The organism is Microbacterium testaceum StLB037 (assembly GCF_000202635.1).
Classification (GTDB): Bacteria; Actinomycetota; Actinomycetes; order Actinomycetales; family Microbacteriaceae; genus Microbacterium; species Microbacterium testaceum_F.
On record NC_015125.1, the window covers coordinates 742,981 to 1,194,646 of the forward strand.

General features: G+C 69.8%; 428 protein-coding genes, 5 tRNA genes and 3 pseudogenes (2 of these 436 running past the window's edge). 180 read left to right on the plus strand and 256 right to left on the minus strand.

What is annotated here, in order from left to right:
• Positions 1-424: the 3' portion of an IS30 family transposase gene (locus MTES_RS03380; RefSeq protein ID WP_013583781.1), read on the plus strand. The gene continues 752 nt to the left of window position 1, outside the view; only the last 424 of its 1,176 coding nucleotides appear in the window; its start codon lies off the left edge, out of view; it ends in the stop codon at positions 422-424.
• 159 nt (positions 425-583) lie between these two features.
• On the opposite strand, the gene MTES_RS03385 is transcribed toward MTES_RS03380, so the two are convergent.
• From MTES_RS03385 to MTES_RS03430, 10 genes are all read right to left on the minus strand, one after another.
• Positions 584-2,401, minus strand: a complete 1,818-nt coding sequence (locus tag MTES_RS03385; RefSeq protein ID WP_013583782.1) for an ABC transporter ATP-binding protein — start codon at positions 2,399-2,401, stop codon at positions 584-586.
• A complete protein-coding gene (locus MTES_RS03390) occupies positions 2,398-4,263 on the minus strand; it encodes an ABC transporter ATP-binding protein (protein ID WP_013583783.1) in 1,866 nt (621 codons plus the stop codon). Before MTES_RS03390 ends, MTES_RS03385 begins: the two co-directional genes overlap by 4 nt.
• Before the next feature lie 312 nt (positions 4,264-4,575).
• Positions 4,576-5,070 (minus strand): methylated-DNA--[protein]-cysteine S-methyltransferase, encoded by a 495-nt coding sequence (locus MTES_RS03395; RefSeq protein ID WP_013583784.1) that lies wholly within the window; start codon positions 5,068-5,070, stop codon positions 4,576-4,578.
• Complete coding sequence (locus tag MTES_RS03400; RefSeq protein ID WP_043360958.1) at positions 5,067-6,707, minus strand: AlkA N-terminal domain-containing protein; 1,641 nt, start codon at positions 6,705-6,707, stop codon at positions 5,067-5,069. Before MTES_RS03400 ends, MTES_RS03395 begins: the two co-directional genes overlap by 4 nt.
• 280 nt (positions 6,708-6,987) lie before the next feature.
• Positions 6,988-9,000: a hypothetical protein gene (locus MTES_RS03405; protein ID WP_013583786.1), complete on the minus strand. Its 2,013-nt coding sequence runs from the start codon at positions 8,998-9,000 to the stop codon at positions 6,988-6,990.
• Between the two features lie 143 nt (positions 9,001-9,143).
• On the minus strand, positions 9,144-10,211 hold the full coding sequence (locus tag MTES_RS03410) for a glycosidase (protein WP_013583787.1): 1,068 nt from the start codon (positions 10,209-10,211) through the stop codon (positions 9,144-9,146).
• 2 nt (positions 10,212-10,213) lie between these two features.
• Entirely contained in the window at positions 10,214-11,041 is an 828-nt protein-coding gene (locus tag MTES_RS03415) for a carbohydrate ABC transporter permease (protein ID WP_013583788.1), read from the minus strand.
• Positions 11,038-12,012, minus strand: a complete 975-nt coding sequence (locus tag MTES_RS03420; protein ID WP_013583789.1) for a carbohydrate ABC transporter permease — start codon at positions 12,010-12,012, stop codon at positions 11,038-11,040. Before MTES_RS03420 ends, MTES_RS03415 begins: the two co-directional genes overlap by 4 nt.
• Before the next feature lies 1 nt (position 12,013).
• Complete coding sequence (locus MTES_RS03425; RefSeq protein WP_013583790.1) at positions 12,014-13,297, minus strand: extracellular solute-binding protein; 1,284 nt, start codon at positions 13,295-13,297, stop codon at positions 12,014-12,016.
• Positions 13,298-13,339: 42 nt separating this feature from the next.
• Complete coding sequence (locus MTES_RS03430; RefSeq protein WP_013583791.1) at positions 13,340-14,392, minus strand: LacI family DNA-binding transcriptional regulator; 1,053 nt, start codon at positions 14,390-14,392, stop codon at positions 13,340-13,342.
• Between the two features lie 172 nt (positions 14,393-14,564).
• Here MTES_RS03430 and MTES_RS03435 point away from each other — a divergent pair, with 172 nt between their 5' ends.
• Both MTES_RS03435 and MTES_RS03440 read left to right on the plus strand, forming a co-directional pair.
• Entirely contained in the window at positions 14,565-15,989 is a 1,425-nt protein-coding gene (locus MTES_RS03435; protein ID WP_013583792.1) for a dihydrolipoyl dehydrogenase family protein, read from the plus strand.
• A gap of 70 nt (positions 15,990-16,059) precedes the next feature.
• The gene (locus MTES_RS03440) at positions 16,060-16,578 is read left to right on the plus strand and encodes a DUF1697 domain-containing protein (protein WP_013583793.1); all 519 of its coding nucleotides are present in this window, start codon (positions 16,060-16,062) and stop codon (positions 16,576-16,578) included.
• A gap of 232 nt (positions 16,579-16,810) precedes the next feature.
• Here MTES_RS03440 and purH read toward each other — a convergent pair whose 3' ends face one another.
• The 3 genes from purH to MTES_RS03455 all read right to left on the minus strand — a co-directional run bounded on the left by purH (position 16,811) and on the right by MTES_RS03455 (position 20,709).
• Entirely contained in the window at positions 16,811-18,421 is a 1,611-nt protein-coding gene (gene purH / locus MTES_RS03445; protein ID WP_013583794.1) for a bifunctional phosphoribosylaminoimidazolecarboxamide formyltransferase/IMP cyclohydrolase, read from the minus strand.
• A 66-nt stretch (positions 18,422-18,487) separates the two neighbouring features.
• The gene (gene purN / locus MTES_RS03450) at positions 18,488-19,087 is read right to left on the minus strand and encodes a phosphoribosylglycinamide formyltransferase (protein ID WP_043360963.1); all 600 of its coding nucleotides are present in this window, start codon (positions 19,085-19,087) and stop codon (positions 18,488-18,490) included.
• A 128-nt stretch (positions 19,088-19,215) separates the two neighbouring features.
• Complete coding sequence (locus MTES_RS03455) at positions 19,216-20,709, minus strand: DUF6350 family protein (RefSeq protein WP_013583796.1); 1,494 nt, start codon at positions 20,707-20,709, stop codon at positions 19,216-19,218.
• A 67-nt stretch (positions 20,710-20,776) separates the two neighbouring features.
• On the opposite strand from MTES_RS03455, the gene MTES_RS18340 reads away from it, so the two are divergent.
• Complete coding sequence (locus MTES_RS18340) at positions 20,777-21,412, plus strand: GrpB family protein (protein WP_013583797.1); 636 nt, start codon at positions 20,777-20,779, stop codon at positions 21,410-21,412.
• 20 nt (positions 21,413-21,432) lie between these two features.
• Here the strand turns inward: MTES_RS18340 and MTES_RS03465 are convergent, their stop codons facing one another.
• Genes MTES_RS03465 through MTES_RS03480 form a run of 4 tightly spaced genes read right to left on the minus strand, consistent with a single transcriptional unit; the run spans position 21,433 to position 24,091 of the window.
• Positions 21,433-21,984 carry a hypothetical protein gene (locus tag MTES_RS03465; protein ID WP_013583798.1) on the minus strand — a complete coding sequence of 184 codons (552 nt, stop codon included), beginning with the start codon at positions 21,982-21,984 and terminating at the stop codon, positions 21,433-21,435.
• A complete protein-coding gene (locus MTES_RS03470; RefSeq protein ID WP_013583799.1) occupies positions 21,981-22,226 on the minus strand; it encodes a hypothetical protein in 246 nt (81 codons plus the stop codon). The genes MTES_RS03465 and MTES_RS03470 overlap by 4 nt, the downstream gene beginning before the upstream one ends.
• 51 nt (positions 22,227-22,277) lie before the next feature.
• The gene (locus tag MTES_RS03475) at positions 22,278-22,955 is read right to left on the minus strand and encodes a sirohydrochlorin chelatase (RefSeq protein WP_013583800.1); all 678 of its coding nucleotides are present in this window, start codon (positions 22,953-22,955) and stop codon (positions 22,278-22,280) included.
• On the minus strand, positions 22,952-24,091 hold the full coding sequence (locus tag MTES_RS03480) for a uroporphyrinogen-III synthase (protein ID WP_013583801.1): 1,140 nt from the start codon (positions 24,089-24,091) through the stop codon (positions 22,952-22,954). Before MTES_RS03480 ends, MTES_RS03475 begins: the two co-directional genes overlap by 4 nt.
• Here MTES_RS03480 and MTES_RS20020 point away from each other — a divergent pair.
• Positions 24,082-24,405: a hypothetical protein gene (locus MTES_RS20020; RefSeq protein ID WP_013583802.1), complete on the plus strand. Its 324-nt coding sequence runs from the start codon at positions 24,082-24,084 to the stop codon at positions 24,403-24,405. The two genes, MTES_RS03480 and MTES_RS20020, sit on opposite strands and share 10 nt — an antisense overlap.
• Here the strand turns inward: MTES_RS20020 and cobA are convergent.
• The 4 genes and pseudogenes from cobA to MTES_RS03500 all read right to left on the minus strand — a co-directional run.
• Positions 24,339-25,319 (minus strand): annotated as a pseudogene (gene cobA / locus MTES_RS18775) (uroporphyrinogen-III C-methyltransferase); the annotation flags it as partial. The gene MTES_RS20020 and the pseudogene cobA overlap by 67 nt on opposite strands.
• On the minus strand, positions 25,316-25,762 hold the full coding sequence (gene nirD, locus MTES_RS03490) for a nitrite reductase small subunit NirD (RefSeq protein ID WP_013583803.1): 447 nt from the start codon (positions 25,760-25,762) through the stop codon (positions 25,316-25,318). The gene nirD and the pseudogene cobA, both read right to left, overlap by 4 nt.
• Positions 25,759-28,338: a nitrite reductase large subunit NirB gene (nirB, locus tag MTES_RS03495; RefSeq protein WP_043362039.1), complete on the minus strand. Its 2,580-nt coding sequence runs from the start codon at positions 28,336-28,338 to the stop codon at positions 25,759-25,761. The genes nirD and nirB overlap by 4 nt, the downstream gene beginning before the upstream one ends.
• A 351-nt stretch (positions 28,339-28,689) precedes the next feature.
• Positions 28,690-29,127: a nitroreductase family deazaflavin-dependent oxidoreductase gene (locus MTES_RS03500; RefSeq protein WP_013583805.1), complete on the minus strand. Its 438-nt coding sequence runs from the start codon at positions 29,125-29,127 to the stop codon at positions 28,690-28,692.
• Between the two features lie 64 nt (positions 29,128-29,191).
• Here MTES_RS03500 and MTES_RS03505 point away from each other — a divergent pair, with 64 nt between their 5' ends.
• Both MTES_RS03505 and MTES_RS03510 read left to right on the plus strand, forming a co-directional pair.
• On the plus strand, positions 29,192-30,643 hold the full coding sequence (locus MTES_RS03505) for an NCS2 family permease (protein WP_013583806.1): 1,452 nt from the start codon (positions 29,192-29,194) through the stop codon (positions 30,641-30,643).
• Positions 30,644-30,871: 228 nt separating this feature from the next.
• The gene (locus tag MTES_RS03510) at positions 30,872-31,471 is read left to right on the plus strand and encodes a hypothetical protein (protein ID WP_013583807.1); all 600 of its coding nucleotides are present in this window, start codon (positions 30,872-30,874) and stop codon (positions 31,469-31,471) included.
• Positions 31,472-31,707: 236 nt separating this feature from the next.
• On the opposite strand, the gene sucD is transcribed toward MTES_RS03510, so the two are convergent.
• Both sucD and sucC read right to left on the minus strand, forming a co-directional pair.
• The gene (gene sucD / locus MTES_RS03515) at positions 31,708-32,610 is read right to left on the minus strand and encodes a succinate--CoA ligase subunit alpha (RefSeq protein ID WP_013583808.1); all 903 of its coding nucleotides are present in this window, start codon (positions 32,608-32,610) and stop codon (positions 31,708-31,710) included.
• 19 nt (positions 32,611-32,629) lie between these two features.
• Positions 32,630-33,793, minus strand: a complete 1,164-nt coding sequence (sucC, locus tag MTES_RS03520) for an ADP-forming succinate--CoA ligase subunit beta (protein WP_013583809.1) — start codon at positions 33,791-33,793, stop codon at positions 32,630-32,632.
• Between the two features lie 221 nt (positions 33,794-34,014).
• Between sucC and MTES_RS03525 the strand changes: the two genes are divergently transcribed.
• Positions 34,015-35,349: a M14 family zinc carboxypeptidase gene (locus tag MTES_RS03525; RefSeq protein WP_043360966.1), complete on the plus strand. Its 1,335-nt coding sequence runs from the start codon at positions 34,015-34,017 to the stop codon at positions 35,347-35,349.
• 3 nt (positions 35,350-35,352) lie between these two features.
• On the opposite strand, the gene MTES_RS03530 is transcribed toward MTES_RS03525, so the two are convergent.
• Both MTES_RS03530 and MTES_RS03535 read right to left on the minus strand, forming a co-directional pair.
• On the minus strand, positions 35,353-35,955 hold the full coding sequence (locus MTES_RS03530) for a response regulator transcription factor (protein WP_013583811.1): 603 nt from the start codon (positions 35,953-35,955) through the stop codon (positions 35,353-35,355).
• Positions 35,952-37,118 carry a sensor histidine kinase gene (locus MTES_RS03535; RefSeq protein ID WP_043362044.1) on the minus strand — a complete coding sequence of 389 codons (1,167 nt, stop codon included), beginning with the start codon at positions 37,116-37,118 and terminating at the stop codon, positions 35,952-35,954. Before MTES_RS03535 ends, MTES_RS03530 begins: the two co-directional genes overlap by 4 nt.
• A 152-nt stretch (positions 37,119-37,270) precedes the next feature.
• On the opposite strand from MTES_RS03535, the gene MTES_RS03540 reads away from it, so the two are divergent.
• Together MTES_RS03540 and MTES_RS03545 are read left to right on the plus strand one after the other, a co-directional pair.
• A complete protein-coding gene (locus tag MTES_RS03540; protein ID WP_013583813.1) occupies positions 37,271-37,771 on the plus strand; it encodes a hypothetical protein in 501 nt (166 codons plus the stop codon).
• Positions 37,772-37,896: 125 nt separating this feature from the next.
• Positions 37,897-38,367, plus strand: coding sequence for a hypothetical protein (locus MTES_RS03545; RefSeq protein WP_013583814.1), 471 nt, complete (start codon positions 37,897-37,899; stop codon positions 38,365-38,367).
• Between the two features lie 7 nt (positions 38,368-38,374).
• On the opposite strand, the gene MTES_RS03550 is transcribed toward MTES_RS03545, so the two are convergent.
• Both MTES_RS03550 and MTES_RS03555 read right to left on the minus strand, forming a co-directional pair.
• Positions 38,375-39,031 carry a DMP19 family protein gene (locus MTES_RS03550; protein WP_043360968.1) on the minus strand — a complete coding sequence of 219 codons (657 nt, stop codon included), beginning with the start codon at positions 39,029-39,031 and terminating at the stop codon, positions 38,375-38,377.
• Between the two features lie 70 nt (positions 39,032-39,101).
• Complete coding sequence (locus tag MTES_RS03555; protein WP_013583816.1) at positions 39,102-39,581, minus strand: nucleoside deaminase; 480 nt, start codon at positions 39,579-39,581, stop codon at positions 39,102-39,104.
• Between the two features lie 159 nt (positions 39,582-39,740).
• Between MTES_RS03555 and MTES_RS03560 the strand changes: the two genes are divergently transcribed.
• The 4 genes from MTES_RS03560 to MTES_RS03575 all read left to right on the plus strand — a co-directional run bounded on the left by MTES_RS03560 (position 39,741) and on the right by MTES_RS03575 (position 42,681).
• Entirely contained in the window at positions 39,741-39,968 is a 228-nt protein-coding gene (locus MTES_RS03560; protein WP_013583817.1) for a hypothetical protein, read from the plus strand.
• A 67-nt stretch (positions 39,969-40,035) separates the two neighbouring features.
• The gene (locus MTES_RS03565; protein WP_013583818.1) at positions 40,036-40,356 is read left to right on the plus strand and encodes a hypothetical protein; all 321 of its coding nucleotides are present in this window, start codon (positions 40,036-40,038) and stop codon (positions 40,354-40,356) included.
• Between the two features lie 308 nt (positions 40,357-40,664).
• Complete coding sequence (locus tag MTES_RS03570; protein ID WP_013583819.1) at positions 40,665-42,299, plus strand: FAD-dependent oxidoreductase; 1,635 nt, start codon at positions 40,665-40,667, stop codon at positions 42,297-42,299.
• Positions 42,300-42,369: 70 nt separating this feature from the next.
• Positions 42,370-42,681, plus strand: a complete 312-nt coding sequence (locus MTES_RS03575; RefSeq protein ID WP_013583820.1) for a metal-sensitive transcriptional regulator — start codon at positions 42,370-42,372, stop codon at positions 42,679-42,681.
• A 434-nt stretch (positions 42,682-43,115) separates the two neighbouring features.
• Here the strand turns inward: MTES_RS03575 and MTES_RS03580 are convergent, their stop codons facing one another.
• Positions 43,116-43,409, minus strand: a complete 294-nt coding sequence (locus MTES_RS03580; protein WP_013583821.1) for an antibiotic biosynthesis monooxygenase — start codon at positions 43,407-43,409, stop codon at positions 43,116-43,118.
• Positions 43,410-43,562: 153 nt separating this feature from the next.
• Between MTES_RS03580 and MTES_RS03585 the strand changes: the two genes are divergently transcribed.
• Positions 43,563-43,772 carry a DUF1653 domain-containing protein gene (locus tag MTES_RS03585; protein ID WP_013583822.1) on the plus strand — a complete coding sequence of 70 codons (210 nt, stop codon included), beginning with the start codon at positions 43,563-43,565 and terminating at the stop codon, positions 43,770-43,772.
• 385 nt (positions 43,773-44,157) lie between these two features.
• Entirely contained in the window at positions 44,158-44,559 is a 402-nt protein-coding gene (locus MTES_RS03590; protein WP_043360970.1) for an aldehyde dehydrogenase, read from the plus strand.
• A gap of 8 nt (positions 44,560-44,567) precedes the next feature.
• On the opposite strand, the gene MTES_RS03595 is transcribed toward MTES_RS03590, so the two are convergent.
• The 8 genes from MTES_RS03595 to MTES_RS03625 form a co-directional block, all read right to left on the minus strand.
• Positions 44,568-44,825, minus strand: coding sequence for a hypothetical protein (locus tag MTES_RS03595; RefSeq protein ID WP_013583824.1), 258 nt, complete (start codon positions 44,823-44,825; stop codon positions 44,568-44,570).
• A gap of 97 nt (positions 44,826-44,922) precedes the next feature.
• Positions 44,923-45,117: a hypothetical protein gene (locus tag MTES_RS19195; protein ID WP_013583825.1), complete on the minus strand. Its 195-nt coding sequence runs from the start codon at positions 45,115-45,117 to the stop codon at positions 44,923-44,925.
• Positions 45,090-45,644: a methyltransferase family protein gene (locus tag MTES_RS03600; protein WP_013583826.1), complete on the minus strand. Its 555-nt coding sequence runs from the start codon at positions 45,642-45,644 to the stop codon at positions 45,090-45,092. The genes MTES_RS19195 and MTES_RS03600 overlap by 28 nt, the downstream gene beginning before the upstream one ends.
• Entirely contained in the window at positions 45,637-45,900 is a 264-nt protein-coding gene (locus tag MTES_RS03605) for a transcriptional regulator (RefSeq protein ID WP_231848136.1), read from the minus strand. Before MTES_RS03605 ends, MTES_RS03600 begins: the two co-directional genes overlap by 8 nt.
• Before the next feature lie 50 nt (positions 45,901-45,950).
• Complete coding sequence (locus tag MTES_RS03610) at positions 45,951-47,216, minus strand: hypothetical protein (protein ID WP_043360976.1); 1,266 nt, start codon at positions 47,214-47,216, stop codon at positions 45,951-45,953.
• A gap of 176 nt (positions 47,217-47,392) precedes the next feature.
• Positions 47,393-48,139 carry an ATP-binding cassette domain-containing protein gene (locus MTES_RS03615; protein WP_013583829.1) on the minus strand — a complete coding sequence of 249 codons (747 nt, stop codon included), beginning with the start codon at positions 48,137-48,139 and terminating at the stop codon, positions 47,393-47,395.
• Positions 48,136-49,065: a hypothetical protein gene (locus tag MTES_RS03620; protein WP_158309743.1), complete on the minus strand. Its 930-nt coding sequence runs from the start codon at positions 49,063-49,065 to the stop codon at positions 48,136-48,138. Before MTES_RS03620 ends, MTES_RS03615 begins: the two co-directional genes overlap by 4 nt.
• 5 nt (positions 49,066-49,070) lie before the next feature.
• Positions 49,071-49,340 (minus strand): hypothetical protein, encoded by a 270-nt coding sequence (locus MTES_RS03625; RefSeq protein WP_013583831.1) that lies wholly within the window; start codon positions 49,338-49,340, stop codon positions 49,071-49,073.
• A gap of 415 nt (positions 49,341-49,755) precedes the next feature.
• Here MTES_RS03625 and MTES_RS03630 point away from each other — a divergent pair, with 415 nt between their 5' ends.
• The 4 genes from MTES_RS03630 to MTES_RS03645 all read left to right on the plus strand — a co-directional run bounded on the left by MTES_RS03630 (position 49,756) and on the right by MTES_RS03645 (position 51,778).
• A complete protein-coding gene (locus MTES_RS03630; RefSeq protein ID WP_043362050.1) occupies positions 49,756-50,346 on the plus strand; it encodes an NADPH-dependent FMN reductase in 591 nt (196 codons plus the stop codon).
• Positions 50,313-50,909, plus strand: coding sequence for a TetR/AcrR family transcriptional regulator (locus MTES_RS18345; protein WP_013583834.1), 597 nt, complete (start codon positions 50,313-50,315; stop codon positions 50,907-50,909). Before MTES_RS03630 ends, MTES_RS18345 begins: the two co-directional genes overlap by 34 nt.
• 12 nt (positions 50,910-50,921) lie before the next feature.
• A complete protein-coding gene (locus MTES_RS03640) occupies positions 50,922-51,332 on the plus strand; it encodes a RidA family protein (RefSeq protein ID WP_013583835.1) in 411 nt (136 codons plus the stop codon).
• A gap of 77 nt (positions 51,333-51,409) precedes the next feature.
• Complete coding sequence (locus MTES_RS03645) at positions 51,410-51,778, plus strand: hypothetical protein (RefSeq protein ID WP_013583836.1); 369 nt, start codon at positions 51,410-51,412, stop codon at positions 51,776-51,778.
• A 92-nt stretch (positions 51,779-51,870) separates the two neighbouring features.
• Here the strand turns inward: MTES_RS03645 and MTES_RS03650 are convergent, their stop codons facing one another.
• A complete protein-coding gene (locus MTES_RS03650; RefSeq protein ID WP_013583837.1) occupies positions 51,871-52,815 on the minus strand; it encodes an alpha/beta fold hydrolase in 945 nt (314 codons plus the stop codon).
• Positions 52,816-53,576: 761 nt separating this feature from the next.
• Here MTES_RS03650 and MTES_RS18350 point away from each other — a divergent pair.
• Together MTES_RS18350 and MTES_RS18355 are read left to right on the plus strand one after the other, a co-directional pair.
• A complete protein-coding gene (locus tag MTES_RS18350; RefSeq protein WP_148272797.1) occupies positions 53,577-54,665 on the plus strand; it encodes a hypothetical protein in 1,089 nt (362 codons plus the stop codon).
• A gap of 421 nt (positions 54,666-55,086) precedes the next feature.
• A complete protein-coding gene (locus MTES_RS18355) occupies positions 55,087-55,458 on the plus strand; it encodes a hypothetical protein (protein ID WP_013583842.1) in 372 nt (123 codons plus the stop codon).
• 22 nt (positions 55,459-55,480) lie between these two features.
• On the opposite strand, the gene MTES_RS03670 is transcribed toward MTES_RS18355, so the two are convergent.
• Entirely contained in the window at positions 55,481-55,693 is a 213-nt protein-coding gene (locus tag MTES_RS03670) for a hypothetical protein (protein ID WP_043360978.1), read from the minus strand.
• A gap of 281 nt (positions 55,694-55,974) precedes the next feature.
• On the opposite strand from MTES_RS03670, the gene MTES_RS03675 reads away from it, so the two are divergent.
• The 11 genes from MTES_RS03675 to MTES_RS03715 all read left to right on the plus strand — a co-directional run bounded on the left by MTES_RS03675 (position 55,975) and on the right by MTES_RS03715 (position 71,342).
• A complete protein-coding gene (locus MTES_RS03675) occupies positions 55,975-57,591 on the plus strand; it encodes an SIR2 family protein (RefSeq protein ID WP_158309744.1) in 1,617 nt (538 codons plus the stop codon).
• 546 nt (positions 57,592-58,137) lie between these two features.
• A complete protein-coding gene (locus MTES_RS03680) occupies positions 58,138-58,674 on the plus strand; it encodes a hypothetical protein (RefSeq protein ID WP_197535501.1) in 537 nt (178 codons plus the stop codon).
• A gap of 55 nt (positions 58,675-58,729) precedes the next feature.
• The gene (locus MTES_RS18780; protein WP_013583846.1) at positions 58,730-60,079 is read left to right on the plus strand and encodes an ImmA/IrrE family metallo-endopeptidase; all 1,350 of its coding nucleotides are present in this window, start codon (positions 58,730-58,732) and stop codon (positions 60,077-60,079) included.
• Positions 60,076-61,734: an adenylosuccinate synthetase gene (locus MTES_RS18785; RefSeq protein WP_013583847.1), complete on the plus strand. Its 1,659-nt coding sequence runs from the start codon at positions 60,076-60,078 to the stop codon at positions 61,732-61,734. Before MTES_RS18780 ends, MTES_RS18785 begins: the two co-directional genes overlap by 4 nt.
• Before the next feature lie 12 nt (positions 61,735-61,746).
• Entirely contained in the window at positions 61,747-62,412 is a 666-nt protein-coding gene (locus MTES_RS19200) for a DUF7002 family protein (RefSeq protein ID WP_013583848.1), read from the plus strand.
• Positions 62,413-62,773: 361 nt separating this feature from the next.
• Positions 62,774-64,162, plus strand: a complete 1,389-nt coding sequence (locus MTES_RS03690) for an MFS transporter (protein WP_013583849.1) — start codon at positions 62,774-62,776, stop codon at positions 64,160-64,162.
• A 4-nt stretch (positions 64,163-64,166) separates the two neighbouring features.
• Complete coding sequence (locus MTES_RS03695; protein WP_013583850.1) at positions 64,167-66,350, plus strand: molybdopterin oxidoreductase family protein; 2,184 nt, start codon at positions 64,167-64,169, stop codon at positions 66,348-66,350.
• The gene (locus MTES_RS03700; protein ID WP_013583851.1) at positions 66,343-67,908 is read left to right on the plus strand and encodes an FAD-dependent oxidoreductase; all 1,566 of its coding nucleotides are present in this window, start codon (positions 66,343-66,345) and stop codon (positions 67,906-67,908) included. Before MTES_RS03695 ends, MTES_RS03700 begins: the two co-directional genes overlap by 8 nt.
• 188 nt (positions 67,909-68,096) lie before the next feature.
• A complete protein-coding gene (locus tag MTES_RS03705) occupies positions 68,097-68,729 on the plus strand; it encodes a LysE family translocator (RefSeq protein ID WP_013583852.1) in 633 nt (210 codons plus the stop codon).
• 134 nt (positions 68,730-68,863) lie between these two features.
• Positions 68,864-70,648 (plus strand): S8 family serine peptidase, encoded by a 1,785-nt coding sequence (locus tag MTES_RS03710; protein WP_013583853.1) that lies wholly within the window; start codon positions 68,864-68,866, stop codon positions 70,646-70,648.
• A gap of 25 nt (positions 70,649-70,673) precedes the next feature.
• Positions 70,674-71,342: a TetR/AcrR family transcriptional regulator gene (locus MTES_RS03715; protein ID WP_013583854.1), complete on the plus strand. Its 669-nt coding sequence runs from the start codon at positions 70,674-70,676 to the stop codon at positions 71,340-71,342.
• A gap of 355 nt (positions 71,343-71,697) precedes the next feature.
• On the opposite strand, the gene MTES_RS03720 is transcribed toward MTES_RS03715, so the two are convergent.
• The gene (locus MTES_RS03720) at positions 71,698-72,240 is read right to left on the minus strand and encodes a YbaK/EbsC family protein (RefSeq protein WP_013583855.1); all 543 of its coding nucleotides are present in this window, start codon (positions 72,238-72,240) and stop codon (positions 71,698-71,700) included.
• A 101-nt stretch (positions 72,241-72,341) separates the two neighbouring features.
• Between MTES_RS03720 and MTES_RS03725 the strand changes: the two genes are divergently transcribed.
• The 3 genes from MTES_RS03725 (at position 72,342) to MTES_RS03735 (ending at position 76,031) form a co-directional block, all read left to right on the plus strand.
• Positions 72,342-73,583, plus strand: coding sequence for an acyl-CoA dehydrogenase family protein (locus tag MTES_RS03725; RefSeq protein ID WP_013583856.1), 1,242 nt, complete (start codon positions 72,342-72,344; stop codon positions 73,581-73,583).
• Between the two features lie 222 nt (positions 73,584-73,805).
• Positions 73,806-74,984, plus strand: a complete 1,179-nt coding sequence (locus MTES_RS03730) for an AI-2E family transporter (RefSeq protein ID WP_013583857.1) — start codon at positions 73,806-73,808, stop codon at positions 74,982-74,984.
• Between the two features lie 3 nt (positions 74,985-74,987).
• Positions 74,988-76,031: an ATP-dependent DNA ligase gene (locus tag MTES_RS03735; protein ID WP_013583858.1), complete on the plus strand. Its 1,044-nt coding sequence runs from the start codon at positions 74,988-74,990 to the stop codon at positions 76,029-76,031.
• A gap of 204 nt (positions 76,032-76,235) precedes the next feature.
• Here the strand turns inward: MTES_RS03735 and ligD (MTES_RS03740) are convergent, their stop codons facing one another.
• The gene (gene ligD / locus MTES_RS03740) at positions 76,236-77,261 is read right to left on the minus strand and encodes a non-homologous end-joining DNA ligase (protein WP_013583859.1); all 1,026 of its coding nucleotides are present in this window, start codon (positions 77,259-77,261) and stop codon (positions 76,236-76,238) included.
• A 150-nt stretch (positions 77,262-77,411) separates the two neighbouring features.
• Here ligD (MTES_RS03740) and MTES_RS03745 point away from each other — a divergent pair, with 150 nt between their 5' ends.
• Positions 77,412-78,038: a DUF1684 domain-containing protein gene (locus tag MTES_RS03745; protein WP_013583860.1), complete on the plus strand. Its 627-nt coding sequence runs from the start codon at positions 77,412-77,414 to the stop codon at positions 78,036-78,038.
• A 360-nt stretch (positions 78,039-78,398) separates the two neighbouring features.
• Here MTES_RS03745 and MTES_RS03750 read toward each other — a convergent pair whose 3' ends face one another.
• Together MTES_RS03750 and MTES_RS03755 are read right to left on the minus strand one after the other, a co-directional pair.
• Positions 78,399-79,457: an SseB family protein gene (locus MTES_RS03750; protein ID WP_013583861.1), complete on the minus strand. Its 1,059-nt coding sequence runs from the start codon at positions 79,455-79,457 to the stop codon at positions 78,399-78,401.
• Between the two features lie 67 nt (positions 79,458-79,524).
• Entirely contained in the window at positions 79,525-81,972 is a 2,448-nt protein-coding gene (locus MTES_RS03755) for an ATP-dependent helicase (protein WP_043360981.1), read from the minus strand.
• A gap of 79 nt (positions 81,973-82,051) precedes the next feature.
• On the opposite strand from MTES_RS03755, the gene MTES_RS03760 reads away from it, so the two are divergent.
• Positions 82,052-82,459: a YccF domain-containing protein gene (locus tag MTES_RS03760; RefSeq protein WP_013583863.1), complete on the plus strand. Its 408-nt coding sequence runs from the start codon at positions 82,052-82,054 to the stop codon at positions 82,457-82,459.
• Here the strand turns inward: MTES_RS03760 and MTES_RS03765 are convergent, their stop codons facing one another.
• Together MTES_RS03765 and MTES_RS03770 are read right to left on the minus strand one after the other, a co-directional pair.
• Positions 82,460-83,398: a hypothetical protein gene (locus tag MTES_RS03765; protein WP_013583864.1), complete on the minus strand. Its 939-nt coding sequence runs from the start codon at positions 83,396-83,398 to the stop codon at positions 82,460-82,462.
• Positions 83,399-83,440: 42 nt separating this feature from the next.
• The gene (locus MTES_RS03770) at positions 83,441-83,809 is read right to left on the minus strand and encodes a VOC family protein (protein WP_013583865.1); all 369 of its coding nucleotides are present in this window, start codon (positions 83,807-83,809) and stop codon (positions 83,441-83,443) included.
• Between the two features lie 53 nt (positions 83,810-83,862).
• On the opposite strand from MTES_RS03770, the gene MTES_RS03775 reads away from it, so the two are divergent.
• From MTES_RS03775 to MTES_RS19205, 4 genes are all read left to right on the plus strand, one after another.
• Complete coding sequence (locus tag MTES_RS03775) at positions 83,863-84,300, plus strand: MarR family winged helix-turn-helix transcriptional regulator (RefSeq protein ID WP_013583866.1); 438 nt, start codon at positions 83,863-83,865, stop codon at positions 84,298-84,300.
• Between the two features lie 33 nt (positions 84,301-84,333).
• Positions 84,334-85,239 carry a DMT family transporter gene (locus MTES_RS03780; protein WP_013583867.1) on the plus strand — a complete coding sequence of 302 codons (906 nt, stop codon included), beginning with the start codon at positions 84,334-84,336 and terminating at the stop codon, positions 85,237-85,239.
• Entirely contained in the window at positions 85,220-85,936 is a 717-nt protein-coding gene (locus MTES_RS03785; protein ID WP_013583868.1) for a GntR family transcriptional regulator, read from the plus strand. The genes MTES_RS03780 and MTES_RS03785 overlap by 20 nt, the downstream gene beginning before the upstream one ends.
• Positions 85,937-85,972: 36 nt before the next feature.
• Positions 85,973-86,048, plus strand: a tRNA-Met gene (locus MTES_RS19205).
• 192 nt (positions 86,049-86,240) lie between these two features.
• On the opposite strand, the gene MTES_RS03790 is transcribed toward MTES_RS19205, so the two are convergent.
• Positions 86,241-86,582 (minus strand): metalloregulator ArsR/SmtB family transcription factor, encoded by a 342-nt coding sequence (locus tag MTES_RS03790; RefSeq protein ID WP_013583869.1) that lies wholly within the window; start codon positions 86,580-86,582, stop codon positions 86,241-86,243.
• A 65-nt stretch (positions 86,583-86,647) separates the two neighbouring features.
• Here MTES_RS03790 and MTES_RS03795 point away from each other — a divergent pair, with 65 nt between their 5' ends.
• Positions 86,648-87,544, plus strand: coding sequence for an SDR family oxidoreductase (locus tag MTES_RS03795; protein WP_013583870.1), 897 nt, complete (start codon positions 86,648-86,650; stop codon positions 87,542-87,544).
• 25 nt (positions 87,545-87,569) lie between these two features.
• Positions 87,570-87,794: an RNA-binding S4 domain-containing protein gene (locus MTES_RS03800; protein WP_013583871.1), complete on the plus strand. Its 225-nt coding sequence runs from the start codon at positions 87,570-87,572 to the stop codon at positions 87,792-87,794.
• Between the two features lie 91 nt (positions 87,795-87,885).
• Here MTES_RS03800 and MTES_RS03805 read toward each other — a convergent pair whose 3' ends face one another.
• The 4 genes from MTES_RS03805 to ykgO are packed head-to-tail and all read right to left on the minus strand — an operon-like array spanning position 87,886 to position 88,874.
• Positions 87,886-88,182 carry a hypothetical protein gene (locus MTES_RS03805; protein ID WP_013583872.1) on the minus strand — a complete coding sequence of 99 codons (297 nt, stop codon included), beginning with the start codon at positions 88,180-88,182 and terminating at the stop codon, positions 87,886-87,888.
• Positions 88,179-88,487: an ArsR/SmtB family transcription factor gene (locus MTES_RS03810; RefSeq protein ID WP_013583873.1), complete on the minus strand. Its 309-nt coding sequence runs from the start codon at positions 88,485-88,487 to the stop codon at positions 88,179-88,181. Before MTES_RS03810 ends, MTES_RS03805 begins: the two co-directional genes overlap by 4 nt.
• 49 nt (positions 88,488-88,536) lie before the next feature.
• A complete protein-coding gene (locus tag MTES_RS19210; RefSeq protein ID WP_013583874.1) occupies positions 88,537-88,731 on the minus strand; it encodes a hypothetical protein in 195 nt (64 codons plus the stop codon).
• Between the two features lie 20 nt (positions 88,732-88,751).
• Positions 88,752-88,874 carry a type B 50S ribosomal protein L36 gene (ykgO, locus tag MTES_RS03815; protein ID WP_013583875.1) on the minus strand — a complete coding sequence of 41 codons (123 nt, stop codon included), beginning with the start codon at positions 88,872-88,874 and terminating at the stop codon, positions 88,752-88,754.
• A gap of 79 nt (positions 88,875-88,953) precedes the next feature.
• Here ykgO and MTES_RS03820 point away from each other — a divergent pair, with 79 nt between their 5' ends.
• Both MTES_RS03820 and MTES_RS03825 read left to right on the plus strand, forming a co-directional pair.
• Positions 88,954-89,949 carry a GTP-binding protein gene (locus tag MTES_RS03820; protein ID WP_043360983.1) on the plus strand — a complete coding sequence of 332 codons (996 nt, stop codon included), beginning with the start codon at positions 88,954-88,956 and terminating at the stop codon, positions 89,947-89,949.
• Positions 89,950-90,084: 135 nt separating this feature from the next.
• Positions 90,085-90,270: a hypothetical protein gene (locus tag MTES_RS03825; RefSeq protein ID WP_013583877.1), complete on the plus strand. Its 186-nt coding sequence runs from the start codon at positions 90,085-90,087 to the stop codon at positions 90,268-90,270.
• Between the two features lie 37 nt (positions 90,271-90,307).
• Here MTES_RS03825 and MTES_RS03830 read toward each other — a convergent pair whose 3' ends face one another.
• The 4 genes from MTES_RS03830 to MTES_RS03845 form a co-directional block, all read right to left on the minus strand.
• The gene (locus MTES_RS03830; protein WP_013583878.1) at positions 90,308-91,390 is read right to left on the minus strand and encodes an ABC transporter permease; all 1,083 of its coding nucleotides are present in this window, start codon (positions 91,388-91,390) and stop codon (positions 90,308-90,310) included.
• Complete coding sequence (locus tag MTES_RS03835) at positions 91,387-92,343, minus strand: ABC transporter ATP-binding protein (protein WP_013583879.1); 957 nt, start codon at positions 92,341-92,343, stop codon at positions 91,387-91,389. Before MTES_RS03835 ends, MTES_RS03830 begins: the two co-directional genes overlap by 4 nt.
• A 92-nt stretch (positions 92,344-92,435) precedes the next feature.
• Complete coding sequence (locus MTES_RS03840; protein ID WP_013583880.1) at positions 92,436-93,365, minus strand: NAD(P)/FAD-dependent oxidoreductase; 930 nt, start codon at positions 93,363-93,365, stop codon at positions 92,436-92,438.
• Between the two features lie 54 nt (positions 93,366-93,419).
• Complete coding sequence (locus MTES_RS03845; protein WP_013583881.1) at positions 93,420-94,409, minus strand: glycerophosphodiester phosphodiesterase family protein; 990 nt, start codon at positions 94,407-94,409, stop codon at positions 93,420-93,422.
• A 143-nt stretch (positions 94,410-94,552) separates the two neighbouring features.
• On the opposite strand from MTES_RS03845, the gene MTES_RS03850 reads away from it, so the two are divergent.
• Together MTES_RS03850 and ligD (MTES_RS03855) are read left to right on the plus strand one after the other, a co-directional pair.
• A complete protein-coding gene (locus MTES_RS03850) occupies positions 94,553-95,437 on the plus strand; it encodes a Bax inhibitor-1/YccA family membrane protein (RefSeq protein WP_013583882.1) in 885 nt (294 codons plus the stop codon).
• A 249-nt stretch (positions 95,438-95,686) separates the two neighbouring features.
• Positions 95,687-96,916, plus strand: a complete 1,230-nt coding sequence (gene ligD, locus MTES_RS03855; protein ID WP_013583883.1) for a non-homologous end-joining DNA ligase — start codon at positions 95,687-95,689, stop codon at positions 96,914-96,916.
• Here the strand turns inward: ligD (MTES_RS03855) and MTES_RS03860 are convergent.
• The gene (locus MTES_RS03860) at positions 96,883-97,440 is read right to left on the minus strand and encodes a TetR-like C-terminal domain-containing protein (RefSeq protein ID WP_013583884.1); all 558 of its coding nucleotides are present in this window, start codon (positions 97,438-97,440) and stop codon (positions 96,883-96,885) included. The genes ligD (MTES_RS03855) and MTES_RS03860 overlap by 34 nt on opposite strands.
• A 72-nt stretch (positions 97,441-97,512) precedes the next feature.
• Between MTES_RS03860 and MTES_RS03865 the strand changes: the two genes are divergently transcribed.
• Entirely contained in the window at positions 97,513-98,226 is a 714-nt protein-coding gene (locus MTES_RS03865) for an MBL fold metallo-hydrolase (protein ID WP_013583885.1), read from the plus strand.
• 2 nt (positions 98,227-98,228) lie between these two features.
• Here the strand turns inward: MTES_RS03865 and MTES_RS03870 are convergent, their stop codons facing one another.
• The 10 genes from MTES_RS03870 to guaB form a co-directional block, all read right to left on the minus strand.
• Entirely contained in the window at positions 98,229-99,590 is a 1,362-nt protein-coding gene (locus tag MTES_RS03870) for a glycosyltransferase (protein WP_013583886.1), read from the minus strand.
• A gap of 190 nt (positions 99,591-99,780) precedes the next feature.
• Complete coding sequence (gene guaA, locus MTES_RS03875) at positions 99,781-101,361, minus strand: glutamine-hydrolyzing GMP synthase (protein WP_013583887.1); 1,581 nt, start codon at positions 101,359-101,361, stop codon at positions 99,781-99,783.
• The gene (locus MTES_RS03880; protein ID WP_013583888.1) at positions 101,358-101,879 is read right to left on the minus strand and encodes a DUF3817 domain-containing protein; all 522 of its coding nucleotides are present in this window, start codon (positions 101,877-101,879) and stop codon (positions 101,358-101,360) included. Before MTES_RS03880 ends, guaA begins: the two co-directional genes overlap by 4 nt.
• A gap of 9 nt (positions 101,880-101,888) precedes the next feature.
• The gene (locus MTES_RS03885) at positions 101,889-102,758 is read right to left on the minus strand and encodes an SURF1 family protein (protein WP_013583889.1); all 870 of its coding nucleotides are present in this window, start codon (positions 102,756-102,758) and stop codon (positions 101,889-101,891) included.
• 13 nt (positions 102,759-102,771) lie between these two features.
• On the minus strand, positions 102,772-103,887 hold the full coding sequence (locus tag MTES_RS03890) for a GuaB3 family IMP dehydrogenase-related protein (protein WP_043360984.1): 1,116 nt from the start codon (positions 103,885-103,887) through the stop codon (positions 102,772-102,774).
• Between the two features lie 15 nt (positions 103,888-103,902).
• Positions 103,903-104,574, minus strand: a complete 672-nt coding sequence (locus tag MTES_RS03895) for a TMEM175 family protein (protein ID WP_013583891.1) — start codon at positions 104,572-104,574, stop codon at positions 103,903-103,905.
• Positions 104,575-104,611: 37 nt separating this feature from the next.
• Positions 104,612-106,300: an ABC-F family ATP-binding cassette domain-containing protein gene (locus MTES_RS03900; RefSeq protein WP_013583892.1), complete on the minus strand. Its 1,689-nt coding sequence runs from the start codon at positions 106,298-106,300 to the stop codon at positions 104,612-104,614.
• A 173-nt stretch (positions 106,301-106,473) separates the two neighbouring features.
• Positions 106,474-106,716 (minus strand): hypothetical protein, encoded by a 243-nt coding sequence (locus MTES_RS03905; protein WP_148272798.1) that lies wholly within the window; start codon positions 106,714-106,716, stop codon positions 106,474-106,476.
• Positions 106,717-106,762: 46 nt separating this feature from the next.
• Positions 106,763-107,833, minus strand: a complete 1,071-nt coding sequence (locus tag MTES_RS03910; protein WP_148272799.1) for a hypothetical protein — start codon at positions 107,831-107,833, stop codon at positions 106,763-106,765.
• A 162-nt stretch (positions 107,834-107,995) separates the two neighbouring features.
• Positions 107,996-109,498: an IMP dehydrogenase gene (gene guaB / locus MTES_RS03915; RefSeq protein WP_013583896.1), complete on the minus strand. Its 1,503-nt coding sequence runs from the start codon at positions 109,496-109,498 to the stop codon at positions 107,996-107,998.
• Positions 109,499-109,897: 399 nt separating this feature from the next.
• On the opposite strand from guaB, the gene MTES_RS03920 reads away from it, so the two are divergent.
• From MTES_RS03920 to MTES_RS03935, 4 genes are read left to right on the plus strand one after another with little or no spacing between them, the layout of a single operon-like run.
• Positions 109,898-111,136, plus strand: coding sequence for a branched-chain amino acid ABC transporter permease (locus MTES_RS03920; protein WP_013583897.1), 1,239 nt, complete (start codon positions 109,898-109,900; stop codon positions 111,134-111,136).
• Positions 111,137-111,138: 2 nt separating this feature from the next.
• The gene (locus tag MTES_RS03925; protein ID WP_013583898.1) at positions 111,139-112,122 is read left to right on the plus strand and encodes a branched-chain amino acid ABC transporter permease; all 984 of its coding nucleotides are present in this window, start codon (positions 111,139-111,141) and stop codon (positions 112,120-112,122) included.
• Positions 112,115-113,122: an ABC transporter ATP-binding protein gene (locus MTES_RS03930; RefSeq protein WP_013583899.1), complete on the plus strand. Its 1,008-nt coding sequence runs from the start codon at positions 112,115-112,117 to the stop codon at positions 113,120-113,122. The genes MTES_RS03925 and MTES_RS03930 overlap by 8 nt, the downstream gene beginning before the upstream one ends.
• Positions 113,119-113,874, plus strand: coding sequence for an ABC transporter ATP-binding protein (locus tag MTES_RS03935; protein WP_013583900.1), 756 nt, complete (start codon positions 113,119-113,121; stop codon positions 113,872-113,874). The genes MTES_RS03930 and MTES_RS03935 overlap by 4 nt, the downstream gene beginning before the upstream one ends.
• A gap of 389 nt (positions 113,875-114,263) precedes the next feature.
• Here MTES_RS03935 and MTES_RS03940 read toward each other — a convergent pair whose 3' ends face one another.
• The 3 genes from MTES_RS03940 to groES form a co-directional block, all read right to left on the minus strand.
• Positions 114,264-115,577 (minus strand): ABC transporter substrate-binding protein, encoded by a 1,314-nt coding sequence (locus MTES_RS03940; protein WP_013583901.1) that lies wholly within the window; start codon positions 115,575-115,577, stop codon positions 114,264-114,266.
• A 155-nt stretch (positions 115,578-115,732) separates the two neighbouring features.
• Positions 115,733-116,674, minus strand: coding sequence for an EamA family transporter RarD (rarD, locus tag MTES_RS03945; protein WP_013583902.1), 942 nt, complete (start codon positions 116,672-116,674; stop codon positions 115,733-115,735).
• A 136-nt stretch (positions 116,675-116,810) separates the two neighbouring features.
• Positions 116,811-117,107 carry a co-chaperone GroES gene (gene groES, locus MTES_RS03950; RefSeq protein ID WP_013583903.1) on the minus strand — a complete coding sequence of 99 codons (297 nt, stop codon included), beginning with the start codon at positions 117,105-117,107 and terminating at the stop codon, positions 116,811-116,813.
• A 133-nt stretch (positions 117,108-117,240) separates the two neighbouring features.
• Here groES and MTES_RS03955 point away from each other — a divergent pair, with 133 nt between their 5' ends.
• Complete coding sequence (locus MTES_RS03955) at positions 117,241-118,428, plus strand: class I SAM-dependent methyltransferase (RefSeq protein ID WP_043360987.1); 1,188 nt, start codon at positions 117,241-117,243, stop codon at positions 118,426-118,428.
• Between the two features lie 6 nt (positions 118,429-118,434).
• Here the strand turns inward: MTES_RS03955 and MTES_RS18360 are convergent, their stop codons facing one another.
• Genes MTES_RS18360 through tsaB form a run of 4 tightly spaced genes read right to left on the minus strand, consistent with a single transcriptional unit; the run spans position 118,435 to position 121,215 of the window.
• Positions 118,435-118,842: a hypothetical protein gene (locus tag MTES_RS18360; RefSeq protein ID WP_013583905.1), complete on the minus strand. Its 408-nt coding sequence runs from the start codon at positions 118,840-118,842 to the stop codon at positions 118,435-118,437.
• The gene (gene tsaD, locus MTES_RS03965) at positions 118,839-119,939 is read right to left on the minus strand and encodes a tRNA (adenosine(37)-N6)-threonylcarbamoyltransferase complex transferase subunit TsaD (RefSeq protein ID WP_050901836.1); all 1,101 of its coding nucleotides are present in this window, start codon (positions 119,937-119,939) and stop codon (positions 118,839-118,841) included. The genes MTES_RS18360 and tsaD overlap by 4 nt, the downstream gene beginning before the upstream one ends.
• A complete protein-coding gene (gene rimI / locus MTES_RS03970) occupies positions 119,939-120,583 on the minus strand; it encodes a ribosomal protein S18-alanine N-acetyltransferase (RefSeq protein ID WP_013583907.1) in 645 nt (214 codons plus the stop codon). The genes tsaD and rimI overlap by 1 nt, the downstream gene beginning before the upstream one ends.
• Positions 120,583-121,215: a tRNA (adenosine(37)-N6)-threonylcarbamoyltransferase complex dimerization subunit type 1 TsaB gene (gene tsaB, locus MTES_RS03975; RefSeq protein ID WP_043360989.1), complete on the minus strand. Its 633-nt coding sequence runs from the start codon at positions 121,213-121,215 to the stop codon at positions 120,583-120,585. The genes rimI and tsaB overlap by 1 nt, the downstream gene beginning before the upstream one ends.
• Positions 121,216-121,278: 63 nt before the next feature.
• Here tsaB and MTES_RS03980 point away from each other — a divergent pair, with 63 nt between their 5' ends.
• Positions 121,279-122,202 carry an alpha/beta fold hydrolase gene (locus MTES_RS03980; protein ID WP_013583909.1) on the plus strand — a complete coding sequence of 308 codons (924 nt, stop codon included), beginning with the start codon at positions 121,279-121,281 and terminating at the stop codon, positions 122,200-122,202.
• Here the strand turns inward: MTES_RS03980 and MTES_RS03985 are convergent.
• The 11 genes from MTES_RS03985 to coaA all read right to left on the minus strand — a co-directional run bounded on the left by MTES_RS03985 (position 122,177) and on the right by coaA (position 130,837).
• Positions 122,177-123,094 carry a sensor histidine kinase gene (locus MTES_RS03985; RefSeq protein WP_013583910.1) on the minus strand — a complete coding sequence of 306 codons (918 nt, stop codon included), beginning with the start codon at positions 123,092-123,094 and terminating at the stop codon, positions 122,177-122,179. The two genes, MTES_RS03980 and MTES_RS03985, sit on opposite strands and share 26 nt — an antisense overlap.
• Positions 123,091-123,807 (minus strand): response regulator transcription factor, encoded by a 717-nt coding sequence (locus tag MTES_RS03990; protein WP_013583911.1) that lies wholly within the window; start codon positions 123,805-123,807, stop codon positions 123,091-123,093. Before MTES_RS03990 ends, MTES_RS03985 begins: the two co-directional genes overlap by 4 nt.
• Positions 123,804-124,085 carry a DUF4190 domain-containing protein gene (locus MTES_RS03995; protein WP_013583912.1) on the minus strand — a complete coding sequence of 94 codons (282 nt, stop codon included), beginning with the start codon at positions 124,083-124,085 and terminating at the stop codon, positions 123,804-123,806. Before MTES_RS03995 ends, MTES_RS03990 begins: the two co-directional genes overlap by 4 nt.
• Complete coding sequence (locus MTES_RS04000; protein WP_013583913.1) at positions 124,082-124,615, minus strand: DUF3060 domain-containing protein; 534 nt, start codon at positions 124,613-124,615, stop codon at positions 124,082-124,084. Before MTES_RS04000 ends, MTES_RS03995 begins: the two co-directional genes overlap by 4 nt.
• 1 nt (position 124,616) lies before the next feature.
• Positions 124,617-125,114: an OmpA family protein gene (locus MTES_RS19810; protein WP_013583914.1), complete on the minus strand. Its 498-nt coding sequence runs from the start codon at positions 125,112-125,114 to the stop codon at positions 124,617-124,619.
• Positions 125,060-125,818, minus strand: a complete 759-nt coding sequence (locus MTES_RS19815; protein ID WP_013583915.1) for a hypothetical protein — start codon at positions 125,816-125,818, stop codon at positions 125,060-125,062. The genes MTES_RS19810 and MTES_RS19815 overlap by 55 nt, the downstream gene beginning before the upstream one ends.
• A gap of 79 nt (positions 125,819-125,897) precedes the next feature.
• Positions 125,898-126,401 (minus strand): tRNA (adenosine(37)-N6)-threonylcarbamoyltransferase complex ATPase subunit type 1 TsaE, encoded by a 504-nt coding sequence (gene tsaE, locus MTES_RS04010; RefSeq protein WP_013583916.1) that lies wholly within the window; start codon positions 126,399-126,401, stop codon positions 125,898-125,900.
• A complete protein-coding gene (alr, locus tag MTES_RS04015; protein WP_013583917.1) occupies positions 126,398-127,519 on the minus strand; it encodes an alanine racemase in 1,122 nt (373 codons plus the stop codon). Before alr ends, tsaE begins: the two co-directional genes overlap by 4 nt.
• Positions 127,516-127,896 carry a holo-ACP synthase gene (locus MTES_RS04020; RefSeq protein ID WP_013583918.1) on the minus strand — a complete coding sequence of 127 codons (381 nt, stop codon included), beginning with the start codon at positions 127,894-127,896 and terminating at the stop codon, positions 127,516-127,518. The genes alr and MTES_RS04020 overlap by 4 nt, the downstream gene beginning before the upstream one ends.
• A gap of 96 nt (positions 127,897-127,992) precedes the next feature.
• Entirely contained in the window at positions 127,993-129,843 is a 1,851-nt protein-coding gene (gene glmS / locus MTES_RS04025; RefSeq protein WP_013583919.1) for a glutamine--fructose-6-phosphate transaminase (isomerizing), read from the minus strand.
• Between the two features lie 49 nt (positions 129,844-129,892).
• The gene (coaA, locus tag MTES_RS04030) at positions 129,893-130,837 is read right to left on the minus strand and encodes a type I pantothenate kinase (protein ID WP_013583920.1); all 945 of its coding nucleotides are present in this window, start codon (positions 130,835-130,837) and stop codon (positions 129,893-129,895) included.
• Positions 130,838-130,888: 51 nt separating this feature from the next.
• Between coaA and MTES_RS04035 the strand changes: the two genes are divergently transcribed.
• Positions 130,889-131,818 carry a Ppx/GppA phosphatase family protein gene (locus MTES_RS04035; RefSeq protein ID WP_013583921.1) on the plus strand — a complete coding sequence of 310 codons (930 nt, stop codon included), beginning with the start codon at positions 130,889-130,891 and terminating at the stop codon, positions 131,816-131,818.
• Between the two features lie 190 nt (positions 131,819-132,008).
• On the opposite strand, the gene glmM is transcribed toward MTES_RS04035, so the two are convergent.
• From glmM to MTES_RS04060, 5 genes are all read right to left on the minus strand, one after another.
• On the minus strand, positions 132,009-133,364 hold the full coding sequence (gene glmM / locus MTES_RS04040) for a phosphoglucosamine mutase (protein ID WP_013583922.1): 1,356 nt from the start codon (positions 133,362-133,364) through the stop codon (positions 132,009-132,011).
• Between the two features lie 14 nt (positions 133,365-133,378).
• On the minus strand, positions 133,379-133,849 hold the full coding sequence (rpsI, locus tag MTES_RS04045) for a 30S ribosomal protein S9 (RefSeq protein WP_013583923.1): 471 nt from the start codon (positions 133,847-133,849) through the stop codon (positions 133,379-133,381).
• A 24-nt stretch (positions 133,850-133,873) separates the two neighbouring features.
• Positions 133,874-134,320 carry a 50S ribosomal protein L13 gene (rplM, locus tag MTES_RS04050; protein ID WP_013583924.1) on the minus strand — a complete coding sequence of 149 codons (447 nt, stop codon included), beginning with the start codon at positions 134,318-134,320 and terminating at the stop codon, positions 133,874-133,876.
• 189 nt (positions 134,321-134,509) lie between these two features.
• On the minus strand, positions 134,510-135,277 hold the full coding sequence (locus MTES_RS04055; protein WP_158309745.1) for a type II CAAX prenyl endopeptidase Rce1 family protein: 768 nt from the start codon (positions 135,275-135,277) through the stop codon (positions 134,510-134,512).
• Between the two features lie 173 nt (positions 135,278-135,450).
• Entirely contained in the window at positions 135,451-136,287 is an 837-nt protein-coding gene (locus MTES_RS04060) for an alpha/beta fold hydrolase (protein WP_013583926.1), read from the minus strand.
• 142 nt (positions 136,288-136,429) lie between these two features.
• On the opposite strand from MTES_RS04060, the gene MTES_RS04065 reads away from it, so the two are divergent.
• The 5 genes from MTES_RS04065 to MTES_RS04085 all read left to right on the plus strand — a co-directional run bounded on the left by MTES_RS04065 (position 136,430) and on the right by MTES_RS04085 (position 139,813).
• Entirely contained in the window at positions 136,430-136,918 is a 489-nt protein-coding gene (locus tag MTES_RS04065) for a PepSY domain-containing protein (RefSeq protein ID WP_013583927.1), read from the plus strand.
• Positions 136,919-136,967: 49 nt separating this feature from the next.
• Positions 136,968-137,462, plus strand: coding sequence for a MarR family winged helix-turn-helix transcriptional regulator (locus MTES_RS04070; protein WP_043360995.1), 495 nt, complete (start codon positions 136,968-136,970; stop codon positions 137,460-137,462).
• A gap of 40 nt (positions 137,463-137,502) precedes the next feature.
• Positions 137,503-137,922, plus strand: coding sequence for an organic hydroperoxide resistance protein (locus tag MTES_RS04075; protein WP_013583929.1), 420 nt, complete (start codon positions 137,503-137,505; stop codon positions 137,920-137,922).
• A 116-nt stretch (positions 137,923-138,038) separates the two neighbouring features.
• Positions 138,039-138,686: a response regulator gene (locus MTES_RS04080; RefSeq protein ID WP_013583930.1), complete on the plus strand. Its 648-nt coding sequence runs from the start codon at positions 138,039-138,041 to the stop codon at positions 138,684-138,686.
• The gene (locus MTES_RS04085) at positions 138,683-139,813 is read left to right on the plus strand and encodes a sensor histidine kinase (protein ID WP_013583931.1); all 1,131 of its coding nucleotides are present in this window, start codon (positions 138,683-138,685) and stop codon (positions 139,811-139,813) included. The genes MTES_RS04080 and MTES_RS04085 overlap by 4 nt, the downstream gene beginning before the upstream one ends.
• Positions 139,814-139,835: 22 nt before the next feature.
• Here the strand turns inward: MTES_RS04085 and MTES_RS04090 are convergent, their stop codons facing one another.
• On the minus strand, positions 139,836-140,912 hold the full coding sequence (locus MTES_RS04090) for a PIG-L family deacetylase (RefSeq protein ID WP_013583932.1): 1,077 nt from the start codon (positions 140,910-140,912) through the stop codon (positions 139,836-139,838).
• Between the two features lie 218 nt (positions 140,913-141,130).
• On the opposite strand from MTES_RS04090, the gene MTES_RS04095 reads away from it, so the two are divergent.
• Positions 141,131-141,412: a hypothetical protein gene (locus tag MTES_RS04095; protein ID WP_013583933.1), complete on the plus strand. Its 282-nt coding sequence runs from the start codon at positions 141,131-141,133 to the stop codon at positions 141,410-141,412.
• Positions 141,413-141,427: 15 nt separating this feature from the next.
• On the opposite strand, the gene MTES_RS04100 is transcribed toward MTES_RS04095, so the two are convergent.
• Positions 141,428-142,507 (minus strand): PIG-L family deacetylase, encoded by a 1,080-nt coding sequence (locus tag MTES_RS04100; protein ID WP_013583934.1) that lies wholly within the window; start codon positions 142,505-142,507, stop codon positions 141,428-141,430.
• A gap of 243 nt (positions 142,508-142,750) precedes the next feature.
• Between MTES_RS04100 and MTES_RS04105 the strand changes: the two genes are divergently transcribed.
• The 4 genes from MTES_RS04105 (at position 142,751) to MTES_RS19495 (ending at position 148,273) form a co-directional block, all read left to right on the plus strand.
• The gene (locus MTES_RS04105; protein WP_013583935.1) at positions 142,751-144,310 is read left to right on the plus strand and encodes a sugar transferase; all 1,560 of its coding nucleotides are present in this window, start codon (positions 142,751-142,753) and stop codon (positions 144,308-144,310) included.
• A gap of 73 nt (positions 144,311-144,383) precedes the next feature.
• Positions 144,384-145,709: a UDP-glucose dehydrogenase family protein gene (locus tag MTES_RS04110; RefSeq protein ID WP_013583936.1), complete on the plus strand. Its 1,326-nt coding sequence runs from the start codon at positions 144,384-144,386 to the stop codon at positions 145,707-145,709.
• Between the two features lie 320 nt (positions 145,710-146,029).
• On the plus strand, positions 146,030-148,024 hold the full coding sequence (locus MTES_RS04115) for an ABC1 kinase family protein (protein WP_013583937.1): 1,995 nt from the start codon (positions 146,030-146,032) through the stop codon (positions 148,022-148,024).
• Positions 148,025-148,135: 111 nt separating this feature from the next.
• A complete protein-coding gene (locus MTES_RS19495) occupies positions 148,136-148,273 on the plus strand; it encodes a hypothetical protein (protein WP_013583938.1) in 138 nt (45 codons plus the stop codon).
• 93 nt (positions 148,274-148,366) lie between these two features.
• Here MTES_RS19495 and MTES_RS04120 read toward each other — a convergent pair whose 3' ends face one another.
• The 3 genes from MTES_RS04120 to MTES_RS04130 all read right to left on the minus strand — a co-directional run bounded on the left by MTES_RS04120 (position 148,367) and on the right by MTES_RS04130 (position 149,966).
• On the minus strand, positions 148,367-149,038 hold the full coding sequence (locus tag MTES_RS04120) for a protein-tyrosine-phosphatase (RefSeq protein ID WP_013583939.1): 672 nt from the start codon (positions 149,036-149,038) through the stop codon (positions 148,367-148,369).
• A gap of 163 nt (positions 149,039-149,201) precedes the next feature.
• Complete coding sequence (locus tag MTES_RS19055) at positions 149,202-149,597, minus strand: DUF6907 domain-containing protein (protein ID WP_013583940.1); 396 nt, start codon at positions 149,595-149,597, stop codon at positions 149,202-149,204.
• 93 nt (positions 149,598-149,690) lie between these two features.
• Positions 149,691-149,966, minus strand: a complete 276-nt coding sequence (locus MTES_RS04130) for a helix-turn-helix transcriptional regulator (protein ID WP_013583941.1) — start codon at positions 149,964-149,966, stop codon at positions 149,691-149,693.
• A 458-nt stretch (positions 149,967-150,424) separates the two neighbouring features.
• Here MTES_RS04130 and MTES_RS04135 point away from each other — a divergent pair, with 458 nt between their 5' ends.
• On the plus strand, positions 150,425-151,789 hold the full coding sequence (locus tag MTES_RS04135; RefSeq protein ID WP_231848140.1) for a sugar transferase: 1,365 nt from the start codon (positions 150,425-150,427) through the stop codon (positions 151,787-151,789).
• Positions 151,790-151,858: 69 nt separating this feature from the next.
• Here MTES_RS04135 and MTES_RS04140 read toward each other — a convergent pair whose 3' ends face one another.
• Positions 151,859-153,520 (minus strand): polysaccharide biosynthesis tyrosine autokinase, encoded by a 1,662-nt coding sequence (locus MTES_RS04140; protein WP_148272803.1) that lies wholly within the window; start codon positions 153,518-153,520, stop codon positions 151,859-151,861.
• Positions 153,521-153,851: 331 nt separating this feature from the next.
• Here MTES_RS04140 and MTES_RS19820 point away from each other — a divergent pair, with 331 nt between their 5' ends.
• Entirely contained in the window at positions 153,852-156,323 is a 2,472-nt protein-coding gene (locus tag MTES_RS19820; RefSeq protein ID WP_013583945.1) for a helix-turn-helix transcriptional regulator, read from the plus strand.
• Positions 156,324-156,347: 24 nt separating this feature from the next.
• Here the strand turns inward: MTES_RS19820 and MTES_RS04150 are convergent, their stop codons facing one another.
• Entirely contained in the window at positions 156,348-156,566 is a 219-nt protein-coding gene (locus MTES_RS04150) for a hypothetical protein (RefSeq protein ID WP_013583946.1), read from the minus strand.
• Between the two features lie 143 nt (positions 156,567-156,709).
• Between MTES_RS04150 and MTES_RS04155 the strand changes: the two genes are divergently transcribed.
• Both MTES_RS04155 and MTES_RS04160 read left to right on the plus strand, forming a co-directional pair.
• Positions 156,710-157,474 (plus strand): ABC transporter ATP-binding protein, encoded by a 765-nt coding sequence (locus MTES_RS04155; protein WP_013583947.1) that lies wholly within the window; start codon positions 156,710-156,712, stop codon positions 157,472-157,474.
• Positions 157,471-158,916 carry an ABC transporter permease gene (locus MTES_RS04160; protein WP_013583948.1) on the plus strand — a complete coding sequence of 482 codons (1,446 nt, stop codon included), beginning with the start codon at positions 157,471-157,473 and terminating at the stop codon, positions 158,914-158,916. The genes MTES_RS04155 and MTES_RS04160 overlap by 4 nt, the downstream gene beginning before the upstream one ends.
• Positions 158,917-158,918: 2 nt before the next feature.
• Here MTES_RS04160 and MTES_RS04165 read toward each other — a convergent pair whose 3' ends face one another.
• The gene (locus tag MTES_RS04165) at positions 158,919-159,587 is read right to left on the minus strand and encodes a DUF998 domain-containing protein (RefSeq protein WP_080575356.1); all 669 of its coding nucleotides are present in this window, start codon (positions 159,585-159,587) and stop codon (positions 158,919-158,921) included.
• A gap of 561 nt (positions 159,588-160,148) precedes the next feature.
• Here MTES_RS04165 and MTES_RS04170 point away from each other — a divergent pair.
• On the plus strand, positions 160,149-161,519 hold the full coding sequence (locus MTES_RS04170; RefSeq protein ID WP_013583950.1) for a hypothetical protein: 1,371 nt from the start codon (positions 160,149-160,151) through the stop codon (positions 161,517-161,519).
• Positions 161,520-161,572: 53 nt separating this feature from the next.
• On the opposite strand, the gene MTES_RS04175 is transcribed toward MTES_RS04170, so the two are convergent.
• Complete coding sequence (locus MTES_RS04175; protein ID WP_013583951.1) at positions 161,573-162,124, minus strand: hypothetical protein; 552 nt, start codon at positions 162,122-162,124, stop codon at positions 161,573-161,575.
• Between the two features lie 131 nt (positions 162,125-162,255).
• On the opposite strand from MTES_RS04175, the gene MTES_RS04180 reads away from it, so the two are divergent.
• The gene (locus MTES_RS04180; protein WP_013583952.1) at positions 162,256-162,492 is read left to right on the plus strand and encodes a hypothetical protein; all 237 of its coding nucleotides are present in this window, start codon (positions 162,256-162,258) and stop codon (positions 162,490-162,492) included.
• A 38-nt stretch (positions 162,493-162,530) separates the two neighbouring features.
• Here MTES_RS04180 and MTES_RS04185 read toward each other — a convergent pair whose 3' ends face one another.
• Positions 162,531-162,899 (minus strand): hypothetical protein, encoded by a 369-nt coding sequence (locus MTES_RS04185; RefSeq protein ID WP_013583953.1) that lies wholly within the window; start codon positions 162,897-162,899, stop codon positions 162,531-162,533.
• Between the two features lie 96 nt (positions 162,900-162,995).
• On the opposite strand from MTES_RS04185, the gene MTES_RS04190 reads away from it, so the two are divergent.
• The 3 genes from MTES_RS04190 to MTES_RS04200 are packed head-to-tail and all read left to right on the plus strand — an operon-like array spanning position 162,996 to position 166,234.
• Positions 162,996-163,541 (plus strand): MarR family winged helix-turn-helix transcriptional regulator, encoded by a 546-nt coding sequence (locus tag MTES_RS04190; protein ID WP_013583954.1) that lies wholly within the window; start codon positions 162,996-162,998, stop codon positions 163,539-163,541.
• The gene (locus tag MTES_RS04195; protein WP_013583955.1) at positions 163,538-164,332 is read left to right on the plus strand and encodes a transglutaminase-like domain-containing protein; all 795 of its coding nucleotides are present in this window, start codon (positions 163,538-163,540) and stop codon (positions 164,330-164,332) included. The genes MTES_RS04190 and MTES_RS04195 overlap by 4 nt, the downstream gene beginning before the upstream one ends.
• Before the next feature lie 51 nt (positions 164,333-164,383).
• The gene (locus MTES_RS04200) at positions 164,384-166,234 is read left to right on the plus strand and encodes a DUF2207 domain-containing protein (RefSeq protein ID WP_013583956.1); all 1,851 of its coding nucleotides are present in this window, start codon (positions 164,384-164,386) and stop codon (positions 166,232-166,234) included.
• 2 nt (positions 166,235-166,236) lie between these two features.
• On the opposite strand, the gene MTES_RS04205 is transcribed toward MTES_RS04200, so the two are convergent.
• Positions 166,237-166,926: an esterase/lipase family protein gene (locus MTES_RS04205; protein ID WP_013583957.1), complete on the minus strand. Its 690-nt coding sequence runs from the start codon at positions 166,924-166,926 to the stop codon at positions 166,237-166,239.
• Positions 166,927-167,072: 146 nt separating this feature from the next.
• On the opposite strand from MTES_RS04205, the gene MTES_RS04210 reads away from it, so the two are divergent.
• Positions 167,073-168,515, plus strand: a complete 1,443-nt coding sequence (locus MTES_RS04210) for a glycosyltransferase (protein ID WP_013583958.1) — start codon at positions 167,073-167,075, stop codon at positions 168,513-168,515.
• A gap of 163 nt (positions 168,516-168,678) precedes the next feature.
• Here MTES_RS04210 and MTES_RS19625 read toward each other — a convergent pair whose 3' ends face one another.
• Together MTES_RS19625 and MTES_RS04220 are read right to left on the minus strand one after the other, a co-directional pair.
• Complete coding sequence (locus MTES_RS19625) at positions 168,679-168,837, minus strand: hypothetical protein (RefSeq protein ID WP_167539370.1); 159 nt, start codon at positions 168,835-168,837, stop codon at positions 168,679-168,681.
• An 88-nt stretch (positions 168,838-168,925) separates the two neighbouring features.
• Entirely contained in the window at positions 168,926-171,529 is a 2,604-nt protein-coding gene (locus tag MTES_RS04220) for an MMPL family transporter (protein ID WP_013583960.1), read from the minus strand.
• 114 nt (positions 171,530-171,643) lie between these two features.
• Here MTES_RS04220 and MTES_RS04225 point away from each other — a divergent pair, with 114 nt between their 5' ends.
• From MTES_RS04225 to MTES_RS04235, 3 genes are all read left to right on the plus strand, one after another.
• The gene (locus MTES_RS04225) at positions 171,644-172,213 is read left to right on the plus strand and encodes a TetR/AcrR family transcriptional regulator (protein ID WP_013583961.1); all 570 of its coding nucleotides are present in this window, start codon (positions 171,644-171,646) and stop codon (positions 172,211-172,213) included.
• 197 nt (positions 172,214-172,410) lie between these two features.
• The gene (locus tag MTES_RS04230) at positions 172,411-173,433 is read left to right on the plus strand and encodes a TerC family protein (protein WP_013583962.1); all 1,023 of its coding nucleotides are present in this window, start codon (positions 172,411-172,413) and stop codon (positions 173,431-173,433) included.
• A gap of 104 nt (positions 173,434-173,537) precedes the next feature.
• Entirely contained in the window at positions 173,538-174,503 is a 966-nt protein-coding gene (locus tag MTES_RS04235) for an LLM class F420-dependent oxidoreductase (RefSeq protein WP_043362102.1), read from the plus strand.
• A gap of 18 nt (positions 174,504-174,521) precedes the next feature.
• On the opposite strand, the gene MTES_RS18375 is transcribed toward MTES_RS04235, so the two are convergent.
• The 8 genes from MTES_RS18375 to MTES_RS04280 all read right to left on the minus strand — a co-directional run bounded on the left by MTES_RS18375 (position 174,522) and on the right by MTES_RS04280 (position 182,006).
• A complete protein-coding gene (locus MTES_RS18375; RefSeq protein ID WP_013583964.1) occupies positions 174,522-175,391 on the minus strand; it encodes a helix-turn-helix domain-containing protein in 870 nt (289 codons plus the stop codon).
• Positions 175,388-177,502, minus strand: coding sequence for a right-handed parallel beta-helix repeat-containing protein (locus MTES_RS04250; RefSeq protein ID WP_013583965.1), 2,115 nt, complete (start codon positions 177,500-177,502; stop codon positions 175,388-175,390). Before MTES_RS04250 ends, MTES_RS18375 begins: the two co-directional genes overlap by 4 nt.
• Positions 177,495-178,772, minus strand: a complete 1,278-nt coding sequence (locus MTES_RS04255; protein ID WP_013583966.1) for a glycosyltransferase — start codon at positions 178,770-178,772, stop codon at positions 177,495-177,497. The genes MTES_RS04250 and MTES_RS04255 overlap by 8 nt, the downstream gene beginning before the upstream one ends.
• Before the next feature lie 72 nt (positions 178,773-178,844).
• On the minus strand, positions 178,845-179,846 hold the full coding sequence (locus tag MTES_RS04260; RefSeq protein ID WP_013583967.1) for a hypothetical protein: 1,002 nt from the start codon (positions 179,844-179,846) through the stop codon (positions 178,845-178,847).
• Positions 179,847-179,937: 91 nt separating this feature from the next.
• On the minus strand, positions 179,938-180,429 hold the full coding sequence (locus tag MTES_RS04265; protein WP_013583968.1) for an FBP domain-containing protein: 492 nt from the start codon (positions 180,427-180,429) through the stop codon (positions 179,938-179,940).
• 278 nt (positions 180,430-180,707) lie between these two features.
• The gene (locus MTES_RS04270; RefSeq protein ID WP_013583969.1) at positions 180,708-181,085 is read right to left on the minus strand and encodes a PPOX class F420-dependent oxidoreductase; all 378 of its coding nucleotides are present in this window, start codon (positions 181,083-181,085) and stop codon (positions 180,708-180,710) included.
• The gene (locus tag MTES_RS04275) at positions 181,079-181,621 is read right to left on the minus strand and encodes a 2'-5' RNA ligase family protein (protein ID WP_043361003.1); all 543 of its coding nucleotides are present in this window, start codon (positions 181,619-181,621) and stop codon (positions 181,079-181,081) included. The genes MTES_RS04270 and MTES_RS04275 overlap by 7 nt, the downstream gene beginning before the upstream one ends.
• A 7-nt stretch (positions 181,622-181,628) precedes the next feature.
• The gene (locus MTES_RS04280) at positions 181,629-182,006 is read right to left on the minus strand and encodes a membrane protein (protein ID WP_013583971.1); all 378 of its coding nucleotides are present in this window, start codon (positions 182,004-182,006) and stop codon (positions 181,629-181,631) included.
• Positions 182,007-182,151: 145 nt separating this feature from the next.
• On the opposite strand from MTES_RS04280, the gene MTES_RS04285 reads away from it, so the two are divergent.
• On the plus strand, positions 182,152-182,448 hold the full coding sequence (locus MTES_RS04285; RefSeq protein WP_013583972.1) for a hypothetical protein: 297 nt from the start codon (positions 182,152-182,154) through the stop codon (positions 182,446-182,448).
• Here MTES_RS04285 and MTES_RS04290 read toward each other — a convergent pair.
• Positions 182,445-182,768: a hypothetical protein gene (locus MTES_RS04290; RefSeq protein ID WP_013583973.1), complete on the minus strand. Its 324-nt coding sequence runs from the start codon at positions 182,766-182,768 to the stop codon at positions 182,445-182,447. The two genes, MTES_RS04285 and MTES_RS04290, sit on opposite strands and share 4 nt — an antisense overlap.
• A gap of 190 nt (positions 182,769-182,958) precedes the next feature.
• Here MTES_RS04290 and MTES_RS04295 point away from each other — a divergent pair, with 190 nt between their 5' ends.
• The gene (locus tag MTES_RS04295; protein WP_013583974.1) at positions 182,959-183,414 is read left to right on the plus strand and encodes a MarR family transcriptional regulator; all 456 of its coding nucleotides are present in this window, start codon (positions 182,959-182,961) and stop codon (positions 183,412-183,414) included.
• A gap of 4 nt (positions 183,415-183,418) precedes the next feature.
• Here the strand turns inward: MTES_RS04295 and MTES_RS04300 are convergent, their stop codons facing one another.
• On the minus strand, positions 183,419-183,739 hold the full coding sequence (locus tag MTES_RS04300) for a hypothetical protein (RefSeq protein ID WP_013583975.1): 321 nt from the start codon (positions 183,737-183,739) through the stop codon (positions 183,419-183,421).
• Between the two features lie 248 nt (positions 183,740-183,987).
• Between MTES_RS04300 and MTES_RS19950 the strand changes: the two are divergent.
• The 3 genes and pseudogenes from MTES_RS19950 to MTES_RS04310 all read left to right on the plus strand — a co-directional run.
• Positions 183,988-184,440: pseudogene (locus tag MTES_RS19950) on the plus strand (glycoside hydrolase family 6 protein); the annotation flags it as partial.
• 85 nt (positions 184,441-184,525) lie between these two features.
• The gene (locus MTES_RS19955) at positions 184,526-184,852 is read left to right on the plus strand and encodes a glycoside hydrolase family 6 protein (protein ID WP_269453420.1); all 327 of its coding nucleotides are present in this window, start codon (positions 184,526-184,528) and stop codon (positions 184,850-184,852) included.
• Between the two features lie 136 nt (positions 184,853-184,988).
• Complete coding sequence (locus MTES_RS04310) at positions 184,989-185,969, plus strand: response regulator transcription factor (protein ID WP_013583977.1); 981 nt, start codon at positions 184,989-184,991, stop codon at positions 185,967-185,969.
• 99 nt (positions 185,970-186,068) lie between these two features.
• Here MTES_RS04310 and MTES_RS04315 read toward each other — a convergent pair whose 3' ends face one another.
• Positions 186,069-187,544, minus strand: coding sequence for a glycosyltransferase family 2 protein (locus MTES_RS04315; protein WP_013583978.1), 1,476 nt, complete (start codon positions 187,542-187,544; stop codon positions 186,069-186,071).
• A 150-nt stretch (positions 187,545-187,694) separates the two neighbouring features.
• Here MTES_RS04315 and MTES_RS04320 point away from each other — a divergent pair, with 150 nt between their 5' ends.
• Complete coding sequence (locus tag MTES_RS04320) at positions 187,695-188,768, plus strand: hypothetical protein (RefSeq protein WP_013583979.1); 1,074 nt, start codon at positions 187,695-187,697, stop codon at positions 188,766-188,768.
• 63 nt (positions 188,769-188,831) lie between these two features.
• On the opposite strand, the gene MTES_RS04325 is transcribed toward MTES_RS04320, so the two are convergent.
• Positions 188,832-189,623, minus strand: a complete 792-nt coding sequence (locus MTES_RS04325; RefSeq protein WP_013583980.1) for a hypothetical protein — start codon at positions 189,621-189,623, stop codon at positions 188,832-188,834.
• A gap of 175 nt (positions 189,624-189,798) precedes the next feature.
• On the opposite strand from MTES_RS04325, the gene MTES_RS04330 reads away from it, so the two are divergent.
• Entirely contained in the window at positions 189,799-191,466 is a 1,668-nt protein-coding gene (locus tag MTES_RS04330) for a sensor histidine kinase (RefSeq protein WP_050901744.1), read from the plus strand.
• On the plus strand, positions 191,463-192,581 hold the full coding sequence (locus MTES_RS04335) for a GGDEF domain (protein ID WP_013583982.1): 1,119 nt from the start codon (positions 191,463-191,465) through the stop codon (positions 192,579-192,581). Before MTES_RS04330 ends, MTES_RS04335 begins: the two co-directional genes overlap by 4 nt.
• A gap of 1 nt (position 192,582) precedes the next feature.
• Here the strand turns inward: MTES_RS04335 and MTES_RS04340 are convergent, their stop codons facing one another.
• Positions 192,583-193,209, minus strand: a complete 627-nt coding sequence (locus tag MTES_RS04340) for a hypothetical protein (RefSeq protein WP_043361008.1) — start codon at positions 193,207-193,209, stop codon at positions 192,583-192,585.
• A gap of 95 nt (positions 193,210-193,304) precedes the next feature.
• Here MTES_RS04340 and MTES_RS04345 point away from each other — a divergent pair, with 95 nt between their 5' ends.
• Entirely contained in the window at positions 193,305-195,098 is a 1,794-nt protein-coding gene (locus MTES_RS04345; RefSeq protein ID WP_050901745.1) for a DUF4012 domain-containing protein, read from the plus strand.
• Positions 195,099-195,274: 176 nt separating this feature from the next.
• Positions 195,275-195,841 carry a hypothetical protein gene (locus MTES_RS04350; protein WP_043361010.1) on the plus strand — a complete coding sequence of 189 codons (567 nt, stop codon included), beginning with the start codon at positions 195,275-195,277 and terminating at the stop codon, positions 195,839-195,841.
• A gap of 76 nt (positions 195,842-195,917) precedes the next feature.
• Here MTES_RS04350 and MTES_RS04355 read toward each other — a convergent pair whose 3' ends face one another.
• The 35 genes from MTES_RS04355 to MTES_RS04525 form a co-directional block, all read right to left on the minus strand.
• Complete coding sequence (locus MTES_RS04355; protein WP_043362124.1) at positions 195,918-196,610, minus strand: endonuclease/exonuclease/phosphatase family protein; 693 nt, start codon at positions 196,608-196,610, stop codon at positions 195,918-195,920.
• Between the two features lie 65 nt (positions 196,611-196,675).
• On the minus strand, positions 196,676-197,533 hold the full coding sequence (truA, locus tag MTES_RS04360) for a tRNA pseudouridine(38-40) synthase TruA (protein ID WP_013583987.1): 858 nt from the start codon (positions 197,531-197,533) through the stop codon (positions 196,676-196,678).
• Between the two features lie 78 nt (positions 197,534-197,611).
• A complete protein-coding gene (gene rplQ, locus MTES_RS04365) occupies positions 197,612-198,172 on the minus strand; it encodes a 50S ribosomal protein L17 (RefSeq protein ID WP_013583988.1) in 561 nt (186 codons plus the stop codon).
• 42 nt (positions 198,173-198,214) lie between these two features.
• Positions 198,215-199,204, minus strand: a complete 990-nt coding sequence (locus MTES_RS04370; RefSeq protein WP_013583989.1) for a DNA-directed RNA polymerase subunit alpha — start codon at positions 199,202-199,204, stop codon at positions 198,215-198,217.
• A gap of 186 nt (positions 199,205-199,390) precedes the next feature.
• Positions 199,391-199,789 carry a 30S ribosomal protein S11 gene (gene rpsK, locus MTES_RS04375; protein WP_013583990.1) on the minus strand — a complete coding sequence of 133 codons (399 nt, stop codon included), beginning with the start codon at positions 199,787-199,789 and terminating at the stop codon, positions 199,391-199,393.
• Between the two features lie 34 nt (positions 199,790-199,823).
• Positions 199,824-200,198, minus strand: coding sequence for a 30S ribosomal protein S13 (gene rpsM / locus MTES_RS04380; RefSeq protein WP_013583991.1), 375 nt, complete (start codon positions 200,196-200,198; stop codon positions 199,824-199,826).
• A gap of 164 nt (positions 200,199-200,362) precedes the next feature.
• Positions 200,363-200,479 (minus strand): 50S ribosomal protein L36, encoded by a 117-nt coding sequence (rpmJ, locus tag MTES_RS04385; RefSeq protein WP_005050492.1) that lies wholly within the window; start codon positions 200,477-200,479, stop codon positions 200,363-200,365.
• 62 nt (positions 200,480-200,541) lie between these two features.
• A complete protein-coding gene (gene infA / locus MTES_RS04390; RefSeq protein ID WP_013583992.1) occupies positions 200,542-200,763 on the minus strand; it encodes a translation initiation factor IF-1 in 222 nt (73 codons plus the stop codon).
• A 141-nt stretch (positions 200,764-200,904) separates the two neighbouring features.
• Positions 200,905-201,609, minus strand: coding sequence for a DsbA family protein (locus MTES_RS04395; protein WP_013583993.1), 705 nt, complete (start codon positions 201,607-201,609; stop codon positions 200,905-200,907).
• Positions 201,606-202,448: a type I methionyl aminopeptidase gene (gene map, locus MTES_RS04400; protein WP_013583994.1), complete on the minus strand. Its 843-nt coding sequence runs from the start codon at positions 202,446-202,448 to the stop codon at positions 201,606-201,608. The genes MTES_RS04395 and map overlap by 4 nt, the downstream gene beginning before the upstream one ends.
• A gap of 2 nt (positions 202,449-202,450) precedes the next feature.
• The gene (locus MTES_RS04405) at positions 202,451-203,047 is read right to left on the minus strand and encodes an adenylate kinase (protein ID WP_013583995.1); all 597 of its coding nucleotides are present in this window, start codon (positions 203,045-203,047) and stop codon (positions 202,451-202,453) included.
• Complete coding sequence (secY, locus tag MTES_RS04410) at positions 203,044-204,366, minus strand: preprotein translocase subunit SecY (protein ID WP_043362128.1); 1,323 nt, start codon at positions 204,364-204,366, stop codon at positions 203,044-203,046. Before secY ends, MTES_RS04405 begins: the two co-directional genes overlap by 4 nt.
• 109 nt (positions 204,367-204,475) lie before the next feature.
• Positions 204,476-205,009 (minus strand): 50S ribosomal protein L15, encoded by a 534-nt coding sequence (gene rplO, locus MTES_RS04415; protein WP_013583997.1) that lies wholly within the window; start codon positions 205,007-205,009, stop codon positions 204,476-204,478.
• Positions 205,009-205,194 carry a 50S ribosomal protein L30 gene (gene rpmD, locus MTES_RS04420; protein ID WP_013583998.1) on the minus strand — a complete coding sequence of 62 codons (186 nt, stop codon included), beginning with the start codon at positions 205,192-205,194 and terminating at the stop codon, positions 205,009-205,011. The genes rplO and rpmD overlap by 1 nt, the downstream gene beginning before the upstream one ends.
• A complete protein-coding gene (gene rpsE, locus MTES_RS04425) occupies positions 205,194-205,874 on the minus strand; it encodes a 30S ribosomal protein S5 (protein ID WP_013583999.1) in 681 nt (226 codons plus the stop codon). Before rpsE ends, rpmD begins: the two co-directional genes overlap by 1 nt.
• Complete coding sequence (rplR, locus tag MTES_RS04430; protein ID WP_043361012.1) at positions 205,871-206,230, minus strand: 50S ribosomal protein L18; 360 nt, start codon at positions 206,228-206,230, stop codon at positions 205,871-205,873. Before rplR ends, rpsE begins: the two co-directional genes overlap by 4 nt.
• Before the next feature lie 2 nt (positions 206,231-206,232).
• A complete protein-coding gene (rplF, locus tag MTES_RS04435) occupies positions 206,233-206,769 on the minus strand; it encodes a 50S ribosomal protein L6 (protein WP_013584001.1) in 537 nt (178 codons plus the stop codon).
• Positions 206,770-206,775: 6 nt separating this feature from the next.
• Positions 206,776-207,174, minus strand: a complete 399-nt coding sequence (gene rpsH / locus MTES_RS04440; protein WP_013584002.1) for a 30S ribosomal protein S8 — start codon at positions 207,172-207,174, stop codon at positions 206,776-206,778.
• Between the two features lie 91 nt (positions 207,175-207,265).
• Complete coding sequence (rplE, locus tag MTES_RS04445) at positions 207,266-207,856, minus strand: 50S ribosomal protein L5 (protein WP_013584003.1); 591 nt, start codon at positions 207,854-207,856, stop codon at positions 207,266-207,268.
• A 2-nt stretch (positions 207,857-207,858) separates the two neighbouring features.
• A complete protein-coding gene (rplX, locus tag MTES_RS04450) occupies positions 207,859-208,218 on the minus strand; it encodes a 50S ribosomal protein L24 (RefSeq protein WP_013584004.1) in 360 nt (119 codons plus the stop codon).
• 2 nt (positions 208,219-208,220) lie between these two features.
• Complete coding sequence (rplN, locus tag MTES_RS04455) at positions 208,221-208,589, minus strand: 50S ribosomal protein L14 (protein WP_013584005.1); 369 nt, start codon at positions 208,587-208,589, stop codon at positions 208,221-208,223.
• A gap of 35 nt (positions 208,590-208,624) precedes the next feature.
• Positions 208,625-208,957: a 30S ribosomal protein S17 gene (gene rpsQ, locus MTES_RS04460; RefSeq protein WP_013584006.1), complete on the minus strand. Its 333-nt coding sequence runs from the start codon at positions 208,955-208,957 to the stop codon at positions 208,625-208,627.
• The gene (rpmC, locus tag MTES_RS19960) at positions 208,957-209,268 is read right to left on the minus strand and encodes a 50S ribosomal protein L29 (RefSeq protein ID WP_013584007.1); all 312 of its coding nucleotides are present in this window, start codon (positions 209,266-209,268) and stop codon (positions 208,957-208,959) included. Before rpmC ends, rpsQ begins: the two co-directional genes overlap by 1 nt.
• Positions 209,268-209,687 carry a 50S ribosomal protein L16 gene (rplP, locus tag MTES_RS04470; protein WP_013584008.1) on the minus strand — a complete coding sequence of 140 codons (420 nt, stop codon included), beginning with the start codon at positions 209,685-209,687 and terminating at the stop codon, positions 209,268-209,270. The genes rpmC and rplP overlap by 1 nt, the downstream gene beginning before the upstream one ends.
• Entirely contained in the window at positions 209,687-210,445 is a 759-nt protein-coding gene (rpsC, locus tag MTES_RS04475; RefSeq protein WP_013584009.1) for a 30S ribosomal protein S3, read from the minus strand. The genes rplP and rpsC overlap by 1 nt, the downstream gene beginning before the upstream one ends.
• Complete coding sequence (gene rplV, locus MTES_RS04480; protein ID WP_013584010.1) at positions 210,445-210,843, minus strand: 50S ribosomal protein L22; 399 nt, start codon at positions 210,841-210,843, stop codon at positions 210,445-210,447. The genes rpsC and rplV overlap by 1 nt, the downstream gene beginning before the upstream one ends.
• 23 nt (positions 210,844-210,866) lie before the next feature.
• Positions 210,867-211,148: a 30S ribosomal protein S19 gene (gene rpsS / locus MTES_RS04485; RefSeq protein ID WP_013584011.1), complete on the minus strand. Its 282-nt coding sequence runs from the start codon at positions 211,146-211,148 to the stop codon at positions 210,867-210,869.
• A 12-nt stretch (positions 211,149-211,160) separates the two neighbouring features.
• Positions 211,161-212,000, minus strand: coding sequence for a 50S ribosomal protein L2 (rplB, locus tag MTES_RS04490; protein ID WP_013584012.1), 840 nt, complete (start codon positions 211,998-212,000; stop codon positions 211,161-211,163).
• Positions 212,001-212,024: 24 nt separating this feature from the next.
• On the minus strand, positions 212,025-212,324 hold the full coding sequence (gene rplW, locus MTES_RS04495) for a 50S ribosomal protein L23 (RefSeq protein WP_013584013.1): 300 nt from the start codon (positions 212,322-212,324) through the stop codon (positions 212,025-212,027).
• Positions 212,321-212,983, minus strand: coding sequence for a 50S ribosomal protein L4 (rplD, locus tag MTES_RS04500; RefSeq protein WP_013584014.1), 663 nt, complete (start codon positions 212,981-212,983; stop codon positions 212,321-212,323). Before rplD ends, rplW begins: the two co-directional genes overlap by 4 nt.
• A 2-nt stretch (positions 212,984-212,985) precedes the next feature.
• Positions 212,986-213,645, minus strand: coding sequence for a 50S ribosomal protein L3 (rplC, locus tag MTES_RS04505; RefSeq protein WP_013584015.1), 660 nt, complete (start codon positions 213,643-213,645; stop codon positions 212,986-212,988).
• Positions 213,646-213,653: 8 nt separating this feature from the next.
• A complete protein-coding gene (rpsJ, locus tag MTES_RS04510; RefSeq protein WP_013584016.1) occupies positions 213,654-213,962 on the minus strand; it encodes a 30S ribosomal protein S10 in 309 nt (102 codons plus the stop codon).
• Positions 213,963-214,400: 438 nt separating this feature from the next.
• Complete coding sequence (locus MTES_RS04515; protein ID WP_013584017.1) at positions 214,401-214,616, minus strand: hypothetical protein; 216 nt, start codon at positions 214,614-214,616, stop codon at positions 214,401-214,403.
• Positions 214,617-214,753: 137 nt separating this feature from the next.
• Positions 214,754-216,649, minus strand: coding sequence for a DUF4012 domain-containing protein (locus tag MTES_RS04520; protein WP_013584018.1), 1,896 nt, complete (start codon positions 216,647-216,649; stop codon positions 214,754-214,756).
• Positions 216,649-217,983, minus strand: coding sequence for a hypothetical protein (locus MTES_RS04525; RefSeq protein ID WP_148272804.1), 1,335 nt, complete (start codon positions 217,981-217,983; stop codon positions 216,649-216,651). Before MTES_RS04525 ends, MTES_RS04520 begins: the two co-directional genes overlap by 1 nt.
• Before the next feature lie 163 nt (positions 217,984-218,146).
• Here MTES_RS04525 and MTES_RS04530 point away from each other — a divergent pair, with 163 nt between their 5' ends.
• On the plus strand, positions 218,147-219,571 hold the full coding sequence (locus MTES_RS04530) for a polysaccharide biosynthesis tyrosine autokinase (protein ID WP_013584020.1): 1,425 nt from the start codon (positions 218,147-218,149) through the stop codon (positions 219,569-219,571).
• A complete protein-coding gene (locus MTES_RS04535; RefSeq protein ID WP_013584021.1) occupies positions 219,568-220,173 on the plus strand; it encodes a low molecular weight phosphatase family protein in 606 nt (201 codons plus the stop codon). Before MTES_RS04530 ends, MTES_RS04535 begins: the two co-directional genes overlap by 4 nt.
• Before the next feature lie 22 nt (positions 220,174-220,195).
• Here MTES_RS04535 and MTES_RS04540 read toward each other — a convergent pair whose 3' ends face one another.
• Positions 220,196-221,098, minus strand: a complete 903-nt coding sequence (locus MTES_RS04540; RefSeq protein ID WP_013584022.1) for an NAD-dependent epimerase/dehydratase family protein — start codon at positions 221,096-221,098, stop codon at positions 220,196-220,198.
• Positions 221,098-222,117: a GDP-mannose 4,6-dehydratase gene (locus tag MTES_RS04545; protein WP_013584023.1), complete on the minus strand. Its 1,020-nt coding sequence runs from the start codon at positions 222,115-222,117 to the stop codon at positions 221,098-221,100. Before MTES_RS04545 ends, MTES_RS04540 begins: the two co-directional genes overlap by 1 nt.
• A gap of 41 nt (positions 222,118-222,158) precedes the next feature.
• On the opposite strand from MTES_RS04545, the gene MTES_RS04550 reads away from it, so the two are divergent.
• The 7 genes from MTES_RS04550 (at position 222,159) to MTES_RS04580 (ending at position 231,509) form a co-directional block, all read left to right on the plus strand.
• Positions 222,159-223,286, plus strand: a complete 1,128-nt coding sequence (locus MTES_RS04550; RefSeq protein ID WP_013584024.1) for a glycosyltransferase — start codon at positions 222,159-222,161, stop codon at positions 223,284-223,286.
• Positions 223,283-224,425, plus strand: a complete 1,143-nt coding sequence (locus tag MTES_RS04555) for a glycosyltransferase family 4 protein (RefSeq protein ID WP_013584025.1) — start codon at positions 223,283-223,285, stop codon at positions 224,423-224,425. The genes MTES_RS04550 and MTES_RS04555 overlap by 4 nt, the downstream gene beginning before the upstream one ends.
• A gap of 200 nt (positions 224,426-224,625) precedes the next feature.
• Positions 224,626-225,483: a glycosyltransferase gene (locus MTES_RS04560; protein WP_158309746.1), complete on the plus strand. Its 858-nt coding sequence runs from the start codon at positions 224,626-224,628 to the stop codon at positions 225,481-225,483.
• A 50-nt stretch (positions 225,484-225,533) separates the two neighbouring features.
• Entirely contained in the window at positions 225,534-226,439 is a 906-nt protein-coding gene (locus tag MTES_RS04565; protein ID WP_043361019.1) for a glycosyltransferase family 2 protein, read from the plus strand.
• A gap of 1 nt (position 226,440) precedes the next feature.
• Positions 226,441-227,742: an O-antigen ligase family protein gene (locus tag MTES_RS04570; RefSeq protein ID WP_013584028.1), complete on the plus strand. Its 1,302-nt coding sequence runs from the start codon at positions 226,441-226,443 to the stop codon at positions 227,740-227,742.
• Between the two features lie 4 nt (positions 227,743-227,746).
• Positions 227,747-229,402, plus strand: coding sequence for a hypothetical protein (locus MTES_RS04575; protein ID WP_013584029.1), 1,656 nt, complete (start codon positions 227,747-227,749; stop codon positions 229,400-229,402).
• Between the two features lie 115 nt (positions 229,403-229,517).
• Entirely contained in the window at positions 229,518-231,509 is a 1,992-nt protein-coding gene (locus MTES_RS04580; RefSeq protein ID WP_013584030.1) for an acyltransferase family protein, read from the plus strand.
• A gap of 23 nt (positions 231,510-231,532) precedes the next feature.
• Here the strand turns inward: MTES_RS04580 and MTES_RS04585 are convergent, their stop codons facing one another.
• Entirely contained in the window at positions 231,533-233,536 is a 2,004-nt protein-coding gene (locus tag MTES_RS04585; RefSeq protein ID WP_013584031.1) for an acyltransferase family protein, read from the minus strand.
• A gap of 115 nt (positions 233,537-233,651) precedes the next feature.
• On the opposite strand from MTES_RS04585, the gene MTES_RS04590 reads away from it, so the two are divergent.
• Genes MTES_RS04590 through MTES_RS04600 form a run of 3 tightly spaced genes read left to right on the plus strand, consistent with a single transcriptional unit; the run spans position 233,652 to position 238,498 of the window.
• The gene (locus MTES_RS04590; RefSeq protein ID WP_050901749.1) at positions 233,652-234,707 is read left to right on the plus strand and encodes a polysaccharide pyruvyl transferase family protein; all 1,056 of its coding nucleotides are present in this window, start codon (positions 233,652-233,654) and stop codon (positions 234,705-234,707) included.
• A 28-nt stretch (positions 234,708-234,735) separates the two neighbouring features.
• A complete protein-coding gene (locus MTES_RS04595) occupies positions 234,736-236,202 on the plus strand; it encodes a lipopolysaccharide biosynthesis protein (protein WP_043361024.1) in 1,467 nt (488 codons plus the stop codon).
• A gap of 43 nt (positions 236,203-236,245) precedes the next feature.
• On the plus strand, positions 236,246-238,498 hold the full coding sequence (locus MTES_RS04600; protein ID WP_013584035.1) for a twin-arginine translocation signal domain-containing protein: 2,253 nt from the start codon (positions 236,246-236,248) through the stop codon (positions 238,496-238,498).
• A 76-nt stretch (positions 238,499-238,574) separates the two neighbouring features.
• On the opposite strand, the gene MTES_RS04605 is transcribed toward MTES_RS04600, so the two are convergent.
• From MTES_RS04605 to MTES_RS04615, 3 genes are read right to left on the minus strand one after another with little or no spacing between them, the layout of a single operon-like run.
• On the minus strand, positions 238,575-240,113 hold the full coding sequence (locus MTES_RS04605; protein WP_013584036.1) for a hypothetical protein: 1,539 nt from the start codon (positions 240,111-240,113) through the stop codon (positions 238,575-238,577).
• On the minus strand, positions 240,110-240,586 hold the full coding sequence (locus tag MTES_RS04610) for a VanZ family protein (protein ID WP_013584037.1): 477 nt from the start codon (positions 240,584-240,586) through the stop codon (positions 240,110-240,112). Before MTES_RS04610 ends, MTES_RS04605 begins: the two co-directional genes overlap by 4 nt.
• A gap of 1 nt (position 240,587) precedes the next feature.
• Positions 240,588-241,379: a glycosyltransferase family 2 protein gene (locus tag MTES_RS04615; protein ID WP_013584038.1), complete on the minus strand. Its 792-nt coding sequence runs from the start codon at positions 241,377-241,379 to the stop codon at positions 240,588-240,590.
• A 62-nt stretch (positions 241,380-241,441) separates the two neighbouring features.
• Here MTES_RS04615 and MTES_RS18380 point away from each other — a divergent pair, with 62 nt between their 5' ends.
• Positions 241,442-241,924: a GtrA family protein gene (locus tag MTES_RS18380; protein ID WP_013584039.1), complete on the plus strand. Its 483-nt coding sequence runs from the start codon at positions 241,442-241,444 to the stop codon at positions 241,922-241,924.
• Positions 241,921-242,202, plus strand: coding sequence for a hypothetical protein (locus MTES_RS04625; RefSeq protein WP_013584040.1), 282 nt, complete (start codon positions 241,921-241,923; stop codon positions 242,200-242,202). Before MTES_RS18380 ends, MTES_RS04625 begins: the two co-directional genes overlap by 4 nt.
• Before the next feature lie 40 nt (positions 242,203-242,242).
• Here the strand turns inward: MTES_RS04625 and MTES_RS04630 are convergent, their stop codons facing one another.
• Positions 242,243-244,009 carry a DUF4012 domain-containing protein gene (locus MTES_RS04630; protein ID WP_013584041.1) on the minus strand — a complete coding sequence of 589 codons (1,767 nt, stop codon included), beginning with the start codon at positions 244,007-244,009 and terminating at the stop codon, positions 242,243-242,245.
• A gap of 168 nt (positions 244,010-244,177) precedes the next feature.
• Between MTES_RS04630 and MTES_RS04635 the strand changes: the two genes are divergently transcribed.
• The 5 genes from MTES_RS04635 to MTES_RS04655 are packed head-to-tail and all read left to right on the plus strand — an operon-like array spanning position 244,178 to position 249,687.
• Entirely contained in the window at positions 244,178-245,341 is a 1,164-nt protein-coding gene (locus MTES_RS04635; RefSeq protein WP_013584042.1) for a glycosyltransferase, read from the plus strand.
• 6 nt (positions 245,342-245,347) lie between these two features.
• Complete coding sequence (locus MTES_RS04640) at positions 245,348-246,049, plus strand: acyltransferase (protein WP_013584043.1); 702 nt, start codon at positions 245,348-245,350, stop codon at positions 246,047-246,049.
• Entirely contained in the window at positions 246,046-247,146 is a 1,101-nt protein-coding gene (locus tag MTES_RS04645; protein ID WP_013584044.1) for a glycosyltransferase family 4 protein, read from the plus strand. The genes MTES_RS04640 and MTES_RS04645 overlap by 4 nt, the downstream gene beginning before the upstream one ends.
• Positions 247,143-248,477, plus strand: a complete 1,335-nt coding sequence (locus tag MTES_RS04650; RefSeq protein WP_013584045.1) for a membrane protein — start codon at positions 247,143-247,145, stop codon at positions 248,475-248,477. Before MTES_RS04645 ends, MTES_RS04650 begins: the two co-directional genes overlap by 4 nt.
• Positions 248,458-249,687, plus strand: a complete 1,230-nt coding sequence (locus MTES_RS04655) for a hypothetical protein (RefSeq protein ID WP_148272806.1) — start codon at positions 248,458-248,460, stop codon at positions 249,685-249,687. Before MTES_RS04650 ends, MTES_RS04655 begins: the two co-directional genes overlap by 20 nt.
• 6 nt (positions 249,688-249,693) lie before the next feature.
• On the opposite strand, the gene MTES_RS04660 is transcribed toward MTES_RS04655, so the two are convergent.
• The 15 genes from MTES_RS04660 to MTES_RS04735 form a co-directional block, all read right to left on the minus strand.
• The gene (locus MTES_RS04660) at positions 249,694-250,476 is read right to left on the minus strand and encodes a hypothetical protein (protein WP_013584047.1); all 783 of its coding nucleotides are present in this window, start codon (positions 250,474-250,476) and stop codon (positions 249,694-249,696) included.
• A gap of 121 nt (positions 250,477-250,597) precedes the next feature.
• Positions 250,598-251,791 (minus strand): elongation factor Tu, encoded by a 1,194-nt coding sequence (gene tuf, locus MTES_RS04665; RefSeq protein ID WP_013584048.1) that lies wholly within the window; start codon positions 251,789-251,791, stop codon positions 250,598-250,600.
• 159 nt (positions 251,792-251,950) lie between these two features.
• On the minus strand, positions 251,951-254,065 hold the full coding sequence (gene fusA / locus MTES_RS04670) for an elongation factor G (protein WP_013584049.1): 2,115 nt from the start codon (positions 254,063-254,065) through the stop codon (positions 251,951-251,953).
• Positions 254,066-254,151: 86 nt separating this feature from the next.
• Positions 254,152-254,622, minus strand: coding sequence for a 30S ribosomal protein S7 (gene rpsG, locus MTES_RS04675; RefSeq protein ID WP_013584050.1), 471 nt, complete (start codon positions 254,620-254,622; stop codon positions 254,152-254,154).
• A 5-nt stretch (positions 254,623-254,627) separates the two neighbouring features.
• Positions 254,628-254,996 (minus strand): 30S ribosomal protein S12, encoded by a 369-nt coding sequence (rpsL, locus tag MTES_RS04680; RefSeq protein WP_013584051.1) that lies wholly within the window; start codon positions 254,994-254,996, stop codon positions 254,628-254,630.
• Positions 254,997-255,359: 363 nt separating this feature from the next.
• On the minus strand, positions 255,360-256,232 hold the full coding sequence (locus MTES_RS04685) for a hypothetical protein (RefSeq protein ID WP_013584052.1): 873 nt from the start codon (positions 256,230-256,232) through the stop codon (positions 255,360-255,362).
• Positions 256,229-257,770, minus strand: coding sequence for a DUF5684 domain-containing protein (locus tag MTES_RS18385; protein ID WP_013584053.1), 1,542 nt, complete (start codon positions 257,768-257,770; stop codon positions 256,229-256,231). The genes MTES_RS04685 and MTES_RS18385 overlap by 4 nt, the downstream gene beginning before the upstream one ends.
• Positions 257,767-260,244: a transglutaminase domain-containing protein gene (locus MTES_RS04700; protein WP_148272807.1), complete on the minus strand. Its 2,478-nt coding sequence runs from the start codon at positions 260,242-260,244 to the stop codon at positions 257,767-257,769. Before MTES_RS04700 ends, MTES_RS18385 begins: the two co-directional genes overlap by 4 nt.
• Entirely contained in the window at positions 260,241-261,617 is a 1,377-nt protein-coding gene (locus MTES_RS04705) for a DUF58 domain-containing protein (RefSeq protein WP_013584055.1), read from the minus strand. The genes MTES_RS04700 and MTES_RS04705 overlap by 4 nt, the downstream gene beginning before the upstream one ends.
• Before the next feature lie 25 nt (positions 261,618-261,642).
• The gene (locus MTES_RS04710) at positions 261,643-262,617 is read right to left on the minus strand and encodes an AAA family ATPase (RefSeq protein WP_013584056.1); all 975 of its coding nucleotides are present in this window, start codon (positions 262,615-262,617) and stop codon (positions 261,643-261,645) included.
• A 66-nt stretch (positions 262,618-262,683) separates the two neighbouring features.
• Entirely contained in the window at positions 262,684-268,632 is a 5,949-nt protein-coding gene (locus MTES_RS04715) for an Ig-like domain-containing protein (protein ID WP_013584057.1), read from the minus strand.
• Positions 268,632-269,765 carry a serine/threonine-protein kinase gene (locus MTES_RS04720; RefSeq protein WP_013584058.1) on the minus strand — a complete coding sequence of 378 codons (1,134 nt, stop codon included), beginning with the start codon at positions 269,763-269,765 and terminating at the stop codon, positions 268,632-268,634. Before MTES_RS04720 ends, MTES_RS04715 begins: the two co-directional genes overlap by 1 nt.
• A 97-nt stretch (positions 269,766-269,862) precedes the next feature.
• The gene (locus tag MTES_RS04725) at positions 269,863-270,525 is read right to left on the minus strand and encodes a spermidine/putrescine ABC transporter substrate-binding protein (protein WP_013584059.1); all 663 of its coding nucleotides are present in this window, start codon (positions 270,523-270,525) and stop codon (positions 269,863-269,865) included.
• Between the two features lie 82 nt (positions 270,526-270,607).
• Positions 270,608-271,099 carry a hypothetical protein gene (locus MTES_RS04730; RefSeq protein WP_013584060.1) on the minus strand — a complete coding sequence of 164 codons (492 nt, stop codon included), beginning with the start codon at positions 271,097-271,099 and terminating at the stop codon, positions 270,608-270,610.
• 10 nt (positions 271,100-271,109) lie between these two features.
• Positions 271,110-272,186 carry a hypothetical protein gene (locus MTES_RS04735; protein ID WP_013584061.1) on the minus strand — a complete coding sequence of 359 codons (1,077 nt, stop codon included), beginning with the start codon at positions 272,184-272,186 and terminating at the stop codon, positions 271,110-271,112.
• Positions 272,187-272,311: 125 nt separating this feature from the next.
• On the opposite strand from MTES_RS04735, the gene MTES_RS04740 reads away from it, so the two are divergent.
• Positions 272,312-272,905, plus strand: a complete 594-nt coding sequence (locus MTES_RS04740) for a hypothetical protein (RefSeq protein ID WP_050901751.1) — start codon at positions 272,312-272,314, stop codon at positions 272,903-272,905.
• On the opposite strand, the gene MTES_RS04745 is transcribed toward MTES_RS04740, so the two are convergent.
• The 5 genes from MTES_RS04745 to MTES_RS04765 all read right to left on the minus strand — a co-directional run bounded on the left by MTES_RS04745 (position 272,883) and on the right by MTES_RS04765 (position 283,686).
• The gene (locus tag MTES_RS04745; protein ID WP_013584064.1) at positions 272,883-273,506 is read right to left on the minus strand and encodes a hypothetical protein; all 624 of its coding nucleotides are present in this window, start codon (positions 273,504-273,506) and stop codon (positions 272,883-272,885) included. The two genes, MTES_RS04740 and MTES_RS04745, sit on opposite strands and share 23 nt — an antisense overlap.
• Positions 273,507-273,654: 148 nt before the next feature.
• Positions 273,655-277,530 (minus strand): DNA-directed RNA polymerase subunit beta', encoded by a 3,876-nt coding sequence (gene rpoC / locus MTES_RS04750; RefSeq protein ID WP_013584065.1) that lies wholly within the window; start codon positions 277,528-277,530, stop codon positions 273,655-273,657.
• 56 nt (positions 277,531-277,586) lie between these two features.
• A complete protein-coding gene (gene rpoB, locus MTES_RS04755) occupies positions 277,587-281,081 on the minus strand; it encodes a DNA-directed RNA polymerase subunit beta (RefSeq protein WP_013584066.1) in 3,495 nt (1,164 codons plus the stop codon).
• A gap of 272 nt (positions 281,082-281,353) precedes the next feature.
• Positions 281,354-282,940 carry an urea amidolyase family protein gene (locus MTES_RS04760; protein WP_013584067.1) on the minus strand — a complete coding sequence of 529 codons (1,587 nt, stop codon included), beginning with the start codon at positions 282,938-282,940 and terminating at the stop codon, positions 281,354-281,356.
• Positions 282,934-283,686 carry a LamB/YcsF family protein gene (locus MTES_RS04765; RefSeq protein WP_013584068.1) on the minus strand — a complete coding sequence of 251 codons (753 nt, stop codon included), beginning with the start codon at positions 283,684-283,686 and terminating at the stop codon, positions 282,934-282,936. The genes MTES_RS04760 and MTES_RS04765 overlap by 7 nt, the downstream gene beginning before the upstream one ends.
• Before the next feature lie 342 nt (positions 283,687-284,028).
• On the opposite strand from MTES_RS04765, the gene MTES_RS04770 reads away from it, so the two are divergent.
• Positions 284,029-285,696 carry an ABC transporter ATP-binding protein gene (locus MTES_RS04770; protein WP_013584069.1) on the plus strand — a complete coding sequence of 556 codons (1,668 nt, stop codon included), beginning with the start codon at positions 284,029-284,031 and terminating at the stop codon, positions 285,694-285,696.
• A 345-nt stretch (positions 285,697-286,041) separates the two neighbouring features.
• Here the strand turns inward: MTES_RS04770 and MTES_RS04775 are convergent, their stop codons facing one another.
• The 3 genes from MTES_RS04775 to MTES_RS04785 all read right to left on the minus strand — a co-directional run bounded on the left by MTES_RS04775 (position 286,042) and on the right by MTES_RS04785 (position 289,807).
• Positions 286,042-287,001 carry an ABC transporter permease gene (locus tag MTES_RS04775; RefSeq protein WP_013584070.1) on the minus strand — a complete coding sequence of 320 codons (960 nt, stop codon included), beginning with the start codon at positions 286,999-287,001 and terminating at the stop codon, positions 286,042-286,044.
• The gene (locus MTES_RS04780) at positions 286,998-288,002 is read right to left on the minus strand and encodes an ABC transporter permease (protein ID WP_013584071.1); all 1,005 of its coding nucleotides are present in this window, start codon (positions 288,000-288,002) and stop codon (positions 286,998-287,000) included. The genes MTES_RS04775 and MTES_RS04780 overlap by 4 nt, the downstream gene beginning before the upstream one ends.
• A 134-nt stretch (positions 288,003-288,136) precedes the next feature.
• Positions 288,137-289,807, minus strand: coding sequence for an ABC transporter substrate-binding protein (locus MTES_RS04785; protein ID WP_013584072.1), 1,671 nt, complete (start codon positions 289,805-289,807; stop codon positions 288,137-288,139).
• Between the two features lie 301 nt (positions 289,808-290,108).
• On the opposite strand from MTES_RS04785, the gene MTES_RS04790 reads away from it, so the two are divergent.
• From MTES_RS04790 to MTES_RS04800, 3 genes are all read left to right on the plus strand, one after another.
• Positions 290,109-290,975, plus strand: coding sequence for a spermidine synthase (locus MTES_RS04790; RefSeq protein ID WP_043361027.1), 867 nt, complete (start codon positions 290,109-290,111; stop codon positions 290,973-290,975).
• 72 nt (positions 290,976-291,047) lie between these two features.
• Positions 291,048-291,575 carry a hypothetical protein gene (locus tag MTES_RS04795; protein WP_013584074.1) on the plus strand — a complete coding sequence of 176 codons (528 nt, stop codon included), beginning with the start codon at positions 291,048-291,050 and terminating at the stop codon, positions 291,573-291,575.
• A 30-nt stretch (positions 291,576-291,605) separates the two neighbouring features.
• On the plus strand, positions 291,606-292,094 hold the full coding sequence (locus MTES_RS04800; RefSeq protein WP_013584075.1) for a SprT-like domain-containing protein: 489 nt from the start codon (positions 291,606-291,608) through the stop codon (positions 292,092-292,094).
• A 155-nt stretch (positions 292,095-292,249) separates the two neighbouring features.
• Here MTES_RS04800 and MTES_RS04805 read toward each other — a convergent pair whose 3' ends face one another.
• Positions 292,250-292,867, minus strand: coding sequence for a 2-phosphosulfolactate phosphatase (locus MTES_RS04805; RefSeq protein WP_013584076.1), 618 nt, complete (start codon positions 292,865-292,867; stop codon positions 292,250-292,252).
• 80 nt (positions 292,868-292,947) lie between these two features.
• Here MTES_RS04805 and MTES_RS04810 point away from each other — a divergent pair, with 80 nt between their 5' ends.
• The gene (locus MTES_RS04810) at positions 292,948-293,457 is read left to right on the plus strand and encodes a hypothetical protein (RefSeq protein WP_013584077.1); all 510 of its coding nucleotides are present in this window, start codon (positions 292,948-292,950) and stop codon (positions 293,455-293,457) included.
• Between the two features lie 29 nt (positions 293,458-293,486).
• Here MTES_RS04810 and MTES_RS04815 read toward each other — a convergent pair whose 3' ends face one another.
• The 3 genes from MTES_RS04815 to MTES_RS04825 all read right to left on the minus strand — a co-directional run bounded on the left by MTES_RS04815 (position 293,487) and on the right by MTES_RS04825 (position 295,942).
• On the minus strand, positions 293,487-294,137 hold the full coding sequence (locus MTES_RS04815) for a response regulator (RefSeq protein WP_013584078.1): 651 nt from the start codon (positions 294,135-294,137) through the stop codon (positions 293,487-293,489).
• Positions 294,138-294,192: 55 nt separating this feature from the next.
• Positions 294,193-295,353, minus strand: coding sequence for a sensor histidine kinase (locus MTES_RS04820; RefSeq protein WP_043361029.1), 1,161 nt, complete (start codon positions 295,351-295,353; stop codon positions 294,193-294,195).
• Positions 295,354-295,453: 100 nt separating this feature from the next.
• The gene (locus MTES_RS04825; protein ID WP_013584080.1) at positions 295,454-295,942 is read right to left on the minus strand and encodes an Lrp/AsnC family transcriptional regulator; all 489 of its coding nucleotides are present in this window, start codon (positions 295,940-295,942) and stop codon (positions 295,454-295,456) included.
• Between the two features lie 108 nt (positions 295,943-296,050).
• Between MTES_RS04825 and MTES_RS04830 the strand changes: the two genes are divergently transcribed.
• Together MTES_RS04830 and MTES_RS04835 are read left to right on the plus strand one after the other, a co-directional pair.
• Positions 296,051-297,448: a DUF6421 family protein gene (locus tag MTES_RS04830; protein WP_013584081.1), complete on the plus strand. Its 1,398-nt coding sequence runs from the start codon at positions 296,051-296,053 to the stop codon at positions 297,446-297,448.
• Positions 297,449-297,616: 168 nt separating this feature from the next.
• Entirely contained in the window at positions 297,617-298,318 is a 702-nt protein-coding gene (locus MTES_RS04835) for an SDR family NAD(P)-dependent oxidoreductase (protein WP_013584082.1), read from the plus strand.
• A gap of 10 nt (positions 298,319-298,328) precedes the next feature.
• On the opposite strand, the pseudogene MTES_RS04840 reads toward MTES_RS04835, so the two are convergent.
• Together MTES_RS04840 and MTES_RS04845 are read right to left on the minus strand one after the other, a co-directional pair.
• Positions 298,329-299,811, minus strand: a pseudogene (locus MTES_RS04840) (MFS transporter).
• A gap of 141 nt (positions 299,812-299,952) precedes the next feature.
• Entirely contained in the window at positions 299,953-303,144 is a 3,192-nt protein-coding gene (locus MTES_RS04845) for a DEAD/DEAH box helicase (protein WP_013584085.1), read from the minus strand.
• A gap of 110 nt (positions 303,145-303,254) precedes the next feature.
• Between MTES_RS04845 and MTES_RS04850 the strand changes: the two genes are divergently transcribed.
• A complete protein-coding gene (locus tag MTES_RS04850; RefSeq protein ID WP_013584086.1) occupies positions 303,255-304,322 on the plus strand; it encodes a threonine aldolase family protein in 1,068 nt (355 codons plus the stop codon).
• Positions 304,323-304,443: 121 nt separating this feature from the next.
• Here MTES_RS04850 and MTES_RS04855 read toward each other — a convergent pair whose 3' ends face one another.
• Together MTES_RS04855 and MTES_RS04860 are read right to left on the minus strand one after the other, a co-directional pair.
• Positions 304,444-306,366 carry a M3 family metallopeptidase gene (locus tag MTES_RS04855; RefSeq protein WP_013584087.1) on the minus strand — a complete coding sequence of 641 codons (1,923 nt, stop codon included), beginning with the start codon at positions 306,364-306,366 and terminating at the stop codon, positions 304,444-304,446.
• Between the two features lie 38 nt (positions 306,367-306,404).
• Positions 306,405-307,019: an NUDIX hydrolase family protein gene (locus MTES_RS04860; RefSeq protein WP_013584088.1), complete on the minus strand. Its 615-nt coding sequence runs from the start codon at positions 307,017-307,019 to the stop codon at positions 306,405-306,407.
• A 199-nt stretch (positions 307,020-307,218) separates the two neighbouring features.
• Here MTES_RS04860 and MTES_RS04865 point away from each other — a divergent pair, with 199 nt between their 5' ends.
• Positions 307,219-307,881, plus strand: a complete 663-nt coding sequence (locus tag MTES_RS04865) for an alpha/beta hydrolase (RefSeq protein ID WP_013584089.1) — start codon at positions 307,219-307,221, stop codon at positions 307,879-307,881.
• A gap of 1 nt (position 307,882) precedes the next feature.
• Here the strand turns inward: MTES_RS04865 and MTES_RS04870 are convergent, their stop codons facing one another.
• Entirely contained in the window at positions 307,883-308,188 is a 306-nt protein-coding gene (locus MTES_RS04870; protein ID WP_013584090.1) for a hypothetical protein, read from the minus strand.
• Positions 308,189-308,417: 229 nt separating this feature from the next.
• On the opposite strand from MTES_RS04870, the gene MTES_RS04875 reads away from it, so the two are divergent.
• The 4 genes from MTES_RS04875 to MTES_RS04890 all read left to right on the plus strand — a co-directional run bounded on the left by MTES_RS04875 (position 308,418) and on the right by MTES_RS04890 (position 316,354).
• Positions 308,418-310,013, plus strand: coding sequence for an ABC-F family ATP-binding cassette domain-containing protein (locus MTES_RS04875; RefSeq protein WP_013584091.1), 1,596 nt, complete (start codon positions 308,418-308,420; stop codon positions 310,011-310,013).
• Positions 310,014-310,199: 186 nt separating this feature from the next.
• Positions 310,200-314,933, plus strand: coding sequence for an ATP-dependent helicase (locus MTES_RS04880; RefSeq protein WP_013584092.1), 4,734 nt, complete (start codon positions 310,200-310,202; stop codon positions 314,931-314,933).
• Entirely contained in the window at positions 314,926-315,702 is a 777-nt protein-coding gene (locus MTES_RS04885; protein WP_013584093.1) for a DNA-formamidopyrimidine glycosylase family protein, read from the plus strand. The genes MTES_RS04880 and MTES_RS04885 overlap by 8 nt, the downstream gene beginning before the upstream one ends.
• Positions 315,703-315,946: 244 nt before the next feature.
• The gene (locus MTES_RS04890; protein WP_043361032.1) at positions 315,947-316,354 is read left to right on the plus strand and encodes a transferase; all 408 of its coding nucleotides are present in this window, start codon (positions 315,947-315,949) and stop codon (positions 316,352-316,354) included.
• A 139-nt stretch (positions 316,355-316,493) separates the two neighbouring features.
• On the opposite strand, the gene MTES_RS04895 is transcribed toward MTES_RS04890, so the two are convergent.
• A complete protein-coding gene (locus tag MTES_RS04895) occupies positions 316,494-316,883 on the minus strand; it encodes a DUF1304 domain-containing protein (protein ID WP_013584095.1) in 390 nt (129 codons plus the stop codon).
• Between the two features lie 182 nt (positions 316,884-317,065).
• Between MTES_RS04895 and MTES_RS04900 the strand changes: the two genes are divergently transcribed.
• The 4 genes from MTES_RS04900 to MTES_RS04915 all read left to right on the plus strand — a co-directional run bounded on the left by MTES_RS04900 (position 317,066) and on the right by MTES_RS04915 (position 321,608).
• Entirely contained in the window at positions 317,066-317,641 is a 576-nt protein-coding gene (locus tag MTES_RS04900) for a LysR substrate-binding domain-containing protein (RefSeq protein WP_231848145.1), read from the plus strand.
• A 172-nt stretch (positions 317,642-317,813) separates the two neighbouring features.
• Entirely contained in the window at positions 317,814-319,922 is a 2,109-nt protein-coding gene (locus MTES_RS04905) for a CocE/NonD family hydrolase (protein WP_013584097.1), read from the plus strand.
• Positions 319,923-319,996: 74 nt separating this feature from the next.
• Positions 319,997-320,725 (plus strand): glutamine amidotransferase-related protein, encoded by a 729-nt coding sequence (locus MTES_RS04910; protein WP_013584098.1) that lies wholly within the window; start codon positions 319,997-319,999, stop codon positions 320,723-320,725.
• A 67-nt stretch (positions 320,726-320,792) separates the two neighbouring features.
• Positions 320,793-321,608: a tryptophan-rich sensory protein gene (locus tag MTES_RS04915; protein WP_013584099.1), complete on the plus strand. Its 816-nt coding sequence runs from the start codon at positions 320,793-320,795 to the stop codon at positions 321,606-321,608.
• Between the two features lie 183 nt (positions 321,609-321,791).
• Here the strand turns inward: MTES_RS04915 and treZ are convergent, their stop codons facing one another.
• The 7 genes from treZ to MTES_RS19500 all read right to left on the minus strand — a co-directional run bounded on the left by treZ (position 321,792) and on the right by MTES_RS19500 (position 330,540).
• On the minus strand, positions 321,792-323,543 hold the full coding sequence (treZ, locus tag MTES_RS04920) for a malto-oligosyltrehalose trehalohydrolase (RefSeq protein WP_013584100.1): 1,752 nt from the start codon (positions 323,541-323,543) through the stop codon (positions 321,792-321,794).
• Positions 323,544-323,640: 97 nt separating this feature from the next.
• Positions 323,641-326,022, minus strand: coding sequence for a malto-oligosyltrehalose synthase (treY, locus tag MTES_RS04925; protein WP_013584101.1), 2,382 nt, complete (start codon positions 326,020-326,022; stop codon positions 323,641-323,643).
• Positions 326,023-326,027: 5 nt separating this feature from the next.
• Positions 326,028-328,250 (minus strand): glycogen debranching protein GlgX, encoded by a 2,223-nt coding sequence (glgX, locus tag MTES_RS04930; RefSeq protein ID WP_167539371.1) that lies wholly within the window; start codon positions 328,248-328,250, stop codon positions 326,028-326,030.
• A 64-nt stretch (positions 328,251-328,314) separates the two neighbouring features.
• Complete coding sequence (locus MTES_RS04935; protein ID WP_013584104.1) at positions 328,315-328,791, minus strand: hypothetical protein; 477 nt, start codon at positions 328,789-328,791, stop codon at positions 328,315-328,317.
• The gene (locus MTES_RS04940; RefSeq protein WP_013584105.1) at positions 328,788-329,651 is read right to left on the minus strand and encodes a hypothetical protein; all 864 of its coding nucleotides are present in this window, start codon (positions 329,649-329,651) and stop codon (positions 328,788-328,790) included. The genes MTES_RS04935 and MTES_RS04940 overlap by 4 nt, the downstream gene beginning before the upstream one ends.
• Before the next feature lie 21 nt (positions 329,652-329,672).
• A complete protein-coding gene (locus MTES_RS04945) occupies positions 329,673-330,350 on the minus strand; it encodes a GTP pyrophosphokinase (protein ID WP_013584106.1) in 678 nt (225 codons plus the stop codon).
• A 49-nt stretch (positions 330,351-330,399) separates the two neighbouring features.
• Positions 330,400-330,540, minus strand: coding sequence for a hypothetical protein (locus MTES_RS19500; RefSeq protein WP_013584107.1), 141 nt, complete (start codon positions 330,538-330,540; stop codon positions 330,400-330,402).
• 119 nt (positions 330,541-330,659) lie between these two features.
• On the opposite strand from MTES_RS19500, the gene MTES_RS04950 reads away from it, so the two are divergent.
• The gene (locus MTES_RS04950; RefSeq protein ID WP_013584108.1) at positions 330,660-330,995 is read left to right on the plus strand and encodes a hypothetical protein; all 336 of its coding nucleotides are present in this window, start codon (positions 330,660-330,662) and stop codon (positions 330,993-330,995) included.
• A gap of 3 nt (positions 330,996-330,998) precedes the next feature.
• On the opposite strand, the gene MTES_RS04955 is transcribed toward MTES_RS04950, so the two are convergent.
• Positions 330,999-331,316 carry a hypothetical protein gene (locus MTES_RS04955; protein ID WP_013584109.1) on the minus strand — a complete coding sequence of 106 codons (318 nt, stop codon included), beginning with the start codon at positions 331,314-331,316 and terminating at the stop codon, positions 330,999-331,001.
• Positions 331,317-331,428: 112 nt separating this feature from the next.
• On the opposite strand from MTES_RS04955, the gene MTES_RS04960 reads away from it, so the two are divergent.
• Positions 331,429-331,746 (plus strand): hypothetical protein, encoded by a 318-nt coding sequence (locus MTES_RS04960; protein ID WP_013584110.1) that lies wholly within the window; start codon positions 331,429-331,431, stop codon positions 331,744-331,746.
• Positions 331,747-331,750: 4 nt separating this feature from the next.
• Here MTES_RS04960 and MTES_RS04965 read toward each other — a convergent pair whose 3' ends face one another.
• A complete protein-coding gene (locus MTES_RS04965; protein WP_013584111.1) occupies positions 331,751-332,269 on the minus strand; it encodes a MarR family winged helix-turn-helix transcriptional regulator in 519 nt (172 codons plus the stop codon).
• Between the two features lie 137 nt (positions 332,270-332,406).
• Here MTES_RS04965 and MTES_RS04970 point away from each other — a divergent pair, with 137 nt between their 5' ends.
• Positions 332,407-332,895: a MarR family winged helix-turn-helix transcriptional regulator gene (locus tag MTES_RS04970; protein WP_013584112.1), complete on the plus strand. Its 489-nt coding sequence runs from the start codon at positions 332,407-332,409 to the stop codon at positions 332,893-332,895.
• 28 nt (positions 332,896-332,923) lie between these two features.
• Here the strand turns inward: MTES_RS04970 and MTES_RS04975 are convergent, their stop codons facing one another.
• The gene (locus MTES_RS04975; RefSeq protein ID WP_043361034.1) at positions 332,924-333,163 is read right to left on the minus strand and encodes a DUF3072 domain-containing protein; all 240 of its coding nucleotides are present in this window, start codon (positions 333,161-333,163) and stop codon (positions 332,924-332,926) included.
• 79 nt (positions 333,164-333,242) lie between these two features.
• Here MTES_RS04975 and MTES_RS04980 point away from each other — a divergent pair, with 79 nt between their 5' ends.
• The gene (locus tag MTES_RS04980) at positions 333,243-334,205 is read left to right on the plus strand and encodes an alpha/beta fold hydrolase (RefSeq protein ID WP_013584114.1); all 963 of its coding nucleotides are present in this window, start codon (positions 333,243-333,245) and stop codon (positions 334,203-334,205) included.
• Positions 334,206-334,300: 95 nt separating this feature from the next.
• A complete protein-coding gene (locus MTES_RS04985; protein ID WP_013584115.1) occupies positions 334,301-335,404 on the plus strand; it encodes an FUSC family protein in 1,104 nt (367 codons plus the stop codon).
• 163 nt (positions 335,405-335,567) lie between these two features.
• Here the strand turns inward: MTES_RS04985 and MTES_RS04990 are convergent, their stop codons facing one another.
• The 3 genes from MTES_RS04990 to MTES_RS05000 form a co-directional block, all read right to left on the minus strand.
• A complete protein-coding gene (locus MTES_RS04990; RefSeq protein WP_013584116.1) occupies positions 335,568-338,396 on the minus strand; it encodes an aminotransferase class III-fold pyridoxal phosphate-dependent enzyme in 2,829 nt (942 codons plus the stop codon).
• A gap of 83 nt (positions 338,397-338,479) precedes the next feature.
• On the minus strand, positions 338,480-339,835 hold the full coding sequence (locus MTES_RS04995; protein WP_013584117.1) for an APC family permease: 1,356 nt from the start codon (positions 339,833-339,835) through the stop codon (positions 338,480-338,482).
• A 16-nt stretch (positions 339,836-339,851) separates the two neighbouring features.
• Entirely contained in the window at positions 339,852-341,468 is a 1,617-nt protein-coding gene (locus MTES_RS05000) for an amidohydrolase (RefSeq protein WP_013584118.1), read from the minus strand.
• A gap of 170 nt (positions 341,469-341,638) precedes the next feature.
• Here MTES_RS05000 and MTES_RS05005 point away from each other — a divergent pair, with 170 nt between their 5' ends.
• A complete protein-coding gene (locus MTES_RS05005) occupies positions 341,639-342,262 on the plus strand; it encodes a TetR/AcrR family transcriptional regulator C-terminal domain-containing protein (RefSeq protein WP_013584119.1) in 624 nt (207 codons plus the stop codon).
• 12 nt (positions 342,263-342,274) lie between these two features.
• On the opposite strand, the gene MTES_RS05010 is transcribed toward MTES_RS05005, so the two are convergent.
• Together MTES_RS05010 and MTES_RS05015 are read right to left on the minus strand one after the other, a co-directional pair.
• Positions 342,275-343,078: a DUF1206 domain-containing protein gene (locus MTES_RS05010; RefSeq protein ID WP_013584120.1), complete on the minus strand. Its 804-nt coding sequence runs from the start codon at positions 343,076-343,078 to the stop codon at positions 342,275-342,277.
• Between the two features lie 16 nt (positions 343,079-343,094).
• A complete protein-coding gene (locus tag MTES_RS05015; RefSeq protein WP_013584121.1) occupies positions 343,095-343,772 on the minus strand; it encodes a phosphatase PAP2 family protein in 678 nt (225 codons plus the stop codon).
• Positions 343,773-343,778: 6 nt separating this feature from the next.
• Here MTES_RS05015 and MTES_RS19965 point away from each other — a divergent pair, with 6 nt between their 5' ends.
• Together MTES_RS19965 and MTES_RS05020 are read left to right on the plus strand one after the other, a co-directional pair.
• The gene (locus MTES_RS19965; protein WP_269453421.1) at positions 343,779-343,901 is read left to right on the plus strand and encodes a hypothetical protein; all 123 of its coding nucleotides are present in this window, start codon (positions 343,779-343,781) and stop codon (positions 343,899-343,901) included.
• A gap of 59 nt (positions 343,902-343,960) precedes the next feature.
• The gene (locus MTES_RS05020; RefSeq protein WP_013584122.1) at positions 343,961-344,143 is read left to right on the plus strand and encodes an antitoxin VbhA family protein; all 183 of its coding nucleotides are present in this window, start codon (positions 343,961-343,963) and stop codon (positions 344,141-344,143) included.
• A gap of 130 nt (positions 344,144-344,273) precedes the next feature.
• Here MTES_RS05020 and MTES_RS05025 read toward each other — a convergent pair whose 3' ends face one another.
• From MTES_RS05025 to MTES_RS05040, 4 genes are all read right to left on the minus strand, one after another.
• Positions 344,274-344,498 (minus strand): hypothetical protein, encoded by a 225-nt coding sequence (locus MTES_RS05025; protein ID WP_013584123.1) that lies wholly within the window; start codon positions 344,496-344,498, stop codon positions 344,274-344,276.
• 111 nt (positions 344,499-344,609) lie between these two features.
• Positions 344,610-345,329: a hypothetical protein gene (locus MTES_RS05030; RefSeq protein WP_013584124.1), complete on the minus strand. Its 720-nt coding sequence runs from the start codon at positions 345,327-345,329 to the stop codon at positions 344,610-344,612.
• A gap of 44 nt (positions 345,330-345,373) precedes the next feature.
• Entirely contained in the window at positions 345,374-348,145 is a 2,772-nt protein-coding gene (locus MTES_RS05035; RefSeq protein ID WP_013584125.1) for an alpha-L-rhamnosidase, read from the minus strand.
• Between the two features lie 50 nt (positions 348,146-348,195).
• The gene (locus tag MTES_RS05040) at positions 348,196-351,147 is read right to left on the minus strand and encodes a sugar-binding protein (protein WP_043361039.1); all 2,952 of its coding nucleotides are present in this window, start codon (positions 351,145-351,147) and stop codon (positions 348,196-348,198) included.
• Positions 351,148-351,348: 201 nt separating this feature from the next.
• On the opposite strand from MTES_RS05040, the gene MTES_RS05045 reads away from it, so the two are divergent.
• The 13 genes from MTES_RS05045 (at position 351,349) to MTES_RS05105 (ending at position 364,210) form a co-directional block, all read left to right on the plus strand.
• Positions 351,349-352,710, plus strand: a complete 1,362-nt coding sequence (locus MTES_RS05045; protein ID WP_013584128.1) for an extracellular solute-binding protein — start codon at positions 351,349-351,351, stop codon at positions 352,708-352,710.
• Positions 352,711-352,768: 58 nt separating this feature from the next.
• Positions 352,769-353,713 (plus strand): carbohydrate ABC transporter permease, encoded by a 945-nt coding sequence (locus tag MTES_RS05050; protein WP_013584129.1) that lies wholly within the window; start codon positions 352,769-352,771, stop codon positions 353,711-353,713.
• Positions 353,710-354,639, plus strand: a complete 930-nt coding sequence (locus MTES_RS05055) for a carbohydrate ABC transporter permease (RefSeq protein WP_013584130.1) — start codon at positions 353,710-353,712, stop codon at positions 354,637-354,639. The genes MTES_RS05050 and MTES_RS05055 overlap by 4 nt, the downstream gene beginning before the upstream one ends.
• Complete coding sequence (locus MTES_RS05060) at positions 354,636-355,517, plus strand: NAD-dependent epimerase/dehydratase family protein (protein ID WP_013584131.1); 882 nt, start codon at positions 354,636-354,638, stop codon at positions 355,515-355,517. Before MTES_RS05055 ends, MTES_RS05060 begins: the two co-directional genes overlap by 4 nt.
• Positions 355,514-356,779, plus strand: a complete 1,266-nt coding sequence (locus tag MTES_RS05065) for an enolase C-terminal domain-like protein (RefSeq protein WP_043361041.1) — start codon at positions 355,514-355,516, stop codon at positions 356,777-356,779. Before MTES_RS05060 ends, MTES_RS05065 begins: the two co-directional genes overlap by 4 nt.
• Before the next feature lie 32 nt (positions 356,780-356,811).
• Positions 356,812-358,092, plus strand: a complete 1,281-nt coding sequence (locus MTES_RS05070) for a DUF4038 domain-containing protein (protein ID WP_043361043.1) — start codon at positions 356,812-356,814, stop codon at positions 358,090-358,092.
• Positions 358,092-359,003: a sugar kinase gene (locus MTES_RS05075; protein ID WP_013584134.1), complete on the plus strand. Its 912-nt coding sequence runs from the start codon at positions 358,092-358,094 to the stop codon at positions 359,001-359,003. The genes MTES_RS05070 and MTES_RS05075 overlap by 1 nt, the downstream gene beginning before the upstream one ends.
• A complete protein-coding gene (locus MTES_RS05080; protein ID WP_013584135.1) occupies positions 359,000-359,827 on the plus strand; it encodes a galactose mutarotase in 828 nt (275 codons plus the stop codon). The genes MTES_RS05075 and MTES_RS05080 overlap by 4 nt, the downstream gene beginning before the upstream one ends.
• Before the next feature lie 12 nt (positions 359,828-359,839).
• Positions 359,840-360,850, plus strand: coding sequence for a LacI family DNA-binding transcriptional regulator (locus MTES_RS05085; protein WP_013584136.1), 1,011 nt, complete (start codon positions 359,840-359,842; stop codon positions 360,848-360,850).
• Positions 360,851-361,038: 188 nt separating this feature from the next.
• Positions 361,039-361,800 carry a DUF2520 domain-containing protein gene (locus tag MTES_RS05090; protein ID WP_013584137.1) on the plus strand — a complete coding sequence of 254 codons (762 nt, stop codon included), beginning with the start codon at positions 361,039-361,041 and terminating at the stop codon, positions 361,798-361,800.
• The gene (gene panC / locus MTES_RS05095) at positions 361,797-362,678 is read left to right on the plus strand and encodes a pantoate--beta-alanine ligase (RefSeq protein ID WP_013584138.1); all 882 of its coding nucleotides are present in this window, start codon (positions 361,797-361,799) and stop codon (positions 362,676-362,678) included. The genes MTES_RS05090 and panC (MTES_RS05095) overlap by 4 nt, the downstream gene beginning before the upstream one ends.
• Positions 362,675-363,529, plus strand: coding sequence for a 3-methyl-2-oxobutanoate hydroxymethyltransferase (panB, locus tag MTES_RS05100; RefSeq protein ID WP_013584139.1), 855 nt, complete (start codon positions 362,675-362,677; stop codon positions 363,527-363,529). Before panC (MTES_RS05095) ends, panB begins: the two co-directional genes overlap by 4 nt.
• Positions 363,530-363,607: 78 nt before the next feature.
• A complete protein-coding gene (locus MTES_RS05105; protein ID WP_148272809.1) occupies positions 363,608-364,210 on the plus strand; it encodes a hypothetical protein in 603 nt (200 codons plus the stop codon).
• A 107-nt stretch (positions 364,211-364,317) separates the two neighbouring features.
• On the opposite strand, the gene MTES_RS05110 is transcribed toward MTES_RS05105, so the two are convergent.
• Together MTES_RS05110 and MTES_RS05115 are read right to left on the minus strand one after the other, a co-directional pair.
• The gene (locus MTES_RS05110) at positions 364,318-365,229 is read right to left on the minus strand and encodes a hypothetical protein (RefSeq protein ID WP_158309747.1); all 912 of its coding nucleotides are present in this window, start codon (positions 365,227-365,229) and stop codon (positions 364,318-364,320) included.
• Positions 365,230-365,425: 196 nt separating this feature from the next.
• Positions 365,426-365,515 (minus strand) — tRNA-Ser (locus tag MTES_RS05115).
• 363 nt (positions 365,516-365,878) lie between these two features.
• On the opposite strand from MTES_RS05115, the gene MTES_RS05120 reads away from it, so the two are divergent.
• Together MTES_RS05120 and radA are read left to right on the plus strand one after the other, a co-directional pair.
• Positions 365,879-366,832 carry an L-lactate dehydrogenase gene (locus tag MTES_RS05120; RefSeq protein ID WP_013584142.1) on the plus strand — a complete coding sequence of 318 codons (954 nt, stop codon included), beginning with the start codon at positions 365,879-365,881 and terminating at the stop codon, positions 366,830-366,832.
• A 131-nt stretch (positions 366,833-366,963) separates the two neighbouring features.
• Positions 366,964-368,331, plus strand: a complete 1,368-nt coding sequence (gene radA / locus MTES_RS05125; protein ID WP_013584143.1) for a DNA repair protein RadA — start codon at positions 366,964-366,966, stop codon at positions 368,329-368,331.
• 381 nt (positions 368,332-368,712) lie between these two features.
• Here radA and MTES_RS05130 read toward each other — a convergent pair whose 3' ends face one another.
• The 6 genes from MTES_RS05130 to MTES_RS05155 form a co-directional block, all read right to left on the minus strand.
• Positions 368,713-369,123, minus strand: coding sequence for a hypothetical protein (locus MTES_RS05130; protein ID WP_013584144.1), 411 nt, complete (start codon positions 369,121-369,123; stop codon positions 368,713-368,715).
• A gap of 151 nt (positions 369,124-369,274) precedes the next feature.
• Positions 369,275-369,991, minus strand: a complete 717-nt coding sequence (locus MTES_RS05135) for a FadR/GntR family transcriptional regulator (RefSeq protein ID WP_013584145.1) — start codon at positions 369,989-369,991, stop codon at positions 369,275-369,277.
• Positions 369,992-370,087: 96 nt separating this feature from the next.
• Entirely contained in the window at positions 370,088-370,867 is a 780-nt protein-coding gene (locus MTES_RS05140; RefSeq protein WP_013584146.1) for a 3-oxoacyl-ACP reductase, read from the minus strand.
• 119 nt (positions 370,868-370,986) lie between these two features.
• Positions 370,987-372,342, minus strand: a complete 1,356-nt coding sequence (locus tag MTES_RS05145) for an aldehyde dehydrogenase family protein (RefSeq protein ID WP_013584147.1) — start codon at positions 372,340-372,342, stop codon at positions 370,987-370,989.
• On the minus strand, positions 372,339-373,139 hold the full coding sequence (locus MTES_RS05150; protein WP_013584148.1) for a gamma-glutamyl-gamma-aminobutyrate hydrolase family protein: 801 nt from the start codon (positions 373,137-373,139) through the stop codon (positions 372,339-372,341). Before MTES_RS05150 ends, MTES_RS05145 begins: the two co-directional genes overlap by 4 nt.
• Positions 373,120-374,475 carry a glutamine synthetase family protein gene (locus MTES_RS05155; RefSeq protein WP_013584149.1) on the minus strand — a complete coding sequence of 452 codons (1,356 nt, stop codon included), beginning with the start codon at positions 374,473-374,475 and terminating at the stop codon, positions 373,120-373,122. The genes MTES_RS05150 and MTES_RS05155 overlap by 20 nt, the downstream gene beginning before the upstream one ends.
• A 146-nt stretch (positions 374,476-374,621) precedes the next feature.
• On the opposite strand from MTES_RS05155, the gene MTES_RS05160 reads away from it, so the two are divergent.
• Complete coding sequence (locus MTES_RS05160) at positions 374,622-376,157, plus strand: amino acid permease (RefSeq protein ID WP_013584150.1); 1,536 nt, start codon at positions 374,622-374,624, stop codon at positions 376,155-376,157.
• Between the two features lie 58 nt (positions 376,158-376,215).
• Here MTES_RS05160 and MTES_RS05165 read toward each other — a convergent pair whose 3' ends face one another.
• The 3 genes from MTES_RS05165 to MTES_RS05175 form a co-directional block, all read right to left on the minus strand.
• Entirely contained in the window at positions 376,216-376,887 is a 672-nt protein-coding gene (locus MTES_RS05165; protein WP_013584151.1) for a hypothetical protein, read from the minus strand.
• Positions 376,888-376,933: 46 nt separating this feature from the next.
• Positions 376,934-377,443, minus strand: a complete 510-nt coding sequence (locus MTES_RS05170; RefSeq protein ID WP_013584152.1) for an amino-acid N-acetyltransferase — start codon at positions 377,441-377,443, stop codon at positions 376,934-376,936.
• A gap of 72 nt (positions 377,444-377,515) precedes the next feature.
• Positions 377,516-380,041 (minus strand): ATP-dependent Clp protease ATP-binding subunit, encoded by a 2,526-nt coding sequence (locus MTES_RS05175; RefSeq protein ID WP_013584153.1) that lies wholly within the window; start codon positions 380,039-380,041, stop codon positions 377,516-377,518.
• 189 nt (positions 380,042-380,230) lie between these two features.
• On the opposite strand from MTES_RS05175, the gene MTES_RS05180 reads away from it, so the two are divergent.
• Genes MTES_RS05180 through MTES_RS05190 form a run of 3 tightly spaced genes read left to right on the plus strand, consistent with a single transcriptional unit; the run spans position 380,231 to position 381,698 of the window.
• Complete coding sequence (locus MTES_RS05180) at positions 380,231-380,857, plus strand: hypothetical protein (RefSeq protein WP_013584154.1); 627 nt, start codon at positions 380,231-380,233, stop codon at positions 380,855-380,857.
• Positions 380,857-381,471 (plus strand): cation transport ATPase, encoded by a 615-nt coding sequence (locus MTES_RS18390; protein WP_013584155.1) that lies wholly within the window; start codon positions 380,857-380,859, stop codon positions 381,469-381,471. Before MTES_RS05180 ends, MTES_RS18390 begins: the two co-directional genes overlap by 1 nt.
• A complete protein-coding gene (locus MTES_RS05190) occupies positions 381,468-381,698 on the plus strand; it encodes a helix-turn-helix domain-containing protein (protein ID WP_013584156.1) in 231 nt (76 codons plus the stop codon). Before MTES_RS18390 ends, MTES_RS05190 begins: the two co-directional genes overlap by 4 nt.
• Before the next feature lie 75 nt (positions 381,699-381,773).
• Here the strand turns inward: MTES_RS05190 and MTES_RS05195 are convergent, their stop codons facing one another.
• The 3 genes from MTES_RS05195 to MTES_RS05205 all read right to left on the minus strand — a co-directional run bounded on the left by MTES_RS05195 (position 381,774) and on the right by MTES_RS05205 (position 384,335).
• Entirely contained in the window at positions 381,774-382,505 is a 732-nt protein-coding gene (locus tag MTES_RS05195) for a hypothetical protein (protein WP_013584157.1), read from the minus strand.
• A gap of 90 nt (positions 382,506-382,595) precedes the next feature.
• Positions 382,596-384,062, minus strand: coding sequence for a cardiolipin synthase (cls, locus tag MTES_RS05200; protein WP_013584158.1), 1,467 nt, complete (start codon positions 384,060-384,062; stop codon positions 382,596-382,598).
• Positions 384,063-384,143: 81 nt separating this feature from the next.
• The gene (locus tag MTES_RS05205; protein ID WP_013584159.1) at positions 384,144-384,335 is read right to left on the minus strand and encodes a hypothetical protein; all 192 of its coding nucleotides are present in this window, start codon (positions 384,333-384,335) and stop codon (positions 384,144-384,146) included.
• A 132-nt stretch (positions 384,336-384,467) separates the two neighbouring features.
• Here MTES_RS05205 and MTES_RS05210 point away from each other — a divergent pair, with 132 nt between their 5' ends.
• A complete protein-coding gene (locus MTES_RS05210) occupies positions 384,468-385,583 on the plus strand; it encodes a DUF4192 family protein (protein WP_013584160.1) in 1,116 nt (371 codons plus the stop codon).
• 13 nt (positions 385,584-385,596) lie between these two features.
• On the opposite strand, the gene lysS is transcribed toward MTES_RS05210, so the two are convergent.
• The 13 genes from lysS to tilS form a co-directional block, all read right to left on the minus strand.
• Positions 385,597-387,117, minus strand: coding sequence for a lysine--tRNA ligase (lysS, locus tag MTES_RS05215; protein ID WP_013584161.1), 1,521 nt, complete (start codon positions 387,115-387,117; stop codon positions 385,597-385,599).
• Between the two features lie 99 nt (positions 387,118-387,216).
• A complete protein-coding gene (gene panC / locus MTES_RS05220; protein ID WP_013584162.1) occupies positions 387,217-388,071 on the minus strand; it encodes a pantoate--beta-alanine ligase in 855 nt (284 codons plus the stop codon).
• Positions 388,068-388,796, minus strand: coding sequence for a DUF2520 domain-containing protein (locus MTES_RS05225; RefSeq protein WP_043362185.1), 729 nt, complete (start codon positions 388,794-388,796; stop codon positions 388,068-388,070). Before MTES_RS05225 ends, panC (MTES_RS05220) begins: the two co-directional genes overlap by 4 nt.
• Positions 388,793-390,301 (minus strand): PH domain-containing protein, encoded by a 1,509-nt coding sequence (locus MTES_RS05230; RefSeq protein WP_013584164.1) that lies wholly within the window; start codon positions 390,299-390,301, stop codon positions 388,793-388,795. The genes MTES_RS05225 and MTES_RS05230 overlap by 4 nt, the downstream gene beginning before the upstream one ends.
• A gap of 56 nt (positions 390,302-390,357) precedes the next feature.
• Positions 390,358-391,044 (minus strand): PH domain-containing protein, encoded by a 687-nt coding sequence (locus tag MTES_RS05235; protein ID WP_013584165.1) that lies wholly within the window; start codon positions 391,042-391,044, stop codon positions 390,358-390,360.
• Entirely contained in the window at positions 390,998-391,483 is a 486-nt protein-coding gene (locus MTES_RS05240; protein WP_013584166.1) for a DUF3180 domain-containing protein, read from the minus strand. The genes MTES_RS05235 and MTES_RS05240 overlap by 47 nt, the downstream gene beginning before the upstream one ends.
• Complete coding sequence (gene folK / locus MTES_RS05245; protein ID WP_013584167.1) at positions 391,480-392,007, minus strand: 2-amino-4-hydroxy-6-hydroxymethyldihydropteridine diphosphokinase; 528 nt, start codon at positions 392,005-392,007, stop codon at positions 391,480-391,482. The genes MTES_RS05240 and folK overlap by 4 nt, the downstream gene beginning before the upstream one ends.
• On the minus strand, positions 392,004-392,372 hold the full coding sequence (gene folB / locus MTES_RS05250) for a dihydroneopterin aldolase (protein WP_013584168.1): 369 nt from the start codon (positions 392,370-392,372) through the stop codon (positions 392,004-392,006). The genes folK and folB overlap by 4 nt, the downstream gene beginning before the upstream one ends.
• Positions 392,372-393,163 carry a dihydropteroate synthase gene (folP, locus tag MTES_RS05255; protein WP_013584169.1) on the minus strand — a complete coding sequence of 264 codons (792 nt, stop codon included), beginning with the start codon at positions 393,161-393,163 and terminating at the stop codon, positions 392,372-392,374. The genes folB and folP overlap by 1 nt, the downstream gene beginning before the upstream one ends.
• A complete protein-coding gene (gene folE / locus MTES_RS05260) occupies positions 393,160-393,747 on the minus strand; it encodes a GTP cyclohydrolase I (RefSeq protein WP_013584170.1) in 588 nt (195 codons plus the stop codon). Before folE ends, folP begins: the two co-directional genes overlap by 4 nt.
• Before the next feature lie 6 nt (positions 393,748-393,753).
• On the minus strand, positions 393,754-395,757 hold the full coding sequence (gene ftsH, locus MTES_RS05265; RefSeq protein ID WP_043361051.1) for an ATP-dependent zinc metalloprotease FtsH: 2,004 nt from the start codon (positions 395,755-395,757) through the stop codon (positions 393,754-393,756).
• A 113-nt stretch (positions 395,758-395,870) separates the two neighbouring features.
• Complete coding sequence (gene hpt, locus MTES_RS05270; RefSeq protein ID WP_013584172.1) at positions 395,871-396,422, minus strand: hypoxanthine phosphoribosyltransferase; 552 nt, start codon at positions 396,420-396,422, stop codon at positions 395,871-395,873.
• Between the two features lie 23 nt (positions 396,423-396,445).
• Positions 396,446-397,444 carry a tRNA lysidine(34) synthetase TilS gene (gene tilS, locus MTES_RS05275; RefSeq protein WP_013584173.1) on the minus strand — a complete coding sequence of 333 codons (999 nt, stop codon included), beginning with the start codon at positions 397,442-397,444 and terminating at the stop codon, positions 396,446-396,448.
• Positions 397,445-397,533: 89 nt separating this feature from the next.
• Here tilS and MTES_RS05280 point away from each other — a divergent pair, with 89 nt between their 5' ends.
• Complete coding sequence (locus MTES_RS05280) at positions 397,534-398,067, plus strand: inorganic diphosphatase (protein WP_013584174.1); 534 nt, start codon at positions 397,534-397,536, stop codon at positions 398,065-398,067.
• Between the two features lie 53 nt (positions 398,068-398,120).
• Here the strand turns inward: MTES_RS05280 and MTES_RS05285 are convergent, their stop codons facing one another.
• Positions 398,121-399,560, minus strand: a complete 1,440-nt coding sequence (locus tag MTES_RS05285) for a M23 family metallopeptidase (RefSeq protein ID WP_013584175.1) — start codon at positions 399,558-399,560, stop codon at positions 398,121-398,123.
• A 213-nt stretch (positions 399,561-399,773) separates the two neighbouring features.
• On the opposite strand from MTES_RS05285, the gene MTES_RS05290 reads away from it, so the two are divergent.
• From MTES_RS05290 to MTES_RS05300, 3 genes are all read left to right on the plus strand, one after another.
• Positions 399,774-399,846 (plus strand) — tRNA-Glu (locus MTES_RS05290).
• A gap of 28 nt (positions 399,847-399,874) precedes the next feature.
• A tRNA-Asp gene (locus MTES_RS05295) sits at positions 399,875-399,948 on the plus strand.
• A gap of 64 nt (positions 399,949-400,012) precedes the next feature.
• Positions 400,013-400,085, plus strand: a tRNA-Phe gene (locus tag MTES_RS05300).
• Between the two features lie 258 nt (positions 400,086-400,343).
• Here MTES_RS05300 and MTES_RS05305 read toward each other — a convergent pair.
• Positions 400,344-401,681 carry a HEPN domain-containing protein gene (locus MTES_RS05305; RefSeq protein WP_013584176.1) on the minus strand — a complete coding sequence of 446 codons (1,338 nt, stop codon included), beginning with the start codon at positions 401,679-401,681 and terminating at the stop codon, positions 400,344-400,346.
• 187 nt (positions 401,682-401,868) lie between these two features.
• Here MTES_RS05305 and MTES_RS05310 point away from each other — a divergent pair, with 187 nt between their 5' ends.
• A complete protein-coding gene (locus MTES_RS05310) occupies positions 401,869-402,309 on the plus strand; it encodes a hypothetical protein (RefSeq protein ID WP_013584177.1) in 441 nt (146 codons plus the stop codon).
• Here MTES_RS05310 and MTES_RS19225 read toward each other — a convergent pair.
• Positions 402,229-402,624 carry a hypothetical protein gene (locus MTES_RS19225; RefSeq protein WP_013584178.1) on the minus strand — a complete coding sequence of 132 codons (396 nt, stop codon included), beginning with the start codon at positions 402,622-402,624 and terminating at the stop codon, positions 402,229-402,231. The genes MTES_RS05310 and MTES_RS19225 overlap by 81 nt on opposite strands.
• Before the next feature lies 1 nt (position 402,625).
• Positions 402,626-402,877 (minus strand): hypothetical protein, encoded by a 252-nt coding sequence (locus tag MTES_RS05315; RefSeq protein WP_013584179.1) that lies wholly within the window; start codon positions 402,875-402,877, stop codon positions 402,626-402,628.
• Between the two features lie 161 nt (positions 402,878-403,038).
• Between MTES_RS05315 and MTES_RS05320 the strand changes: the two genes are divergently transcribed.
• Positions 403,039-404,037, plus strand: a complete 999-nt coding sequence (locus tag MTES_RS05320; RefSeq protein ID WP_013584180.1) for an IS481 family transposase — start codon at positions 403,039-403,041, stop codon at positions 404,035-404,037.
• Positions 404,038-404,060: 23 nt separating this feature from the next.
• Here the strand turns inward: MTES_RS05320 and MTES_RS18790 are convergent, their stop codons facing one another.
• The gene (locus MTES_RS18790; protein ID WP_043361057.1) at positions 404,061-405,449 is read right to left on the minus strand and encodes a DNA-methyltransferase; all 1,389 of its coding nucleotides are present in this window, start codon (positions 405,447-405,449) and stop codon (positions 404,061-404,063) included.
• Positions 405,450-405,562: 113 nt separating this feature from the next.
• On the opposite strand from MTES_RS18790, the gene MTES_RS05330 reads away from it, so the two are divergent.
• From MTES_RS05330 to MTES_RS05335, 3 genes are all read left to right on the plus strand, one after another.
• Positions 405,563-407,323 carry a DGQHR domain-containing protein gene (locus MTES_RS05330; RefSeq protein WP_013584182.1) on the plus strand — a complete coding sequence of 587 codons (1,761 nt, stop codon included), beginning with the start codon at positions 405,563-405,565 and terminating at the stop codon, positions 407,321-407,323.
• 359 nt (positions 407,324-407,682) lie between these two features.
• Positions 407,683-407,814: a hypothetical protein gene (locus MTES_RS19970; RefSeq protein WP_269453422.1), complete on the plus strand. Its 132-nt coding sequence runs from the start codon at positions 407,683-407,685 to the stop codon at positions 407,812-407,814.
• A gap of 196 nt (positions 407,815-408,010) precedes the next feature.
• On the plus strand, positions 408,011-410,086 hold the full coding sequence (locus tag MTES_RS05335; protein ID WP_013584183.1) for an MDR family MFS transporter: 2,076 nt from the start codon (positions 408,011-408,013) through the stop codon (positions 410,084-410,086).
• Positions 410,087-410,160: 74 nt separating this feature from the next.
• Here the strand turns inward: MTES_RS05335 and MTES_RS05340 are convergent, their stop codons facing one another.
• The 3 genes from MTES_RS05340 to MTES_RS05350 form a co-directional block, all read right to left on the minus strand.
• On the minus strand, positions 410,161-411,747 hold the full coding sequence (locus tag MTES_RS05340; protein ID WP_013584184.1) for an AMP-binding protein: 1,587 nt from the start codon (positions 411,745-411,747) through the stop codon (positions 410,161-410,163).
• A gap of 88 nt (positions 411,748-411,835) precedes the next feature.
• Entirely contained in the window at positions 411,836-413,032 is a 1,197-nt protein-coding gene (gene chrA / locus MTES_RS05345) for a chromate efflux transporter (RefSeq protein WP_013584185.1), read from the minus strand.
• A 40-nt stretch (positions 413,033-413,072) separates the two neighbouring features.
• A complete protein-coding gene (locus MTES_RS05350; protein WP_013584186.1) occupies positions 413,073-414,029 on the minus strand; it encodes a Gfo/Idh/MocA family protein in 957 nt (318 codons plus the stop codon).
• Positions 414,030-414,144: 115 nt separating this feature from the next.
• On the opposite strand from MTES_RS05350, the gene MTES_RS05355 reads away from it, so the two are divergent.
• The 4 genes from MTES_RS05355 (at position 414,145) to MTES_RS05370 (ending at position 418,127) form a co-directional block, all read left to right on the plus strand.
• Positions 414,145-415,293 carry a polysaccharide deacetylase family protein gene (locus MTES_RS05355; protein WP_050901755.1) on the plus strand — a complete coding sequence of 383 codons (1,149 nt, stop codon included), beginning with the start codon at positions 414,145-414,147 and terminating at the stop codon, positions 415,291-415,293.
• 148 nt (positions 415,294-415,441) lie between these two features.
• Positions 415,442-416,572 (plus strand): glycosyltransferase, encoded by a 1,131-nt coding sequence (locus MTES_RS05360; protein WP_013584188.1) that lies wholly within the window; start codon positions 415,442-415,444, stop codon positions 416,570-416,572.
• Positions 416,573-416,617: 45 nt separating this feature from the next.
• Positions 416,618-416,875: a glutaredoxin family protein gene (locus tag MTES_RS05365; protein WP_013584189.1), complete on the plus strand. Its 258-nt coding sequence runs from the start codon at positions 416,618-416,620 to the stop codon at positions 416,873-416,875.
• 4 nt (positions 416,876-416,879) lie between these two features.
• Positions 416,880-418,127 (plus strand): kynureninase, encoded by a 1,248-nt coding sequence (locus tag MTES_RS05370; RefSeq protein ID WP_013584190.1) that lies wholly within the window; start codon positions 416,880-416,882, stop codon positions 418,125-418,127.
• Positions 418,128-418,401: 274 nt separating this feature from the next.
• On the opposite strand, the gene MTES_RS05375 is transcribed toward MTES_RS05370, so the two are convergent.
• Entirely contained in the window at positions 418,402-419,538 is a 1,137-nt protein-coding gene (locus MTES_RS05375) for an ROK family transcriptional regulator (RefSeq protein ID WP_013584191.1), read from the minus strand.
• A gap of 121 nt (positions 419,539-419,659) precedes the next feature.
• On the opposite strand from MTES_RS05375, the gene MTES_RS05380 reads away from it, so the two are divergent.
• From MTES_RS05380 to MTES_RS05395, 4 genes are all read left to right on the plus strand, one after another.
• On the plus strand, positions 419,660-422,125 hold the full coding sequence (locus MTES_RS05380; RefSeq protein WP_013584192.1) for a glycoside hydrolase family 2 protein: 2,466 nt from the start codon (positions 419,660-419,662) through the stop codon (positions 422,123-422,125).
• Between the two features lie 15 nt (positions 422,126-422,140).
• Positions 422,141-423,046 carry a LacI family DNA-binding transcriptional regulator gene (locus MTES_RS05385; RefSeq protein ID WP_013584193.1) on the plus strand — a complete coding sequence of 302 codons (906 nt, stop codon included), beginning with the start codon at positions 422,141-422,143 and terminating at the stop codon, positions 423,044-423,046.
• Positions 423,043-424,794, plus strand: a complete 1,752-nt coding sequence (locus tag MTES_RS05390; RefSeq protein ID WP_013584194.1) for a cation:proton antiporter — start codon at positions 423,043-423,045, stop codon at positions 424,792-424,794. The genes MTES_RS05385 and MTES_RS05390 overlap by 4 nt, the downstream gene beginning before the upstream one ends.
• A 70-nt stretch (positions 424,795-424,864) precedes the next feature.
• The gene (locus MTES_RS05395; RefSeq protein ID WP_013584195.1) at positions 424,865-425,335 is read left to right on the plus strand and encodes a hypothetical protein; all 471 of its coding nucleotides are present in this window, start codon (positions 424,865-424,867) and stop codon (positions 425,333-425,335) included.
• Positions 425,336-425,405: 70 nt separating this feature from the next.
• Here the strand turns inward: MTES_RS05395 and MTES_RS05400 are convergent, their stop codons facing one another.
• Together MTES_RS05400 and MTES_RS05405 are read right to left on the minus strand one after the other, a co-directional pair.
• Complete coding sequence (locus MTES_RS05400) at positions 425,406-427,745, minus strand: ATP-binding cassette domain-containing protein (RefSeq protein WP_013584196.1); 2,340 nt, start codon at positions 427,743-427,745, stop codon at positions 425,406-425,408.
• 315 nt (positions 427,746-428,060) lie between these two features.
• Positions 428,061-429,608, minus strand: a complete 1,548-nt coding sequence (locus MTES_RS05405) for a DEAD/DEAH box helicase (protein WP_013584197.1) — start codon at positions 429,606-429,608, stop codon at positions 428,061-428,063.
• Positions 429,609-429,849: 241 nt separating this feature from the next.
• Here MTES_RS05405 and MTES_RS19975 point away from each other — a divergent pair, with 241 nt between their 5' ends.
• Complete coding sequence (locus MTES_RS19975; protein WP_269453423.1) at positions 429,850-429,975, plus strand: hypothetical protein; 126 nt, start codon at positions 429,850-429,852, stop codon at positions 429,973-429,975.
• Positions 429,976-429,988: 13 nt separating this feature from the next.
• Here MTES_RS19975 and MTES_RS05410 read toward each other — a convergent pair whose 3' ends face one another.
• From MTES_RS05410 to MTES_RS05445, 8 genes are all read right to left on the minus strand, one after another.
• The gene (locus MTES_RS05410; RefSeq protein WP_043361074.1) at positions 429,989-430,561 is read right to left on the minus strand and encodes a DNA-3-methyladenine glycosylase I; all 573 of its coding nucleotides are present in this window, start codon (positions 430,559-430,561) and stop codon (positions 429,989-429,991) included.
• A 240-nt stretch (positions 430,562-430,801) separates the two neighbouring features.
• Positions 430,802-431,512, minus strand: coding sequence for a Type 1 glutamine amidotransferase-like domain-containing protein (locus tag MTES_RS05415; RefSeq protein ID WP_013584200.1), 711 nt, complete (start codon positions 431,510-431,512; stop codon positions 430,802-430,804).
• Entirely contained in the window at positions 431,509-434,274 is a 2,766-nt protein-coding gene (locus MTES_RS05420) for a glycoside hydrolase family 2 protein (protein ID WP_013584201.1), read from the minus strand. Before MTES_RS05420 ends, MTES_RS05415 begins: the two co-directional genes overlap by 4 nt.
• 4 nt (positions 434,275-434,278) lie before the next feature.
• Positions 434,279-435,163 carry a carbohydrate ABC transporter permease gene (locus MTES_RS05425; protein WP_013584202.1) on the minus strand — a complete coding sequence of 295 codons (885 nt, stop codon included), beginning with the start codon at positions 435,161-435,163 and terminating at the stop codon, positions 434,279-434,281.
• A complete protein-coding gene (locus MTES_RS05430) occupies positions 435,160-436,149 on the minus strand; it encodes a carbohydrate ABC transporter permease (RefSeq protein WP_013584203.1) in 990 nt (329 codons plus the stop codon). Before MTES_RS05430 ends, MTES_RS05425 begins: the two co-directional genes overlap by 4 nt.
• Positions 436,146-438,215 (minus strand): DUF6259 domain-containing protein, encoded by a 2,070-nt coding sequence (locus tag MTES_RS05435; RefSeq protein ID WP_043361075.1) that lies wholly within the window; start codon positions 438,213-438,215, stop codon positions 436,146-436,148. The genes MTES_RS05430 and MTES_RS05435 overlap by 4 nt, the downstream gene beginning before the upstream one ends.
• A 244-nt stretch (positions 438,216-438,459) precedes the next feature.
• A complete protein-coding gene (locus MTES_RS05440; RefSeq protein ID WP_013584205.1) occupies positions 438,460-439,725 on the minus strand; it encodes an ABC transporter substrate-binding protein in 1,266 nt (421 codons plus the stop codon).
• Between the two features lie 66 nt (positions 439,726-439,791).
• The gene (locus MTES_RS05445; RefSeq protein ID WP_043361076.1) at positions 439,792-441,054 is read right to left on the minus strand and encodes an ABC transporter substrate-binding protein; all 1,263 of its coding nucleotides are present in this window, start codon (positions 441,052-441,054) and stop codon (positions 439,792-439,794) included.
• A 178-nt stretch (positions 441,055-441,232) separates the two neighbouring features.
• Between MTES_RS05445 and MTES_RS05450 the strand changes: the two genes are divergently transcribed.
• Complete coding sequence (locus MTES_RS05450; RefSeq protein WP_013584207.1) at positions 441,233-442,540, plus strand: DUF3863 domain-containing protein; 1,308 nt, start codon at positions 441,233-441,235, stop codon at positions 442,538-442,540.
• Positions 442,537-445,044: a family 78 glycoside hydrolase catalytic domain gene (locus tag MTES_RS05455; protein WP_013584208.1), complete on the plus strand. Its 2,508-nt coding sequence runs from the start codon at positions 442,537-442,539 to the stop codon at positions 445,042-445,044. Before MTES_RS05450 ends, MTES_RS05455 begins: the two co-directional genes overlap by 4 nt.
• A 25-nt stretch (positions 445,045-445,069) precedes the next feature.
• Here MTES_RS05455 and MTES_RS05460 read toward each other — a convergent pair whose 3' ends face one another.
• Together MTES_RS05460 and MTES_RS05465 are read right to left on the minus strand one after the other, a co-directional pair.
• Positions 445,070-445,414 carry a type II toxin-antitoxin system death-on-curing family toxin gene (locus MTES_RS05460; protein ID WP_197535503.1) on the minus strand — a complete coding sequence of 115 codons (345 nt, stop codon included), beginning with the start codon at positions 445,412-445,414 and terminating at the stop codon, positions 445,070-445,072.
• Between the two features lie 23 nt (positions 445,415-445,437).
• Positions 445,438-445,641: a DNA-binding protein with an HTH domain gene (locus MTES_RS05465; RefSeq protein ID WP_013584210.1), complete on the minus strand. Its 204-nt coding sequence runs from the start codon at positions 445,639-445,641 to the stop codon at positions 445,438-445,440.
• A 112-nt stretch (positions 445,642-445,753) separates the two neighbouring features.
• Between MTES_RS05465 and MTES_RS05470 the strand changes: the two genes are divergently transcribed.
• On the plus strand, positions 445,754-446,593 hold the full coding sequence (locus MTES_RS05470; RefSeq protein ID WP_013584211.1) for a hypothetical protein: 840 nt from the start codon (positions 445,754-445,756) through the stop codon (positions 446,591-446,593).
• Between the two features lie 220 nt (positions 446,594-446,813).
• Here the strand turns inward: MTES_RS05470 and MTES_RS05475 are convergent, their stop codons facing one another.
• A complete protein-coding gene (locus MTES_RS05475) occupies positions 446,814-447,572 on the minus strand; it encodes an SDR family NAD(P)-dependent oxidoreductase (RefSeq protein ID WP_013584212.1) in 759 nt (252 codons plus the stop codon).
• A gap of 82 nt (positions 447,573-447,654) precedes the next feature.
• On the opposite strand from MTES_RS05475, the gene MTES_RS19060 reads away from it, so the two are divergent.
• The 5 genes from MTES_RS19060 to deoC form a co-directional block, all read left to right on the plus strand.
• Positions 447,655-448,560: an SIS domain-containing protein gene (locus MTES_RS19060; protein WP_013584213.1), complete on the plus strand. Its 906-nt coding sequence runs from the start codon at positions 447,655-447,657 to the stop codon at positions 448,558-448,560.
• Positions 448,557-449,513: an NAD(P)-dependent oxidoreductase gene (locus MTES_RS19065; RefSeq protein WP_013584214.1), complete on the plus strand. Its 957-nt coding sequence runs from the start codon at positions 448,557-448,559 to the stop codon at positions 449,511-449,513. The genes MTES_RS19060 and MTES_RS19065 overlap by 4 nt, the downstream gene beginning before the upstream one ends.
• Positions 449,510-450,439: a phosphotriesterase family protein gene (locus MTES_RS05490; RefSeq protein WP_013584215.1), complete on the plus strand. Its 930-nt coding sequence runs from the start codon at positions 449,510-449,512 to the stop codon at positions 450,437-450,439. Before MTES_RS19065 ends, MTES_RS05490 begins: the two co-directional genes overlap by 4 nt.
• Positions 450,440-450,888: 449 nt before the next feature.
• Positions 450,889-451,455, plus strand: a complete 567-nt coding sequence (locus MTES_RS19505; protein ID WP_043361078.1) for a glucose-6-phosphate isomerase family protein — start codon at positions 450,889-450,891, stop codon at positions 451,453-451,455.
• On the plus strand, positions 451,448-451,666 hold the 5' end (the start) of the coding sequence (deoC, locus tag MTES_RS05500) for a deoxyribose-phosphate aldolase (protein ID WP_013584217.1). It continues 471 nt past the right edge of the window; only the first 219 of its 690 coding nucleotides appear in the window; it begins with the start codon at positions 451,448-451,450; the stop codon falls past the right edge of the window. Before MTES_RS19505 ends, deoC begins: the two co-directional genes overlap by 8 nt.

A 451,666-nucleotide genomic window follows, 5' to 3' on the forward strand; every position in this document is an offset into this window, starting at 1 on the left:
ATCGGCCATCGGCACCCTGGTGGAGCGCAGCACTCGGTTCGCGATCTTGCTGCATCTGCCTGGTCGTCACACCGCCGACGAAGTCGCCGCAGCGATGATTCGCGAGATGAGCAGATTGCCCTCTCACCTGCGCCGCTCGATCACCTGGGATCGGGGCACTGAGATGGCCGATTACGCCGAGATCCAACTCGAGCTGCAAGCCCCGGTCTACTTCTGCGACCCGCACTCGCCCTGGCAACGCGGCACCAACGAGAACACCAACCGCCTCCTACGGCATTGGTTCGCTAAAGGCAGCGACCTCAGCGCCTGGGACGGCCCCGCCCTACAGAAAATCGCCGACACACTCAATAGCCGGCCCCGACCCACCCTCGACCTCAAGACCCCCGCTCAAGCACTCAACGAGCACCTTCTCAAAGCCGCTTGATGCACTGACCCCTTGACCCCGCCATCCGAGGTTGCTGCACAGGTCCGAATCCGTTGCGGTGAGGCAGCGCCTGGACGATACCCCGCGCAGCCACGACAAACCCCGGATGCCACGCCCCCGCGCGAGCGGGAGGCGTGGCATCCGGGGGGCTGACGAACGTCAGACGAGCGAGTCCTGCCACGCGGCGTGGAGCTGCGCGAACTTGCCGGTGCCGGCGATCAGGGCGGCGGGGGTGTCGTCCTCGATGATGCGACCGTGCTCCATCACCAGTACGCGGTCGGCGATCGCCACCGTCGAGAGACGGTGGGCGATGATGATCGCGGTGCGGTCGGCGAGCAGGGTCTGCAGGGCGTCCTGGATCTGGCGCTCGCTCGGGATGTCGAGCGACGCCGTCGCCTCGTCGAGGATCAGCACGGCGGGGTTCGCGAGGAAGGCCCGCGCGAACGAGATCAGCTGGCGCTGGCCGGCCGAGACGCGTCCGCCGCGCTTGTTCACGTCGGTGTCATAGCCGTCGGGGAGCTTCTCGATGAAGCCGTCGGCACCGACCGCGCGGGCTGCGGCGCGGATCTCGTCCATCGTCGCGTCGGGCTTGCCGAGGGCGATGTTGTCGGCGACGGTTCCGCTGAACAGGTACGCCTCCTGCGTGACCATGACGATCGCGCGACGCAGATCCTTCGGGTGCAGGCGGCGCAGATCGACGCCGTCGAGCGTCACCGCCCCCTTCGTGGGGTCGTAGAAGCGCGACACGAGCTTGGCCAGCGTCGACTTGCCCGCGCCCGTCGTCCCCACGAGGGCGATCGTCTGCCCCGCCGGGATGTCGAGCGAGAAATTCGGCAGGATGACGCGATCGTCGCTGTAGCCGAAGGTGACCTCGTCGAAGCGGACGTTCCCCTGCGCCTCCCAGAGGTCGACCGGGTCGGTCGGGTCGGGGACCGTGGGCTCCTCCTCGAGCACGCCCGACACCTTCTCGAGCGCCGCCGTGGCCGACTGATACGAGTTCAGGAAGAAAGCGACCTCCTGCAGCGGGGAGAAGAAGTTGCGGACGTACAGCACCGCCGCGGTCAGCACGCCGATCTCGAGCGGGCCGGCGATCACCCGTCCACCGCCCCACAGGAGCACGAGCGCGACCGACACGGCGGCGACCGCCATGATGCCGGGCTCGAACGTGCCGAAGAGACGGATCGACCGCATGTTGACGTCGCGGTAGTCGCCGGCGAGCTTGCCGAACTCCTCGTCGTTGCGCGGCTCCTTGCGGAATGCCTTCACGGCGCGGATGCCCGTCATCGTCTCGACGAACTTGACGATGACTTGCGCGCTGATCACCCGCGACTCGCGGTAGATGGCCTGCGAGCGGCGGTAGAACCAGCGCATGAGCAGGTACATCGGGATGCCCATGACCAGCAGGATCAGCCCGGACTGCCAGTCGATGAGGAACAGGGCGATCAGCGTGAAGAGACCGTACAGGACGCCCGACACGAGCTCGTTGAGTCCACCGTCGAGCAGCTCGCGGATCGTGTCGAGGTCGCTCGTCTGGCGCGAGATGATGCGGCCCGACGTGTAGGACTCGTGGAACTCCAGGCTCAGCTTCTGGGTGTGCAGGAAGATGCGCTTGCGCAGGTCCAGCATCACTGCCTGGGTCAGGCGGGCGGCGACCACGACGTACCAGCCGATGAGCACGGCACCGCCGATGCCCGCCGTGAGGTAGATGGCGACGACCCCGATGGTCGGCATCCAATCAGCCTGATCGATGACCGCGGGCAGGGCGTTGTCGATGCCGTAGGCGATCAAGGCCGGGCCGGCGACGCGGAGCGCGGTCGACACCACGAGGACCGCCGCGGCGAGGACGAGCTGCCAGCGCAGCGGAGAGACGAGGGAGCCGAGCAGGCGCAGCGAACGCTGGCGGATCGCCCGGCTCTCGTCGCGCGTGTAGTCGGAGCGGTCTTCTCCGGTGGTTCCGGAGACGGTCGCGGTGGTCATCGGGTCGCCTCCTTCTCGGTCAGCGTGTCGTCGTCGTGGGCGCGGATCACATCGATCGCGCCCGTGCGCGCTTCGCGCTCGGCCTCCTCGAGGCTCGAGATGACGTAGCGGTAGTGATCGCTCTCGCGCAGCAGGTCGGAGTGCGCCCCGACGGCGGTGATCCGTCCGTTCTCGAGCAGAGCGACCCGGTCGGCGAGCGTCACCGTCGAGGGACGGTGCGCGACGACCAGCGCGGTCGTCTCGCTGAGCACCTCGCGCAGCGCATCTTCCACGAGCGCTTCGGTGTCGACGTCGAGCGCCGACAACGGATCGTCGAGGACCAGCACTGCCGGTCGCGCAGCCACCGCGCGGGCCAGCGCCAGACGCTGCCGCTGCCCTCCCGACAGGCTGAGCCCCTCCTCGCCGATGACGGTGTCCAGGCCCGCGGGAAGGTCGAGGACGAAGTGCGCTTGGGCGACCTCGAGCGCTTCCTTCAACACGCGTTCCGCCTCGGCGGACCCCGGCTCGAGGTCTTCGCGGCCGAGAAGGACGTTGTCGCGGACGGTCTGTGAGAAGAGCGTCGCGTCTTCGAACGCCATGCCGACGTGCCGGCGCAGCTCCGCCAGCGACAGGTCGCGCACGTCCACCCCGTCGAGCAGCACGCGCCCACCTGTGACGTCGTACAGGCGTCCGGGCAGGGTCGTGAGCGTCGTCTTGCCCGACCCGGTGAGGCCGACGAGCGCCATCGTCTCACCGGGGCGCAGGACGAGGTCGACGCCGTCGATGAGATCCGGCTCGGAGGCGGCGGCATCCTGATACCGAAAGTGCACGCCCTCGAACGTGAGCTCGCCGCGGGGCTCCGCGATGGTGCGCGGGCTCTCGGGGTCGACGATCGTGTTCTGCTCGTCGAACACCTCGAAGATGCGGTCGGTCGCGGTCCGGGCGTCGAGGAGGAACGAGAAGAGGAAGCCGATCGACTCCATCGGCCAGCGCAGCACCGTCGCCATGGCGAAGAAGGCGACGAGTTCGGCGACCTGCAGCTGCCCGAGCTGGGTCAGCACGATGCCGGCGCCGAGGCACACCGCGAACGCGATGTCGGGCAGCAGCACGAGGAAGAACCAGATCCAGCCGACGGCGCGCGCCTTGTCGATCTCGGTCTCGCGCAGCGACTCGGCCTGCCGGGTGAACTTCTGCAGGGCGTGTCGACCCCGGCCGAACGCCTTCAGGACACGGATGCCGTGGACGCTCTCCTCCACCGAGGTGGCGAGATCGCCCGCTTGATCCTGGCTCTGACGGGTGAGCGCACCGTAGCGCTTCTCGAAGCGGAAGCCGACGTAGATGACGGGGGCCGAGGTGACGAGGAACAGCGCGCCGAGCAGCCAGTGCCAGCGGAAGAGGAGCACCGCGCCGATGGCGATCGTGAGGAGGTTGACCACGAGGAGGATCACACCGAACGCGAGCCAGCGGCGCAGCATGCTGATGTCCTGCATCATGCGCGAGAGGAGCTGACCCGACTGCCACCGGTCGTGGAACGCGACCGGCAGACGCTGCAGACGCGAGTAGAACGACTGGCGCAGGTCGTACTCGACCTTGGTCGCCGGAGCGAGGACGAACCAGCGCCGTAGCCACACCATGGCGGCTTCGGCGAGCCCGAGCGCGAGCACCGCGATCGAGCCCCAGACGAGGGCGCCGGGGTCGAGGGAGGCGATGGGGCCGGCGACGATCTGCTCGAGCACGAGCGGGATCGCCAGCGCGAGGAGGCTCGCGATGAGCGCGGTCACCGCTCCCGCGAGAAGGCGCGGGATGACGGGGCGCGCGATCGGCAGGAGCCGAGCGAGCGCGCGCGGAGTGGACAGGTGCGGACGGGGCGAAGCGGAAGTCATGATCCTCAAGAGGTCGAAGCGAGCGCCGGGATCGGGCGCGGGAGGGGATGCCGAAAGGCACCGGCGATCAGCCGGAGGGGCGCGGGTGCGGCGCTCGAGCGCCGGCGGAAGGCCCTAGTGGCGCCCGTGAGGACGCGCGGAAAAGACGGAGGGCGCAGCGACACGGGCGACGGGGGCGTCGATGTGGTCCATGGCATCCTCCTTGGGGTGAGCGGAAGCTGCCCGGGGGCGTGACAGCCCTTCAGGATATCCCTGAGAGAAGGCTGAGGGCAAGAGCGGGTTCCCGCAGAGTCCTTGCCCGACGATCGTCCCTCACGCCGCCTCGCGCTCCAGCAGACTCCTCTTGACCTCGGTCCCCCAGGCGAATCCCCCCATCGTGCCGTCGCCGCGCAGCACGCGATGGCAGGGCACGAACAGGGCCGGGGCATTGCGGGCGCAGATGGATGCCGCCGCCCGCACGGCCGCGGGAGAGCCCAGCGCCGCGGCGAACCCGGTGTAGGTCAGCGGCGCCCCGGGCGCGATGCGGCGCAGAGCCTCCCACCCTGCGCGCTGCAGGGGCGTGCCGAACTGCCGGACCTCGACCGCGTCGATCGCGGCGAGGTCGCCGTCGTAGTACGCGCGCACGGCGTCCGCCGCACGGGTCTCTCCGTCGACGATCTCGTCGGGACGCCTCTCGGGGCGGAGTCGGGCGAGCACCGCCGCGGGGTCGGACGTCCAGCCCGAGACCAGAACCCTGTGGTCGGCGTCCGCGAGGATCGCGAAGGGGCCGTCGGGCGTCTCGAGGAACTGCAGGGTGGAGGTGCTCATCGGCGGGGCTCGCTTTCGGGTGGGGTGGGGAGGGACGGCGGAGCGTCCGTGGCGTCAGAACAAGCGGACGAGCGACGCCGAGCGGCGACCTTCTCCGGTCGCCGCACCGCGGCAGCCGCGGCGGTCTCGGCACCCGACACCCGCCAGGCCTGGGTCACGGGAGCGGCGTACCAGTAGTGGGCCATGGCGTAGCTGCGCCACGGAGCCAGGCGCGCGGACCACTCCGTGAAGGCCGCCGGGTCGGACGGGAGACCGAGGGCCGCCGCCCCCGCCCGGGCGGCGACGTCGCCGGGGAGAAGGACGTCGGGATCGCCGAGAACCCTCATGCGCACGTAGTCGGCGGTCCACGGACCGACCCCTGGGAGCGCGAGGAGCCGCTGGCGCTGCTCGACGCCGTCGTCGCCCGGCCCGAGGGCGAGGGAGCCGTCGGCGAGGGCCTGGGCCGCTCCGACGATCGCGCGCATCCGCGCACCGGGACCGCGCAGCACCTCGAGCCCTCGATCGGCGATCGCCGCGGCATCCGGAAACAGAGTCAGGGGCGCGGGGCCGATCGTGACCTGCTCGCCGAGCTCGGCGGTCAACCGCCCCTGCATCGTGCGGGCGGAGGCCACGCTGATCTGCTGGCCGATCATCGCGCGCAGGAGCATCTCGCCCGCGTCGATCGCCCCGGGCACACGGACACCGGGGATCGCTGCCACGGCGGAGGCGAGCTCGGGATGCCGGGACAGTTCGGCGTCGACGGCCAGCGGATCGGCGTCGAGGTCGAAGAGGCGCCGCACCCGCGCAATGAGGGTGCCCAGGTCGGCGAGGGCGGTGAGCCGTGCGCGGAGTCGCAGCCGGCCGTCGTCGGCGAGGCGCACCTCGAACCAGGCCGGCCCGCCGGGCAGGCGCACGACCCGGGCGAACGACCGGTCGTCGCCGACCTCGACGCCGGGGATCGCGTGCGCCCGCATCCAGCCGAAGAGGCCCGTGGTGTCGATCGGGCCACGGACGGGCAGGGCGAGGTCGATCTCACCGGCGGATGCCTCGCCGCCCGACGCGCGCGATCGCCGCGCGCGCAGCTCGCGCGGTGGCATCCCGAACACCTCTCCGATCGTCTCGGTGAACTGACGAATGCTGGAGAACCCGGCGGAGAAGGCGACGTCGGCCGATGAGAGGTCGGTGCCGACCAGCAGTGTTCGTGCGGTGTGCGCCCGGTGGGCGCGGGCGAGGGCGAGCGGGCCTGCCCCGAGTTCGGTGGTGAGCACGCGGGTGAGGTGACGCGGCGAGTACCCGAGACGCCGCGCGAGGCCCGGCACGCCCTCGCGATCGACCACCCCGTCGGCGATGAGTCGCATCGCGCGCGCGGCGACGTCGCCGCGCACGTCCCACAGCGGGGAGCCCGGCGCGGCCTCGGGGAGACACCGCTTGCAGGCGCGGTAGCCCGCCTCGTGCGCCGCGGCAGAGGTGGCGTAGAACGTCACGTTCGCCTCTTTCGGCGTGCGCGCGGGGCAACTCGGCCGGCAGTAGATGCCCGTCGATCGCACGGCCGTGACGAATTGCCCGTCGAAGCGCCGGTCGCGCGACTGGATCACGCGGTAGCGCTCGGTGAAACCCGGAGCGGGCGCGGCCGGGGCGTCGAGGGGGCGGAGGGTCATGGCATCCACCCTGCCACCGACCTCCGACATCGGCTGGCGGAAATCGGACACGGCCGTGCGGCGGGGCGATCATCGCCGTCGAGTGTCCAAAACACCCGGAGCCGAAAGAAATCCGCCCGGGTGTCTTGGACACTCAGTGCCCCGCGCACGCGCGCGCGGTGCCACCGGGCACGCACGCGCGCGGCACGCCCGCGCGGGGCGCGAACGCGCGCGGCCCCACCCGCCCCGCCCCGCCCCGGAGACGGGACGCGACGCGACCGGACCGACCGCACCGCGCGCCTCAGCCCTCCGCGATCGCCACCCCACCCGCGGGGATGACGACCGTCACAACCCCGGACGCGGAGGTCGTCCGTACGAGGGAGCCCGACGCGTCATACACCTTCACGTTCGTGGAGACGCCGTCCGCGCCGATCGTCGTGCGCTGCGGGGCGATCGCGCTCGAGTGCACGAGTTCGCTCCGGGCCTCGCCGCCCAGCACCAACCGCGAGATCCAGGGACGCACGAGAAGCCCATCGAGCACGAGCTCCCCGCGCTGCACCGTCACTCGGACGTCGGAACCGTTCACCGCCGCCTTCAGCCCGTGCGGGAGCAGAGCGCCCGGAGTGGGCGAGATGCCCTGCGCAGGGCCCTCGACCTTCAGCACCCCCGCCCCGCGCCAGGTGGACTGCGACGTCGCGCCGGGGGCGGCGAAGACGACCGGCTCGATCCACCGACGGGCGTCCGAGGGGCCGAGGTCCCACGTCGCGCTCTGCTTCGCGGTGAGGGTCAGCGCGCCGCCCGACCAGCTCGATTCCCCGGTCCACGAGGTCGGTGTCGAGATCGTCCCATCGGTCCGCGTGGCATCCTCAGCCTCGATGAACGACAGCCCGACCCGGCTCTCGACCGAGGTCAGCGCCATCGCGCGCGCGGCCACCTCGGGGTGCGCGTCGAGCGCAAGCGCGGTCAGCAGGCCGTGGATGGTCGACTCCGCGCCGCTGTTGCGGTTCACGGTCCCGTCCGGTTGCAGGCCGTCGAAAGTCACCCCCGTCGCGGGGTCGTACATCCGTGCGCCGGCGTGGTTCGCGCCGAAGAACCACGCGGCCTGCATCCCCGCGAGCTCGGCGAACACCGACGATCCGGTCGTGTCCGCCAGGGCGAACAGCGATTGCACGCGCGAGTCCGCACCGTACGCGATCTGCACGCGGTCCGTGGGGCTCGGGAACCAGCCGTTGTCGGGTCCCCCGGCGGTCATCAGGGTGGTGGTGAAGCTCGTGGCATCCGTGATGGCGGGGGCGACGAGCGTGTCGTCGCCGAAGAGGTCCCCCGCCTCGGCGAGCGCCGCGGGCATCTGCGAACCCCAGGCGTGCCACATCGCGGGCGACTGCGCCCACGGGAGGATCGCGCCGTAGGGCCACTCCCGGGTGTTCCCGGATGCCATCGCGGCGACGCCCTCGGCCAGCTGTCGCGCCGCGGTCGCCGAGGACTCGTCGCCGGCGCGCACGGCGGCGGTCAGTCCGAGGACGGCCTCGGCCGAGGCATCCGCCCCGTCGACGATCAGCCACGCGGGGACACGCTTGCCGTCGGCCTCGCTCCACTGCCCGTACTTCGACAGGACATCGCGTTCGATCGCGCCACGCGAGAGGGCGAGGCGGTCCTTGAGGAACGCGGCGAAGTCGGGATCGTCGTCGACGAAGGCCGCGTAGCCCTCGCCGAGCGCCCAGACCGTGCGCGCCGTCCAGTAACTCGGGCCGGAGTCCGAGGGGTCGGGCAGTTCGACCGGCTCGGCGGAGGGGTTGAGGTCGCCGTCCGGCTGCATCCACAGCACGACGTTGCCTGCCGAGGGGCCGTCGGTCGTCTGGTGGTAGGCGACCGTCCGCAGCAGTTCGTAGGCTTTGTGCCGGCTGTCGGCGTCGCCCGTCTGCTTCCAGTGCCGGAGGTAGACGACCGCGGCACGGGTGTTGTCGTCGGCGTTGTAGGCGCCCTGACCCCAGTCGCCGGTCGCGGGGTCGAGCGGCCCCCCGCCCACGCGTTCGAACGCGCCGCCGTCGCGGGCGTCGGCGTAGGTCCACGGCGCGAGGAGGGTCGGTTCCTCGTCGAGACGGTAGGTCGTGTGGCCGGCGACATCGGCAGGCGGGGTCGCCTCGCCGAGGAGGAAGTCGAGGTGGTCGAGGTTCGCCAGCGGCGCGGACGCGGGGGCCGGCGCCGGAGCAGGGGCGACGGTGCCCACGGCCGACGCCGGCACCGCGGTCAACGGCACGGCCAGCGCGACGGCACCGAGGGCCGCGGCGATGCGCGCACTCCATCGTGCGTTCATGAGGAGGGGGATCCTTTCGATGAGTCGAGATCACGGCCCCCGGCCGCCGCCGCCGAGGTCGGGGCGGGAGGGGGACGGGGCACGCGTCCCGGGGAATCCGCGCCGCGCCCGAGCCGTCACGGCGTCGAGCGCGGCGCGGGGGTTCAGTCCGTGCGCTCGAGCAGGGCGACACCAATCTTGGAGTCGGCCATGCCGTAGAACACGAAGTGGCGACCGTCGATCTCCTCGATCGCGGTCGGGAACACGACGTTGGGCACGATGCCGCTGCGCTCGTCGTCGGTTTCGGGGGCCAGGAGCGGTTCGGGCGTGCGCGCGATCACGCGGCGGGGGTCGTCGGCATCCAGGATCAGCGCACCGGCCGCGTAATTCACCTTCTGCTGCTGCGAGAAGGCGCTGTCGATCACACCGGTCACCCCGTGGTGCAGCACGAGCCACCCCTCGGGGATGCGCAGGGGCGGCGGGCCGCCTCCGATCTTGACCTCTTCGAACGGGAACTGCGGCCCCGCGACGAAGTGGTGCTGTTCCCACAGCGCGAGGTTCGACAGGTCCTCGCGGACGGATGCCAACGGCACGTAGCTGATCCAGATCGACTGCCGCTCGTCCTCGACGCCCGCCGGCACCCGCACGCCCTGGCCGGGCTTGGTCTCGCCCAGGTCCCACATCGGACGGTGCAGCACCGCGAGGGCCTCGGTGCCGTCGGGCGCCGTGACGGGCTCGGGGAAGAACACCGTGTCCTTGTTGTGGAACAGGTTGAGGTCCATGTCGAGGTCGTCCTGGTAGCGGAAGAGCACCGGCCCGAGCCGTCTCCACTCGCGCAGGTCCTCCGACACGGCCACAGCCGTGCGCGGGCCGAGCGGGCCGTAGGCGACGTAGGTCATGACGTGCAGGCCGAGCGCGTCGATCCACGTCGTGCGCGGGTCTTCGGTGCCGGCGTTGTCGGCGCCGCGCTCCCAGCCGCGGTCGGGCTGCAGCACGACACCCTCGCGCTCGACCGAGACGGGCACGCCGTCCTCGACGACGACGCGGGCGAGGCCCACGCGCGAGACGTTGCCCTCGGCGACCAGACGAGGCAGCAGATACAGCTGCCCGTCGGGTCCGCGACCGGATGCCGGGTTGAGCACGCCCTCGGCCTCGTCGGCGTTGCCGGGCTCGGGCGTCATCACCACCCCGACGCGCGTGAGGCGGTAGGGGACGGGGGATTCGGGGGTCATTGTCATCCTTTCACTCCGGATCCGAGGTCGTTGGAGGTGAAGTAGCGCTGGAAGATCAGGAACAGCGCCACCGCGGGGGCGGCCAGCACCACGGCGCCGGCCATCATCGCGCCGAAGGGGTTGGTGGTGGAGGCCGCGATGTTGGAGATGAAGTTCGCGAGCGAGACGGCCAGGGGCTGCATCGTCGCGTCCTTCGTGATGAGGAACGGCCAGAGGAACTCGTTCCACGGGCCGATGAACGTCAACAGCACCGCGGTGAGGAGCGCGGGTCGCACCAGCGGCAGCGCGACGCTCCACAGCAGACGGAACTCCCCCGCGCCGTCGATGCGCGCGGCGTCGAAGAGCTCCTTCGGCAGCTGCAGGAAGTACTGCCGAAAGATCACGACCGCGGTGGAGTTGATGAAGAACGGCAGGATCATCCCGAGGTAGCTGTCGCTGAGGCCGTAGTCGCGCGCGATCATCACGTACAGGGGGATCATCAGCAGCTGGAACGGCACGACCTGCACGAGGAGCACGAGGGCGAACGTCGCGGACCGGCCCCGCCATTTCAGCACCGCCAGCGCGTACCCGGCGAGCACCCCGAAGACGAGGGTGCCGAGGATCACGCCGCCGGTGAAGATGCCGGAGTTGGCCAGCCCCTGCAGCAGATTGATGCGGCCGTCGATCGCGGTGTAGTTCTCCGTCGTGAGGTTCGAGGGATGCGGGAAGGCCCCCGCGATCGAGGTGTCGGGGTTCGTCTGCAGCGACCCGACGACCATGTAATAGAAAGGGAAGAGGAACGCGAGCGCGCCGACGGTGAGGACGCCGTACGTGACGATCTTGCTTCTCACGATTCCTCCCTTCCGACGAACCGGCGCTGCAGCAGCGCGATGACGAGCACGAAGATGATGAGCACCACGCCGATGGCCGCGGCCACGTCGGGGTTCTGCTGCTCGATGCCCTTCTGATAGATCAGCAGCACGGGCGACGTGGACGCGCCGTTGGGTCCGCCGCCGCTCGTGAGCAGGTAGGGCTCGGTGAAGAGGTTGGCCCCCGTGATCGTCGAGAGCAGCACGACGAGGAACGTCGCGGGCCGCACGCCCGGCACGGTCACCGAGAAGAACTGGCGGAGGCGCCCTCCCCCGTCGACCGCGACCGACTCGTAGAGCTCCTTCTGCACGTTCTGCAGCGCGGCGAGGTAGAGCAGGATGTAGAACCCCAGACCCTTCCACGTCACGAAGAGCGCGATGGTGGGCATCGCGAGGGCCGAGTTGACGAGCCACGACGGGTTCGGCGCGAGGGGGCCGAGCACGTTGTTGATCAGCCCCGTGTTCGAGAACAGGAACAGCCACACCGCGACGACGGCGACGGATGCCGTGACGTACGGCACGTAGAAGGCGACGCGGAAGAAGGTCCGCGCGCGCACCACGCGGTCCAGCGCCGTGGCCAGGACGATCGAGAGCACGACCGTCAGCGGCACGTTGATGATCAGGAAGATCCCGACGTTGCCGAACGCGCGCCAGACGTCCGGATCCGTCAGGGCGGTGACGTAGTTGTCGAGCCCGACGAACGGCCGGTCGACCTGCGCGCCCGGGGCGGTGAAGAAGTAGTCGTGGAACGACATCCACACCGCGAAGATCACGGGGTAGGCGAACACGACCCCGACGAAGATCAGATACGGGGCGGAGAACAGGATGCCGAGCGGCTGCGCCCCGAACGGCCGGCGACGCTTCTTCCCGGCATCCGCCTCTCCCCCGGCGCGACCGGACCGGCCGGGGTCTCCCCCGGTGCGGCCGGTCGCGCCGGCGAGATCGACGGTCATGTCACTTCCCCGCCGCGAGCTGATCGATCTGGGTCTTGGCATCCGAGAGGAAGCTCTTCACGTCGCCGTCGCCGAAGATGACCGCCTTCGAGTACCCGTCGCGGAACGCCTGCCAGATCTCGACCGAGTTCTGCACGTTGGGCACCTCGACGGTGCGCGCGGCCTGGTCGCCGAACTGCTCGTACGCGGGGTTCGACTGGAAGTAGTCGGCGTAGGTGGTCGTCAGGTCCTTGCGCAGCGGCATCTGGCCCGTCTCGTTCAGCCAGGCGCCGTCCTGCTCCTCGCTCGTGGCGAACTTCAGCACGTCCCACGCGGTCGCCTTGTTCTGGCAGGCGGTGAAGAGCCCGACGTTCTTGGCGTCGCTGAAGGTCCAGGTCTGGTCGGCGGCGACGCCCTTCTCGGTCGGAACCGGGACGGCACCCCAGTTCACCTTGTCCTTGTAGACCGAGACGGCCCAGGGGCCGACGATCGCCATCGCGGCCTTCCCGTCGGCGAACGCGTCGCCCTGGTACTGCTCGTTGCCGGCGAGCTGGTCGGCGTAGATCGTGCGCCAGAAGTCGGCGACGGCCTCGCCGTCGGCGTCGTCGAAGGTCGCCTTACCGTCTTCGACGAGCTGCTTCCCGCCGGTCTGGGCGGCGTAGAGCGGGTAGAAGTCGAACCAGGACTGGAAGAACTCGCTCGTGGGCGCCGGGTTGATCGCGTAGTCCGAGACGCCCGCCGCCTTGAGCTTCTGCGCCGCGGCGAGGAACTCGTCGTAGGTGGACAGCTGCGGGTTCTCGGGGTCGAGCCCGGCCTTGGCGAAGAGGTCCTTGTTGTAGAAGATCATGACCGGGTTGCTCTTCCACGGCAGCTGGTAGAAACCGCCGTCGTCGGAGCGGTACTGGTCGGCGAGGTCGCCGCTGCGGTCGGTGATGTACTGCTCGCCATCGGGGAAGTCCGAGAGGTTCACGAGCCCACCCTGCTTCTGGAAGCCCGGCACGGCCGCGGGCGAGGTGTTGAAGATCAGGCACGGGGCGTTTCCGGCGGTGATCGCGGCGCCGATGACCTCCTCGCTCGAGGAGCCGGCGGGGATCTCCTGCGCCGTGACCTGCTGGTCGGGGTTCGCCGCGTTCCAGGCCTCCACCATCTGCTTGCCCCACGCGATCTCCGCGTCGTTGTTGGAGTACCAGATGGTGATCGGGCCCTTGGCATCCATTCCCGAGGCTCCTCCCCCGCCTCCGCTGCAGGCGGAGAGGGCCAGGATGCCGGTGGCTGCTACTGCTGTGGCGAGAATGCGTCGTCGCATGTCTTTCTCCTTGTTCGAGGCGGGCGGGGGCCCGCGGGTGCGTCAGGGGGTGGGGGGTGCGCCGTCGGGCACGTCCCCGCGGGGACGGCTCGTCGAGGCGCGCACGATGAGCCGGGGATCGGGGAGCGTCAGGGCCTCGGGGGCGGCACCTCCGATGGCCGCGAGCAGAGCGCGCGCGGCGGCGGCTCCCCATCCCCGCGCGTCCGTGGCGACGCTCGTGAGCGCAGGGTGGACGTGCCGGCCGATCTCGACGTCGTCGAAGCCGGTGATCGACAGGTCGTCGGGAACGCGGAGGCCGCGCTGCTGGGCGCGCCCGAGACCCGCGATCGCCATGTTGTCGTTGGAGTAGACGATCGCGGTCGGCGGGGTGTCGGCATCCAGGAGTTCGTCGGTCGCCCGCGCACCGTCGGCCGCGCTGAAGTCGGTCTCGACGACACGGGCATGGATGTCACGGGCCTCGGCCGCCCGTTCGAACGCGGCCGTGCGGTGCCGGCCGTGGAGCATGGCGGACGGGCCCGCGACGTGGGCGATGTCGGTGTGGCCGAGATCGGCCAGGTGATCGACCGCGAGACGGATGCCGGCCCCGTCGTCCACCGACACGGAGGTGAAGCCACTGGCGACGTCGGGCACGCCCAGCGTCACCGCGGCGATGCCGAGGTCGGCGACCAGCCCGATGCGCGGGTCGTCGGCGCGGAGGTCGGAGAGGATGACGCCGTCGACGCGGCGGTCGGCGGCGAGGCCGCGGTAGGTCTCGGCTTCGTGGCGGCCGGGCGTGGCCGCGGCGAGCACGAGCACCTGTCCCGACACCGAGAACTCGTCTTCGACGCCGGCGATGAACGACGGGAAGAAGGGGTCGGCGGCGATCACGTCCGGGCTGCGCCCGATGACGAGACCGCACGCGAACGCGCGACCGACGCTGAGCGAGCGGGCGCGGAGGCTTGGGCTCCAGCCCATGTCGGCCGCGACGGCGAGGATCCGCTCGCGGGTGTCGGGCGAGACACCGGCGCGCCCGTTGAGGGCGAACGAGACGAGGCCTTTGCTGACGCCCGCGCGCTGCGCGACATCGGCGATCGTGGGTCGCGTGTCGTTCGGCATCCGTCACTCCGTTGTGGTCGGCCGGTCTAAACCGGTTCAGTGCCGTCGAGCCTAAACCGGTTCAGGGATGGCGTCAACCCGTCCCGTCGGCGGTGCGCCGGTGCCGGGGCGCCCGGGGGCACCGGCCCCGCAACCCCTCCCCGATGTCGGAAGTCCTCGATAACGTGGCGGCATGAGCAGCGAGTACGACCTCATCGTCATCGGAGCCGGCCCCGTGGGCGAGAACGTGGCCGACCGAGCCGTCCAGGCCGGGCTGACCGCGGTCATCGTCGAATCCGAGCTCGTCGGGGGCGAGTGCTCCTACTGGGCGTGCATGCCGTCCAAGGCGCTGCTGCGCAGTGGCGCCGCGCTCCGCGCCGCCCGCGACGTCGACGGTGCGAAGCAGGCCGTGACCGGTGACCTCGGCGTCGCGGCGGTGCTGCGCCGCCGCGACACCATGACGAGCGGCTGGAACGACTCCGGCCAGGTCGAGTGGCTGCAGGGCGCGGGCATCGACCTCGTGCGGGGCCACGGCCGACTCACCGGTGAGAAGACCGTGCAGGTCACGGCCGACGACGGCACCACGACCGACCTCGTCGCCCGTCACGCGGTCGCCGTGTGCACCGGTTCCGCGGCGCTGCTCCCCGACATCCCGGGCCTCGCCGACATCGCGCCGTGGACGAGCCGCGAGGCCACGGCCGTCCAGAGCATCCCCGCCTCCCTCGCGATCCTCGGCGGCGGCGTCGTCGGCGCCGAGATGGCGACGGCGTTCGCGAGCCTCGGCGCCGAGGTCACGCTCATCGCCCGCTCGGGCCTGCTCGGCGGCACCGAGCCGTTCGCCGGCGAGCTCGTCGCCGCGTCCCTCCGTGAGCGCGGGGTCACGGTGAAGACCGGGACGGATGCCACGGCCGCGCACCGCGATGACGACGGGCGCGCGGTGCTTGAGGTGTCCGACGGCACCACCGTCACGGCCGACGAGGTGCTGGTGGCGACCGGCCGGGTCCCCCGCACGACCGACCTGGGGCTGGAGAGCGTCGGCCTCACGCCCGGCGACTGGATCACGGTCGACGACACCCTTCGCGTGCCGGGGTCGGACTGGCTGTACGCGGTCGGCGACGTGAACCATCGCGCCCTCCTCACGCACCAGGGCAAGTACCAGGCGCGCGCCGCGGGCGACGTGATCGCGGCCCGCGCCCAGGGCAGCGAGGTCGACGATGCCCCGTGGGGCGCGCACGTCGCGACCGCCGATCACGACGCCGTGCCGCAGGTGACCTTCACCGACCCCGAGGTGGCGTCGGTCGGGCTCACCGCCGCCGCGGCCGAGAAGCGGGGCCTGAACGCGAAGGTGCTCGACTACGACCTCGCCCACGTGGCCGGGTCGAGCGAGCAGTCCGACGCGTACGTCGGTCAGGCGCGAGCGATCGTCGACCTCGACCGCGGGGTGCTCGTCGGCGCGACCTTCGTCGGCCCCGACATCGCCGAGCTGCTGCACTCGGCGACCATCGCGATCGTGGGCGAGGTGCCCGTCAAGCGCCTGTGGCACGCGGTGCCGTCCTACCCGACGGTCAGCGAGGTCTGGCTGCGCCTGCTCGAGACGCTGGGCCGGGACTCCGCCTGACCCGAGACTCCCCCGGGACACACCTCGCAGGGATCGGGAGGGAGAGCTTCCTCCGCGGTAGGGTCGCAGCATGCCCCGCACCGTCGCCCTGATCCGCGGGGTCGGCGGGCCCACGGCGATGAAGATGGCCGCGCTGCGCGAGGTGTTGGCATCCGCGGGTCTCGGCGAGGTCGAGACGCTGCAGGTCGCGGGGAATGTGGTCCTGGATGCCGCCGACCGCTCCCCCGACGACATCGCCGCCACGATGCGCGACGCCATCCGGGGAGGTTTCGGTTTCGACCTCCCCGTCCTCGTGCGCTCGCACGCCGAGCTCGTCGACGCCGTCGCGCGGAACCCCTTCGCCGACGCCGCCGAGGGACGCTGGGTGCAGACGGTGTTCCTCGACGCTCCCCCGGCGGAGCCGACCCTGACGCTGCCGGACGGCATCCCGGAGGAGGCCGTGCTCGACGGTCGCGAGGTGTTCGTCCGCTATCCCGAGGGCATCGGCGGGTCGAAGCTGCAGGCCGGGTGGTTCGAGAAACGCCTCGGCGTCATCGGCACCGCCCGCAACGCGAACACGATCGCGAAGCTCCTCGCGCTGAGCGCCTGACGCGCCGCCCTCGCCGGCACCGGCTCGCTGTGACGCGGCACCACGCTCAGGCGCGCCCCGGGACGCTCAGGCGCGCCCCGCCGGCGGCGCGATAAACGCTCATCCTGCCGAGACACGCGGCAACGCCGTGTGTCTCGGCAGGATCGGCGTTTATCGCTGGGGAGGGGCAGCGAGCCGCGACAGCAGCGGCGCCGCCCCGACCGAGGTCAGGACGGCGCCGGAGACCCGCGGGTCAGTGAAAGAAGTGACGCTCGCCCGTGAAGAACATCGTCACGCCGGCCGCCCGCGCGGCGTCGATGACCTCGGCATCCCGCACCGATCCGCCGGGCTGGATGATGGCCGAGATCCCCGCGTCGATCAGCACCTGCGGGCCGTCGGCGAAGGGGAAGAAGGCATCGGATGCCGCGATCGAGCCGTGGGCACGGTCGCCCGCGCGCTCGACGGCGAGGCGGCACGAGTCGACGCGGTTGACCTGGCCCATGCCGATGCCGACGGTGGCCGAGCCCTGGGCGAGCACGATCGCGTTCGACTTCACCGCGCGGCACGACTTCCACGCGAAGATGAGGCTCTCCATGTCGGCCTCGGCGGGGCGCTCACCCGAGACGAGCTCCCAGTTCTTCGCGACCGACTCGATGTCGTCGGGGAAGCGGTCGGCATCCTGCAGCAGCAGGCCGCCCGAGACGAGGCGCACGTCCATCGGCTCCTGCGTCCAGTCGGCGGGCAGGCGCAGCACGCGCAGGTTCTTCTTGAGCTTGAACACCTCGAGCGCCTCGGGCTCGAAGTCGGGCGCGATGATGACCTCGGTAAAGATGTCGCGGAGGTTCTCGGCCATCTTCAGCGTGACGGTGCGGTTCGCGGCGATCACGCCCCCGAACGCCGAGACGGGGTCGCACTCGTGCGCGCGCAGGTGCGCCGACGCGATCGGGTCGAGCGCGTTGGGCGCGGCGACCGCGATCCCGCAGGGGTTCGCGTGCTTGATGATCGCGACGGCGGGCTTGACCATGTCGAAGGCCGCGCGCAGGGCCGCGTCGGCGTCGACGTAGTTGTTGTACGACATCTCCTTGCCCTGCAGCTGCTCCGCCTGGGCGATGCCGTGACCGCCCACGCGCGAGTAGATCGCGGCGCGCTGGTGCGAGTTCTCGCCGTAGCGCAGCGTCGACAGGCGCTCGGCCTGGATCGTGAGGTGCGCGGGCAGGTCGATGTCGTCGCCGAGCGTGCCCTCGGCGAACCACGTCGACACCGCGGTGTCGTACGCGGCGGTGTGCGAGAAGGCCCGGGCGGCGAGTTCGCGGCGCTGCACGAGGCTCGTGCCGCCCTGGGTCTGCAGGGCCTCGATGATCGCCGGGTACGACTCGGGCGAGACGACGATCGCGACGTTGGCGTGGTTCTTCGCCGACGCGCGCACCATGGCGGGGCCGCCGATGTCGATCTGCTCCACGACGTCGTCGCCCTCGGCTCCGGATGCCACGGTCTCGACGAACGGGTAGAGGTTCACGACGACGAGTTCGAAGGGCCGGATGCCGAGATCCCCGAGCTGCGCCTCGTGCGACGCGAGCCGCAGGTCGGCGAGCAGCCCCGCGTGCACGTTCGGGTGCAGGGTCTTCACGCGCCCGTCGAGCGACTCCGGGAAGCCGGTGACGGCCGAGACGTCGGTGACCTCGTACCCGGCCTCACGCAGCAGGGTGGCCGAGCCGCCGGTCGAGACGATCTCGACACCGGCGGCGGCGAGCGCCTCGCCGAGCTCGAGGAGGCCGGTCTTGTCGCTCACCGACACCAGGGCGCGGCGGATCGGGACGACGTCGCGGGGACGGTAGTCGGCGGGGTCGTGGCGGGGTCCGGCCATGGCTTTCGGCTCCTGTGTCTCGAGACGGGTTCGGATGCACGACGGGCCGGGCGCCCGTCGAGCGGGTCAGGCGGTTCGGGATGCCGTGGCGGCGAGGTCCAGCTCGCCCTCGGCGATGCGCCGCACGACGTCGATCAGGAGACGCCGTTCGACGGGCTTGATGCGCTCGTGCAGGGCGTGCTCGTCGTCGCCCGGCAGGACGGGGATGCGCTCCTGGGCGAGGATCGGACCGGTGTCGACGCCGGAATCGACGACGATCACGCTCGCGCCGGTCTGCTCGACCCCCGCGGCGAGAGCGTCGCGGACGCCGTGCGCCCCCGGGAACTCGGGCAGGTACGCCGGGTGGGTGTTGATGATGCGCGGCTCCCACGCGGCGACGAGGTCGGCGGGCAGCAGGCGCATCATGCCGCTCAGCACGACGAGATCGGGGTTCCAGACGGCCAGCTGCGCTCCGAGCTCGGCGCCCCACTCCTCGCGGGTCGCGAAAGCGCTGAAGGGGACGAGGAAGGTCGGGATGCCGAAGTGCTCGGCGTGGGCGAAGCCGTCGGCCTCGCGATCGGCACCGACCGCGACCACGCGCGCGGGGAAGTCGGGGGCGGCAGCCGCCTCGAGCAGGGCGCGGAGGTTGGAGCCGGTGCCGGAGATGAGAACGGCGACCGTGAGCACGGAGGTCAGTCTACGCAGGTGCACCCGAGGCCGCCGAGCGCGTGACGCTCAGCCCCTGCCCGCGGGGCGCGCGGCCTCAGCGCGGCCCACGGCGCCAGCGCTGACGCGGCCCGACAGTCGCGCCGAACTCAGCCCCGCCCCGCCGAACCGCCGTCGTCCGGCTTCGCCCACGCGGCGCGGATGCGCGCGCGCACCTCGTCGTCGCTGAGCTCTCCGCCCGGATCCGCGTCGTCGGGCCCGCGGTACGCGCTCGGCCATACGTCGTGGGCGATCCCCGTTCCGGGCGCCGAGACGGTCGGCGCGGGGCCGGTGGCGTGCTCGTCGCGGTCGAACGGGGTCTGCGCGCGGGGGCTGAACGAGAAGGCGGGCGTCTCGTCGCGCGTCTCCTCGTCCGTGTGCGGGATGACGTCGTGGAAGCCCGCGCCGCCGAAGCGCGGGCTGAGCAGCAGGATCGCGAGCCCCACGAGCACCTCGAGGCCGAGCGCGAGGGCGAGGGGTCCCGGCTGCGGCCCGGTCTCCGCGAGGCGACCGGGCCCGATCGCCCCGGTCGAGGCGACGGCCATGAGCGCGCCGACCCCGCCGGTGAGCGCGGCGACCGCGATCGCCAGGACCAGGCGCGGCCCGACCGGCTCGGGGCCGGTGGTCAGTGGCATCCGGGATCGGAGGATCCAGCCCGCGAGCGCGCCGATGCCGACGGGGAGGAGCACCAGCAGGAGCAGCCACGGCGAGCTCGTGTCGGGGATCGCGCCGAGCACCGGGATGCCGGGGAGCGCACCGACCTGCGTGGCCGCGGGGGTGACAGCGCTGTCGGCGCCGACGGCGAACCCCGGCCCCGCGACGAAGGCCACGGCCCACAGGACGAGCGTCGGGAGGTACATGAGCTGGCAGAGGGCGATCACGGTCGCGCCGATGGCATCTGCGTTGCTCGCCTGGAAGATCCCGATGACCTGGGTCGAGCGCGCGACGAGCCCCGCCACCACGACGATTCCGCCGACGCCGACGAGCCCCAGGGTCGTCAGCGCGAGGCCGCGGAACGCGAGCGTGGGCACGCTCCCCCACGTTCCGGGCAGGCGGGAGAGCTGGGCCCGCAGCGCATCGATCGGTCCGTCGTCGCCGACGCGCCACGCGCCGACGATCGCGCCGATCAGCGACGGGACGAAGAACAGCAACGAGGGCAGCAGGATGGCCAGCCAGGTCTCGGATGCCACGAGCGCGGCGTTGCCGGTCAGCGCGACGGCGCTCGCGATCGCGGCGAAGACGAGCGAGCCCGACAGCCACCCCGTGATTCCGGCCCCGGCTTCCGCGGCGCGCACGCCCGAGCGCGCGGCGAAGAGCGCGGTGAACGCGGCGAACGCCAGCGGCGCGAGCGACAGGGTGAAGCTCGCGAGCGAGGGGTCGATGCCCGTGGCCGCGAGGTACGTGTCGGGCAGGGTCACCGTGAGTGGCACGAGGTGCCCGAGGTGCCAGATGGCGGCCGTCGTGGGCCAGAGCGCGCTCCAGTCGGGGCTGCCGAGACCGGCCACCCAGAGCAGGGCGAGCGGGGCGAGCACGACGGCGATCCCGCCCGCGGCGGCCAGGATGGCGTCGAGAGCGGCCAGAAGGGCGACGAGAAGGCGATGCATGGGCGTGTGAGACCCTACCCGCGCGGGTCGTGACCGGCTTTCAGGCGCGGCGGCGAGGCCGCACTCCGTGACCGCGGAAGTCCTCGATCATGGGATCGTGCGAACCCATCCGCTGTGGCTGCCCTTCGCTCCGGGCGCGAACGCCGCTCGGCAGGACGCGCGCGTTGCGCAGCGTCAGATCACGCCCGGTCCTCCACAGCACTCTCGCGCCGGATGGGACCGCGCCTTCGAAATCGTCGCCGACCTGGTGCGCGAAGCTCTCGGCGCTCGCGCGCTTCGCGTGCGTCATGTCGGGTCTACGGCCGTTCCCGGGCTCCTCGTGAAACCCGTCGTCGACGTCGATCTCGAGGTCGCGTCGGTCGACGATGAGCAGAGCTACCTGCCCGATCTCGAGCGACGCGGCTTCCGGCTGATCTTCCGCGATGAGATGGCGGGTTCCGCCCATCGCCATCTCACGCTTGCGACGCCCAACACCAACCTGCATGTCTGGGAAACCGGCGCCATCGAACCCGCCCGGCATGCCCTGTTCGTCGAGTGGCTCCGCGCGCACCCGGAGGATGCCGCTCGCTACTCCGCGGCGAAACTCGACGCCGCCGCGTCACCGGACCGCTACAACGATGCCAAGGCAGGGGCGGTCTACGACATCTACGAGCGCGCCTTCGCTAACGATCCGACCCACGCCCACGATCCGCATCCGCGCTGAGCTGACGGCGGCGAGGAGCTCTACGGCGCTGGGCGAGACCGCACGTAGAAGCAGTCGGGGAACCGCGTCGCCGCCGCCTCCCACCCGTCGCCGACCGCGGGCAGGGGACCCGGGGTGAGGATCGACACGCGCTGCACCTCCCACGCGCCGCCGGTGTGCACGAGTCGATGTTCCCCGTGGCGGGCTTCGATGAGCTTCCATCCCTGTGCTCCCGCGGCCTCGAGGTGCCTCAACTCCTCGGCGCGAGTCACCGGTCCGAGGATTCGACCCACCGCTGCGCCGACAGGCGTCCCGACGTAATTCGGGTCGAAGCGCTGCTGGACGGCCTGGCGCGAGACACCGAGCAGCGCGCCGATTCTCGCCCAGCTCACGCCGGAATCGTGCGCGGTGCGCGCCGCCTGGGCCTGCAGCTCGGCGGCGACACGCGTGATGTCCTGGAACGCGGCAACGGCGGAGAGGAGACGCTCGGGGTCCTCGTCGCGGTCCGTCGGCGTTCCCGCGGCGGCGAGGCGCGACAGCTCCACCGCGAGGGCCGTGTCACGTTCAGGCGCGCCGGAAGCGGTCGACGTCACCGGACTGATCCGTCGTCGCCCGGCCGCCACGACGTCGGTCTGGCCGCGGCTTCGGCACGCTGGCGACGGCGCACGAGGAGCCAGACGATCGCGGCGAGCACCAGTGCCCAGCCCGCCGCCCCGGCGACCAGCCCGGGGATGCTCGCCCCGACCACGAGGCTCACCCCGACGAGCACCAGGCCGAGAGCGGCGGCGGCGGCGAGGAGACCTCGCGTGGCCCGGATGATGCGGGAGGCTGTCATGCAGGCAAGGCTAGCTTGCCTGTACTGCCGGAGGCAAGGAGAACTTGCATCTCAGGAGACCCGCGCCGCCGCCCACCGCTCCCACACCACCGTCGCGAGCCGCGGGTCCGCGCCGATCGGGGCGGTGGTGAGATCGGCATCCGCCTTCTCGATCACGCGGGAGAAGTGGCCGGGCGCGAGGACGTAGCTCGCCGCGACGGTCCGCTGACCGGCTTGGCGCGCCGCGTGCACGGCATCCGGGATCCGAGGTTCGGATGCCGCGGCGTACGCCGTCACCACCGGCCCGGCGATTCCGGCCTCCGTCATGAGCTCCGCCATGCGCTCGACATCGACGACCGCGCCCGGGCGCGTGGAACCCGCGGCGGCGAGCACCACGGTGTCACCGGCGTCCGCCCCGGTCGCGCGCACGCGGTCGACGAGGATCTCGGCCAGGACGGGGTGGGGGCCGAGGGCGGGGGCCACGGGAAGTCCCCCGGCCGCCTCCACGAGGTCGACCTCGGTGTGATACCCCGTCGACAGCAGCAGCGGCACGATCACGATGTCGTCGGTGCGTTCGCGGGCGGCCGCGACGACGTCGGTGACGTACGGCCCGTGCACGTCGACGTAGGCCTCGTGCACCTCGACGCCCTCGGGGGCGGTCGCTCGCAGCACCTCGAGCAGCTCGCGCACGACGACGCGTCCCTCCTCGAACCGCGTGCCGTGGGCGCAGGCGATGAGCACAGCGGTCATGCGTCCTCCTCGTCGATCACGTCGAGCCGGTAGCCGCGCTTGTACACGGTGCGGATGAGGTCGAGCCCGCCCAGCGCCTCGCGCGTGCGGGCGACGGCCACCTCGACCGCGTGCCCGCTCGCCTCCGCGCTCGACAGCGCCGCGATCAGGTCGGCGCGCGAGACCACCGCCCCCGGCTGGCGACCGAGGGCGCGCAGGATCTCGACCCCGGTGCGGGGCAGGGGTGTGAAGACGCCGTCGAGCACGATCCCGGATGACCGGATGCCGAGACGCCCGGCCGTGGTCGGGATCAGCGGGGCGTCCGCCCCGCCGTAGTGCGTCACGACCGCGCGCACGAGTGCCCCGAGCCGACCGCGGTCGGGGATGAGTGGGGGGATCCCCGCCTCGATCAGCGGCCCCGCGGTGATGGGGCCGACGGCGGCGACCAGCACGTGTCCCCGCGCGGCACGGGAGGCCACCCCGTCGAGCGCGTCGGCCCGTTCCGCGGCGACGATCCACTCGCGGGCCGCGGGCGCCGAGGTGAACAGCACGGCGTCGATCTCTCCGCGCGCGACCTGCTGCGTCGACGCCGCGACGACCTCCGGGTCGGGCGGCGGACCCCAGCGGTAGATGGTGAGGCTCGTCACGCGCGCCCCCGCGGCTTCGAACGCTTCGTCGAGGCCGTCGGCCCCCGAGCCGTGGTGCTGGACGGCGACATGCAGCCCGTCGATCCCCTCGGCGACGAGGAAGTCGCGCAGTTCGGCCGCCGTCTCGCTCTCGGCGACCCAGTCGGCTTCGAATCCCGCCTGCTGGATGGCGCCGCGGGCCTTGGGTCCGCGCGCGACGATCCGCGCGGCATCGAGGACCGGGGCGAGTGCGTCGTGGAGTCCCGCTTCGTCGGCCGTCTCCATCCAGGCGCGGAATCCGACACCCGTGGTGGCGACGACGACGTCGGGCGGGTCGTCGACGAGCGCCCGCGTCTGCGCGATGAGTTCCTCGTCGTCGACGTGCGGGACGATCGTGAGCGCGGGCGCCACGCGCACCCGCGCGCCGTGGCGCTCGAGCGCGGCGGACAGCTCTCCCGACCGGCGATCGACGGGAAGCAGCACGGTGCACCCCTGGAGCACCGTGCTGATCGTCCGCGCGGGTGTCGTCACCCGACCCCCTCGCTCTGAGCGACCGCCACCGGGAGCAGCAGGTCGGGCCGGGCGACCTCGCCGAACACCAGGACCGCGGGGTTGGCGAGGCGGTGGGTCTCGGCATCCTGGATCGCCGTTCCGAGCGTCGTGCGGATCGTCCGCTGCGCGGGCGTGTGCCCGTTCTCGACGAACGCGACCGGACGACCTTCGGGGCCCCGGCGGCGCGGGCCGCGGCGACGAAGCGCGGCAGGGCGCTGACGCCCATCAGCGCGACGACGGTGGCCGAGTCGTCACGGAGGGCCGCGAGGGTGGCCTCGCTCGGGGACTCCTGACCGTTCACAACGTGCAGGGTACCGGCCACGCCGCGGTGGGTCACCGGCACCCCCGCCGCGGACGGCACGGCGATCGCGCTCGAGATGCCCGGAACGACCTCGACCGGGATGCCGGCGGCCCGGCACGCGATGACCTCTTCGCCACCGCGCCCGTAGACGAACGGGTCGCCACCCTTCAGCCGCACCACGCGCAGGCCCTTCGCCGCCCGGTCGACGAGGATCGCGTTGATCTCGTCCTGCGGCACGGGGTGGTGCTGCGGGCGCTTGCCCACGTCGACGAGCTCGACGTCGTCGCCGAGCTCGGCGAGCACGTCGGTGGGACCGAGGCGGTCGTGCACGACGACGTCGGCCTCGGCGAGCAGCGCGCGAGCGCGCACAGTCATCAGGTCGATCGGACCAGGGCCGCCGCCGACGAGCGCCACGCTCCCCACGAGCGGGCGACGTCGGCGGCGGAGCGGAAGGGCGCCTTCGGCGAGGCGCTGGGCGATGGCGTCGCGCACGGCGACGGTGCGGCGCGGGTCGGCGCCCGCAGTCGAGACGACGCCGACCATGACGTCGCCGCTCGTGGTCTCGGCGGCGAGCCGCGCGGTGCCCTTGCCCCCGTGCCCGGCGTTGACGCACCACACGCGACGCGCCTCGGCCGCGGCGACGACGGCGGCGTCGACGGATGCCGAGCCCGTGGCCGTGTGGCAGAACCAGGCGTCGTCGAGGTCGCAGGGTTCGAAGGGGCGTTCGTGCCACTCGACGTCCCCCGCCGCGGCGAGAGCCGCGAGGCCGTCGGTCACGACCGGCGCGACGAGACGAACGCGGGCACCGGCCGCGCGCAGCCGCGCGATCCGCCGCTCGGCGACGGAGCCGCCGCCCACGCACACGACGAGCCGGTCGGTGAGGTCGAGTCCTGCGAGAGCGATCATCGGGGGTCTCCTTGGAGCTTGACGAGCACGACGTCGCCGTCCACGGCGACGGGATGCACGCGGAGCGACTGCGGGTCTTTTCCCTGCGTGTCGAGGCAGGCGCCGGTGCGCAGGTCGAAGACCTGCTTGTACATCGGGGATGCCACCGTGGGCACGCCCGCACGATCGCCGACGATGCCGCGCGACATGACCGCCGCCCCACTGAACGGGTCGATCTGGTCGGTGGCGTAGAGGCGGCCGTCGTATGTGCGGAACAGCGCGATCTGGCGTCCGTCGATGAGGGCGGCCGCCCCGCGCTCGACGAGGAGGTCGTCGACGCGGCAGACGCGCGTCCAGCCCTCCGCGGCGGCTCCCGACGCCTCCGCCCGGACCACGCCGGGCGCGAGGTCGGGCGCGGCGGCCGGGGTCTCGGCATCCATGTCCCTGGTCTCCAGAATCGTCATGAGCGCACCGCCAGCGTCGTGCCGCCGATGAAGACCGCGCCCGACGTGCGCTCCTCGTCGGTGGCGGGTCGTGCCTGGCCGCGCTCGGCGACGTAGGCGAGAGAGGGGTCGGCGACCTCGGGGGCGTTGACGAAGCTCTGGAAGCGCTTGAGCTTCTCGGGGTCGGCGAGGGTCGCCGCCCACTCGTCCTCGTAGGCGTCGATGTGGGATGCCATGGCCCGGTCGAGGTCCTCGGCGATGCCGAGCGTGTCGTCGAACACGACACCCCTCAGCGCCTCGAGCCCGCCCTCGTACTCCGCGGCCCACGGCGCCGTGCGCTGCAGCCGGTCGGCGGTGCGGATGTAGAACATCAGGAACCGGTCGATCGCCCGCAGCAGAGCGTCGTCGTCGAGCCCCTCGGCGAACAGCTCCGCGTGCCGCGGGGTGAAGCCGCCGTTGCCGCCGACATAGAGGTTCCAGCCGGCCTCGGTCGCGATCACGCCGATGTCCTTGCCGCGGGCCTCAGCGCACTCGCGCGCGCAGCCCGAGACGCCGAACTTCAGTTTGTGCGGCGAGCGCAGCCCCCGGTAGCGGAGCTCGAGCTGCACGGCCATGCCGACGGAGTCCTGCACGCCGTAGCGGCACCAGGTCGATCCGACGCACGACTTCACCGTGCGCAGCGACTTGCCGTACGCGTGACCCGACTCGAAGCCGGCGTCGACGAGGCGCTTCCAGATGTCGGGGAGCTGGTCGAGACGGGCGCCGAAGAGGTCGATGCGTTGGCCGCCGGTGATCTTCGTGTAGAGGCCGAAGTCGCGCGCGACCTCGCCGATCACGACGAGTCCCTCGGGCGTGATCTCGCCGCCCGGGATGCGCGGGACGACGCTGTAGCTGCCGTCGCGCTGGATGTTCGCCATCACGTGGTCGTTGGTGTCCTGCATCGTCGCGAGCTCGCCCGCGAGCACGTGCTCCGAGTAGAGGCTCGCCAGGATGCTCGCGAGCGCGGGCTTGCAGATGTCGCAACCGCGGCCGGTGCCGAAGCGCTCGACGATCGCGGTGAACGTCTTGAGCCCCGAGACGCGCACCGCGTCGAACAGCTGCGCACGGGTGAACGAGAAGTGCTCGCACAGTCCGTTGGAGACTTCTTTTCCGGATCCCGCCAGCTCCGTCGCCACGAGCTTCTTCACGAGCGTGAAGCACGAGCCGCACGCCGCTCCCGCCTTGGTGCACGCCTTGACCTCGGCGGCATCCGCGCAGTTGTGCTCGGTCACGGCATCCCGGACCGTTCCCGCTGTCACGCCGTTGCACGAGCAGACGATCGCGTCGGCGGGGAGGTCGCCCTGCGGGGCCGGGGCGAGGTCGCTCGGCATGAGGTACGCGGCCGGGTCTCCGCCGAGCGCTCGGCCGACGAGCGGGCGGAGCGAGGTGTACGCCGAGGCGTCGCCGACCAGGATGCCGCCGAGTAGCGTCTGCGCGTCGTCGCTCAGCACGAGCTTCTTGTAGACGCCCGACACGGGGTCGGCATAGGTGACGTCGAGAGCGTTGGGGGTCTCGGCGAACGCGTCGCCGAAGCTGGCGACCTCGACGCCCGAGAGCTTCAGCTTGGCCGAGGTGTCGAAGCCGTCGAACGCGGCCTCTCCCCCGAGCAGGCGGGTTGCGGCGACCTCGGCCATGGCGTAGCCGGGGGCCACGAGGCCGATGCACTGCCCGTCGAAGCTCGCGACCTCGCCGATCGCGAGGATCGCCGGGTCGGACGTGTCGCAGCCCGCGTCGATCACGACGCCGCCGCGGGCGTCGACCGCGAGGTCCGCCGCGCGGGCGAGCTCGTCGCGGGGACGCACGCCGACCGTGAAGACCACGATGTCGACGGCCTCCCACGTGCCGTCGCGCAGTTCGAGACCGCACACGGCGCCGGACTTGTCGGCATCCACCCGGGTCGTCACCGACTGCGTGCGCACCTCGATGCCGCGCGCCTCGATGAGCCGCTGCAGCGCCTTCGCGCCGCCGAGGTCGAGCTGCGCCGACATGAGCCGCTCGTTCGACTGGAGCACGAACGGCGAGACGCCCTCGGCCTGCAGCGCTCCCGCGGCCTCGAGGCCGAGCAGGCCACCGCCGACGACGGCGCCGCGGAGCGGCCGGCCGAGCTGCGCCGAGCGCTTCGCGACCCAGGCGCGCATGCCGGCGACGTCGTCGAGCGTGCGGTAGACGAAGCAGCCGCGGTGGTCGAAGCCGTCGAGCGCGAGGCGCGCGGCGTAGGAGCCGGTGGCGAGTACGAGGCGGTCGTACGCGTGGGTGGAGCCGCCCGCGGTGGTGACGGTGCGCTTCTCCCGGTCGATCTTGGTGACGCGGGCGTCGGTCTCGACGCGCACCCGCTCGTGGTCGAGCACGGCGGGGTCGAGCGTGAGGTCGTCGGGCGTCTTCCCGCTGAAGATGCCGGTGAGCCCGACGCGGTCGTAGGGGACGCGGGCTTCGTCGCCGAGCACGGTGATCGACCAGCGGCCGTCGGTGTCGCGGCTGGTGAGGCTCTCGACGAAGCGGTGGGCCACCATCCCGGCACCCACGACCACGACGGATCCGGATGGAGCGGGGTGGAGCATCCCGTCACGGTACGCGGCGGAGTTTGCCGACGCGTCAGCGCCGTGTTTCGTTCCGGTTGCGGGGTTCGATCGGGCCATGCCCCGACGCTAGGCAGCCGAGGTTTCCCCCGCCCTCGCCCCGGCGTTACCCCCGGCGAACGTTTCTCTCACGCGGCGGCGGGGTTCGTGTGAGGTTTTGCCAGCGGCATCCGGTCCCTTCGACAGGCTCAGGAACCTCCCCCGAGGTGGGTGAGCCCGTCGAAGCCACCGCAACCCCCGCGCACCCGGTCCCTTCGACAGGCTCAGGGACCTCAACCGAGACGGCTGAGCCCGACCCGAGGTGGCTGAGCCTGTCGAAGCCACCGGAGCCCGTCAGTCGACCGGCTCCAACACGAAGACCTCGATGCGGCGCTCGGTCTTCTTCTGGTACTCGTCGTAGTCGGGCCACACGGACGCGGCGCGCGCCCACCACTCGTCGCGCTCGGCCCCTTCGGCCTGGTGCGCGTCGTACTCCTTCTTCACATCGCCGTCCTGCAGGGCGACGCGGGGGTTCTTCACGAGGTTGTAGAACCACGCGGGGTGCTCGGGAGCCCCACCCTTGGATGCCACGACCGCGTACTTCCCGTCGTGTTCGACGCGCATGAGGGCGGTCTTGCGGAGCCCTCCGGTTTTGGCGCCGACGGTGGTGAGGACGATGATGGGTACGCCCCGCAGTTCGGCGGATTCCTGGCCTCCCGAGGCCTCGAACGTCTCGGCCTGCTGGCGGGCCCATTCGCTGGTGCTGGGCAGATACTCTCCTGAGAGCGACATGTCACCCACGATACGTCGGCGTCTTCCCCTCCGGTCCTCCCCTCCCCTGTTTCTTGGAGCCTTCATGAGCGCTTCTGCTCCCGAGACCACGGCCGCCCCCGCACCGAAGAACGGCCTCGACCGCTTCTTCGAGATCACCGCCCGCGGCTCGACCGTCGGCGCGGAGATCCGCGGCGGCGTGGTCACGTTCGTGACGATGGCGTACATCGTCATCCTGAACCCGATCATCCTGTCCGGAACCCCCGACGTCGCAGGAAACGCCCTCGGCTTCCCGCAGGTCGCCGCCGTCACCGCGCTGACGGCCGGCGTCATGACGATGCTGTTCGGCCTCGTCACGCGCCTCCCCTTCGCCTTCGCCGCCGGTCTGGGCATCAACTCGTTCCTCGCCGTCGGAATCGTCGGTGAGGTGACGTGGCCCGAGGCCATGGGCCTGGTCGTCATCAACGGCCTCATCATCGTGCTGCTCGCCGTCACCGGCCTCCGGCGCATGATCTTCGAGGCCGTGCCGCTCGCCCTCAAGACCGCGATCACCGTCGGCATCGGCCTCTTCATCGCCTTCATCGGCTTCGTCGACAGCGGCCTCGTCACCTCGACCGGGCTCAACTCTCCCCCGGTCGGCCTCGGCGTGGGCGGGTCGATCGCCACGATTCCGACGGCGCTGTTCGTCCTCACCCTCGTCATCACCGCCGTGCTGCTCGTCCGCAAGGTCAAGGCCGCGCTGCTGATCGGTCTGCTCTCGGGCACGGTCATCGCCGTGATCGTCGAGGCGGTGACGGGCCTGGGCGCCAAGGCCGACGGCAACGCCGGCGGCTGGGGCCTCAGCGTGCCGAAGCTGCCCGCGCAGTGGGTGAGCCTCCCCGACCTGTCGCTCGTCGGCCAGGTCGACCTCGTCGGCTCGTTCGGCCGGATCGGCGTGCTCGCCGCTCTCATGCTCGTCTTCACGCTCGTGTTCACGAACTTCTTCGACGCGATGGGCACGATGACCGGCCTCTCTCGCGAAGCCGGTCTCGCCGCCCCCGACGGCACGTTCCCGCGCCTGCGCTCGGCGCTGGTGATCGAGGGTATCGGCGCCGTGGCGGGTGGTGCGACCTCGTCGTCGTCGAACACCGTGTTCATCGAGTCGGGCTCCGGCATCGGCGAGGGCGCCCGCACGGGTCTCGCGAACGTCGTCACGGGTGGCCTATTCCTGCTGGCGATGTTCTTCACCCCGCTGACCAGCATCGTTCCGACCGAGATCGCCGCCGCAGCGCTCGTGATCGTGGGAGCGCTGATGATGGGCCAGATCCGCCACGTCGACCTCAGCGACCTGTCGGTGCTCATCCCGGTCTTCCTCACGGTGACCGTGATGCCCCTCACCTACTCGATCGCCAACGGCATCGGCGCGGGCTTCGTCAGCTGGGTCCTCATCCAGGCCCTGTCCGGCCGCGCCCGTCGGGTGAGCCCCCTGCTGTGGATCGTCGCCGCCGGCTTCGTCATCTTCTTCGCCCGCGGTCCGGTCGAGGCGCTTCTCGGCTGAGCGTTGCTCACGAAGGGGTCCGGATGCCATGGCATCCGGGCCCCTTCGCTCTGTCTGCGGCCACCCTGTGGCCGAACCGGGCAGCGTCAACCGCCCCGGCCGCCGAAGCGACAGTGAAGATGAGACCGGTGTGAGAGTTCTGCCATGTTGGCGTCAACATGAGCGTTTTTCCGTACGTTCGTCACGCGGGCGCAAGGTCGCGTCCGTCGCTTCGAAGGAGAAGAAATCATGCAGATGACGAATGTCCTTTCCCGTCGTCGACGCTCCCTGGGCGCCGCGGTCCTCGTGGCCGCCGCCCTCGGCGGCACCAGTGCGGGGAACGCTGGCCCCGCTCTCGCGGCCGATGGCGAGATCACGTACACCCTGCACACCGAGGCCAATCCCACGGCCGACCAGCAGGACGCGTACGCGAAGATCACCGCCGCCGTCGACGCCGCGGTGACGCGGTACAACAACCTCTCCGACCTCACGAAGCAGCTGAACGTGTCCTACGCCCCGGGCGTCCCCACGGCCGAGGGCAACGGCAACGGAGACCTGCGATTCGGCGAGAACCGGTCGTACATGTCGGAGCGCACCGCGCTGCATGAGATCGCGCATACCCTCGGCGTTGACCAGAGCAGCGGCTGGTCGAGCAACTGCAGCACCGGTACGTGGACCGGCCCGAACGTCAACGCGCTGATCAAGAGCTGGGACGGCGACAACGCCACCATCTCGTGCGGCGGTGGCCACTTCTGGCCCTACGGACTGAACTACGACAACGAGTGGTCGGAACAGAACGCCGACCGGCACGTGCTGATCGTCAACGCCATGAAGGCCGACGGCATGTGAAAACCCGACGAAGAGGAGGCCCGGATGCCACGGCATCCGGACCCCCTCTTCGCTGCTACCGCGACGTTCATTCGCTGAGACCGCACTCGTTCGTCGAGGACGCGTCCGTTCAACGGCGATCCGGTACGTCCTCGACGAACGAGTGCGTCCTCGCGGGCGCGGCGCCCCGACTCGCATCCCCGCATACGCGAAAGGGCCCGGACGCCATTGGCATCCGGGCCCTCAGAACCGAAACGTCAGAGCGCTTCGATGATCTCGCGCATCAGCGACGCGGTCTCGGACGGCGTCTTGCCGACCTTGACTCCGGCGGCCTCGAGGGCCTCCTTCTTCGCCTGAGCGGTACCGGCCGAGCCCGAGACGATGGCGCCGGCGTGGCCCATGGTCTTGCCCTCGGGGGCGGTGAAGCCGGCGACGTAGCCGACGACGGGCTTGGTCACGTTCTCGGCGATGTAGGCGGCGGCGCGCTCTTCGGCGTCTCCACCGATCTCGCCGATCATGACGATCGCCTTGGTCTCGGGGTCGGCCTCGAACGCCGCGAGGGCGTCGATGTGCGTCGTGCCGATGACCGGGTCGCCGCCGATGCCGATGGCGGTCGAGAAGCCGAGGTCGCGCAGCTCGAACATCATCTGGTAGGTCAGGGTGCCCGACTTCGACACGAGGCCGATGGGGCCCTTGCCGGTGATGTTCGCGGGCGTGATGCCCACGAGCGCCTCACCGGGCGTGATGATGCCGGGGCAGTTCGGGCCGATGATGCGGGTCTTCTCGCCCTTCGACTTCGCGTAGGCCCAGGCCTCGGCGGTGTCGCCGACGGGCACGCCCTCGGTGATCACGACGAGGAGGGGGATCTCGGCGTCGATGGCTTCGACCATCGCGTCCTTCGTGAAGGCCGGGGGCACGAACGCGATCGACACGTCGGCGCCGGTCTCGCGCATGGCCTCTTCGACCGAGGCGAAGACGGGCAGCTCGACGTCGTTGCCGGAGGCGTCCTTGTGGGTGACGGTGGTGCCGGCCTTGCGGGCGTTCACGCCACCGACGACCTGGGTGCCGGCCTTGAGCATGAGGGCGGTGTGCTTGGTGCCTTCGCCGCCCGTGATGCCCTGGACGATGACCTTGGAGTCCTTGTTGAGGTAGATCGACATGGTTCTGTTTCCCTATCCCTTACGCGTTGGCCAGTTCGGCGGCCTTGTCGGCGCCCTCGTCCATACCGGCGGCGAGGGTGACGAGCGGGTGGTTGGCGCCGGCGAGGATCTCGCGACCCTCTTCGACCTGGTTGCCGTCGAGGCGGACGACGAGCGGCTTGGTCGCCGTGTCGCCCAGGATCTCGAGGGCCTTCACGATGCCCTCGGCCACGGCGACGCACGAGGTGATGCCGCCGAAGACGTTGACGAAGACGCTCTTGACCTGCTCGTCGCCGAGGATGACGTCGAGACCGGCGGCCATGACGGTCGCCGAGGCGCCGCCACCGATGTCGAGGAAGTTGGCGGGCTTGACGCCACCGTGCTTCTCGCCGGCGTACGCGACGACGTCGAGGGTCGACATGACCAGACCCGCGCCGTTGCCGATGATGCCGACCTGGCCGTCGAGCTTGACGTAGTTGAGGTCGTGCTGCTTGGCCTTGGCCTCGAGCGGGTCGGCCGCGTCCTTGTCTTCCAGCGCCTCGTGGTCGGGGTGGCGGAAGCCGGCGTTCTCGTCGAGCGAGACCTTGCCGTCGAGGGCGATGATGTCGCCGTCTTCGCTCTGGATGAGGGGGTTCACCTCGACGAGCGTGGCGTCCTCGCCCTTGTAGACGTTGTAGAGCTTGACGAAGACGTCGGCGACCTTGGGCGCGAGCTCCTCGTCGAACTTGGCGGCGCGAGCGATCTCGAGCGCCTTCTCGGGGGTGATGCCCTCGATCGGGTCGACCTCGATGCGCGCGAGCGCGTCGGGACGCTCGACGGCGAGCTCCTCGATCTCCATGCCGCCCTCGACGCTGGACAGCGACAGGTAGGAGCGGTTCGAACGGTCGAGCAGCACCGAGAAGTAGAACTCCTTGGCGATGCGAGCGCCCGCGGCGACCATGACGCGCTTGACGACGTGGCCCTTGATGTCGAGACCGAGGATGGCCTGAGCCGCCTCGAAGGCCTCGTCGGGGTTCTTGGCGACCTTCACACCGCCGGCCTTGCCGCGGCCTCCGGTCTTGACCTGAGCCTTGACGACGACGACGCCACCGAGCTTCTCCGCGGCCGCCTTCGCCTCCTCAGGGGTGTCGGCGATGATGCCGGCGAGCACCGGCACCTCGTACTTTTCGAACAGATCACGTGCCTGGTACTCGTAGAGATCCACGGACAATCCTTCGCTGGGCGATCGGTGGTGGGAGGAGGCGAAAGTCTCTCGATATCAAGAGATCTGCGCCAATCGTCCACCCTACCCGACGGGGGTGAGAACGCCCGACGGTTGCCCCTTCAATGGGAGGGACTCCGGATGCCGCCCCCTCACGGTTTCATCCCCTTCGTGGGGGCGCGACGTCGAGGCATCCGGGTCCGATGGCGCCCTACCCTCGCGCCATGACTCTCCCCGATGACCCCTCCCCGCTCGACGCGATCGCGGCGACGGTGCCAGAGTTCGAGACGTTTCCGACGGTGGACGAGCTCGACGCGTGGATCGACGAGGTCGCCGGGCGACACCCCGGCTCGGTCGCGGTCCGTCGGATCGGAACCTCCCGCGACGGGCATCCGGTTCGCATGCTCACGGTCGGCGAGGGGGACGCATCGATCCTCGTCTCCGCCGGGGCGCTGCCGGACGGGCCGGCCGGATTCCGCACGGTGCAGGAGCTCGTGCGCCTGCTCCGGGAGCGCGCGGCTCCTCTGGCCGGTATCGCCGCGCGATGGCACATCGTCCCGTGCCTCGATCCCGACGGCGCACGGCTCAACGAGACCTGGTACGAGCGACACGCCTCTGCACACGGACCTCGCCGCTCCGCGGCAGACGGGACGCTCCCGCACCCGGGGCTGCCCAGCTCCGCCGATCACCCCCTCTCCGAGACGGCGGCGCTCAGGAGGGTGATCGACGAGGTGAAGCCGCAGCTGCTCGTCTCGCTCCACGGCACGCACGTCGAAGGCGTCTTCACCTCCGTCAGCTCCCCCGAGCCCGCACTGGCCGCGGCCCTCGCCGGAGCGGCATCCGTGGTCGGGCTCCCCCCGGTCTCCGTGGTGTGCGACACCCCGGTTTCCGCCTCTCTGGCGCCCGGTGTCGTCGCGCTGGACCCGGCCGCCGACGATCCGTTCCGCGACATCGGTGCGAGCACCGCCGCGGACACGCGGCCCCACGGCCCCGTCTCGGTCGTCAGCCGGGTGCCGGCACGGCTCGCCCCGCGTGCCACTGACCCCGGCCCGAGCGGCGAGTCCCTCGGAACCGTCGTGCGGCGCGCCCTCGCCGACCTCGACACGCGCGCGCACCGTCTGAAGAGCATCGCGGATGCCGTGGAGCCCGCCCTCGCACCCACCTCGCCGTTCCTCACCTCCGTGAACGACGCGCGGGCCGCGGTGGCTCCCCTGCGCGAGAGCTGGCGCGCGGTGCTCGAGAACCCCGCCCTGAGCGCGCGCGAAGCCACGCACGCGGAGCAAGCCGCTTTCGCCTCCGCCCCTCACGCCGTCGGCCTCCGCGGGGCGGGAGCGCTGCTACGGGTCCTGGATGCCGAGGCCGCGGCGGATCATGCCGCACCTCAGGTGCGCGCGGCCCATCGTGAGGCGCTCGCCGTCTTCGACGCGTGGGTGACCGACGCCGACCGGCTGCCCGCCGTTCCCATCGCCCCGCGTCGCCGGGTCGCGACGCAGCTCGCGGTGCTGCTGGCCGCAGCGGCGGCGGTCGTCGGCGCCCGGGAGGAAGCCGTCATCCGCTGAGTCTCAGATCCACCCACGCTCCCGCGCATGAATCGTCGCCTGCTGCCGACTCGCCAACCCGAGCTTCCCCAGCACCGACGACACGTGGTTGCGCACCGTCCCGGCGGACAGATGCAGGGAGGCTGCGATCTCGGCCACCGTCTCCCCCCGCGCGCCCGCCCGCAGCACGTCGAGCTCCCGGTCGGTGAGGGGGCTGCGCTCGTCGCTCAGCGCGTCGGCGGCGATCTCGGGGTCGACGTACCGGCGTCCGGCGGCGACCTCGCGGATGACCGCGGCGACGTCATCCGCGGGCCGGGACTTCGGCAAGAACCCGTCGACGCCCGCCCCGAGCGCGCGACGCAGGACGCCCGGCCGCGCGTGACGCGTGACGATCACGCAGCGCGAGGGGACGCGCCGGAGGATCCGCGCGGCCGTGTCGACGCCGTCGAGACCGGGCATCTCGAGGTCGAGCAGGCACACGTCGGGCCGCAGCCGCTCGGCCTCGGCGATGGCGCTCTCGCCGTCGCGGCACTCCCCCACGACCTCGAGATCGGGCTCGAGGCGCAGGAGCGCGGCGAGCGCCGTGCGGATCATGTCTTCGTCATCGGCGATGAGCACACGGATCATGCCGGCACCTCCTCGGGCACGCGAACGGTGATTCGGAACAGATCGCCCGCGTGGGCGGCATCCACTGTTCCTCCGACGGTTCGGACGCGCTCGGCGATCCCGGAGAGACCGGCCCCGTCTCCGACCGGAGACGCGGCGGGGCGCGCGTCGTTCTCGACGATCAGCACCCACGAGCCCCGGTGTCGAGCCAGGGAGAGGGATGCCGACACCCCGCCGCCGTGTTTGAGCACATTGGTCGTGGACTCGCGGATCACCGGGCCCAGCACGTCGGCCGGGGCTCGACCGGCCTCGGTATCGACCAGGAGCTCGACGGTGAGGCCGGCGGCGCGGAGCAGGTCGGCGGCATTGGCCAGTTCGTCGGGCAGGGGCACCCCGCGGAACCGCGCCGCGAGGTCGCGGGTGCCGCGCCGCGCATCGTCAACGCTCGCCCGTGCGGCACGTACCTGCTCGACGGCGGCCTCCGGGTCGCGCCCCATCATCTTCTCGGCGAGCTCGAGCTGCAGCGCGATGACCTGGAGGTGGTGGCCCTGCAGGTCGTGGAGATCGCTCGCCAGGCGCAGGCGTTCTTGTGCTGCGGCGAGCCGCCCCTCGGCGCGGCGGGCGCGGTCGAGCTCGCGGACGATATCCCACCACCACAGCGACGTCGCGGTCAGCGGAGGCAGCATCGCGATGAAGATCCCCATGCCCAGCACCTGGGCGACGTACCCCTGAGGGTTGAGGTGGGCGGCCTCGATCACCCATGCCGCGACGATCACCAGGGTCAGCATCACCACGAGGCGAAGTCGCACCCCGGCCCGCCACCGCACCAGGCACAGCGCCTGCGCCGCGAGCACCACCCCGAGAAGCAGCGACCCCGCGGCTCCGCCGGCGAGCGCGGCAGCAGCGACACCGGCGAGCACGAGCGGCCACACGGGCCGCCGCGCGACCGTGTCGTTCTCGTCCAGCGGCTCGCGCCGGTAGTGCACGAGCAGAAGGATCGCGGATGCCACCGACCCGGCCGCCCCGACCAGGTACAGCGCAGTGGTCGCCACGTGCTCGTTCAGGACGAGCACGAGCGTCCAGATGACCAGGCCGAAGACCTGCAGCATGATGATCGAGACGACCGTGTACCACCACGTCACGCGGACGTCTCGGGCGTAGGCCGCGGCGGGGGATGTGCTCACTCCGGCCACTGTACGGCCGTGACATTCGTCATGGGTCGGGCCTCACATCCTCCGGGATCGCCGTGACACCGCGACACTGCCGCCCGGGGGCCGCCCTGGCTGGGATGGAATCACCGCGGAAGCGCCGCGGTCCTCATCCCCCAGGAGCAGCCATGTCGAACCCCGTCTCCGACCTCGTCCTCGGTTTCCAGAACCTCGTCGCCGAGGTCCCCGACCTCGTCCAGCCCCTCGTCGTCGCCCTGGCCGGCGCGGTGCCTTTCATCGAGGGCGAGGGGGCGGCCGCGATCGGCATCATCGGCGGCATCCCTCCCGTGGTCGCCGCTCTGGCCGGCGCGATCGGCAACCTGATCTGCGTGGCGGTCGTCGTGCTCGCGACCTCGCGCGTGCGCACTGCCGTGACCACGCGTCGCGGGGGCGCCGAGAAGCCCGTCACGGCCCGGCGCGAGAAGTTCGAGCGCGCCTACCACCGGTACGGGACGCCGGGCGTGAGCCTGCTCGGACCGCTGCTGCTGCCCACGCAGTTCACGGCCGCTGCCCTTACGTCCACCGGCGTGCCTCCGATGCGCGTGCTCGCCTGGCAGGCTGCGGCGATCGTCCTATGGACGACGGTGATCACGCTCATCATCACGGGCGTCATCCGCGCGGTGGCGTGACCGGCCGCGGGCTCTCAGCCAGCGCAGGGCGAGGTCTGAGCGACCTCGCGGCGACACACGTTGTCGCCGCGAGGCCCGCGCTTCTTGAATGGAGAGGCCCGCCTCTCGAAACAGAATGGTGCCCCATGCCCCCGCAGACGTCGACCGTCACCGTGACCCTCGGAGAGCCGATCTACGCGCAGGCCCTGTTCTACACCGCGATGTTCTCCGGCAAACCGTTCGCCGAAGCTTTGCTGGTCTATCGGCGGGGCGGGACGTACACGATCCTCTCCCCTGGCGAGGACCACCACGGATGCTGGGTCTCGGCCACGGCACCGCTGGATCCGCCGCGCCGCGTGAGCTTCATGTCATTGCCGTCGGCGGACTGGGACGACGACATCGCCGCCCACACCCTGACGTTCGCCCCCGACACCGGCGCCTTCACGCAGGAGCTGCGCCTCCCCGGGGAGTCGGTTCCCCGCGCACAGCACGGCTTCGCCGTCGCCGTCCCCTCCCCCGAGACGATCGACCCGGCGGCGGGGTGGGCGGCGCTGCGCGCGCAGCACCGTCAGACGTTCGAGCAGCTACGGGCGCTGGCCTTCCCCCAGGGAGCCTGAGCGCCGGTCACCGCGCGGACGGCGCGGGTCCGAAATGGCGGGCGACGAGCCGGGTGAGTTCGGGGGATGCCTCCCAGAAGCTCTCGTCGAGGGCTTCGAGGCGATCGGAGAGGTCGGAGTCCCGCATCGCCGCCCAGAACTCCTCGGGGGTGTTCACGTCCTCGCGCTCGGTGAGCGGTTCGACCTCTCGCCAGAACTCGCGAACGATGCCGAGGGTGCGGTCGGCCCCGACCGCCGCGAGCGCGTCCAGGGCCACGCGGACTTCATCCCCGCCCCAATTGCCGAGGAACTGGACGAGCCCGCCGTTGTTGCCGTCGGCCACCAATCTCCATAGCGCGACGAGGGCGCGGGATCGCGGCGAGAGCACCGAGACATCCCAGGCCGCGGCCTTCACCTGTGCGAGCGCGTCTTCATAGAGCGCGTCCTCTTCCAGGGTCCACACGTTCAGCTTGCCCTCGGGCGAGGTCTGTCCCGCGGCGGGCCAGTTCACTCCTCTGCCGTCTTCGGTGCGTACCCATCCGGCCCGGTCGGCCGCGTTCATCGCGACCACGGCGGACCCGGCCCACGCGAGCGGCGCGGCAAGCGCGCGGCCATCCTCCAGGTGCAGCACGATCTGTTCCCCAGCGAACTCGACGTCGGCAATCGCCGATCCCACTTCGCTCACCCGAACCCGCCCTCCTCGACGACCGCCGGGACCGAGCCTAAGTTCGGCGGTGCCGTGCCCGAAAGCGGGATCACCAGAAACCGCGGTGCGGCTGAGCGGCTGCCTCCTCCAGGTGCGGCCCCGAGACCTCGATCGCGCGTGTGCCGTGCGCGAAGACCTCGCGCGACGGAAGGTCGAGCGCGGTGCCGTCGTCCTCGGGCCCGGCGAGGGCGATGAGCCCAGTCCCCGACAGCGCGTAGACCACGCGGCCGATCCCCGCCCAGAAGATCGCGCCGCAGCACATCGCGCAGGGCTCGCACGACGTGTAGAGAGTGGATGCCGGCAACTCGGCGGCATCCAGGTCCTTCCACACGCGACGCACGAGGTTCGTCTCGGCGTGACCGGTCACGTCTCGCTCGGTGAGCACCGTGTTCTCGGCCTCGACGACCCGGCCGTCGGCGGTCACGAGGAGCGCGCCGAACGGGTGGTTGCCGTGCTCGCGGGCGAGCTGCGACAGCGCGATCGCGCGGTGGAGGTGGGCGAGGTCTGTCGCGTCGATGGTGTCGGCCATGGAGTCGATGATGGCGGGTCGAGGGTCGCAGCGGGAAGAAGGCAGAGCGTTGCAGACGCGGGACCGATCCTGAGCGGTTCCTGAAATCGCTGGCGCTCGCAGGCTTTCCGAGGAACCGTGGAGAGAGAGCAGCGATCGCATCCGAGGAGGTGAAGCAATATGACCCCGCAACATCGCCATCGCCTGTGGTTCGCCGCGGTCCTCGCGTTCATCGTCCTGATGTCGGGGACGGCGCCGATCTTCGCGCGAGACGGCTTCGCGGCCGGACTCGGAATGCTCGCCGTGTCGGCGGTGCTCCCCGCCCTCGTCATCGGAATCGTCGGATACATCTGGACGGGGAATGACCGCGAGGCGGCCCGCACCGGAATCCCCCGACAACACCTTTAGCGTGCGCCGGTGCGGCGATCTGCCGGGAGGGGACAGAATTGCGCCCCCGGGCCGTTAGTCTCAACGCATGACGTGCTCGCGCCCCACCTTCGCCGAAATCACGGAATGGGTCGCTGATTACGAAAAGCACGACCATGTCGCCCACGCGACGGTGCACGTCCTTCCCCAGGAAGACCCCGAGCACCTCGAATCAGGAATCGTCGCCGTCCACCTGAATCACGGCCCCGCGTCGATCTATCTGAACGTCGATTGCGATCGGAAATGGACGGCTGCCCTCACGGAGCGGTCCGGGGAATTCCCGCTTTCGGGCGGGCATCTCATCGCTCTCGGTGAGGAGCTCCTGACCACCGGCCGCCTCTGCGAGTACCTGCAGTCGCGGACGGACTGACCCGCCCCGGGCGCCGAGCCCTCGCGCGAGCTGGATACCCGCCCATCGGCCGGCCGTCGGATCAGCGCCCGAGCAGGCGCGAGAAGAATCCTCCCGTCGAGGGCTCATTCTCGTGGCCCTTGCAGCGGTCCTTCTGGGGCACACCGCGCATCACCTGATCGACGTGTTGGCCGCACCCGGCCCACGTCACCTTGCCACACGTCGTACAGGTCACCTGTCGGCACATCCGCCGTCTCCGTTCGTCGATACACGACCGCACGGTGCGATCGCCGGGTCGAGATAATACCCCCCGGGGTATACTGACACACATGAGGACGATCATCATCGGTGGAGTCGCGGCAGGCATGAGCGCGGCAACACGACTCCGCCGACTCGACGAGGACCGACAGATCACGGTCTACGAGCGGGGCGCTCACGTGTCCTTCGCCAACTGCGGGCTGCCGTATCACATCGGGGGTGTGATACCCGAGCGCGCGTCTCTGCTTCTGCAGACACCCGAATCGTTCGCGAGCAGGTTCGCGATCGACGTGCACGTCAGGCACGAGGTACGGGCGATCGATACCGCCGCCCAGACAGTAACCGTCCGCGACCTCGAGACCGGCATCGACCGGGTCGAGGGGTACGAGGATCTGATCATCGCGAGCGGAGCGACCGCGGGTCCGGGCGCATCCGCGCCGCACATCCCCACCCACACGCTCCGCAGCGTCGACGACGTCGACCTCGTGCTCGAAGTGCTCGCCGACGCCGGGCCGGAACCGCGCGTCCTGGTGGTCGGCGCGGGGTTCATCGGGCTGGAGGCGGTGGAGAACCTCCGCGCGCGCGGCGCCCGGGTGACACTCGTGTCCCGCGGTCGACAGGTCCTCTCGCCGCTGGATCCGGAGATGGCGGCACCGGTTCTCGCCCTTCTGCGCGACGCGGGCGTCGACGTCCGCCTCGGCGTGACGGTCACGGGGGCGGAGCCCGGCCTCGTGCACCTCAGCGACGGGGAACGCGTCGAGGCGGTGCTGGTCGTCGAGGCCAGCGGCGTCCGGCCGGACTCCGCTCTGGCCGCAGCGGCAGGCATCCGCCTCGGCAACACCGGCGGAATCGCCGTCGATTCCCACCACCGCACCTCTGCTCCGCACGTGTGGGCGGTCGGCGACGGCGTCGAGAAGAAGGATCACGTCGACGGCATCCCGACCCTGGTGACGATGGCGGGCCTGGCGAACCGACACGGACGTGCCGCCGCAGACGACATCGCCGGAAGGACACCGGATGCCACGGCTCCCGCGCTCAGCACGGCGATCCTCGGTCTGCTCGGAACCACCGTCGCCCTCGTCGGCTGGAACGAACGTCGCTTGGTCGCTGCGGGACGTCCTCACCGGGTCATCCACACCCACCCCGCCTCGCACGCGACCTATTACCCCGGCGCGGAGTCGATGGCGATCAAACTGCTCGTCGACCCAGGGACCGACCGGATCCTCGGCGCTCAGATCGTCGGCGGCACGGGCGTCGACAAGCGTATCGACGTCATCGCCGTCGCGATGGCGGCCGGACTCACCGCCACCGCCCTCTCGCAGCTCGAACTCGCCTACGCACCGCAGTACGGATCCGCGAAAGACCCGGTCAACATGCTCGGTTACGTGGCGGAGAATCTCGCGACGGGTACCACGCGCTCGCTGCAATGGCACGAACTCGCGTCCGCGATGGAAGGAGGTGCGCTCCTCGTCGACGTCCGCAGCCCGACCGAGTACACGGCGGGCGCGATCCCCGGATCACGCAACATCCCCCTCGATGAGCTGCGCGCACGACACGATGAACTGCTCGGTCGGCCGATCATCGTGCACTGCCAGGTGGGACAACGCGGTCACACCGCCGCGCGTCTCCTCACACAGCTCGGCCACGACGTCCGTAATCTCGACGGTGGCTACCGCACCTGGGTGGCCGGCGCGGCCGCCGCGTGAACCATCCCAACCACCACACAGGAGAAGCCATGCACCAGTCCACGGCCGACACCCGCCGAGGGGGAACCGCGTGAGCGAGTCGGAACGCGCACTCCACGACCCTCAAGCGGTCCGGAAGATCGCCAACCGCCTCAAGCGCGCGCAGGGACAACTCACCGCCGTCATCGCGGCGGTCGAGCGGGGCGGCGACTGCCGCGAAGTCGTCACGCAACTCGCCGCGGTGAGCAGCGCGATCGACCGCGCTGGCTTCGCCATCATCTCCACCGCAATGCGCGAGTGCCTGACCGACGGCGCTGCCGACGACGGCTCGGCATCCGGAGCCGACGGCGCGAACCGCCTGACCGTCGAGGAACTGGAGAAGCTCTTCCTCAATCTCGCGTAAAGGGCTCGGCAACGTCGGAATGAGCAGGGGCTAAGGGGGCCGTCGTCGTCGCGATCGCGAAGCTGTCGCCTCGGGGCGCGGTGTGCGCGCGAAGCGTGCCGGCCGCCACTGCGTGGGAGAGTCCGGCGGGCGACGCACGCCCGAACACAGATACGCGCCGGCCTCAACACCGACCTGCTCACGCTCCGCGCCCTGACGAATCAGAAGATCACGGCGATCAGCAAGATCGACTCCGACGCCCTAGGCGCGTGGCGCCGCGGAGACCCCGAGGTGACCCGGCGTCTCGCCGGTCTGGAGTTGAGGTCCGTCGGCATCCGCGTTCCGTAGGCCGTTCCGGCCGGGCGCGGCGTCGCAGCGCGTCGACCGCCTCGCCTTGAGATGCACCCTCGCCGCTCGGTGTCGATCACCCGACCGATGCGCGACGGACGAGCGCGTCAGGAGGCGATGTCCACCGAGACGAAGTGCCGCAGCTCGAGCGGACGCGACAGGAAGCGCTCCTCGTCCGGAAACGTCACGGGACGCGTGCGCCACTCTTTCCCGGCGTATCCCTCATGCGCCCCAGCGCTCACGTACTGCTCATGTCGAGCATCGACGTCGTCGACGAGGATCTCGTGCCGCAGCATCCCCGGATAGGTCTCGGGGAACGATGTCACGAGTTCGGTCAGGCGGGCGAGAAACTCCTCCTCCTCCCCCTCGCGCAGATGGGCTTCGGAGACGCGGACGATCATGACGCCGACGTGACGATCGACCGCGCCGCACCGCCGTCGGATTCCTGCCGGCGAAGCCGCTTCCGTGACAGAGATACGAGAACCCGCAGCCCACGCCCTACCGGATCGCCTGCAACGATTGGTGTTTCATCCGCAAAAGGGAGAGCACGCCGCATGACAATCGAACCCGGCATCTACGAACACTTCAAGGGCCAGCGCTACGAGGTGTTCGGCACGACGAGGCACTCCGAGACCGAGGAGGTCTTCGTGTCGTACCGCAAGCTTTACGACGACTACTCGTTCTGGGTTCGTCCGGTCGACATGTTCACCGGCGACGTCGAGCGCGAGGGCTATTCTGGGCCTCGCTTTCGCCGCATCCTTTAGCATCCGGCACGTCTCGGGAGCCGGTCGGGGAGCTCGGCACACACAGGGGGTCGAAGGCTCCCTGCCCGAAGGCCAGCGCGCTTCGACAGCGATTCAGCGCTGAGCAGCGGCGCAGAACCTCCGCGATGCGCACAAACTCCGTCGGCATCCGTCCGTTCTGGCTGAGGTTGCGCGCATCGCAGACGATATGGACCGGCGTCCTCGCGTCGACGCAGGAAGACGGATGCCGGGCCCCCGGCATCCGCATTGCACAACGCCTTACCAGCAACCGATCAACCTGCTGCGAGCACTGTCACGTGACGGCGACCCCGCGTACGATCGCCCTACGCCGGAGTCCCTCCGCGGCATCCGGTCCCTCCGTCACAACGAGCACTCGGGAGAAGCAATGGACACGATGGCCATGATGAAGTCGATGGACATGGGCGAGATGACCATGGACATGGATGCCATGCAGGAATGCATGCAGTCCCTGAACGCGTGCGCGATGGCCGCGGCGATGTGCGCCGGCAGCGACATGATGCACGGCCCCGAGATGGCCACGTGCTGCGCCATGTGCTCGAACATGGTCGAGATGGCTCAGGCGACGATGCACATGATGATGCGTCCGGCAGGCATGAACATGGACGTGATGAGCGCCATGATGACCGCCTGCATGACCATGGGCAAGGCCTGCGCCGCCGAGTGCCGCGCCCACGCCGACATGGACGAAATGTGCCGCTACTGCGCGATGGCCTGCGACGACATGGTCATGAAGTGCGAGGCCATGATGGCCTCGATGACGGCGTAACCCGCCGCTTACGCGACGCGCGCGGTTGTAATGACCGTCGCCGCGCTTAGAAGTTCGGCGACCGGGTGGTAAGCCACGGGCTCCCCCTCCGCGATGTCGACGGCCGGGCCGATTACCCGCAGTGCCACCGTCGCGCCGTTCAGCAGCGCGACGGTCGCCGTCGTGCCATCGGCGTCGACCACGAGTCCGTCCCACCACGCCGAGGGATTCGAGGCTGCCATGCAGCGCTGGATCGGGTGGACTGTCGACGAGATCGTGCGGGACATGGCTTCACCTGCCTTCGAAGGGGTTGGTGAGACGAAGCTACGGGATGCCATGGAGCCGGGCGATCTGGGGCGTAGTGGGGCGTAACACCGCGCTGCCTCAACCGTGGCCGGAGAAGTAGACGACGAGCCCCGGTATCGATAAGCCCACCAATGCGGCGATGAGAAGCCACGCACCGATCAATCGTCGGCGTTCGCGTCGGCGCGCAGCTTCCCGCCCTTCGCGCAACACCTGTGAAGCGGCCGCGACGTCTCGACGCGGGGCGTTCACCGGATCCGGGGCAGCAACATCCACGGGGTCTCCTTGACGTAGTCGACATGGCTCGCGCCGAACTCCGCACGAAGGATCTCTTCCTCGATCGCGACGCGGACGACGACGCCGCCCACCAGTGGCGCGATGAACAGCAGACCGAGCACCCCGCCGCCGACCAGCGCAAGACCGCTGAACGCAAGCAGAAGTGCCGCGTACCCGGGGTGTCGGATCACGGCGTACGGCCCCGATGTAACGAGGCGGGGTGCCTCGCTCACCTCGCGGGGTGTGAGCTGGAATCGCTCACCGAGGACTCGCATCGCGACGACCCGCAAGGCGATCCCGCTCGCCGCGATCCCGACTCCGATCGCCAGGGCAGGCAAGCCCGGCGGAGAACAGCGGATCAGGGCGAGCAGGGGCGGTCCGACGATGGCGACGACTGTCAGCATCTGCGCGAGTCGGTCGGTCGCCTCACCCCGCGGCGAGCGCGACCCGCTTCGCGCCGGGGCGAACGCGAGCTCTGTAAGGGCGAGGAGCAGGGCGAGTACCGTCCATGCGACGAGCTCACTCATGCGACACCTCACGCGCGAGGGCGATGAGGGACAGCAGAATGCCGACCACTGCTGGGACGATGAGCATCACCAGCAATCCCCACTCGGGGCGCACGCCGAACCGTCCCTCGTTGTGGAAGCCCTCGAAAAGCGGCAGCCCGACGAAGCCTGCAGGGATGACCACGCCGTTAACCGCGGCCCGCGCCGATTCGGACACTCCGACGAAGATGGCTCCGGTGATGACGATCGCGACCCCCCAGAGGGCGATCGAGATCACTCCTGGCCAGATCATGGTGCGGCGGACGATTCGACGGGCGTTCGTCGTCTTCATATGGAGAGACCCCTTTCTTTTGAGAGAACCGGTCGCCAGCGCACGCGTTCTGCGATGACGGCCAGCAGGACGGATGCCGCCAGAAGGACGACGCTCAGGGCGACGAGGAGCCCCGGGCGATCGGTACCAATCGGCTGGAGAGTGAGGGAAAGGGCCAGATAAGCGCCGATCGAGGCTCCCCCACTCAGTCCCTGTCCGAGGACGTTTCGCGGGCCGACCGGCACGACTGCACCCAGGCCTGTCGCGACAGCTGCGCTGACGGCCCACGTCCCGATGGACCGGAGAGCCGACGCGGTCGGATCCGACGAGCCGAGGAAGAGCACAGCGCCGGGCGCGGCAACCAGCATCGCCACGATGACCACGACGAACGAGGTCGAGAGCGCCCAGGACGTCGGATCCATCACCAGCAGCCGTTGTACGGGAAGCGAGCCGGGGTAAAGACCGCGGATCGGTCGGGCTGCAGCGACAGCGAAGATGCCGACAAGGAGCAGAACAATGCCTTCGGTCTGCGCGCGCACCTCCGACGGGATCCAGAAGGAGATCACCACGAGGAAGACGTTCATCAGGGCGGCCAAGGCGACGTTCGCCCGCAGTGACGAGTCGCGCAGGGCGTACAACAGTTCTCCCCAGACCCGGTGGTGCCCCTTCCACCGCACCCGGAGAACGGGGGCTCGACGCGAGCCAGGCGAGAACAGGAAGAGCATCGCCACACCGACCACTGCCCCGGCGCCCCCGACGATCGCCGTCACCGCCGTGCCCGTGCTGAGAGTCCCGCGGAGCGTGTCCACCAGGGTCACGGTCAGGGGTAGAGGGACGAGCGGATCTCCGCCCGCCAAGGCACGAAGTGCATAGCCCGTCTGCGCACAGAATGCGGCGCCCCACAGGAGGAGGACGGTCGGGAAGCGCACGGCATCCCATCGCGGCGATCCGAGCAGGACGCACACTCCGAGATACGGGATGCCGATGGTGATGAGGCCGGCCCCGAGCGACACGGCCACGAGAAGAAACGCCTCGGCGGTCGAGCGGCCGATGCTGAGCAGCGCTGCCACCGCAGGTGCCAGCGGGACTCCGAGGACGAGTGTGGCGATTGCGAGCGACGGAAAGTGCACGAGGAACGCCGCCTCGCGCTGCCGGACGGGCAAGCCTGCCAGAGCACGCTCGACGCTGCCCGAGCGGTCCCGGGTGGCCTCCATCGCCATGACGGCGGCACCTGCGAGGAGAGCGACAGCGACACCATCTGCGGGCGGGTAGAGAGCGATCACCAGCGGGTCGTCGGGCGGATGAAACCGGATGACGACGGTACCGACGGCGAATGCGCCAATCGCCGCGAGAAGGAGAGGAAGGTAAAGACGCCACCGCGGCCACGTCACGTGCTGGGTGCGGGTGAGGCGACGTAGCGCGACGGCGCCTATTCCAGGCGAGAGGCGGCCGATTGCCATCATCGCTCGCTCTCCGGCGCCCGGTCATCCGACAGGGCAGCGGTCACGGCCGATTCCACTCCCTCTCCGAACGACGACACAGGAGAATCGAGCACCATGCGGCCGCCCCGCAACACGATCACGCGGCTGGCCACGCGCGCCGCGAGATCGAGGTCGTGGCTCGAGGCCAGAACAGTGACTTGCTGCTCGCGCAAGCTCATAAGGAGGGCTTCGAATGAACGGGACGCCAGGAAGTCGAGGCCGATGAACGGCTCGTCGAGCACGACAAACTCCGGTGCCGGCAAGAGCGCCGCGATGATCTGCGCCTTGCGAGCCGTCCCCAGGCTCAGCGCGGAGAGCGGCCGCCGAGTTCGGGCGGGGAAGTCGAGCATTCGGGCGTACGCGTCGGCCCGCTCCTCCCAGCCATTGATGACGGTTCCGCGCGCGGACTCGAAGGCGAGGCGGCAGTAATCCCAATACTCCTCGGCAGTGAACTCTCCCAGAACGTCGCGCGGAGAATCTGTGACGTACGCGACCCGGGAGAAAACCGAGCGCGGTCGAGGGAACGCTGACTCTCCGAAGAGACGTACCGTTCCCGCAACCACCCGGGAGTTGAGGCCGAGCAGGGCCGTAATCAGCGTGCTCTTGCCGGACCCGTTCGGCCCGATGAGCGAGACGAAATCGCCCCTCTCGATGCTCACATCAATGGGGCCCAGCTCGAAGCTGCCGACGCGGGTGCGTAGACCCGCGACATGGAGAATCGTCATCGTCGATCCACCCCGCCCGCACGAAGTACTCTGCCGTCCCCGAAGATCGGGAGAAGGCTGAAAAGGTGCCCCGCCGCTATGACGAGAGTGACGCACCCGATGCTGAGACGGACGTTGTCGATGGCGGCAAGCTGCCACCCTGGCTCGAACAGACCGAGAAGGAGAGCGCCACAGATTGCCGCGAAAGTCGCGCCCGCGAACGGACCGGCGACGATCACGGCCTGCATGCGATCCTTCGGCCCGGGTGCGAGCAGGACGGAGGCCGCTCCACGCCGAACCTGTACCCCGACAACAGGCACACTGAGCAATCGGCCGACGAGCAGATGACCGAGTTCGTGGACGATGGCGCTCGCGAGAATGAGCAGGGCCACGACGTTGGTGATGAGCGCCAACAGGGCCGAGCGGTCAGCCGTGAACGCCGGTGTGAGCGGTATCGAGAAGTCCGTGGCAACCACTGCGACCAGGGCCATCACGACAGCTGACGCGGTCAGGTAGGTGAGCCCCTCTACGACCGCGCGGACGACGTTGGCCGTCGCCGGCGCGTAGATGCGCCGCGACGCGAGGCGTGTGGGGGCGAGGGATCTTGTGACGAGCATGACTATGGCGTCGAAAGGCCACATCGCGAGATCTCGAGCCCACTCCCGCGCGAAGGACTGATGGATCGACAGCAGACGAAGAGCGTGCAATCTCAGAACGAAAGCGAACAGCGAGTCCTCGACCTGTGCGACCGGCGCCGCAGAGAGATAAGCCATTGCCTGGGCGAGTTCACGGGTGGTGGCTCCTTCGCGACAGCTCTTCGCGACGATCTCCCCATAAGCATCGACGGGGTACTCGCGCCCTGCGGCATCACGCAAGTACCCCGCCTGGACAGTCACACCGGGAGCCAGAGCAACGGCTGCCCCGGTGTGAACTGCGTCGTTGTGCATGAGTGTCAGCAGCCCCGGCCCCAGTACGAGATCACAGCCGAGTAGCAGGCGCTGAAGGAACGAGCCCCACACACACTGCAGATGTAGAGGACGACGCCGAGCGCGAGCCCCAGAATGGCGGCGACCGCACCTGCGACGGCCCAGTCAGCTTCAACAATGGCGTCGGAATCGGGCGACAGAACCGTGGGGTCGAACGAAGGAGCGGCGAACGCAGCCTCCAGATCAGAAGCGCTCCAATCGACTTCGGGCTGCATGACGGACGTTGTGACAGACATCTGCTTCCTCCTTTGCCTTGAGGGGCTCTCCGCCCCGTATGGGTTACAAGGACACGTAAGCATGTATGCATGCCCACATGTACACACTTCACCTCACCGAACGACGGAGTTAGCCCGGCTGGATTCCAGCGCACGTGCGCTCAAGAAACGAGAGCGCGCAAGGATGCTCGGACCGAGTGCCGACCTTCGCTCCACCCCGGCGAGGCCCTGACATTTCCTCCGGGAGGGTCACGCTCCCACCCACGCGCGGGACACCCTCCTCGACGCCCGTATCGGTCTTCGCTTTCGCGAGGCGGACCACCTGTCCGCTAGGCGAGTGCAGGACTACGCGGGACCTGGCGAGCAGGCTCGATCCCCACCGCCACGCGCGCGAGGCCGTGACTGACCAATGGTCAGTCACATGTATCCTTCACACGTGTCCCCGCAAACCCCACTCCCGCTCTCCCTCGGCGTCATCGTCGGCAGCCTCCGCGCGACCTCGGTGACCCGCCTCATCGCCGAGAACCTCGTCGCCGGAGCGCCCGCCGGTGTCAACGCGCGATTCCTCGACATCGCCGACCTCCCGCTGTACAACGAAGACCTCGACATCGAGGTCGCCGACACAGCCCCGGCACCGTGGACCCGTTTCCGTGAGGAGGTGCGCGCGGCCGACGCCATCCTCTTCGTCACGCCCGAATACAACCGCTCGGTTCCGGCGCCGCTGAAGAACGCGATCGACGTCGGCTCCGCCCCGCACGATCAGAACGTGTTCGCCGGCCTGCCCGCGGCCGTCGTATCCGGCTCGCCGGGCCGGATGGGTGCCTTCGGTGCCAACCACCACCTGCGCCAGTCGCTGGTGTTCCTCGACATGCCCACCATGCAGCAGCCCGAGCTGTACATCGGCGGAAGCTACGACCTCTTCGACGACAACGGACGACTGATCGATCCGGACATGACGCGCCGATTCGAGGCCTACATGGAACGATTTGTCGCGTGGACGACGCGGCATCCGAAGAACCCGACGTGAAGACGGCGGCGACGCTCGGCCGACGCGCCCCCGCGCAGCGGCGCGTGGCCGTGGTAACTGCGGCACGGGATCTCTTCCTGGCCCAGGGCGTGGAAGCGACGAGCGTGGATGCCATCGCCCGCCGCGCGGGTGTCGCCAAGGGCACCGTCTACCTGTCGTTCCCCACCAAGCAGCACCTCGTTCGCGCGATCGAGGAGGAGTTCGACGCGCTCATCCTCGACCGCCTGCGGAGCGCAACCTCCACCGCCCCTCCCGACGCCGCGACCGCCGCCGCGATGTGGTGCACCGCCCTCGTCGAGGCCTCCCTCGACAACCTTGAGGTCCACGACTTCCTCTTCTACGGCAGGAGCGCGCGCGTCGCCGAGCGGACAGTGGATGCCACGCTGAGCGACGACCTCGCCGGGGTGCTGCGCGATCGTGGGGTGACGGATGCCGAGGAGGTTGCGGTGTTCCTGATCGGGGGTGTGACGGCGCTCACGGACCTCGCCGTCCTGCGCGATTCAGACCGAACGGAGCTCTCGGCCAGGGTTGAGCGGCTCGTGTCTGCCGCCCTTCACGCATGAAAGGTTAGACGCATGCCCTCCGCCGTCACACTCATCCGCTCGACAGCACTGTCCGACAGAGCAGAGTACGCGTACGCCGCCACCGCTCCCGCCGATGCGCGGCTGATCTTCCTCGCCGGTTCCTGCCCACTGAACCTCGACGGCACGACCGGCGGCATCGGCGATTACGCAGCCCAGGCGGCGAAGTGCGTCGAGAACATGACGATCGCACTTCGCGAGGCCGGCGCCGGGATCACGGATGTCATCAGCACGCGCGTTCTGGTGGCCTCGACGCGCCAGGCCGACCTTGTGGCGGCATGGGAGGTCGTCCGGGAGGCATTCGGTGAGCACGACGTTCCGAGCACGCTCCTCGGCGTCACCGTGCTCGGGTACGACGACCAGCTCGTCGAGATCGAAGCGGTTGCGGCGGTCATCGACCGCTAGGTCTCGGCCGCGAGGACTCACGGACGACCGCGGAGATACTCCCGCGTTGCCACGTCTCGCGCGGGCAATATGGACTGATGACCCTGCGCAAGCCGGAGACAGCACTCCCCCACTGCGACGTCTGCACCTCTGTCGCGGTCTATCGAGACTTCTACGGCAGGCGCGTCATCGACATCGCGCCGACCGAAGACCGCCTTGCCGAGCGGCTGGACGACGGACGGATGCGCGTTCTGCGCGCCGACGTCCCCCTCCGCGACATGATGCCGTTGGCCAGGTCGGATCTGAAGTTCACAATCGTGCTCTTCGCCAGGTGCGATGTATGCGGGACCACCTGGTTCTACGGGCTGTGCATCCGAGGCCAACCCATGTACAAGCCGGTGGAGGCGGGCGCCGAGAACGCGTGGGCGTGGGACCCGGTGCCGGAGCGAGAGCGGTGGGCGGAGTGAGGGACCGCCGGACTCGTCGACGCACGCCACAGCGACAAACGCACCCCGTCATCCCATCCGCCTGATCTTGGCGCCATCAGGCGGAGGACGCCTCACCTCGGCGCCGCGAGCACGGCCGCCATCCCCTCCCGCAGGTCGCGCACGAACGCCCCCGGCATCTCCAGCGCGGGAAAGTGGCCACCCGCCTCGGGTGCCCGCCACCGCACGATGCGATGGAACCGTTCCTCCGCCCAGGGCCGCGGATGCTTCTCGATGTCGTGCGGATAGGCGGTGAGGGCCGCGGGCACCGTTACCCGAAGGTCGGGGTCGAGAGACTGATGGCTCTCGAAGTAGATCCGCGCCGCTGACGCGCCGGTCGCGGTGAGCCAGTACAGCGTCACGTTGTCGAGGAAGCGGTCGCGCGAGACGGTCTCGAACGGCGAGTCGACCGTGTCGCTCCACTCGAAGAACTTCTCGAGGATCCACGCGAGCAGCCCGACGGGCGAGTCGACCAGGGAGTACCCGATCGTCTGCGGCGCGGTCGCCATGACCCTCGCATAGGCGAGGCGGTTCCTCTCGAAAGCGCGGGTGTGCTCGACCCACTGCCGTTCGGTGTCGTCGAGCCCGTCGAGACGGAGGCCGGGCGGCGCACTCGGCATGGTCGTATGGATGCCAATGACGTGCGCCGGAAACCGGCCACCGAGCGCGATGGTGACCGGCCCGCCCCAGTCGCCCCCGTGGGCAAGGAAGCGGTCGTACCCGAGCCTGCCCATGAGCTGGACCCACGCGGCCGCGATGCGTTCCGTGCCCCATCCCTCTTCGGCGGGCTTGTCGGAGTAGCCGTACCCCGGCAGCGACGGCACGACGAGGTGGAACGCTGGCGCGGCGGCATCCTGAGGCTCGGCAAGCTCGTCGATGACGTCGAGGAACTGGGCAACGCTCCCCGGCCAGCCGTGGGTCAGAACGAGCGAGGTGGCATCCGGCCGCGGCGAACGGCGGTGGAGGAAATGGATGCCGAGCCCGTCGATGACCGTGCGGAACTGACCGATCTCGTTCAACCGACGCTCGAACGAACGCGCCAGTCATAGGTGGTGCGCCAGTACTCGATCAGCTCGACGTGTCGGCGAGGGGTGGGCCTTGCTCCCACCGGTCGCGGCCTCGCGCGTAGCGGGGTGTCGTCGCGCGTTCGGGGAGTCGTGTTGAGGCCACGCGTGCGCGCAACGCGGCGAGATCTTCGTCGGTGGCGTGCTGCTCGATGAACACGTGCGGAAACCACGAGAAGAAGGCGCGGTTGCCGGCTCGGCGCGTGAGAGCTGACCGCGCCAGAGGGGCCTCTCACGCGCGACGCATCGACAGGCGGCTCGGATCCTTCCGGACCTCGAGCCTCATACTTCCTCGGTACTTTCCAGCGCACTTGCGCCGCGAGCAAGGACCGACACCGCTCCCACTAGTCACCTCGATCACGACCGGTCCGGGCCGGCGCTTCACGCCGCAGTCCTCGTCCGCGCCACCATCGTCTGGACTCAGACAGTGTCAGACACGCCCCAGACGAAGGTCACCCGAAAGGTGATCTTCGGTCGCTGACAAGAAACGTCATTCCGCAAGCAAATTGGCCGCGCGACTCCGGCTCGTCGCTGAGAGGTGCCGACAAACCAACCATCGACGGAAGCCACGGACGCGCCTCACCCTCTGAAGAAGATCGTGGACGAGGAGCACGGGACCGATACGTTCACCCACGCCTCACCCTCAGACGTCGTCGAAGACGTCGTGCCGGTCCTGCCGGATCCGATGGGTGCATCCCTCGCGAAGGAGCAAGTCGATGGAAGTACGAAAATCAGTCAGCGCACTAACGGGACTCGGGATAGCGATCCTGGTTGTCAGTGGGGTGGCCCCCGCGTACGCAGCTGATGAGACCGTCAATCCGGATGAGGTTGTGCAGACGATCCAAGACGTCGGGCCAGTAAGTGCGGTGGGAGGAGAAGATGTCGAAAGAACCGACATGGGACTCATCGCCGACGTGAATGGTCTGCAAGTCTCCATTCCGAACGACCCGAAGGCCGGCATCGTTCTGGGGACGGGTGATGCGGCAGTCGCTGTCGGGCTTCCGTTCTCGGACAAAGCGGATTCAGCGGCAATGCCGAGCGAGTCAGGCGTGGCCGTCTACGACAACAACAATTCCTCGCACACTGTCCCGATCATTCGCGATGATGGCGGCGTCCAGATCACCACTGTGATCGAGAACGCGTCCGCACCCCGCAAGTATGCGTACCCCATTTCCCTTCCTGATGGACTGACGCTCGAACGGGGAGTCAATGGTGATGTCTCGGCGACGCCGGCGGGATCGTCAATCCCTGCACTGTATGTCGCCGCCCCATGGGCGAAGGACGCGAACGGCGACCCCGTCCACACGCACTACGAGGTGAGCGGCAACACCATCACACAGGTGGTGGACTTTTCAGAACAATCGTCATTCCCCATCGTTGCCGACCCCGCGACCTACGTGGACTACACAACTGCGTCGGTGACTAATGTGTCGCGACTGGGAACGTTGACCCGCTGGCAGTTTCTTAACTCGTGTACGGCGGCGCGCGGACGCACCTGCTCGGTGAGCCGCGCGTACCAGGTCACCGCCACGGTGCAGACCTCCCTCGGGGTCTCCTACTCCGTCATCTCAGGGTCGATCAACGTGACCAATGGCGAGACCTTCCAGTTCACGGCGACCTGTGGAATTCCCAACGGGCCGGGCACCGCCTCGCTCTACGCCCAAGCGGACAAGACGTCCTACCAGGTGAGGACAGTGCGCCGGTGGGGAGTTCCAACCGCAGGCGGGGGCTCGATGCACGAGGAGACGAAAGTGAGCGGGACGCTTTACGCGTACAAGCCCAACTTGAGGTATTCATGCGTGTGACGGGCGCTCTCGTCGCGTTCACTGCCTGCGTGGTCGCCGTCGTCGCCGGATTGGTCCTCTTCGCCGGTACCGTTCCGGTTGGGGCGTGCACGGGCGTGGTGTACGACGCGTCCATGTGTGAGAGTCTGCGACTTCGACAGTCGCTCCTCGCTGCAATCCTGATCGGGTCGGCGTTGATTTCCGCATCTGTCATCTTTGGCGCTCTGCTCATCTCAGCGGGAACGGTGCGCGGGCGCCCCACTCCCGCTGGAGACCCGCAGACAGACTGAACCAGCTCTTAGGACGGTCTACCCCTTCTGCTGCCAGGGCGCTTCGCGCTGACCACTGCCGGCATCATCGCCCCGGCAATGGTCAGCGCGACGCTCGTTCTCATCCTCGGCCGACGCGTCCTGAGCCCGCGTCGACGATCGAGTCAATAAACATGGATGCCATGCAGGAATGCATGCAGTCCCTGAACGCGTGCGCTATGGCCGCGGCGATGTGCGCCGGCAGCGACATGATGCACGGCCCCGACATGGCGACGTGCTGCGCCATGTGCTCGAACATGGTCGAGATGGCTCAGGCGACGATGCACATGATGATGCGTCCGGCCGGGATGAACATGGACGTGATGAGCGCCATGACGACCGCCTGCATGACCATGGGCAAAGCCTGCGCCGCCGAGTGCCGCGCCCACGCCGACATGGACGAGATGTGCCGCTACTGCGCGATGGCCTGCGACGACATGGTCACGAAGTGCGAGGCCATGATGGCCTCGATGTCTTCCCGAGTTCTCGAGACGCGCGGCCGCTGACGACCCGTCGGCGGCCGTTTCCTTACGCGACGCGTGCGGTCGTGATGACCGTTGACGCGCTGAGCAGTTCCGCGACGGGGTGGTAGGCCACGGGCTCCCCCACCGCGATGTCGACGGCCGGGCCGATCACGCGCAGCGTCACGGTCGCGCCGTTCAGCAGCGCGACGGTCGTCGTCGTGCCATCAGCGTCGACCACGAGCCCGTCCCACCATGCCGCAGGGTTCGAGGCTGCCATGCAGCGCTGAATCGGGTGGACTGTCGACGAGATCGCGCGGGACATGGCTTCACCTGCCTTCGAGGGGTTCGGTGAAACGAAGCTACGGAATCGAGGGCAAATGCGTCGCGGTACGCGTGCTGACGCGTAACGCTTCGCCGCCCGTCTGAGAATGCCCGTGTCGCGACACTTCCAGCTCTATGACAGGCAAGCAGTCATCAGCCAAAATCCTCGCCAGGGCGCCGTGGAATTCTACCTCGCCACCAACGACAGCGTCCTCAGCTCACGCTAATGTTCGTTCTATGACGGTTGACGGAGGAATGGACAGTCTCGATGAGCTCGCCGAGCTGCTGGGGGCCACTGGAACGCTGCCTGTGCTCTTTGTCGGGTCCGGCTTATCTCGTCGATACCTCGGCTCACCCGACTGGGACGGACTGATCCAGTATTCGGCTGAGTTGACTGAGCTACCACTGGACTACTACTCAGGCCAGTTGCCATCAGACATGCCCAAGGAAGACCGTTTACCTGCGGTGGCTTCGCTCATTGCCAAGCAGTTCCACGAAGAGTGGTGGACGACGGAAAAGTTCCGAGGGATGCGTGAGTCAAACGATCTGCCTCTCCCCGGTAGCGGAGACCCGTTGAAGCTGATGATTTCCAAATTCATCACCTCCCTCAGCTACATAGAAGATGACCCTTTAGCGGTCGAACGAGCGAAGTTGGGGCGCGCGAAGGTGCATGCCATCATCACGACGAACTACGATGAGGTGTTGGAAGAGGCGTTCTCCGACTATCGCGTCTTTGTTGGGCAGCAGGATGTGCTTTTCGCGTCTCCCCAGTATGTGGGCGAGATTTACAAGATTCATGGATCCGCAGTGTCGCCAACCTCGCTGGTCTTCACTGGCGACGATTACATCGCCTATCGGAAGAAAAACCCGTATCTCATAGCCAAGATTATGACGCTCTTCGTCGAGCATCCTGTCCTCTTCATCGGATACAGCCTTCGCGACCCGCACATCCTTGATCTTCTGGCGACGCTCGTGTCATGCCTCTCACCCGAGCAGCTCGATACATTCAACCAAAGGCTAATCTTCGTCGGTCGAGTGAGTTCGGCTCGCGCGAAAGGTCTCTCTACCTCCAGTATCACAGTGCCCGGCTATACCTTCGAGGTACGTGAGTTTGGGATAGACGATTTCGGCGGCGTATACGAGGTTCTGGCAGAGTTACCCGAGCACTATCCAGTTAAGCTTTTGCGAAACCTAAAGGAACGCGTCACGCAGATGGCATACTCGGACACGTCGAGCGAACGTGTTCACGTTCTGCCACTCCAGGAAGGCGAAAACATTGACGACGTCCAGGTCGTCGTTGGAGTTGGCGCGTTCGAGCGACTCGGCGAAAAGGGATACACCGCATACAGTAGAGCCGAATTCTTCCTCGACATGATTGCGGGCGCTCCGGATCACAGCGTGGACCACCTTGGTCAACTAATTGCTCACAGTTTCCGTAACGCAAAGTTTTCCCCTGTTTTCTACCCCCTGCATCTAGCGCAGTCGAACGGCGCACCTCTAGAAGTAAGCGCCTTGCCGGCACGGGCTCAAGCGCTAATTCGGGGGGACGCTCCGCTCGAGCCGTACCCCGGCAAGCGACCCCAGGGGTGGGAAAATTTGGGATTTCGCGACCTTCTGGCGACGCATCCGAAGTATGCAGAGAACTTGTCTACCGGGTGCAGTTACGACATCGACGATGTCATCGAACTGGGGAAATACCTTTGGCCGCGCTTCGTCGGAAACTCGACACCCTCAACTCCGCTTGCGAAGGCGGCTTGCAAATTCGACAGGCTGGTGTACGGCGAGGACTTCGCGGGGGACCGCGCGACGCTCCGCGAGACAGTGCGACGCGAGCTCGGGACGCCGCGATATTAGTCCACTCACGGGTCAGTTTGGCCGCTACCGTGCGCGCGTCGTGTCCAGCGACTATCGAGAAAAAGCCGTGAATCTGCCGGAGAGTCGCAGAACCTGCGCGTCCCGCGGCGATGGCTCGACACCAGATCTGTCGCCACGCCCATGTTTTCGCGTTGCGGCCCTCGGCCTCGGCCTCGGCAAGGCTGGCTTGGGTTGGGTTGCCCTCAAACGAGCATCCTGTGGTTGCCTCCGCTCCCACCTGGACCGGGAGCGCGTGTCGTTTGCGTGCGGCACCTAGGTCCACGAATGAGCACGGCCGCCTGACGGATGTATCTTGTGGCACGGAACGTCAAGACGGTCGACACCGACAGACCCGTCGTACACGGATGGATTCCCCGTCGTACACGGATGGATTCGCCAAGCCCTCGTTTCTTCGAGCAATCTCGGGCCCGACTCGTGAGGCGCGACCTTGCCGCCGGCGCGTTCCGTCCTGTCGACCCCTGGCGAGTGAGGCAGATTTACGACGACACGCCGGTCGATGACGGCGGGCCGTGTAAAGATATGAGCATGTCGGCGAACCTGGCGGCGACCGCTCCGGCGGAGCTAGATCTGGGCCTCCCTCGTGTGGAGGGAGCGGTGCGACGGGGGCAACCCCGCCGCAAAGCACCAGCGAAACGCCACCTCTGGATCCAGCCGGTCCTCTCAGACGCCATGTTTTCGGTCGTCGAATTTCACACTTCCTTCGGCCTGCCCTGTCAAACAACGCCGCAGGGACAAATTGATCCGGAGCTAGCTCGGTTGCGCATTGATCTCCTCAAAGAGGAGGTCACGGAGTTTGAACAAGCGGCAGTTTCCGGCGACATCGTCGCCATAGCCGACGCACTTGGCGACATCGCCTACGTTCTTTACGGGACTGCGCTGACGTACGGCATCAACCTGGACGAAGTTATCTCTGAGATTCACCGCTCGAACATGACCAAGCTCGGCCCAGACGGTAAACCGATGCTTCGCGAGGACGGGAAAGTGCTCAAGCCGGAGGGGTATAGCCGCCCCAACCTGCGTCAGGTGCTCGATTCTCAAGCCCCTCTGCCGACTCAGATTTGAGCGCACCTGGCGGCGGTCGGTGACAAACACCGCCTAAACCGTCTAGCCTCCTTCCATGGGGACGCACTGGAATAGCAAGTCCGTGCGTGCATTTGCGCGCGGCGCCGACCCAATTCAGTGCGCGCAGGGCGTCGCCGCAGGCCTCAGGGAGCTTGCCTCGGCGCACGGACTCGACGGGCCACCGGTAGACGTCGTACGCCTAGCGGAGCGGGCGGGCGTCGAACTCCGCCCGTCCGACACATTGGCTGATGCTCGCACCATAGTCGTCGACAATCGCCTCGTCATCGAGTACAACCCCGCGCGCCCGCGGGGCCGCCTTCGTTTCAGCCTCGCCCACGAGTTAGCGCATACGACATTTCCAGACGTCGCGGAGAAGGCTCGGTATCGCACCCGCCTAGGCGCAATCGAAGAGTTCGCCGACGATGACGATTGGGAGGTAGAGCTGCTGTGCAACATCGTCGCTTCCGAGCTCTTGATGCCCGATCAAGCAATCGGACCGCTCGTCAATGTGGAGACGGACATCGACTTCATCATGGAAACGCGACGTCGCTGGGACGTCTCCACGGAAGCGCTATTGCGCCGACTGGTGAACGCGTCACCACGACCTATGGCTCTGGTAGTGACCTCAGCCGACAAGCGTGGGGCATCTCGCGTCGATTACGTTCAAGTCACCCCATCGACGGAAGATGAGTATCCCGTGAATGGGTGGACCCATGGCGCGGTTCTTCCACCGCGCGCCATCAAACGACCGACCGCAGTGGGCCAGACCCTGCGTTCCACAGTGATGGTGGACGGCCGGGAGCTGGAAGCTCAGACTGTGGGAGTTCCTGCTTTTCCCGGTTCACCGCACCCGCGCGCGATGACGCTCATCGATCTTGTGCGCCCCGCACCCCTAAATCCGCACATCACATATGTCACCGGTGACCTCTTAATGATTCCCGAGACCGAGAGAAATGTTCTCTTCGCCCACGTGGTGTCGAATCGGTCACGCGGGTGGTCACGATACGGCGCCGCCTCCGCCCTCGCTCGAGCCTTTCCAGAGCTCCCTGGCGCTTATCGGGGCTGGTCTATCGCTGACGCGGAGCATCTGAAACTGGGCAATGTGCATTTCGCATCACAACGATCACGCAATCGTGAGATCGGTGTCGCAAGTGTTGTCGCGCAGGACGGGTATGGCCCTGGCGAGTCGGTGCGGCTCAGATACGACGCGCTCCGGGTTGGCTTGGAGCTGGTCGCTTCTCACGCGGCTGAATCTGGCGCGATAGTGCATGTGCCCCGAATTGGGGCCGGTCAAGCCGGCGGTCGATGGGACGTCATCGAAGTGATCCTAAAAGAGACTCTCGCCAGACGGGGCATTAATGTCACTGTTCACACGTTGCCAGCGAGAGGGCAGGCCAAAACATGACCTTAGCGGGCGAAACGTTTGTGGCCCAGCCTCGGATTGTTGTGCTGAGCGGCCCTGTCGGGTCGGGCAAGAGCACGCTCGCTGAGCAACTCGTGCGTGACTACGGCGCCGCCCACGTTCGCACGCAGGAGCTAATAAAAGATGAAGCCGCCCGTCGCGGGGAGGACCTCGCAGAAGAACGGAGAGCGCTTCAGATTTTCGGGGACCGATTAGACACGGAGACTGGCGGTCAGTGGGTAGCGAATGGGGTTGGGCGGTTGATTGCCGACGGCGAACTCGACAGCTCGCTTGTAATCATCGACGCGGTCCGCATTCTCCGCCAAATTGAGCACCTGAGAGATGCGTTCCCCTCCAGGGTCACTCACATTCATCTCTACGCTCCCGACGACGCTCTCAGCGCGCGGTACGAACGTCGTCGAGGTGTCAGTCATATCGTGGAGTTAGAGAGTTACAGCGCCGTAGCTGAGAACCAGACAGAGCGAAACACTAGGCTCCTAGGCGAGGATGCCGACATCTCTATTGACACGAACAGGTGTTCTTTTGGCGATGTCGAAACGCGCGCCGCTGCCGCGCTTCGTCTTGGTGGCGCACGCAGCGCGCGACTCGTGGACGTCCTCATCGGAGGCCAATACGGGAGCGAGGGCAAAGGCAACATTGCGTTTTTTCTGGCGCCGGAGTACGACCTACTTATGCGGGTGGGCGGCCCCAATGCGGGCCACAAAGTGCCAGTCGGCGGCGCATTCACTCACCGACTTCTGCCATCGGGAACTCGCGCGAATGAGCAAGCATTGCTGCTCATCGGCCCAGGTGCCACTCTTGATGTCGAGGTTCTTCTCAAGGAGATCGCCGACTGCGCGGTTGAGAAGGGGCGCCTTTTCATCGACCCTCAGGCGATGATCATTGAGCCGGACGATAAAGAAGCCGAGGGCCAGTTGAAAGCAACTATCGGTTCCACTGGCAAAGGCGGGGGTTCCGCGGCTTCTCGACGAATCATGGGACGTTCGGGGACGGTCACTCCGCCGGTCCGCCTCGCAAAAAACCTCCAGGAACTGGAACCTTACATCCGTCCCGCGCGCGAGGTACTCGAAGAAACCTTTCGTGCAGGCGGTCGGGTTCTACTTGAGGGGACTCAAGGGACTGGGCTCAGCCTGTTCCACGGGCACTACCCTCACGTCACGAGCCGGGACACGACGACGTCTGCAACCCTCGCTGAAGCGGGCATCGGTCCGCATAGGCTCCGCCGGGTGGTAATGGTCGTGCGCACCTACCCGATCAGGGTGGGAAACCCGATCCACGGCGAATCAGGCCACATGTCGCAGGAGCTCACCTGGGCAGAAATCGCGGAACGCTCGGGCCACGATGCTGCCATCCTGACGGCAACAGAAAAGGGCTCAGTCAGCGGGACCGAGAGACGAGTCGGAGAATTCGATTGGGAGCAGTTGAAACGTGCCGCCGACTTGAACGGCGCAACCGACATTGCACTCACTTTCACTGACTACATTGACAAACGAAATGAGGGGGCCCGCCGCTTCGAACAGCTATCTGACGATACTGTCAATTTCATAGAGGAGGTCGAACGCGTCGCGGCCTCGCCTGTTTCGTTGATAGGCACGCGATTCGACCGAAGAAGCGTCATCGACCGAAGAGAATGGTAGCGATATAGCGATATGGACACCGAGCAACTCATCGAGCTATACCCGCGGTTGTACCACATGGCGACCGCCGGAAGTTGGCCGTCAATTCAGCAGAATGGGCTCTGGACAACTGAGCAGATCGCGACATCGGCGGGGCTGGACCAAGAGCAGATTGATCATTTGTTAAGAGTTCGCAGGCCCCACTCCGTGCGCCTCGACCATCCGACCCTCGGACCGATGACAGTTCGAGACCAAGTTCCTCTGCGTCTAGTGCTTCTAGAACGTTCCCTGACCGATCTAACCGTTGAGGAATGGCTTGAGACGCTGAACAACCGTGTCTTCTTTTGGCTGCACGAGAGTCGACTCGCACGGTTGCTTGGAGCCAAGCACTACCGGAGGGAGGAGCACGACGTTCTAGTTCTCGACACCCGCTCGTTGATCGACGCCCATGGAGATCGAGTTCGGCTCGCCCCGATGAACACTGGGTCAACCTTGTTCCCCAACAATCTGACCCGAGGCAGCGATACCTTCGCGAAGGTTGCGGATTTCAATTACGAGGATCGCCGACGTGGACGATCTCTTCCAGACCGAATAGTGGAGTTGGCCGTTCTCGACGGGGTGCACGACATCGCTCGCTTTGTCGTCGGCGTTCAGCGCCGCCGAGGTCCTGACGTCGTTCAAGAAATCTCGTTGGTCTAGGTGCGATACAGGCCTCCCGCTCACTCAACACCCTGCACGAGTCGATGCCTGCTGGCTTCGGTCGCAGAGACCAACAGCCAATATCTGCGAGCAACCACTCCGTGGGCCCGCCGTCGCGGTGTCGTTTCGCACCGGAAATCGATCCGCGTGTCCATCGAGTTGCCGTATTCCTAGGTCGGCTGCCTCCCGTGTAACGCCCACGTAAACTCCCCCTCTCCCACTCCGCCTGGCGGGGTGAGCCAGCCGTTACCTCCCCGCCCCCGCCAACGCGGTCCCGGGAAACCCCTCCTCCCTACGCTGACGGCACGCCCCGCCCATGCGAGGCGCTGCACCTCCCCCGCATCGCCCATCGGAGGACCCCGTGACCGTCACCGACCCGCGCCCCGAAACCGCAACGCCGCCCGCGGCCGCAACCGAAACAGCGGAACTCCAACACCGCCCCGGCCGCTGGATCGACAACTGGAACCCCGAGAACGCCACGCAGTGGGCGAAAGAGGGCAAGGCCATCGCCTCCCGCAACCTGCGGTGGTCGATCTTCGCCGAGTTCCTTGGGTTCGTCGTCTGGCAGCTGTGGTCGGTCGTCGTCGTCTCGCTGCCCGCGGCGGGCTTCCAGCTGTCGACCGGTGAGATCTTCTGGCTCATCTCCATGCCGAGCCTCGTCGGTGCGACGCTGCGCATCCCCTACACGTTCATGGTTCCGCGCTTCGGCGGCCGCAACTGGACGATCGTCTCCGCCGGGCTCCTGCTCATCCCGAGCATCGGCCTCGCCATCGCGGTGTCGAACCCGCAGACGCCCTTCGGCCTCTTGCTCCTCATCGCCGCGTTCGCCGGCTTCGGCGGCGGAAACTTCGCCAGCTCGATGTCGAACATCACGTTCTTCTACCCCGCCGCGCAGAAGGGATACGCCCTCGGACTCAACGCCGCCGGCGGAAACCTCGGCGCCTCGGTCGCGCAGTTCGTCGTCCCCATCGTCATCACCGTCGGTGCCGCGGCGACCCTCAACCTGCCGCTCGCGGGCCTCATCTGGGTGCCGCTGATCCTCGTCGCCATGGTCGGCGCCTACCTCCGCATGGACAACCTCTCCGCCGCGAAGGCCGACATCACGGCATCCCTCGCCGCTCTCAAAGAGCCGCACATGTGGGTGCTCTCGCTGCTCTACATCGGCACCTTCGGCTCGTTCATCGGCTTCGCGGGCGTCTTCCCGAAGCTGCTCGCCGACACGTTCCCCGACTTCAAGGGCATCGCGATCGGCACCGCGACGGTCACCCTCGCCTTCCTCGGCGCACTCGTCGGCTCGCTCGCCCGCCCCTACGGCGGCAAGCTCGCCGACCGCTTCGGCGGCACCTACATCACGATCGGCGCCTTCACGGTGATGGGGCTCGGCATCCTGAGTGTGATCCTCACCCTCCCGATGCAGAACTTCGCGATCTTCCTGCTGTGCTTCCTCGTGCTGTTCGCGGCGGCGGGCATCGGCAACGGCTCGACGTACCGCATGATCCCGACGATCTTCGCCCTCAAGGCGAACGGCGGCATCGGCGCGCAGCGCAAGGCTGCCGCGGCCCTCGGCCTCATCTCGGCGATCGGCGCGTACGGCGGCTTCTTCATCCCGCAGCTGCTCGGCTTCTCGAAGACGACGTTCGGCTCGTACACCCCCGCCCTCGGCTGGTTCGCCCTCGCGTACGTGGCGTTCCTCGCCCTCACCGCGGGCGTGTACCTCCGCCTGTCGAAGAAGACCGGAACGCGGATCTGACCCCATGAGCTCCGCCGACACCCACTGCCCCTACTGCGCATTGCAATGCGCCATGACCGTCAGCCACGCGGGCTCCACGACGGTCACCGGCCGCGACTTCCCCACCAACCGGGGAGGGCTCTGCGCCAAGGGCTGGACGTCGGCGGAGCTCCTGGCCTCCCCCCACAGACTCCGGATGCCACTGATGCGGCGCCCCGACGGGACCCTCGCCGAGACCACGTGGGACGAGGCACTGGATGCCGTGGCCGCGGCGTTCCGCGAGACGAAAGCGACCCACGGGCCCGACGCCAACGCCATCTTCGGCGGCGGCGGACTCACCAACGAGAAGGCCTACCAACTCGGCAAGTTCGCCCGCGTCGCGCTCGGCACCTCGCGCATCGACTACAACGGCCGGTTCTGCATGTCGTCGGCGGCGGCGGCATCCAACCGGGCCTTCGGGATGGACCGGGGCCTCCCCTTCCCCGTCACCGACCTCGACGACGCGCAGACGATTCTGCTGCTCGGCTCGAATGTCGCCGCGACAATGCCGCCGTTCCTCGCGCACCTCGCCGGAGCGCGGGCGAACGGCGGTCTCATCGTCGTCGACCCCCGCCGCTCGGCCACCGCGCGCCTCACCGAAGACGGTGCCGGCACCCACCTGCAACCCGCGCCCGGCACCGACCTGCCGCTGCTGCTCGGCCTCACGCACATCGTCATCGCCGAGGGCCTCGCGGACCGCGCGTATATAGAGGAGCGCACGACCGGCTTCGACGCCCTGCGCCGCTCGGTTGCCGCGTGGTGGCCGGAGCGCACTTCCGCCACCACCGGCATCCCCGTCATGCAGCTGCGAGAGACCGCGCGCCGTCTCGCCGCGGGACGCGCGTACATCCTCACCGGACGCGGCGTCGAGCAGCACGTCGACGGCACCGCCACCGCGACCGCCGCGATCAACCTCGCTCTCGTGCTCGGCCTCGTCGGCCGCGAGGGCTCCGGCTACGGCACCCTCACCGGGCAGGGCAACGGCCAGGGCGGACGCGAGCACGGTCAAAAGGCCGACCAGCTGCCCGGGTACCGCTCCATCCGCGACCCCGAGGCGCGGCGGCACGTCGCCGGGGTGTGGGGCGTCGACCCGGATGAGCTTCCGGATGCCGGCATCCCGGCCACCGCTCTGCTCGGCGAGCTCGGCGGGCCGGTGAAGACGCTGCTGGTCGCGGGCTCGAATGTCGTCGTCTCGGCGCCGGACGTCGAGGCCGTACGGGCCGGGTTGAAAGCCCTCGACACCCTCATCGTCTGCGACTTCTTCCTCAGCGAGACCGCGGAGCTCGCCGACATCGTGCTCCCCGTGCTCCAGTGGGCCGAAGAGGAGGGCACGATGACCTCGCTCGAGGGCCGGGTGATCCGCCGCCACCAAGCGCTGCCCGGACCCGACGGTGCCCGCAGCGAGCTGTGGATCCTGGCCGAGATTGCACGGCGCCTGGGTGCGGCATCCATCTGGTCGACCGACCCGGCCGAGGTGTTCGACGAACTCGCGCGCGCGTCGGAGGGCGGGATCGCCGACTACTCGGGCCTCTCGCACGCCCTGCTCGACACGGGCGTCGAGGCGTACTGGCCGTACCGCTCTTCGGGCACGCCGCGCCCCTTCACTCAGCGCTTCGCTCACGCCGACGGCCGCGCGCGTCTCGTGCCGGTGGATGCCACTCCCCCGACGCCCACCGACCGCGGCGGCGAGCTGACCCTTGTCACCGGCCGGTACCTGCAGCAGTACCAGTCGGGTACGCAGACCCGACGCGTCGCCGAGCTGAACGGCGCCCGCCCCGAGGCGCGGCTCGAGATCCATCCGGCGACGGCGTCGCGTCTCGGCATCCGGGAAGATGAGCTCGTCGCCGTCTCGAACGAGCGGGGCACCGTGCGGGCGCGGGCGACGGTGACGACCGACATCCGCCATGACACCGTCTTCCTGCCGTTCCACTACGCCGGAGATGAGTGCGCCAACCGCCTGACCGAGGCGCTCGTCGACCCGACGTCGGCGATGCCGGAGTTCAAGCGCACGCGGGTGCGGGTGGCTCCGGATGCCGCGGCTCCCGCGACCGAGAGTGCTGAGCATCCGCCGGTCGTCGTGTCCGAGCATCCGGGCGCTGCGCGCGCTCTCGGCGTCGCGACGTCCGAGCACGGGGGCGTCACCCGCACCGAGGAGGGAACCCATGTCTGAGCGAGTGGTGCTGGTGGGCTACGGACCCGTCGGGGCGCGGCTGATCGACGGGCTGCTGCCCGCGGTGCGCGACGGGCGCATCGACCTCACGGTCGTGGGCGCCGAGCCCCACGACGTCTACAACCGCGTCCTGCTCGCCGAGTACGCGGTCGGGCGCACCGATCGCGCGGGCCTCGACATGGACGACCGCCGCGTCGCGGAAGAAGCCGGCGTGCGTTTCCATCTCGCGACGACGGTGGTGGGCATCGACCGTCACCGCCGTGTGGTGCGCCTGCACGATGGCATCCGTCTCGACTACGACCGGCTCGTGCTCGCGACCGGCGCCCGCGCGAACGTCCCGACGCTCGCCGGAATGGAGCGTGCGCGGCGCGACCGCGCGTCCGTCTCGACGGCCCCCGACGAGCTCGACCTCGGCGGGGCGCCGCTCCCCCGCGGAGTCGTCGCGCTGCGCGACCTCGCCGACGCCGAACTCGTGCGCGCGGCCGTCTCAGCCGGTCAGAGGATCGTCGTCCTGGGCGCGGGAGTGCTCGGCATGGAGCTCGCGCTGGCCGCCGCCGAGGCCGGGGCCGAGGTCGTCGTGGCGTACCACTCCGCAGCTCCCATGAACCGCACGCTCGATGAGAACGGCGGCCGCGTGCTGGCTTCCTCCGCCGCCTCCGTCGGAGTGGAGATGGCGCACCACGCGCGCGCCGAGAGCATCCTCCTTCGCTACGACGACCACGGTCACGCGTGGTTCGACGGCCTCGTGTGCGCCGACGGCAAGGTGCTCGCGGGAGACCTGCTCGTGCTGTCGTGCGGGGTCGCGGCGCGCACGGAAGTGGCATCCCTCGCCGGACTCGCGACCTCGACGGGAATCCTCGTCGACGGTTCGTCCCGCTCGTGGACCGACCCCGACGTCTTCGCGATCGGCGACTGCGCACACGTCGCCGACCCGGCGGAGGCCGACGCCCACGGCCGCGTCCCCGGAGGCCCGAGCGGACTCGTCGGGCCGGGTTGGCGACAGGCCGACCGCCTTGCCGCGCTGCTCTCGTCCGGCGTCTCGGGCCCGGCGCCCGTCGAACGCCCCGGTGTCGTCATGCTCAAGGCCGAGGGGATCGACGTGGTGGCCGGCGGCGCGGTCGACGCCGACCCCTTCTCACACGCTCCCGGATGCCACGGCCCCCAGGTCACCCTCTGGGCCGACCCCGCGCGGGGCGCCTACGTGAAGCTCGTCACCGTCGAGGGCGTGCTGACCGGCTTCGTCGCGGTGGGGATGCCGCGCACCGGCGCCGAGCTGACCCTTCTGTTCGAGCGGGGCTCGGAGCTCCCGGCCGACCGCTCGTCGCTGCTCCGACTCGACGCGCCCGACGCCGGCATGGCGGTGGTCGCCGACCCGTTCGCCGCGGATGCCACGGTGTGCTGGTGCAACGGCGTGAGTGCCGGCGCGATCCGCGACGCCGTCGCCGCCGGAGAGCCGACCGTCGCGTGCGTCAAGGCCGCGACCCGCGCGGGCACGGGCTGCGGCGGGTGCGTGGGCCGGATCAGCGAGCTGCTGGCGCGCGAGGCCGTCCCGGCGTAGGGCCGGCGCCTGGCCTCACGTGCGTTCACCGGCGATGCCCGTCGGCCGGCGCGCGAAACTCCTGAGAAACCCCCTCCGCGCGGCGGTCCTGGCGGGACGCCGGGCCCCTGGCATCCGGAATCTCAGGAGTTCCGCCCGCTCGCCGGCGGCGATACCGCCCCGAAACGCACGAGCAGTACGCTTCACGCATGCCACCGATTCAGACCCTCCTGGCGTTCGTCGCCGCGTCGGCCGTCCTCATCGCCATCCCGGGGCCGAGCGTGCTGTTCGTCATCGGTCGGTCCATCGCGCTCGGACGCCGTGCGGGTGTCTTGAGCGTCGTCGGCAACGCCCTCGGGAACATCCCGGCGATCCTCGCGACCGCCTTCGGGATCGGCGCCCTCGTCGCGTCGTCGATCGTGGCGTTCACGGTCCTGAAGATCATCGGTGCCGCGTACCTCGTCTGGCTCGGCATCCAGGCCATCCGTCACCGTCACGACCACGTCGCCGCTCCGTCGCGCGTTCCCACCTCGCGCTGGACGCTGCTGCGTCAAGGCTTCGTCGTGGGCGTCACCAACCCCAAGACGATCGCGTTCTTCGTCGCGGTGCTGCCGCAGTTCGTCGACCCGCACGCCGGCGCGGTATGGCTGCAATTGCTCGTGCTCGGGCTCATCTTCCAGGTGCTCGCCGTGACGTGCGACTCGATCTGGGCCGTCGCCGCCGGCACGGCGCGGACGTGGTTCGCACGCTCCCCGAAGCGCCTGTCCACGCTGTCCGGCACGGGGGGATTCATGATGATCGGGCTCGGCGGGGCGCTCGCGCTCACCGGCGCGAAGAGCTGACCGGGAGCGCCCCCTCGCGCTCGCGAGAAACCTGTGCGTTAGCTGAGTACACCCCCTAGGATGAGGCTCGTCGGCTCCTCGAGCCACCGCCGAGCCACCCGGCCGACGGCGTCGTCGACCAGGAGTCCCCCGCCTTGCGTACGTCCGTCGGTTTCGCCCTTGCCCTCATCCTCGTCGCGGGCGGGGTCGCCCCTGCCGCTCTCGCCGCCACGCCCGCCGCGCCGGAATCCTGCCGCACCATCCCCGTCGACGCGGACGCGCCGCTGCGCGCCGACATCGCGCGCGAGAGGTTCGGGGTCGACGGGACGGGCGTGAAGGTCGGTGTCATCTCCGACTCCTTCGCCCGCACCTCGGCTCCCGGCGCGACCGTCGAGGACGACATCGCGAACGGTCTCCTCCCCGGCCCGGGAAACCCCTGCGGACACGAGACGCCCGTGCACGTGGTGCGCGAGGCCGCCGCGGGCACGGACGAAGGCCGCGCGATGGTCCAGCTCGTGCACGGCATCGCGCCGGGTGCCGAGCTCGCTTTCGCCTCCGTCGACGAAGGGCACGCGGCATCCGTCATCGAAGCGATCGAGATGCTCGTCGCCGACGGAGCCGACGTCATCGTCGACGATGTCGAGCCCAAGAACGAGCCCGTTTTCCAACGCTCGCCCGTCGGCGAGGCGATTGCCCGGGCGAACGCAGCGGGCGTCGCGTACTTCTCGGCCGCCGGCAACTCCACGATGACCGCGACACAGCCCCGCCCGGGCCAGACCGCGTCCCCGATCAATGGATGGGAGACGAGCGCCTACCGGCCGATGGCGTGCCCCGACGAGGTCGTGACCGCCGCGCAGGCGCAGGGCTGGGACACCCCCGTCGACTGTCTCGATGCCGATCCCGGCGAGGGCACGGATGCCACCCTCGGCTACACCGTCCCCGGCAACGGAGGCATCACCGTCGACGTGCAGTGGGGCGAACCGCTGGGCCGCGTCAGCGGCCTCCTGGTCCCGGTCGTGACGGTCGACGGCCAGGCCCTTGCGACGCCGCCGACGCGGATGCTCGATGGCACCCCCGGATTCACCGTGACGCTTCCCGCCTCCGCGACCCCGATGGAGGTCGAGATCGCGGTCGCGCGCATCGTGGTTCCGGATGCCGAGACCTCGCTCCCCCTGCCCCCGATCTCGGTTCTCTTCGGTCAGAACGCCGCCCTGCAGTCGGCCGAATACTGGCGTTCCGCGGGCGACGACATCGTCGGCAGGACGAACACCGGGCACCCCGGCGACCCCGCCACCCTCTCCATCGGCGCCGCACCCGCTGCCGACCCGTTCGACGCGGAGTTCTTCAGCAGCTACGGCCCCGTCGTGTGGGCGTTCGGTCCCGCCACCGCCGACCCTCCGTCGACGATCCTCGCCCCGCGCCCCGTCCTGACCAAGCCGGATGTCCTGTCGGTCGATCGCGCGCGCAACTCGGTGCTGGGAATGAGCACCGACGAGCCCGGTGTGAAGCTCTTCATCGGGACCTCCGCCGCCGCGCCCAACGCCGCAGCGGTCGCCGCACTGGTGCTGTCGAAGGCGCCCGACCTCGGCCAGGAGGGGCTCCGCTCCCTTCTCACGTCGACGGCATATCCCCTGGACGCTCCGAACGACTTCGTGTCCGTGGCGAACTCGGTGGGCGCGGGACTAATCGACGCCGAAGCGGCCCTGGCCGCGCTACCGCCCGCGCCGACCCCCACCCCCAGCCCGACCCCCTCGCCGGAGCCGACGCCGACACCGACCACCCCCGAGCCCACGTTGACCCCCGAGGCCGGCCCCTCGCACCTCGCGAACAGCGGAATGGATGCCTCGGCGACACTGCCGCTCGCCATCGGAGCGATCGTGCTGCTCGTCGTGGGAGGCATCGTGGTCGTCGTCGTGCGGGCGCGGTCGCGCCGTCGCTGAGACCCCGCGCGGTTAGGCTTCGGGTGTGAGTGACGCCGCTGCCCCCTCGAGCCGCACGGCCGTGGTGGCCGCGGCGATCGACCTGTTCGCCGAACGCGGCTACGACCAGACCTCGGTCGAGCAGATCGCGCAGGCCGCGGGGGTCTCGCGCTCGACGTTCTTCCGGCAGTTCGGCGGAAAGGAAGACGTCGTCTTCGCCGACCACGAAGTCCTGCTGGACGAGACGCGCGCGTACCTCGCGCAGCCGCACGACGACCCCTGGGCCGCAGTGTGCGAGGCGTCGGTGCGGGTGTTCCGGCACTTCGCGGCCGACCCCGAGCTCGCGCGCCGTCGCTACGCCATCGTGCGCCAGGTGCCGGGGCTGCGCGACCGCGAGATCATCACGGTGTTCCGCTACGAGCGCCTCTTCGACGAGTACCTGCGCGAAGCGCTCCCCGGACTCGACCCCCTGGATGCCGTCGGCTTCGCCGCCCTGGTCACCGCGGTGCACAACCACGTGCTGCGCCGGCTCATGCGGGGCGCCCGGGTCCCGGCACCCGTTCTCCGTCGCGCTCTTGACGACGTGCTTCGCCGCTACGGCGTGCACCCCGACGGCGACGACCCGGCCGGCGACGATCTCATCGTCGCGGCATTCCCCCGCCGCATGCCCGCCGCCGAGGTGACGCGGCGCCTGCGCGCGTCGCTGCGCGAGTAGGTTGCGCGCCGGCTCTCACGTCTGCGGCCGCGGCCGTGCCCGTGCTCGCGGCCGCGCCCGTGCCCGCGCTCGCTGATGCGGCCATGTCCGCGCCCGCGCCCGCGCCCGCGCCCACATTGAGTGTCCAAGACACCCGGACTTCGCGAAAAATCGTCCGGGTGTTTTGGACACTGAACGGAGGCGGCGCGCCCGCGCGGACGTGCCACCGGCGGACCCGCCCTCGGCCAGGGGCGCGCCACCGGAGGGACCCGCACCCGGCCAAGGGCGTGCCCCCGGCGAAACCCGCACCCGGCAAGGGGCGCGCCACCGGCGGGACCCGCACCCAGGCGGGGCCGCACCCCGCCCAGCGCTGCCCTCAGCCGATGGGCTTGGCCAGGTCCTCGATGACCTCGGCGCCGGGGAGGGATGCCAGCACCTCGCCCGGCAGGAACAGCTTCGCGCCGCGGATCCCCGCGCCGACGACCGCCCGCGGCAACGCGGCGACCCGCGCGTCGAGGAGGAGACGCCAGTCGGACGGGATGCCGAGCGGGGTGATGCCGCCGTACTCCATGCCGGTCTGGGCGACGGCCTCGTCCATCGGGGCGAAGGTCGCCTTGCGGGCGTCGAGCAGCCGCCGCACGACGCCGTTCACGTCGAGCCGCGTCGTCGCGAGCGCGAGGCACGCGGCGGTCGAGGTCGCACCTCCGCGCGTCCCCTGGACGACGATGCAGTTCGCCGAGATGTCGAGGCTCTGCCCGTAGGCCTCGCAGAACGCGGCCGTGTCGGCGAGGGCCGGGTCGACCGCGGCCACCTCGATGCTGGCGGCGGTCGCGGGATCCAGCGCCGCGATCGCCGCGGCGACCGGGGCGGCGAGCAGGTCGGGGTGCTCGGTCGCGGGGAGGAAGGTCAGCGTACTCACGCTCGCGACCCTATCCGCCCGGCGAGGGTCGCGGACCCGCAGCAAGGCGGCACCCCTGAGAACCGTGACACCCAGTCCCAACATGCGCGATACTGGGAACCATGACCATCGATGCCGATGCCCGTACGCTGCCCGGCGAGCGCGTCTCGCACTACGACCTGCTCGGCCGCCGCGACACCGACTATTACGCCGTCTTCGCCGACATCCCCGACGCCGACCGCGCGGTCTGGGATCGCGCGAAGGCCTTCTGCGACGAGGTCGGTACGCGCATGCAGGGCGAGTGGGATGCCGCGACCTACCCCGTCGAGCTGCTTCGGCGCATGGGCGAGCTCGAGCTGTTCACCGACGGCATCGAGCACCCCGAGCTGCCCGAGAGCTCTCCCCTCGCCGCCGGCCTGGTGAACATGGAGGTGTCGCGTCACGACGGCTCTCTCGCCACCGCCCTCGCCGTGCAGGGCGGTCTCGCGCTGCGCACCCTCGCGCTCTTCGGATCCCCCGAGCAGCAGGCGCGCTGGCTGGGGCCCCTCGCCGACGGAACGGTCCTCGGTGCGTTCGCCCTGACCGAGCCCGACCACGGCTCCGACTCCGTCTCGCTCGAGACCACCGCGACGCGCACGGCGGACGGCTGGTCGCTCAGCGGAACCAAGAAGTGGATCGGCAACGGCGCCTCGGGCGGCATCACCTTCGTCTGGGCGCGCGTCGAGAACGAGGGCGGCGACGACCACGGCAACGTCCGCTGCTTCCTCGTCGAGCAGGACACCCCGGGTTACACGGGCACCGTCATCACCGGGAAGGTGTCGCTCCGTGGCATCCATCAGGCCCACATCGCGATGGACGACGTGCGCCTCGCTCCGGATGCCGTCCTCCCGGGCACCCACACCTTCAAGGACGCGTCCACCGTGCTGTTCGCCACGCGGTCCGGCGTCGCGTGGTCGGCGCTGGGGCACGCCACCGCCTGCTACGAGATCGCGCGGACGTATGCCACCGAACGCATGCAGTTCGGAAAGCCGCTCGCGAAGTTCCAGATGGTGCAGGAACGCCTCGCGCAGATGCTCGACGAGCTCACCGCGATGCAGCTCTACTGCCGTCGTCTGGCCGACCTCGAGTCCTCCGGCGGCCTCCGCCCCACCCAGGCCTCCCTCGCGAAGTACCACAACACCCGCGCCGCACGCCGGGTGGCATCCATCGCGCGCGATCTGCTCGGCGGTAACGGCATCCTGCTCGAGAACGGGGTCATGCAGCACATGGCCGACATCGAGGCCATCCACACGTACGAGGGCACCGAGAGCGTGCAGGCGCTGCTGCTCGGCCGGGACATCACCGGGATGAGCGCGTTCGTCTGATCCGGGTCGCCGCGCCCGCCTGCCGCACGCCGAGACCGTACGTGCACGCCGAAGCCGCACGCGAATGCCGGCGACGGCGTTCGGTCTCGGCGATCACATGCGGTTTCGGCACCTGACCGTCGACGCGACCGCGCGGCCCGCGCGAAGCCGACGCCCTAATCCGTGGCCGTGAGCCGCGCAAGCCGCGCTGCCGATGTCGGAGCCTCCCGCTAACGTCGTCGCATGGGCCTCTTCTCTCGTCATCCCGCGCCGCGTGACGCCGTCAACTCCGTCGCTCAGGCGGTCGAGACCCCGCCGCGGAGTCTCTGGGCCGACGGCTTCGGACGCCTCGCGGTCCGCGCGGTGCAGATCATCGTCGTGGTGCTGCTCCTCGCCGGGCTCATCTGGGGCATCCAACAGGTGACGCTGGTCATCATCCCGCTGGTGCTCGCCCTCATCTTCGCGTCGGCATTCGGCCCGGTCACGATGTGGCTGCGCCGCAAGGGCGTGCCCGCGGTGATCGCCACGCTCCTGACCCTGCTCGCCGTCGTCGTCGTGCTCGCCGGCCTCGGCTGGCTGGTCGTCAACTCGGTGATCAACCGCTGGGACTACCTCAGCTCGCAGGCCGTCCAGGGCTTCCAGAAGGCCCAGGACTGGTACCACACGCTGCCGTTCGCCGTGCCGCAAGAGCAGGTGAACGAAGCGATCGAGGGCATCAAGACCTTCGTCACGAGCGCCCAGTTCGGCACGGCCGCCGCGACCAGTGTCGGAGCGATCGCGTCGTTCGTCACGGGCTTCGTGCTGATGGTCGTCATCCTCTTCTTCTTCCTCAAAGACGGCCCGCGCATGTGGGAGTTCGTCCTGCGCCCCTTCCACGGGAGCCACTACGACCGCGCTCGCCGCATCGGCGACAAGACGGTGACCGTCCTCGGGTCGTACATGCGCGGCACCGCGTCGGTCGCCGCGGTCGACGCGATCGGGATCTACATCGGTCTGCTGATCCTGCAGGTGCCGCTCGCCCTGCCCCTCGCGGTCCTCGTCTTCCTCCTCGCGTTCATCCCGATCGTCGGAGCCGTGACCGCCGGCATCCTCGCGGCGCTCGTGGCACTCGTCACCAACGGACCGATCGTCGCGTTGATCGTCGTCGGTGTCGTCGTGCTCGTGAACCAGCTCGAGGGCAACTTCCTCCAACCGGTCCTCATGGGCCGCACGATGAAGCTGCACTCCTTCGTCGTGCTGGTCGTCCTCGCCGGCGGCACCGCGATCGGCGGCATCCTGGGCACACTGCTCGCGGTACCGCTCACCGCCGTGGTCTGGGGCATCATCACCGTCTGGAACGGCCCGGAGGAGCCGGCCGAGTGGGCGCGCCGCAAGAAGCGTCGCAACCCCGTTCCCCTGGCCGGTGGCGAGAGCTCGGACTGAGCCATGCCGTACGAGATCCCGGCGCCGATGCTGGCGAAGGCGGTTCCCGCGGTTCCCGACCACGCCAAGGTCGAGGGCGGGTTCAGCTACGAGCCCAAGTGGGACGGCTTCCGGGCGCTCGTGTCGTGGGACGGGACCGATGTCGAGATCGGTAGTCGCGGCGCCAAGCCCCTCACCCGCTACTTCCCCGAGCTCGTCGCGGCGTTCGCCGAGATCCTGCCGGAGCCGTGTCTCATCGACGGCGAGGTGGTCGTCGCGCGGGGCGAGCCCGGCGCGCAGCGCCTCGACTGGGAGGCACTGTCGCAGCGCATCCACCCCGCCGCCTCGCGCGTGACGATGCTCTCCGAAGAGACCCCGGCCATGTTCATCGCGTTCGATCTCCTCGCCCGCGGAGACCGCGACCTGCAAGCGGAGCCGTTCTCGGAGCGCCGGGCGCAGCTCGAAGACCTGCTCGGTCGCGTGCCTCATCCCGTCCACGTCACGCGCACCACCGACGATCCCGACCTCGCGCGCCGGTGGCTCGCCGAGTTCGAGGGCGCGGGACTCGACGGCGTCGTCGCGAAACCGCTCGCCCAGCCCTACGCACCGAACAAGCGCACGATGTTCAAGATCAAGCACGCCCGCACGGCCGACGTCGTCGCGCTCGGGTACCGCATCCACAAGTCGGGTCAGGGCGTCGGCTCGCTGCTCGTCGGGCTGTACGACGACGAGGGCCGTCTCCACGGCGTCGGTGGCGTGTCGGCCTGGACCGACAAGCGGCGCCTCGAGCTGATCGACGAGCTCGCCCCGCTGGTGGAGAGGGATGCCGAGGGCGAAGCGGTCGTCGGAGAGACCGATCGCTCGCGGTTCTCGGCATCCAAGGATGTGTCGTTCGTCCGGTTGCGTCCGGAACGCGTCCTCGAGGTGCGGTACGACCAGCTCGAGGGCATGCGGTTCCGTCACACGGTGCAGTTCGAACGCTGGCGCCCCGATCGCGACGCGCGCTCGTGCACCTTCACGCAGCTCGAGACGGTGAGCGCGTACGACCTGGGCGGCGTGCTGGACTGAGCCACGCAATCGCGGGCGCGGGGCCGGCGCGCGTGCCGGGGCGCGGGGCGCGTGGCGCCCGAACGGCGCGCCCCGGAAGCAGCCCGTCACCCCACCCCGCCGAGAACAGGGAACGCCACGAGGACAGGCCGATCTCGCCGAAAACGGCCTGTCCTCGCGCGTTCCCCTGCTCTCATGACACGCTGCGTCGCGAGACAGCCGCGCTCACTCCGTCGGCGCCTTCGCGCGCGAGGGCTGCACGCGGGGCGGCTCGCCGGGCATCTTCGGGAACTCGGGCGGGAACGGCAGCTCCCCCAGACCGTCGTCGAGGTCGCGCTGCCACCACTCCAGCAGGGTGTCGATTCGGCCGGGATTCGCGGCGAAGTCCGCCCACGGATCGCCAATGGATGCCAAGCGCTCGGGGATCGACCGCACCGTGAACGCGCTCGGGTCGAGGTCGTCCAGTTCGTCCCACCCGATCGGCGTCGACACCGTCGCGGTCGGCAGCGCGCGCGGCGAGTACGCGCCGGCCATCGTGCGGTCGCGGTTCGCCTGATTGAAGTCGACGAAGATGCGCTGACCCCGCTCCTCCTTCCACCAGTTCGTGGTCACGGCATCCGGCATCCGTCGTTCCAGCTCACGCGCCGCGGCGATCACCGCGTGCCGCACGTCGAGGAACTCGTGCGTCGGCTCGATCGGGCAGAACACGTGCAGGCCGCGGTTGCCGCTCGTCTTGATCCAGGCCTCGAGGCCGGCCTCGCGCAGCACCGCGCGCAACTCGTGCGCCGCCGCGACCGCCTCGACGATGCCCGTGCCCGGCTGTGGGTCGAGGTCGATGCGGAGTTCGACGGGGTGATCGGGGTCGCTCGCGAGCGAGGCCCACGGGTGGAACACGATCGTGTTCATCTGCGCAGCCCACACGGCGGACCCGATCTCGCTGAGGATGAGCTGCGGATGCCGCCGCCCGCTGTTGTACGTGACCGTCACCGCCTCGACGAAGTCGGGCGCGCCCTTCGGCGGGTTCTTCGAGAAGAAGCTCTCGCCGCCGATACCGTCCGGGAAGCGTTCGAGCGACACGGGACGGTGTCCGTTCGCCGCGAGGAACGGCTCGGCGACGGCGAGGAAGTACTCCGCCAGCTCGCGCTTGGTGATGCCGAGCTCGGGCCACAGCACCCGATCGGGGCTCGAGAGTCCGATCTCGCGGTCTCCGTGGGGGCCGGGCGCGGTGAGCGTGATGCGAGGGGATGCCATGCCCCGACGGTAGTGCGCCGGTCACTGCCGTGTCTGCCCCGTTGCGTCGTCGGCGGGGTCTGCTCCGGTTCGGGGCGCGGGGCACAGGACGGCCCGCCGCCGGCTGTCCACCCCGGCTCCGCGGCATCCTGACGCCCGTACGCTCGAGGCATGACCTCCCCCGCCGCCCGCACCGCCCTCGAGATCGCCGACTGGCGTCGCCGCGTGTTCGCCCTCTACGAGGCGGTGCGCGAGGCCGACGACCCCGAAGACGCCCACGAGCTCTGGCGCATCGAGCGCGACGCGCTGTTCGCCGGGCATCCCGCGACGCCGTTGCTCCCCGAGCAGCGCGCGGGGTTCGAGGGGCTGCCGCTCGCGCCCTACGACGCGGCATGGCGGTTCGAAGCGACGCTGCTCGACGCCGAGGAGGCCTCCTTCGTCGCCATGACCGGAACCGACGGCGAAGTGGGCTTCGAGCGCATCGGTCGGGTCGAGCTGCCCGACACCGGGTCGCTCGACGTGTGGCGGCTCACCTCGTACGGCGGGGGTCTGTTCATTCCGGTTCGGGATGCCGCAGCCGGGCGCCCGGGCGGAACGTACGGCGGTGGCCGCTACCTCATCGACACCATCAAGGGCGCCGACCTGGGTCGGGGAGCCACCCCCGAGACCCTCGTGATCGACTTCAACTTCGCGTATAACCCGTCGTGCGCGTACGACCCGGCGTGGGCGTGCCCGCTGGCCCCGGCAGGCAACGTGCTCCCGGTGGCCGTGCCGGTCGGCGAGCTGTACGGCGTCTGACGGCGCGGTCGCGCGGGTCCGCGGCATCCGCGCGCTGCTCCGCGACATCCGGGCCCGGCTCCGCGGCATCCGCGCGCGACTCCGGCGCATCCGGGCGCGCGTCAGCGGCATCCGAGCGCGGGTCCGCGGCATCCGGGCTCAAGTCCGTGTCATCCGGACGCGCGGCAGCGGCATCCGGGCCAGAGTCCGCGGCATCCGCGCGCCGCTCCGCGGCATCCGCGACGGGCGAAACTCCTGAGAAATCGGCGGTCCACCGGCCCTACGGCGCTTGCCAGAGGGCCGTGCCGCGAAAACTCAGGAGTTTCGCCCGCTCACGTCGACGCAGCGGCCCGGCGCGATCCGGGAACGGGAGCGGAAGCCTTACTCCGCGAGCGCCAGAACCGGCGCGAGCTCCGTGCGGGACAGGCGGATCCACGGCCCCGCGGGGTCGACCAGAAGACCCGTGAGCTCCTCGTCGCTCGCGAGGGCCTTGGCGAGCTGCTCCACCTTCAGCGGCACCGGCTGGTCTCCGCGGCCCAGGGCGAGCAGCTCGAGCGGGTGCGAGAACACCTCGAGGAAGCGCTCGCCCGTCGCGGAGCGCGACTCGGCCACGCCGACCGGGCCGCCCTCTTCGGTCTGGTTCACGGCGATCCAGAGCGGCGCGCCGTCGATGATCGCGGAGACGATCGTGGATGCCGTCTCCTCGGTGCGCTTCTCGCTGAGCGCCGTCTTCACGCGAAGCTCCTCGTCGGCTTCCGACACCATCCGCTCCAGCAGCGCCGCGGGAAGAACCGCGCGGGCGTCGTCGGACGCGGGGTCGAGGACGACTCCGGCGTACGGCCCGCCGAGGACATGACGCAGGAGCGCCATGACCGGCTGCCCCATCGCCGAGGTGTCGCGGTCGCCGTCGGCCTCGACGCTCTTGGTGAGGGCCTGACCGCTGCTGTAGGCGAGGACGAGCTGCTCTTCTCCGCGCGTGGCGATCGCGAGAGGGAGGTCCTTGCCCTCGGCGAGCAGCGCGCGGGCGTCCCCCTTGACGCGGAGGAAGACATGCCCCTGCAGCAGCTGACGGGCGACGTTCAGCAGCTGCGGAGTCTCGGGCTGGCCGGTGATCTCGGTGAGCGCCATCGCGAGCAGCGCGTTGTCGCGGAGCCCCGGGACCGACTCGAAGCCCTCGGGGGCCTCCATCGGCCCGGGCTGACGCGCCGACGGGCGCGCGGCGACCGGCGGCGCCGAGGGAGCCTCGGGAGCGGCGCCCACCCCGCGGAACGACGAGGTCGAGATGTTGACGCTGGGGGTCGGCGCGGCGGCGGCAGCGGTGCCGGCGTCCGCGGAGTCGGTGGCGTCGCTCGGACCGGCCGAGTCGACCGGCTGCTCGCCTGGTTCGATCGTGGTGTCGGCGCGGTCATCGGACTTGTTCCGGCGCGAGAAGAGAGCCATTGGGCCAGCCTAGCCGCGTGACTTCTCCCCGCGTCCCCGCCGGGTGAACTCGGAGGTGGCGCGGTGGCTACAGCTTGGTGATCGGCGCGATCTTGATCAGCAGCTTCTTCGGGCCGACGGTGTCGAAGCGCACGTGCGCGACGCGCTTGGCGCCCTCGCCCGTCACGGCATCCACGCGCCCCTCGCCGAAGTCGTCGTGACGGATGCGATCGCCGGACGCGAGCACCATGTCGCCGTTGTCGCGCACCTTGGCGGGGATGCGGTTCGGGAACTTGCTCGGGTCGGCCGGTGCGCGCTTGGGCAGCGGGACGAGGTCGTCGCCGTAGCGGCTTCCGCCGCCGGGCTGGCCGGGACGCCGGCCGCGCGCGTTCAGGGCACGCGACTGCGAGCCGCCGCGGCCGTTGACGTCTCCCGGCGACTGCCGCCAGTCGATGAGGTCGGCGGGGATCTCTTGGAGGAACCGGCTCGGCATCGCGACCGTGACCTCGCCGAACTGCGCGCGCGTCATCGCGAGGGACACGTGCAGGCGCTTTCGGGCGCGGGTGATCCCGACGTAGAACAGACGCCGCTCTTCCTGCGGCCCGCCGGGCTCATTCGCCGAAATCCGGTGCGGGAGCAGGTCTTCTTCGACACCCGTGAGGAACACCGCGTCGTACTCGAGGCCCTTCGCGGTGTGCAGGGTCATGAGCGAGACCGACCCGGATGCGTCGTCGAGGTCATCGGCATCCGCCACGAGGGTCACCTCGGTGAGGAAGTCGATGACCGTCCCCTCCGGGTTGTTCCGGGCGAACTCGCGCGTGACCGCGATGAGCTCGTCGAGGTTCTCGAGGCGCGCTTCGTCTTGCGGGTCTTTGCTCGCGCGCAGCGCGTCGAAGTAGCCGCTCTTGTTGAGCAGCAGCGTGAGTCCCTCGGTGACAGAGGTGGAGGGGGCGAGTTCACCGGATGCCGGGAGCATGATCGCCGTGGCCTCGGTGAGCACCGCGTCGAGCTGATCGATCGCCTTCTGCAGCTTCGGACCGACACCGATCTGTGCCGAATTGGCGAGGGCATCGCGAAAGGTGATGTCGTGCTCGGCGGCATAGCGCGCGATCGCCGTCTCGGTCACATCGCCGATGCCGCGGCGCGGACGGTTCAGGATGCGGCGGACCGACATGCCGTCGGCCGGGTTGGCGACGGCCACGAGGTAGGCGAGCGCGTCTTTGATCTCGGCGCGCTCGTAGAACTTGGTGCCGCCCATGATCTTGTAGGGCACCGCCGAGCGGATGAAGATCTCTTCCAGCGCACGCGACTGCGAGTTGGTGCGGTAGAAGACCGCGATGCCGGAGTAGTCGACGCCCTTCTTGTGCAGGGCTTCGATCTCGTCGGCGACGAACTGGGCCTCGTCGTGCTGCGAGTAGCCGGTGAAGCCGATGATCGGGTCACCCGCGCCCACATCGGTCCAGAGCTTCTTGTCTTTGCGGTCGAAGTTGTTCGAGATGACCGCGTTGGCCGCCGACAGGATGTTCTGCGTCGAGCGGTAGTTCTGCTCGAGCAGCACGACCTTCGCGCCCGGGTAATCGCGCTCGAACTCGCTGATGTTGCGGATGTCGGCACCGCGGAAGGCGTAGATCGACTGGTCGGAGTCGCCGACGACGGTGAGGGATGCCGCACCCCCGTCGGTCCCTGAGCCTGTCGAAGGGTCGGCGTCGAAGATCATCATGCCGCCCGAGGAGAACGGCTCGGCGTCGGACCCGACGGGCCGCGTGAGTTCGTGGATGAGCGCGTACTGCGCGTGGTTGGTGTCCTGGTACTCGTCGACCAGGATGTGCCGGAAGCGCTTGCGATAGCGGTCGGCGACCTGCGGGAAGGCGCGGAAGAGGTAGACCGTCTGCGCGATCAGGTCATCGAAGTCGAAGGCGTTGGCCCGCTGCAGCTCACGCTGGTACGACGAGAAGATCTCGACGAAGATGCGCTCGGCCGGGTCGCTCATGTTGGCCGACCGGGCGTACGACTCGGCGTCGGCGAGCTCGTTCTTGAGCTTCGAGATACGACTCTGCGTGCCGGCCGGCGTGAGGCCGAACGAGTCGCCCTCGTGCTCCTTCACGAGACGCTTGATGAGCGCCCGCGAGTCGCCGGAGTCGTAGATCGTGAACGCCTTCGTGAAGCCGAACTGCTCGGCCTCACGGCGGAGGATGCGCACGCAGGCGGAGTGGAACGTCGAGATCCACATGCCGTCGGCCTTCTGACCGATCAGCTGGTGCACGCGCTCGCGCATCTCGCCGGCAGCCTTGTTGGTGAAGGTGATCGCGAGGATCTGGCTCGGGTAGGCCTCGCGCGTGCGCAGCAGCGAGGCGATACGCCGGGTGAGGACGCTCGTCTTCCCCGAACCGGCACCGGCCACGATGAGCAGCGCCTGTCCGCGATAGGTCACGGCCTCGCGCTGGGGGCCGTTGAGCCCCTGAAGGAGGTCGGCGTCGGGGCGGGCATCCGACGGTGCGGGACCGCCGACGATCAGGGGCGTGGAGGCGTCGGTCATGGCGCGTCCAAGTCTAGGCGGGGGCTCCGACATCGGCCTCGCCCCTTGGCATCCGGAGTCCTCCCGCCATGATGGAGGCATGCGCCTCATCCTCAACGTCCTGTGGCTGGTCCTGTCGGGCTTCTGGCTCTTCGTCAGTTACATGCTCGCGGGGATCGTGCTGTGCATCCTCATCGTGACGATCCCGTGGGGCATCGCGGCGTTCCGCATCGGCCTGTACGCCCTCTGGCCGTTCGGCCGCGAGATCGTGGCGAAGCCGACGGCCGGGGTCGGGTCGTTCCTGGGCAACGTGGTGTGGGTGATCCTCGCCGGGTGGTGGCTCGCCCTCGAGCACATCCTCACCGGGATCGCGCTGTGCGTCACGATCATCGGCATCCCGCTCGGCATCGCCAACTTCAAGCTCGTGCCGGTGTCGCTCATGCCGCTCGGCAAGGAGGTCCGCGACATCCGCCGCGGCGGCCCGTTCGACCGCACCCTCGGGAGCTGACTAGCGGGACGAGCGGTCGGCGGCTCGCTGAGGGAGAGCGAGCAGGATGCCGACGATCGTCACGACCGCGCCGACGACGGCGGCCGCGACGACGGCCTCGGTGGGGATGTCACCGTCTCGGGCGCCGGTGAGTCGCGCGAGATCCCAGGGCAGCACGCCGATCTGCTCGTTCCACGAGCGCAGGGCGTCGCCCGCCCCCACGATCGCGATCGTCGCCGAGGGCAGGGCGTACGCGACACCCATTCCCGCCAGCGCGACACCGGTGGCGCGTCGTCGTCCGAGCTGCGGGCGCAGTGACCAGCCGGCGACGACGAACACCCAGGCGAGCAGGGCGAACGCGAACGCGAGATAGAGGACGCGCACGAGAGGCATCGCCCACAGCACGGGCCAGATCCCCTCAGGACCCGACAACGAGATCACGGCGAGAGCGACGACGCACCGCAGCACGAGCGCTCCGCCGACCGCGGCGATGATCGGCCACGGCGAGCGCCTCCCGAGCAGGAGGCGCACGACGATCGCGAAGAAGAGCCAGCCGATCACCGCGAGGGCGGCGCCCCACAGCCCGTCACGAGGGGTCTGCACGACGCGCGTCGCGACGAGGACGCCGGCGGGGACGACGATCATCAGCCAGCGGTCGAGCGGGAGGAGACCGAGGCTCGATTCCGCCGCCCGCCAGGGCCGGGTCGAGGCGACCCAGCTCGCGCGGGCGGCGGCGGCACCGGGTCGACGCACGAGGCGCGTGCGCGCCGCGACCATGCCGACGATGAGCCAGCCGATGCCCAGCACCAGGAGGATGCGCGCGAGCCACTCGGTCGTCGAGTCGACCTCGATCGGCGTCCGGGCGTACGGGTCGACCAGCATGGCCAGGATGCCGCCCGACACCAGGAGTCCCCCGGCGACGATCAGGGCCAGGATGCCTCGCCCCGCCGCCGTCGCCATGCACCTACGTTACACAGCGCTTGCGGGTGCTCCGATCGAGGGTCACCCGCGGTCGTGAAGGGTGACGTGGTAGCCGTCGGGATCGGCGAAGGTGAAGGTGCGACCGAAGGGTCCGTCGATCGGCGCCATGACGATGCGGTGTCCATCGGCGACGAGGGCGTCGTGGATGTCCTGGACGCCCGTGGCATGGAACCACAGGGCGACGCCGAGGCCGGGCTGCGCGATGGCATCGAGGTCGGTGCCCTCCACGAGGTCGCGCAGCGCGAAGGCGGTCGGGGTGGTGGTGAAGACCACGGCGTGCGGCGGCCCCGCGGGCGACCGCTCGAGGCCGAGGTAGCGCTCGTAGAACGCCTGCGAGGCGGCGAGGTCGCGCACCTGAAGGGAGAGGAAGTCGGGTCCGGTGACGGGCATGCGGTGCTCCTTGTGTCAGTTATCTGACATGAACTCTATGTCAGAATACTGACATGACGCAAGAGCGCATCGATCTGGACACGTCCCTCGGCTATCTCCTCAAGGAGGCGGCGAGCGCCCTTCGGGCGGCGATGGAAGATGTGCTCCGCCCCCTCGGCATGACGATCACGCACTACTCCTGCCTCGAGTTGCTGTCACAGCGCCCCGGTCTCTCGAACTCCGACCTCGCTCGAGGCGCCTTCGTCACCCGGCAGTCGATGAACGTCCTGCTGCAGTCCCTCGAGCGGGACGGCATCGTCACCCGCCCGGACGCCGCGCCCGTCGGCAAAGCCCTTCCCGCTCGGCTGACCGCGAAGGGGCGCCGCTCCCTCGAGGAGGCGAGCGCGGCCGTGCGCTCGGTCGAGCGACGAATGCTCGGCGGAATGACCGAGGCGGAACAGACGGCGGCCCTTCGCGCGCTGCGCTCGATGGTGAGGTCCCTGACGAGCTAGTGCCCCGTTGGCGGATTGTGTAACAATCCATGCATGCTTCCCGCCCTCGCGATCCTCGCCGCGGCACTGTGCTTCTCCACCACCGGGACGGCACAGGCGCTCGCCGGCGTCGACGCCTCTCCCCTCGCGGTCGGGGCGGCGCGGATCGTCGCGGGCGGCGGCATCCTGGGTCTGCTCGCCCTCGCGCGGCGTCCGCGCACGCCGGCCCCCACCGGATCGCGCCTCTCGACCGCCGCCCTCATCGCCGTCGGGGCGGTCGGCGTCCTCGCCTATCAGCCCCTGTTCTTCCTCGGGACGCGCGAGAACGGCGTCGCCATCGGCACGGTGGTCGCCCTCGGATCGGCTCCGATCGCGACGGGGATCGTGGATGCCGTGCGCTCGCGCCGCCTCCCTTCCCCGCGCTGGATGCTCGCCACGGCCATCGCTCTCACCGGCGTCGTGCTCGTGTCCGGGGTGACCGGCGGCGCGGTGGCGCTCGCGCCGGGCGGCCTGCTCGCCTCCGCCGGGGCGGGAATGTCGTACGCCCTCTATACGGTGTGCGGAAAGGCGCTGATCGAGAGGGGGTGGAACTCCACGCGCGTGATGGGGACGGTGTTCGGCGTCGCCGCCGTCGCGAGTCTGCCCGTGCTGCTGATCGCCGGGGCGTCGTGGCTGGCGACCCCGAACGGCCTCGCCCTCGCCCTCTGGCTCGGACTCGTCACGACGACGCTCGCGTACCTCCTCTTCGGGTGGGGCCTCGCGCGCCTGACGGCCGTCACCGTCTCGACGCTGACCCTCGCCGAGCCTCTCGCGGCCACCCTCCTCGGCCTCTTCGTGCTGCACGAACACCTCACGCCCGTCAGCGCGATCGGCCTCGCGCTCATCGCGGTCGGCCTCGCCGTCGTGTCGGTTCCGTCTCGTCGACGTGAGGAGGTTCCGGATGCCACGGCCCCCGCGTGACTCCCCCGTCGGCGCTGCGTCGGCAGCCCACGCACCCGGCCCCCGCGCCGCGGACCTCGTCGCGGATGCGGTGCGCGCCGGCATCCTCTCCGGCGAGCTCGCCCCCGGAACACCCCTCCGCGAGGAGGAGCTGAGCGCGACACACGGCGTCTCGCGGCACACCGCCCGCACGGCGCTGACCCGTCTCGCCGCCGAACGGCTCGTCAGCGCGGAGCCGTACCGCGGGGTGCGGGTCTCGCTGCTCGACGACGACGCGCTCGTCGCCCTGCAGCAGCTGCGCTGCGCCCTCGAGACCGAGGCGGTGCGGATCGCGCGGGATCGTGGCATCCGTCCCGCCGATGTCGACGCGGCTCTCGACGCCCTCGCCGACGCCGAGGCATCCGGCGACTGGCCCGCCACGCTCGACGCGCACGCGCGAGTGCACCTCGCGCTCGTGGACGCGGCGGGCAGCCCGCGGATCGCCGAGGAGTACCGCCGGCTCGACTCCGAGATGCACCTGCTACTGACGCACGTGCGGCCCGCTTACGCGCCCGGGGCCCTGACGGCGGAGCATCGCGCGTACGTCGAGGAGGCGTGGGCTGACCCCGAGCGGGCCGTGCGGGCGCATCTGGACCACTCGACGCGGGCGATCCTGGAGGGTCGGCGCACGTCGTCGCCACACGACGACACATCCGGTCACGATGCGCAACGCCGGTAGGGGGCGCTTCGGCCGCAGGTTAGCGTGGGGACACATCGCGGCGATCCGGGCGGTCCCGGGCCTCGGCTCATAACCGAAGGCGTGGCGGGTTCGACTCCCGCCGTCGCGTCCACTCGTCTCCCCCGGTCGCAACTCTGCCGGGCGCGGCGGCCCGAGCCCCCGGCGCCCCACCCGCTGGCCGAGTGTCCAAAACACCCGGACGCCTCGAGAAATCCTCCGGGTGTCTTGGACACTCGACGCGGGAGACCCCCAGGACGAAGGGCGGCGCGACCGAGCGCGCAGATGCGCGGCCCGCGAACGCTCGTCAGGCCTCCGCCACCACTCCCGCGTCACGCGCCGGCGTCCGGCGCTTGCGCACCTCGCGCAGCACGATCTGCTCGGGGCACACCGTCGAGAGGAAGTCGCCGACCGACAGCGCGAGGCGCTCGCCGACCAGCGAATAAAGGATGCGGTTGGCATCCCGTCGCTCCGAGATCAGGCCGGCTTGACGCAGGACGCCGAGGTGCCGCGAGATCGTCGGGCCGCTGGCGTCGAAACGCGCGGCGATCTCGCCCGCGGCCATCTCGCCGTCTTTCAGGTCCTGGAGGATCTGTCGGCGGGTCGGATGCGCCAGGGCCGCGAAGATGTCGGATGCCGCGTCACTCATGATTCCAATGTAGCACTGAAGCGAAATTGCGTGTAGCTTCCAAGCTAAATAGCAAAGGAGTCATCATGCGAGTAGCCATCACCGGGGGGACCGGCTTCGTCGGACGCCATCTGGCATCCCGTCTCGATCCCGCCGAGACCGTCGTCGTCTCGCGGCGCACGGGTGTCGACGTCCACGACGTCGACGCCCTCGCCGAGGCGTTCCGCGGCTGCGAGGCCGTCGCCCACTGCGCGGGGATCAACCGCGAGATCGGTGATCAGACGTTCCGCCGAGTCCACGTCGACGGAACGCGCGCCGTGATCGAGGCGGCACGGCGGGCGGGCGTGCAGCGCGTCGTGCTCCTGAGCTTCCTCCGGGCCCGACCCGGCACCCGGTCGGGCTATCACCAGACGAAGTGGGAGGCGGAGGAACTCGTCCGCGGCTCCGGCCTCGAGTACACCGTGCTCAAGTCGGGCATGATCTACGGCCCCGGTGACCACATGGTCGATCACGTGAGCCGCGCCGTGCGCACCTTCCCGATCTTCGCCACCGTCGGCTTCCGCGAGCGCCGCGCGCGTCCTCTGCCGGTCGCGGACGCGGTCGATGTCCTCGTCGCCGCCCTCGAGGGACGGATGCCGAACCAGACGGTCGCGCTGATGGGCGCGGAGGAGCTGGAGCTCGGCGCCGCCGTCCGCCGCATCGCGCGCATCGCCGGCGGGCACCCGCTCTACATCCCCGCTCCCGTGTGGACGATCCGCGCGCTCGCCCAGGTGACGGAGTGGCTGATGGTCACCCCCCTCGTCGCGAAAGCGCAGGCGATGATGCTGTCGGAGGGCGTCACCGAAGCAGCCCCTCCGGCCCCGGAGCCCCCGGAAAAGCTCCGACCGTCGCGCCCCTTCAGCGAGGAGAGCATCCGCGAGGCGCTCCCCGACGGCGGCTTCGGGTGGGACGATCTCCGTCTGGTTCGCCGGCTTCGCCGCTGACCCGCACACCTGCCATGCTGAAACCATGACCACCCCCGCGCCCCAGGACGTCTCGATCGGCAGCGACGGCATCCGCCTGAGCCCCTTCCTGAAGTTCGCCGGCATCCTCGACTCCGGCGGAGACGCCAAAGAGGCGATCATCGACGGCTACGTCACGGTGAACGGCGAGGTCGAGCGCCGCCGCGGCCGTCAGCTGCAGGTCGGCGACGTGGTCGGCTTCGAGGGACGCGCCTTCCGCGTGCAGGCCTGACGTCACCGACGCGAAAGGCCCGCCTCCCCACCGGGGAGACGGGCCCCTCACCACGGCATCCCGCGCTCGTGACACGGGATGCCGTCACACCTCAGTGCTCGTCGTAGTGGTCGGCGTGGGCAGCGTGGCGGTGACCGTCGTGCACGTAGTCCACGTGGTCGTCGTGCGGCACGCTCTCGTGGCCGCAGTCGTCGCCGTGCGCGTGCTCGGTCGCCGTGTGCTCGGCCTGGGCCTCGTGCTCGTCGTAGTGGTCGCCGTGCAGCGCGTGGTGGTGGGTGCCGTGCACGTAGTCGACGTGGTCGCCGTGCTCGACGGCCTCGTGGCCGCAGTCGTCGCCGTGCGCGTGCTCGTCGACGGTGTGCTCGGCGTGGGTTTCGGTGGTGCTCATTGTTCGCTCCCCTGGTGGTTCGGTTCCTGGACGTGGGCGATCGCATCGAGCACGACGTGCGCGACATGCTCGTCCGCGAGGGCGTAGCGGATCTCCTTGCCCTCGCGTTCCGAGTTCACCAGGCCCGCCTGCCGTAGGGTCCGCAGGTGCTGCGACACCAACGGCTGCGACAGCCCGGCCCGATCGGCGAGCGCGCCGACCGTGAGCGGCTCCTGACTCAGCAGCCACACGAGCGCGAGACGCGACTCGTTGCCGAGAATCTTGAACAACTCCGCGGCTTGGTCGAGTCCCGCGATCTTCTCCACATCAGCTAGACGACCACACACATAAACGGATTGCAATGTGTTCAGGTAATCAGGAACGGTTCTCGTTCCCGTTCTCACCGAGACCGTCGTCTCGGGGTCGATCCAGCTTCATCCAGCCGAACATTGCGGCATCCTGAATCTCTTCCGCCCGTCGGCGCCGGAGTACGCGACCGCCGCGCCACGCCATGAGCCCCGCCAGCGCGAGGCCGATCGCGACACCGGTCATCAGACCCCACCACTCCACGCCGCGAGTCTACGAACGACTCAGCCCTGGCGGCCCTTGTACCGCGGGTTGAGCTTGTTGATCACGAAGACCTTCCCGCGTCGGCGCACGACCTGCGCACCCGGTTGCTTCTTCAGGGACTTGATCGAGGCACGGACCTTCATAGCGTTCTCCTTGTTGATAAACGTTCTCAATAACAAGGTAAGGTGTTCCCCGTTCCCTGACAAATGAGAGGTGGATGCCATGAGCCGAACGATCGCGATCATGGGCGTCTGCGCCCCCGAACGCCGGACATACGCCGAACGCACCGCCCTGGCACTGACCCGCCCCCTGCACCTGCTCCGCCACAGCGACCTGCGGGTCGCGCACGCGCTCCCCCTCCCCCGCCCGCGCGCGGACGACGAGAACGTCGTGGTCGACCTCGGCACCGATGTCGACCTCATCCACGCGATCGCCGCGCGCGGCGGTCCCGAGGCCGAAGCGATCTGCGTGGTCGACGCGCGGCACATGATCGGCGACCTGCTCGACGACGCCCGGCTGGTGGCATCCGCGCGTGCCGGCGATCCCCGCGGAGACGTCGGAGCCCGCGCGCGACAGGGCGCGCTCGCCCTCGAGCTCGCCACGCGCATCGTCTGGGTGAACTGGGAGCAGGTGCCGACGTCCGCGCTCGCAGTCCAGATGGCGCTGGCCTCGCACCTCAATCCCCGGGCGGTGGTGCGCCTGTCGCGCGACCCCCTCAGCGATCTCGCCTCCGGCGGCACGCACCAGGGCGAGATCCTCGAGCGGGCCGGGTGGGTCCACGCCCTCAACGAGGAGCACGACCCGTACATGCGCGACAACCGGGTCATGACGCTCCGCTACGACCAGGTACGCCCGTTCCACCCCGGTCGGCTCTCTGCCGCCCTCGATCGGCTCGACGGCGGCGCAGCCGGACGCCTCGTCCGGTCGGCCGGATTCTGCCGCCTCGCCACGCGCCTCGGCATCCTGGCGCGGTGGGAGCACGTCGGCTCGTCGATGTGGCTCGAACCGATCGGCGCCGACGACGGGCGCATGGGCCTCGGCCAGGAGATCGCTTTCACCGGACTCGACCTCTCGGCCCCGCGCCTCGCGCACATCCTCGACGGCGCGGCCCTGACCGACGCCGAGTTCGCCGCCGGCCCGTCGTCGTGGGCGTCCTTCGACGACCCGCTCCCCGCTTGGCCCGCGGTGCCGTCGTCGATCCCGGATGCCACCGACTGACGGCATCCGTCCGGTCCACGCCGAGGCGGCGCGAGGCCCCCGCAGCAGCCGCTGCCCGGAGCCCGGCCCCTGGCACCTCGCGCCGCCGAGCGCAAGGCGGTCGACCGCGACGCGTCGAGGGCGGAACGTGGATGCATGAGCACTCCTGACATCCCCTCCCGCCACGCCGACGACGCCCGCGCCGACTCGGCCGCCCCCACCGATGCCGTGACCGACGAAGTGCGCGAAGACGCCGCCGAGGCGGAAGAGCACGTCGACCTCGCGGACGACACCGGTGACGCGCTCGACCAGGGTTTCCCCGCGGCCGAGGGTCACGCCTGACGGCGGGCGCCCGACGACGGAGCGCCCCGCCGCGCCGTCACGCGATACGCGTCCCCGGCGGCAGGCGCTTCGCCGGGGTGCGCGTGCGCGCGATGCCCCACGTCAGCAGCCCCGCCGCGATGATCAGCTGCACGAGCAGCCCGACGAACCAGCTCGGGACCGTGCCGTCGAGCTGGTCTTCCGGTGTCTCGTTCGACCATGACGCGTCCGGCGCCGCGCACCCGTCGAACCGCGTCTCCGTTTCCGGCGCCTTCTGCGCGAGGCGGACGCTATAGGAGATCTGCGAGAACAGGTCTCGCGGGTACCCGTCGACGTAGGTCGGGGGCGTGGCATCCGCCAGGATCACGAACGGATTGGCGGCGAGCACCCACCACACACGGTCGAAACGCGGCACCTCCGAGGTGTACCGGTTTTCGACGCACGGGAGTTCTTCGTAGGACGGGCAGCCGGTGTCCCGGGGCCAGAGTCCGGGATCGCACCCCTCCGGTGCGGCGCTCCAGTCGAAGTCGCGCGTGATCGACACCTGCTCGCTCCGTACTGCGAGACCGCCGAGCCCGAAGGCGATCAGGGTCCCGATCGTCAGGGCCGCGATGACAAGGTACGTGCTCGCAACCGAGAAGATCGGCCGCGCGACGACGGCGCTGAAGCCCACACCGATAGCCGCGACGACCCCGACCTCCAGAACCAGGATGCCGAGAGAGGCGAGGATCACGCCCGGGTTCAGCCCGCCGGCCGCGGTGGCGACCACCAGGAACGGCGCCGCCACGACGAGGAACGCGAGGCCGGAGATCCACGCGGCGAGGAACTTGCCGATCACGATCTCGGCCGTCGTGACGAGGGTCACCTGGACGGGCGCGAGGGTCGCGGCATCCCGATCCCCGTTCAGAGCGCTGCCGCTGAGGGTCGGAGACACCAGCAGCACCAGCAGCATGACCAGCATGATCACGAGCGAGAAGAACCACTCGTTGCCCCCGCTGGCGAGTGCGAAGGACGCGAACGACAGAGCGAGGACGGCCATCAGGATGACGAAGAACACCCCGAGCAGCACGTACCACCCCACGGAGCGCACGCGCTGACGGAGTTCGATGCCGATCACTGTGCCGAGACGGTGGAGGTTCATGCGGGGCTCCCCTCGCCGCCGGGACCGACCCTCAGATCGAGGAAGGCGTGTTCGAGGTCTCCCACCGCGGGGGCGAACTCGACGACCGGAACGCCCGCGCCGACCAGCGCGCGGAGCCCCGCGACGGCGCCCGCCTCATCGGCGAACGGCACGAGCAGGTCGCGGCGATCAACCCCGATCTCGTCGGGGGCGCGGCCGAGCGCCGCTGCGACGTCCGCGCGACCCGCCTCCGCCCCGCGGGACAGATCGGCGAGCAGCCGCACCCGCCACGACCGCGTGCGCGTCGCCGCCGCGGCGACGCGGTCGGCCCCGACCGTGCGCCCCTCCATCATGAACACCGCGTCGTCGACGACCTCTTCGAGCTCGGACAGCACGTGGCTGGAGATGAGGATCGTGCGGCCTTCGGTGGCGAGGCGTCGCAGCAGAACCCGCAACGCGATGCGCGCCTGCGGATCGAGGCCCGAGGCCGGTTCGTCGAGCAGCAGCACGCGCGGGTCGTGCACGAGGGCCCGCGCGAGGGCGAGGCGCTGCTTCTGTCCGCGCGACAGCACGCGCGCCGCGGACCGCGCCAGAGGGGTCAGGTCGACGAGCTCGAGCAGTTCGTCGGCGCGCGTGCGCGCGGCCTCCCGGGGAAGGTCGTACAGCTGAGCCGTCGCGACGAGGACCTCGCGCGCGGTGAGGCTCGGCCACGCGCCCAGGGAGTCCGGCATCCACCCCAGAAGTCGGCGCGCACCCGCGGGGTCGGCGATCGGATCGACACCGCCGATCCGCATCTGCCCGGCGTCGGGCTGCAGCAGTGACGCGAGCATGAGCATCAGCGTCGTCTTGCCCGAGCCGTTCGGGCCGACGAGCCCCGTGACCCGCCCCGGCGCGGCCGTGAACGTCACGTCCGTGACCGCCTGAACGGCCCCGAACGAGCGCCGCACCCCCGCTGCGTCGATCCCCACATCCATGGCCCCACCCTAGAGGGGCCCTCCGACATCGCCTCGGGATCGCGGTTCCCCACGCCGCGAGCGCCCGAGAGTCTGGCTGGAGAAAAGGAGATTCAGGATGCCGCGAGCGCGCGGCCGAGGGCATCGCCCGACGTCCACGCGGTGCGCACCGCGGAGCTCTCCCCCCACGCGTCCCCGCAGGCGGACAGGCCGGGCGAGCGGAAGAACGGCCGGCCCGTCGTCGCGGCCGGACGCGCGAACGTCCACCGGTGCGCGAGAGCGGAGGCGGGTTCCGCGTCGATCCGCAGGAGCCGACGCGTGGCGGCCACCACCGGAGCGATCGCCTCGTCGGGGGCATCGAGGTGCTGCCGCGCGCGGTCGGCCGTCGTGTGCACGACGAGCACCGGCGCCCCGTCGCCGCGCCGGTCGCCGTCGTCGGCGAGGAACGACACGTCGGCGTCGCCGTCCGCGAAGGCGCCGTGCAGGTCGGCCGGCCACCGCCGCTCGTCCCACCGCAGCACGACGGCGATCACCGGTTCCCAGGCTGCCCCTTCCCCGAAGGGGACATCGGCGAGGCGGGCCGCCTGCGGCTCCGGCATCGCCAGCACCACCTCGCCCGCGGGCTCGCCGTCCACGACGGACGGCTCGACCCGCGTCACGGTCCGCTCGGACACGACGTCGAGTCCGTCGGCGAGATCGAGGGCGAGCGAGCGCGACCCGAGCGGCGCGGCCCACCTCATCGGCCCGGGCTTCGTCGACGGGTTCCCGTCCGCATCGACGACGACGAAGGTGTCGGTCCAGGGTCGAGCGAGGTCCCGCTCCTCCCAGTCGGCGACCACATGCCCGAACCGTTCCGCCTCGCCGACGACGAAGTACGACGCTCCCAGGTCGACCGGACGCCCCTCGATCGTTCGGCTCGACAGACGCCCGCCCACCCGGCGCCCGCGATCCAGAACGCGCACCGTCTTCCCGGCATCCTGAATCGCCCGCGCGCACGCGAGCCCGGAGATTCCCCCGCCGACGACCGTCACGTCCACTGTCATCCCGTCATCCTCGCGCGGCGGGCACGACACCGGGCCGGGGTTGCGGTCCGTCGCTCAGCCCGCGAAGACCTCGACACCGAGGTCGGGATGATCGACGAAGACCCCGTCGAGCCGCGCTTCGCGGAGCACCGCCCACTCGGCGCGGAAATCACCGAACACGGCACGGCCCCCGTGTCGGCGATACCCCGGGAGGAGGAAGGTATTCTCCGGGCGGCATGTCCACGTGAAGACGCGCAGACCGCGTGCCTGCGCCTCCGCGACGAAGCGGGCGGGGCCACGCGCCCGCCCCAGACGCCCGGGGTTCAGAATGAGCCTCTTGTCGGGGCTGATGCCGTCGACCTCGCGGGCGAGGGCATCCAGACCGGCGGGCGTGAGCATCGACGCGTAGGTCGCGGCATCCGTCCCGTCGCGCTCCCGCAGGTCCCACGGCACGCCGTCCGACTCGATGAGTTGGACGAGGGGAGCCCGGATGCCGAGATCCCGCAGTCGTGCCAGCACCAGAGGCTCGAACGACTCGATGACCAGCGCGGGGTCGTCGAGCCAGTCGGCCGCGCGGAGCTCGTCCCGCACGAGCGCGGCCATATCGAAGCCCTGGGCGGCGAAGGTCGCCGCGTGCTTGATCTCCAGGACGACCCCGACGCCCCCGGCCCGGGCGAGGTCGAGGACATCGCGGAGACGCAGGACCTGCTCGGTGTCGTCGAACGCGGCGCTCCGCGGGCGGAGGGCCGGAATGCGTTCGCGGCAGCGGAGGGTGCGGAGCTCGTCCCCGGTGAAGTCCTCGACGAACCACCCGGTCAGCCGCTCGCCGTCCACGACCTTCGAGGTGCGGCGCGCGGCGAATTCGGGGCGCGTCGAGACATCCGTGGTCGCGCCGATCTCGTTCTCATGACGGACGACCAGGACGCCGTCCTTCGCGGGCACGACGTCGGGTTCGACGGCATCCACTCCCGAGGCGATCGCGAGTGCATAGGAACTCGCCGAGTGCTCGGGACGGTATCCGGGAGCCCCTCGGTGACCGATGATGAGCGGGCGGTTGAGTGGCACCCGCCCACGGTAGCGACGACGGGTGAACGACTCTCTCGCTCATAGCAGAATCTCAGTCATCACAAGGACTCTCGCACCCTGCTCGGCTAGTGTTGTCTGACAGCACGGTGCTGTGATGACCATCATTTGGAGTGTGAGTCCCCGTGGCCCTCAACAACCCGGCATTCAATACCCCGGCGTTCCAGGACCCTCGTGCCGGCGCCCAGACCCGTTACAGCCCTCCCGCGGCCCCCGCCGCCGGCGCTGCGGCCGCTGCTGAGGCGGCCAACCTCGAGGGCATGTACACCGCCCCCGCGGCGGGTGCCGTCGAAACCGATCGCATGACGATCGAAGACACCGTTTTCAAGACGCTCGCTCTGTTCGGCGTGCTCGTCGTCGGCGCCGTCGTCGGCTGGATCTGGTCGATGGCCGGCGTCAGCGTCGCGAACCCCAGCCCCAGCGCCGCCCCGATGATCGTCGGTGGCCTCGTCGGCTTCGTGCTCGCGATGGTCGCGATCTTCAAGAAGAAGCCCTCCGTCCCCGTCTTCCTCGCCTACGCGGCGTTCGAGGGGCTGTTCGTCGGCGGTATCTCGGCGTTCTTCGAGTTCATCTACCCCGGCATCGTCATCCAGGCAACGCTCGCGACCCTCTCGGTCGTCGGCGTGACCCTCGCCCTGTTCGCCAGCGGCAAGGTGCGCGCCTCGGCCCGCGCGACGAAGATCTTCCTGATCGCCATGGTCGGCTACATGGTCTTCGGCCTCCTCAACATCGTCCTGATGCTGTTCAACGCCCCGATCGCCGGTGGCGCGTTCGGCATGTACAGCACCATCAAGATCCTCGGCATCCCGCTCGGCGTGATCATCGGTGTCGTGGTGGTCATCATGGCCGCGTACTCGCTCGTGCTCGACTTCGATCAGATCCAGCGCGGCGTGCGCAACGGCGCGGCTCGTGTCTACGGCTGGGTCGGCGCCTTCGGCATCATGGTCACCGTCGTGTGGCTGTACGTCGAGATCCTGCGCCTGATCGCGATCCTGCGCGGCAACAACTAACCACCCTCGTTCGAAGGGCCGTCCCGCTTCGGGGCGGCCCTTCGTCGTTCCCCTGCGCGGCCCGCGGCGCCCGCTCCCCCGGTTGAGTGTCCAGAACACCCGGAGACTTCGAGAATTCGTCCGGGTGTTTTGGACGCTCAACCCCCAACGGGCGACCCGCGCGGCACCCCGCAACCGGGCCAGAACCCGGCCCTGGCCCCGGGACGCAAGGGGCAGTGCTCGCGCGCGACGCCGGGCTAGCCTCGCGCCATGAGCCCCGCGAAGACTCCCCCTGAGATCCTCGACATCGACGGCCACGAGGTGCGCGTCACCAGCCCCGACCGGGTCGTGTTCGCCGAGCCCGGCCTCACGAAGCTCGACCTCGTGCGGTACTACCTCGCCGTCGCCGAGGGAGCCCTGCGCGGCGCCGGCGGGCGCCCCATGGTGCTCAAGCGCTTCTCGAAAGGCCTCGACCAGGAGCCGTTCTTCCAGAAACGCGTCCCCGAGAACCATCCCGCCTTCATCGACACCGCAACCCTGCATTACGCCTCCGGCACCTCCGCCGAAGAGACGGTGATCCGGGATGCCGCGGGCCTGGCGTGGGTCGTCAACCTCGGCTGCCTCGACCTCAACCCGCACCCCGTCCGCGCGGAGGACCTCGACCACCCCGACGAGCTGCGCGTCGACCTCGACCCCATGCCCGGTGTCGACTGGGCGCAGATCGTCGACGTCGCCTTCATCGCGAGGGACGTGCTCGAGGACCACGGGCTCGTCGGGTGGCCGAAGACCTCCGGCTCCCGCGGCCTCCACATCCTCGTGCGCATCCGCCCCGAGTGGGACTACGCCGACGTGCGCCTCGCCGCCGAGACCCTCGCCCGCGAGGTGGAGAACCGCGCGCCCGGGCTCGCCACCGCCCGCTGGTGGAAAGAGGAGCAGGGCGAGAGCGTGTTCGTCGACTTCAACCAGAACGCCAAGGACCGCACGGTCGCCTCGGCGTACTCGATCCGCGCGCTCCCCGGTGCCCGCGTCTCGACGCCGCTCACGTGGGACGAGGTCCGCGACCGCCGCCCCGAGGAGTTCACCGTCCTGGCGGTCCCCGAACGCTTCCGCGCCATCGGCGACCCGCACGCCGGCATCGACGACGCCGCGGGCTCCCTCGACGCCCTCCTGGCTCTCGCGAAGGAGCTCGGCCCGGCGGAGAAGCCCCCGCGCGGATCCGACGGCTCGGGCCGCCGCGCCTCCACCATGCCGCTCATCGAGGTCGCGCGCACCAAGACGAAGCCGGAGGCGCTCGACGCCCTCGAGACCTGGAAGAAGCGGCATCCGGACGCGACAGCCGCGCTGCACCCCGCCGACGTCATGGTCGACGGCATGCGCGGGTCGAGCTCGCTCTGGTACCGCGTCCGCGTGAACCTGCAGCACGTCCCGGATGCCGAGCGCCCCGCGCAGGAGGAGTTGATCGCCGACTACGACCCCTGGGCGGGTCGCTCCGCGTCCTGATCCGAGGTCAAGGAGGCCACGATGTGACGCATTCCGTAGGCGAAGGCGTCGTCGAGGTCACCCCCGAGACGGAAGGCGCCCGTCAACTCCATCGTGATGAACCCCACCGCCCACGAGGTGAGCAGCCGCGCCGCGTCGAGCGCGCGCTCGGGGCCGACGACGGCCGAGGTCGCGCGGAGCACGGGCTCGCTCGTCGCCGCAAGACGCTCGGGGTCGATCGACGACGCGAACAGCAGGCGGAACGCTTCCGGCCGCTCCTGACCGAAGCGGCGGAAGACGGTGAGGAGTTCGCCGAGGTCGCCCCCGGCATCCGTCAGTCGACGAGTCAGCTCGTCCGCGGTGGCGATCCCGACGAGACCGAGAAGCGCCTCCCGGTCGCGTACGCGCTTGTACAGCGAGGGCGCCTTGACCCCGACGGCCGCCGCAACCGCCTGCATCGTGACGGCGGCCGGACCACCGCTCTCGAGCAGACGAGCCGCCTGCGCGACGATCTCCGCGAGCGACGTTCGTTCTGGTGTCGGCATCGGGCCTCCTCATGGCTACACAGATAAGCTATCATGGCTATTACTCGTAGCCATGCCGCGAAAGGCCACCCCATGCGACTCGCCCCCTCCCTCCACCGCCTCGGCAACGACATCGTCGCCTCCTACCTGATCGCCACCCCCGCCGGCATCACGCTCGTCGACGCCGGCCTCCCCGGCATGTATGCCGATCTCAGACGAGAACTGGATGCCATCGGCCGCCCGCTCGACGACATCCGCGGGGTGATCCTGACCCACGGCGACAGCGACCACGTGGGCTTCGCCGAGCGCCTCCGCCGGGACCACGGCATCCCGGTCTTCATCCACGCCGCTGACGCGGATCGCGCTCAGGGCGGCGACAAACCGAAGAACCCCGTCGGCCCGATGCGGATCGGGCCGCTGGTGAGCTTCGCCGCGTTCGGCATCCGCAAGGGCATGCGTCCGCAGTGGCTGACCGAGGTCGTGAGTATCGACGGCGACACGACGCTCGACCTCCCGGGCGCGCCCCGGGTGATCTCGATGCCCGGGCACTCACCGGGCAGCGTGGCCGTCTTCTCTCCCGAGGTCCGCGCCGTCTTCGTCGGAGACGCCCTGACGACCCGTCACGTGCTCACCGGCCGGACCGGCCCCGGGCCCGCCCCCTTCACCGACGACCCGGCCGAAGCCCTGAGGTCTCTGGCGCGCATCGCCGATCTGGATGCCGACTGGGTCCTCCCCGGCCACGGGCCGGCGTTCCGCGACTCTCCGGCCGCAGCCGTGCGCGCGGTCCGCGAGGCCGCGGGCGCCTGAGCTCAGCGGCGACGGGGACGCGACAGGGCTTCGGCGCACGCCGCCACCAACGTCCTCATCGCTCGCGCGGGACTCAGGGTCGCCGCCGCGTCCACGGCCTCCGTCGACAGGCGCTCCCGCATCTCGGCATCCGTCAGCACCCGGACGAGGGCGGCGACGAGCGCGTCCTCGTCACCGTCCGGGACCAGGATGCCGCCACCGGCGGCCAGCATGTCGCGCGGTCCGTAGCGGATGTCGTAGGCCACCACGGGGGTGCCGTGCGCGAGGGCTTCGGCGAGGGCGAGCCCCTGTCCCTCGAACGCCGAGGTCGTCAGGTACACCGCGGCGTGATCGAGCACGGCCCCGGGATCGTTCGTGAGACCCGGGAGGGAGACGGCATCCGTCAGTCCGAGCTCGGCGATCAGCGTCTCGAGGTCGCCCCTCTGGGCGCCGGCTCCCCAGAGTTCGAGTCGCGCCGCGGGGACCTCGGCGACGACCCGGGCGAAGGCGCGGATGGCCGCGGGGAGACGCTTGCCGGGGGCCAGGCGCCCGAGCACCACGACGCGGCCGGGGTCGCGGTCCGCCGCAGCGACGACCGCATCCGGCGCGCGAACGGCGTGCGGAGCGACGAGGTCGTTCGCGGCGGTCCCGAAGCGCTCCCGGACGTCATCGCGCTGCTGCACCGTGGGCCACAGCACCGCGTCGAAGCGCGGGGAGATGTCGAACCAGCGCCGCCAGAGGGGGTTGAGGGCGGAGTCTGCGCGATAGGGAGCTTCGAGGTGGATCGTGTGGACCGTGTGCAGGATGCGCACGCCATCATCGCCCCACCCGACGATCAGCTCGCCGAGCTGCCGCGACTCGCAGATGACGACGAGGGGCCGGGGGTTCTCCGCGCGCAGCTGCGCGCCGACGTGTGTGAGCCACGCGCGGTAGAGCGCCCCGAATCCGGCGATGACCCCGACGGGCTCGCCCGCGGCATCCCGGATCACGATCGGCGCGGCCGTCAGGTGCCAGTCCGGGTCGATGACGTTCGGCAGCGACACCGCGCCACCGGCGACGTCGCGGTACTCCAGCGCGGGATCGGCGTAGCCCGGCGCGGCCGCCGCCCGCAGCCACTCCGCGGCCCCGCCGTCGGCATCCACCGCGTCGTCGAAGAGATTGCGGAAGACCTCGGATGCCGCGACCGCCCCGCGCTCGACGAAGGTCGCGCGGTGCTGGGCGTGCGCGTCGGGGCTCCCCGGATCGACGGTCAGAAGAAGCGGTTGCGCCCCCGCCTCGGTCATCTGCCGCGCACGCGCGAGGGTCGAGATCGTGTAGCCCCCGTCGAGGTCGGGGATGAGCCTGCTCGACAGAATCAGGTACCAGGCGTCGGGGAAGTCGATCACGCCCCCATCCTCCCCCGGCTTCCCGGCACCCGCGTACCCGGGTTCGGGGCGTGTCCCTCCCTTCGGGGCGCGCCCATCCCCGCCCCGACCGCCGATCCGCGCCCCCAGGCGGGCGCCCCGACCAACGCGCGCAGCAAAAACGCCGCCGCCCCGAGGACGACGGCGTCTTGCCGTGTGAGTGGCCGAAGGCTCACTCCCACTCGATGGTCCCCGGGGGCTTCGACGTCACGTCGAGCACGACGCGGTTGACGTCCTTCACCTCGTTGGTGATGCGGTTGGAGATCTTCGACAGCACGTCGTACGGCAGGCGCGTCCAATCGGCCGTCATCGCGTCTTCGGAGGAGACGGGACGCAGCACGATCGGGTGGCCGTAGGTCCGGCCGTCGCCCTGCACGCCCACCGAGCGCACGTCGGCGAGCAGCACGACGGGGCACTGCCAGATCTCGTCGTCGAGGCCCGCCTTGGTCAGCTCGGCGCGGGCGATGGCGTCGGCCGCACGCAGGATCTCGAGACGGTCAGCGGTGACCTCACCCACGATGCGGATGCCAAGACCGGGCCCCGGAAAGGGCTGGCGGCCGACGATCGCCTCGGGCAGCCCCAGCTCGCGACCGATCGCGCGCACCTCGTCTTTGAAGAGGGTGCGCAGCGGCTCGACGAGCTCGAACTGCAGGTCTTCGGGCAGGCCGCCGACGTTGTGGTGGCTCTTGATGTTCGCAGTGCCGGTACCGCCACCCGACTCGACGACGTCGGGGTAGAGCGTGCCCTGCACGAGGAAGCGCACCTGCTCGCCCTCGGCCTTGGCCTCGGCGACGAGGTCGGCCTGCACCTTCTCGAACGCGCGGATGAACTCGCGACCGATGATCTTGCGCTTCTGCTCGGGGTCGCTGACCCCGGCGAGGGCGTTCAGGAACGTCTCGCGCGCGTCGACCGTGATGAGCTTCACGCCGGTCGAGGCGACGTAGTCGTTCTCGACCTGCTCGCGCTCGCCCTGACGGAGCAGACCGTGGTCGACGAAGACGGCGATCAGCTGGTCGCCGACGGCCTCGTGCACGAGGGCGGTCGACACCGCGGAGTCGACCCCGCCGGACAGCGCCGAGATGACGCGCGAGGTGCCGACCTGCTGGCGGATGCGCTCGACCTGCTCGGCGATGACGTTGCCGCTGTTCCAGTCGGCGGGAAGACCCGCGGCCTTGTGGAGGAAGTTCTCGAGCACGTGCTGGCCGTGGTCGGAGTGCTTGACCTCGGGATGCCACTGCACGCCGTACATGCGGCGCGCGTCGCTCGCGAATGCGGCGACCGGCGTGTGCGCGGTCCGCGCGAGCACCTCGAAGCCCTCCGGGGCACGCGACACCTGATCGCCGTGGCTCATCCAGACGTTCTGCTCGACCGGCTGCCCCTCGAGCAGGGTGCCCTCGGTCACGATCGTGGCATCCGTCGCGCCGTACTCACGGAGTCCCGTGTTCGCGACCTCGCCACCGAGAGCCTTGGCCATCACCTGGAAGCCGTAGCAGATGCCGAGCGTCGGCACGTCGAGGTCGAAGACGCCGGCGTCGAGGCTGGGGGCACCCTCCTCGTACACCGACGACGGCCCACCCGAAAGGATGATGCCCACGGGGTTCTTGGCCGCGATCTCGTCCGCCGAGGCGGTGTGCGGCACGATCTCGCTGTACACGCCCGCTTCGCGGACGCGGCGGGCGATCAGCTGCGCGTACTGGGCGCCGAAATCGACGACGAGGACGGGGCGCTGGGACGTTTCGGTCTGTTCGGTCACCGGTTGCCTTCCGGGGCGGGAACGGGAGCGGATGCCTGGGCGGCTTCGCGCTCGGCGAGATAGGCGCGCACGCCGCGGGCGGTGCGCACCTCGAGGATGAAGGAGAGGAACGGGACGACGCCGCCGAGAGCGAGGAACACGAAGCGGCGGAACGGCCAGCGCATCAGGCTCCAGACGCGGAAGCACGAGATGAGGTACACGACGTAGAACCAGCCGTGGACGACCAGGATCGCCAGCGAGACGTTGACGCCGTCACCGGTCGAGATCATCTCGCAGCCGTCGCCACCGGGGATGAAGAGCGAGAACCACTGGCATCCGGGGCCGGCGATGGCATCCGCGAACCACAGGAACCCGCCGGATCCGCCCAGGAACAGCTCCACGTGGATGGGCGTGTACTTCAGGATCATCTCGGCGACCAGCAGCAGGAGGCCGATACCGGTGATGATCGAGCAGATCTGGTAGAACTTCAGGGCTCCGCGGATCGCCGGGAAGGAGGCGAGTTTCGGGGGACGCGGCATGCGCCAAGTCTAGTCGCGAGGAACCGGCGGCCCCGCCGCCTGCGCCTCTTCCTGGGCGTCTTCGAGGTCTTCGACCTCCTTCTCCCACGCGTCGCGTGCGAGTCGGTACCAGAGGTACAGCGCGAAGCCCGCGAAGATCGCCCATTCGGCCGCGTAGAAGATGTTGAGCCAGTTCACGCGAGAGCGTTCGTCCGGGGCCGGGGACGCGATCGGATCCAGCGGCCCGATCGCCGTCTGCGAGGCCACGTACTGCCGGTACACCGCGACGCCGTCGACGTCGTGCCAGCGTCCGAGCAGCATCGCCGGCGACATGCGCGTCAGGGTCTGCGGGTCGGCCCCGGCATCCGGGCGCGAGGGTCCCTCGTCGGAGATCAGCCGGCCGGTGACGTCGACCTGCGCGGTGGGGTCGGCCTCGGCCGCCGCGCGCATCTCGTCGGCGGCCGCGTCGGCTCGATCGAGCGTCGCCGCCCAGCCGAGGGCGACGGCGATCGAGGCCGGCTTTCCCGCCTCGTCGATGCGCAGCTGCCCCGTCACCCAGTAGCCTTCGACGTCGTCGTTGTAGCGGGACGAGACGACGATGAAGTCGGACGGGATCCAGCGCCCGCTCGTCTCGACGCGCTGGCCGACCAGCGGTTCCGCGAGGTACGCACCGGGTTGGACCACCTCGTCGAGGGGACGGACCACCTCGGTCATCCCGGGCTCCGACGGAGCGGTGTCGACGGCGCGACCGAGCTGCCACTGCCCGAGCCACGCGAGGACTCCCGCGACCACGAGGGAGAACGCCAGCAGCGCGAGCCACCGCGGGCGCAGCATGACCTCGCGCAGCGTCGGCGGGAAGACCTCGGGGATCTCCGGGGCGATGGCGGGCGACGAGGTCACGCGGTCTCCGGCATCAGTGTCCGTACGGGGCCACGACGACCTCGACGCGCTGGAACTCCTTGAGGTCGGAATAGCCGGTCGTGGCCATCGACTTCTTCAGGGCGCCGATCAGGTTGGCGGTTCCGTCCGCGACGGGCGCCGGACCGTAGAGCACCTGCTCGAGCGGGCCGACCCGGTCGACGGCGACGCGACGACCGCGGGGCAGCTTGGCGTGGTGGGCCTCCGGCCCCCAGTGGAAGCCGCGGCCGGGAGCATCGGTCGCCCGGGCGAGGGCGACGCCGAGCATGACGGCATCCGCGCCCATGGCGAGGGCCTTCACGATGTCGCCCGACGTGCCGACGCCGCCATCGGCGATGACGTGCACGTAGCGTCCGCCGGACTCGTCGAGGTAGTCGCGGCGCGCACCGGCGACATCGGCGACGGCGGTGGCCATCGGGGCATGCAGGCCCAGGGTCGCGCGCGTGGTCGACGCGGCTCCCCCGCCGAAGCCGACGAGCACGCCGGCGGCCCCCGTGCGCATGAGGTGCAGGGCGGCGGTGTAGGTCGCGGCCCCGCCGACGATGACGGGAACGTCGAGGTCGTAGATGAACTTCTTGAGGTTGAGCGGCTCCGCGACCTTCGACACGTGCTCGGCCGACACGGTGGTGCCGCGGATGACGAACAGGTCGACGCCGGCGGCGACGACGGTCTCGTACAGGTCCTGCGTGCGCTGCGGCGTGAGGGCTCCGGCCACGGTCACACCGGCGGCGCGGACCTCGGCGAGACGGTCGCGCACGAGTTCGGGCTTGATCGGCTCGGAGTAGAGCTGCTGCATACGACGGGTGGCATCGGCATCCGGCAGAGTGGCGATCTCGGCCAGGAGGGGCTCGGGGTCGTCGTACCGCGTCCAGAGGCCCTCGAGGTCGAGCACGCCCAGGCCGCCGAGGCGACCGAGCTCGATCGCGGTGCGGGGGCTGACGACGGAGTCCATCGGCGCGCCGAGCACCGGGATCTCGAACGAGAAGGCGTCGATGCTCCAGGTCGTCGACACGTCCTCGGGGTTGCGCGTGCGCCGAGACGGCACGACCGCGATGTCGTCGAAGGTGTACGCGCGGCGGGCGCGCTTGGCGCGGCCGAGGTCGATCTCCATGGTCACCCGCCCAGCCTACCCGCGACCTTCGACACCGCCGTCGGTCGGGGAGGAGGTCGCGGGCGCGACGGGGGCGTCGGCGCCGCGCAGCCGACGCGTCAGAGGACCATCCAGGGCGAAGAGGAGGAAGGCGAGCGAGCCGACCCACGGGCTGAGCGCCACGGCTCCGGCGCTGATCACGACCGCGCTGAGACCGGCCCGCCCCAACCGCCGGGCATCGTCAGGGGTCAGGTCGACGGTCGCGCCCGATCGCACGGCCCAGACCCACTGGAGCCAGCCCACCACGATCGCGAGGAAGAAGTTGATGGGCAGCAGGATCCGTCCGAGCAGAAGGTCGTCGTACGACGTGTTCAGCGAGGAGGTGAACGGCACCAGCACGACCAGGAGCAGGCGGGCGTTGTTCAGCCACATCCCGGTGTCGTCGATGCGGACGATCCATTCGAACTGCCGTACGTGCGTCATCCACATCACGCAGAGGATGAGGAAGCTGATGACGAACGAGAACACCGGATGCGCCAGCGCGAGGAGGCCCTCGGCGAGGTCGTCGTTCGTGCGCACCGTTCCCAGCGACTGGTCGGTGAGCCCCAGGACGAGGAGCGTGGCCGCGATCGCGAACACCCCGTCGGTGAACGCCTCGGTGCGCCGCGCCGAGACGGATGCCTCGGGGTGACTCCTGCGCCGGATCATGCGCACAGCGTAGCCGCGTCGACGACCGGCGCACCCGTCAGCGCGCTCGCACCACGCGCTTCTCATCCCAGACCGGCTCGGAGGACTCGTACACCCGACCGTCCGCCCCGAAGACGAGGAACCGATCGAAGGAGCGGGCGAACCAGCGGTCGTGCGTCACGGCGAGCACGGTCCCCTCGAACCGCGCGAGGGCCTCTTCGAGGGCTTCGGCGGACGCGAGGTCGAGGTTGTCCGTCGGTTCGTCGAGGAGCAGCAGCGTCGTCCCCGACAGCTCGAGGAGGAGCACCTGGAACCGCGCCTGCTGCCCGCCGCTCAGCGTGTCGAACGGCTGCTCCGCCTGCGCGACGAGGCCGTAGCGGTCGAGCGCCGAGCTCGCGGCATCCCGTGGCATCCCCCGTCTGTTGTCGTCGCCGCGATGGAGCAGGTCGAGAAGCGTGCGTCCGACGAACTCCGGATGCCGATGGGTCTGGGCGAACCACCCCGGCACGACGCGCGCGCCGAGGATCGCGCGTCCGGTGTGCGGGACGCGGTCGAGTCCGGCGCCGACGGTGGTCACATGCCCCAGGAGCGCGTCCGGGTCGGAGCCGCCCCCGGCCAGCAGCCGCAGGAAATGCGACTTCCCCGAGCCGTTGGAGCCGAGGACCGCCACGCGGTCGCCGAACCACACCTCCAGGTCGAACGGCCTCATCAGCCCGGTCAGCTCCAGCCGCTCGGCGACCACGGCACGCTTGCCCGTCCGCGCACCCTGAAGACGCAGCTGCAGGTCTTGCTCGGGCGGCCGCTCCTGCGGCGGACCGGCGGTCTCGAACTTCGTGAGCCGCGTGACCGCGGCTTGATAACGGGAGGCGAAACCGTCGTTGGCGGCGGCGGCGACCTTCATACGCGCGACGAGCGCCCGCAGCTTCGCGTGTTCCTCGTCCCATCGGCGGCGCAACTCGTCGAGCCGGGCCATCCGGTCCTCGCGCGCCGCGGCGTACGTGGCGAAGCACCCTCCGTGCACCCACGCCGTGCTCCCCGCGCCACCCGTCTCGAGGGTGACGATGCGGTCGGCCGCGCGCGCGAGGAGTTCCCGATCGTGCGAGACGAGGAGGACGGTCTTCGACGTGGCCCGCAACTGATCCTCGAGCCAACGCTTGCCGGGAACGTCGAGGTAGTTGTCGGGCTCGTCGAGCAGCAGGACGTCGTCGGGACCGCGCAGAAGGGACTCGAGGGCCAGCCTCTTCTGCTCCCCGCCCGACAGCGTGGCGAGCTCCCGGAATCGCGCACGCTCGTACGGGACGCCGAGCGCCGCGATCGTGCACGTGTCCCAGACCGTCTCGTGATCGTACCCGCCCGCGTCGGCGTAGTCGGCGAGCGCCGCCGCGTACCGCATCTGAGTGTCCAGATCGTCCTCTTCGATGAGGGCGTTCTCGGATGCCTCGAGCTCGAGCGCCGCGCGGCGGATACGCGTGGGCGACACCGAGACGAGGAGGTCGTGCACGGTTTCGTCCGCTTTTCCGTGGCCGATGAACTGGTCCATCACCCCGAGAGAGCCGCCGATCGCGATCGCCCCGCCGTGAGCCTTCTCCTCGCCGCGCACGATGCGAAGCAGTGTGGACTTTCCCGCCCCGTTCGGGCCGACGAGCGCCGTCGTCACGCCCTCCCCCACGCGGAACGTCACCTCGTCGAGGAGAGGTCGCCCGTCGGGCAGGGTGAAGGAGACGGCGGTGAGGTCGAGGTAGCCCATGGGGAGATTCCGGTCGACCGCTCGTGGCGGTGGCGTCGACCTCCGGACGCGCGGGGCGCTCGCTGGTCGGCCCGCCGGGAAGCGAGCCGACCAGCTTGGCGGACCGGTCTCCGCCCCGCCAAGACGCACGAGGAAGGGCCGGGCAGCCACCCGCCCGGCCCTTCGCGACGCGCTTAGTCGTTGTCGTCGGCGCCTCGACGACGATCCGGAACGGGCCAGCCGCGGCAGTGATCGCGCATCGACTCGACCAGGCACGCGGCGACCACGCCGAGCATGCCCACGCCGAGAAGCACCAGACCCGCGGGCCAGGTTGCCAGGTACGCACGCGGCAAGGCGGAACCGGGACCCGGGTCATCGATGACCACAGAATTGACGGTGAGCAGGATGACTCCCGCGATTGTGGCCGTCGTCGCCACGGTGATGGGAAGGATGCCTCGCACCGTCCGCCAAGAGCGGGTTGGCCTACTGTCCAACGGCGAATCCGACCTGGGGCTCAAAAGCCGACAGTGTCGAAGAGGTGCTGTCGAGCGTCCACCGCGGCGTCGACATACCGAGCGTCTTTCTCCCGATCCACTTCTGGATTCGGTAGGTGACGCGAGTACCGACGGCCCATGCCTTGTACGAACTGCCTGCATAGGCCACCGGCGAGGTCCAGCTGACGTTCCCGGTCACCTTCTTGGACTCGTTGACGCCGATGTTCGCTGATACAAAGCCACGCGTAAGACCGAAGGAGGTGTCAACCGAGGTCTCCAGTTCGTAGCCGGCCGACATCGTGCACGTTCCGCGCGATGCTCCCGACTGCACCTTGCAGATGGCGAGCTGAATGGCCTTGTTCGTCCAGTTGTACGTGCGGGACACGTTCACCGCGCTGTACCGGTAGTACGTCACCGACACGGCGGGGTCGGCCACGACCGGGTACTGCACGTCAACGACGGACGTCGTATCGACGATCTGCGTGAGGCGATTCTGCCCCAGCACGAAGTGCGTGGGAATCTGTTTCCCCGACGCGTCCACGGCCCACGGCGCCGCGACGGACGCGGCCTCCTCCCCGGCGGCGTCCAGGAGGCGGACCCCACCATCGGCAGCCGCGACCAGCGAGCCACCGGTGCCCACGGCCACGTCGTAGTCGAAGGAGGTCGGCGCGCCGGCATCGTGCAGCACCGAGAGGATCTGCACGATGCCGTTGGACCGGATGGCCGGGACGATGCGGGAGCCGTCTCCGAGATCGTGCGAGACAGCGCCGGAACCCTCTCGCGCAGGTTCATCCTCGTCGCCGTCACCCCGGGGCAACGTGATCGAGATCTCCGGTCCATTTCCCGACTGCAGGGTCAGGGGCTCCTCTGAGTCCACGGGGATCTCGGCGCGGACATCGCCCACCTGCGCGACGAGATCATCTCCCTGGATCCGAGCCGGCGCGGTGTCCGCGACGATCGCCTCGAGCACGCCGTCCGGCGCCTCGTCGGCGAACGCCGGGGTCATCCCGCCCGCCACGCACACACCGACGAGCACCATCGCTGTCGCCATTCTTCTCATTGCCAAACCCTTCTCTCGGAAAGCGCATGTCTGCATGCCCCAGGAGGAGGCTAGAGAGCAGACCCCCGAGGCACGCGAGCCGTCGCGAATTCCCACCAGGCGGTTCACCCGCACACGACGAGGGGCCGGGCAGTCGCCTGCCCGGCCCCTCGTGGAGAACGTTTACTTCTTGTAGTTCGGCGCTTCGACGACGATCTGCACGTCGTGCGGGTGCGATTCCTTCAGGCCCGCCGAGGTGATGCGGACGAACTTGCCCTTGGTCTTGAGCTCTTCCACGGTGCGTGCGCCGACGTAGAACATGGACTGACGCAGGCCCCCGATGAGCTGGTACGCCACCGCCGACACGGGGCCGCGATACGGCACCTGGCCCTCGATGCCCTCCGGGATGAGCTTGTCATCGCTGGGCACGTCGGCCTGGAAGTAGCGGTCCTTCGAGTACGAGGTCTTCTTGCCGCGCGTCTGCAGCGCACCGAGGGAACCCATCCCGCGGTACTGCTTGAACTGCTTGCCGCCCTGGAAGACGATCTCGCCCGGCGACTCGTCGGTTCCGGCGAGGAGCGAGCCGAGCATGACGGTGTCCGCACCGGCGACGAGCGCCTTCGCGATGTCACCCGAGTACTGCAGACCACCGTCGGCGATCACGGGGACACCGGCGGGGATCGCCGCCTGCGCCGCCTCGTAGATCGCGGTGACCTGCGGCACGCCCACACCGGCGACCACGCGCGTGGTGCAGATGGAGCCCGGCCCGACGCCGACCTTGACGGCATCCACTCCGGCGTCGATGAGCGCCTGCGCGCCCTCGCGCGTCGCGACGTTGCCGCCGATGACATCGATGTGGGCGAACGACTCGTCGGCCTTGAGGCGCGTCACGATATCGATGACGCCGGCGGACTGGCCGTTGGCGGTGTCGACGACCAGGACATCGACACCGGCGTCGCGCAGGGCCTCGGCGCGCTGCCACGCGTCGCCGAAGAAACCGATGGCGGCTCCGACGCGCAGGCGACCCTGGTCGTCCTTGGTCGCGAGGGGGTACTTCTCGCTCTTGTCGAAGTCCTTGATGGTGATGAGGCCCGCCAGCTTGCCGTCGTCGTCGACGAGGGGCAGCTTCTCGACGCGGTGCTTGGCGAACGTCGCGATGACGTCGTTGGCGTGGATGCCGACATGCCCGGTGATCAGACCCTCCTTCGTCATCACGTCCTTGACGAGGGTGGTCTGGCGCTCGAAGCCCGAGACGAAGCGCATGTCGCGGTTCGTGATGATGCCCACGAGGACGCCGTCGGGATCGACGACGGGGAGACCCGAGATGCGGTACTGCGCGCACATCGCGTCGACCTCGGCCACGGTGGCATCCGGGGTCGTCGTGATCGGGTTGGAGACCATGCCGGACTCGCTGCGCTTGACCTGGTCGACGATGCCCGCCTGGTCTTCGATCGAGAGGTTGCGGTGGACGATGCCGATACCGCCCTGGCGCGCGATGGCGATCGCCATGCGGGCTTCGGTGACGGTGTCCATGGCCGAGGAGAGCAGCGGCGTGGCCACCGTGATGCGACGGGTGAGGCGCGACGACGTGTCCGCTTCGCTCGGGATGACGTCGGTGTGCCCGGGAAGGAGCAACACGTCGTCATAGGTCAGTCCGATGAAACCGAAGGGGTCGTGCTGCTCCATGGATCCTCCTGCGCGCGCGGCGCCTGTATATAGATGACGTCGTCGGCCGGGGCGCTTCGCGCTCCGCCTGCGATTCTAAGCGTCGGGAGGCTGTGAATTGTTCCCGCAGCGGCTGACCGGTTCGCGCAGAGTGATGACACGGTTCGCTAACGAGACGGTCGGTGAAACACGTCCGACACATTACGCTCGTAGCGTCGACCGTCGAAGCTGACGGGACGACTTCGTCAGCGCTGCCGAACTGGAGACTCCGTGGGTCATCCCTCCCCCACCGCGATACGATCGCGAACGCTATCCCGCCCCGCTTTGGCCTGGGCACTACTCGCCGCCATCATCACCGTGATGCTCGGGTCAGCATTGTTCGCGGCACCCCCCGCGGCGCATGCGGCCACAACCGCGCCCGTGACCACGCAGACCGAGGCCTGCACCCCCGGACCCGAGACGGGCTGCCTCAACGGCACGCTCGCCGCGGCCGGCGGTGGCGTCACGGTGACGGCCACCGGCCCCGGGGGAACCGCCTCGGCGACCACCGGTGACGACGGAAAGTGGTCGATCGGTTTCTCCGAGCCCGGCGACTACTCCGTCTCGGTCGACCCCGAGACCCTGCCGGACGGCGTCACGCTCAAGAGCGAGGACCCCTCCGTCCGTCCGGTGAACCTCGGCTCCTCGACCGCGGTCCTGATCGGGCTGAACGGCAACGTCGACGGCTCCGCCGCCGGCGACACCCCCGGTGATCAGGCCGCTTCGGCGGGCGGGTTCGACTGGGATCGCCTCGCTCAGCAGGCCGCGTCCGGTCTGCGCCTCGGCCTGCTCCTCGCTCTCGCCGCCGTCGGCCTCTCGCTCATCTACGGCACCACGGGCATCTCCAACTTCGCGCACGGCGAGATGGTGACCCTCGGTGGACTGCTGGCGTACCTCTTCGCCAACGTCCTGGGGCTCAACATCTTCGTGGCGGGCATCATCGTCGTCGTCATCTGCGCCGCCTTCGGCTACTTCCAGGACGTCGGCATCTGGAAGCCGCTCCGCAAACGCCGATTGAGTCTGACGCAGCTCATGATCGTCACGATCGGTATGTCGCTGGCCCTGCAGTACACCTTCCAGTTCTTCATCGGGGCATCGACCGTCCGTATCGTGACGGCCAACCCGATCCCGGTACGGCTCGGTCCCGTCAGCCTCAGCGTCGACTCGCTGGTGGCGATGGCCATCGCCGTCGTCGTGCTCATCGGTGTCGGTCTGTTCCTGCTGAAGACCCGCGTCGGGCGCGCCACGCGCGCCGTCAGTGACAACCCGGCTCTCGCCGCGGCATCCGGAATCAACGTCGACGGCGTCGTGCGTCTGATCTGGACGACCGCTGCCGCGCTGGCGGGTCTGTCGGGCATCCTGCTCGGCCTCGTCCTGAACGGCGTCAACTGGATGACCGGTATGCAGCTCCTGCTCCTGCTGTTCTCGGCCGTCACCCTGGGTGGTCTCGGCACGGCGTTCGGCGCCCTCTTCGGAGCCCTGATCATCGGCATGACCGTGGAGCTGACCAACATCTGGCTGCCCGGCGACTTCAAGTACGCGACCGCGCTCGTGCTCCTCATCCTGCTGCTGCTGGTGAGACCGCAGGGCCTCTTCGGACGCAAGGAACGGGTGGGCTGACCATGATCTTCCTCGATCTTCTGCGCGAGATGGCCTCGACGGCCATCGCCCCCACCACCGCGGCTCTCGCGATCGCCGCGATCGGTCTCAACATCCACTTCGGATACACGGGCCTGCTCAACATGGGCCAGGCCGGCTTCATGCTGCTGGGCGCGTACGGTTTCGCCGTCTCGGTCCAGGCGGGTCTCGGTTTCGTTCCCGCCCTGATCGTCGCCCTGCTGGTGGTGCTGGTCTACAGCTTCATCCTCGGTGTCCCGACCCTGAAGCTCCGCGGCGACTACTTGGCGATCGTGACGATCTCGGCTGCCGAGATCATCCGCATGGTCGGCCGTTCGAGCGTGCTCGGACCGATCACGAACGGCAGCAACGGCATCCCGGGCGACCGCTACCGCGACCCCTTCAACGGCCTGTCGTTCTTCGGTGACGGCCAGACCACCATCCTGTGGTGGACGTACGACAACACCGGCGTCAGCGGCTGGTGGGTGCGCGCCGTGGCGTGGGCCGTCGTGGCCGTCCTCCTGGTTCTCGTCTGGTTGCTCATCCGCAGCCCGTGGGGCCGCGTGCTCAAGGGAATCCGCGAAGACGAGGATGCCGTCCGCAGCCTCGGCAAGAGCGCGTTCTCGTTCAAGATGCAGGCGCTCATCCTCGGTGGGCTGATCGGCGGTATCGCGGGCATCGTCTACGTGATGCCGAGCTCCGTGCAACCGGACGCCCTCGGCCGATCGATGACGTTCTTCATCTGGACGGCACTGCTCCTCGGCGGCGCCGCGACCATCTTCGGTCCGGTGCTCGGCGCCATCCTGTTCTTCGTCGTGCGCATCTTCATCCAGGGCGTCACGCGGCTGATCGTGCCCGAGGGGGTGTGGTCGGGCCAGCAGACCGAGCAGTTCTCGTGGATCCTCATCGGTATCGCTCTGATGCTGCTCGTGATCTTCCGGCCGCAAGGAATCCTCGGCAACAAGAAGGAGCTGAGCTTCAATGTCTGAGCCGACAGCAGCGACCGTCCGCACGCGCGAAGCACTCGCGGGGGTCCCCCACGAGCCCGGGGCGAGCAAGCCCGACCCGATCCTCGTCGTCGACAACATCGTCCGCCGCTTCGGCGGCATGACCGCCGTCGACGTGCAGCACCTCGAGGTGCAGCGCGGAGGCATCACGGCGCTCATCGGCCCGAACGGTGCGGGGAAGACGACGTTCTTCAACCTCATCACCGGGTTCGACAAGCCGACGTCGGCCAAGCGTCTCATCGGTGGGCCGCCGGCGGACCGCGTGGCGCGATGGTCGTTCGACGGACGCACCCTGGGCGACACCGCGGCATCCAAGGTGGCCCGGATGGGGATGGTCCGCACCTTCCAGCTCACGAAGGCGCTGTCGCGCATGACGGTGATGGAGAACATGCTGCTCGGGGCCAACCAGCAGCCGGGCGAGAACATGGCCGTCGCTCTCATCCGCCCGCTCTGGAAGGCGCGCGAGCAGGAGATCACGGCGAAGGCGGAGGAGCTCCTCGAGCGCTTCAAGCTGTACGAGAAGCGCGAAGACCTCGCCGGCTCTCTGTCGGGCGGCCAGAAGAAGCTGCTCGAGATGGCTCGCGCGCTCATGAGCGACCCGAAGATGATCATGCTCGACGAGCCCATGGCCGGAGTGAACCCCGCGCTGACGCAGTCACTGCTCGGGCACATCCAGGCTCTCCGCGATGACGGCACCACGGTGCTGTTCGTCGAGCACGACATGCACATGGTCCGCCACATCTCGGACTGGGTCGTCGTCATGGCGCAGGGCACGATCGTCGCCGAGGGCACCGCCGGCGAGGTGATGTCCCAGCAGGCCGTCGTCGACGCTTACCTGGGCGCGCACCACGACACCGACCTGGGCGACGACGCGCTCCTCACCGACACCACGGCGATCGCTCTGGCGGAAGAAGCCGCCGCGGCCGACGCACAGGAAGAGGCTCGCGTCGACGAGGCCCTCGGAAAGGAGACGCGCTCATGAGCACGTCCACCGACTCTCAGCCCGTCCTCGTCGCGAAGGATCTGCACGCGGGGTACCTCCCCGGCATCAACATCCTGAACGGCGTGAACATCGTCGCCCACCCGGGCGAGCTGATCGGGATCATCGGGCCCAACGGTGCCGGAAAGTCGACCTTCCTCAAGGCCGTCTTCGGGCAGGTGAACATCCGCCAGGGCTCGGTGACTCTGAAGGGCACCGACATCACCGGATGGAAGCCGAACCGGCTCGTCAAGCAGGGGGTGGGCTTCGTCCCGCAGACGAACAACGTCTTCCCGTCGCTGACGATCGAAGAGAACCTCCAGATGGGGATCTACCAGAAGCCGCGCGAGTTCCAGACCCAGCTGGAGCGCATCTTCGAGATCTTCCCCGTTCTGGCCGACCGTCGCGGTCAGCGTGCCGGCTCGCTGTCGGGCGGTGAGCGTCAGTCCGTCGCGATGGCCCGCGCGCTCATGATGGACCCGTCGGTCCTGCTGCTCGACGAGCCGTCCGCCGGCCTCTCCCCGGTGCGCCAGGACGAGACCTTCATCCGGACGCGCCGGATCAACAAGGCGGGCGTCTCGGTCATCATGGTCGAGCAGAACGCCCGTCGCTGCCTGCAGATCTGCGATCGGGCGTACGTGCTCGACCAGGGCAAGGACGCGTACACGGGCACCGGCCGCGACCTGGCCAAGGATCCCAAGGTGATCCAGCTCTACCTCGGCACGCTCGCGACCGACGTCGAGGGCGCCGCCTGACCGACCCCGAACAACGGGCCTCGTGCCACGGCTTCCCCGCCGCGGCACGAGGCCCGTTTCGTGTGTCCGGGAGGGACGGACGGATGCCGTGCCGGCGGCGCCAGGAGCCTCTCTGGGGCTTGGAGGCACACAGGGCCCCGCGTGAGTGCGGTGCCAGGAGCCCCTCCCCGCCGGGAGGCACACACGGCCCCGCCGTGACTGCGGCGCCAGGAGCCCCTCCGGGCCTGGAGGCGCGCAGAGCCCGCGCGCCTGCGTCGTCAAGAACCCCGCCCCGCGGCGGCCCACAGCGGCGCCGTGGTGGCCTCCCGCCCGAGCCCTGGCATCCCTCCCGCACGCGAAAGGGCGGCCCCGGCGAACCGGGACCGCCCTTCGGCGTCAGACGAGGGGGCTCAGGACTTGCCCTCGACGGCGCTCTGCCAGATCGGCTTGTTGTCGGCGTCGAACTCGTAGATGCCCACGAAGGCGCTCGACGGGTCGTTCTGCGCGTTGAACGGGCCGACGCCGGAGACACCCTTGTACTGGATGCTTCCGCCACCGGCGAGAGCCTCGGCGCACTCCTTGTAGGTGGAGCAGGCGGTGCCACCCTCAGCACCCGACACGGCGGCCAGGTTCTTCTGGATGGTCGTCGGGTCGGTCGCGCCGCCCTTCTTGGCGGCGAGCGCAGCCAGGATGGTGGCGTCGTACGACTCAGCGGCGTACGAGTAGTCGGACAGAGCCGAGCCCTCGACGCTCTGGTGCCAGTCCGACGCACGCTTCTTGAAGTCGTCCGCGGCGTTGGCCCCCGGGATGGTGCCCTTCGCGCCCTCGAGCGTGCCCTTGTCGAACACCTTCGAGTAGTCCGACGTGTTGCCGTCGGTGTAGTAGGTGCTCTTCATGTCCCAGCTCTGCGAGACGAGCTCGGGGACGATCGCCTTGGTCTCGTCGAACGCGATGACGACGATGGCGTCGGGCTTCGACGCGATGGCCGCGGTGACCTCCGACGAGAACGTCGTCTGTCCGGGCGGGAACTCCTGGCCCTTGCCCTTGCCGCCGTACGTGACGGTGCCGCCGGCGTCTTCGACCGTCTTCTCGATGACGTCACGCAGGCCCGTGCCGTACGCGTCGTTGAAGACGAGGAACGCGACGCTCTGCTTGCCGTCGCCGACGATGAGCTGGCCGAGCGCCGAGCCCTGGACGGTGTCCGGCGGAGCGGTGCGGAAGAAGAACGGGGACTTGCCCGAGAGCTCGGCCGAGGTGTTGGCCGGCGAGATCTCGACGACCGGAGCCGCCGCGAGCTTGTCGACGACGTTGAGCGAGACCGACGACGAAGCCGCACCGATGGCCACGGAGACCTTGGCGTCGATCAGCTTGTCTGCGGACGCCGACGAGACGGCCATGTCGGTCGAGTCGCCCGAGTCGGTCCAGAAGGTGCACGCGGAGTCACCGGCTTCGACGATGTCGTTCACCGCGAGGCCGACACCGGCGATCTCGGGCGGGCCGAGGAAGGCCAGGGTGCCCGTCTGCGGCAGGATCGTGCCGACCTTCAGCGTGTTGGCGCTGGTGGCGTCGGCCGCGCAGTCCTGGCTGGCGTAGTTTCCTGCGGGCGCCGCAGTCCCGGTGGAACCAGCGTCGTTGCCGCCTCCGCCGCTACAGCCGGCGAGCGTGAGGGTGGCTGCGGCCGCGAGTGCTGCGGCAGCGAACCACCCCTTCTTGGAATGAACCATCTGGCTCGTCCTTTCGATGATGATGCGTGGCCTCGCCACGCGGTGGGACGAACCTAACCGCCGTGTGTTACGAATGTGTTTTCGTCCGGAGACTGCGCCGAAATCGTTATGAATCGCGTGTGCGCGCGCGTGCCGGAGAGTGCGTTTTCTGCTGGTCAGACGGGTTCTGCCACGTCGGAGATCGCGGCGCGGTGGCGGCGCGACATCACGATCGAGTCCACGCTCAGCACGACGAGGGCGACCCACACCAGGGCGAAGCCGATCCATCTCTCGACCGTCATCGGCTCCCCCAGGACCCACACGCCGATCGCGAACTGGATGATGGGGGCCACGAACTGCAGGAGACCGATCACCGTGAGCGGCACACGGCGCGCGCCCGAGGCGAACAGGAGCAGCGGAACGGCGGTGACGGCCCCGGCGAGCAGCAGGAGAACCGTGTGCAGCGTGCCCGCCGTGCCGAGCGTGATCCCGGTCAGGTTCGCGACGAACAACAGCTGGATCGCGGCGACCGGGAGGAGCCAGAGCGATTCGAGGGTCAGACCGCTCACGGCATCCACCGCGGGACCGATCTGCTTCTTCACGAGCCCGTAGAAGCCGAAGGAGAACGCGAGGGTCAGGGCGATCCAGGGGAAGGCCCCGTACCCGATCACGATCACCGCGACGGCGACGACGGCGAGGCCGATCGCGATCCACGGCACGACCCGCAGACGCTCGCGGAGCACGATGACTCCGAGCAGGACGGTCACGATCGGATTGATGAAGTAGCCGAGGCTCGTCTCGATGACGTGGTTCGTCAGGGCGCCGTACAGGTAGGTCTGCCAGTTGATGTAGATGAGGACCCCCGCCACCGCGGTGAGCCCCATGAGGCGGGGCTGCCGCACGATCGCGAGGAACGGTCGCCAGGCCCGAAGGACCGTGAGCAGGATCAGGCAGAAGACGAAGGCGAGGATGATCCGCCAGGCCACGACCTCGAACGGGCCGGTGGGCTTGAGCTGCAGGAAGTAGATCGGCAGGACGCCCCAGAGCAGGTAGGCGCCGAGGGCGTACAGCGCACCGCGGGTGCTCTCACCGGTCGGAGCGGGAGGCGCGGGGGTCACCGATCCAGCCTACGCGGGCGGTCGCGCGTCGAAGCGCCGCAGGTGGTCTCTTTCCTGCCAGATCGCGAGCGGCCGGGAACGACGAAGGCTCCGGATGCCATGGCATCCGGAGCCTTCAGACGATCTGACGCGGTGATCAGCGGACGACGACCGCCAGCACGTCGCGAGCCGAGAGCACGAGGTACTCCTCAGCGCCGAACTTGACCTCGGTGCCGCCGTACTTGCTGTAGAGCACGCGGTCGCCGACGGCGACGTCGAGGGGGACGCGGTTGCCGTTGTCGTCGATGCGGCCGGGGCCGACGGCGACCACTTCGCCCTCCTGCGGCTTCTCCTTGGCGGTGTCGGGGATGACGAGACCACTCGCGGTGGTCTGCTCAGCCTCGACCTGCTTGATGACGATGCGGTCCTCGAGCGGCTTGATGGAAACCGACACGGTCTACCTCTTCTTTCTCGTTACAGAAGACTTGTCAGCACTCACGCGGGGAGAGTGCTAATCCGAGTGTAGAGAAGCGTTGGCACTCACGCAACGCGAGTGCCAACACATTCCCGCGCCTAGGCTGAATCGGGTGGATACCCGCGAGTTGACCGCCCTGCTCACCCCCGACGGCCTGCGTCTTCTCGACGAGGTGGGCCGGATCGAGTCCACCGACGACGCGGCTCGCGCGGTGTCGCGCCTGCGGGCGGCGGGGCACTCCCCCGACCTCGTGTCGGCGGTCGTGGGCCAGGCTCGGCTCCGCGTGCGGGGAGCGGCGAAGTTCGGGCCGTTCGCAGACCGGATGCTGTTCACCCGCGCCGGCCTCGAGCAGGCGACGCGCCTGTCGATCGCCGCCCGGCACGCAGGGCGCTTCCGCGCCGCGGGGATCACGCGCGTCGCGGATCTCGGGTGCGGCATCGGCGGGGACGCCCTGGGGATGGCGGGCCTCGGCCTGCGCGTGGATGCCGTCGATGCCGACGAGGTGACCGCCGCGATCGCCGCGTACAACCTCGCGCCCTTCGACGACGCGGTGACCGTCCGGCACGCGCGCGCCGAAGACGTCGACCTCGACGGCGCGGATGCCGTGTGGCTCGACCCCGCGCGACGCACGGCGGGGCACTCCGAGACGCGCCAGGTGTCGTCGACAGAGTGGTCCCCCTCGCTGGACTGGGTCTTCGCGCTGCTGGCGGAACGGTCCGGCGGGGTGAAGCTCGGACCGGGCTTCGACCGGGGGCAGATCCCCGACGACGTCGAGGCGCAGTGGATCAGCGCCGACGGCTCGACCATCGAGCTCGTCCTGTGGGCGGGAGCGCTCGCCCGCTCGGACGTGCGCCGCGCGGCGCTGGTCGTGCGCGGCGACGAGGCGTGGGAGCTCACGGCTCCGGCCGACTCCCCCGACGTCGAGCCGCACGAGCTCGGGGCGTTCGTGCACGAGCCCGACGGGGCGGTCATCCGCGCGCGGCTCATCGGCGAGGTCGCCCGCGCGCTCGAGGCGGGGATGCTGGCCCCGGGCATCGCGTACCTGACGTCCGACGCGGCCCTGACGAGCCCGTTCGTCTCGTCGTTCCGCGTGCGCGAGCAGCTGCCCGCCGATCCGAAGAAGCTCGCCCAGTCGCTGCGCGCGCGGGGGATCGGAACCCTCGAGATCAAGAAGCGCGGCGTCGACGTCGACCCGGCGGTCCTGCGCAAGAAGCTGTCGCTGCGCGGTGACGAGTCGGCGACCCTGATCCTGACGCGCGTCGGCTCGAAGCGACTGGCCCTGCTGGCCGATCGGGTCTGACTGCCGTCACGCGGGGAGCTGCGAGAAGCCCCAGATCAACCAACCGGCGCTGAACACGCCCGACAGAAGCGAGAGGACCAGGGCCCACACCGCGACGCGCCGACTGTCGTGCGCGCGACGCACGGACATCACCGCGATGATCGCCGCCACCGCGCTGAGCGGGAGCAGCCATCCCCAGAAGAACGACGACGCCAGGGCGACGATCGCCAGCCCCAGCGCCCACGGGGCGAGGGAGCGCGGCGGCTTCGGCGTCGGGGGCACGTAGGGGATCACGTGATCGCCGAACGCCGCCATCTCGAGCTGCGCGGTCGCGAGGCGACCTTCCTCCCCGTCCGTCTCCCCGGCGTCGGGGAGGGCGGTCGCGCCCTCGACCTCTTTGCGTGCGCGCCGAGTCGGCGGCGACGTCTCGCTCACGCGGGGGCTCCGGGGCGGGATGCCGGGGGCTCGGCATCCGGATCCTCCGCCACCTGGATCTCGGTGACGGGCAGGGTCGAGTCGGCGCCGAAGGCGAGGGTCGACGGAGGCCGCCCCGAGGAGATGAGCTCGGCCGCGAGGGCCGCGATCATCGCGCCGTTGTCGGTGCAGAGTCGCAGCGGCGGGATGCGGACCGCGACACCCGCGGCCGCGGCGCGCTCGAGGGCGACGTCGCGCAGACGCTTGTTCGCGATGACGCCCCCACCCAGCAGCAGGCGGGGCACGCCGTGGCGGGCGCACGCGTCGAGGGCTTTGGTGACGAGGACATCGACGACGGCCTCGCGGAAGGACGCTGCGACATCGGCCACCGGCACGGGCTGGCCGGCGGCCTCGTGCTGCTCGACCCAGCGCGCGACGGCCGTCTTCAGGCCCGAGAACGAGAAGTCGTAACGGTGGGATGCCATGTCGGAGGCGCGCGACAGACCCCGCGGGAAGCGGATCGCGGTCGGGTCGCCGGAGGCTGCGGCGCGATCGATCTCGGGGCCGCCGGGGTAGGGCAGCTTCAGCAGACGCGCGACCTTGTCGAACGCCTCGCCCGCGGCGTCGTCCATCGTCTCGCCGAGCAGCTCGACGTCGCTCGTGAGGTCGCGGACGAGAAGGAGCGAGGTGTGCCCACCGCTGACGAGCAGGGCGACCGTGGGGTACTCGAGCTCCCCCGCGTCGGCATCCAGGATGTCGGCGGCGATGTGCCCGACGAGGTGGTTCACGGCGTAGAGCGGCTTGTCGAGGGCGACGGCGAGGCCCTTGGCCGCGCCGACCCCGACCATGAGGGCACCGGCGAGGCCCGGGCCGCTGGTGACCGCGACGGCGTCCAGATCGGCGAGGGTCACGCCCGCCTCGGCGAGAGCCGCGTCGATCGAGGGCTGCAGGGCCTCCAGATGGGCGCGCGCGGCGACCTCGGGCACGACACCGCCGTAGCGGGCGTGCTCGTCCATGCTGGAGGCGATCGTGTTGCTGAGGAGCTGTCGGCCGCGGACGATGCCGATGCCGGTCTCGTCGCAGCTGGTCTCGATGCCGAGCACGAGGGGCGCGTTCATCAGCACCAGCCCTTTCCGGTCGTGGCGGCGGAGGCCTCGGGGGTGCCGGACCCTTCGACAAGCTCAGGGACCTGGGGGGTGCCGGACCCTTCGACAAGCTCAGGGACCTGGGGCGTGCCGGACCCTTCGACGGGCTCAGGGACCTGAGGGGTACCGGGCTCAGGGACCTGCGGGGCGTCGGCGCGGCGGGAGAGCCAGCCGCGGAGATCGAGCCGCATCACGATCGCGTCGACGTCGTCGGGCTGGTAGTACCGCGGACGGCGCCCCACCTCGATGAACCCCTCCGAGGCGTAGAGCGCCTGGGCGACGGGGTTGTCGGCGCGCACCTCGAGGAAGACGTCGTGCACCTCGCGTCGACCCGCCTCCTCGAGCAGGGCCGTCAGCAGCGCACGCCCCCGGCCCCGGCCCCGTGCGGCCTCGGAGATCGTGATCGTCTGGATGTCGGCATCCCGAGCCCCGCGCACCGCGCGCAGACCCGCGTACCCGATCAGGCGACCGGCCTCCTCGACGACGACGTACCACCCGTGCGGCGACGCGAGTTCCTCGCGCATCATCGCCGCGCTCCAGGCGTCGGTCGGGAAGGACGCGTGCTCGAGCGCCATGATCCCGTCGAGATCGTCGAGGGTCGCGGAGCGGGTGGTCATCAACTCACCCGCTTCGGGGCGTGCGCGGCCACCACGTCGGGGCTGCGGAGGTACAGGGGCTCCGTGCCCGCGAGGGTGCGTCCCGCGTCGAGCGCGCGGGCGGCGGCGAGCGCGACCATCGCGGCCGAGACGCTCGTGGCATCGGAGCGGACGGCGCCGAGGTCGGCGAGCCGCCGATCGAGCTCGTCGCGGGGGCTGAGGGCGGCATCCGTGATCCGGATCGGGAGTCCGTCGTCGTCGATCCCGTCGTAGACGCTGTACGCGAACTCCCGACGACGGGCATCGGTGACGACGGCGAAGCGGGGGGTCTCGACGGCGGTGAGCGCGTCGGCGAGCAGGATGCCGAGCGCGATCCCGTCGTGGCTCGGTACGGGAACGACCGGGATGCCACGCCCCAGCGCGTACACTCGCGCCGTCGCGATGCCGACGCGCAACCCGGTGAAGGGTCCGGGCCCCATGCCGATCGCCACATGGGTCGGCGCCGGAGCGACCGACGTCGCGCGCCGCAGGAGGTCGCCGATGACCTCGGCGTGACCGAGGGGGTTGGCGCTCTGCTCGTCCGCGAGGACCTCGCCGTCGCGCGTGATCGCCGCGACGGCGGTGCCGAGCGAGGTGTCGATGCCGAGGATCACCGTTCCAGGGTATCCGCCGCGGGTCATGGCATCCGATCGGGGTCCCTGTTCCGAACAAGGGACATGGATCCCACTGCCCTCGGCCTGCGCCGACTCGTCGTCCCCACCGCGGTGGGGACCATCGTCGTGCACGCGGGGCGGGTGTCGGGGAGCCCGGTGGCCACGGTGCTCCTGCACGGTGCCGCGGGGTCGTGGCGCACGTGGGCTCCGATGATCGCGGCGTCGGACGACATCCGGTTGCCCCTCTCGGACATCGTGGCGATCGATCTGCCCGGGTGGGGCGAGTCGGCCGGGCCCGTCCCCGATCCGGGCGACCTCGCGGTGGCGGTGGCCGCCGTGGTGCGAGCGCTCGGGTATCCGCGCTGGCGCGTGGTGGGACACTCCCTCGGGGCGGTGGTCGCGCTCGACGTGGCCGCGCGTTTCCCCTCCGCGACCGTCGGCGTCGGACTCGTCTCGCCGAGCGGGGAAGGCGCCCGGACCGTCGCGCGGCACCCTCTCCGCGGCATCCTGACTTTGCCGGGACTCGCCGGGATGGTCGCCGCGATGCACGTGCTCCGCGGGCTCGGCCCGCTGTCGCGCCCTCTTCTCACGCTCCTGGCCCGGACGGGGATGCTGAGCGTGCTGGCACGCCCCCTGTTCCGGCATCCGTCCCGCGTCGACCGCGCCGAGACCGACGCCCTCGCGACCGAGATCCGGCCCGCGGCGTTCCTCGCGGCCGCGCGGACGGCCCGCACCCACGACGATGCCGTGTGGCGACGCGTCGCGTGCCCCGTCCGATCTGTACGGGGACGCCATGATGTCTTCGTCGCCGCCCGCGACGCTCGGGCGTGGGCCCGGACGATCATCGACTTCGACGAGGTCGCGCTCGAGGACAGCGGGCACTTCGCGCACGTCGAGCAGCCGATCCCGACGTTGCGCGCGCTCCGGGCGGTCTGGGCTGCCGACCGCGCGCCCGCCCCCGTCAGGCGGTCGGCAACCGCAGCGTGACGACGGTCCCCGCGCCTTCGCGGGAGCGCAGCTCGACGCCCCCTCCGTGACGGTGCAGGATCGTCCGCACCAGCGAGAGGCCGATGCCCGAGCCGGGCACGTCCCGCGCGTTCGCCGCGCGCGCGAGGTCGTCGAAGACGAGGGACTGGGCGTCGGTCGGGACGCCGCGTCCCGTGTCGGCGACCTGGATGACGGCGCCTCCCCCGTCCTCGCGCAGTCGGACCTCGATCGGTCCGGATGCCGAGAACTTCACCGCGTTGGCGAGGACGTTGTCGAGGGCCAGGGCGAGCAGGTCGGGGTCTCCCGGGAGCACCGGCACCGACCACGGCACCCGCTCGGCGATGACGCTGATCCGGCCCCGCGCCTCGGGGCGCTGCTGCTCGATCGCGTGCACCGCATCGCGAGCGAGCGCCTCGAGGTCGACCGGCTCGGTCTCGAGCGGCCGCGTCTCGATCTCGGACAGCTTGCGGAGGTCGCCGACGAGGGCCGCGAGCCGCCGCGCCTGCGCGTCGATGACCTCGACGTGCGCGGGGGCGTCCGCGGGATCGACCCCGGCGAGGGTCGCGCGGATCGCGGTGATCGGGTTCTTCAGCTCGTGGTCGAGCCGCGCGAGGAAGCGGCGATGAGCGTCGCGCTCCTCGCCGCGCCCGCTTCGGTATCCCTCGCCCCGGGCACGGTCGGACGCCGCCTTCGTCCGGCCCCGGCGCGCCGCGACCGCCACGACCACCGCGGCGACGATCGTGAGGGCCAGGCCGACGAACAGCGCCACCAGCGGCAGCGCGGTGCTCACGGTGAGCGCCCGTCGCTCGCCGACGGCGAAGAGAACGAGAGCGACGAGCGCCCCCAGCGTCACGGGAAGCGCGATGGCGAGCGCCGCCGACCGCCGGCTCACGCGGCACCGACCGGATGCACGAAGCGGTAGCCCGCGCTCTGCACGGTCTCGATGTAGCGGGGCGCGCCGGGGTCGTCGCCCAGCACACGCCGGAGCTCGGCGATGCGGTGGTCGATCGCGCGGGTCGAGGTGACGAAGTCGAAGCCCCACAGCGCCGTCAGAAGCCGATCGCGCGTGTGCACCTCCCCGGGGTGCGCCATGAGGTAGTCGAGGAGCATGACCGCCTTGGGCGTGAGCGTCACCTCGGTGCCGTCACGCCAGACCCGCCGCGCGGAACGGTCGAGTTCGAGGGCTCCCGCCCGCAGCCGCGGTGCCGCGCTCAACGGTCGCTCCCCCGGGACGCTCCGCCGCAGGACCGCGCGCACGCGCGAGAGCAGTTCCTGCGGATCGAACGGCTTGTTCAGGTAGTCGTCAGCACCCTCGTCGAGAGCGGCGCTGCGCTCGTACGACTCCCCCACCTGGGTCAGCAGGATGATGGGCAGCCACCGCCCCTCGGCGCGCACCCGCCGCACGAACTCCCGCCCGTCGACCCTCGGCATGATGACGTCGCACACGGCGAGCGCGATGTCGCCGACGGGGAGCGCGTCGAGGGCTTCCTGCCCGTCGGCGGCGACCACCACGCGGTAACCGCTCCGCTCGAGGAAGGCCCCGAGCCCGGCGCGGATCGTCTCGTCGTCGTCGACGAGCAGGATGCCGGGGCGTTCGTCGCTCACGACGACACCCACGTCGCGAAGACCGGGATGCCGACGGCGACGACGATCACCAGGCCGATCCCGATGACGGTCGCGGCGAGCGCGAGGTATCCGAGCACGAGGCCGACGATGGCGAGCGTCGCTCCCCGATCCCCGGTGCGACGGATCTGTCCCAGCGCGATGTGCCCGAAGATGACGGGCAGGATGCCGAATCCGCACAGGCCCAGGACGAGGGCGGCGATCGCGAGGCCGTTCGTCCGGGGCGCCGCCTGCCCCCAGACGGGGACCGGCGCGCTCATCGGGTGTCCCGGGTCGAGGTCGTCGCGACCCCCGTGTCGTCGAGGCGAGGGGCGTTCCCCCGCCAGAGGATCGTGTTCACGTCGCCGCTGACCACGAGGTCGCCGACCTGCTGGGCGTAGACGACGATCCCGCTCCCGCTCACGGTGAGCGTCGACACGTCGTCGAGCACCACCGCGGTCGCGAAGCCCGAGACGGTCACGTCGTCGCACGCTCCCTCGACGCGGACGACCTTGCCGTCGTCGGCGATGACGAGACCGGGGGTACAGGCGATGGTCGTGTCCGCCAGGGCGATCGCCTCGTCGCGGGTGCGGAGGTTCGAGGGGGCCTCGGGCGCGGCGGAGGCGGCGGGGGCCGGAGGGGCGATCACCTCGGGCCGCGGGTCGTCGGTCGCCACCTCGACGCTCGAGGCGTCGGTGGGAGAGGCGAGGGGGCCGGCGGCATCCTGATCGTCCGTGATGCTCACGGCGCACCCTGTGAGCGCGGCGACGGCCAGCCCCAGGGTCAGGACGGTCGTGGTGATTCTGCGCATGTCAGCCTCCGAAGGTGGGGACGAGGATCTCGACCCGGCGGTTGAGTTGGCGACCCGCGGGGTTGTCGACCCCGTCGAGCTCGTTCGCGGCGACGGGACGGGACTCCCCGTACCCCTCCGCGGTCCAGTCGGTTTGCGTGCCGCGCCGGCGGAGCGCGTCGACGACGGCCTGCGCCCGGCGCTCGGACAGCACCTGGTTCTCGGCGTCGGTGCCGATGGCATCCGTGTGTCCGGAGACGGTTGCCGCCGGGACCGCACCCTGCGTCAGCAGGGCGGCGAGGGAGTCGAGCACGCCGGCGGCATCCGGACGGATCTCCGCCGAGTCGAAATCGAACAGCACCGCGTCCGAGAGCGTGAGAGTGGTCCCGCAGCTGGCCACGGGGGCCAGCGCCGCGAGCGGCGGGAACACGCCCAGCTTCGGTACGGGCGGCAGCGGCGCCACCGTCACCGGCACGCCATCGACGCGGCCGGTGCCGTCGCCGAAGTTCTGGATCTCCACGCTGCCGTCGCGGTACGACCCGGACCCGTCGCCGAAGTTCTGGATCTCGACCGCTCCGGCGCGGTAGTTCCCCGCCCGTCGCCGAAGTTCTGGATGCTCTCGTCGCCCCGGGCGCTGGTGCCGGACCCGTCGCCGAAGATCTGCACCTCACGGGTCGCATCGCGGTACGTGCCCGACCCGTCGCCGAAGTTCTGGATCGTCACGTCGCCCGAGGCGTAGGAACCCGAGCCGTCCCCGAAGTTCTGGATCTCGACACCGCCGATCGTCGTCGAGCCCGACCCGTCGCCGAAGTTGCGGATGGTTCCGTCCGGTCCCGTGTACGTGCCCGAGCCGTCGCCGTACAGCACCGCCGTTCCGGCTCCGGCGCTCACGCTCCCGGGAGCGTCGCACGAGGCGGAGCGGACGGTGACGCCGGGCAGCGACGCCAGGGACGAGGCCGCCGCGATCGTGAAGGCCGACGCCGAGCCGTCGAGGAGCGCCAGATCGGGCAGGGTGAACAACGGCACGGGCGGGAACTCCCCCGCGTCGTAGCCTGCGACCCGGGCGATGTCGGTCTGCGGCACGGATGTTCCGGCGTCGGTCGGCGTCGAGGCGGCGGAGGTGGATGCCACCGGCTCCGCGCTGCACCCGACCAGGGCCAGGAGCGCGACGGCGGCTGCGGCGCCGAGGGCGCGGGCCGGAAGAGAGCGGGGGGAGGAACTCATGGCATCCACCGTATTGACCCGATGTCGCAGCCGTGTCGCCGGGATGTCGCTGTTTCGCGACACCCGCCGCGCGCCCCGGTCACGGGCGGCGGGAGATCGTCACCGTCCGCGGCGCGTCCGCGTCGAGGTCGAGCGTGTGCGGGGCGATCTCGCCACAGGCGTTGTCGACGCCGCGGCCCCCCACCTCGCGGTCGATCTCGATCTCCCACCACGTGTCGGCGAGGTACTCCGCGACGCCGCGCCCCCACTCGACGATCACCGCGGATCGCGCCACGTCGATGTCGAGATCGTCGAGCTCGACCGCGGCCCCCAGGCGGTACGCGTCGACGTGCACGAGCGGCGTCCCCCCGACGAGCGAGGGGTGCGTGCGCGCGATCACGAAGGTCGGGCTCTGGACGGGACCCCGGATGCCGAGACCCTCGCCGATCCCGCGGGTCAGGGTCGTCTTTCCGGCGCCGAGCGGGCCCGTCAGCACGACGACGTCGCCCGGTTCCAGCGCGCGACCGAGCGCACGGCCGAGCTCTTCCATGTCGCCGGGGCCGTCGATCCGTCGCTCGCCGAGCAGGTCGTCGGGAACGCTCACGCCCCGACCTCCCGCCGCGGCACGCGGGGACCCACGCGCGTGACGATCTCGTAGTCGATGGTGTCGGCGGCATCCCCCCAGTCCCGTGCCGCCGGCACGCCCAGAGTGGGATCGCCGAAGAGCACGACCTCGTCGCCGACGGACACGGGGTGGTCACCGACGTCGACGACGAACTGGTCCATCGCGACGCGTCCGGCGACCGGGAAGCGTCGCCCTCCGATCACGACCGGCCCGCGGTCCGACGCCTGCCGCGGAACGCCGTCGGCATAGCCGAGGGGCACGAGGGCGAGGGTCGTGTCGCGCTCTGTCCGGTAGACGTAGCCGTAGGAGACTCCCGTCCCGGCCGGCACGCGGCGGACGGCCGACACCGCTCCGCGCAGCGTCATGGCGGGGCGCAGGCCCAGGTCGGCGGACGTCCGGTCGTGGAACGGCGAGATGCCGTAGATCCCGATGCCGATGCGGACGCCGGTCAAGCGCGCCTCGGGGAGGGCGATCGCGGCGTGCGTGGCGGCGATGTGCCGGAGCGGCGGGTTCAGACCGACGGATGCCGCGAGCACGACGCCCTCCTCGAAGCGGGCGAGCGCGGCGCGATCGTCCTCTTCGCTGGCGTTGGACAGGTGCGAGAACAACCCGACCACGCGGAGGCGCCCGATGCGCTCGAGACGCGCCGCCTCGGCGAACACGACGCGCCAGTCGGCGGGGGCGATGCCGTTGCGGGACAGGCCCGTCTCGATCTTCAGGTGGACCGCGGCCGGGCGGTCGCCCTGCGCGGACTCACCCGCGCGGAGCAGCTGGTCGATGTCCGAGATGCCGAGCTCGATGTCGTGGCGCACCGCCTCGACGAACGACGCCCCCGGAGCGTGCAGCCACGCGAAGAGCGGAGCGTGGATGCCCGCCCGCCGCAGGGCGAGGGCCTCGTCGATGTCGGACACGCCGATCCGCGTCGCTCCCCCGCGAAGAGCCGCCTGCGCGGCGCGGTGGGCCCCGTGACCGTAGCCGTCGGCCTTGACGACGGCAATGACCTCGACCCCGGTGAGCCGCCGGAAATGGCGGACGTTCTCCGTGATCGCGTCGACGTCGATGAGTGCTTCGCGAAGCACCCCCGGTGCCATTCTCATGCGGTGTCCTCTCGGGCGGGCTGTGCGCCGGCTTCGGCGATCACGTAGGCGGTGGCGAGCCCCGCGTCATGCGACATCGACAGGTGCAGGGCGGTGATCCCGCGCGCGGCGACCGTGACCGCGGTCTCGCCGTGGAGCGCGAAGACCGGGCGACCCGAGGGCTCGGATGCCACCTCGATGTCGGTCCAATGCACGCCGTCCGACCCGCCGAGCGCCTTGATGAGCGCTTCCTTCGCGGCGTAGCGCGCGGCGAGCGAGCGGGGCTTCAGCACGCGCTCCGCCGGCCCGAACAGGCGGGGAAGCAGCCGCGGGGTCCGCGCGAGGTGCTCCTCGAAGCGCGGCACGTCGACCAGGTCGACGCCGATTCCGACGATCATGCGTCCTCCCCTCCTGGCATCCCGTCCATTCTGCCGGGTGGCGCGGAACAAGAAGGGGCCGGATGCCACGGCATCCGGCCCCATTCTCGATCCGGCTTACTCGACCGTGACCGACTTCGCGAGGTTGCGCGGCTGGTCCACGTCGAGGCCCTTGGCCTCGGCCAGGCCCATCGCGAAGATGTGCAGCGGCACGACGGCCAGGAGCGGCTCGAAGAGCGGGGCCGCGAGCGGGATGCGGAGGACCTCGTCGGCGGCGGGGAGGACGGCCACGTCGCCCTCCTCGGCGATCGCGATCACGCGGGCACCGCGGGCACGGATCTCCTCGATGTTCGAGACGACCTTCTTGTGCATCTCGCCCGAGCCGCGCGGCGACGGCACGACGACGAACACCGGCTGGCCGGGTTCGATGAGGGCGATGGGGCCGTGCTTGAGCTCGCCGGCGGCGAAGCCCTCGGCGTGGATGTACGCCAGCTCCTTGAGCTTGAGCGCGCCTTCGAGGGCGATCGGGTAGCCGACGTTGCGGCCGAGGAACAGCACCGAGCGCGTGTCGGCCATCCAGTGCGCGAGCTGCTCGATGCGCGCCTGCTCGCTCTCGAGCACGCGGGCGATCTTGCCGGGAACGGCCTCGAGCTCGGTGACCGCCTCGACGGCGACCATCGCGTCGACGGCGCCGCGGATGCGCCCCACGTGGAGGGCGAGCAGGTACAGAGCGGTGATCTGCGCGACGAACGCCTTCGTCGAGGCCACCGCGACCTCGGGGCCGGCGTGCGTGTAGACGATGGCATCCGACTCGCGCGGGATGGTGGCACCCTGCGTGTTGCAGATCGACAGGGTCTTCGCGCCGCGCGAGCGGGCGTATTTCACGGCCATGAGCGTGTCCATGGTCTCGCCCGACTGGCTGATGGACACGACGAGGGTGCGCGCGCTGAGCACGGGGTCGCGGTAGCGGAACTCGTGCGCGAGCTCGACGTCGACGGGGACGCGCGTCCAGGTCTCGAGCGCGTACTTGCCGACCATTCCGGCGTACGCGGCCGTGCCGCACGCGATGACGAGGATGCGGTCGATGTCGGCGAGGAAGTCGTCCATCCCCTCCAGCTCGGGGATCTCGACGCGGCCCTCGTGGATGCGACCGCGGATGGTGTTCGCGACCGCCTCGGGCTCCTCGGAGACCTCCTTGGCCATGAACGACGACCAGCCGCCCTTCTCGGCCGCGGACGCGTCCCACGTGACCTCGAACGCCTCGACCTCGACGGGAGCGCCCGAGAAGTCGGTGACCTCGACGCCGTCGGGGGTGATCGCGACGATCTCGTCCTGGCCGATCGCGAGGGCGTTGCGCGTGTGCTCGACGAAGGCGGCGACGTCGGAGCCGAGGAAGTTCTCGCCCTCGCCGAGACCGATCACCAGCGGCGAGTTGCGGCGTGCGCCGACGACGAGACCCGGGTGGTCCTCGTGCATCGCGAGGAGCGTGTACGCCCCCTCGAGGCGCGAGACGACCGAGCGGAACGCCTGGACGAGATCCTTGGTCCGGGCGTACTCGCGACCGATCATGACCGCGGCGACCTCGGTGTCGGTCTCGCTGCGGAACGCGAACCCGTCGCCCACCAGCTCGCTCTTGAGTTCGGCGAAGTTCTCGATGATGCCGTTGTGGATGACGGCGAGCTTGTCGTCGTCGGCCAGGTGCGGGTGCGCGTTGGCATCCGTCGGCCCGCCGTGGGTGGCCCACCGCGTGTGGCCGATGCCCGTCGTGCCGTTCGGCATGGGCGACGCCTCGAGGTCGTCGCGGAGCACCGCGAGCTTCCCCGCGCGCTTGCGCATGCCGAGCGCTCCCTCACCGTCGATGACGGCGATGCCCGCGGAGTCGTACCCCCGGTATTCCAGCCGCGACAGACCCGCCAGAAGGATGTCCTGGCTCTGCCGGGGACCCACGTAACCGATGATTCCGCACATAGCTTCCGAGTCTACGGGCGGTGGCTGGGCGAACCCCCTCGACGGCGGCCTAGAGCTTGCGCAACAGGACGGACTCGACCGTGTGGTCGGCGCCCTTCTGCAGCACGAGCTTCGCGCGGTGCCGGGTGGGCAGCACGTTCTCCTCCAGGTTGGGGAGGTTGATCTCGCGCCAGAATCCGAGCGCGCGCTCCACCGCTTCCTCGTCGCTGATGTCCGCGAAGACGCGGAAGAACGAGGTCGGGTTCGTGAAGGCGTTGTCGCGCAGGGCGAGGAAGCGGTCGACGTACCAGCGCTCGATGTGGGCGGCGTCGGCATCCACGTAGATCGAGAAGTCGAACAGGTCGCTGACCGCGACCTCGTTCGGCGAGGGCGGCGGCTGCAGCACGTTCAGCCCCTCCACGATGACGACATCGGGGCGGTGCACCGTCACGTGCGCGTCGGGCATGATGTCGTACCGCACGTGGGAGTAGAACGGGGCGCGCACCTCCTCGGCCCCCGATTTGACCTCACTGAGGAACTCCACGAGCGCGCGACGGTCGTACGACTCGGGGAACCCCTTGCGGTCCATGAGACCGCGCCGCTCGAGCTCGGCGTTCGGGTAGAGGAAGCCGTCCGTGGTCACCAGCTCGACCCTCGGGGTGTCGGGCCAGCGGCTCATGAGCTCGCGCAGCAGGCGGGCGATGGTGGACTTGCCCACCGCGACCGACCCGGCGACCCCGATGACGAAGGGGGTCGTGGCATCCGGCTCCCCCAGGAAGGTGCTGGTGTCGGCGCCCAGTCGCCGGGTGGCGCGCGCGTAGAGGCTCAGCAGGCGGCTGAGCGGCAGGTAGACCTCGGCCACCTCGCGCTGGTCGAGGCGATCCCCGATCCCGCGCAGCTGCACGACCTCGGTCTCGGTGAGCGGCTGCTCGATCCCGCCGGCCATGCGCGCCCAGTCGGCTCGATCGATCTGTCGATAGGGGCTCAGCGACGGTGCAGCGGCGGTCTCGGACACGCGGCAATGCTACTCGCGGGCTGATCGGCCCCTTCCCACTACGCTCGGACCGTGCGTCTCGGAGTCCTCGACATCGGCTCGAACACGGTGCACCTGCTCGTCGCGAACGCGCGAGCGGGAGGCCGTCCCACAGCCACCACCTCCCACCGTTCGGTGCTGCGCCTCATGCGCTATCTCCAGCCCGACGGATCGATCTCGCCCGAGGGCGTGAAGGGACTCGTGGATGCCGTGGCCGCGGCCTGCACAACGGCCAAAGCCGAGGGGGTCGACGAGCTCCTCGCGACCGCGACCTCGGCCGTGCGCGAGGCGACCAACGGCGAAGAGGTCATCGCGCAGATCGAGGAGGTCCTCGGCCAGCCGCTGCAGGTCCTCGGCGGCGAGACCGAGGCGCGGTTCACCTACCTCGCCGTGCGGCGGTGGTTCGGCTGGTCGGCCGGGCAGATCCTGCTCTTCGACATCGGCGGGGGCTCGCTCGAGATCGCGGGCGGTGCCGACGAGCTGCCCGACCTCGCCGAGTCGGTGCCGCTGGGCGCCGGACGCTCGACCGTGCAGTTCCTCCCCCACGACCCGCCGAGCGCCGACGAGATCGACGCGCTGCGCCAGCACGCAATGTCGGTGCTCGCACCGGTGGCCGAGCGCTTCGCCGCCCTCCCGCGCCCCGACCACGTCGTGGGCTCGTCGAAAGCCATCCGCTCGCTCGCCAAACTCGCCGGTTACCCCGTGCCGGGGTGGTCGGGCATCGACCGCATGGTCCTGCCCCGCAAGCAGCTCAAGGACTGGATCCCCCGTCTCGCGCAGATCCCCGCCGACGCGCGGGAGGCCCTGCCCGGCATCACCGCCGACCGGACGTTCCAGATCGTCGCGGCCGCGGTCGTCGTCGAGCGGGCGATGAAGGCGATGGACGTCGAGGAGCTGGAGGTCTCGCCCTGGGCCCTGCGCGAGGGCGTCCTCCTGCGCTACATCGAGTCGCTGGAGTACTGAGCGACGAAGGCTCAGAGACCCGATGAATCGAGGTCCCTGAGCCTGTCGGGTCCCTGAGCCTGTCGAAGGGACCGGACGCGCAACGACCGGTGGCTTCGACAGGCTCAGCCACCTGCCTCGAAGGTTCCCGAGCCCGTCCGAGGTCCCTGAGCCCGTGGAAGGTCCCTGAGCCCGTCGAAGGGACCGGGCTCTACAGCGCGAGGCGCTCCCGCACGACCTCGGCGAGCCGGTCCGCATGGGCGCGGGCCACGTCCTCCGACGCCGCCTCCACCATCACGCGCACGAGCGGCTCGGTCCCGGACGCGCGCAGCAGCACGCGACCCGAATCACCGAGCTCTGCCGTCGACGCCGCGACGGCCGCCTGGACGCCCTCGTCGCCGACCCCGTCGCGGTCGACGCCGCGCACGTTCACGAGCACCTGCGGATACACCGTCATCAGCGACGCGAGCTCGGCGAGGGTCTTCCCCTGCCGCGCCATCTCGGCGACGACGTGGAGTCCGGTCAGCAGTCCGTCGCCCGTCGTCGCGAAGTCGCTCATGATGACGTGGCCCGACTGCTCGCCACCGAGGGAGTACCCGCCCTCGTTCATGGCCTCGAGCACGTACCGATCGCCCACGCCGGTCTGCAGGACCCGGATGCCGTGCGCTTCCATCGCGCGGTGCAGACCGAGGTTGCTCATGACCGTCGCCACGAGCGTGTCGTCGACGAGCGTCCCGCGCTCCTTCATCGCGACCGCGAGGATCGCCATGATCTGGTCGCCGTCGACGACGTTGCCCTGCGCGTCCACGGCGAGGCAGCGGTCGGCATCCCCGTCGTGGGCGATGCCGACGTCGGCTCCGAGGCGCACGACGGTCTCGGCGAGCACGTCGAGGTGCGTCGAGCCCACGCCGTCGTTGATGTTCAGGCCGTCGGGGTCGGCGCCGATGACGGTGACCGTCGCGCCCGCGTCCTTGAACGTCTCGGGAGACACCCCGGCGGCCGCGCCGTGCGCGCAGTCGAGGACGACGTGGATGCCGTCGAGGCGGTGCGGCAGTGAGCCCAGCAGGTGCAGCACGTACCGGTCCTCGGCGTCGGCGAAGCGACGGATGCGGCCGACACCGGCGCCTGTGGGCTGCAGGCGCTCCCCCTCGAGGGCGCGCTCGATGCGCTGCTCCACGATGTCGGGGAGCTTGGTGCCGCCCCGGGCGAAGATCTTGATCCCGTTGTCGGGAGCGGGGTTGTGCGACGCCGACACCATCACGCCGAAGTCGGCGTCGCGGTCGGCGATGAGGAAAGCGGTGGCGGGGGTGGGGATGACACCCGCGTCGAGGACGTCGACGCCCGAGGAGGCGAGGCCCGCGGCGACCGCGGCCGAGAGGAACTCCCCCGAGACCCGCGGGTCGCGCGCGACGACCGCGGTGAGGCGGCGGCCTTCGGCCTTCCGCGCCTCCGCAGAACGGCCCTGGCCCAGGACGACGGCAGTCGCCTGGGCCAGGTGCAGCGCGAGTTCGGCGGTGAGGAGGCCGTTGGCCAGCCCCCGCACCCCGTCCGTGCCAAACAGAGGCATCCGGAGCGTCGAACTCAGCGCTTGGAGTACTGAGGCGCCTTGCGGGCCTTCTTGAGACCGGCCTTCTTGCGCTCCTTGACGCGAGCGTCGCGCGAGAGGAAGCCGGCCTTCTTCAGGGTCGGGCGGTTGTTCTCGGCGTCGATCTCGTTGAGCGCACGGGCGATGCCCAGGCGCAGCGCGCCGGCCTGACCCGAGGGGCCACCACCGGAGATGCGGGCGATCACGTCGTACGAGCCCGCGAGCTCGAGCACCGTGAACGGGTCGTTGATCAGCTGCTGGTGCAGCTTGTTCGGGAAGTAGTCCTCGATCGTGCGGCCGTTGACCGTGATCGTGCCCGAGCCGGGAACCAGGCGCACGCGGGCGATGGCCTGCTTGCGACGGCCGACGGCTGCGCCGGGAACCGAGAGCACGGGGCGCTCGGTGGCGACGACGGACTGCTCGGCCGGCGTCTCGGTGCTGTAGTTGCTGGAGTCGATGTTCGACACTGTTTCGTCCTTATCCGGCGGCGCTTACTGGGCGACCTGGTCGAAGGTGTATGCCGTGGGCTGCTGGGCACCGTGGGGGTGCTCGGCGCCGCGGTAGACCTTGAGCTTCTTGAGCTGCGCCGCGCCGAGGCTGTTCTTGGGCAGCATGCCGCGGATGGCCTTCTCGACCGCGCGGACAGGGTTCTTCTCGAGGAGTTCGTCGTAGGTGACGGACTTCAGACCGCCCGGGTAGCCCGAGTGGCGGTAGGCCTTCTTCTTCTGGAGCTTCTGACCCGTGAGCGCCACCTTCTCGGCGTTGATCACGATGACGAAGTCGCCGGAGTCGATGTGGTTGGCGAAGGTCGCCTTGTGCTTGCCGCGGAGGAGGACCGCCGCGTGCGAGGCCAGACGGCCGAGAACGACGTCGGTGGCGTCGATAACGACCCACTCGCGCGTGACCTCAGCGGCCTTGGGGGTGAAAGTGCGCGTCACAGTAGTGCTGCTTTCTTGATCGAACGGAGGAGTTCGTGAATCCCGCTCCGGTGGTCCGTTCCCGTGTCGAAGACCCGGGGAACAGGGCCGGTGGAGGGCTCACGTTCGGGCGACCTGCTCGCAGAGAGGCAGGCACCAAAGATCAAGACTACGTCATCCGGATGCCGAGACCAAACGCGGCTCGTTGCGTCAGCCCCAGAGGGTCCCCACGGCGACGAGGGCGAGCCCGGTGGCGTTGAAGACGACGTGCGTCGCCACGGCCGCCCAGATGCGGCCGGTCCCGAGCACGAGCGCGGCCGCGACGACGCCGACCAGCACGAGCGCCCACACATCGGAGGCGGACATCGGCGCGACGAGGAGATGCGCGCCGACGAAGAACGCGCTCGAGATCGCCGCGGCCGCGACACCGCCGGCGACGCGGCCCGACCAGCGACGCACGACGGTGTACGCGCACACGAGCACGACCCCGCGGAAGAAGAGTTCCTCGAGCACCGGTGCCACCGCGACCCCGGCGACGACGTCACCCGAGAAACCGTCCGGCAGCGTTCCCGGGATCGAGGGCGTCGAGGGCCAGGGCAACGACCCTCCCTCGCTCTGGGCGAGCGCCCCCTGACAGAACCGCAGGATCACCCCGAACACGACGCCGTACACGACGTCGAGCCCACGGAACCGCAGGAGGCCGAGCGGGCGGGACCGACTCCAGGCCACCACGACCGGAACCGCCGACGACATCCAGATCACGGCTTGCGCCGCGGCGGGAGCGTCGCCGACGGGGAGCAGGATGGAGACGGCTCGCGCGCCCAGGGCGCCGGCGCCCAGGGCGACCATCGCCCATCCGAGGAGGTCCGCGCCCCAGCGGGCTGTGCTCGCACCCCCTTCGCGCCAGGGGCGGTTCCGCCGGTGACGACGACGTCGCGACGGAGGAATGTCCGCAGCGGCGACATCGGGCAGGCGCATGGGCGCCACCGTACGGCCGCTCCGGGACCGTGACGGCGAGCGTCGGGCGAGGAGGGGGCGCATGCCCGCCACACCCGCCCATCACCTCGCCCGCCCGAGACGCCAACCTCACCCCGCGGGCTCCCCGCGCCGGATGCCGACACCCGGATGTCGACACCCGCGCGCGGGACGACTCAGCGCCGCAGGAAGTCGAGGAGGACGCTGTTGAACTCGTCGGCGTGGCTGACGTTGACGCCGTGCGGCGCACCCGTGACGACGTGCAGCTCGCTGCCGGGAATGGCCGCGTGCGTCCGCGCGCCCGAGCCCTCGAGGGGCACGGTGGCGTCGCTGTCGCCGTGGATGATCAAGGTCGGGACCGTCACGTGGGAGAGGTCCTCCCGGAAGTCCGTGGTGGCCCACGCCTCCATCGCCTTCAGGGAGGCGTGGTGATCGGCCTGGTGGGCGAGGCGTTCCGCCTCTGCCCGGTCGGCCTCCGTGACTTTCAGCTCGCCGTCCACCGAGAAGAAGCCCGTCGTGAAATCGCGGTAGAAGGCGTCTTCGTCGTCTTTCAGCGCCTGCTTCATGCCATCGGCCGTCTCGTCGTCCAACGGACCGTCGGGGTTGTCCTCGGTCTTCGCCAGGTACGGCGGCACGGCCGCGGCGAAGACGACGCTGCGGATGCGGTCCGCTCCGTGACGCGACAGATAGCGCGCGACCTCACCGCCGCCCATCGAGAACCCGACGAGGGTCACGTCGCGCAGGTCGAGTGCCGCGAGGACCGCCTCGAGGTCGTCGGAGAACGTGTCGTAGTCGTATCCCGTGCGGGGCTTGTCGCTGCGACCGAAACCGCGACGGTCGTAGGTCACGACCCGATAGCCGGCGGATTCGAGGGCCGGGACCTGGGCCGCCCAGGACTCCCCGGACAGCGGCCAGCCGTGGAGGAGGACGACGGGCCGCCCGTCACCCCCGGTGTCGTCGACATGCAGATCGATGTCGGTCAGAAGTCCGTGGTGTGCCGTGATCTCGCTCATGAGGACATGGTTCGATCCGTTTCTGAGCGAACGGGGACGGTTGACGCGGTACCGACGGGTTGGTAACGCCGAACCTGAACAGGAACATCGGGGCGAGCGCAACTCCACGTGCGCGCGCGGCGCGGTTCACTAGCCTCCGGGCATGGCATCCCTTCGTCTTCCGCTCGCGGTTCTCGCGTCCGCGCCCCTCGCTCTCGGCCTGACGAGCTGCGCCTCCCCCACCACGAGTCCGGGCACCTCGGAGACGGTCGTCTCGGCCGTGGTGCGCGCGGAGTCCGACGCGGGCGGACGCGCCGTCGATCTCGACCGCGACGACGACGGGACGTGGGAGGTCCGCGTCGCCGCGAACGGGGGCGACACGGACCTCCGCATCAGCGCGGACGGAGGGGAGGTGCTCTCGCGGGACGCCGCGGACGCCCTCGACGCCGCGGATCGCACCGCGCTCGAGAACGCAGGGACGACGATGGCGGATGCCGTACGGACTGCGGTTGCGGCCCACGGCGGCGGCAGCGTCGAAGAGGTCGAGATCGAGAGCGCGAGTGGCGCGCCGGTGTGGCAGGTGTCTTTCGACGACGGGGTGGACGTCGCGATCTCGCTCTCCGACGGAAGTGTCGTGACCGACGCGCCGTGAGGGAGCGGTTTAGATTGTGCACAATTCAATTGTGTGCAATGCTTCTTTCATGCCCGCCGTCGATGCTCTCGTCTGCTTCGCGCTCTACGCCGCGAATCGCACGACGACCCAGGCCTACCGCGCCCTGCTCGAGCCGTGGAACCTGACGTATCCGCAGTACATCGCCCTCGTCACGCTCTGGAACGACGGCGATCAGACGGTGGGCAGCCTCGGCGAGGCGCTCCAGCTCGACTCGGGAACCCTGTCGCCGATGCTCACGCGTCTCCAGTCCGCGGGCTACGTGACGCGAGCACGCGACGAACGCGACGAACGCGTGGTCACGATCTCCCTCACCCCGCGCGGCCACGAGCTGCGCACGGAACTGGCTCACGTGCCGCGGTGCATCGCACAGGGGTCGGGTATCGAGGACGCCGACAGCGCGCGAGAGCTCATCGACGCCCTGCACCAGCTGACCGCTGCCATGCGCGATCTCCGCGACCACCCGGGCGATGCCGTCGCGGCAGAACGCGCAACGCGCGCTCCCTCGGTGCGCGACGCCTCCTGAAACCTCCGTCTTCCGCACCGTCCCCAGAAAGGAACACACCATGGACGTTCTCTACACCGCTGAGGCACTGTCCACCGGACAGGGCCGCCTCGGCCACGTCTCGGCCGGCGACTACCTCGACCTCGAGGTCGCTCCCCCGAAGGAGCTCGGCGGCTCCGGCCAGGGCACCAACCCCGAGCAGCTCTTCGCGGCCGGCTACGCGGCGTGCTTCCACAGCGCCCTGCACTCCGTGGCCCGCGCGCAGAAGGTCACGATCGAGGACTCCTCGGTGGGTGGTCGCGTGCAGATCGGCCCGAACGGACAGGGCGGCTACCAGCTCGCCGTGCTCCTCGAGGTCGTCCTCCCCGGCATCGAGCACGAGCTCGCCCAGCAGCTCGCCGACGCTGCGCACCAGGTGTGCCCCTACTCGAACGCCACGCGCGGCAACATCGACGTCACCGTCACCGTCTCGGACGACTGACACCCGTCGGAGTGGGGGCGTCCGTCACCGACGCCCCCACTCTGCTCCCTCCCCAACCCGTCAGGCCGAGAGGGCCGACACCCGGGCGATCGTGTCCGAGTCGTAGGGTGTGATGCGTGATCCGGGTCGTAGTCGTCGATGATGAGGCGCTCGTCCGTTCCGGGTTCGAGCTGATCCTCGGAGCCGCACCGGACATCCAGGTGGTCGCCGCGGTCGACGGAGACGTCGCGGTCGACACCATCCGGCGGGAACGTCCCGACGTGGTCCTCCTCGACATCCGGATGCCGGGACGCAGCGGCCTCGACATCCTCGCCGACCTTCGCCACGACGATCCCCGCCCGATCGTGGGCATCCTCACGACCTTCGACACCGACGAGTACATCGCCCGCGCCCTGCACGACGGAGCGTCGGGTTTCCTCGTCAAGGACACGGCGCCCGAGCACCTCGCGGCCATGGTGCGCACCCTCGCCGCCGGTGGGGTCGTGCTGTCCCCCCAGGTGTCCCGCACGCTGGTCGACGGCTACACCGGCGCCCCCGATCGGGATGCCGTCCGACGCATCGCCCTCCTCACCGATCGAGAGCGCGACGTCCTCTCCCGCCTGCCGACCGGTGAATCCAACGCCGAGATCGGGCGACGCCTCCACCTCAGCGGAGCGACGGTCAAGGATCACGTCAGCGCGATCCTGTCGAAGCTGTCGGTGTCGACCCGACTCGAGGCGGCCCTGGTCTCGGAGCGGGCACACCCCCGCAGACATCGGACATGACGAGGTCCGCGCCGCGCGCCCTCCGCCGGATGATGGGGACACGAACGTCCGCCGTCGTCGTCGACCTGGCGCTCGCCGCCGCCGCCTTCATCGACGTCGCCGTGTCCATCCCCTCGTGGTCGACGATCGAGACGGCGTTCGCGCTCGTCGCCGTCGCGGGGCTGCTCGTGCGGCGTCGGCTGCCCTGGGTCTCGTTCGCCCTCGTCCTCCCGGGCCTGGTCGTCGATTCCATGACGATCGCCGCCCCGATCGCGCTGTACTCGGTCGCGGTGCGGACCCGTGGCATCCCGCCGCTCGTCGTCGCGGGGGCCGTCACCTTCGCGTGCTTCCTCCTCCCCGACTGGCAGCTCCCCTCCCTCGACTTCCTCGCGCCGTCCTTGCTTTACGCCCTGATGTACGCGGCGACCCCGATCGCGCTCGGCGCCCTCGTGCGCACCCATCGCGAGCTCTCGGACCGCGTCGCCGACCTGTCGGCCGCGCGCGAGACCGAGCGCGAGAGGGAGAAGCAGGACGTCCTCCGACGCGAGCGCGCCCGAATCTCCCGCGAGATGCACGACGTCGTCTCGCACCAGGTGAGCCTCGTCGCCGTTCAAGCCGGGGCCCTGCAGGTGTCCTCGCCCGACCCCGAGTCACGGCGGGTCGCGCACGTCATCCGCTCTCTCGCCGTGCGCACGCTCGACGAGCTGCGGCAGATGGTGGGGGTCCTCCGCGCCGAGGGGGCGCGGACGGACTCGGACCGACCGCAGCCCACGCTGGACGACCTCCCCCGACTCGTCGAGGAGAGCGGCCTGGACACCGATCTGGATGTCAGCCTGCCCGTCGACCTCGCCCCGCCCCTGCAGCGCGCGGTGTACCGAACCGTGCAGGAGGGCCTGACCAACGCGCGCAAGCACGCTCCCGGGGCACGCGTCCGCGTCACCGCGGTGGCGACGACGGCCGCGATCGACGTCGTCGTCCAGAACGACCCGCCGAGCCAGGAGGGTCTGCGCCTTCCCTCCAGCGGCACGGGGCTCGCGGGGCTTCGCGAACGCGCGGAGCTCCTCGGCGGACACCTCGACGCCGCCGCCCGCGACGGCGGGGGCTACCGGCTGCGGGTCACGATCCCGCGGCGCGACAGCGAGCACTGACGAGCGCGGTCCGCGCGCATCCTCAGCTCAGCCGCAGCTCGGACTCGCTCTTGGGGTACGAGCGGCGCAGCCACTCTCCGAACCCGCGCTGCGAGAGACAGGCCGCCGCGTCGGTGCAGGTCACCACCGGGTCGTCGGCGGCGTAGGTCTCGTAGATCTGCACCTTGGTGTCGAGGACCGCCCCCTCGACGTTGACGGGTTCGTCCTGCGAGGGGTACCCCACGTAGTACGTGACCGCCTCGGGAGCGATGCCCGCCTGCGGGGCCAGGGCCCGCACGAGCGATCCGACGCACGAGTGGTCGGGGTGATCCCCGTGCGCGAAGGCACTCTCGTGCGGGACGTTGGTCGTCACGTGGGTGGGTTGCGCGGCCCCGATGAGCTCGACGATCGACGCGGACAGACGGTCGCGGTCGTAGACGGTGGAGCCGTCCACCGAGGTCAGGGTCGCCGCCGAACCGTTGATCAGCTGCGTGAGCCCGGCATTGCCCGTGGCGGCGAAGCCCTCGGCATCCAGGCCTCCGTCCGGGAGTCGCAGGAAGGTCAGCGAGAGGCGCGGCTCATCGGAGGCGACGAACCGGGTCACGGCTGCCCCGCTGAGCAGCGTGATCTGCTGCTCCTGCCAGGGCGCGGTGCTGCCCCGCATCTCGTCGTACGCGGCCCGGATCCCGTCCTCGCGCTGACGCGCGTACTCCAGGCCCTTCCCCGCGTCACCGGCGGTGATGAACACGGCGCGGACGGTGTGACCGGCGGCGATCGCCTCCGACAGAGCGGGGTTGGCGAAGATGATGTCGTCGTCGGCGTGGGCCCAGACGGCCATCCCCGTGTTCGTGCCGGGAGTCTCCGCGGCGGGAGAGGGCGGCAGCGGAGAGGGGACGGATGCCGCGGGGATGGGCGCCAGAGAGACCCAGGTCCCCACGGGGCCGGCGCTTCGTCGGATGTTCCGGTACACCAGCGCGCCCGCGCCGAGTCCGACGACCGCCAGACCGCCGATGAGCAGCCCGCGCCGGGTCAGCCTCATCCGGCGCGCTCGCTCGCGGGCGGTCTCGTCCGTCGCCGCGCTCGCCACCGTGTCGGGCGAGGATTCGTCGTCTGTGCCCACGGCGGATCCGTCCTCTTGTTCTTCTTCACCGCACCGGTCGCACGTTCGGGTCGCCGGTTCGGGTCGTCTTCCGGCCTCGACGCTATCGCGGTCGGGGCACGGATTTCCCGCACCGCCGCGCATCTCCCCCGTTCGGCGGGGGACGACGAGCCGACCGGCTCACCTGCCGCATGGGTAACGCTCAGCGGACACCGAGACAACCTGGACACACTCGCGGAATGCAGACGTCCTCACCGCCGCGGTCTCTGTCCCCTGCCGCTCTCCGCGTCCGCGCGATCCTCTGGGAGTGGGACCCGATCGGGGTCCGCGACATCGGGGACGGGTGGCCCGACGACGAGTACGACGACCTGATCATCCCGATCCTCGAGGCACTGGCATCCGGTCCGGCGCTCGACGAGCTGGCGGCCGACCTGCGTACCGTCATCGAGGTCGACTACGGTCTGCCGTCGCCGGATGGATGCCACGACGTCGCGGCCCTGCTCCTGCGCCTGGGTGACTGAGAACCGACGGCGCCGTCACGGCATCTGGAGTTCGTCCTCGGACTTCGGGTACGACCGCTGCAGCCACTCGCCGAACTTGCGCGTGCTCAGGCAGGCGTCTCGGTCGGCACAGCGAATGACGTCGTCCTGCTGCGAGTAGACGCGATACGTCTCGACCTTGGCGTCGAGAGCCACCCCCTCGACGTTGCGCGGCAGATCCTCCGACGGGTATCCCACGAAGTAGCGCACCCCCGACCCGACACCGTCGAGGGGGCCGATCGCGTCACGCACCAGCGTGCCGACGACGGAGTGGTCCGGGTGGTCTCCAGGAGCGAAAGCGCTGCCCCGCGGGATGTGGGTGAGCGTCCGAGCCGGGCGGAGGGCCTCGGCGAACTCGGTCAAGCTCGCCGAGAGCTGGGGGGAACTCACCGCCGGGCCACCGTCGATGGGGGCGAGGGGCGCGATGCTCCCGTCGAGCAGCTTGCTCATCGTGGCGTATCCCGTGGCCGCGAAACCGCCGTCGGTGATGTTCCCGTCCGGGAGCCGGACGAAGAAGACGGAGATCCGGCCGTCGCCTCGGGGCGTCAACCGATCGAGGCGCATCCCGCTGTCGAGCGTGATCTCGTTGTCATCCCAGAGCCCCTCGTTCCCCCGCATGACGTTGTAGGCGCGCAGGATGCCGAGTTCCCGCGCGTGCGTGTAATCGAGGCCGCGCCCCGCATCGCCGGCGGTGAGGAAGACGGTGCGGACGCACTGGCCCGCAGCGATCGCCTCCGAGATCGTGGGGTTCCCGAAGATGATGTCGTCGTCCGGGTGCGCCCACACCGTCAGCAGCGTGTCCCCGCCCGGGCAGGCCTCGGCCACCGGCGACGTCGGCGTCGGGGTGGGGGTGGGGGTGGGGGTGGGGGTCCGCGTCGGTGTGGAACCCGGGGGCGACGGCTCGGCATGCGGTGACGACGTGGGGGCGGCGGATGACTCGGTCCCGCCGAGACGAGTGAGCGCGATCGGAACGGCGACGGCCGCGCCCGCGACCACGACCACCGCCGTGATCGCCGAGACGAGGGCGATGCGTCGCCGTCGGCGCACGCGAGACGAGCGTGTCTGCGAGCGCGACATCGGGTGGTCCTTCCGGCCGTGGTGCCCGGGAAGGGGGACATCCGGTCATCCGCTGCCCGAGTGTAGCGACACGTCGAATCGCCCCCGGCGAACGCCGGTCCGGGCCGCCGAGCGGGGCGTTACGAGGTGTGTCTCAGAAACATCGCGTTCACCCGAGGGTGATTCACTGGGTGAGATCCGCCTGTTATCGTTCAGCGGGGAGAAAGTGTTTTCCAGGCACCTTGGGGGAAAGGCCTACGAACTGTGACGTCTGACCTGAGAGTCGACGCGACATCGACGTCGCAGGACATCTACGCCGGGGGTTCCGAGCCCGTCGTGGACAGCTCCGCGCCCTCGTCGCCGACCTCGGTCACCCATCATCCCCGGGACAGATGGCGTCTGCGGTATCGCCGGAATCTCTTCCTCACCGATCTCGCCTCCCTGGTGTGGGTCGTCTACGGCACGCAGCTGGTGTGGTTCGGAACCGGCAACGTCGCCGTCGCCGCCAACAAAGACGGTCGCATCACCGACCTGTCGTACTGGATCTTCTCGGCGCTGCTCATCGTCGCGTGGATGTGGGCCCTGTCCTTCGTCGACTCCCGCAGCGACCGCGTGATCGGCACCGGCTCACAGGAGTACGTGCGGATCGTGGACTCCAGTTTCCGCGTCTTCGGCGCCGTGGCGATCCTCGCGTTCCTGACACAGATCGACGTCGCGCGCGGGTACCTCCTCATCTCCCTCCCGGCCGGCATCGCCGTCCTCGTCTTCACCCGCTGGCTCTGGCGCCAGTGGCTGATCGTCCAACGCTCCCAGGGCAAGTACTCCGCCAACGTCCTCCTCGTCGGCTCCCTCACCTCGGTCACGCAGCTGGCGAGGGAGTTCGCCCGCACCCCGAGCGCCGGATACCGCGTCGTCGGCGCCTGCGTGCCGAACGGCAAGATCGCCGACGTCATCCCCGGGACCGCCATTCCCGTGATGGGACACGTCGGGGACATCTCCCGAGCACTCTCCGCCACCGGTGCCGACACCGTCGCCGTCACGAGCGCCGACGAGCTCCCCGCCGACAAGGTGAAAGAGATCTCGTGGAGCCTCGAGGCCGGGCGCCAGCACCTCGTCCTCGCCCCGAGCATCATCGACATCGCCGGCCCGCGACTGCATACCCGGCCGGTCGCGGGGCTCCCCCTCATCCACGTCGAGACCCCGCGGTTCTCGCGCGGACAGGTGTTCCTCAAGCGCACCGTCGACCTCATCGCGAGCATCACCGGCGTCATCCTGCTGAGCCCGCTCCTGGCGTTCCTCGCCATCACCGTGCGCCTGTCGAGCAGCGGTCCGGTCTTCTTCCGCCAGACGCGCATCGGTTTCCACGGCACCGAGTTCACGATGATCAAGTTCCGGTCCATGGTCGTCAACGCCGAGGAACTGCTCGACGACCTCGCCGCGCAGCAGCGCGACTCGGGCAACGAGGTGTTGTTCAAGATGAAGAACGACCCTCGCGTGACCCCGATCGGCCGGGTGATGCGGAAGTTCAGCCTCGATGAGCTGCCGCAGCTGTTCAACGTCATCGGTGGGTCCATGTCCCTCGTGGGCCCCCGCCCGCCGCTGCCGTCCGAGGTCGCCCAGTACGCCGACCACGTGCACCGCCGTTTCCTCGCCAAGCCCGGCATCACGGGACTGTGGCAGGTCAGCGGTCGATCTTCGCTCTCCTGGGAGGAGTCGGTCCGCCTGGACCTGTCCTACGTGGAGAACTGGACACTCCTGGGCGACTTCGTCATTCTCGGCAAGACCGCCCGCGCCGCCCTGGCGCCGGGCGATACCGCCGCGTGAAATCCCCGCGGTTCGCGGGTCCGCGACCGGGTGTCTCCGCGTCGCGTCGACAAAAATCTGAAAGGCTTCCATCGTGCGTTTGTCTGTAGTGGGGTGCGGTTACCTGGGTGCGGTGCACGCGGCGGCGATGGCTTCCATCGGCCATGAGGTCGTGGGCATCGACGTCGACGAGCGCAAGATCACCGCGCTGAGCAAGGGCGAGGCGCCGTTCTTCGAGCCCGGCCTTCAGGAGATCCTGACCGAGGGCATCGCGTCGGGTCGCCTGTCCTTCACGACCGACATGGCGGCGGCGCAGGGCGCGAAGGTCCACTTCATCGGCGTGGGGACCCCGCAGCAGGCGGGTGGCTACGCCGCCGACCTCACGTACGTCAACGCCGCCGTCGACGGCCTGCTCCCCTACCTCTCGGAAGGCGATCTGGTCGCGGGCAAGTCCACTGTTCCGGTCGGCACGGCGGCGACGCTCGCCCCGCGCGTCTCCGAAACGGGGGCGACGCTCGTGTGGAACCCGGAGTTCCTCCGCGAGGGCTGGGCCGTTCAGGACACCATCGACCCCGACCGTCTGGTGGCCGGCGTCCCCTTCTCCGAGGGCGCTGCGACCCCCGAGGGCGAACGCGCGGCGCAGATTCTCCGCGAGGTCTACCACCCCTCGATCGCCAAGGGCACTCCGTTCATCGTCACCGACTACGCGACGGCTGAGCTCGTGAAGGTGTCGGCCAACGCCTTCCTCGCGACGAAGATCAGCTTCATCAACGCGATCGCGGAGATCGCCGAGGTCACCGGTGCGGACGTGACGACCCTCGCCGACGCGATCGGCCACGACGCGCGCATCGGTCGCCGGTTCCTCGGTGCGGGCATCGGCTTCGGTGGCGGCTGCCTGCCGAAGGACATCCGCGCGTTCTCCGCTCGCGCCGAAGAGCTCGGCCGCGGAGAATCGGTCGCGTTCCTGCGCGAGATCGACGCCATCAACCTGCGTCGGCGCGATCGCGCCGTCGAGCTGACGAGCGAGGCCCTCGGCGGGTCCGTCTTCCAGAAGAAGGTCACGGTGCTGGGCGCCGCCTTCAAGCCCCACAGCGACGACATCCGCGACTCCCCCGCTCTCGACGTGGCGGTCCGTCTGCACGGTCTCGGTGCCGACGTCACCCTCACCGACCCCGCGGCGATCGAGAACGCTCAGCGCGTCCACCCGCAGCTGACGTACGTGCACGACCGCGACGAAGCTCTGCGGGAGGCCGACGCCGTGATCGTCGTGACCGAGTGGGACGAGTACCGCCACCAGCTCGACCCCGCGTACGCGGCGACGCTGACGCGCGGTCACGTCGTGATCGACGGCCGCAACTGCCTCGACGCGGCCGCCTGGCGCGCCGCCGGGTGGACCTACCACGGCATGGGTCGCCCCTGATCTCAGCGCTCGAAGACGCCCCGGCCCCGGCCGGGGCGTCTTTCGTCGTCGCGGCACCGCCCCCTGTGGACAGACCCCTCCACCGTTCGCGTGCGCATGTAAGAATGCCCTCTCACCCCGAAGGACATCCCATGCTCTCCTCTCTTCCCCGCCCCCTCGTCCCGGAGCCGGCATACGACGACAGTGACCTCGGCTTCCCTCCCCGATGCTCGTCCTGCCTCCTGCCGATGGTCGAAAAGCTCACCGGCCGCTGCGCGCATTGGCGCTGCCCCGACTGCGGACATCTCCGTATCTCGTGACGCGACGGCTACGCTGACCCCGTGGTCGTCAGCCTCCTCATCTCCGTCGCCGCCATCGTCTCGGCGGTGCTCGTGGGGTTCGTCGCCCGCCGCATCCTGGGGACGGCGGTGGGCTGGCCGCGCAGCATCGTCATCGGCCTGCTGGTCTTCTTCCTCGGCGTCCCCTTCGCCGATTGGGTGCTCCGTCAGACCGGGGCGTCTCCGGAACCCGCGGGCGAAGCCGGCCTCTGGCTGGCTCTGGTCGCCCTGGCGATCGCCTGGGTCTTCGCGCTCGGGGTGGCGACGCTGGTCGCGAGCGAGGCGATCTTCCCCACGCGCCCCCTGCCGAATCCGATCGATCTCGTTCGCGCCGCGCTGCGGCAGCGGAAGCGCACGCGGCGGTACCTCGAGATCCTCGCCATCGCATCACGTCACGGCGTGGGGTGGCTGTTCCACGGCGGACGCGCCCGCGTCGAGCAAGAGCTGAGCACGGCTGAAGAACGCGCGAACGCCATCGTGTCCACCATCAACGACGCCGGAGTCAGCTTCGTCAAGCTCGGGCAGGTTCTCTCCACTCGACGCGACCTGATCCCGGAGCCGTATCTCAGCGCCCTCTCGAGCCTGCAGACCAAGGCGACGACGCTGCCGTGGGAGACGGTGCGAGAGGTCATCGAGAACGATCTGGGGACGTCGATCGACGAGGTGTACGCCGAGGTGGATCGCATCCCCCTCGCGGCCGCATCGGTGGCGCAAGTGCACCGGGCGCGACTCCTCGACGGGACCGACGTGGTCGTGAAGGTGCAACGCCCCGCCGCCCGCGCGCAGGTGGAAGCGGATGCCGACATCATCGGCCGTCTCGCCCATCGCGCCGAAGCGCGCACGAGAGTGGGCCGGGACCTCCACATCGAGTCGGTGGCGCGGGGATTCACCGCGACGCTCCTCGAGGAGCTCGACTACCGCATCGAGGCGCGCAACACCGAGATGATTCGCTCCACGCTCGAACGGATCGACAAAGCGGAGCCGGACCGGCGCGGTTTCGTGTCCGTTCCCCATGTCTTCCCGAACGCGTCCGGCCCGCGGGTCCTCACCATGGAGCTCGTCGATGGCGCCGCACTGAGCGACTCGACGGATCGCCTGGCCGCCCTGGACCCGGAACAGCGCGATCGCCTGGCGCAGGTCCTCATGTCGACCGTCATCGAGCAGATCTTGGTGTACGGCGTGTTCCACGCCGATCTGCACCCCGGCAACGTCCTCTTGAAGGAGGACGGCACCCTCGGCCTCATCGATTTCGGCGCGGTGGGGATCATCGAGCGCAGCCGCCGAGAGCACATGACGGCTCTCCTCCTGGCCGCGCTGGGCGAGAACGATGTGGCCGCCACCGATGCACTCCTGCTCATCGTCGATGCGCCCGAGGACGTGGACCTCGAGGCCTTCCGGCACGATGTGGGCATCGTGCTCACGACAGAGCATCTGCGCACGGACGGCCAGGGCTCGATCTTCACGCGCATGGTCGATGTCATCCGTCAGCACCGGATCGCCCTCCCGGGTGAGCTGGCCTCCGCTTTCCGCAGTTTCGCCACTCTGGAGGGCTGCCTGCGGGTCATCGTCGACGACTTCGACATGGTCGGGCGCGCACTGCCGTTGATGCCCGCACTCTTGCGGCGAACGCTCTCTGCGAAGCGATTGGCCACCGACCTCCAGGCCGGGGCCGTCATCTCGATGGCGCGCATCCAGCGCATGCCACGGCGCCTCGAGGCGCTCCTGACCGGAATCGAGAAGGGGTCCATCGGAGTCACCCTCCGCTCGAAGGACGGAACGGATGCCGGCGGCATCCTGAATCGCGTCACCGCCGAGGCTGCGTCGACGTTGGTGTCGATCGCTGCGGTCGTGATCGCGGTCGTGCTGATCATCTCGGGCGGAGGACCCGTCCTCGGCGGATCCGTCACCCTCTTCGCCGTCCTCGGCGCGGTGATCGGACTGTTCGGCTTCCTCGGGCTCCTGCGCATCGTGCGACGGACGTTCAGTCGCCGAGGCTGAAGAATCGCCGAACTTTCGTGGCGCGGATGCGCCGCGTCCTGGGCGGGCGCCGCTACTGTGAGCAGCAGTCACCCTGTCGTTGCACCACCCGGACTCCAAAGGAGAAGTCCCATGGTCGTCGCTTTCCTGGTTGCTCTGTTCGCCTGGATCGTCATCTCGCTCGCTGCCGGCATCGGCCTCGGCCGGATGATCGCGCGCTCCGAGACCGAAGACGGCCGTGTGCCGTCGCTCGTCACACGGAGCCTCTGACCCCACCCGTCGGCGCCTTGTCCGGTACGGGCACTGCGGGTCCATCGTGAGGCATGGCCCGCCCCGCACGCGCTCGCGACCGGCGAGGACTCGTCACACCCGAGTCTCGTGAGCGGAGGCGCGCGTCGCGGCCCGATACTCTCGGCGGGTTGTCGGCCGTGCGGATGAACCCCCATCCGTCCCGGGCTGCGCGAGTCCCGCCATCGCCTCGACGATGATGTCGACGGCGCTCGTCGCTTGTCGCTCGAACGCGGCCCAGACGGGCGCGTCCTGGCCGATCGGATCGAGGATGTCGTCCTCGCTCGCCGAGACGTGACGATCGCCGAAGCGTGCGCGCGCGGTCGCCGAGAGAACCGACGACCACTCGTTCAGCGAACCTGCCGGCCGAGCGATGTCGAGCAGCCTGGCGAACTCGCGGATCGTGAAGACGGCCCCTACGAGGTCGGGACGCATCCCCAAGACGACGCGCCGGTGCGCGCGCTCGGCGCACAGCACGGCCGAGTTCTCCCTCAGCATCCGCTCGTCCAGACGACGCGTGCGATGCGCATCCAGGGAGACGCCGTGCGCACGCGCGAGGGCCCGCGCTCCCTCCTCCGCGGGGCCTCCGGGACGAGCCGCTGTACCGGCGCTCTCGAGTTCGATCCCGGACAGCCCCCTCCTCGTCAGCCTCTCCCGCAGGAGGTTCTCGACGAACGGCGATCGGATGGCGTTCGCCGTGCACACCACGATGATGTGCGGTCCGCCCGGGGCACGGTATGACGACATCGGAAAGACTCCTCCCGCGCGACGACACCGCGCCCGGCCAGTAAAACGCAGGTACCGACTGCTCCCGACCCGCCGTTCGCCTCCGTGGCCTCCGACCTTCGCGGGTGAACGCATCGGGCCGCCACGCACGACGACTTCCGTCCCGAATCCCGCAGCGGTGCCCTCAGCCGTCGAACCCCTCGGCGCGGTCGCGGGGCGGCGCCTCGCCACCTACGCCAGCAGCACCGTCGTCGACCGCTGCCGCCATGTCAGGGGCGTCGAGCAGCAGCCGACCCAGCGTGCGTGCGCCGGCGGCATCGATGGCGATGCTGCAGTCCGCGCCGAACTCCAGCGCGACCCACGACTCGGCGTCGTCGGGGCGGCGGACGACTCCCACCTCGATCTCCGTGAAGACGCCGGCGCCTCCGACGAGTCCGTCGCGCACGCGCGCCGCGAAGCCGGTTCCCGCGCTCCGGTGAGTCTCATCGGCGGGATGCACCGTCTCACCGTGGTCCGTCGTGCACCACACGAACGCACACCGAGTCGCCTGCGCACGATGCTCTGCCGGAATTCGATTCATGCCTGACACCTCTCTCGCAGGACCGCCGCGTTCTGGACGGCCCCATCATCGGTGGGCACGCCCAAAGTGAACCACGACCCTCCGACATCGAGCTCAACGCCCGGGTGCCACGCCTCCCGGACGCGCGGGGATCAGTTCCTCGAGGGACATCTCCAGAACCTCGGCGAGCGCCACGAGCGTCTTGAGACGGGGGTTCGCCGGCGTCCCCGGGTTCGACTCGCCCTTCTCGAGCTTGCGATAGGTGAACGTCGCGAGCCCGGCCGCGTGGGCCACGTGCTCCTGCGACAGCCCTCGCTGCGCCCGCGCGCGGAGGAGCCGCTTCCCCAATTCGCGCGCGAAGTCGTTCCAGGGGTCGGCCTCGTCGGTCATCGTCCCAGCTTGATCGGAGAGCCACGCTCACATGAACATGTTTACATGCCACTCCTTCCTCGGAGTCCGTCACCGCTCGCCGACGCGAGGAGGTGAGTGATCTCTCTCCGGGGGTGAGCGGGCAGGGGATCAGCGAAGGCACGCCTCGCACTCGCCACCGCGGCCGTCGATCCCGCGCCGATGCAGGCGTCCGGCGCGGACCCCCGCCCGGCCGTTTCACCCGCGCGCGGGCCTACCGAGCCACGACGGCCGGTGGCGAGTCGAGTGGCACAGTTCCGAGGCCCGCCGCATGTCGCGTGTCCCGGCGGCGGCCCCTTTCCTGACCCTCGGGCACCGTCAGCGGAGCATCTATGAACCTCGCCGTCTCAACTTTGTCTTCACCATCCCCCTCGACATCGACGTCGGCCGCTCGCTCGCCGGGGACGTCATGGCAGCGCCGCTATGCGCGGATCCTCACCGTGGTCGACACCCTCGTCGTCCTGGCGTCCGTGTTCGGAGCACAACTTCTCTGGCTGGGGCCGCACCCGTTGGAGGTCAGCTCGGCGCCCGTCAGCTACACCACCGTCTCGGTCCTGCTCTCCGGCGCGTGGCTCCTCGCTCTGAGTCTCAGCGGAAGCCGGCATCCCCGTGTCCTCGGGCACGGCATCACGGAGCACCGTCTGATCCTCGGGGCCTCGCTGCAGCTCTTCGGCCTCGTCGCCATCGGCGCGTACCTCGGCAGCATCGACCTGTCTCGGGGTTACTTCCTGCTGAGCCTGCCCGCCGGCACCACCGTCCTCCTCGGCGCGCGGATGGCGTGTCGATCCTGGCTGGTCGCTCAGAGGCGCAAGGGGTCCATGGCGACGCGCGTGGTGTTGCTGGGCGGAGAGCAGGAGAACCGCCGGGTCGCCGCCGAGCTGGACCGCCACCCCGCCGTGGGCTTCACGGTCGTGGGAGCGCACACCCTCACCGCAGAGGCGGTCGCCGGCGGCTGGACTGACCGTCACTCCCGCCGACTGCGGGAGCGTCTCGATGACCTGCGGGCGGACAGCGTGCTCGTGACGGGAGGATCGCATCTCCAACCGCAAGACATCAGACGCATCGGCTGGATCCTCGAGCCGGGTCGGCAGCACCTCATCGTCGCCGTCAATCTCGCCGATGTCGCGGGACCGCGCATCCACACCCGCCCCGTCGCGGGTCTTCCCCTGGTCCACATCGAGACGCCGCAGTACTCCACGACGCAGAAAGTGCTCAAGCGCGCCTTCGACATCATCGGCTCGGCGACACTCATCCTGCTCCTCTCCCCGGTCCTGCTCGCATTGGCCGCGCTGGTCCGGATGTCGAGCCCGGGCCGCGTGCTCTATCGCCAGCAGCGTGTCGGTCAGGGTGGGTCGCACTTCGGGATGCTCAAGTTCCGGTCGATGGTCGACGGCGCGGATGCGCGCCTGCACGAGCTGCTCGCCGAGCAGGGGCGCGAAGGGACGCCTCTGTTCAAGGTCGAGAACGACCCCCGCATCACGAGCGTCGGACGATGGCTGCGCAAGTACTCACTCGACGAACTGCCCCAGCTGTTCAACGTGCTGAGTGGGCATATGAGCCTGGTCGGACCGCGGCCCCAGCGCGACGCGGAGGTCGCGTTCTACGACGACGACGCCCGCCGACGCCTCATCGTCCGTCCGGGTATGAGCGGGCTGTGGCAGGTCAGCGGACGCTCGGCGCTCGCGTGGGACGACGCCATCCGACTCGACCTGTTCTACGTCGAGAACTGGTCGTTGGTCGGGGACATCGTCATCCTCGCGCGCACCTTCAAGGCGGTGATCGCTCCCGGAGCGACCGCGCATTGACCACACGCGAGAGGGGGAAGGGCGCCGATCTGCGGATCGGCGCCCTTCCCCCTCTCGCGTGTGAGTGTGTCAGGGACGACGTCGGCGACGCACGCCGACCGCCGCTTCCTGCGCGGAGACGGCGGGTTTCGTCGCCACGACCGCGCTTTCGCGGTCTTCGCCCGTCGTGTCACCCGATTGCCCTCCTGCCGTCCTCCGCTGCGAGAGGGTGCGCAGTCCACTGACGTTGTCAGGGGGCAGGGCCGCACGGCGGCGCGGACCCGGGTCCGCCACGGCCTCCGCGTCGTCGTCGGGCCGACGCTTCGCGCTCCCGAACCACCCCCGCCGCCACCAGGATCGTCGCGCCCCTGACGCAGCGCCGTACCCGTAATAGCCGGCGTACTGCGACCCGTAGTAGCTCGAATCGACGCCGCGGAGCGGGACACGGTTCAAGACGACGCCGAGGAGCCGGCCGCGCGTCTTGCCGATGTTGTCCGACGCGCGCACGAGCATGTCGTCCGTCGTGCGCCCCGCCGTGACCACGAGGACAGCGCCGTCGGCCCAGCTCGCGATCACCGCGGCGTCGGCGACCGCGAGAGTCGGCGGCGAATCGATGACGACGATCATGTCGTCGGACAGTCTTCGCGCGAGCTGCTGCATGCGCTGCGAGCCGACCATCTCCGTCGGGTTGGGCGGCGTGCGCCCCGCGGCGACCACGAAGAGTCGGCCGTGTTCGTCCACCTGATGGGCGACCTGTTCGATCTGCGCGCGCCCGGCGAGGACATCCGACAGCCCCACGTCATCCGAGAAGCCGAACATCCCGCCCAGGACAGGGCGACGCATGTCCGCGTCGATGAGGATCACCGACCGACCTGTGGCCGCAATGCTCACCGCGAGGTTCGCCGCGGTGGTCGACTTGCCGTCTCCGGGAAGCGGGCTGGTGATCACGATGACCTTCGCCGGGTGGTCGACATCGACGTACTGGAGGTTGGTGCGCAGCTCACGCATCGCCTCCTTGTGCGCGAACGATCCGCGGCCGTCTTTGATGTCGTCGAACGAGAAGACCGCGCGTCCGGAGGCGAGCTCTTTGTCGACCGGCAGCACACCGACCACGGACGTGTCCACCGCTTCCGTGATGTCGCGGGCCGCACGCAGACGGCGATCGAACGCCCGCCGCACGAGCGCGAACACGACGCCCAGGATCGCGCCGGCGATCGCGCCGATCGCCACGTTCAGACGCACGTTCGGAGACGATGGCGACGTGGGGAGTCGAGCCGAATCCCCCGCCACCAGTCGGACCGCGCCCTGCCCCGAACCCGCAGAGTTCAAACCGTCGACCTGCTTCGTCATTCCGCGGATCCACGCCTCGGCGAGGTCTCGGGCGGCCTCCGGCGTCGGGCCCGCCGCATCCACACGAACATTGACCGTGTCCACCGGGTTGGACACCTGGATGCGCTGCACGAGCGACTCCGGGCTGTCCGACAGGCCCAGATCCTCTTTCGCCGCTTCCGCGACGCTGCGCCAGTACCCCATGTCGATGAACGACTTGACCTTCGACAACGCCAGCTGGTCACCCGCCAGAGCCGCGCCGGTCGAGTTGTCCGATGACATCGCGGCGACGTATCCGCTCGCGTCGGCGGTGTACACCCGGGGCTGAAGCGCACTCCACCCCAACCCGGCGAGGCCTCCGACCACGGTCAGGGCGACGATCGCCTTCCAGTAGGCCCGCAAGACGCGAACCACCCTCTGCATGTCCACTCGTGTCCGCCTTTCGCACGACCGGCGACGAGCCGCCGAGCCGGACGCAGCATAGGCACACCGCCTCCACGCTCCCGGACACCCCCGTCCCTACGTGGACAGGCGAGGGGCGACGGCGCGGTTTCCGCTTCCGCCGAGGAAGAGGGTGTGATGCCGCGAGGGTGACGAGGGGATGACGGCAGGGATGAAAGACCCTCCGTTCGGCCGGTGTCACCCGCGGGTGACCTCAATGATCGTCACTGCGCGTTCGTCGCGTGAATCACCGGCTCGTCCCTCCCTCAGACCGAGGCGAAGGGGGCGACGGTCACTGAGTTGGAGACACCCGATGCTGATCGACCTGGACACCTCACCCTCTGCCTCGCGAGCCTCGCGCCGCTCGAGCCGCTTCTGGACCCCTCGCTGCGACACGGTCTCGACACTGAAAGACAGCGTCACGAGCGACGTCGTGCTCCTGCGCGGACCCGCCGGGTCGGGGAAGACCTCATTGCTCCGGCAGTTCGCGACGGCGCTCGCGGACGCTCCAGAGGTGGGGGTTCAGCTGATCGACGCCGAGCAGACCTCTCCCGACGTGTTCGAGAAGGTGGCCGCGGCTTTCCGCGACGGTCCGGCGCAGCACATCCTGCTCGTCGACAACCTGACCGACAGATCGGGTCTCACCTCGGAGCACCTCCTCGACGCACTGCGCGCGGACCCCGCCCTCCGCGTGGTCGTGGCCACGCGACACGTCACCCGGCTCGAAAGTCCGCTGGTCGCGCTCGAGTTCGACGTCCACGTGCTCCCGCCCTCCGACCTGTTGATGTCGCGTTCCGAACTCGCCGTCGTGTTCGAGCTGAACGGGGTGGATGCCACGGATGCGGCGCTCGACACCCTGATGACGCGCACCCACGGCTGGCCGGCGCTCGCGCAACTGGTGAGTTCTCGGCTCCGCCTCGAGGGGCTCTCGCTGCGCAGCCGAGACGAGGCGGAGTCGGCCGCCGAGCACGCGACTCGCTCCCTGACCGGCGACATGGAGCAGCACCTGACGATTCCCGTCACCGACGAGCTCAGGCTGCTGGCCGTCGCTCCGTTCATCAACGTCGAGTTGGCCGACGCCATCGGGATCGACCCCACGACCGGGACGACGCAACAGCTCCTCACCGAATTGCAGGATGCCGGTTTCGTCTGGCCGAGTTCCACGCGCCTCGTGCTCGCCGAACCCGTACGGGCCCAGTGGCTGCGCGAGATCGAAGCGCGACAGCCCGCATTGGTCGAGCGCACCCGGCTGCGGCTTCTGGAGCATCTCGTCGCCACCGGCGAGCCTTTGCGGGCGGCGCAGTTGGCCGCCGATTCGGGACAGTGGGTCACTCTCGCTTCTGTGCTCCGTTCGTCCGGAGCAGAGATCTGGGCTCGCGACGCCGCCGCCTTCCGCTCGTTGATCGCCGTCCTCCGCTCACACGCAGGCTCCGAGCCGATCGCGGTCGACACCCTTCTGACCCTGGACGCGGAGACGGCCACGTCGTCCGAGGTACCCGCCGCCATCATCGGCGCGCTCGGCAAGGTGCCCGAGGCGAGGGCCGCCTCGCACGGCAACATCCCCGGCCTGACCTTGCGCGTGAGCCTCCTGCGGGCTGCGGGGCGCTTCGCCCTGGCCACGGAGTCGGCGGCTCTGCTGCTCGATGCCCTTCGGCGTCGTCAGGACCTCCCCGCCGATGTCGTCGTGGAGGGGTGGTATCAGGTCGCGATGACCCACTTCGCGATGGGGAGACTGCGCGACGCCTCTCTGTCCATGGGGCACGTCGAACGGATGGCTCCTCCGCCGCAACGGATCCGTGCGACCGGGACACTCGCCGTGATCGCGCTGCTCGAAGGAGACGTCCGCGGCGCCGAAGTCCTCGTCGAGCGCACGCGCGACGACAACTGGTTCGACACGCCGTGGGGCGAGGCCATCCGTCTCGCTGACGCCTGGCTGTCGCTCGAGCGGGGCGACGCGCACGAAGCGCGACGAATCCTCGAAACGGTTCCGGCGACCACCTCCGCACGGGAGCTCTGGCCCTTCGCGGCCTCGACGCAAGCCCTCGCGTTCCTGCTCTCCGGAGCGGCTCCCGACGCGCTCGGCGTCCTGCGCTCCTGGGGTACGCGGGCCCGGAGCACGCCCCCGTCACACTTCCAATCGACGCAGATGCTCACGGCACGGGCGAAGGTCCTCATCGCCCTCCGGCAGGCGCGGAAGGCGTTGGCCCTCTTCGAGGGGCCGTTCGGTCTGTCCTCGGCGACGGCCCCGGCGATCGCGCTCTCCCAGCTCTATGCGGGCCGCGCACATGAGGCGTTCGTGATGAGCGTGAAGTGGGGGATCCACCAGGAGTCCTCCCCTCGCGCTTCCCTGGAGAGCATGGTGGTGAGCATCGTGGCCGACATTCGGCTCAACGGCTCCGCCGCGCAGCGCAGCACCGTGGAGCGCGCCGAGGCCATCAGCCTCCGCTTCGATCTGTGGAGTCCCTGGAGCGCGGTGGCGCCGGAGGACCGGGCGATGGTGATCGGTGCGCTCTCGAGCGCCGCCCGAGAGCGCGTCGCGGCGCGCGATTCATTCTTCGCGTCATCCGTCAGTGTTCCGCATCTCACCAAGCGGGAACAGGTCGTCCTGGCTCAGCTGACGCCCGCGTCGACGATCGCCGACATCGCTCGGGTTCTCGTGGTGTCGCCGAACACCGTGAAGACGCAACTGCAGAGCCTTTACCGCAAACTCGAGGTCTCGGACCGCGCCAGCGCCATCCGCGCGGCGCACGCCTGGGGCCTGATCGAGAACGACAACGAGGGGTGACGACGCTGTCGCCGCGCCGGTCCGTCAGCGACGATCGGCGCGGCGACGATCGGCGCGGCGACGGTCGGAACGGCGACGGGCACGCACGGCCACGAATCGAGCGACGACGAGAAGAACCAGGGTGAGCAGCACTCCGGGGAACGTCAGCGGGACACCCGCTCCCCGGAGGACGGCGAGCACGACGAGCAGCGCGGCGACCGGGGCGACCCACACGAGGATGCGCCAGAGCAGTCGTCGGTTCACGCGTCCACGCTAACGGTTCGTCCCGCGCGTTCGCGCCGGGTCACGATGCGCGTACTGTCCGTCACCCTCGAGGATGACTCCGCTCTCGCGATGTCCTCCCCGGTGCTGACGCGGCGGGAAGCCGCGCTTCGTAGCGTGAACTCATGATCACTTCGCCCATCGACGACGGCTTCGCCGCCCGCGTCGAGAACCTCACGAAGACCTTCGGCGACGGAGCCAACGCCGTCCACGCGCTCGACGGCGTCTCCCTCAGCGTCCGCCGCGGCGAGTTCGTCGCAATCATGGGTCCCTCCGGGTCTGGAAAGTCGACGCTCATGCACGTCATGGCGGGTCTCGACGCGCCCACGAGCGGACGCGCCTGGCTCGGCAGCCAGGAGATCACCGGCCTGTCGGACGCCGAGCTGACCGTCCTGCGCCGCCGCCGCGTCGGGTTCGTCTTCCAGGCCTTCAACCTCGTTCCGACTCTCACCGCCGATGAGAACATCCGCTTGCCGTTCGATCTCGACGCCCGGCGCCCCACGGCCCAGGAGGAGTCGAGGATCGCGACCCTCGTCGACGCTCTGGGGTTGAAAGCGCGGATGAACCACCGTCCGGATCAGCTGAGCGGCGGCCAGCAGCAGCGCGTCGCCATCGCCCGTGCCCTCGCGACGGCCCCCGACCTCGTCTTCGCCGACGAGCCGACCGGCAACCTCGACTCGCGGTCCGGCCGCGAGGTGCTGCTGCTCCTGCGCACCGCAGCCCAGGAGTTCGGCCAGTCGATCGCCATGGTCACCCATGACCCCGTCGCCGCGAGCCGCGCGGATCGAGTGGTCTTCGTGGCCGACGGCCGCATCATCGCCGACAAGCCCGCGCAGACCGCCGAGGAGATCTCGACGTTCATGCTCCGCGCGGAAGGGGCCGTGGCATGAGCACCGCCGCTCGCACCCGTCCGGGCCGCACCGCGTGGCTCCGTGAGCCCGGCATGGCGGCCACGGTTCTGGTCGGTGCCATCTCGACCGCGTTCGGGGTCGTCCTCCTCTCCGTGACCGAGTACCTGGCCACCCTCATCCAGGCCCAACCCCAGCTGCAGGGCGTCGATGCGGTGCGGGCCGCTCTCACGATCGTCACGTCCGTGCTCGTCGGCCTGTCGATCTACGTCGGCGCGATCGTCACGGCGAACACCTTCGCCACCGTCGTCGCCGGGCGGACCCGTCGCATCGCGCTTCTGCGTCTGCTGGGATCGTCCGCGCGACGCGAACGGCTGGTCCTGGCCCGCCAAGGTCTCGTCCTGGGGACTCTCGGTGCGGCGGCCGGGCTGATCGGAGGGCTCGCCGTGTCGGTCGTGGGGCTCCGGCTCGCATCCGACGCGTGGGGACTCCGCGTGGACTGGGCGATCCTCCGTCCCGATCTGGCGGCACCGTCCATCGCCGTCATCCTCGTCACCTGGGCGGCCGCGTGGATCGGCTCCCGTCGGGTCGGCGTGGTCACCCCCCTCCAAGCGTTGTCCAACTCGGTCGAGGCTCCGCGCGACCGGGTGGTCGCCCGTCGCGGTCGGCACCTCACGGCGGCGGCGCTGGTCGCTGTCGGCGCCGCCCTGTTGGCGGTGGGCATCGTGATGGGCGGGGTGTCGTCATCCGGGATCCTGTTCGCGTTCGCGGGGGGCGCCCTCTCGTTCTCGGGCATCGCGCTCGGGGCCACGCTCTTCATGCCCCCGGCCCTTCGGGCGGTCGGCGGACTGTTCGGACGCAGCGTCGTCGCACGGATGGCCGCCGCCAACGCCCTGCGGCACTCGGAGCGCTCGTCCCGCATGGCCATCGGGGTGGTGATGGGGGTCACCCTGGTGACCATGTTCGCGGTCGCATCGACGACGTCCACCCGCTTCTTCCACGTCGTCCTCGGGGAGGAGATCCCCGCGGAGCTCTCGCTGTCGGTCGACGTCTTCACGGGCGTGATGATGGGTCTCGTCGGCGTCTCGGCCGTGATCGCCGCCGTCGGCGTCGTGAACCTCTTGATGCTCGGCATCCTGCAGCGACAGCGCGAACTCGGCCTTCTCCGGGCCCTCGGACTCTCGGTGCGGCAGGTTCGCACGATGGTGGTCTGGGAGGCGACGCATGTCGTCGTCACATCGGTGACCATCGGCCTGCTGCTCGGCACGGTCTACGGCTGGGCGGGAGCGCAATCCCTCTTCGGATGGATGCCGCACGCCGCCGGGCTCGTGGACGGGCCGGTGTTCGTCGCGCCGGCGATCCCGGCATCCATCGTTCTCACGGTCGTCGCAGCGACGGCCGCGCTCACGCTGGTCGCGTCGATCGTGCCCGCCCGCCTGGCGACCCGACTCAGCCCGGTGAGGTCCCTGGCGGCACAGGTCTGAGGTCAGGAGGTGGCGGCGCGCTCGTCCGCCGCCACCTGCAGACCGAAGACTCCGAACCAGGCGATGGCGAGCGTCGCCGCCGTGAACTCCAGATTGCCGCCGAGAACCGTGTCGCCCCGGAACAGCGAGATCATGGCGCCCGTGAAGGACGTCGCGCCCACAGCGACGAGGGTGGCGATGCTCGCGGCGCGCATCCACGGGCGGCGGCGCAGAGTCGCGACCTGGGCCATCGCGATGATCGCCAGGACGAATCCGGTGACCGCGGACGTGATGTGGACGAGATCCTGCGGGAGCGCGCCGGGCGTGAACGGAACAGGGCACCCGGGCGAGCACGTCACGACGGAGGCGAGCGCGAAGCAGAGGCCGCAGGCGACGAGCGTCGTCGCGATCGGCCACCCCACTCGATACGGGCGCGTACTCCCCACCACGGCTCGATCGACGAGGACGGTGGCGACGGCCAGCAGGAGCAACGCCAGGTTGAACACCGGCGCAGTGGACATCCCGGTCGCGCCGAGTTGGCTCACGTAGTGAACGCTCGGTTCCCACGATCGCGTCAGCCAGATGAGCGCGGCGCTGGCGAACGCCGCGCCCGAACCGACCGTCGCCAGCACGACAGCATGCTCTCGCCGGACCCGGGGGGTGCCCGTGGACCGCTCTGTCGTCTGGGTCATTCAGCTCTCCGCGCGTCGTCAGGGGCCTGGCAACCATACCGTGCGGCCACGCGTCGGCTCGGTTCGCCTCGGGGATGACGTGCACGCCGGCGCGGGGTGATTTCACCCCGGCCGCGCTGGCGGCACCGGCGGGAGCCGTCGGATGCTGATTCAGCGGGCAGAGCCTGCGGGGCGTGACCGTGCCGGGGGGCCGTGTCGCCGCCGCCGCGGCTCTGCTCGTCTCCCTCCGGACGGCCCCCGGGCGAGGGGTCTCACCCCTCACCGCGTGAGCAAAAACACCGAGGGGGGCGATTGTCCGGGTGAGGAATGCGTCCTCGACCGCGTCGAGACCCACCGCACGTGCGAGTCTCGTCACGAGCGATCCTGAGTGGTTCTCCCCCAAGCACCCTCTTCTCCACGGTCGCTCGCCCCCAGGATGCGCGGTCTCGCTCCACGGCACCCGGTTGTCGAGACCGCGCATCCCCTTTGGAACCTCCTTCGAACTCCCCCACCGCTGCTCTCGTGCGGTTGAATCGGAGGGGCGTCCGCGATCCGGACGCGACACCGCGAGGAGGACTGCCCGTGACCGACGACCGCGACATCGCGAACGACCGCCCCGAGGGGACGGAAGGCGCCGACAACGACGCCTTCCTCGACGAGCTGTTGTCGACGGCGGAGGATTCCGACGGCACGACGGTCTTCCCGGTGGGCTTCCGCGGATACGACCGCGAGGCCGTCGACGAGGCGATCCGGCAGCTCGCCGATCGCGTGCGGAGGGCCGCCGAGGAGACGCAGGATGCCAAGCGGCGCGCCGAAGCGATGTTCGCGCAGCAGCGCGCCGAGCACGACGCCGAGCTCGAGGAGTCCGCCCACCGCTACTCCGAGGAGGTCACCCAGCTTCAGGAGCAGCTTCGCGCGGCGGCGGCACGAGCCGCCGATGCCGAGTCGCAGGTCCACGCCCTGTCGGACGAGTTCGCGACACGCGACGACGACGACCCTCAACGGGGTCGCGAACACTTCGACGCCATCCTCCGGGTCGCCGAAGAACAGGCCGGTGTTCTCGTGCAGAACGCGGTCGGACAGGCGGAACGACTCCTGGCCAGTGCACACGACGAGGCCGCGTCGATCCGCGACGAGGCCATCGCCGATCAGAACCGCCTCCGCGCCGAAGCGCAGCACGATGCCGATCAGGTGCACCTGCGCATCGAGACCGAGTCGACCGCGCATTCCGCCCGACTCGAGCGGGAGCGCGCTCACGCGGCCGAGAAGGTGGCGCAGGCCGAGCGCGAGGCCGTCGCGATCCGCACCGAGGCGGAGAAGGGCGCGGCCGCGCTGCGCTCGATGGTGTCGCGAGAGACCGGCGAGCTGCGGGCGAAGGCCGAGCGTGACGTCCGCGAGATGACCGCGCGCGTGCTCGAGTTCGAAGAGTCGCTGACCCGTCGACAGGACGAGGCGCAACAGGAGTTCCTCGTCCTGCACAACCAAGCCGTCGCTCACGCCGAGCGCATCACGGGTGATGCGAGCGAACAGGTGGCCGCCGCTCTCGAGCACGCACGGCGCATCTCCGCCCGTGCAGACGATTACGAACGCCTCGCTCGCGCCCAGGCGCAGCAGGCCGAGGCCGATGCGCAGGTGCGCGCTCGGGAGATCCTCGACGGTTCCCGCGAGCGGGCTCAGCGCATCGCCGACAAGATCACCGAGCACGCGGCATCCGTCCTCCGGGATGCCGAGGACCGCACGCGCGACCTGCGGTGGCAGCAGCAGCAGGTCGGGAGCTTCATGACCGAAATGAACGAGCTGCTCCGCGCGACACCGCGGGGTGGGTCCGCGGGCGTCGACTTCGCCGACGAGGGCGCCACGGGCGACGACACCGCGGACGACTCCCCGAGGGAGGGCGCCGTCGAGGAGAACGACGGCGACGCGGTCCGCGCCGAGGAGACGGAGCGCGACTGAGCCGCGACTCCTCACCCCGGGGCGCCTGATGTCGCCGGCGAGGGTGGTCGGGGTCAGTCGCCCCGACGTCCGCGCCGACTCTTGGAGATGACGAGCACCGCGCCGATCCCGATCACGGCGGCGGCGACCAGGGGCACGAGCACGAAGACCAGCCGACCGTTCTCCGCCTCCGCGTCGGGCTCCGCTTGTGCCGAATCGTCCCCCGCAGCGGGTGAGTTCGCCGGAGTCGCGGGCTCGGGGGTCGATTGCTTGGCGACCGTCACGGTGGCTTCGACGCGCGAAGCCGACCCGATGTCCGCGGAGACGAGCAGGTCTCCGCTGCGCGTCGCGGTGACGTCGACGCGCGCCTCACCGTTCGTCACGGCGACGTCCGCCGCGCCGGATCCGTCCGGAGAGAACGAGCCGCCGTCGGCGGGGTCGAGCACGAACCGCACCGATTCGACCCCGTCCAGCCCCGAGACCGTCACGGTGGCCGTTTCGCCGGCGGCGATCTCTGAGGGCGAAACCGTCACCCGGGGCGCAGAGGACGCGTGCGCGGTGGTCGGGAGCGCGAGGGTGGTGAGCGTCAGAAGAGCAAGGAGAAGTCGAGCGATTCCGCTGCGCATGAACGGTCCCTTCGTCGTTTCCGGCGACGGTAACCGCGCGGAGCGGTGGCGTCCCGCCCGTAGACGGAGGAGGCGGAGGCGGGTAGGGGCCTCTCGCACTTAGGCTGATGTCCGAGGCGAAGGGAGACGCGATGACCTCGAGAAGTTCGCTCCCGCTCGGCGCTGCGCTCAGTGCCGCTGCGGCATTCGTGTTCGCCACGCCGACGCTGTTCCTGCCGCCGGACGCTCATGCGTCGGTGAAGCTCGTCTTCATCGTCGGGGGTTCGATCCTCTTCGCGACCGCCGTGACCCGCGTGCGGTCGGAAAATCACGCCACCAAGGGGGCGAGCGCCGACGCGTCGACCCCGGAGGACGTCACGCCCGAGTGATCAGACGCGGCCCCGACGCACGCCGGGGCCGGAGACCGTCACGCAGCGCGGACCAGCGACCGCTGCGCGGAGGAACGGGCAGGCGTCTTGGCCGGAGCGGCGGCCTGCTTCTCGACGGTGACGTCGAGGCTGAGACCGCGGGAAGAGTTGGCGTCGTTGGCGAGGCGCTTGAGCAGCTCCTGGTCGAGAGCCTCGGGCTGCTCCGAGTCGAAGACGAACCGGAGGGGGATCGCGGGCTGGAGCCAGATCGTGGAACGTCCGCCCGGCTCGTCCGCCCGGTGCGTCCAGGAGAGGGTGAAGCTCTCGCCGCGGCGGAGCTTGGTGGCCGCGACCACCTTCACGTGAGCGAGCATCCGGTCGTCGATCTCGATCGGCTCGGGGGTCGTTCCGTAGAACAGCTTCGCCATGATGCTTTCCTCTCCTCGTTGCTTGGTAATGAACTTACTAGGTAGACTAGCGAATAGGCAAGCGAGATATAAGGAACATTCTCCGAAGGGGTTTCCATGACCGACATCGCCACGGATCCCCCGTCGTACTGGTTCAGCGACAGCGCGGAAGACGATCGCGGTGCGCGAGTGATGGAGGCCCTCCGCGCCTACCGGGCAGCGGAGATGTCCATGCGACGACGCACTCAGGCATCCATGTCGATGGGCGAGAACGAGATGCTCGTGCTGCGCTTTCTCACGCGGCACGGACGACGGAGCCGCGACGTGACCCCGATCGATCTCGCGCGCTACCTCGGTATCTCGACCGCGTCCATGACCGCGCTGCTCGACCGTCTGGAGAGATCCGGCCACCTCGAACGACGACCGCACCCCAGCGACCGACGGAAGGTGCTCGTGGCCGCGACGCCTCACACCGAGGACGAGATGCGCGAGGTTCTCGGTTCCATGCACGCGCAGATGATGCTCGCGACGCACGGGATGACCGAGGCCGAGACGACCGCCGTCACCCGGTTCCTCGAGCGCATGCGTACCGCGGTCGACGGCGTGGGCACCGGTCCCGCGTCGAATCCTCCGGCGACGGCGATCCCGGACGTCGCCGCATGACCACGCACGTCGCGGCGCGCCTCGACCTTCGCGTCGAAAGCGAAGCCGAGGCGATCTTCTCCATCGCCGTCGCGCAGGGGTGGGCCGCCTCCGAAGAGCTGTCGCTCACGGTGGGGGCACGCTCTGTCGCGGTGGATGAACTCGTCGACGACCACGGAACGCGCCTGCGCCGTGCGACCTTGCCCGTGGGGGACGTCGTGGTGAGCTATCGCGCCGAGGCCGAACGCCCGTCCGAGCCGGCGGCATCCGGTGTCGTCGACCCGTTGAGGTACCTGCGTCCCAGCCGGTTCGTCCCTTCGGACGAACTCGCCGCCACGGCCCTGTCGTGGTTCGGCGGCGCGAGCCCCGCGGAGAACGTCCGCAGAATCCCCGAGTGGGTCTTCACCCACGTGTCCTACACACCGGGCTCGAGCGGACCGACCGACACGGCCATCCACACCCTGCTGTCGCGCCGGGGAGTCTGCCGCGACTACGCGCATCTCACGGCGGGGCTCCTGCGCGCCGTCGGTGTGCCCGCACGTCTCGCGTCGGTCTACGCGCCGGGGCTCGATCCCATGGACTTCCACGCGGTCGTCGAGGCCTTCGTGGACGGACGGTGGGAAGTCGTGGATGCCACGCGGCTCGCGCCCCGCACGGATTATGTTCGGATCGCCACCGGACGGGACGCCGCCGACACCGCGTTCCTCACGACTCTCTCCGGCACGGCCGTCCTCGAGGGCCTCGAGGTGATGGCCGTCGCCGGCGACGATCTCTCGGCCGACGATCCGACCGTGAGCGTGCTCCTTCCCTGACTCCCCCTCGCGGTGGAGTCGCTCGGAATCGAATCTCGCTACCGTCGAAGGATGGATGCCGCCGCCTCGACCACCCGGCCCCGTCGGGCCGCGCTCGCCGCCGTGTTCGCCCTCGCGCTGCTGCTGCTGGTTTTCGCGGGGGCGCCGTCCGCGCGGGCGGACGTGAACGACTTCACCTTCGACTCGTTCGACGCCGACATGCTCCTGACCCGGGCGCCGGACGGGCACGCGGCGCTGAAGGTCACGGAGACGATCGTCGCGCGCTTCCCGGATGAGGATCAGAACAAGGGCATCGTCCGCGTCATCCCCGACACCTACAACGACATCGCGCTGCACACCGAGATCGTGTCGGTCACGGACGGATCCGGTTCACCGGTGCCGTACGAGGTGGAGGAAAGCCGTCGTGAGCTGCGTGTGCTCACCGGGGATGACACCTACGTCCGCGGCGTGCAGACCTACGTCATCTCATACACGCAACGAGACACGATCCGCTCTTTCGTCGACACCGACGCCGACGAGTTCTACCGCGACATCAACGGCACCGACGGAGAACAGCCCTTCGGGGAGGTCAGTGCCCGACTCCGGGTCGATGCCGACCTGGCGGATGCCGCGCTCGACGGCGCCGCGTCCTGCTATCAGGGTCGGATGGGCTCGAACACCCCGTGCGACATCTCCCGCGCGGGAGGATCGGGCGGTCCCCTCAGCTGGTCCGCCCGCGCCACGGATCTCGGCCCGGGCGAGAACATGACCATCGCGGTCGGCTTCGCGCGAGGCACGTTCGTCCCCGGCGAGGTCTCCCGCACCCCTCTCGAGCAGTTCTCGTTCGACAACGCCCCCCTGCTCGGTGGTGTCTCCGTCGGCGCCGTCGGGCTGGGCGTCGCCGGGCTGGCAGCAGCTCTGGTCGCCCGCCGGAAAGGGCGGGATGCCGAGGGCCGAGGGGTGATCGTCCCCGAGTACGGTCCCCCGGATGACGTCGACGTCCTCGAGGGGGCCGAGCTGGTGCAGCGAGGCCGAGCCGGAGTACCCGCGGCCATTCTCGACGCGGCGATCGCCGGTCACCTCCGCATCATCGACGATCCCCTGGATGCCAAGAGGCTGACCCTGGAACTGGTCCGGACGGACGACGCCACCCCACTCCACCGTGGCGTGCTGACCGCCGTCTTCGGAGCGGATGCCGAACCGGGAGCCCGCGTATCGCTCGGCGCCCACAACCAGGACGCCGCGACCGCTCTGCAGGCGCTCCCGCGGGCAGCAGCCGCAGAACTCCGGCGGCGGGGCTGGACGGAGCGTCCCCGGCACGGTCGATCCGCCCTCGCCATCGCACTCGCCATCGGGGCCTTCGTCGTCGCGGTCGCGACGCTCATCGTCGCCGCGGCGGGGACGGACCCCTCGTGGTGGCAGGTCGCCGCTGTTCCGGTGACGGTGGTCATCGGCATCCTGAGCTTCGTGTTCCTGCGCTATCGGGACCGGGTGACGGATGCCGGAACGGCGGCCCGCGACCACCTCAAGGGCTTACGCGACTACCTGGCACTCGCCGAAGCCGACCGGCTGCGCATCCTGCAGAGCCCCGAGGGGGCCGAGCGGCGACCGGTCGACGCGAACGATCCGACCCAGGTGCTCCACCTCTACGAACGTCTCCTGCCGTGGGCCGTCGTCTGGGGTGTGGAGAAGGAGTGGGCGGAGGCGCTCGACACCCGCGTGCGCGAGACCGGCGATGACCTCCCCTGGTACGCCGCGACGAACGGCTTTTCGACGGCGGCCTTCTCGTCCACGTTCAGCTCCCTGCAGTCGGCGAGCACCCCCGTCACGACGAGCAGCGGTTCGGGGAGCTTCTCGGGCGGGTCGTTCGGGGGCGGTTTCTCCGGGGGCGGGATGGGCGGGGGCAGCGTCGGCGGCCGCTGAGGTCACTCGGCGACGCGGATGACCTCGGCGATCACCCGCGGGTCCGCGAGCACGCGGAAGTGCCCGCCGGTCGCCAGGCGGACGTTCGTCGCCCCGGCCAGCTCGCTCCCCTCGGGGATGTGCGGATCGAAGGCGCCGTACACCGAGGTGATGCGGGTGTTCACCGTCGCGGCCGCCGCGAGCGCGCGCATCGTCGCGTCACCGGAGCGGAAGGCACGGAGCGACGGGGTCGGCATGAGACGGCTGTAGCGCGACCCGCCGAACGGCGTGGCCACGGCGACCATCGCGCGCACGCGATCCCCCGCCGGGTCGAACGCCATGAGGTGTTTGCCGATGAGTCCGCCCTTGCTGTGCGCGACCACGACGACGTCGTCGAGGTCCCGAGCGACGAGAAGTCGGGCGACCCGGGCGGCGGATTCCGCGATGGGTCGGCGGTTCCCGCCGAGTTCGGTGACGACGTGGATGGGGTGTCCCCGACCGTGGAGGGCACGCGCGAGAGGCTCGAGGAACCTCCACGTCTCGTAGATGCCGGGAAGGAGCAGGATCGGTACGCCGTCGCCATCGGCGAGGTCTTCGGCCCGGTCTCGTCCGCCCATCCCGCGCAGCTGTGCGACGGCGGCGTAGAGGTAGTCCCGCACCCACCACCCACCGTTTCGGGCAAGGGCGACGAGTCGCGTCGGGGCCGAGGGCATGCCTCCATCCTCCGCCACGGTCTCCCCCGCGGGTCGCGGGTTGCGCGGCGGCCGGCGACCCCTCCGGGACGCGACGATGCGCGAAGCGGCGCCCGGACACGTAGAGTCGCCCGAATGGACACGCCCGACATCCCCGCCGGCACCGCATGACGGTTCTCCCTCCCGGTCGCCAGTTCGCCCTCACCTGGGGAATCCCGCATGACTTCGGCGGACTGACCGCCGCGATGCTGCAGCGGTCCCGCATGTTCGATCGGCGTGGAGGCGCCCCCGTCCATGTCTTGACGTGTGACGATCGGGAGGATTCCGCCGACATCGCGGATGAGCTCGCCCGGCGTCGGGCCCTGTCGGACGGCGTCCGTCTCACGAACCTCTGGGATTGGGTCCGGGACAACGATCTCGACGGACGACGCGTGCGGGAGGCCGACGGGTTCGCTCCCCTGTCGTCGTCCGCGGCCGAGGAGCGGACGGCCGGTGTGCTCCGACGTCGCGTCCGCACGGGCGCGGACGGCGCCGTCCTCCAGATCGACCATCTACGTGCAGACGGCACGCTCGCGGCGAGCGATCGCCGCGACGTCCCGCGCGCCTCGGGCAGGGTGCGTCGCGTGGTCGTCACGTGCGACCACACGGGGTCGCCGAGGGCGGCATGGAACGGGGTGCGCGAGCTGTACCGCGCGTGGCTGGACCGTCTCACCGGCGGCGAGCGCTCCTTCCTTCTCGTCGACAGCAAGGCGATGGCGCGCTTCGCGGCGGACTACCGACGCCCGCACGTCGTGGTGGTGCACGTGGTCCACGGCTCGCACCTCACCGACGACGGGACGGCGATCCGCCCCTCCCGCGCCGAGGTGTTCGCCCGGCTCGGCGCCTTCGACGCGGTGGTCTTCTGCACCGATCGACAAGTGCGCGACGTCCGGCGCCACGCGGGCCGCCTCCCCCTGCTGGCCGCCGTGGCCCATCCGGTCGCGATCCCGCCGGGCGTCGACGTCGCGGCGCCTCGGCGCGGGGCGGTCGTGCTCTCCCGACTGGCGGGCATCAAACGCGTCGAGGACGCGATCGACGCGGTGCGCCTGGCCCGCCGCGAGCAGCCCACCCTCGAGCTCGACGTCTATGGAGACGGCCCGAGCCGGGCGCGGCTCGAGGCACGCGCCGGAGGCGACCCGTCCATCCGCTTCCGAGGGTTCGATCCCGCCGCCACGGAATCTCTGGCGAGGGCTTCGGTGCTGCTCATGACCAGTCGATCGGAGGCGTTCTCGATGGTCGTTGCGGAGGCCATGGCATCCGGATGTCTTCCCATCGCGTACGACGTACCGTACGGGCCACGGGAGCTCATCGACGACGGAGGGACGGGGTGGCTCGTACCGCCCGGGGACGTGGCGGCTCTCGCCGACACCCTGGCGAGGGCCACGGCTCTGGACGACGTCGCGCTCTCGCGGATGCGTCGTGCGGCCATCGCACGGGCCCGGCTCTACAGCGCGGAAGCGATCCTCGAGCGATGGGCGCGCACGCTCACCCGCGCCGCCCGCCGGCAGGGCCTGCGTCGACGCACATGGAGATTCCGTGAGGTCCTCCGGCGCCGCCTTCGAGTTCGCTGAATCCGGTCCCCTTCGACGCGGATCGGCGTAGCGTTCTTCTCACCCAGCTCCGGCATTGCCGGCGCGGATGACGCCGAACACCGGCGCGTGCGACGACCCTCGTCCGTTGAGCCTCTCCCCCACCTGGCTCCGGACGGGGGCCGCCGCCTTTTCGGAGGGCTCCTCAGCGGTCCTCACCGTAGGCGCGGATGCTGCGCAGGTCGTCCTCGACGGCGGCGTCGGCCGACCGCTGCTCTTGCGCGCCCGCCTTCTTCTCCTGCGGCGCCGCTTCCGTGGCGCCGTCCATGACGGGGGCGTCCTGGGTCTCTTCGCGATCGGTCATGGGGTCCTCCTCGGATTCGGTGGTCACCGGCATCCTCACGCCCGCCGTCCCGTCGCGCCGGGGGCTTGCGCCGACGAACCCGGGATGCTCAGCCGTGGTGCGCGGGGTGGCGGCGCTCGAGTGCAGACCCCTCGACGTCGACGTTGGGGATGAGACGGTCCAGCCACCGCGGCAGCCACCAGGCCGCCCCGCCGACGACGTGCATGATCGCCGGCACGAGCAGCATGCGCACGAGGAAGGCGTCGAGCAGCACGCCGAGCGCGAGGCCCAGACCGAACGACTTGATGATCACGGCCTCGGAGGTGATGAAGCCCGAGAACACCGCGATCATAATGATCGCCGCCGCCGCCACGACCGTGCGCCCCGCCCGGAAGCCCAGCGCGACCGCCAGACGCGGCTTCGCTCCGTGCGCCCACGCCTCGCGCATGCCCGTGGTGAGGAACAACTGGTAGTCCATGGCCAGGCCGAACAGGATGCCGACGAGGATCACCGGCAGGAAGCTCAGGATCGGGCCGGGATTGTGCACCCCGAACAGATCGCCGAGCCAGCCCCACTGGAACACCGCGGTGACCGCGCCGAAGGTGGCGAACAGCGAAAGGACGAAGCCTCCCGTGGCGATCAGCGGAACCAGCAGCGAGCGGAACACCGCCACCATGATGAGGAACGACAGCCCGACCACGACGATCAGGTAGATCGGCAGGACGTCGGCCAGGCCTTCGGAGATGTCGATGTTGATCGCGGCCGCGCCCGCCACCCCCAGCTCGATGTCCCCGTTCACCGGCGGCAGGCTGCGCAGATCGCGCACGAGCTGCTCGGTCGACACCGCGTTCGGCCCCTCCTTCGGAATGACCTGGAACGCGGCGAGCGTGCGGTCGTCGGAGACGGCGACGGGGGCGACCGCGGCGACGTCGTCCTGATCGAACAGCTCGCGGGCGATCTGGAGCTGCAGGCCCTGCACGTCGGCTTCCGCGGTGCCCTCCGGAAGGGCGGCGGTGACGAGGAGCGGCGCGTTGGATCCGGCGCCGAACGCCTGCTCGCTCCAGGTGAAGGCCTTGTACCCCGAGGAGTCCTCGGCCTCCGACCCGCCGTCGGGCAGGCCGAGACGCATCGACAGCGCGGGGATGGCGATGACCAGCAGAGCCGCGATGGCCACCGCCATGGTGACGACCGCGCGCAGGGTCGACATGGGGCGCACCGGGCGCCCGCTCGTCGCGACCGGGGCCGTCTCGGTGCGCGCGGCGCGGCGCGGGTGTTCGTCGGCGTCGACCGACGCCGCCCGCGCGGCGCGTCGCGGATGCTCGACGGCATCGGCCGCCGCCGCAGCCTTCGCGCGCGCCTTGCGGCTGAGGATGCGCGTGCCCGCGAGTCCCAGCAGCGCCGGAGTCAGCGAGACCGCGATCAGGACGGCGACGAGCACGCTCACCCCGCCGGCCGTCCCCATGAGGCCCAGGAAGGGGATGCCGGTGATGTTGAGTGCCAGCAGGGCGACGATGACCGTCGACCCGGCGAAGACGACCGCGTTGCCCGCCGTGCCGTTCGCGAGGCCGATCGACTCCACGACATCCGCGCCCTGCAGGAGCTGCCGGCGGTGGCGGTACAGGATGAACAGCGCGTAGTCGATGCCGACAGCCAGCCCCAGCATCACGCCGAGGAACGGGGTGACGGATGCCATCTGCACCACGCCCGAGAACGACAGGGTCGCCATCGCGCCGATGGCGACGCCCACGATCGCCGTCACGATCGGGAACGACGCGGCGAGGAGCGAACCGAGGACGACCAGGAGGACGACTCCGGCGACCGCAACGCCGATGACCTCGCCCACACCGAAGATCTCGGGGATTCCCTGCGAGATCTCGGTGTTGAAGGCGACGTCGGCGCCGGCGACGGGCTCGGAGAAGTGGTCGACGACGGCTTCCTTCGAGGTCTCGGGGAGTTGGAGCCGCGGCTTGTCGAAGGAGACGTTGACGATCGCGGTGGAACCGTCGTCGGACACGAGCCGGATGGCATCCGCGAACGACAGCAGTTCCGAGCCGTCGGCGAGCTGCGCCTCCTGTGCCGCGATCTGCGTGAGCCCGTCGGTCACCTGCGTCTGCTGCTGCTCGAGGGTCGCCCGCTGCTGATCGAGCTGGGCCTGCTGCTCGTCGAGAGCGCTGAGTTGAGCCTGCTTCTGCGCGGCGGGCAGGGGCGCGGCCTCGATCTGGGCGCGCCCGGCGTCCAGCTGCTGCTGCCCCGCGTCGAGCTGGGCCTTGCCCGCTTCGAGCTGCTGCTGTCCGGACTCCGCCTGAGCACGGGCGTCGGCGAGCTGCTGGCGACCGTCGACGACCTGTTGCCGCTGATCGTCGAGCTGCTGCTGTGTCGAGAACGGGTCGGTCACCCGCGCGACGTCGGGGAGGTCGCCCGCCGACGAGACGAGGGCGCTGATCTCGCTCTTCTGCTCGTCGGTGAGCGCCGATCCGTCCGTGGTGCGGAACACGACGGAGCCCGAGGCTCCGCTGAAGTCGGGCAGTTCATCCTGCAGCTTCGCGATGACGTCCCCGGAGGCCGTGCCCGGGATGTCGAAGCTCGAGCTGAGCCCCTTGAAGCCGAGGAGGAAGCCTCCGACCACGACCCCGAGGATGACGGTCCACGCGACGATCACCGTCCACGCGCGGCGAGCCGCGAAAGTCCCGAGACGGTGCAGCAGTTCAGCCATGAAGGGGTTCCTCTCGTGCGGTGCACGAGAGAGCACCGTCGGCTCCGACCAGTCGCCGCAAAGATAACACGGACCGTCTCGTCTTTTCTGAGCCGGTCGTTCAGAATATGTGTCATGGCTCTTCCGCGCAGTGGCCCCGTCCGCAGTGAGGCCGCCCGGTTGGCGATCGTCGAAGCGGCGGCGGCGCTCTTCGCCGAGGGTGGGTACGACCACCTCACGATCGAGGGCATCGCTCGACGGGCGGGCGTGGGCAAACAGACGATCTACCGGTGGTGGTCGAGCAAGGGCGACATCATCGCCGAGGCGATCCTCGAGGGGCATCTCCTCGACGGCCGGCGTCACCTGCCCGACACCGGTGACGCACGCGCCGACCTCGCCACGTGGCTGACCGACCTGTTCACGCTGCGCGCGAGCCCCGACGGGGAGGGACTGCTGCGTTCGTTCGTCGCCGCGGCCGCGGGAAGCGCGGAGACCGGCCGGCGCCTGCGCACAGCGATCCTCGCGGCGCCCCTCATGGAACGCCTGTCCCAGGCCCTGGGTGGCACGACCGGACCACGATTGGAGGCCGCCGCCGAGGCCCTGCTCGGCGCGGTGATCCTGCGAGCCCTCAGCCGCGAGGACTTCGACGCCGACGACATGCACACTCTCGTCGACGTCATCGTGGGAGGGCCTCGGCACGGGTAGCACAGCCCGCATATCGGGGTCCAGCCCCCGTTCTCGCCCGCGCGTCCGCTAGAATCGCACCCAGCAAGGGGAGTACTCCCGCCGCGACGTTCTCGTCAATACGGCCACGCCATCGTGGACCCGGGACGTCGGCCCATCTCGCCGGGTGGAGGAGACCTTGGTGTCTTGTCGTACACCTGTTTCCCTTGGAGGTCTCCGTGGGTGTCACCCCGCTCATCTGGATCATCACGATCGCCGTGACGATCGCGTTCTTCGTGTTCGAGTTCTTCGTCCACGTCCGTAAGCCCCACGAGCCGACGATCGGCGAATCCGCCCGTTGGTCGGCCTTCTACATCGGTCTGGCTCTGCTCTTCGGCGTCGGCGTCGGCGTCTTCTCGGGCTGGACGTTCGGCGGGGAGTACTTCGCCGGCTACCTCACCGAGAAGGCCCTGTCGATCGACAACCTCTTCGTGTTCCTGATCATCATGACCGGGTTCGCGGTGCCGAAGAAGTACCAGCAGAAGGTGCTGATGATCGGCATCGTCATCGCCCTCATCATGCGCGGCGCGTTCATCGCCGTCGGCGCGGCCCTGATCGAGAACTTCTCCTGGATCTTCTACCTCTTCGGCGCGCTCCTGCTCGTGCTCGCCTACCGGCAGGCGTTCTCGCACGGCGAGAGCGACCCGGCCAACGGCAAGTTCATGCAGTTCGTCCGCCGCATCCTCCCCGTCTCCGAGGAGTACAACAGCGACAAGCTGACGGTGCGGAAGGACGGCAAGCGCTTCGTCACCCCGATGCTGCTCGTGATCGTCGCGATCGGGTTCATCGACCTCGTCTTCGCCGTCGACTCCATCCCGGCGATCTACGGCCTGACGAAGGAGGCGTACATCGTCTTCACCGCCAACGCCTTCGCGCTGATGGGGCTGCGCCAGCTGTACTTCCTCATCGGCGGCCTGCTGGAGCGTCTCGTCTACCTCGCGCAGGGCCTGGCCGTCATCCTCGCGTTCATCGGCGTGAAGCTGGTTTTCCACGCCCTGCACGTCAACGAGGTGCCGTTCATCAACGGTGGCGAACCGCTGCTGTGGGTGCCCGAGATCCCGATCTGGTTCTCCCTTCTGTTCATCGCGGCGACGGTGGCGGTGGCCACTTGGCTGAGTCTGCGCAAGACCCGCAACGACGCGCAGAAGGTCGACCGGACGACCTTCGACGACGAGAAGGTCATTCACGCACCGGAGGACTGACCACTCGGCGACGGGCCCGCGACACACCGCGGGCCCGTTGCCGTACCCGAAGCCGACGCGCAACCCCGGCGAACGCCGGGAGCACGGGTCCTACCGTGACCGACATGACGCGATTCGGATACACCCTCATGACCGAACAGAGCGGCCCGCGGGAGCTCGTCGACTACGCGGTCGGCGCCGAGCGCGCGGGCTACGACTTCCTGGTCTCCAGCGACCACTACTCCCCGTGGCTCACCAGCCAGGGACACGCCCCCTACGCCTGGACGGTGCTCGGCGCCGTCGCGCACGCGACCTCGAACGTCGAGCTGATGACGTACGTCACGTGCCCCACCGTGCGCTACCACCCGGCGGTGGTCGCGCAGAAGGCCGCCACTCTGCAGCTGCTGTCCGACGGCCGCTTCACCCTCGGGCTCGGCTCGGGCGAGAACCTCAACGAGCACGTCGTCGGCGAAGGCTGGCCCGCGGTGCACGCGCGCCAGGACATGCTGGTGGAAGCCATCGAGATCATCCGCGCCCTGCACACCGGCGACCTCGTCACCTACGACGGCGAGTACTTCCGCGTCGACTCGGCCCGCGTGTGGGACGCGCCCGACGGAGGAGTGCCGATCGGAGTCGCCGTGTCCGGAGAGCACTCCATCGCGCGCTTCGCCCCGCTGGGCGACCACCTCATCACCACCGAACCCGACGCCGGGGTCGTGCAGGGCTGGGACGAGCACCACGAGGGCGAGTCGCGCAAGATCGGTCAGATCCCGATCAGCTGGGACCCCGACAAGGATGCCGCGATCGCCCGCGCGCACGACCAGTTCCGCTGGTTCGCGGGAGGGTGGGCCGTCAACGCCGACCTGCCGACCCCGGCCGGCTTCGCCGGAGCGTCCCAGTTCGTGCGCCCCGAGGACGTGGCGGAGTCCATCGCGTGCGGGCCCGACCTCGACGAGCTCGCCGAGAGCGTCCGCCCGTTCATCGACGCGGGTTTCACCGACATCGCGATCGTGCAGGTCGGCGACGAGCAGCAGCAGCGCTTCGTGGACGAGATCGCCGAGCCGCTCCTGGAGAAGCTCCGCGCCCTATAGGCCGGGGGCCGGGCACGCTCAGCGCGGGGCGTGCCCGGTTTCGATCACCCACTGCTCGAGCCGCCACGCCGGAATCCGGAACACCCGCGCCACGTCGGCGACGGCGTGGCCGCCTTCGACGATGGATGCCACGGCGAACTCCTGCAGGGAGCGGAAGTCACGGCCGGCCAGCGCGCCGGTCCGCAGGTCGGAGAACGTCCGGGGCGCGGCCTTCGCGGGGGAACCCGGGGCCACGAAGACGTACGCGGAATTCTCGCGCATCCCGTGGGCGAGCGCGTAGTCGTGCGCGCGCGTCGCGGCCGGGCTCGCGCCGTGCGGCAAGACCGCGGCCGGGGGCGCCGCCACAGGCGGAACGGGGGCGGACACCGCGAGGGCCACGGGCTCCGGCTCCGACGCGGCGACCATCACGGGGACGGGCTCCGGCTCCGACGCGACGACCGCCGCGGGCACGACCCACGGAGCGGGCGGGAGTGGCCCGCCCCACACCTTCTCGGTCGCCTCGAACACCGGCTCCGCGGAGACGCCCCCCGACGGCTCGGACGCGCTGGCCCAGGGAGCGGGAGGGAGGTCTCCGCCCCACGTCACGGCGCTCGGGACGACGTACGGGCTCGACGGCTCGGCATCCTGATCGAGGTGGTTCCTCGCGGACGGGTCCGCGAAGAGGTCGGCGAGGCCGATCTCGAAGGTTTCGGCGAGCGCGAGGAGCGTCGCCAACGATGCGGCGGTGCGTCCCGCCTCCACGCCGCGAAGGCGGCCCTCCGACAGTCCCGCTTCGTAGGCGAGATCGCTCAGCGACAGGCCGCGGTCGCGCCGCAGACCCCGCACCCGGTCGGCCAGCGCCCGGAGCACTCCCTCGAGGCGGTCGTCGGGATCCAGCTCGTCGCTCATCGGGTCCCCCTCGTCGTGGCCGCGCGCTCGGCGAGGACATCATCCACCCACTGCTGAAGACGCCACTGCTGAATCCGGAACAGTCGCGAAATGGTCGACACGGAATACCCTCCTTCGACGACGGCGGCGATGGCGAACTCGCGGAGCGACGCGAAGGTGCGCCCCTCGAGGGCGCCCGTACGAAGATCCGCGAACGATCGGGGCCGCGAGGTCCCCGGGGCACGCGGCCCGCGGGGACGCGGTGGAACCGTGTGCGGGGTACCGAGAGAGCCACCGGTCGCGTCCGCGACGGGCGGGGCCGCGATCGGCCGAGCAGGGGCCGCGACGCCCGCCACCGCGGGAACGGCTTCCGGGACGGGCAGGGCGTGATAGGACGCGACCTGCTCCTCGCCGTGCCGAAGCAGAGCCTCGCGGAGAAGCTCGCGCAGCCGTCGATGTTCTCGACGCCGCTTCCACAGCACGGGCACCCCGATCGCGGGGACGAGCAGCACGAGCGCCCACATCCACATCATGGGGTGCTCGTTCATCCATCCGACCCAGGCCCACTGGAAGGTCCAGTCGCTCTCGTCGTTGCCGGCCTGCATCGAACGCGAACCCGACCACATCGCGACCGCATCCTGCCCGACCCCGTGGAAGGTGTTCCCGGTGATGTCGGCGCGCGCGTCCTCCGCGAGCTCGACGGCCGATCCCGTGGTCGCGGTCAGGTCGTTCCCGCTCATCACGACCGCGGCCCCGGTGATCTCGGTCGCGATCCGACGCCCCACGATGCGCGAGTCCGAGACGGTGGCATCCGTGATCCGGCCGGCGATGTCCAAGCCGCGCAGCTCGCTCGATGAGAGGTCGGCGTTCGTCACCGCCAGTCCCGTGGACGGTCCCTCGACGAGGACGGCCGTGCGCGCCTCGTCGACCGTCGACTGTCGGATCTCGGTCTTGTCGGTCGAGATCACGCGGACGCCGCCGTCCCGGTTGTCGTGCACGCGCGAGTCCACCATCGTGAAATCGCTCGACGGCGTCAGCCCGTACCCGCCCGTCGTCGGTCCGTCGGCCAGCGCGGATCCGTCGACCCGAACGCCCCAGCCGGCTGCTCCCTCCACCGTGACCCCGGTGAGACGGAGAGCCCGCGACTGGCGGGACAGCGCGATCCCGTCCGAGCCCGAATCACGGACGCTGCTGCGCTCCACGCGGAAGTCGTGACCGCCGTTGGTCAGTTCGATGCCGGTGAGGGTCGAGTCGCTGATCGTCGAGTCGGAGATGCCGACTCCGGTGCTCTCCGACGCGAAGAACCCGTAGTGGAGTCCCGTCGTCGTCGAGTTCGCGAGCTGCGCGGTGGCATCCACCGTGCCGCTGCCCGTGATCGCGAGTCCCCCGGTGCGCCCGCTCCAATAGCCGAGGTCCGCGAAGTCGGCGAAGCTCGCCGCGAGGACGCCGTCTCGAACGCGGACGTACGCGCGTCCGTCAGCCTCGTCCGTGTCGGGGGCGGCGATCGTGTCGTCCCACGACGTGATCCGGAACGGAGAGCCGTCGGCGCCGCCGAACCGCACGGTGCCGCCCCACCCGACGATGCTCGTGCTCGCTGTGGGAGAGCTCGTCATCCGCAGCGTCGCGCCGGGGGCGGCGAGGTTCAGGTCGGCTCCCGACCGGACGACGACGTTCCGCTGCAGCGTGTAGGTGGTCGCGTCGTCCTGGCGGACCGCGCCGAGAGCGACGAGGTCGGCCAGGCCGTACCCCGCGGGTTGGCCGTTCTTGGCGCCGAGCACGACGGTGTTCCACGAGTCGATCAGCGCGGGGTCGGCGCTCCCCAGCGCGGCGACGGCGGACAGGCGCGTGTCTTCGGCGGCCACGCGATCGGCCGCCGTCTGCGGCTCGGCCCCGGGTTCGGCCGCATCGGAGCTCGCGGTCGGCGAGGGCGCGGGTCCGATGAGGGCGGCGCTCGAGCGGGCATCGTTGTTCAGCCAGGGCAGGAATGTGCCGGTGTGCACGAAATTGCCCACGAGGATCACTCCCGCGACGAGCACGACCACGGCGACCAGCATGAAGACGCGCGCGACACCGCGGAGGGCGAAGTGACTGTCTCCGCGCTCCTGCGCCGTGATCGCACCGTCGTCAGCCATGGGACGTCTCCGTCCCCTGCGACACGAGCCCGAGGCTCTCGGCGGACTGCCCCTCGCCGCCGAGGCTCGCCTCCGTCTGCCCCTCGCCGCCCTGACTATCGGCCGACCGGGTCAGCCATCCCTGCTTGTTCATCGTGAAGAGGGCGTAGACCTTGACCGGAAGCGAGATGAAGATGATGACGAGCGTCACGAGCGGAAGGAGGACGATGTCCTCGGGGCGACGCCACAGGTGCGACATGCCGCGGATGCCACGACCGACGAAGAGCCACACGATGGCGAGCCCGAGTCCGAGGAGGGGATGCTCGGCCCTCGTCGCCAGCACGACGTACGCCAACGCGACGAACATGGTGAACGGGGTCAGCAGGATCTGCATCATCGTGATCTGCGAGATGAGCGGCACCTTGAAGACCCAGCCGTGCCGGATCGCGGTCAGGTAGCAGCGGAACGAGTTCCGGCTCCAGCGCACCCGCTGCTTGACGAAGGCGCGGAACGTGCCGGGGAACATCGAGAGGGCGCGGGCGCTGTCCTGGTGCGCGACGCGGAAGCCCTGGGAGAGCACGAGCCATGTCATCCGGCCATCGTCGCCCGCGATGCATTCCTTGCCGAAGAAGATCTCGTGCTCGAGGTCTTCCACGCGCGGTTGGATCACCGAGGTGCGGTACGCCGCGGTCCGCCCGGAAGCGCAGATGATGCCGCCGAAGCGCCCCATCGCCGGGGCGTAGTCCGTGTACCGGAGGTCGATGATCCAGTCGGCCACGCGACGCCACACGCTCGACTTCGGCAGATAGACGTTCTGTCGTGTACTGACCGCTCCGACCGCGGGATCGATGAACGGCATCTGCACGGCATCCAGCATCCCGTCCTCCCACGCCGTGTCGGAGTCGACGAAGAGGATCAGCTCGGTGTCGACCATCCGGATGCCGACCCCCAACGCCGAGCGCTTCCCCCGGTGGTGGAACATCACGACGTCCACGGACGGCAGGCCGAGCGCCTCGATCCGGGACTGCGCCTCCACATCGGCCACGTCGAGGACGATGACGATCCGGGACGGGCCCTGCCGGACCCAGGTCTGCAGACAGCGCAACAGCACGTCGGGGTCCTCGTGGAACGAGGGCACGACCACCGTGGTCGTCGTGCGGTAGAGGTTCTTCACGGGGCGCGCCGTCGCGGCGAGGATCTTGCGGACGAGCCAGAAACCCCACGAGACGATGCCGAGGTAGCCGAACGGCAGCACCCACATCAACTGCTCGCCGAAGGACGCGTCGGCCATCACTCTCCCCTCGCGCGTTCGGGTAACGCGATTCGATGCCCGGGGGAGACACTGAAGGCTACCGCGTACAGGTCACCGACAGGGGATGTTCCCCGCGGACGCGCCCCCGGGGACGCTGTTGTCGCACGAGACGACATTCCCCGCCGAGCGCGCGTCCCCCACCAGATGGACGCCCACTCCGCCCGCTCCCGGCTGCAGAGTGCTGGTCGCGACCGTGTTGTCCGACCCCCACGGCGAGACGATCACGTGCACGGACACGGCATCCACCGGCCCCGTGACGGTGCTCCCCTCGATCGACCAGCCCGAACCCTTGAGGTCGACGGCGCTGTCCACGACGGCGTCCGGGCCGACCGCGAGGACGGAGCCGCGGACGATCCCCCCGGTCGTGCCTTCTTTGACGTCGAGCGCCTCGGCCGTGGTGTCCCGCACCTCCAGCCGCTCGAAGACATTGCGATCGCTGCGATCCGGCTCGCACGAGGTGTACCGGCACCAGTTCGCCTCGGCCGAGCCCACGTACACGCCCTCGCCGTACTTCGCGTCCGTGAGACCGGTGCGCTCGACGACGGTGTCCTCGACGTGATTGTCGCTGCTCGCGGCGCGAAGGTGCAGCCCTTCCTGCCCCACATCCGAGATGCGCAGGCGCGCGAGCTCGGTGTGGGAGCTGGCATCCAGGACCACACCCTTCTGTCCCCCGCGGACCGTCAGGTCGTGCACCTGCCAGTACGACGCTCCGTCGAGGTGGAGCGCGTAGCCGTCCTCCGCTCCCCCGGCGTCGAGGACGGTGCCCGCTACCCCGCACAGGACGATCGGGCGATCCGCCTGGCCGGACGTCGAGATGCGGAACCGCCCCGAGTAGGTCACCGGCGACAGTTGGAGGACGGCTCCCGGAGCCGCGGCATCCAGAGCACTCTGCAGGTTCTCCGCACCGGGCGGCACGTCGACCGCCCCCGGAGCGCACGGAGACACCGCCGGAGAGAGGGATGCCGCCGGCTCCGGCGCGCACCCCGCCAGCGCTGCACCCCCCGCGGCGAGCACGACGAGCAGCGCGAGCGAGGAGCGGGCGGCGCGAGACATCGCGTCGAGTATCTCAGCAGCCCGACGGCGACGCTCCCGGATCCCCGCTCTCGGGGAAGCGGTCCAGATCCGGGGCGCGCCGCCGTCCGGCTCAGGCTCCGTCGCGCAGGTCGCGGAAGAAGCTGTCGATGTGCGCGCGGAGGGCGTCGATGCGTCGATCGCGTGCCGCAGCGGCGTCGTGGCCGAGGTAGGCCGGCGGATCCAGGCGTCGGACGTTGCGCGAGCACTCGAAGTTCGCGCAGAGCAGGGTTCCGACGGTGTTGCCGGCGCGGCCCGCCTTGCCCGCGCGCCGCGCGGAGAAGAAGACGACGTCGTTCGGCAGGGTCACGTCGGCGCACCACGAGCACTGCGGGCGCGACCGCGTCGGCTGCTCGGCCTGGCGCAGTTGCAGCCCGACCGGTGTGCCATCGATCTCGGCGACGACGAACCCGAGGAGGGGCGTCTTGGGGTCACGCCATCCGAAATAGTCCAGGCGGTCCCAGTCGTTCGCCGCGAGATCGGTCGGGACGACGAGCGCGCTGCGTTCGCGCGTCGAGACGTTGACGAAGGAGGAGCGTACGGAGGCAGGGGTGAGAGCGTGCATGAGAAGTCCCGTCGAGGGGCTGCGCGACCATCATCGGCGCAGCGAGAGTCCGCGCGCGGTTCGACCGCGCGCGAGGGGAAGACCCCGTTCCGCCGTGGGGAATCGAGGGGTCGAGAGAGGCGCAGCCCGAGAGGTCGGGCCCGCGCCCGCGCCGGTCACCCGGCGAGGGAAACAGCGCGGTCGGCGCCTCTGCCGCCGGCGTTCTGCACGCCGACGACCCCCTCACGCCCGGAGGGCATCGACGAGGTGATGGGGGACATCCCCCCAGAGTACGCCGCTCAGGCGCGGAACTGCTGAGAACCCAGAACGCGCTCGACGGCCATCTCGAGAACGACCCGCTCGGGGTTGACCCGGGGCTGGCGGTACCGCGTCGCATACAGCTCGACAGCGTGCGCGACGGCCTCGGGGTCGTCCGTGACGCGCGCTGTCCCCTCGAAGCTGATCCACCGGGCCCCGTCGACCGAGCACACCGCGGCACGGCCGCTGCGCTCGGCGTTGACGAACTTCTGGGTTCCCCGAGAGCCGATGATCCGCACGAGGCCGTCCTCGTAGGTGAATCCCACGGGCACCGCGTGGATCCGCCCGTGTCGTCCCACGGTCGAGAGCGTCGCCAGGTGGTACTCGCGGAGGAAGGAGAACGCGTCGTCGGTCAGCACGGTTCCAGCGTGCCACGTCCGGCTATGTGCGTGATGGTGCGGGACGCGGCATCCCAGCGCCGGAGGCGGGTGGCGCGCACGGGCACCTCCCCTCCCCCGGTGTCGGCGAGGACCGCGAGCGCCTCGCCCACGCGTTCGAGGGGCACCCGTCGCGCCAGGGTGACATGGGGTGTCCACCCCCCGGGCGCGGTGTGGTCGTGACCCTCGACCGCCCCCGCGCGGGAGTGCACCGCCGCGTGCAGCTCGAGCAGCGACGCGGAGGGGACGACCGACCGCGCGATGACCCGGTTGCGTCCGACACCGAACAGGAGCGGGGCTCCCAGGGTGAGGGCGAGGGGCAGCATGTCCTCGAGCCCGGTGCCGTCCACTTCTTCGAGGAACGGGCGCACGAGCATCGTCACGTGGGGCCGATTGCTGGCGCCCTGGTGCTGCGCTTGACTCGGAAGACCGGCGTCGAGGAGAGCGTGCCACTCGCGCCGCACGGCGGCATCGGACGCGGCGTCGAAGGTGAGCTCGAGGCTCACGACCGTGCTCACCGCGGCGTCAGCGCGTCGACCACCAGGCCGCCGCGACGAGGACGGGCTGGAAGAAGAGCCGCACGAAGCGCTTGCGGTCGGTGTCGAGTCCGAACGCGGAGCGACCCTTGCGCCACTGGTCGACGTTCCCGGGGAAGATCGCGACGAAGAAGGCGGCGAGGGCGGCACCGACCCGGCGTCGCTCCCGGGGCAGCGCGATCAGGGCGAGACCGAAGCCCGCCTCGACGACTCCGGATGCCACGACCACGAGGTCGCGATCCAGGGGAAGGTCCTCGACCAGAGCGTCGGGCACCTGCGCCTGGAAGTCCCGGCGAGCGAACGTGAGGTGCGACACCCCGGCGAAGATCATGGCCAGCGCGAGCGACCACCGTACGACCGTTTTCATGCCCTCACCGTAACTCCGGGGCGCGCGGGGACGATGGGCTTGACGACGGCGCTCTCGCGTACGCGAGGGGGTCGGTTCGCGCAACCCCCGGCCCGTCCCCGCAACGCAGGGTTTGACTGTGACCACGCCGGAGAGGAGGGGCCGCATGACGATCACGGACATGCCGCGGGTCACGACCGACGACGCAGACGTCGACGGGCTCCTCGCGCGCGCCGCCGACGGCGACCGACAGGCGTTCGGGATGTTCTACGATCTCACCGCCCCTCGCGTCTACGCGCTGCTGCTCGCCGTGACACGGGACGCGGCTCGCGCCGACGCTCTGCTGGAAGAGGTGTACGTCGAGGCCTGGGAGCGCGCTGTGGTCCGCGGGATGCCACGCTGCCCCGCGCAGGAGTGGGTCGCGCTCCTGGCGCACCGGCGCGCCGCGGACGCGAAGCTCTAAGCGGAGACGGCGGGCGACGTCTCCGCCGCCCCGATGTCGACGGTCAATCCGCCGGACGAGTTCGCCGAGTTGGCGTACGTCTGCAACAGGGTCGGATCGAGCATCTCCGGCTCGGTCTCGGCGAAGACGAACCGCAGCGGGATCGAGGGCTGGAGCCAGATGGTGCTCCGCCCGACCGATTCACCTTCGGGATGCCGCCACGACAGCGTGAAACTCTCTCCGCGTCGAAGCTTCGTCGCGATCACGACCTTGATGTGCGCGAGCACACGATCCGGCATGCGAATCGGGTCTGGGGAGGACCCGTAGAACAAGGAGCCCATATCGGGCCTCCTTCCGGAGATCGTGTCGAAGAAAATTTTACTAGATCGCCTAACTATCACCTAGCGAAATAAGGGACTCGCCCGCGCCTTCGTCTGAACTACCGGCGACGACGCGAGATTCGTAGGCCTGCGTGAATCTCGTTCGCCTAACTAGACTGTCCGCTCGGGCGGTCAGGGCGACGGGAGAACGATGACGATCGTGGAGAACGAGGATCCTTCGACGGTGGCCGCCCGCGCCGTCGAACGCCTGCGGCTGGCCGAGGCGCGCCTCGCCCGGCGACGCCAGACCGACTGCGGCCCGAGTGAGAACGCGCGAGCCGCCATGCGCCTCATCCTCGAACGTGCCGACGAAGGACTCACGGTCACCCCCACGGAGATCGCTCAAGCGCTGGGAGTCTCGACGGCGTCCGTCACGGGCATGCTCGACCGCTTGCACGCCGGAGGCCTGATCGGATTCATCGCGAACCCCGACGACCGGCGCAGCAAGTTCGTCATCCCGTTCGACCGATCCACCGACGCGGACGCCATCGACCCGGTGACGGCGCGCATCCGGGAATACGCCCTCAGCCTGCCCGCCGACGCGGCGGGCCACATCGCGACCTTCCTCGATCAGGTGCGCGAGGTCGTCGACGCGGAGTGCGGCTGACGGCTCAGGCCGAGCGGACCTCGGGAGAATCGGCTTCCGGTTCGGCGATGACGCTCAACCCGTTGGCGGAACTCGCTTCGTGCATCAACTCGTCGATCCATCGCCTGTTCAGCTGGGGTGCGCGACTTCCGTAGAAGTGGAAGACGAGCGGAATGGACGGGTGAATCCAGAGCGTGCGCGTCCCGCTCCCGTCACCGACGGGGAAATGGAACATGAAGGGCTCGCCGCGGCGCAGCTTGTTCATGAACACCATGCGCAGGTGGGAAAGCGTTCGATCCTCGATATCGAAGGAATGACCCAACGCGTTGTAAACCAGTTTTCCCACGAATGCAGACTACATCTCCGTGCGTGATTAATTATCCGCTCGCACGAGCCGCCCTCGGTGGGGCCGCGCTCGGATAGAGTCCATCCGTGGGGAGAGCGCACCGCCCGAGTCGGCCGCGCCGCCGCATTCCACGGGTCGTCCTCCTCGTGGGTGCCGTGGTGGTCGTCGTCGCGCTCATCGCCGGGATCGCCGTGGTCGGGAGCCTCGTCTCTTCGCTCTTCCAGACCCTGGGGGCTCGCCCTCCCGCGGTGGACACGAAGATCGTCGCTCCGGATGAGTCGAAGGCTGCGATCGCGGCCAATGACCCGTCCGCCACGCCCGAGCAGGCCGCGGCCGCGAAGTGGCTCGCCGCCCAGCCCACGACCTACTGGCTGACACCCGAGATCGACCCCGTCGACGAGATCTGGGACCGGATCGCGCATCTGGCTTCCGAAGCACGGGATCAGGATGCCTCCCTCTCGGTCGCCGTATACGGATTGCCCGATCGCGACTGCGGGAACCACTCCGCCGGCGGACTGGACCCCGATTCGTATCGAGAGTGGACGAAGCGGATCGGCGACGCGCTGCGCAACGCCCCGGACATCCAGAAGATCGTCATCCTCGAGCCGGACAGCATCGCTCTGTCCTCGTCCTGCGGGTCGCCGTCGGATCGTGCGGGGTACCTCCGCACGGCCGTCGAGAACATCCGCGGCACGAACACGTGGATCTACCTCGACGGAGGGCACTCCGCGTGGCATCCCGTCGACGAGATGGCGTCGCTCATCTCCTCCACCGGACTCATCGGGGATGTCCAGGGGCATCGCGCTCAACGTGTCGAACTATCAGGACACGGCCGCCGAGTTCGCCTACGCCCACGCGCTTTCCGAGAAGCTCGGAGGAACGCACGCCGTCATCGACACGTCTCGCAACGGTGCGGGCCCGGCGGGATCGGAATGGTGCAACCCTCCGGGTCGGCTCGTGGGCCCCGCCGGGGGCTCCTTCGGCGACGGGGTGGTCGACACCACGCTCTGGATCAAACCGGCCGGAGAGAGCGACGGCGAGTGCAATGGCGGACCCCCCGCGGGCACCTGGTGGCCCGAAGCCGCGGTCGAACTCACACGCGAGAGCCGCTGACGCACGCGGCCCCCACCACCGCCACCCCGCCCGGGGGTGCCCGGAAGTGTGTAAAAATGTGGCTCGGTCCGTGTGACCGCCGTGTCTCGGGGGAGAACGCGGGCACGTTTCCGTGCGAACCAGAAGAGTGGGTGCGATGAGCGACAGCACGGAGATGCTGAAGACGGCCGTGATCGTCGAGGACGACCCGGATATCCGGCACCTCCTCGTCGAGGTCTTGGAGGCGGCGGGGTTCTCGACGGTGTCCGTCGGAAACGGGATCGACGGCGTCCGCGCCGTGATCGCCTACCAGCCCCTCATCACGACGCTCGACGTCAACATGCCCGGCATCGACGGCTTCGAGGCGGCGCGACGAATCCGTCAGCAGAGCGACACGTACATCATCATGCTCACGGGGCTCGAGGAAGAGGCCGACGTCGTCCTCGGCCTCGGTGCCGGAGCCGACGAGTACGTGGTGAAGCCCTTCCGCCCGCGCGAGCTGCGCGCCCGGATCGAAGCCCTCCTGCGCCGTCCGCGCTCCGGAAGCGGAGCGTCCGCGGCCGCGCCGCGACAGGACAGTGTGGGTCCGTCCTTCCCGGCCGCACGACCTGCCGATCCGCAGGCGCCCGCCGCCGCAGCGCCGCCGACCGCTCCCCCGCCCAGCGCGTCGAGCGTCCCGGTCGTGGTCCCGTCCTCCCAGGGCCCGGAGCCGCGGGAGTCCGTCGGCAGCGAACTCGCGCCGCGCCCCTCCTCCGACGCCGTCGTCCGCTCGCCCGGGGCTGTCACGCCGACGGGCGGCCCGTGGATCGTCCATCGCGACCTCCACCTCGACCCGGACAGCAGGATCGTGCTGGTCGGCGGGGAGGAACTCGAGCTCACGCGTACCGAGTTCGACCTGCTGGCCACCCTGATGGAGTCCAAGCGACGCGTGCGGAGCAAAGCCGACCTGACGCTCGTGCTCCGGGGGGAGTCCTACGTCACCAGCTACTTCGTCGGAGAGGCCGACAAGCGGGCGATCGAGGCCCATATGACGAACCTCCGGCGCAAGCTCGGCGACAATCCCGCCAACCCGCGATACATCGAGACCGTCCGCGGGGTGGGATACCGCCTCACGTCGGAGCTGATGGCCGCGCCCTGATCCTGACGCCTCACGCATACGACGGATGCCTCGACCCTCCCCAGGGCCGAGGCATCCGTGTTTCTGACGCGTTCGGGTCGCGATCAGATCGGGGGTCCGTCAGACCTTGAAGCCGTGGTGGCGACGGACGAGCTTGGAGAACATCAGGAGGGTCTGGAGGACGGTGACGACACCGACGATCGGCCAGCCGATCCAGAGGATCGAGGACTGCACCATCGGGCCGACCACGACCCAGATCACGGCGAGCGCGACCGCGACGGCGATCAGGACGACCATCGGGGTCCAGTGCCCGAGTCCGCCACCGCGTTCGGCCTTCGCCTGCATCGCCCAGTTGTCGACCTTCTTCCGCGAGAGGAAGCGCGTCCACGAGCGGACGAAGTGGCTGATGCGGATCCACATGAAGATCTCCGCCGGGAAGAACAGGACGGCGAAGAGGATGTCGCGGCGGTTGACGGCCTTCATGGTGCGGGCGATGCGCAGGTTCAGGAGCATGGCGATCACGGGCGGGATGAGCCACAGCGGCGAGAAGACGAACGCGCCGATCGACAGCGAGCCGGCCAGGAGCGTCAGGAAGGCGACGCGGACGAAGAGGTTCGTCAGCATGCCGAAGTTCTCGAACCAGCGCAGGCGCAGGTTGGGGTGGAACGGCTGGCCCTTCGTGTCGCCACGCTGCCCCGGCCACATGAGCTCGATCGCGCCGTAGGTCCATTTCACCTGCTGGGCGTCGTAGCCGGAGAGCGTCGTCATGCCGCCCACGTCGGCGCGGGCGTAGGGGCTGATCTTGGTCAGGTAACCGGCGCTCTTGATCTGCAGCGACAGGAGCGAGTCCTCGACCTCCGAGTCCTTCACCCACGGCGTGACCTGGTGGTTCTGCTTCATCGCCTCGCGGAGCGCGTTGGTCGAGAAGATCGAGAACTGGCCGCCGAGGACGGCCATGTTGCGGCCACGGAGCATGTTCTGGAGGTTGAACGCCGCGAACTGCGTGCGCTGGCCGGCGGTCAGGAACTTTCCGATGAGGCCCTTGATGGGTCGGTCGTCGATCGTGTAGATCGCGGAGATGCCGCCGATGCGCGAGTCGGAGACCGCCTCGGTCTCGAGGTACTCGACGGCCTTGCTGTCGGCGATGGTGTCTCCGTCGACGCCGAGCAGGTAGTCGTAGCCCTCGACGAGCGAGTACCCGTAGTTGAGTGCGCCGACCTTCTTGTCGGGGTTCTTGCCGATGTCGTGGACGAACACCTCGGTGAACTGCTCACCGAGCTCGGTGACGACCTCGTGCGGGCCGCTGTACTCCGAGGCGATCTTCACCGTGTTGTCCGAGGTGTTGTTGACGACGACGTGGATGACGTCGGGCACGCGGGTCTGACCGAGCAGCGCCTCGATCACGTCGGCGATCGACTCCTCCTCGTTGTACGCGGGGATGACGCAGCCGATCGTCGAGCGGTGGACCGAGGTGTTCTCCAGGACCGCCGCGAAGTCGTCGGCGAAACCGTGCTCCGAAGCCGCTGCGCCGGTCACGTCGTCGGACGTGTAGGCGAGCGCCTTGGTGTGGGGGGCGAAGCTGCGCGCATCGGTCATGGCGATTGTCTTTCCTGTTCGGAGGGGTGGCGTGTCGGCCATGTCCCACTCTGGTAGGTTCACCGCAAGACGCCCGCCGCGATCCGGCATCGTCCCCGCAAGATTTCCGCAAGATCCGCTCAGGGGAGCAGAAGCAGAAAGCGCCCGCCGATGGCCGTCCTCGATCTCATCGCCGCCATCGCCGCCGCTGCAGTCGCCGTGACCGTGCTCTTCCTCGCACACGGACGCCACGGCGACGACCGCGGCGGGCCGCGCGCCGAACTGGTCCGCTACTTCGGAGTCGCGGCGCTGGCCGCGCTCGCGTGCGCTTTCCTCAACGTCCTCGAAGAAACGGGCGGCGGCACGTTCGCCGCCGCCGTGGGCAACGCGACGAACGTGTTGGCCCCCGGGCTGGCCTGGGCCGGAATGCGACGCCTGAACGCACGGCCGGCGATCGGGGCCATCAGCGCGGGCGCGGGCGCGATCCTCATGCTGGCCGTGACCTACGTCGTCTCCCTCGACGAGGCGATCCTCCTGAAGACCGCCGCCATCGCGGCTTTCAGCGCGTTGACGGCGATCGAAGCGCGCCGCCGACCGGTGAGCGCCATCGGGGGGACGGTCCTCCTCGCGTGGGCGATGGGAGTCTTCGCGCTCTACAACGCCGGCCGGCTGATCCTCGCCGCGACCGCAGGCATGTACTCGCCCCTCTGGGAGAGGGTGGGGTCCGCCGAGATCACGTCGGTGGCGAGCGCGCTCGCGATCGTGGTCGTGACCGCGGCCACCGTTCAGATGGGCCGCCAGCTCGACGACGACCCCGCTCCCGGCACACGGGCCCATGACCGCGGCGCTCTGCGACAGGAGGCCGCCGCCCTTCTGCGCGTGCACCCCGCTGTCGCCGTGGTCGTCGTGCGGCTGCCCGAACTCGACCTCATCCGGGCCGCCCACAGTTCAGACCGCGCCGACCAGATGCTGGCCTCTCTCGCCGCCGCCGCCCACGCGGCGATCCCCGACGTCGCCGCGGGGATACCCGCTCGCGACACGGTGTTCCTTCTTCTCTCCGCCGACATCGACGGCGGGCACGTCGAGGACTCCGTCAGCGAGGCATTCGCCGCCACCATGCCGTCGATCGGGTACGACGACACCCCCGATCTCTCGTTCGAGCATCACCGCGTGGATGACGTCGAAGGGGTGTCGCTGCTCATGGAGAGCCGACGCCTCCGCCCGCGTCAGGGCCTCGCGCACTGAGCAGCGAAGCGGCGGGCCCGAGCCGGGCTCGATCCTGCTGCTGCTCCCGCGCTCGGGACGGGCTCAACCGCCGGTCTGGCCCCATCCCGGTGCACGACCGCTGGTGTCGGTCGTCGCGCTCTGCGGGGCGGCCTGCGCCCCGCCCGTCGAGATCGCGATCGGGAGGTACTGGTAGACCGTCTGCTGGCTGAAGGAGGTGTCGGTGTTCGCCGCCCCCTCGACGGCGACGTTCATCGCGAACTCGAGCGTGATCCCGTACGTGTCGTTCGGCAGCTGACGGATCGAGGTGGTCGGCACCAGGAGTCCGCCCTGGAAGCTGTTCAGCAGAAGGCCGCGGTCGGACCGCTGGGTGTCGGACGGCACGAGCGTGCGCGGGTCGGCGCTGAACTGGAACGGGCTCGACACCTGTCCGCCGGTCTGGGCGGTCTGCGAGGTGATGGAGACGGAGGAGAGGTAGACGCGACGCTTCTGGGCGAGCACAGCCTTCTCATCGACGCGGTGGTCGTACACGTTGACGGCGAAGCCGAACTGCTTCTCGTTGGTGGAGGTCCACTCCATGGTGCGCTTGGGGTTCACCGCCCAGACGTCCAAGCGGACCTCGAGGCCGTCGGCGACTTCGGACGACAGGGTGACCGAACCGTCGTAGGTGAACTGCGAGTCGAACGGCATGCTCGACGCGGCCACCTGCGGCGCCGCCGTCGGCACCACCACGGACTGGTTGCCCGAGGACTGTCCCTGGAAGGCGTTGAACGCATCGACGACCTGGGCGCACCCGCTGAGGGTGAGGGGGCCCACGACGAGCGCGGTGGTGAGGGCGAGCGCGCGCAGGGCGCGTCGGCGAGGGGTCGTGGTCACGGGTTGCTCCTGAGGAGAAGGCGCGAGGGCGCAGAGGTCGCTGAACGACCATCACGCTGCGGGATGCAGGCCTCAGGGGGAGTCTGACCGGACGACGTGCCCCGGGTGGGCACAAACGGCGAGCAGAGACAGGATGGCGCGCAGAAGACTACACCACCGTCGATACACTCGAAGAATGTCAGCCGGGAGGAGTGTGTCGTCGGTGGCGCCGGCCCGGGTGCTGCCGAGCGACGAGGGGTCCAGTCCGAGCAGCCGCACGAGATCGGTCTGGCTCCTGCAACTCGTCCTCGGGGCGAGCGTGGTGATCACGGTACTGCTCACCCAGGCTCTGGAGCCGTCCCTGTTCGCTGTCTGGACCTTCTCGACGGGTGTGGGTGTGGTCATCGCCCTGACAGCCGTCGCGATCATCGTGCCCTGGCATCGCCTGCCGCGGAACGCGGTGGCGATCATCCCGTTCGGCGACATCATCGGGATCGGGCTGCTGAGCTTCGGAACCGATCTGCGCTTCGGCTTCTTCTGGGTCTTCCCCATCACCTGGATCGCCACCCACTTCGCCGTCAGCCTGCTCGTCAGCACCCTCGCGACCGTCGGCGTGATCATCGTCATCGACGCCGCGGCCAACGGTTCCGGACCGGCCACCGCGCTGCGGCTCATCGTGGTCCTCCTCTCGCTGACCTTCATCGGGATCACCGCGTACCTCTCGTCTCGGCAGACCCGCGCCTTCAAACAGCTGCTCCGACGGCAGGCCAGCCGATTGCAGGGCACCCTGCAACGCGTCACGGGTCAGGAACGACGGGTCTCGCAGGTGCTGAACGGTCTGGACACCGGCATCGCGCGGATGTCGGCCGACGGGGAGATCCTCGCCCTGAACGACACCTACCTGTCGCTGTACGGGATCGACCGCGACGAGCCGCAGCGCCCCGGGAGCGCGGTGGAGTACGCGACTCTGCGGGGCGAGCCGCTCAGCGAATCGGAACGCCCCTTCGCCCGTGCCGCGCGGGGCGAGCAGTTCGACGACGAACGTGTCTGGCTCTTCGACGCGGACGGCAGTTGGCACGCCCTCTCAGCCTCGACGCGGCGACTGGTCTCCTCGGACGAACCCGAGAGCACGTTGCTGATCGTCCACGACATCACCGCCCTCATCGAAGCCGAGCGCGCGCGCGAACGGTTGGCCGCGACGGTCTCGCACGAACTGCGCAACCCGCTGACCGCGATCATCGGTCACGCCGACCTCGCTCTGGACGACCCCGACCTCTCCCCCAAGGTGCGTGAGCAGCTCGAGGTGATCGCGGGCGCGGGCGAGCGCATGCAGAAGCTCATCTCCGAGATCCTCGCGAACTCCCGCGGGGTCTTCCGCGAGAAGGACACCCCGAAGACGGCGGACGCGATGCGCATCATCACCTCCTCGCTCGAATCCTTCCGTCCGGCCGCGGCCGCCCGGCGGGTCACCATCCTCGACGATCTCCCCGACGCCGCGGAGGTCGTGGGAGACGCGTTCCGGCTGCGACAGGCCTTCGACAACATCCTGAGCAATGCCATCAAGTACACGCCCGGCGGCGGCTCGGTTCACCTCTCCGCGGAGGTCGGCGACGACGACGTGGTGCTGCGCTTCGCGGACACCGGTATCGGCATCCCGACCGAAGACCTGCCGCGGATCTTCGACCCGTACTTCCGCTCACGCGCGGCCCGGGACAGCTCGACTCCGGGAACGGGGCTCGGGATGGGGATCGTCCGCGGGATCATCGAAGAGAACGGCGGCTCGGTGACGCTCGAGAGCGACCTCGGGTCCGGCACCACCGTCACGGTGGTCCTGCCCGTTCCGGCGAAGGACGGGGAGGAATGACCGCGGTCGAGACCCTCGCGAATCTCAGCCTCGCGCAGGCCACCGTCACCACCCTCGCGTCGATCATGATCGTGAGCCTGGGATTCCTTCCCCGCCCCTCCCGCGCGGCTCTCCTGTGGTCACTGGCTTTCCTGCTCGCGATGACGAGCACCTGGACGTCCGTGGTGGGCGTGGCGACCGAGGACGAGTCGCTGCGTCGCATCGGGCTCGGACTGATCCTCGGTGCGCCCGCCCTCATCTGGTCGGGGTTCCGCGCGCGTCGCGGCGTGCGCGCCCTGTCCTGGATCGGCGGGGTGCAGGGCGTGTGCTCCGCGGCCGTGCTCGTGGTCGCCACGGATCCCGCCGTCTACGGGCTGCTGTTCCGGGTGGCGTTCCTCGGCGCGGCCGTCTTCGCGGGGTTGACCATCTTCGAGCTCCGTCGCTCCGCCGACTCCCGCGAGCGGCTGATGCTTCCGCTCCTGGTCGTGTCCGCGGGATTCGTCGTGCTCGCGTTGGCGAGCGTCGTCTCGGCCGTCGCCGCGCCGGCGGCCGTGGGCGACCTTCAGCTCCCCCGTTTGCTCAACGGGCTCGCGATGCTCATCTACCTCGTCTGCGCGACCGTCAGCCTGCTGTACTTCACATCCGTCTCCCCCGGGTACGCACTGACGGCGACCGCGTGGCCGCAGTTCGCCGTCACGGCATCCGATCGTCTCGTCCGCGCGCGCAGCGCTCGCGAGTCCGGATGGGTGATGCTCTCGATCCAGGTGGACGATCCCGTGCACCTCCGCAGCGCGGCGGGTGACAACAACTGGTCGCACATCATCTCCGCGTTCGAGGCGGTCGTGACCGACGCGTTCCCCGCAGAAGCCGATATCGGCCGGAAGGCGAGTGGTCATCTCGTCGTCCTCGTGGCGCGCCCCGATCCCGTGGTCCGCGAGTGCGTCCGCACCGTCCTGCGCCAGTTCACGGAGATGGATGCCACCTCGTGGATCGCCGTTCAGCTCTCGGCGAGCGTGGGGTGGGTGCCCGCCGAAGCGGGAGACTACGACTTCGACGCGCTGATCGATCAAGCCGATACCGCGGCGTCGGCCGCGCGGCGCCTCGGCGGCGACCGGTGGGAGCGCGTTCGGCTCTGAGTCAGCCCGCAGAGCCGCCCCGTGCGATGGCCACCGTCAGCGTGTCGCTGGCCGTCTGCTTGGCGTACTCTTCCGACGTCGGCGTCGCCTGCACGAGGTACTCGTAGGTGAACTGAAGGGTGACGAACGTCGCCTCGGCGGGAACCTCGCCGACGTTGAAGGTCTGGGAGTAGCTGTACGGCGCGAGTACCAGATAGCCGGGGGCGTTCGACTGATCGGTCTGTGCCGCGAGGGGCGCGAAGGACTGCGTCTCGTTTCCCGGGACGGCGGTCATCGTCGCGCGCTGGAGGTAGACCTTCTGGCCGTCGTCCGGGGTCACCGTGGTGACCATGGAGAGGCTGACGGGCTTGAGGGCCGTCGGGGTCCACTTGTCCATCGACAGCGTCGACCAGTAGTTCACCGTCGCCGACACGGCTCCCGCCGTGACCGTCTTCTGCGTCGAGCCGCTCGAGAGGTCGTTGGCGACAGGTTGAGGGGCCGGGGTGGAGGCCGCAGACGCCGTCGGAGAAGCTGACTCGGCGGTCCCGCCTTGCGCCCAGGGCGGAACACCGCAACCTGCGACCGCAACTGTCATCAGTCCGACCATCGCGCCGAGCGCGATGCGCCCCATCCGCACCGCTTTCCGCATGCGCCCTCCCCGATCCGGGTTAAGTCTAGGGTGAGCCGTGACGCCCCGGGCCCGGCGCCCGGGCGAGAGCGTCTTATTGTTCCCGGGTGACGGATATGAATGACCGGCGGCCCGGCGCCCGGGCCGGACGGGTCTTCGCCTGGTGCGCGACGACCATCCTGCTCACGGGCCTCTTCGTCACGTTCTGGATCGGCCTGCGCGGGGGCCTCGCCGTCAGTCACCTGACGGCCGCCCAACACGCGGTCCAGGATGCCGAAGCTTCCACGGACGACCCGCTCGCGGTCGCTTCCCTCCTGCCGACGGTGCACGACGAGACGTCCGCGGCACGGGCCCTTACGAGCGACCCGATCTGGTCGCTCGGCGAGAGACTCCCCTGGGTCGGTCCGCAGCTCTCCGCCCTCGCTGTGTCCTCCGCAGCTCTCGACGACGCGGTGGCCGAGGGTCTCATCCCGTTGGCGTCAGCCGCATCCCGGCTGTCCACGGAGGCGCTCCGGCCGAAGGACGGCGCGTTCGACATCGCGGACATCGCTGCGCTCGAACCGACTGCGGGAGCTGTATCCGTTCACCTCCATGTCGCCGCGGCGGAGCTGGCCGCCGTCGACACGCGCCCTCTCCTCGGGCCGCTCCGTGACGGCGTCACGCGAGCGCACGACCTCATCGGCGCGGCGGCGGACTCCGCGGACGCCCTCCGCCGCGCGGCCCGCTTGGTTCCCGCCATGCTCGGAGCCGATGGGCCTCGGTCGTACCTGGTGCTCTTTCAGAACAATGCGGAGTGGCGCTCACTGGGCGGGATCGTCGGGGCCGTGGCCCAGATCGACACCCACGACGGACGCATCGCCTTGGTCGACCAAGCATCGACAGCCGACTTCCCGCCGGGGACCGATCCTCCCGTGGTCGATCTCTACCCGGAGGTACGCGACCTCTTCGAGACGCGGCCCGCTCGCTTCATCCAGGACGTCACGCAGGTGCCCGACTTCACGGTGGGCGCGCCGATCGCGCGGGAGATGTGGCGACGCCTCCGTGGACGGGACGTCGATGGAGTGATCGCACTCGACCCCGTCACACTCGGCTACATCCTGACGGCCACGGGACCGGTCGCCCTTCCGACGGGCGACGAACTGACCGCCGACAATGCCGTGACCCTTCTGTTGCAGGAGGTCTATCGTCGCTACCCCGACCCCGCGCGACAGGACGAGTTCTTCCGCACGGCCTCCGCCGCGGTGTTCACCGCTCTCGCCGAGGGCCGCGCGGACCCCCGCAAGCTGATCGAGGCGCTGAGCCGTGCCGGTACCGAGGGTCGCCTGCTGATGTGGAACGCGGATGCCGATGACCAGGCGATTCTCGACGGCACGACGCTGCAAGGGACGCTGCCGACGACCGACGTCGATGAGACCCGCTTCGGCGTGTACCTGAACGACGGCACCGGATCGAAGATGGATTCCTACCTCCGCCCCACCGTCGACGTCGCCTGGTGCGGGCAGGACTCCGCGGTCCTGGGTGTGACGCTGCGTAACGACGCCCCCGACCCCCAGACGCTCCCGTCGTATGTGACGGGCGGCGGCGAGTACGGGGTTCCGGTGGGCCAGGCGCTGACCGGTGTCTACGTGTATCTGCCCGCCGGGGCACGGCTCGAGGAGCGCACTTCGACCGGGAACGGCGCACCCGCCGGGTTCGCCGGCGGCACGGCACAGGGCCGGCAGGTGGTGAAGTGGTCCGTGCAACTCGCTCCCGGCCAACAGGCTCACCTCGAGCTGCGGGTGTCGACGCCCCGGACGGCGCACCTCGAGGCGAAAGTCACCCCCACCGTGTTCGAAATGGCGAGCGGGAGCGAGGCCGACAGCTGCGGCCCGGAGCGCTCCTCGCCCGGAGCGGCCGCCGCACAACGCTGATTCCGCCACCCCTGGTGAAGTCTGCGGTCCACACTCGTGAATACGCCTCCCCGCGGCGCTCCTCCCCCGCGGACCTCGGAAAGACTGCCGCAGGGGGCGATCTTCAACGGCTGAGATCCACCGGGTCGCTCTTCGACTTCCACCGGCCCGATGTGCCACCGAGATGGGGACCCACCATGAAGATCACGATCCTCCGCGCCGCCGCCGCGATCTCGCTGGCGGCAGCCGCTTTGATGGCGCCGACCGCCGCCAGCGCCTATGTCGACCCGGCCGCCGTCGTCGCGACGCCGAGCACGATCACGCCCGGGCAGTCCTCGACCTTCACCACGACCGGCGCGCCGTTCAGCGGTGACGAGGACGTGCTGATCTCCATCACGGGAGAGAACGCGTCCGGTGCGACGCTCGGCATGGTCAAGGCGGCGGTCGAAACGAACACGACACTTCGCACCCGTGCGAAAGCCGGCGCTCTCGCCGTCCCGATCGCGTTTCCCGCGAACGCGGTGGGCACGTACGACCTGACCTTCACGGGCCAGACCAGCGGCAAGGTCGTCCATGCTCAGGTGCTCGTCTCGAGCGGGAGTTCAGCGCCCACCACGCCGCCGTCCCCGAACGGTCTCGCGAAGACGGGCATCGACGACGGCGCCACGGCCGGGCTGTGGGTGGCCGGGGGCGCACTGATCCTCGCCGGAGCTGCCGTGGGTGTCGGAGCAGCCGCCCGCCGGCGCCGCCGCCGCGCGGCCTGACACTCCTTCTCACGAAAAGGTGGGACCGCCCGTCAGGGCGGTCCCACCTTTTCGTGCCCGCAGCGCTATCCGTCCGTCAGGGGCCGGTGGGCGCGTGCGAGGTGGACACCTCGGCGGTGATGAGGATCGGGAGGTGATCGCTGAGCCCCTGCGGCAGCGTACGGATGTGGGCGATGTCGAAGCCGACGGACGTCGCGAAATCGTAGTGACCCCGGAAGAACCGGTACCTCGTGTACGTCCGCGCGTCGCTCAGGGTGAGCTCGTAGCCCTGATCTCGCACCTTCTGGCCGAGGTGCTCCTTGAAGACCGGGTAGTTGTAGTCCCCGACCATCAGCGCGGGGAGCCCCGGACCGAGGTTCTGGAGCTCGCTCAACGCGGTACGGATCTGATGCCGCCGGAGCGAGTTCAACGCGGTCAGGGGTGCCGCGTGGAACGACGCAACGATCACCTCGCGACCGTCGTCGATGTCCCGCAGACGAACACCGAGCATGCGCTCCTCGGCGGGCTTCAACACATAGTCGTGCAGCGACTTCTTGAGCGCGATCGCGCGCACCTCCACCGCGCGGAAGGTGTTCTCCCGGTAGTAGACGGCCAACCCCAGGCGGTTGCGCTGGGTCGCCTCGGCGAGGCGCAGGCCCGCGATCTCGACGGGGATGTCGCGGGTATCGCACTCCTGGAGGCACAACACGTCCACCGCGTGCTCGTCGACGAGTCTCGAGAGCTCGCCCGCGGCGCGGTGCTTGCGGAGGTTGTACGAGATGACCTTCATGACCATCACAGCCTAGAGCCGTCGATGTTCCCGGGACGGGGGTTGCGAACGGATCGTGGACACGATCACGCCCCGATGTCGTCCGCATCCCTCCGGTTGCGGGTCTGGGCGGCACGGGCCGCCAGCAGCGCATCGGCTGGATACCCGACCTCGGCGAGGACGAGGCCGCGCGCCGCCAGGACCTTCGAGTCAGCGGTACGGCGGCCCTCATCCCGGATCTTGATGACGTCATCGACCTCGAGGCGCCCCTCCCCCACGGCCACGCAGGCACCCACGAGGGCGCGGACCATGCTGTGGCAGAACGCGTCCGCCCGGACGTTGGCGATCAGGATGCCGTCGTCACCGCGCCGCCAGTCGTACTCGAGGAGCGTGCGAATCGTGGTGGCCTCTTCCCGGGCCTTGCAGTATGCGGCGAAGTCGTGCAGGCCGATGAGCCTCTGGGCAGCGGCGTGCATCGCGTCGACGTCGAGCGAAGCCCGGACCGAGGTGGTCCGAAGCCGCTCCAACGGCTCGTATCCGGCCTGCGCATCGGCGATCCGGTAGCTGTAACGGCGCCAGACAGCGGAGAACCGGGCGTCGAAGCCCTCCGGGGCGCACGACGACCGGTGAACGGTGACGTCGGGGTAGGCGCCCAGAACCCCGCGCACCCGCCCCGCGAGAGCCGCGACGGCATCCCCTTCGTCGCCCTCCCGACGTCGGCGCGGCAGACGCGCCTGCTGCGCGTCATCCAGGTCGAGGTGAGCGACCTGCCCGGACGCGTGCACGCCCGCGTCGGTCCGTCCGGCCACGACGAGCCGAGGATCACCGCCCAGAATCCGGGCGAGGGCCTCTTCCAGGACTCCCTGAACCGTTCGGAGGCCCGGTTGGCGGGCCCATCCGCGGAAGTGCGTTCCGTCGTAGGAGATGTCGAGTCGCAGACGCACCCGACAAGCCTACGGGGCACCGGAACGCGACGAAGCCCCCACCCCGGAAGGGGTGAGGGCTTCGTGCGCGAGCGAAGCTCAGGCCTTGGCGTCGTCCGCCACAGCGTCCTCGGCTGCGGCCTCGGCAGCGGCACCCTCGTCCTGCGACTCGGCGCCGGCCTCGGCGGCCTCATCGGCGACGGGAGCCTCGTCAGCGACGACCTCTTCGGCCGCGGGCTCCGCCGTCGGCGCAGCGGCGGCGGGAGCCGCAGCAGCCTTCGACGACGAGGGCTTCTTGGTCACGGGCTCGAGGACGAGCTCGATGACAGCCATGGGGGCGTTGTCGCCCTTGCGGTTGCCGACCTTCGTGATGCGGGTGTATCCGCCGTCACGCTCGGCCACCAGCGGCGCGATCTCGGTGAACAGGGTGTGCACAACTTCCTTGTCGCCGATCACGCTCAGCACGCGACGACGCGCGTGCAGGTCGCCGCGCTTGGCGAAGGTGATGAGGCGCTCGGCGAGCGGACGGAGGCGCTTGGCCTTCGTCTCGGTCGTCTTGATGGACTTGTGCGTGTACAGCGCTGCAGCGAGGTTCGCGAGAAGCAGACGCTCGTGGGCCGGGCCGCCTCCGAGGCGGGGACCCTTCGTGGGCTTAGGCATGTCGTGTTACTCCAGTAGAAGGTTCGGTCGGGTCCGACGGGGTCAGACGGTTTCTTCGTCGTAGCCGCCGAAGAACTGGGCGCCGTCGAAGCCGGGCACCGAGTCCTTGAGCGACAGGCCGAGCGAGACGAGCTTGTCGCGCACCTCGTCGACCGACTTCTGACCGAAGTTGCGGATGTTCATCAGCTGGGTCTCCGAGAGGGCGACCAGCTCGGACACCGTGTTGATGCCCTCGCGCTTGAGGCAGTTGTACGAGCGGACCGAGAGATCGAGATCCTCGATCGGCATCGACAGCTCGTTCGAGAGAACGGTCTCGACCGGCGCGGGGCCGATCTCGATACCCTCAGCCTCGACGTTCAGCTCGCGGGCGAGGCCGAACAGCTCGGTCAGCGTGCGTCCCGCCGAAGCGACGGCGTCACGGGGAGCGATCGAGGGCTTCGACTCGACGTCGAGGACGAGCTTGTCGAAGTCCGTACGCTCGCCGGCACGGGTGGCCTCGACGCGGTAGCTGACCTTCAGGACGGGCGAGTAGATCGAGTCGATCGGAATCTGACCGGCCTCGGCGTACTCGTTGCGGTTCTGCGTCGCCGACACGTAGCCGCGGCCACGCTCGATGGTGAGCTCGAGCTCGAACTTCGCGGTGTCGTTGAGGGTCGCGATGACCAGATCGGGGTTGTGCACCTCGACGCCGGCCGGAGCCGAGATGTCCGCGGCCGTGACCTCGCCGGAGCCGGTCTTGCGGAGGTACGCCGTGATGGGCTCGTCACGCTCGCTCGAGACGACGAGCTGCTTGATGTTCAGGATGATCTCGGTGACGTCTTCCTTCACGCCCGGGATCGTGCTGAACTCGTGCAGAACGCCGTCGATACGGATGCTCGTGACGGCCGCACCGGGGATCGACGACAGCAGGCTGCGACGCAGGGCGTTGCCGATGGTGTAACCGAAGCCGGGCTCGAGGGGCTCGATGACGAAACGACTGCGGAACTCCCCGACCTTCTCCTCGGTCAGAGTGGGACGCTGTGCGATGAGCACTATGTGTTCCTTTCGATCACGTGCCCGCTATATGACACGTGTAATGGGGTGAGGTGTTGAGTTGTACTCGCTGGATGCCACCGGACCCGACGATGACGTCAGGTCTGCGACGTGGCATCCGGAAGTCTGAATCGCGCGTGAGCGCGGCGTTCCCGGGGAGCGAGAAGCTCCCCGGGAACAGACGCGTCAGACGCGGCGACGCTTGGGCGGACGGCAGCCGTTGTGGGCCTGCGGCGTCACGTCCTGGATCGAGCCGACCTCGAGGCCGGCCGCGGTGAGCGAGCGGATCGCGGTCTCACGACCCGAACCCGGTCCCTTCACGAAGACGTCGACCTTCTTGACACCGTGCTCCTGCGCCTGGCGGGCAGCCGACTCGGCGGCCATGCCGGCGGCGTACGGCGTCGACTTGCGCGAACCCTTGAAGCCGACGCCGCCGGACGAAGCCCAGCTGATGACGGCACCCGAGGGGTCGGTGATCGAAACGATGGTGTTGTTGAACGTCGACTTGATGTGGGCCTGGCCCACGGCGATGTTCTTCTTCTCCTTGCGGCGCGGCTTGCGCGCGGCAGACTTGGCCTGTGCCATGTGCGGTTCTCCTGAATCCTGCGCCGGCGGAGGCCTAGCGCGCCTTCTTCTTGCCGGCGACGGTGCGCTTGGGACCCTTGCGGGTACGCGCGTTCGTCTTCGTGCGCTGACCGCGCACGGGGAGGCCGCGGCGGTGGCGCAGGCCCTCGTAGGAACCGATCTCGACCTTGCGGCGGATGTCGGCGGCGACCTCGCGACGGAGGTCACCCTCCACCTTGTAGGTGCCTTCGATGTGGTCGCGGAGCGCGACCAGCTGGTCGTCGGTGAGGTCCTTGACGCGGACGTCCTGGCTGATGCCGGTCGCGTTCAGGATCTCGACGGAGCGGGTGCGGCCCACACCGTAGATGTACGTAAGTGCGATCACCACGCGCTTATCGCGCGGGATGTCGACGCCGGCAAGACGTGCCATGCGGCTCTCCTCAGAGTGTGTTGGAGGTGTGGAGCAGGATCGGTGCTCGGGCCTCCGCCCCGAGGTGTCCCCGCCGATCGGTCGCTGAGCTTGTCGAAGCGTCCGGATGGCGGATCTGATCCTGCCGGTGTGTATTCAGTTGGAAATGACGTCGAGCTGGAAGCTCAGCCCTGGCGCTGCTTGTGGCGCGGGTTGCTCTTGCAGATCACCATCACGCGCCCGTGGCGACGGATCACCTTGCAGTGGTCGCAGATGGGCTTGACGGAGGGGTTGACCTTCATGATGTTCCTGTTTCGCTGTCTTCGAACCCGCCCGAGGACGGTTCGTTACTTCTCGGCCGGACTCAGCGGTAGCGGTAGACGATACGACCGCGGGTGAGGTCGTAGGGGCTCAGCTCGACGACGACACGGTCCTCGGGGATGATGCGGATGTAGTTCTGTCGCATCTTGCCCGAGATGGTGGCGAGCACCTTGTGGCCGTTGGTCAGTTCGACACGGAACATCGCGTTGGGCAGTGCCTCGGACACCGTGCCCTCGATCTCGATGACACCGTCTTTCTTCGCCATAAACTCGCTCACGCTCAGTTGCAGACCGGCCGGTCTGCGGTGGATGGGGATTCGGTGCTTCGACACGCCAATGAAGGCGCAACGCACCAAAGATCAAGCATACGTGGTAATGCTCGACCCGGCAACTCGCCGGGAGTGTCGTCAGCCGTTCAGACGAGCGACGATGTCCTTCTGCGGGTCGCCGGTCAGGTCGGTCTTGTTCGTCAGCAGCGTGCCGTTGACGACGATCGTGGGCGTCGAAACCCCGCTCGCACCCGACTGGATCGGGGTCTGTCGGGTCATCGCCGTCACGTACTTCTCGTAGGTGCCGTCGTTGATGCACGAGGTCACGGCATCCGATGCTCCCGCACTCGTCGCGATCGAGGCGATCGTGGCGTTGTCGAGGCCCGACGTCCCCTCGGTCGGCTGCTGGGCGTACATCGCCTTCACGAACGCCTGCACGTTCGCGGGGTTGTCGACCGCGACGCAGTAGGCGGCGCTCGCGGACCGCGTCGAGTACTGCGTCCCTTGCGACGAACGATCCAGGATCGAGATCGGGTGGATGTTCAGCGTGATCGTCCCGTCGTCGACGAGCTGCTGGATCGTCGGCCCGTAGGACTGCTCGAAGGAGTTGCAGATCGGGCACATGAAGTCGACGTACGTGTCGACCGTCTTCGCGCCGGAACCCACCGCGATGGCACCCGTGTCGGTGTTCACGGCAGAAGACTGGGGCAGGGTGCCCGCCGAGGTCGCCTGGCTGTTGGCGAACCACACCACGCCGCCCACCACGAGGACGATCACCACCGCCGCAGCCGTGATGCCGATCGCGAACCAGTTCGTGGCCTTGCGTGCCGCAGCCATCATCATGAATCGATCTCCTTCGGCACCACACCGAAGGGCGCCAGTTTTTCTGCACCACCGTCGGGCGCGGTGAGAACCCAGATGCCTCCATCGTGCACGGCGACGCTATGTTCCCAATGGGAGCCCGCTGTGCCGTCGACCGTGGACACCGTCCACCCGTCGTCCTCGACCACGGTCGCCTGATCGCCGATGACCACCATGGGCTCGATCGCGACCGCAAGACCGGGCCGCACCTCGGGGCCGCGATCATCGACGGCGTAGTTGAAGACGCTGGGCGACTCGTGCATCTTGCGTCCGATGCCGTGGCCGACGTAATCCCGGAGGATGCCGTAGCCCCCGCTCGGGGCGTTCTCGTCGATGTACGCCTCGATGGCGGCCCCCACCTCGGCGAGGTGCGACGCCCTGCTGAGAGCGGCGATGCCTGCCCACAGCGATCCCTCGGTGACCTCCGACAGGCGACGACGGGGAGCGACGAGGGTCTCGGGGGCGTCACCGGGCACGATGACCGTGAAGGCCGAGTCGCCGTTCCACCCGCGGAACTCCGCGCCCGCGTCGATCGACAGGATGTCGCCCGCTTGCAAGGGACGATCGTTCGGGATGCCGTGGACCACCTGCTCGTTCACCGAGGCGCAGATCGTGTGGCGATAGCCCCGCACCATCTGGAAGTTCGACACGGCGCCGCGCGCGGCGATCACCCGCGCCGCTTCGGCGTCCAGCTCGAGCGTCGTCATACCCGGCGCGATCAACGCTCGAACCGCGTCCAACGCGGCAGCCGTGATGAGCCCGGGCTCCACCATCGCGCGCAGCTGCGCGGGCTTCTTGTAGATCGAGGAGCGGAAGACCACTGTCAGTCAGCCGTACGACGGCGAAGACCGCGCGCGTCGAGCGCCGCGAAGACCCGCTCCGTGACCTCGTCGAGGCCGCCGACGCCGTCGATCTCGTCGACGATGCCTCGCGTGCCGTACACGCCGAGGATGGGCGCCGTCTCGCGCTCGTAGATGTTCAGACGGGTCTCGATGGCCTCGGCGGTGTCGTCCGCGCGCCCCTGCTCGACGGCGCGGGCAGTCAGGCGGGCCAGCGACTCGTCCCGGGGGACGACCAACGCGATGACGGCGTCGAGAGACTCGTCGCGACCGCCCAGGAACTCATCGAGGTGCATGACCTGAGCCAGGTTGCGGGGGTATCCGTCGAGGAGGAACCCCTCCCCCGCGTCGGGCTGCGACAGGCGGTCGCGCACGACCGCGCTCGTGAGCTCGTCGGGGACGAGGTCGCCGGCGTCGATGATCGACGTCACCTGCTTGCCCAGCTCGGTGCCCTCCGCCACGTTGGCGCGGAAGACATCGCCGGTCGAGACCACGGGGATGCCGAAAGCCTCTGCGATGCGGACGCCCTGCGTCCCCTTGCCCGACCCCTGGGGGCCGACGATCAACAGACGCGCCGTCATCGGAGGAGCCCTTCGTAGTGACGCTGCTGGAGCTGAGCGTCGATCTGCTTCACCGTCTCGAGACCCACACCCACGATGATCAGAATCGAGGCGCCGCCGAACGGGAAGTTCTGGTTGGCGCCGACCGTGGCGAGCGCCACGAGCGGCAGGAGCGCGATCAGGCCGAGGTAGATGGATCCGGGCAGCGTGATGCGCGTCAGCACGTAGTCGAGGTACTCAGCGGTGGGACGACCGGCGCGGATGCCGGGGATGAACCCGCCGTACTTCTTCATGTTGTCGGCCACGTCGACCGGGTTGAACGTGATGGCGACGTAGAAGTACGTGAAGCCCACGATCAGGAGGAAGTAGATCAGCATGTACAGCGGGTGGTCACCGCGCGTGAGGTACTGCGAGATCCACGTGACCCACGGGGCCGGTTCCTGGCCCGCCTGCGGCTGGTTGAACTGGGCGATGAGCGCCGGGATGTAGAGCAGCGACGACGCGAAGATCACCGGCACCACACCGGCCATGTTGACCTTGATCGGGATGTAGGTGTTCGTCCCGCCGTACGTCCGGCGGCCGACCATCCGCTTGGCGTACTGCACGGGGATGCGGCGCTGGGACTGCTCGACGAACACGACGAGCGCGACGACCACGATGCCGACGGCCAGGACGAGGAGGAAGATCTCGACGCCGCGCGAGTTCAGGATCGACATCATCGCGGCGGGGAACGTCGCGGCGATCGACGTGAAGATGAGGATCGACATGCCGTTGCCGACACCGCGCTCCGTGACCAGCTCGGCGAACCACATCACGAGGCCCGTACCGGCGGTCAGCGTGATGATCATGAGCAGCTGAGCCCACCACACGTCATTCGTGAGGAGCTGCTGGCACTCGGGGATACCGGCCGAGCCGAAGAGCTGGCCGGAGCGCGCGACGGTGACCAGAGTGGTCGACTGCAGGAGCGCGAGAGCGATCGTCAGGTAGCGGGTGTACTGCGTCAGCTTGGCCTGACCCGCCTGACCCTCCTTGTAGAGGGTCTCGAAGTGCGGGATGACGACGCGCAACAGCTGCACGATGATCGTGGCCGTGATGTACGGCATGACGCCGAGCGCGAAGATGGACAGCTGCAGCAGAGCGCCGCCGGAGAAGAGGTTGACCAGCGACAGCAGTCCCTCGGTGCTCCCGGAGTCGCTCAGACACTGCTGGACGTTGGGGAAGTCGACGAACGGCGACGGAACGTGGGCACCGAGCCGGTAGATGGCGATGATGCCCAGCGTGAAGGCGATCTTCCGCCTCAGGTCGGGCGTGCGGAAAACCCGCGCGATGGCGCTGAACAAAGGGGATTCCTCCAGAACGATCTCGGCGCGCCGCAGGCGCACACCAAATCAGACTAACCCAGAAGGGGCCGACGGCCGTAAGGCCGCCGGCCCCTCCGGGGTTCGGGCGTCAGTTGACGGTGCCGCCGGCGGCGACGATCTTCTGCTCAGCAGAGCCGGAGACCTTGTCGACCGAGACGGTCAGCGCGACCGAGATGTCGCCGGTGCCGAGCACCTTGACCTTCTCGTTCTTGCGCACGGCGCCCTTGGCCACGAGGCCGGCGACGGTCACGTCGCCACCCTGCGGGTAGAGCTCGGCGAGCTTGTCCAGGTTCACGACCTGGTACTCGACGCGGAACGGGTTCTTGAAGCCGCGGAGCTTCGGGGTGCGCATGTGCAGCGGCATCTGCCCACCCTCGAAGCCGACCTTGACCTGGTAACGGGCCTTGGTTCCCTTGGTACCGCGACCGGCCGTCTTACCCTTGGAGCCCTCACCACGACCGACGCGGGTCTTGGCGGTACGGGCACCCGGGACGGGACGCAGGTGGTGAACCTTCAGCACGCCGGGGCGGGCCGCGGGGGCTTCCTTCTTCTCAGCCGTCTTACGGGCCGAGGCCTTCTTCGGGGCGGCGACCGTAGCGGTCTCGTCCTTCTTGTCAGCCATTAGTCGATCTCCTCAACCTTGACGAGGTGGGCGACGGTCTTGACGTAGCCGCGCGTCTGCGCGTCGTCGGGACGGACGACCGAGTCGCCGATCCGCTTGAGACCGAGCGAACGCAGCGTGTCACGCTGGTTCTGCTTCTCGCTCACCTTGGACTTGATCTGCGTGACCTTCAGACGCTCGGCCATCAGGCACCTACCTTCTGAGCGGCGGCCTCGGCGCGCACGAGGCGGGCCGGGGCGACCTGGTCGAACTCCAGGCCACGGCGGGCGGCCACGGCGCGGGGCTCTTCGAGCGACTTCAGCGCCTCGACGGTCGCGTGCACGATGTTGATCGTGTTCGACGAGCCGAGCGACTTCGAGAGGACATCGTGGATGCCGGCGCACTCGAGGACGGCGCGGACGGGACCACCGGCGATAACACCGGTACCGGCAGCGGCGGGGCGCAGGAGCACCACACCGGCGGCAGCCTCACCCTGAACGGGGTGCGGGATGGTCGAGCCGGAGCGCGGAACGCGGAAGAAGTTGCGCTTGGCCTCTTCGACACCCTTCGAGATGGCGAGGGGGACTTCGCGGGCCTTGCCGTAACCGACACCCACGACGCCGTTGCCGTCGCCCACGACGACGAGCGCCGTGAAGCTGAAGCGACGACCACCCTTGACCACCTTCGACACACGGTTGATCGTCACGACGCGCTCGAGGAACTGGCTCTCGTTGCGGTCGCGCGAACCACGGTCGCGCTGGTTGGTGTTGCGCTCGCGACCACCGCGACGCGGCTCGCGCTCACGCTCGGCGGGGGCCGTGGCCGCAGCCGCACCCTCTGCCGGTGCAGTCTGCTCGGTCACTTCGGTCTCCTTGTTGTCACTCACAGGTTCAGCCCTCCTTCGCGGGCACCGTCGGCGATCGCGGCGACGCGACCGGCGTACCGGTTTCCGCCACGGTCGAACACGACGTCGGACACGCCGACGGCCTTGGCACGCTCGGCGACGAGCTCGCCGACCTTGCGGGCCTTGGCGGTCTTGTCACCGTCGAAGCCGCGCAGGTCGGTCTCGAGGGTGGAGGCGGAGGCCACGGTGTGGCCCTTGCTGTCGTCCACGACCTGGACGAACACGTGGCGCGCGGAGCGCGTCACGACCAGACGGGGGCGAAGCTCGGTGCCCACGACCTTCTTGCGAAGACGCGCGTGACGACGAGCACGAGCGACGGACTTTGTCTTGACAGCCATGGTCACTTACCACTCTTTCCGGCCTTGCGGCGGACGACCTCGCCCGCGTACCGCACACCCTTGCCCTTGTACGGCTCGGGCTTGCGGATCTTGCGGATGTTGGCAGCGGCCTCGCCGACGGCCTGCTTGTCGATGCCGCTCACGGTGAGCTTGTTGTTGCCTTCGACCGTGAGGGTGATCCCGGCGGGCGGGTCGATGAGCACGGGGTGCGAGAAACCGAGGGCGAACTCGACCGAGCTGCCCTTCTGCGCCACGCGGTAACCCGTACCGACGACCTCGAGGCCCTTGGTGTAGCCCTGGGTGACACCGATGATGTTGTTGTTGATGAGCGTGCGGGTCAGGCCGTGGAGCGACCGCGACTCGCGCTCGTCGTCGGGGCGGGTGACGAGAACCTGGTTCTCCTCGACCGACACCTCGAGGGGCTGTGCCACGGTGAGCGCGAGCTCGCCCTTGGGGCCCTTGACGTTGACCTCCCGGCCGTTCACCGAAACGGTGACACCGGCGGGGATGTCGATGGGAAGACGTCCAATACGCGACATGTCAGATCACCACACGTAGGCGAGGACTTCCCCGCCGACGCCCTTCTGCTCGGCCTGACGGTCGGTGAGGAGACCGGAGGAGGTGGACAGGATGGCGACGCCGAGCCCGCCGAGGACCGTGGGGACCTCGGTCGACTTCGCGTACACGCGAAGGCCGGGCTTGGAGACGCGCTTGATGCCGGCGATCGACCGCTCGCGGTTCGGGCCGTACTTCAGCGTCATGTTGAGGGTCTGGCCGACACGGGCGTCCTCGACGCTCCAGTCGGCGATGTAACCCTCCTGCTTGAGGATGGCGGCGATGTTGGTCTTGAGCTTCGAGCTCGGCATCGACACGGAGTCGTGGTGCGCCGAGTTCGCGTTGCGCAGACGGGTCAGCATGTCTGCGACCGGGTCTGTCATCGTCATGTGATGCTTCTTTCTTTCATGAGGTTTCGCCTGCCGTTACACGACAGGCGACCTTCGATGATGGGCCCCCGGAAACCCGGGGGCCCAAGGTTCAGGCCTGAGCGTCGGCCGACTGGAACGGGAAGCCGAGCTGGCGCAGCAGCGAACGGCCCTCGTCGTCAGTCTTCGCCGTGGTGACGATCGTGATGTCGAAACCACGGACGCGGTCGATGCGGTCCTGGTCGATCTCGTGGAACACGGACTGCTCCTGGAGACCGAAGGTGTAGTTGCCGTTGCCGTCGAACTGCTTGGGCGACAGACCGCGGAAGTCGCGGATGCGCGGCAGCGCGAGGTTGACCAGGCGGTCCACGAACTCCCACGCACGGTCACCACGGAGGGTGACGTGCGCGCCGATGGCCTGACCCTCACGCAGCTTGAACTGCGCGATGGACTTGCGTGCCTTCGTGACGATGGGCTTCTGACCGGTGATCTTGGTGAGGTCCTCGACCGCACCATCGATCACCTTGCTGTCACGAGCCGCCTCGCCGACACCGGTGTTCACGACGACCTTGACCAGGCCGGGAATCTGCATGACGTTCTCGTAGCCGAACTCGTCCTGCAGCGCCTTCTTGATCTCGGCGTTGTACTTCTGCTTGAGGCGGGGCTGGATCTTGCCAGTCTCCGCGGCAGTCACGGTGCTCATGTTCAGAGGTCCTTGCCTGACTTCTTCGCGAAGCGCACGCGGACGGTGCGCTTGACGCCGTCCTTGACCTGCTCCTCGACCCGGCGGCCGACACGGGTCGGCTTCTTGGTCGAGGGGTCGACGATCGCGACGTTGGAGATGTGGATCGGGGCCTCGAACGTCTCGATGCCACCGGTCTTGGTGCCGCGCTGGGACTGGCCGACGCGGTTGTGCTTGGTGACGTAGTTCACGCCTTCGACGATGACGCGGTTCTGCTCGGTAAGGACCTCGAGGACCTTGCCCTGCTTGCCGCGGTCGCCGCCACGCTCGGGCTTGGCGCCCGAGATGACCTGAACCAGGTCACCCTTCTTGATTTTCGCCATGATCAGATGACCTCCGGGGCGAGCGAGACGATCTTCATGAACTTCTTGTCGCGAAGCTCACGGCCGACCGGTCCGAAGATACGGGTGCCGCGGGGCTCCCCGTCGTTCTTCAGGATCACGGCGGCGTTCTCGTCGAACTTGATGTACGAGCCGTCGGGACGGCGGGTCTGCTTGACGACACGGACGACGACGGCCTTGACCACGTCGCCCTTCTTGACGTTTCCACCCGGGATCGCGTCCTTGACCGTGGCGACGATCACGTCGCCCAGGCCGGCGTAACGACGGTTGGAGCCGCCGAGCACGCGGATGGTGAGCAGCTCCTTGGCGCCGGTGTTGTCGGCGACCTTCAGCCGGGATTCGTTCTGAATCACTTTTTACTCCTTGGATTCCAAGTAGGCCGCGAGGCTTACTTGGCCTTCTCGAGGATCTCGACCAGGCGCCAGCGCTTGGTGGCGCTCAGCGGACGGGTCTCGTTGATGACGACGAGGTCGCCGATGCCCGCCGAGTTGGTCTCGTCGTGCGCCTTGACCTTCGAGGTACGGCGGATGACCTTGCCGTAGAGGGGGTGCTTCACGCGGTCCTCGACCTCGACGACGATGGTCTTGTCCATCTTGTCGCTGACGACGTAGCCACGACGCGCCTTGCGGTAACCGCGGGCGTCCACGTCGCGGACGTCGTTCTCGGCGTGCTCGTGACCGACGACCTGCGCCTCGGCCTCTGCCTTCTTCGCGGTAGCCATTACTCGGCCTCTTCCTTCGCGGCGTCGTCAGCGGCATCCGCCTTCTTCGCCTTGCTCTTCTTCGCCTTCGTCGCCTCGACCGGGGCCGGGGTGGCGCGGATGCCGAGCTCGCGCTCACGGATCACCGTGTACAGACGCGCGATGTCGCGCTTGACTGCACGGATGCGGCCGTGGCTCTCGAGCTGGCCGGTGGCCGACTGGAAGCGCAGGTTGAACAGCTCTTCCTTGGCCTTACGCAGCTCCTCGACGAGGCGCTGGTCTTCGAACGTGTCGAGCTCGCTCGGGGCGAGCTGCTTGGTGCCGATCGCCATTACGCGTCGCCCTCCTCGCGCTTGATGATGCGTGCCTTCAGGGGCAGCTTGTGGATGGCACGGGTCAGTGCTTCACGAGCGAGTTCCTCGTTGACACCCGCGACCTCGAAGAGGACGCGGCCCGGCTTGACGTTCGCAACCCACCACTCGGGCGAGCCCTTACCGGAACCCATGCGGGTTTCCGCGGGCTTCTTGGTGAGCGGACGGTCGGGGTAGATGTTGATCCACACCTTTCCACCACGCTTGATGTGACGCGTCATCGCGATACGAGCGGACTCGATCTGACGGTTGGTCACGTAAGCGGGGGTCAGCGCCTGGATGCCGAACTCACCGAACGACACCGTGGTGCCACCGGTGGCCTGGCCCGAACGACCGGGGTGGTGCTGCTTGCGGTACTTGACCTTGCGGGGGATGAGCATTACGCCGACGCTCCTTCTGCCACGGGGGCCTCGTTGCGCGGGCCACGACGACGGTCGCCACCGCGGTCGTCACGACCGCGGGACTTGGGCGCGTTGGCCTGCTCGCGGGCGAGCTCCTTGTTGGTGAGGTCGCCCTTGTAGATCCAGACCTTCACGCCGATGCGGCCGAAGGTGGTCTTGGCCTCGTAGAAGCCGTAGTCGATGTTCGCGCGGAGCGTGTGCAGGGGCACACGGCCTTCGCGGTAGAACTCCGAGCGGCTCATCTCGGCGCCGCCGAGACGGCCCGACACCTGGATGCGGACACCCTTGGCGCCGGCACGCTGCGCGCCCTGCAGGCCCTTGCGCATCGCGCGGCGGAAAGCCACGCGAGCGGTGAGCTGCTCGGCGACACCCTGAGCGACCAGCTGAGCGTCGGCCTCGGGGTTCTTCACCTCGAGGATGTTCAGCTGGATCTGCTTACCGGTGAGCTTCTCGAGGTCGGCACGGATGCGCTCGGCCTCGGCGCCGCGGCGACCGATCACGATGCCCGGACGGGCGGTGTGGATGTCGACGCGAACGCGGTCACGCGTGCGCTCGATCTCGATGTTGCTGACACCGGCGCGGTCGAGCGACGTGGTCAGCAGGCGACGGATCTTGATGTCCTCGGCGAGGTAGTCGGCGTAACGCTGACCGGCCTTCGTCGAGTCCGAGAACCACCGCGACACGTGGTCGGTGGTGATGCCGAGGCGGAAGCCGTACGGGTTGACCTTCTGTCCCATTACTTGCTCGCCTTCTTGTTGGCGCGAGCCGGGGCCGCCTCAGCGGTCTCGGGCGTCGCGAGCACGACCGTGATGTGGCTCGTGCGCTTCTTGATCTGGAAGGCGCGACCCTGAGCGCGGGGCTGGAAACGCTTCAGCGTCGTGCCCTCGTCGACGTACGCGTTCTTCACGTACAGGTCAGCGTCATCCAGGTACTCGTTCGTCTTGTCGGCCGTGACGCGAGCGTTCGCGATGGCCGAAGCGACGAGCTTGTAGATCGGCTCGCTCGCACCCTGGGGCGCGAACTTCAGGATGGCAAGGGCCTCTTCGGCCTGCTTGCCCTTGATGAGAGCGACGACACGACGAGCCTTCTGAGGGGTCACGCGGATGTGTCGCACGCGTGCGATGGACTCCACCATTTCTCTCTCCTCTTGCCCCCGCGTCAGCGGCGGCGACCCTTCTTGTCGTCCTTCACGTGGCCGCGGAAGGTGCGGGTGGGCGAGAACTCGCCCAGCTTGTGGCCGACCATGGTCTCGGTCACGAACACGGGGATGTGCTTGCGACCGTCGTGCACGGCGATGGTGTGTCCCAGCATGGCGGGGATGATCATCGAACGGCGCGACCAGGTCTTGATGACGTTCTTCGAACCGGCTTCGTTCTGCGAGACGACCTTGCGAAGCAGGTGCTCGTCGACGAAGGGGCCCTTCTTAAGGCTGCGAGGCATCTTCCTCTACTCCTACTTGCGCTTCTTGCCGGCGGTGCGACGGCGGACGATGAGCTTGTCGCTCTCCTTGTTCGCGTGGCGGGTGCGGCCCTCGGCCTTACCCCACGGCGAAACAGGGTGACGACCACCGGAGGTCTTACCCTCACCACCACCGTGCGGGTGGTCGACCGGGTTCATGGCGACACCACGCACGGTCGGGCGGACGCCCTTCCAGCGCATGCGGCCGGCCTTGCCCCAGTTGATGTTCGACTGCTCGGCGTTACCGACCTCGCCGATCGTGGCGCGGCAGCGCACGTCGACGTTGCGGATCTCGCCGGAGGGCAGACGCAGCTGCGCGTACGGGCCGTCCTTGGCGACCAGACGCACGGAGGCGCCGGCCGAACGGGCCATCTTCGCGCCGCCGCCGGGACGGAGCTCGATCGCGTGGATCACCGTACCGGTGGGGATGTTGCGCAGCGGCAGGTTGTTGCCGGGCTTGATGTCAGCACCGGCACCCGACTCGACGACGTCGCCCTGCGACAGCTTCGCCGGAGCGAGGATGTAGCGCTTCTCGCCGTCCGCGTAGTGCAGCAGCGCGATGCGCGCGGTGCGGTTGGGGTCGTACTCGATGTGAGCGACCTTGGCGTCGATGCCGTCCTTGTCGTTACGACGGAAGTCGATCAGACGGTACTGACGCTTGTGGCCACCACCGATGTGACGCGTGGTGATGCGGCCCTGGTTGTTGCGGCCACCGGTCTTCGACAGCGGGCGCAGCAGCGACTTCTCAGGCGTCGATCGGGTGATCTCGGCGAAGTCGGCCACCGACGAGCCGCGGCGACCGGGGGTCGTGGGCTTGTACTTGCGAATAGCCATTGTTCTTGTCCTCTATCCCGACCGTCAGCCGACAGACGTGAAGATGTCGATGGTGCCGGACTTCAGCGTGACGATGGCACGCTTCGTGTCCTTGCGCTTGCCGATGCCGAAGCGGGTCCGACGGGCCTTGCCCTGACGGTTCAGCGTGTTCACCGAAGCGACCTTGACGCCGAAGATCTTCTCGATCGCGAGCTTGATCTCGGTCTTCGACGAGCGGGGGTCCACCAGGAAGGTGTACTTGCCCTCGTCGATGAGCGAGTAGCTCTTCTCGGAGACGACCGGCTTCAGGATGATGTCGCGCGGGTCCTTGTTGACGGTGGTCATGCCGAGACCTCCTCGGTGGCGCCCGACTTCGACGCGACGAAGGCGTCGTAGGCGGCCTTGGTGAAGACGATGTCGTCGGAGACGACCACGTCGTAGGTGTTCAGCTGGCCGACGGTCAGCACGTGGACGTACGCGAGGTTGCGCACGCTCTTGATCGTCAGCTCGTCGTCACGCTCGATGACCACGAGGACGTTCTTGACGGCACCGAAGGCCTTCAGCGCGGCAGCGGCGGCCTTGGTCGAGGGCGCACCCTCGATGGCGAAGCTGTCGACGATGTGGAGACGCTGCCCACGAGCACGGTCGCTGAGCGCACCCAGGAGGGCGGCCGCGATCATCTTCTTGGGGGTGCGCTGGCTGTAGTCGCGGGGCTTGGGCCCGTGGACGATGCCACCACCGGTCATGTGCGGCGCGCGGATCGAGCCCTGACGGGCGTTACCGGTGCCCTTCTGCTTGAAGGGCTTGCGGCCGGCACCCGAGACCTCGCCACGACGCTTGGTCGAGTGCGTGCCCTGGCGAGCCGCGGCGCGCTGCGCCACGACGACCTGGTGGATGAGGGGGATGTTCGTCTTGACGTCGAAGATGTCGGCGGGCAGCTCCACGGAGCCGGCCTTCTTGCCGTCGGCCTTCACGACGTCGAGCGCGAGAGTCGAGTCAGCCATGATCAGGCACCCTTCACTGCGTTGCGGACGTAGACGATGCGGCCACGAGCACCGGGGACGGCGCCCTTGACGAGCATCAGACCCTTCTCGGCGTCGACGGCGTGCACCGTGAGGTTGAGGACGGTCACGCGCTCGCCACCCATACGGCCGGCCATGCGCATGCCCTTGAACACGCGGCTCGGAGTCGACGAGGCGCCGATCGAGCCGGGCTTGCGGTGGTTGCGGTGCGCACCGTGCGAAGCGGAGACGCCCTTGAAGTTGTGACGCTTCATGACACCGGCGGTGCCCTTGCCCTTGCTGGTGCCGACGACGTCGACCAGCTGGCCGGCCTCGAAGAGGCCGTCCACGGTGAGCTCCTGGCCCAGCGTGTAGTCGGCGGCATCCGCGGTCCGCACCTCGGTGAGGTGGCGACGCGGGGTGACACCGGCAGCGTCGAAGTGAGCCGTCAGGGGCTTGTTCACCTTGCGGGGGTCGATCTGGCCGTAGCCGATCTGCACGGCGTTGTAGCCGTCCTTCTCGAGCGAGCGCAGCTGGGTCACGACGTTCGGGGCGACCTCGATGACGGTGACGGGAACGAGCTTGCCGTTCTCGTCCCACACCTGGGTCATGCCGAGCTTGGTGCCGAGGAGGCCCTTGGAGATCTTGGAGTTGATGTCAGCCATGTCGAACCTCAGAGCTTGATCTCGATGTTGACATCGGCCGGGAGGTCGAGGCGCATCAGCGAGTCGACGGCCTTGGGCGTCGGGTCGATGATGTCGATGAGGCGCTTGTGGGTGCGCATCTCGAAGTGCTCGCGGCTGTCCTTGTACTTGTGGGGCGACCGGATGACGCACACGACGTTCTTCTCGGTCGGAAGGGGAACCGGGCCCACCACGGTGGCGCCGGCACGGGTCACGGTGTCGACGATCTTGCGCGCCGACGAGTCCAGCCCGGCGTGGTCGTACGACTTCAGGCGAATGCGGATCTTCTGTCCCGCCATTGTCTGCTCTCTCTCTTTCAGCGTCTTACCCGACCTGGGGCATTGGACGCACGGTGGTGCTGACGCACCCTGGCACTTCCCCTCGCTCACGCGAGAGATGCTGCACCGCTGTTCAGCTGTCAAACCGGATGCCATGGCATCCGGCCCGCCCCTCGCACGCACGCGCGCGAATCCGATGAAGGAAGAGGGGGTTCGGTGTGGTGTTCTGCTGCCCGCGGCCCAGGACCCTGCGCCTTCGCGCCGCCTGTGCACTGCCCTGACAGTGATCCTGGCGCGCGCCGAGCGCGCACCGGAATGTGGAACTGGACTAGTCTACGGACCCGTCGGGCGTGTCGCAAACCCGGGCGTGTCGCGCGCAGGCGATGCTCAGGATCACCCGCCTCGCACGCCATCGCGCCGCCCCCGAATTGCGGGGACGGCGCGACGAGTCGGCTTCGATCAGGCGTTGCCGATGTTCTTGTCGAGGTTGTCGCGCACCTCGTCGACCTTCGCGTGCTGTTCGACAGGCACGACCTTCTTGATGGCATCCGCCGCACCGCTCAAGATCTTGTCGCTGACCTCTTCGGCCTTTTCACTCTTGAGCGCCTCTTCGATCTTGTCGCGGTTCTCGTCGAGGAGCTTCTTGCCCTTGTTGATGATGTCGTCCACGCCCATGACGGTCTCCTTCGTCGGCCACGAAGCGGCGAGCTGCCGCCCTGCCGCCATTTTGTCGAGCACACCACCCAGAGGAAAGCCCTGGTCGGTGGACACTGGCGTGCGTTACAGGGGACGCACCGGAACCCGCGACGCTCTCACCCGGGCAGGCCCGCGAGGAGCGGGGCGCACGAAGCATCGATCGTGACCGGGGTGTCGGATGCGGTGGGCGTGTGACGCAGGTCCAGCGGACCCAGGGGGCCGCCGGGGAGTTGAACGGTGTAGGACACGGTCCGCGTCTCGTCCTGCCCGAGGGTCACCATGCGACTCTCCCCCGTATTGCCGTTCTCGTTCCCGCTTCGCGAGAGGGAGGGGATGTCACCATCGGCCGGATCCATCGCGGTGATGGTGGCCCCGGGAGGCGCGAAGAACAACGTGTCGAGCATCATGGTCGTCTTCGGCAGACCCCAGTTCGGGTTGCGAGCTCCGAGCGTGTAGGCATTCGTGATGTCGTCGGTGATGCCGTTGTGCATCTTCATCGAGACCGAGACCGTGCGCGCATCCGCGTTGCACGTCGCCGACACCTCGGTGGCGAGGTGGTACTCGAGCTTGCTGATGCTGAAGTCGTTCAGATAGATGCCCAGCTGCGTCGACGTCGCGTTGTCGGAGTGCAGCGCTCCATCGAGCCCCGTCTCCGTCACGAGGGCCTGCGCCTGGTCGTCGGCGAACCACATGTTGATCCGCTGCTCCTGCGCACTGCGCGAGAGTTGATCGAACATCGCGATCGGGTTCCAGTCGCCGCTCGTGAGACGAGAGAAGACGGAGGAAGAGACCTGGGCGAAGAACTCGTCGGACGAACGGCCGTTGTCTCCACGGTCACCGAAGCGTTGATACGCGTCGCTGAGGACGAGCTTCACCGCGTTCTCCGCCGTGATCTGCTCGCCGTCGGGCAGGTCGACCGGGCCGGTGACCTCGAGCATGTGCGACAGCACTACCGGGTCGATCGAGATGACCCCGTCGAATCGCGAGCCGTCCGTGCGATCCCACAGAGCCTCGAACAGGCGCGCTGTCGTCGGGAAGTCGGGCGTGAAGGTGTAGTCCTGCGAGTAGCGGGTGAACGTGTCGGGGTACAGCGAACGCGTGCTCTCGGGCAGGTCGACGAACGAGTCGCCCGCGAGGCCGGCGGCGTAGAAGGCCATCGAGTCCGCCTGCTCTTTGAGCTCCATCCGCCCGTTGTCGACGACGAGGACGCTCGAGGCGGCGGGGTTGCCTCCGGTGGCGCGGATCTCGGCGTTGTTCTGGAACAGCACGAGATACGTGCGCGGACCATCGCCGCCCGCCGCCCCCAGCAGGGAAGGCAGATACTTCTGCACGATCGCGAGCGAGGGCGCCGCCTGATCCACGATCTGCGCCACCTGGTCGAGCGGTTCGGTCACGAGAGGCAGAAGGCCGTTCCGGTCGATTCCATCGGTCACCACCTTCGCGTCGGCGAAGGCCGAGGTGATCTCCGGCAGCGAGCCCTCCGCCTGGCGGAACGGCTCGAGGTTGATCCCGCCGCCTTCGATGGCCAACGAGGAGAAGTCGGATGCCGTGAGCAGAGCCACCGTGGGAGGCAGCGCGCGCTGGGTCAGCTCACGGGTCATCGCGGTGAGCTGCTGCACCGCCTGCGTGTTCTCCTTCACCAGAGGGATGGAGGATGCCAAGTCCCACAGCGGCCCCGAGGATCCGGCATCCGCTCGCTCGGTGAGCTCGAGCACCTCTCCCGAGACCTGGTTCAAACCGTTGATGTCTCGGCCCGCCACGATCTGAGGGACGAACGTCAACTTCGTCTGCGCGCTCAGCAGATCGGTGCGGACGACGCCGGCCTGCTGCAGGAAGGCGAGCGAAACGGCCGCGACCAGGCAGACCGCGAAGCCGAGGACACCCACGGTCCAACCGACGATCGATCCCGCGATGCGACGCCGGGGGTGTTCCACTGGAGCGGGCTCCGCCGACGAACGGCGGCGGCGCAGCGGAGGCTCGGACGAAGTCGGCCCGTAGGAGGAGTCGGCCATCAAGGGGATTCTCCTGTGCCACCATTCGTCGGCGGCTCGGTGGACGGCTGCGGCTGGGGTTCCGGCTCCGGCGGGGTGGTCGGCTCGGGAGGCGTGGTCGGTTCAGGCTCGGGCGGGGTCGTCGGTTCCGTCGTCGGCGGGTCAGACGGCTGCGGGTTCGACGGCTGCTGCTGGTTGCGGGACGGCGGATCGCTCTCGCGCTGGGGAGTGCGGGAGCGTTCCTCCTCTTCCTCGGCGGCACGGAGGTCCAGGACCCGGGTGTTCTCGGCACGCAGCGCGTCGAGGGCGGTCGCGTAGGCCGGCATCTCCGCAAGGCCGTCGCCGCCGGCCAGCTGGGCGGAATGGACAGCAGCAGCGGCGTCTCTGACGGCGTCTCGGAAGCTGTCCGCGGCCGCGTCGTTCTTGGCCACCTCGGCGCCTGCAGCCGCGTCGATCGCCGCGCCCACGTTCCGCAGTTCCGCGCGGAACGCATCGATGGAGGAGACGATCCCCGCTCGGGCGTCGCGCACGCGGGCGAGCAACGCCGGGAGCGCTTCGCGCGCGAGACGGACGTCGTCGATGGCCTGGGCGACATCGGCGAAGGACTTCTCGTCGAAGCTCGCCCGACGGTATTCCGGCACGGCGACCGGCAGAGAAGCCGAGGCAGCGGATGCGAGGCTCGCGCGGGCGGCCTCCGCCGCAGCGAGGGGTGCCGCTTCGACTCTGCCCTGCAGACCGGTCAGGGTGGCGGCGCTGGTGTCGGCCAGAGCCTGGGCGTCGGAAACGGAGGCGACATAGAGGTCAGCGGCCGTCTGCAACACATTCGTGTCGTTGCGCAATTCAGCCTCGCGTTCGCCGAGGCTGACCATCGCTTCATCGGCCGGGTTCGCCGTGGCCCGCTGAACGACGGCGAAGGACGCCGTGCCCACCAGGGCGACAATGGCGATCGCGGCGGCAGCCACGCTGAGGTAGTTGACGGCACCGGCTTTTCGTCGCCCCCCGAACAAAGGACGACGTCCGGCTTGAGCCAGTTCGGGCGCAACCCAGCCCCGATCATCGGCCCGGCCCGCGCTGGTACCCACGAGAGCAGCCAGATCTGCACTTCCGGAAGAGGACCGCACGGGGGCGGAATCGTCACCCAACAAGCTCGACAGATCGACGGTCGGTGTGACCGGAGCGGGCGCGCTCGGTCCGACGACCGACGAAAGGTCGCGCGGAACGCTGGCGGAAATCGGCTCACGACGTGTTGGCCCCTCGCCGACCAGACGCCGCAATTCCGCGGCATCAGGCCGAGCGACCGGCGAATCGCCTTCTTGGTCGCGGCCGGTCGGGAACAGAACTGCAAGATCATTCATGTTCTCTCCCGGGGGGGCGGCTCATCAGCGCATATCTGCGGATGTCGTAGGCTAGTTCGAGGGGGCGCCGTTCACATGCGAACGCCTTGGGAAGAATACCCGAGATATTCGCGCTATCCGCGCGACGCGTCCTCCCCCTTCTTTACCGGCGAATGGACGAGGCTTGGAACTGCGCGACTATCTCAGGATCCTTCACCGCAATTGGATTCTTGTCCTATCGCTGACAATCCTCGGCGGCGCGGGGGCTTTTGGGTGGTCGCTTCTGCAGACCCCGACCTACGAAACGAGCACCGAGCTATATGTCTCGGTTCGCTCGGACAGTTCCGGCGTCAGCGAACTGGTGCAGGGGACCAGCTTCGCGCGTCAAGCCGTCGTGAGCTTCGTCGATGTCGTCGACAGTGCGGTCGTCCTCGACCGCGTCATCGATGACCTCAACCTCGACACCACCCCACAGCAGCTCGCTCGGTCGATCGACGCGTCCTCCCCGACGAACTCGGTCATCATCACCGTCCGCGTCTCGAACACGAATGCCGAACAGGCCGCGGCGATCGCGAACTCGGTCGGCAGCAACTTCGCCGACGTCGTGGTGAACCGACTGGAGAAGCCCGACGGCGACGCCGCCAGCCTCGTCCGCGTCGAGACCATCGCTCCCGCGCTGGTCCCCACCTCCCCCTCGTCACCCCACACCCCGCTGAACATCGCGATCGGCATCGTGGTCGGACTGGCGCTCGGACTGGGAATCGCGGTTCTGCGCTCGGTCCTGGACACGCGGATCCACTCGCTCCACGACATCGAAGCGGCCACCGAGGCTCCCGTGCTCGGCGGAATCGCCCTGGACCCCGACGCCAAGAAGCGGCCCCTCATCGTTCACGCCGACCCGCGCAACCCGCGCGCGGAGTCGTTCCGCAGCCTCCGCACCAACCTCCAGTTCATCGACGTGGACGGGGAGTCGCGCTCGTTCGTCGTGTCCAGTGCCGGCCCTGGCGAGGGCAAGTCGACCACGACCGCGAACCTCGCGATCGCCCTCGCCGAGACCGGTGCGCGCGTCGTCCTGGTCGACGGCGACCTGCGCCTGCCGCGCGTCGCGGACTACATGGGCATCGAAGGCGGCGTCGGGCTGACGGATGTCCTGATCGGCCGCGCCGAGCTCGTCGACGTCCTGCAGCAGTGGGGAACCGGCAAGCTCTTCGTCCTCCCCTCCGGCCGGACGCCTCCCAACCCGTCGGAGCTGCTCGGCAGCCAGGCGATGCAGCGGACGCTCGAAGCTCTCGCCGGCGCCTTCGACTACGTGCTCGTCGACGCTCCCCCGCTCCTCCTGGTGACGGATGCCGCGGTCGTCTCGCGCTTCACCAGTGGCGTCCTCATGGTCGCCGCTTCAGGAACCACGAAGAAGCCGCAGCTCACCGCCGCCGTGGAGAAGCTCGACGCGATCGGGAGCCGCCTGTTCGGCGTCATCGTGACGATGCTTCCGTCGAAAGGCCCCGACAGCTACGGCTATGGTGCGTACTCCTACAGCGCTCCGGACGAGAAGACCCCCGCGGAGCCGAAGACCGATCGGCGTTCACAGCGCCGGGGGGACGCGAAGTGACCTTCTCGATCCTCTCGGTCTGCACCGGGAACGTGTGTCGCTCACCTGTCGCCGAGCTATCGCTCGCACGGGCGCTCGCGCCCTTCACCGACGTCGTCGTGCAGAGCGCGGGCGTCGGTGCGCTGGTCGGACGCGGGGTGCCCGAACCGGCTCAGCGGCTCGCCGCCACGCTCGAGATCGACGCGGCACAGCACGTGGCGCGTCAGATCGATGAGTCGATGATCCGCCAGGCGAGCCTCATCGTCGCCATGGCGCGTGAGCACCGGCGATACGTGGTCGAGACTCTTCCTGCGGCCATGCGACGGGCCTTCACCCTGCGCGAACTCGCCCGCATCGCCGAGGCAGTCGACGATCGACTGCCCGCAGCCATCGCTCAGGCCGGCGCGACGACCGCGCAGGACGGCATGGCGGCTGCGGTCGCCCTCGCCGCCTCGTTGCGCGGCACGGTGCCTCCTCCCGCCGCCCCGGAGGAATTCGACGTGATCGACCCCTTCCGACAGAGCGACGAGGTCTACCAGCGCTCGTTCGACGAGTTGATCCCTGCCGCCGAACGCGTGGCCGCTTACCTCGCACGCGCTGCCCGGCTCGCGACGTCCGCCTGACGAGAGTTTCCTCGTCGCGGCGTCACATCGAGGCGACGAAGTCCGAGATCGAGGTCTCGAACTCGATCTCCGGCACCCACGAGGTCTCCTCGCGGAGACGTGTCGCATCGCCGGTGACCACGGACGGATCGAGCGCTCGCACTTCCGCGATCTCGACCTCCGGGCGGGGGATCCCCAGAACCTCGACGAGCTGATCCAGCACGTCCCAGCCGCTGCGCGACACCCCGCTGGCGACGTTGTACACCGCGTGCCGGGGGGTGTCGCACTCGAGGAGCCGCACGTACGCCGCGGCGACGTCTCGCACGTCTGTGTAATCGCGCTGCGCGTCGAGGCTTCCCGCCCGCAAGACCTCTCCAGGCTCCAGATCGCAGAGCTTCTGCGCGAGGTCGGGAACGATGAAACCCTCACGCTGGCCAGGGCCGATGTGGTTGAACGGACGAGCAACCGTCATGGGAAGACCGCGCTCGCGATAGTACGCAGCCTGGTTCTCCACCAGCACTTTCGACACGGCGTACGGCGACCCGAAAGAAAGAGCGGCATCTTCGGCGAGCGGTGACACATCTCCCGCCCCGTACACCGCACCTGAGCTCACGACGAGCACGCGGCAGTCCTGTGAGGAGTTCAGGATCGGTTCGCCGACGTTCGTCATCATCGCGCTGTTGGCGGAGATGTACAGCTGAGGATCATCGAAGGACGGCCCGACCGCAGCCAGTCCGGCGAGGTGGACGACGTCATCGACTCCGTCGATGTCGAGGGGATGCCGTCGAAGATCGTGCTCTCGCACGTCGACGCCCTCGACCGGCGTGGCCTGCGTCGCCACGCCGCTGACGCGAGCGCCGTGCTCACGCAGCTGCGCAGCGAGGATCTGCCCCACGAACCCCGTCACACCCGTGACGAGCACGTGGCGCCCATGAAGGGAACCCATCAATTCTGCGGTGCCGTCCGGTGGACCTCGAGGTCGTGCGCGACCATTCGACGCACCAGCCCCTCGAAGTCGACCTCGCGGCGCCAGCCGAGTACCCGCTCAGCCTTCGCGGGGTTGCCGAGGAGGATGTCGACCTCCGCCGGACGAGTGAAAGATTCGTTGCGCACGACGTAGGGATGCCAGTCCTCGATGCCGACCTCGGCGAACGCACGGTCCAGGAACTCCTCGATGGAGTGCGTCTCCCCCGTCGCGAGGACGAAGTCGTCGGGCTGCGAGTGCTGCAGCATCTGCCACATCCCTCGGACATAGTCCCCCGCGTAGCCCCAGTCGCGCTTCGGCCACAGGTCGCCGAGCTGGATGTTGTCGGCGAGCCCCAGGGAGATTCGAGCGACCGCGTCGGAGATCTTGCGCGTGACGAACTCGACGCCGCGCCGTTCGCCCTCGTGGTTGAAGAGAATGCCGCAGGAGGCGAAGATGCCGTAGCTCTCGCGATAGTTGCGCGTGATCCAATGCGCGTACAACTTGGCGACGCCGTACGGGCTCCGCGGGTGGAAGAGCGAGTCCTCGTCGTATCCCAGCCCGGGACGGTTGTAATCGAGTCCGCCGTACATCTCGGACGTCGACGCCTGATAGAAGCGCGTGCGATCCGCGCGGCCCGTGATGCGGATCGCCTCGAGGCAGTGCAGAACACCCTTGCCGGTCGTGTCGAGAGTGAGCACGGGGTTCCCGAAGGAGTATCCGACGTGGCTGATCGCCGCCAGATTGTAGAACTCGTCGGGGTCGGCGAGATCGATGGCACGGATCACGGACGATGCGTCCAGAAGATCAGCCTCGACGATCGTGACCTCGGGGAACTCCGCCGAGAAAGCTGCGCGCTTCGGATTGTTTTGCCCACGGACGATACCGAAGACGGAGTATCCCTCGTCCAGAAGCAGGCGTGTGAGGTGCCCGCCGTCCTGGCCGGTAATGCCCGTGATCAGTGCAGACTTCGACGTCACGTCGTCCCTCTCCTCGGTCACTTTGTTCATTGTGGAACACAGCGACGCCATAGTATCTACGGGTGACAGCAACCATCCCCCTGGCCATCGCTCACGATTACGTCACGCAGCGCGGCGGTGCGGAAAAGGTTGTGCTGGCATTGCACCGAGCGTTCCCCGACGCCCCCCTGTACACAACACTGTACGAGCAGAGCAGCTCCTATCCAGAATTCTCCGACGTCGACATTCGCGCCTCGTGGCTGAACAGGCTCGGAATCTTCCGTCGGAATCACCGCTTGGCGCTCCCATTCCTCCCGCTCGCCGCACAGTCCGTGACGATCCCCGCGCAGTGCACGATCGCGAGTTCCAGCGGCTGGGCTCACGGTTTCGCCACGGGCGGCGCCAAGATCGTGTATTGCTACTCCCCCGCGCGGTGGCTGTACCAGACGGACACTTATCTCGGCACGGATCGCGGTCTGCGACGAGTGATGCTTCTGGCGCTGCGGCCCTGGATGAAGCGGTGGGACAGACGGAAAGCGCGAACGGCCACGACCTACTTCGCCATCTCGACCGTGGTGCAGGAACGCATCCGGGACACCTACGGCATCGAGTCCGAGGTCTTGCCCGCGCCCCATTCCGTGGACGCCGACGCCCCGCAGGAACCTGTGCTGTTCGACGATTTCCCCGACGAAGGTTTCTACCTCTGCATTTCTCGGCTGCTCCCGTATAAGAACGTCGACAAGGTGGTCGATGCGTTCCGCGAGCTCGACAAGCCATTGGTGGTCGTCGGCTCCGGGCCAGAAGAGCGACGCCTCGCCGAGATGGCGCCCCCGAACGTGCGTATGGCGAAAGGTCTCACCGACGCGCAGATCCGCTGGCTGTACGCGCGCAGCGCCGCAGTCGTCTCGGCGAGCTACGAGGACTTCGGGCTGACGCCGATCGAGGCGGCGACCTTCGGCAAGTCCTCCATCGTGCTGCGATGGGGTGGATTCCTCGACACCATCGTGGAAGGCGAGACGGGGGTCTACTTCGACGTCCCCGAGGCTTCCGCGATCGCGCGGGCCGTGCGCAAACACGCGGAGACCGCATGGGACTCGGCGCGTCTCATCGAACATGCGAAGACCTTCAGCGAGGAGAACTTCGCGCGACGCCTCCGCCAGGAGATCGAACGGGTATCCCCGTCATCGCTCCAGCCCGGGGCCGCACGGTGACGCTCCGACCCGTCTTCATCGACCACACGTCCGAACGGGGCGGCGCCGAGCTGGCTCTTCGCCGCATGCTCTCCGCACCGGCCGACTGGCATCCTGCGCTCGTCTGCCCGCCCGCTCGGGAGACGGACGCGTACGCCGGGCTGCCTCCGACGGTGGCCGTCGAGCGACGGGGCCCCGCGCAACGCTCCCGGGTCGACAGCGGATCGGCGGTCATCGGGGCGGCGCGGCTCGCTTGGGGCATGCTGCGCTCTCTCGTCGCCGTCGTGCGGTCTCCCTCGGTGCGGCGCTCTGACGTGCTGGTCGCCAATACTTCCCGCTCGAGCGTCTACACCGCAGTAGCCGGTCTGATCACGCGCAAGCCTGTTGTCGTCCACATCCGCGACCTCGTCGAGCCGGAGGCGATCGGCGGACTGGCGACGGCTTTGCTGCGGCGGATCGTGCTCCCGCGAGCTGCGGGAATCGTGGCCAACTCCCGGGCCTCCCTCGCGACCGTCACACCGTTTCTCTCCGCGCGCTGCCTGACCGAAGTCATTCCGAGCCCGTCCGGTCTGCAACGTCGAAGCGCCCCGGAGATGCGCGATCGGGTCACACGCGTGGGATTGGTTGCTCGCATCGATCCGTGGAAGGGGCAGGATCTTCTCCTGCGCGCGTTCGTCGAAGCCTTCCCCCTGAGCACCATCGAGCTGGTCTTCTTCGGCGCCGCAGCGTTCGGCACGGACGATTACCTCGCGCATCTGCGCGCACTGGCGAAGGAGCTGGGCGTCGAGGATCGCGTGACCTTCGCCGGCCATGTCGATGATGTGTCCGACGCGATCGATCAGCTCGACATCTGCGTGCAGTGCTCGGTGCGGCCGGAGCCGCTGGGGCAGAACGTGCTGCAGTACCTCGCCGCAGCCAAGCCCACCATCGTCGCGGACGAGGGTGGGCCCGTCGAGTGGGTCCGCGACAATGAGAACGGTCTGGTTTTCCGCGCGCGGGATGCATCGTCGCTCGCGTCCTGCATGCGACGGTTGGCCGAAGACCACGGGCTTCGCGAGCGCCTCGCCGTCGCAGCCCTGTCGACACCCGGACTGTCGACCGACACCGAGGTCACCGCCCGGATGGGCTCGTTCCTCACGCGCGTGGTGGAGGCCGCATGAGTCCTCGCATCTGTTTCGTCGCTGCGCCTCTGATCGCGAGGAGCGGCGTCTACAACTCGACCGTCGAGGCGGTGGGCGCCGCGCGTCGTCGCGGACTTCCGTGGACCGCCGTCATCGGCGTCTCACGGGAGGCCGCCGGGACACCCACCGACGACGACGGGGTGATCGAGTACTCCGTCGAACCCGGGGGGCTCGGGGGCGTGCGCGATCTCGCCCGTCACCTCCGCTCCCTCGCGGTCGTCCGAGAGGCCGACCTGATCATCTCGATGATCCCGCAGACAGACATGGCGCTCAGCCTCACGTCTCTGCCGTGGATCGCCTACCTCCGCGGTCTGCCCTGGCCCGCCGCCGGGGAGTCATCCGCCGCCAAGGCGGCGGTGTGGCGCGCACTGGAGTCCCTCGCGCTGCGCCGACCTCTGGAGGTGTGGGCCACCACCCCGCTGCTCGCGCGGGAAGTGGGCAGCGTGGTCGACCGCATCGTGCCTCCGGGACTTCTGCCTCCCGCCGGCCTCTCTCGGCAAGACGACGGTCGCTCGTTCGTCTGGGCAGCGCGCTACGGCCGCGACAAGAACCCCTCCCTCTTCGTCGACGCCCTACGAGGGCTTCCGGCGGCGTCAGGCACCATGTACGGCACGGGCCCGCTGCAGGACGACATAGCGCAAGCCGCGCCGAAGAACGTCCGCGTTGCAGGGTGGGCGTCACGCGAAGACCTGTGGACAGACGCCCTCGCGTATGTCGGCACGTCGACCCGCGAGGCCTTCGGGCGCAGTGCCGTCGAGGCGGCCATGCTCGGCATCCCGGTCGTCGTGTCGGATCAATTCGGCTGTGCGGAAATGCTCATCACCGACCCGGAGCTGAAACGACTGTGCGTCCTGCCCACAGACGACGTTTCCGCGTGGACCAGCTCACTTTCCCTTCTGCATTCCGATCGCGGATTCCGCGAACGCCTCGCCGAGCATGTCAAAATGAATGCAGACGGTCTCACCATCGATTCGGCTGTCGACAACATTTCGGAAGCATCCACCGCCGCGCTGTCCCGGACCCGGCCCCGTCGGTGACGGGAACAGAGGGGACAGGGATGCCCGCGCCCCGCGAGCGAGAGGCCCCCATGCCCGAGACAGGTGACACGGTCTCCGTCGTGATCCCCACGCACCTGCGCGCGGAGTTCCTGGGAGACGCCATCCGATCCGTGCTCACTCAGACGCACCCCGTGTCCGAGGTCGTGGTCGTGAGCGACGTGCCAGACGCCGACGCCGCCGCGGTGAGCGCGTCCGCGGCCGAGACCTCTCCCATCCCCGTACGGTACGTGGAGCGCGTCGAAGGCCCGCGCGGAGCGTCGGGCTCGCGCAACCACGGTGCCGCCTTGACGACGGGCGACGTCATCGGTTTCCTGGACGACGACGACATCTGGGAGATCGACTTCGTCGCGAAATGCATGGATGCCATGACGAAAGGGCACGTCGATCTCGGGGTCAGCTGGATCGTCGAGTTCAGCGACCAGCACGAGAAACCGGGCCATTCGATGGATGACGGTCTGCGCGCCGACCAGGTTCTCGCCATCAATCCGGGAATCACCGGTAGCAACTTCTTGATCCGTAGGCCGGCGTTCGTCGCCCTCGGCGGATTCGATCAGGACCTCCCCGTCAAGAACGACACCGACTTCTTCGCCCGTTTCCTTCGCGAGGGGCGCACGTACGCGGTCGTACCGGAGAGGCTTCTCCGGCAGCGAAAGCACCGCACGGGACAGCTGACGGCCGTCAACGAGGCCCGAGCTCGCGGGACGGAACTGTTCATGGCGAAGCACAAGGACTATCTGTCGCCCTCGGACCGGCGAGAACTCCGCCAGCTGGTCCATCGCATCCGATCGCGCTGCTCGCCGCACCCGGTCGCCCGCGCCTACCACCTTGCGTGGGTAGCCGCGCTCTACGGTCCCACGGGCCTGATCCGTAAGCTCCGCAGCGGACGGCAGAAGTCGGCCTACGAGGTGGCCGGATTCTCGGAGCCGCAGACCTGACATGGCTGGGATCTCGAAGAAGCCTCGCGCTCGTCCCAACACGTGGTTGGGAACCCCTCTCACCGTCATCTACAGCGTCATGGCGGCGTGCCTGCCGGCATCGCGCACCGTGTTCGGGACAGACATCTTCCTCCAGGTCGTGGTGCTCGGAGCGATGGGTCTCGTCCTCACCGCTCTCGGCTACGTCGCCCGACCGCCGCACGCATGGCTGTGGATCGCCGGAGCAGTCATGATCCCGGCTGCCGGTCTGATCTCCGGAGCGAACAGCTCGGTGAGCTCGTCGCTCCTGGTCGGACTCATCACCGCCGTGATGATCGTCACCCAGGTGTGCGTCTTCACCCGTCTGGTCGATGAGCGTCCCCCCGCGGTCCGACACATCGTGACGTGGTTCATCGTCGGACAGACGATCTCCGCTGTTGCGGGTGTCCTGCAGCTTCTCGGCTTCCGCGTCGCCGAGGGTCTCATCTTCGGCCGCGCGACGGGGCTGGCTGAGCACCCGAACACGTTGGGGCTGATGGCGGTCATCGTCATCCTCATCGGTCTCGGAGCATGGAAAGGGGCGCACGGGTTCGTTCGGATCGTCCTGGTGGGTGTGATGGCGCTCAACGGCGCAGCCCTGGTCGGAACGGGCAGCCTCAGCGCCATGCTCGCGCTCGCCGCAGGCCTGTTCATCGGAATCCTCGCGGCACGTAAGGTCATCGGAACCGCGGTCACCGGCATCCTCGTCCTGGCACTCGCGGGTGGCGCTCTCGCGCTCTCGAACGTCGAACAGACCTTCCTCGATTCCATCTTCTTCCGCATCGCCGTCGTGACCGGTCAGTCGAGCGGTGGCGGAGGCGCGGCGTCGCTCGAGGTCCGCGAGCTCACCTACGCGTGGGCGTGGGACTGGATCGACAGAAGCCCGATCCTGGGCGTGGGACTCGATCCGCGTAACTCGGGGACCTTCGACGGTGTCACAGCCGTTCACAACTACCTGCTCCGCGGGTGGTATCAGGGCGGCATCATCTACGTGACATGGCTCGCCCTCCTGACCCTGACCGTGGTCTTCGGCATCGTCATCTCGGCGCTGCGTCGACGCTCGGATCCATGGGCGGCATCGATCGCCTTCGGCATCCTCGTGTTCGCCTTCACCGCCGCGTTCCTGAACCAGCCTCAGTATTGGATGCCATTCCTGCTGGCGTTCGTTCTCTCCTCCCGACGGACGTCGTCGCCCACCGACGAGCCGCTGCCGGAAAGCACCCCGAGATCGAAGCGACCGAAGCGGAGAGCCCTCGCCACGACGGGAGCGACTCATTCCGTCTGAACGCGTGCCTTTCCCTCGGGCCGCCCCGGGCATGACACGTCGCGAGTCGCTGGCCGCGGGCCTCGCGGCCGTGGCCGCGGGTGCCGTCGCGGGCAGGTGGGCGTCGGCGACGGCGACGGCACCGCCCCAGGCACCCGCCGAAGGACAGCCCCCCGTACGCCCCGACGAGGTGTACCTCTTCGTCACGTCATCCGGGGATGACGCGAACTCCGGGATGCAATGGGCCGAGTCACTGGCAACGATCGACGCGGCTCTGCGGCGGCTCGGAACCTCGGTCGGCACCGTCATGCTCGCCCCGGGTGACGCCTTGACCGTCCAGGAGACGATCGAACTCGATGTCTCGCGCCATCGCATCGTCGGCGATCGCAGCACGATCGTCTTGGCCGACACGGGCACAGGGCTTCCGCTGATCCGATGCCGCGGTTCGGCCCTCCAGCCGCTCCACCAGCCGTGGGCCGTTCTCGAGGGCGTCGAGCTTCAGGGCCCAACACGAGACGGCGATCACGTGGGCATCGCCTTCGAGACGCGCCCTGCGGACGGTAAACCTGCCGCAGCGCACATCGAGATCCGCAACGTCTCGGTCCATGACTTCGGGACAGGTGTCTCCATCGGCGACAACAGCTATTGCCTCACCTTCTCGAACTGCATGGTGGGAAAGTGCGGGACATGCGTCCTGATTCCCGATGTGATCGTGAACGCGGGGGAACGAATCGAGTTCTCGGGGTCGACGATCTTCGACTCCGAGGTCGGGCTCGACGTGCGCTCCCGCGCCGCGGAGATCTACTTCCTCGGCAGTTCTCTCGACTATTGCCGAACGCTGGCGACGATCGAGGACGGACAGATCCACGCTGTCTCATCGCATCTCGAATTCGATCGTTCGCGTGCGGATCCTCCGCTGCGCGTGTCCGGGACGAGCGGTGCCTTCTCGATGGTCGGAGGAAAGCTGACCGGTGTGACGAAGTCCCAGGAGATGAGCGTCACCGCCATCGTCGCGAACGATGCCTCCAGCACCGGCGGCGCGTCCTTCGCCCATGTCTGGATGACCAACCTCTCGACCACGACCGGGGACTTCTCGTCGGGAGCGGGACACACGTCGATCGTCGGCGAGCTGACCTCGGAGGCCCCGCACCGAAGCTTCACCGTCGTCGGCGAAGCGAACAACCTGCTCCTGGACGGCTCGTTCGCGCAGAAGGACCTCGTCGACGACTGGCTCTGGGAGAACGCCTCTGGCGTCCTCACCCCCATCGACCGCCCCACGATCCTCTCGCTCAATGGAGGATCCGGCCTGTCGATCACGCCAGCGACGGCCGGGACCGGGGAAGCCGTCACTCTCGTGGTCCCGGCCACGTCGCGCGGCTTAGCCCGATGCCGCTACTCGCTCACCGCGTCGGATGACGCAGCGGGGCAGGTCGAGGTGAGCTTCCGCGCCGGCCGACTCGCGATCGGACGGACGCCGCGCACCGTCGGGCTCGCCGACCTCGGTTCCGCGACGGCCTACGACGTCCCCGACCTGCGGAGGACGTGGACGGTCGGGCGTTCTCCGCTGCCCGTCCGGCGCCTCCCGTCGGGGGCCACGCACATCTTCCTCACCCTTCGTCCGAAGAACGTTCCGGCCGGCAGCACCGTCGCCGTCGGAGCCGTGAATGTGTGCGTGACCTGAGCGCCCGTCGCATCGGCCGACCTACCCCGGCGCAGAGGCGCACGCAAATTCGAGTCGATTTCGCAAATCAGTCAGAATGATTGGCGGATCGTTCCTCTTGACCGGAAGAAGAGACATGACCGCTGCACCTTCTGCTGGTCCGTGGTACCGGCGGGATATCACCGGTCTGCGCTCGATCGCGATCATTCCTGTGGTCGCTTTTCACGCGGGTGCCTTCTTCCTGCCCGGCGGGTTCATCGGCGTCGATGTCTTCTACGTCATATCCGGGTTCCTGATCACGACACTCCTTGTCAACGAAGCGGAGACTTCGGGTCGCATTCGGCTCGGGAACTTCTGGGCGAAGCGTGTTCGACGACTGGTGCCCGCCCTCGTGGTCGTGATAGCCGTTTCGCTGCCCGTGTCGGCTCTGCTGTCGTCGGTGCTCAGCTGGGACGACCTCGCGCGGCAGGCCGTTGCGTCCGTGCTCTATGTCGCCAATATCCTCTTCTGGCGGGAGTCGACAAGCTACTTCGACACCGGAAGCGCCCAGAGCCCGTTCCTGCATATGTGGTCTCTCGGGGTGGAAGAGCAGTTCTATCTGGTGTGGCCGGTCCTCGTCATCGGCGGCATCTGGATCGCCGCTCGGCGGTTCCGGTTGCGGTCCGTCTTGACGGTGACCTTCGCCGTCGTCTTCGTCGGCTCCCTGGCGCTCTCGGTCTTCCTCACGCCCCGCGATCCCGACGCCGCGTTCTACCTCCTCCCCACTCGAGCGTGGGAGTTCGCGGGAGCCGGTCTCCTGGCCCTCGCTCCCACCGAACGCCTCGTCCGTTCTCGCGCGTCCGCCTCGATCATCGGGGTGGCGGGGCTCGGCATTCTGGTCGCGGGGATGCTGACCATCAGCGAAGCGGACCTGTATCCGGGTTACCTGGCGTTGGTGCCATTCGTCGGAACGATCCTGCTGATCGTCAGCGGGGCGGGAGCCTCGTCGATTCTCCGCCCCGTCTTCGAGAGCAGACCGGCGGTATGGATCGGCAACGTCTCGTACTCGTGGTACCTCTGGCATTGGCCGCTGATCGTCTTCGCGGCGGCGCTGTTCCCGGGGAATCCCCTCGCGATGGCGGCCGCCGGTGTCCTGTCACTCGGTGTCGGTGCCGCAAGTTACTACGGTATCGAGCGGCCGCTTCGTTTCGCTCCGGTTCTGACGAAATCGCTCCGCCGCACCTACCTCACCGGCGCGGTGGCGACGGGGGCTGTCGCGGCCCTCGCGTTCGGCGTCTTCGGAGCGGGTGCCGCCGTGGCATCCGCACCGCCTTACCGGGGGTATGCGCAGGCCGCCGAGACGCTTCCCGCTCGCGACTGCGGAGACGGCGTCGTCGAGTCGATGAACGGTGTGGACGTGTGCGTCCTCGGAGACCCCGACGGCACCGCCATGATCGCACTGGTAGGCGACTCCCACGCCGGTCACTGGCGGGCCGCGATGACAGAAGCAGCCAGGCAGGGTGGCTATCGCCTCGTCGTGCGGTGGAAGAGCGCCTGTCCGTCGGCCCCCGTCCCGGTCGCGGACGAAAAGGGAGTGCAGGACCCCAGCTGCGGCACCTTCCGCGAAGAAACGACGCGGATCCTGGCCGCGGCCGACCCCGACCTCGTCGTCATCTCGAACTCGCTCGGCTACTCCGGCAAGGTGCTCTCCCCCGGCGGGGGTCACCTCGATCTCGACCAGGAGCGCGGGGCATGGAGTGCGGCGCTCACAGACCAGATCACTGCGCTTCGCGCACAGGGGTCTCGAGTGGCGATCGTCGACGACAATCCCCGCTTTCCCGAGAATCCGACCACGTGTCTGTCCCGTCTGACGGCGACACCCGAGGGGTGCGGGTCCACCAGGGCCGAGGCATTGGCGCCGTTGGAGAACCTCGGACGTGCGACGGCGGACGTGATCGCCGCGCAGAACATCGCGCCGCCGTTCTCGATCTCCGACCTTATCTGCGGACCGGAGATCTGCCACGCGGTCGATGACGAAGGAACGCCCGTGTTCCAGGACCACACCCACCTGTCGCGCGCATGGACCATGAAGCGCACACCGGCGCTTCTCGCCTGGCTCCGCGAGAGTCTCGCTCAACCGGCTCCCTGAATGTCCGACACCGGGGCGTCGACTCAGGGCAGAACGCGATCCAGCTTCTCCTCCAGTGCTGGTGCGAGCGCGCTCGCGAAGGTCTTCGTCATATGGTGCGCGTCACGCGTCACGAGGAAGTTGTCGACGATCGGGTAACACTTCTGCTCGTCGCAGATGCGATCGGTCAGATCGATCCAGTCGGCGCCGTCCGTGTTCTCCTCCGCCTGACGGACTCGATCGTCGAGCGCCTCCGACCGCGGTACCGCGCACGCCGACGTGTCGTCGACGTGGGCGGAGAGGCACAGCGCCGGAGTGACCTGGAAATCCGGGGTGTCGGCGAGGATCACGACGCGAGACTGCGAGGGAAGCTCGGCGATCGTCTTCGCGAGAGCCTCACTCCATGCTGTGCGGGGATCCGCTTCGCCGCCCAGGCGCGATGTCGCGAAGTTCGCCAAGGCGATGACGTCGGGGGGATCCTGTCGCAACCGGTCGATCACAGCGCGCCGCCAGACATCGCACGAGGGCCGCTGCTGCTTGACACGTTCCTCGGCGTACAAGACCGAGCCGCACGAGGACTTCGAGTTCGAATTGAGCCGGATCTTCCCCGCTTCGGCGAGCTCATCGAAGGCGGGGAACCAACTGGCCGCGTGCGAGTCTCCGAACAGTACGACGCTGGGCGCACGGTCATCGGTTCCGAACCAACATCCGTCCGAGTTCGAATCGCCCTCCTCCTGATGGCAGCCATCGGAGTACACGATCGCATTGTCATTCCCGGACGCGCGAAGAGGCGGGGCGAGGTTCGCCGGCACAAAAGGCGGAACGGTCGGAGGGACCGTGAGGGCGGCGGAGACCTGAACGTCGCGTCCGCTGCTGACCGGGGTCGCGTTGGTGACGAACATTCCCGTCAGCGCCACGGCGGCGACGACTCCCGACGCTGCGGCGGTGGCCCACAGGGTGGTCGCGGGTCGTGCTTTCTTTGCGCGGGTCGACGTTCGGAAGGGCTCTTCGATGAAACGGAAGCTCAACCATGCGACCGGCACGGCGGCGAGACCGAGCAGCAGCGTCACCCACACGGGCAAAGGGTGGTCGTAGCCCACCGCCGCCTGAGGGATCTGGAGCAGCGGCCAGTGCACGAGATAGAGGGAATAGGAGATCTTCCCGATGAAGAGCATCGGCGAGAGGCTGAGTATCCGCGCCGGCGACCACTTCGTGGCCTGGCTCCCCCCGATGATGAGCGCGGCCGTTCCGAGCACCGGGAGCAGCGTCGCGGTGCCGGGAAAGGTCGTGCTCGACGTCAGGACGAAGCCGCTGCCGATGACGGCAGCGAGACCGACCCACGCGCCGATCCCGGCGAGTCTGGTCGTGGCCCACGCCGGTCGACGCAAGAGCAGGGCCGCGACCAGCCCGCCCGCCGCCAGCTCCCAGGCCCGGGTGGGGAGGGAGAAGAAGGCCCAGGGCTGCACGCGCGCCACCAAGAGCAAACAAGCGATGAACGAGAGAACGCCGACGGCGAGGATGACCCATGTCAGCAGGGCGGCGCGGCGCCGGAGAGCGAGGAAGGATCCCGCTAGGAGGGCCGGCCACAGCAGATAGAACTGCTCCTCGATCCCCAGGGACCAGTAGTGCTGGAACAGCGAGGGGATGGTCTCTGCGAGGTAATTCGTCCCCTGCGCGGCGAAGAGGTAGTTCGGCACGTAGAGCGCCGTCCAGACAGCGCCTTCCAGAACCTGGGTGAACTGCAGCGGGTTGACCCAGATCGCCGAGGCCACGACGGTGGCGATGAGGACGGCGAACGACGCCGGCAGAATACGACGCGCCCGACGAGCATAGAAATCCGCGAAATGGAGGCGACCGTCCCGCTGGAGCGTGCCGAGCAGGTGCGTCGTGATGAGGAATCCGGAGATAACGAAGAAGACGTCGACACCGACATATCCGCCGCTGAGGACGGCGACACCGGAATGGTAGAGAACGACCAGCAGGACGGCGATTGCTCGCAGCCCCTGGATATCCGTCCGGAATGCGGACGAGTCCGGGGGCGTTCTCATCGCAGGGGCACCGGTCTCTCTCTCAGGTTGACGTCCAGCCTACGGTGCCGACGGAGACGATTGCGCCGGGCGGGCACCTCTCGGGCACGGTTCGCGCCTGGGATAACATCGAGGAATGCCTCATGTCTTCGTCGCCGTGACCGGTCAGGAAGACAATCTCGGTGATTCGGTTCTCCGCCGCGGCCTCCTCAACGCCCTTCGACCGTCGGGAAGCCGCCTGCACATTCTCACCGGCAAGAATTCCCCCGCATACTGCAGCGCTCTCGGTCTGAGCAGCGATGATGTCGTGTTCACCGACACCAAAGCGTGGATGTCGGCATTCGATCGGTCCGTGGCGTCCTCCGAGCGCACCCACTTCGTCTTCAACGCCGGCGAGGCCCGCATCGAGCGGGCGCACTCTTATATCGGCGCCAAGTTACTCGCCAGGCTGACGGCCACCCGCGCTCGCGGAGGGCGCGTCGTCCACACCGGTATCGGCATCCGGGCCGCACAGGACCGCCGGACGACTCTGGCTCGTCTCGGCCTGCGGACAGCGTCGATCGTCACGTGGCGCGACCAGGTGTCGGCCGACATCACCGGAATCGGCCGCGTCGAACCCGATTGGGCCTTCGCCCTCGGAAGCCGGAGCGCCGAGAGCGTCTCCGGCGACCGACCACGACTCGTGGTGAGCATGCGCGGCGACCGGGATGAGCCCGGTGAGGGCTGGTACGCGACGGTGCGCGGGCTCGCCGACGCCGCTCAGCTCGAGCTTCTGGTGGCATCTCAGGTCGTGCGGGACAACGATCGCGCGCGACGGATCGCCGCTCGCCTGGGCGACGTCGAGGTGTCGACGTGGGACGAAGGCGACCATGCCCAGCGGGAGAGTGAGATGCGTGCGATCTTCGCTGGTTCGCGCGCCGTCGTGAGCGACCGGCTCCACGCTCTCGTGATCGGAGCCACCGAGGGGGCGACGCCGCTCGGTTTCACCGCGACCTCGCCGGAGAAGGTGCGGCGAACGCTCGCGGTCGCCGGCTTGGAGAAAGCCTGCGCCGGCGTCGACGACTTCTCGGACACGGAGCGGGCGACCACCGCCTTGCTGGCGGCTCTGAGCATGGACACCGATCGCCGGTGCGCGTCCGCTCGGGAGCGGTTGACCTCGCTCACGTCCGAGATGACGCGGGCACTGTCGTGACCGCGGCTGCCCATCGAGGGCGACCGCAGTGACGTCGACCCTGTCCTCGAGCGCCGCTCGGGGCGGTGCGGTGACTCTGGGGTTCCAGGCCGTCCGCCTCATCATCATGTTCGGGTCGCTCGTCGTCCTGGCGCGGCTGATCGATCCCGCTTCGTTCGGCCTCATGGCCATGGTCACCTCGATCATCGGCGTCGCCGAGATCTTCCGCGACTTCGGTCTCTCCATGGCGGCGCTCCAGGCGCGGGATCTGACCCGGGGCCAGCAATCCAATCTGTGGTGGATCAACTTCGGGATCGGCTTGCTGCTGACATCCATCGTCTTCGCTCTCGCCGTGCCTATCTCGTCGTTCTACGGAGAGCCCGATCTGGTCCTCGTGGTCCAGGTGATGTCGGTGACGTTTCTTCTCGGCGGAGCGTCGACGCAGTTCCGCGTTCACATCAACCGGGGCCTGCGGTTCGTCGCCCTCTCGATCACCGACGTCGTGCCGTACCTTCTCTCGACCGTGCTCGCGATCGTACTGGCTGCCTCCGGCGCGGGCCTCTGGGCTCTCGTCGCTCAGCAGGTAGGTACCGCCGCCTTCGGCCTCGTCCTCGCGGTTGCCTTGGCGCGATGGTTCCCGGGTCTGCCTCGGCGCGGCGAGGACATGTCGACCCTCCTCCGTTTCGGCGTGAGCCTCGCAGCCACCCAGGTGCTCGGATACGCCACACGAAACCTCGACAGCATCTCCATCGGCCGGGTGTGGGGGGCCGTCGAGCTCGGGGCCTACGACCGCGCCTATCAACTGATGGTTCTGCCGATCAATCAGATCAACACGCCGTTGTCGCGCGTGGCTGTTCCCGTGCTGTCGCGCTTGAAGGGGGAAGCCGATCGTCTGATCGCCTACGTGCGCCAGGCGCAACTCGTTGCCCTGTACGTCACGGGCGCGATCTTCTCGCTCCTCGCCGCTCTCGGTCCGCAGATCGTTCTCTTCGTGCTGGGCCCGGACTGGGGTGATGCCGGAACCCTGGTGAGCCTTCTGGCAATTGGTGGCGTCTTCCGCTCTCTCGTGCAGATCTGCTTCTGGATCTACATGTCGCAGGGGTATGCCACGCAGCAATTGCGCTACTTCCTCGTGTCGCAACCCCTGCTCATCGGCACGATGCTGACCGGTCTGCCTTGGGGGGCCGACGGGGTCGCGCTCATGTACTCCGTCGCCTACGTCCTCTACTGGGCCGCGTCGCTCATGTGGGTCGGACGGGTCGCCTCCCTCAACGTCGCCCCCATGTTCGTGGACGTCGCCCGGGCGCTCTTGATCTTCGCCGCTCCCGGCGCCGTGGCCGCCTACGTCGTCGTCCACCTGGCAGGGCAGCTCCCCTCTCCGATCGCCCTTCTTCTCGCCCTGCTGGCGGCTATGGCGTGGTATGCGCTCTCCTGGCTCCTTGTGCCGCGAGTTCGGAAAGACCTGAATACTCTGAGAGCATTTGGTATGAAGGCATTGTCGCGGAAATCAAAATAGCCAGCCGCGTTCTCACGAGGTGATCCCCAGGGGGCCGAGGGAAATGACCGAAGAACGTTCTGGATTTCCCGATCGACGTGCTCTGCTGGGGCTCGGCACCATCGGTGTCGCCGCCGGCGTCGCCGGTAGTGTCCTTCGCCCGCAGCCCGCGCACGCCGCTGATCCGGTGACCTCGGTGAACGGCAAGACCGGTGCCGTCGTGCTCACGGCAACAGATCTGGATGCTGTGCCGACGTCGGAACTACGGTCCTTCGTGACCGTGGCGAGCCCGGATAGGTTCCCTGGAATCGATCCCACGGGAGCCGCCGAATGCGCGGCGCCGTTCCAAGCCGCACTCAACGCCGTCGCTCCGGGGGGCACGCTGTTCGTCCCGCCCGGACGATACCGCCTCGGGGCTTCGCTCCAGGTCCCCCCCAACATCACGATCTCCGCGCCCCATCGTCAGGCCGTTCTCGTCAGAGACGGGCACAAGGGAATCATCGTGCGGGCCTACGGTTCGCACAGCGCGCCCATTCAGACCACGGAGAACCCGGCGCGGGTCGAGGTGACCGAAAACGGACAGGTGACGGGCGTGATGCAGGTGCGCCTCGCGTCCGCGCCGAACGGCTGGAACCGTGGCGACATCGTGAAGATCTTCGCCGACGACGCCATCCCCGGCAGCAGACGCACCGAAGGTGCCAGCAGCATCCCTCGCGTGGGCGAGTACATGCGCATCCACTCCGTCTCCGGCACGACCGTGCAGCTGAACGGCTGGGCCTTCGAGAATTACACGTCGAACGTCCGGTTGGCGAAACTCGACGACAAGACCGTCGCGATCGACGGGCTCGCCTTCGACGTGAGCGACGCCAGCTTCGCCAGCACGGATGCACCCGAATGCGTACTGCGCTGCGACTCGCTTCGGTCGCCCCGCCTGACGAACGTGCGCATCATCCGCGCGGCCGGAATCGCGATTCAGATGCGCTCCTGCGCTGGCTACTACATCGAGAACGCCGAGATCACCACGGCAACGGACAACCCCAGCGCGGGCGTGTTCGGGTACGGAATCCACGATGTCTCCTGCAATGGCGGCCTCGTCGTCGGTGGCATCGCGCGATATGTGCGTCACGGCTACAGCGACAAGTCGACTGAGGTGCCGGCGAACAGCCAGAACACGATGATGTACGGACGCACGCTGTTTCCCCGAATCACGGGCATGCAGGTCGTCGGCGCGTCGTCCGCGGGCTTCGATACGCACCAGGAGTCGTACGGCGTGCACTTCGACGGCTGCATCGCCCGCGCAACGACGAGCAGCGGTTTCAGTCTCCGGGGCAGCGGCCACCGATTGACCAACTGCTCGGTGATCGGTGGACCGATCGCCCTCCAGGTGTTCACCGAGACCTCAGGCGGCCGAGGTACGGGCGATACCCGCCACATCACGGTCGACGACTTCCGCACCGAAGACAGCAGCACCGTCGTGCAGTGTTCGATCCGTGAAAGCGCCCATGATCAGCGCGGCATCCAGGACACGGAACGGAACTTGACGATCAAAGGACTGCACGCTCGGGGTGCACGGCGACTCGCCCGCATCACGAATGCCCGGGTCCGCATCACCGACTTCGACGTGACGGCGTCAGATCTCCCCGAGTTCGCCTTCATCCAGAACACGAACAGTCGACTCGACCTCATCGACGGTCTCGTAGATCTGGAAGCGGTGACAAAGGTGGAGAACAACCGCAACCGCATCCTTCGCTCCACGACCGACAGCCCCTCCCCGGGCTCGCGTGTTCTGATAAGGGGACTCCGCGTCCGCGCGAGCACGTTCTATGCGACGCAGTGCGCCGTCGGGCCGTTCGAGACGGACGTGACGACCGACATCGACGCTCAGGTCGAGATGGAGACGCCCTTCCCCGTCATGCCGGGAAATCTGGGGGCATCTCCGCGATGCACCTTCGGATGGACCACATGGGTGCAGGAGGATTCCGCAGCGTCGCTGTCGTCGTCGGGCTCCGCCACGTTCATCAACGCCGCACTCTCCGGCTCGCTGCGCGCCGCCACCCGCGCACCGGACGAGTTGATCCTCCTGCTGGCCACACTCAGCGACGGCGTCTCTCGCGATCTCGGCAAGCTGGAACGAGGGCGCAAGCTCGGACAGCGTCTGAGCATCCTCGTCGCGCGCGCGGACAACGGGGCGACTCTACGCGTCCGCAACGGATCGGCCTACGGCGTGTCGCTCGGGTCGCAATCCTCGATCACGCTGGGCAATGGCGGGCAGCTGCATCTCTTCTGGGGCGGGTCGACCTGGCGCCTCCTGTCGTGACGTCCGCACCCAGCGACGATAAGCCGCCCGGCCACCGATCACGTCTTCACGCCCCGGAACAGACGCCGGAACACTCTCAGTCGACGACCCGTCGCCAGAACTTGAAGCCGACGATCTCGCCCTCGAGTCGATACGACCCGGTGACGAAGGCATCCAACTGCGGGAAATGATCCTTCTCGGGCGGGCACCAGTCCGAAATGCCGCAGGACGTCGGCGACTCGACGATGAGCGCCGGAGGTCGGGAGGCGATGTCGTTGAAATACTGCTGCGGGAGTTCGCCGTACCCCTGCTCCACGGGGAGGGAATACGTGATGGACGTCGGCGAGAGCCGGTCGGCTGCAGCAAGGATCCACGTCTCCGCGCCGTGGACGAGCACGCGGTCATCGGGTGACGTCTCAGCGATCACCCGATCGATGATCTGCCGTTGGTACGACCCCGCTACGAAGGCGCCCGCATCGGAGCGGAACCAGAGTCCATAGGCGGTCGCGGCGACCGAGCTCGAGAGCGCCAGGGCGATCACAGCCGTGATCGACGCGGCCACCGGGAGAGCGCGTCGGGTGAAGACCCGGGCCACCGCCCCCGGCGGTACCGAGGGCACCAGTTGCGACGCCACCACGACCAACGAGACGGCGAAACCGGCGATCGCCACGATGAGATAGTGCGGGTACGGACGACCGGAGACCATCTGCGAGAGGGCGTCGATCCCCCCCACCCCGATGAACACCGCCGCGATCATGCTCGCGCGCGCCGGCGCGGCATCCTGTCGGTGCCGATGAATCGCCCCGGCGACGAGGGTGAGACACAGCACGGCCACCACGGCGCTGGACACCAGGATCTGCGCGAGCGTCGTGAACGCGGCGAGGCGTTCGCTCACGGGGGCGCCGCCCGAATAGAAGAGGTTGTACCGGAGATACTGATCGGCCGCTGCGCGCAGCGCGTTACCGCTCCACAGCCACAGGACGAGCGCTCCACCGATCAGCAGCACGACGGCCGAGACCACGACGGCGAAGATCATGCGGCGACGGCTCACGATGACGATGAGCACAGCGAGGGCCAGAAGGCCCAGGACGTTGTTCATACGAGTGAACAGACCGACCGCCAGGGCCAGACCCACCACCGCCCCGACGAGGGAAGCGAGCCGCGCCGACGGTTCCTTTCCGACGCGCAGAGCCGCCTCTGCCACGACGGAGTAGGCCACGATCTGCGCGGGGAACAACCACGTCTCGGTGAAGTTACCGCCCTCGAAAACGGCGAGGTAGCTCACTCCTGTGAGAACGATCGCGGGCACCGCCCACAGACCCAGCCGGCGAGACCAGAGCACACCCGCCACGGCGAGCCCGACGGCGAGAGCGAGACCCTCCAGGAGGGGCGCGCCCACGATGCCGCCCCCGACCCGCCACGCCACGGCTTCGATCGCAGCCAGCAGCGGGCCCTTGTGGTCCCATGAATCGACATAGGGCATGCCGCCTCGGGCCGTCACCATGCCTGTGTAAAGGAAAACCCCGGAGTCGCGACCGAGGTTTCCCGAGACGACCATCGGCACCGTGGCGAGGAGGGACACGAAGACGGCCGTCGCCATCGCGGCGAGCGCCGCGGGGGCTCGCAGGGCTCTCATCGTCGCGCCTCTTCCAGGGTGATGACGTGTCGATCGCGCCAGCGCGCCAGCACGCGGCGGTCGCGTTCGTGCACGGCGAGGACGATGAGCGCAGCGACGCCAACGCCGATCCACCCGCCGAGTGAGTTGGCGACGACGTCGTTGAGGGTCGCGAAGCGCGCCGGGAGGAAGAGGAGCTGGGCACCCTCCAGGCTGAGCGAGACGAGCGGGACGAGCGGGAGCGCCAGCCAGAGCACGCGCGTCGGGAACACGAGGGAGAGGAAGAACCCGAGAGGGATGAACATCAGCACGTTGGCCGTGGCTTCGAACCACCGATAGCCGTACCAGCTGGGGACGCCGTTGCGGTGCAGCACGGCCAGGAGACGCTGGATCGCACTCTCGTAGCCCTGGTCGATCGGTGTCGGCCAGAGCGTCGCCATCAGGACGACAGTGAGACAGATACCGAGGCCCGCGGCCGCGACGAGCAGTCGCACGTCAGCCGCGCGCGGGGGCGGTCCCGGCGGCGCGCGTGCGGGCCCCCCGGCCCACCGTCACGATGTCGACGCGCCAGAGCTCGAGGAGTGCTCGAGCCGCGAAGCGGATGAGTCGCCTGGGCGGAAGCACCTGCCGCGATCGTCCCTCACCCCACATCGTGCCCTGCGCGGCCAGCGCGCGGCGGGGGATGCTCTCCACGGCGACGTAACGCATGCGCAGTCCGGAGCGCGCCTCCGCGATGGAGAAGTGCACGTGCGGAACGAGGGCGTCGGCGGGAACCCCGTCGACGAGGACGCGGAGAGTGTCCGGACGGTAGGCGCGCAACGGAGTGTTCACGTCGGGTACCGATCGACCGCACAGCACGAGCACCGCGAGGCGGACGAGACCGCTCAGCCCGCGGCGGAACCACGGGTCGGTGCGCCCTCGACGGACGCCGTGGACGACATCCGCGTCCACGTCATCGAGGGCGAGAGCGACCCGCGCGATGTCGTCGCCGTAGAACTGCCCGTCGCCGTCCACATGGACGACGATCGGGGAACCCTCACGAAGTCCCTCCGCATATGCCGCGAGCGCGGTGGGCCCGTGCCCGCGGTTGCGCGGCGCCCGCACGACTTCCGCGAGACCGTCAGCCGCTGCCGCCGTCTGATCGGTGGATGCGTCGTCGAGGACCACGATCGACACCGGAATGTCGACGGCATCGAACGAGGCGCGGATTTCGGCGAGAAAAGAGGGAAGAGCCTCGGCCTCGTTGTAGGCCGGTATCACGACGACGACCCGGTCTCTCTCCCGCACCTTGGATTCTCCGCTCTCTCCCGAGCACAATTCGCCCGGTGCATCCCCCGAACATGTAGCGTATGACACTCGTGGGGCGCAGCCGGAATCTTCGTCGTGCCGGCGCACTGTCGGCACGGTTCCTCATCGTCGGTGCGATCAGCACCGCGATCGAGGTGGCGGCGTTCAATCTGCTGCTCCTCGCGGGGTTCGGTCCCGTCGCCGCGAAGGTCATCGCGTCACTGATCGCCCTGGTCAACGCGTACGTCGGAAACCGCCAGTGGGCGTTCCGTTCTCGGTCCCGCGCCGGCGCGGGTCGTCAGATGGTGCGGTTCCTCATCGTCAACGCCGTGTGCACGGCGATCGGCGCCGGATCGGTATGGCTCGGCGTCCAGGCGCTGAACGCGTTGTTCGGCGACGCGGGCCCCGCGGGCCTCAACATCGTGAATCTGGCGTCCATCGCCGCCGTCACGGTGATCCGGTTCTTCCTCTACCACTACGTGGTGTTCCCTCGGGAGGCGACGATGCCGGGGCCGGATGAGGGGTCGGGTAGGCTCGCCCCGTGAAAACGGCCCCCCGCGTCCTCGGCACCCTGTCCCTGCTCGCGGCTCTGGGAGCGGTCGGGGTCCAGGTACTGGTGGTCGGTCTGCTGTGGGGCGCGTTCCTCCAGCCCCTCCCTCTGTCCAGCACCCTGACGCTGGGGGTGGGCGGCGCTGTGCTCGGCTTTGCGCTCGCTGTCGTCGGTGCCATCGTGCGCCGCGGCGTCGGCCCGCTGCTGGCGATCGCGGGCCTGATGAACCTCGGCCTGCTGGCCGGGTACGCCTACCTCTTCAGCGTTCTCTGACCCTCGACGCGACGGGCATCGACGCGACGCTCCGGCCGGCTCAGCCGCACGACACCTCGGTGATGTGCGAGGGGACCGGGTTGACCATCGGGGTGTGCACCAGCGATACGTCGTCGCTGTTGTCGGGCGATCCCTCGAACGTCACGCTCAGCGAGTGGGTCGTCTGCGGGTCGTTCGTCGAGAACAGTCGGGCGACCGGACGACCGAGGTGTTCACCCGTGGTCACCGGCACGTCAACGCCGTCGAAGCTCGCCTTGACGAACGTCGCTCCGCTCGGCCCGTAGAACTGCATATCGGTTCCGATCGTGCCCTTGGGGAAGTGCTTGCCCCCGTCGACGTACCGCACGAGACCGTCCGAGGTGGCACGGTCGAGCGCGTTGGTGAACGTCACGGTCGTCGTGTACGTGGGGACGGCGGAGCAGCGGTTCACCGAGACATCGGCCGACATCCAGGTGTAATAGCTCAGCTTCGCCTCGGTGAGGTCGTTGATGAACACGCCGAGCGTCGTCTGCTCGTCACCATCGGTCGAGGGAAGCGGACCGAGAAGTCGCGAATCGGCGAAGGCGGCGCGCGTGGCGTCATCGAAGGAGTAGAAGTACACGCGGTGCTCGTCGACCGCCCGCACCAGCGCGGTCGCAAAGGACACCGGAGCGAAATCACCGGACGACACCGCGTCGAACACCTCGACGGCGGCCGAGGCGAAGAACGCGTCCTGATCGGCGTTGTCGGGGTAGCGGGCGTACACGTCGCTGAGCAGGATCCTCACGGCATCCGAGGACGTCAGCTGGTCCCCCGTCGCGAGGGTGATCGGACCGGTCGCATCGAGGAGGTACGACAGCGTCACGGGATCGATCGACATGACGCCATCGATGGGCGTGCCGAACGACTCCGCCCAGTACGCGCGGGCGAAGTCCGCGGACATCGCGAAGTCGGGGGTCGACGTGATGTCCTGCGAGTAGCGACCGATCTTGTCGTCGTAGAGCTTCACGACCTCGGGGTCGAGCGGCAGGATCGACTCTTTGCGCGTGTTCTTAAAGTCGCGGCTGGTGGCCTGCTGAGCGATCTCCATCTTGCCGTTCTCGACCTTGAGGAGGACCACGGATGCCGGGATGCCGCCGGTCCCTCGCGCTTCGGCGTTGTTCTGCACGAGGAGGAGGTAGTTCTTGGTCCCCTCCGCGCCCATCAGGGAAGGGAGGACGGGCATCAGCTCGACCGCACGGGACAGCGCGGGCTGGAGCCCTCGGACCGCGCCGGTCAGCTGGCCGAGGGGCCCCTGCAGAACGCCCGGTGTGTCGGCGACATCGACACCGCGGACGGCTCCCGCGGCACGATCCGCCGCGGAAGAAGCTTCCGTCAACGGACCGGAGAGCTGCTGGATCGCCGCCACGTCGAATGCGCCGTCCTTGGGGCGCAGAAGGGCAGGATCCACGTTCGCGAGCGCGGGGAGCGCACCCTGCGCCAGCTCATCGACGGCGACGGTCGACTCCCGCACCGCGTGAAGGGTCGGACCGACGAAGGGTGCCTGCTCCGCGACCTGCCACATCCACGTGTCGGCCGCGCCTCGGGCGCGCGACGCGTGCCCCTGGAGCTCGGTGATCGAGGAGGCCAACGCTGTGCGGTCGTCGCTCCCGAACTGGCTCTGCATCTTGGACACGAGCGGAACCGCCGCGCGCAGTTCCTTCTGAGCGACGAAACCGCCGACAGCGACGGACGCAGCGAGAGCGACGAGCACCACCGTCAGTGCTCCGAGGGCGAGCCAGGCGATCACCGCGGGGCGGAGTCGACGGGGCGTGGCAGTTCGCGACATCTCATTCCGTTCACGCCGCGAGTTGGCACCCGGCGTAGCGCGCGACAAAGTCCAGTCGCGCAGATGGGTATGCTACCTGAGTCGGGTGCAACGTCTGCTGGGCACATTCTGGTGCGCGGACCCCGTGCTGCGCTCGATCTTTCTGCCCCCCGAAAGACGAGGAGACGCGTGGGATCTCGACGTACGCCCTCCGTCGCCATCATCGGGACCCGCGGCTACCCGAGCTACTACGGCGGCTTCGAGACCGCCGTTCGCCGACTCGCCCCCTACCTCGTCGACCACGGGTGGGACGTCACCGTCTACGGGCGTCCGGACGCAACCGATCCGGCGGATCCCGAGCGCGACATCCGCGTGCAGACACGGGCGACGAAAGGCATCGACTCCCGCACGCTCAGCACCCTGTCGTACGGACTGACATCGACGATGGATGCCGCGCGCCGGCGCCCGGACGTCGCGCTGATCATGAACGTCGCAAACGGGTTCTGGTTGCCGCTGATGAAGGCCCGCGGCATCCCCACCGTCGTCAATGTGGACGGCCTGGAGTGGGAGCGCGAGAAGTGGAGCGCCCTGGGTAAGGCTGTCTTCCGCGCGGGAGCCCGGGTGACGGCTCGCCTTTCGACCGAGCGGATCGTCGATGCCCGCACGATCGGCGCGGCGTGGCAGACCCGCTTCGGCGTGAACGGCACGTTCATCCCCTACGGTGCCGACGTCCCGCCGCCCCTGCCGATCGAGCCCGGCCTCACGCATCGGGGCTACGCGCTGGCCGTCGCCCGATTCGTCCCCGAGAACACGGTGGGCCCATTCTTCGACGCGGCAGAACGCCTGGCAGCCGACCACGACGTGATCGTCGTCGGCTCCTCCGGATACGGCGGTGAACTCGACGAGCGTGCGCGCGCGCTGTCGCAGCGGCTTCCCCGCTTCCACTGGCTCGGACACGTGCACGACGATCACCGGCTGCACAGCCTTTGGCAGCACGCGGGAGCGTACTTCCACGGCCACAGCGTCGGCGGGACGAACCCCGCTCTCGTCCAGGCCATGGCGTGCGGGTCACCCATCGTCGCGCGAGACACCCCGCACAGCCGCGAGGTGCTCGGTACCGACGCCGGTGAGTTCACCGGGCCTCAGCCCGGGGCTATCGAGAACGCGTTGCGCACACTGCTTTCCAACCCTGCTCGCCAAGAGCAGTTGAGCGAAGCCGCCACGCGACGGGCGCGCGAGGCCTACTCGTGGGAGCGCGTCAACGCCGCGTACGAGGCGCTGCTGCGCGCACAGCTGCCGGACGCCACTCCCCTGACGACCACCACGGAATCACGAAGCGACCGGGAACGCTGAGACGACATGGGCATCGCCGCGAAGATCATCCACGAACAGCGCGAGCGTCTGCGCGAAGCCGGGAGTGACCGCTGGCGGATCGTGAGTGCCCAACTCGCGGCGAAGGTCGGCCCGATGGCCGTGCGCGGCGCGCTCCTCGCCCCGCGCCTCGGTTCCTCGCGAGGAGTCCCGCTCATCGGCCGCGGCGTGCGCGTGCGCAACCCGCACCTGGTTCACGCGGGGGCCGACCTGTTGGTCGAGGACTTCGCCGAGATCCAGGGGCTGAGCCGAGACGGCATCCGTTTCGGTGACGGAGTGTCGATCGGCACCGGGACGCTGATCCGTCCCAGCAGCTACTACTCTCGCGCGATCGGCGTCGGACTCACGATGGGCGACGGCAGCAGCCTCTCCCCCGGGTGCTACATCGGCTGCTCCGGTGGGGTGACCATCGGGGAGGAGACCATGCTCGGCCCCGGCGTGCGCGTGTTCGCCGAGGACCACGTCATGAGCGATCCCACTGCGGGTGTGAAGGAGCAGGGTGTCGAGTGGTCGCCGATCACGATCGGAGCGGGATGCTGGGTCGCGAGCGGCGTGACCATCACCTCGGGAGTGACGATCGGCGACGGCGCAGTCATCGCCGCGGGTGCCGTCGTGACCCGCGACGTCCCCGCCGGCGCGGTGTACGCCGGCATTCCGGCGCGCCCCATCGGCACGCGGAGCACCCCGTGACGCCACGACGTCGCCGCGGCATCGTCGTCCACCCCTCCGACGAGATGTACGGGGCTGATCGCGTACTGCTCGAGGTCGTGCGCACCGTGCCCGACGACCTCGATCTCGAGGTCTGGCTCCCCACCGACATCGACTACCCGGAGCGTCAACTCTCGCGCGCGCTCGCTGAGCGCGGCATCCGGGTCCGTCATCTCGCGTTGCCGATCATGCGACGGGCATACCTCACTCCTCGACGGCTGCCCGGTCTGGCCCTGCGTACGCTGGTCACGGCGGGCAAGATCATCGCGGCGCGCCCCGCCCTGGTGTACCTCAACACGGCCGCCGCCGCCCTCACGGCCCCGGCATCACGTCTGTCTGGGGCGCAGGTCGTCCTGCACCTGCACGAGCACATCGACGCGCGCTCTCGCGCCGTCGTGCCGTTCCTGCGATTCGCTCACCGCATCATCGCGGTCAGCGCCGCCGTGGCGGACGCGTTGCCGGCGGCGCTCCGCGGACGTACGCGCGTGGTGCACAACGGCTTCGAGGTTGCGCCCCCGGTGCCCCTTCCCCCGTTCGACGACGGCATCCGTCTCGTGATCGCCAGCCGCTGGAACGCCTGGAAGGGCCACCGGGTGCTGCTGGAAGCCTGGGACCGGACGCGACGCGACGATCTGCATCTGACGATCCTCGGGGACGCTCCCCTCAGCGGCGAGGCCGTGGATGTGCGGGAGATCGTCGCTCGCTCCCCTCGCCGCGCACAGCTCAATGTCGTCGGGCGCACCGATGACGTCCGCGGACATGTGGACCGCGCCCACGTCGTCGTCGTGCCCAGCGTGCTGCCCGACCCATTGCCCACGATCGCGATCGAGGCTCTCGGCGCCGGGCGCGCTGTCCTCGCGAGCGACGACGGCGGCTTGCCCGAGATCGTCGGCGATCAGCGCTTCCTGGTGGATCCCGGAGACGTCGATCAGTGGACCGACGCGCTCGAGAACCTGGACGCGGAGAAGCTCCGGGATGCCGCGGATGCCGCACGCCCACGCTTCGAGCGCCTCTTCGCGCGATCCGCCTTCGACCGACTCATCCACGACGAACTGTGGTCGGGGGTGACCGAACGGTGAGATTCCCACGGACCTCCGCCGACCCCGTCCTGAGCCCGCGCGTCCGCACCGTCACCTCGGTTCTCATCGTGGCGGTCGTCGTGAGTTCGTTCGTCGGACGCTACGACCTACCGATCGCGGGCTTCCGCGTCCGCATCGAGCAGGTCGTGCCTCTCGTGCTCGCCGCCTGGATGCTAGGACACCCGTTGCTGCGGGGAGCCTTCTTCCGCGCCGCGCGGCATCCTGTTCCGCTGGTCTATGCCGCCTTCGTGGCGTGGAACGTGGTGACCACCCTCGTGTTCTCCCCGAGCCTCGGCTGGAGCGCGTCGATCTTGATCTGGCTGATGATCGATCTGCTCCTGCTGATCTCACTGATGGCACTGGCCGAGGGGGCGAACCTGGCCGAGCGGCTCGGCCGTCTTTCCGTCGCCCCGTGGGCGCTGGTCGGGTTCACCGCGTTCGCCGTGGCCAACCTCACGCGCGGCCGGGTGTCTTTCGGTGCCGACTTCGACTACCTGTACGAGGTCTACGTTGCTCGCGCCACCGCGATCGAGGCGAACATCTACGCGTCGATCCTCGTCTTCTGGACCCTGCTCGCCGTCACCCGGCGCGGTCTCTCCCGCGTGGAGATCACGGCGATCGCCATCGCCGTGCCGCTGGGTCTCATCGCCTCGCAGACGCGAACAGCCGTCTTCAGCCTCCTTCTGGGACTCGCCGTCTTCGCCGCCTACGCTCTCCTCGTAGATCGCCGCCCCGCACGGGAACGCTGGAGACGGGTCCTTCCCGCCGCGATCGTCGCCTGCACGGTGGTCTTCTCCTACGGGATCCTCGCGGCCTCTGGGAGCACGGCGCCCGCGGATCGCACGCTCAGCGCGACCTCGTCCCCGTCGCCGGGAGCGACGCGCGAGCCAGACCCCAGCAATCCCGAGCAGCAGAACAAGATCGGCGACATCGACTTCGACGGCGGCACGATCGGGTTCCGCGTCACGGTGGCTGAGCTCGCGGCCGAAGACATGCACGGCGTCAACCTGTGGTTCGGCAACGGAACGAACACGTTCGGCCTCCGCCATGAGCAACCGGGCACGCCAGGGGTGAGCGGGCACATCATCATGCTCCCCATCCAGGTTCTCTACGACGGAGGCATTGTCGGGCTCGGATTGCTCGGGGCCTTCTTCGTGACCGTCTTCGCCTGCGTCCCCCGACGACGTCGGCCCGTGGCGGCCGGCCTGCTCGCGGCCTACGTGCTCTCGGCGACGCTCACGAGCATGTTCTGGTTCGCCGTGACCTGGATCCTCGTCGCCGTCCTCGTCCGACCCGAATCAGCATCTGAACGTGACCTCGGCGACGCCTGACCAACCTCGGCCGCACCGCGCCCGTAGCGTGGTGCTGCTGACCGCGGTATCGGCTCTCTCGGCGGTCTCCCCCCTTATCGCCCTGCCCCTCATCACCCGGGCGGCTGGCCCCACCGGCTTCGCCGAGATCGCGATCGGTCAAGCGCTGGGGACGCTGGCGGCCACCCTCATCACGTTCGGCTGGGCCGTCCGCGGGCCAGTCGAAGCTGCGCGCTCAACACACCCCGCCCGGGTCTTCCGCGCGAGCGTAGCGGTGCGCGGCGCGAACAGCGTCGTGGCCCTCCCCGCGGTCGCGGTGGTCGCGGCGATCGCGAGCCATTCCCCCGACCATGCTCTCGCCGTCGTGTCCGCGCTGGCCTTCGCCCTACAGGGTCTGTCACTGAGCTGGTATGCGGTCGGCGTCGGACGCCCGGCGCTCGCCTTGACCTTCGACGCCCTGCCACGCATCGTTCTCAACCTCTCGGGCGCGGCGCTCGCCCTCGCGGTCGGCGAGGCTCTGGTCTACCCCGTCGTGCTCCTGATCGGGACGCTCGCCGCGTTCCTCATCGCGACATGGGCCATCGGTTTTCGGGAGCGGTTCTCGGTGCGCGTCACCCTCTCGGACGCGGCCGCGTCGTATCGGGGCGGGTGGCGCACGGCGACGGCGGCGGCTCTCCTGACATTCTCCGAGACGGCGCCCCTCTCAACGCTCGGCGTCGCGGGCTCGCCCGCGGCGATCGCTTTCGCTCCCTTCGACCGCGTGCTCAAGTACGGCTACATCGGCGTCTACATGATCTCGTCGTCATTCCAGGGCTGGGTGTCGTCCGCCCACGGAGCGGCGGGTCTGCATCGCATGCGTCGTGCTGTCGGCATCCACGCAATCCTGGGACTCATCCTGGGAACGCTGTTCGCCACTGTCACCCCGTGGGCGACGCCCATCGTGCTGGGAGACGGATTCGCGATCGACCCGCTCACCGCTCTGTTCGGTGGAATCGCGCTCGCAGCGATGACCGTGGGCACGGCGTTGGGCGTATGCGTCGTCCTCCCGTCGGGGCGTGACCGTTCTTATCTGTTGGCGGTCGGAGTAGGCGCGTTCCTCGTCATACCCGCCGTGCTGACCGGCGCATCGCTCGCCGGCGTCGCGGGCGCGGCGGGAGCCGTGGCGGTCGTCCAGCTCGCCGTCCTCACCGCGCTCGGGCGGGCCGCATTCCCCACCCTCGGCGGACGCTGACGCCGACTAGGCGAGCACGAAGCCCGCCACGGACATCGCGATCCACACGGTCGTGAAGACGATGCCCAAGACGATCGCGCCCCACAGACGCCGTGACAGAGTGACGAAGATCCCGGCCGCGACCCCGAAGACGACGGGCAGCGCCACCGGCATCCCGCTGACGTCGCCGCGGAAGACGACCGGGATGATCGCGAACGCGACCGCAGCCACGACAGCGGCGATCGCCCGTGACCAGACGGCGGGAAGGCGCGGCTCGGTGACGCGCAGCGTCAGCGCGACGAGGAGTCCCGAGGCGAACACCGTCAGCATGCCGATCACGACGTAGGGCACGAACACGCCGAGAACGAGCCATCGCGGCGAAAGCGCGCCGAAAGCGGGCCACCCTCCCCCGCCGGCGAAGACCCCGGCGACGAAGGGCATGATTGCACCGAGGACGACCCCCCACAGCACGTCGAGACCGCGCAGGCTCAGGAAACCCTCGTGGCGGTACTTCGCGAGAAGCGCGATGCCCGTGATGCCCACGATCACAGATGCCACGGCACCGCCCAGGCTGCGCCCGGCGGCACCGTCGAACGCCACCGTCACGAGAAGACCCGCGACCAGCCCGACCACCAACGCCGTCGCCGCTACGGCCAGGGGGATCCACAAGCCCTTCCGCTGAGCAGGGTGATCGCCGTCCGATGTCCGTGACGCCGTCAGACGCGCGGGGGCCTCGGCGACGTCCACCGTCTGCGCGTCGCGGGCCTCTCGACGGGAGCGGCGGCTGGGCTCGGCGGGGGCGGTGTCCATCAGCCCAGTTTAGAGGGACCGATCATCCCGCCCGGGCTCCGCACCCCGCGCGACGGCATCCGGGAACGACGAAGGGCCGGGCCCGAAGGCCCGGCCCTTGCCGAGTGAAGTCTGGAGAGACTTACTTGATGATCTTCGTGACCGTGCCGGCGCCGACGGTGCGGCCACCCTCACGGATCGCGTAGCCGAGGCCCTCTTCCATGGCGATCGGCTGGATGAGCTCGACCGACATTTCGGTGGTGTCACCGGGCATGACCATCTCGGTGCCCTCGGGCAGCGTGATGACGCCGGTCACGTCCGTGGTACGGAAGTAGAACTGCGGGCGGTAGTTCGTGAAGAACGGGTTGTGGCGGCCGCCCTCTTCCTTGGACAGGATGTACGCCGTGCCCTCGAAGTTGGTGTGCGGGGTGACCGAACCGGGCTTCACGACGACCTGGCCGCGCTCGACGTCGTCACGCTTGGTGCCGCGGAGGAGCAGACCACAGTTCTCGCCGGCCCAGGCCTCGTCGAGCTGCTTGTGGAACATCTCGATACCCGTGACCGTGGTCTTCTGCGTCGGGCGGATGCCGACGATCTCGACCTCGGAGTTGATCGCGAGGGTACCGCGCTCGGCACGGCCCGTGACGACCGTGCCACGGCCGGTGATGGTGAAGACGTCCTCGATGGGCATGAGGAACGGCTTGTCCTTGTCGCGCACCGGGTCGGGGATCGACTCGTCAACGGCTTCCATGAGCTCGACGATCGAGTTGACCCACTGCTCGTCACCCTCGAGAGCCTTGAGGCCCGAGACGCGGACGACGGGGGCGTTGTCGCCGTCGAAGTCCTGCGACGACAGCAGCTCGCGAACCTCGAGCTCGACGAGCTCCAGGATCTCCTCGTCGTCGACCATGTCGCTCTTGTTCAGCGCGACGAGCAGGTACGGCACGCCGACCTGCTTGGCGAGCAGAACGTGCTCACGGGTCTGAGCCATCGGGCCGTCGGTGGCGGCGACCACGAGGATCGCGCCGTCCATCTGAGCGGCACCGGTGATCATGTTCTTGATGTAGTCGGCGTGGCCGGGCGCGTCGACGTGAGCGTAGTGACGCTTCGGGGTCTCGTACTCGACGTGCGAGATGTTGATGGTGATACCGCGCTGACGCTCTTCCGGCGCCGAGTCGATCGACGCGAAGTCACGCTGAACGTTGGTGGCCGACGGGAACTTGTCGGCGAGCACCTTCGAGATGGCAGCGGTGAGCGTGGTCTTGCCGTGGTCGACGTGACCGATCGTTCCGATGTTCACGTGCGGCTTGGTCCGCTCGAACTTGGCCTTAGCCACTGGGTCCTCCTCAGGACGTAGATGCGAAGTCTCGGGCGCTGGATTGCGACCGATTCTCCACGGGGATGGTTCTCAGGTTACTAGAGAGTCGGTATTGAGTTTGAGTGGATGCCGGGAACCCGAGCAGGAACCCGGGTTCACGGCATCCGGAGAGCGGTGTTACTCGCCCTTGTTCTTCTGGATGATCTCGTCAGCCACGGCCTTCGGGACGTCGGCGTAGCTGTCGAACTCCATCGAGTAGACGGCGCGGCCCGAGGTCTTCGAGCGCAGGTCACCGATGTAGCCGAACATCTCGGACAGCGGCACGTTGGCCCGGACGACCTTGACGCCGGCGGCGTCTTCCATCGACTGGATCTGGCCACGACGCGAGTTCAGGTCGCCGATGACGTCGCCCATGTACTCCTCGGGAGTACGCACCTCGACGGCCATGATCGGCTCGAGGATGGTGGGGTTCGCCTTGCGGACGGCCTCCTTGAAGCCCATCGAACCGGCGATCTTGAACGCCATTTCCGACGAGTCGACGTCGTGCGAAGCACCGTCGAGGAGGATCGCCTTGACACCCACCATGGGGTAGCCGGCGAGCACGCCGACGTTCATGGCGTCCTGGAAGCCCTGGTCGGTCGGCGAGATGTACTCGCGCGGGATACGACCACCGGTGACCTTGTTCTCGAACTCGTAGGTCTTGTCGGCCGTGACCTCGAGGGGCTCGATCGCGAACTGGATCTTCGCGAACTGACCCGAACCACCGGTCTGCTTCTTGTGCGTGTAGTCGTGACGCTCGACCGACTTGCGGATGGTCTCGCGGTACGCGACCTGCGGCTTGCCGACGTTGGCCTCGACCTTGAACTCGCGCTTCATGCGGTCGACCAGGATGTCGAGGTGGAGCTCGCCCATGCCCTTGATGACGGTCTGGCCGGTCTCGGAGTTCTGCTCGACGCGGAACGTCGGGTCTTCCTCCGCGAGCTTCTGGATGGCGACACCCAGCTTCTCCTGGTCGGCCTTGGTCTTGGGCTCGATGGCGACCTCGATGACCGGCTCCGGGAACGTCATCGACTCGAGGACGACCTGGTTGGCCGGGTCGCAGAGGGTGTCACCGGTGGTGGTGTCCTTCAGGCCGATGACCGCGTAGATGTGACCGGCGGTGACCGAGTCGACCGGCATCTCCTTGTTGGCGTGCATCTGGAAGATCTTCCCGATGCGCTCCTTCTTGCCCTTGGTCGCGTTGACGACCTGGGCGCCGGAGTCGAGGTGACCCGAGTAGACGCGGATGTAGGTGAGGCGACCGAAGAACGGGTGCGTCACGATCTTGAACGCGAGGGCCGCGAAGGGCTCCTCACGGTCGGCGTGACGCTCGATGACGATCTCTTCGTCCTTGGGGTCGTGCGCCTCGATGGCGGGCACGTCCAGGGGCGAGGGGAGGTAGTCGACGACCGCGTCGAGCATGGGCTGCACACCGCGGTTCTTGAACGCCGAACCGCAGAGCACGGGGTAGAGCTCCGAGTTGATCGTCATCTTGCGGATGGCGCCCTTGATCTCGGCGACCGTGAGCTCTTCACCGCCGAAGAACTTCTCGAGGAGGGTGTCGTCGGACTCGGCGACGGTCTCGAGGAGCTGCTGACGGTACTCGGCGGCCTTGTCGGCGAGGTCGGCCGGGATCTCCTGGATCTCGTACTTCGCGCCCATGGTCACGTCACCCTTGGCGTCGCCGGGCCACACGAGTGCGCGCATCTCGACGAGGTCGATGACGCCGACGAAGTCGTTCTCAGCACCGATGGGGAGCTGGATGACGAGGGGCTTGGCCTTCAGGCGGTTCACGATGGTGTCGACCGTGAAGTAGAAGTCGGCGCCCAGCTTGTCCATCTTGTTGACGAAGCAGATGCGGGGGACGTCGTACTTGTCGGCCTGACGCCACACGGTCTCGGACTGGGGCTCGACGCCCTCCTTGCCGTCGAAGACGGCGACGGCACCATCGAGGACGCGGAGCGACCGCTCGACCTCGACGGTGAAGTCGACGTGACCGGGGGTGTCGATGATGTTGATCTGGTTCTTGTCCCAGAAGCAGGTCACAGCAGCAGAGGTGATCGTGATGCCACGCTCCTGCTCCTGCTCCATCCAGTCGGTGGTCGCCGCACCATCGTGCGTCTCACCGATCTTGTGGTTGACGCCCGTGTAGAACAGGATGCGCTCGGTCGTCGTGGTCTTGCCGGCATCGATGTGGGCCATGATGCCGATGTTGCGGACCTTATGCAGGTCGGTGAGCACGTCTTGTGCCACGGGTGTCTTCCTTACCTGTTGGGAGGTTGATGCCGGGCCCATCGGAGGGTCCGCGACCGGGTTCGGTCACAGACCCTCCGCGGGTTTTACCAGCGGTAGTGCGCGAAGGCGCGGTTCGACTCGGCCATCTTGTGGGTGTCTTCGCGGCGCTTGACCGCGGCACCGAGGCCGTTCGAGGCGTCGAGGATCTCGTTCTGCAGACGCTCGGTCATCGTCTTCTCACGACGACCCTTCGCGTAGCTCACGAGCCAGCGCAGCGCGAGGGTGTTCGCGCGGTGCGGCTTGACCTCGACGGGAACCTGGTAGGTCGAGCCACCGACGCGGCGGCTCTTGACCTCGAGGGTGGGACGGACGTTGTCGAGCGCTTTCTTGAGCGTGGCGACGGCGTCCTGGCTGTTCTTCGCCTCGACGCCCTTGAGGGCGTCGTAGACGATCGACTCGGCGATGGACTTCTTGCCGTCGACGAGGATCTTGTTGACCAGCTGGGTGACGACAGGAGCGCCGTACACCGGGTCGTTGACGACGGGACGCTTCGGGGCGGGACCCTTACGAGGCATGGTTCTCAGCCCTTCTTCGCGCCGTAGCGGCTACGAGCCTGCTTACGGTTCTTGACAGCCTGGGTGTCGAGCGCACCGCGGACGATCTTGTAACGGACACCGGGGAGGTCCTTGACGCGACCGCCGCGGACGAGCACGAGCGAGTGCTCCTGCAGGTTGTGGCCCTCGCCGGGGATGTAGGCGGTGACCTCGGTGCCGTTGCGCAGCTTCACGCGGGCGACCTTGCGCATGGCCGAGTTCGGCTTCTTGGGGGTCGTGGTGTACACGCGGGTGCACACGCCGGCCTGCTGGGGGTTCGACTTCAGCGCGGGAGCCTTGGTCTTCGAGACCTTCGGCGAGCGGCCCTTGCGAACCAACTGCTGAATGGTTGGCACGTTCTCTCCTTGATTGGCTGGTCGGTTCCTCTCGGTTCCGCCCAGGTGCTGCACGGTGACAGCGGTCGTGTCTCCCCCGAAACCTCACGCATCTTGCGATTCGTGACGTGTCGGGCTCACGTGTGATCCACCGCGCGTCAGAATGATCAGACGCGGTTCGTGGTGGATATGCCGTGGGGGCGACCTGTTCGCAGGTCGATCCCTGAGATGGTGCGAGCGTTGATCCGCACGTCCTCCCGGAGGCATGACGCACGGCGCGCGTGAACGCACACCCGATCAATGATACGTGCTTGTCGGGGGTACGGGCAAACGTGCAGCGACCTCACGGGTGCGGGCGGCGTGTCTCGCCCACCCGTCCTCCGGTCAGCGGACCAGCAGGACGAACGCGGCGAGCGCCCCCGCGAGGACGACGACCGTGGTCCCCCCGATGATCAGCGGGCCGGCGACCCCCCGATGCGGCTTCTTCGGACGAACGGAAGCGGTGTCGAGAGCGGAGTCGGCTCTCGGCACGGGCTCGTTGCGGCGCACGCGGATCGCGTCGTCGCCGCGCGGGCCGTACGCCTCCCGGACCTCTGCGCCGGGGACGCGCGCTGTCCGAACGCGGGGCTCTTCTCGGGGCGGGACGTCGACGCCCGCGCCGAGATCCGGGAGTACGCCGCCCGCGCGGCGACGACCCGGAGCGGTGGCGGGAAGCGGCTCGGCGAGGCCGCTCGTGCGGCGCGCGGCCGTCGTCGTGTCGTCGAGGGTCGGCTCGGGTCCACCCTCGGGCCCGCGTGTGCGCGGCGTGCGGTCGGCGCTGACATCCTCCGCCCGTTCACGCGCTCGCGGGGAGCGGACCGTCTCGTCGTTCGGGCCACGACGCCCCGGAGCGGTGTCGTCGTCCGCGGCCCGCATGTCGGGCACGGTGCCGGCTCGGCGCGCGGGCTCCGCGGGCGCCGTGTCCCCCACCTCATCGGCTTCGGGGCCGTTCGTCGTGGCTCCACGACGCACCAGGACGGTGTGGTCCTGCGATTCCCGAGCGACGATCGCGGTGTCGTCCGCGACCGCCTCTTCGTTCGCGACCTCCGCACGCCGTGCGGTGCCGCGCCGAGCGATCAGCGTCTCGTCCTCGTTCACGGCGGGATCGGCGCCGTCGTCCGCTGTCGCCGGGGTGACCGAAGCGGGCCAGGGCCGCAGACGCCCCGCCCACAGGGTGACGTCCTCGGGATCGTCGGGCTTGTCGTAAGGACCGCTCACGCGTCCCTCCGGGACAGGCGCACCTCCGCGTCGCCGAGGAAGAAACGCTCACCGGCTTCGATCTCCTCACCCGGGGGCGCCTCGATCTCTGTGCCCATGAGGGTGGCGAACAGGACGCCGTTGGTGGAGTCCAGGTCGGTCACGAACCAGGTGTCGCCGCGGAGCTGGAGCCGCGCGTGCGTCTTGGAGACCGTCCGCGTCTCATCCGTGATCGCGATGAGCTGCGCGTCGGGGAATGCGCTGTCCGCCGCGGGCCGTCGACCCACGATGACCACGGAGGAGGTGAGCTCGACGGGATCGCCGCTGGGCGGGACGAGCGCCCACGGGATGCGACGACGTCGGGCCACCACGGTCCGGTCCAGCGCATCGAGGTCGTCGTCGCCGTCGAGGTCGGAAGCGAACTCCGGCTGCGTGTAGAGCGCGGCGACCGACGTGCGCGCCGATCGGGGGGCACCGGCATCCGGGGCACCCGAAACCGCCGACACCGCCTCGGAGAGTTCCGGGAACTCCTCGGGCTGGGGCGCGGGCGCGGGCGGATCCACCTCGGCGTCAGGGTCGACCGCGGGACGAGTGAGCGGCACCTCCGCGACCGGCGCGGGCGCGTCGGCGCGTCGCGGGGGCGTCCACGGCTCGGGCTCCGAGAGAACCTCGGCGCCGGAACCCGCGTCACGCCCGTCTTCGGCCTCCGTCGAGGGAGTGGTCGCGACGGGGAACCCGCGACCGCGCAGGGGAAGCCCCGGCGTCAGAGGAACCGTCGGCTGGAACCCGTTGTCCTCGGCATCCGAGATGGCGGGCGCCGCCTCGGCCGTGCTGCGGCGAGCGCCGGACTCCTCCGCGTCCGCGCGCAGAGCGTCGAGCACGTCGAACACGGACGTCGGGGGCGCGGCATCCGGAGTCCTGTCCTCGGAGCGGGGAGGACGGGCCTCCTGCGGCGGAGACGTGTCCCCGCTGCGGGACGGGGCCCAGTCGACCGACGAGGGCACCGCGTCGGCGAGCGAACCGGACGGGGCCGCGAACGGGAGGACGACGGGTTCCGAGGAGGGCTCCGCGTCCTGGGCGGCGGGCGGCTCCGGCGTCCATCCGCCGACGAGGGGCACGTACGGGCCGGCGAAGTCCTGCCCGCGGCGCACAGGCGCGGAGTTCTCGTCGATCGCGCGCGACCGGGAGGCATCGGGCCCCGCCCAGCGCGCGGAGCCGAAGCCCAGCACGCTCGCCCAGACGACCTGGAGCAGCACCCCGAGCACCGTCGTGCCGGCCCCGCGGTCGAAACCGACGCTGACGCGGTGCACCGCGACGATGAAGACGATGATGAAGGCGATCCCGCCGAACAGCGGAACCAGGTTCAGGAGGATGAGCCAGGGCGAGAAGCCGCCGAGCTTGAGAATCGTGGCGAGGTTGACGAACGGGATCCACGCCTTCCACGACCTCTCCCCCGTCTTGGCGAACAGGGCCGCCAGCGCGAGGGCGTACCAGACGTACACGATGACGAAGAGGACGGCGGTGGACAGCCCGAGGATGACTCCCGTGGAATCGTTCATGTCGTGTCGCGCCGCCGGCGGGCCGGGCGCTTCCCCCTCTCGTCGCGGTGCGGCGGCCGTCGGCGCGTGGGGCGCGGGGCGAGGAACCGCAGGAACGATCTCAACGATACGGCTGCGAGCAGCCGCCGCCATCCGCCGCGCTGACGCGTGAGGCTTCGGCGTTCGGTGTCGACGATGCGCCAGAAGGCCGCGGCCTCGTCGGCGGTGACCGTCCGGGACGAGAAGACGGCGCGATCGGCTTCGTCGGCGAGGCGCACGCCGCTCTCCGTTCCGAGCGCGGCCGCGAGTTCGCGACGCGTGGGCGAGCGCGGGAGATCGCGGCCGGAATCGACGCCGGCATCCACGTACTCCTCCCAGCCGCCGGCGATCGCGGCTCGGGGATCCGGATCGCGACGGCGCCCGCGTCGGCGGACCGCCTTGGCGATCACGATGGCAAGGAACGGCCCGAACAGCACCAGCACGACGAGGAGGGAGAATCCCGCGACGCGCAGGATCGGCCACAGCCAGGCGAGATCGAGGCCATCGGGGGCGCGATTCTCGTCGTTGAGGGTGTTGTCCTCCTGCACGGGAGCCGGCGGCACGACGTCGTCGACCGTATCGGGCCGCACCTCGGTGACGTTCTCCGGGTCGCGCTGTTCGGTGACCTCGAGGCTCGGGGACTGCTCGTGCTGCGGGGTCACGTCGATGGGAACCCACCGGCCGTCGGAACCCTGCACCTCGGTCCACGCGCTCAGATCATCGGCGCGGCATGCTCCGGCCTCGCACGTCGGAAGATCGGGGTCGGCGGAGGTGAGCCGCGCGCCGACCACGACGCGTGCCGGGAAACCCAGCTGGTGCGCGACGAGAGCCACGGCCACGGCGAACTGCTCGTCGTCGCCGACGGCGGCGACGTAATTTCCGGATGCCGCTGCCCGGGGATCGTCCTCTCGGTCGAGGAGGCGCTGGAACATCGTCTCGATGCGGGCCACGGAGTGCCCCGACGCGCTCGGCTGCACCTGGTAGCCGGCGAGGTCCGCGGCCCACTTCGGAGCGGCCGCGCCGGCGGCCGGTGCGAGCCCGTGGCTCAGATATCCCCGTTCGCGGAGCATCTGCACGAGGGCGGCCAGGGCGGCTCCGTCGTCGCCCCTCTTGTGCTCGTCGACCCAGCGGCGCAGGTTCTCCCCACCGGACACCCCTCCGGGGGCGCCGGGGGCGGAGAGCGTCGCGAGGTCGGGGGCCGTCGGCTCCGTCGCCGTCAGACGGTATCGATCGCCCGGCACGAGTCCGCCGTCGGCGATCTGCACACCCGCCTCGGCCTCGGCGCTGTAGTAGAAGCGATCGGCCAGTTGGTTCTGCCGGTCCCCCGCGAAGGCGGCCTGAACGAGGCTCCCCGCCGTCGGCATCCAGATCCCTCCGAGGTCGCCGATCTCGATCTCGGCGTCGACGGCTCGACCATCCGCCGCCGGCAACCGGGACGGGACGCGGACGTAGCGGCCCTCCCCCGTGCCCGAGGAGCGGAAGATCTCGCCGTCGTAGGAATCGAGGGTGGCCACGCGGATGCGATCCGGCAGTGCTCCGTCCCCGCTCACGCGGAACAGCACGTCATCGACTCGGGAGTCGGAGAACATCGCCCGGTACTCGGACAGCGGGCTGACCGCCTCCGCGATCTGGCGCTCCGGCCCCGCGGCCGACCTCAGGACGCGGCGATCGGCATCGGCGGCCGCCCACGGTACGACGGCGACGGTCGCCAGGGCGGCGACCAGGATCATGCCCGCTCCGGCGAGGGTGCGGCGGCGGTCGGTGCGGGAGCGCCGCACGGTCGGCGCGACGGCGGCGAGCGCGTGCGTGCGCCGGAGCGAGCGGATCCTCTCATCGCGGGCGCGCCAGGCCAGCCAGAGGACGGCGGAGAGCGGCGCGGCGAGACCCACCGCGGTCTCGACGGGGGCCGGGATCGACACGGGTCCCCACACGAGCGGAGCGCTGGGAGAGGTACGCCCGAAGAACAGGCCGAATCCCGCCATCAGCAGCCCGCTGACGACAGCGCCGGCCGACCGCCGATCGGCGCGCTGGGCGAGGGAGAGGGTGATGACGGTCCCGACGAGGAAGACCACGAGCGCGGGGACGAGCAGATTGCGGTACGCGCCCACCGGGAGATCCACCGTGACGAGGTCCTTCCACGCGACGAGCACCCCGGCCGAGGCCTCGCCGATCCCGCGCAGGATCTCGAGAGGCCCGCCGAGCCGCGACGGCACCGCCAGGGGTACCGCCAGCACGAGGAAAGCCAGGACGGTGGCGGCGGCGATGATCCAGCCGCCCCACCGGCGCCAGGTCACGAGCGCCACCACCAGGGCTGCGGTGACCGTCGACACCGCCACGAGCACGACGAACGACCACGACGCGTAGATGGGCCACGCGGCGACCGCCGCGAGCACCACCGTCACCGCCGTGTACAGCGCACCCGCCACCACGCGCCCGGGATGCCTCGCGTCCGTCACGACGTCGCTCCGCGCACGAGGAGGCCGGAGAGGTCGTCGAGCGTGCCGATGGTGAGCACCGTCAGCCCGGCGATGCTCTGCATGCGCGGGTGCGCACGCTCGTCGCACACGACGGCCGCCACGGCGGTGTCGACGGGGAAGGCGAGCGCGGCCTGGCGTACGCGCGCGAGGGGCACGCGGGAGCCGACGACGACGAACGCGATCGAGAGTCGTTCGTTGGACTCGGATGCCAGGCGGCAGATGTCCGAGACCGACATGGTGTTGTCGGAGCGCTCGAGGGCGCTGAACCCGTCGAGCATCTGCCGCGGGGTGACCGTCGGGATATGACGGATCGCGCGCAGCCGTCCCTTCACCACGCGCGGGATCTCGGAACCTGTGACGATGTCGATGTCCCGCGCGTCGCGAACGGCCCGCAGCCCGAGAGAGGCCGCGGCGGACACGGCGAGCTCGTACTCGTCGGCGTCGAGGTACTCCTGCGATGCGGCGCCGAGGACGACGGCCATACGGGAGCGGAGGGATTCCTCGTACTGACGCACCATGAGCCGGCCGGTCTTCGCCGTGGACTTCCAGTGCACCTGGCGCTGCGAGTCGCCGGGCGCGTACTCGCGGATCGCGTGGAACGACATGTCGGCGTCGACGAGGCGACGGCTCGCGTTCCCTTCGAGGTCGCGCACGAGACCGGCGCTCGTCGACGGCAGAGCCACCGTACGAGGGTGGACGAACAACTCGCTCTCGTCGTCGAAGGCGTGCTCGCGGCGCAGCAGCCCGACGGGATCGCTCCGCACGGTCGTGACGGGTCCGACCGTGACCACACCGCGCGGCAGGGGCGGGACCTCCAACGTCTCGGTGATGCTGTGCCCGGGGCGCAGCAACGGCACACCGAACTCGACGAGCCCCGCCCCCACGGGGATGTCGAGGCGCCCGGGGAGCGCGACGCGCGTGCTCTCGTTGCGGACGACGATCTCGCCCGTCACGCCGTGCCCGGCGACGACGCGCTCGCGCGCGAGCGTCAGATCGACCGCGTAGGCACGGGAGCCGAAGAGGAACGGCACGCTCATGAGGAGCAGCAGAAGAGCGGCGCTACCGGCCACGATCCATTCCACCCAGCCGAACACGAGGCCGAGGCCGAGGCCCGCGGTCGCGGCGATCGCCACGACGGCGCCCGCCGGACGAACGGTGCGCCCCGCCCACCGCGCCGCGGTGAGCACCGCTTCGCTCGTCGCACGCCACGCCTCGGCGGCGCGGACGACCGTGCGCACGAGGCGCCGGGCGCGCCGTGTCGATGTGGACGTGACCGAGGTCCGGGACCCGGTGCCGACGGTGCCGGCGGAGGTGCGTGTCAGCCGCGATTCGGTGACGCTCACGTCGGGCATGGCGGGGCTCCGGGCGGGAGGGGCGTCATCGCGCGCGTTCGCTCTCGCGCTGCGTCGGCGGGGCGACGTCGAGGAGCACCTGGCCGATGACCGCCTCGGCGGTGACGCCGTCGAACTCGGCCTCGGGGTGGAGGATGAGCCGGTGCGACAGCACCGCCACGGCGAGCGCCTTGACGTCGTCGGGGGTGGCGTAGGTCCGCCCCTGCGCGGCGGCGCGGGTACGCGTGGCCCGGGTGAGCGCGAGGGCGCCGCGGATGCTGACGCCGAGGCGGACTTCGTCGGCGGAGCGGGTGGCATCCACCAGTCGGGCGATGTAGTCGAGGACGAGCGCGTCGACGTAGACGGTGGCGGTGAGGTCGGCCATTCCGACGAGCGCCTGCGGCGTGATGATGGCGCGCAGGTCCCCGGTCGCGATGGCGGCGCCGCCGAGGATGCGCACCGTCGCCGCGTGGTCGGGGTAGCCGAGCGAGGTCCGCAGGAGGAAGCGGTCGAGCTGGGCCTCGGGGAGACGGTACGTGCCGGCCTGCTCCACGGGGTTCTGCGTCGCCAGGACGAGGAAGGGGACGCCCACCTCTCGCGAGACGCCGTCGATGGTGACGCGACCCTCTTCCATGACCTCGAGCAGCGCGGACTGGGTCTTCGGGCTCGCGCGGTTGATCTCGTCGGCCAGGACGATGTTGGCGAAGATCGGCCCGGCGTGGAACTCGAAGCGACCGGTCTTCTGGTCGTAGACGGTGATGCCCGTGATGTCGCCCGGAAGCAGGTCGGGGGTGAACTGGATGCGGGTGTTCGTCCCCTGGACCGACTGAGCGACGGCGCGGGCCAGCGAGGTCTTGCCCGTGCCCGGAACGTCTTCGAGCAGGACGTGCCCGTCGCTGAGCATCGCGGTGAGCACCAGCTCGACGACGTGCCGCTTGCCGAGCACGGCGCGCTCGACGTTGTCGGCGATCTGCGAGAACGTCTGCGCGAACCAGGTGGCCTGCTCCTGGGTGATCGTCATGTGGGTGGTCTCTTTCTGGTGGGGATGCCGGCGGGGGATGGATGCCGGGGAGTCGGGGGGGCTGTGTCAGGGCTTCGTGGGGGTTGCGGGCGAGCAGGTGCCGGAGACGTCGAGTGTTGCTCCGTCCAGTCCCCAGCCTTGCCCGGACCAGTCGACGACGACCGAGATGTTCTCGACGCGCACGGCACCGACGGGAACGCGATCGCTGCCCTCGGGACGGTCGATCTTGACCCCCTTCGCGTCGTAGTACACCGCCTTCGACGTGTTCGGCTTCATGACCGCCTCGTCGTTGCTCGAGCTCCACGAGAGGTCGAGGCTTTCGCCCGCGACACACGCACGAACCCGTGCGGCGGCCACGACCTGGTACGGCGCGCTCCCCTGGGCGGGTGTTACTCGACCCGTCTCAGAGGTGGTGCCCCAGAACCTGTGCTGGAAGTACACGCCGATACCCGGGTCACTGCCGAACACTCCACTGGGGAGGTTCGTGTACTTGACGTCGTTGTTGTTCGGCGGGGCATTCCCGGGCTCGATGTCCTTGTCGATGTACCAGCGCGCTTCCGTGCGTTCGTCCCTGACTTCGACGGTCGGCTTCGCGTCGACGCGGAAGGTGTACCCGCGCGGAGCCGCCCGATCCTGATCGACGCGGTGCGGCTTCGTCAGCGGGTCGGCGGAACCGTAGGTCTTGCCCTGGTACACCGAATCGACGCAGGCCGTGAAGGTGTACTCCTCGCCGTCCCTCTTGCCGGGGAACTCCCGGCGCGGCCCGCCGTCTCCCGTGCGGCAGTTCGTCCCCTCCACGATCCCGTAGCGGAGGTCGGAATCGGTGCCGTTCGGGCTGGCCGTCGCCTGCGCCACGATCGTCGTCGAGCCGTCGGACGCGGCACGCGAGGTGAGGGTCAGGTCGAGACCGGTCGGCCTGCCGACGCCGTGGGCGCGGAAGGTCAGGACACCGCCCTCGACCGTGCCGCCCAACCCCGGGGGGACGTCGAAGCGCGACCGCGGGGTCACGCGGACCTCGGTCGAGGAGTTGCTTCCGACCCGGAAACCCTTGATCGGCACGTCCTGCTGGTTGCGTCCCACGGAGACGGTCTGCGTCTCGCCCGTGCTGCTGCGGATCTCGAGGGAGCCGGTCTCGGCGGCATCCACTCCCTTGACCGTGATGTCCACGACGTTCCCGGAGCCGTCGTCGGTCACGGTGGGCGTCCAGTCCACGCTGTCGGGGCGCGGGGGCGGGTCGTAGGCCCACGCCGTCGTGCGCACGGACCCGCGCGATTCGCCCACATTGTTCACGGCCGTCACCACGTACTCGCGCTGATCGCCGTTCGGCGCCGCGATCGTCGGGCAGCCTCCGTCGGCCGCGCACTGGGCGACGACGTCGCCGCGGTAGCGCACCACGAAGCCGGAGAGGCCCGGGTAGGCGCGCCGCGCCTCGCCCGCATCGACGCGGAGGGTGACGGAGCCGTCGGCGTACGCGGACTGACGCACACTCGCGGGCGCTCGCGGGTACCCCTGGAGGTCGAGAACCACGCGCGCGTCGCGGGGACCTGCGGTGGAGCGACCCTGGGCATCGCGCAGCGTCACGCTCGCCGCGCAGGTGGCGCCGGGAGCGTCGCTCGTCCACGAGGCGGTGATGCTCGAGGCGGAGGCGACCGCGAAGCTCACGCCGGTGCACGTTCCCGTCGGGCGCACGCTCACGACCTCGAGGGGCGTGCGCGGGAGCGGATTGACCTCTCCGTCGGCGCCGACCACCTCGATCGGGCACGACGACCCGTCTGCCTGCGAGCATTGGCGCCCCGTCGTTCCCCCCTGCGGGAGGGTCGACGGGGCCGCTCCCACCCGCAGCACGAGGCGCGCGGGCGCGACGGCGTTGTGGCTCGTCACCGTGATGATCGCCGCGTTCTCGGTCCCGGGGACCGCGCGATCCGCGCCGGTGACGGTGACGGTCGATCCGTCGAGGGTGACGGACGAGAACGCCGAGCCGGAGTAGTCGAGCGCGTAGCGGATGCTGTTCCAATCCTCGCGGCCCAGCTGCCACGAGGTCATGTTGCGCAGGTCGAACGTCGCGGTCTCGCCCGGGCCGACGGTCAGCGATCCGGGTCGGAGCTCGGGTTGCGGGTTACGCGCCACCACACCGATCGGAACCGACAGGAGCGTCCATTCCTGCGTCCCCGCGATACGCACGGGGACGGTGCACACGTCGCTCCACGGCGATCCGGTGCCCGCGTCGTAGGTCACCCGGGTTCCCGAGATCGTGCAGCGCGCCTCGGCACGGGCGCCGCTCGTGGTGGCCTCCGTGCCGACCTCGAGGGTCGCGCGGCGGGGAACCGCGACGAGGGATGCCATGTCGAACTCGACCGACGAGAGTTCATCGACGCGCTGCGCCGCGTTGGGGCGGAGGGCGAGGGTCACGTCATCGTCGCCCGGGACGCGCAGGAAGGCGTAAGTGGTCACCTCGGCACCGTCGACCGTGCCGGTGACAGCGAAGGGGATGATGCGCCGGGTGGAAGGCAGGTCGCCCGAGAGGCGTCGTCCGTCGAGACGGACATCCGTGGGATTGCCCCAGAGCGCGACCCTCAGGTCGCTCACGTCGCCGCCCGACCAGGTCGCGCGCCCTTCGAGCACATCGACGCCCGTGGTGAAGTCGTCCCGGTCCTCGACCGTCAGCGCCGTGTCGGCCACCACCGGGTAGTCGGGCACGCTCTCGCGCACGACCTTGACGACGATGAGCCCCCTTCCGGTGTTCCCCGAGTCGGATGCCACGTCGTAGAGGAACGACATCGTCGCGGGAGCGTCCCCGGCGCGGATGACCACCCCGGTGTCGGTGACCGACTCGACCCGCTCCGCCAGTCGCGCGTACTCGGGGTTGTCCTCGCCGTCGGCGAGGGTCTGAGGAAGATCCGGACGGACCCCGGTGAGCGTCAGCCGGCCCTGGGTCGGGTCGATGTCGTTCGCGAGCGGGCTCACGCGGAGCCGGCTGTCGGCCCCCGCCTGCACCTGCACGTAGTCGGTGAAGGTGATCGGGCTCGGGTTGGCCTCGGCATCGAGGACGCCGATGCGCACGGTGCCCTCGCCCGTCGCTCCCGCCGTGTCGGCCACGCGGTAACGGAACGCCACCTGGCCGCGGTCTCCCGGCACCGACGAGTAGACGATCGAGAGCCCGTCGGGAGAGATCGCCGCGGTGCCCCGATCGGGCTGTGAGACGATCCGGTCGAGCGTCACCGCGTCGCCGTCGGGGTCGACCCCGAAGCTGCTGAAGGGGATCGTGGTCGTCCCCCCGCTCAACACCCGTCCCTGCAGGGTGTCCGGCACCGGTGCCCGGTTGGCGTCATTGCCGAGCACCGTGATGTGGACCGTCGCCTCGTCCCAGAGCGAGGGCGCCCCCGTGGTGTACACGCGGTACGTCACCTCGTACGAGCCCGGCGCGGCGGGTGCGAGGTAGCGCAGCACCCCGCCCGAGGCGAAGGCCAGCGCATCGCTCGCCGGCTGGGCGCTCACGCTCGCGGGATCCAGCGTGGGCCGTCCGCCGGCGGGGGACACGTCGTTGTCGAGCACGGGGATGTCGACCTGCGCCCCGGCGCGGACGGTGACCGTGTCGTCGACGGCGATCGGCGCGATCTCGGGGGCCGGGGGAAGGAGATAGACCGTCGCCTCGCCGGCGACCCGCGCGCCCTCGTCGTCGGTTCCGTCGCTCACGCTGTAGGTCACGGTCCCCAGGAGGCCCGCCTCCCCGCCGGCGGTGCTCCCCGAGACGCGGAGGTCGTTCTGACCGACGGTGTCGACGCTGAGCGAGGCTCCGTCCTGCGCCGCGGCGACGACGTCGCTCAGCAGGAGCACGCGTCCCGTGGGGTTCGACACGGCGGAGAACACGTCGAGTGTCGCGTCCTCCTGGGGGCGCACGAAAGCCACGACGGGAGCTGTCGCCAATTGCGCCGGCGCATCGGCGGCCAGGAGCGTGATGCGGGCGGTGCCCGTGGCATCCCGTCCCCCGTCCGAGACGGTGAAATCGACCCGGTACACCCCGGGCTGGGACGCGCTGAAGTCGAAGGTCGTGCTGCCGCCGACGACACCGGCCGTCGCCGCCGCGTCGTCGAGGACGCGCACGGAGCTGAGCGAGATGGCCCCCGCCGTCCCGGTCACGTGCGGCCCGACATCGACGGTGAGGCCCGATCCGACCGTGTCGACCACGGCGAACGACTGCACGGCGAGCTTCGGGTCGGGCGCGACGCGGATGAGCAGCGGTTTCGTCGCCACCGCCCCCGCCGTATCGGCCACGGTGACATCGAGCTGTACGGTCTGCTCGCCGCCCGACCCGTCGTCGGCGTGCTGGTAGACCACCTCTCCGGCGGGCGTCGAGGTGACGCTGCCGACGCCGCCGGGGTTGTCGACCGACAGCAGGAGCAGAGGGTCGCCGTCGGGGTCGACCCAGCCCGGGAGGACAGGAACCGTGATCGTTCCTCCGCGCGCGACCTCCGGCGTGGGCCACGGCTGCAGGCACTTCTCGACCCCGCACCAGACGGGAGCGGCGTTGGCGGTCTCGGGCGACACGGTGAGGGTGACGGTCGTCGGAGCCGAGGTCAGCCCGTCGGGCGTCGTGCCGTCGGTCACCGCGTAGGAGAAGGTCGCCGTGCCCGTCGCCTCCGGGCGGACGCGCACGGTGAGTCGCTGGTTGTCGTCGGTGAGGCTCAGTTGACCGAACCCGGGGTCGAGACCGGTGACGCTCTCGCCGACGATGCTCAGCACGTCCTCGTTCGGGTCGTGGTCGTTCAGGAGCACCGGAAGCGTGACCAGCCGGCCCGCTCTGACTCCGAACGCGTCGGGTTCCGCGATCGGCGGCTTCGGGTCGAGCACGACGCTGAGCTGCTCGTCGCTCTGGACGGCGGCCTGCTCGGTCCGGTCGTCGAGGCTCCAGTTCTGACTCGACGCCACGAGCGCCCCGTCGGGGACCGTCCACACCCACCCGCTGCGCGTCTCGTTGAGGATCACGGCGTGATCGGTCGCGACGAAGACGGGGCGTCGTTGGTCGGGAAGCGTTCCGCCCGCGTAGTCGAGCGAGGTCTCTCCCCCGTCGGAGCGCCACAGCGTGCCGCCCGCTTCGCCCGGGAGCAGCCACGCGGCGTACGCGACGCCTCCGCGGGACAGGGGTTTGGCGGGCTGGCCGAGCACCGTCTGGCCGGCGCCCACCTCGCGCTGCGGTCCGGAGCCGTCGGTGGGGATCGCCCAGAGGGACTGCTCGTCTGCGGCGTAGACGACCGCGCTCCCGGAATCGGGCGCACCGACGACCAACTGGTCGGCCACGGCGATGTCGACCGGATCGGTCCCGCGCACCCACACCCGCCCGGCCTCGGCGTCGACCAGGACCCAGGCATCGCCCGCGGCCGAGATCACCGGTGACGCGACGTCGGCGGTCAACGGGTCGCGGCCGCGCAGCTCATCGGCCGCGATGTCGTAGCGGATCACCGAGCCGTCGACCGACGAGTAGGCGAAGAGCATTCCACGGTCGTCGAGGGCGATGGCATCCGCGGTGTAGGAAGGCGTGTCGCCGCCCGCCGTGTCGAACGGATCGAGTTCGGATGCCGCCTGTCCGGCCTCGCTCAACCGCCCCGCGAAGAGCGTGCCGGTGTCGGTGCGGTACACGACGAAGTCGCCCGCGGTGACGACCGACGTGGTGCCGGGCGGGGTGTCGGGAGCCGACGCGAGCTGATCTTCCTGGAGGTTGACCGGCTGTGCTTCGTCGATGCGCGACAGCTTGCTGTAGCTGTCGGTGAAGAGGTAGGCCCCGTCCGCGCTCTGCGCGACCTCGCTCGGGTTGCCCGCGGAGCGCACCGTGTCGAGCTCACCGACGGAGGTGTTCACGCGCGCGTAGCGCTGACCTTCGCCGGTCTGCAGCGCCCAGACCGAGGTGTCGACCTCGGGCGTCTCCTGCGCGTCGAGCCCGGGCCAGACGACGCTGGCGGTGATGACGAGTGCCGCCGCGGCGAGGGTCGCCGCGAGCCCGGCGATCGTCCGCCGCTTCATCACAGCACTCCCGTGGCGTACAGCGCGGCGACGGCCACCGCACCGGCCGCCACGAGCGTCGCGCCCGCGAGGGCCCACGGCAGGACGCGATGCGCCGCCGGGCCGGGCGCCGAGATGTCGGTGTCCTCGTCGCGCGCGAGGCCGGTCACCCCGGAGCGGTCGCGGAGTTTGCGGCCCCCCTCGCGCTCGATCCTCGAGCGCGTCGGTCCGCGCAGGGCGGTGTCGGAGAAGTCCACGACCTGCGCCGACGGCGACCAGTCGGCCGTGGGCACCTCGAGCGTCGTCGCCGGGAGCCCCAGCTCGCTCTGGACGCGCTGCAGGTCTTCGCCCAAGGCGCGCGCGCTGGGGTGCCGGTCCTGCGGGTTGCGCGACATCGCGCGCGCGAGCACCGCCTGCAGCGAGGGCGGCACGTCGGTGCGGGCGATCTCGGTATAGGAGGCGCGCGCGATGCGGCGCCGCAGCTGCTCACGAGAGTTCTGTCCGCGCTCCCGGCGCTCGAAGGGGCTGTGCCCGGCGAGCAGCGAATAGACCGTCGCCCCGAGGCTCCACACCTCGCTCGAGACGGTGCCGGCCGTCTGCTCGGCGATGACCTCGGGAGCGCTCCAGGGAACGGACATCGCGAGCATCTCGTCGGCGTCGTGGCGCACGAGCGACGACGAGATGCCGAAGTCGGCGAGCACCGGGGCGCCGAACGTCGTGACCAGGATGTTGCTGGGCTTCACGTCGCGGTGCACGAGTCCCGCGTGATGCGCCGACTCGAGCGCGCCCGCCATGCGGACACCGATCGCCAGAACCTCAGCGAGAGGCATCCGCTCCACCCGATAACGCTGCGAGAGCGAGCCGGGGCAGTATTCCATGACGATGTACGGTCGCCCGTCCGCCGAGATGCCGGCCTGATAGACCGTGACGATCGAGGGGTGCGCCGACAGGTGCGCGAGCACGTCGGCCTCGGCGTTGAACATCCGTAACAGGTCGGGGTCACGCACGTCGCTCGGCAGGACCTTGACCGCGACCTCGCGCCGCGGCATGTCCTGGCCGTACAGGAAGACGTCGGCGAAGCCGCCCGACCCGAGAGGCCGGATGTACGCGAGTCCGGGCAGGATCGGAGGCGACGAGGGCAGGCGCTGCGCCATGGTGCCCCCTCCCGAACGACACGCCCGCGCCTAACCGGGCGGACAACCCGGCAATGCTAACAAAGGCACCTCTCGATCCTCGGGGGTGTGCATAACCTCACGAGGACGCCGTGCCGGGGTCACGGGGGTCGAACGGCGCGTCGAGAGAGCGGGTCAGCTCGTCCAGCATCGCCGCGACCTGCGGCTCGACGTACTCCGCGATGGCCGCCTGGATCCGCAGCCGGTGATGCAGGAGGATCGTGCAGACCTCGCGCCCGATCATGTTCGCGTAGTCGTCGGCGAGACCGACCTCCTGCCGCAGCGCCGCCTTCGCGGCATCCGACAACGGGGGAAGCGCCGGGATCACGGCGTCCTCTTCGGCGGCCAGGCCCGTCAGGGTGAACAGGAACGGAGCGCCCGGCTCGGGCTCGGGGTCGAGCGGCAGCCCCTCGAACTCGGGCTCGAGGCCCTCGGAGGGGCGGTAGGAACGGCGGCGGTTCCGCTCGGCCTGCTGGTCGAGTTCGGCTTGCAGCATGGGGAGGTTGCGCGCGGTGTACTCGGCGACGGCGTGGTCCACGATCGCCTTCACCCGCGTCGACAGACCGTGCTGGACGCCGTGGGGCACGTCGGCACCGAGGCCCGCGGCCGAGAGGACGGGCGAGCCGAAGCACCGTCGGCAGGGCGCGACTCGGCCACGATGGTTCGCCGGCTCCCACCGGGGCAACCACCTCAGCCAGGCGTCCACCGCCTGGCCGACCTGGGTCTCGAGCGACCGCTCCACACCCCTACGCTAGCCCGACACGCCCGGGCAGCGGGGATCCGCGTCACATCCGCGCGTCACGCCCGCGCGTCACATCCGTGCGTCACGATCGGGGACCGTCCTCTTCCTCGTCCTCCCAGGTCCACCGCGGTCGCTCGGTCCGCACCCGTACGAGGAACACCCCGAACACCCCGGACAGCAGTCCCGCGCCGGCGAGCACCGCACCCGGCCACCCGAGCGCCACTTCTCCGGCCGCGGCGATCGCCCGGGCCGGATCCGAACCGCTGAACACACCCCCGATGACGATTCCGGCGAGCTCGCCGACGTACACCCCGAGAGCGCACGGAACCGCGGTGAGGTACCCCGGTGGATCCGCTCGAAGTCCCCAGAACAGGATGCCGGCGAACGACGCCGTGGCGACCACGAGGCCCAGGACCCCGGGGATGGGGCCGAGACCCGTCACCGGGATCACGTCGCTGTCGAAGACCAGACTCGCGACCCCGAGTCCTCCGATCGCGAGAGCCACGAAGGTCACGGCAGCGAAAACGACGGCGACCGGCGGGGTCACCCCCGCCGGTCGCGACGCATCGGTCATGGCATCCCGCTCAGACGACGGCGACCTGCGGGCCGGCTTCGAGGGTGCGCTCGTACTCGCGCTGCGCCTCGTCGTTGAGCTCGGTCACCCGGCGACCGCGGCGCGCCACCCAGGCGCCGAACCAGATCGTCAGTTCGCGGCCGAGGACGAAGGCGACGATCGCGAGCGGGGCCAGCACGTTCTCGCCGAGGAGGTCGACGCCCTGGCGCGCGGTCAGCATCCAGAACGGCGCGGCGAAGAGCGCGCCCAGGAGGTGCCCGCCCCAGGCGATGACGCCCACGACCAGGCCCCAGACCACCCAGTGTCCCCAGCGACCCCGGTTGATGAGGGCGCCGAGGAACCAGAAGCCCAGGTAGAAGGCGATCGTCGGCACCCACAGGCCCCAGGTGGCCAGCACGGAGAGAGCGGCGTTGGCCAGACCCGCCACCTGGAGGTCGCCCGTCAGCAGGCGGAGGCCGAGGGTGGCGGCGAGGTAGAGGACGGCGAAGCAGAGCGCCGCGAGCAGGCCGATCGCGCCCGCCGCACCGCGGTTCCCGCGCGGGCGGGGCGCTTCGGGGGCCTGCACGAAGATGGGCTGGTTCGCGTACGCGTTCGGCGATGCAGCCGGGGCGGCGTCGGACGCGCGCGTGTCATACGCGGTGGTGGATGCCACCGGGGTCGAGGACGCTCCCCCGGCCGCGGCACCGGCGGCGACGGCGCCGCCGGCTGCGGCGGCTCCGGCCGTGGAGGTGTCGCCCGCGGCGTCGTATCGCTGCGTAAGCGCGTCCGTGGCCGGCGCGGTCGTCGTCTCGGGCTCCGCGGAGGCGGCGTAGGCGGCCCAGCGGGCGTCCTCGTCGTCGGGGTCGTGGGCGACCGTCGGGGCGACGGGCGACGCGTCATGCACGGTCGCCTCGGCGGGCGTCGACGAGGTCGTCACGTGGTTCTCGTGCTCGCGCTCGTCCCACGCGGCGGCGGCCTCGGCGGGGTCGACGGCGTCGCGCTGGGCGGCCTCCGCGTCGGCGAGTCCCTCGTGGGCCTGCCCGACCACGTCGTGCGCCTCGTCTTTGGGCTCGTCGACGGGGTTGCCGTACGACTGGGGGTCGCTCATCGGGGTCTCCTCACGCGCGCAAGTATCTGCGGCGTCAGGCTAACCCGCGCACCTCCCCGTGCCGCGCAGGCGTGCCGTCGTGTGTCGGTCTCGACCGTGTCGGTGGGGGCATCTAGGGTGACTGCATGCCCCGTCGCGTGTTTCGTCCGGCCGGTGCCGCGTTGTTCGCGGTCGCGGCGGTGCTCGCGCTGAGCGCGTGCGCTCCGGATGGCGACGGTTCCGCAGCGCCCACGTCGCCCCCGGCGGAGTCCACTGCGGCGCCGACCGCGACCCCGATCCCCACGATCACCCCGACGGTCGCCCCGGTGGCGATCCCCGCCGACTGCCGCGCGATGTTGTCGGCCGACGTGCAGGCGCAGTTGGCATCCATCCCCCTGAACGACCCGTCGGTCGGCCCCTCGGGCCCGCAGTCCGACGGCTCGCTGATCTGCGTCTGGCGCGATCCGGGTGCCGACACGACCCAACTGTCGACGCGCATCACCCGCGTCGACCGCGGGCCTGCCCTCGACATGCTCAACGAGCTCGTCGCGACGCAGGGGTTCAGCTGCTACACCCCCGACGACGGCACGCGGTGCGAGAAGACCTGGATCAACGACAAGTACCCGGTCAACGACGGCCGCACGCTGTTCTACCGCGACGACGTGCTCATCGACACGCAGTACTCGAACCTCGCACCGACCGGCTACACGGCCAGCATCATCGCGTCGATCTTCCGCTGACCGGCTCCTCGCCGAACGCACAGGATGCCACGACCGCGGCGTAGTCGTCCGGCATCCAGTTCGTGAGGGTCGAGGACACCCAGCGGTCCCCGCGCAGATCGTGCACTTCGACGACGCCGCCCGACGCGCGCTCGCAGTGAGCCGTGTCGCCGGAGACCTGGCATCCGAAGCCCTGCGACGACAACGTCGCCTGGACCGCCGATGCCCCCTCCGGCGTGACGGTGGACACCGTCGTCTCGAGGGACCGACCCGCACGACCGCGCCAGTGGCAGGTGACGACGACCGTCGCACCGGATGCCGCGACGGCTTCGGGCGTCGATGCGGCGGGCGTCCGGCGCTGCGTGAGGAGGTTGTCGCGCGACCACACCAGGGACGACCACAGCTCCGGCGTGTACAGCTCGCCGCAGGTCGCCGCCGGCGTCCGAGAGGGCTCCGGTGTCGCCGTGGGAGCAGATCTCGCGGCGCGGAGCGTGTCGCCGACGAACGTCACGGCACCCGGGACACCGGGGAGCGCCAGCACGATCAGAACGGCGACCACGACGGTGCAGATGATGCCCGCCGGCCACGCGATCCACGCGTTCCGACCACCGACTCGAGCCATCCGTTCCTCCCCGTCCACGGTATGCGCACTCCCCCGACGGTCCCGTCATCCGACACGCCGCGGACGCGAGACGTCGCGTCGCCGAAACGCCGCGGACACGACGAAGGCCCCCGGCGTGAGCCGAGGGCCTTCGTTCGGGACGAGTCCCTTAGTTGTAGCTACCGGGCGTGAAGTCGTCCGTCGTGAAGCTGTCGAAATCGACGTAGCTCAGGTCGGCGTCGGAGTACGCACCGTCGGAGGCGAAGATGCGGTTGGGGTATCGCTCGCTCTTTGCCTCTTCCGTCGCCTCGACGGTGACGTTGCGGTACTTCGACAGGCCCGTCCCCGCGGGGATGAGCTTTCCGATGATGACGTTCTCCTTGAGGCCGACGAGCGGGTCGCTCTTGCCCTCCATGGCCGCCTGCGTCAGGACGCGGGTGGTCTCCTGGAACGACGCGGCGGACAGCCACGACTCCGTCGCGAGCGACGCCTTCGTGATACCCATCAGCTCGGGACGACCGGACGCGGGACGCTTGCCCTCGCCGACCGTCTCGCGGTTGATGTTCTGGTACCGCTTGAAGTCGACGAGCTCACCCGGGAGCAGGTCGGTGTCGCCGTGGTCGACGACGGTGACCTTGCGCAGCATCTGGCGCACGATGACCTCGATGTGCTTGTCGTGGATCGGCACACCCTGCGAGCGGTACACGCCCTGGACGCCGTTCACGAGGTACTTCTGCACCTCGCGGGCACCCTGCACGCGCATGACCTCCTTGGGGTCGAGCGTTCCGACCTGCAGCGGCTCGCCGACCGTGACGTGCTGGCCGTCCTCGACCAGGAGCGTCGCGCGCTTCAGGACGGGGTAGACCACGGGCTCGTCGCCGTTGTCGGGCGTGAGGATGACCTTCTTGGCCTTGTCGGTCTCGTCGATCGTGATGCGACCATCCGCCTCGGCGATCGGCGACGCACCCTTGGGGGTACGGGCCTCGAAGAGCTCCTGCACGCGGGGCAGACCCTGCGTGATGTCATCGGCCGACGCGGACCCACCGGTGTGGAAGGTACGCATCGTCAGCTGGGTACCGGGCTCACCGATCGACTGGGCCGCGATGATGCCGACGGCCTCGCCGATGTCGACGATCTTTCCGGTGGCGAGCGAACGGCCGTAGCACTTCGCGCAGACACCGACGGCCGAGTCGCAGGTAAGCACGGAGCGGACCTTGATCGACTCGATGCCCCCCTCGACCAGCTTGTCGATGAGCACGTCGCCCACGTCGTCGCCGGCCTCGGCGAGAACGGTGCCCTGCGCGTCGACGACAGCGGTCGCCAGCGTGCGGGCGAACACCGAGTTCTCGACGTTCGCGTCCTTGACCAGCGCGCCGCTCGAGTCGGCTGCGGCGATCGGGAGCTCGAGGCCCTTCGACGTGCCGCAGTCCTCTTCGCGGATGATGACGTCCTGCGAGACGTCCACCAGACGACGCGTCAGGTAACCCGAGTCGGCCGTACGGAGGGCCGTGTCGGCCAGACCCTTACGGGCACCGTGGGTCGCGATGAAGTACTCGGCGACCGACAGACCCTCGCGGTACGAGGAGATGATCGGACGCGGGATGATCTCACCCTTGGGGTTGTTCACCAGGCCTCGCATACCCGCGATGTTGCGGATCTGCAGCCAGTTACCACGGGCGCCCGACGAGACCATGCGGTTGATGGTGTTGTCGGCGGGGAAGTTGTCCCGCATCGCCTTCTGGACCTCGTCGGTGGCCTCGGTCCAGATCTTGATGAGCTCCTGACGACGCTCGGCGTCGGTGGTGAGACCCTTCTCGTACTGCGCCTGGACCTTCGCGGCCTGCTTCTCGTAGCCGCCCACGATCTCCGCCTTGTTCGGCGGGGTGAGGATGTCGCTCAGCGCCACCGTGACACCCGAACGGGTGGCCCAGTAGAAGCCGGCGTCCTTGATCCGGTCGAGCGATGCCGCGACCTCGACCTTGGGGTACTCCTCCGCCAGCTTGTTGACGATCTGCGAGAGCTTGCCCTTGTCGGCCTGCTCGCGGACGAACGGGTAGCCCTTGGGGAGCGTCGCGTTGAAGATCGCCTGACCGAGCGAGGCGTCGACGAGGCCGTGCTTGTCGTAGCCCTCGGGCGCCTGGCCCTCGAGGAACGTCAGGCCGGGGATGCGGATGCGCGCCTTGGCCTGCAGGTCGAGGGTGCCCTCGTCCTTGGCCAGGATCGCCTCGCCCACGGAACCGAACGCACGACCCTCGCCCGCCGCACCCTCCTTGAGGGTGGTGAGGTGGTGCAGACCGATGATCATGTCCTGCGAGGGCAGGGTGACCGGGCGGCCGTCCGACGGCTTCAGGATGTTGTTCGAGGCGAGCATCAGCACGCGGGCCTCGGCCTGAGCCTCGACCGACAGGGGCAGGTGGACGGCCATCTGGTCACCGTCGAAGTCGGCGTTGAACGCCGCGCAGACGAGCGGGTGCAGCTGGATCGCCTTGCCCTCGACGAGCTGGGGCTCGAACGCCTGGATGCCGAGACGGTGCAGGGTGGGTGCACGGTTCAGCAGCACGGGGCGCTCGCGGATGATCTCTTCGAGCACGTCCCAGACCTCGGGACGGTAGCGCTCGACGGCGCGCTTGGCGGCCTTGATGTTCTGCGAGTGACCGAGGTCGATCAGGCGCTTGATGACGAACGGCTTGAAGAGCTCGAGGGCCATCTGCTTGGGCAGACCGCACTGGTGCAGCTTCAGCTGGGGTCCGACGATGATGACCGAACGACCCGAGTAGTCGACGCGCTTTCCGAGCAGGTTCTGGCGGAAACGACCCTGCTTACCCTTGAGCATGTCGCTCAGGGACTTCAGGGCGCGGTTGCCGGTACCGGTGACGGGGCGACCACGGCGACCGTTGTCGAACAGTGCGTCGACGGCCTCCTGCAGCATGCGCTTCTCGTTGTTGACGATGATCTCGGGGGCACCGAGGTCGATCAGGCGACGGAGGCGGTTGTTGCGGTTGATCACGCGACGGTAGAGGTCGTTCAGGTCGGAGGTCGCGAAGCGGCCACCGTCGAGCTGGACCATCGGGCGCAGCTCCGGCGGGATCACCGGAACGACGTCGAGCACCATCGAGGCCGGCGACATGCCGGTCTGCAGGAACGAGTTGACGACCTTGAGGCGCTTGATCGCGCGGATCTTGCGCTGACCCTTGCCCTCGGAGATCTGCAGGTGGAGGCTGTCGGCCTCGGCCTGCAGGTCGAAGGTCTCGAGGCGACGCTTGATCGACTCGGCACCCATGTGGGCCTCGAAGTACTGGCCGAAGCGGTCCTGGAGCTCGTGGAAGACGTCGTCCTCGGGCTTGAGGGCGCCGACCTCGAGCGTGCGGAAGTCCTCCCACACGCGCTCGAGCTTCGCGATCTGCTCGTCCGCGTTCTTGCGGGCGGCCGTCATGTCCTTCTCGGCGGCGTCCTTGACCTTCTTCTTCTGGTCCGCCTTGGCGCCCTCCGCCTCCAGGGCGGCGAGCTCCTCCTCGAGCTTGGCCAGGCGCGCGGCGATGCGGGCATCGCGGCGGTCGCCGAGCGTCTTCAGCTCGAGACGGATGTTGTTCTCCTGCGTGGCCAGGTCGCGGTGACGAGCATCCTCGTCAACCGAGATCACCATGTAGGCGGCGAAGTAGATGACCTTCTCGAGGTCCTTCGGCGCCATGTCGAGCAGGTAGCCCAGGCGCGAGGGCACGCCCTTGAAGTACCAGATGTGCGTGACGGGCGCGGCGAGCTCGATGTGGCCCATGCGCTCACGGCGGACCGAGGACTTGGTGACCTCGACGCCGCAGCGCTCGCAGACGATGCCCTTGAAGCGCACGCGCTTGTACTTTCCGCAGGCGCACTCCCAGTCGCGGGAGGGTCCGAAGATCTGCTCGCCGAAGAGGCCGTCCTTCTCGGGCTTCAGCGTGCGGTAGTTGATCGTCTCGGGCTTCTTGACCTCACCGAAGGACCAACGACGGATGTCGTCGGCGGTGGCCAGACCGATACGGATCTGATCGAAAGTGGTTGATTCGAGCACTGGTTCTCCTGTGTCGGAATTCTCTGAAATCTGAGCTGGGTCGCTGAGCTGGGAGCTCAGATCTCGTCGATCGACGAGGACTCGAAGCGGCTGGAGATGTTGATGCCGAGCTCTTCCGCGGCGCGGAAGGCGTCGTCATCCGTGTCACGGAGGTTGACAGCGGTGCCGTCGGCCGAGAGGACCTCGACGTTCAGGCAGAGCGACTGCATCTCCTTCATGAGGACCTTGAACGACTCGGGGATGCCGGGCTCCTGGATGTTCTCGCCCTTGACGATCGCCTCGTAGACCTTCACGCGGCCGAGGATGTCGTCGGACTTGATCGTCAGGAGCTCCTGCAGCGCGTACGCCGCGCCGTAGGCCTCGAGCGCCCACACTTCCATCTCACCGAAGCGCTGGCCACCGAACTGCGCCTTACCACCGAGCGGCTGCTGGGTGATCATCGAGTACGGGCCCGTCGAACGCGCGTGGATCTTGTCGTCGACGAGGTGGTGCAGCTTCAGGATGTACATGTAGCCGACCGAGATGGGCGCCGGGAAGGGCTCGCCGTAACGACCGTCGAACAGGATGGTCTTCCCGCTCGAGTCGATCAGGCGGTCACCGTCGCGGTTCGGGATCGTGGAGTCGAGCAGACCCGCGATCTCGTCCTCGAACGCACCGTCGAACACCGGGGTCGCGACCTTGGTGCCGGGGGCGGCTTCGCGAGCCACCTCGGGCAGGTGTGCGGCCCACTCCGGGGTGCCCTCGACCTTCCAGCCCTGCTGGGCGATCCAGCCGAGGTGGAGCTCGAGGACCTGACCGAAGTTCATTCGACCGGGGATACCGAGCGGGTTGAGGACGACGTCCACCGGGGTGCCGTCGGCGAGGAAGGGCATGTCCTCGATCGGGAGGATCTTGGCGATGACACCCTTGTTGCCGTGGCGGCCGGCGAGCTTGTCGCCCTCGGTGATCTTGCGCTTCTGGGCGATGTAGACCACGACGCGGCGGTTGACGCCCGAGCCGAGCTCGTCGTCTCCGTCTTCGGCGTTGAACTCCTTGACGGCGATGATCGTGCCCTGCTCACCGTGGGGCACCTTCAGCGAGGTGTCACGGACTTCGCGACTCTTCTCGTTGAAGATCGCGCGGAGCAGACGCTCTTCGGCGCTGAGCTCGGTCTCGCCCTTGGGCGTGACCTTGCCGACGAGGATGTCGCCGGGGCGGACCTCGGCGCCGATGCGGACGATGCCGCGCTCGTCGAGGTCCTTCAGCAGGTCGGGGCTGACGTTGGGGAGATCACGCGTGATCTCTTCCTTGCCGAGCTTCGTGTCGCGGGCGTCGACCTCGTACTCCTCGATGTGGATCGAGGAGAGCGTGTCGTCCTTCACCAGGTCCTGGCTGAGGATGATCGCGTCTTCGAAGTTGTGGCCTTCCCACGTCATGAACGCCACGAGGAGGTTCTTGCCGAGGGCGAGCTCGCCGTTCTCGGTGGCGGGACCGTCGGCGATGACCTCGCCGGCCTCGATGCGCTCACCGGCGGAGACGACGACGCGCTGGTTGTACGACGTGCCCTGGTTGGAGCGGTCGAACTTGCGCAGGAAGTAGTCCTGCGTGCCGCCCTCGTCGAGCTGGACGGTCACGACGTCGGCCGAGACCTCCAGGACGACACCCGACTTCTCGGCGGTGACGACGTCACCCGCGTCGATGGCGGCGAAGCCCTCCATACCGGTACCGACCACGGGCGACTCGCTGCGCACGAGCGGCACGGCCTGGCGCTGCATGTTGGCACCCATGAGGGCGCGGTTCGCGTCGTCGTGCTCGAGGAACGGGATGAGCGAGGTCGCCACCGACACCATCTGGCGCGGCGAGACGTCCATGTAGCCGATCTCCTCCACCGGGAAGAGGTCGACCTCGCCACCCTGACCACGGCGGGCCAGGATGCGGTCCTCGACGAAGTGGCCGTCGGCCTTGAGGGCGACACCGGCCTGAGCGACGATGTGGTCGCTCTCTTCGCTGGCCGTGAGGTAGTCGATCGTGTCGGTCACGCGGCCGTCGACGACGCGGCGGTACGGGGTCTCGATGAAACCGAACGCGTTGATGCGCGCGAACGAGGCGAGCGAACCGATCAGACCGATGTTCGGGCCTTCCGGCGTCTCGATCGGGCACATGCGGCCGTAGTGCGAGGGGTGGACGTCACGGACCTCGACGCCGGCACGCTCGCGCGACAGACCGCCGGGGCCCAGCGCCGACAGGCGACGCTTGTGGGTCAGACCCGCGAGCGGGTTGTTCTGGTCCATGAACTGCGACAGCTGCGAGGTTCCGAAGAACTCCTTGATCGCGGCGACGACGGGGCGCACATTGATCAGGGTCTGCGGCGTGATCGCCTCGATGTCCTGCGTGGTCATGCGCTCGCGGACGACGCGCTCCATGCGGGACAGACCCGTGCGGACCTGGTTCTGGATGAGCTCGCCGACGGCGCGGATACGGCGGTTGCCGAAGTTGTCGATGTCGTCGGTGTCGAGACGGATCTCGGCGGGCTTGCCGCCACGGACGCCGTCGAACGAGACGTCGCCGCGGTGCAGGCGGACGAGGTACTTGATCGTGGCGACGATGTCGTCGACGGTCAGCACCGAGTCGCTGAGCGGCTTGTCGAGGCCGAGCTTCTGGTTGATCTTGTAGCGACCCACCTTGGCCAGGTCGTAGCGCTTGGCGTTGAAGTAGAAGTTGTCCAGCAGCGCGCGGGCGGCCTCGGCGGCGACCTGCTCGCCCGGACGGAGCTTGCGGTAGATGTCGCGGAGGGCGTCTTCCTTCGTGAGGATCGTGTCCTTGGACAGCGTCTCTTCGATGGAGTCGAAGCCGGCGAACTCGGCGAGGATGTCTTCGCTGGTCAGGCCGAGGGCCTTGAGGAAGACGGTGACCGACTGCTTGCGCTTGCGGTCGATGCGGACACCGACCTGGTCGCGCTTGTCGATCTCGAACTCGAGCCAGGCACCACGCGACGGGATGACGCGCGCCGACACGATGTCCTTGTCGGACGTCTTGTCGGGGGTCTTGTCGAAGTAGACACCGGGCGAGCGCACGAGCTGCGACACGACGACACGCTCGGTGCCGTTGATGATGAACGTGCCCTTGTCGGTCTGGAGCGGGAAGTCGCCCATGAAGACCGTCTGCGTCTTGATCTCACCGGTCTGGTGGTTCATGAACTCGGCCTCGACGTACAGCGGGGCGGCGTAGGTCTTGCCGCGCTCCTTGCACTCTTCGATCGAGTACTTCTCGGGCTCGAGGTAGGGGTTGGTGAACGAGAGCTGCATCGTCTCGCTGAGGTCCTCGATCGGCGAGATCTCTTCGAAGATCTCCTCCAGACCGCTGATCTCAGGCACGTCGGTGCGGCCTTCGGCCTGCGCCTCGGCGACGCGGGCCTTCCATGCGTCGTTACCGACGAGCCAATCGAACGACTCGGTCTGCAGCGCGAGCAGATCGGGAACGGTCAGCTTGTCGGAGATCTTCGCGAACGAGAGGCGAGATGCGCCGCGTCCGCTCTTCGGGGTGGTGGTGGATGCGTTGCTCGCAGCAGCCAAGGGAATAACCTCCAGAAGCCCGGGCGAGGGGCTCGTGATTCCTTGTCGTCAGGTGGAGTGCGTTCCTGCCCCGATAACCTGCTCGTCACACACCGCGGTGAAGCGGGGACGGACAGGCTCAGCCGACCACCATATGAGGGCAGGGGGAATCGAGGAGCGCAAAGTCCAAGCATACGCGGGAGGACTCGCCGTGTCCAGTCCAATTCTTGACGCGTTTGCGGACCTGCGGTATAACCGCGTGCGCCCGTCGAGCATTCCCTCTGCGCAGGGCGTCAGACGCGCCGGAACCGCACGCGATCACCGGCCCGGGCCTGCCCCCACGCGTCGAGAGTGGCATCCGTCACCACGGCGATCACGGGGTATCCACCGGTCACGGGGCCGTCGGCCAGCAGCACGACCGGCCGCCCGTGCGGAGGGACCTGGATCGCCCCGGGACGCATGCCCTCGCTCGGCAGCTCGTCGGAGCGGAGCCGGGGCAGCCCCGGCCCGTCGAGACGGACGCCGACGCGATCGGCGTGCGTCGACACCTCCCACTCCGTGTCGATGAGCATCGACAGCGCCTCGGGGGCGAACCAGTCCGCGCGAGGGCCGGCCGCGACCTCGACCTCGATGAGGGCCGACGGAACGGACCAGGGGAAGACGTCGAGAACGGGGATCCCGGATGCCGGGACCCCGGCGTCCAGGACATCGCCGGCGCGCACCGGCGCGGGACCGAGACCCGCGAGCACGTCGCGGGACCGCGAGCCCAGCGCGGCGGGCGCCACGACTCCCCCGCGCAGAGCGAGGTAGGAGCGCAGCCCGGCACGGGGAGGTGCGATCGAGAGGTCGGCGCCGGCGGGGACCCGGACCGGGACGTAGAGGTCGCGGGCTCGTCCGCCGACGTGCAGCTCGGTCAGCGCACCGGTCACGCACACCCAGGTATCGACCTCGGCCCGGGCGCGAAAGCCCCCGAGAGCGATCTCGAGGCCCGCGGCATCCTCGACGTTTCCGACGAGGCGGTTGGCGATGCGGAGCGCGGAGCGGTCGAGAGCCCCCGATCGCGCGACGCCGAGGGCGGCGCGACCGGCGCGCCCGAGATCCTGCACGGTGGTGAACCCGCCGGCGGCGAGGACGCGGAGGGCGGCGCGGGGACGCGAGGGGGCGACCGAGGAGGCTGAGGTCGTCGAAGCCTCCGCGACCATCGACGGGGTTCCGGTCCCTTCGACGGGCTCAGGGACCTGGGTGGAAGCCGCGGCGATCCGGGCGCGCTCGGGCACGAAGCGCACACGCGCGCGAGGAGGAAGCAGCACCGGGCGGGCGGCATCCGGATCGAAGAGGACCGCGTCGGTCGTCCCGATCAGTCGCCAGCCTCCCGGGGTCTCACGGGGATACGCGCCGCTGAAGGCACCCGCGAGGCCCACCGCCCCCGCCGGAACGCGGGTGCGCGGCTGGGCGAGACGCGGAACGTCGAACGACCAGTCCTCGCTCACCAGGTAGCCGAAGCCGGGGGCGAAGCCCGTGAAGGCGACGGTCCACTCCGGGGTGGAGTGGCGGGCGATGAGGTCCGCGACCGGGATGCCGAGGAGCTCGGCGGTCTCGTCGAGGTCGGCGCCGTCGTAACGGATCGGCATCTCGACGAGGGGGCCCGGGGTCGTGGCATCCGGAGTCTGCCGGGCGGCGGCGCGGATCCAGGAGCGGACCGCATCCGAGGAGATGCGCGCGGGATCGAACGCGACGAGCACGGTGCGCGCCGCGGGGACGAGGTCGTCGATACCGGCGGGCGGGTCCACGGCGAGCGCCGCGTGCAGCGTGAGGACGTCCGCGAGGTCGGCGACCTCGGCGAGGACGGCGCGCTCCCCCATCGGGAGCAGCGTCACCACGGCGCGTGCACCTCGACCCCGGCGTCGTCGAGGGCCGCGCGGACGGCTCGGGCCATCGAGACCGCCGAGGGCGTGTCGCCGTGCAGGCACAGCGAGGCGGCGTCGACGGCGATGCGCGTGCCACTGACGGTCTCGACGTCTCCGTCTCGCACGAGCCGCAGCGCGCGCTCGGCGACCTGGGCCGGATCGTCGATGAGCGCCCCGGGCTCGCCGCGCGGCACGAGACCACCGGCGATCGTGTACCCCCGGTCGAGGAACGCCTCGTGGACGAAGGGCAGACCCGCGGATGCCGCGACGTCGGCGACCACGCCCGGGAGGCCGAGCACCGGGAGGGCGCGTCCGAGGCGCGACGACAGGTCGGCGACCGCTTCGACGACCGCCCGCGCGTGCTCGGCGTCGTCGCGGACGGCGTGGTAGAGCGCTCCGTGCGGCTTGACGTAGCGCAGGTCCGCACCGGCGGCCACGAGGGCGTCGAGCTGCGCGGCGACGCTCTCGCGAAGATCGGCGGCCGCGGGGTGTCGACGGAGACGGCCGAAGTTCGCGCGGTCGTCGTACGAGGGGTGGGCGCCGACGGCGACATCGAACCGCGCGGCCCGTGCGACGGCCTCGCGCATCGAGGCGGGATCCCCCGCGTGCCCGCCGCACGCGACGTTGGCGCTGGAGATGACGGCGAACATCGCCTCGTCGTCGGCGGTCGGCATCCCGTCGACGGTCTCTCCGAGGTCGGCGTTCAGGTCCACGCGCATGCTGCCACGCTAGCGGCGCGCGGCGGGCGGGGACTGCGCGCCGCACGGCTCCTGCAGATCCGGCGCGACGGGCACCCGCCGACACCCGCGGGCGCGGATCTGCAGGAGTCGTGCGCCGCGCCGCGGGGGCGGCGGCACGCCCGCGGCGGGATCTCCCGCGGCGGCTCAGCCCTGCCCGGGGTCGGGGGCGGTGCACATCTCCTGCAGAACGCGCTCCTTGGTCCCTCCCGGCCGGCGAGGATGCGGATGTGCAGGAGTCGTGCGTCCGCCGGCGCGTTACGTCCGCGTGACGATCGGCCGGAAAGGCTGGGCAGGAGCGCCCGGGCGGGACAGGATGGAGGGATGACCTCCGATGTCGCCGGTCCCCCCGCTCCGGCATCCCCCCTGCCCCTTCTCTCCGTCCGCGATCTCGCGGTCGACTTCGCCACCATGGACGGCCCCGTGCGCGCCGTCGACGGGGTGAATCTCGACATCCACGCGGGTGAGACCATCGCCATCGTCGGCGAGTCCGGCTCCGGCAAGTCGACCACCGCCATGGCGATCATCGGCCTGCTGGCCTCCGGTGGCCGCGTCGCCCGCGGGCAGATCCTGCTCGACGGCGAAGACCTCACGACCTTCGGCGAGGCCCGCATGCGCCAGGTGCGCGGGAGGCAGATCGGTCTCGTACCGCAGGACCCGATGTCGAATCTCAACCCCGTCGCGAAGATCGGCACGCAGGTCGCCGAAACGCTCCTCGCCCACGGACTCGCCGACCGCTCGAGTGTGAAGGGCAAGGTCGTCGAGGCGCTCGAGGCCGCCGGACTTCCGGATGCCGAACAGCGCGCGACGCAGTACCCGCACGAGTTCTCGGGCGGCATGCGTCAGCGCGCGCTCATCGCGATCGGCCTCGCGTGCCGGCCGCGCCTGCTCATCGCGGACGAGCCGACCAGCGCCCTCGACGTGACCGTGCAGCAGACGATCCTGGACCAGATCGACAAGCAGACGAACGAGCTCGGCGCCGCCGTGCTGCTCATCACGCACGACCTCGGCCTCGCCGCCGAGCGCGCGTCGAAGGTCGTCGTGATGCACCGCGGACGCGTGGTCGAGCAGGGCCCGGCGCGGCAGATCCTGGAGAGCCCGCAGCACGCGTACACGAAGTCCCTCGTGGCGGCTGCCCCGTCGGTCGCGGCGGTGCGCCTGCGCCCCGAGGACTTCCGCAGCGAGCGGCCCGTCGAAGTCGCGCGCGACAACATCGTCAAGATCCAGGGCCTCACCAAGGTGTACCCCGTGCGCGGTCGCGGTGAGGACTTCCGCGCCGTCGACGACGTCTCGCTGTCGATCCCGCGCGGTCAGACGGTGGCGATCGTCGGCGAGTCCGGATCGGGCAAGACCACCACGGCCCGGATGCTGCTCAAGGTCGTCGAGCCGACAAGCGGCTCGATCCGCTTCGACGGCCAGGACGTGTCGACGTTGAAGGGCGACGCCCTGCGGCAGTTCCGCCAGAAGGTCCAGCCGATCTTCCAGGACCCGTACTCGAGCCTGAACCCCATGTTCACGATCGAACGGATCGTCGAGGAGCCCCTCTCCTTCTACAAGCGCGGCTCGAAGGCCGACCGATCGAAGCGCGTGCGTCAGCTGATGGACGACGTTGCCCTGCCGGCATCCATGCTCCGTCGCTATCCCTCGGAGCTGTCGGGCGGGCAGCGGCAGCGCGTCGCGATCGCCCGCGCCCTGGCTCTCTCGCCCGAGCTCATCGTGTGCGACGAGCCCGTGTCGGCGCTCGACGTGCTCGTGCAGGCGCAGATCCTCGACCTGCTCGGCGACCTGCAGCGCGAGTACGGCCTCAGCTACCTCTTCATCTCGCACGACCTCGCGGTGGTGCGCCTGATCAGCGACTACGTCTGCGTCATGAAGGACGGGCGCCTGGTCGAGGCGGCATCCAGCGAAGAGGTCTTCACCAACCCGCGCGACCCGTACACGCGGCGGCTGCTCGCGTCGATCCCGGGGAACGAGTTGGGGCTCGCGGGCTGACGCGCGGGCCGGGGGCGGTGGTGGCTCTGCTCGCGGAGCATGTCCCACTTATGACGGTGCATGTCTCAGAAATGGCCGGCACAGCGGGCGCCGACCAGCCATTAATGGGACATGGATGCCGCGTGTGCCGGTTGCAAGGGTGCATGTCCCACTGATGACGGTGTATGTCCCGGAAATGGCCGGCCCAGCGGGCGCCGACCAGCCATAAGTGGGACATGGATGCCGGGACACCGACGCCGGGACATGGATGCCGGGACACCGACGCCGGGACATGGATGCCGGGACACCGACGCCGCGGCCCCGACCCGCGCGAGCGGGACGGGGCCGAAGCAGCGCGGCGAAGGGTTACCGCGCCCGCGTGCGCGGGTCCATCGCCTCGCGGAGCGACTCGCCGAGCAGGGTGAAGCCCAGCGCCGTGACGGCGATGCAGATGCCGGGGAGGAACGCGAGCCACGGGGCGATCGCGAGCTCCGCCTGCGCGTAGGTGAGCATGCGGCCCCACTCGGCGGTCTGCGGCAGGCCGCCGCCGAGGCCCAGGAACGACAGCGCCGCGGCGTCGATCACGGCGGTCGCGAGCGTCAGCGTGCCCTGCACGATGACCGGGCCGACGCTGTTGGGAAGGACATGGGTCATCGTGATCGTGCGGCGGCTGAGGCCCAGGGTCTGCGCCGACAGCACGTAGTCGGCGCCGCGCTGCTGCAGCATCGAGGCGCGCAGGAGCCGCGCGAACACCGGGACCTGCGACGCGCCGATGGCGATCATGATCGCGAGCTGGCTCTGTCCGAGGATCGCGGCGATCGACACCGCGAGCAGCAGGTTCGGCACCGACAGCAGGATGTCGACGAAGCGCATGACGAGAGCGTCGACCCACCCGCCGAACATGCCGGCGAGCAGCCCCAGGAACATCCCGCCGATCAGGCCGAGAGCGGTCGAGATGACACCGATCTGCAGCGATGCCTGCGCACCCCAGATGAGCTTGGACAGCACGTCGCCGCCGAATCGGTCGAGGCCGAGGGGGAACTCCGCCATCTCCCCGGGGCCGGGGATGTCGGTCGGGGTGATGAAACGCTGGCCCGGTAGCGACTCGGCCGGGTAGGGCGCGAGCAGGGGCGCCAGGGCGGCGACGAGCAGGAAGGCCAGCACGATGATCGCGCCGATCCAGGCGACGGGACTGTGCCGGAGCCGCCGGAACACGTCGTGCCAGAAGCCGCCGCGCGTCTGGGCGGAGAGCAGCTGCGCGTCCACCACGGCGTTGTCGTCGACGGGACCGCCGCTGGGGGCGGGAGGGAGGATCGAAGAGCTCACTGGACTCTCACTCTCGGGTCGATGACGCTGTACGACAGGTCGACCAGCAGGTTGATGAGCGCGTACGCGATCGCGATGAAGATGATGAAGCCCTGCAGCACGGGGAAGTCGCGCGTGAAGATCGCCCGCGCGAGGAACTGCCCGATGCCCGGGAAGGCGAACACCGTCTCGGTGAGCACCGCCCCCGAGATGAGCAGACCCGCCTGCAGCCCCACGGTCGTGACGACGGGCAGCATCGCGTTGCGCAGGATGAAGCGGTTGCGCAGCGTCCCCGTCCCGATGCCCTTCGCCCGGCCCGTGCGGACGTAGTCGGCGTTCTGCACCTCCAGGACCGAGGCGCGCGTGATGCGCACGATGATCGCGAGCGGAATGGTGCCGAGGGCGATCGCCGGAAGGATGAGGTGCAGGATGGCATCCCACGAGGCGTCGAATTCGCCCGTGATCAGACCGTCGAAGACGTACAGGTTCGTATAGTGCGTCGCGTCGATGCGGGGGTTCTGGCGGCCGTCCGAGGGCAACCAGCCGAGCTGGACGGCGAAGACGTACTTGAGGATGAACGCGAGGAAGAACACCGGGATCGTGATCCCGATGAGACTCAGCACGACCGCGGTGTGATCCCAGACCTTGCCGTGCCGGCGTGCGGCCCAGTATCCGAGCGGGATGCCGATGCCCACCGCCACGATGAGCGCGGCGACCGAGAGCTCGAGGGTCGCGGGGAAGCGGCGGACGAACTCCTCGAGCACGGGCCGCCCCGTCTGGATCGAGGAGCCGAAGTCGCCGGTGGCGAGGCGCCCGAGCCACGTGAAGTACTGCACGTACAGCGGCTCGTTGAAGCCGTAGAGCTCGTTGATGCGCTCGACGGCCGCGGGGGTCGCACGCTCACCGAGGAGGGCGACGGCGGGACCGCCCGGGAGCGCGCGCACCCAGGCGAAGAGCAGGATGGAAAGGCCGAACAGGGTGGGGATGAGCAGAAGCAGGCGTCTGCCGATGGTGCGGAGCACGGATTCTCACAGGGTGTCGGGAGCGGGGGACGCGGGATGCCGCCGGCCCGGCCGTCCGAGAGGGCGGCGGGCCCGCGGCATCCGTGTGCCGTGGGCTCCTCACCTCGACGGCGAGAGAGCCCACGGCATCCGGATCACTGGGTGAGTTCGATCTCGTTGTAGACCTCGTCCTGCACGGGGCTGGCCGGGTACGACTTCACGCGGGGCGCGAAGGCGAGCGTCGGCACGGGGTTGGCGAGCGGGATCCCGGGCAGGAACGTCGCGATCTGCTCGTTCACCGCCTGGTAGGCCGGGTCCTGCTCGGCCTCGGTCGCGATGCCACGGGCCGAGGTCAGGGCCGAGAAGAGCTCGGCGTTGTCGAAGCCCCACTCGTTGGACTTGGCGCCGAAGAACGTGCCCACGAAGTTGTCGGGGTCGTTGTAGTCACCGGTCCAGCCGAGGAGATGGATGCCGTGGTCGCTGCCGCCCTGGATGAGGTCGAGGTACTCGCCCCACTCGTTCGACACCGGGTTGAGCACGATGCCCACGGCCTGCAGCTGCGACTGCAGGTTCGTGAAGATCTGCTCGGGGTTCGGCATGTACGGGCGCGAGATGTTGACCGGGTAGTTGAAGGTCAGGGTCAGCGGGTTCGCCTCGGTGAACCCGGCCTCGGCGAGGAGCGACTTGGCGGCCGCCTGGTCGAAGTCGTACGTCGTCACGCCGGAGTTGAAGCCGATCACGCTGTCGGGCATGAACTGGGATGCCACGGTCGTGCCCTCGGGCAGGACCTGGGTGACGAGCTGCTGCTTGTCGATGGCGTGGGCGATCGCCTGGCGCACGCGGATGTCGCTGAGCGCGGGGTTCGCCTGGTTCATGCCCAGGTAGAGGATGTTGAACGGGTCGCGGTTCGTGAGCATGTAGCCCGCGCTCTCCAGAGCGCCCAGGTCGGCCGGGGCGACGAGGTCGTACCCGTCGATGGAGCCGGACTCCAGGGCCTGACGGCGAGCGGTGGTGTCGCCGATCACGCGGAAGATGACCTGCTGGACCTGGCCCTGCTCGCCCCAGTACCCGTCGTAGGCGCTGACGGTCGCCTCGGCGCCCGGCTCCCACGAGTCGAATTTGAAGGGGCCGGTACCGGTCGGGTGCGCCTGCGCGTACTCGCTGAGCGTCGGGGCCTCGGACGTGCCGCCGACCTCGTCGGCCTTGTACTCCTGGAGCGCCGCGGGGCTCTGGATCGCGAAGGCGGGGAGCGAGAGCGCGGGGATGAAGCCGGCGAACGGCTCCGTGAGCGTGATCGTCACCTCCGTCGGGCTCGCGGCCTCGCAGCCGCCGTAGATCGAGGTGCCGGTGTCGGCGTAGCCGCGCATGATCTTGCCCCAGTAGTAGGACAGGCTCTCGGACTGCGCGATGCCGGTGAAGTTGTTCTGCCGGTCGAAGTTGAAGCACACCGCGTCGGCGTTGAACTCGGTGTCGTCGTGGAACTTCACGCCCTCTTTGAGCTGGAACGTGTACGACAGGCCGTCGTCGGACTGCGTCCAGCTCTCGGCGAGCATGGGGGCGGGATCAGCCGTCCCGGGCTCGACGCCGACGAGCCCCTCGAAGATCTGCCGGGAGATGCGGAACGACTCGCCGTCGCTCGCGAACGCGGGGTCGAGGCTCGAGGGATCACCCGAGGCGCCGAAGACGAACGTCGAGTCGACGTCGCCGCCGGCGTCACCGCCGCCGCCGTTGTCGTCGCGCTGGCTCGTGCAACCCGCGAGGGCGAGCGCGCCGATGGCGATGGTCGCGCCGGCCGCGAGCACGCGGGTACGGAGATTTCCTTGCATTTTTCGTTGTGCCTTCCGGGGGGAGGAAAGGAGGAGCCCGACTGCGCTGTCACCTCGTCGTGCCGCGCTCCGCTTGCTGTTCCCCCGACCGTACAGGTCGAGGCGGCCGCTGCCCATTGCCCCTGTGTATCGATCGTGTTTCGGGTAGCAGGGCAGGATGCCGCGACGAAACGGGTCGGAACACCCACTTCGCGCAGGTCGGCGACGCGCCGCGCAGCGATTCGCTCAGCATCGCGTGCCCGCCCCGGCGCGGCGCGGCGGCATCCGGCGGGCGCGGGGACCAGGGCCTAGCGTGGGAGCCATGGCTCGAATGCGCATCGAACCCGACGACGCCCCCACGGCTCGGCTCTCCGACGGCTCCCTCGCCCGGGTGTCGCCGTCGGGTTTCGTGTCCGGCTGGGAGCTGGTGGTCGACGGCACGCCGCAGTCGCACGTCGACCTCGACGACCCGACGCACCTGCACTTCGAGTACATCGCCCGCATGGGGGCCGTCATCGACCGACTCCGGATGCCGGGACAGCCGCTGACCGCTGTGCACCTGGGCGCGGGTGCCCTGACCCTCCCCCGCTACGTCGAGGCCACCCGGCCGGGCTCGCGACAGCAGGTCATCGAGCTGGAGCCGAAGCTGTGGGACCTCGTGCGGGAGAACCTTCCGCTCCCCCGCGGCGCCGCGGTCCGCGTGCGCATCGGCGACGCGCGCGCGGGGCTCTCGCGGCTTCCCGCCGGGCTCACCGGCGCCGTCGACCTCCTCGTCAGCGACGTCTACTCGGGCGCGCAGACCCCCGCGCACCTGACGACCGTGGAGTTCTACCGCGAGGCCGCCGGCTTGCTCGCCCCGGACGGGGTGCTCCTCGTCAACGTCTCCGACGGCCCCGGCCTCGCGTTCGCCCGGCGGCAGGTGGCGACGGTGCGCGACGTGCTGCCCGAGGTCATCCTCCTGGCCGAAGTGCAGGTCCTGAAGGGGCGTCGCTTCGGCAATCTCGTCATCGCCGCCTCCGCCGCTCCCCTGCCCGTCGAGTGGCTGCCCCGGCTCATGGCCGCCGGTCCTCACCCCGCCAAGGTCTCGCAGGGTGCCGAGATCGAGGAGTTCGTCCGGGGCGCGCGCCCGGCGACGGATGCCGATGCGACGCCGTCGCCCAAGCCCTCGGCATCCCTCTTCGAACGCTGACCGCGTGGCGGCTCGGCACATCGCCGATCTCGACGCAGACTGGAGACCATCGGCCATTCGGGAGGAGCGACGGTGAGCTATATCCGCGGGTATGACCCCGACACATTGCGCGAGATCACTGACTCTCGTGAGTGCGCGGAGCGTCTCGACGAGATCGGCTCCCAGCGCAGCCTTCCGGCCCTGCTGGAGCGGGTGTGGCTGCTCAAGGTCCTCGACCGCTTCGACGAGGCTCTCGCCATCTCGGAGCAGTCCGTGCGCGTCGCGCGCATGGCGGGAACGCGTCGCGATCTGCTGCGCGCGCGCATCCTGCACGCGACGATCATGCAGTGCCGCGGGGCGTACGCCGCCGCCGAGCAGGAGCTGACGATGTGCGCCGAGGAGGCCGAGGGGCAGAACTGGGCGAGCATCGCGGCTTTCGCCCTGCAGCACCGCGGCAAGGTGCACTACGACGAGGGCGACTTCGAAAGCGCGCGGCGGGATTTCAAGCGCGCGCTGTTCCTCCGGCAGAACGCCGGAGCCACCGACGCCCAGCTCGAATCGACGCTGCTCGCGATCGACGCCGCCGACCGTCGGCGTCCGCGCGAGGTCGTCGCGAGCTGAATGTCGTAGCCCCGGCTTAGTCTTCCGGTCATGTCCGAACTCCAGCGCGTGCGCACGTGGGCGGAGGCCCTGATCGCCCTGCACCTCGATGCGTCGTGGACCTTCGGCTTCGACAACGCCAAGCGCCGGGCGGGGCTCTGCGACTACAGCCGCAAGCGCATCAGCGTCTCGCGCTACCTCGCCGCGCGTTACGACGACGACACCAACCACCAGACGCTCCTGCACGAGGTCGCGCACGCCCTCGCGGGCGGGGCAGCCGGCCACGGTCCGGCGTGGAAGCGCACCGCGCGCGACCTCGGCTACGTGGGTGGCACGACCCACGCCGGCGAGACCGCCAACGAACTCGCCCCCTGGGTCGGCACCTGCCCCGCGGGACACGTCGCCTACCGCCACCGGCGCGCGACCCGGCCGACCTCGTGCGCGAAGTGCGCGCCGCGCTTCGACCCGCGCTTCGCGCTGACGTGGGAGCGACGCGACATCAGCCGCGCCACGCGGCTCGCCGCGGCGACGCCGCGCTGACGCGGCGGGGCGGGGGTGTCGCGGGCGGGGTGCCCTGTGCGGGGGTGCCGTGGGCGCGACGGGCGGGGGTGCCGACCAGCGGCGGGCGAGGGCGCGGGCGGGGGTGCCGCGCATCGCGGGGCCGGAGATCGCGCCGCGGGAGGAGCCCGAGCGGGTCAGTCGGCGCGGAAGGTGCCGTCGACGAGCGTCGGTACGACGGATGCCGCGTCCCGCGCGGCTGCGGCATGCACCACGTCCGCTCGCCCGGCATCGGTGAGCGACCGACCCGTGCCGCTGGCCGAGAGCAGGTGACGGGCCGCCCCGCGCAGAGCGCGATAGCCCTCGCCCGCGACGGCCGCATCGGGCGAGGCGTGGTCGATGCCCAGATCGCCGAGCGCGGCCACGACGGCCCCGGCCCCCAGGAGGTCGTCGACGGCGAAGCGGAGGGTCTCGGCATCCGGGTACCCGATCGCGATGATCGCGATGCTGGTCCGCTCCGCGCGCGCCGTCTGCAGTGCGAGGACGCGATCCGCCACGGCCCGCGCATTGCGGATGCCGCCGACGAGGACGGCGGCGGCATCCTCGGCCGCGGCGCCCACGAGCGCGGCGGTCGGGAGGCCCTCAACGGGGAGGGACGCCCCGGACTCGGCGGCGGTGAGCGCGTCGGCCGAGAGCCCGAGCGTCTGCACGAGGATCACGACATCCGCCGGCGCGAGCCGACCGAGGCCCGCGAGCCCCCAATCGAGACGCACCTGATAGTTCGCTTGAGCGTGCGGGGCGGGGTCGTTCGGCATCCCTCGAGCCTAAGCCGGGTACGCGACCGCTCGCCGTCAACCCGGGGACGGGACCGCACGCGTGCGGGAGAATCTCCCGCATGCGCATTCTGTTGAAGTTCGTGATCGATTGCGACCCGGATGCCGCGTGGCGGGCGCTGCATTCGCCACGCGCCGTCGCGGAGCTCTACGGTCCCCTCCTCGACCTCGATGCGCTCGGTGAGATGCCGACCTCGTTCACGTCCGGCGATGACGTGCCGGTCCAGATGAGCCTGGCCGGAGCGCTTCCCCTCGGCCGGCAGCTCATCTCGGTCGCGGACCGCGAGACCACGGACGGGCACGGGCGCGTGCGCGTGTTCCGCGACTGGGGGGTGCCCCTGACCGGCCCCCTCGCCACCCTCGACGTCTGGGACCACCAGATGGCGGTGTCCGAGGCGCCGGGCGAGCCCGGGCGGACGCTGTGGCGGGAGCGTCTCACGATCGGCGGGGCCGCGGCCCCCGTGCTCTGGCCGGGCCTGTGGGCGATGTGGCAGTGGCGCGAGGGGCGTATCCGCGCCCTCGCCCCGACCTGGGCGTACGACCCGGAGGCCGCGGGCGACACGTCCGACTGACCCGGCGCCCCGCTCGGCCGCGGAGAACCTCAGACCAGCCCGTGCCGGTACGCGAAGACGACGAGCTGGACGCGGTCGCGCAGCGAGAGCTTCGCGAGGATCCGGCTGATGTGCGTCTTCACCGTCGCCTCGGAGAGGAATTCGCGCGCCGCGATCTCGCTGTTGCTGAGACCCGCGGCCGCGAGGAGGAAGATCTCCCTCTCGCGCTCGGTCAGCTCCCCGAAGCTGGCCGGCACCGGTTCGGCGGAGCCGTTCTCGGCGATGTGCGCGAAGAGCTCACGCGTGGCCTCCGCCGCGATGACGGCGGACCCCGCGTGCACCGTCCGAATGGCGGAGAGGAGGAACTCGGGCTCCGAGTCCTTGAGGAGGAAGCCGCTGGCACCGCGTTGGATCGCCCGCGCAGCCGCCTCATCGAGGTCGAACGTGGTGAGGACGACGACCCGCGGGGCTTCCGGCTCCCGCAGGATCTCCGCGGTCGCGGTGAGGCCGTCCATGACGGGCATGCGCACGTCCATGAGGACGAGATCGGGCCGGGTCGCCCGGACCATCTCGATCCCCTCGCGGCCGTCGGATGCCTCGCCCACGACCTCGAGGTCGGGCTGCGAGTCGATCACCATCCGGATGCCGGCGCGGAACAGCGCCTGATCGTCGACGAGAACGATACGTACGGGGGTGCTCACTCGGTCGGTTCCTCTCGGCGGTGGTTCTCTCGAGTATCGCGCGAGCCTGCCGAGCTCACAGGGACGCCCGCACGGGCATGCTCGCGCGCACGACGAAGAACCGTCCCTGCGCTTCGGCCGTCAGGCTGCCGCCGACGAGTTGCGCGCGCTCGCGCATCCCGATGAGACCGTGCCCGCCGGACGGCTGCGCCGGACCGTCCGGGGCCCGCGTGTTGCGGACCATCAGCTCGACGCGGTCGGGAAGCCACCCGAGGTGCACGTCGACGCGGCGGTCGGCTCCGTGGCGGAGGGCGTTCGTCAGCGCCTCCTGCAGGATGCGGTACACCGCGAGCTGGATCGCCGCCGGCGGCTCCCCGGGTGGGACAGGATCGACGTCGACCGACAGCTCGACACCCGCGGCGCGCACGTGGGCGTACAGCGCGTCGAGATCGGTGAGCCGCGGCTGCGGCCCTTCGGCCTGCGTGTGACGCAGCTGCGTGAGCAGCTGGCGGACGTCGGTCAGCGCCGCGCGGGCGGTGGTCGAGATCGTGGCGAGTGCCGCTGTCGCGGCCTCGGGGTCTGCGGCCGCCGCGTAGCGGGCGCCGTCCGCCTGGGCGATCACGACGGCGAGCGAGTGCGCCACGACGTCGTGCATGTCACGGGCGATGCGCACGCGTTGTTGCTCCGCCACGGTCTCCGCCTCGGCCGCACGCTGAGCCCGACCGTTCTCGGTCGCGCGGATCGCCGTGCGCACGAGGGCCCCCGTCACCCAGGCCAGCAACAGCGCGAACGCCGCCGCGAGGAGGATGCCGACGATCGCTGCGACGTCGGCCGCCTGGATGGGCGACGTGAGCGTGCGGACGACCAGATAGAGCGAGACGACGACGGCGCCTCCGACCGCGGAGGCGAATCCGGCCCAGAACACGCGCCGCGTGCCGTACGCGGCGGTCGTGTACAGCACTGCGAACACCACGACGTCGGTCGGTGAAGGTTGGCGGCCGAGGCCCATCTGCAGCAGAGCCCCCGCCCAGGCGAGAGCGAGGGCGAGCCCGGGGCTCAGCCGGCGCATGGCCGCGGCGGCCGTGAAGGCCACAACCATCAGCGACGCGCCGACGCCGGCGAGCGCGGACGGGGCGTCCGACGCGAGCTCGAGGGCGAGAGCGAGCAGCCCGAAGAGACCGGCGACGACGAGGTCGGTCACCAGTTGGTAACGGCGTAGCGGGCGAAGGGAGAGCATCGCGGCAACGCTACAGATGCGGGAGGGGGGCGGCATCCGTCCTGCGATGTATTCGTGGACGCGATGCCGAGATCGGCGCCCGGGGAGGAGAAGCCCGACGTCAGGCGGGGAAGTCGGCCGGCTCGATCGGGCGCGCCTCGAAGAAGGTCTGCAGGACGATCGTCGTGCGCGTGTTCACGTGCGCGGCCGCGCGGATGTCACGGATCAGCGCCTCGAGATCACGCGGGGTCGGGACGCGGACGAACAGCATGTAGGCGGCTTCTCCCGCGATGGAGTGGCAGGCCTCGATCGCGGTGAGGTGCGCCAGCAGCTCCGGGGCGTTGTCGGGCTGCGCGGGGTCGAGGGGGGTGATCTCGACGAAGGCAGCGAGGGGGCGACCGAGCGCCTCGGCATCCAGGACCGGGCGGTACCCGCGCACGATGCCGCGCGCTTCGAGCCGGCGCAGTCTCGACTGCACGGCCGAGACGGACAGGCCCACGCGTTCGGAGAGGTGCGACAGTGTCGCTCGAGCATCGAGCGAGATCTCGCGGACGATCGCGGCGTCGACGGCGTCATCGAGGCGCGCCGGGCGAGCGGGGGCCTCGGTCATGGGGTCGACAGTACCAGGAGGCGCTCGCTCACCCCGTGCGGCATCTGTAAGTTTTCCGTTAGCATGACACTCACGCAGGAATATTTACCGCGAAGACCGGAGGATGCCATGACCACCGCGACGCCTTCCCGTGCCGCGCACGAGCTGCTCGACGGGCGCCCCGTCACCGAGGTCGAGCGCACCCCCGCCTGGGCACAGCTGAAGAACGCCACCGTCGCGCTGCAGGAGCTGCAGGCGAGCGACGGCTCTATCGCCGATCCGACGGCCGCCGCTCCCCTGCTCGACGACGTCGTCGAAGCCATCGAGGCCCTGGCGCCGCTGTTCCCCCACGACGCCACCTACCTCGAGGCCTCGGTGAGCGATTTCCGTCGGTGGCGAGCAGAAGGCCTGGGGGTCCCCGACTTCCTCGACTCGCTCGTGGCGTTCCAGCCGCAGGAGCACCGGGTCGACGGCATCCGTCACCTGGTCATCTTCCCGATGTACACGCAGAACGGCTCGCGCGACCGCCACGTCGAGGCCGTGCTCGTCGAGGCGATCTGGCCCGAGTTCATCGCGCAGCTCGAGACCGAGTACACCAACCGCCTGTTCGTCTCGCTGCGGCTGATCGACTTCACCCCCGGATACGACACCAACTCGGCCGTGCTCTTCCCCGAGACGGTGGCGATGCGCGAGATCCCGACGTTCACGTGGGGCGCGATCTTCCAGGACCGAGAGGCTGCCCGCTACCGCCGCGTCACCCGCGCCGCCGCCGAGATCGCCAAGCTCGATCTGCCGGAGCCCGCCGCCCGCATGCTCGACGACCAGTCGCTCACGGAACAGACGTTCGTGATGTGGGACCTGATCCACGACCGGACCCACATGCGCGGCGACCTCCCCTTCGATCCGTTCATGATCAAGCAGCGGATGCCGTTCTTCCTCTACTCGCTCGAAGAGCTGCGCTGCGACCTGACCGCCTTCCGGGAATGCGTGGCGTTGCAAGCCCGCCTGTCCGCCCGGGACGACCTGGATGCCGCCGAGCAGGCGATCCTCGAGCAGGCCGGACTCGTGCAGTACGCGGTGATCTTCGACCGCATCTTCCGCTTCGCGATCACCGGGTCGCGCGTGCGCAACTACGACGGCCTCGGTGGCCAGCTGCTGTTCGCCTGGCTGCACCAGCGTCGGGTCCTGCACTGGACCGATACGTCGCTGGCGTTCGACTGGGACGAGGTCCCCGCCGCGGTGATCGCCCTCGCCGACGCGATCGACGAGCTGTACTGGCGCTCGATCGACCGCCCCAAGACGGCGCACTGGCTCGCGGCCTACGACCTCGTGCGCTCTGTCGTGACGCCGCATCCCGCGTCGGTGTGGGCGCGCGGGCTCTCTGACGAGGTGCTCGCGGGTCTGCCGAAGGGGTACACCGACGCGGTGCTCGATGACGAGTTCCCCCTGTCGATGTTCTTCGAGGCCCTGGAGAAGAAGATGCGCCCGGTCATCGCCTCGACGGAGGGCATCCGCGGCACGGACTGAGCAGGCGTCGCCGCCCGAGCGTCTCGCCTGGCGGGAATTCTGCGGCCGAGCGTCCGGAACACGCCGTGAGGGCGAGGCGCGATGCGACGATTCTCGGGCGCTCGAGCGGGGGTCGGCGCGAACGGCCTCGACCTGACGCACGGAGAACGACAGACTGGGTGGGGGGCGATGATGACCGACGTGGTGGCCGTGGACGAAGGCGTCCGAGGACGGCTGGTTCTGCTGGCCGGCGGGACGAGTGCGGCAGGACGTGCCAGTGCGCGCGCGTTGCTCGCCGCGGGAGCCCGCGTCGTGGTGGTCGGCAGCGACCACGATCGTCTCAGGGGGGTGGCGGCGGAGATCCCCGGCGTCGAGGTCGAATGCTGCGATCTCACCGACCCGGATGCCGTGGACGCCCTGCGCGATCGCGTGCACGCCGCGCTCGGCCCGGTCGACGGCGTCCTCCATCTGGTCGGCGGCTGGCGTGGCGGCGGGGGCCTCGTCGGACAGAGCGACGACGATTTCGCGTTCCTCCTCCGCTCGCTCACCGCCCTGCGACACGTGAGCCGCGCCTTCGACGACGATCTCGCGACCTCGGATGCCGGGCGCCTGGCGATCGTCTCCTCCGCCTCGGTCGCACGCCCGCTCGCCGGCGGAGCCAACTACGCGACGGTCAAGGCGGCTTCGGAGACCTGGGTGCGGGCGGTCGGCCAGGGCTACGCGAAGCGGGCCCGCGATGAGGGCCGGGAGCCCACGGCAGCGGCCGTCATCTTCCGCGTGAAGAGTCTCGAGGGGCTCGAAGACGCTCTCGCGGCATCGTTCGTGGCGTTGTGGGACGACGACGCGGCGGCGTGGAACGACGTCGTCATCGGGATCGACGGACCCGACTGATCTCCCGGGCTCATAGCCGGCGCTCGTCGACGCTCGCCTGCGGTGTCGTCGCGTCGTCGATGCGCGGCGCCGCCTCGGCGGCCCCGGGTGGGGTCCCGTCGACGACAGAGGCATCCGGCCCTCCCGTCTCGGCGACATCCGCGTTCACCTCGGCCGTCCGGTACTGGCGCGAGAGGGTGCGGTACGACCGGGTGAGGAACGCGAGCGAGGCCGCGACCACCATGAACAGGCCCGCGAAGACGAACACGAGCGCGATCCCCCGGGACGCGCCGTCGCCGAGCAGCCAGCCCCAGGTCGCGCGACCGTCGCTTCCCTCCATGTAGGGGATGATCGCGAACTCGGCGATCGGAGCGATGAGGAACGACGTGATCGGGGCCGCGGCCGATTCGAAGGCGGCGGCGAAACCGAACACGCGCCCCTGGGTGGCGAAGGGGACGACCTTCTGGATCACCGTCTGCTCGGCGGCCTCGACGGGAGGGATGAGCGCCATGTAGACCCAGATGCCGGCCACGTAGAGCCACCACCAGTCGCGCAGCGTGAAGATCGCCCAGCAGCCCCATGGCGATCACGATCCAGAGCATCGTGCGGATGGGGTTGCGGCCGAGACCGAACTTCGCGACCAGACCGCCACCGACGATGAAGCCCGTCGCGGTCACGCCGAGGACGACACCCCAGATCTGGACGTTGAAGAGCTCGAGTCCGTAGGGGTCCATCAGCGCCATGTACACGCCGCCGATGAGGTTGTTGAAGGTCGAGAAGATGAGGAGCGCGAAGAGCCCCGGGGCCGCGCGGACGGCGCGAACCGCTCCGCGCAGATCGACCATCGGCCCCGGCTCGGCGCCCGCCGCCGGCTTCTCTTCGGGGATGCGGATCGTGAGCAGGTGCAAGAGGGCCACGAGGGTCAGGCCGATGGCGATGGCCAGCGTCCACCCCATGCCGAGGAAGCCGACCGAGAGGCCACTGAAGACGCTCGTGACGACGAATGCGAGTCCCTGCACGGTCCCCACGAGCCCGTTGGCATTCGCGTGGCGGTCGACGGGCACGAGGAGCGTGACGGTGGTCGAGAGGGCGATGTTGCGCATGTTCTCGACGACGGCGCCGGTCAGGATCACTCCCGCGAAGACCCAGAACCACGGACCGCCGAGATCGAGCAGAGCGGCTTCCGGGAACGCCAGCCAAAGCGCGCCGGCGATGAGGAACGCGGTGAGGGTCACGAGTCCGGAGAACAGCATGACGCGGTGCTTGCGGTGGCGGTCGACGATCGACCCGAAGACCATCGCGAACACGGCGAGCAGCAGCATGTACGCCCCGCCGACGATGCCCGTCGCCAGGACGGAACGCGTCTCGAGGTACACCCAGAAGGTGAGCGCGAACCACAGGAAGCTCGTGGTCACGTTGGCCGCGGCGGTGTTCACGAGAACCGCGAGGAACGTGCGGTTCCCGCCCACGGGTGCACCGGCGGCGGTAGCGGCGGAGGTCGGCTCGGGGGACATAGCCACACGGTAGACCCGACCTCCGACATCGACCAGACCCGGTCGGCGCAGGAGACTCGGAGCGGGCGCGCCGGGGCCGTGATGCGCCCGCGCCCGCCGAGGGCCGGGCGTCTTCCCCGGAGGGCCGAGCGTCGCGGGACGTCAGTCCAGCAGGCTCCGGATGTCGTCCGCGGTGAGCCGGGGGCCGCTCGCGAAGGAGCCTCCCTCGTCGGCGCCTCCGTCGAGCACCCGAGAGAACAGCTCGGCCTTGGCCTCGCGGAGGGCGACGACCTTCTGCTCCACGGTGTCGGAGGAGACCAGGCGGTAGACGATCACCGGGCGGGTCTGCCCGATGCGGTGAGCGCGATCGATCGCTTGATCCTCGACCGCGGGGTTCCACCAGGGATCCAGTAGCACCACGTAGTCGGCCTCGACCAGGTTGAGGCCGACGCCGCCCGCCTTCAGCGACACGAAGAAGGCCGGGTCGTCGCCGTCTCGGAAGCGGTCGATCTCGGCCTGGCGGTTCGTCGTGGTGCCGTCGAGGTATCCCGAGGCGAGCCCGGCATCCGTGCAGCGCTGACGCGCGGCGCGGAGGAATCGCGTGAACTGGCTCAGCACGAGGACGCGGTGCCCCTCGGCGGCGGCCTCGACCAGCAGCTCCTCCAGGGCGTCGAGCTTCGCCGAGGGCGCCTCCCCCTCGTCGACCAGCGCGGGGTCGAGCGCCAGCTGACGCAGCATGGTCAACGAGCGGAAGATCGCGAAGCTGTTGCCCTCGGCGTCGTCGAGCAGTCCCAGGAGCCGCTGGCGCTCCCGGTGGAAGCGGCGGTCGTAGAGCTTGCGGTGCGTCGGGTGGAGGGACACCTCGACGATCGTCTCCTGTTTCGGGGGGAGCTCCGCCGCGACGAGATCTTTCGTCCGTCGCAGGAGGAACGGCCGGATGCGCCGGCGCAGGAGGTCGAGGCGGGCGGCATCCGAATGCTTCTCGATCGGCGTGCGGTAGAGCGTGGTGAAGGACTCCCGTGTTCCCAGCAGCCCCGGGGCGACGAGCGACATGAGGGCCCAGAGCTCGAGGAGGTTGTTCTCCATCGGGGTGCCCGTGATGACGAGCGTGAACGGCACCGACAGCGCCCGGGCGGCGCGGTAGCCCCGCGAAGCGGGGTTCTTGATCTGCTGCGCCTCGTCGAGCACCAGACCGGACCACGAAACGTCGGCGTACTGCTCCTGTTCGAGCCGGAACAGCGCGTAGCTGGTGACGACGACGTGAGCCCCCGTGACGGTCTCGGCGATGCTCGCGCCGCGCCGCGCCTGCGTCGACGTCACGACGCGGACGTCGAGTCCGGGGGCGAAGGTCGCGCATTCCCGGGCCCAGTTGCCCACGACGCTCGTCGGGGCGACGATGAGGAACGGAGCCATCTCGGGCTCCGCGGCGCGCGCCGCCTCCATCATCGCGATCGTCTGCACGGTCTTGCCGAGTCCCATGTCGTCCGCGAGGATGCCGCCGAGTCCCTGCGTCCGCAGGAAGTGCAGCCAGTCCAGACCCGTGCGCTGATAGTCGCGCAAGGTCGCGCGGAGGCCCTCAGGGGGATCGACGGGCTCCAGGGCGGCCTCGTCGGTGAGCCCGCGTACCCGCAGCCACCACTCGGCCTCCTGCGCCGCGATCATGCCGAGCTCGGACAGGTCGTCCCACAGCCCGACGTTGTACCGGTTCAGCTTCAGCTGAGCGCCTGGCCGGTCGGCGAGGGTCCGCGCCTCGTCGATGACGGCACGCAGACGAGCGAACTCGGGGGTGTCGAGGCGCACGTACTCGCCGTCGCCGAGGAAGAGGACGCGATCGCCGAGCGCGAGGGCGGTGTAGAGATCGGTGAAGTCCACCTCGGCACCGCCGACGCTCACGCGCGCGTTCAGGTCGAACCAGTCGCTGCCGTCGTCGGCCGTGGTGCTCAGCTCGACGACCGGAGCCTCGGTGGCGGCCCGATACGTCGGCCCCGCACCGGTCACGGTCACGCGCACGTGGTCGATCGCCCGCAGCTGCGGCACGATCTCGACGCTGAGGATCGCGGCGACGGCGGGGACCAGCACCCGTGGCGGGGTGGTTCCCGACGAGAACGGCCGGGGCAGCTCGAGGCGCGCCTCGTTCGCGATGACCGACACGGCGTCCCACACGAAGCGCTCATGCTCGTCGTGGCGGCGACCGCGTGTCGGCGAACGGTCCCATCGGGACGCGACCGACGTCTCGCCATCGCGATGCTCGACGATGAGCTCCAGCACGGGAAGAGGCGGGGCGGGCACCTCGACGGTCCCGCGGGGGGACACCACCGGCGCGTCGAGCTGGAGGCGAGGCACATAGTCGTGCAGGAACGCACCGGCCGTCGCCTCGTCGACCGTGAGAGCGCTCGTGCGGGCGAGGAGGCCGCGTAGCGGGCCCGAGGCGGGGCTCGACAGGCGCGCCAGCGTGATGTGCTCGTCGTCGCCGTCACGGTCGGCGACGAACGCCACCGCGACCGCGGGATCGCCCACGACCCACGACGGCCGAGCGGCGACGTCGTCGTCGACTCCCTCGACGACTCCGCGAACCTGCAGGCCCGATCCCCGTCGCTCGAGCGACACCGCGGCGCGGACCGGCTCGTCCGGGATCAGGACCGGATGATGAGCCCCCGCGCCGGACACGATCGGGACTCCGGCGGCACTGACGGCCTCGAGCTGCATCCAGAGCGAGTGCGGAGGGACGGCGGAGAGTGGCATCCATTCGTCGGAGAGGAAGGCTCCGGGACCGGATCGGCCGAGTCGCCCCAGGCTGTCGAGGGCCGCACGCGCCTCCGGCGCCGCCGGGAGCGTCGCCAGAGCCGGCCAGCCGGCGCGGCCCTTGATCCAGGTGCCGCGGGTGCCGCGCACACCGGGACGCGCGGTGAGCGTCAGCGCGGTGCTGCGCCCGTGGCCGCCGCCGCGTCGGATCGAGAGGAAGAGACAGAGCTCGAAGGGCGGCTCGTCGTCGGTCGCGGGAGCCGCGAGGAAGAGCTCGTCGAGGGTGCGCTGCCACTCGGGCCGGGGCGGGCGGCCCGCGGAGATCATCCGGTCGAGAAGAACGAGGGCGGCCGCACAGGAATGCTCGCATTCGGGGCCGCGCCCGCAGGAGCACCAGCCGGACAGCCGCGAGAAGTCGGCGGAGACCCGCACCTCGAGGTGCTCGTACCCCGCCGCGCCGAAGGACTGGGCCGAGACGACCAGGACGTCGCCGATTGTCTTCGCGTCGCCGACCTCGACCGAGCCGTAGACGAGGAGCCGGTCGGCGCGCGTCATCGCTGCCGGGGAGAACATCTCGCCGGCGATACTGAGCGCTTCGGGGTCCAGCTGCATCCCCTCATTCTCGTCGGGGCTTCCGACACGCGAGCACGGCTCGACTCCGAACGGGGAAGGATCGCGGATCTCCGCCGCGGGGGAGGAAGGGCGAAAGTTAGGCTGGACGGGTGACTTCCCTCCACGACGCGTCGGTGCGCGGCTTCGCCTCCGACAACTATTCCGGCATCCACCCCGACGTCCTGGCGGCGATCGCCGCCGCCAACGCGGGCCACCAGGTCGCGTACGGCGAAGACGTCTACACCGCCCGTCTGCACGAGCTCTTCGTCGGCCTCCTCGGCGACGGGGTCGAGGCCTACCCGGTCTTCAACGGCACGGGGGCGAACGTCGTGGGGCTGCAGTCGATGCTTCCGCGCTGGGGCGCGGTGATCTCGGCATCCACCGCGCACATCAACGTCGACGAGGGCGGCGCCCCGGAGCGTGTCGGCGGCATCAAGCTGCTCACCGTCCCCACCGATGACGGCAAGCTCACCCCCGAGCTCGTCGACCGCGAGGCCTGGGGCTGGGGCGACGAGCACCGTGCCCAGCCGCTCGTCGTCTCGATCACGCAGTCGACCGAGCTCGGCACGCTCTACTCCGTCGACGAGATCCGCGCTCTCGCTGATCACGCCCACGGTCACGGCATGCGGCTGCACATGGACGGCGCGCGGATCTCCAACGCGGCGGCCGCGCTCGACGTCCCCCTGCGCGCCTTCACCCGCGACGCGGGCGTCGACGTGCTGAGCTTCGGCGGCACGAAGAACGGCGCGATGATCGGCGAGGCCATCGTGGTGCTCGACCCCGCGGCATCCACGGGGCTCACCTACCTGCGCAAGCTCGACATGCAACTGTCGAGCAAGATGCGCTTCGTCTCGGCTCAGCTGGTCGCGCTGCTCGAGAACGACCTGTGGCTGCGCAACGCGCGCCACTCGAACGCGATGGCCCAGCGACTGCGCGCGGGCGTCGAGGCGGGTCTCGCCAACGGGTCCATCCAGGGCGTCGAGTTCACCCAGCCCACCCAGGCGAACGGTGTGTTCGCGACCCTGCCGGTGGGGGTCGCCGACCGTCTGCGCCAGAGCTTCCGCTTCTACGATTGGGACGAGCTGCGCCGCGAGGTGCGGTGGATGTGCTCCTTCGACACGACCGAGGCCGACATCGACGCCTTCGTCGCGGCGATCGCGCGCGAGACCACCGCCTGACACCCGCACGCTCCCCCGATGGACGGAGCCCGGCCGCCGGCGAGCGGGCACGACGGCTCCCTCCCGACGTCGAGCCGAGGGCCGCGGCATCCCGATTCAGGATGCCGCGGCCCTCGTCGTCTCAGGCCCCCGCGAGCCAGTCGCGGTAGGCGTCGAACGTGCTCTCGCGGCCGAGGAACGCCTCCACGAGATCGCGGGCATCCCGCGAGCCACCGGGCTCGAGGATCTCGCGCCGGTAGCGCGAAGCGGTTCCCTCGTCGAACAGGTCGTCGCCGAAGGCCGACAGCAGATCCCGCGCGATCACGAGGCTCCACTGGTACGTGTAGTAGCAGGCGCCGTAGCCCGTCAGGTGTCCGAAACCGGCGTACGAGTGCGACCCGTCCAGGGGCACCACGGGGCTCGCCGCGCGGTAGTAGCCGTCGACGGCGCTCCGCAGATCAGCCGGGCGATCGACGTGCAGACGGTACGAGGTCGTGGCGTGGCCGAGCTGGCGCGTGACCTCGAGTCCCCGACCGAACGCATCGGCCGTCCGCATGCGAGCGACGAGGTCGGCCGGGATCGGCTCCCCGTCGTCGTCGACGGCGAAGGATGCCAGGACTCCGGCATCCCACGCCCATTCCTCGAGGAGCTGGCTCGGCGCCTCGACGAAGTCCCACTCCGTGGCGACGCCGGTGAAGCGCGCCCACCGCTGACGGCCGCCGACGATCTCGTGGACCAGGTGACCGAACTCGTGGAAGAACGTCACGACCTCGTCGTGCTCGAGCAGACCGCGGGAGAAGTTGCAGAGCAGCACGCCCTCCGGAAGCGATCGGCCCGTGATGCCGGGGGCGAGGGGGAAGCACGCGGCGTGGTTGTACTTCCCGTCGCGCGGGTGCAGATCGAGGTGGATCCGGCCCAGCGTCTCCTCGCCGCGGACGACGTCGTAGGTGCGGACATCGCCGTGCCAGGAGGGCGCGTCGACGGGCACGTACGACACGTCCAGCAGGCGCGCGGTGGTGGCGAGGACGCCGTCGAGCACGCGCGCGAAGCGGAAGTACGAGCGCACCACCTGCGCGTCGACGTCGTACTCCTCGCGCTTGAGGGTGCTCAGCAGGTACCAGAAGTCCGCGATCGTGACGGCGTCGGCCGAGGGGTCGTCTCGACGAAGTCGCTCGAGGATGCGGTCGTACTCCACGGCCGCGGCCGGTGCCGCCGCGTCGGCCACGCGCGTCAGGAAGGCGGCCACCGCGGCGCTCGATCCGATCATGCGCGTCTCGGTCTCGTAGTCGGCCCAGTCGCCGTAGCCGAGCAGTGCGGCGCGCTCGGCGCGCACGGCCAGGAGCTCGGCCAGCACCGGCTCGTTCTCGGGCCAGGCCAGGTCGTTGTAGGCCGCGACCAGCGCGTGGCGCGTGGCACGGTCGAGAGCGTATTCCCGAACCGGCATGAGGTCGGTGTACTCGGTCGTGAGCGTCACCATGCCCTCGCCGTCGACGGGGTGATCCGCCACGAAGTCCGCGGGCAAGCCGTCGAGGGCGTTCGCCGGCACGCGGATCTCGCGCTTGCCGTCGCGGATGTGGCGCGAGAATGCCAGCGACAGCTCGGTGTCACGGTCGGTCAGCGCGCGGACGCGTTCGCGGGCGGCGTCGTCGAGGTCGACTCCGCCGCGACGGAAATCGCGACGGATGTGGTCGAGCAGACGGCGCTCGTCGTCCCCGAGGCCCGCCTCGTCGGCGTCGGCGAACGCGCTCCACAGACCGCGGTCGAGCAGGCGCCGCGCCTGCAGCGCTTCGAACTGCTGCACTCGCTCTTCGGCGAGGCGGCGGATCTCGGCATCCGGATGCGACTCGCTCAGCAGATGCGCCTCGGACAGGGCCTCGGCGAAGGCGATGTCGGCGTCATTCCACAGCTCCAACCGCTCCGCGGTGGACAGGTCACCGGCCTCGGCGAGGCGCGCGTCGATCGCGTCGATGCGCGCGCGACGAGTGGCGGGGCGCTCGGTGACGAAACTCGTCCATCCGGCGGCATCCGTGGGAAGGATCAGCGGGGCGGGTGCGGTGATCGGCATCCCTCGACCCTAGACAGGGCCTCCGACACCGGCAACGCTCAGCGCAACGCGCCCACCGACGCGAGCGCCTGCCGGACGAGCGTCCCGCGGCCGCCCTCCATCTCGGCGGCGAGGGCATCGGATGCCGCCTCCTCGGGCGACAGCCACGTGACCTCGAGCGCATCCTGACGCGGTTCGCACGTCCCGGTGACGGGAACGACGTACGCGAGGGCGACGGCATGCTGCCGGTCGTCGTGGAACGCACTGACGCCCGGGAGCGGGAAGTACTCGGCCACGGTGAACGGTGCCGGCTGGGGCGGGAGCAGCGGGAAGGCCATCGGCCCCAGGTCGTTCTCGACGTGCCGGAACAGCGCGTCGCGCACCGTCTCGCCGTAGCGCACGCGCCCCGACACGAGCGTGCGGGTCATCTCGCCGAGCGGGGTCGCGCGCAGCAGGATGCCGACCTGCGTGACCATGCCCATGCCGTCGGTCCGCACGGGCAGCGCCTCGACGTAGAGCATCGGGAGTCGCCGCCGCGCCTCGGCGAGCTCGACCTCGCTGAGCCAGCCCGGGTTGGTGTTCGGGCCGGAAGGCGCGCCGGAGAAGGGGCCGGACAGCGGCTCGCGCTCCCCGCCGTTGTCGCCGGGCTCGGGGTCGGGTGTGCGGACAGCCATGCTCCCTGTATATCAACCGACCGAGACGGATGCCGCGTGTCCGCGCGAACCGGGCAGGTTTGCCGCGCGAAGGGAGGGGCCTCCGGAAGCGGAGGATGTCGCCGCGGCGGAGCGTCCTCCGCCCCCGGAATCTCCTCCCGTGCGCGGCCGCTCGCCGCCGCCGGAGTCCGATGTCGGAGGCCTTTGCGACAATGGCCGCATGAGCGCCCACCTCTCCCTCGACGCGTCCGTCGTGCGGTGGTCGGTGCCGGTGGATGAGCGGGCGGACCGACCCGTCCTTCTCCTGCTGCACGGCTACGGCTCCGACGAACACGACCTCTTCGGGCTCGCCCCGTACCTTCCTCCCGACTACGTGGTGGCCAGCCTCCGCGCCCCACTCACCCCGCCGTGGCCCATGCCCGGGGCCTCGTGGTATCCGATCGAAGGTCTCGACGGACGCGATCCCGACGCCGTCACCCGCGCGGCGGAGTCCGTGCTCGCCTGGATCCGGGATGCCGTGGGCGACGCGCCCGTGGGACTCCTCGGCTTCTCGCAGGGCGGCGCCGTCGCCCTCCAGACGCTGCGGGTCGATCCGGACGCGGTGGCGTTCGTCGTCGTCCTCGCCGGCTACGCGGCCGGGGGCGAGCTGCCCGGCGACGCCGTCCTCGCCGAGCGGCGTCCCCCGGTGTTCTGGGGGCGGGGTGCCGCGGACGACGTCATCCCCGCGCACCTCATCGACGCGACCGCGCAGTGGCTCCCCGGGCACAGCGAGCTCAGCGGCCGGGTCTACCCGGGACTCACCCACTCGATCTCGCAGGACGAGCTCGACGACGTCCGCGCGTTCCTCGACGCGCGTCTCGCCGATCGCGAGGCCGCGGGCTGACTCAGCAGTGCGAGCCGTCCCCTCCCCCGCCGCTGTCGCCGCACGAGGCATCCGAGCCGGAGCCGGTGTCGACGTAGCTCGAAGAGGAGTACGAGCCGCCGCCCCGGCCCGGCGGAATCGACAGCACCCCGGCCATCACCGCGCCGAGGAGGGCTCCCGTGCGCAGGCCGCCCACGACATCGCCGTAGAAGACAGCCACGACAGTGCACACGATCACCCAGGCGGGGAACGTCACCGCCCACGCGAAAAGGAGTCGCCGCCGACGGGCGTCGGCCTTCTGACGGTCCAGCGGCGAGGAAGCAACCACGCCGACAGACTAACCACGGCGACCGCGATCGGCGGGGTTCCGCATCGACCGCGAGTCGGCTATCGTAGGCAGCCCTGTCCCCGAGAACGAGGTCTCCTCCGGTGAAGAACGTCGACGCTTCCGCGCCCCTGTCCGCGCGCTGACCCGTCGACCCGCCGTTTTCTCGGCCGCCCTCCGCTGATGCGGACGGGTCCGGCGTCCGCGCATCCCGCGTTCCCGGAGTTCCGTCATGTCAGCTATTTCCCCGTCCCTCGTCTTCGACCGCATCCGCCTCGTGTGGCCCGACGGCACCGTCGCCCTCGACGATGTCTCCGGCGCCCTCGGTCGCGGGCGCACCGGCCTCGTCGGCCGCAACGGTGCCGGCAAGTCCACGCTCCTCCGCCTGGCCGCGGGGCACCTCACCCCCACGTCCGGCACGGTCTCGGCATCCGGTGACGTCGCGATGCTCCCCCAGCGCCTCGCCGCCGATCCAGGTCGCCCCGTCTCGGCGCTTCTCGGCGTCGAGACGACGCTCAGCGCTCTCCGGGCGATCGAGTCGGGCGATGTCGCGCCGCATCACTTCGACGCGGTCGGCGACGACTGGGACGTCGAGGCGCGCGCGCATGCCCTCCTCGCCGAGGCGGGGCTGGCATCCGATGTCCTCGACCGGACCGTCGGCGAACTCTCCGGCGGCGAGACGATGCTGGCCGCTCTCGTGGGGCTGCGCGCCCGCGCGGCCGACATCACGCTGCTGGACGAACCGACCAACGACCTCGACCGGGACGCGCGGGCGCGCGTGGGCGACCTCGTCCGGAGCTGGCCCGGCACGCTGGTCGTCGTCAGTCACGACGTCGGCCTTCTGGAGCTGATGGATGCCACGGCCGAGCTGTACGGCCAGACCCTCAGCGTCGTGGGCGGCCCGTACAGCGCGTGGCGCGCGCAGCGCGATGCGGAGCAGGAAGCCGCCGTGCGTGCCGAGCGCGACGCGGCCCAGTCGCTACGCCGCGAGCGTCGGCAACGCATCGAGTCGTACGACAAGCTCGCCACGCGATCCCGCGTCGCGCACAAGGCGCAGGTCGAGAAGCGGGTCCCCAAGATCATCGCGGGAGGGCGGGCCAACGCGGCCCAGGTGAGCGCGGGCCGGCTCAGCACCGAGATGAAGGGGAAGGAGGATGCCGCCCGCGCGGCGCTCAACGAGGCGTCGGCGCGGGTGCGCGACGACGACGTGGTCCGCATCGACCTGCCGGATCCGGGCAATGCGGCCGGGCGGCGGATCCTGACGCTGGGGGACGGCGAGCGCGAATGGATCGTCACGGGTCGCGAACGCGTCGCCCTGGTGGGGCGCAACGGCGCGGGGAAGACGACCCTCCTCGAGAGCCTCGTCCACGCCGAGGACCCGTCGGGGCCGGTCTTCGCCCGAGCCAGTGTCGAGCACCTCGGCTACCTGCCCCAGCGTCTCGACGGCCTCGACGACGCGGCATCCGTCCTCGAGAGCGTGTGCGGGGCGGCGCCCAGCGTTCCCGTTCCGCTCGTGCGCGATCGGCTGGCGCGGTTCCTCGTGCGGGGAGATGCCGTGACCCGCCCGGTCGGATCGCTGTCGGGCGGCGAGCGCTTCCGCGTCGCCCTCGCCCGCGTGCTGCTGGCGGACCCGCCACCGCAGCTCCTGGTGCTCGACGAGCCGACGAACAATCTCGACCTCGACACGGTCGATCAGCTGGTGGCGGCCCTGCAGGCGTACCGCGGGGCGGTGCTCGTCGTCAGCCACGACGATGCGTTCCTCGCCCGCCTCGGGTTGGACCTGCGGCTGGAGTTGGAGGACGGGCGCGTGACGGAGCGTGCCCCGTGAGTCCGGCAGCTCATCGCCGAGACCGCGTGTGTGTGCCGAAACCTCACGCTTTCGCGCCTGATCTTGTGCGGTCTCGCGTATCTCGTGCGGCTTCGCGGACTCGAGACGGCGCGGAAGAACCGCGTTTCCGCGCGGGGCGAACGTCAACCCCGACTCGATGTCGGAGGTCCGAGAGAGGATGTCGGCATGGCTGACGTCCTCGACAGATTCGGTCCTGCGACGCAGGACTGGTTCCGCGGCGCGTTCTCGGCCCCCACCAATGCGCAGAAGGGCGCGTGGGAGTCGGTCTCGTCCGGGCGCAACGCGCTCGTCGTCGCGCCCACCGGCTCCGGAAAGACCCTGTCGGCCTTCCTGTTCGCGATCGACCGCATCTTCCGCGAGAAGACCCCCGAGATCCCGGATGCCGAGCCCCCGCGCCGCGGCAAGAAGGCGGCCCCGAAGGCCCCGGCGACGAACACGCGCGTCCTCTACATCTCCCCGCTCAAGGCCCTCGGCGTCGACGTCGAACGCAACCTCCGCTCGCCGCTCGTCGGGATCGGGCAGTCGGCCCGGCGCCTCGGCATCCAGGTCCCCGGGGTGACGGTCGGCGTCCGCTCCGGAGATACGAGCTCGAGCGACCGCCGCAAGCTCGTCACCGATCCGCCCGACATCCTCATCACGACGCCCGAGTCGCTGTACCTCATGCTGACGAGCCAGGCCGCCGAGACGCTGCGGGGCGTGCACACGGTGATCATCGACGAGGTCCACGCCGTCGCCGCGACCAAGCGCGGCGCGCACCTCGCGGTGAGCCTCGAGCGCCTCGACGCGCTCCTCGAGAAGCCCGCGCAGCGGATCGGACTCTCGGCCACCGTGCGACCGATCGACGAGGTCGCGCGGTTCCTCGGCGGCGCGCAGCCCGTCGACATCGTGGCGCCGAAAGCGACGAAGGCGTTCGACCTGTCGGTCGTCGTGCCGATCGAGGACATGCTCAACCCTCCCCCACCGCCGGGGTCGCCGGCGCCCGACGAGGCGACCGACGGCGAATGGTTCTCCGAGCGGCCCGAGAGCACCGAGATGGCCGGATCGGTCTGGCCGCACGTCGAGGAGGCGATCGTCGATCGCATCCTCGAGCGTCGATCGACGATCGTGTTCTCGAACTCGCGCCGTCTCGCCGAGCGCCTCACCGGGCGACTTAACGAGATCTACGCCGAGCGGGTGGGGATCGATGTGCCCGAGCCGACGGTCCCGGCAGCGATGTGGGTCCACAGAGCAGAGGCTCCGGGCGGCGCGAATGCGCCGGCTGGAGGGGCGAGTGGGGGGGCGCAGGCGGGGTCGACGGCCGGAGTCTCGGCGATCCTCGCCAAAGCCCACCACGGCTCCGTGTCGAAAGAGCAGCGCGCCCAGGTCGAAGACGAGCTCAAGTCCGGCGCTCTGCGCTGCGTCGTGGCGACGAGCAGCCTCGAGCTCGGCATCGACATGGGGGCGGTCGACCTCGTCATCCAGGTCGAGGCACCGCCGAGCGCGGCATCCGGTCTCCAGCGCGTCGGACGCGCGGGACACCAGGTCGGCGAGGTGAGCCGCGCGGCCCTCTTCCCCAAGCACCGCAGCGATGTGCTGCACACCGCCGTCGTCACCGAGCGCATGCTCGCGGGGCGCATCGAGGCGATCGCGGTGCCGCAGAATCCGCTCGACATCCTGGCGCAGCAAACCGTCGCGGCCGCCGCCCTCGGCTCGATCGACGTCGAAGAGTGGTTCGACACCGTCAAGCGCAGCGCGCCGTTCCGCTCGCTGCCGCGCTCGGCCTACGAGGCGACGCTCGACCTCCTCGCCGGGCGCTACCCGTCCGACGAGTTCGCCGAGCTGCGCCCCCGCCTGGTCTGGGACCGCGACGCGGGGACGCTCACCGGCCGACCCGGTGCGCAGCGCATCGCGGTGACCAGCGGCGGAACGATCCCCGATCGCGGGCTCTTCGGTGTCTTCGTGGCGGGCGAGTCCCAGAACGCGCGCGTCGGCGAGCTCGACGAAGAGATGGTGTACGAGTCGCGCGTCAACGACGTCTTCACGCTCGGCACCACGAGCTGGCGCATCGTCGAGATCACCCACGACCGGGTGAACGTCCTGCCCGCCTTCGGCCAGCCCGGCAAGCTGCCGTTCTGGCACGGCGACGGCATCGGCCGCCCCGCCGAACTCGGAGAAGCGCTGGGAAAGTTCTCGCGCGACCTCGCCGGCGCCGAACAGGCCAAGGCCGAGGAGCGCCTGCGCGAATCCGGGCTCGACGACAACGCGATCACCAACCTGCTGTCGTATCTCGCCGAGCAGCGCGAGGCGACCGGGAGCCTCCCCACCGACCGCACCCTGACCGTCGAGCGCAGCCGTGACGAGGTCGGGGACTGGCGCATCATCCTGCACTCCCCCTACGGAATGCAGGTGCACTCGCCCTGGGCCCTCGCGGTGAACGCGCGGATCCGCGAGCGACTGGGCGTCGAGGGCGCCGCCGTCGCGAGCGACGACGGGATCATCGCCCGGGTTCCGGATGCCGCGGCCGAACCGCCCGGAGCCGACCTCTTCGTCTTCGAACCCGACGAGCTCGAGCAGATCGTCACCGACGAGGTCGGCGGCTCGGCGCTGTTCGCCTCGCGTTTCCGCGAGTGCGCCGCGCGGGCGCTGCTGCTCCCGCGGCTCAATCCCAACCGCCGTTCGCCTCTGTGGCAGCAGCGCCAACGCTCGGCGCAGCTGCTCGAGGTCGCGAAGCGGCATCCGTCGTTCCCGATCATCCTCGAGACGCTCCGCGAGGTGCTGCAGGACGTCTACGACCTTCCCGCCCTGCTGCGGGTGACCCGGCAGATCGGCGAGCGGCGGATCCGCCTCGTCGAGATCACCACGTCGCAGCCCTCGCCGTACGCCCGCGACCTGCTCTTCGGGTACGTCGGGGCGTTCATGTACGAGGGCGACTCGCCCCTCGCCGAGCGACGCGCGGCCGCACTCTCGGTCGACCCGGCACTGCTGAGCGAACTGCTCGGCAAGGTCGAGATGCGCGAGCTCCTCGACCCCGAGGTCATCGCGCAGTTCGAGCGCGAAGCGCAGCGCCTCGACCCCGACCGTCGTGCGCGCGGGGTCGAGGGCGTGGCCGACCTCTTGCGCATCCTCGGCCCGCTCGACGCGACCGAGGTCGCCGCCCGCCTCGACGCCGAGAGCGATGCCCTCACCGAGGCCGAGCAGCACCTCGCGACCCTCGTCGACGATCGCCGCGCGATCCGCGTCACGATCGGTGGCGTCTCTCGCGTCGCCGGGATCGAAGACGCCGGGCGGCTCCGCGATGCCCTCGGCGCGGCGCTGCCCGTCGGCATCCCGAACGCCTTCCTCGAACCCCTCGCCGACCCGCTCGGCGACCTGGTCGCGCGGTACGCGCGCACGCACGCGCCGTTCACGACCGACGCTGTCGCCGAGCGGTTGGGCGTCGGCATCGCGGTCGCCCGGTTGACGCTGCAGCGGCTCGAATCGCAGGGCCGTCTGGCGAGCGGCTTCTTCCTGCCGGAGGCCTCGGGCGGCAGCCGTGGCGACGACACCGAATGGTGCGACGTCGAGGTGCTCCGGCGACTGCGCATGCGCTCCCTCGCCGCCATCCGCGGCAGCGTCGAGCCCGTCCCGCCCGCGGCCTACGCGCGCTTCCTCCCCGTGTGGCAGCACCTGGGCCGCCCCCTCGAGGGCATCGACGGCGTCCTCGCGGTCATCGAACAGCTCGCGGGAGTGCCGATCCCGGCGAGCGCGTGGGAGTCGCTCGTGCTCCCCTCCCGCGTCCGCGACTACTCCCCCGCGCTCCTCGACGAGCTCACCGCGACAGGCGAGGTGGTCTGGTCGGGCCACGGCACGCTTCCGGGCCGCGACGGCTGGATCGCCCTGCACCCCGCCGAGGCCGCGCCGTTCACGCTGCAGGATCCCGACGACCCCGACGACCCGGCCCCCGACTCGCTCGAAGCACGCATCCTGGCGGCGCTCGAGGGCGGAGGCGCGTACTTCGCCGCGCAGCTGAAGCAGCTCGCCGGGGCCGAGAACGAGCAGTCGGTCAACGACGCTCTCTGGGCGCTCACCTGGGCGGGACGCGTCACGAACGACACCTTCGCCCCGGTCCGTACGCTGCTCAGCGGCGGAGGGCAGTCGCACCGGGTCGCGCGGCGCGCCCCGCGCGCACGGATGTACCGCGGGGCCACCATGCCTCGGGCGACCTCGGCCCCGCGTCCCCCGTCGCTCGGCGGGCGCTGGTCGCTCCTCCCCGACAGGGAGCCGGATGCCGCCGCCCGCGCGACCGCGACGGCGAGCCTGCTGCTCGACCGGTACGGCGTCGTGACGCGAGGGGCCGTGCAGTCCGAGGGCGTCCCCGGCGGGTTCGCGCAGGTGTACCGGATCCTGGCCGGGTTCGAAGAAGCGGGTCACTGTCGGCGGGGGTACGTCATCGAAAAGCTCGGAGCGGCACAGTTCGCCGCCTCGGCGACGGTCGACCGGCTCCGCGAGTTCGCCGCCGTCGCCGATCCCCCGCCCCTGCGCGCCGTCACCCTCGCTGCGACCGACCCGGCCAACCCCTACGGCGCGGCGCTCGGTTGGCCCGGAATCGAAGGGGTCACCCATCGCCCGGGGCGCAAGGCGGGAGGGCTGGTCGTGCTGGTCGACGGCGAGTTAACCCTGTATCTCGAACGCGGCGGGCGCACCGCCCTCGCGTTCACCGACGACGAGGCCCGCCTCGCGGCCGCCGCGACCGACCTCGCCGAGACGGCGAAACGACGACGGCTCGAGACTCTGACGATCGAGCAGGTCAACGGCGAGTTCGTGTACGGCACGGCGGTCGGTCGCGCGCTGCGCACCGCGGGCTTCGTCGAGTCCCCGAAGGGTCTCACGCTGCGCAAGCTCACCGCGGGCGACACCCTGCGCGAGGCCGCCCGTGCCTGAGGGAGACACCGTCTACCGCGCCGCGGCCAAGCTCTCCGCGGCCCTTGCGGGCAAGGTCGTGACGCGCTTCGACATCCGCGTGCCGGGGAGCGCGACGGCCGACCTGCGCGGGGAGACCGTCCACGAGGTCGCTGCTCGCGGCAAACACCTCCTGCATCGCATCGGCGGCTACACGCTGCACTCGCACCTGAAGATGGAGGGCCGGTGGGACGTCTACCGCCCCGGCGAGCGCTGGCGTCGACCCGCCTTCAAGGCCCGCGCGATCGTCGGGGTGGCGGGTGCCGACGCCGTCGGCTTCGACCTCGCGATGGTCGAGGTGCTCCGCACGACCGACGAGCACACCGTCATCGGCCACCTCGGCCCCGATCTGCTCGCCGACGACTGGGACGAGGCCGAAGCCGTCCGACGCGTCGGGGCCGACACCCGCGAGGTCCATGTCGCTCTGCTCGATCAGCGCAACGTCGCCGGTTTCGGCAACGTCTACGCGAACGAGCTGCTGTTCGTCCGCGGCATCGCCCCGACGACCCCCGCCACCGAGATCGACGTCCCCGCCACGATCGCACTCGGCGAGCGCATGATCCGTGCGAACCTTCCCCGCCCCGAGCGAACGTTCACGGGCGACACGCGCCCCGGCCGCCGGTTCTGGGTCTACGGCCGCGAGGGCGCCCCCTGCCGCCGATGCGGAACCCCGATCCGCGCGACCGCGCTCGGGGCTTCGGCGACGAGCGAACGCAACGTGTATTGGTGCCCCACCTGTCAGCCCGGGTGACCGTCGAACCGTCCCGATGAATCAGCGCCCCTCCGGTGCGCTCCTGTCAACCCGGCTCGCCCAGCCAGGCGAGCGTGCGAGAACAGGAGGACGCAACATCGTCGGGAGTCCTCGCCGCACTTCTCTCGACATCGAGCAAACCGATGGCGGCACGGGCGACGAAGAACCATTCGAGGGAATGAAGGGCATTCCCCACCCGTTGTCATACATGTCGGCTGAATCCGAGAGTCGACCGGAGGGGATCGTGGGTAAGAACTACATCGACATCGAAAACGACCACGGCGAGACGCTGCGCTACCGCAAGCACGTCAACGGTCGCGGACTCGTCGCGCACGGCGCGAAGGTCCACCCGTCGGCGCTGGTCGAGAACGGCGCCTACGTCGAACCCGGCGTGCAGATCGCCGCGGGTGTTCATGTCGGCCGCGGGGCGTGGATCGAGTCCGACGCCGTCATCGGACCCGAGGCACGCATCGAGCCGCACGCGCACATCTGCGCGGGCGCGGTCATCGGCGCGGGCGCTCACATCGGCGTTCGCACGCAGGTGGGACACAACGCCCGCATCGCAACGGGCTCGCTCATCGGCGACGACGAGATCATCAACGACGGCGAGGCCGTCGCCACCGACCAGCGGGGACTCCGCCTGGCCGCGTGACCCCGCCTGTCCGACGGCCGTCCAACGGCCTCACGACCCGCACGACTCCTCGGGGCGTGCGGGTTTTCGTTTTCCCGGGGCCGGAGAGGGGCATCGTGCGGTGCCGGAGCCGCCCCTCACGGCACCGGGCACGCGCGCCTCACGCGAGGATCGCGAGCACCAGGCCGATGAGCGGCAGCGTGCCCTGAATGGTCGCGGGGCGCAGGTACTTGCTGCCCGACGTCACGAGCACGAGCGCCGCACCCAGCATCGAGCCGAGCGAGAAGATCAGCAGGGTGCGTCCGGCGACGTCGCCGACGCCGTTGACGATCCAGAACAGGATGCCGATGATCGCACCGATCGCGAGGAACAGGTTGTAGAAGCCCTGGTTGTACGCCATGGGCTTCGTGGCATCCGCCGTCTTCTGGTCGGCGATCCCGAAGACCTTCCACGTCTTCGGCTGCGACCAGCGCACGCTCTCGAGCACGAAGATGTAGACGTGCAGCAGGGCAGCAAGGCCCGCGAAAACAAGCGCCAGGATACCGATCATGCGGTCTACGTTACTCGCGCGGATAGCCTGGGACCATGGCGAACGGCAGCGGGTCCCGGGGGCGCGGCACCGGCGGCGGCGCTCGGAAGGGCGCAGCGGCACGCCCCGCGACGCCGAAACGACCCGCGAAAGCGAGAACACCTCGCCCGGCGCCCGTTCCGCCGGAGCCCCCGCGCAGCTTCGTGCTGGGCGCCGTTCCCGGCGCGACCCCGGGCAAGTGGATCGGGCTGTGGCGCGAACGTATGCCGCACGTCTCGCTCGAACTGCGTGAGATCGACGTCGCCGGCCAGCGGGCGCACCTCGACGACGTGGACGCCGCGCTCGTGCGGCTTCCCGTCGAGGCATCCGATGATCTCCACCTCATCCCGCTCTACGAGGAGCAACCCGTCGTCGTGATGTCGGTCGACTCGCACCTGACCGCCGGCGATGAGCTCGACACCGCGGATCTGGCGGGCGAGGTCGTGATCGTCCCCACGGACGACGTGCTCGGTGCACGGATCCCGGATGCCGTCGCCCCGGCGTTCGCGCCCCCGGCGGACACCGAAGAAGCCATCGCGACGGTGGCCGCGGGCGTCGGCGTCGTGATCGTTCCGATGTCGCTCGCGCGCGCCCACCAGCGCCGCGACGTCGAGTACCGCGTGCTGCGCGACGGCCCGGTCTCCACCGTGGCGCTCGCGTGGCTCCGGGACCGCACCACGCCGGACGTCGAGACGTTCGTCGGCATCGTGCGGGGTCGCACAGCGCGCTCCTCGCGCTGACCGCGGGCCGCTCCGCCCCCGCGGCGCCGACCCGCGCCTGAGCTCCCGCCCCTCACCCGCGGCGCCGACCCGCACTTGACGCTCCGCTCCGCGTGAGGGTCCGACCCGCGCAAGACGGGTCGAACCCTGCGCGATAGGGTGCGATCGACGCGCACCGCGAAGGGGAGACGGAATGCACGGTCGTACAGCGACGAAGGCCTTGGCGGTGGCCGTCGTGCTCACCCTGATCGGCGCGGCTCCCGCCGTCGCCGCCGACACGAGCGGTTCCGCGTCAGGGCCCGTCGTGCGCTCCGCGGAGGCGCCCGAGCCCGCGGAGGCGCCCGAGCCTGAGACCACACCCGACGACACCCCCACGCCCGCCCCGGACGCCGTCGCCACCGCCGACACCGACCCCGACGTCTCCAAGGGTGTCACCCACGCGCAGAACCCTTCGGTCCCTGAGGGGGCGGTCTGGACCGAGCACTACCTGCCGTCGTCGGTCGCCAACCGCAACGGCGACCCCGTCGAACTGCATGCCGACGTGCTCCGACCGGCCGGGCTGCCGGCGGACGCCCGCACGCCCGTGATCCTCATCAGCGGTCCGTATCTCTCGCACGCCGGCCAGCAGGCCGACGAGGAGAAGGCCTTCACCGGCCCCTCCCTGCGTCACCGTGCCTTCATCGACGACGGCGGTCTCTTCGCCGCCGGATACACCGTGGTGTTCGGCGACCTGCGCGGCTTCGGCGGGAGCTCCGGCTGCTACGACTTCACCGGTCCGGGCGAGCAGGCCGACGTGCGCGCCTTCGTGGAGTGGGCGGCATCCGCTCCGTGGTCGACGGGTCGCGTGGGGATGTACGGGAAGTCCTACGACGCGGTCACCGGGCTCATCGGTCTCGCCGACCGGCCCGCGGGGCTCGCGGCCGTCGTCGCGCAGGAGCCGTCGTGGAATCTCTACGACTACCTCTACGAGAACGGCATCCCCGCCGAGAACAACCGCACGACGATCGACGCGTACAACGGCATCGCGGCCCTCCCCGGGATCGACCATCCCGGCACGGTGGACGGTGTCGTCGTCCCGCCGGACACCGAGCGCTATCGAACCAACGCCGCGTACGAGCAGACCCACCCCGAGTGCGCCGCCGGCATTCTGGCCGACACCTTGGCATCCGACCGCGCCTCGTCGTTCTGGAGTGCCCGCGACACCGCCCGTCGCGCGGCGGGGTCGACGGTCCCGCTGTTCCTGACGCAGGGATGGACCGAGAGGAACACGCGGCCGGAGGGCATGGCGGAGTTCCTGGATGCCATCGAGGGGCCGGTGAGCGGGTGGGCGGGGCCGTGGGACCACGTCTCCGGCAACGATGTCGATGACGAGGGGCGTCTGAAGATGGGCCGCGCCGGGTGGATCGATGAGGTGCGGGCGTTCTTCGACGCGCACCTGCTCGGCGCGCCGGCCCCCGACCCGGCCTGGGCGCTGCAGGACAACGAGGGGCGCTGGCGCCTGCAGGCGTCCTGGCCCGGCGTCACGCGGGAGCTCACCGCTCCTCTCGCCCCCGGCTCGTACGTCGACACCGGACGCGGCGCCGACGCACTGCAGCCCGATGAAGAGGTCGACGGCTCGTTCTTCGGCACCGCACCCCGCGACGCGCAGAGCATCGGGGCCTCCCAGACGCTTTCGACCCCCGTGGACGAGCCCACCCGGCTGAGCGGGCGGGCGTCCCTGAGCCTGCGGACTCAGGGGACCGGCGTCGCGCACGCGCGCCTCTGGGACGTCGATCCCGCAGGCGTTCCGACGCTGATCGTCGAGGAGGCCGCGCCGGTGGACGCCTCGGGGACGACCCGGATGCACCTGCGCAACGTCGAGTGGACGCTCGAGCCCGGTCACGCGCTCCTCGTCACGGTGGGAACGACCGACTCGCTCGCGTGGCGGCCCTCCCCGAGCGAGCAGACGGTCACGATCGAAAGCGGAGAGGTGACCCTCCCGCTGCAGGCGACGACCGGCGACGTGCCCACCGAGGGGCAACCGGCCCCCTTCCTGTCCACCTACCTCGCGGACGCGCGCTGGCCCGTCCCCATCACCACGACGGCGAGCTTCACTCTGGCCGAAGTCGCGCCGACGCCCGCCCCCTCCGCTTCGACCGTCCCGCCCGCCCGCCTCGCGGAGTCCGGGATGCCGTCGAGCCCGGGCCTCGCCGTCGGAGGGGCCGCCGCGCTCCTCGCGGGAGCCCTCCTCGTTGCGGTCCGACGATCACGCGCCGGCGCGGCCCTCGAGCGGGGGACAGGACGGGGCGGTCCCCGCCGCTGACACCCGGAATGCCCGTGCGGCGTCATGCGTCGCGAAAGGTCCTCCCCTCGGCCGCCTCCGCATAGAATCCTCGGATGACCGGTCGCCTGCTCTACGTCTGCGCTCGCCCGCAGCGCGAGGCGGCCGTGGCCGAGTGGGCGTCGTTCCGCGACGGCCTCGGCGTGGGCGACGACGACCTCGTCCATCACGATCTCGTGCGCGAGCCCCTGCCCGCGGATCTCGACCGGTACGCGGGCGTCGTCGTGGGCGGCAGCCCCTTCAACGTCACCGACCCCGACAAGACCGAGGAGCAGCGCCGCCTCGAGAGCGACCTCGAGCGTCTCGCCGCGGCGGCGATCGAGGGGCGCACGAACGCCCTCTTCACCTGCTTCGGCATCGGCGTGGTGACGCGCCTGCTGGGCGGCGAGGTCACCCTCCTGCACCCGGAGGGCACCGGCCCCGCCGACATCACGCTGACCGAGGCCGGTCGCGCCGACGAGCTCTTCGGCATCCTGAGCCCCCGTTTCGAGGCGCTGACCGCGCACAAGGAGGGCACCGCGAGCGTGCCGCCGACCGCGACGCTGCTCGCGGAGAACGACGCCTGCCCCGTCCAGGCCTACCGCGCCGGCACCGGACTCTGGGCGACGCAGTTCCACCCGGAGCCCACCGCCGACGCCTTCGTCGCGCGCATGGAGGTCTACCGCGACGCCGGGTACTTCGACGCGGAGGCGTTCGACCAGGTCTCGGCCCACGTGCGCACGGTCTCGGTCGAGCAGCCCACGCTCTTGCTGCGGTCCTTCGCCGCGCGCGCCGTCGCCGCCTGACCGTCCCCGCAGGCCGCGATGTCAAGCCCGCAGCCCCGATCTCGCTAGCTTATCTAGGCTTTCCTTCATGAACGCAGCAACTTCATGGCGGGGGAACGACCTCGCGCGTCAGATCGTCGTCCTCTCCGCGGTGTCGTTCATGCTCATCGCGGCCGTGATCGGGGCCGGCGCCTTCGGCAACTCGGCGGTCCAGGATCAGCAGGGCGGCGCCCTCAACACCGACGGGTCGTACCTCGCCCCGGCCGGACCCGCCTTCTCGATCTGGTCGGTGATCTACCTCGGACTCATCGCCTACGCGATCTGGCAGGCCCTCCCCCGTCAGCGGACGAACCCGCGCCAGCGCGCGCTCGGGTGGCTCATCGCCCTGACGATGACCCTCAACGGTCTCTGGCTCGTCGCCGCGCGCTTCGGCACGCTCTTCCTCACCGTGGTCGTCATCGTGCTGCTTCTCGCCGCCCTCGGCTGGACGTTCCACGTCGCGGTCACCACGCGCGAACCGCGGGGCGGGGCGGTCGACTCCGTGCTGATCGACGGCGTCACGGGCCTGCACCTCGGCTGGGTCACCCTCGCCACGGTCGCCAACACGGCCGCGTGGCTCACGACCATCGCCCCGTCGTCCTGGGAGAAGGCAGCGGATGCCATCGGCATCGCCGTCCTCGTCGTGGTGGGCCTCATCGGCCTGGCGATCGCGTGGCGGAGCTCCTGGCGGATCACCCCCGCCCTGGCGCTGGCGTGGGGTCTGAGCTGGCTCGCGGTCGAGCGCTTCGGCGGCGAACCGCGGAGCACCGGCATCGGCGTGATGGCGATCATCGTCGCCGTGTTCGTGCTGCTGCCGCCGGCGGTCATCCGCATCCTGCGCCTGGTCCGGCCGTCGGTCGACTGACCTCTCCCGAACCTCGTCCCACTTATGGCTGGTTGCAGCCCCTCCCACGAGCCATAAGTGGGACATGCTCCGCCAGAAGTGGGACGAGGAGAGCGAGCAGGCGGGCAGCGGGGCGCGCTCGGCGGAATCCGCACACAGAGAACGCCCCACCCGACCGGGAGGTCGGACGGGGCGTTCTCCGCGTCAGAGGGCCGGACCCGCGATCGCGCTGCCACCCGCCGGAACGGTGAGTTCGGTGCCCTCGAGCACCACGCCCTCCACCGTCGCCAGGAGCACCCGGGCACCGGGGACGACGGATGCCGAGGCCTCGGCATCCGAAAGGTTGACGACGACCACGAGGTCGCCGCGACGCAGCTCGTACACGCGGCCACCGGTCGCCTCGCGCGCCGCGGCCGACAGGCCCTCGCGCGAGGGGTCGGTGAGTTCGGGGCGCTCGCGACGGAGCTTCGCCAGCTCGCGGTAGAGGCCCAGCAGCTGCGCGTGATCGCCCTCGCCGACCTCGTCCCAGTCGAGCTTCGAGTTCTCGAAGGTCGAGGGATCCTGCGGGTCGGGGACGGTCGACTCGTCCCAGCCCATCTTCGCGAACTCGGCGATGCGCCCCTCGGCCGTGGCCTTGCCCAGCTCGGGTTCAGGGTGCGAGGTGAAGAACTGCCAGGGGGTCGTGGCACCCCACTCCTCGCCCATGAACAGCATGGGCGTCCCGGGGGCGGTGAGCGTCAGCACGGCCGCCGCGGCGAGGCGCTCGTAGCCGAGCGTCTGCGACAGACGGTCGCCGGCGGCGCGGTTGCCGATCTGGTCGTGATCCTGCGCGAAGGTCACCAGGCGCCAGTTGGGCACGGCCGCCGGGATCGGCTTGCCGTGCTTCTCCTCACGGAACGACGAGTACGTGCCGTCGTGGAAGAAGCCGCCCTCGCTGACCTTGCGGAACGCGTCCAGGTCGGCGAAGTCCTCGTAGTACCCGATCGTCTCGCCGGTGAGGGCGACGTGCGCGGTGTGATGCCAGTCGTCCGACCACTGCGCGGTCAGCCCGTACCCGCCGGCCTCGCGCGGGAGGATCAGCTTCGGGTCGTTCATGTCGCTCTCGGCGATGGTCGTGAGCGGGATGCCGCGGTGCGCCGACAGGGCGTCGGTGCGCTCGGCGATCTCCTGTAGCACGTGGGGGTCGCGGTGATCGAGCAGCGCGTGCACGGCATCGAGGCGCAGACCGTCGACGTGATAGTCGCTCATCCACATCAGCGCGTTCTCGACGATGTAGGCGCGCACCGCGTCTTCGTCGAGGTTGACCGAGTCGCCCCAGGTGTTGCGGCTGCCCTCGCGCAGGTACTCGCCGAAGAGGGGCAGGTAGTTGCCGGAGGGGCCGAGGTGGTTGTAAACAACGTCCTGGATGACGGCCAGCCCCGCCGCGTGCGCGGCGTCGACGAAGCGCTGGTACGCCTCGGGTCCGCCGTACGCCTCGTGGACGGTGTACCAGAGCACCCCGTCGTAGCCCCAGTTCCACGTGCCGTTGAAGCCGTTCACCGGCAGCAACTCCACGTGGGTCACACCGAGGTCGACGAGGTGCTCCAGTCGTCCGATCGCGGCATCCAGAGTCCCCTCGGGGGTGAAGGTGCCGAGGTGCAGCTCGTAGATGAGGCCGCCCGCGAGCTGTTTTCCCGTCCATGCGGCGTCGTTCCAGGCGTACACGCTCGGGTCGAACCAGGCCGAGGCTTCGTGCACACCCCCGGGCTGGCGCCGCGAGCGCGGGTCGGGGCGGAGGTCGTCGCCGTCGCCGAGGACGAAGCCGTACCGCTCGCCGTCGGCGAGCTCGACCGGGGCGGTCCACCACCCGTCGGCGGCCCCGACCATCTCGATGTCTTCGACGACGGAGTCGCCGCTGTCGTCGAGCCGGCGCAGCCGCACTCGCTCTGCCCGGGGTGCCCAAACGTCGATGCTCATGGGGTGTCCTTCCGCGTGAGGGGTCGAGAAATGTCGCTCGACGCCGCGTGAGGCGACAGGAGACGACCCCTCACGTGGCGAGAACGAGGGACGGCGGTCACAGAATGAGGAGGGCCACGGGCAGGAACGCCAGCAGATCCGCCAGGGGCGTGGGACCACCGGCGAAGGTGCGGCCGGTCAGCACGTCGATGACCGGTGTGTCCGGCAGCAGAACCACCGTGTCGCGCCAGCCGCCCGCAGCCGCGAGGCTGTGCGGCAGCCGCGTCGCCACGGCGAACACGCCTCCGCGGTCGAAGGCGACGACATGATCGGCTGCCGAACCCGCGGCCTCGAGCGGACGGTAGACCTCGAGCGGGTGATCGCGACGCAACCGCAGGGCGCGGGAGGTCACGAGCAGTTTGGCCGCGCCCGTGGCATCCACCGACGGAAGAGGGGCTCCGGGCGCGTCGAGCTCATCGAGGATCCGCCGACGCTCGGCGAAGTCGACCGCGCGACGGTTGTCGGGGTCGACGAGCGACTGCTCCCACAGCTCCGAGCCCTGGTAGACGTCGGGGACGCCCGGACCCATGATCTGCAGCAGTTTCGCCGACAGCCCGTTCGACCAGCCCGCGGGCGAGATCTCATCGACGAACGCGCGCACGCGCTCGGCCGCGGGACCGGTGGCCGCGTCGACGACCGCGTGCATGCGCTCCTCGAAGGCTTCGTCCTGCTCCCTCCAGCCGGTGACCTCGGAGGCCTCGCGAGCCGCCTTCTCGGCGTAGGCGTGCAGGCGCTCGCGATACTCGGACAGCCCGTGGCGGGTCGAGGCCGACGCGGGCCACGCCCCCACGATGGCCTGCCACAGGAGCGCGTCGAAGGGACCGTGCCCGGTCGAGGCGATCTCACGGAACTCCGCGAGGACCTCTGCCCAGCGCTCCGGGATCTCGGCCAGCACCGCGATGCGGGCACGGGTGTCCTCGCCGCGCTTGGTGTCGTGGGTCGACAGCGTGGTCATGGCGGTGGGCCAGGACGCGTGCCGGAGGGCTTGGGCGGTGTGGAAGCCGTGCACGTCGAGCGCGAACTGGCCGGGGTCGCCTCCCACCTCGGTGAGCGAGCCGAGCCGGGTGTAACGGTAGAACGCCGTGTCCTCGACGCCCTTGGCCATGACCGGGCCGGTCGTCTGCTGGAAACGCCAGGCGATCTCGAGGGAGGTGTCGGCGAGCGCCGGCACGAGCTTCTCGATCACGTCGCCCAGCTCGGGACGGCGGACCTCGGCCTCCCCGGCGGCGGCATCCAGGTGGGCGCGGCCGGCGGGGAGGTACGAGCGGTACACGGGGAAGCACGCGAGGATCTCGGCGAGGGCATCCTGCAGGACGTCATTCTCGAACTCGTCGCGGAGCGCGCCCGGAAGGCCCCGCACGATCCGTCGGATCTCGGAGACCTGGATCGAGTCCGCGATCTTGCGCTTCGTGTCGTGGATGAGGTCGTGCCAGCCGGTCAGCGGCTCGAGGTCGCTGTCGGCGCGGAGGCGGGCGTCGAGCGCGTCGAGCGCGGCCTCTCCCGCCGGGTCGGTGAGCACGCGGTCGATCTCGGCGAGCGCGTCGTACCCGGTCGTGCCCGCGGTCTTCCACCACGACGGCAGGGCTTCGCCGTGCTCGAGGATCTTCTCCACCAGCACGTAACCGGCATCCTCGCCGCCCGCTTCTTCGAGTGCGTCGGAGAGACGGTCGAGGTATCCGCCGGGGTCGACGAGCCCGTCCGGGTGGTCGACCCGCAGGCCGTCGGCGAGGCCCTCGCGCACCCAGCGCAGGATCTCCGCGTGCGTGGCGTCGAACACCTCGGGCAGCTCGACGCGCACGCCCGCGAGGGTCGTGACGGCGAAGAAGCGGCGGTAGTTGAGGTCGGCCGCCTCGTCCTGCCAGAAACGGAGTTCGAAGTTCTGCGCGTCGAGGAGCGCGCGGATGTCCGAGGTCCCCGTCCCCGGCGCGACCGGGAAGACGTGGTCGTAGTAGCGGATCAGCCCGTCGGGGGCGTCGTCCGCCGGCGTCGGGTCGTACGAGATCTCATCGATCACGTCCGCGAGGTCCGCGCCCAGCACCGGAACGCGCACCTTGCCGCCGCCGAACTCCCAGTCGATGTCGAAGGCCGTCGCGTGAGCCGAGGCTCGACCCTGACGCAGCACGTCCCACCACCACGCGTTGGCGCGCGGATCCGAGACGCCCATGTGGTTGGGGACGATGTCGATGAGGATGCCGAGCTCCTCGGCGCGCGCCGCCTCGACGAAGCGCGAGAGGCCCTCGGCTCCGCCGCGGGCGGGGTCCACGCGCGTGACGTCGACGACGTCGTATCCGTGGTCCGAACCGGGAGTGGCCTCGAGCAGCGGCGAGAGGTACGCCCACGAGACCCCGAGGCGACCGAGGTAGTCGGTCACCTCGGCGGCGTCGTCGAGGGTGAACGATTCGCGGATCTGCAGGCGGTAGGTCGAAAGCGGATGCCGCATCTCGGTCACAGCTCCGGCTTGGGCGCCTGGCCGGGCAGGTCGTCGGCCCCGACCACCTGGATCTGCGCGGTGAGGGAGGCCGCGACCGAGTGATCGACCTCGGGCTCGGGCAGGTGGTGCTCGCGCAGCACGATGAGCGACTTCGGCTCGAGCGGCAGCGTCTGCCCCGGGTTCAGCGGTTCGGTGTTCGCGCGCTCCCCGGCAGTATCGACGTACGCGTCCCACTCGGGCGCGTACTCGAAGGCCGGCAGGACGAAGTCCACCGGCTCGTCACCGGCGTTGAACAGCACGAGGAAGTGGTCGTCGCTGATCGACTCGCCACGACGGTCGCGCTCGCGGATCCCCTGGCCGTTGAGGAACACGCCGACGGCTCGCCCGAACCCGCTGTCCCAGTCCTCGGGCTGCATGAGGGAGCCGTCGGGGCGCAGCCACACCACGTCGGGGATCGGCGCACCCTCCTCCATCTTGACCGGGCGACCGTCGAAGAAGCGGCTGCGGCGGAAGGTGGGGTGCTGCTTGCGCAGCCGCGCGAGGGCCGCGGTGAACTCGATGAGCGGGTGGTCGACGCTCGACCAGTCCACCCACGTGATCTCGTTGTCCTGCGCGTAGCCGTTGTTGTTTCCGCCCTGCGTGCGGCCGAGCTCATCACCGTGCAGCAGCATCGGCACGCCCTGGCTGAGCAGGAGCGTCGCGATGAAGTTGCGCTGCTGCTGCGCCCGGCGCTTCAGCACCGCGGGGTCGTCGGTGGGACCCTCGACGCCCATGTTGCTCGAGCGGTTGTGCGATTCGCCGTCGTTGTTGTCCTCGCCGTTGGCCTCGTTGTGCTTCTCGTTGTACGAGACGAGGTCGCGGAGCGTGAAACCGTCGTGGGCGGTGACGAAGTTGATGGATGCCACCGGGAATCGCCCCGAGTGCTCGTACAGATCCGCCGAGCCGGTGAGACGCGACGCGAACTCCGCGAGCGCCTGCGGCTCGCCGCGCCAGAAGTCGCGGACCGTGTCGCGGTACTTGCCGTTCCACTCCGTCCACTGGGGCGGGAAGTTGCCGACCTGGTACCCGCCGGGGCCGACGTCCCACGGCTCGGCGATGAGCTTGACCTGCGAGACGATCGGGTCCTGCTGGACGAGCTCGAAGAAGGCCGCGAGGCGGTCCACCTCGTAGAACTCGCGGGCGAGGGTCGAGGCGAGGTCGAAGCGGAAGCCGTCGACGTGCATTTCGAGCACCCAGTAGCGCAGCGAGTCCATGATCAGCTGCAACGTGTGGGGGTTGCCCACGTTCATGCTGTTGCCGGTGCCGGTGTAGTCGGTGTAGTACCGCTTGTCGTCGTCTTCGAGGCGGTAGTAGGCCTCGTTGTCGATGCCGCGCATCGACAGGGTCGGGCCCATGTGGTTGCCCTCGGCGGTGTGGTTGTAGACCACGTCGAGGATGACCTCGATGCCGGCCGCGTGCAGCGCCTTGACCATGGCCTTGAACTCCTGCACCTGCTGGCCGTGGTCGCCGGTCGAGGAGTAGGTGTTCTGCGGGGCGAGGAACGCGATGGTGTTGTAGCCCCAGTAGTTCGACAGGCCCTTCTCTTCGAGGGTCGAGTCGTTGACGAACTGGTGCACCGGCATGAGCTCGATGGCGGTGACGCCGAGCTTGCGCAGGTGGTCGATCACGGCCGGGTGGGCGATGCCGGCGTACGTGCCGCGCAGCTCTTCCGGCACGTCGGGATGCAGCTGGGTCAGGCCCTTCACGTGCGCCTCGTAGATGAACGTCTCGGCGTACGGGGTCTTCGGCTGGCGATCGCCCGACCAGTCGAAGAACGGGTTGACGACCACGCCCTTCATCATGTGCGCGGCGGAGTCCTCGTCGTTGAACGAGTCGGGGTCGCCGAACTCATAGCTGAAGACGGGCTGGCCCCAGTCGATCTGGCCCTCGACGGCCTTGGCGTAGGGATCGAGCAGCAGCTTGCTCGGGTTGAACCGCTTGCCCTCTGCGGGGGCGTACTCGCCGTAGACGCGGTAGCCGTACCGCTGCCCGGGGAGGATGTTGGGGAGATAGGCGTGCCAGACGAACGCGTCGACGTCGATCAGTTCGAAGCGCGTCTCCGTCCCGTCCTCGTCGAACAGGCACAGCTCGACCTTCTCCGCCCCCTCGCTGAAGAGGGCGAAATTCGTCCCGTTACCGTCGTAGGTGGCCCCGAGGGGATAGCTGGATCCTGGCCATAGCTGCTGCACGTCGCTCACGATAGACCAGCGTTGTTGCCGCCTCTCGCCGTCTCGACGCCGTTGACACCCGGGGCGGCCCCGACTATGCGCGCTCCGGGGGATGACGCAGCAGCTCGACGCGTTCGTCGAGATACCGCGCGAGCGGCATGAAGCCGCCCGCCGCGCTCCAGCGCACGAGTGTTTCTCCCCCGCGCACCGCGAGGGGCGCGGACCGCTCGTCGAGGGTGGACAGGTCGATCGGATGCCAGTCGATGTGCACGGTCTCCCCCTCCGGCACGCCTCCCCGCGCCGCGGCCGCCGAGAGCTCGGCCCTCCGGCGCTGTGATTCGGCGGCGAATCCGCGCCGGACCTCCGCACGCGAGCGCACGATACCGCCCGTGGCCAGGACGGCCTCCTCGGTCAGGAGCAGGACGCCGAGGTGCCACGCGGTCCCGCGCGGCACGATCCGCGCCGGACGCGGGATGCCGAGCACCCGGCGCCCCTCCTGCAGTTCGCCGAGTCTCTCGCGCGGCGCATCGGCCAGGCGGGCGCGCACGTCGTCCCAGGGATCGCCGGTCATGCGTCCGACTCCTCTGTCCGCGCGGCCTCGGCGCGCTCGACCGCGCGCTGGGCGGCGCGGGTCGCCGCCACCGCGTCCTTCTGCTCCTTCTCCCGCTGCGCGACGACCGTGTCCGCCTCGGCGGCTTCGGCCTCGGCGCGCGCGAGCTCGGCCCGCAGCCCCTCGACGCGTTCGCGTGCCCGGTCGGCGCGCTCCCGCGCCGTCGCGACCCTCCTGTCGGCCGCCGCGTTCTCGCGCGCCGCGTCGGCATGGGCCCGTTCCGCCTCGCGCACCGCCCGTTCGGCGGCTTTGCGCGCGCGGCGCGCGGCGAGATCGTCCCGGGGAGCCGCCGGAGTCAGGGCCTCGGGCATCGACCCGGCGACGGCGTCACCGAGGCCATCGTCGACCTGAGCCAGGTCGATCGGCGAGACCAGCCGGCCGGTGAGCACGGCCGCGGCGACTCCCGGATCGACGACCGCGGCGTTCACGGTCTTCTCCACGGCTTCCGCCATCGCCGAGCTGAGCGGCGTCCCCGCCTCCGCGGCGAGCTCACCGGCGCGCCGCGCCAAGGCCGTGACCAGCTGCCGCCGTTGCTTTCCCAAGCGCGCGAGCTCGGTGGCATCCAGGTCGTCCTGCGCCTCCCGCAGGGCGTGCGAGAGCTCGACGGCTTCACCGAGTCGTCCGTCGCGGACGAGCAGGTTCACCGCCCACGCAGCGACGGTGGGCTTGCGCAGCTTCGCGATCCGACGTCCGACGGTGCCGGACACCGCGGCGGCGCGCTCGGCACGAGCCGCGGTGAAGCGGGCGGGCGGGAGGGCGAGCAGCTCGACGGCGGCCTCGTCCAGGAGCGCGTCGTCGTCGCTTCGCGCTGCGCCGGTCATTGCTCCATTCTGACCCTCGCGTCAGAGGGAGACCACCCCGGGTCGGGGTCCGCGGATCTCACGGTGGAGGCGCTCCATGCGCGTGTCGAGCTCGGCGGCCGTGTCGGCGGCATCCTTCAACTGGTCGAGGAGGTCGGCGGGCACGAGACGGTCGTACTTGTAATAGATCTTGTGCTCGAGGCTCGCCCAGAAGTCCATCGCGATCGTGCGGAACTGCACTTCGACGGGCACCTGCACCCGTCCGGTCGAGAGGAAGACGGGAACCTCGACGATGACGTGGAGGCTCTTGTACCCGTTCGCCTTCGGGTTCGCGATGTAGTCCTTCACGTCGCGCACGGTGATGTCGTCCTGCTGCGTGAGCAGGTCGGAGAGGCGGTACGCGTCGTCGATGAAGCTGCACGTCACGCGAATGCCCGCGATGTCGGTGATCGCGGCGCGGATGGAGTCGAAGTCGGTGTCGATGCCCTTGCGCCGCACCTTGTCGACAAGACTGTCGGGCGTCTTGACCCGGCTCGAGACGTGCTCGATCGGGTTGTAGTCGTGCATCTCCTGGAACTCTTCGCGCAGGATCGCGATCTTCGTGTCCACCTCGGCGAGACCGAAGCGGTACTCCATGAGGAATCTCTGGAACTCGTCGCGCATGGCGCGCAGAGCCGCGCTCGAGACGGTGATCTGCTGATCGTCCAGCGAATCGGCCATGCCGCCGACCGTACCGAAGGCAGATACGAGGCGCCTGTGAGGGTGGGCGTCAGGCGCGCGGCGGCTCGGCTTCTCGCGGCACGAGTTCACCGTCGATGACGTCGATGCCGACGAGGCCGTCGAAGACGTCGGGCAGGTCGGCGGGTTCCTCAGCGGGTTCGATCGGCGACGGGGGGTGTCGGTCGTTCACGGCGCTGTCCTTCCGTGGGGTGTCTCTACGGTGACAGCACGCGTCGGTGGGCAGGGGTGGCTTGACACGTCCGGACCGACGACGTATCTCCCACGGACACGCGCGGTTAGTGTGGAGGTATGGGGACGATCATTTACGGAAGCTCGACGACCGTTCATATCGAGGATCGCGCTCTCGCGCACCTCAAGGTCGTCATCTCGACGAAGCTGCGCCGCGGTGAGAGCTTCACGCTCTCGTGGCGTCACCTGGACGACGAGCCGCGGGGGCGCAGCACGCTCTGGCTGCACCCGGCGATCCCGCTCCGTTTCGTCTTCGACGACGCCGAGCCCACCAAGCTCAGCCGCGAATGGATCGAGCGCCTGTCCGAGTCGGCGAACTCGTCGGGCGGCATCATGCTCGTCGCCGAGGACATCGCCCCGTCACGCGACGCGACGACCGACTCGTCGGCGCGCTGAGGCTCAGCCCTCGTCGGGCGAGCTGTCTTCGGAGGGCTCCGGGGTGATCGCCAGACCGTTGGGGCCGGATGCCGCGAGCATGAGGTCTTCGACCCACACGCGGTTGATGCGCGGCTGCCGGCTGCCGTAGAAGTGGAACTGGATCGGCACCGAGGGGTGCATCCAGAAGCTGCGGCGGCCGCTGCCGTCGCCGACCTCGACGTCGAACATGAACGACTCCGAGCGACGCAGCTTGTTCATCACGACGATGCGCAGGTGCGCGAGCGTGCGGTCATCGATGTCGACGGCGTTGGCGACGGTGTCGTAGATGAATCTGCCCATGGGGTCGAGCCTATCCGAGGAACGCAGATTCACCCGTTTGGCGCGTGCCACGTCCGCGGAGGGGAATCAACCCCTTCGAGCGCGGCTCGACGATCTCGGTAGCGTTCTTTCCGTGGGAACGCTCTACTACGGCGACGTCGCGACGCCGATCGAAATGGAAGACCGCGCGCTCGCGCACGTGAAGGTCGTCATCGCGACCAAACTGCGCCGCGGGGAGAGCTTCACGCTGTCGTGGACCCACGGACCCGGCCAGGAGGTGGGCCGCAGCACGGTGTGGCTCCACCCGTCCATCCCCCTGCGGTTCGTGTTCGACGAGCCGGAGCCGGCACTGCTGAGCCGCGCGTGGGTCGAGGAATTGGCGAACTCGGCGAACTCGTCGGGTGGCCTTCTCATCGTCCCGGAGCCCGGGACCGAGACCCCTCACTCCTGAGCCGTCAGTGAGCGGTCTCCTCGACGGGGTCGACCTGGTCCACGGCATCCTGTAGGCGTCCGAGGCAGGCGATGACGATGTCGCACTCCTCGGGTGTCATGTCGGACACGGCCGCCATCATGCGCGTGTGCATCGAGCCGAGCGTCGCGCGCACCTCTTCGTCGCTGGCCGCGGTGGAGACGATGCGGATGCTGCGACGATCCGTGGGGTGCGGGACGCGCGTGACGTGGCCGGACCGCTCGAGACGGTCGATGATCGCCGTGGTGGAGGCGGTCGACACCCCGAGGTAGCGCGTGAGCTCCGCCGGCGTCACGTGACGCTCCTGTCCGGCCGCGCGCAAGAGGTAGCGCAGGACCAGGAGGTCGGTCTCGCCCATCGACATCGCCTCGCGCGTACGGCGGCGCATGGCGACCTCGGCGGCGCGGTACACGCGGAAGGCCTGAAGGACCTCGACGGCACGACGCCGACGATCTTCCTCGGTCGCGCCATACCAGTAGCGCGACGACTGCGAGCCGTCTTCCACCCCGGCATCCTATGTCAGCCTCGCTGTCCAGGCCCCTGCCGCTGCGCGAGGTGGACGGGTAGCATGGGAAAGATACGTCGGCGGACTAGTTGATAGGACAGCGAGACAGTAGCTCGTCAAGGTTCCCGGGAGGTGACATGCGGCGCACGGCCACGGCAGATGACGTGGTGAAGGCCCTCAGCGACCTCACCGACTCGAGCGCGATCTCGGAGCGCGCCGCCCTGCAGTCCCTGGGCATCGGCCCCAACGATGCGAAGGTGCTGCGTTTCCTCCTCGAGCGCAGCGAAGACGACGACCCGGTGACTCCCCGCCTGCTCGCTGAGATGCTCGGGATCTCGTCCGCGGCGACCACCACGCTCATCGACCGACTCGCGGAAGCGGGATGGGTCGAGCGAGAGCCGTACCCGGGCGACCGGCGGTCGATCGTCGTGCGCGCGACCATCGACCCGGAGTCGCCGGCACGTCGGGTGCTCTCCGTCCGCCGAGCCTCGGTCGCCGAGGCCGCGTCGAAGCTCGGCGCCGCCGAGCGTCGCATCGTGGCCGACTTCCTCGACGACATCGCGCGCGTCGAGAAGCAGCACGTCGACCGCATCGCGTCGGCCGACAGCGCGTCCCGCTCGAACTGACGGGCAGAACGAACGGGACGCGGCGCGGTCAGGCCGAGTCTCGACCCGTGGCCGACTGCAGACGGTCGATCTGCTCGGACGCCTCGGCCTTGGTGAGGTCGGCGGGGATCTCTTCTCCGGCTTCGCGCGCCAGGGTGTCGAGGTAGCTGCGCTGCGGCGCGGTCATCGGCTCGTCGCCGGTGACCCAGTCCGACGGGTCCTTCTCGGCGGGGTTGTCGCTCTCGCGGGCGGCACCCAGGGTCTCTTCTTCACGGGAGGAATCGCTCATGGCCCCGAGGCTAGGCCGGGCATCCGACACCGGCTGCGGGATTGACAGCGCGCTCAGGCGGGTACGGCATCCTGGATCGATGACGAACGACCCCCCTCCCGCCGACGTCCAGGTCGAGACCTACCGACGCGGATCGGCGCGCACGCGTGTGACGCGGGTGTCCACGGGGGCGGACACCGGACGCGCCTTCGTCCTCGTCGCCGGAATCGGGGTCGCGTCGAGCTACTTCGAGTTCCTCGCGCCGCTGTTGGCGTCCGAGGGCGAGGTGTACGCGCTCGACCTTCCCGGTTTCGCCGGGGTCCCGGCATCCGGAGATCAACCGACGGCCGCATTCTTCGCCGACCAGGTCGAGGGGGTGCTCGACCACTACGGTCTGCGCGACCCCGTGCTCATCGGCCATTCGATGGGGACGCAGGTCGTCACGGAGGTCCTCACGCGTCGGGAGCTCTCGCACGCGGTCCTGGTGAGCCCCGTCGTCGATGAGGGGGAGGCACGGGTGGGTGTGCAGGCTGTCCGGTTCGCGCAGTCCACCGCGCGCGAATCGATGCACATCGCCCTGCTGGCCGTCTCGGCGTACCTGCTGTGCGGATTCCTCTACTTCTTCGAGGCGCTGCCGCACATGCTGCGATACCGGATCTCGGATCGCATCGTCGAGGCACGGGCGAGCCTGCTGCTCATCCGCGGCGAGCACGACCGCCCCTCGCCGCGTCGCCTCCACTCGCGGCTCGTGGCCCGCGCGCGCTCCGCCCGTCGGTGGGAGATCGAGGGCGCCGCGCACTGCGTCGTCAACAGTCACGCCGTCGGCGTCGCGCGCCTCACGATGCGGCACGTCCGCGACGAACTCGCCGCGAAGGGCCGGATGCCGGCCGCCGAGGCCGCGGTCCCTCCCGCGCAGCACGCGGACGTGCGGATGGTGCTCGGGGCGATGGCGAGCCGTCTCGCGGAGTGGATCAGCGCGGCACGAAAGGACGAGTCGGGCGTGGAACGCGCGAAGGCGCAGCACACGCGCGTCCTCTGGGAGGCGTACCGGCCCCGCCGCTAGCTACCCCGTGCGGCCCGGGACGGCAACCCCCGAGACCGAGAGGCCCCGCGCCCGGAGCATGGGACGGTGCTGTTCCCCCCTCGCCCGACCCGCTCATGAGACTCTCCCCCTCGCTGGATCCGCGGCGGTGGTGGACCGACGCGATCACCGCCGACCGTCTCCTGCTCGCCGCCAAGACCGCCGCGGCTGCCGCCCTGGCCTGGTACCTCGCGCCCTTCGTGCCTCTCGCGCAGAGCGAGTACTCGTACTACGCCCCGCTCGGCGTGCTGGTGAGCATGTACCCGACCGTGGCGCGGTCCGCGTCGAGCGGCGTGCAGGCCGTGGTCGGCCTCGCCCTGGGCATCGGTCTCGGCCTCGGGAGCCTCGCGGTGGTGGGTACAGGTGTCCCGCGCATCGTCGCAGTCGCGATCGTCATCCTGATCGGTGTCCTGCTCGCGGGGGTCCGCGCGCTCGGCGTCGGCCGGGACTGGGTGGCGATCGCGGGACTCTTCGTCCTGCTCCTCGGCGGCGCCGACCCCGACGGCTACTCGTCGTCGTACCTCATCACGATGGCGTTCGGCGTGCTGGTCGGGGTGGTGGTGAACCTCGTCGTGGTTCCCCCGCTGCGGATCAAGCGGGCCGACGATCGGCTCGGGCAGCTCCGCGACGAGCTCGGCGAGGCGCTGCGCCGTATCGCGGACTCGCTGGCCGGTCACACCTTCGATCCGGATGCCGCCGACACCGCGACCGCGGGGCTCATGGGCACGCTGGCCGACGTGCGCGAGGAGGTCGAGCTCGCCGACGAGAGCCGTCGCTACAACCCCCGCGGGCGGCGCCTGCAGGCACCGCGCGACCTCAATCGCCGGCGGCTGGACGCCCTGACCGGAACCGCGGATGCGACGCGCGAGCTGTCGGCATCCCTCTCCCGCCTGACCGCCGGGCCCGACGTCGAGACACGCATCCCCGACGACGCCCGTCGCGCCCTCGCCGGAGCGATCGAGGCGGCGTCGCACCTCGTCACCACTCCCCCGGAGCCGACGGCGACGACGGAGCAGCTGCGGCAGGCCGAGCGGGCACTGACCGACTACACCGACCACCTGCGCACCCTCGCCGCGCAGGAGGAGCCCCTCGACGCGTGGGAAGCGGCGGTGAGTCTGCGGCGCGTGATCGCGGCCTGCGGACCGTTCTCGGATCCGGATGCCGACACGGCGACGCGGTGACGGGGGAGCAGGACCGGCACCGCGCGGCATCCGCTGGCGGACAAGTCACCGTCGCGCCGTGATCGCCGTCACCAGAACAGGGGATGCGCCGAGAACAGGGCGTATCCGCTCGCGCGGCCCTGTGCCCGTGGCATCCCCTGTTCCGGTGACACGCGCGCCGCGATCAATACCCCGTCGACAGCACCCGGTCGAGCATGTCGACGAAGTAGTCGGCCGAGTCCTGCGTCACGCACAGCGGCGGCTTGATCTTCAGCACGTTCTGGTGGTCTCCGGTGGGCTGCATGATCACGCCGAGCTCGAGGAGACGGTCGCAGATCGCGGCGGTCTCCTCGGTCGCGGGGGCGAGGGTCTCGCGGTCGCGCACGAACTCCAGGCCCAGGTAGAGCCCCGACCCGTGGACCGTGCCGACGATCGGATGCCGATCCCCGAGGGCGGCGAGACGCGCCTTGAGGTGACCACCGACGATCCGCGCGTTCTCCTGCAGCTGCTCCTCGTCGATGATGTCGAGCACGGCCGTGCCGACGACGGAGGACAGGGGTGACCCGCCCGTGGAGGAGAAGAAGTAGCCCTGGGTGCGGTAGCGGTCCGCGATCTCTCGGCGCGTGATGACCGCGCCGAGAGGGAATCCCGCGCCGATCGACTTCGCCACCGCGACGATGTCCGGGACGACCCCCTGCTGGTGGAAGCCCCAGAACCAGGAGCCGAGGCGGCCGAAGCCCACCTGCACCTCGTCCGCGACGGCGAGACCGCCGAGCTCGCGCACCGTGGCGTACACCTCTCTCAGGTACCCGTCCGGCAGGGCGACGCCGCCGGCGTTGCCGTAGAACGTCTCGCTGAGGAACGCGGCGGGCGCATGCCCCTCCGCGGCGAGCGCGCGCAGGCGCGCGACGGCCTCGGGCGCGTAGGCCGCGGCATCCGCACCCCGGTGACGACCGCGGTACGAGTTGGCCGCATCGACGGTGTGCACCCAGTCGGGACGCGTCTCGAGGGCGTTCGGGTTGTCGGCGATCGAGGTGGACACGGCGTCGCTCGCGTAGGTCCAGCCGTGGTACGCCTCGGCCATCGCGACGACATCGCGACGTTCGGTCGCGGCCATCGCGAGGCGGATCGCCAGATCGACGGCCTCCGACCCGGAGTTGACGAAGAACACCGTGTCGAGCTCGTCGGGGAGGGTGGATGCCAGACGCTCGGCGTAGCGCGTGATGGCGGCGTAGTGGAAGCGCGAGTTCGTGTTGAGCAGGCGCGTCTGACGGGCGACGGCGGCGGCGATGCGAGGGTGCGCGTGGCCCACCGAGGCGACGTTGTTGACCATGTCGAGGTAGACGCGACCGTCGACGTCGACGAGGTACTCGCGCCACCCGCGCTCGATGCGGGGCGGGCGGGCGTAGTAGTGCTCCTGGACCTCGGCGACGACCGCTTCACGGCGGTCGAGCAGGTCGAGGAGGTCGTCCTCGACCTCAACGGGAGCGTCGACGCCGAGCGCGCGCGTGGCGTCACCGACGACGGCGCGCCACCCGGGCAGGTCGGCGGCCGGGATCGTCGCGGGCACCTCGGCCGGGTCGAGCGTCGTGAACAGCACGTCGATGCGGGCCCGGGCGGGAGCCTCGCCGTCGAGCTCCGCCTCGCCCTGCCGCACGCTCAGCCCCTCCGGGACCTGCAGCGACGTGGGCTGCGCGAACCACACGGCGGCGGCGGTCGGCACGGTGGCCGGCGCGTTCGGCGTGCGCGACGGTGCTCCCAGCAGCACGGGGCGCAGCGCCGGAAGGACGACCACCTCGGCCCGCTCGTCGAGCAGGCGCTGCGCGGCCCGTTCGACGGCGTCGTCCTCGAGCCACGCGCCCTCGTCGGCGAGCGGCGACAGGGTCCCAGCATCCAGGATCACCGCCCGGTCGGGCTCGGGCAGCAGCGCGGCGCCGGTCCACTCGGGGTGCGCCGCGGCGGGGCGTCCGAGGGCGTGCCGGATGCGCGCGGTCGCGACCTCGATGGGCACCGCGGTCGCCCGGCGGAGGATCGAGAACTCGCGGTCGAGCGCCCCGCTGGCGTAGTCGTTCGCCTCGTCGAGCCGCACCTGTTGGCGACCACTCAAGACGAGGACGACCCCGCGCAGCACGACGAGCGGCCAGAGCGCGGTGATCTCCTCGTCGGAGAGCGGACGACGACGGTCGAAGGCCGCGATCGCGGGGAGCGCGGTGCGGTAGGAGCCCCCGGCGTGGTGCAGCACCGAGGAGACGGTCACGGCGATCTCGCCGACCGCCCACGAGTCGATCACGTCGCCGAAGTCGATGACGGCATCCGGAAGGGTCTGGATGCCATCGGGGCGAAGCACGTTGTCATCGGTGACGTCGTAGTGCCCGAGCTGCCGCGGGAGCGCGTCGGCGACCGGCGCGAGCGCGGCGAGCGCGCGGGCGGTGGCCTCCGCGGTGAACGCGCGGACGTCGGCGTCCGGCTCGGTCTCGGAGATCTCGGCGATCGCGCGTTCGGCGTGGCGGAGGTCCCACTGCAGGACACGCCCCGAGGCGGGGTGCGTCTCGTGCGCCAGAGCCACGCTCACGGCGGCCGACAGTTCGCCGAGACGCTCGACGACCCGGGGCGACAGGTAGCCCGATCCCGTCAGCGTCCTCCCCGACACGAACGAGATGACGCGCGCGTGCAGGCGCCCCTGCGAGGTCTCCCACCAGCCGGACATCGGTCCGCGGGGGCCGTCGACGATCCGCGGGATCCGCAGGGACGGTTCGGCGCGCGCGACCACCGCCGCCGCGGCATCCTGCATCTCGATCTCGGACTCGCTGAACACGGGGTTGCTGATCTTCAGCACGCCGAGCGGTTCGCCGCCCGCGGCCGGAGCGACGAGGAAGTTCTGGTCCTGCTGGCTTCCGAGCGAACGCAGGTCGACGTCGACCCCGTAGACCTCGCGCATCAGCGCGCGAGCCTCGTCGGTGGGGAGGGTGGGGGTCGGCAGCTCGCCGTGAGCGAAGTAATCGAACGAGGTCATGTGGGGCTCTCGGGTGGGACGGGGTGGGAGTACGGGAGGCGACGCGGCATCCGGACTCGTCCAGGATGCCGCGTCGCCGACGATCACGCGGGGATGCGCTCGGGCGTCTCGGCCTCGTCGTCGAACTCGACCTCGGGCGGGCGGCGACGGAACCCGCGCGTGAGGACCGCGAGCCACACGACGCCCACGCCGATCCAGACGAGTCCGACCGTGAGGGCCAGCGGCGACAGGCTGAACCACAGCCAGGCGGTGAGCGCGAAGCCGAGGGCGGGGAGCACGCCGTAGCGGAAGACCGCGGCACCGCCGCGGAGCCGCTGGTCGATGAGGAAGTGCTTGATCACCGAGAGGTTGACGAGCGAGAACGCGGCCAGGGCGCCGAAGCTGATGAGCGAGGCCACGGTGTTCAGGTCGGCGAAGAGCGCGGCGAGCGAGACCACGCCGACGAAGATCGCCGCGCCGATCGGCGTCCGGTAGCGCTTGCTGAGGCGGGCGAAGAAGCGCGGGAGCACCCCGTCGCGTCCCATCGCGAACAGGATGCGCGCGACGCTCGCCTGCGAGGCGAGGGCGGCGGCGATGCAGCCGGCGATGTAGGCGATGAGGAAGAACAACTCGAGCCAGCGACCGGCGGTGACCTCCATGATCTGGTTGGCGGCGGCATCCGGGTTCTCGATGTCGGCGACGTTCGGGATGACGAGGGTCGACACGTACGCGATGACGGTGAAGATGAGTCCGCCGATGATCGTGGTGAGGATGATCGCCCGCGGGACCGTGCGCTGGGGGTCACGAGCCTCCTCGGACAGGGTCGAGATGGCGTCGAAGCCGAGGAACGACAGCGCGAGCATCGCGGCACCCGCGAGCAGGCCCGGGAACGTGAGCCCGGCGTCGTAGAGCGGCTGCAGCAGCGAGACACCGGGGTTCTGCAGGGTGTGGAGCACGGCGCACACGACGAACACCGCGGCGAACACGAGCTGCAGACCCACCAGCACGAGGTTGGCGTTGCGCACCACCGTGATGCCCACGATGTTCAGCCCGGTGATCAGCAGTACGCCGGCGAGGGCGAAGACCCACGGCGGGATGCCGGGCAGCTGGGCGTTGAGGTAGATCCCCATCAGCACGTAGTTGATGAGCGGGAGCAGCAGGTAATCGATCATGAGCGACCACCCGGTGAGGAAGCCGACGTGCCCGCCGAACGCGCGACGCGCGTAGGTGTAGGCGCTGCCCGCGCGGGGGAACGCCTTCACGAGGGCGGCGTAGCTGAAGGCGGTGAACAGCATCGCCACGAGGGTGACGAGGTAGGCCGTCGGCACGTGGCCGCCGGTGGTGACGGCGACGAGGCCGTACGTGGTGAAGACGGTCAAGGGCACCATGTAGGCGAGACCGAAGATGACGAGGGAGGGGACTCCCATGACTCGCCGCAGCGAGGTGTCGGAGGAGGTCACGGTTTTCCTGTTCGGGTCAGAAAGAGCGAGTGGAAGCGGCCCCGGCGAGCGCCGGTGCCGTGAAGGTGCGGATGCCTCGCCGCCAGGTTCCGCGGATGCGGGCGTCGGCGATGCGGTCGGTCGGCTCGCGTCGGATGTCGCGGTCGAGCCAGACGAGGTCGGCGATCATGCCGGGGAGCAGAGTGCCGCGGTGGGCATCGTCGCCGGCCTGCCACGCGACGCCGCTCGTGGCGGCATCCAGGGCTTCGTCGAGGGTGAGTCGTTCTTCGGGCTGCCAGCCGCCGGCGGGCATGCCGTCTTCGTCCTGCCGGGTCACCGCGGTGCGGAGGCCGAGGAGGACGTCCGGCGAGGTGACCGGCCAGTCACTGCCGAAGCTCAGTCGGGCGCCGGCGGTTCGCGCGGCGCGCATGCGGTACTGCCGTTCGCGCTCGGGGCCGAGGCGCGGCAGCGTCAGTTCGGTCATCACCGCGTCGGGGACCGCCCACTGCGGTTGGAAGCAGAAGGTCACGTCGAGGTCGGCGAGACGCGGCAGATCTGCCTGGTCGACGACCTGCGCGTGCGCGATGGTGAGGCGACGGCCGCGGCGAAGGCTCTCTCGGATGCCCTCGGCGGCGCCGATCGCGGCGCGCACCGCGGCGTCGCCGATCGCGTGGAGGTGGATGTCGAACCCGGCTGCGTCGCACGCGGCGACCGCGTCGCCGAGCTGCTCCGGCTGCCAGTTGGGCAGGCCGCGGGTGTGGGCGTCGTGGTAGCAGTCGAGCAGGTGCGCGGTGTGGTTCTCGAGGATGCCGTCGACGAAGAACTTCACGGTGCGTGCCGTGAGACCCTCCACGCCCGCGATGCCGTCCGCGGCGCGACGCAGCTCGGCCAGCTGCTCCGGCCACCGCTCGGGATCGGCGCGCAGGGCCAGGTCCACGTCGACCGCCAGGCGTCCCCGACGGGCCGCGGCGACCCACGCGGGGACGTCGTGGAGCTCGGTCCAGGCCTCTTGGGCCCACGCGATCCCGTGCTCCGCGAGGCGCTCGGTGGCCCAGGCGAGCGCCTCGACGTCCGCCTCCACCGCAGGTTGCGGGGCGTGGTCGAGCACGAGGTCGATCGCCGTCCGCTCGACGAGCGTGCCGAGCGGAGATCCGTCGGGGCGACGCACGATGCGCCCGAGCGCGGGCTCGGGGGTGTCGGCATCCAGTCCCGCCGCCCGCAGGGCCGCGGTGTTGGCCCAGACCGTGTGATAGTCCCACGAGTGCAGGACGACGGGACGCTCGGCCTCCCCCTCGTCGAGCCAGCGCGCGTCGAACATCCCGCCCGGCACGATCGTGGCGTCGTAGCTGCCGCCGATGAGCCACGCGTCGTCGCAGGTCTCGGCCCACGCGCGGACGCGCGCGGTGATCTCGGCAACGGAGGTCGCGTCGCGCAGCTCCGGGCCGCGCCGTTCGCGCCCGGCCAGCAGGGGGTGGGCGTGACCGTCGCGGAAGGCGGGGAGCAGCATCCCCCCGTCGAGGTCGACGATCTCGGCATCCGTCGGGATCGGTGAATCACCGGATGCCACGACCCCGTCGATCACGACGAGTCGGTCGACGTCGGCCGTCGACCCGTCGACACGGATCGCCCCGTTCGTGAACACCACGACCGCCATGGAAACCTCCTCGAGACCACGCTGAGAGAAACATACAGCGTAGGTTTTAGGAACGCTACGACGTTTTCCGAACGGGCATCCGCCGTTTCGCGGACTCGTCACGAACCCGATACACGGCCGAAACGCGCGCATCGCGTAACGTGGTCGGACCCCGACCGAAAGGCCCCACCGTGCCCCGGCCGTCGCACCCCAAGCTGTCGCGCGAAGCGATCGCCCGCGCCGCCCTCGCCCTCGTCGATCGCGACGGCAGCGACGGCGCGAGCATCCGCCGCGTCGCCGATCGCCTGAAGGTGCACCCGACGTCGCTGTACAACCACGTGCCGAATCTCGCAGCGCTGATCGAGGACATCCGGGCGCTCGTCTCCGCGCGCATCGACTCGTCCCCGCTCCGCGAGGAGGAGTGGGAAGAGGGCCTGCGCCGGTGGGCGCGGTCCTACCGCGACGCCTTCCGCCGCCACCCGCGGACGATCCCGCTGTTGATGTCGCACCGCTCGTCGGTGCCCTCGCTGATGTCGCAGTACGAGGACTTCGCCGTCGCTGCGGAGCGCGTGGGCTGGACGAGCGACGACATCCTGCCGCTTCTGACGGCCTTCGAATCGTTCATCCTCGGCAGCGTGCTCGACATGTCGGGCCCCTCGGTGATGTTCGACCCGACCGGTCAGGAAGAGAGCGTCCCGCGCTTCGCCGCGGCCTACGCCACCCTCGTCGACCAGGACCCCGCCGACCCGGTGGCGACGCGGGCGTTCGAACTCGGGCTCTCCCTGCTCATCGCGGGAGCCCGACCCCGACGCTGAGTCGGAACGACCTCACATGCGCGCGAAGCGCGCGCGGGCGAAGCAGAAGAGCCCGTACAGGATGAGCCCGGCTCCGACGAGCCACAGCACGATCTGCCCGAACGGCAGCGCCGCGAGCGACCGCAGCGCGGAGTCGAGGCCGCCGGCAGCCGAGGCATCGTGAGTCAGTGCGGCGACGACGAACAGCACGCCCGCGACCCCCACAGCCACGCCCTTCGCGATGTACCCGATCATCCCGAAGGTCCGGATGCCGCGCCCCGCCGTTCCGCCCGGAGTCGACAGGTGCTTCTCGAACGCCTTCGTGAACCCGCGCACGACGAACGCGACGCCGACCGCCGCCACGCCCAACCCGATGACCACGAGCAGCACGACGCCCGCGGGGTTCGACAGCAGCGTCGCGCTCATCGTCTGCGACGACTGCGACGAACTGGAGCTTCCGCCCAGCGCCACCGTGAGCGCGGTGACCGCGATCGCGGCGTAGGCGACGGCGGTCCCCACGAACTTGGCGCGATGCGCCCAGCGCTTCTTGGCATCCGGGTCCTGTTCGACGATCGCCTCGGCGACCTGCCACACGGCCAGCGCGGCCAGGCCGACGATGATCACCCAGAGGAGCGCGACCCCTGCGGGAGCCTGCGCGACTTTCTGCAGCGCTCCGCTCTGGTCGGCGCTGTCCCCACCCGATCCGGTGGCGATCGAGATCGCGATCACCCCGATCAACAGGTGGAGGAGACCGAGCACGACGTATCCGACGCGCGCGGCGACTTCGAAAGCGGTCGAATCCTGCGCCCTGTTCGCGGCGGCCGAGGGGGAAGTCATCCCGGAACCGTAGCCGTCAGGCGCTTTCCGCCGCGAGGCGTTGCGCTCGACGCTCGCGGACCACTTGGATGAGCGCCCACACGAACGTCGACACCGCGATGCCCTCGAGCGCCCCGGCGACGACGTCCGACAGCCAATGCGCGTGCAGATAGGTGCGGCTCCACATCATCACCAGCACCCAGACGACCCCGGCGATCCACACCCATCGACGACGCAGGATCAGCCCCAGGGCGATCGCGATGGTCGTCGCCACCGCCGTGTGTCCCGAGGGGAAGGAAGTCGCCATCGTCTCGGCCAGCGAGTCCTCGGGCCGCTGCCGAGCGATGATCGCGGCCATCGGGGCACCGATCGCCACGACGAGGGCGATGGATGCCGCCACCGTCAGCGCGTCCCACGGGCGCCGCCGCACCGCGAAGACGATCGTCGTCGCCACCCCGATCACGATCATGCCGATCGTGCCGCCCACGATCGCGGGGATCCACGCGAGGATCACGCCCACCGGGGTCGCGATCGCCGCCATCGCGGCATCCCACCACACGTCGATGTCGAGGGCCGTGTGCCCGTTCAGCGCGACGGCGAGACGCAGGGCGACGAACGCGACCGTGGCCGCGACGCCGACGACGAGGGCGATGGCGCGGCGCGCGTCCGCGGCGACGAGCGGGGGCGCTGCGGCATCGATCGGGGTGGCATCCATCCCGGAATGCTGGCAGGACCGGATGCCGCCGAGCCAGGGATTGCATCCGAGCTCGCCGACTACCCCTCGATGTCCGTACTCGGTTTCGAGTTGGTGGAGACCCTGCTCGGCGAGGAACGACAGGACTGATCGACGGCGCCCGAAAACCCATCGCTGACAGAATGGAACCGAGGAAAAGGAGACCGCTCATGGCTGCACTCGATTCGCAGGAGGCCCGTCGTGAGCTCGTGATCGACACCATGGCGAGCTGGGCCCTCGAAGACATGGAGCCCACCCCGGAGATGGTGAAGGACATCGCCCTCTACGTCGAGGGGAAGATCTCGACCGCGGAGATCATCGCGAAGGTCAAGCGCGGGGGCTACCGTGACTGAGGATTTCGTCGACCCGTACGTCTACCAGGTGACGAAACCGCGCCGACACCTCATCGAGGCTCGACGGGCTCCCACCGGGCGCGGGGTCGTGGCCTCCTGAGGTAATCCGTGGCGGAACACCTCCGGCGACTCAGTCCCGGTCTGAACGCGATGCGAGGCGCGTGAGCCTCGTTTGTCCAGGAACGCTGGTGTAGTCAACCAAGTACACGTGTTCGCCGGGCTGGAGTCGGTCGATGAGGTCAGCCAACGGAACGCCCGAAACGAACTCGTCTTCGCTGACCAAGCGTGGGTCGTTCTCGGCGACCAGGAACACCGGCATCCCCTCGATGCCGACGATCGCGTGAGTGTTCGTCATGGAAGCAGTCTGCTGTGCTGGAGCCGCAAACAGCTACCCGCAGACGTGCCGCGGGAACCGGTCGGTTCCGGACCACGCACGCCCCATCGTTCCTGACGCTGACGACCGCGATCAGCCGGCGGCGGGCGAGACCGCTGCGGGTGGGGCCGATGGGATGACGAGCGGACGGCGGGAGATCGGGGACAGCGCGAGCAGGAGCACCCCGAGGAGAAGCAGGACCGCTCCGACGACGATCACGATGACCCCGATGCCGGTCGCCATCGCTTCGGGCGCCACCGCCATGACGACGATCCCCGCGACGACCATCAGGACACCGAGACCGACGAAGGCCCCCTCGACCCAGAGCAGGGTGCGGAACGACCGCGCCCCGTGGAAGGTCGGGCGGATGCCGAATCGGGTCCACGTGTACTCGGACCACCGGGTCCCCGTCCACCAGCGACCGACGGTCGGCGAGACCGGGAACCAGCCGGCGCCCGGCCCCTCCTGCTCCCCGGGGAGCGGTCGGAGGATGTCCAGGACGACGGGCGCGGTCGTGGGCGCGGGGATCCGCAGCACGCGTCGCACGTGCAGGGCGCCGAAGAGCCAGAAGAAGCCCAGCCCCAGGAAGAGCGAACCCGTCACGAGGTAGAAGGGGTTGAACGCGACGAGGAAGAGGTGAATCGCCCCGGCGACGAAGAACAGCGCGCTCGAGACGAAGAGTGCGGTCGGGCGGTCCGCCGTGATCCAGTCCACCCCCGGGCGACCATCCTTGACGCGCATCCCGGTCCAGCGGGCTCCGTCCCACCAGCGCAGTCCCTCCCCCTGTGCGTACCAGGCAGCCGGTATCGCCATCGGGACCCCCCTTCCCGTCGCGCGATGAGCACGACAGCCCGACCCTAACCGAGCGGTCTCGACGAGAGCGCGCTCAGCGCACCCTTGACATCGGCGACCACCGTCGGCGGCGCCGAGACGGCCGCGAGCTCCTCGCGCAGCCGGCGTTTCGGCACCCACCGGATGTACGCGTCGAACTCGGCCTGCATCTCGGTCGAGTGCGCACCGATCGCGCGCGAGACCGCGGCGCACGCGCCCGGGGTGTCGGCGATCACCGCGAGGTCACTGTCGATGTCCAGCGCGCGACGCGGCGGCGCGAGCGGCGCGTCGACCATCCAGCGGTGAACCCCGGATGCCACCTCGAAGGGCGCGCGATCCCCCAGGTCGACGCGCGCGCTCGCGCCGTGCGGGACCGTGGCCGTCACCGCGATCGTCTCGCCCGAGCGCTGCCACCGCACGCGCGCACGCCCGAACGGGGTGTCGTGCACCGCCCCCGCCCAGGTCAGCGCCTCCACGAACCACGGCCGGACCCGCAGGCTCGTCCCCTCGATCGACAGCCCCGCCACCCGGCGGTGCAGCACGTCCCCCACGGAGCCGAGCGCGTAGTGGTTCAGGGAGGTCATACCCGAGGGGTGCAGGGTGCCGTCCGGCCGGATGGCATCCCATCTCTCCCACATCGTGGTGGCGCCCATCGAGAGCGGGTAGAGCCACGAGGGGCACATCGTCTGCAGGAGGAGGTTCTCCGCCGCCGCCTCGTGCCCGTGGTCGAGAAGGGCGTCGAGGACGACCGGCGTGCCGAGGAAGCCCGTCGCCATGCGGTAGCCGCCGGATCGCAGGAGGAAGGCGAGGCGATCGGCCGCCGCCTGGCGCTGCGCATCGGGCACGAGACCGAAAGCGAGGGCGAGGGCGTACGCGCTCGGGGCGTCGGAGGCCAGGCGTCCCGCGGGCGTCAGGTACGCGGCACGGAAGGCCTCCCCGATCTCCCGCGCCAGCTGCGCGTACCGCTCGGCGTCGGCGGGTTCGCTCGCGCGCGCGACGAGGTCGGCGGAGCGGAAGAAGTACGCCGTCGCCACCAGCCCCGGATCGGCTTTCGCCTTGTCGGGACGCGTGGCCGTCGGATCGAGCCAGTCGCCGTACTGGAACCCCGTCTCCCAGAGGCGCCCCGGGCCCGCGGCATCCGCGACCGCGTCGACCCACGCCCGCATCGCGGGCAGCATCTCGACCGCGAGCGCGCGGTCGCCGTAGCGCCGGGCCAGGACGTCGGGGATGACGGTGACCGCATCGCCCCACCCGGCGGCCGCGACGTCGCCGAGGACACCGAGGGGGTCGGGGACGACGGTGGGCACCCGTCCATCGCGGTCCGCCTGCTCGGCGCGCAGGTCGCGCAACCACGAAGAGAAGAACGCGTCCGTGGCGAACAGGGTCGCGGCGGTCGGGGCGAACACCTGCGCGTCGCCCGTCCACCCCAGGCGCTCATCGCGCTGCGGGCAGTCCGTCGGCAGCGCCAGGGCATTGCCCTCGAAGCTGCGGACGATGTTCGCGTGCAGCCGGTTCAGCCTCTCGTCGGAGCACGAGAACCACCCCGTGCGCCGCAGATCGGTGCGGAGCACCTCGACCTCCACCCGCGCCGGGTCGACCCGTCCGCCGGTGATCTCGACGTAGCGGAAGCCGTGGAACGTGAAGGCGGCCTCGCACGGACGCTCCCCCGCACCGTCGAGGACGAAGACGTCGGTGGCCCCGGCGGCGCGCAGCGGACGCACGCACAGCGCGCCGTCCTCGAGAAGCTCCGCGTGCCGCACGGTCACGACGGTCCCGGCCGCGCCGTCGACGACGAGACGCACGCGCCCGACGACGTTCTCGCCGACGTCGAGCAAGACGGCATCGGGACGGGATGCCGGCAGCTCGCGCATCCGCCGGATCGTGCGCACGCGCCGCACCGGCTCGACGTCGAGTACCGTCGGCGCGCTCTGCGGCGGCGTCCGCCCCGGCGTCTCCCAGGACGCGGCGTCGAATCCCGGCATCCGCCATCCGCGCTGCTCACGGCGGAAGTCGACGTGCTCGCCCGCGTAGAGCCCGCTCGCCACGATCTCGGTGCGGCGGTTCAGCCGCCACTGTTCGTCGGGACCGACCTCCTCCACCCGCCCGTCGCGGTGGGTCAGGCGCAGCACGGCGCCGGCCGCGGCCTGGTCGCCGTAGAAGCGGGCGGCCGTGGCCCCGAACCCGTACCGCTCGGTGAACCATCCACCGGCGACCCGCAGCGACAGCACCTGCGTGGAGCCCGGGCGGACGAGCGGGGTGACATCGACCGACACGAGCGGGAGGCGATGCTGATACGAGGTCCACCCGGGCGCGAGCACCGCATCATCCACGGGGATGCCGTCGAGAGCGGCGTCGAAGACGCCGTGCGCCGTCACCCACAGACGGGCCGACACCACGGTCGCGCCGACCTCGATCTCGCGCCGCAGCGCGAACGGCGCGGCCTCCTCCCCGGGGTCGGCGATGCCGAGGAGAGGAGCGGTCCACGCGCCGGGGAAGAACACCGTCTCGACGACGATCGCCGGGCTCCACGGCATCCATTCGCCCTCAGGACCGGCCACGCGGACGGACAGGTCGCGGCGCTCTCCCGCGGAGAGGTCGGCGAACGGCCATGGGACCAGCACGCCGCCCGGCGACACCTCCACGGGGTCGGCGTCGTCGAGACGCATCTCGGCGCGGGTCGCCGTCCAGCCCGCCGGGGCGTCGACGAGCCACGAGACCGGGGGCCGGGGTTCGCTCGCGACGCTGAGGTCGCGGCGGCGTCCGATGCGGAGACCTGAGACGCGGGAGGAGTCCCTCATGCGGTCCTTTCGAGACCCGGTGCCGCCGCGGGCGCGGCACCGGGTCGGGTTCAGCGTCGGGCCGGGCGGCGACGCAGGAGGAGGGCCCCTGCACCGAGCACGAGGGCGGCGAGAGCGGGGAACAGGATGCCGGCGACCGACGGCGTGCCCGTGTGCGCGAGCGCGGTCGGGGCGTTGTCCGCGGTGGGTGCGCCGCCGGCATCGGGATCGGTCGTCGGTGAGACGGGGGTGCTTCCGCCGTCGTCCGGCGTGGTTCCTCCGTCGCCCGACCCAGGATCCGGCGCGGCCAGCAGCCGGACCGCGTGGAACTGCGCCGAGTCCTTCTCGGCGGCGATTCCGCCGCCCCAGGCGAGGTAACCGTCCCGGCCCGCACCGTCGGCCTCGTTCACGATGATCGCGCTCGACAGCAGGGCCGCGTCCCGGTCGACGCCCGCGAGGGCGCTCCACGGCACGGACACCTCGTACACGGTGTGGTGGGTGTCCTCATCGCGGGAGACGGCGACCTGCGCGCCCGGCACGGTCCCGGCGCCCTGCCCGACGGACAGCCAGCGGTACAGCTGCGGCCCCTCGGAGGTGAGGGCCATGCCGAACTCGTGCCAGACGCTCGCCGCCCCCGGTGCTCCCCCGGCCACGGTGAACTGCACGGAGTCGCCCTGCCAGATGTTCGCGCCCGTCGCGGGCTGGTCGTGCACGTCGTCGCTGACGTCGGCCGACAGGAAGAGTGCGTCGTCGTCCCAGGTGAGCCAGGCGCGCGCCGACTGGTCGTCGGCCGTCGGCGGCGTGGTCGTCCCCTGCGGCTCGAACGTCACGGGAGCGAGATCGCCGAGGTCGTCGAGCGTGCCGTCCACGGCGATGCTCCGATGCGCGGCACCGACGGCGTCGGCGACGGTGAGGGGTGCCACCGCTCCCTCGGCCCGGACCGTCGACCCGTCGACCACCGCCTCCGCCGAGAACGTCTGCCGCTCGGTGAGGTCGGGGAGGGGAACGTCGATGGTCACGGCATCCGAGGCGGGAAGGGCGGGCGGGGCGTCCGCCTCGCCCGCGACGCCGGCGAGGGTGTACGACAACCGCGCCAGCGGCAGGTCGCGCGTCGAGGCGTTGGAGAGGCGTAGGCGCAGGACGTCGCCGCCGTCGGCCGAGATCGCCTGGATGCCCGAGAGCGTGACCGGCTCCGCGATGTCCGCGGATGCCCGCAGGACACCGGCTGCGCGATCACCCTCGTAGACGTGCGCCACGGTCTCGTACGTGCCGGTCTCGCGGGGCGCCGGGGCTGTGACGGCGGTCGTGGCCGTCTCGGACCCGGCGGTCGCCTGGGTGAAGGCGCGCCCGTCCGGCAGCGTCAGCCGCCACTCGGCCGGAGCTCCGTCGGTACGACCCGCGATGCTCCACTGGCCGGTGACGTCCCCGCCCACGACTCCCGCATCGAGCCGCAGCGCGGTCTCGGTCGCGGCAGCTCCGGTCACGGGTCCGCGCACGTAGAGCGGGTCGCCGTCGACGGTCACGAAGACGTCGCCGCCCGAGCCGTCGAGGGTGTCGGTGCGGCCGTACGCGTCGGTCACCGCGACGGCCGCGTCCGCGCTCAGGCGCACCGTCCGCGGCGAGTCCGACCACAGCACGCGCAGGGGGCCGTCCGGGGTGTCGAAGAGGAACTGCCGTACCCCGTCGACGGAGTCGTCGCGGCCGGCGGGGGTCGCCCCGGCGAGCTGCGCCGCGGCGATCGAGTAGGCGGCGAACGCCGGCTTCGGCGTGTACGCCCCGCGCGCGTCGTCGGCGGCGCGGAGGAGACCGAAGTTCTGCTCGGTCTCGGCGGGGTCGGTGCCGTCGGAGACGAGGTCGTAGACGTAGTACCGGGCGGCATCGTGCGCCGCGGAGATCACCGCGGACCGCGCGATGTTCGACGCCTGCTCGCGCTCCGACACCGCACGCGCGTTGGTGCCGGTGGGCCAGCCGTGCTCCGTGATCCACAGGGGCTTGCTCACGCCGCCGTTGTACTCGCGCACGAGGGCATCGACCCGGGTGAGGGTCTCATCCAGCGCATCGGCCGAGACGGGGTAGCTGTACGGGTGCAGCACGACGCCGTCGACATACTTCAGCGCCCCGAGGCGGAAAGTCTGCTCGAGCCAGTCGGTGTTGAGGTTCGCCACGGCGGGACCGATGACCGGCAGGTCGGGAGCGACGGCCTTCACGGCGGGGGATGCCGCAGCCAGCAGGTTCACGTAATCCTCGGGCGAGGTGTGGGTGTTGCCACCCAGTCCCAGGTCCCACTCGTTCCACAGCTCGATGGCGGTCGCCTGATCGCCGAACTCCGTCGCCATGGCGGCCGCGTACGCGGCGTACGCCGAGACGGCCTCGTCGCTGACCGGACCGTCGCCCCCGTCGTACAGGGGATTGCCGTAGCCCGCGAGGAGCAACGGACGCACGCCCGCGTCGCGCGCCGCGTCGAGGAACTCCTCCCGGGGACGGGCCCAGTCGTACACGCCCTTCTGCGTCTCGACCTCGCTCCAGTAGACCTCGTCGCGCAGTTGCGCGAACCCGCCCGTCGCGAGCGTGGGGAGCGAATCGGTGCTCCAGGACTGCCCGTAGTGCGTCGCGGCGCCGAAGCGTCCGGTCGCCGAGTCCGCGGCATCCCGATCCGGGAGGACGGCGAAGCTCGTCTCGGCGCTCGCCGCGCCCCCGTCGACCGAGACGACGAGGCGGTACCAGCCGAGCGCGGTGGTGGGGAGGTCCAGGATGCCGTCGGCCGGCTCGTTCCCCTCGGCCACGACCGTGCCGGACGGGTCGGAGACCTGCCACGACAGCTGGGCCGCGTCGGTGCGGTAGTCGACCCGGGGCGTGTCGCCCTCGGCGAAGAGGTTCCCCGTGACCACCGGGCTGAGGGAGACGGCGGCAGTGGCCGCGGCGGCCGGAGACACCGGGGCGACGAGGGCGGTCGCCAACAGGACGACTGGGACGGCGGCCGCGGCGCACACGCGCCGGGACCGGGATCTGAGGGGGATGGGCACGAATGTCTCCTCATTGAGCGGATTCGGGATAGGCAAGCGCTTGCCCCGAGTAGTTTGAGAGACGGGGGACGTTTCTGTCAACACCCGAATCGCAGAAATCAAGGGGACGCAAATCTGTCTTTGACGCTCAGCCCGAGAGGTGCTAGACATCTCAGGGCAAGCGATTTCCCTCTTGCTTCCGCTCTTCGCCAAGGAGTTTCAATGACGAAACGTGTCCGTTCCGTCGTCGCCGTGATCGCACTCGGCGGCCTGTCGGCCGCAGCCCTCGCGGGCTGCAGTTCCCCCTCCGCGGGAACGTCCGACGGCAAGGTCTCGATTCAGATCGGCGACCGGCCCAGCGCCGACCGCCCCGAGGACCGCGCCTACTTCGACAAGCGTGTCGAGGCTTTCGAACAGGCCAACCCCGACATCACGCTCGAGCCGGTCGAGACCGGCTACGACGCTTCGACCTTCCAGGCGCTCGCCGCCGGGGGCAGCCTGCCCACGGTCATGAGCGTGCCGCTCACCGAACCCGCGGGGCTCATCAAGCGCGGACAGGCCGCCGACCTCACCGACGCGCTGAAGAACGAGGGCCTCCTCGACAGCCTCAACCCCACGGTGCTCAAGCTCGCCGAGAACAGCGAGGGACGCGCGTACGCGATCCCCACCAACGCGTACTCGTTCGGTCTCGTCTACAACCGCGAGCTGTTCACGAAGGCCGGCCTCGACCCCGACTCCCCGCCCACCACCTGGGACCAGGTGCGGGCCGCCGCCAAGAAGATCCACGACGCGACGGGCGCCGCGGGCTTCTCCGTCCTCACCACCGCGAACACCGGCGGGTGGCAGTTCTCGGGCATGACCTACTCGTTCGGCGGCACCGTCGAGAACGAGGACGGCTCGAAGGCCACGTTCGACGACAAGCCCTCCACCCAGGCGCTGCAGCTGCTCAGCGACATGCGGTGGAAGGACGGCACGATGCCCGAGAACACGCTCTACGACATCCCGACCCAGGGTCAGGACTTCGCCGCCGGCAAGATCGGCATGATCATCGGCGCGAGCGACTCGTACTACAACATCGTGCAGAACCTGAAGCTGCCCGCCGAGAGCTTCGGCATCGGCGGGATGCCGCAGCTCAAGGGCGCCGAGGGCACCCTCGGCGGCGGCACGGTGCAGATCGTCGACCCCAAGGCGAGCGCCGAGCAGCAGGCCGCGGCCGTCAAGTGGGTGAAGTTCTTCTACCTGCAGCGCTTCCTCGACGAGAACACCGCCGTCGAGGACGCCAAGGCGTCGAACGAGGCCGGTTCGGTCACGGGCCTCCCGGGGCTGCCCGTCGTCAACAGCGACCAGTACTCCGCGTACTTCGACTGGATCAAGCAGTACATCAACGTGCCGAGCGCGAACTTCACGCCGTACCTCGGCGCCTCGGCATCCATCCCCGTCGTCGCCGAGCCGGTCAACAACGCGCAAGAGGTGTACGGCGCCCTCGACACGGTCGTCCAGTCGGTCCTGACCGATCAGAACGCCGACATCCCCTCCCTGCTCAGCACCGCCCAGACCGACGTGCAGTCGCGCCTGAGCCGCTGATCACCCCACCCGGGGCGGGTCGCCGCGCGGCCCGCCCCTCCCTCCCCCGGAGACGTCCATGACCGATCTCGACGAGCGTCCGCGCACCGCCGCGCGAACCGCCGCCACCCCCGCGCGCCCCGCCCGCCGGCGACGTCCCTGGCGCCCCGGCCTCACCGCGCTGCTCATCGCCGCCCCGGCGATCCTCGTCTACGCCTACTTCTCGTGGGGTCCCATCCTCAGCTCGCTCGTGATGAGCGTCCAGCGGGTGGTGCTCACGGGGCAGAGCGACTTCGTCGGGTGGGACAACTTCGCCTACGTGCTGAGCGACCCCGGGCTCCCGCAGGCCACCGCGAACACGGTCCTGTACACGGTGCTCGCGATCGTCTTCGGCTTCCCGGTGCCGCTCGCCCTCGCGGTGTTCATCTCCGAGATGCGCTCGCGCGCCTGGTACTTCAGCGCCCTCGCCTACCTGCCCGTGATGGTGCCCCCGGTCGTGGCGATCCTCCTTTGGAAGTTCTTCTACGCCCCCGACGCCGACGGACTGTTCAACACCGTGCTCGGGTGGGTCGGCATCGGCCCCCTGCCCTGGCTCAACTCCCCGGCGAGCGCCATGCCCTCGATCGTCCTCGAGACCACGTGGGCGGGAGCCGGCACCGCGGTGATCATCTACATCGCCGCGCTCACCAGCATCCCGGGCGAGCTGTACGAGGCCGCCGAGCTCGACGGCGCCGGGATTTGGCGTCGCGTCTGGCACGTCGCCCTGCCGCAGATGCGCGGGATCATCGGCACGATGCTGCTGCTGCAGATCATCGGCACGATGCAGGTCTTCACCGAGCCGTTCCTCTTCACCGGCGGCGGCCCGCAGGGTGCGACCAAGACCCTGCTCATGACCATCTACGACTACGCCTTCACGCGCGTCGACTACGGCGCGGCCACCGCCCTCAGCGTGCTGCTCGCCCTCGTCCTCGGCCTGTTCTCCCTCGCCTACTTCCGCCTCACGCGCAGCTGGAGCCGTTCATGAGCCTGCTCTCCCTCGGCCGTCGTCGTCCCGCCGCCGCGCCCGAGCCCCTCACCCGCACCAACATCTCGGATGCCGACCGCTCCCGGCCCTCGGTACGGATCAGCCTGACCGTCGGTCACGTCCTCGTGCTCGCCGCGCTGATCATCGCCGGTCTCGGTCCGATCGTCTGGCTCGCCCTCGCGGCGGTCTCGCCGACGCAGGACCTCATCCGCGGCCCGTTCTCGTTCTTCTCCAGCGGCGTCGTGCAGTGGGAGAACCTCGGCATCGCGTGGGAACGCGGCCGCATCGGGCACTACCTCACCAACACCGCGATCCTCGCGGCGGGCTCGGTGGTGACCACGCTTCTCGTGTCGACGACCGCGGCCTTCGTCATCACGGTGCTGCGCCCGCGGTGGGGGAAGCTGCTCTCCGGCGCGATCCTGGCGACCCTCTTCATCCCCGGCATCGTCTCGCTCGTCCCGCTGTACCTCACGGTGCGCGAACTGCCGGTCCTCGGCTTCTCCCTCATCGACACGTGGTGGGCCGTATGGCTCCCCGCGGGCGCCACGGCGTTCAACGTGCTGATCATCTCGCGCTTCCTCGAGGCGATCCCCGCCGACCTGTACGAAGCCGCCCGTATCGACGGCGCCGGCCCGCTCCGCATCCTGTGGAGCATCGTTCTGCCGCTCGCGCGTCCGATCCTCGGCGTCGTCGGTCTGCTGACCGTGGTGGCGTCGTGGAAGGACTACCTCTGGCCCCTGCTCGTGCTGCCCACGCCCGACAATCAGCCGGTCTCGGTGGCGCTGCCGCGCCTGGCCGATCAGACCGAGCTCAGCGTGCAGATGGCCGCGCTGTTCCTCTCGCTCATCATCCCGGTGGCGCTGTTCCTCATCTTCCAGCGCCAGTTCCTGCGGGGCGCGAGCATGGCGGGCGGGGTGAAGGGATGAGCCGCATCCTCGTCACGGGCGCCGACGGCGAGATCGGTCGCGCGGTCAGCGAGAGCCTCGTCGCCGCCGGACACGCCGTCACCGCCCTGTCGCTGTCGTTCTCGTCGGCGCACCCGGCCGATCGCCTCATCGAGGGCGACGCCACCGCACCCGACGTCGTCGACTCCGCGATGGACGACGTCGACGCCGTCGCCCACTTCGCCGCGATCCCGCACCCCAGCCTCGGCACCCCGATCGACGTCTTCCGCGTCAACACCGCGGCGACCTTCACGGTGCTCACCCGCGCCGGTGAGCGGGGCGTGCGCCGCGCCGTGATCGCGAGCAGCATCAACGCGATCGGGTACCCGAACAACCCCCACGGGGCGTTGCCCCCGGCGTTCCCGCTGGACGCGCACACCCCGCCCGACATCGCCGACGCCTACTCGCTCTCCAAGCTCGTCGACGAGCGCACCGCTGCGTACGCGCACCGCCGCTACGGTCTCGACGTCGTCGCGCTGCGCTTCCCCCTGGTGAAGTGGCCGGACGTGCTCCGCGACGCGGCCCACGACGTCGAGGACGACCCGGCGCGGCTCGCCCGCGAGGGGTGGGCGTACCTCACGATGCGCGACGCCACCCGTGCGGTGCAGCGCGCCCTCGACGCCGATCTCGTCGGCGCACCCGTCATCCCCCTCAGCGCCGCCGACACGCTGCTGCCCATCGACTCGGCAGAGCTGGTGGCGCGCTACGCGCCCGGCACCGTGCTCTCGCGCCCGGTCCTCGGTCGCGATGCCCTCGTCGACACGAGCGCGGCCCGCGACCTGCTCGGCTTCGTACCGAGCGAGTCCATCCACGACGGCACCGCCACCGAACGGGCGTCCCTGATCAGGAGCGAACGATGACCCTCGCCGAGACCGACACCGCCTTCCCGCAGCCCTGGCTGCCGCGCGAGGAGGTCCGCATCACCGACATCCGCGCGATCGTGACCGCCCCCGAGGGCATTCCGCTCGTGGTGGTGCGCGTCGACACCGACCAGCCGGGCCTGTACGGCTACGGCTGCGCGACGTTCACGCAGCGGTGGAAAGCCGTCGTGGCGTTCCTCGAGCACGTGCGTCCGCTCGTGATCGGCCGCTACCCCGGCGACATCGACGACCTCACGCGGCTCGTGCGCTTCACCGGGTACTGGCGCGAGGGGCCGGTCGGCAACAACGCGCTCTCGGGCCTCGACATGGCCCTCTGGGACATCGCCGGCAAGAGGGCCGGGATGCCGGTGTACGAGATGTTCGGCGGACGTGTCCGCGCCGCCGCCGACACGTATCTGCACGCCGAGGGCGCCGACGCCGAGGCGACCACCGAGCACGCGCGCGAACTGATCGCCGCCGGCCAGCGTCACGTCCGCATCCAGGTCGGGCAGCAGGGCACCGGGCACTACGGCGCTCCGCCCCTTCCGGGGGACTTCGCCTGGGCGAAGCACGCCGCGGGGTGGCGCGTCGAGGACTATCTGGTGGCCACGCCCCGGCTGTTCGCGCACGTCCGCGAGGAGCTCGGCGACGGCGTCGAGCTGCTGCACGACGTGCACTCGCGCCTCAGCCCGAGCCAGGCCGTCACCCTGACCCGCAGCCTCGAGCCCTACCGGCCGTTCTTCGTCGAGGACGTGCTCGCCCCCGAGCACTGGCACCGCCTCGGCGAGGTGCGTCAGGCGTCTCCCGTGCCGATCGCCGTCGGCGAGCTCGCCACCTCGTTCACGGACGCTGCCCGGCTCGTCCGCGAGCACCAGGTCGACTACCTCCGCGCGCACCTCTCCGACGTCGGCGGCGTGAGCGCGGCCCGGCGCCTCGCGGTCCTCGCCGACATCGAGGGCGTCCGCACGGCGTGGCACTCCCCCGGCGATGCCTCCCCCTTCGCGGTGGCGGCCGCGGTCGCGCTCGACGTCACCTCCCCGGCCTTCGGCATCCAGGAGGGGCACGTCTACAACGAGCAGACGCACGAGGTCTTCCCCGGGATGATCGACATCGTCGACGGCTGGCTGACCCCCAACGACGCCCCCGGATGGGGCATCGAGGCCGACGAGAAGGCCGCCGCCCGCTTCCCCGCCGGGCTCTCCGGCCACGACGCCTGGGCCGCGAAAGTGCGCGCACCCGACGGAGCGCTGATCGCCCCGTGACCACCCCCGTCCCTCTCGAGGAGAGAACCCGCATGTCCTGGACCCTCGCGCCGTCGCGGCGCTGGCTGCTGCGCGACGGCGAGCCGACGTTCCTGCTCGCCGACACCGTGTGGGCGGCGTTCGGCGGCGCGAGCCCCGACGAGTGGCTCGACCACCTCGAACGCCGCCGCCGACAGGGCTTCAACGCCCTGCTCTTCAGCATCCTGCCCATCGAACACGACCGCTCCAGTGGCACGCGCTCGCCCTACGCGATCCGCGACGGTCGTATCGACTTCGCCGCGGGCGACGACGCCTACTGGGACGACGCCGAGCGCGTGCTGACCACCGCCCGCGCCCACGGTTTCACCCCGATGCTCGTGCTGCTGTGGAACAACTTCGTGCCCGGGACCTGGGGCGCCGGTCTCACCCCGGATCACGTGATGGATGCCGAGCAGACGACGTCGTACGTGGCCGAAGCCGTCGCCCGCTTCGCGCGATTCGATCCCATCTGGATCGTCTCGGGCGACGACGACCTCAACGAAGACACGGCTCTGGCGCGTTACAGCGCCGTCGCCGCGCAGGTCCGCGAGCTCGCGCCCGAACAGCTCATCACCTGGCACGACACCCCGACCGCGCGCATGCCCGGCGCGATCGCCGACGGCGAGCTGGTCGATTTCCACGGGCTGCAGTCCGGGCACAACGAGGCCTGGGACACCCTCCCCGCCGAGCTCACGCGGTACTACCGGGCGATGGACGTCGCGCGACCGATCATCAACCTCGAGCCCTGCTACGAGGGGCTCGGCCGCTTCGCCGGCCGGGAGCGGCACTCCGCGGCCGACGTGCGCCGCGCGAGCTGGACCGGTGTCGTCGCGGGAGCCGCGGCCGGCCTCGGCTACGGCGCCCACGGCGTGTGGTCGTGGCATCGCCGTGGCGAGGACTTCGCCGCGGGCGATGTGCACGGCCACCCCTTCCCCTTCTCGGTCGCCGCGGCCTTCCCCGGTGCCGACGACGTGTCGTTCCTGCGCCGCGTGATCGAGGACGAGCGGCTGTGGGGCCTCGACGGGGATGCCGACCTGCTCCACGCCGAGCCCTCGGGCGCGATCGCGGGTCGGACGCCGGAGAACGTGGTCGCCGTCTACGCGCCGTCCGCGTTCGCGCTGACGCTCCGCGGTCGGGCCACGCCCGACCTCGACGTCCGCGTGTACGACCTCGCGGAGCGCCGGCCGGATGCCGCGCGATGGACCGCTGTCGCCGGAGGCGTGCGGCTCGAGCAGTCCGAGTTCCCCGGCGACGCCCTGTTCGTCGTGCGGGGCCTCGCGCCGGACGCGGACTGATGGGTCACGTCTTCACCTTCGGGGAGGCCCTCGCGACGTTCTTCGTCGCCGGCGGTCGCCCCTCCGCGGTCGCGGTGGCGGGCGCCGAGCTGAACACCGCCGTCGGGGTGGCGCGCCTCGGCCACCGGGCGACGTGGATGTCACGACTCGGCGACGACGCCTTCTCCGCCGTGGTGCGCGAGACCCTGTCGACCGAGGGTGTCGACTCTCGCGCGGTGAGGACGATACCCGGCGGCAAGACAGGGCTCATCGTGAAGGAGCGCGTGAGCGACGAGGCCGTGCGCAGCGAGCACTACCGCGCAGGTTCCGCCGCGGCGGGGCTCACCGCCGCCGACCTCGACGGCATCCCGCTCGACGACGTCGACTGGCTGCACGCCTCCTGCATCACGCCGTCGCTCGGCGAAGGACCCCGCGAACTGTTCGAGCGAGCGATCCACGACGCCGCCGCCCGCGGCATCCCGGTGTCACTCGACACCAATCACCGGCCCCAGCTGATCGACGACGCGGGGTTGCGCGACGCGGTCGACGACGTGATCGACGACGTCGACACCCTGCTGTGCAATGAAGACGAAGCACGCGTGCTCACGGGCCTCGACGAGCCCGAGCGTGCGATCGCGGAACTGCTCGCGCGCGGCCCGCGCACGGTCGTCGTGAAGCTCGGCCGTCGCGGCGCCCTGGCGGCCGACGCCGGCGGCGTGCGCCGCACCGACGCCCTCAAGATCCCGCCGCCCCACCACCCCGTCGGCGCGGGCGACGCGTTCGCCGCCGGGTGGATCACGTCGATCCTCGAGGGTCTGCCGGTCGACGCCGCCCTCCGGCGCGGGGCGTGGTGCGCCGCGCGGGTCGTCGCGGACCCGGGCGACCACACGGGCTTCCCGACGCGCGCTCGACTCGACGAGGTCGCGGCGTGAGCGGGGGACGCGTCGTCATCGCGAGCGGCATCCTACGAGCCGAGATCGACCCCGAGGGTGCGCGCATCGCCTCGCTCACGCACCTGCCGACGGGGCGCGAGCTCCTCGCCACCACCCCGTGGGCCGACGAGCCGCGCGACGCGTTCGCGCTGCCCGACTCCAGCGGCGAGTGGCACCGGCGCTACCCGGGCGGCTGGCACGTCCTGCTCCCCCGCGCGGGAGACCCGCCCGCCGACGTCGAGCCGCGGCAGCCCTTCCACGGCGAGGCGGCGTGGCGCACCTGGACGCTCGCGGCCGGCGAGTCGTCGTGTGACGCGCGCGTGACCCTGCGCACGGTCCCTCTCGAGATCGAGCGGACCGCCGCGCTGGTCGACGACGAACTGCGCCTCGACACCGCCGTGCGCAACGTGTCCGGGGCGCCCGTGCGTGTCGGTTGGGCGGAGCACCCGGCGTTCGCCGGCGAACTGTTCGACGGCTCGAGCACGGTGCGCTCCGGCGAGCGCGACATCCCGGTACCCGCGGCTCCCTCCGCCGGCTTCGACGACGTCTCCGGCGCCGCGGGTTCGCTCCGGATCAGCGGGAAGCTGCGCCTGGATCTCACCTGGGACCCGCTCCTGTTCCCGCGCCTCTTCGTCTGGCGCGAGCGGCGCGGATCGACGGGGTTCCCCTGGTGGGGAGCAGTGGATGCCGTCGGCCTCGAGCCCTCGTCCGACCCCTACGCCCATCCGCACGACGCCCTCGGCTCGATCGAGGTCGCATCCGGCGAGACGGTGCGCTCGCGCGTGGTCCTCCGCGTCCGTGGCATCGACGCCCCGACCCCCTAAACTCGATCCGCAATGGCGAAAGACGCGATCTCTCTCCGCGACGTGGCGGCGCTGGCTGGAGTTTCCGTCCCCACGGCGTCGAAAGTGCTGCGCGGGCAGGGGAAGGTCTCGGATGCCACGCGCGAACGCATCCTGTCCGTCGCCAAACGCCTCGACTATCAGCCGAACGCCCTGGGCCAGTTCCTCGCCCAGGGGCGCAGCGCCACCGTCGGTGTGCTCACCGTCAACGCCCCCGGCGCCTTCACGATGCCGGTGCTGACCGGCGCGACCACGGCCCTCGGTGCGCGCGACCTGTCGGTGCTCGTGTCGGACGCGCACCTCGACCGCGCGCTCTTCGCCGCCACCGCGCGAAAGCTCCGCGCCCGCAACATCGACGGTCTCCTCGTCATCGGTGACGGGTCGAGCTCCGACATCCACTCCGTCAGCGCCGGGTTCACCGTGCCGGTGGTCTACGCGTACGGTCATTCCGACGATGCCGAGGACGCATCATTCCTGCACGACGGCTACGGCGCGGGCCGCCTCGCCGGCGAGCACCTCGTCTCGATCGGGTGCCGGCGCATCGCCCACGTCACCGCCTCGGAGGAGGACCGCTCCGCGCGCGACCGCTTCACCGGCCTCGCCGACGCCCTCTCCGACGCCGGGCTCTCCCTCGATCCCGGCCTCGTGCTCCGCGGCGATTGGTCGCAGTCCTGGGGCCGCGAGGCCGCCCAGCGTCTCGTCGCCTCCGGCACGCCCTTCGACGCGGTGTGCTGCGGCAACGACACCATGGCCACCGCCGTGGCCGGCGTCCTCGCGGAAGCCGGCATCCGGGTGCCCACCGACGTCGCCATCACCGGTATGGACAACATCGCCGGCCTGACCGGCCAGGACGACAACAGTCTCACCACGATCGACCTGCGCCTGAGCGCCCTCGGCGACCGCGCGGCCAACTACCTCGCCGACGTCATCGCCGGCACGGATTACGCACCCGGCCGGCACGTCGAGCCCGCGCTGCTGGTCACCGGCCTGTCGACCGCGCGCTGACGGGGCCGCCCCGCCCCCGCCGCCCCGCCGCGCTCCCCTCGTCGCCGAAACCGCATCCGATTGCCGAGGCCGCACGCGACGTGACGCGAACGCCTGCGGTCTCGGCAAAGCGGTGCGGGCTCGAGCGCGACACGAGCGGGTACGGTGGGGAGCGGCGATGCCGCCCTCGCGGCGGTCGCCCCACGCACATGACTCCGCCGCCTCCCTCCCCTCCCCTGCTCGACGGGCCCCTCCTCGTCGTCGGCGACGGTCGCATGGGACGCGCGCTCGTCGCCGCTCTCGAGGCTGCCGGCCTGGGAGTCGCGGGACCCGCGGGCCGGGGCGAATCCGGCACCGACGCCGCGATCGTCCTCCTCGCCGTCCCGGATGCCGAGATCGCGGCGGCCGCACGCGCGATCGCGCCCGGACGGACGGTCGGTCACCTCTCGGGCTCGCTCGATCTGTCGGTTCTGCACCCGCACGAGGCCTTCAGCATCCACCCCCTGATGACGGTCACGGGCGCCGGAACGTCGTTCGCCGGCGTCACGGCCGCCCTCTCGGCGACCTCACCGGCGGCGTACGCCGTCGCGTCGGCTCTCACCGCCGCACTCGGGATGACCGGCGTCGAGGTCCTCGACACCGATCGCGCGGCGTATCACGCGGCCGCCTCGATCGCGGCGAACTTCCTGGTCACGCTCGAGGGCATGGCGGAGCAGCTCGCGGCGACCGCGGGCGTCGAGCGCGAAGCTCTCGTCCCCCTCGTCCGGGCCGCCGTCGACAACTGGGCGGAACGCGGAGCCGCGGCCTCGCTCACCGGGCCGATCTCTCGCGGCGACGCCGCCACGATCGCGCGGCAGCGGCAGGCCGTCGCCGAGCGCCTCCCCGACCGGCTGGCCCTGTTCGACGCGCTCATCGAGGCCACCCGCGAACTCGCCGCCGTACAACGAACCGGAATCGAGACGACCCCATGAGCAGCCGCATCGTCCGCACCGTCGCCGACCTCCGCGTGGCGCTCGCCCCGCTCCGCGGCGAGGCGATCGGTTTCGTCCCCACGATGGGAGCCCTCCACGAGGGCCACCTCTCCCTGCTGCGCGCCGCCCGGTCGGAGAACGCGACCGTGGTGCTGTCGATCTTCGTCAACCCGACGCAGTTCGGCGAGGCCGCCGACCTCGCCGCCTACCCGCGCACGGAGGAGGCCGACGTGGCCCTGGCCGAGGAGGCCGGCATCGACCTCGTCTTCGCCCCCTCTCCCGCCGAGATGTACCCGGCCGGCTTCGCGACGACGGTCTCCGTCGGCGGAGCGATCACGGACACGCTCGAGGGCGCGTTCCGCGGGCGCTCCCACTTCGACGGGGTCGCCACGGTCGTCGCCAAGCTGCTGCTCGCGGTCCAGCCCGACCGCGCGTACTTCGGCGCGAAAGACGCCCAGCAGGTCGTCGTCGTCCGGCGCATGGTGAGCGACCTCGGTATCCCCGTCGAGATCGTGGCCCGCCCGACTTCCCGCGATCACGACGGGCTCGCGCGTTCGAGCCGCAACACCCGGTTGTCGGCCGACGAGCGCGCTGTCGCCGCTGTCATCCCGCGCTCGCTTCGAGCGGCACAGGATGCCTTCGCCTCCGGCATCCGGGATCCGAACCGCCTCGCGAGCGTCGTCCGCGACGAGCTCACGACCGAGCGCCTCGAGCCGGAGTACGTCGAGATCGTCGATGCCGGGAGCCTCGAACCGATCGCCGAGATCGGCGCTCCGGCCCTGCTCGTCCTCGCCGTCCGGGTGGGGCAGGTCCGACTCATCGACAACGTTATCCTCGGCGTGGACGATCTCATCTCGACGACGGGGAGCCTGCCGTGACGCGCCCCCGGGTGACGCTCCGCCGTCTCAGCGAGCTCGCCGAAGCCGGTACGCCGATCGTCATGGTGACGGCGTACGACTTTCCGTCGGGCCGCGTGGCCGAGCGCGCGGGCGTGGACATGGTGTTGGTCGGCGACTCCGGGGCACAGGTCGTGCTCGGACACCCCGACACCACCTCGGTGACCCTCGACGAGATGGTGACGCTCGCGAAAGCCGTGCGCCGCGCGGTGCAGACGCCGCTCGTGGTGTGCGATCTGCCGTTCGGAACGACCGAGCTGAGTGACGAGCAGGCGGTCGCGACGTCCGTCCGCTTCGTCCACGAGGCCGGCGCCGACGCGGTCAAGATCGAGGGCGCGAACCCGGCCCGCCTTTCGCGACTGCGAGCGATCGTCGAGGCCGGCATCCCGGTCGTCGGGCACGTGGGCCTCACCCCGCAGACCGCGACGGCGCTCGGCGGCCTCCGGGCCCAGGGCCGTACCGATGAGGACGCGATCCGCGTGGCCCGCGATGCCCTCTCCGTTCAGGATGCCGGAGCCTTCGCGATCGTGATCGAAGCCGTTCCGTCCGAGGTCGTCGCCGAGATCCGCCGCGCCCTCCACATCCCCGTGATCGGCATCGGCGCCGGAGAGGCCGACGGCCAGGTCCTCGTCCAGCACGACCTGCTCGGCATCACCGAGGGCCGCGCCCCCGTCTTCGTCAAGCGCTACGCCGCGCTCGGCGACGCGATGGTGGAGGGCGTCGAGGCGTTCGCGCGCGAGGTGCGCGAGGGCGTCTTCCCCGCGGCGGAGCACACGTATCGGGCTGCACCGGGCGCGGCGGCGGCGGTGCGGGAGTTCCTCGACGGGCTGTGAGATGCCCGCGGCCCCGCCGGGGCGCTCAGCTGAACGATCGGCACAAGGCGGCGCGGGAGGCCACTAGAGTCTCGTTTCGTGCCGACACCCGCGCCGCCTCCTCATGCGGCCTACGACCGCTACATGGGGCGCCAACGACGCTGGGGCGTGTGGTGGCGGCGTTTCGGTCAGATCGTTTTCTACGTCGTGGCCGGCGTCCTCACGGTTGCTATTGCGGCACTTCTCGTCGCCAGCCTGATCGACCTCGGACAGCCAAGGGTCTGGGGGACATTCACGCAGATGGGCTGCGAAGACCGGCCCCGCGCCGGTTGTCGTCCTTTCGGAACATGGATCAGCGACGACGGAGCGATCATCGAGCAGCACGTCTATCTCAACGGCTGGACCGACAGCACAGGACGCACGCGGGCCGGCTTCCAGCCCACCGCCCTCCTCGGCGACAACGTGGTCAACGTCCCCGTTCTCACGGGCGGGATGCCGGTGCTCCTGAGCATCATGCTGGTCTGGTGGACAGCCGTCGTGCTGCGGAGGGCGGCCTCATGGGGAGACATCGTCCTCCCCCGCAGTCGGTGGCTGGGCGGACGAGGCGGGCCCGCCAGGAGACAGGGTGCGCTCGGCATCCGAGGGTCGTTCCGACGTCAGCATCGACGGGCGCTCGAACGGGGCATGATCAAAGACGAATGACGACGGTCCCGCAGTCGCGCGCTCGACCACGCCCACCGGATTTCGGAGGCCGCGAGGCTCCGAGCCGCCCGCCATCCCCTCGGCCGTCCCGGCCGGGGCAGGATCGCTCAGCCGCTGACGCCCTCGGACGAGTCGCCCTCGACGACTTCTTCCAGAGCGGACTGAAAAGGGCCGTCAACGAGCAAGGAGACCGTGCCCTCGGCATCCGTCTCCGATACGCGGCTCACGAGACCGTCCCTCGCGAAGAAGAGATCACGCGAGATCAGCCCACCGGGGAGCGGGTCGCGAACGATGCGTTGCATGATCGCGGCCACGTGGTGGATGCCGTCCACGGGGTCGCGCCGTGAAAGAGGCAGCGCGAGAAGCATGTGGCGATGCGGAATCGCGAACACGGTACCGAACTCGGTCACGGGCACGGCGCGGGGGAGATTCGTCGCTTTCGAGGCCACGAAGAACGATTCGCCGGCGAGAATGTGAACGCCCGTCTCGAGAACGTCGCGCTCGTCCACCGATTCCCGGTCCGTGTTCTCTTGCCCCCACCGGTAGAGCTCGTCGAGATCCCACCCGGCAGTGGCGATTCCGGCGTCGCTGATGGTCTGCACCGTCTCGGGCAGGTCGAGGCAGAGCGCCACGACGACACCGTCGGCGAAGGGGCGGGCGTAGTCGAACGAGGGTTCGTCGGGACGCACGTTCTGATTCGAGATCAGGCGCGTACGGATCATCGAGCGCAGTTCATCGGGCGTCGGATCGAAGATCGACGGCTCGTGAGCCAAGGACCGAACGTGGGCATCGATGACCTTCTCCGCCTCCGACAACGTCAATCCGTCGGTCTTGACGAGCAGGTTGTACAGCGGGAATCGACGACCGTCGGCGAACAGCGTGACATCCTCGGGTGCGGGTCCGTGTTCGATCGTGCTCTCCACGCCGCGCTGTGCGAAGGCCTGTCGAGCCGTCGCGACGACCCACTCCACACGATCCACAGGCTGCGCGGCCTTCGGTCGCCTTCCGAACCACCCCACGCTGTCTCCCTCCGTCAGGTGCACCCCGCGATGCCCCGAGGCGAACATAGCGGAAGCCCGCGGGGCCGGCTTCCCCACGGGCCCGGGGAACCCGTCCGGCGGAGAGCACGACCGGCGCACCCCGACGCCGAGGCGCGAGGGGAATGACGAAGGCCCCGCCTGCCGCGTCATTCCGCGGGAGTCGGGGCCTTCGTGGTGGCGGTGACGGTGGGATTTGAACCCACGGTAGGGGTGAACCTACACAACATTTCGAGTGTTGCACCTTCGGCCGCTCGGACACGTCACCGCCGACCAGCTTACGACAGATGATCGGATGCCGCGAATCCGGCCGCGCGTTCCCATCCCGGCGCGGGCGAGACTCCTGAGAAATGGCGCTCAAGAGTGCCCCGGCACCCTCCCCGGAGTCCACCCGTGCAGAAACTCAGGAGTTCGGCCCGCCTCAGGGCCCGCACCGCCCGCCAAGCCGCACCGCCCGCCACTCCCGCCCCACCGCACCCAGCCCGACCCAGCCCACCCCACGCCCCGCCTCGCCCATCGCCCCGCGCCCGTGCGGCACACCCCCACCCCAGCCCCGGCCCCACGGCATCCGTTCATCCACCGTCGAACGACCGCCCTGGCACCGGTCCCACACCGCTGCCAGGATCGAGACATGAGCGTGATCGAGAACTCCAAGCTGACGGTCGTGGGCGCAGGAAGCGTGGGGGCGAGCGTCGCGTACGCCGCTCTCATCCGGGGGTCGGCGCGGCACGTCGCGCTGTACGACATCGCCGAGGCCAAGGTCGAGGCCGAGGTGCTCGACCTCGCGCACGGCACCCAGTTCACCGGCTCGAGCGACATCGTCGGCGGCAGCGACGTCTCGGTCGCCGAGGGCTCGCACGTCGTCGTCATCACCGCCGGCGCCAAGCAGAACCCGGGCCAGACCCGAACCGAGCTCGCCGCGACGAACGCGCGCATCATCCGCGACATGATGCCGAAGCTGCTCGCGGTCGCCCCGAACGCCGTCTACGTGATCGTCACGAACCCCTGCGACGTGCTGACCGTGCTCGCACAGGAGGCCACCGGCCTGCCGACGCGCCGCATCTTCGCTTCAGGCACCGTCCTCGACACCTCGCGCCTGCGCTGGAAGCTCGCGCAGCGCGCGGGCGTCGCCACCTCGAGCGTTCACGCGTGGATCGTCGGAGAGCACGGCGACACGGAGTTCCCGCTGTGGTCGACCGCGACGATCGGCTCCGTCCCCATCACGGAGTTCGACCTCCCCGACGGCGGGCGTTTCACGAAGGACGAACTGGATGCCATCGCCGTCGACGTCCGCGACGCCGCCTACAAGGTCATCCAGGGCAAGGGCGCCACGAACTACGCGATCGGCCTGTCGAGCGCCCGCATCGTGGAGGCGATCCTGCGCGACGAACACGCGATCCTGCCCGTGAGCACCGTGCTCGAGGACTTCCACGGCATCAGCGGGATGGCCCTCTCCGTCCCCTCGATCGTGAGCGCGAAGGGAGCTGTTCCGCTGCCCGGCACCCCGTTCTCCGACGGAGAGCTGGCGCTCCTCCGCCGCTCCGCCGACGCCCTGACGACCGTGGCGGAGTCGCTGCGCGACTGAACCTCCCCGCGCCACCATGGACCCCGCACGAGGTGGCTGAGCGCGTCGAAGCCACCAGCCCGAGCGACGCCGGATCCGCGGATGCCAACACCCCGGCAAGCGATGTCGGAGGCCCCGCGTAGCCTGGGCGCATGGCATCCCGACGTCCCGCTTCCGCCCCTGCTCCGTACCGGTGCACCGAGTGCGGGTGGACGACGCTCAAGTGGGTCGGCCGCTGCGGTGAATGCCAGTCGTGGGGCACCGTCGTCGAGGCGGCCGAGCAGACGGGGATCGTTCGCTCCATCGTTCCCGTGGCCCCCGGGTCCGCGCGCGCAGCTCGACGCATCACCGAAATCGACACGCAAGACGCTCCTCGGCGCACGAGCGGGGTCGGCGAGTTCGATCGTGTGCTCGGCGGGGGCATCGTCCCCGGGGCGGCGATCCTGCTCAGCGGCGAGCCCGGCGTCGGCAAGTCGACGCTCCTGCTCGAGGTCGCCGCGAAGAGCGCGCATGCGGGCCGCCGTGTGCTGTACGCCAGCGGCGAGGAATCCGCCGCCCAGGTCCGCTTGCGCGCGGAGCGCACCGGGGCGCTCCACGACGAGCTGTTCCTCGCCTCCGAGACCGACCTCGCCACGATCCTCGGCCACGTCGACCAGGTCGAACCCGGCCTGCTGATCGTCGACTCGGTGCAGACGGTTTCTTCGGCCCACAGCGACGGAGCGGCGGGTCAGCCCGCGCAGGTGCGGGAGGTGGCATCCGCCCTCATCCGTATCGCGAAAGAACGCGGGCTGCCGATCATCCTGGTCGGTCACGTCACGAAGGACGGGTCGATCGCCGGCCCGCGCATCCTCGAGCACCTCGTCGATGTCGTGTGCCATTTCGAGGGCGACCGGCAGACCTCCCTGCGGTTCGTCCGGGCGCTCAAGAACCGCTTCGGTCCGACCGACGAGGTCGGCTGCTTCGACATGACCGGTACCGGCATCGCCGAGGTCGCCGATCCCAGCGCCCTCTTCCTCGGGCACGGCGAACCCGAACCGGGCACGTGCGTCACGATCGCGATGGAGGGCCGGCGCGCGCTCCCCGTCGAGATCCAGGCCCTCGCCGTCCGGCAGACCGCGCCGAATCCGCGCCGCATCGTGAACGGCGTCGATTCGTCCCGCGTGGCGATGGTGCTCGCCGTACTCGAGAGCCGCATGGGGCTGACGTTGTCCGACCGCGACGTCTACGTGTCCACCGTCGGCGGCGTGCGGCTCGTCGAGCCCGCGGCCGATCTCGCGATCGCGATCGCGGTGGCCAACGCCGTGAAGAACCGCAAGGTGTCCAAGCGCCTCGCGGCGATCGGCGAGCTCACGCTCACGGGCGAGATCCGCAACGTCACGCAGGCGGCGCAGCGCGCGTCCGAGGCCAAACGCCTCGGCTACCACACGGTGCTCGACGCCTCATCCCGCAAGCTGGCGCAGGCCCTCAACGAACTACAGGTGCGCGGGATGCCGCGCGACGACAGCGAACCGGGTTTCTGACGGCACCGCCGGCGTCCGACGTGCGGGGCGACCGCCCGGGCGGAAGACGGGTCGACGCGATGAGTCGCGATTCAGCGGCCGGGAGGAGCAGACCGTCGGCGACGGTGCGGTGACGTCATCCCGAGAACGGCGGGGATGACGAGTCCGGCGGCGCACACGGCCGCGGTGATCACGTACTCCATGTCCCCGAGTCTCGCACTCTCGCCTCACCCGCGCGACCTCAGTGATTCACCCGCGAGGCATCAGGTCCTCCGCCCCTCAGCTCCAGCGCCCTGTCGAGTGTCCAGAACACCCGGACGTTTTTCAGAACGCTCCGGGTGTCTTGGACACTGAGCCGGCAAACCGCGAGCAGGCGCGGCGCTCAGGCGTCGAGCGCGGCGCTCAGGCGTCGAGCGCCGCGATCAGATCGGCGGGGCTGGCCTGGATCGGGTGAGGACCCGCGATATCGATGAACACGGTCGTGAGTTCCTCCTCGTGCATCCCGAGGAAGGTCCGCAACCACTGCGGCGACTGCAGGGCGATGTGCGGCGGCAGCGTCGCGGGCTTGTGCGCCGCATCGCTGAACAGCAGCAGCGCGAGCTGCCCGGTGTTCGGGTCTCGGTAGGTCCACACCTCGCCCATATCGAGCGGGTTGTCGGCATCCCCCGCCCGCATCAGCGGGACGACGGTGGGGCCGTGCCGCAACGCGAAGGCGATCGCCGCCATGTCCTGCGTCTGCAGCGCGTCGGTCAACGCGGTGTTCTTGAACTCCACGTCGACCCTCTTCCCCTTGCGTTTCTTGCCCGCGGCCATCCTCCGAGCCTATCCGCGGCCTGCGGCAGGTGCCCAGCGGAGGAGATGTGCCCGGCGGAGGACCCACATGCAGGCGAGCGTCCTCCCGCCGCCGAATCTCCTCCCCTGGCACCCACACCCGCAACCAAGGGCACCCCGAGCCCCGATCGCGCTACGCCAGGAACCCCCGCAACAACGCCTCCGACCCGGCCAGGTGGTCACGCATCGCCGCGTGGGCGGCATCCGGTCTCCCGGCGAGGATCGCCGACACGATCGCGGCGTGCTGCGACGTGGAGTGGTCGATGTTGCGGGGCAGGAGCGGAAACGTATCGAGCCACGCGTTGATGCGCGCGCGATTCTCCGCGACGAGGGGAACGAGGGACGGGATGCCGGCGACTTCCGCGATCGTGAGGTGCAGCAGCGTGTCGAGTCGGCGATAGTCCGCCCCCTCGGCGCGCGCGGCCGCTTCGTGCCGGGCCCAGAGCACGTCGCGTTCTTCGGCCGAGAGCGACCGCCCCGCGGCGGCCCAGGCCGCGCCGGGCTCGAGAACACCGCGCAGGGCGATGACGTCGTCGAGCTCGACCGCCGACACGTCCGCCGGACCCGTCGACCGGGGAACCGGGTCGACCACGAAGGTCCCGCCGTAGCGCCCGCGTCGCGTCTCGAGCCACCCGGCATCCGCCAGCTCGCGCAGCGCCTCGCGCACCGTGTCGCGGCTCACGCCGTACAGCGCGGCGAGCTCACGCTCCGCGGGCAGCGACTCCCCCGGCGCGACCAGGCCGAGACGCACCGTCTGCACGATGCGCGCCGTCGTGTCTTCGAGCGCGTTGCCGCTGCGCACGGGCCGGTACACAGCCCGGCGCAGGTCGTCGAGCGGCGCGTCGGTCACCGTCTCAGCCTGTCACGGACCGGGAGTGCCGGGGCACGCCCGCCGGGAACGCGGAGCACCGGGGCGGGCGTGGTCGCTCGTCCCCCGGTCGCGTGCTCACAGCGGCGTGACGTACGCGTTCGTGATTCCGCCGTCGACGACGAAGGCCGTCGCGGTGATGAAGGACGCATCGTCGGATGCCAGGAACGCCACGGCCGCGGCCATCTCTTCGGGCTCCGCGAACCGGCCCATCGGCACGTGCACGAGGCGACGCTGCGCGCGCTCGGGGTCCTTCGCGAACAGCTCCTGCAGCAGGGGGGTGTTCACCGGCCCTGGGCACAGCGCGTTCACGCGAATCCCCTGACGGGCGAACTGCACACCGAGTTCGCGGGTCATCGCGAGCACCCCGCCCTTCGAGGCGGTGTACGAGATCTGCGAGGTGGCCGAGCCCAGCAGCGCGACGAACGACGCGGTGTTGATGATCGAGCCCTTGCCCGCGGGCACCATGTGGCGCAGGGCTGCGCGCGAGCAGAGGTACACGCTCTTGAGGTTCACGTCCTGTACCCGGTCCCAGGCCGGCAGCTCGGTGGTCTCGATCGAATCGTCGTCGGCGGGTGAGATCCCGGCGTTGTTGAACGCGATGTCGACGCTCCCGAGGTCCGCCGCGACGCCGTCGAAGAGGTTGTTCACGGATGCCTCGTCGGCGACATTCACCTGCCGGAACACCCCCTCGACCGAGGCGGCGGCCGCGGAGCCGGTGGTCTCGTCGAGATCGGCGATGACGACGCGCGCGCCCTCGGCGGCGAAACGGCGGGCGGTGGCGAGGCCGATGCCCGAGGCACCACCGGTGACGATGGCGACGCGGTCGCGCAGCCGCTGGGTGAGGTCGATGGTCATGGTGCGGTGGTTCCTTTCGAGCTGAACCTCGTCCCCCTTATGGCTGGTTCAGAGCCTCTGCAGGAGCCAGAAGTGGGACGAGGACCGTCATAAGTGGGACGAGGGGGTGAGGGGAGGGGTCACTCGGTGGCGTAGAACACGTTCTTCACCTCGGTGAAGTGCTCGGCGGCATCCGGTCCGAGCTCTCGTCCGAGGCCGGAGGCCTTCATGCCGCCGAACGGGGTGGCGTAGCGCACCGACGAGTGCGAATTCACCGACAGCACGCCACTGCGCACTCCGCGGGAGACCCGGATGCCACGCCCGAGGCTCTCGGTCCAGATCGAGCCGGCGAGGCCGTACGCGGTGTCGTTCGCCAGACGGATGGCATCCGCTTCATCGTCGAACGGCAGGACCGCGAGCACGGGCCCGAAGACCTCGTCGCGCGCGATGCGATCGCCCGGCTGCGCGAGCACGACGGCCGGCGCGAACCAGAACCCGTCGCCCTCGGGAGCGGAGCCGCGGAACGCGACGTCGACGCCGTCGAGGAAGCCCTGGACGGTGGAGCGATGGGATGCCGAGATGAGCGGCCCCATCTGGGTGTCCTCGCGCGTTGGGTCGCCGACTCTCCACGCCGCCACCGCGGGTTCGAGCATCTCGAGGAAGCGGTCGAAGACGCTCCGCTGGACGAGGAGGCGGCTGCGTGCGCAGCAGTCCTGCCCGGCATTGTCGAACACCGAGCCGGGGACACCCGCGGCGGCCTTCTCGAGGTCGGCGTCGGCGAAGACGATGTTCGCGCTCTTGCCGCCGAGTTCGAGGGTCACGGGCTTGAGCATCCGCGCGCACCCGGCGGCGACCTCGGTCCCGACCTCGGTCGACCCGGTGAAGACGACCTTGTGCACGTCGGGGTGCGACACGAACCGCTGTCCGACGACCGAGCCGGAGCCGACGACCACCTGGAACAGCCCCTCCGGCAGCCCCGCCTCGAGAGCCAGTTCACCGAGGCGGATCGCCGTGAGCGGAGTCAGCTCGGCGGGCTTCAGCACCACGGCGTTGCCGGCGGCGAGCGCGGGCGCGAAGCCCCACGCCGCGATCGTCATGGGGAAGTTCCACGGCACGATGATCCCGACCACGCCGTAGGGCTCGTGGTAGGTCACGTCCAGCCCGCCGGCCACCGGGATCTGCGAGCCGATCAGGCGTTCCGGCGCCCCGGCGTAGTAGTTCAGCACCTGGGCGACGTGCTGCGCCTCCCACCGCGCGGAGCCGATCGGGTGACCGGAGTTCTTCACCTCGAGCGCCGCGAGTTCGTCGACGTGCTCCTCGACGACCCGCGCGAACGCGCGCAGGGCGTCGGCGCGCGCGACGGGCGCGAGCGCCGCCCACGCGCGCTGCGCGCGCACCGCGTCGGCGACGGCGGCATCCACCTGATCGATCTCGGCGCGCTCGAGCGTGGTGATCGGCGACCCGGTCGAGGGGTCGATGACGGTGAAGGTGCTCATGCGGGGACTCCCTGGGGCTCGGAGGAGGGTGCGGTCGACGGCGCAGTGTCGCGCGAGGCTCGGTAGCGCGCCGCGGCGGCGACCAGCCCGAGGAACAGCCGCCGGTCCTCGGCGTTCTCCTCCGGATGCCACTGCACGGCGACGAGGTAGTCGTCGCCCGGGAGCTCGACGGCCTGCACGAGTCCGTCGTCGGTGCGCGCGGTCACGACGAGACCCTCGCCCACCCGGTCGACGCCCTGGTGGTGGTAGCTGTGGACGGTGAGGGGTCCGGCGCCGACGAGGCCGGCGAGCCGGGTTCCGGCATCCACCTCCACCACGTTCTCGGCGAAGACGCCCCCGCCGATCCGGTAGCGCTCGGTGCCGAGCGCCTCGGGCAGGTGCTGGTGCAGGGTGCCGCCAAGGGCGACGTTGAGCAGCTGCAGCCCCCGACAGATGCCGAAGACCGGGATACCGCGCTCTCGCGCTCCCGCCAGCAGGGCGATCTCCCACGCGTCACGGTCGGCGCGCGCGGGGTCGGTCAGCGGGTGACGCTCGGCGCCGTAGAGCTCCGGCTGCACGTCGAGCCCGCCCGTGAGGATGAGCCCGTCGAGCCCCTCGAGCACCGCCGCCGCGGCTTGCTCGGGACGCGGTTGCGGCGGGAGCAGCACGGCGCTCGCCCCCGACGCGGTCACGGAGTCGAAGTACTGCTGCGGCAGGAACGACGCGCGCACGTCCCACACGCCCTGCTTCGCGCGCTCGAGATAGGTCGTGAGCCCGACGACCGGGGTCCCCTTCGGATCAGAGACGTTCGAAACCACGCACCCGCTCCCAATCGGTCACGGCGGCATCGAAAGCTTCGACCTCGATGCGCGCCTGGTTGAGGTAATGCTCGACGACGTCGTCGCCGAAAGCCGCGCGGGCGATCGTCGACTCGGAGAAGAGCTGCGCGGCCTCGCGCAGCGTCGTGGGCAGGGTGTCCACGCCGGAGGTGTAGGCGTTGCCCGTCAGCGGCGCGGGGAGCGCGAGCTCGTTCTCGATGCCGTGGAGGCCGCCCGCGATGATCGCCGAGATCGCGAGGTACGGGTTGACGTCACCGCCCGGAACGCGGTTCTCGACGCGCAGCGACGAGCCGTGCCCCACGACGCGCAGCGCGCAGGTGCGGTTGTCGACGCCCCACGCGATGCCCGTGGGGGCGAAGGATCCGAGGGCGAACCGCTTGTACGAGTTGATCGTGGGGGCGTACAGCAGCGTGAACTCGCGCAGGGTGGCGAGGATGCCGGCGATCCAGTGCTCCATGAGGGGGCTGAAGCCGTGCTCGCCGTCGCCCGCCATGACGGCGGCACCGTCGTCGCCGCGGACGGAGAGGTGGATGTGGCAGCTGTTGCCCTCGCGCTCGTTGAACTTCGCCATGAAGGTGAGCGACTTCCCGTGGCGGTCGGCGATCTCCTTCGCGCCGTTCTTGTAGATCGTGTGGTTGTCGGCCGTCTCGAGGGCCTCGGCGTAGCGGAAGGCGATCTCCTGCTGGCCGAAGTTGCACTCCCCCTTCACGCCCTCGCAGTACATGCCCGCGCCGTCCATCCCGACGCGGATGTCGCGCAGCAGCGGCTCCAACCGCGTGGTGGCGAGGAGGTTGTAGTCGACGTTGTAGTCGGTCGAGGCGCGCAGCCCCGTGTAGCCCTTGGACCACGCCTCGCGGAACGAGTCGTCGAAGACGATGAACTCGAGCTCCGTCCCCGCGTACGCGGTGAGACCGCGCTCGGCAAGCCGAGCACGCTGGGCGTTCAGGATGCCACGCGGCGACTGCGCGACGTGCTGGCGGTCATCCCACGCGAGGTCGGCCACGACGAGAGCGGTCCCCGGCTGCCAGGGGACGCGACGGAGCGTATCGAGATCGGGGACGAGCAGCATGTCGCCGTACCCCTTGTCCCAGCTCGACATCGCGTAGCCGTCGACGGTGTTCAGGTCGACGTCGACCGAGAGCAGGTAATTGCACGCTTCGGCGCCGTGCGGCAGCACCTCGTCGCGCCAGAAGCGCGCGGCGACGCGCTTGCCGACGAGGCGTCCCTGCGCGTCGGGAAAAGCCACGATGACCGTGTCGATCTCGCCGCTGTCGATCGCGGCATCCAATTCTGCGGTGGTGAGATTGCCCGCCATGGTCTCCCTCTCGCGTGGTCGTCGTCCCCGCGTACGGAGGACGTAACGAGGAACTTACACGCCAAAGGTAGACAGGTCGACCAATAGAAGGCCATGATTTCCCGCAAGGCGAGCCCGCCGCCTGCCCGCATCCCTCTGGAGGTCTCATGTCCACCTCGAGCAGTTCCCGCAAAAAGGTCGCCGGTGCCACCTATACGGCGACGGATTCCACCTACTTCGAGAAACGCACGCTGAAACGCTCGGCGGGCGTGTGGGGCCTGTGGGGCCTCGCCGTCGCCGCCGTCATCTCGGGTGACTTCTCGGGATGGAACTTCGGCATCGCCAACGCCGGCTTCGGCGGGATGCTGATCGCTTTCGTCGTGCTCGTGATCATGTACTACGGCCTGACCTTCTCGATCGGCGAGATGGCGGCCGCGATGCCGCACACCGGCGGCGCCTACTCGTTCGCCCGATCGGCGATGGGACCGTGGGGCGGTCTGGCGACGGGCCTCGCCGAGACCATCGAGTACGTCGCGACCACCGCCGTCGTCGTCTACTTCTCGGGTCAGTACGCCGACTCGGCGCTCGAACTGCTGACCGGGGTGAGCCTGCCCTCGTTCGTCTGGTGGATCATCCTCTACGCGATCTTCATCGGCCTCAACGCCGCCGGCGCGAACATCTCTTTCGGCTTCGCGATCGTCGTCTCGGTCATCTCCATCGGCATCATCGTGGTCTTCGGCATCATGTCCCTGGCCACCGGCGCCTTCGACTGGGGCTCGCTGTGGAACATCGTCCCCGACCCCGGCCAGTCCGAGTTCCTCCCGCACGGCGTCGGCGCGATCCTGCTCGCCCTCCCCTTCGCGATGTGGTTCTTCCTCGGCATCGAGGAGCTCCCGCTCGCGGCGGAAGAGTCGCACAACCCCGCTCGCGACATCCCCCGCGCCGGGCTCTGGGCGCGCGGCACCCTCATCGTCACCGGTCTCATCGTGCTGTTCCTCAACACCGGCGTCCTGGGGGCCGACGTGACCGGCTCGTCGGTGGAGCCCCTCCTCGACGGGTTCCGCGCGATGGTCGGCGATCAGGCCGCCGCTCTGCTGTCGCTCCTCGCGCTGATCGGCCTCCTGGCATCCCTCATGGGCATCATGTTCGCCTACGGGCGCAACATGTATTCGCTCTCTCGCGCCGGGTACTACCCGCGGTGGCTCTCGCTCACCGGCGCTCGCAAGACCCCGTGGGTCGCGCTCGTGTTCGGCGCCGTCCTCGGCTTCCTCGCCCTGGTGATCGTGCAGGCGGCGGGTGGCGATGCCAGCCCCGCCGGCGCGATCGTGCTGAACATCGCGGTGTGGGGCGCGGTGCTCGCGTACTTCCTGCAGATGGTCGCGTTCATCGTGCTGCGCAAGAAGTTCCCGAACGCCGTCCGGCCCTACAAGAGCCCGTGGGGTCTGTTCGGCGCCTACTCGGCCGCGATCATCGCCGCGGTCGTCTTCTTCGGCCTGCTGCTGAACCCCGCCTACCTGCTCGCGATCGTCGCGATCATCGTGGTCTACGCCGTGATCTTCATCGCCTTCGCGGTCTACGGCCGGCACCGCCTCGTGCTCTCCCCCGAGGAGGAGTACGCCCTCTCCGGCGGCCTGCACGGCGACCCGCAGAAGGAGGGCTACGACGCCATGGAGGGCGAGGTGTTCGGAGACACCCGGTCCTGAGAGACAGCAGAGGGGCGGATGTCATGGCATCCGCCCCTCTTCCCGTTCTCACGCAGCGTCACTGCAGGATGAACGACGCCGTTCCGGTGGACGGGATGCCACCGATCGAGACGCTGAGGTGGTAGGTCGCGCCGCCACCGGGGGCGAACGGACGCTCGCTGTCGCACGATCCGACCGAGGAGCGGGTGCGGTCCCAAGTGAGCGGGGCGGAGCTGGTGACCGTCTGCCCGGCCGCGAGGGTGACCTCCATGTCGCTCGGTTCCGACTGGCAATCGGTGGAGCGCCACCAGACATCGGAACCGCTGGTCACCGTGAACGACTGCGCGCTCGTGCCGACGTTCATCGTGCAGGGGTTCGCGCCGGAGTTCGTCAGCCGGATGGACAGCTGCGGATTCTCGCCCTGCGCGTACTCGCTCTTGTCGGAGAGCGCCTCGACCTTGATGTCGGCGGGAGTGCACTCCGCGGGGCCGTCGGACGTGCTCGCCGTGGGACTCGGCGCGGGGGTGGTCGGCGCATCCGACGGGGGCGCGTCGGAGGCTGCGGTCGACGGCGCGGGCGCGCTGACGACGGGCGCGGGGGCGGTGTCGCCGGCGGGAGCGGATCGCCAGGGCGGAGCCGCGACGAGCCATACGACGAGGCCGATCACGACAAGCGCGAGAAGCGCGGCGGCGAGACGGCGTCGACGGTAGACCGCCGGGGACTGCCTCCGCCTGCGGGGGGCATCGGTCATCGTTCCAGCGTAGGCGGCCTCGCTGTGCGCTCAGCCCACGGCGCGCTCAGAGGTGCTTGAGCATCCGCGTGTTGCCGAGGGTGTTGGGCTTCACGTGCGCGAGGTCGAGGAACTCCGCGACACCCTCGTCGGGGCTGCGGACGAGTTGCGAATAGACGTCGGGGTCGACGACCTGCTCGCCGATCTCCGCGAAGCCGCGGCGAGTGAAGAAATCGACTTCGAACGTCAGGCAGAACAGCCGGCTCACGCCGAGCTCTCGCGCGCGCTGTTCGAGATTCTCGACGATCGCCCGGCCCACGCCGTGGTGCAGCCAGTCGTCGTGCACGATGAGGGTGCGGATCTCGCCGAGATCCTCCCACATCACGTGGAGGGCACCGCAGCCGATGACGACGCCGTCCGCCTCGGCGACGACGAACTGCTGCACCGAGCCGTAGAGCACGACCAGGTCTTTGCCGAGCAGGATGCGCTTCTGCACGAACGGCTCGAGGAGTTCGTGGATGCGGCGGACGTCGGCGGTTCCGGCGGGGCGGACGACGAACGGCGCGGATGAGGTCATTCGACCAGCGTACGCCGCAACGACGGAGGGGCCCGGATGCCATGGCATCCGGGCCCCTCGTTCGCTATGCGATCAGCTGCCCGCGAGCGTGTCGGGGGTCGCGGCGATCTCGCCGGCCGTTCCGACACCGATCGCGACCTTCTCGCCACGGGGGCTGGTCTCGAACGAGAACTGACCGTTCTCGACGCCGACCTTGACGTGGTCGCCCGACTCGAGCTCGCCGTGCAGGATCTTCTCGCTGAGACGGTCCTCGACCTCGCGCTGCATGGCACGGCGCAGGGGACGGGCACCGAGCGTCGGGTCGAACCCGATCTCGATGAGCTTGTCCTTGGCGTCGTCCGACAGCTCGACGGTCATGTCGCGGTCGAGCAGGCGATCGGCCAGGCGCTTCACGAACAGGCCGACGATCTGACGGAGCTCGTCCTTGTTCAGCTGCGGGAAGACGATGACGTCGTCGACGCGGTTGAGGAACTCGGGCTTGAAGTGGCGCTTGAGCTCCTCGTCGACCTTGCCCTTCATCCGCTCGTACGAGGTCTGCGCACTGCCCTCGACCTGGAAGCCGACCGGACCACCGGCGATGGCCGACGAACCGAGGTTCGTGGTCATGATGATGACGGTGTTCTTGAAGTCGATGACGCGGCCCTGACCGTCGGTCAGGCGTCCCTCTTCGAGGATCTGCAGCAACGAGTTGAAGATGTCGGGGTGGGCCTTCTCGATCTCGTCGAAGAGCACGACCGAGAACGGCTTGCGGCGCACCTTCTCGGTGAGCTGGCCGCCCTCTTCGAACCCGACGAATCCGGGAGGGGCACCGAACAGACGCGAGACGGTGTGCTTCTCACCGAACTCCGACATGTCGAGGGAGATCAGCGCGCCCTCGTCATCGAAGAGGAACTCGGCGAGCGCCTTGGCGAGCTCGGTCTTTCCGACACCGGTCGGGCCGGCGAAGATGAACGAGCCGGAGGGGCGCTTGGGGTCCTTGAGGCCCGCGCGCTGGCGACGGATCGTGCGCGAGAGGGCCGCGATCGCCTCTTCCTGGCCGATGACCCGCTGGTGCAGGGTCTTCTCCATGAACATGAGGCGGCTGGACTCCTCCTCGGTGAGCTTGAACACCGGGATGCCGGTCGCCTGGGCGAGCACCTCGGCGATCAGGCCCTCGTCGACCACCGCGTGGGAGGCGACGTCGCCCGAGCGCCACTGCTTCTCGAGGCGGAGACGCTCGGCGAGGAGCGACTTCTCCTCGTCGCGCAGGGATGCCGCCTTCTCGAAGTCCTGCTCCTCGGAGGCCTGCTCCTTCTGCTCGCGGACCTTGGCGATCTTCTCGTCGAACTCGCGCAGCTCCGGCGGCGACGACAGGATCGACAGGCGCAGGCGGGCGCCGGCCTCGTCGATCAGGTCGATGGCCTTGTCGGGCAGGAACCGGTCGCTGATGTAACGGTCGGCGAGGTTCGCCGCGGCCACGATCGCACCGTCGGTGATCTGCACCTTGTGGTGCGCCTCGTAGCGGTCGCGCAGCCCCTTCAGGATGTTGATCGCGTGGGGCAGGCTCGGCTCGGCCACCTGGATCGGCTGGAAGCGGCGCTCGAGAGCGGCATCCTTCTCGAAGTGCTTGCGGTACTCGTCCAGCGTGGTGGCGCCGATCGTCTGGAGCTCACCGCGCGCGAGGAGGGGCTTGAGGATGGATGCCGCGTCGATCGCACCCTCGGCGGCACCGGCACCCACGAGGGTGTGGATCTCGTCGATGAAGACGATGATGTCGCCGCGGGTGCGGATCTCCTTGGTGACCTTCTTCAGTCGCTCCTCGAAGTCACCGCGGTAGCGGGAACCGGCGATGAGCGAGCCGAGGTCGAGCGAGTAGACCTGCTTGTCCTTGAGCGTCTCGGGCACGTCGCCCTTGACGATGGCCTGCGCGAGGCCCTCGACGACCGCCGTCTTTCCGACACCGGGCTCGCCGATGAGGACGGGGTTGTTCTTGGAGCGGCGCGACAGGATCTGCATCACGCGCTCGATCTCCTTCTCGCGCCCGATGACGGGGTCGAGCTTGTTGTCGCGCGCGGCCTGCGTGAGGTTGCGGCCGAACTGGTCGAGCACGGCCGACCCGCCCTGGGCGGCTCCCTGGCTCTGCTCGCCGGCACCGGATGCCACGCCCGCGGGCTCCTTGCCCTGGTAGCCCGAGAGCAGCTGGATGACCTGCTGGCGCACCTTGTTGAGGTCGGCGCCGAGCTTCACGAGCACCTGGGCCGCGACGCCCTCACCCTCGCGGATGAGGCCGAGGAGGATGTGCTCCGTGCCGATGTAGTTGTGGCCGAGCTGCAGCGCTTCGCGCAGCGACAGCTCGAGCACCTTCTTCGCGCGCGGCGTGAAGGGGATGTGGCCGGTCGGCTGCTGCTGACCCTGGCCGATGATGTCCTGCACCTGCTCGCGCACGGCGTCGAGCGAGATGCCGAGCGACTCGAGCGCCTTCGCAGCGACACCCTCGCCCTCGTGGATCAGCCCGAGCAGGATGTGCTCGGTGCCGATGTAGTTGTGGTTGAGCATCTTCGCCTCTTCTTGGGCGAGGACGACCACACGACGGGCACGGTCGGTGAATCTCTCGAACATCTCAGTCCCTCCAGAAATGGGCTGACAGGCACGCCTCCGCGCGCCGTACATCGAGAGTAACCAGCGGCCGGAGGCCAGAGCCCCGTGTTCGCCGTGGGCATACCGTCACGACGATCGGTCTTGCGGAACCCATCGATAGTCGTTACTTTATCGACTACCGATAACAACGATCATCGATAAGGAGTTGTCATGATCTCCCCCCGTCCGACCTCCCGGGTCCTCTCCCGCGGCGACACCGCATCGTTCTGGTTCTTCGTCGTGGCAGGCGTCGCGATCGCCATCTGGGCCGTGGTCCGGAGCATCGCGAACATCGTGGCCGCCGTCCCCAACCAGAATGTGCGCGTCGCCGCACCCTTCCTCGACACCGTCGTGCAGGCCCCTCTCGGGCCGGACGGCGCTCCCGTCCCCGTCGAGCTGACCGGGGGTGTGATCACGGCCCCCTCGCTCCCGCCCGCATCGCTGGGAGCGCTCTTCATCGCGGAGGGGCTGTTCGCCGCGGTCGTGGTCACCGTCGTCGCCCTGTTGCTGCTGCTGACCGCGGACATCCTCCGCGGGCGCATCTTCAGCCGCCGCAACACGGGTCTCGTCTCGGCAGCCGGCATCGTGACCCTCGTCGGGGTCGCCGGCGTGCCGTTCTTCCAGAACATGATCGCCAACGGCGCGATCGCCTGGCTCTCGGATCGCACGTACGACCGCGGTGACGTGCAGTTGATCGATCTGCCCTCCCTGATCGGCGTCGCCTTCGTCGCGGGCCTCGCGGGCACCGTCTTCGCCGTGGGCGACCGCCTGCAGCGCGACACGGACGGGCTCGTCTGATGACGAACCCGTCCTGGGTGTCGGCCCGCATGGAGCGCGGCACCGTCCTGCTGTTCGTCGCCGCCGGACTCGTGATGGGCTTCGCGCTCACCCTCCCCGCGATCCGTTCGGCCGTCGACATCGCCGGCGGAAGCGCGACCATCAGCCTCCTGACCGAGGCTGACGTGCCCCGGACAGCGGGCGCGGAGGGGGCCACCCTCGCGTCCGCGACGTTCGACTCGGCGCGTGTCGTGGCCGAGGGGCTGAGCGGGCAGGCCCGCGCCCTCCTCGTCTCCGGTGCGGCGTTCAGCGCGCTGACGACGCTGCTGACCGTGAGCGCGGTGGTGCTCTTCTTCCTCCTGCTGATGTGGCGCCGCCCGTTCCACCGCGCCCTCATCACCGCCACCCAGGTCGCGGGAGCCGCTCTGCTGATCGGCGGCATCCTCTCCGCGGGACTCGGGGGCTTGGGCCGGATGATGGCGGCGGATGAGCTGAACCCGGCGGCGGGAGGGGTCTTCGTGATCGGCTTCTCCTTCGATCCGGTCTGGATGCTCGTCGGACTCGGCGTCCTCGCCCTCTCCGTCGTCTTCACCTACGGCACCCGCCTGCAGCGCGACACGGAGGGCCTCGTATGAGCCCTGCGGCCGACGACGAACCGACCGGTATCCACTGCCGCCTCGACGAACTCCTCGAGGCACGTGGCATGACGCTCACCCGCCTCAGCGAGATCGTGGGCGTCTCGGTGGTGAACCTCTCGGTGCTCAAGAACGATCGCGCCCGCGCGATCCGCTACTCGACCCTCTCGGCGATCTGCCGGGCGCTGGAGTGCGAGGTCGGCGACCTGCTCGTGATCGCGCACTGAGTCCGCGCGGGTCCGCCCGGCCCGGGCGGACCGCGGTGAGCGCGGGCCGCGGGGCGGCGCTCACCGCGCGTCGGCTCAGCGCGTCCCGATGATCGCCACCGGCCCGTCGACGGTCACGTCGCCGCCCGACAGGACGAGGCTCGTGGCCCCGGTGTCGCCGAGATCGCTCACGTCGGCGATGCTGACGCGGGGCGCGATGTCGAGCGTGCACACCTGATCGGCGGGCGGGGTGGCGAAGCCCACGGCGATCGCGTCCCCCTGGGCCGCCACCGTCTCGACCACGGGCGGACAGCTCGAGCTGCCGTAGGTCAGGATCGCGACGAACGAGTCACCGACCCAGCCCGCGCTCGGGGCGAAGTCGGTCGCGGTCGGGGGCTCGACGGCATCCGTCAGGCCCGGCAGAGTCGTCTCTCCCGTCACCACACCCGTCACCGAGATCCGGAGCTCCTTGGTCGAATCCAGCCCCTCGGGCAGCGGGACGAGAGTCGGGCGGGGAACCATATCGCGAGTGCACGTCGTGCCCGGCCGATCGGTCAGGTCCACCGTGACCACTCCATCGGCGACCGTCGGCACGTCCGTCGACCGCGGCGCGCACGAGGAACTCCCCCACGTGACCAGGGCGATCGAGCGGCCGCCGTTGAGCCACCCGGCTTCGACCGGGGACGGCTCGGCCGAGGCCGTGGCATCCGGTTGCGTGGGGGGAGCCGAAGACGGCGCCGAGGCCGCACCGGAGGCGCACCCGGTCGCGGCGCCCAGGACGATCAGACCGGCTCCGAAGAGCCCGAGAAGCGAGAGACGACGAGACATGAGACCTCCGGGGGCGAGTTGTCGTCGCCCCATGGTGGCCCAGAATCCTGGATGCCAGCGGCGAACGCCGCGGGCGATCTCCCGCGCGGGCTACTGCAGCGCCGAAGTGAGGCGGGCCAGATTGTCGAGGATGGTCGACCGCAGCGGTTGCTGCTGCCATTCCTCGGCGGTGAGTTCGCGGCTGAGGCCGCGGTAGACGTCTTCGACCGCGCGCATGTCGCGGACGAACTCCTGACCGCGGACGAGCATCGACACCTCGAGGTTCAGACCGAACGAGCGCATGTCCATGTTGCTCGACCCGATCACGGCCACTTCGTCGTCGATCGTCACGCTCTTGCTGTGGAGGATGAACGGCTTGCGGTACATCCAGATCACGACGCCGGCCCGCAGGAGCGTCTCGTAGTAGCTGCGCTGCGCGTGATACACCATCGCCTGGTCTCCCTCTTCGGAGACGAAGAGCTCGACGTGCACGCCCCGCTGGCACGCGGTGGTGATCGCGAGCAGCAGCGCCTCGTCGGGGACGAAGTAGGGGCTCACGATGATGATGCGCTCGCGCGCGGCGAACAGCAGCCCGAGGAAGAGCTTGAGGTTGTTCTGGAAGTCGAATCCAGGGCCGGAGGGGACGATCTGGCAGTCGAGTTCGCCCGGGCCGGTCGTGACGCTGAAGAGATCGATCTCGTCGCGCAGCGTCTCATCGGTCTCGCTGTACCAGTCGGAGAGGAAGACGGCGTTGATGCTCGCGACGACCGGGCCCTCGACGCGCACCATGAGGTCGACCCAGTGCAGGCCGCGCCGGATGTTCTTGCGGAGGTTGTACGAGGAGTCGGTCACGTTCTGCGAGCCCATGTAGGCGACGTCGCCGTCGATCACGAGGAGCTTGCGGTGGTTGCGCAGATCGGGGCGCTGCCAGCGACCGCGAAGCGGCTGAACCGGGAGCATCAGATGCCAGTGCGCTCCCATCGCGTCGAGTCGGCGGAGGGTTCTCTTGTAGAACGGCTTGCCGCGGTTCGCCCAGTGATCCAGCAGCACGCGCACGACCACGCCGCGCTCGGCGGCCTCTTCGAGGGCGCGGAAGAAGTTGTCGGTCGAGTCGTCGGACTGCAGGATGTAGAACTCGACGTGCACGTAGCGCCGCGCCTGCCGGATGGCCTCGGCCATGGCATCCAGGCTCTGCTGATAGTCGGAGATCAACGTCGCGGCGTTGTCTCCCGCGATGGGCATGGCGCCGAGATTCCGGTTCAACTGCACGAGAGCGCGGAACCAGTGCGGGGCGTTGGGTCGCAGGGTGCCGAACTCGAGGGAGGCACTCGTGTCGTGGATGTACTCGTTGATGGCGGCCTGCTTGCGGCGGCGACGACGCGGCAGGCGGGGGTTTCCGATGAGCAGGAACAGGAACACGCCGACGAACGGGATGAAGTAGATGGCGAGCAACCATGCCATCGCGGCGGTGGGACGCCGGTTGCGGGGGACGACGATGATCGCGGCGATGCGCACGACCAGGTCGATCACGAAGAAGGCGATGACGAGCCAGCTCGCTTCGAACGTGGCGTCGATCACGGGTCCTCCTGGGCGGGTTGTCCCCTCAGCGTAGTGAGTACCCCCGACACGCGACGGGACCGACGTCAGCGGACGGCGTGGTTACTGGGCGGCGCTGTCGCCGGCTACGGGAGGAAGACCACGCTTCGCGCGCTCCTGCGCCTCGATGCGCGCGTACGCCTTGCGCTCCGTGCGATCCATGCGGATGGCCCCACGCAGGATCAGGAAGAACGTCACCGACACGACGATGGTCGGCAGAATCGCCCACAACACCGGCAGCCAGGAACTCTCCATCCCTCAAGGATACCCGCGGCATGACGACCTCCGGCCCGGGCTCCTTCTGCACCGCGGCGATCTTGTCGGGTCCCTCCCCATTTCGTCCCCGGCGGCGCTCGCGCGAACCGCGAATCCACGACGCTCGTCGTCATGTCCACGGTCATCCGCGTCTCCTCGCCCCTGTCCCTTCTCTCTCTCGTCCCGCGACTTCTCGACTGCACGCCGCGCCGCAGCCTCGTCCTGGTCCCGTTCGCGGGATCCCGATCGCTCGCCGCTTTGCGCGTCGATCTCCCCGCTGACGACAATCCCGATCTCCCCCGCATCGCATCGACCCTCATCGGCATGGCCTGCAAAGTCCCCCTGACGGATGCCGTGACGGTCGTGATCTACACCGACGACGCCGTGGCCGACCGAGGCTCACTCCCCCACGACGCGCTCGTCGACGCCGTCCTGGAGCGCGCACACATCTGCGGACTCCGGGTGATCGAGGCGCTCGTCGTGGGGGCGGACGGATGGGGCAGCTACCAGGATCCGTCCGTCGGCGGCGAGCACGGGCTCGACGAGATCACGGCCGCGGGCCCGGATCTCCCCGAGTCCTTCCCCGAGCACGATCAGATCGGTGCGGCTGCGTTGCCCGCCGTCGACCTCGCCGAGAAAGAACGGATGGGGCGCGCCCTCGAGGACGTCGATCTCCTGCTCGACGTCCCACGACGGCGGAACAGCCTGAGCGTGTCGCGACGTCGTTCCGCGGAGGCGATCCTCGACGAGCTCGCCGACCCGCCCGCTCTGTTCGAGAGCGTCCTCGAGCCGATCACCGACACCGACGGTCGTCACCGACTCGCCAGCCTCGCCTACGCGCTCGAACGACCCCTGTTGCGCGACGTCGCGCTGATGCAGTGGGCCGGCGACATCACCACGGGAGATGCCGCGTTCCACGCGCAGACGCGGTTCCCCGACGGCGAGGGGTATCCCGAAGACATCGCCCGTCCGATGTGGGGAGAGGGTGCGAACCCCGACCTCGACCGACTCCTCGTCGCCCTGGATCGCTGCCGCCGGGTCGCCGCGACCGCGCCACGCGCACGCCGGCCCGGTGCTCTCGCCGCCTGCGCATGGCTCGCCTGGGCGACCGGGCGCTCCACGCACGCAGCTTTCTACGCGGAAACCGCCCTCGAGATCGACCCCGCGCACGGGCTCAGCGGGATCGTGCTCACCCTCGCCGACCACGGCCGGCTTCCGGAATGGCTGTTCGAGCGTGCCCCGCGCTGAGCGCGGGCCCGCCTCACTTGACCAGCGGGAAGAGGATGGTCTCGCGGATGCCGAGACCCGTGATCGCCATGAGCAGGCGGTCGATGCCCATCCCCATGCCCCCGGTGGGCGGCATGCCGTGCTCGAGGGCGCGGAGGAACTCCTCATCGATCGACATCGCCTCGACGTCACCGCGCGCGGCGAGAGTGGCCTGTTCGACGAAGCGCTCGCGCTGGATCACGGGGTCGACCAGCTCGGAGTAGCCGGTCGCGAGTTCGAAGCCGCGCACGTACAGGTCCCACTTCTCGACCACGCCGGGGATCGACCGGTGCTCGCGCACCAGCGGACTGGTGTCGACGGGGAAGTCCATCACGAACGTGGGACGGGTCAGACCGCCCTTGACGAAGTGCTCCCACAGCTCTTCGACCCACTTGCCGTGCGTCTCGTGGGCGGGGGCCTCGACGCCCGCTTCCGCGCCGAACGCGCGAAGCTCGTCGACGGCGGTCTGCGGGGTGATCGTCCGGCCCGACGCCTCCGAGAGCGAGACGTACATCGAGATTCGGTCCCAGTCACCGCCGAGGTCGTACTCGGTCCCGTCCGCCCAGGTGACGGTGGTCGAACCGGCGACCGCGACGGCGGCGTTCTGGATGAGCGTCTGGGTCAGATCAGCGATGCCGTTGTAATCCGTGTAGGCCTGATAGGCCTCGAGCATCGCGAACTCCGGGCTGTGCGTGGAATCGGCACCCTCGTTGCGGAAATTGCGGTTGATCTCGTACACCCGGTCGATGCCGCCGACCACGGCCCGCTTGAGGAACAGCTCGGGTGCGATGCGGAGGTAGAGCTCGGCGTCGAAGGCGTTCGAGTGCGTCACGAACGGACGTGCGCTCGCGCCGCCATGCTGAACCTGCAGCATCGGGGTCTCGACCTCGACGAAGTCGCGCTCGGTGAACGTGCGGCGCAGACTCGCGTTGACCTTCGCGCGGGCGAGCACGGTCTCCCGCGCGCGGTCCCGCACGATGAGGTCCAGGAAGCGGCTGCGCACGCGACTCTCTTCACTGAGCTCGCTGTGCAGGTTCGGCAGCGGCAGGACGGCCTTCGCGGCGACCCGCCACTCGGCGACCATGATCGACAACTCGCCACGGCGGCTGGAGATGACCTCTCCCGAGACGAAGACGTGGTCGCCGAGGTCGACGAGCTCCTTCCACGCCTGGAGCGACTCCTCTCCCACCGCGGCGAGGGACACCATCGCCTGGATGCGGCTGCCGTCGCCCGCCTGGAGCGACGCGAAACAGAGCTTGCCGGTGTTTCGGCTGAACACCACTCGTCCGGCCACGCCCGCCGTGACGCCGGTCTCGGCCCCCGCCTCGAGGTCGCCGAAACGCTCGCGCAGCGCCGGGATCGTGTCCGTCACGGGCACCACGACCGGGTAGGGACCGCCCGCGGCGTCGGTCCGCTCAGCGAGGAGGCGTTCCCGCTTACCGAGGCGGACGGCCTTCTGCTCGAAGACGTCTTCTTCGGTGGGTTCGGCGGCGTCGTTCGCGGGCGCGTCGGTCATCGTGAGAGCTCCTCGGGGTCTCACCCAGTCTATTCGCCGGGCACCGGGTGCCCGTGGCCCCCGCCCTCCCGCGCGGCCGGGTTGACCGGGCGAGTCCCCTCAGCGCAGCGAGATCTCCGCGTTGTCGATGAAGCGATGACCCCCGACGGTCGCGGCGATGAGCGCCAGCGCGCGACCGCGGTGACCCTCCTCGACCGGGAGGAACGTCGCCGGGTCGACGACGGTGAGGTACTCCAGCGCGATGCGCTGCTCTCCCATCAACGAAGACTGCGCCGCCGCGATGCACGCGTCGACGCCGAGGTCGGCGTTGGAGGCGGCCGCTTCGAGGGCCCGCGGAAGCTTCGCCGCCGCCCGACGGTCGGCATCGTCGAGAAGGGCGACGCGGCTCGACACGGGCAGACCGTCCTCGGCGCGCACCGTGGGCACGACCACCGTGTCGATCGCGAAGTCGAGATCGCGGATCATCCGGCGGACGAGGAACACCCGCTGCAGGTCGCGTTCCCCGTAGATCGCGACGTCCGGGCGCACGAGGTGGAAGAGCTTCGCCTCGACCGTCAGCACCCCGTCGAAGTAGAAGGGGCGGGATCGTCCCTCGTAGCGGAACCCGAGGTCTCCCGCCGCGACGCGCGTCGTCGCGGTGCCGGCCGGCAAGAAATCGGCCGCCGTAGGGGCGAAGACGACGTCGACGCCCAGGTCGGTCAGCAGGTCGGCATCCGCTTCCGGAGAGCGCGGGTAAGCGGCGGTGTCTTCGGCGGTACGGAACCGCAGCGGGTTCACGAAGGTCGAGACCACGACGATGTCCGCGTGCCGACGTGCTTCCCGGATGAGGTCGACGTGCCCCTCGTGAAGGGCGCCGAGAGTCGAGACGAGGGCGACGCGGGTCACGCTCTCGGAGGAGTCGGCGCTGCGCACCTCCGCCAAACGGGAGCGCAGATCGTCGATGGTGCGGATCATTCGTTGATCGTAGCGTCCGGCTTCAGCCCCTCCGGTCCGGGCCCGGTGCTCTCGGCGAGGGCCTGGTCGACGCTCGAGCGGACGAGGGCGGACAGGTACCCGCCGGTGTTCGGGACCCCGACCTGCGAGAGCAGCGCCGCGGATTGCTGCACGATCGAGCGCGAGAACTCAGTCGCCGTCGCGATGGCCTCGGCGTACGTGCCGCGATCGGCCTCGGCGACGACCACGGGCTCGCACCCGAGCTCGACCGCCAGCGCCTGCGCGATCGGGAGCACGGGGGCCGGAGCCGTCACGGCCGCGTACGCCTGCGCGAGCTGGTGCAGGTCGAGCGACGACGCGCCGGTGAAGGTGATCGCGGGGTGGATCGCCAGCGGGATCGCCCCGCTCTTCACCGCCGGGGCGAGGACGCCGACGCCGTACGCCGGGTCCGTGTGCACGACCAGCTGCCCCGGTTGCCAGGCGCCGAGGTCGGCGAGCCCCGAGACGAGACCTTCGAGTTGGTCGTGCGGGACGGCTACGACGACCAGCTCGCTGCGACGCACGACCTCTTCGGGCGACAGCACCGGCAGCCCGGGGAGGATGGCCTCGACGCGATCGTCATCGGATCCCGACGTGATCCCGGTGAGCGCGTGGCCCGCTCCCGCCAGCGCCGATCCGATCACGGGACCCACGCGCCCGGCTCCGATGATTCCGACCCCGAGTCGCCCGTCACGCGTTCCGCTCATCCCGCCCACCTGTGGGTCCTGTCCTCCGCCGCGGCCGCCACGGTCGCCCGCGCGGTGTCTTCCATCAACGTCAACGCCGCATCGCGGTCGAGCACGCCCACCGAGGTCTGCACCGTTCCCGAGATCACGTGCGCCCCCAATCTCGCCGTCCGCATCGACCGCGCAAGCGGCCCCTGGTGCAGTCCGACCGACTGCAGTCGCGCGAGCGGGAAGATCGACAGCGATCTCCAGATCCATCCCCGCCGGAGGAACAGCGCTTCCGCCGTCAGCAGCGCCCCGTTCCGACGCCACGACAGCGGACGCAGGATCCGCGCCCGACGCGGTGTCGTCACGTAGGGGTCGTCGGCCACCGGGCCCAGCACACCGTCACGGATGACCTGAGCCCATCCGTCCGACGGGAGGGCGGGCGCGAGGATCCGAAGCACCCGCTCGACGTCCTCCGTGGTGCCCACGGGGAGCACGGCGGCGAGCTGATCGGTCGACGAATCGGTGGACGACCGGCCCGAAAGACGGTTGACCGAGATGGACCACCACCCGAACGGACGCCACAGCAAAGGCTGCCGCACCTCGATCGCGTGCACGCGACCAGGCGGAACCACCTCGCTGATCGTCGTGAAAAGGCCGAACGTCAGCCGGACGCCGTCCGGCGTCGGCGCGATCGAGTACCGGAGCCCCCGCGCTATCGAGCGCACGTAGTACGCCCCGTAAGCGAGGAAGGTGGGCACCACGGTGAAGAGCAGCCACACCGTCGAGATCGAGGCGGCGACGATGATCGCCGCGACCAGTCCGAGAAGCCAGAGCATCGAGCCGCTCAGGACCCGCGAGGCGACCAATCTTCCCAGGGGGATGCGCACGATGCTCTCGGGCTCGGCATCGGAGAAGTCCTCCCCCTCGACGAGACCCTGGATGCCGGAACCCACGGCCTCCGCGGTCGCTCGCACGAACGATCCCCCCGGGACCGCGCCCGGACCCGCCTCGGCGAGACGACGACCGGATGCCAATCGGAGGATGTCACTGCGCAGGGCGTCGGCGTCCTTGGCGGAGAGGTACTCGAGCTTGACGTTGGCATCCAGCCCCGCACCCACGACCTCGAGCTTCGCCAGCCCGAGCAGCCGCGCGACCATCGGCCGCGTGAGATTCACGCCCTGGACCCGGTCGAGGGGCGCGCGACGGTGCGTGCGGAAGAGGACGCCCGACCGCACCTCGACGTCGTCGCCGATGCGCAGGGTGTGGAACCGCCACGACAGGCGGAAGGCCGCCAGAAGGATCACCAGCACCACGATCACCGCGCCCGCGGCGATGAGGAACAGGTTGTGCGAGAAGAGAAAGTCGACGGGATCCGGCGGCATCGCCCCCGAGGGGAGATCGGTGAAGATCGGGAAGAAGAGCTCGAAGAGTCGCTCCCGCAGATTCGCGACCAGGACGCCGATCATCACGAGGAGGAACAGGCCCCCGCGCAGGAGCGGCGTCAGGGGGTGGAGACGATGCCATTCCCCGTCGCTCATCGGCGATCGAGTGGTGACGCGTCCCCCCGGTGCGGCGGGTGGCGGGGCGGCGTCGGTCACAGTCCGGTCCGACGGGTCTCGGCGACGGCGATGAGGGTGTCACGCAGCTGCTCGGCCGCCGCCTGGGTGAGGCCGGGGATGGTGACGCCCGTGGACGCCGCGGCCGTGACGAGCTTGAGCTGCGCGATGCCGAAGCCGCGGTCGAGGGGGCCGTGAGTGATGTCCACGAGCTGCATGCGGCCATAGGGCACGGCCACCACGCGCTGCCAGAGGATCCCCCGACGGAAGACGAGGTCATCGCGACGCAGCTGGTAGCCGAACGACCGCGCCTGGCGCGGGGTGATGATGAGCCCCACGAGGGTGATGACAGCGAGGATTCCCGCCGGGATCCACTGCCACTGCAGGTTCAGGAAGAGCTGCAGGGCGAGAGCGACCGCGAGGACGAGGAGGAGGAATGCGCCCTGCGAGATCACCTGAACCCGCACGTAGGCGCGGGCCAGCTGATGCCAGGTGCCGTCACCGAGCGGCAGGCGCCCCGCACCGCGCGGCTCGAGGATTCGCGGGAACGTGCCCTCGTCGAAGACCGGCGCATCGCGCGACGGCGTCGGCTCGGGTGCCACGACCCCGGGCTGCGGCGACGGGTCCGCGCCGACGCGCGGCCACGGGTCCGCGCCGACGCGCTCGCCCGGAGCGGCCTCAGCGGGGAGCGGCGTCCGCTCCGGGAAGTCCGGGGTGTTCGTCATCGTCGTCCTTCCGGATGGTGCAGAGCTGCTCGGCCACGAGCCCCGCGACGACGAGGACGACTCCGCACACGACCGTCGCGATGATCGATCCCATCGAGCCTACCGACGGAGTCACCGGACGGGTGAAGAGGAAGGACAGCAGCCCGGCACCGAAACCCGTCGCCGCGGCGCCCACGAGCGACGACGCCTTCGCCAGCATCGCGATGCGCAGGGCACGGAACGGGTCGATGCGTCGACTCGAGCGGCCGCGGGTCGCGCGGGCGACCGGGACCGCGAGCGCGACGATCACCGCGCCCAGGAGCACGAGGATCGTGGGCAGGCTCGCGGCCGGAGAGAAAGTCGGGCGGCCCATCGCCGCGAGGACGGTGTCGAGGATGAATCCGCACACCGCGCCGACGACCGCCGCGATGACGAGGATTCCCGCGCCCGTGCGTTTCATCGTGCACCTCCCCGCAGCTCGCGCAGCAGGTCCTCGACGCGGCCGCGTCCCGGGATCTCGGCATCCGGATCCACGTCGAGCCACGGCGCGAGGACGAACTCCCGCTCGTGCGCGCGGGGGTGCGGCACCGTGAGGTCCTCGTCGTCGATGCGTTCGTCGGCGTACGCGATCAGGTCGAGATCGAGCGTGCGGTCCCCCCAGCGCTCGCGGCGCACGCGGCCGTGGTCGGCCTCGATGCGGTGGAGCTCTCGGAGGAGGGCGCGCGGGGCGAGCCGCGTCGACACGAGCGCGACGGCGTTGAGGTAGCGCGGGGCGTCGGCATCCTCCCCGTGCACGGTGACCGCGACGGTCTCCAGCGGCTTCGACACCCGCACCGCTGTCGTGAGGGGCAGAGCGCGGAGCGCATTGACGGCCGCTCGCAGGGTCTCGGCGCGGTCACCGAGATTCGCGCCGAGAGCCACCACCGCGGGCATCTCGGCGTCCCGCGGCGGGTCGCCGATGCCGTGGGCCAGACGCACGCTCATACGCGACCGCGTCGGATGGTCACGGCGACATCGCCGAACGGCACGGTGATCGGCGCGGCCGGCTTGTGGACCGTGACCGCCACCACGACGACGCGCGGGTCGGCGAGCACATCGTCGGCGATCCGCTGCGCCACGGTCTCGAGGAGGTCCGCCGGCTCCCCCTCGACGATCTCGACGATCCGTTCCGCGAGCTCGCCGTAGTGCACGGTGTCGCTCACGTCGTCGGTCGCCGCGGCGCGACCCAAGGGAAGACTCAGCGTCACATCGACGACGAACTCCTGACCGTCGCGCTTCTCGTCGGCGTACACCCCGTGATAGCCGAAGGCGCGCACCCCCGTGAGGGTGATCTCGTCAACGGCATCCATCAGGCCTCCCAGGCGCGGGCGACGGCGAGCGCGTCGCGGGTGGTCGGAACATCGTGCACGCGGACGGCCCACGCGCCGGACCGCGCGGCCAGCGCACTCGTGACGGCGGTCGCGAGGTCGCGGCGGGTGAGATCGGCGTCCTCGCCAAGCACCTCGGCGAGGAAACGCTTGCGACTGGTGCCGATCAGCACGCGGGATCCGAGCGCGGCGAGGGTGGGGATCGCGTTCAGAACCCGCCAGTTCTGGATGCCACGCTTCCCGAAGCCCACACCCGGGTCGACGATGATGCGGTCCGAGGCGATTCCCGCGGCGCGGGCCGCCGCCACCCGTTCGGCCAGCTCGTCGGCGACCTCTCGGCCCGCGTCGGCGTAGTCGGCGCGCGCGTACATGTCGGAGGAGGGACCGCGCCAGTGTCCCAGGGCGATCTCCGCGTCGGTCTCGGCGACCGCGGCGAGCATCTCGGGATCGGCGAGACCTCCCGACACATCGTTGACGAGGCGCGCGCCCGCGGCGACCGCGGCGCGCGCCGTCGAAGCGTTCATCGTGTCGATGCTGACGACGGCCCCCTCGGATGCCAGCGCCTCGACGACCGGCAGAACGCGCTGCTGCTCCACCCGAGGGGCGACGCGCTCGGCACCCGGCCGCGTGGACTCGCCCCCGATGTCGAGGAGGTCCGCCCCTTGGGCGCGCAGGGAGCGCGCGTGTGCGATCGCCACGTCGGGGTCGAGGTAGCGCCCGCCGTCGCTGAAGGAGTCCGGGGTCACGTTGACGATCGCCATGATGAGGGTCACGCTCGTGCCCCGATCAGGGCGACGAGCTCGGCCCGGGCGACGGCGTCGGTGTACGCGCCGCGCGCGGCGATCGTGACGGTCGACGCGTCGAGCTGGCGGCCGCCGCGCATGGTCACGCACTCGTGGACGGCGTCGAGCACCACGAGAACACCCCGCGCATCGAGAGCGGATGCCACGGCGTCGGCGACCTGCTCACCGAGCCGCTCCTGCACCTGAGGGCGTGCCGCCAGGATGTCGATCACCCGGGGCAGCGCTCCGAGACCCACGACCTCTTCCCCGGGCAGATACGCCACATGGGCACGCCCGCGGAAAGGGAGGAGATGGTGCTCGCACATCGAGCGGAAGGCGATGTCCCGCAGCATCACGGCACCGGACGGAAGGGTGTCCGGCGCCGGTCCGCGCGTCACCGAGATGGTGTGCTGCAGGGGGGCGGTGGCATCCTGACCCACTCCGCCGAAGAACTCGCTCCACGAATCGGCCACGCGGGTCGGCGTCTGGCGGAGCCCGGGGCGATCGGGATCCTCCCCGATCGCCTCGAGCAACTCGCGTACGAGCGCGGCGACGCGCTCCCGGTCGACGGCCACGGCGCCTTAGGCCGTGGCCGGTCGCGTCTGTCCGCTCGGGCGGCGCTGCGCCTGCGTCGCGGTCTGCGCCTCGGACTCCACCGACGCGGCCACGCCGGCCGGGGCCGAGCGACGGGGAACGTCGACGGGAGGCAGGGTCGAGACCGGACGGTCGCCGGACGACAGCCACTGGGGACGCGGCGGGAGGCGCTTGACGTCCTTGAAGATCTCGGCGAGCTCGAGATGGTCGAGCGTCTCCTTCTCGAGCAGCTCGAGAGCAAGACGGTCGAGGACGTCGCGGTTGGCGTTGATGACCTCGTACGCCTCGTTGTGCGCCTGCTCGATGAGCGCGCGCACCTGGGCGTCGACGCGCTCGGCGATGCGCTCCGAGAAGTCACGGCCGTGACCCATGTCGCGGCCCATGAAGACCTCGCCCGACGAGGAGCCGAGCTTGACCGGGCCCACGTCGTTGGTCATGCCGTACTCGGTGACCATCTTGCGGGCGATGCTCGTCGCCTTCTCGATGTCGTTCGAGGCGCCGGTGGTGGGGTCGTGGAACACGATCTCCTCGGCCACGCGGCCGCCCATCGCGTACGTCAGCTGGTCCTGCAGCTCGTTGCGGGTGACCGAGTACTTGTCGTCGAGCGGCAGCACCATCGTGTACCCGAGCGCCTTGCCGCGCGGAAGGATCGTCACCTTCGTGACGGGGTCGGTGTGGTTCATCGCCGCCGCGGCGAGCGCGTGTCCGCCCTCGTGGTAGGCCGTGATGAGCTTCTCTTTGTCCTTCATCACGCGGGTACGGCGCTGGGGACCGGCGATGACGCGGTCGATGGCCTCGTCGAGCGCGCGGTTGTCGATGAGCTGCGCGTTCGAGCGCGCCGTCAGCAGGGCCGCCTCATTGAGGACGTTCGCGAGATCGGCACCGGTGAAGCCGGGCGTCTTACGCGCGACGACCTCGAGGTCGACCGAGTCGGACAGCGGCTTGCCGCGACCGTGCACCTCGAGGATGCGCTGGCGTCCCTTGAGGTCGGGGGCGTCGACACCGATCTGACGGTCGAACCGGCCCGGACGCAACAGGGCGGGGTCGAGGATGTCGGGGCGGTTCGTCGCCGCGATGACGATGACGTTGACCTTCGGGTCGAAGCCGTCCATCTCGACGAGCATCTGGTTCAGCGTCTGCTCGCGCTCGTCGTGCCCGCCGCCCATGCCGGCGCCGCGGTGGCGACCGACGGCGTCGATCTCGTCGATGAAGATGATGGCCGGCGAGCTCTCCTTGGCCTGGTTGAAGAGGTCGCGGACGCGGCTGGCGCCGACACCGACGAACATCTCGACGAAGTCCGAACCCGAGATCGAGTAGAACGGCACCCCGGCCTCGCCGGCGACGGCGCGGGCGAGCAGGGTCTTACCGGTTCCGGGAGGGCCGTACAGCAGCACGCCCTTCGGGATGCGGGCACCGACCTCTTCGAACTTCTTCGGATCCTTGAGGAACTCCTTGATCTCGTCGAGCTCTTCGATCGCCTCGTCGGATCCCGCGACGTCCTGGAAGGTGACGGTCGGCGTCTCCTTCGTCACGAGTTTCGCGCGCGATTTGCCGAACTGCATGACCTTGCTGCCGCCGCCCTGGGCGCTCGAGAGCAGCCACCAGAAGAGAAGGCCGAGCAGCACGAGCGGGATCATCAGCCCGAGGAAACCGTCGAACCAGCTGGGCTTGGGGACGACGTCGTTGAAGCCGTCCGAGGGAGCGGCGCTGTCGATCGCGCTGGCGACCTCGTTCGCACGAGCCTGGCTGTAGTAGAACTGCACGTCGTTCGCACCCTCGAACGGCTGCGACAGCGTGAGGTCGACGCGCTGATCGGGATCGTTGGTCACCACCTGGGTGACGGTCCCGCCCTTCAGCAGGTCGAGACCCTCTTTCGTGGAGATCTGACGTGCACCGCTCAGGTTCGAGATGAGCGAGAAGCCGATGACCAGAAGCAGACCGACCAGCAGAACGTAGATGATCGGGTTGCGCGTGATCTTCTTGAAATCCATGGTGGGCAAGCCCAGCCCTTTCGTGAACCGCTCGCGGAGGAAAAGCGGTGGGATCAGGGTAACGCCCGCGGACTATGCCGGGCCTGTGCGTTCGTCGTGGGCGTATCCGGGGGTCAGGAGTACACGTGCGGCGCGAGCACCGCGACGTCGCGCAGGTTGCGGTACTTCTCCGCATAGTCGAGTCCGTACCCGATGACGAAGTCGTTGGGGATGTCGAAGCCCACGTAGCGGCACTCGACCTCGACCTTCATGGCATCCGGTTTGCGCAGGAGCGCCAGCACCTCGACCGATTCGGCTCCGCGCGAGGCGAAGTTCTCGAGCAGCCAGCTGAGCGTGAGGCCGGAGTCGATGATGTCCTCGACGATCAGCACGTGCTTGCCGGTGATGTCGGTGTCGAGGTCTTTGCGGATCTGCACGACGCCGCTCGAGCGCGTGCTCGCGCCGTAGGAGGACACGGCCATCCAGTCCATCGTGATGTGCCGGGGCAGGTGACGCGCGAAGTCGGCCATCACCATGACCGCCCCCTTGAGGACTCCCACGAGCACGACGTCTTTGCCGGAATAGTCGGCGACGACCTGCTGCGCCAATTCGGCGAGCTTCTCGTGAATCTGTTCCTCGGTGAGGAGGACTTCGCTGATGTCGTCGGAAATGTCGGCCGCGCGCATTCGGAAAGTCTACGTCGGTCGATTCAGGATGCCGCCCGCGCGACGACCTCGATCCGCCCGCCGGCGCGGCGCGCGAGGCATCCGGGCAGATCGATCGGGCCCTGACCCCGCCAGTCCGTCGCGAGGCGCGCGACCTCGAGTGTCTGCGTGCGCGTGAGGGAGACCCCGAACTCGCTCTCGACGACGTATCGCACGATGCGGTTGCGCAGCGCCGCGGGGTTCGCCGCCAGCGCCGCAGCCGAGAGCGAGATGCCGGCCTCGGCGTGCTCGACGATGTCTTCGATCGTCTCGTCGATCATGTCCTGGAACGCGGCGGCATCCTCGCGCAGTTGCTCGGCCGTACGGGCGAGGGCCTCGGCGACCCCCGGTCCGAGTTCCGCCTCGAGCACCGGCAGCACGCGCTCGCGCACCCGCACGCGCGTGTATGCGGGGTCGGCGTTGTGCGGGTCGGTCCACGGGTCGAGCCCCTCCGCGGCACAGGCGGCGACGGTAACCCGGCGGCGCACGGCGAGGAGCGGGCGCACCCACGTCGGGCCGGTGGCATCCCGTCGCTCCGGTGCCATGCCGGAAAGACTCGCCGCACCGGCTCCGCGCGCCAGCCCCAGAAGCACCGTCTCCGCCTGGTCGTCGAGGGTGTGGCCGAGCAGCACCGCGTCAGCGCGGATGTCGGCCGCCGCGCGCGCGAGACCGGCATAGCGCGCTTCCCGCGCAGCAGCCTCGGGGCCGTCACCTGAACCGACCTGCACCGTCACGACGCGCGCATCGAGACCGAGAGCGCGCGCCTTCTCCGCGGCCGCGGCGGCGACGGCATCCGACCCGTCCTGCAATCCGTGGTCGATCACGACGGCCTCGGCACGGATGCCGGCACGGGGCGCCTCGAACGCGGTCGCGGCCGCGAGCGCGAGCGAATCCGGCCCGCCCGACAGCGCGACGACGACGGAGCCGTCGATCCGCTCGAGCGCCGCGCGCACGGCACGACGCACCTCGGCGACGGACGGGTCGAGTCCGGGACGGTGATCCATCCCTCCACGGTAGCGGCGTCACGGCTCGGGCTCCGGGTGGCTCCCGACTAGGCTGGGCGCGGAAATCCACAGATCTAAGGAGCACGAGTATGGGCGCATACGACGCCGTCATCGAGATCCCCCGCGGCAGCCGCGTGAAGTACGAGGTCGACCACGGCACCGGCCGCGTCTACCTCGACCGCATCCTCTACACGGTGTTCGGCTACCCGGCCAACTACGGCTTCTTCGAGAACACCCTCGGCGAAGACGGCGACCCGCTCGACGTGCTCGTGCTGCTCGACCGCGAGCTGCACCCCGGCATCCTCGCCAAGGTGCGTCCCGTCGGCGTGCTCAAGATGAGCGACGAGGCCGGCGGCGACGACAAGGTCGTGGCCGTGCTCGCGAAGGACCCGCGTTGGGACCACATCCAGGACGTCGGCGACATCGACGAGTGGACGAAGAAGGAGATCACGCACTTCTTCGAGCACTACAAGGACCTCGAGCCCAACAAGTGGGTCAAGGTCGACGAGTGGGCGGATGCCGCCGAGGCCGAGCGCCTGGTCGGCGAGGCGTTCACGCGCTTCGACGAGCACGACGCGCAGACCAAGACGCAGGGCTCGGGCGAGGCGCCGAACACGCTCTGACACCCTCGCGTCAACGAAAGAACCCCCGGTCTCGGACCGGGGGTTCTTTCGTGTCAGACGTCGATTCCGCGCCAGCGCAGCCAGGGCGCCGGATCGGTGGTGCCGCCCCACGGCGGGTAGACCTCGAAGTGGAGGTGGCAGCCGAACGAGTTGCCCGTCTGCCCCGCGGCGGCGATCTGCTGCCCCGACGAGACCCAGTCGCCGGTCGACACGTAGATGCCGCCGTTGACGATGTGGGCGTAGCCCGTGCCCGAGCCGTCGGGGTGCTCGATGCGGATGTAATTGCCGTAGCCGCCGTTGTATCCGGCGTAGCTCACGCGGCCGTCGAAGGCCGCGTAGATCGGCGAGTAACACCCGGCGCCGAAGTCGAGGCCGAGGTGCCACGAGCTCGCGCAGTAGCTACCGTTGCACTGGCTCGAGCGCGGCCCGTAACCCGAGGTGGTGCCGGCCCACGAGGGACGGGACCACCCACCGGGCCCTCCGCCGCCGCCGCTGTTTCCGCCGCCACCGCCGCCGCCGTTGTCTCCACCGCCGCCGCCACCGCTGTTGTTGTTGGCGTTGTCGCGTTCTTCCTGCTCACGACGCTCGCGTTCGGCTCGGTCGCGCGCTTCCGCTTCCTCGCGTGCTTTCCGCTCGCGCTCTTCACGCGCCTTGCGCTCGGCCTCGACGCCGGCCTGGTAGTCGGCGACCGTCTTCGCGGTCGTGTCCTGGAGGGCGGCGAGCTGCGCTTCGAGGGTCGCCTGGTTCTCCTGCTGTGCCGCCAGGGCCTGCTGAGCGGCGTCGGCGGCCTGCTGAGCGGCGACCATCTTCTCTTGCGCGATCTTCTGCAGCCGGTCGCGCTCGGCGCGCGCGTCGTTCGCCTGGTTGCTCAGGTTCTTCGCGTTGTCGCGAGCCGTGACCGCCGCGGCGTACACGGCGCGGTTGCGATCGACGAGCTTGTCCATCGTGCCGAGCTTGGCGAGCAGATCGTCCGCGGTCGCGGCCGAGCCGGAGAAGAACAGATCGAGGGAGGTGTCATCGCCGCCGTCGCGGTACAGCTGTGCGGCGACCTTGCCGGCCTTGGTCGCGGCATCCGTGGCCTTCTGCGCCTCGGCGTCGGCCTGCGACTGGATCTGCTGAGCGCGGTAGTCCGCGTCGAAGTAGGCCTGCTGAGCGGTGTAGTACTCGTCGGAGCGGGCGACGACCTCGGCCTGCGTGCGCGCGACCTCGGACTGCAGTTGCTGGATCAGGCCCTGGATGCGGGTGATCTCACCCGCTTTCGCGGCTTCGTTCGCGCGCGCGGCTTCGACGTCGTCCCACGAGGGGTAGTCGGCGGCGTACGCGGGTGATCCGAACGACGGCACCGTCGCGCCGAAGGCGCCGACCGCCACGGCCCCCAGGGCTCCCAGCTTCAGCGCGCTCCGTCGGTCGAGCGACGGCCACAGGCGACGCCTCTCACTCTCGGAGGGCGCGCAACCGCAGTCGTCGTGATCTTCGGGGCGCTCGAGCGTCACGGGAATACCTTCTCTCACCGGTTCGCAACTCGGAACACAGTAGCAACACGAGTCACAGGAGCAACAGAGCGAGTCCCGCCGTTGCGGCCCATCTTCCGTCGCCGAACCCGCTTCGGCACGTACGCCACGCCCTCGATTGGCAATCTCGCGAATCATGAAGTAGGCTCGGTCGTCGGCAAGCGAGGACGAAATCGCAAGGTTTCGAGCTCATCCGGCCCCATCGTTTAGCGGCCTAGGACGCCGCCCTTTCACGGCGGTAGCACGGGTTCGAATCCCGTTGGGGTCACTTTCCGGCAGAACAACTAAATACGCATGGCCCTGTAGCGCAGTTGGTTAGCGTGCCGCCCTGTCACGGCGGAGGTCGCGGGTTCAAGTCCCGTCAGGGTCGCTCTGAGCGACGGGCCCTTTTCGGAGGGCCTTTCGTTTCGGTCGCGGCATCCATGGTGTCGCGAGGCTCTGTAGCTCAGTTGGTAGAGCGCACGACTGAAAATCGTGAGGTCACGGGATCGACGCCCGTCGGAGCCACACGGATCACCGTTACAGTGATCCCAGAAACCCTCGCCTAGCTTCTACATGGCGGGGGTTTTGCTTTTCCCTGATGAGGGGCAACTTCCGGAGAATTGTGTCGCGCTGCTTTGGTCCGCTCGTTGAGCGAGCGAGGCGAATCGAAGCGTCGCGGTCGGATGCCGGCGACACGAGGTCGCTGTCTAGTTGGGCCGGTCGCGGGCCGGTTGTGGAGCCATATTCGGTTCGAGTCTCTGCGAGCAGGGTCGATAGGCGCGCTTAGGACGATCTCCGAACAAGTGGCGCGCTTTGCGGGTCGTCGCCCAAGCGGGACTCAACGTCGGCCGCCGGCACCCCCAACTCGATCGCTATCCACGCGCGCACAGCCAGTACCGATTCACGCCACGTGTTTGCTACATCGACGTAGTCCGGCGCTTGTCTATTCGCGTGCTTGATCCCGTTGTAGACCGCAACGGTCCTGTCAACCCAGGTCGGGCCGTCGAATGGAAGGCATGTGCCGAGATCCATAAGAATGCGCTCCAACCTTTCCCTGAGGGACGACTGCGCGGCCTTCTTTTCGCTGATCCCGTCGCGGACCAGGAGCAGGTAGCCAAGCGCTTCTAGCCCTGGCCCTGTGTGCGCGAGACGCGTGTGTGCCGTGGTGTTTCGCAGGTCGATGCTGCTGATGACCGGATCGAAAGCGCGCGCGAACTCGTCTCGAAGTTTGAGCCAGCTCTGCAGACCTGTCACCCCCAACTCGGAATAGGTGATCAGGTGCTGGCGGTAGCCCTTGGGGGGCGGCTTTCTCTCATCGTTCACCACAACGACCTCACGCCACTGGTCTCCGTGGGTCGCGCCGTCCATAGTCGTGAGTGGGTCATCATCGCGATGCGCGCGGACCTCGACAACCGACTCGTCCCACCACCGAGATACCACCAGCAGGTCTCGAATCGCCCGATGCACCTGTAGGTGATCTTCCCAATCGAGCGGCGTCGAACTCACTGTCGTGCACCGCAAGAGGTCCATGAGAACCCGCTCGTCATCAGCGCCAGCCGGTTTCAGTCCCCATCCGGGACGAAACTCCAGTGCCACGCCAGAGTGCGCACCTATCACTATCGAAGGCTGCGCTTTTGACTTGAGCGTGTACTCGGTACGCCCCTCGAGCCAGCGATCCTCCTCTGCCCACGACGTGATGCCCAACCACTCGCGCAGGCCGGAGATCTCCGTCTGTAGTCCGTGCGGGCGGTCGAATTCCTTCAGCTCGCCAACCCCCAGCACCGCAGCGTGTGCCCACAGATTTCCGCTACCGGGTCCCAGCGCGTTGGCATGGAATCCCTGCGTCCAGCAGCGTATTAGGAGGACCGGCCCGTGTGAGTCGTGGAAAATAACACGCTTTGGCAACGGCGTGATCGTCTTCGGCTGTCCTCCGGCACCAATTTCTAACCGGCGGCTTCCGAGGAACCACCCCGCATACGGCGAATCGGGCGACGACCAACTGATGTTGATTCCGATCCCCCGGTCGGACCGCTCAAGTGTGACCTTGACCTCGGGAGTGTTCGCGTCTCCGTCGATAAAGTCACCGATTCGGCGAGTTCCTCGAGTCAAAACATTCGGCAATTGTCCGTCCTTACTTCGCGGGGAGCCCAAGCCCCCATCGTCGCGCGATCCTGTGCAGGTTGGAAGAGGCTCTTCAACTCAACGACCCGCACACATAGCGCGTGCTAGCGGTTGGTCGACGACACGGCCGGTGGACACTCCAGACCCCTGATGAGATACTTGTCGGTTCTGCGCAGGGAGGTCAGTGATGGACGACAAGGGTCAGAGCGAGGATTGGAATGGCATCATCCGCGAGATGATCGCCGATGCCACGGAAAGTGCGCCGACCGAACCCGGCGTGTACAAGATGCCCTGCGGAGAGTGCATCGTCGACTTCTTCCTGAACGCCGAGGGTCAGGAGCGGTGGCTCGTCGCCGGTGACGCACGCTCCTACACTCGCGATACGGTCGCGATCGCCCGTCACGGCGAACACCCCTGGCAAAGGCTGTACACCCTCGCAGAGGCCGCCTCCAAGATCGCGGCGCTCGCGGCGAGCCGGAAGGTCAGCGTTGACCACTTGCTCGAGGAAATTGTCGAGACGATCGACAACCGAGAGACTCAGCGCATTTCACAAGATCGGCTGGCCACGGACTCGGAGCCGCTCGAGGAGGTCGCCGATCGCTTCGGCATCGATCTCAGAGACGTGTGAGGAAAGTCGCGAGTCGCAAGCCGACGGCTTCCTTGGGCCACCGGAGTCCTTCGTAGCGGGGCCATCTTCGTCGAGGGCTCGGACGATGCGTTCGTAATCGTTCTCGTCGATGAGGCCGTTAATGAACGCGTACTCGACGGCCTCGAAGCTGTTGTCGCGGAACTCCCAGTCGTCGGCGAGACCAGTCGTTCGATACTGCGGCTCGTAACGCCATGACAACAGGATGCTAACCAGCTCTTCACGCGAGATCCGCTCGTCCGCGGCGGCACGGACCACGTCCATCGCTGTCGAGAACTCGGAGTTGGACCCACTCACTTCACCACCTCCAGATAGCGTCGGGGATCTCGGCTCCGACGATGAGCGAGAGCTTCCGTTTGGTCTTGTCGAGCGTGTTCCCCAAGGTTGCACGATCCGCGGACGGGATCAGGAGCTCCGGGTACCCGTCGAGCGCGACCCACCCACTGAGCAGAAGGAGATCCAGATCCCACTCTGTGCTCGACAGTTCGCGGTAGCGTTCGCGAGAGCGCTCGACGTCGGCCTCGGCATCCGCTCGGTCCCACCCGTTCACTCGACACAGAGTCGCGATAACGGACTCCCAACGGCCGTTGAGCTCCGCTAGCTGTGCTGCCCAGGGACGTTGGTTGAGGTGTGACGCGATGGACGGGTGAGGACCTCCCGGTCGAGAGTGGAGCTGTCTAGTTCCCGCACTCGATGACCAAGGAGGTCCTCGTGACCCACGCTAACGCTGCTCTGACACCGCGCCAACGCCTTCGACTCGCCCGGCAGGTCGTCGATGACGGCTGGTCTGTCGCTGCGGCGGCGGCCCATTTCCGGGTGTCGTGGCGCACCGCGGAGCGGTGGGCTCGCCGGTACGTCGAAATGGGCGAACAGGGTATGCACGATCGTTCCTCGAGGCCTCATCGCAGTCCGAGCAAGACCCCGCGGCAGCTGGTTCGCAAGGTCGTGCACCTGCGATGGAAGCAGCGGCTGGGGCCGGTCGGGATCGGCGCCCGGCTCGGGATGCCCGCGTCGACTGTTCACGCCGTTCTCACCCGTTGCCACATCAATCGGCTCAGCCACGTCGATGTCCGCACCGGCGAACCCGCCCGCCGTTACGAACACGAACACCCCGGTTCGATGATCCACGTCGACGTCAAAAAGCTCGGCAACATCCCCGACGGCGGCGGCTGGCGATACGTCGGCCGCTTCCAGGGCGACCGCAACCGCGCCATCACAGCCAAACACACCGGCAAACGCGGCATCGCCGGCGACATGATCACGGGCACCGCGTTCGTCCACACCGTCATCGACGACCACTCCCGCGTCGCTTACGCCGAGATCCACGACGACGAAACCGCCGCCACCGCCATCGCCGTTCTACGCCGAGCCGTCGGCTGGTTCGCTGCACGCGGCGTCACCGTCGAACGTGTCCTCTCCGACAACGGCTCGGCCTACCGGTCCTTCGCCTGGCGCGACGCCTGCGCCGAGCTCAGCATCCACCCCAAACGCACCCGCCCCTACCGGCCGCAGACCAACGGCAAGATCGAACGCTTCCACCGCACCCTCGCCGAGGGCTGGGCCTACTCCCGGCACTACAACTCCGAATCAGCCCGCCGAAACGCGCTCCCGGCCTGGCTGCACTCCTACAATCACCACAGGCCCCACACCGCAATCGGAAGCCACCCACCCATCAGCAGATTGACCAACCTGCCTGGGCAGCACATCTAGAGCATCGAGCGCGCCGAGTCGGCTCAGCGCTCTTCGAGTTCGACTCGCACGTCGATCGGGGATAACACGGGAGGGACACCGTTCATGTCGATTGCTTCGATCCACGGCCCGAGACTCTCGGTCCTGACTTTCCCGCGCGACTTCCACGTTCTCCCGCCGAGGTAGAAGCTCAACTCGCTATGTCCTTCCAGCTGTCGACCAAGATCGCTTAGGCGAAGCACCACCGTCTCTGCCGTGACTCCGTACTTTGAGAGCGGTGCGATGCCGCTCACACGCCCGGCCGCGCTCAACAGTTTTGCGATGCCATCCTCAGAAGTGGTTGACGGTACGACGATCATGCAGGTGATCGAGGCGTATGGGCTCGACGTCGGAGCAGCGCTCAGATCGGCAGCAAGCACAACAGTGCCGAGAAGATCGTCTCTCTGAACTCCGGAGCGCATCAGTTGCTTCACGAGTTCCTTGGAGTACTTGAGCACGCGAAGCGAAAGCAGGGTGCCGGTAATGTCTAGCGAGTCCACGTCCAACAGAACTTGCTCCGAACGAAGCTGCGTGGGTCTGACGTGTTGCTCGTAGATGCGACAAAACTCGGGATTCAGCTCGGTCCCAAGAGGGCGGCGACCCTCGGCCTCGCTTACCGCTGCGACCATTCCGCTACCAGAAAAGGGATCGAAGACTACGTCCCCGGGATCAGTCGACAGCGAAACGATTCTCTTCACCAACTCGGGCGGGAAGGGGCAAGCGTGGCGCAAGTCATTCGATGCCCAACTGCCCTGGACGGGAATCGGGATGTCCCAGACATTGTCTGGCGTCATTCCCCAGGGGTTGTGACGCTCAGGGTACTTAACCCACCAACTCCTCATACCCCGAATATCGCGCAAGCGATCGACATGATATTTGAACGACGAGCCTTTTACGAAGTAGAGCACGTACTCGAAGCCGTTCCGCAGGCGGCCTTTGGATGCCCAAGGGCGGGTCCGGTCCTTGCGCCACACGATCGTGTCTCGCAATGTCCAACCAGCGGCGGTCGCTTGCGCTGCGAGGTCAAACGGTAGCGGAACGAGGCGCGACGGCTTGCCTGCACCTTGCGGTTCCATGAGCGTGTCGGCAACGAGCCACATAGAGCCTTCGTCGCGAGTCCACGAGAAGATATCCTCGAAGACCGTTCGGCACTCAGCCAGGTAGGACTCGTACGACTGACCAAAACCGATCTGATCAGGTGTGCCGTAGTTGACGAGATTGGCGTACGGAGGCGACGTGATCGTCGTCGTCAGGAACGGAGCCGTCGGGCTCTCGCTAGCCCTCGCGATCTCGGTTAGGAACTCTCCGGTACGGCGGGCATCGCGCTGATGGACTGTCCAGACTGCCCGATCAACGCTCGCGGGATGCTGGCGTGCAGTAGACAGGTCGGACACGCTCAACCCCGGGTTCCTTCGCGCATGTGGTAATCATAATTCGAAGCTCTGACAGTCGGCCGCGCCGCACCAGACGAGGATCCAGCGCCAGCGCGCCGAGAGGACGAACCACGGTGGTTACCCGTAAGCCCCTGACGCAGGCGCAGTTGCAGCGACGCGAGCAGACGACTTTCACTCGGCGCATACACACCATGTTTACCAATGCTGGATTCGTATATCTACCAACCAACGGCATAGAACGTAAGTTCGGCAACAAGGTTGGGGAGCTAGATCAGGTGTTCGTTTTTGAGAACATCGTGCTGGTTTGCGAAGACACTGTCGAGAAGTCACCGCGTGATCACCTCAAGAACAAGAAGATTCTCGCTGACGAAATTGCGGCGAATACCGCGGACCTGATCTCCTGGCTAACGACGGACTTCGGGGACCGCCTGAGCGTGTTCGATGACTACGACGTGTCGCGCTACAAGGTCTTTTTCCTGTACTTCTCCAAGAATGAGATCGAACTGGACGTAGCGGACATAGATCTCTTCAAGCCCGTGACGGTTGTCCCTCCGGCGACGCTTAGCTATTTCGTCAAGATGACGCAGAACATCAAGAGAAGTGCTCGAACGGACATCTTCCGATTCTTGGACATAAGCTCGGCAGATCTCGGACTACCGAACGCCGCAGACGGTGCAAAGAAGATTCCGACTTCCATCATCTATCCGGTAGACAATACCGGCTTTCGCAACGGTGTACGCGTTGTGTCATTTATGATGTCGGCAGACATGCTCCTTCGGAACTCCTACGTGCTGCGCAAGGACAACTGGCAGGACACCATCGAGCTGTATCAGCGACTGATTGAACGTGACCGGATACTGAAAATCCGCAAGTTCCTCACTGAAAGAAGAAGCACCTTCATCAACAACATCATTGTGAGCTTGCCCTCGTCTGTAGAGTTCAAGGACGACAAAGGCCAAGCCGTGCAACTGAAAGATGTGAGTAGCTTCGACGGCCACACCATGTTGATTCCGGATGAAATGAACTCGATCTGCGTGATCGATGGTCAGCACAGAATCTTTGCTCACTATGAGGGGCTTGATCAATTGGAGCCTCAGGTCGCAAAACTACGCAAGAAGTTCCATCTCCTTGTCACCGGACTGATTTTTCCAGAGAATATGACTGATCTCGAGCGCCGCAAATTCGAGAGCGAACTGTTTCTAGATATAAATTCTAACGCCAAGCCGGTCCCGCAGGACGTCCTGTTGTTCATTGAGACATTGAAGGATCCCTTCTCTGACCTGGGTGTAGCGCGGCAGGTGCTCATGAAACTGAATGATCGCGCGCCCTTCCGAAACCTCTTCCAGATGTCGCTCATGGATGATGGAAAGATCAAGATCGCGTCGATTATCAAGTTTGCGTTGCGTTATGTGGTCGATATTGTGGACGCGCCTGACCGGCTTTTTCACTACTGGGGCACTGAAGAGGATCGTGAGGAGCTACTCAAGCAGAAAGAGAAGAAGACCAGCCGTGCTCAGCTGGAGCAGTTTGTCGACTTCGCGGCGGGAGTGCTGTCGACATACTTCTCCGCGGTCAAGGCCACCAACTCCGCGGCGTGGGATGAAGCGGAGACCAAGATCCGGTCAACCACGGCGATCAACGGCTACGTGATCGCACTCCGGAGATCTCTGGAAGGTCACGGCGTCCTTGACTTCGCAGGTTACAAGAAGCTCCTTGGATCCGTAGACGTGAGCTTTTCGAAGAGCGAATTTCCGTACGCATCGAGTCAGTACGCCAAGTTCTCCCGCCAAATACTCAAAGAGGCCTTCGGGGTGGACGACGCTGCCGAAGAAGAGCTCGGCCTGCCAGCTGGTGAGATTCCAGTCGCGCCCTGACTGTGGGCCGGTCCCGGGCCGGAAACTCGGCTCAAACCACCCAAAACCAGCCATCACCAACGAGCACGAATTCCGCGGAATCACGCAACAAACGAGCACTCGTGAGCACCCGCAAACCCGGCGTATACAACTGAAAATCGTGAGGTCACGGGATCGACGCCCGTCGGAGCCACAAGGATGACCGTTACAGTCATCCCAGAAACCCTCGCCTAGCTTCTACATGGCGGGGGTTTTGCTTTTGCCTAGTGAGGGCCTGTTCCGGGGACTCATAGGCAAGAACGTGTGAATGGCTTGCCTCTGCCGATAGGGCACAAGTTCCCGCTCGCGTGCCCCGGCATCCAGGGCGCGTCAGGCGCGTCATGCACAGGCTCCTCGCCTCGCTCGCCGTCAGCTTGGCCGTGGCCGTGGCAGCGGCGCTCTGCGGGGCGACGATCCCCGCGTTGCTCGCGCGCGAAGGCCGGCTGTTCTCGTTGTTCAAAGCGCGCACCTGAGTCGACGGTCGCGGCCCATGCAACGAGCACCCGCGAGCGGTCGGGAGGCCACGTCGCCGCGCTGACGTAAGCGTTCACCCAACGCAGCCACCAGTCGCCTCGAGACGCGCTACACTTTGTTGACTTTTAGCAAACACCTGGCGCTCGACTGAGCCATCCCGAGCCGTCCGCCAGGCCTTCTCTCGAAGAGGCCCCGATGTCAGACATCACCCGAACCCGCCGCGCGCACACGGCACCGACCACCACGGGCGCAACGAACACGGTCATGACCCACCGCATGATCATGTTCGTGATCTTCGGCCTCATGGCCGGCATGTTCCTGTCCGCTCTCGACCAGACCGTCGTCGGCACCTCGATCCGCACGATCGGCGACGACCTGCAGGGCCTCAGCCTGCAGGCGTGGGTCACCACCGCCTACCTGATCGTGTCGACCATCTCGACGCCGATCTACGGCAAGCTCTCCGACATCTTCGGACGCCGCCCGCTCTTCCTCATCGCGATCCTCATCTTCATCGTCGGATCGATCCTCGCGAGCTTCTCGACCTCGATGATCGAGCTCGCCGCGTTCCGCGCGATCCAGGGCCTGGGCGCCGGTGGCCTCATGTCGATGCCGCTCGCGATCATGGGCGACATCCTCGCGCCGCGCGAGCGCGCGAAGTACCAGGGGTACTTCCTCGCCGTCTTCGGAATCTCGAGCGTCATCGGACCCCTCGTCGGCGGCGTCTTCGCCGGCGCGAGCCAGATCCTCTTCATCACCGGCTGGCGCTGGGTCTTCCTCATCAACGTCCCGATCGGGATCGCGGCGCTCGCGATCGTCTGGCGCTTCCTGCACATCCCCAAGCAGCCGCGCCACTCGGTCCGCATCGACTGGTGGGGAGCCACGACAGTCATCGTCGCGCTCGTCCCGCTCCTCCTCGTCGCCGAGCAGGGTCGCGAGTGGGGCTGGGGCTCGCCGATTGCGATCGCCTGCTACGTCGTCGGGGCTCTCGGCATCCTGGCCTTCGTCATCGCCGAGACCTACATGAAGGACGACGCGCTCATCCCGCTGAAGCTCTTCCGCTCGTCGACCTTCTCGATGGCGACCGTCATCGGTGTGCTCGTCGGCTTCGGCATGTTCGGTGCGATGCTGACGCTCCCGCTGTACCTGCAGCTCGTGCTCGGGTCGTCGCCCACGCAGAGCGGTTTCGAGATGCTGCCGATGATCCTCGGCCTCATGATCGCCTCGATCGTGAGCGGTCAGCTCATCGCCCGCACGGGTCGCTACCGCATGTTCCCGATCCTGGGCACGCTGCTGATGTCCGTCGGCTTCTTCCTGCTGACGTTCCTCAAGTACGACACCCCGTACTGGCAGGTCGCCGTCTCGATGCTCGTGATCGGCCTGGGACTCGGGCAGCTCATGCAGACGCTCACCATCGCGAGCCAGAACTCCGTGGGCCTGCGCGACATGGGTGTGGCGACGAGCGGCTCGACGTTCTTCCGCCAGATCGGTGGAACGCTCGGCACGGCCGTGCTGCTCTCGCTGCTGTTCACGCTCATGCCGTCGAACATCATCGGCTCGTTCAGCGACCGCACGACCCTGACCGACGCGCTCGACGCGGCCTTCGACCCCACCGTCGCATCGGCACCCGCGAACGAGAAGATCATGACCGGGATCTACACCCCGATCGTCTCGAAGACTTCGGATGCCATCACCCAGCAGGTGCAGCAGGGTGTGCAGCAGGCGACGGATGCCGCGACCCAGGCCGTCGCAGCCCAGGTTGCGGCGGGTCAGATCCCGGCGGCGGCGCAAGCGCAGGCGACCCAGGCCGCGGTGTCGCAGGCCATCGCCGCGGCGACGACGAAGATCCAGGAGCAGGTGCCCGTCGCGCGGGTCGCCGCCGACGGAACGGTTTCGCTCGACTTCTCGGACCCGGCGCAGCGCGCAGCCTTCGTCGACACCGTCGCGACCACCCTCGAGGACCAGTTCTCGGCGGGCGACGAGAACACCTCGATCGGCGACTCGACCCTCGACGACACCTCGTTCCTCGTCGGGGCGGACGCGCGGCTGACGAAGCCGTTCCTGGTCGGGTTCAACTCGTCGGCCGTCTCGGTCTACTGGGTGGCGATGTCCGTCGTGCTCCTCGCCTTCGTCCTGTCGCTCTTCTTCCGCACGCCGCCGCTGCGCGCGAAGTCGGCGCTGCAGGAGGCCGCCGACGAGCGCCGCGGTCGCGACGACGAAGAGAAGCGCGCCGAGGAGTCCGCCGCGCAGACCGGTGCGCTGATCGCGCCGTAACCGCCCACAACACGCCGAAGGGCGGGGCCGTCGACACGACGCCCCGCCCTTCGGCGTTCTGAAGCCTTCGCGTCCTACCCGCGCTCGCGCGCCCGGAGGTCCTTCCGCAGGATCTTGCCCGAGGTCGACTTCGGGATCGCGTCGATGAACTCGACGCGGCGCACCTTCTTGTGCGGGGCCACCTCGGCGGCCACGAACGCCATCACCTCGTCCGCGGTCAGCCCCGAGTCGGGCGCGGCGACCACGAAGGCCTTGGGGATCTCCTGCTTGTCGTCGTCGTCCACGCCGATGACGGCGGCATCCATGATCCTCGGATGCGAGAGGAGCAGAGCCTCGAGCTCGGCAGGGGCGATCTGATAGCCCTTGTACTTGATCAGCTCCTTGAGCCTGTCGACGATCGCGAAGTACCCGCTGACGTGGTGCACGCCGATGTCGCCCGTGTGCAGGAAGCCGTCGGCATCCAGGGTCTCCTCCGTCGCGTCGGGGCGGTTCAGGTAGCCGAGCATGACGTTCGGCCCGCGCACCCAGATCTCGCCCGGGAGGGTGAGGCCGTCGTCGCCGTGCTCCTCGATCTCGGCTCCCGTCTCGGGGTCGATGAGCTTCGCGTCGACGTTCGGTAGCAGCACCCCGACCGAGCTCGCGGGCATGTCGACGCGATCATCGGGCACGGCGTGCGACACGGGACTGAGCTCGCTCATGCCGTAACCCTGGAGGATGCGGGCGCCCATCCGCCCGGCGGCGGCTTCGGCGGTCTCTCCGTCGAGGGGTGCCGCACCCGAGAACACCGTGCGGACCGACGAGGTGTCGAAGTCGTCGACCACGGGATGCTTCGCCAGAGCGACCGCGATCGGCGGGGCGATGAAGAGGAACGTGCAGCGGTACTCCTGGATGTTCCGGAGGAAGTCGACGAGATCGAAACGCGGCATCGTCACGAGGCTCGCGCGCTGACGAAGGGCCAGGTTCAGCAGCACCGTCATCCCGTAGATGTGGAAGAAGGGCAGGACCGCGAGCACCCGATCGTCGCGATGCAGCTCGATGACGACCCGGCACTGGTGGACGTTCGCCACGAGGTTGCGGTGGGTGAGCATGACGCCCTTGGGGATGCCGGTCGTCCCCGACGAGTACGGCAGGACGGCCACGTGCGTCGACGGGTCGAAGCTCACCTCGGGTGGCGTGCGTCCCTCCGCGAGCAGGCTCCGCAGGTCGGGATGCCCCTCCGCCCCGTCGAGCACGATCACCCGGTCGTCGGGGATGCCCGCCGCCCGCGCCGCGTCGGCCGCAGGCCCGAGCAGCGGAGAGACGGTCACGAGCCAGGTGGCCTCGGCATCCCGGATCTGATTCTCGATCTCGTGGGCGGTATAGAGGGAGTTGATCGTCGTGACGACTCCACCCAGACGCAGGATGCCGTGGAACACCGTCGCGAAAGCGGGCACGTTGGGGCAGAGCACGGCCACCACGGTCTCGGTGTCGACTCCGCGGGCGGCGAGCGCCCCCGCGAACGCGTCTACCTGGGCGCGCAGCGCGCCGTAGGTCGTCTCGGCTCCGCTCGCCGGATCGATCAGCGCGACACGGTCGAGGTCGGCCTCCTCGAGCGAACCGAACAGATCGTCGTAGATGCTCACGTCGGGGATGTCGATGCGCGGGTACGGACTCTGGAACACGGGCTTCTCCTTCGAAACCGGACGGCGTGCGCCCATCCTGGCACCGTTGAGACCCGGTGTCACGAACGGCGGGACCGAGAATCGCGACCTAAGCGACGAGGTGGATCGTCACCCCGCCGACGGCGCCCACCAGAACCACCGCCCACGCCGGCACGCGGAACCTCGTCAGCAGCACGAAACCGAGCAGCGCCAGAAGGAAAGGGGCGGGCCCGGTCACCGCGGTCGTGAACACGGGCGTGTAGAGAGCCGCACCCAGGATGCCGACGACCGCCGCGTTCGCCCCGCGCATCGCCGCGCGGACGAGAGGCCGTTCGCGCACGGCATCCCAGAACGGGAGAACGCCCACGAGCACGAGGAAACCCGGGAGGAAGATCGCCGCGAGGGCGATCGCCGCCCCCGCGATCCCGCCGGGGCCGACCGTGCTCACGGCGCCGAGGAACGCGGCGAACGTGAAGAGCGGACCGGGGACAGCCTGGGCGGCTCCGTAGCCGGCGAGGAAGGTCTCGGGCGACACCCACCCCGTCTGCACGACCTCCGCCTGCAGGAGAGGGAGCACGACGTGACCGCCACCGAAGACGAGGGCGCCCGAGCGGAAGAAGGCGTCGGCGAGAGCGAGAGCGCCCGAGCCGCTGACGGCGGCGAGCGCCGGGAGACCGATCAGTGCCGCTCCGGCGAGCACGAGGCATCCGATCGCGACCGCCCGGGGGACCCCGAAGGTGGGCAACGGCGCTGAGGCCGCTTCGGTCACTCCGCGCAGGAGCAGAAGGCCCGCCACCACGCCGATGGCGAGAGCACCGAGCTGCCCGACCGCTCCCGGGGCGAGAAGCGCCAGGGCCGCCGCGGCGAGCGCGATGCCCGCCCGCGTGGCGTCGGGGGTCAGCGTGCGGGCCATCCCCCACACCGCTTGCACGACGATCGCGACGGCGATGATCGTGAGGCCCTCGAGGACACCGGCACCGATCGGACCGCCGAACACCGCGGCCCCGCCCGCGAACGCGACGAGCAACACGGCGGACGGGAGCGTGAACGCGAGGAACGCCGCGATCGCACCGAGGAATCCGGCGCGCTGCAGGCCCATCGCGAAACCGACCTGGCTCGACGCCGGGCCCGGGAGGAACTGGCACAGGGCGACGAGGTCGGCGTAGGCGCGATCGTCCATCCACTTCCGCCGGACGACGAGGTCGTCGCGGAAGTACCCGAGGTGCGCGATCGGTCCGCCGAACGAGGTCAGCCCGAGGCGGAGGAACGCCCGGAAGACCTCCCACGGGGTCCCTGTTCTGCGCATCGACCCGTCCTATCGGCCCCGGGAGAACAGCGGGTGAACGTCAGCGCAGCGGCTCGGCGAGCAGCGCGTCGACGAGGCGCAGCGTCGCGGTCGTGCGGTCCTGGTCCGCGGTGATGTCGGCGCCGTCGATCGCGTCGCGCAGGCGTTCGACCTCGCCGACCATGACGTTCTCGGGTGCCTCGACCCGGATCACCTCGGCGCTCGCGCCGTGCGGGGTGAGCTCGAGCGTCCGCGGGGCGTCGATCGCGTCGATCCGCAGAGACGCTTCCTCACCCTGGATCTCACTGGACAGCCCGGTGCCGGTGATCTTCGACCAGGCGATGTCGGCGACGAATCCGTCGTAGACAGCGAGGGCGCTCCCCAGCCCGTCGGTTCCCGAGGCGATGCCGACTCGCACGCCCTGGACGGCCCGCGGCACACCGAAGAGCTGCACGAGGGCGTGCAGCGGGTAGACCCCGAGATCGCGCAGCGCGCTTCCCCCCAGCGCCGGATCGAAGATGTTGGTCTGCTCGCCCGCGAGCACGTGGTCGTACCGCGCCGAGCGCTTCTCGTAGCGCAGCGAGACGCGGCGCACGGTGCCGAGCCGCGGCAGGAGGTCGGCCACGACCGCGAGTCCCGGGTCGTATGCGCTCCGCATCGCCTCCAGCAACACGACACCCCGGGCCGTGGCCCGTCCGACGAGCTCCTCCCACTGCGGAGCGGTCAGCGTCGCCGGCTTCTCGACGAGGACCGGGATGCCGGCATCCAGAGCCGTCTGCGCCTGCGCGACGTGCGCGGAGTTCGGGCTCGCGAGGTACACGGCGTCGACGTCGGCGGCGGCGAGGAGCTCCTCGAGTCCCACCGCGATCCCCGCGGCGCCGACCTTCATGGCGAACGCCCGCGCGCGCTCCGCGTCGCGCGAGGCGATGCGGCTCACCTCGACCCCGTCGACGACGCCGACGGCCTCGGCGAAGCGTTCGGAGATGGTGCTGGTGCCGACGATGCCGATGCGGATCATCCCCCCATCATCGCGGGTCACCCGCTCACCGCCCGCTCGGCATGGCCAGGGAGTGCGCGAATCGTCCGGCTAGGATCACGATGATCGCTGCCGATCGCACCCGACCCGAGGGATCATGACAACGACACGCGCCCAGCACCGTCGCCGCGCCACCCGGCGCGTGCGCCTTCGCCGAACCATCGTCGCGACGCTCGCCATCGTCGTGATCGCCGGCGGGGTGACGGCTTTCGCCCTCACGCGCGGCACGGCGAGCCCGACGGCCGAGGAGACCTCCGCTCCGGTCGTCGAAGACACCCCGACGCCGACGCCGACCCCGAAGACCGCGTCCGAGCAGCTCCTGGCGTCGACCACCGACCCGAAGGCATGCGCGGTGTCGTTCTCGGGCGAGGGGATCGCGCTCGCCCCGCAGCTTCAGACGCAGGATGCGCTGTACGCCGCGCTTCCCCTCCCCCAGACCGACGGCCGCGTGTTCGCCGGGTGGTACGAGACGGCCGCCGACGCCGCCGCGATGACGCTCCCCGCGCGCGTCAACGGCGCCGATCTGGTCTCCTGCACGGCGCAGGAGAAGACGCTGTACGCGGGGTGGACGACGCCCGAGGCGAATGCGGTGGAAGAGGCCAGCATCCCGATCCTGATGTACCACCAGTTCACGACGAAGCCCGAGGGCGAGGACAACTGGCTACGGCTCAACTACGCCTACATCGGCGACTTCGACGCGCAGATGGCGCACATCCAGGAGTCGGGCTTCTACCTGCCCACGTGGGACGAGCTGAGTGCGTTCATCGACGGCAAGGTGTACCTGCCGAAGCACTCAGTGATCATCACCGACGACGACGCCGACAGCACGTGGCTCGAACTCGCCGCCCCCATCGTCGACAAGCGCCAGTTGCTCACCACGTCGTTCGTCATCACCTCCGCCCGCACCGAGCCGACGCCGAACCGCTTCGTCCTGCAGCGCTCGCACACGCACGACATGCATCGGGCCGGCGACAACGGCAAGGGACGCATGGTCAACGAGGACGCGGCCACGATCGCCGCCGACCTCGAGCAGTCCGCGAAGATCCTCGGCGCGAAAGAAGTCGTCGCCTACCCGTTCGGCCACTACAACGACACCACAAAAGAGGGGGTGCGCGAGGCCGGATTCGAGCTGGGGCGCACCATCGAGCACGGCTACGTGCGCATCGGGACCGACAAACTGGCCCTGCCCGTCATCCGGATGAACTACGGCATGACCGTCGACGATCTGAAGGACGCCATCGGCTGACCGGCGCCCGGATAACGGGTCTTACCAGGGAGGAATGGGAGTGAACACCTGCTACCTCCCAGGTAAGTGATCCACAATACCAAGTTGAGCACGCGTCGGCCGGTCTACGCTGTGTAATCCTGGCTTCACTTTCGAAACGCGAGCGCCCATGATCCTTTCCGTCATCGTTCCGACCTTCAACGAAGGTCCGAACGTCGCCGAACTCGTTCGACGTACGGCGGCAGCGCTTCCCGGTCGCGACATCGAGATCATCTTCGTCGACGACTCCAGCGACGACACCCCCGAGATCATCCGCGGTGTCGCCTCGAGCGCTCCGGTCCCCGTCCGGCTGATCCACCGCGACGAGCCCCTCGGGGGACTCGGCGGCGCGGTCGTCGAAGGCATCATGGCCGCGGCATCCGACTTCTGCGTCGTCATGGACGGCGACCTCCAGCACCCGCCGGAGGTCATCGCCGATCTGCTCGCGCGCGCCGAGGTCGGCGATGCCGATGTCGTCGTCGCGTCGCGCTACGTCGACGGCGGCACGTCCGACGGACTGGCGAACGCCGTGCGCACGATGGTCTCGCGCGCGTCGACGATGCTCACCAAGGCGATGTTCCCGAAGAAGCTGCACAATTGCTCCGACCCGATGACGGGCTTCTTCCTCATCGACCGCCGCTCCCTCGACATCGAGGAACTGCGTCCGCGCGGCTTCAAGATCCTGCTCGAGATCCTCGCGCGCAAGCAGATGCGCGTCGCCGAGGTCCCCTTCGACTTCGCTCCGCGCTTCGCCGGTGAGAGCAAGGCGTCGTTCAGTCAGGGCATGCGATTCCTGACGCAGCTGACGATGCTCCGCTTCGGTCGCATGTCGGCGTTCGCCGTCGTCGGCGGACTCGGAGCGGTGGCCAACCTGGCGATCATGTGGGGCCTGCAGACCCTCGGGGTGCAATACCTCGTGGCCGCGGTCATCGCGAGCGTGCTGACGATCATCGCCAACTTCATCGCGCTCGAGTATCTCGTCTTCGCCGACATGCGGCAGGAGTCGGGCCTCATGCGGCACCGCTTCATCAAGTCGTTCACGTTCAACGGCATCGAGGCGATCGTCCGCATCCCGGTCATCTGGTTGCTCGTCAACGAGGCGCACATCCAGAGCGTGCTCGCCGCGGCCATCACCCTGCTCGTGGCCTTCGTCGTGCGCTTCGTGTTCCACGCGCTCGTCGTGTACGCGCCGAAGAAGGCACAGGCGGCCTCGGCCGTGACGGCGCTGCGCGAACCGCTCGAGGACGAGCTCGCGGCCTGACCCGTCGGCCGCCTGCGGACCCGTCCGGCGGCGTACCCTGGATGCATGTCCTCTGACGCTCCCATCCGCATGTTCGGCGCCGACTGGTGCCGCGACTGCATCCGCACGAAGAAGCAGCTCGACGAGCTCGGCATCGCCTACGAGTACGTCGACCTCGTGGCCGATCCTGCCGCCGCCGACGTGGCGAAAGAGATCTCGGGCCGCACCAGCATCCCCGTCGTGGTGTACCCCGACTCGAGCCACCACGTCGAGCCGAGCAACGCCGACGTCGAGGCGAAGCTGCGCGAACTGTCGCTGATCTGACGCGTTGTCGACCGACCTGACGGCCGCGTTCGCGTCCGAGGCGGCGGCACTCGACGCCGGCGACCCCCTCGCGCCTCATCGCGACGCGTTCGTCGGCGCCGAGACCCCGCTCCTCTACTTCGACGGCAACTCCCTCGGGCGTCCCCCGCGAGCCACCGCGGACCGCCTCGCCCGCTTCGTCACCGAGGAGTGGGGCGGCCGCCTCATCCGGGGCTGGGACGAATCCTGGATGCAGCTGCCTTTCGCGATCGGCGACCGCATCGGCGCGCTCGCGCTGGGCGCGGCGCCCGGGCAGACCGTGATCGGCGATTCGACGACGGTCCTGCTCTACAAGCTGCTGCGCGCCGCGCTGGACGCCCAGATGGCGAGAGATCCGGAGCGCGTGGAGATCGTTGTCGGCCGCGACGACTTCCCCACCGACCGCTACCTGGTCGAAGGCATCGCGGCCGAGCGCGGCGCCCGCGTCGTGTGGGTCGAGGTCGACACGGCGCGCGGCGTCGACGCGACGCTGTTGCGTGCCGCTGTCGGGCCGCGCACGGCGGTCGTCCTGCTCAGCCACGTGTCCTACCGCTCGGGATTCCTCGCCGACGGCCCCGAGCTGACACGGATCGCTCAGGATGCCGGAGGCTTCGTGCTCTGGGACCTGTGCCATTCCGCGGGGTCGGTGCCGGTGGAGCTGGACGCATGGGGCGTCGACCTCGCCGTGGGCTGCACGTACAAGTACCTCAACGGCGGGCCGGGATCGCCGGCGTTCGCCTACGTCGCCGCGCGACACCAGGACGCCCTGGTACAGCCCGTCCAGGGGTGGATGGGGGCGGCCGACGTCTTCTCGATGGGACCGGAGTACCGGCCGGCGGCCGGCATGCGCCGCTTCCTCTCGGGGACACCGCCGGTGCTCGGAATGATCGCGATGCAGGACACCCTCGACCTCCTCGAGACCGCGGGGATCGCCGCGGTGCGCCGCAAGTCCGTCGCGCTGACCGAGTTCGCCCTGCGCGTGAGCGATGGCATCCTGGCTCCCCTCGGGGTGCGCGTCGCCTCTCCCCGTGACGCGGCCGAGCGCGGTGGTCACGTCACGCTTTCGCACCCCGCAATGCGCGCGGTCACCGCCCGCCTGTGGACCCGGGACGTGCTGCCCGACTATCGCGACCCCGGCGGCCTGCGTATCGGGCTCTCGCCGCTGTCGACGAGCTTCGCCGAGGTGCTCACGGGCCTCGGCGCGGTGGCCGACGCGCTGCGCGCCGAGATCTGAGCCCCGCCGCGCTGCGCGGCGGCGTGCCCGCGCGGCGGCGTGCCCGCGCGGCATTGAGTGTCCAAAACACCCGGACGATTTTCGGAAGCGTCCGGGTGTTTTGGACACTCAACGGGGGTGCGGGGGCCACCGGGACGGGACGGCAGGGACGGGGATGCGGGGACGGGGGTCCCGGGGGCAGGACGGAAGCACGGGGGTGCGGGGGCCCAGGACGGGGGGCGGGAGCCTACGACGGGGCGCGGGGGCCCAGGGACGGGACCGGGGGGGCGCTCGGTCAGCGGGCGGCGATGTGGTCGCGCAGGACGGCGCCCGCGGCCGCGACCGCTCCGGCATCGCGCTGGTTCGCCGACACGGCTACCGCGAGATGCGTTCGGCCGAGGGCGCGGGCGTGGTCGCGGACGCCGTCGAGGTAGCGGTCGAGAAGGCGGCCGTAGCCGCGACCCGAGAGCACGAGACGGTCGAGGTCGAGCGCGTCGGCGAACGCGACGATCCCGCGGCTGAAGGCGGTGACCGCGTCGTCGACCGCGCGGGCGGCGCGCGGATCCGACTCCACGCGCGCGGCGATGCGCCCGGGCGTCAGGCGGGATCCGGTCTCGTCCTGGTAGCGCGAGGCGATCGCCTCGGGTGTTCCGGTGACGGCGAGGCACCCCCGCTGCCCGCAGCGGCAGAGGGGCCCGGCCGGGTCGATCGGGAGGTGCCGGATGTCTCCCGCGCGCCCGCGCGAGCCGCGGACGAGACGCCCGTCGACGGCGACACCCGCGCTGATCTCTCCGTCGACGTGGATCGCCGCGAGAGCGCGGGAGTCGCCCGCGGCTCCCGTCCACACCTCGCCCGCTGCGGAGAGCAAGCCAGCATTCTCGAGACGCACCCCGATACCGGTCGCCGCCTCGAGCGCGGAACCCAGCGGATACCCCTCCCACGCGGCGAGGCTCGGGGTGTCCACGATCGCGCCGGATGCCTCGTGGGGACCGGGCACCGCCACGCAGAGGCCCTCGATCCGCCCGTCGGCCAGCGACGTCGTCGCGAGGAGCTCTTCGACGGCCGATGACATGGACCCGAGGGTCTCGTCGGGGGTCGCCCCGGGTGCCAGGGCGACACCGACGCGCCCCACGACGGCACCCCAGAGGTTCGCCACGACCACCTGCATCGACTCGGGCCCCAGCTGCAGACCGAGGCCGAAGCGCGTCGTCGGGTTGACGTCGAGGAGCTCGCGGCGCTTGCCGCCCGTGGACTCCCCGTGCCCCACCGACAGGACGAGGCGCTTCTCGATGAGCTGGCGCACCGCGGTCGTCATGGACGCGGCCGTCAGGCCGGTGGCCTCCGCGAGCTCGATCCGGCTGATCGGCCCGCGCGTACGGATGACGTCGAGTACCAGCGCGGGCGTCGAGACGCTCGTCGTCTTTCCCGGCATCCTTCCCCCTGTCCACTTATTTTAGTAGCTTGAATAAGATCCCCGCTGCCTCGATCCTATCGCCGCGACCGGTCCCGACGGAGGCAGTCACCGCGGACCGACGGAAGGAACGCCGACGTTCATGCACCACCCCCTCGACGCAGGCTGGACCCTGACCCTCGCCCGGGGCGACCGCCCCGACGCGTTCGCGGCACTCGGTGAGGGCATCCCCGCCGCTGTTCCCGGGGTGGTCCACACGGATCTGCTCGCCTCGGGACTCCTCGACGACCCCTTCCCCGGTGCGCGGGAGGCCGAGCTCGCGTGGATCGGGGAATCGGACTGGACCTACCGGACCACGTTCTCGTGGAGCCCGACCGTCGCGGACGCGCGCGTCGACCTCGTCGCCGAGGGCCTCGACACCGTGGCCACCGTGCGCGTGAACGGCGAGCTCGTGCTCGAGACGGCGAACCAGCACCGCGGCTACCGCGCCGATCTGGCCGGAATTCTCCGCGCCGGGGAGAACACCGTCGAGGTCGCCTTCCGTTCCCCCGTCCGCTACGCGCGTGAGCGAGAAGCGGTGCTCGGCGAGCGTCCGCACTCCTACGCGCACCCCTTCAACGCCATCCGCAAGAGCGCCTGCAACTTCGGCTGGGACTGGGGTCCCGACTTCGCGACCGCCGGCATCTGGCGACCGTTCGGCCTCCAGGAGTGGACCGGCGTGCGGATCGCCGCGGTGCGCCCGGTGGTCGACATCGTCGACGGCATCCCGCACCTGACGGCGCACATCGACCTCGAGTGGCAGAGCGACGTCGGCGCCGCGGTCAGCGTGGACGTCAGCGTCGGAGGTTCGTCCGCTCGGGTCGAGGCGCGGCCCGGCCAGCCCGTCGTCGTCGACCTCGACGTTCCGGATGCCGAGCCCTGGTGGCCGCGCGGCTACGGCGAGGCGCGGCTCTACGACCTCACCGTCCGCGTGGGCGATGGTGCGGACGAGTCGACGCGGTGGTCGCGCGCGATCGGCTTCCGCCACGTCGAGGTCGACATCGCACCCGACGAGCAGGGGAGCCCGTTCTCGGTGCGCATCAACGGGCGCGACGTCTACATCCACGGCGCCAACTGGATCCCCGACGATGTCTTCGTCACCCGCATCACGCCGGAGAGTCTCGCCGCCTCGATCGCGGACGCGACGGACGCGGGCCTCAACCTCCTGCGCGTCTGGGGCGGCGGGCTCTACGAGAGCGACGACTTCTACGACATCTGCGACCGGGAGGGCGTGCTCGTCTGGCAGGACTTCCTGCTCGCGTGCGCCGCCTACTCGGAGGATGCCGAGCTGTGGGACGAGTTCGAGGCGGAGGCGCGCGAAGCCGTCACGCGCCTGACGAGCCACCCGAGCCTGGTCATCTGGAACGGCGGCAACGAGAACATCTGGGGCTACGTCGACTGGAACTGGCGCTCGCGCCTGAAGGGGCGCAGCTGGGGTGAGGGCTACTACCGCGACCTGTTCCCCCGCATCGTCGCCGAGCTCGCCCCCACGACCTTCTACTCGGACGGGAGCCCGTTCTCCTTCAGCTCCTACGTGCACCCCAACGACGACGCCCACGGCACGATGCACATCTGGGACGTGTGGAACACCCGCGACTACGACGGCTATCGCGCCTACCGTCCCCGCTTCGTCTCGGAGTTCGGCTTCCAGGGACCGCCCGCGTTCTCGACGCTCGAGAGCGTCGTGCGCGACGAGCCCCGCAGCCCGTTCGGACGCGAGATGCTCGCGCATCAGAAGGCGAACGAGGGTAACGACAAGCTCGAGCGCGGACTCGGGACGCACCTCCCCGAACCCGGCGACTACGCCGACTGGCACTGGACGATGCAGCTGAACCAGGCACGCGCGGTGTCCTTCGGGATCGAGTGGTTCCGCTCGCTCTTCCCCCTGAACCGCGGGTGGATCGTCTGGCAGCTCAACGACTGCTGGCCCGTCGTGTCATGGGCCGCGGTCGACAGCCACCGCCACCGCAAACCGCTGTGGTACGAGCTGCGCCGGGTCTCGGCATCCCGACTGCTGACCATCCAGCCCGCGCTCGAGGGCGACGGGTTGCGGGTGGTCCTGCACAACGACAGCGACGAGCGGGTCACCGGTCAGCTGGACCTGCGCCGCGAGCTCTTCGACGGCACCGTCCTGGCATCCGTCTCCCTCCACGTCGAGGTGGCGGCGCGCGGCGCCTGGAACGCGAGCATCGCTCCCGAACTGGCCGTGGCCGTCGACCCGTCGCGCGAAGTGCTCATCGCGGAGACGTCGAACGGGGAGCGCGGCCTGCACTACTTCGCCGACGACACCGCCCTCGCCCTGGAGGACGCCCTGTCCGCGGACGCGCGGGTCGTCGCGGACGGATACGAGGTCACCGTGACCGCGCGGACGCTGGTGAAGGATGCCACCCTCCTCGCGGACCTGGTGGACCCCGCTGCGCGCGTCGATTCGGGCATGGTCACCCTCACCGCCGGTGAGGAGCACGTGTTCCGGGTGAGCGCGCCCGCGGGGATCGATCCAGCGGCGTTCACGAGCCGGGCCGTCCTGCGCACGGCGAACGATCTGGTCGTCCGCGCCCGCGCGCGGTAGGCGATACTGGCGACGATGACCCCCGAACCCGCGCCCGTGTCCGCCCTGCGACGTTCCGTGGGTCTGGTGCTGCGCCGGCCCGTGCGTCAGCTCGGCGTCGAGGCGTTCTACAGCGACTTCATGAGTGGGCTCGAAGAGATGCTCGCCGCGCACGGACGGCCGTTCGTGCTGCAGGTCGTGCCCGACCTCGACGACGAACTCGACGCGTATAGCCGCTGGGCGGACTCGGGGCGCGTCGCGGGAGTGGTGCTCGTCGACATCCTCGACGAGCACGACCCCCGCCTGTCGCTGGTCGACCGGCTCGGCTTCGCCGGCGTCGCCCTCGCCCACCCCGACGACGCCCCGCACCACGCGGTCGTGTGGGTCGACGACGAGGCGCCGATGCGGACCGCGGTGACGTATCTGCGGGATCTCGGACACACGCGTGTCGGACGGGTTGCGGGTCCGGACGCGTTCGCCCACACGCGACGCCGGACGACCGCGTTCGAGGCGGCCGCGACGGAGTGCGGAATCTCCGCGCTCGTCGAGGTGGCCGACTTCAGCGGTGCCGGGGGCGTCGCCGCGGTCGAGCGGCTGCTCGCCGCGCCGGATCCCCCGACCGCCCTCGTCTTCGACAACGACGTGATGGCCGCGGCCGCGGCATCCGCTCTCCCCGCCCGAGGGATCGACGTTCCCGGCGACCTCTCTCTCCTCGCGTGGGACGACTCGGTGCTCTGCCGCTCGACGACTCCGGCGCTGAGCGCGATGGCCCGCGACGTCGTGGCCCTGGGCGAGCACGCGGGGACGGCGATCCTGCGGGCTCTCGGCCACGACCCGCAGCCGATCACGACGGCACCCCCGCCGCAACTGGTCGTCCGCGGATCGACCACCGCCCCCCTGCCGCCGGGCCGGGAACGAGCGAGGACTAGCCTCGAACCGTGACCGAACCCCTCCTCATCGTGGTGGCCGGTGTCGTCGTCGTGGCACTGGTGACGGTCATCGCGCCCCGATTCAACATCGCGGGCCCGCTGGTGCTCATGGCGATCGGGCTCGGCGTGAGTCTGCTGCCGTTCTTCCCACCGTTCGTGCTCGACCCCGAGGTGATCCTCGTCGGGGTGCTTCCCCCGCTGCTCTACTCGGCGGCGGTGCAGCTCCCGGCCATCGAGTTCCGGCGTGATTTCGCCCCGATCGCGGGGCTGTCGGTCCTCCTCGTGGTGCTCAGCTCGGTCGTGCTCGGCGTGTTCTTCTGGGCGGTCATCCCCGACGTCGGTCTCGCCCTCGGCATCGCGCTCGGGGCCATCCTGAGTCCCACGGATGCCGTCGCCACCTCGATCGCGAAGAGGCTCGGCATCGCGCCGCGCGTCGTCACCACCCTCGAGGGCGAGAGCCTGCTGAACGACGCCACCGCGCTGGTGCTGTTGCGCACCGCGGTGGCGGCTCTGGCATCCGGATTCGCGTTCGGCGACGCCGTCGGCAACTTCGCGTGGGGAGTGTTCCTCGCCCTGGTGTTCGGTGCGCTCGTCGGATGGGGCAACCTGCGGCTGCGCGAACGCGTGACGAACTCGGCCGCCAACACCGCGCTCAGCTTCACCGTCCCGTTCATCGCCTACCTGCCGACGGAACACCTCGGCGGATCGGGCCTTGTCGCGGCGGTCGTCGCGGGGATCGTGACGGGCCAGGGGGCCGCCCGACGGTTCACGCCCGAGCAGCGGCTGAGCGATCGCGTCAACTGGCGCACGATCGAGTTGCTGCTCGAGGGAGGCGTCTTCCTCGTCTTCGGTCTCGAGCTGAAGGACATCGTCACCAGCAACCTCCGTGAGAACGAGGGCCTCTGGCACGGCGCCTGGCTGGCGATGTCGGCCCTCGGGATCGCCCTGGCCGTCCGCGCCCTGTACGTCACGGGACTCATCTGGGTGCAGGGTCGGCGCAGCCGCAACCTGGCACGCCACCGATGGCGGATGGATGCCGCGCAGGAACGCCTCGATCGCTTCGAGGACGCGGTCCACAACGACCCGGCGAGCCTCTCGCGCCCGGTGGACGACCCGGCCCGCGCGGCTCGCCGCATCGGCTGGATGCGCTCGCGCATCACCCGCACGGTCGCCGACCTCGACTACTACCGCGACACTCCCCTGGGCTGGCGGCACGGCGTCGTGATCGTCTGGGCGGGGATGCGCGGCGTCGTCACGCTCGCCGCCGCGCAGACGCTCCCGCGCGACGGCGTCACCGATCGGCCGTTGCTGATCTTCGTCGCCTTCCTCGTCGCGCTCCTGAGCCTCGTGCTGCAGGGCGTGACACTGCCCGCCGTGGTGCGCGCGGTCGGCCTCGGCGGCGAGGGCGGCGAGGGACCGTCGCGCGAGGAGCAGCGCGCCCTGGATGCGGAGCTTCGGGATGCCGCGGTCTCGGCGCTGCAGTCCGGCTCGCTCACGCGGCGCGATGGGGGGAGCTTCCCCGCCGACATCGTCGAGCGGGCGGGCTCACGACTGACCGAGCCGCCCGACGAGGAGGCGACGGCACGCGTGCGGGATCTGCTGCAGTTGCGCCTCGCCTCGATCGAGGTGATGCGCGACCGTCTGAACGACCTCGCGAACGACGGCCGTTACAGCACGGCCGCCCTGCGCCACGCCCTCGCCGAGCTCGATGCCGACCAGATCAGCCTCGAGCTGCGCATCGACGACGAAGACGACGACTGACGCCTCCACCGGCCGGGAACGCGGCATGTCGCACGACGCCCCGTGCGGCACAATGGAGACGGAGGTTTCCATGAGCGATCCGATCCCGACGACGACGTCACCCGCGGATGCCGCCGGGACCGGCGCCGTACCCGTCCCGCACGCCGCGGCGGAGTGTCCGAAGTGCTTCACCGAGCTGCAGAGCGACCGCGACTGGTGGCGCGCGCGGCCCGCGGGGTCGCGGCTCGTGGGTCTGGTGGTCTCGCGACCCGGGATGCCCAGCGTCGTTCAGCAGCGCGAAGACCTCACGCGCTTCGGCGTGCCGATCGAGGGATTCCGCCACCCGGCGCCCGAGACGCTCGAGGGGTGGGCCGCGCGCTTGGACCGGTTCTTCGGAACGCTCACGCGGGGCGACGTGCTCGTGGTGACGAGCGCGCACTCCCTCGGCCTCACGCGCGACGACGAGACGCGCGCGATCGCCGACCTGCGTCGGCGCGGCGTGATCGTGAAGGTGCTCTCGCACGGCGAGCGCCACCTGCACGACGCGGTCGCGCCGCTCTGACGACCCGACTCCGACGACCCGACTCTGACGACCCGACTCTGACGACCCGACGCGAGGCGCCGGCGGCGGTTCAGGCCCCCACGTAACGGGCGAGGTGCTCACCCGTCAGCGTCGATCGCGCGGCGACGAGGTCGGCGGGCGTTCCCTCGAACACCACGCGTCCGCCGTCGTGCCCCGCCCCCGGGCCGAGGTCGATGATCCAGTCGGCGTGCGCCATGACGGCCTGGTGGTGCTCGATCACGACCACGGTGTTGCCGGCATCCACGAGTCGATCGAGCAGACCGAGGAGGTTGTCGACGTCGGCGAGGTGAAGGCCCGTGGTCGGTTCGTCGAGGACGTAGACCGCCCCCGACTTGGCCATCGAGATCGCGAGCTTCAGGCGTTGGCGTTCGCCGCCCGAGAGGGTGTTGAGGGCCTGTCCGAGCGTGAGGTAGCCGAGACCGACGTCGACCAGGCGCCCGAGAACCGCGACGGCGGGACCGGTGGTGAGGAACGCGGCCGCCTCGGAGACCGACATCGCGAGGACCTCGGCGATGTTCTTGTCGTGGAGCGTGTACTCGAGCACCTCGTCGGAGAACCCGGTTCCGCCGCACAGCTCGCAGTCGGTCTCGACGGTCGATTGGAAGCCGAGCTGGGTGACGATCACGCCGAGGCCCTTGCAGGCCGCACAGGCGCCCTCGGAGTTCGCGCTGAACAGCGCGGGCTTCACGCCGTTCGCCTTCGCGAAAGCAGCACGGACCGCATCGAGGATGCCGGTGTAGGTGGCCGGACTGCTGCGCCGCGACCCCTTGATGGCGGTCTGGTCGACGACCACGACGTCGTCGAAGGCCGGGAGGGCGCCGTGGATGAGCGAGGACTTCCCGGATCCGGCGACGCCCGTGACGACCGTGAGCACCCCGAGGGGGACGTCGACATCGACGTCACGCAGGTTGTGCCGCGTCGCCCCGCGGATCGGGAGCGCGCCGGTGGCGGAGCGCACGGCGCTCTTGAGCTCGGCGCGGTGATCCAGGAACCGCCCGGTGAGGGTGTCGGACGCCCGCAGACCCGCGACATCGCCCTCGTACTGCACCGTGCCACCCTCACGACCCGCGCGAGGGCCGAGGTCGATGACGTGGTCGGCGATGTCGATGACCTCGGGCTTGTGCTCGACGACGAGCACGGTGTTGCCCTTGTCGCGCAGTTGGAGAAGGGTCTCGTTCATCCGCTGGATGTCGTGCGGGTGCAGGCCGGCCGTCGGCTCGTCGAACACGTACGTGATGTCGCTGAGACTCGAGCCGAGGTGTCGGATCATCTTGGTGCGCTGCGCCTCGCCGCCCGACAGGGTTCCGCTCGCCCGATCGAGCGAGAGATACCCCAGGCCGATGTGCACGAAGGAGTCGAGGGTGTCGCGGAGCCCCTGCACGAGCGGAGCCACCGAGGGATCGTCGACCGTGCGCACCCAGGCGGCGAGGTCGGTGATCTGCATGGCAGCGGCATCCGCGATGTTCACGTCGCCGATGCGCGAGGATCGCGCGCCCTCGTTGAGACGGGTCCCCCCGCACGCCGGGCAGGCGACGAAGGTCACGGCCCGGTCGACGAAAGCACGGATGTGAGGCTGCAGGGCGTCGCGGTCCTTCTGCAGCATGCTCTTGGTGACCTTCGGGACGAGGCCCTCGTAGGTCATGTTCGTGTTGGCGATACGGACCTTGACCTGCTCCTTGTAGAGCAGGTCGTGCCGTTCTTGGTCGGTGAACTCGGCGATCGGCTTGTCGCCGTCGAAGAAGCCCGACTCGCTGAAGACGCGCACCATCCACCCGTCGGCGGTGTACCCGGGCACCGTGATCGCGCCGTCGTTGAGGGATTTGGTCTCATCGAGCAACTGGGAGAGGTCGATGTCGCTCACCTGGCCGAGGCCCTCGCAGTCGGGGCACATGCCTCCGGTGATCTCGAACGAGCGGCGCTCCTTCTGCCCCTTGCGCGCACCGGTGGCGATGGTCACGGCCCCGGCCCCCGAGATCGAGGGGACGTTGAACGAGAACGCCTGCGATGAGCCCACGTGCGGTTGCCCGAGGCGGCTGAAGAGCACGCGGAGCATGGCGTGCACGTCGGTCGCCGTTCCCACGGTGGAGCGGGCGTTGGCGGCCATGCGCTCCTGGTCGACGCGGATGGTGGCGCTGAGGTTCTCGAGCGCGTCGACGTCGGGGCGGGAGAGCTGCCCCATGAACTGCTGCACGAAGGTGGGGTAGGTCTCGTTGATGAGCCGCTGGGACTCGGCGGCGATCGTTCCGAAGACGAGCGACGACTTGCCCGAGCCGCTCACGCCCGTGAACACGGTGAGCCGACGCTTGGGCACGTCGAGGTCGACGTCTCGGAGGTTGTTCTCGCGCGCGCCGCGCACGCGGATGACGTCGTGGGCGTCGGGATCGGTCATGGGCGCCTCCTCGGGGTCGTCCCAGTGTGGCGGAGACCTCCGACATTCGCGACGCCTCGCGTGTGACGGGCTGGGTGGGGTCGGTGCCGCCCCACCGCGCCGTCACGCGGAGTCGGCGCCGAAACCCCGCGCCGTTGAGCGGAGTGCGCGAAACGCCGGGCCCACGGCATCCCGAACCGGCGTGTCACACCTCGACTCCGCAGGACGGCACGCGGCAACCGCTGCCTCTGTCCCGCGCACCGGCCGCGCCGCGCGTCGGCGGAAAGACGACGGTGCCCCCGCAGACGGATCTGCGGGGGCACCGGAAGAAGGGGCTCAGCCCTGGGCGCGACGGTTCGTGCGCGGGGTGCGGGCACCGACGACCATGCCGGTCGTGGGAGCACCGGATGCCGAGCGGCCGGCGCCCTGCGGACGAGCGGCGCCTGCACCGGGGCGCTGCGCGCCGCCCGCGCCCTGGCCGCGGCCCGCACCGGAGCGCTGACCGCCGCGGCTGCCCTGGGGAGCGCGACCGGCGACCGGAGCATCGGATGCCGGGGCACCGGCGCCGCGACGACGACCGCCGCCGCCCTGCGCGCCGCCGCGGCCGGAGGGCTGCTGGCCCTCGCCGCGCGCCGCGCGCTTGCGCTGCGCGTTGGCGCCCTGGGAGCGTCCGCCGCCCTGGGGCTGCGCGACGATCGGCTCGGGCTTGACGTACGGGGCCACCTCGCCGACGAGGGCGACGACCTCGGGCGAGGTCGAGGTCACCGGGGTGGGCGTGGCCGAGATCTTGGCCTTGCGCAAGATGTCGAGGGTGTCGCGACGCTGCTCGGGAAGCATGATCGTGACGACGTCGCCGGCCGAGCCCGCGCGCGCGGTGCGGCCCGAGCGGTGCAGGTACGCCTTGTGCTCGACGGGCGGGTCGACGTGCACGACCAGCTCGACGCCGTCGACGTGCACGCCGCGGGCGGCGACGTCGGTGGCGACGAGCACCTTCGCACGGCCGTCGCCGAAGGCGGCGAGGTTGCGGTCGCGGGCGGGCTGCGACAGGTTGCCGTGCAGGTCGACGGCGGGGATGCCCGAGGCGGTGAGCTGCTTCGCGAGCTTCTTGGCCTGGTGCTTCGTGCGCATGAAGAGGATGCGACGGGCCGTGCCCGAGGCGAGCGTCTGCACGAGGTCCTTCTTGGCGTCGGCGTCGGCCGGGGCGAAGACGTGGTGGGTCATCGCGGCGACGTGGGAGTGCGCCTCGTCGACCGAGTGCAGAACCTCGTTGCGCAGGAAGCGCTTGACGAGCTTGTCCACACCGTTGTCGAGCGTCGCCGAGAACAGCAGACGCTGGCCGTCGGCGGGCGTGCGGGCGAGCAGGCGCGTGACGCCGGGGAGGAAGCCGAGGTCGGCCATGTGGTCGGCCTCGTCGAGGACGGTGATCTCGATGTCGCCGAGGTTCGCGAAGCCCTGACCGATGAGGTCTTCGAGGCGGCCGGGGCACGCGACGAGGATGTCGACGCCGGCGTTCAGCGCGTCGACCTGGCGCTTCTGGTTCACGCCGCCGTAGACGGTCGTGGTGACCAGGCCGAAGGGCTGGGCCAGGGGCTTGATGACCTCGTCGATCTGGTTGGCGAGCTCGCGGGTCGGGGCGAGCACCAGCGCGCGGGGCTTGCGGCCACGGCGACGGTCGGTGTTCGCGGCGAGGCGCGCGACCAGCGGCAGCGAGAAGGCGAGAGTCTTGCCCGAGCCGGTCTTGCCGCGACCCAGCACGTCGCGGCCGGCGAGGGTGTCGGGCAGGGTGTCGGCCTGGATCGGGAAGGGCTCGTTCTTGCCCTGAGCGGCGAGAACGTCGATGAGGGGGGCGGGCACGCCGAGGTCGGCGAAAGTCTGGGACGTCATGAATACTCCTGCCGCGGCGCACGCGCGCACGGCGGTTCGGGATGCCGCGATGCTGCGGCTGCAAGGGGCGAAGGCGCCGGGTGGCGCATCCGTTCGCCGTGAAGGTCAAAGGCCCGAGAGAAGGGGCCGGTGCGTTCGACGACGCTGGGAGCGAAAGCTCCGCGGACCAGTCTAGCGGGTGAGCGCCGTCTCCGTCGCGCGGGGGATCCGCCACCGGGTGGGTTTCCGTAGCGTCGAGACCATGGACATCTCATCGATGATCATGGGCGGGGCGATCGCCTCCGTCGCGTGGATCGCCTTCGTGCCCTGGTCGAAACTGCGCCGCCTCAAAGAGCTCGACGCGGAGCGGGGAGACGAATCCGCCTGAGGCGGACGTGACGTCAGGCCGCCGCCCGCCAGCACCCCGCAACGTGGTCGTCCACCATTCCCGAGGACTGCATGAGCGCGTACATCGTCGTCGGGCCGACGAAACGGAAGCCGCGGCGACGGAGCTCCTTGCTCATCGCGGTCGACTCCGGCGTCACGGCCGGGACCTCGGCGAACGTGCGCGGCGGCTCGTGCGACGCCGGGACGAACGACCACAGCAGCGCGTCGAGCTCCCCCTCGCCCATCGCCGCGACGATCGTCGCGTTGCCGATCACGGCCTCGATCTTTCCGCGGTGGCGGATGATGCCGGCATCCTGAAGCAACCGCTCGACGTCGTCGGGCCCGAACGCGGCGACGACCGCCGGGTCGAATCCGTGGAAGACCTCGCGGAAGCGCGGGCGCTTGCGCAGGATCGTGATCCACGCGAGTCCCGCCTGGAAGCCCTCGAGGCTCATCTTCTCGAACAGCGGGCGATCGCCGCGCAGCGTCGTGCCCCACTCCTCGTCGTGGTAGCGCTGGTACTCGAGGTCGGACCCGGCCCACGCGCAGCGCACGACGCCATCGGCCCCGGTCACGAGATCGCTCATGCCCACAGGCTACGGGGGGCCTCCGACATCGGCCGGTGGGGCGGCGGCAGAACAGGGGATGCCACCGAAACAGGCTGCAACGTGCCCCAAGCCCCTGTACGGGACGCATCCCCTGTTCTCGTGACGACGCACGGCCACGGCGCCCGTGTCACCAGAACAGGGGATGCCACGGCAACAGGCCGCGGCACGCGCCCGTGCCCTGTTCTCGCAACGCCCCTGTCCTCGACGCGGGCGAACACGTCACAGCGCGCGCGTCGCCACGGCCTCCTCGGCCACCCCGTCTCCGTCGCGGTCGACGCGGTGCACCCGCCCGCCCGCGGTCTCGGTGACGAAGTCCACCGCGCGCGTCCCCTCGTAGAGCACTCCGGTTCCCTCGTCGAGGCCGAAGCCGCCCGGCAGCGCGCCCGAGGCCACCGCTGCCTGAAGCGCCGGGCGCCGCGGGGCCTGCGAGTCGTAGTGCACCCCGAGCGAGCCGGGGACCAAGCCGAGGCCGTTCGTGATCGTGCGGACCTCGCCGAAGCCCGACGTGGGTCCCCCCTCGTGCCAGCACAGCGCGCCCGCCGAGGTTCCCGCCAGCAGCGTCCCGCGCTCCCCGGCGCGGCGGAGGACCGCGTCGAGTCCGTGCGTCCGCCACACCGGCAGGAGGTTCGCGACGCTCCCCCCGCCCGCCCACACGAGGTCGGCCGTGCCGACGACTTCGTCCAGGTCCAGGGCGGTGCGTCCGAAGAGGCGGAGGTGCACGGCATCCACTCCCGCCGCCATCGCCGCGGCGAGCTCGCGTCCCTCGTCCGCGCGCTGATCGCCTCCGGCCGTGTTGACGAACACGACCCTCGGGCGACCCTCGACCCCGGTGAGGTCGAGAGCGAAGCGCAGGAGGGGGCCGAAGCGCACGTCTCCTCCCGAGGCGTCGACCCAGCCGCCGCAGGTCGCGAGGATCCGCGGGGTGGTCACGGCGCGGGCTCCACGGCATCCGCGTTCCAGGCCCGCACCCGCGGACGCGGCCAGGAGGCTCCTGCGAGGTCGAAAGCGATCGCCCGCTCCTCCCCCGCCTCGAGGCCGAAGGCATTGTCGTCGAGCCATGCTCCCGGGGCGGTGGGGAAGCCGTCGATGAGTACGATCGGCGCCGGAAACTCGCCGACGTTGCGCACGCGCAGCACTCCGTCCGAGAGACGCGCTTCCAGACACGTGCGGGGCTGCTCCTTCAGCGGTGCCGGCCCCGTCGCGTAGGGGCCGAGCAGCTCCTCGATCGGTCGGTCGGTCAGGCTGTCCAGCGGCGCGGCTTCGAGGGCCGCGACCTCGGCGCTCTTGGGTTGTGCGTTGAGCGCGTACCAGGCCGACGAGACGCGCTCGCCGCGCGCGTCGCGCAGGGAGACCGCCAGGACGAGCACCGCTGCGGAGGAGACCTCGGCCTCGAGCGTGAACGCGAGGGCGTGGGAGTCGGCATCCAGATCCACGGATGCCGCGCGCTCGGCGATCACGCGGAAGTCGGCGTCGTAGAGACGGGCGCTGACCGCTCCGCTCAGGGGGTGCGACGTGTCGTTCGCCGCGTGGACCTCGGCCGAGAACGTCTCGCCCGCGGCGAGCGCCGTGCGGTCGTACACCGCGAAGGCCGAACGCGCAGCGCCGAACTGACGCGCGCGGTAGTACGACAGCTTCGCGCGGCCGTAGTAGTCGACGATCGCCCACGAGGCGCCAGGGAAGACCTCGCCGACCTTGTAGAACCAGTAGGCCGCGGTGCTCTCGCCGGCGTGGGCGCGCAGCCGCTCCGAGGCGAACCGGAGCGCGTCGCCCTGGGCGAGCTGCGAGTACTCCACGAACGTCGCCCAATCGGTGAGCGGCCCGTAGTGCGCGTAGCGCGCCTGCTTGAACAGGTCGAAGAGCGAGAACTGAGCCTGGTGCTGCAGGATCGCGCCGTGAGCGGGCGGGGGCCACTGCTCGAGCAGCGCCGGATCGAGGAAGCGCTCCATGCTGTCGAGGTCGCACTGGCTCGACAGCCCGTACTCGCCGAACACCGGGGGGACGTGCGTCGCGTACGCCTCGACGGGCTCGCCCTCGTGATAGACGCCGTAGTAGTGCTCGCTGCCGCCCCAGGGGTCGGTGCGGTGGAAGGGACGCGTCGGGTCGTACTGGCGCACGCGGGTGCCGATCACGGTGAGCAGGTCGTCGCCCGAGATGGTGTCGGGGTTCTCGTTTCCCCCGCCCCACATGACGAGCGACGGGTGCGAGCGGAGCCGACGCACGATGCGCGAAGCCTGCTCGTCGACGGTCGCGAGGGTGGCGCCCGTGGCATCCAGTCCGAAGCTCAGCGGGAACTCCTGCAGCACGAGGATGCCGAGGCGGTCGCACTCGTCGTAGAACGCGTCGCTCTCGACGGTGCCGCCGCCCCACGCGCGGAGCATCTGGAGGTTCGCACGCACGCACAGCTCGAGGAGGTGCCGGTCGATCTCGAACCCGCGGCGGGCCATCGGGTCGGTGAAGCACCAGTTGGCCCCCTTGAGGAAGAGGGGCCGCCCGTTCACGACGAACTGCCAGTCGTAGACGTCGTCACCCGACACCTCGGGGAGCGCCCGCATCTCGACGGTGCGGATACCGGCGGTCGTCTCGCGGCCGGAACCGTCGACCTGCGCAGACACCCGGTACAGCGGCTGGGCGCCGTACCCGAGGGGCCACCACAACCGGGCGTCCGGCACGTCGATCTCGACCGCGTGCCGGGACGTGCCCCGGGATGCCACGGCCTCCGCCGTGACGTCGGCGACGACCGTGCCCTCGGGGTCGAGGACGCGCACGCGGGTCGGGGCGGTCCCCTCGTCCGGGGTGTGCCGCACGAGATCCCACTGCACGCGCAGGCGCGCGGCGCCCTCCGCGGCCCGGACGGTCGAGACGAACAGGTCGTCGAGCTCGAGATCGGGTGCGCGCTCGAGGCGGACCCCGCGCCAGATCCCGATCGAGATGAGGTGGCCGTAGTGCCAGCCCCAGCCCGGGGAGGGTTTGAGCACGCCGTGCCAGTCGCGCGGGGGCGCGTCGATGCGGACGACGATCTCGTCGGTGCCGTCCCCGCGCAGCAGGCTCGTCACGTCGATCTCGGGCCCGCCGTACATGCCGGAGTGCCGGGCGATCGGTTCGCCGTTGAGCCAGAAGGAGGCCGCGTCGTCGACGCCGTCGAAGGCGAGTCGCACCCGTCGGCCGCGCCACGCGGCGGGCACCTCGACGTGCCGGGCGTACCACCACTGCTGCTCCTCGACGCGGGTGCGGCGGAAGAACCAGGGCCACTCCGCCGGCACGCCATGGGCGGTGAGCTCGGCGTGGGTGTGGTCGTGCAGCAGCGGGTCGGGGATCGCCCCCGCCGCGGTGAGAGCGGCCTGGACCGTCCCCGGGACCGTCGCGCGAATCCACGACGAGCGATCGGTGTCAGCGCGGTGCCAGTCCACGGGCGCGGGCGGGGCCTGCCCGCCGAACCACCGCTCGATCGCGAACTCGCGGCCGGCGGGCGCTCCGGCGAGCAGCCAGTCGCCGTCGAGCGAGACCGTCTCGCGGGTGGGCGGTCGGTGCTCTCCCGGCGCCGGGGTCCCGGCATCCGGTGTTCTCGCCGTCCCGCCGGCAGGCGACACGGCGGGCGAGGAGACGGGCAGGGCCGCGTGCTCCTGCACCCACCGGTCGCCGTACAGCGGCGACGCGAGCGCGCGCGCCCGCTCGCGGTCGTCGAGCGAGGTCATTCGCTCACTTCACCGCCCCGGCGTACAGGCCGCTGACGAAGAAGCGCTGCGCGAAGACGAAGAGCAGCAGGATCGGCAGGCTCATGATGAGCACGGCCGCCATGATGTTGCCCCAGTCCGCGAGGTACTGCGCCTTGAAGTAGAGCACGCCGGTGGTCAGCGTCCGCTTGGACGGATCCGTGAGCAGCAGCTGGGGCACGAGGTAGTCGTTCCACACGCCCACCCCCTGCAGCACCCAGAAGGTGGCGATCGCGGGACGCGCGAGCGGGAGGAAGATCCGGCGGAACAGCGTGAAGTACCCCGCGCCGTCGATGACCGCGGCCTCCACGATCTCTTTCGGCACCTGGCGCATGAAGGCGGCCATGAGGAAGACACCGAAGGGCAGCGCGCCGGCGATGTAGATGAGGATGACACCTGCGTAGTTGTTGATCAGGCCGAGGTCGCGCACGACGCGGAACTGCGGGACGAGCGCGAGCTGCATCGGCAGGAAGATGCCCGCCGCGAGCAGCAGGTACACGCCCGAACCGATGCGGGTGGCCTGGCGCACGATCGCGTACGAGGCGAGAGCCGCGACGAAGGTGGCGATCGTCATGCTCGAGACCGTCAGCAGCACCGAGTTGAAGAAGAGGTTGGTGAAGCCGGCATCCTGCCACGAGGTGACGAAGTTGTCGAAGGTCGGTGCCTGCGGCAGCCCGGTGGGGTTCGTCAGCACCTCGAGGTTCGGCTTGAACGCCGTGATGACGATGATGACGATCGGGTAGATCATCGCGATGCTGAGCACGATCAGCAGCAGGTTGATCGGGATGCGGCGGGCCAGGCGGAGCAGGGAGCGTGTGTTCACGCGGGTGGTCACGCGGGTGGTCACGCGGGTGTTCGCTTGCGTGCTCATCGGTTGCCCTCCTCGGCGGCGACGCGGTTGTTGAGTCGGTTCTGCACGGCGGCGATCGCGATCAGCACGATCAGCACCAGGACGGCCATGGCCGAGGCGTACCCGAAGTTGTTGTTGACCAGGCCCTCCTGGAACACCTGGGTCATGAACAGCTGGGTCGAATTGCCCGGCCCTCCTCGCGTCATCAGGTAGACGGTGTCGAAGGCCCTCAGCGCGCCGTTGATCGAGAGCACGAGCACGAGTCCGATCGAGGGGATCATGAGCGGGATCGTGATGAAGCGCATCGCCTTCCACCCCCGGGCGCCGTCGACCTTGGCCGCCTCGAGGATCTCGCCGGGGATGGTCGACAGCCCCGCCAGGAAGATGACGACGTTGAAGCCGAGACCGCTCCACAGGTCGACGAGGATGACGCTGTACAGGGCGAGGTCGTAGTTGCCGAGCCAGTCCTGCGCGAGTCCCCCGAGCCCGATGCTGCGCAACAGTGTGTTGAACGTGCCCGAGGTCGGGTCGTACATGAAGCTCCACGTGAACACGATCGCCACGGGCGAGATGACCATCGGCGCGAAGAAGATCGCGCGATAGATGTTGCCGAGCCGGAGCTGGCGGTGCAGGAGGACAGCGATCAGGAACGCCAGGATCGTCTGCACGACGATCTTGAAGAACCCGTAGATCGCGGTGTTCCCGATCGCCTCCATCAGGACGGGGTCACCCGAGAAGATGCGCACGAAGTTGTCGGCGCCGACGAAGTCCCACGCGCGGTTGAACCCGCGGGCGTCGGTGAAGCTCGCGACGATCACCTGCCCCATGGGGTACACCGTGAAGACGGTGTAGAGCACGAGCGCGGGGGCGACGGCGATCCAGAACTTGCCCGCGGTCGAACGGCCGGTCCACAGGCGCGCCTTCAGCGAGCGCGTGGTCACCGCCTGGGTGGCGGTGGGGTCGTCCAGGGCGAGGACCCGCGGGTCCTCGACGCGTGTGCTGCTCATAGCGATCCAATCGAGTCGAGAGAGGGGATGACGACGGTTGCGCTCCGGGCGGGCACGTCGATGCGCCCGTCCGAGACCGGGGCGCGGAGCCCGTCGAGGTCGTCGGTCTCGGCGTCGCCGAGTCCGGGAAGGCGGAGGGAGAGCACCTCGTCGCCATCGTTGGCCACGACGAGGGCGCGGGCCCCGTCGGCTCCCTCCCACACGGTGAGGAGGTCGTGGGGCGCGCCGTCGGGGCGAAGCGCGACGATGTCGTGGTCGACGACGAGGCGCCCGTTCCAGAGCACGTCGCGGTGGCGCTCGCGCAGCGCGTCGGCCGCGCGGGCGAGGGCCACGGTCGCGGGCATGTCGCCCGGCCGTCCCTTGAAGTTGTAGGGCTCGAGGCTCATCGCGTAGCCGTAGAGCAGGCACTGCGCGACCATCGAACGGTCGTCGAATCCGGTGAGGGCGGTGACGATGCGGGCGTCCGGCCGCAGCTGGCGGCCGAGCGGACGGTGCGTCGGCGACGCGCTGCGGAAGTACGACACGTCGTAGTGCGCGAACTGATCGTCGTACGCGCCCTCGGCGGCGATGACGAAGGTGTCGGCGCGGTCGCCGAGCCCCGCGCGGATGTCGTCCACGAAGGCGGCATCCCAGGTGAATGCGCTGGCACCCACGGGATGACCGTGGTCGTCGGCGAAGCAGAGCAGCGCACGACCGTGATAGAGCGACTCGTCGGCCAGGATGCCATCGGCCCCCCACGCGGCCATCTCGGCGACCTCGTCGGCGAAGCGTCGCCGCAGCGCCTCGACGCCGAAGCACAGCGGCACGTACCAGGGGGTGTTGATGCCGTAGCGCTTCCGGGACGAGAGGTAGACCGGGCCGGGCTGGGCGTAGGGCTGCCCGTTCGGGTCGCGCGAGACGAAGGGCTCGAGCTCGTCCCAGAGGGGTCCGGGCTTCTCGACCCACACGTACTTCACGTACAGCACGGTGGCGACGTCGAGCTCGCGCGCCCGGGCGAGGGCGCGGCGGAGGCCCTCTTCGCCGCCCAGCTTGGCGGCGGGCCGGTGCTGGGGCACGAGACCGTCCTGACCGCCCTCGTTCCAGCCCACGATCTGAATCGCGCCGATGCCCTCGCGCGCGCACTCCTCGATGATGTCGACGAGGGCGTCGAAGTCGTATCGGGGCTCGCCCTCGGTCGACATGAGCTGCACCTGCAGCCACGAGCGCGGCTCTCGGAGCCAGGATGCCGCACTCCGCCGCGTCGGCTCCTGCGTGGGCAGGTAGGCCGCGAGGCCGTCCCGCCACTCCCCCGCGTACGGCGCCAGGGCCATCTCGGGAAGCGTCGCCTCGACGCCGTCCCCCTCGGGGAAGTGGATGGCGTCGAGGGTGACGGCCGCGTCCTCGGCCGCGGTGCGACGCAGGCTGTCGGCGAACCCCGGGACGAGGCTCGCCCGCCACCCGATGAAGTCCAGGGTGCGGGCAGCGGGCTGCACGGTGAGCCCGCCCGCCTCGGTCGCGAGCACGACGAAGGGCGACGTCGGCGTCCCCACCAGCTCGGGGCGCAGGTTGCCGCTGGCGTAGTCGGGGTACAGCGTTCCCCAGTACGGGGCGTTGGAGTCGAACACCGGCAGCAGCGACACGCGCGTACCCGTGGAGTAATCGACGCCGCGGAGTTCGAGCGTGCCCTCGACCGGACGGATGCCGCCGAGCGAAGGGAAGCGCACGGCCTCGACGCCGCCCTCGTCGAAGCGGAAGGACAGCGACAATCGCAGGGCTCCGTCGCGCACGCGCGCACCGACGACGATCTCGCCGGTGAGCCGCTCGCCGGCAGAGGTCACAGGATCGCGCCACACCAGGCGCAGCGCGCCGTCCCCCTCACGCTCGATGCTCGACAGCGTCTGCGCGGCCGTCTCGACGACGGTCGTGCGGTCGCCTCCCCGCGGGATCTCGACCACGAACAGAGAAGGGTGCCCGCCCGCGAGGGGCGCCAGGCCGGTGTTCGGGCCGTCGAGCGCGAGCAGTCCGCCCGTCTCGGGGTCGAAGGTCGCGGTGGTGCGATCGTCGGCGATCGTCAGCAGGGAGGTCACAAGCACATCCTCGTTCTCGTTGTGTAGCCATACTACATGTTCTGGTCGATTGCGCCGCTGTGGATCCGGCATTCACGCACGAACATGGCATTTCGCGTAGCAGCGCTACCGTCTGCGCGGCGGCATCCATCGTCCAGTGAGGGGTTCGGGTGCGTTGCGCCGGGCGGGGCCGAAAACACTCGCCCCGACCGGAGGAACGCGCCCCGAACCCGAGAAGACGGGGGCGGATGCCACGGGCACCGGCTCAGTCGGCGTTGGCGCGGACCTCGACGAGGGTGGCGTCGAGCTCCGCGATCACCGTCTCGACGTCGCTGCGCCCCGCGATGAGGTTCTGCATGCCCACGAGCAGCGTCTCCTGCAGCTGGGGGTGCGCGGGGATCACCACGGGGCGGAAGGTCTTCCCCTCCCACGCCGCCGTCATGGCGGGGAACAGCGGGTCGTTCGCCGAGACGTCGATGCCCCCGGTCGTGGGGAACGCCTTCACCGAGGTGAGGAAGCCGGTGTACACCTCGTCCTGGAAGAAGAAGTCGATGAAGCTCTCGGCGGCTTCGACCCGATCGTTGCCGGGGTTGATCCCCCACGCGACGAGGTAGCTGCCCCACATGTCGGCGACGTCGGCGTCGAGCGTGGGGAAGTTCATGTAGCCGGGCTCCACCCCCGCCGCGCGCGCATCGGAGAGGATCCAGGTCGCGGGGAACATCGCCGCCTGCCCGCTGAGGAAGGCGGACTTCGCGGCCGACTGGTTCGTCCCGAGGGGGTCGGGCATGTAGGCCGGGACGAGGTCCTTCACGACCTCGAGCGACTCGGCGTAGCCGGGGATGTCCGCGAAGGTCTTCTCCCCGGCGAGCAGTTCCTCGATCGCACCCGGGTCGTCGGGGAACACGTGCTGGGCCATCGCGTAGTAGGCGATGAACTGGGGCCACCAACTGTCCTGGGCGCTCATCGCGATCGGCGTGATGCCCGCGGCCGACAGCTTCTCGGTCGCGGCCTTCAGCTCCGTGTAGGTCTGCGGCACCTCGGTGATGCCCGCCCTCTCGAACAGCGCGGTGTTGTAGATGATGCCGTTCCCCGACTGCGAGATGGGCACCGAGTACGCGGCATCCCCCTCCGCTCCCCGGCGGGCTTCCTGCGCGGCGGCCGCGTCGAGGCGCGAGAAGAAGTCGGCCCCCGACAGATCGGCGGCGAACCCGTCGCGGACGAAATCGGTCAGGTTCTTCGGGTCGAACCCGTAGACGTCGGGGCCGGCGCCGCCGGAGAGGCGCGTCTTGAGGACGTTGTCGTAGTCGTTCGTGTTGACGAACTCGGCGTTCACGGTGATGCCGGGGTTCTCGGCCTCGAACGCGTCGATGACCTTCTCGTACGCCTTCTGCGTGTCCCCACCGTCACCCCACATCAGGAAGCTGAGGGTGGTCGTGTCGCTCGAGGAGGCTTGGCATCCGGTGAGGGATGCCAGAGCCAGGGCGCTCAGCGCCGTCGCGGTCGTGACGGTCAGGGCGAGGGAACGGGGCATGGGGGATCGTCTTTCCAAAAAGGAACCGCCTCGCCCGGGATCTCCCGGGCGAGGCGGTTCGGTCGTTCAGCGGTTGTTGGCGCGGTACTGCTCGAGGGCCACGTCGAGGTCGCCCAGCACCTGCTCGGTGGTCTTCTGACCACTGATGATGTTCTGCAGTCCGACGAGCAGCGCATCCTGGATGCTCGGGTCGGTCGGCGAGAACGCCGCCACGAAGGTCTTGCCCTCCCAGGCCGCCTGCATCTCGGGGAAGAGCGGGTCGACATCGGCGCCGATCTCGACGTCCTTCGTGGTGGGGAACAGCTTCACCTTGTCGAGGAACGCCTTGTAGGTGTCGTCCTGGAGGAAGAAGTCGAGGAACTTCTGCGAGGCGGCGAGCTTGGCATCCCCGTTGTTCGGGTTCACCCCGAACCGCACCTGGTAGGTGCCCCACAGGTCGTTCGACGGCTTGTCGACGGTCGGGAAGTTCATGTACCCGAGGTCGAGGCCGGCCTCACGGGCGTCGGAGAGGATCCACGTCGCCGGGAACATCGCCGCCTGGCCCCCGAGGAACGCCGACTGCGCGGCGGTCTGGCTCGTGCCCACCGGGTTGGGCATGTAGTACGGCGTCAGGTCGCGGACGACGTCGAGCGATTCGGCCCAGGCCTGACTCTGGGAGAAGGTGGTCTCGCCCGCGGCCATCTGCGCGCCGAGCTCTTCGTTCGCCCCGTGCTCGGCGAGCGCGTAGTAGACGATGAACTGCGGCCACCAGTTGTCCTGCGCGCTCATCGCGAAGGGGATGATCCCGGCATCCGACAGCTTCTTGGAGTCCGCCAGCAGCTCGCTGTAGGTCGTGGGCGGGGCGTCGATGCCCGCCTTCTCGAACAGCGCCTTGTTGTAGATGATGCCGTTGCCCGACAGGGAGATGGGCAGGTTGTAGGTTCCGCCGGCGCGCTGGCTGTCCTTCGCCGCCTCGGGGGTCAGCTTCGACAGGTAGCTCTCGCCCCCGTCGGAGAGGTCGGCGGCGAAGCCGTCGGCGACGAAGGTGTCGATGTTGCCGAGGTCGAATCCGTAGACATCCGGGCCGGCGCCGCCGGAGAGGCGGGTCTTGAGGATGTTGTCGTAGTCGTTGGTGTTGAAGAACTCCGCGTTGACCGTGATGTCGGGGTTGGCCGCTTCGAACTTCGTGATGACGTCTTCGTACGCCGTCTGCGTGTCGCCGCCGTCGCCCCACATCAAGAAGCTGAGCTCGGTGGGACCGCCGCCGGCACCTCCCGCGCAGCCGCTCAGCGCGCCTACGGTGGTCAATGCGACCGCCGCTACCGCCGTGTGCCTCAGCCACTTCGTCATGGCCACTCCCTATCTCCGTCGATCGTCGCGCGGTCCGTTCCGCGGGACGTGGTGTCGGTAGCAAGACTACACAAAATCGGTTCATTCGCCCATATCGAATACATAACGGGCGCTGTTGGCCCGATAATTGCTAGTGCGACTACGTGAATCGCGACCTCGACGGCTAGGGTGAGGCCCCATGCAGACACGCCCGCCCCTCGGCCGACGACTGACCATCAACACCATCGTCCGCCGCCACCAGATCGAGGCGACGAGGAACACCTCCCTCTGGGAAGACGAGACCGCGCTGCACTCCGCCGCCCTCGTCGAGCGGTTCTCCGACGCCGTGCGTTCCGCGGTCCCGGATGCCTCCCTCACGTGGGCCCTCTCGTGGGGTGCGCTCACCGACGGTTCCCCGCGCTACCGCGACATCCGCCGCACGCTCGCCCGCCTCGCCGCCGAGCACGGCGACGACATCACGTTCGTCCCCGGCGGATTCTTCGCCAACCTCTACGGCACGCGCGACGAAGTCGCCCGCGACATCTCCGACGCGGTCGACCTGCTGCACACGCATTTCGACCGCCCGACCACCGCACTGGTCGCCGGGTTCCTCTCGGCGGCGAACATCGCGGGAGCGCGCGATCTCGGCATCCGTACCGTCCAGGGCAACATCTGGAGCCAGTTCGACATCGACCTGCAGGACGGCGACGGCTCGCTCGCGTACCCCTACTACCCCTCACGGAACCACTTCCTCGTGCCCGGCCGCGGCGACGACCGCATCGACGCGGTTCAGCTCGACGGCTGGACGGTCGATCTCGTGGCCGCCCGCACCGCGGGCATGTCGTCCGAGTACAACTCACGGCTCGGACTCGGCCCCATCGAGACGCTCCACCGCCTGCCGCGCCAGGACGCGCTGAGAGAACTGGATGCCACGAGCGAGGCGCACCTGAACGACCGCAACGTCGCGCGCAACGGCCTCGGCTGGCTGACCGTCAACTACGAGATCAGCGAGGTCGCGCGCGGGCTCGAGCACGACCCCACCACGCTCGATGCCTGGGCGGGCTGGCTCGGGGGCCTGCGCGAGCGGTGGAGCGATCTCGAGCTGACGACGATCGGCCGCTTCGGCGACGAGTGGCGCGCCCGGCACGCCGACAACGAGGACCTCGCCTACCTCCTGCAGCAGAGCGGCAGCGGCGTCCAGGCCTCGCGCGCGGGAGAGACGGTGACGTGGTTCATGTGCGCCGACTTCCGCCTCGGTGTCGTTCAGGTCGGCGACACGGTCGAGGTCTTCGACTACACGTCCTATGCGGGTGCGTTCGTCGAGCCCGCGGAGCGGGGGGATCGCCGATGGAGCCTGCTCGGCGAGATCAACCAGAAGCAGACGCGCCCGCAGGACCGTCCGGTCGCCCTGGCCGCCTTCCTCGCCCGGCACCCGGACGTTGATGCCGCCCTGGACCAGCGCTGGGGCGGCGCTCCCGAACTCCGCGCGCTGCGGGACGCCGCATGATCGCGGTCACCGACCTCACCGTCGAGCACGCCACGGATCCGGTGGGCATCCCGGCATCCCCCCGCTTCGGGTGGACCCTACGCTCCGACATCGACGGCGTCCGGCAGCTCTCCTACCGCCTGAGCGTGCGCCGCGGCGCCGAGACGCTGTGGTGGAGCGGCCCCGTCACCTCCGACCGCAGTGTCGACATCGCCTACGACGGCCCGCCGCTGGCCCCGCTCCGCCGCTACGAGTGGACGGTCGTGGTCACCACGACCGCCGGAGACGCCGCCGCTACGGGAACCTTCGTCACCGCGGTCCTCGACGACGACTGGCGGGGCGCGACCTTCATCGGCGCCGCCGACGACGGCGCGGCCGCTCCCCTGCTCCGCACGGAGTTCGACGTGGATGCCACCCCCGACGAGGCGTACCTCGTGGTCGGGGCCGGGGGTCTCGCCCACGTCGAGATCGACGGCGCTGTTGTGGACGACAGCGTCCTCGGTCCCGGCTTCACCGATTACGAGGTGAGCGCGCAGTACACCGTGGTCGACGTGACCGCTCGGCTCACGCCCGGCCGCCACGCGATCGGCGTCGAGCTCGGCCGCGGGTTCTACGGCATGCGCGGGCGCAACACGTGGAACTGGGAGACCGCGCCCTGGCACGCCGACCCCTCCGCGCGCGTGCTGCTGCTCCTGCGCGATGCCCGCGGCGAGCGCGTCATCGCGAGCGACTCCGCGTGGAGGACCGCGGCGGGCCCGACGCGTCTCGACGACCTCTACGCCGGCGAGGACTACGACGCGCGCCTCGAGCAGCCCGGGTGGAGCACCGCCGGGTTCGACGACCGCGCGTGGCCGAGCGCCCGTGAGGTCGAGGGCCCGCGCGGGGTTCCCGTCCCCGAGCGTCAGCCCCCGATCGTCGAGGGCGAGCTGCTCGAACCGACGCGGGTCACACAGCTCGGCGAGGGCCGCTGGGTCGTCTCTTTCCCCCGCGTGATCGCCGGATGGGTCGAAGTCGACGCCGAAGCGGATCCCGACGGGGAGATCGAGCTGCGATTCGGTGAGAGCCTCCGCGCGGACGGGACCCCGAACTCCGACGACGAGAAGGGGTACTTCGACGGTCGCTTCCAGACCGATCGCCTGACGCTCGCGGACCGGCCGCTGCGGTGGCATCCGCGATTCACGTGGCACGGGTTCCAGCACGTCGACGTGCGCGCGCGCCGGCTGCCGACCCTGCGCGCGCGCGTCGTGCACACGCGCGCCGCGCGCACCGGCCGCGTCGAAACCTCGTCGCCGATGCTCAACACCCTGCACGAGCTCACGGTGCGGACAATCCTCAACAACCTGCACGGCATCCCGACCGATACGCCGAAGTACGAGAAGAACGGGTGGACGGGCGACGGCATGGTCGGCGCCCGGATGATGCTGCTCAACCTCGACACGCACGAGCTGCTCGCCAAGTGGGTCGCCGACATCGCGGCATCCCGTCATGGCGAGGGAGCACCCGAGGTGATCGCCCCGCACGGGGGGTGGAGCATGGACTGGACGCCCGCTCCGACGTGGCACTCCGCGCTGCTCCTCGTGCCGTGGGACATCTACGCGCTCCGCGGCGACGCCCGCGTGCTCGAGGACGTGTGGCCCGACGCCCGTGACTACCTGCGTTTCGAGCTCGCGCGGGGCGTCGAGGGTCTCTTCGACACGACTCTCGGCGACTGGGTGAGTCCCGAGACCGACCCGGGCGGCGGCAACGCCCCCGAGGACACCCGGGTCGCGGCGACGGCGTTCGTCATCGCGATGTGCGACACGGCAGCCGCGATCGCGCGCGTGCTCGGCGACGACCCCGCCGAGTGGCAAGCCGCCGCCGCGCGCTCCCGCTCCGCGTTCGTCGCGGAGTTCTGGGATTCCGAGACCGCCGAGGTCCGCGGCCGGGGCGACGCCGGGTACCGCCAGGCGCACACCGCGCTGGCCCTGGCCTTCGACATCCTCCCCGAGGCCGACCGTCAGCGCGCGGCCGACCGGCTCGCGGCCGACGTCGTCGAGCGCGGGCACCACCTGTCGACCGGTGCTCTCGCGACCAAGCACCTCCTGCCCCAGCTGACGCGCTTCGGCCACGCCGACGCGGCTGTGGGGGTCGCGCTGCAGACGACGTTCCCGAGCTGGGGCTTCTGGGTCGAGCGCGGCGCGACCTCGCTCTGGGAGCACTGGAGGGAGGAGTCGCGCTCGCGCGGGCACTACTTCCTCGGCACGATCGAGGACTGGCTCTACGCCGACGTGGCAGGTCTCCAGCCCGTCTCCCCGGGGTGGCGCGAGGCGCGGATCGCCCCGCGGGTGCTCGGGACGGCGCTGTCATCGGCGAGCGCGGCCGTCCGCACGCCGTACGGCGAGCTAGCGGTGCAGTGGCGCGTCGAGGACGGCGAGGTGACGCTGTCGTGCGAGGTGCCGATCGGCGTGCGCGCCGAGATCGAGCTGCCGGGCTTCCGCCGCCGCGTGGACGCCGGGAGCTACGAGGTGCGCGTGGCCCTCTATTGAGGGTCGGGCCGGGCCGCCGTGGTGTTCACGACGATGGTCGCGCGTGGCCCCGGAGCCACGCGGCGATGTCTTCCACCGAGGGCGGGCTCGCTCCCGCCACGCGGCGGATGAAGAGATCACCCTCGTCCGCCGCCACCATCAGGTCATAGCCGTTGAAGTCGTAGAAGACCGCGGTGACATACCAGCTCAGCCGCTTGTTGCCGTCGAGCAGCGGATGGTTGCTGTTGATGGCCGCGAGGAGGACGGCTGCCTTGCGGTGGATCCCCACATGCACTTCCTCGCCGAACACCGGGAGCGGCGCGGCGAGAGCCGACAGGAGACCGTTGCGATCCCGGTAGTGAAATCCCTTCGCGCGGACGAGACCGTCCACGTCATCAGGATCGAGGTACTCCGTCACCGCGACAGGCGGTCGAGCAGATCGGCGTCGCGCTCGTCGACGCGAGCGATGGCTTCCGCGAACCGTCGACGTCGTTCCGCCCGCTCGTCCATGTTGAGGACCGCCTGCTCGAGCACGCTGTTCTTGCTCATCTTGAGCACGGACGCGAGATGTTCGAGCCGCTCTTCCGCCTCGGGAGAAAGTCGAACCGTCATAGCCATGGGGGTTCCTCCCTCGATGTGGTTGCACCATGATACCGCCGCGACGTTCCCCGCACGTTCACCCGCCCGCGCTATCGTCGGCCGTCCGACGACGGGAGGCCGACGGATGCCGATGACCACACGCGCCCGCATCGGGATCGCCGCCGCCGTCCTGGGGACGGTCGCCGTCGGCGGCGCCGCCGTGGTGATGTTCGGCTGGATGATCGACGAGACGCGCTTCGACCGCCCGGACCCCGCGTTCGACGCGCTCGCCTCCGAGATCGCCGCGGTTCCCGGGGTGACCGACGTCCAGAAGCAGCGCTGGGTCGAAGCCCCCGCGTTCCTCGCCACCTCGTCCTGGGTGCAGGTCACCGCCGAGGCATCCGCGTTCCCCGAGGTCCGCGAGATCGCGTGCGAGACCACGTATCCGGATGCCGTGGAGTGGGGCTTCGACCTCGAGAGCGCCGGAGGCACCCGGGTCTCGGCCTTCGCGGACGCCGCGCGCGGCTGCCCCGCGTTCGGCTTCGACCTCGAGCCCGTGGCATCCGAGATCTTCCGGGTCGCACCCGGGAGCGTGATCCAGGCGGCGATCTGGGATGCCGAGCGCTTCGCGCTGTCCTCACTCGACGGCGGGGCGTCGGAGGTCGTGGCGCACCTCCTGCCCCTCGTCGCGCACGCCGACACGCTGCGCGAGGCCGCGGGGGTCGATCCGGCGATGCCGGTCGAGGTCTCGGGACCGCGGCTCGGCGTCGAGATCGGCCCCGGCGAGGCGGCGGGCTACCACGCCCTCCTCACGACGTTGATCGGCGACCACGACGTGAGCTTCTTCTCATTCGGCGGCGGCGGAACGCCGATCGACGGCGTCGAGAAGGTGCAGGTGACCGCCCCCGACGCGCAGCACGCCGCGATCGAGCGGCTGATCGCCGACTCGGGTCTGCCGGTCGCCGACCTGCCGGTGGCGTTTCTGGAGTGAGGCGGCGCCGTCACCCCCACCGATAAACGCTTCCCGTGCTCAGAAACGGTCTCTCACCGCGTTTCTCAGCACAGAGAGCGTTTATCGGCGGCGGGGCGCGGGGCGGGGGCTGGCGCGGCGCGGGAGCGGGGCCGGCGCGGGGCGGGGCGGGCGCGGGCGCGGGGCCGGCGCGGGGCCGGCGCGGGGCCGGCGCGCGCGGGGACGGGGCGGAGCCCGCGCGTCACCAGGCCGAGTAGCCGCCGTCGATCAGCACCACCGAGCCGGTCATGTACGACGCCGCGTCCGACGCGAGGAACGCCACGAGAGAACCGATCTCTTCGGGGGCGCCGAGGCGCCCCATCGGGGTGCGGCGCACCCAGTCGTCCCACCAGTCGGTGGGGACGCCCTCTTTGGTCAGCTCCGTGCCGACGTAGCCGGGGGCGACCGCGTTGACGCGGATGCCCTGCTCGGCGAACTCGATCGCGAGCGACTTCACGGCGAGGTGCACCGCCCCCTTCGAGGCGTTGTACGCGGCCTGACGCTGGGGCGCGTTCGCGAGTTCGCCCGACATCGAACCGATGGCGACGATCGAGCCGCCGCTCTCCTGCATGTGACGCGCGGCCTCGCGCGCGCACCAGAACGTTCCGGTCGCGTTGACGGCGAGCACGCGGTCCCAGGTCTCGCGCTCGAGGTCGAGCGACGGCTGGTGGTTGGCGATGCCGGCCGAGGTGACGAGGATGTCGACCGATCCGAGACGCGTGGCCACGTCGGCGAAGACGCGCTCCACCTCGGCGGCATCCGTGACGTCGAGATGCACGTACGACACGCGCCCGCTCGCGAACGACGCTGCGGCCGCGGTACCCGCCTCGTCGAGCACGTCGGCGATGACGACGATCGCCCCGAACTCCTCGAGAGCGGTCACCACCGCGAGTCCGATGCCGCGGGATCCTCCCGTCACGACCGCCACCCGGTCGGTGAGTTCCAGCCTTTGTCGGTACATCTTCGTCCTCCTGTGCTGTCGCGCTGTGCGGGAGAGCCCGCATCGGCTAAGATGTAGCCATACTACATGGAAGGAGCTCGCGATGACCCTCGACGTCGAGCAGGCCAGCGAAGAGTCCACCGACACGCTTCTCGAGCGCATCACCCGTCAGCTGCCGCACCTGCGCCGCTCCGAGCAGCGCGTCGCGGCGATCGTCCTCGACAACCCCGTGGGCGCCGCGCAGTACACGATGGCGGGCCTCGCCGAAGCCGCCGAGGTCAGCGAACCCACCGTCATGCGCTTCTGCAGCTCGGTCGGGTGCGAGGGCTTCCAGGACTTCAAGATCCAGCTCGCCCAGACGCTCGCGCTCGGACTGCCGGTCACGCACTCGACCATCACCGCGTCCGACTCCTCCGGCGATGTCGCCGAGAAGATCTTCGACCACACGATCTCGAGCCTCGACCGCGCACGCCGCACTCTCGCGCCCGCCGCCGTCGAGCGCGCGATCGAGGCGATCCTGGATGCCAGCGACATCCTCTTCATCGGCTTCGGCGCCAGCGGCATCATCGCGCAGGACGCCCAGCAGAAGTTCCCCCTCTTCGGAGTCCCCTGCCAGGCGCCCGAGGACTTCCACCAGCAGTTCATCGCCGCGACGATGTCGGGGCCCCGCAGCGTGACCGTCGCGATCTCCAACACCGGGCACACCGAGCAGACGCTCACGGTCGCGCGCGCCGCGCACAAGGCCGGCGGCACGGTCATCTCGCTCACCGGTCGCGTGAGCCCGCTGTCGGAACTCGCCGATATTCCCCTGGTCGTGCGTACTTTCGAAGACACCGACGTGTACACGCCGTCGACGAGCCGCCTCGCGGGCCTCGTCGTCATCGACATCCTCGCCACCGGTGTCGCCCTGCGCCGCTCCCCCGCGCACACCGAGGCCATCCGCCGAATGAAGAGCGAACTCGCCGCCATGCGCCACGCCGAGGGCGACGCCGCCGAGGCCCAGTCGTGACCGGGGTCGTGCTGGTCACCTCCCGCTCGTTCGGGTCGGGCGAGTACGACCCCGAGGCGGTGCTCGCGGAGGCGGGATACCGCGTCGTGCGCGCCGGATCGTCGCACGAGCTCGATGAGCTCGCGCCGCTCTTGGCGGACGCGGACGGGTGGATCGCGGGCACGGGTCCCGTGACCGCCGCGCACCTCGATCTCGCACCGAGGCTCCGGGGGATCGCCCGTTACGGCGTCGGCGTCGACAACGTGGATCTGGCCGCGGCGGCGGCGCGCGGCATCCCGGTCACGAACACCCCCGGCGCGAACTCGGCCGCCGTGGCCGAGCACACCCTCGCGCTCCTGCTGACGGCGCTGCGGGGAATCCCCGCGGCCGACCGTCGCGTGCGAGCCGGAGACTGGTCGGGACAGCCCGCCCGCGAGCTGTCCGCGCTGACGGTCGGGGTGGTGGGGCTGGGCCGGATCGGACGCCTCGTGACCGAGCGCCTGCGCGCCTTCGGCGCCACCGTCCTCGGAGCCGATCCGTGGGTCGACGCCCGCGATCCGCTGTTCGAGACGGTGGAGCGCGCCGACACCGAGACTCTTTCGACGCGCTGCGATGTTGTGACACTACATGCGCCGGGGGGTCAGAAGGTCATCGACGAGCGGTGGCTCTCCGCCGCCGACCGCCCGGTCCTGCTCGTGAACACGGCCCGTGCCGACCTGGTCGACGAGGAAGCGGTCGCCCGCGCCGCCCGTCGCGGGCGCGTGGCCGCGTACGCCGCCGACACCCTCGCCATCGAGACGACCGGCGACGCCGCGTCGCCGCTTCTCGCCGACGACCTGGCCGACCGCGTGGTCGTCACCGCGCACCTCGGCGCGCAGACCCGCGAGGGTGTCGACGGCATGGGGCGCATGGCCACCACCGACATGGTGGCGTTGCTGCGCGGGCACGCTCCCGCGCACCCCGTGCCCGCATGAGCGGGTTCGTCCGGTCCGCCACGGGCGACCTCGCCCCCGAGGCGCTCGGGACCGTCGATTATCACGAGCACCTCTTCCAGGTCTCGCCGCTCCTGCCGGACGACGACCTCGACGACGAGGAAGCCAGCACCGAAGAGACCCGCCAGTTCGCGGCATCCGGATTCCGTACCCTCGTGGATGCCACTCCCCTGGGCCTCGGTCGGCGCCCCGCGGCGGCACGGCGCATCGCCGAAGCCACGGGAGTCACGGTCGTGCTGACGACCGGGCTGCACCGGCGCGAGCACTACGCCGAGGGCCATCCCCTCCTGTCCGCCGACGTCGACACGCTCACCGCGGCCTTCATGGACGACCTCGTGCGCGGCGCCGCGGAACCCGGCGAGGCCCGCGACCCGTCGGTCCGGGCGGGGGTGCTCAAGGCGGGCATGGGGTACTGGCGAATGGATGCCGTCGCCCGACGCTCCCTCGAGGCGATCGGCCGCGCGCACGCGGCGACCGGCGCGCCCGTCATGGTGCACCTCGAGCACGGGACGGCGGCGTTCGAGACGCTCGAGGCGCTGGCATCCGTCGGCGTGCCCGCGCACCGCGTGGCCCTGGCGCACATCGACCGCAATCCCGACCCGGGGCTGCACGCCGAGCTCGCGGCGACGGGCGCATTCCTCGGCTACGACGGCCCCGCTCGCGCGCGCGAGCATCCGGATTCCGTCGTCCTGTCGTGCCTGATCGCCACGGCCGCGGCCGGCGGCGCGGATCGCATCCTGCTCGGCGGCGACGTCGCTCGCCGGACGCGGTACATCGCGTACGGCGGCATGCCCGGGCTGCGCTACCTCGGCGACCGGTTCGTTCCGCGCCTGCGCGCCGAGGGCGGCGACGATCTCGCGGACGCCGTCCTGCGCCGCAACCCCGCCGCCTGGCTGACCTGGGGCTGAACAGGGGCGCCGGCGTCGCGAGCCGACGCGCGGCGAGGCGCCGGGGCGTCGCGCACCCCGGGGCGTCGCGCGCACCGGGGATGGCGTCACCCCCGGTGCGGCGCGCGTCGGCGCCCCGGGGCTGTGTGCGCCCCGGTGCCGCGAGTCCATGCGGCCCTGTCCGCGCTCAACACGTGGCGAACGGAGGAGATCTGGCGAGCGGAGGACGCGGGAGCGCTCACACATCCTCCGCTCGCTACATGTCCTCCGCTCACCCCAGATTCGCGCGGCACCCCGCGGGCGAAGTAGCCGAACTACGCGCAAAGCCCCGCCATCGACACCGTAGCCCCCGAGATTGCCCAAACTCGCCCACTTCTTGTAGTGTTACTACGCACGACGACGCACCCCGGTCGTCGGCGAAGGGAAACGACTGTATGTGCGCCGCTGCACGACTGGCCGAACCGGCCCGGATGACCGTCGACATCGCCCGCGGCCTCCTCGCCGGAGGATCCGAGCGTTACGAGAAGCACCTGCCCGACCTCGTCGGCGTCTACCGCGACGACGCGGCCTACGCCGAAGCGGTCGCTCGCGATGACGGCGAGCCGGTCTACTGGGTCGAGAGCAGCACGCCCGAGACCGGGCGCGGAGCGCTCACGATCGGCCTCAGCGTCCTCCGGCCCGGACGCGTCGGCGACGAGTTCGCGATGACCCGCGGGCACCTGCACGCCCAGTCCGAGTTCGCCGAGCTGTACTACGGCGTCGCGGGCTCCGGAGTGATGCTGCTCGAGTCCGTCGAGGGCGAGTCCCGCGCCCTGCCGATCACCCCGGGCGTGGTCGTCCACGTCCCCGGTGGCTGGATCCACCGCAGCGTCAACGTCGGCGACGACACCCTCGTCACCCTCTTCACCTACGCGACCGAAGCCGGTCAGGACTACGGCATCATCGCCGACGCCGGCGGGATGCGGCAGCTCGTCGTGGCCGACGGCGACGACTGGACGACCCGCCCGAACCCCGACCACGGAGGCTACCGTGCCTGACCCCGGTCCCGTCCTGGCCGACCTCGCTCGGCACATCGACATCAGCTGCGTCCAGGCGCAGCACGCGCGCGCCGATATCGACGAGCTCGTCCGGCAGGCGGTGGCGGGCGGTTTTGTCAGCGCCCACGTCCTGCCCGAGTGGCTCGGCTACCTGCGCGAGCGGTTGGACGGCACGAGCGTCCTCGCCGGGTCGCCGGTGTCGTTCCCGAGC

What these genes read in the sequence shown, in the direction of transcription:
- MTES_RS03385 (WP_013583782.1), bottom strand. Translation starts at nt 2,401, where the DNA reads ATGACCACCGCGACCGTCTCCGGAACCACCGGAGAAGACCGCTCCGAC.
- MTES_RS03390 (WP_013583783.1), bottom strand. Translation starts at nt 4,263, where the DNA reads ATGACTTCCGCTTCGCCCCGTCCGCACCTGTCCACTCCGCGCGCGCTC.
- MTES_RS03395 (WP_013583784.1), bottom strand. Translation starts at nt 5,070, where the DNA reads ATGAGCACCTCCACCCTGCAGTTCCTCGAGACGCCCGACGGCCCCTTC.
- MTES_RS03400 (WP_043360958.1), bottom strand. Translation starts at nt 6,707, where the DNA reads ATGACCCTCCGCCCCCTCGACGCCCCGGCCGCGCCCGCTCCGGGTTTC.
- MTES_RS03405 (WP_013583786.1), bottom strand. Translation starts at nt 9,000, where the DNA reads ATGAACGCACGATGGAGTGCGCGCATCGCCGCGGCCCTCGGTGCCGTC.
- MTES_RS03410 (WP_013583787.1), bottom strand. Translation starts at nt 10,211, where the DNA reads ATGACCCCCGAATCCCCCGTCCCCTACCGCCTCACGCGCGTCGGGGTG.
- MTES_RS03420 (WP_013583789.1), bottom strand. Translation starts at nt 12,012, where the DNA reads ATGACCGTCGATCTCGCCGGCGCGACCGGCCGCACCGGGGGAGACCCC.
- MTES_RS03425 (WP_013583790.1), bottom strand. Translation starts at nt 13,297, where the DNA reads ATGCGACGACGCATTCTCGCCACAGCAGTAGCAGCCACCGGCATCCTG.
- MTES_RS03430 (WP_013583791.1), bottom strand. Translation starts at nt 14,392, where the DNA reads ATGCCGAACGACACGCGACCCACGATCGCCGATGTCGCGCAGCGCGCG.
- MTES_RS03435 (WP_013583792.1), top strand. Translation starts at nt 14,565, where the DNA reads ATGAGCAGCGAGTACGACCTCATCGTCATCGGAGCCGGCCCCGTGGGC.
- MTES_RS03440 (WP_013583793.1), top strand. Translation starts at nt 16,060, where the DNA reads ATGCCCCGCACCGTCGCCCTGATCCGCGGGGTCGGCGGGCCCACGGCG.
- purH (WP_013583794.1), bottom strand. Translation starts at nt 18,421, where the DNA reads ATGGCCGGACCCCGCCACGACCCCGCCGACTACCGTCCCCGCGACGTC.
- MTES_RS03455 (WP_013583796.1), bottom strand. Translation starts at nt 20,709, where the DNA reads ATGCATCGCCTTCTCGTCGCCCTTCTGGCCGCTCTCGACGCCATCCTG.
- MTES_RS03470 (WP_013583799.1), bottom strand. Translation starts at nt 22,226, where the DNA reads ATGACAGCCTCCCGCATCATCCGGGCCACGCGAGGTCTCCTCGCCGCC.
- MTES_RS03475 (WP_013583800.1), bottom strand. Translation starts at nt 22,955, where the DNA reads ATGACCGCTGTGCTCATCGCCTGCGCCCACGGCACGCGGTTCGAGGAG.
- nirD (WP_013583803.1), bottom strand. Translation starts at nt 25,762, where the DNA reads ATGACGATTCTGGAGACCAGGGACATGGATGCCGAGACCCCGGCCGCC.
- nirB (WP_043362039.1), bottom strand. Translation starts at nt 28,338, where the DNA reads ATGCTCCACCCCGCTCCATCCGGATCCGTCGTGGTCGTGGGTGCCGGG.
- MTES_RS03500 (WP_013583805.1), bottom strand. Translation starts at nt 29,127, where the DNA reads ATGTCGCTCTCAGGAGAGTATCTGCCCAGCACCAGCGAATGGGCCCGC.
- MTES_RS03505 (WP_013583806.1), top strand. Translation starts at nt 29,192, where the DNA reads ATGAGCGCTTCTGCTCCCGAGACCACGGCCGCCCCCGCACCGAAGAAC.
- MTES_RS03510 (WP_013583807.1), top strand. Translation starts at nt 30,872, where the DNA reads ATGCAGATGACGAATGTCCTTTCCCGTCGTCGACGCTCCCTGGGCGCC.
- sucD (WP_013583808.1), bottom strand. Translation starts at nt 32,610, where the DNA reads ATGTCGATCTACCTCAACAAGGACTCCAAGGTCATCGTCCAGGGCATC.
- MTES_RS03525 (WP_043360966.1), top strand. Translation starts at nt 34,015, where the DNA reads ATGACTCTCCCCGATGACCCCTCCCCGCTCGACGCGATCGCGGCGACG.
- MTES_RS03530 (WP_013583811.1), bottom strand. Translation starts at nt 35,955, where the DNA reads ATGATCCGTGTGCTCATCGCCGATGACGAAGACATGATCCGCACGGCG.
- MTES_RS03540 (WP_013583813.1), top strand. Translation starts at nt 37,271, where the DNA reads ATGTCGAACCCCGTCTCCGACCTCGTCCTCGGTTTCCAGAACCTCGTC.
- MTES_RS03545 (WP_013583814.1), top strand. Translation starts at nt 37,897, where the DNA reads ATGCCCCCGCAGACGTCGACCGTCACCGTGACCCTCGGAGAGCCGATC.
- MTES_RS03555 (WP_013583816.1), bottom strand. Translation starts at nt 39,581, where the DNA reads ATGGCCGACACCATCGACGCGACAGACCTCGCCCACCTCCACCGCGCG.
- MTES_RS03560 (WP_013583817.1), top strand. Translation starts at nt 39,741, where the DNA reads ATGACCCCGCAACATCGCCATCGCCTGTGGTTCGCCGCGGTCCTCGCG.
- MTES_RS03565 (WP_013583818.1), top strand. Translation starts at nt 40,036, where the DNA reads ATGACGTGCTCGCGCCCCACCTTCGCCGAAATCACGGAATGGGTCGCT.
- MTES_RS03570 (WP_013583819.1), top strand. Translation starts at nt 40,665, where the DNA reads ATGAGGACGATCATCATCGGTGGAGTCGCGGCAGGCATGAGCGCGGCA.
- MTES_RS03580 (WP_013583821.1), bottom strand. Translation starts at nt 43,409, where the DNA reads ATGATCGTCCGCGTCTCCGAAGCCCATCTGCGCGAGGGGGAGGAGGAG.
- MTES_RS03585 (WP_013583822.1), top strand. Translation starts at nt 43,563, where the DNA reads ATGACAATCGAACCCGGCATCTACGAACACTTCAAGGGCCAGCGCTAC.
- MTES_RS03590 (WP_043360970.1), top strand. Translation starts at nt 44,158, where the DNA reads ATGGACACGATGGCCATGATGAAGTCGATGGACATGGGCGAGATGACC.
- MTES_RS03595 (WP_013583824.1), bottom strand. Translation starts at nt 44,825, where the DNA reads ATGTCCCGCACGATCTCGTCGACAGTCCACCCGATCCAGCGCTGCATG.
- MTES_RS03600 (WP_013583826.1), bottom strand. Translation starts at nt 45,644, where the DNA reads ATGAGTGAGCTCGTCGCATGGACGGTACTCGCCCTGCTCCTCGCCCTT.
- MTES_RS03615 (WP_013583829.1), bottom strand. Translation starts at nt 48,139, where the DNA reads ATGACGATTCTCCATGTCGCGGGTCTACGCACCCGCGTCGGCAGCTTC.
- MTES_RS03620 (WP_158309743.1), bottom strand. Translation starts at nt 49,065, where the DNA reads ATGCACAACGACGCAGTTCACACCGGGGCAGCCGTTGCTCTGGCTCCC.
- MTES_RS03625 (WP_013583831.1), bottom strand. Translation starts at nt 49,340, where the DNA reads ATGTCTGTCACAACGTCCGTCATGCAGCCCGAAGTCGATTGGAGCGCT.
- MTES_RS03640 (WP_013583835.1), top strand. Translation starts at nt 50,922, where the DNA reads ATGCCCTCCGCCGTCACACTCATCCGCTCGACAGCACTGTCCGACAGA.
- MTES_RS03645 (WP_013583836.1), top strand. Translation starts at nt 51,410, where the DNA reads ATGACCCTGCGCAAGCCGGAGACAGCACTCCCCCACTGCGACGTCTGC.
- MTES_RS18350 (WP_148272797.1), top strand. Translation starts at nt 53,577, where the DNA reads ATGGAAGTACGAAAATCAGTCAGCGCACTAACGGGACTCGGGATAGCG.
- MTES_RS18355 (WP_013583842.1), top strand. Translation starts at nt 55,087, where the DNA reads ATGGATGCCATGCAGGAATGCATGCAGTCCCTGAACGCGTGCGCTATG.
- MTES_RS03670 (WP_043360978.1), bottom strand. Translation starts at nt 55,693, where the DNA reads ATGGCAGCCTCGAACCCTGCGGCATGGTGGGACGGGCTCGTGGTCGAC.
- MTES_RS03675 (WP_158309744.1), top strand. Translation starts at nt 55,975, where the DNA reads ATGACGGTTGACGGAGGAATGGACAGTCTCGATGAGCTCGCCGAGCTG.
- MTES_RS03680 (WP_197535501.1), top strand. Translation starts at nt 58,138, where the DNA reads ATGTCGGCGAACCTGGCGGCGACCGCTCCGGCGGAGCTAGATCTGGGC.
- MTES_RS18780 (WP_013583846.1), top strand. Translation starts at nt 58,730, where the DNA reads ATGGGGACGCACTGGAATAGCAAGTCCGTGCGTGCATTTGCGCGCGGC.
- MTES_RS18785 (WP_013583847.1), top strand. Translation starts at nt 60,076, where the DNA reads ATGACCTTAGCGGGCGAAACGTTTGTGGCCCAGCCTCGGATTGTTGTG.
- MTES_RS19200 (WP_013583848.1), top strand. Translation starts at nt 61,747, where the DNA reads ATGGACACCGAGCAACTCATCGAGCTATACCCGCGGTTGTACCACATG.
- MTES_RS03695 (WP_013583850.1), top strand. Translation starts at nt 64,167, where the DNA reads ATGAGCTCCGCCGACACCCACTGCCCCTACTGCGCATTGCAATGCGCC.
- MTES_RS03700 (WP_013583851.1), top strand. Translation starts at nt 66,343, where the DNA reads ATGTCTGAGCGAGTGGTGCTGGTGGGCTACGGACCCGTCGGGGCGCGG.
- MTES_RS03705 (WP_013583852.1), top strand. Translation starts at nt 68,097, where the DNA reads ATGCCACCGATTCAGACCCTCCTGGCGTTCGTCGCCGCGTCGGCCGTC.
- MTES_RS03725 (WP_013583856.1), top strand. Translation starts at nt 72,342, where the DNA reads ATGACCATCGATGCCGATGCCCGTACGCTGCCCGGCGAGCGCGTCTCG.
- MTES_RS03730 (WP_013583857.1), top strand. Translation starts at nt 73,806, where the DNA reads ATGGGCCTCTTCTCTCGTCATCCCGCGCCGCGTGACGCCGTCAACTCC.
- MTES_RS03735 (WP_013583858.1), top strand. Translation starts at nt 74,988, where the DNA reads ATGCCGTACGAGATCCCGGCGCCGATGCTGGCGAAGGCGGTTCCCGCG.
- ligD (WP_013583859.1), bottom strand. Translation starts at nt 77,261, where the DNA reads ATGGCATCCCCTCGCATCACGCTCACCGCGCCCGGCCCCCACGGAGAC.
- MTES_RS03745 (WP_013583860.1), top strand. Translation starts at nt 77,412, where the DNA reads ATGACCTCCCCCGCCGCCCGCACCGCCCTCGAGATCGCCGACTGGCGT.
- MTES_RS03750 (WP_013583861.1), bottom strand. Translation starts at nt 79,457, where the DNA reads ATGGCTCTCTTCTCGCGCCGGAACAAGTCCGATGACCGCGCCGACACC.
- MTES_RS03755 (WP_043360981.1), bottom strand. Translation starts at nt 81,972, where the DNA reads ATGACCGACGCCTCCACGCCCCTGATCGTCGGCGGTCCCGCACCGTCG.
- MTES_RS03760 (WP_013583863.1), top strand. Translation starts at nt 82,052, where the DNA reads ATGCGCCTCATCCTCAACGTCCTGTGGCTGGTCCTGTCGGGCTTCTGG.
- MTES_RS03765 (WP_013583864.1), bottom strand. Translation starts at nt 83,398, where the DNA reads ATGGCGACGGCGGCGGGGCGAGGCATCCTGGCCCTGATCGTCGCCGGG.
- MTES_RS03770 (WP_013583865.1), bottom strand. Translation starts at nt 83,809, where the DNA reads ATGCCCGTCACCGGACCCGACTTCCTCTCCCTTCAGGTGCGCGACCTC.
- MTES_RS03775 (WP_013583866.1), top strand. Translation starts at nt 83,863, where the DNA reads ATGACGCAAGAGCGCATCGATCTGGACACGTCCCTCGGCTATCTCCTC.
- MTES_RS03780 (WP_013583867.1), top strand. Translation starts at nt 84,334, where the DNA reads ATGCTTCCCGCCCTCGCGATCCTCGCCGCGGCACTGTGCTTCTCCACC.
- MTES_RS03785 (WP_013583868.1), top strand. Translation starts at nt 85,220, where the DNA reads ATGCCACGGCCCCCGCGTGACTCCCCCGTCGGCGCTGCGTCGGCAGCC.
- MTES_RS03790 (WP_013583869.1), bottom strand. Translation starts at nt 86,582, where the DNA reads ATGAGTGACGCGGCATCCGACATCTTCGCGGCCCTGGCGCATCCGACC.
- MTES_RS03795 (WP_013583870.1), top strand. Translation starts at nt 86,648, where the DNA reads ATGCGAGTAGCCATCACCGGGGGGACCGGCTTCGTCGGACGCCATCTG.
- MTES_RS03800 (WP_013583871.1), top strand. Translation starts at nt 87,570, where the DNA reads ATGACCACCCCCGCGCCCCAGGACGTCTCGATCGGCAGCGACGGCATC.
- MTES_RS03805 (WP_013583872.1), bottom strand. Translation starts at nt 88,182, where the DNA reads ATGAGCACCACCGAAACCCACGCCGAGCACACCGTCGACGAGCACGCG.
- ykgO (WP_013583875.1), bottom strand. Translation starts at nt 88,874, where the DNA reads ATGAAGGTCCGTGCCTCGATCAAGTCCCTGAAGAAGCAACCGGGTGCG.
- MTES_RS03820 (WP_043360983.1), top strand. Translation starts at nt 88,954, where the DNA reads ATGAGCCGAACGATCGCGATCATGGGCGTCTGCGCCCCCGAACGCCGG.
- MTES_RS03825 (WP_013583877.1), top strand. Translation starts at nt 90,085, where the DNA reads ATGAGCACTCCTGACATCCCCTCCCGCCACGCCGACGACGCCCGCGCC.
- MTES_RS03830 (WP_013583878.1), bottom strand. Translation starts at nt 91,390, where the DNA reads ATGAACCTCCACCGTCTCGGCACAGTGATCGGCATCGAACTCCGTCAG.
- MTES_RS03835 (WP_013583879.1), bottom strand. Translation starts at nt 92,343, where the DNA reads ATGGATGTGGGGATCGACGCAGCGGGGGTGCGGCGCTCGTTCGGGGCC.
- MTES_RS03840 (WP_013583880.1), bottom strand. Translation starts at nt 93,365, where the DNA reads ATGACAGTGGACGTGACGGTCGTCGGCGGGGGAATCTCCGGGCTCGCG.
- ligD (WP_013583883.1), top strand. Translation starts at nt 95,687, where the DNA reads ATGAGCCCCGCGAAGACTCCCCCTGAGATCCTCGACATCGACGGCCAC.
- MTES_RS03860 (WP_013583884.1), bottom strand. Translation starts at nt 97,440, where the DNA reads ATGCCGACACCAGAACGAACGTCGCTCGCGGAGATCGTCGCGCAGGCG.
- MTES_RS03865 (WP_013583885.1), top strand. Translation starts at nt 97,513, where the DNA reads ATGCGACTCGCCCCCTCCCTCCACCGCCTCGGCAACGACATCGTCGCC.
- MTES_RS03880 (WP_013583888.1), bottom strand. Translation starts at nt 101,879, where the DNA reads ATGCCGCGTCCCCCGAAACTCGCCTCCTTCCCGGCGATCCGCGGAGCC.
- MTES_RS03890 (WP_043360984.1), bottom strand. Translation starts at nt 103,887, where the DNA reads ATGGAGATCGACCTCGGCCGCGCCAAGCGCGCCCGCCGCGCGTACACC.
- MTES_RS03895 (WP_013583891.1), bottom strand. Translation starts at nt 104,574, where the DNA reads ATGATCCGGCGCAGGAGTCACCCCGAGGCATCCGTCTCGGCGCGGCGC.
- MTES_RS03900 (WP_013583892.1), bottom strand. Translation starts at nt 106,300, where the DNA reads ATGGGCTACCTCGACCTCACCGCCGTCTCCTTCACCCTGCCCGACGGG.
- MTES_RS03910 (WP_148272799.1), bottom strand. Translation starts at nt 107,833, where the DNA reads ATGAGAAGAATGGCGACAGCGATGGTGCTCGTCGGTGTGTGCGTGGCG.
- guaB (WP_013583896.1), bottom strand. Translation starts at nt 109,498, where the DNA reads ATGGAGCAGCACGACCCCTTCGGTTTCATCGGACTGACCTATGACGAC.
- MTES_RS03925 (WP_013583898.1), top strand. Translation starts at nt 111,139, where the DNA reads ATGATCTTCCTCGATCTTCTGCGCGAGATGGCCTCGACGGCCATCGCC.
- MTES_RS03930 (WP_013583899.1), top strand. Translation starts at nt 112,115, where the DNA reads ATGTCTGAGCCGACAGCAGCGACCGTCCGCACGCGCGAAGCACTCGCG.
- MTES_RS03935 (WP_013583900.1), top strand. Translation starts at nt 113,119, where the DNA reads ATGAGCACGTCCACCGACTCTCAGCCCGTCCTCGTCGCGAAGGATCTG.
- MTES_RS03940 (WP_013583901.1), bottom strand. Translation starts at nt 115,577, where the DNA reads ATGGTTCATTCCAAGAAGGGGTGGTTCGCTGCCGCAGCACTCGCGGCC.
- tsaD (WP_050901836.1), bottom strand. Translation starts at nt 119,939, where the DNA reads ATGAACGCGCCCCTCGTGCTCGGCATCGAGACCAGCTGCGACGAGACC.
- rimI (WP_013583907.1), bottom strand. Translation starts at nt 120,583, where the DNA reads ATGACCACCCGCTCCGCGACCCTCGACGATCTCGACGGGATCATGGCG.
- MTES_RS03980 (WP_013583909.1), top strand. Translation starts at nt 121,279, where the DNA reads ATGGATCCCACTGCCCTCGGCCTGCGCCGACTCGTCGTCCCCACCGCG.
- MTES_RS03995 (WP_013583912.1), bottom strand. Translation starts at nt 124,085, where the DNA reads ATGAGCGCGCCGGTCCCCGTCTGGGGGCAGGCGGCGCCCCGGACGAAC.
- MTES_RS04000 (WP_013583913.1), bottom strand. Translation starts at nt 124,615, where the DNA reads ATGCGCAGAATCACCACGACCGTCCTGACCCTGGGGCTGGCCGTCGCC.
- MTES_RS19815 (WP_013583915.1), bottom strand. Translation starts at nt 125,818, where the DNA reads ATGAGTTCCTCCCCCCGCTCTCTTCCGGCCCGCGCCCTCGGCGCCGCA.
- alr (WP_013583917.1), bottom strand. Translation starts at nt 127,519, where the DNA reads ATGAGAATGGCACCGGGGGTGCTTCGCGAAGCACTCATCGACGTCGAC.
- MTES_RS04020 (WP_013583918.1), bottom strand. Translation starts at nt 127,896, where the DNA reads ATGATCGTCGGAATCGGCGTCGACCTGGTCGACGTGCCGCGCTTCGAG.
- glmS (WP_013583919.1), bottom strand. Translation starts at nt 129,843, where the DNA reads ATGTGCGGAATCATCGGTTACGTGGGTCCCCGGCAGAGCCAGGACATC.
- glmM (WP_013583922.1), bottom strand. Translation starts at nt 133,364, where the DNA reads ATGCCTCTGTTTGGCACGGACGGGGTGCGGGGGCTGGCCAACGGCCTC.
- MTES_RS04055 (WP_158309745.1), bottom strand. Translation starts at nt 135,277, where the DNA reads ATGCGCCTGCCCGATGTCGCCGCTGCGGACATTCCTCCGTCGCGACGT.
- MTES_RS04060 (WP_013583926.1), bottom strand. Translation starts at nt 136,287, where the DNA reads ATGAGCGAGATCACGGCACACCACGGACTTCTGACCGACATCGATCTG.
- MTES_RS04065 (WP_013583927.1), top strand. Translation starts at nt 136,430, where the DNA reads ATGGCATCCCTTCGTCTTCCGCTCGCGGTTCTCGCGTCCGCGCCCCTC.
- MTES_RS04070 (WP_043360995.1), top strand. Translation starts at nt 136,968, where the DNA reads ATGCCCGCCGTCGATGCTCTCGTCTGCTTCGCGCTCTACGCCGCGAAT.
- MTES_RS04075 (WP_013583929.1), top strand. Translation starts at nt 137,503, where the DNA reads ATGGACGTTCTCTACACCGCTGAGGCACTGTCCACCGGACAGGGCCGC.
- MTES_RS04085 (WP_013583931.1), top strand. Translation starts at nt 138,683, where the DNA reads ATGACGAGGTCCGCGCCGCGCGCCCTCCGCCGGATGATGGGGACACGA.
- MTES_RS04095 (WP_013583933.1), top strand. Translation starts at nt 141,131, where the DNA reads ATGCAGACGTCCTCACCGCCGCGGTCTCTGTCCCCTGCCGCTCTCCGC.
- MTES_RS04100 (WP_013583934.1), bottom strand. Translation starts at nt 142,507, where the DNA reads ATGTCGCGCTCGCAGACACGCTCGTCTCGCGTGCGCCGACGGCGACGC.
- MTES_RS19495 (WP_013583938.1), top strand. Translation starts at nt 148,136, where the DNA reads ATGGTCGTCGCTTTCCTGGTTGCTCTGTTCGCCTGGATCGTCATCTCG.
- MTES_RS04120 (WP_013583939.1), bottom strand. Translation starts at nt 149,038, where the DNA reads ATGTCGTCATACCGTGCCCCGGGCGGACCGCACATCATCGTGGTGTGC.
- MTES_RS19055 (WP_013583940.1), bottom strand. Translation starts at nt 149,597, where the DNA reads ATGAATCGAATTCCGGCAGAGCATCGTGCGCAGGCGACTCGGTGTGCG.
- MTES_RS04130 (WP_013583941.1), bottom strand. Translation starts at nt 149,966, where the DNA reads ATGACCGACGAGGCCGACCCCTGGAACGACTTCGCGCGCGAATTGGGG.
- MTES_RS04140 (WP_148272803.1), bottom strand. Translation starts at nt 153,520, where the DNA reads ATGCAGAGGGTGGTTCGCGTCTTGCGGGCCTACTGGAAGGCGATCGTC.
- MTES_RS19820 (WP_013583945.1), top strand. Translation starts at nt 153,852, where the DNA reads ATGCTGATCGACCTGGACACCTCACCCTCTGCCTCGCGAGCCTCGCGC.
- MTES_RS04155 (WP_013583947.1), top strand. Translation starts at nt 156,710, where the DNA reads ATGATCACTTCGCCCATCGACGACGGCTTCGCCGCCCGCGTCGAGAAC.
- MTES_RS04160 (WP_013583948.1), top strand. Translation starts at nt 157,471, where the DNA reads ATGAGCACCGCCGCTCGCACCCGTCCGGGCCGCACCGCGTGGCTCCGT.
- MTES_RS04165 (WP_080575356.1), bottom strand. Translation starts at nt 159,587, where the DNA reads ATGACCCAGACGACAGAGCGGTCCACGGGCACCCCCCGGGTCCGGCGA.
- MTES_RS04175 (WP_013583951.1), bottom strand. Translation starts at nt 162,124, where the DNA reads ATGCGCAGCGGAATCGCTCGACTTCTCCTTGCTCTTCTGACGCTCACC.
- MTES_RS04180 (WP_013583952.1), top strand. Translation starts at nt 162,256, where the DNA reads ATGACCTCGAGAAGTTCGCTCCCGCTCGGCGCTGCGCTCAGTGCCGCT.
- MTES_RS04185 (WP_013583953.1), bottom strand. Translation starts at nt 162,899, where the DNA reads ATGGCGAAGCTGTTCTACGGAACGACCCCCGAGCCGATCGAGATCGAC.
- MTES_RS04190 (WP_013583954.1), top strand. Translation starts at nt 162,996, where the DNA reads ATGACCGACATCGCCACGGATCCCCCGTCGTACTGGTTCAGCGACAGC.
- MTES_RS04195 (WP_013583955.1), top strand. Translation starts at nt 163,538, where the DNA reads ATGACCACGCACGTCGCGGCGCGCCTCGACCTTCGCGTCGAAAGCGAA.
- MTES_RS04200 (WP_013583956.1), top strand. Translation starts at nt 164,384, where the DNA reads ATGGATGCCGCCGCCTCGACCACCCGGCCCCGTCGGGCCGCGCTCGCC.
- MTES_RS04205 (WP_013583957.1), bottom strand. Translation starts at nt 166,926, where the DNA reads ATGCCCTCGGCCCCGACGCGACTCGTCGCCCTTGCCCGAAACGGTGGG.
- MTES_RS04210 (WP_013583958.1), top strand. Translation starts at nt 167,073, where the DNA reads ATGACGGTTCTCCCTCCCGGTCGCCAGTTCGCCCTCACCTGGGGAATC.
- MTES_RS19625 (WP_167539370.1), bottom strand. Translation starts at nt 168,837, where the DNA reads ATGACCGATCGCGAAGAGACCCAGGACGCCCCCGTCATGGACGGCGCC.
- MTES_RS04220 (WP_013583960.1), bottom strand. Translation starts at nt 171,529, where the DNA reads ATGGCTGAACTGCTGCACCGTCTCGGGACTTTCGCGGCTCGCCGCGCG.
- MTES_RS04225 (WP_013583961.1), top strand. Translation starts at nt 171,644, where the DNA reads ATGGCTCTTCCGCGCAGTGGCCCCGTCCGCAGTGAGGCCGCCCGGTTG.
- MTES_RS04235 (WP_043362102.1), top strand. Translation starts at nt 173,538, where the DNA reads ATGACGCGATTCGGATACACCCTCATGACCGAACAGAGCGGCCCGCGG.
- MTES_RS18375 (WP_013583964.1), bottom strand. Translation starts at nt 175,391, where the DNA reads ATGAGCGACGAGCTGGATCCCGACGACCGCCTCGAGGGAGTGCTCCGG.
- MTES_RS04250 (WP_013583965.1), bottom strand. Translation starts at nt 177,502, where the DNA reads ATGGCTGACGACGGTGCGATCACGGCGCAGGAGCGCGGAGACAGTCAC.
- MTES_RS04255 (WP_013583966.1), bottom strand. Translation starts at nt 178,772, where the DNA reads ATGGCCGACGCGTCCTTCGGCGAGCAGTTGATGTGGGTGCTGCCGTTC.
- MTES_RS04260 (WP_013583967.1), bottom strand. Translation starts at nt 179,846, where the DNA reads ATGTCTCGCGCCGCCCGCTCCTCGCTCGCGCTGCTCGTCGTGCTCGCC.
- MTES_RS04265 (WP_013583968.1), bottom strand. Translation starts at nt 180,429, where the DNA reads ATGCACGCTCTCACCCCTGCCTCCGTACGCTCCTCCTTCGTCAACGTC.
- MTES_RS04280 (WP_013583971.1), bottom strand. Translation starts at nt 182,006, where the DNA reads ATGAAAACGGTCGTACGGTGGTCGCTCGCGCTGGCCATGATCTTCGCC.
- MTES_RS04285 (WP_013583972.1), top strand. Translation starts at nt 182,152, where the DNA reads ATGACGATCACGGACATGCCGCGGGTCACGACCGACGACGCAGACGTC.
- MTES_RS04290 (WP_013583973.1), bottom strand. Translation starts at nt 182,768, where the DNA reads ATGGGCTCCTTGTTCTACGGGTCCTCCCCAGACCCGATTCGCATGCCG.
- MTES_RS04295 (WP_013583974.1), top strand. Translation starts at nt 182,959, where the DNA reads ATGACGATCGTGGAGAACGAGGATCCTTCGACGGTGGCCGCCCGCGCC.
- MTES_RS19955 (WP_269453420.1), top strand. Translation starts at nt 184,526, where the DNA reads ATGTCCAGGGGCATCGCGCTCAACGTGTCGAACTATCAGGACACGGCC.
- MTES_RS04310 (WP_013583977.1), top strand. Translation starts at nt 184,989, where the DNA reads ATGAGCGACAGCACGGAGATGCTGAAGACGGCCGTGATCGTCGAGGAC.
- MTES_RS04315 (WP_013583978.1), bottom strand. Translation starts at nt 187,544, where the DNA reads ATGACCGATGCGCGCAGCTTCGCCCCCCACACCAAGGCGCTCGCCTAC.
- MTES_RS04320 (WP_013583979.1), top strand. Translation starts at nt 187,695, where the DNA reads ATGGCCGTCCTCGATCTCATCGCCGCCATCGCCGCCGCTGCAGTCGCC.
- MTES_RS04330 (WP_050901744.1), top strand. Translation starts at nt 189,799, where the DNA reads ATGTCAGCCGGGAGGAGTGTGTCGTCGGTGGCGCCGGCCCGGGTGCTG.
- MTES_RS04335 (WP_013583982.1), top strand. Translation starts at nt 191,463, where the DNA reads ATGACCGCGGTCGAGACCCTCGCGAATCTCAGCCTCGCGCAGGCCACC.
- MTES_RS04340 (WP_043361008.1), bottom strand. Translation starts at nt 193,209, where the DNA reads ATGCGGAAAGCGGTGCGGATGGGGCGCATCGCGCTCGGCGCGATGGTC.
- MTES_RS04345 (WP_050901745.1), top strand. Translation starts at nt 193,305, where the DNA reads ATGAATGACCGGCGGCCCGGCGCCCGGGCCGGACGGGTCTTCGCCTGG.
- MTES_RS04350 (WP_043361010.1), top strand. Translation starts at nt 195,275, where the DNA reads ATGAAGATCACGATCCTCCGCGCCGCCGCCGCGATCTCGCTGGCGGCA.
- MTES_RS04355 (WP_043362124.1), bottom strand. Translation starts at nt 196,610, where the DNA reads ATGAAGGTCATCTCGTACAACCTCCGCAAGCACCGCGCCGCGGGCGAG.
- rplQ (WP_013583988.1), bottom strand. Translation starts at nt 198,172, where the DNA reads ATGCCTAAGCCCACGAAGGGTCCCCGCCTCGGAGGCGGCCCGGCCCAC.
- rpsK (WP_013583990.1), bottom strand. Translation starts at nt 199,789, where the DNA reads ATGGCACAGGCCAAGTCTGCCGCGCGCAAGCCGCGCCGCAAGGAGAAG.
- rpsM (WP_013583991.1), bottom strand. Translation starts at nt 200,198, where the DNA reads ATGGCACGTCTTGCCGGCGTCGACATCCCGCGCGATAAGCGCGTGGTG.
- rpmJ (WP_005050492.1), bottom strand. Translation starts at nt 200,479, where the DNA reads ATGAAGGTCAACCCCTCCGTCAAGCCCATCTGCGACCACTGCAAGGTG.
- infA (WP_013583992.1), bottom strand. Translation starts at nt 200,763, where the DNA reads ATGGCGAAGAAAGACGGTGTCATCGAGATCGAGGGCACGGTGTCCGAG.
- MTES_RS04395 (WP_013583993.1), bottom strand. Translation starts at nt 201,609, where the DNA reads ATGATGATGGCTGCGGCACGCAAGGCCACGAACTGGTTCGCGATCGGC.
- MTES_RS04405 (WP_013583995.1), bottom strand. Translation starts at nt 203,047, where the DNA reads ATGACGGCGCGTCTGTTGATCGTCGGCCCCCAGGGGTCGGGCAAGGGG.
- rplO (WP_013583997.1), bottom strand. Translation starts at nt 205,009, where the DNA reads ATGGCTGACAAGAAGGACGAGACCGCTACGGTCGCCGCCCCGAAGAAG.
- rpmD (WP_013583998.1), bottom strand. Translation starts at nt 205,194, where the DNA reads ATGGCCGAGCGTCTGAAGGTCACGCAGATCAAGTCCAAGGTGAGCGAG.
- rplR (WP_043361012.1), bottom strand. Translation starts at nt 206,230, where the DNA reads ATGGCTGTCAAGACAAAGTCCGTCGCTCGTGCTCGTCGTCACGCGCGT.
- rplF (WP_013584001.1), bottom strand. Translation starts at nt 206,769, where the DNA reads ATGTCGCGTATTGGACGTCTTCCCATCGACATCCCCGCCGGTGTCACC.
- rpsH (WP_013584002.1), bottom strand. Translation starts at nt 207,174, where the DNA reads ATGACGATGACAGACCCGGTCGCAGACATGCTGACCCGTCTGCGCAAC.
- rplE (WP_013584003.1), bottom strand. Translation starts at nt 207,856, where the DNA reads ATGAGCACCGTGACTGCCGCGGAGACTGGCAAGATCCAGCCCCGCCTC.
- rplX (WP_013584004.1), bottom strand. Translation starts at nt 208,218, where the DNA reads ATGGCGAAAATCAAGAAGGGTGACCTGGTTCAGGTCATCTCGGGCGCC.
- rpsQ (WP_013584006.1), bottom strand. Translation starts at nt 208,957, where the DNA reads ATGGCTACCGCGAAGAAGGCAGAGGCCGAGGCGCAGGTCGTCGGTCAC.
- rpmC (WP_013584007.1), bottom strand. Translation starts at nt 209,268, where the DNA reads ATGGCGATCGGCACCAAGCAGCTCGCCCCGAGCGAGCTCGACACGTTC.
- rplP (WP_013584008.1), bottom strand. Translation starts at nt 209,687, where the DNA reads ATGCTCATCCCCCGCAAGGTCAAGTACCGCAAGCAGCACCACCCCGGT.
- rpsC (WP_013584009.1), bottom strand. Translation starts at nt 210,445, where the DNA reads ATGGGACAGAAGGTCAACCCGTACGGCTTCCGCCTCGGCATCACCACC.
- rplV (WP_013584010.1), bottom strand. Translation starts at nt 210,843, where the DNA reads ATGGTGGAGTCCATCGCACGCGTGCGACACATCCGCGTGACCCCTCAG.
- rpsS (WP_013584011.1), bottom strand. Translation starts at nt 211,148, where the DNA reads ATGCCTCGCAGCCTTAAGAAGGGCCCCTTCGTCGACGAGCACCTGCTT.
- rplB (WP_013584012.1), bottom strand. Translation starts at nt 212,000, where the DNA reads ATGGCTATTCGCAAGTACAAGCCCACGACCCCCGGTCGCCGCGGCTCG.
- rplW (WP_013584013.1), bottom strand. Translation starts at nt 212,324, where the DNA reads ATGACCACCGTCAACAAGGACCCGCGCGACATCATCCTGAAGCCGGTC.
- rplD (WP_013584014.1), bottom strand. Translation starts at nt 212,983, where the DNA reads ATGGCTGACTCGACTCTCGCGCTCGACGTCGTGAAGGCCGACGGCAAG.
- rplC (WP_013584015.1), bottom strand. Translation starts at nt 213,645, where the DNA reads ATGGCTGACATCAACTCCAAGATCTCCAAGGGCCTCCTCGGCACCAAG.
- rpsJ (WP_013584016.1), bottom strand. Translation starts at nt 213,962, where the DNA reads ATGGCGGGACAGAAGATCCGCATTCGCCTGAAGTCGTACGACCACGCC.
- MTES_RS04515 (WP_013584017.1), bottom strand. Translation starts at nt 214,616, where the DNA reads ATGGGCGTGGACGACATCATCAACAAGGGCAAGAAGCTCCTCGACGAG.
- MTES_RS04520 (WP_013584018.1), bottom strand. Translation starts at nt 216,649, where the DNA reads ATGGCCGACTCCTCCTACGGGCCGACTTCGTCCGAGCCTCCGCTGCGC.
- MTES_RS04525 (WP_148272804.1), bottom strand. Translation starts at nt 217,983, where the DNA reads ATGAATGATCTTGCAGTTCTGTTCCCGACCGGCCGCGACCAAGAAGGC.
- MTES_RS04540 (WP_013584022.1), bottom strand. Translation starts at nt 221,098, where the DNA reads ATGGGTTCCCTTCATGGGCGCCACGTGCTCGTCACGGGTGTGACGGGG.
- MTES_RS04565 (WP_043361019.1), top strand. Translation starts at nt 225,534, where the DNA reads ATGCCCGAGACAGGTGACACGGTCTCCGTCGTGATCCCCACGCACCTG.
- MTES_RS04570 (WP_013584028.1), top strand. Translation starts at nt 226,441, where the DNA reads ATGGCTGGGATCTCGAAGAAGCCTCGCGCTCGTCCCAACACGTGGTTG.
- MTES_RS04580 (WP_013584030.1), top strand. Translation starts at nt 229,518, where the DNA reads ATGACCGCTGCACCTTCTGCTGGTCCGTGGTACCGGCGGGATATCACC.
- MTES_RS04585 (WP_013584031.1), bottom strand. Translation starts at nt 233,536, where the DNA reads ATGAGAACGCCCCCGGACTCGTCCGCATTCCGGACGGATATCCAGGGG.
- MTES_RS04590 (WP_050901749.1), top strand. Translation starts at nt 233,652, where the DNA reads ATGCCTCATGTCTTCGTCGCCGTGACCGGTCAGGAAGACAATCTCGGT.
- MTES_RS04600 (WP_013584035.1), top strand. Translation starts at nt 236,246, where the DNA reads ATGACCGAAGAACGTTCTGGATTTCCCGATCGACGTGCTCTGCTGGGG.
- MTES_RS04605 (WP_013584036.1), bottom strand. Translation starts at nt 240,113, where the DNA reads ATGAGAGCCCTGCGAGCCCCCGCGGCGCTCGCCGCGATGGCGACGGCC.
- MTES_RS18380 (WP_013584039.1), top strand. Translation starts at nt 241,442, where the DNA reads ATGACACTCGTGGGGCGCAGCCGGAATCTTCGTCGTGCCGGCGCACTG.
- MTES_RS04630 (WP_013584041.1), bottom strand. Translation starts at nt 244,009, where the DNA reads ATGTCGCGAACTGCCACGCCCCGTCGACTCCGCCCCGCGGTGATCGCC.
- MTES_RS04640 (WP_013584043.1), top strand. Translation starts at nt 245,348, where the DNA reads ATGGGCATCGCCGCGAAGATCATCCACGAACAGCGCGAGCGTCTGCGC.
- MTES_RS04660 (WP_013584047.1), bottom strand. Translation starts at nt 250,476, where the DNA reads ATGGACACCGCCCCCGCCGAGCCCAGCCGCCGCTCCCGTCGAGAGGCC.
- rpsG (WP_013584050.1), bottom strand. Translation starts at nt 254,622, where the DNA reads ATGCCTCGTAAGGGTCCCGCCCCGAAGCGTCCCGTCGTCAACGACCCG.
- MTES_RS18385 (WP_013584053.1), bottom strand. Translation starts at nt 257,770, where the DNA reads ATGAACGATTCCACGGGAGTCATCCTCGGGCTGTCCACCGCCGTCCTC.
- MTES_RS04705 (WP_013584055.1), bottom strand. Translation starts at nt 261,617, where the DNA reads ATGCCCGACGTGAGCGTCACCGAATCGCGGCTGACACGCACCTCCGCC.
- MTES_RS04710 (WP_013584056.1), bottom strand. Translation starts at nt 262,617, where the DNA reads ATGACGATCACCCAGGAGCAGGCCACCTGGTTCGCGCAGACGTTCTCG.
- MTES_RS04715 (WP_013584057.1), bottom strand. Translation starts at nt 268,632, where the DNA reads ATGAAGCGGCGGACGATCGCCGGGCTCGCGGCGACCCTCGCCGCGGCG.
- MTES_RS04720 (WP_013584058.1), bottom strand. Translation starts at nt 269,765, where the DNA reads ATGGCGCAGCGCCTGCCCTCGTCGCCTCCGATCCTGCCCGGACTCGCG.
- MTES_RS04730 (WP_013584060.1), bottom strand. Translation starts at nt 271,099, where the DNA reads ATGACCGATGCGTCGCGACCGGCGGGGGTGACCCCGCCGGTCGCCGTC.
- MTES_RS04735 (WP_013584061.1), bottom strand. Translation starts at nt 272,186, where the DNA reads ATGAGCGACCCCCAGTCGTACGGCAACCCCGTCGACGAGCCCAAAGAC.
- MTES_RS04740 (WP_050901751.1), top strand. Translation starts at nt 272,312, where the DNA reads ATGCCCCGTCGCGTGTTTCGTCCGGCCGGTGCCGCGTTGTTCGCGGTC.
- MTES_RS04745 (WP_013584064.1), bottom strand. Translation starts at nt 273,506, where the DNA reads ATGGCTCGAGTCGGTGGTCGGAACGCGTGGATCGCGTGGCCGGCGGGC.
- MTES_RS04765 (WP_013584068.1), bottom strand. Translation starts at nt 283,686, where the DNA reads ATGCGCGTGGACCTGAACGCCGACCTCGGAGAGACCGTCGACGGGATG.
- MTES_RS04770 (WP_013584069.1), top strand. Translation starts at nt 284,029, where the DNA reads ATGACCTCCGATGTCGCCGGTCCCCCCGCTCCGGCATCCCCCCTGCCC.
- MTES_RS04785 (WP_013584072.1), bottom strand. Translation starts at nt 289,807, where the DNA reads ATGCAAGGAAATCTCCGTACCCGCGTGCTCGCGGCCGGCGCGACCATC.
- MTES_RS04790 (WP_043361027.1), top strand. Translation starts at nt 290,109, where the DNA reads ATGGCTCGAATGCGCATCGAACCCGACGACGCCCCCACGGCTCGGCTC.
- MTES_RS04800 (WP_013584075.1), top strand. Translation starts at nt 291,606, where the DNA reads ATGTCCGAACTCCAGCGCGTGCGCACGTGGGCGGAGGCCCTGATCGCC.
- MTES_RS04805 (WP_013584076.1), bottom strand. Translation starts at nt 292,867, where the DNA reads ATGCCGAACGACCCCGCCCCGCACGCTCAAGCGAACTATCAGGTGCGT.
- MTES_RS04810 (WP_013584077.1), top strand. Translation starts at nt 292,948, where the DNA reads ATGCGCATTCTGTTGAAGTTCGTGATCGATTGCGACCCGGATGCCGCG.
- MTES_RS04820 (WP_043361029.1), bottom strand. Translation starts at nt 295,353, where the DNA reads ATGCTCTCCCTTCGCCCGCTACGCCGTTACCAACTGGTGACCGACCTC.
- MTES_RS04825 (WP_013584080.1), bottom strand. Translation starts at nt 295,942, where the DNA reads ATGACCGAGGCCCCCGCTCGCCCGGCGCGCCTCGATGACGCCGTCGAC.
- MTES_RS04830 (WP_013584081.1), top strand. Translation starts at nt 296,051, where the DNA reads ATGACCACCGCGACGCCTTCCCGTGCCGCGCACGAGCTGCTCGACGGG.
- MTES_RS04835 (WP_013584082.1), top strand. Translation starts at nt 297,617, where the DNA reads ATGATGACCGACGTGGTGGCCGTGGACGAAGGCGTCCGAGGACGGCTG.
- MTES_RS04845 (WP_013584085.1), bottom strand. Translation starts at nt 303,144, where the DNA reads ATGCAGCTGGACCCCGAAGCGCTCAGTATCGCCGGCGAGATGTTCTCC.
- MTES_RS04855 (WP_013584087.1), bottom strand. Translation starts at nt 306,366, where the DNA reads ATGCCGATCACCGCACCCGCCCCGCTGATCCTTCCCACGGATGCCGCC.
- MTES_RS04860 (WP_013584088.1), bottom strand. Translation starts at nt 307,019, where the DNA reads ATGGCTGTCCGCACACCCGACCCCGAGCCCGGCGACAACGGCGGGGAG.
- MTES_RS04865 (WP_013584089.1), top strand. Translation starts at nt 307,219, where the DNA reads ATGAGCGCCCACCTCTCCCTCGACGCGTCCGTCGTGCGGTGGTCGGTG.
- MTES_RS04875 (WP_013584091.1), top strand. Translation starts at nt 308,418, where the DNA reads ATGTCAGCTATTTCCCCGTCCCTCGTCTTCGACCGCATCCGCCTCGTG.
- MTES_RS04880 (WP_013584092.1), top strand. Translation starts at nt 310,200, where the DNA reads ATGGCTGACGTCCTCGACAGATTCGGTCCTGCGACGCAGGACTGGTTC.
- MTES_RS04895 (WP_013584095.1), bottom strand. Translation starts at nt 316,883, where the DNA reads ATGATCGGTATCCTGGCGCTTGTTTTCGCGGGCCTTGCTGCCCTGCTG.
- MTES_RS04905 (WP_013584097.1), top strand. Translation starts at nt 317,814, where the DNA reads ATGCACGGTCGTACAGCGACGAAGGCCTTGGCGGTGGCCGTCGTGCTC.
- MTES_RS04910 (WP_013584098.1), top strand. Translation starts at nt 319,997, where the DNA reads ATGACCGGTCGCCTGCTCTACGTCTGCGCTCGCCCGCAGCGCGAGGCG.
- MTES_RS04915 (WP_013584099.1), top strand. Translation starts at nt 320,793, where the DNA reads ATGAACGCAGCAACTTCATGGCGGGGGAACGACCTCGCGCGTCAGATC.
- treZ (WP_013584100.1), bottom strand. Translation starts at nt 323,543, where the DNA reads ATGAGCATCGACGTTTGGGCACCCCGGGCAGAGCGAGTGCGGCTGCGC.
- treY (WP_013584101.1), bottom strand. Translation starts at nt 326,022, where the DNA reads ATGCGGCATCCGCTTTCGACCTACCGCCTGCAGATCCGCGAATCGTTC.
- MTES_RS04935 (WP_013584104.1), bottom strand. Translation starts at nt 328,791, where the DNA reads ATGACCGGCGATCCCTGGGACGACGTGCGCGCCCGCCTGGCCGATGCG.
- MTES_RS04940 (WP_013584105.1), bottom strand. Translation starts at nt 329,651, where the DNA reads ATGACCGGCGCAGCGCGAAGCGACGACGACGCGCTCCTGGACGAGGCC.
- MTES_RS04945 (WP_013584106.1), bottom strand. Translation starts at nt 330,350, where the DNA reads ATGGCCGATTCGCTGGACGATCAGCAGATCACCGTCTCGAGCGCGGCT.
- MTES_RS04950 (WP_013584108.1), top strand. Translation starts at nt 330,660, where the DNA reads ATGGGGACGATCATTTACGGAAGCTCGACGACCGTTCATATCGAGGAT.
- MTES_RS04955 (WP_013584109.1), bottom strand. Translation starts at nt 331,316, where the DNA reads ATGGGCAGATTCATCTACGACACCGTCGCCAACGCCGTCGACATCGAT.
- MTES_RS04970 (WP_013584112.1), top strand. Translation starts at nt 332,407, where the DNA reads ATGCGGCGCACGGCCACGGCAGATGACGTGGTGAAGGCCCTCAGCGAC.
- MTES_RS04975 (WP_043361034.1), bottom strand. Translation starts at nt 333,163, where the DNA reads ATGAGCGATTCCTCCCGTGAAGAAGAGACCCTGGGTGCCGCCCGCGAG.
- MTES_RS04980 (WP_013584114.1), top strand. Translation starts at nt 333,243, where the DNA reads ATGACGAACGACCCCCCTCCCGCCGACGTCCAGGTCGAGACCTACCGA.
- MTES_RS04985 (WP_013584115.1), top strand. Translation starts at nt 334,301, where the DNA reads ATGAGACTCTCCCCCTCGCTGGATCCGCGGCGGTGGTGGACCGACGCG.
- MTES_RS04990 (WP_013584116.1), bottom strand. Translation starts at nt 338,396, where the DNA reads ATGACCTCGTTCGATTACTTCGCTCACGGCGAGCTGCCGACCCCCACC.
- MTES_RS05000 (WP_013584118.1), bottom strand. Translation starts at nt 341,468, where the DNA reads ATGGCGGTCGTGGTGTTCACGAACGGGGCGATCCGTGTCGACGGGTCG.
- MTES_RS05010 (WP_013584120.1), bottom strand. Translation starts at nt 343,078, where the DNA reads ATGACTTCCCCCTCGGCCGCCGCGAACAGGGCGCAGGATTCGACCGCT.
- MTES_RS05015 (WP_013584121.1), bottom strand. Translation starts at nt 343,772, where the DNA reads ATGGATGCCACCCCGATCGATGCCGCAGCGCCCCCGCTCGTCGCCGCG.
- MTES_RS19965 (WP_269453421.1), top strand. Translation starts at nt 343,779, where the DNA reads ATGCTGGCAGGACCGGATGCCGCCGAGCCAGGGATTGCATCCGAGCTC.
- MTES_RS05020 (WP_013584122.1), top strand. Translation starts at nt 343,961, where the DNA reads ATGGCTGCACTCGATTCGCAGGAGGCCCGTCGTGAGCTCGTGATCGAC.
- MTES_RS05025 (WP_013584123.1), bottom strand. Translation starts at nt 344,498, where the DNA reads ATGACGAACACTCACGCGATCGTCGGCATCGAGGGGATGCCGGTGTTC.
- MTES_RS05030 (WP_013584124.1), bottom strand. Translation starts at nt 345,329, where the DNA reads ATGGCGATACCGGCTGCCTGGTACGCACAGGGGGAGGGACTGCGCTGG.
- MTES_RS05035 (WP_013584125.1), bottom strand. Translation starts at nt 348,145, where the DNA reads ATGAGGGACTCCTCCCGCGTCTCAGGTCTCCGCATCGGACGCCGCCGC.
- MTES_RS05045 (WP_013584128.1), top strand. Translation starts at nt 351,349, where the DNA reads ATGACGAAACGTGTCCGTTCCGTCGTCGCCGTGATCGCACTCGGCGGC.
- MTES_RS05050 (WP_013584129.1), top strand. Translation starts at nt 352,769, where the DNA reads ATGACCGATCTCGACGAGCGTCCGCGCACCGCCGCGCGAACCGCCGCC.
- MTES_RS05055 (WP_013584130.1), top strand. Translation starts at nt 353,710, where the DNA reads ATGAGCCTGCTCTCCCTCGGCCGTCGTCGTCCCGCCGCCGCGCCCGAG.
- MTES_RS05060 (WP_013584131.1), top strand. Translation starts at nt 354,636, where the DNA reads ATGAGCCGCATCCTCGTCACGGGCGCCGACGGCGAGATCGGTCGCGCG.
- MTES_RS05065 (WP_043361041.1), top strand. Translation starts at nt 355,514, where the DNA reads ATGACCCTCGCCGAGACCGACACCGCCTTCCCGCAGCCCTGGCTGCCG.
- MTES_RS05070 (WP_043361043.1), top strand. Translation starts at nt 356,812, where the DNA reads ATGTCCTGGACCCTCGCGCCGTCGCGGCGCTGGCTGCTGCGCGACGGC.
- MTES_RS05075 (WP_013584134.1), top strand. Translation starts at nt 358,092, where the DNA reads ATGGGTCACGTCTTCACCTTCGGGGAGGCCCTCGCGACGTTCTTCGTC.
- MTES_RS05085 (WP_013584136.1), top strand. Translation starts at nt 359,840, where the DNA reads ATGGCGAAAGACGCGATCTCTCTCCGCGACGTGGCGGCGCTGGCTGGA.
- MTES_RS05090 (WP_013584137.1), top strand. Translation starts at nt 361,039, where the DNA reads ATGACTCCGCCGCCTCCCTCCCCTCCCCTGCTCGACGGGCCCCTCCTC.
- panC (WP_013584138.1), top strand. Translation starts at nt 361,797, where the DNA reads ATGAGCAGCCGCATCGTCCGCACCGTCGCCGACCTCCGCGTGGCGCTC.
- MTES_RS05120 (WP_013584142.1), top strand. Translation starts at nt 365,879, where the DNA reads ATGAGCGTGATCGAGAACTCCAAGCTGACGGTCGTGGGCGCAGGAAGC.
- radA (WP_013584143.1), top strand. Translation starts at nt 366,964, where the DNA reads ATGGCATCCCGACGTCCCGCTTCCGCCCCTGCTCCGTACCGGTGCACC.
- MTES_RS05130 (WP_013584144.1), bottom strand. Translation starts at nt 369,123, where the DNA reads ATGGCCGCGGGCAAGAAACGCAAGGGGAAGAGGGTCGACGTGGAGTTC.
- MTES_RS05140 (WP_013584146.1), bottom strand. Translation starts at nt 370,867, where the DNA reads ATGACCATCGACCTCACCCAGCGGCTGCGCGACCGCGTCGCCATCGTC.
- MTES_RS05145 (WP_013584147.1), bottom strand. Translation starts at nt 372,342, where the DNA reads ATGAGCACCTTCACCGTCATCGACCCCTCGACCGGGTCGCCGATCACC.
- MTES_RS05155 (WP_013584149.1), bottom strand. Translation starts at nt 374,475, where the DNA reads ATGGCGGGCAATCTCACCACCGCAGAATTGGATGCCGCGATCGACAGC.
- MTES_RS05160 (WP_013584150.1), top strand. Translation starts at nt 374,622, where the DNA reads ATGTCCACCTCGAGCAGTTCCCGCAAAAAGGTCGCCGGTGCCACCTAT.
- MTES_RS05165 (WP_013584151.1), bottom strand. Translation starts at nt 376,887, where the DNA reads ATGACCGATGCCCCCCGCAGGCGGAGGCAGTCCCCGGCGGTCTACCGT.
- MTES_RS05170 (WP_013584152.1), bottom strand. Translation starts at nt 377,443, where the DNA reads ATGACCTCATCCGCGCCGTTCGTCGTCCGCCCCGCCGGAACCGCCGAC.
- MTES_RS05175 (WP_013584153.1), bottom strand. Translation starts at nt 380,041, where the DNA reads ATGTTCGAGAGATTCACCGACCGTGCCCGTCGTGTGGTCGTCCTCGCC.
- MTES_RS05180 (WP_013584154.1), top strand. Translation starts at nt 380,231, where the DNA reads ATGATCTCCCCCCGTCCGACCTCCCGGGTCCTCTCCCGCGGCGACACC.
- MTES_RS18390 (WP_013584155.1), top strand. Translation starts at nt 380,857, where the DNA reads ATGACGAACCCGTCCTGGGTGTCGGCCCGCATGGAGCGCGGCACCGTC.
- MTES_RS05190 (WP_013584156.1), top strand. Translation starts at nt 381,468, where the DNA reads ATGAGCCCTGCGGCCGACGACGAACCGACCGGTATCCACTGCCGCCTC.
- MTES_RS05195 (WP_013584157.1), bottom strand. Translation starts at nt 382,505, where the DNA reads ATGTCTCGTCGTCTCTCGCTTCTCGGGCTCTTCGGAGCCGGTCTGATC.
- MTES_RS05205 (WP_013584159.1), bottom strand. Translation starts at nt 384,335, where the DNA reads ATGGAGAGTTCCTGGCTGCCGGTGTTGTGGGCGATTCTGCCGACCATC.
- MTES_RS05210 (WP_013584160.1), top strand. Translation starts at nt 384,468, where the DNA reads ATGTCCACGGTCATCCGCGTCTCCTCGCCCCTGTCCCTTCTCTCTCTC.
- lysS (WP_013584161.1), bottom strand. Translation starts at nt 387,117, where the DNA reads ATGACCGACGCGCCCGCGAACGACGCCGCCGAACCCACCGAAGAAGAC.
- panC (WP_013584162.1), bottom strand. Translation starts at nt 388,071, where the DNA reads ATGATCCGCACCATCGACGATCTGCGCTCCCGTTTGGCGGAGGTGCGC.
- MTES_RS05225 (WP_043362185.1), bottom strand. Translation starts at nt 388,796, where the DNA reads ATGAGCGGAACGCGTGACGGGCGACTCGGGGTCGGAATCATCGGAGCC.
- MTES_RS05230 (WP_013584164.1), bottom strand. Translation starts at nt 390,301, where the DNA reads ATGAGCGACGGGGAATGGCATCGTCTCCACCCCCTGACGCCGCTCCTG.
- MTES_RS05235 (WP_013584165.1), bottom strand. Translation starts at nt 391,044, where the DNA reads ATGACGAACACCCCGGACTTCCCGGAGCGGACGCCGCTCCCCGCTGAG.
- MTES_RS05240 (WP_013584166.1), bottom strand. Translation starts at nt 391,483, where the DNA reads ATGAAACGCACGGGCGCGGGAATCCTCGTCATCGCGGCGGTCGTCGGC.
- folK (WP_013584167.1), bottom strand. Translation starts at nt 392,007, where the DNA reads ATGAGCGTGCGTCTGGCCCACGGCATCGGCGACCCGCCGCGGGACGCC.
- folB (WP_013584168.1), bottom strand. Translation starts at nt 392,372, where the DNA reads ATGGATGCCGTTGACGAGATCACCCTCACGGGGGTGCGCGCCTTCGGC.
- ftsH (WP_043361051.1), bottom strand. Translation starts at nt 395,757, where the DNA reads ATGGATTTCAAGAAGATCACGCGCAACCCGATCATCTACGTTCTGCTG.
- hpt (WP_013584172.1), bottom strand. Translation starts at nt 396,422, where the DNA reads ATGCGCGCGGCCGACATTTCCGACGACATCAGCGAAGTCCTCCTCACC.
- tilS (WP_013584173.1), bottom strand. Translation starts at nt 397,444, where the DNA reads ATGGATCACCGTCCCGGACTCGACCCGTCCGTCGCCGAGGTGCGTCGT.
- MTES_RS05280 (WP_013584174.1), top strand. Translation starts at nt 397,534, where the DNA reads ATGGGCGCATACGACGCCGTCATCGAGATCCCCCGCGGCAGCCGCGTG.
- MTES_RS05310 (WP_013584177.1), top strand. Translation starts at nt 401,869, where the DNA reads ATGGACGACAAGGGTCAGAGCGAGGATTGGAATGGCATCATCCGCGAG.
- MTES_RS19970 (WP_269453422.1), top strand. Translation starts at nt 407,683, where the DNA reads ATGCACAGGCTCCTCGCCTCGCTCGCCGTCAGCTTGGCCGTGGCCGTG.
- MTES_RS05335 (WP_013584183.1), top strand. Translation starts at nt 408,011, where the DNA reads ATGTCAGACATCACCCGAACCCGCCGCGCGCACACGGCACCGACCACC.
- chrA (WP_013584185.1), bottom strand. Translation starts at nt 413,032, where the DNA reads ATGCGCAGAACAGGGACCCCGTGGGAGGTCTTCCGGGCGTTCCTCCGC.
- MTES_RS05350 (WP_013584186.1), bottom strand. Translation starts at nt 414,029, where the DNA reads ATGATCCGCATCGGCATCGTCGGCACCAGCACCATCTCCGAACGCTTC.
- MTES_RS05355 (WP_050901755.1), top strand. Translation starts at nt 414,145, where the DNA reads ATGACAACGACACGCGCCCAGCACCGTCGCCGCGCCACCCGGCGCGTG.
- MTES_RS05360 (WP_013584188.1), top strand. Translation starts at nt 415,442, where the DNA reads ATGATCCTTTCCGTCATCGTTCCGACCTTCAACGAAGGTCCGAACGTC.
- MTES_RS05365 (WP_013584189.1), top strand. Translation starts at nt 416,618, where the DNA reads ATGTCCTCTGACGCTCCCATCCGCATGTTCGGCGCCGACTGGTGCCGC.
- MTES_RS05375 (WP_013584191.1), bottom strand. Translation starts at nt 419,538, where the DNA reads ATGCCGGGAAAGACGACGAGCGTCTCGACGCCCGCGCTGGTACTCGAC.
- MTES_RS05380 (WP_013584192.1), top strand. Translation starts at nt 419,660, where the DNA reads ATGCACCACCCCCTCGACGCAGGCTGGACCCTGACCCTCGCCCGGGGC.
- MTES_RS05385 (WP_013584193.1), top strand. Translation starts at nt 422,141, where the DNA reads ATGACCCCCGAACCCGCGCCCGTGTCCGCCCTGCGACGTTCCGTGGGT.
- MTES_RS05395 (WP_013584195.1), top strand. Translation starts at nt 424,865, where the DNA reads ATGAGCGATCCGATCCCGACGACGACGTCACCCGCGGATGCCGCCGGG.
- MTES_RS05400 (WP_013584196.1), bottom strand. Translation starts at nt 427,745, where the DNA reads ATGACCGATCCCGACGCCCACGACGTCATCCGCGTGCGCGGCGCGCGC.
- MTES_RS05405 (WP_013584197.1), bottom strand. Translation starts at nt 429,608, where the DNA reads ATGACGTCCCAGACTTTCGCCGACCTCGGCGTGCCCGCCCCCCTCATC.
- MTES_RS19975 (WP_269453423.1), top strand. Translation starts at nt 429,850, where the DNA reads ATGGACATCTCATCGATGATCATGGGCGGGGCGATCGCCTCCGTCGCG.
- MTES_RS05410 (WP_043361074.1), bottom strand. Translation starts at nt 430,561, where the DNA reads ATGAGCGATCTCGTGACCGGGGCCGATGGCGTCGTGCGCTGCGCGTGG.
- MTES_RS05420 (WP_013584201.1), bottom strand. Translation starts at nt 434,274, where the DNA reads ATGACCTCGCTCGACGACCGCGAGCGGGCGCGCGCGCTCGCGTCGCCG.
- MTES_RS05425 (WP_013584202.1), bottom strand. Translation starts at nt 435,163, where the DNA reads ATGAGCACGCAAGCGAACACCCGCGTGACCACCCGCGTGACCACCCGC.
- MTES_RS05430 (WP_013584203.1), bottom strand. Translation starts at nt 436,149, where the DNA reads ATGAGCAGCACACGCGTCGAGGACCCGCGGGTCCTCGCCCTGGACGAC.
- MTES_RS05440 (WP_013584205.1), bottom strand. Translation starts at nt 439,725, where the DNA reads ATGCCCCGTTCCCTCGCCCTGACCGTCACGACCGCGACGGCGCTGAGC.
- MTES_RS05445 (WP_043361076.1), bottom strand. Translation starts at nt 441,054, where the DNA reads ATGACGAAGTGGCTGAGGCACACGGCGGTAGCGGCGGTCGCATTGACC.
- MTES_RS05450 (WP_013584207.1), top strand. Translation starts at nt 441,233, where the DNA reads ATGCAGACACGCCCGCCCCTCGGCCGACGACTGACCATCAACACCATC.
- MTES_RS05455 (WP_013584208.1), top strand. Translation starts at nt 442,537, where the DNA reads ATGATCGCGGTCACCGACCTCACCGTCGAGCACGCCACGGATCCGGTG.
- MTES_RS05465 (WP_013584210.1), bottom strand. Translation starts at nt 445,641, where the DNA reads ATGGCTATGACGGTTCGACTTTCTCCCGAGGCGGAAGAGCGGCTCGAA.
- MTES_RS05470 (WP_013584211.1), top strand. Translation starts at nt 445,754, where the DNA reads ATGACCACACGCGCCCGCATCGGGATCGCCGCCGCCGTCCTGGGGACG.
- MTES_RS05475 (WP_013584212.1), bottom strand. Translation starts at nt 447,572, where the DNA reads ATGTACCGACAAAGGCTGGAACTCACCGACCGGGTGGCGGTCGTGACG.
- MTES_RS19060 (WP_013584213.1), top strand. Translation starts at nt 447,655, where the DNA reads ATGACCCTCGACGTCGAGCAGGCCAGCGAAGAGTCCACCGACACGCTT.
- MTES_RS05490 (WP_013584215.1), top strand. Translation starts at nt 449,510, where the DNA reads ATGAGCGGGTTCGTCCGGTCCGCCACGGGCGACCTCGCCCCCGAGGCG.
- MTES_RS19505 (WP_043361078.1), top strand. Translation starts at nt 450,889, where the DNA reads ATGACCGTCGACATCGCCCGCGGCCTCCTCGCCGGAGGATCCGAGCGT.